We start from the raw sequence: 461,373 nt of genomic DNA on the forward strand, positions 1-461,373 counted from the left end.
GGCGATACCGGCGCAACCGGAGCCACGGGATCGACCGGCGCGACGGGTGCAACGGGTGACACCGGCGCAACCGGAGCCACGGGATCGACCGGCGCCACGGGCGCGACGGGCGACACCGGCGCAACCGGAGCCACGGGATCGACCGGTGCCACGGGCGCGACGGGCGATACCGGCGCAACCGGAGCCACGGGATCGACCGGCGCGACGGGTGCAACGGGTGACACCGGCGCAACCGGAGCGACGGGATCGACCGGTGCAACGGGCGACACCGGCGCAACCGGAGCGACAGGATCGACTGGTGCCACGGGCGCGACGGGCGACACCGGCGCAACCGGAGCCACGGGATCGACCGGTGCCACGGGCGCGACGGGCGACACCGGCGCAACCGGAGCCACGGGATCGACCGGCGCCACAGGTGCGACGGGTGACACCGGCGCGACCGGAGCCACGGGATCGACTGGAGCCACGGGCGCGACTGGCGATACCGGTGCGACAGGATCGACCGGCGCCACGGGCGCGACGGGTGACACCGGCGCAACGGGTGCAACGGGCGATACCGGCGCAACCGGAGCCACAGGATCGACCGGCGCCACGGGCGCAACAGGTGACACCGGCGCAACCGGAGCCACGGGATCGACTGGCGCCACGGGTGCAACGGGTGACACCGGCGCAACGGGTGCAACGGGCGATACCGGCGCAACCGGTGCCACAGGTGCAACGGGCGACACCGGCGCAACCGGAGCCACGGGATCGACCGGTGCCACGGGTGCAACGGGCGACACCGGCGCAACCGGAGCCACGGGATCGACTGGAGCCACGGGTGCGACGGGTGACACCGGCGCAACCGGAGCCACGGGTTCGACCGGTGCCACGGGCGCAACCGGAGCCACGGGCGCAACTGGCGCGACAGGATCGACCGGTGCAACGGGTGACACCGGTGCAACCGGCGCCACAGGTGCGACTGGCGCCACGGGTGCAACCGGAGCAACGGGTGATACCGGCGCAACCGGAGCCACGGGATCGACCGGTGCCACGGGTGCAACGGGGAACACCGGAGCTACCGGTTCGACTGGCGCAACAGGTGCAACCGGCGCGACTGGTGCCACCGGCGCAACCGGTGATCCTGGCGCCACTGGGGCGACAGGAGCAACGGGTGCCACCGGAGCAACAGGTGCCACCGGAGCGACCGGAGCCACGGGTGCGACTGGAGCGACCGGTGCGACCGGAGCTACGGGTGTAACCGGAGCAACGGGAGCCACAGGTGCAACTGGCGCAACCGGCGCGACTGGAGCCACCGGAGCGACAGGAGCCACAGGTGCCACCGGCGCAACCGGCGCGACCGGCGCGACCGGGCCGAAGGGTGGCACCGGTGCGACCGGAGCCACGGGTGCGACTGGAGCGACAGGTGCGACCGGAGCTACGGGTGCAATTGGAGCCACCGGAGCGACAGGTGCAACCGGAGCGACGGGAGCCACAGGTGCCACCGGCGCAACCGGCGCGACCGGCGCGACCGGGCCGAAGGGTGGCACCGGTGCGACCGGAGCCACGGGTGCGACTGGAGCGACAGGTGCGACCGGAGCTACGGGTGCAATTGGAGCCACCGGAGCGACAGGTGCAACCGGAGCGACGGGAGCCACAGGTGCCACCGGCGCAACCGGCGCGACCGGCGCGACCGGGCCGAAGGGTGGCACCGGTGCGACCGGAGCCACGGGTGCGACTGGAGCGACAGGTGCGACCGGAGCTACGGGTGCAATTGGAGCCACCGGAGCGACAGGTGCAACCGGAGCGACGGGAGCCACAGGTGCCACCGGCGCAACCGGCGCGACCGGGCCGAAGGGTGGCACCGGTGCGACCGGAGCCACAGGTGCGACCGGAGCTACGGGTGCAACTGGAGCAACCGGAGCGACAGGTGCAACCGGAGCAACGGGAGCCACAGGTGCGACCGGCGCGACTGGGCCGAAGGGTGGCACCGGTGCGACCGGAGCCACGGGTGCGACCGGCGCGACAGGAGCCACAGGTGCGACTGGTGCAACGGGAGCCACAGGTTCGACTGGCGCAACCGGCGCGACCGGGCCGAAGGGTGGCACCGGCGCGACCGGAGCAACGGGTGGCACTGGAGCTACGGGGGCGACCGGAGCAACGGGAGCCACAGGCGCAACCGGCGCGACCGGGCCGAAGGGTGCCACCGGTTCGACTGGAGCAACGGGTCCCGTTGGAGCGACGGGCGCGACCGGGTCTTCAGGCGAGCATGTTGTGACCGAGAATGGTCCAACCAACGGTGCGACGATCGTCGCCGCGAACGAGACGCTGATCCTGACAGGCAGCAACCTGTCCGGAACGGTCGACCTTTACAACGCGACGCTCGTGATCGAGGGAACGAACAACGGTGGCCTGGCGATCGATATGGCGTGGGGAACCGTCAACTCCGTCGATCTCCTGCAGGTCTCCAGCAATGCGGGCAAGAACCCGTCGATCGAGCACTTCAATGCTGGCGACAGCATCGGAGGTGTTGGTGCAGCAGTGCCGACGTGGAATGGCAGCGGTCAGTTGTCCTTCGACGGCGGCAGGGTCACCATCGACGACAGCAACCAGACTGGTGCTGGATTCTATCCCAACAGCGGTACCGCAAGCTACGATGGTCACACCTACACGGTGTGGACACTCGATCCGCCGGCAGGTGTAACGGGCGCGACCGGAAGTACGGGAGCGACGGGTTCGACCGGAGCAACGGGTCACACCGGAGCAACCGGAGCCACGGGAGCAACCGGTCACACCGGAGCAACAGGCGCAACCGGTCACAACGGGTCGACCGGCGGCACCGGAGCCACGGGTGCAACCGGCGGAACCGGAGACGACCACCACCACTCCAAGCTGACGACAACGATCGACCAGCACAGTGTCGTCGGGCCTTGGAGGGCGATGCTGCTGCCGACGCAATCCGCGCTGATGAGGCTGGAAGACGCCGTCCAGTCCCTCGATCACGCGGGCGCCACGCAACTGAAGGCGGATCTCACCACCATCAAGAGCTTGGCCGATAGCCTGCTGGCCAGGATCGACCAGTCGAGCGCAGGCTCGGCGAGCGATCCGCACCACAGCAGCAGTACGGGCAGTGTCGGCCACGCGGACGATCGGCCGAACTGGATCAACCATGTGTCGAAGCACGACACTTAGCGGTTGAGAGGAGTAAGGGAACGGGCGCCAAAGCCAATGCCAAGGCGCCCGTTCTTCATCAGCCAGATGATGTCAGGCATGAACGCAATTGGCAGGCGTCGCTTCCTGAAGCTGACGGCCGCCGCCGTTTTTACAAGCAGGAGCGCCATGTCCGCGCGGGCAAGCACGCGCAATCTGTTGACCGCGCCGATCCAGTTGCAAGGCGATTGGAACTCCGGCGAGGCGACACTGCGCGTATTGACGCGGGTCAGGGCGGTCGATCTCTACAAGCTTCGCTTATTGTCCGATCGTCAGCCCGCAAAACTGCTGATCGAAAACCATCATCAAGGCCCGCCCGCCGTCTGGCTGCATCGTGATCAGCCGGAAACGGCCTCTATCATCTTGAATGTCGGCGCGGCCGATTGGTGCAAGCTTGCCTATCAGTTCGGGCACGAGCTCGGGCATGTGCTCGCCAACAGTTGGCAGCTTTCGGCAAAACCGCAGCCGCCGACGCAATGGCTTGAAGAAGCCCTGGTCGAGACTTTCTCAATACGTGGGCTCGGGCTGCTTGCGGATAGCTGGAAGAAATCGCCGCCGTTTGCCGGCGATCAAGCGTTTGCCGGTGCGATCCGGCAATACCGTGCAGATCTGCTGCAGGCGAGCAAGTCCGATGGCGCCGCAGGTTCACCGGACGACGCTGCCTCGTGGTTTCATAGCAACCGGGAGCCACTGGCAGCGGGGCAGGCCGTTCCGCGCGGGCCAGCCATCCTCGGCATCCTGGCCATCTATGAAAGCGGACGTCCGTGTATCGAGGATCTCGGCGCGCTCAATCGCTGGCCGGAACGAACCTCGCTTCCGATTGATGACTACGTCGATCGGTGGAAACGAAGCTGCACGGAAATAGGCACAAGCGGCGAGTTGCCGTCTCGTGTGGAACAATTGTTCGGGCTCGCCTGAAGGCAGCGATATCCGAGCGCGTGACGTAAACCATGCACCATACTTCAAAGGGGCAACCCGGCTCAAAAACGTTGATTTCACCGAGGCATAGTGAAACAGTACCGCGTATTGCTATTGGAGATTTATTGTGGCCGGCCCAGGTAGTGGAAGCGACCAGGCGGGCGAAAACAAATATGTTCGCCCGCTGCAAAAGGCGATTGCCGGCTTGAGCCCTGGCGATGAGGCGGGGCGACATAACCTCTATGATCGTGGTCGCTCGTTGCTCGTCAGCCGTCTCAAGGAGCGGGACGACCTAACGCCGGCCGAGTCCGCAGCTGAGACGCATACGTTTGACGAGGCGGTAAACCAGGTCGAGGCCAACGCACGTGCGCTGGCGCCGTCATTCACCCGGCGAGAACCTCAGCTCAGCATAGCGACGATTGCCCTTGCGGAAACACGAATTGTGGAGGTGCTCCGGAAAAATGGGATGCGCCACGATTTGATGCAAAAAGACCAAACGTCTTCGCGCCCGACGCAGCAACCCACTTTCACACCGCAGAAGATCAGGAGCGAGGTTGCCCGGACACCTGACCGCGCCTGGACGCGTGTCCTTCCTGAGCTGCGTGACGCGGCCGAGCTCGCCGAGCGCCGAGTGGTGGCGGCGTTCTCGAGCATAAAACTCCGGCTTGCCCTGCGGACCTCTCGTTTCGCCTGGACAGACGACGGTTCCGACAAATCTGCGACGGAGCAAGGCGTCGACGAGGCGGCCCAACCAGTTCTGAGGTTCGCGCCCGCCGCGCCGGACGAGGGCGCCGGCGGCGTTTCAAACCCGCTGCGTCAGGCTCGCTTGCAGGCGCTGATCCAGGTGGCGCGCCACCACGGCGTCGACCTCGACGTCAACGAATTCAAAGGTGACGCATCGCAATCGCTTCCATCGGCCGCGGCGATGTCGGAGTGGGCGCAAAACGCGGGGCTATGGTCACGTGCCATTCGGACCGGCTGGCGCAATTTGTTGCGGATGAGCAGTGCCGAACCGGTGGTCCTGTTGTTCAAGGATGGCAGTGCAGGGCTCATGGTCGGCGCCAACGCCGAGCAACACATCATCCTGATGCGAGAGCCGAGCGCTCCGCCGGAGGCGCAGCCCGTCGCGGTCGACGAACTGCGCCTTGCTCAAGTCTGGGATGGCGAGGCGATCCTGGTGCGCGCCAATCGCGGACGAGCCGCAGCCGACACGCCGTTCAGCTTGCGATGGCTCACAGACCTTGTGCTGCAGGAACACCGATCGCTGCGTGACATCGGAATAGCGTCCGTCACCATCAGCTTCCTCACCATTTTTCCGCCGCTCCTGGTGATGACGATGGTGAACAAGGTGCTCCAATTTCACAGCACCTCCACGTTGATCTTGCTGTCCGCCGTGATGGCAGTGGTCGTGGTGTACGAAGCGATCCTGGGTCATGCCCGCCGCCTGATCATTGCGGTGGTCGGCGCGCGGCTCGATGCGAGGCTCAATCTGCACGTCTTCAATCGACTGTTGCGCTTGCCGCTCGATTACTTCGAAAGGCATCCAGCAGGCGAAACCATGTTTCGCATCGCCCAAGTTTACAAGGTGCGGCAGTTTCTCACCGGACGTCTGCTGACCACGTTCCTCGATTTGATAACGCTCTGCGTCCTGCTGCCGTTCCTGTTTTATCTGAGCCCTATTCTAGCCAGCATCGTGCTCGGCTGCGCCGTCGTGATCCTGCTGATCATTCTCGCTTACCTCAAGCCGATGCGTGAGATGTATTCCCGGGTGACCACGGCCGAAACCTGGAAGTCGGCCACCCTGGGCGAGACCATCGTGGGCATCAAGACCGTCAAGGCCCTGGCGCTCGAACCACAGCGTCGGTCGTTATGGGACGAGCGGATTGCCGAAGCTGGCAAGTGGCAGCTTGCGTTCAGCAAGCTCTCCAACTGGCCTCAGACGCTCGTCACACCGATCGAGCGCATCATGGTTATCGGCACCGTGATGCTGGGCGCCTACATCGCGATGAACGATCCTTCCGGCTACATGGTTGGAGGTCTGTTTGCTTTCCTTATGCTCTCCGGACGCGCCGCGCAGCCGCTGGTCGGGTTGGCGCGGTTGATCGAGGAATACGAGGAGATCGGTGCGGCAATCGGCGAGGCGGCTTCGGTGCTCAACCGGCCGGCCGAGAGCAATGTGCGATCTGCTGGGCTGAGGCCGAAATTCGCCGGCGAAATTGCGTTTCAAGACGTTACGTTTACTTACATCAACACCACAGTTCCGGCGCTGGACCGCGTCACTTTCTCGATGCCGGCCGGAACGACGCTCGGAATTGTTGGACGCAGCGGCTCCGGCAAGTCGACGATTACCCGTCTGCTGCAGGGAATCAATCGCGACTACAAGGGCTTTGTGAAGATCGATGGCGTTGATTTGCGTGATGTGGATCTGCGCCATTTGCGCCAAAGCCTGGGCGTCGTCCTGCAGGAGAACTTTTTGTTTCGCGGTTCGATCCGCGACAACATCATCGCGGGTCGCCCCGGCCTGACGCTGTCGGACGCTGTGTACGCCGCGCGGCTCGCCGGCGCGGAGGAGTTCATCGAGCGGATGCCAAACGGCTTCGATACCTATATCGAGGAAGGTTCACCCAACCTTTCAGGCGGACAGCGTCAACGTCTTGCCATTGCACGGGCACTGATCACCGACCCGCGCATTCTTATCCTGGATGAAGCAACCAGTGCTCTCGATCCGGAAAGCGAAGCCGTGGTGACCAGCAACCTCGAGCGGATCGCAAGCGGCCGTACCATGATCATCGTTTCGCATCGGCTGTCTTCTCTGGTCGACTGCGATCAAATCCTGGTGCTGGAGCAGGGCCATATCGTTGATTGCGGCACGCACGACGTCCTGGTGGAGCGTTGTGCAATCTACCGCCAGCTCTGGAATCAGCAGAATCGTCACATCACGGCGCCAAAGCCAAGCGCGGCACCTCGATTGGTCACGGGGGCACCGGAGCAATGAGCGAGGCGCAAACGCCGTCACTGCCAATCCTGTTTGGCTCGAGGAAAAACGATCCTACCTTGCCGATCATCCTGGAGTTCCAGCAACCCTCGACGGCTATTGTCAACACACCGATCCCGCGTTCGGCTCAGCACATGGTTTGGCTGGTGGCCAGCATGGTGTTTGCCCTGATCGTGATTGCTGGCGTATTGCCGGTTGATCAGGTGGTTTCCGCGCGAGGAATCGTCGTGTCTCAGGCACCGACAATTCTGGTGCAACCGCTCGAGACTTCAATCGTGCGGTCGATCGACGTGCGGGAGGGGCAACGGGTGCATGCCGGCGAGGTGCTTGCCCGGCTCGACCCGACCTTTGCGGAAGCCGATCTCGTCGCGCTCGAAGATCAGGCAAGTAGCCTCGACGCGGAGGTCGCGCGGCTGCGAGCCGAAGCCGGAGGTCAGGCTTTCAAATTTGACGGCGATGACCCACATTGGATGTTGCAGGCCTCAATCTTCGAGCATCGCCATGCGCAGTTCGATCTGAAGCTGCAGAACTATGATCAAAAGCTTAGGGAGCTGGATTCCGTCATCGGGCGGTCGAACTCGGACGCGGCCGGCTATCGCGAGCGTCTTGATGTCGCCCAGAGTATTGAGGACATGCGCAAGAAGCTGGAAGCGACCCAAACCGGCAGCCGACTGAACTCGCTGATCGCCAAGGATACTCGCGTCGAAATGGAGCGCGCGCTCGCAAATGCGGTCGCGACCGGCGAGGGCGCAAAGCAGGACCAATCGGCACTCGCCTCTGAACGTGACGGTTTCATCCGCGGCTGGAAGGCCGAAACGTCGCAGAAGCTGCAGGAGAGCTCGGTCAAGGCAGCCAACACTCGCGAGCTTGTCGCCAAAGCGAAGCTGCGGCGGAGGCTGGTCGAGTTGCGCAGCAATGTGGATGCCATCGTGCAGGCGGTCTCGAAAGTATCGGTCGGCTCGGTGATGCAGTCGGGACAGCAGTTCATCACTCTCGTGTCCACCGACGCCCCGCTTGAAGTGGAAGCCAACATCCCTGGCCGGGACAACGGCTTTGTCCATGTCAACGATCCGGTCGCGGTCAAGTTCGATACCTTTCCATACTCGCAATACGGCATGGCGGAAGGCGTCGTCCGCGTGGTAAGCCCCGATGCGTTCAATGCACAAGCCGAGGCGCGCAATCCGACGAGCGCCATACCAGCAGCCGCGACGACGGAGCCCTTCTATCGCGGCCGGATCAGCCTCGACCGGATGGCTTTGCACGATGTGCCCGCCGGTTTTAAGCTAGTGCCTGGCATGCCCGTGACCGCCGACATCAAGGTCGGGCAACGTACGGTCCTGAAATATCTGCTTGGATTGATGCTGCCCGTCACCCAGGAAGCCATGCGAGAGCCCTGAACCTGAATAGGTCTGCGACGAACGACGAAGCGGTTGAAACATGCTCTTTGATCGACTGATCGGCAAGGCTTCGCCCATGGCTGCGCTACGTCGCGGCTTGGGGCTGCTCGAGAGGGAGCAGTTCACTGAGGCTCTGCCTTTGCTCGCACAGGCCGCCCAGGCGGGCGTGCCGGAGGCAGCGTATCAGATCGGCCGGCTCTACCTGCAGGGTTCAGGCGTTCCGTTCAACCAAAGCGAGGCGGTGCGCTGGCTGCGGCAGGCCGCGTTGCACGGCAATGGGGAGGCCCAATGCTTGATGGCGGCGCTCCTAGTGCAGGGGCTGGTGTCCGCGCCGGAAACGAGTGCTGACGAAGGGGCGGCGCGGCTGTTTTCCACGACTGCAGCGAGCGTCGTTAGCCCAGCCCCTGATTTCGAAGCTGCGCACAAATGGGCTCGTATGGCGGCACAAGCCGGCTCGGCGGAAGGACAGGCCTTGCTCGGCTATGTCTTGACCTATGGTCCGCACCATTTGCGCAACCTGGACGAGGCACGAGACTGCTATAAGCGTTCGGCTTCGGGCGGCTGCGCGCAAGGCCATCTCGGCTATGCGCTGGCACTTGCGGGTGATGCCCAGCTCTCGGAACGCAAGGCGGAGATCGCCGCACATGTTCGCGCCGCGGCCGCAGCCGACATTCCGTCGGCCGTTTACATGTTCGGTGTTCTCGCCGAAGAGGGGGCCGGCGTCGAGCAAGATCCGGCCCGTGCTGCCGATTACTATCGAAAGGCGGCAGAACTCGGCCACCGCGGAGCACAGCTTAAATGGGGAGTGGCCTTGATCGAAGGCGAGACCATCCCTCCCGATCCGGTACTTGGAGAATCGTGGCTGAGACGCGCCGCGCTCGCCGGAGATCCGCGCGCGGCCGAGATGATTGGCGATCTCTATACCAAGGGCGGCGCGATGCCGCCGAACTATGTGGAGGCCGCGAGCTGGTACCGGCGCGCCGCGGAGGCCGGCAGCGCAACCGCGGCGCGTTCCTTGAGCTCGTTTTACATGACCGGTGCGGGCGTGCCCACGGATGCTGAAGAGGCGGCAAGATGGTTACGCATGGCGGCTGACGCTGGAGATGCCAGTGCCCAGCTCGACCTGGCCCAACAGCTGCTTGCGGGCGTTGATATGCCCGGAGGGCGACCGCCGGTGACCGATTGGTTCAGGAAGACCGCCGCGGGCGGCGACCTCGTCGCGGCCTTCAATCTTGGAGTCTGCTTGCTGCATGGCGCAGTCGCCGAGCGGGACGATCAGCAGGCAGCGATCTGGCTGCGACGCGCGGCGGAGGGCCTGCCGGAAGCCCAATACATGCTTGGTCGGCTACTGAGCGAAGGCCGTGGCATCCGGGCAGACCTGAAAGCCGCGCGCGAATGGTTTGCGCTTGCTGCCGAGGCCGGCAATGCGGACAGTCAGGCGGCGCTGGCCGAAATGCTGGTTAACGGCCGCGGCGGTCCGGCCGATATCGCGAAGGCGATCAAGCTTTGTGAATACGCCGCCGCCAAAGGACACAGCGGTGCGATGTTCGCGCTCGGCGCCATCCATGGCGGAGGTCACGGCATCGCGGTCGACCGCGCTGTAGCCGCACGCTGGTTTCGAGCCGCCGCCGAACTTGGCCACGGCCATGCCCAGCTCATGCTCGGACGCTATTTGCGATCCGGAGCTGGCGAACCACAGAATCTACGCGATGCGCAATACTGGTTTGAGAGCGCCGTAGCGCAGGGGATCCTGGAGGCTGAAGCTGAGCTCGCCGAGCTCTCCGCGGTTACTTCGAAAATCGCTGTTTAGCACTGCAGACACGGACCTGGCTGTTCGCCGATTAAAGCCATTCTCCGACCCTACCGTCCAAAACCACGGTTTGCGCGCTGATTGTGAGGAACGACGGCGAACTAGGGGAGGGTCGTGGATTTCAACCGTAGCTTTAAGGGACAGTATCCGGTTCGCACTCGTTGTTTCGCGCTGTGTCCTGCTGGCCTGTTGCGGGGCCGTGCGCCAGGCCATCGCGGAGGCGGAGCCGGCAGCGCTCAACCTGAGCGGCGCGCTCGCGGAATGCCGCCGCGGCTTCCCGGCTCAGATCGCACAGGCGGTGGAGCGGTCGTCCTGCGTCATCAAGGCGATGGAGCTGGTACGGCCACTGTTGCCGTTTCCCGAGCTCCTCGATCGGGAGAACGCCCTGCGCAAGGCGTTGGCAGGGCAGGTTCAGGCAAGGACAATATCCCTGCTCGAGCGAACGTGGAGATCCGGAAGCTTCATTCGCAGATCTTCGATGAAGAGCGCAACAGGCTATCGGCAGCCCCGGCAGGCACGAACACGCCGCCGCTGGTGGTCTCACAGTGGCGACAATCCGACCCGGAGAGTTGCGGCCGGCTCGGAGGGGACTCTGCGAACTGCTTTTTGAGACGGCGCGAAGTCGGCTACTCTCTTAGAACCGAGAACCGAGCGGTCGGATCTGGAGCGCCATCGTCGCTGTCATACTAGGCTAATGCAACGCGAAAGATCGATCCCTGGCCTGCTGAATGCCACCGGCAAGCGCCTTTGCGTATAGCTCGCGTGCCTTCGTCACATCGCCGCGTGTTCCGTACGTCTTCCATGTGGAAAGAACGAGGGGATCATATGTCTCCGCGAGCATGAAGCTCGCCTGTGCGTTACCCGTCTCGACAGCGTGTTCGAGCACGATCCGCGCTGCACCGATATCCCCCTGGCCGAGTAGGGCGTTGGCGCGCGCCAGCAACCTGGCCGCTTCCGGACCGCCTTGCGCCTCGGCGACCGTAAGCTGCTCTGTCGCAGCCGCCTCCGCGGCTTGAGCCAGCGTGGGTTCGCGGCCCGGCGCCTCGGTCCGGTCGCGCTCCTTCTTCAGAGACTGTCGCAGCTCCGCTGTCATGCTCTCGGCAGCTTCCTTGAGTTGCTTGAGCTGCGCCGCTTCGTCACCCGCCCTGCTCGCCAGCGCCACCTGCCTCTCGATGTCCCGCTGCGCCCTCGCGAGCTCGCTCGTCAGTGCCTCGGCCCTGTCGTGCTCTTTCTGCAGAGACTGTCGCAACTCTGCCGTCATGCTCTCGGCGGCCTTCTTCTCCTGCGTAGCCTCGTCGCCCGCCTTGCTTGATAGAGCCACTTGTGTCTCGAGGTCCCGCCGCACCCTCGCAAGCTCGCCAGTCAGTGCCTCGGCCCGGTCGTGCTCCTTCTGCAGAGACTGTCGCAGCTCCGCCGTCGCGCTCTCGGCGGCCTTCTTCACCCGCACCGCTTCATCACCGGCCTTGCTTGACAGCGCCAGCCGGGTCTCGAGGTCCCGTCGCACCCTCGCAAGCTCGCCAGTCAGCGCCTCAGCCCTGTCATGCTCCGTCTTCAATGACTGTCGGAGCTCCGCCGTCGCGCTCTCGGCGGCCTTCTTCACCTGCACCGCCTCGTCACCGGCCTTGCTTGACAGCGCCAGGTGCGTGTCGAGGTCCCGCCGTGCCTTCGCAAGCTCACCAGTCAGTGCCTCGGCCCTGTCGTGTTCCTTCTGCAGAGACTGTCGCAGCTCCGCCATCCCGCTCTCCGCGGCCTGACTGAGCTGCGTCGCCTGATCGCGCGCCTTGTTCGCCCGCGCTACCTGCATTTCAATGATCTGCTGCGCCCTCGCCAGTTCATTTGCTAGGGCCTCTGCGCGGCGCTGCTCCTTTTCCAAAGACTGCTGCGCTTCCGGCTGCATTGCCTCCGCACCTTGCTTGCCCTGCGCAGTATCCCGCGGTGCCTGTGAGATTGCCCGGTCGGCTTGCTGGTGAAGAGCCGGATCCAGCGCCAATGAATCGGCTTTCTGCGAGTCCTGGCTTGGGACCTGGGTCTCTTGCTTGACGGCCTCCACGCCAACTGTGCCAGTCCTGACGTTAACCTGCTCGCCAATGTACCGCGTCACATAGGCGGCGAGCTCGGCGTGGATATACCAGCCGATGAGCGCCGTCCCGAATATAACTGTGGCGATCGAGGAGACGGCAAACCAGCGCCGCCGCGGTTCGCGCTCCGGTTTGCCGTGCGCGGCCTGCGCTTCGAACCGGACGACACTGACAGGGTCCGCGTTCGTAACCAGACGAGTTAATTCCGTCACCCTCGCGCGTTCGGCCAGGCCCGAGGGAAAACAAAAGGAGCGCGGCCCTGGCAACGCCGGGGGGGCGATCGATCCAGTTTCCTTTAGCGGAATAGATTCATCTTGCAGAATAAATTCATCACCTTCCTCGGGAAGGTGCATCGTTAGCCAATGCGTCGCCGTGATCTCGCTTGGCTCGCCATTTTTCCTGATCCACCCGCGCCCGTCAGCCGACCACTGAGCAGATTCGAAGCGTCCGCTTACGTCATCCTCAAGAACGACGAATGTTCCATCCTTTGGAGCGGTGTTGATCACGCGGCGCATGCAAAAGACGCCTATTCGAAGCGGCTATCCGATTTTTAAAAAGGGACTTCGTGAATGCACAGATTCTACTCCACCCCATCAAAGGCCTCAAGATAATAGTCATTTGGGTGTCTGAGCTGGAGGCGAAACTCGCTGCAGAGCGCGAGGGGCTGGAGACTTCGGTTGTGGTCCGACCGCGGACGGCGTGACCCGCATCCGACCTACCAGGTTGCGCGCCACGGCCGCGGGCCGAAACTTGTCCGCCACAGCAGCCGTTCTCAGGCGGCTGAAGAATAGTTCTGGTCAAACCCCGTACTTTTGCGGGTCAATGTTAACTCGCGTGCTGCTAAAGCAGATCACCGCCTATGCACGTGGACGCGGAGCAGGTTCAAGCAAGAACAATGTCCTGCCGAAGCGAAACGTGCAGATCCAGAAGCTCATTCGCAGCTGCTCGATGAAGAGCGCGGCAGGCAATCGGCGGCGCCGGCCGACGGCGGCAAGACGCCGCTGGCGGTTGCGCAGTGCCGGCAATCGAACCGGGAGAGTTGCGGGCGGCTCGGAGGGGATTCCGGGACGTGTTATTGAGGTGGACGATCCGGAGAGTGGGTTGCGTCCGTAGGGTTCAGTCGACAATGATCGTAGCGCGGGACGGAAAGCATGCATTCAAGCAACAGCTCGCTTCAGACGGACACAGAGAACCGGATAAGCGCGGCGCCTGCGCGCAGCGATCACCTTCGGTCTTGGCTACCACTGATATTCGGGGCCACGGCCTATCTGACGCTCATCGGCAGGATCAGCAGCCTGTTGAGGGATGCGGACATCTACTGGCATATCGTGGTCGGCCAGTGGATCATTGATCATCGTGCCGTACCTCGCGTCGATCCCTTCTCCTTCACGATGCGCGATGCACCCTGGATAACCAGCGAGTGGTTATCGGAGGTGCTCTATTTCGCGGCATTCAAACTGGCCGGATGGCCGGGACCTGCGTTGCTTGCCGCATTGTCGGCCTCCGTCGCGTTCTACCTGCTGACGTACCTGCTGCTGAAACGGCTGCCGAACGTACCGGTCATGATCCTGGTGAGCGGCGGACTCGTGTTGACGTCATTCCACATGCTTGCACGGCCGCATGTCCTGGTGTTTCCCCTGATGGTGCTGTGGGCCAATGCGCTGGTTGAGGCGAGCGAGGAGCGACGCGCGCCGTCGTTTGCGTATCTCCTGCTCATTGCGCTGTGGGCCAACCTCCACGGAAGCTTCACGCTGGGCCTGGCGTTGATTGCGCCATTCGCCTTGGAGGCGGTCTGGACTGCAGACAAATCTGCACGCGTGGCCACCGCGTTGCATTGGCTTCGCTTCGGCGCGCTGGCGCTCGTCGCCGCCTGCATCACGCCGTACGGGCCGGAGTCGATCCTGGTCACATTGCGCATTTTGAATCTCGGGCCAGTCCTTTCAACCATTGGGGAATGGAGGCCGGCACTGGGTTTCGACGGGTTCAATCCCGTTACAACATGCTTCTTCGCCGGCATGGCGTATGTTCTGTACAGCGGGCTCAAATTACCTCCGATCAGGGTCGCCGTGCTGCTGGCCGTGGTCTACCAGACGTTCGCCCATGTACGTTATGTCGACGTTTGCGCGCTGATTGCGCCATTTTTCATTGCCGGTCCCCTGGCGCAGCAACTGGCGTCGTCGCAGTCGCTGAACCGGAAAATCGTCCCCGTGTCACGGAAAGCGCTTGTCGCCGCGCTCGCGGGCCTCGTGATCGCAACAGGTGTGATAGTGGCGACGAAGGACCACGCGCCGCCAGATGCCCCGCGCGCTGCGGTGGACAAGCTCAAGCAGCTGAAGGCCAGTCGAATATTCAACGACTACTACTTCGGTCCGTATCTGATGTCCGAGGGCATTCCGACGTTCATCGATTCACGGGCCGAATTGTATGGGCCGGTCTTTCTCAGCCGCTATGTGCGGGCCGTATCGCTCGAAGATCTCGCGGATTTTGTCAAATTGCTCGATGAGTACAAGATCGACGCAACGCTGATGTTCCCATTGACCCCGGCCGTAGCGCTGCTCGATCGAATGCCGGAGTGGGAGCGGACCTACTCTGACGAGACGGCCGTCGTCTACATCAGGCGAACGCGTGGGGCCGATTCGGAATCCCGGAACTAGCCCTGTCTACTCCAAGTTCTCCAATCCTGGTTGGCAGAATACCTTTTGGCTGCTCGGCAACTACAAATGGGTGGCCGTGCGCTCTGGGGGCGCCGACACCGTATTCGCACGGGAGTGCCAAACGGCGGGCGGCAAGCAGTCAAAATCCCGGCAAAATCTGGCAATACGGCCGTCGTCGACATCAGTCGAACGCGTGGAGCCAATTCGGAATCCCGGAACTAGTCGTCTGATCGAGGTCTTTCAATTCCCGTTCGCCAATACCCTTGGCTGCTCGGCAACTACAAATGGGCGGCCGTGCGCTCTGGGACGCCGACACCGTATTCGCACGGGGCAGCTAAAACGGCGGACCGCCGGCCGTCAAAAATCCCGGGAATTTCCGGCAATTTCGCTCCGTCATCTTCGGAGCATGCGCTGCGAAAGCCCATCGGCGGCTGCGCGAGTAGGGTTAAGAAACGATTACCAAGTGACAGCTTTCTTGCAACTGATTATAAATAAATTGAGTTGGCGCAGGATTTTGCCCCGTCAACCGTATCGCGTAAATTTCATCGTAGTAAATTCATCGTAAAAGGGATTTTTTCCAATGCTCAAGCTTTATGTCCAGACCACCGAAACCATCAAGCGTCTCGCTTCGGACAAGGACGGCGTTGTGTCGTTCGAGTACGTGATCGTCGCCGCTTGCATCGTTGCCGCCGTCGCCGCCGCGTTCGGTACCGACACGACCAAGGGTATCGGCAAGGCGCTGAGCACCGCGATCGCCAGCATCAGCACCGCTCTCACCACCGCCGTTTCGGCCTAAATCCCAACGTTGACGGCGGTTCGCAGATTCTTTCTGCCAACCGCTGCCAACAGGATTGCGATGTCGGCAAGGAAGAGGAGGCTGTCTCCATGTTGAATTGTTACATCAAGGCGAGGGACGCGTTGCTTCGCCTGAGCACGGACAAGGACGGCGTTGTGTCGTTCGAGTACGTGATCGTAGCGGCTTGCATCGTTGCCGCAGTCGCTGCCGCGTTCGGTACCGACACCACCAAGGGTGTCGGGCAAGCGCTGAGCACCGCGATTGCCAGTATCACGACTGCAGTTACGACCGCGGTTTCTGCCTAAGTTCGCAGAGAGCACGCTCGGAGGGGGACATCATTTTATGCCCCCCGCCTTTTTCTGAGGCATTTATTTTATGAACTGGATTGCGTCCACGACCTCGTGTCTGGAAATCGCATTGTTGTTCTATGTCGCAACGATCGATATCGCGACACGGTTGATCCGAAACGAAATTTGTCTGGCGCTGGCGTTCCTTGGGATCGTTGGTCAATTGGCCGGCCCGATGCAGATTGGCCAGTCGCTGATCGTTGCTGCAATTCTGTTTCTGGTGCTCTTCGTGATCTACCAGCGCGGAATGATCGGCGGCGGCGACGTCAAGTTGCTGGTTGCCCTGGCGATCGGTCTGCCGCTGAGTGGCGTGATTGAACTGTTGACCGTAACTGCATTGGCCGGTGGCGCTCTGGCCGCAGTGCATTTGATGATGCGCCGCCTGCCGTCTCCGAGGCTGGCGCCCGCCGGATCGTCGCTGGTGCGAAGGGTCTACGCGGTCGAGCGCTGGCGTCATTTGCGACATGCGCCGCTACCCTATGGCGTTGCCATCGCATGCGGCGGTATCTGGACTATTTTGAACGAAGGACTTTTTTGAGCAAAGGATTTTGACATGTCGTCCGCTTTGCGCGTCTCAATCATTATGGTGCTGTTGCTTGCGGCTACGGCGCTCGGGCTCATTGCCTTCAACCTGAACCAGCCGAAAGACGCGGTCGTGGCGCAGGTGGTCGCGGATAAGGCGCCGCCCGCGCCGGCGACCGTCGGTTACTTTGTTACGACCCGTGCGCTTTCGAAAGGGACGCTGGCGCGCGACGAGGATTTCGCGGTGCGCCAGGCGGCGCCAAACCGCGTCCCCGCTGGGGCGATCCTCGAAACGCCTGACTCCAAGGCCGGACTTCCCGGTTCTCTGGTTCGCAAGTTCGTCGAAGCCGGCAGCGCCATTACCCTGGAAGACATCCTGCGTCCGAAGGATCGTGGCTTCCTCGCCAGCGTTCTGGCGCCGGACAGCCGCGCGATCAGCATCAAGGTCGACGAGGAAACCGGCGTCTCGGGGCTGATCAGGCCGGGCGACAATGTCGACGTGGTCCTGACCCAGGTGTTCGAGAAGGCGGATCCGGTGCGGCGGGCTGTGAGCGAAACCGTTCTGTCCAACGTGCGCGTGATCGCGATCGACCAGGAGATCGCGCAAGGCGGGCGCTCCATCAGCAATGCTGTCGCGGGCAAGACGGCGCAAACTGTGTCGTTGGAGCTTAAGCCGGAGCAGGTCAAGAAAGTCTCCGTCGCGAAACAGCTTGGCACGCTCTCGCTCGTCATCCGATCTGCGGCCGAGCAGTGGGAAAAGGCCGCCGACACCGGCGCGACATCCAGCTGCGATGTGTCGCCGGAACTGGCGCGCCAGAGTGCGGTTGCTGGCCAGAGCACGACGGTGGCGATCTATAATGGCCGCGAGCTCAAGCAATACTCGGTCAGGAAGCGGGATCAGGACGACGACGCTTTCGCTGCCTGCGACGGGACGACGGAGGCTGCGCGCGAGACGGCCACGGCCGTGAGCGATGCGGGCAAGGTTCCGGAGAAACGCTGATGAGTGTGAACATGGCAATGGTGGAACCACCCGTAGAGACGACGTCCGTTCTCACGCGTAACCGTATCGTCTGCTTCGTGAACGACGAGTTGAGCGCTGCGGCGCTGCGCAAGGGCCTCGACGGCAGCAATCTGGTCATCCGGCGGGGCAACATCCGTCACGCGACACGAATGCTGGAGACCGACACCGATCTGTCGGCGCTGGTGACTGACATCAGCGGGATCGACGATCCATTTACCGAGTTGGAACGTCTGGCGAGCGTCTGCCCGCCCGACGTCAAGGTGTGCCTGATCGGCGAGAACAGGGAAATCACCTTCTACCGCGAACTGATGGAAATCGGCCTTACCGAGTACCTTCCGAGGCCGCTCACGCGCGATATGGTGCTGGACCAGCTCCGGCCGAAGCTGCTTGGCGAAGTCGCGCCGGCGCAGAATGATCGCGGCGGGCATGTGGTCTCGATCTGCGGTGCACAGGGCGGTGCTGGAGCGACAAGCGTCGCGATCAACCTCGCGCTGCAACTGGCCGAGACCACCAAGGCCAAGGTCGCGTTGCTCGACCTGCATCTGCAGGGCGGCGAGACCGCGGTGATGCTTGGTGTTCGCCCCGGTCCGGGCCTGCGCATTGCCCTCGAGAATCCGATGCGGGCCGACACGCTGTTCCTCGAGCGGGCGGCGATCGACGTGAACGATCGGGTTGTCCTGATTTCCGGCGACGAGGAACTTGATGCCAAGCTCGATATCACCGAGGCTGGCGTCCGCCATGTGCTGGGTCTGCTCCGGCAGCGGTTCAACTACGTCGTCGTCGACGTGCCGGTGCCGTTTCCGGCATCGATCTATCCAGTGATTCAGATGTCACGTCACGTGCTGGTGCTGCTGGAGGCCGAGGTGACCGGCCTACGCAACGCGCACGCGCTGCGCAACGCCGTCACCAACATCGCGGGCAAGGACCGCGTGTTTACCCTGCTCAATCGTGCCGACCGCGCCGGCGGTCTTCCCAGGGCGACCATCGTCAAGGCCCTTGGCGCTGAGCCGGACATGGTGATCCCTGACCTCGGCAAGGGAATGACCCAGGCGGTCAATCTCGGCATTCCGGCGCTGAAGCACGTATCCAGGCTTCGGCGTCACCTCGCCCCGATCGTGCGGGAGATCACTGGCGTCGGCTCCATGAAAAAGGCCGGCTGGAAGAGGTGGCTCGGGCTATGAAAAAGTTCGGCAGGCGCGCAGACGAAATGCCACTGCGGATGGCTGGTGCGGTGCTGGTCTCGCCGCCACCGATACCAGGCGCGCAGCCGGTCGCGCCAGCTTTGCCGTCGGCGGAACCGAGCATGGCGCCACCGGCGTCCAGCCTGTTTGCACCGCCGCCGAAGCATGAAGAGCCTTCGCTCCATCCGGTGATGTCGGCGTCGCTACGTGAACGGGTGATCGAGCAGATCGAGCCGGCGGTGGCCACGACCGTGCCCCGCGACGTCCTGCGGCGGCAGATCGAGGAAATCATCCACGGCATCGCCAACCAGGAGCGGCTGGAACTGTCGGGCCGCGAGCAGCTCTTCCTGGCGGAGGAAATCGCCGACGACATGACCGGCTACGGGCCGCTTCGTCCGCTGTTGCTGGATGAGTCGATCAACGACATCATGATCAACGGGCCGAACAACGTCTACGTCGAGCGCAGCGGCAAGCTCGAGCGGGTCGCGGTCAGGTTTCGCGACAATGATCATATCGCCGCCGTCGCACAGAAGATCGCCTCGCAGGTCGGCCGTCGCGTTGATGAGTCAAGCCCCATGGTGGACTGCCGCCTCCACGACGGCAGCCGCGTCAACATCATCCTGCCACCGCTCTCGGTCCATAGCCCCTGCATCTCAATCCGGAAATTCCCAAGCCGGCGCTTGAATATCGTTGGAATGATCGAGAACGGCTCGATGACACCAGCAATCGGGCAGCTCCTGGAGATCGCATCCCGCTGCCGCCTCAATGTTCTCGTCTCGGGCGGTACCGGCTCAGGCAAGACGACGCTGCTTAACGCGATGAGCCAGTTTATCGACCACAGCGAGCGCATCGTCACGATTGAGGACGCTGCGGAATTGCAGCTTCAGCAGCCGCACGTGATCAGCCTGGAGACGCGGCCGCCCAGCCTCGAGGGCACCGGGCAGGTGACGCAGCGCGACCTTCTATGGAATGCGCTGCGCATGCGGCCCGACCGAATCGTGGTGGGCGAGGTGCGCGGCGCCGAGGCATTCGACATGCTGCAGGCGATGAACACCGGTCATGATGGTTCAATCTCTACCGTGCATGCCAACAGCGCCCGCGATGCCCTGACCCGCGTGGAAAACATGGTGCAGATGGGGCAGGTCAACCTGCCGACACGCGCAATCCGGTCGCAGATCGTCGCCGCGCTGGACCTCATCGTGCAGGTCGAGCGCATGCGGGACGGCCAACGGCGCATCGTCCAGGTCAGCGAGGTGATCGGCCTGGAGGGCGAGGTGATCACCACCAACGACATTGCACTGTTCGAATACAAGGACGAGGACGTTCACGGGCGGTTATCGGGCACCTACAGGTCCACCAACGCGGTGCCGAAATTCAAAAGCCGCCTCGTCTATTACGGGCTTGATCGAGCGTGGGCCGAGGCAATGAGGCAGATCTGATGTCGACGACGTTGATCATCGTTCTGGTGCTTCTGCTGGCTGCGTCGGCGAACACCCTCCGACTCGACAAGCGCGAGAGGCGGATGGACCGCCAGCTCGAGATTGCTCTGCCGACGTCTCAAGCGGCAGCCTTGGTATCGATCCGTCGCGCGGCCAAGACGTCGCGCTGGAACATGATCTATCGCTTTGCCAATTACCACCCGGAGATTGTGTACTTTCTTCGCCCGGTCTACGTGCTGCTTGCAGGAATCATGTCAGCGGCAGCAGTCCTCTACGTCAATCAGCTGCTGAGGTTCCCTGGCCACTATGCGGCGATTGCGGCTGCGGTCGTCGCCGTCCTGGTCGTGCGCGGCCTGTTCGGATGGCAGCGACGGCTTTTCGCAAACCAACTGTTCCAGCAGCTTCCGGACGCGGTCCAACTGGTGACGAGCACCGTCCGGTCGGGATTGCCGGTCAACGAGGCGTTTCGCACCATCGCCCGCGAGATGCCGCAACCGACATCCGGGCAGTTTGCGATCGTCTGCAGCGAATTGAATCTCGGCAGGTCGCCTGAGGAAGCCGTGGAGGAGATCTATCAGCGAACCGGGGTGGCGGAATATGCAATGTTTGCGGTGACCCTTGCGGTGCAATTGAAGACCGGCGGCAGTCTGGCGGAAACGCTGCAGACGCTCGGCGAGACGGTGGGGCAGCGGGTCGCGCTGGCGGCGCGTGCGAAGGCGTTGGCGGGAGAGGTCATCTTCTCGTCGCGTGCGCTGACGTTGGCGCCGCTGATCATCGGTGGGCTGCTTTACTGGATCAATCCGCAATCGATCGATTTGCTGTTGTTCGATCCGGAAGGAAACATGCTGCTCGCCTACGCGGCGTGTTCGGTCCTGATGGGGCACTTCGTGATCCGCTGGATGATCAGAAGGGAAACGGCGCTATGACGGCTGGTCTCGGTTTAGCGGCTCTCGCAGTTGCAGCCATGGCTGCGACATTCCTGCTGATCATCCGCGAGATCCACCTCCGCGCCCTGGACACGCGTGTGTCCAACGCCGTGCTGGGCCTTCCCGACCGATCGACCTCGTCGACAGATCTGATCGGCTGGCTTTCGGCGCTCGGCATGCGTTACCGGCGCTTCTACGGTCAGGAAAACCTTGGTGAGTTGCGGATCATCCTGCAATCGTCAGGTTTCAACCATCATCGAGTGCTGCCGATCTGGATCGGCTTCAAGACGGTCAGCACGTTCTTGTTTCCGATCGCAGCTTTCTCTGTCGCGCAGATTCTCGGAAACCCGTTCACCGACGTGATGATCTTCACGTTCCTTGGGCTGGCACTCGGAATCATGGGCCCGCGTCTGATTCTGCTCGTCATGAAGCGGCGCTTCGATGCGGCGATCCGGCTGGGTACGCCCGACACTATCGACCTGCTCGTGGTCTGCAGCGAAGCGGGCATGGGGCTGGAGAGCGCGCTGGAACGCGTGGCGGGCGAGATGAAGGAGACCAATCCCGCCATCACCCAGGTGTTGCGCGGTCTGCTTGATGATCTCCGGGTCCTTCCGAACCGCGCCGAAGCATTCGAGAGGCTTGCCTTGACGTCGGAAGGTCTGCGTCGCTTCGGCACCATGGTCAGCCAAAGCCTGCAATACGGCACGCCGTTGAGTCAGGCCTTGCGCAGCATCGCGACCGATTTGCGCCGGGAGCGCATCACCAAGCTGGAAGAGAGGGCGCACAAACTGGGCGCCAAGCTCACCGTTCCGATGGTGCTGTTTCTGCTCCCGGCAATGTTCATCATCCTGGGCGCAAGCCCGTTCCTTCACCTCATGCGTACATTCAGCAACATCGGTCACTAAGCCATGAGTGCAAGTACAATGACTCTGTCGTCGACGAACCTGGCTTACGATCGGATCACCCGATTGCTGGGCAGTGCGTGGTTCCTGCTGCTGGGGCTGACCGTAACGGTCAAGCTCGGCACGTCGGCCGGTGAACCCTGGCCGTCGCTGGTGTCGAGCCTTTGTCTCGCGGTGTTTTACCTGCTGCTGGCGCTGCTGGTGCTGACCCGGGCGCCTGCGAAGGCGCAGGCGGAGGGCGTGCTGCCGAGGATAGCGGCATTCGTCGGCACCTATTGGCCGTGGACCATCACGTTCTTTGCCAAGACCGAGGGGGCACTGCCGAACCTGGCGTCGACGGTTTGCGTGCTGACCGGCATGGTCATGATACTCGTCACCATCCGGCATCTCGGGCGGTCTTTCAGTGTGGTCCCGCAGGCCCGTTCGGTGGTGCAGACCGGTCCGTACCGCTGGATCAAGCACCCGCTCTATCTGTCGGAAGAAATCGTGTTCCTGGGTGTCGTGTTGCAGCATCTGAGCCTGATGACCGTGGCCCTGCTGATCCTGCACATCGGCATTCAGGTCTGCCGGATCTTGTACGAGGAGGACGTGCTTCGGCGCAATCTTCCTGAATACTCCAGCTACGAAGCATCGCGCTGGAGATTGATTCCCTACGTTTGGTGAGTGGCCATGCACAGCAGGAAAAATCGTGTGAGCCCCAAGCGTTCTCTGATCGCCGATCAACGCGGCACCGTCGCGTTCGAGATGCCGATCGTCTACCTGTTCCTGCTCATGCTTGTGCTTCTGCCGCTCTCCGATCTTGCGATCGCGGGCTACAAATATGCATCGGCGTGGGACGCGCTGCGCGCGTTCGGGCAATCCATCCAGTACTCGCCGCCGCCCGACGCGTCGAATTCCTCGAGCTGGGCGTCGACCGCGCTGGCCAAGGCGGATTCGCGTTACCCGATTACGAGCATCACGCTGATCTGCGGCGACAGCAACGCCGTGTGCTCGAGCACCAACACTGCGTCGCCAAAGTACTATTCCTACAGCACGACCGTCACGCTGACGCCGATGGTGCTGAGGTCGGCGTTGTGCACGAGCGGCAATACCAATTCCTGTGCGTACACGTTGCCTTATACCGAACGGTTTCAATAGGAGTGTGCCATGCGTAACGTGCTCCGTTGCCGCCGAGGATCGGCTGCATTCGCAACCGCGGTCGCGATGATACCCATGATCGGCGCGCTCGCGCTCGGAGGCGAAGCCGGGGGCTGGTATGTCACCCAGCAGCGTGCACAGAATGCTGCCGACGCGGCCGCCTATTCGGGCGCCCTGCGGGTGGCATGTACGATCGCCGGAGGCGTAGGTTGCGATACTGCGCAAGATTATATCTACCGCGGCAAGCAATTTGCTGCGCAGAACACGTTCTGCAATTCGGGCGATACGTCCTATCCCGGCTCTAAATGTTCGACGAGCCTTCCCACGGGAATCTCGCAGAACGTTCAAATCGCTTCGCTCTCGTCGTGGGGCGGGACGGCCGGAAGTTATGTGCAAGCCACTGTCAGCCAGACGCAGCCGACGTATATGGCAAAACTGGTTGGGGTATCCACCGTGACCATCGGTGCGGTAGCCGTCGCGGCGATCAAGAATCCGACGAACCCGTGTGTGTTGGCATTGAACGGGCCGATATCGTTTCAAGACAATGGCATCAGCGTCAATTCGCCCAATTGCGGATTCGCGTCAAATTTTACCGGCCCAGGTGCGTCGATCGACTTCAAGAATGTCAGCTCTGGGAATGTAAGTCTTGGTGCTAGCCAAGCGTCAGGTACTTGCACGGGTACCGCTGCGCTGTGTCAAAATGTCAGTACTTATATGCCACCTGTGGTTGATCCGTATACTGCCCTAAATGCCGCTCTCAGTTCTCTTAGCTTGCCGGCATGTGGGGCAGGGCCAGGGGGCGCACCTGTTGCTTATACGGTAGCTACACCCTGTGCGAACAAGGATTACAGCATCAATGGCAGCACATGCTCGGCCGGCTGTACTTTGAGCGGGACGTACTTCTTCTCGGGCACCGATTTTAGCATGAAGGGAAACTCCTCAAGCCTCGTTGCCGGTGCGGCTGGTGCGACCATCATTTTGTTGCCGGGCGTGGCAACTGGGAAGAGCAACCACATAAACATGACGCTCAAAGCGCCCAACACGACACCGGCCGCGCTGCCTGCCTCGCTACAGCCTTATGCGGCTTTGATTGGAGCAACAGCGATTTATGACACCGAGACGGATGCTAAGAAGTTCACGGGAATAACAACTATCACGATCACCAATGGCATCATGTATTATCCGAACCAGTCGTTGACGTTTTCAGGCAACTCCAGCATCGACGTCAATGGTTGCTCGGAATTGATAGCGAAGCAAATTACGTTCGCCGGTAGTGTCAATTTCACCCAAAAGGGCTGCCCAAAGACCGCGCTGCCGACTTCTCAGCTCGTCAGGCTGGTGCAGTGACATGCGCGCATCTGGCATTGGTGCAACAAAGAGAAAGCTCGATCAGCGCGGTGTGGCGGCGTTAGAATTTTGCCTCATCGCCGTGCCTCTCTTTACTCTGATCTTCGCGATCTTCGATCTCGGACGCTACGCAATTACACTGCAGTCGTTGCGGGCGCTAGCGAATGGCAGTGCACGGGCCACTATGATCGCAGACTGTTATGTGAACGCCGAGCTCAACAAGACGACTCCCAGCTGTCCCAGCGATCCGCTGACGACCGCGCAGAAGCAAGCAATCGCTCCCTTCCTGTATAATACGAGCCTCAGCATCACGCCGACTGTGAGCACGACGACGGGGACGTCCGTTCTTACGGTGACGGCATCTTCGCCCAACTTCAAGATGCTGATGCCGGTCTGGGGCACCACGCTCAACGCGCCGAGCGTGACGACCAAGATTCCATTCTGACGTGGCCCGATTCGTCGGGGCCGATGGGGGCGGTTTGCTGGAGCGGCAGCCGCCAGGAGCGCCTCTGCCCGCTGGGCTGGCCGGCGAATAGCCTGGGCAAGCTGCGGAAGTGGTGCACGGTGGCAACATCAGGGAGTTTTCTCAAGAGTTGCTGGAGCTTGGCGAAGCTCTTTCCTTGCAATCAAGGCGCGCAGCGGGGGATGATCCAGATGCCGCCATTTGCGGCCTGGCGCCGGGACATTGCTCGATCCAGCTGGCTAGTGACCAGCTCGAGCCTGCCAGGGAATGGAAATTCGCAAGTAACTATTTGTAATCCGACAAATTGTAAGCTCTACGGCGTGGTGCACGAAGGAGACTAGTGAGGACGCCGGGGAGCCGTAAATTTACGGATAGCTGCGACAGCAGTGGCGAAGGGGATTCGAATGAGTGGCGGTCGCGTATGGGGTAGCGCGGGACGTAACTTCCTCGCCTTGGGCTTGACCGCTCTCGGTGGCGCGCTTGCGGTGTTTAATTCGGCAGATCACGCGTCGGCGGCCGAGCGGCGGCAGTCCTCTTCCGGCAGCGTCTTTGTCAGCGAGGTGACGGAGGTCCAGCGGGTCAAGGTGACCCTCAACAAGTCACGCACCTTCAGGGTGGACTCGGCCTTTGCGACCATCGTGGCCGGCTCGCCCGACATCGTCGACGTGAAGTCGCTGAGCGATCACCTGATCTACGTCCAGGGCAAGAAGACCGGGACCACCAACGTCATCCTGTTCGACAACTCGATGAAGCAGATCGGCATTCTCGATGTCGAGGTGACCCTCGATATCGGCAATCTGCAGCAGAACATCTCGTCAGGTACAGGTACGCGCGGCATTCGTGTCTCTGCGTCCGAAGGCCAGGTCGTGCTGAGCGGAATGGCTGCCGATGCGGTCGCCGCGGAGAAGGCGCTGGCGATCGCCAAAGGCAGCGTTCCCGAGGGGGGCATCGTCGTCAATGCGATGAGCGTTGCAGCGCCGCAGCAGGTGATGCTCGAGGTGCGCTTCCTTGAGGTCTCCCGGCAGGCGGGACGCGATCTCGGCGTGAACCTTTTTGCCGCCAACGCCAACGGCACCAATGTCGCGAATACAGGATTAGGCAGTGCCACTGCGAGGCGCGTGCCTATTGGTGGGAACTCGATCAACAGTAATGGAAATGCGACTACTAACTCAATCAGCACCGTTGATGGGGTTACGACTACTTCCACAAACTCCACGAGTACAAACATAACCAGCAGCAATAACGTGGGTGCCTATCCGACTGGCAGCCTTCCCCTGCTTGCAACTGCACAGACACTTATTGGCTCGGCGGGCGGTGTAGCTCCGATCCCGTTCGGAAGCCTGCTGACCAGTATTCTGAGGACCAGCAACGGTAGTTCCGTGGACCTTCTGATTACTGCATTGGAAACCAAAGGATTGGCCCGCCGACTTGCGGAGCCGAACCTGACCACGCTGTCTGGCGATGCTGCCCGCTTCCTGGCTGGCGGCGAATTCCCGGTGCCGATCCCGACTCAATCGTCGAACGGCTTCCCAACAGTGTCGATCGACTACAAGAAGTTCGGCGTCGAACTGGCCTTCGTCCCCACCGTGCTCTCGCGCGGCGTGATCAACCTCCGCGTCGAGCCCTCGGTCAGCGAGCTCGACTTCTCCAATGCGGTGTCGATCCAAGGCACCACCGTTCCGTCACTGACCCGCCGCGACGCGCGCACCACGGTTGAGCTGCGCGACGGCCAGAGCTTTGCCATCGCCGGCCTGTTGCAGACCCGCAACCGGCAGGACGTCTCGCAATTGCCGTGGATCGGCTCGGTGCCGGTGATCGGAAGCCTGTTCGGCAGCAAGTCGTACCAGCAGGAGGAGACCGATCTGGTCATCATCGTGACGCCGCGCCTGGTCGCGCCGGCGGCACCCGGCCAGCAACTGGCGTCCCCGCTCGATTCCCGCCTGCCGGCCAACGATGTCGACTTCTTCCTCAATGGCCAGATGGAAGTTCGCAAGCGCTACGATGACTACATCAATTCCGGCGGCGAGGTGAAGGGACCGTATGGCCACATCATCGCGCCTGATGCGGTCGTGCGCGCGCCGCCACCCGCCGCGGCTGCGAACCAGCCCGTCGTGAAAACCCTGAACTAGAGGAGGCGAGAGATGACACTCCGATATCTGGCTCTGCTCGCACCCTTCCTGCTCGGCGGCTGCTACGGCGTTTACGGTCATGACGAGATGGACCGCTACGTCCAGCGCTCCGACACCATCACGATGAGCGCCGGCAACGCCAAAGAGGTCAACGCCGCCACCCACACGATCCATCCCTGGCCGGCCTATGTCGGCGATCGCAGGATCGCGTATGACGCGCGGCGCACCGGCGAGGCTGTGAAACGCTATGGCACCACATCGCGGCCGGTCGATCAGCTACCCGACATGGGCGATCCGACCAGAGCAATGGGCCAGGCTCCGCCCGTCACCACAATTCAGAACGTCAACACCACCGGATTGGGGGCTGGGACCGGAGGATCGGTGGCCGTCGGGGTAGGAGGAGGCGGCAGGTAACGAGCTGAGGATTGGGTTGTTGCGCTGACAGTGTCGGATCGCGCCGTCTGTTTTTTGTTAGGTAGTTTCACGATGGGTTTTCGAATGACGCAGGGAAGTCGCTGGAGCTGGAACATGGGACGAGCATTACGGCGTCTCATTCCGGCGCTCGCCTGCTGCTGGCTGGCTGCGGGCCTCGCGGCCTGCGACTATACCACGCGGGAGGCGGCGATCGTCGCGCCGGTGGATCCGCCGGGCGGCGACCCCGTGCAGGAGCCGACCGACGTCAAATACTATCCCTCCGACGAGCCGGTGCGGATGGGGCTGGAGCAGTACAACCGCGGCAACTACGGCATAGCTCAGCGCTATTTCAAGGATGCCGTCGAGAAATCGCCGAAGGACGTGACGGCCTGGGTTGGACTCGCGGCGAGCTATGACCGGATCCGGCGCTTCGATCTTGCCGACCAGGCCTATGCGTCGGCGATCCGGCTTGGCGGCGAGACCGTGCAAATCCTGAATGACCAGGGTTATTCCTACATGCTGCGCGGCAATCTGAGCGCGGCGCGGAAGAAGTTCGAGAAGGCGTATTCGCTCGATCCGGGCAATCCGGTGATTGCCAACAACCTCGAGCTTCTCAACGGCAGCCGCAAGTTCATCGAAAGGCCGCCGAACAATCAGCCGTAGGCTGATGGCCGCGCGACTTGTGTTGACTTGCAGGTCCTGACCTCGCGGGACCCGTGGCGGATGATGTGGTCTGTCACTGCCCGGTCCAGCGCCCGAGTTTCGCGTCGAGCACGGCGCCGAGAATGTTGGCGTAGTCGTCGGTCCATGCCGCCCGCGCGCCGGGTTCGAGGCGCGTCCATCCCTGCTCGGGCAGGTCGCCGAGATCCCTTACATCGCGGGCAAACACAACGACGTCGGCTGGATTGCGCATGTCGTCGTCGGTCATGTCAGGCGGAAACTGCGCTTTGGCAAAAACGGCGAGACCTTCGGCATTGCCGACCGCAGCTGCAGGTCCGCGCAGCGCCATGTGCCGGTTCGAGATGTGCAGAACGATGACACCGTGGGCGGAGAGGTGCGATAGATATCCCGCAAACGCCTCGCGCGTCATCAGGTGCACAGGAATCGCGTCGGAAGAGAACGCGTCGAGCACGATCACATCGTAGCGTTCCGCAGATGCCGTAAGGGTCAGCCGCGCATCTCCGAGCACCATGCGGATATCCGGTCCGCATTCCGACAGGAAGCGGAACAGAGCCGGGTCGCGTGCGATGCGGACCACCTGCGGATCGAGCTCGAAGAATGTCCACTGCTCGCCGTCATGCCGGTGGCAAGCGAGGCTGCCGGTGCCGAGCCCAACTGCCGCAACTCGCGTCAGCCGTCCCTGCGCACGGCGAGCCCCAGCAATCGCGTCGCTGATCGGACCGCCGAAATAATAATATGTGGTCGGTTCGGGGCGGCCGCTAACCGGTGTCCCATCTGCATTGCGCACGCGCTCGGCGCCATGGGCGGTGGTCCCATGCATCAGGAGGCGGAATTGCCCGGAGCGATCCTCGACCACACGATGCACGCCGAAGAAGCTGCGGACTTGCTCGATGGGTGCGAACAGGGGATCGAGCTTGGCAATCGCGAAGGCGAGCACCGCAAGGCCGAAGAACCTGGCTGGTTGCCGACGCACCAGCACCATCGCGCCGGCCAGCAGGATGAGCACGATGTCGATCGGCCGCGCCGCGCTGGCCGGAATGCGAACGTGCAGCCAAACCATGCCGAGGGTCAAGGCGGCCAATGCCAGGCCGGGACCACTCTGCCGCAACATCCGGCCCGGCCCACCGTCAAACGCGCCGGGCATCGCCAGCAGCGCGGCCAGGACCAGGATGGGATACTCGGCGACACCGTCAAATAGGTGCGGCGCGATCAAGCCGGCGAAAATTCCGCCGATCATGCCGCCGAATGAGGTCCATAGGTAGAATTCCGTCAGGCGCGCCGGCTCCGGCCGTCGGCGATAGAGTTCGCCATGACAAGCGAGTGCGATCACCAGGAAGCTCGCGAGATGTATCACCAACAGGGCGCCGAAATACGGTCGCACCACGATCGACGCGGTTGCGACGAGCGCCACAGCAGCAAACGGCACCAGTTTCAGCACGCGTGTGTGCGCGACCCAGGCACGCTCGCGGAAGATCGCCACGAAGGTCAAAAGGTAAAGTGACAGCGGCACGACCCAGAGGAACGGCGCCGCCGCCAGATCAACCGAGATCGTAGCCGTGACGGCGATCACAAGGCCGGCGGGGATCGCGGCCAGCACGGTCCACATCGCTCGTTCGGTGGCCGTGGGCGCGGTGGCGGTTCTAGGGCTTGCGGGGTTGATCGAACGCTTGGCCGCGCCTGCAACGATGAGCGCGGCGGCCATGATCGCCACCGTCAAGAGGAAGTAGCCGAGTGACCACATCTCGATCTGTGTCCGCAACGTCAGCAGCGGCTCGACAACAAAGGGATAGGTCATGAGCGCGACGAACGAGCCCAAATTGGACGCCGCATACAAAAGGTAGGGATTGGCAGCCTGCGGATGGCCGCTCGCCGCGAACCAGTTCTGCAGCAGGGGAGCAGTGGCGGCGAGCGCGACGAACGGCAAGCCGATCGAGGCGGCAAACAATGCCATCAGCCAGAGTTCGAGCCCTTGCTGTGGCGTCGTTTCGAAGCCTTGAGCGATGCCGACCGGCAATGTCGCGGCGGCAATTGCCAGGAGCCCCAGATGAACGAGAGCCGATGGCCCCGGCGACAATGTGCGGCTGAGCACGTGCGCATAGGCGTAGCCCAGCAGCAGCGCCGACTGGAAGAAGACCATTGCAACTGACCAGATGGCTGCCGCACCGCCAAGCCGAGGCAGCACCATCTTTGCGAACATCGGTTCGATCGCGAACAGCAACAGCGCAGAGAGGAAAAGCGCCGCAGGATATATCACGGGCGCAAAGCGCAGTGCAGGTGCGGATATCGTTCGAAGGTTTACCTGGCTATCAAAATGCATGGTGCTTCTGAATAGTGATGCGGCACGCGGTGCCAAATTAGCGAGTAAAGATCGCTAGTATCGAAAATTGAAAAGGCAACGAAATCGCCGGGATGGTTAATTCATCCTCGAAGGAAAACACGTTCAAGATAGCATCATGGCGTGGATTCAGGAAATGCTAGAGCTTCGGTTCTGATTGAATCAGTAGCTCTAGATTCTCGTTTTGACGCGTTTTCTTCACGCGAACCGGCGGCCACTTCGCCCGAAAACGCTCTGGCCGCCGGGCGTGTCGAGCCGGCCAAAATCCTGTGGCGGGAAGCTAGTTCGGCATCAGCACTGCGCCGATGCGGCCGCTGTTTCGCTTGCGGACAGACGCGTCAGGGTCGCGCGGGCCGAAGCCCGCCTCAGAGAAATTCGCGAAGCCTGGAGAGCTCGAGCACATGCTCCGGCGACAGCACGTCGGGGACGAGGGGAGGCTGCGACCTGGTCCGGATCTCATAGAGATGCCGGGTCTTCTCGGGTTTGGCCATGAAGTCGCGAATGCATTAGTCGAACGTTCCGTTGACGACCATATAGGGCGTCCGGTCCTCTCGCCTGGAATTGTTGAGAGACGGCCATTTGTAAAGCGAGGCCGCGGCCTGGAAGTCCACCTGATGAGCGTTGTCAGTCATCGGAGGATATCTATCCCATAAAACTTGTCCGTCAATCAACGCATCCCGGCAAGCGGTGCGACCTGCCGCCGAGGTGGCGCCTATCGTCCCGTCGTCGCCGCTTCATTCTTGGACGCTCGATGCCGCAGATGTCGGATTGGCCAGATCACACTATTGACGACGTCCACTTGTTCGGCAGGCACGAGGCCCGTTGCGGGATACTCGTCAGGCTTCGGCACATACGCCGTGCCGAACAGAATGTCCCAGAGCGGAAAGAAGGCGGCAAAGTTCTTGTCCCGATGCTCGATCCGGACCGAGTGATGGATCCGATGCCATTGCGGGTTGTTGATCCAGGTCACAAACCGGCCGAGCGGGATGCGGACGTTCAGATGCGCACAAGCGTCGGGAATAAAGAAGATAAACGCCGCCGCGATTGCCATGTCTGGCGGGACCCGAAGCAAGATCGCCAGGATTGGAAGAAAGGCGTCAGCCAGCACTCGCTCGAGCCAATAATGTCTGGCGCCGGTGATGAACGTAACCGAGTTCGCGCTGTGATGGAACGAATGCATCGACCAAAGGAACGGGATCGCGTGCTGGAGACGATGGAATGTGTACTTGTAGAGATCCATCGCCACTACAACGAACGCAAGAGAGGCGTACCACCAGTAACCTTCGGTCGGTAACACAATCCAGCCGACGCCGGTGTAGCTAGCTATCTTGCCTGCAATGATCGCTGCGATCGGAGCGAGCAAACTTGCTAATCCGACGCTCACAATCACCGCGAACCAGTCATCACGAAACTCGGAGTAGGGGACGTCCGCAATGGGCCACCTTGTCTCCAAGATGCGACTGCCGTAGATGACACCTAGAAACAGCGCCGCTAGAAAAACGGCGTTTGCGATCTCACTCGACATGAAGAATGACTCGTCGATTCAATGTCGTCTTGGGTCGGTAGGCAGCCCCTTCGGCTTTGCCAGCGGAAATCCAATTGCCAATAGAAGAACGAACAAAAGATAGAAGGCATCCGTCTTCCGGATGCTGAAACACTCATATTTCCTTAAACCTTGAGGGAGTGCAAGCCGCGATTTTTGTGGGATTTCCTGCGCATTTTTGACCTCATCCTGTTTGGTACGCGAAGGGGACGCGCGACGCGCAGCCTTCATCCAATCTGCAGGAAACCTGAATCACCGACGTTAACCATGCCTGTTTGACTGCTGTTCAGCGACGAGCCTGCAGGGAGACAAGCTTGAATTTGGTCCGATTGTTCCTATTTTGTTCCGTCTTGCCTCAGCCATGCAATCGGTCCGCCAAACCGACCCTTTGGGGCGGGGACAACCTCGAGGGGCGCTGTTCAAGCCACCCAGCCCTTGAAGCGCATCGGCGGGAGCTTGGGAAAATATAAGCTTTTTGGCTTAGGCATCCTCCAATTGCGTCCTCGCCGACTCTTTCAACTCCGCGATTGCTTCAGGATCCATTGAAATGACCATGCCAGGCATCTTCAGCATCGAAGGCCTAAAAGTGAATCGGGTCAAAGCGCTCCTGTTGCGGTCGTGCCTGTTGCTGGGTTGCGCCGACCTCGTGACGTGGCTGCTTTGGCGCAGCAAGAACGTTTACAACGTGGCCCTTGTCGTGGCTTTCTGCTCGACGCCCGTACTGAACAACCTCCTCCTCATCGCCGGCACGAACTGAACCATCACTTCGCCGATTGCAGCGCAATTGGCGAATTGGGAGGCAAGTGGTAGACTTTCGCCCTTTCAAGGCGGCCATTTGAATGGATGAGCTATTTGGACTGAGCAAATTTCTGCTGACGCTTTTGATCTTCGTTCCGATCGAGCGATTATTTGCTGCGAGGCCTCAGAAGCTTTTCAGACGTGGCCTGCTAACCGATATGGCCTTCCAGTTTGTCAACGGGTGGCTGATCATGGTCGGCGTGATCGTTATCGTCACGATGGCCATTCTGGTCAATCAATCGATAGTGCCGTCGGCAGTGAAGCAGGCGATCGCCGGTCTTCCTTATCTGGTGCAGGTGTTGCTCGTGATCTTGATCGGGGACCTCGGGGTCTACTGGACCCACCGCATCCTGCATGCCGTGCCCGCGATGTGGCAGATCCATGCCGTTCATCACGCTGTCGAAGAACTCGACTGGCTCGCTGCGGTTCATCAGCATCCGCTTGACGTGATATTCATGAAGGCTGGCTCGCTGTTTCCGCTCTTCGCGCTCGGCTTCTCCACAGAAGCGATCGGGACTTACTTTCTCGTCTACTACTGGCAGGCCTATCTCGCTCATGCCAACGTGCGCTTGAACTATGGTCCGCTACGGTACGTCCTGGTCTCGCCGGAATTTCATCATTGGCACCACAGCAGCGAGAAGGAAGCTAGGGATAAGAACTTCGCCGGGATGATCTCGTTCTACGATTGGCTGTTCGGAAGCGTCTACCTTCCGAAGGGACAGAGGCCGAAGGAATTTGGCGTTGATAATCCGATGCCATCAGGATATTTGGCACTTTTGGCGTACCCGTTTCGTGAATGGAGTTCGAGCCAAAGGCGCGACGATCCGCGAAGTCGCGCGTCGTCTTCAACCGATATAGTTCATCCTGGCCAAAGCGAACTGGTCTCGCGGGCACGATCACGCCGAACGCGCTAGGCCAGAAAGCGATGTTTCTTGATCTCCCTGATGAGCACGAGTCGTTTGGCCTGCGCGGCATTGAGTAGGCTCTCGACCAAAACGAAGACCTCGTGCGCATGGACGTAGACGTCGGTGTTGATGTAGAGCTTATCGAAACCTCACGACGCCAGACACGCCTCGATTTCGATCACGGCAGCAGGATCGAGCCGCCAGCTCAGCGCGTTTTGCCGTGGCCTCGTCCGATCCCGGCCATGTCGATACGGCGTAAGGCGGCCTCAACCGCCTTTTGCGGGCAGGTCGCAAGCAGCCGGTGGCGCAAAGGCGGTAACGCTGGATCTCCCACGAGAGTTCAGCCTCGAACTCGACCGGCAGCGTTGTTGCGGTTAGCTCATGCGCGGATTGGAATGGCTCGTTTGCAGAAGGGAGAGGTCGTTTACGTCGAGGTAGGTCAATTTAGAGAATTTCTCGAACTTGTGTTGCCTCCGTTGCAGCAATTCCTCCGTGAACATAACCTCGCTCCCGTCACCATTGACTCGATCGTTCGGTTCGCGACTAAGAGGCCTTCATCAGTCAAATAGATTAGGCTGCCCACTTTCTCCCACCGCGATGTTCTTCGAGAGACACGAATGAACTGCTTTTATCCGACTGAGCTGCACACTCGGTGCCAGCCAGTTTAGGAGAAAGCAAATGCCGGTTGATCAACCGAAAAAGCCAGACGACCAAGACATCCAGCAAAAAAGCCGAAAGCCAGAACGACCTTGTCGAACGCGTTCCGCTCTTTGTGCGGGCTTGGTTGAAAAACCCGCCTCTAATGCCGGGTGAAAGCCGGTCCGATTTGATCGAGATCTTTCGTTCTTATGAACGGACCCGCGCTGGCAACGCAGAAACCGATGCGGAGTATTGGATGGTCTGCCGGGCGACGACGTTGACGGTAGAGATTATGCGTTACGAGCGCATGAAAGTGGCAATCATGCGTCTGAAGGAACGTCCGGCTGTCGAATCGATGCTGCGGAAGACCCATCCGGGAGCCGCCCTGGCCGGCGCGGCCGCTGGTTTGCAAGCGACGGGTCACCTCGACGCAGACAAATATTATGCGGACCCCAAGCACAAGGAGAAGTCGTCCAAAGATTTTGAAGCGGCAGGCTTTGTGCCGCAGGCGGTCGAGGGAGAGGCGTTCATCCTTTCCCTGCCGTCGTTGGCAACGCTCGAGAGCATGATCGCTTCAAAGGAAAAGCGTCTACGCAATATTTCCAGGGACCTGGAGGCTAGGTATTTGACACGCGCCGAAAACCGCCCCTCAAGCTGATCGGGATGGACTTATGGCCACGCAAAAGCAGATCGAAGCGAACCGGCGCAACGCGCTTAAGAGCACGGGGCCCCGTACAAAAGAAGGCAAAGCGCGTTCACGAATGAACGCTATTCGCCACGGATTGGCATCTACAAGGGAGAATTTTGTCCTGGCAACTGAGGAGCTAAATTCAAGCTCGGAATACGCAGGCGCTGTTGTCACCTCGTATGCTAGGCTGCGTCAGATTGACGTCGCGCGAAGGAAAATTCTTGCTGAAATTGAATATGTGCTGCGCCAAGCTGAACCTCATGCCGTAAATGCTGCCGTCAGGAAGTTTGGTGCAGTCGAATGGTACGAGCGTCGCACGTACGCGTGCTAAAAAAGGAGGCCGGCTAAGCGGAGCGCATTACAGAGCAAAATTTGGCAGAACGAACCCAATTGGCGAGGTACCTTAACAATCCTCAAATCTTAATCTCGCCGGCCACGGCTGTCGAGGAGCTTGAAGATTGCGAAGTGGGATGGTCTAGTTTGGCGTCAGCACGGCATCGACGCGTCGACTGTTGCGTGTGCTGATGACGATGACGCCGTTGCGGGTGGCAAATCGCGCACCGACGAGCCGGGGCACCTTCTCGATCAACGATGACGGCAGCGGGATCATTCCGCCGGTGACGGGATCGCCGACGTTGATCGGCGGTCCGGCCGCGCCGGCCGATGGCGCGGCCTTGATGTACTCCCTGATCAACTGGATTTCTTCCCGCGACAGATTGAGCGCGGCGTGCTCGCTACCGGCGTCAGAGGCTTTCTTTTCCGCCCGGACCCTTTCTTGCGCTTCGTCCTGCTGGGCGGCCTCGCGTTTCGCTGCGTCCTGTTCGAGTCGTACGAGACGTTCCCTCAACGGGATCAGCTCGCGCCGCAGCGTGGCGTTGTCCGACTTCAGCGAGGTGATCTGGCCGAGTGCAATCGCTGCGGCAACGCACGCAACGACCGAGATCAGGCTGAGGCACGCAACGGCCAGCCCCGGCATTCCGACGCCCTTGACCGCTTTCCGATCCGGCACGTCGTCCTCGGAGCGCCGCCGCCGCGCCCGGGCAAATCGCGGGATGCCGGTGCCGAGGAGTTTTACAAAGTGCGAGAGCCGGGAAACGTTTCGGTCCGGCTCGTGAATGGAGCCAAATGCCGGCTCGGGGATGATCGGCGCGCGCGCGGGTGGGTCGGGTGCTGCCATTGCGCGGCTTGTGCCCAAGGTCGTGCGATCGGCAAGGCCTGCTTCCATCACCCGAGGGACTTGCCGATCAATCGCGTCGGGCCGTTCGGCAACGGCATCGCTGATCGCATCGCGCGGGTCGGCAGCAACCGTCTCCACGGGCTCCGTTTGCCGTTCGCCGGGCTCCCGCTCCTTGAGGTTCTGCTCGCCGAGCTCCTGCTCGCTGAGTTCCTGTTCGACGCGGGATGCTTCAAGCGAGCGCCATAGCGCGAGGCCGGAGTCCGTGATCTGCAGCCCGGCCTCATTGATCGAAGCCCATCCGGATTGGAAGACGTCGGCGTCGCCTAGCTCCGACGATCGCTTCAGCTTCGTGGCTGCATCGCCCGCAGCGATCATGCGCTTGACTTCGCGGCTGACCTCTTCAAGCGGAATCCGTTGCTCGGGTCTTGCGGCCAGCACGCTCAAGATCGCCAGATTGAACCTCATGTGGCGCCTCTCGATGCCCCGGCAACCGGTCGTGCAGCCGCTCCGCTCCCGTGCCGGCGATGTGCGAACCGCAGACGAGGCCGAAGCGGATCAATCATGCCGGCGCGGACGTCCGTCACTCGGAGAGTCAGGCAAGTGTAGCGGCTCCCTCAGAGGCAAACAATGCGCCTTCCGGCGCACGACAGATAGATAAGTCTGCCTGCGAACGAGACGCGTCAGGGTCACGTCCGCTGAAGCGCCTCAGAGGAACTCGCGAAGCCTGGAGAGCTCGATCACGTGCTCGGGCGACAGCACATCCGGCACGAGGGGAGGCTGCGACGTGGTCCGGATCTCGTAGAGATGCCGGGTCTTCTCGGGCTTGCCCATGAAGTCCCGGATGCATTGGTCGAGCGTTCCGTTGACGATCATATAGGGCGCGCGATCCTCTCGCCTGGAATTGCCGAGAGAAGGCCATTTGTAAAGCGAGGCCGCAGCCTGGAAGTCCACCTGATGAGAGTGGTCGGTCATGCCTTGATCTCTACCCGAAAAAGCCTGTTCGTCAAACAACGCCGGCTCATGAGCGAGCTGGCGCAGCGGGACGCGAGAGCTGCGCGCAATCGCGCTCGTCCTCGGCAGAGAACGCCCGTGGACGTCGAGCGACCTCTCAACCGCCTCGCGGTGATTGCTTCGACAGCGACCGGCAGCCCGCATCGATGCTTGGCACCACAGCGCGCCCAACGTTCGCCGGGAGATCGCCAGCACCGGCGGCCATTCCTGGTCGACTGGAGTTGAATTTGTTCTTGTTTTGTTCTTTTAGCTATCGTAGCGTCCAAGGACGAGCAGTTTTGGTCAGGTCAGGGATGAACGGGTTGAGATGGCAGCCGCAGCCACCATCCTTCACGCGGACCTGGATGCGTTTTACGCGTCGGTTGAGCAGCTGCTTGAGCCATCGCTGCGAGGCAAGCCGATCGCCGTCGGAGGCGGGGTTGTGCTTGCCGCCTCCTATGAGGCCAAGGCCTTCGGGGTGTACGGCGGCATGTCGGGACGGGAAGCTCGCCGGCTCTGCCCGCAACTGATCTTCGTCGGCGGCCACTTCAGCGATTACCAAAGGCTGGGTGACGCAGCCATCAAGGTGATCGGCGACTTCACGCCGCTCGTCGAGCGCATTTCGATCGACGAGGCGTTTGCTGACGTTGCAGGCTGCACGCATCTGTTCGGAACGCCCGCCGAAATAGCCGCGGCGATCCGGCGGCGCGTGCGCACTGAGCTCGGCCTTGCGATCTCGGTGGGCGTCGCCCGCACCAAGCATCTGGCGAAGATCGCCTCGCAGGTCGCAAAGCCCGATGGACTTGTCGTCGTCGATCCCGACGCCGAGCTCCGATTCCTACACGAACTGCCGGTCGAATTGATGTGGGGAGTAGGGCCGGTCACCAGGACACGACTGGACGCGATCGGCGTCTCGACGATCGGTCAACTCGCCAAATTGTCGGAGCGGTCGCTGACGCGGCTGCTCGGTCCGGCGGCGGGCGAGAAACTCGCCGCGCTGGCCTGGAATCGCGATCCGCGACAACTCACCCCGCATCGGCGCGCGCGATCGGCAGGAGCACAATCGGCGCTTGGCCGAAAGCCCGCGATCGAGCAGGTCATTCGGCCGACGCTGCTTCATCTCGCCGACCGCGTCGCCACGCGGCTCCGGGCGAAATCCCGGCCTGGACGAACCGTGACGGTGCGCGTTCGCTTCGCCGGCCTGAAATCGGTGACGCGCTCGATGACGCTCGATGCGCCCGTGTGCACGACGGTGATCCTCGCCAGCCTCGCCGAGAAGCTGGTGCGCGCCACGCTTGCTGACCACCCAAGCGAGAAAATCATTTCGTTGCTGGCAATCTCGGTGTCACATCTCGAGGAGAACTGGGATCTTGCGCTCGAGCTCCCGCTCGGACTGGCCGATCAAGCGCTTCGCCCTGGAAGTCCGATCGGGATGGCCCGCTGGGCCGCGGACTGTGCCATCGACAAGGTCCGCGATCGTTTTGGCTGGGATGCGATCGGATACGGTTCGGCGGCGCTGGAGGTCGTTCGTTCGGTGCCCGACGATTTCCGCAAGCTGGCCGAGAAGGAGCTCTAGCGCTTCGCCGATTCATCGGCTTGTCATTGCATTAAGAAAAGGCAATCCGGAATCGCGGGCTTGTGAGTGGTGGCGTGGCGCGCCCGGTCTATCCTGAGCACGCGGAGGATCGCCATGAAATTCAGCTCCGAACTGATCCAGACGATGCGCGACGCGCTGGAGACGGTGATGGCAAGCGTGCCGGCCGATCAATCCGTGTTCGGTCTCAAGGCGGCCGTTGCAGAATGCATCTTGCGGGCGGCGGCGCACGGCCAGACGTCGTTCGACGGGCTCGTGGCGTCGGCATCCGATCAGCTGCAATCGATCATCTCGATGCTGAGCTAGACCAGGTCGCACCTCAGCGTCATTGATGGCTCCCGCGCAGCCTACGATGAACCAATGCCTTGCTTTGCGATCCTGGTCAGGGCTTCGTATCCGGATGGCGTCAGGTGCAGGAGATCGCTCTTGTAATTGGCACACGGCGTTGTTCGTCCGCATGCGATGTCGGAGGCGTCGATCGTTCTGATTCCGAGTTCCCGGCTCCTTCTGCTGAGTTCGGCATTGACAGATCCAATATTCTCGGCCGCACCCTTCATCTGCTCGCCTCGCGGAAGAATCTGGATGGAGAAAATCTTGCCGTTCGGCCAAAGCGACCTGATCTCGTCAAACAGCTTTTGGTAGGATTCCATCACTCCGCACGGCTTATCGAGATAGATGTTGTTGGTCCCGACCAGCACGATGATGGACTTCGGCCTGATTTTTCGCAGCCGCTCGCGTTCGTGTTCGATGAACCAGAGCGTGTTCTGAATCCTGTCGCGTCCGACGCCGAGGTTGGCCACCGGCCCGGCGCCGAGCGAGGCTGATAGTTCCCTCGGCCACGCCTCAACCAGCGAGTCACCAAGCAAGACCGTCGAGACGTCGCCGGACAGGCCCGACACATTTCTCTCATATTTGCGCAAGGCATCGGCATTGTCCGGCATCGCGGCGGTTACGGCGAATTGCGTATCGGTTTTGTCGCATGCAGCTCGCGAGCTTTGCGCGCTTCCCGCCGATGGTAGACAGAACGCCGCGACAATTGATAACGTCGCCGCGACATAGACGATTGACGCGGTGTTGCGGGGTTCTTCATCGTGCGTTTTCGATGTCATTGCGCGGTTCCATCTGAGGGCAGTCAATCTGATGTCGCTGAGCATTTCGATCCTGGGACAGTCAAACAGCATCCTGAAGGCAGGCTTTTTCCAGAAATTTCTGGACGCCGATGACACAATTGAATTGAAATCGGCAGGAAGGATCGGTGCATCTCCGTCCTTGCTCGGTCCGTACTTCGCCCAGGGCGACTTCTTCAAAGGCTCGGAGTTTTGCATTGTCGATACATGCGTGATCGATTTTTCGCTGCTTTCCGCCAATGCGATCGATTACTACGATGTTGTGAGGTGGGTCGAGTGGATTGGGCATTCCGCCAAACGCGCCAATTGCGAGCCGGTTTTTGTCTGCATACCGGTGAGCGACATCAACGCATCAAGAACGATCATCTCTGCCTGCATTTCCGTCTGCCAGAAGCAGGACTGGTACTATCTTGATGTAAGAGATGTCATTGCCGCGGTCGTCAAGTCCAAGAACGTAGACGCGAAGGAACTCTATGCAGACGGCAGTCATCCAGCCGAGTTCTTGTCGGGCGTGATAGCGACGCACCTTGGCAATTTCTTGACTAAGATAAGGACGGCCAAGACTGCAAAGTGCAAACGCACGTTTGCATTCACGGCTTACGAACGCGTGCCGCTCAAAGATCAAATTGCGGGCGCACCGGTGGAGTATTCGTCGAGGCTGATCGCGTTTTCGGGGGTCCGGCTGGCACGCGGCGAGACGTATCCGATCCACATCGGGTCGGATTCATCCATCCGCGGCCTCATGGTGAACTCGGCAGCCTGCAAGAGCGTGCTGTCGATCGAGGGAGACAGAACCTTCCACAAGAACCTGCGTCTCAAACCCTATCACCCGACAAACTTCGAGGCGCGGCTCATTCCGATCTGCAGGCCAATTCGAGACCATCAGGGAATGATCAGGCTGTCCCTGACAAGCCAGGATGTGTCCATGAGCGATGTGACGCTGCATAGCTCGAAGGACGAGAACAACGAAGGCTTCATCGAAGTTGCCGATCTCGTCGTCGAGCGAGGATACGACCTGGTGACTTACACGACCACGCGGCCGGCAGATCCGGCTTCCATCAAATGGGTGCCTGATTGATGGTGGCAGTCTTATGAGCCGGTCGACCGCGACGCGTCTGTCCAACGCGCAGGGTAGCTTATCCACTATGTCACAAGTTCCCGCTGTCAGCCCACGACCTGCATTACTCCCGTAATATTCCGCGCTTCAACCGATTGACGATTTGTCGCGCTGTTAGCCGCCCGCTCTGAAAGTCGATGGATAAGTCGGTCGGCGCTTTGGCTGACAATGTCTTTCCGCTGTAGAATCAGCCCGATTCGAAGGCGCTCCTCATATGACATTCAAAGGCTTCCACATTGGCCATGACGTTAGGTTGATCGTTTGCACGCTCGAGGCCGCAAGGACCGGTCGTCGGCGCGTCTGGCGGCGGCAATGACCTCAGGCTATTGGGAATTCCGCTCCAAGGGCGGCACGTTTCGCATCGTGCCGCTGAACGGGCGATTTCACTTCTTCTTCGAAGAGGAGGATTTTGGGTCCTATCACTCGGCAGTGGCCGCGCTCGATCTCCTCGGAGGTTATTCCCATTATCCGTCGGCCCGTGGCCTACCGTTTGAAGTTCCCGAGTGGACGTTTGTTAGGGGCGGCTGAAGATGGTTATGGCCACGCGCCTCTCAGCTATTTGCTTGCGCAGTGTGTTTGACGAGCAGCGATCCCGCTAGGAAACGCCCACGACAGTCGCGTGCCAGCGGAGCCTGGCACCGGTGCGGCGGAGCTCCCTAGCATAGGACGATCGGCAGACATCGCATCCGAACTGGTTCGGGAACGATTTCCCGTAGAATAGCGGCACCGGGCCCTAAGACGTTCCATTGTGTTGCTAGGGCGCGAGCGGTAGTTTGCCGGAGACAGTTCGTGGCCTGGCATGGAAACCTTGCCAGGAGGGTTTCCAGCCGGGGGCACTGACCGAGGCGGCAAGCCGTTCAGCGTCGGACTAATGCCCTTGCAGTCCGAGCGAGCTCAAGCGCGTCGAGCCGCTTCCCTGCTCGCGTAGGCTGCGGTACGCTACCCGCTTTCCCATTTGCGCACTTGAATGGACCGTTCAGTCGGCCATTGGTTCTGCTCTCGGTCGGATTGCATTTTGTTTGTTGCGGAGCACCAAATGGACTCCACGCTGGATAACAAGGTTGCGGAAGAGCGGCTCTCGAGCTTGGAGGAGCAGCTTTCGGACTTCGCACGTGAAGCGGGAGTCAGTCCGTTGAGTCCAACGACCAGCACGAAAGTGCCTCGAACGTTGCGAGCAATGATTCATCGATTGGAAGATTGGCGCTATCCGGCCGCCATCGGTTTTGTTGTGCTGGCATCCATTGTTGGGGGTACTTGGTGGTGGTCCTCCGTTGGTACGCCGGTCGTATCCCCCTCAAACCCCACACCTCTGACACAAGCCGGGCCGAAAGACATTGCGTCGACTGCCGTCGTACCTTCCCCGGATATTGCACAGCAGCTCCAACCGATGGCGCGCGATCTCGCTGCCTTAAGGCAGGCGGTCGAACAGCTGCAACTGAGGCAAGAACAACTGGTCCGCGACAATGAAAGCGTGGCAAGCCAACTCAAGGCGAGTCAGGTGGAAACAGCACGCAACAACGATGTCATCGGCCAGATCAAGGCTGCCCAGATTCAGATGGCGCAGGACAGCAAGACGATGACCGAGCGGCTCAACGCAAGCCAGGAACAACTGGCCAGTCTGATCGCCAACGCTTCGGCGCCAAAGGCAGAGCCTGACGAGCCTAAGCCGTCGTCAGAACAACCAAAGATAACCTCCGAAATACCAGTGCCGCGTCCGCGGCCGCCGACCAATGTCACCCAGACGCATAAGCGGGCGCCGAATGCGGCGCGCCCGCAAGCGAACAAGCCGCAACCGTCGGCATGGCCGTGGTCAGCGCGCTAATCTGCGAAGCCACCTTCATGACAGGGAGTAACGGATAGGCCGCTGGCGCTGGGACGGCGGCCTCTTGAACCTGATCTCAAGGAATGACTTGGAATCGGCGGCGGTCGGTGAGCGGCACCTCGCCCAGCGCGCGAAGCGATGCGGGACGATGTAGCGCGCTTCCAGAACAGCGCCGCGCGATCGGGCGGCTCGGCTAACCCGCGGCCTTTATTCTGATCACGTCGCGCGCATGTCGCATCGCGGGCGCTCTTCGTTGGCACGGTTCCCTTCGTAAAGTCGAAGAGACGGCTCCATACGGGCGAAGTGGGCTTCGTCGCCCGCGCGATACCTCGGATGAGCGAGTGACAGCGAGCGGAACCCGCAGAGTGGAAGGCCGAGCTGTGAGAACTGTCTGGCTCTGCGTCATGCAAGGCGCAACGGCGGAGATCAACTACCTCAGGGTCATTGCCATACCGCACGCCGCGGCATGGTTCCGCGGAAACGGGGGTGTATCGGCATAGGCCTTGCAGTCTAGGCGATGCTGGGAATTTCAGTGTCCCGGTTTAGGAATAGACCGTCCCCGGCTGTGTTTTTTTGAGATCGGCGGACTGAATTGATTGGGAGGTATCGTTGAATTTCACCGCGCCTGAGCAAGCTAGATTCCTCGTTCGGAAAGGAAGCACCGACTGGATGGTTTATGATCGAGAACTCAAGGGGCCGGCGCAGCTCGAAAAAGGTGGCCGCTTTGCCGAGAAGCTGACGAAGGAGCAGGCCGAACGCATAAAGCAGGCTTTGACTGACGCTCTACCGGCACCTGCGGGCAATGCTCGGGTTTGGCGTGATCGACTGCATCGCGAAGTGTCGGCGAAACAGACCGCGAACAAATGACGCCTGTGTTACCTAGTAAGATATATGAACAGAATGAGACACCGGGGAACGAGGCGGGGCAAAATGGCGACAAGTTCGTGGAACAAAGCTAGGCCCTTGAGGAATTCGACTGCGATTGCTGAGCGTTAAGGACCGCCATTGCTGTGCGAGCCTTTAGAACAAGCCGGGAACTTCTCGAGAGCCTGTTCTTCATTTACATGCTGTCGCCCGGCGCTGCGGTCAAAAATCAGCGTGACGCATGGTCTTGCGGAGGACATAACCCGTTCACACTATCTCCGACGTGCCATGTACTAGGCCATTCGTCCTTAGCCTCTGGATCGCCAACTGTTCTTCAGTGAGGCGCCTTTCGACGAATTCCCTCTCTTGTTCGGTTAGGTGGCCCTTGAGCAATCGGCGATAGCGCTGGACATTGTTCCCGTAGACTTTCAGGCGCATCAACTGCTCGTCGGTCATCTTCGTCTCCATGCGAGACCGGCAATAGGCGGACACCTCCCGGCCATTCCCAACAAAATTGCAGAGAGCCGGGAAAAATCTCGCCACTGTCTCTGCGCCGCTTCAATGATTTCGGTTGTGACTTTGCGCAACCTTTCCTGGCAGTGTGGAAGGTGACGATGCGCACCGAATGGCTTCCCTGCACGGCCCCGGAGCAGCGTCTCGCGATGTGTACTCGCATCATCACCGGTATCGCGCGAGGCGCGACCTATCCAGGACCATAAGGCCTCCCGCAACTACAAAATCGAGGCCTTGCTCCGAATCTTACGAACGATCGAAGGCGCGCAACGCACGATTTGCTCCCGCTGCAATCGAGTGAGTGTAGATTAGTTACCCTTCTTTGCAGAGCGTTGGCTGGAAATTCCGAGGTATTCCGTCGAACTGTCGCGGAGCCATCCGGAGTCACGATCAATTTGGGCAACTACGATGCCACTCGCTAGGGGGATTATTCGCCGGTCCATCGATGCCTCAAGTCCGGCCGTGTCCGTGGTCAAAGACCAGTTGAGCGAAGGCTGCCGCGATCGACGGCGCCGACGACTGCCAAGACACTGGCACGGCGAATCCGTACCTCTGCAAATATTCCGGTGCGCAATTGATCGGTGTTTCGAACTCCTGCCATCCCAGCGGTCAGGCGGTGCTCCCGGTCGCGGTGATGCACCGGTCAATCGATTCCTCGTTGCTGCGTCAGGTCAGGGTTGGGAGAGCGCATAATCCGGAAGGGTTAGGCGGGCTCCTCCAAGGGGAAATAGCGCGCGAGGGCGAACTGCACGAAACTACGATGAAAATTCGGATCGGCGAAGGCAGGGTCCCATGGGAGAATAAATGCAGCAGTGCCACGAACCGCAAACGGCGGATAGCCGTGCTCGTGCTCGCGGTGTTGGTGCTCACGAACAATCCGCTCCTTAACAATGTGACGTCGCACAATGTTACAGCGATCTCGGTGGGAAGGTGGGAATCGAGGTGGTCACATTGGGAGCGGGGCCTCAATCCGGATCATGGGCTTCGCGCCGAGGGTAGGGCACTTAACGCCGCACCTCGATAGATCGTGTCGCCAAACGAAAGGTGACTGCGGATGGACCGCACGGTTCTCCTCGACAATGAAGTAGGCCGCGCCGGCGACATCGCAGGCGCGCCGCCGCGACGCCTGCTCAGTGTTGCACAGCCTGTACTCCTGTGGTCGACGGCCGTCGCCATGCTCGCAACCGCATGGGCACCCGAAACAACACGGGCGTCGCCCGATCCTGTGCGTCTCGCGGCAGATGCGCAGCAAACGATGGCCCTTCGCATTGTCAATTCTGCTGCAGCGGCGGAGGACGGCAATTCCGAAGCTACGCCGCGGGACGAAAGCGGTACCAAGCGGCCGATGCTGATCGTACAGGAAGCGCGCGACCAGAGCGGGCCTCCCTCGGACCAGGAGCCCAATTTGGGTGGCAGCCTGTCCTGCGAACTCTCCACTGCAAGGCTTGACATTGGCTTGCTGCAGCGCCTCGAGCACGAGCGTGAGAGGGCAGAGACGTTGGAGCAGGGTCTCGCCGCGGCTCGACGCGACCTCGAAGTCCAGACTGCCCTGGCCAACAAGGCCGTCGAAGATGCTGCCCGGGTGAAACAAGCCGTGCAGGGTGGCGCGGGGGCGCAGGATGCGCTGCAACAAGTGCTGGAGAGGGCAGGAAGGCTGGAACAGGATCTCGTGGCGGCTCGACACGATGTCGAGACCCAGACCGCGCTGGCGGCACAAGCAGGCGAGGAAGTTTCACGGCTGAAGCGGGCGGGGGAGATCGGCACGGCCGAGACAAGGCAACCGCCTGCAAAGGCCGGAGTGCCGGCGGGCGGCTTTTCTTTGACGCGGAGCGCAATCCAGGCCTACGAAGCTCAAGCCCGTGCGGCTGGAGGAGAACTGGCCGAACTCGGACAGGCTACTACGAGCGATACCGGGTCGCTTCGCTACCCGGAACAGTTCGCACGTCTCGAGCAGGATCTCGCGGTCGCGCGAGGGGAGCTGGAGACACAGACTTCAATTGCGACGAAAGCGAGCGAGGAGGCGTCCCGCCTCAGGCAGTCGGGGGAGAGGGACGCAGCCGACTTGCAGCAGGAACGCGAGCAGTCTGCGCGGCTGGAGCGGGATCTCGCGGCGACGCGGCGTGATCTGGAGACTCAGACTGCGCTGGCGGCGAAGGCAGCCGAAGAAGCCTCCCGGCTGAAAGCCGCAGAGGCGAGCGGAACACCGGACCTGAAAAAGGAAGATGAGCGGTCCGCGCAGCTGGAGCGGGATCTCGCGGCGGCACGGCGTGATCTGGAGGCCCAAACTGCGCTGGCGGCGAAGGCGGGCGAGGAAGTCTCGCGTCAGAAGCTGTCCGCGGAAGCCGTGGTTGTCGATCTGAGGCAATCGCGCGCGAAGGCCGACGCGCTTGCACAGGAACTCTCCCAGGCGCGCAGCTCGATCTACGCATATGAGGCGCAGGCGCTCAAGGCTGGCGAAGAAGTGACGGAGCTCAGGCGGGCGGCTGAACGCGGCGCGGCTTCAGCTCAGAAAGCCGCACCCGTCGAACTTGGACAATTGGCCCGGCTGGAGCAGGATCTTGCGGCGGCTCGCAGTGAAGTCGAGGCCCAGGCCGCACTGGCGGCGAAAGCAAGCGATGAAACAGCCCGATTGAAACGGGAGAGGGAGAACGGCGCGGCAGAGTCGCAGAACCTGCTGCAGGCGGCACGTCAGCGGGCTGACAGGCTGGAGCAGGATCTGGTGGCGGCGCGGCGTGATGCCGAGAGCAAGACTGCGCTGGTGTCGAAAGCCGGCGACGAAACCACACGGCTGCAGGTCGTGGTCAAGAGCGCCGCCGCGGACCTGCAAAAGGAACGCGAGCGATCCGCGCGGCTGGAGCAGGATCTGGCGGCGGCGCGACGTGATGTCGAGAGTAGGACCGCGCTGGTGACGCAGGCAGGCGAGCAAACATCGCGACTGCAAGCAGCGGGCAAGAGCGCGGCTGCGGACCTGCAAATGGAACGCGTGCGGTCCGCACAGCTGGAGCAGGATTTGACGACGGCGCGGCGCGATGTCGAATCCAAAACTGCACTGGCAGCCAAAGCGGCCGAGGATCTGTCCCGGCTGACATCGGCGGGGAAGAGCGGCGCGGCGGATTTGCAAAAGGAGCGTGAGCGGTCCGCACGCCTGGAACAGGACCTGGCAGCAGTGCGTCGCGAAAATGAGGTCCAGACGGCGAGGGCCGCAAAGGCAAACGAGGACGTCTTGCTGCAGAAGACAGCAATAGAAGCCGATGCCGCTGAGTTGAAGCAATTGCGCGGCGAAAGCGCCGGCGTGAGGGCGCAGAACTTCTTCCTGTCGCGGAGCGCGATCCATGCCTATGAGGCCCAGGGTCGCAAAGGGCTCGGCGTTGCGTCAGACGTTGTGACGACCGGTTCGCGTGGCCCAGACAAGTCCGGCTACGTCGGAGTGGCTGCCAATCCGATCGCCGAGCAGGCACCCCCGGCACCTGCTCGCGCTGTTGTTCAGCCCGCTTCCGAGCAGGTTGCGGAAGCTGCAGGGTTGGTGGCGCGTGCCAGTTCCCTGCTTCGGCAGGGCGATGTAGGGGCGGCGCGGCTTGTGCTTGAGCGCGCCGTCGAGATGGGCAGTGCGCAGGCGAGCTTTGCGCTGGCAGAAACCTACGATCCGTTGGTTCTGGCGAAATGGGGAACTTACGGCACGCGCAGCGATGCGACCAAAGCAAAGGCGCTGTATGCCAGGGCCGATGCAGCAGGAATCAAGGAGGCGAAAGCTCGGCTGGACGCGCTGCATCGCTAACATTTCGGGGCACGCGCCGTCCCAAGCCCATCAGCTCGCAACCGTGACCGATCGGGCCGACCTCATCATCTGATACCGACTGAAGGCGCATCAGCTTCCGTCACCGCGGTTCGGCCCGTCGCCGGCGACGGGCCTAAACCGCTCAGCTTTCGGGAAGGTGCGTCCGGAAGATCCTGGTATCGCAAGGATACCTCGACCGTGTCGCCTGGTTGCAATTCGGTATCTTCGCTTGCGGCAATCTGTTCCGGCCCGTTCTTACCCTTCCTGACGATGGTAATGTCGGGCTTGCTTCCGCTTCCTCGCACGAGCTGTGATCGAACCATAGCGGTGTACTGAATCTTCTCACCCACCGCCTGCAGTCTCTCGCGAACCTGGTTAAGCTTCAGGCTCGTTTCCTGCAGCTCACGTAGCAGGTCAAGCCGCCGCTGATCATCGAGCTTTGTCAGCCTTCTGGAGAGCTCATCCTGCTGCTTCTTGACCTGTAGCAGCTGCGCAGAGGTCTGCAACCTCCTGGTTGACGACAGCAAAACCGCCCGACGCGCATCTGTAACGCGCGGGCTGGTCAGGGTGCCTTTGGCGAACATTTCTTGCGCTTTTTGCAACTCGTCCTGGTCGGACTGAAATCCCTCCTCTTCCCTTTTTTGCTGCTCGGACAGCACGCGCACTTCCTCGTCTCCCTGCCGAACACCGCGCTGGAGGAACTCCTTCTCCTGCTGATAGTCACTCTGCTTCGCCTTCAAATACTCCGTTTCAGCATTGAAGATTTCTGAAATCGCCGATCGAGCTATCGGTGCCTCCTTCGTAGCGTTTGGAGCGATCTGGGTCGCCTCTCCGAGTTCCGTCTTGATACGCCACGAGCGCGCCTGCTCTTTGGCGAATTCTGTCCAAAGCGATCCGTACTCGGCTCTCAGGTCCGCCAGATCAAGATAAGGATTGTTCATTCTCACATGCATGATGTCGTAACCGCTCGCCAGCGCTATGAGTTGACGTGCGGTGATCGACGGAAGGTAAGGATACTGACCCGGCTTCGAGACATCGCCATTGATGTATATTGGCCTGTAGTCCGCCACGGTTGCAGTGATTTCATCTGCATCTATCACGATGACGCTTTCACGCCCTTCCGGACTTCTCTGTCGAAACACCTTGTTCGCTAGTGCAGCGCCGACCTTGGCTCGGATCTGTGGCAAGCTCAGGCCCGCTACCTGAAGCACTCCGACGAGCGGCAACGATATGTTCCCGTCCGTCTGGACGGCTGCACGAGATCGCAGCTCCGGCACGCCCGCGGCCGCGACCTCCAGCACATCTCCGACATTGACGAGATATTCCGCTCTCGCTTGTGCCACTGAAATCGTTAAGGCGAGGGCGGCCAAGCCCCATTTGATATAGCCGCCGAGGCCGTTGCCCGTGATACCGAGTCTGAAACGCTTGCGCGGTGTGAAATTCGGCATGACGGCAACTTTCTCTGCGACGTGGTCACCAGGATGAAACCCGCGGAATCTGTCGGCGTGCCGACACGTCAATACCGCTGACGCTCCGGTAGCCATCGAGACGGACGATCGGCAAAACCGAGGTTCGTTCCCACATCTGTCGGGGGCAGGACGTACCGCCCACATTTTCGATTGATCGGCCTTGTTGATCGTCAATTCGAAGTTGCATCAGACCCATGGAGACGTGCGAGCGAGCGGATCGCCGCTCGAATTTAGTCCGGTCGTGCCGCGGCTCAATGGACCATCGTAATTACCCATTTATTGCCTTTCCCAAGCTGTGACCCGGAATGTACTGATTCAGCAGGAAATGAGCCGTTGGGCCGTAGAGTGCCATGAACGTTGCGTTCTTCACCAGCTTGCCGGCCTCCGCCAACCTTCCGGCGCATCCGGTCCATGGCAGCAGGGTGAATTCACCAGATGCCGTCAGGCCGGTTAATGGCCGCACTGGCTATGACCGCTGCCGAATTCCTCGCCAGCGTGATTTCGGCTCATTTCGCGGTCGTCGTCTATCACAGGTTGATGCGGTGACCACGCGCCGGTTTCGGCCAGCTACCCTCGTCTCGAAAGGCGCATGAATGCCTATTGATATGACTCAGCCGGCCGCACCTTCCGCTAGCCTTGCTTCCTTGAGCGAGCCCACTTGCGCTGTTTGACCTGGCTGCCGCAACGGAGCTCCAATTATCAGCGCTGGTATGAAAATGTTGCAGAATACAACGGATAGTTGGATGAATCGGGACGATCCGCCGCCGCCAGAGTTTCATCCTACGTCGGTCATTTCCCCGCAAGCGGTGGTTGCCTTCATCAGGCGACGCCTGTTGACCATATCACTGGGGTGTTGCGCAGCGCTCGGCATTGCCATGCTCTACCTCATCATGGCGGTTCCCACGTTTGTTTCCAAGGCGCAACTTATCGTCGATTCGAAAGCGACCCCCAGCGACGTTGCGGCAGTCGCAACGATTGTCGAGAGTCAGATCGGCATCATTAGGTCCGAGAGCATCGCCAGTGCCGTGATCGAGAAGCTCGGTCTTGCGCAGGATCCGGAATTTGCGGGCGGCCAGGGTAGTAGCGTGCTGTCCGTATCGCGTCTGCTCGGCTGGAGTAGACCGGAAGGCAAAGGTAGCGCCATGCGCTACGCGGTGGAATCCTTCGGACAAAGGCTTACCGCCAAGCGTGTCGGCCCGACTTACCTTGTCGAGCTCACCTTCAGTTCCAAAGATCCTGATCGAGCAGCGCAGATTCTGAACGCCGTCGCGGAAAAGTATATTACTCATCAAATGGACCAGGGCGGCTCGTTGCAGGATGAGGCGTGGGTCCGGGACCGACTGAATGGCTTGAGCACTCAAGCGTCAGCTGCGCAGAAGGCACTCGAGGACTTCAACAGAAACAAAAAGGATGAGCCGGATTCCGCTGCCAATATGGATAAGTTGGTAGCCGCTGCGGAATCAGCCAAAAGTGCCTACGACAATTTTCGTCACATGCTGCGCAGACTGGAGGCTACGCGACAACAGTCCTCGCCAGTGTTTGCTGCGAGTCTGATTACTCAGGCGTTGCCTCCGCTGAGGGCCGCTTCGCCGAAGCCTAAGAGTGTGCTTGGAATAGCGCTCCTTGGCGGGCTGCTTCTTGGCCTCGCCGTCGCTGTGCTGCAGGATCTGATGGATGGTCACATGCACTTCGGTGCGTGGGACCTCTTGCGCGGACAGGATGACAGGGCCGAGTGGCCTGTCCCGGACACTGTTCGACCGGATCATCAACCTGAAGCATCGACAAAGACCAGGCCAGTGCGCCTTACGGGTTCGGGGTGAGGGCGGAGCAGCCATTTTCAGCAACGCTTGGGATCCATTGTGCTGGACGGCGGGCGGGCAGGCGCCATCGGATGATCAGTATCAGGCACGATGGCGCCTTGGCCCGGCGAGCACGGTGCAGAGGTCGTGGCGTGGGCCGCATCCCAGGCGCAACTTTTCGGGGCAACGGTGGCCCGCGCCATCTGGCTGGACGCTGGAATTCGCGTTCGGAAGACGTCGCGCTTCTGGCCAGTGCTGAAGACAGGGTGCGGCGCGTTGTGGCCATGTCGATAGAATTGCTCAATCTCGTACCAGGCGAGCTTCAGGGGCTTGGGAGGCGCTGCGCGCCGAGAAGCCGTGCGTTCGGGTTCGGTTGCGCTGGAAGGCAAGGAGCCCGCCCGTCATGACCGTTGCGTTAAGATATGGTGGCGGAACTCCCTATCATCGCGCGTCTGCGTACTCGCTCGGCCAAAGTGCAAAATGGCTCTTTCTGGCGGTCGTTTTCATACTGCCATTTCAACGAGTGCCGTTTGTTAATTCGAACCTACTCGGCATCCAGGGCTGCAAGCCCTTTAACCTGTTGTCAGCGGGAGTGCTGATCTATTTGTTATTCCGAGTTTCACTCTTATCAGCGACCGACAAAATCGAACGGACGTCCATCCGCATTCTCTTGCTGTATTTCGTAACCTTCACCATTGCTTTCGCTAGGTCGATCCTGAATGCTCCTCTGCTTCATGAGCGTCTCCCGGATGTATTTCCAGAGTCCTATCTGGATTACATCATGTCATACGGCATGGTTCCAGCGTTCTACATACTGCCATTTCTGTTCATTCTGAAGCGATGTCGCTCATTTTCGGAGATTGAGACAGTCGTGAACGCCATCTGCGTTTCGATTCTACTCCTATCGGCCAGCTTCATCCTCGTCGCCCTCATGAATCCATCGGCCGCACTTTCAGGGCGGGCCGCCGTTAACGATTTGTGTGAAGCCTACTTCGGCATCCACTACAATACGATGGGCACGATATACATCTGCACGGCGCCCTTGTTGCTGTACAAGGCACTTACTCGCAGCTCACTCTGGATAGTGCCCGTCGCCCTGTCGCTTTTGGGGCTCCTTCTGCTCTCATCGCGCAGCGCGCTTCTAACCGTTGCGGGCTCCTATGTTCTGATTCTGATTTACAAGCGCAAATTTGCTGTCCTGGCTGCCGGCGCTGCGATGGTGGCTATCGCATCCGTTCTCTGGATCGCGCCGACTATGGACGCCATCCTTTCCATTGGTTTCGACGGGACTTCGGAAGTGTCGGCTGATGAATTGCTTACTGGCCGGGTAGATTTCATCTGGATCCCGCTGCTCAATGAATGGACGAGTGATCTCGGCCTGTTTCTATTCGGCGCGGGTCGGTCCGGCATCATAACCAGCGACGCCTGGTACACGGGAACGCTGATACAGGCTACTCATGCACACAACGCAATTATCGATTTCTTTCTCGACTGTGGAGCGATCGCGACCGGCATTCTTCTCGCTCTTATGTGCGTCGGGATATCAACCGCGTGGCGCGTCGGCCGACGGTTGCATAGCGACCTGTATTGGGCCTTGTTTGCGTGCATCGTCGGCTATGGAATAAGTATGTTTACCGAGCGAGAGGTATTTCCATCGTTCGAGAACATGTACCTGTTCCTTCTCCTCGCGATGATGGTCAACTTGGCGCGCCTGTCTTCGCGCGCGCGTCAAACCTCAGCATGAGCCGCGCCACGCTTGATGCGGGTGACGCGGGCGCCGCAAACGCAACGACAAGCCAGTGGAGGTAACTCCAGTTCTCCGTCTCTGAACGGAGTGACCTTCTTGCAACGGAGCAATCGAGCCCGCTTAATGGCGACATTTCACTTCGCATCGTTCCAATTGTGGTGCATTCCAGCATGACGCTGTTCGGGCAAGAGATAGTGGTTCGCAACAGCCCGATCGAAATCTGGAGCCTGGTCCGGCGGTACAGAATATGCCCCAAGCCAACCGGAACGATTTGTCGTTGTGCCTCGCAGGGACCGCTCCAATGATAGGCCCACTCAAGCGTCTCACGCAGCGCCTGCTCATCGGCGCTCTCGGATTTGACAATTATCTGTTCTTCGTCGCTCAAGCGCGCATCGCTACGATAAAGACGTTCCGTTATGAAGCCGACTTTCTGTACTTTCTTAACATGGTGCCGAACGACGGCGTGATCCTCGACATCGGCGCCAATATCGGGGTGACGGCCTATTTTCTGGCGGCGACGAAGCCCGGCTCCCGAGTCCATGCGTTCGAGCCGGGGCCCGAGAACTTCAGGAGCCTGACGCGCGTGGTCGCCCAGCATACGCTCGCGAACGTGACGGTTCACGAATGCGGCCTGGGCCGCCAGGCCGCAGCGCTTCCGATGATCATGCCCGTGATAGGCGGCATTAAGCGACACGCCCTGTGTCAGGTCGACGACGGGCACTCCGAATACAAGGAAGGCATCCGCTTCCAGATCAAGATAGAGACGCTCGACGATGTTCCGGAGCTGAAGACATGCACGGACGTGCACGCGATCAAGATCGATGTCGAGGAGTTCGAGGCCGAGGTGCTGAAAGGGGGCATGGAACTGATAAGGCGCTGCCGGCCGCTCATCTTCTGCGAGATATGGAAGCCGGAGAACCGTAACGAGATCCGTGCGATGTTCGAACGCGAGCGCTACCGTATGTACGGCTATGAGCATGGCATGCTCAAGCCCGCCGGATCTGGCCTCAAGAACTTCACAGGGAATTTCTTCATTATTCCCGATGAATGTCCGCTGCCCCAATAGAGGTCGCGCCGGTGTCCCGATTCCCGTCGCGCGCACGACAAGGCATGTGCGCGAGGGGACGCCAGGCACCCGTCGCGGCTCTTCGGTGCCAAAGTACTACTCACGAAGAGCGGCGCAGCGGCACGCAGTGCGCCATTGGAAGCGCCACCCGCCGTTGCGCCGGAGAGCCAAATGAGTTCAAATCGACTTGGGAAGCTCGGCTCCACTGGATAGATGAAGGAGCCGAGGCCAAGGGCTAGTCGCATCATGCTGCGCCTGATGCCGCTCTACCGCAGTCGAAAACAAACGAATTGTCGTGACGCGCATCCTGATTGTAACGCATAAGCCGCTCGCAAGCCTGACCAACGGGCATGACCTCCGTGTGTGGCACTTGTGCCGCGAATTGGCGAAGCGGCATGAACTGTACCTTTTGACGGTCAACCTCGGTTCAACAGACGAATCTAGCGCCAGCCTAGTTGGCTTGTCCGATGTCTTCAAAAAAATTGCGGAAACGCCGAAGTTTCCGGCTCACAGGCCCTCACTGAAGAGGCACTTCCGTCGAAATGATTCAGACTACTTCTCGCTCTCTTATCCGGATCACTTTTCAACGGTTACCAAGGCGATAGCTGGCTTCTGCGAAGAGAACAGTATCGATCACATGATTGTCTTCTGCCTCGTACTCGCAGAATTCGTCCGACCGTTTTCGAGCGAGAAGAAAATACTGTTCGATCTCATCGACAGTGAAGTTCTGACGTTGACCAGACAAATACAGTTCTTTCCGCCGTGGCCCGCGCAGCTGAGAACGCGTCTCGACGCGCGCCTGATGCTCGCGCGTCGTGCAAGGGCGGAGGCGTGTTTGCCGCTTTGGTTCAATCACGTCACAACCGTCAATGATGCCGATTCCGATATGGTCTGCAGGCTGTCTGGCAGAACTGCGAACGTCAGCACGGTACCGAACGGAGTCTCGCCCGACCTGATGGACGCATTTGACGCAAATGCGCGTGTCGCCAAGCGGAGGGGAGTGGCATTTTGGGGCAACCTTGCCTTCAAACCAAACGCAGACGCGGTCCGGTTTTTCTACCAGTCTGTTTATCGACCGTACCTGGCTCCCGCCGGAATTGAATGGTGCGTGGTGGGTAAGGATGCGGAGAATTGGCTTCTGGAAGAAGCAAAGCGAGACGACGGCATTCGCCTGACTGGATTCGTCGACGACATCTGCTCATTGCTCGCTGAGTATCCGATAATGGTAAACCCGATGCGAATTGGCAGCGGATTGAAGAACAAGGTACTTGAGGCGTTTGCCATGGGCCTGGCCGTGGTTTCAACGGGAGTAGGCATCGAAGCGCTTGGCATGGCGCGAGAAGGCGTCGATTATCTGCGAGCTGACGAGCCCGAGAAGATTGTGGCTGCAATCAAGCTGCTCATCGAAGACGAAGGCGTTCGGTATTCCATGATCCAAAGTGCTCGAAGAGTCATGCTGGAGCACTACACCTGGAAAAGGGTCGCTCGCGACATGGATGCACTCTTGGCTTCGGTGTGAGTGCCGCGACAGGTTCGGTAATGGCTGCCATTGGTATGACGCCCTGGTCTGACAGGATGATGCATCGATCGATCCTACGAGGTTGACGATGAGTGGCTCGAGAAAGGTGAGGCGAGAGTGATCCAATTGCCATCAAATCGTTGTTCGCTTCGTGCGATTGTCGTCTCGTCCTGTCTTTCTGGAAGTCCATCAGGGAGTTCTGATCGCTTTCCTGGAAGGTGCGGCGACCCCAATTCGCGCCTTTGGTCGCCGACGCCGTCGCGAGGTCGCTGACCCATGGCATCCATACTGCGTCAAGGAATTGCACTCTCGGCTGCTCAATACACCGAGCAAGTCATCATGTTGTTGACGCCGATCGTTCTGGTCCGAACGATTGGCGCCACGGCGTTTGGCGAATATCGGCTGTTCTGGCTGCTCGTAACCACGGTGGCCCTGTTGTTCTCCTTCAACATGCCCCGGAGCTTGCTTTTCTTCTTTGTCCGGCTGGATGCAGAGGGACGGCGGGTTTACGTCGGGCAGACGGTCTTGTTCTTGCTCGCCGCAACGATGGTTGCGGTGCTTCTGGTTTTTGCCTTTCGTCCTGTCCTTCCATCGGGCATGAAGGATCTGCTGCACGACCACGGGTTGTTGCTGGCGATGTTCCTGTTCGTGTGGAATCTGGGCTTATTGCTGGATGTGTTACCCAACGCCGTGGGGCGAATCCGTTGGCAAGCGCAAGCAATCCTGGCTTCGTCCGTGCTGAGAGCCGCGCTGATAATTTCCGCAGCAGTCGTTTTTCATCGATTTGAAGAGGTGCTAATCGCGGCGTTGATTGCAGCTAGCGTGCGCGTAGTACTTCTGGCTGTCTTCATCGCGCGCTATTGCGGCATTCGACTTTTCCCAATTGAGAAGGAGCAGTTCCGCGCGCAGCTTCGCTACGCTCTTCCGTTCGGTGTGGCCGGCTTGCTGTGGAGTGTACGGAAGCAGGCAGAACTGTGGATTGTCGCGACGATGTTCTCGTCGGGCATGTTCGGCATTTTTTCAATTGCAACCATGCTCCTCATGCCGTTCGAAGTCTTGAGAGGCGGGCTGGGGAACTTGCTCCTGCCGAAGATGAGTCATTTCCATTCATTGGGCCGCCACGAAGAACTGTTGCGCCTGAACAATCAGGGCAACGTCATCATTAGTGCGGTCATGTTCCCCGCGATCGCGGCATTGTTCGTCTTTGCGGAAGAAGTCATTCAGTTTCTGTTTACGAAGGACTACGTGAGTGGCGCTCCGGTGCTGCGCATTTATCTGATTCAAACATTGATCTCGACCGAGATTACCACTCTGCTCAACGTGTTTGGACAGGGTTCGGCCAACATGCGTTATGAAGCTGCGATCCTTCCGTTTGCCGTGTTAACAAGCCTGGCCGGCGTCTGGTACTACGGCTTGCCGGGGGCGGCGATCGGGTCGGTATTCACAACTTTCGTTGTGTATATCTTGTTTCTCAGAAGACTTTCAAAGGTGATGAGCATTCCGATCGCAAAGTTGCAGGACTGGAAGAATCTTGGACTGATTCTGGTCGCATCGGTGTTGGCGGCAGTGCTGGTACGGATTTCGTTTGATCTGCTGCAGGCGCCGGTTCCGGTTGCCGCGCTGGTTGGTCCGGCTGCGGTTCTGGTGTGTTATGTGGCGATGTTGTTTGTGACCGGATACTATCGAACACTGGCTGAGGTTCGGAGAGAATGGGGAGTTCTCGGGGCGTGATGGAAGGGTGATCCGCATTGCGCGGTTGCCTGAATATCAGCGCGAGGGCGCGACGGCCATCGAGAGAGGCTCAGTCATTATCCGGATTGTGGTGGATGCTCCTCCCAGGCGCGACCGACGAAGACCGGGCGTGATCAGGTGAGGAGCCACGGCGGGACGTTCACTTGTCAGTGGGCCTTCGGCTGGCCATCCGGCCAGTCGTATTCGGTTGCGATACCGCGCATGATTTCGTTGGCCAACTCTCCGCCTTGATCCCCGTTCGTCATGATGACAGCGCCATCTCCATTTTCGAACATCGTCATCACGCTGACGAACCCGTCGTTGACGCCTGCATGTAGAATTCGTCGATGCGGCGCGACCCCCAGTACAATCGGACCAAGTCCGTAGTTGCCAAGGCCGGGTGTGAGCATTTGGAGAGCCGTAGCCTGCGACAGCACGGAAGCATCTCGACCGGTCCAGGCGCGGACCACACCCAGCGCAAAATGTGCAACGTCAGTAGGTGTCGTCCACAAACCTGCGGCAGCCAGCTCGGGATAGATATGCGGACCGCCCGGCACCGGCTCGCCGGTCGCTCGGTAGGGGGTTGCGGCCGTTGGAGCGTCACTCTTGGGCAGCGGCTGTAGGAAACTGCTGTGGGTCATCCCGAACGGCTTGAGGACAACTTCATCAAGCAATTTCGGAAACGGTTTGCCGGTCACGTCGATGAGCAGTTGCTGCACAACGGTGTAGCCGCCGCTGGAGTACTCGAACCGTGTGCCGGGCTCATGATCGACAACGACAGGCGCGGTATTTGCAGAACCGCATAGTGCAAACCAATCGTGCGCTGACGGCTGGAACCGGGTTAGGTCACGACACAAGAGTGACGCGCCATTGAGAACGTCGCCGAGTGACGGAATGGGGGCGCCTGCAGGATATCCCGGAAAATAAGGAACGGTTATACCAGCCGAATGATTCAGCAGTCTTCGAAGTGTAACCTTCGATTGATCGGTGAACGAGTTAGCTGGGAGCTTCCAGGTCTTGAGGGATAAATTGACGTCGTCATCGAGATCGAGCTTTGCGGCCTGAACCAATATGAGCGCCGCTACAGCAGTAACCGGTTTGCTGATCGACGCCGCCTGGAATAGAGTCTCAGGCGTTACAGGCGGACCGCCGATGCTAGCGTACCCGAATCCGCGAGCCTGGATTACGCCGCCGTGAACCACCGCAATGCTGACGCCGGGAACGTGCAGTTCGTTCATCCGATCAGCAAGCTTCATCGGAGGTGCGGCTGCGGTGTCAGCCCGCAGTCCATTCACGATGCGTTGCATGCGCTGTTCGAAGTCGACGTTGCTGCCTGCGAGCGCGCCGTCCTGTGCAAGCGAAGCCTGGAGGGTTGCGATGCTTCCTAATATGGCGAGCAAGGCGATGCGGCCGACGTTGAGAATCATCGACGTGGAGCTCCGCGGGCGGCCGGTGGATTGGACCATGCGAGCATTTCTAGCAAGACGCCGGCACGTCCGGTAGGGACGTCGTCAACCGTTGAAACTGCCTCCTCTGCCGGTGCAGTCCGCGGCCGCACGCGCCTGCAATCTGCAGCGAGACAAACCCCTTCCAGACGGCCGCAGAGCCATCCTTGGTCGGCGCACAATCCGAGCCGGCTGGCCCGGCTTTTCCTGTGATCGAGAATGGGTAATCCGAAAGGGTCGAGCCGCGTATCGACCCAAAAGATTATGCTTGTGAGAGAAGCAGGGCGCACCAGGAGCAGTGTGCCTTCAATCGACAGAGTTCGAGCGAACCCGAGAGACGAGCCGAGCAGAGGGTGCAGTATATGACGGTCCTGATGCGCTTCTCCGGAGGTTTTGGGGGCGGCGTGGTTTTGAATGCAAGGAATTTCCTGACGGAAGGTGATGCGTTTACGCAAACACAGGAGGCGGCGTTCTTTGCCTCAATCCGGCTGCGGAACGGCACCTATAAGACCACCGATCATCATCGCCTCGATGATCTCAACAAGCTCGTTATCGATGAGTGGAAGAAACTCGGCAGCCAGCCGAGCCAGATCATGGACGTCGGCGTATCATCAGGGATTTCCTCCGTCGAATGGGCGGATGCCCTAACGCGCGCTGGCATCGAGGCGAAGATCCTGGCGACAGATCTGTGCATGCGCGGGAGCCTCGTGCGCCTGTTGCCAGGATATGAGGTCCTTCTCGATCGCGATGGCAAAGTGCTTCAGCACATCGTTGCCGACCGTCCGGTGCGCTGGTACCTGAATGGTCCCCGAGATTTTCTCAAGGGGACCGGATTCGTGGTCGCCGCGCTGAATACACTTGCAGGCGTGCTGCTGCCGCTAACGAACATGCGGGAAGGGGGGAAGGATGTCCTTCTGGTGAACCCGCATGCCCGCGACGACGCTCGGCTGAGCTTTGCCGAAGATGACATTCTGGCGCCTAACCCTGCTCATCTGCGCGGCCGGTTCAACGCAATCCGCGTGTCGAATCTGCTCAATCATGGCTATTTCAACGAAGCGCAGTTGCGTGGCGCGGTCGGCAACCTGAGGGATCGCCTGGTCGGTGCCGGTTCGTTCCTCATTGTGAATCGAACGCTTGCGAACGGCACCAATCACGGCACGCTCTTCCGGCTTAACGGCGCAAACAGATTTGAGACGGTGGCCAAGCTTCGGGAGGGGAGTGAGATTGAGAGTATCGTACTGTCGGCTTGACGCGGGACGATCGAGCTTCTCGATGAAGGCAGGGCTCGCTCTTTCGCTACACGAACTGAGAAGCCGTACACCTCGAGTTCGCGGGCAGAGCGTCGCAGAGCTTCCTTTGATTGTGCGGTCCTATTAGGCACGAGGTGTCGGGTGCGTATTCTCTCGATGGATTTTTCCATCCCTTATCTGATGAAAGATGAGAACTACCCGATCGGCGGGTGGGCGATCGAGCTCGCAGTGTGGCTTCGTGCGCTTGAGAACGCCGGTCACGAAACCGCTGTTCTCACCTGGAAGGGCGCGCTGGAGCACGTAGGTTCGGGACAGCAAATCAAACTTATAGAGACCTACGATCCCGCTCGTGGCATTCGGGTTGCGAAGTATTTTTATTCATATATTCCGAAAGTGTTGGCGGCCGCCCGCAGCTATCGCCCGGATATTCTGATCCAGGGAGTATGTGGAATACACACCGCCATCATGGCGTTCGTCGCCGATCAGCTGAAGGTTCCATTCGTCTATCGCGTTGTGAGTGACATAGATGTCGATGAGCGATGCAAAGCGCTTCTGCCATCCCATGAATGGATATCCTATTCGTGGGCCCGGCATCGCACCGCCGGGTTTCTCTGTCAGAATGAGTATCAACGCGGAAAGTTGGCAGCGCTTTTTCCGGACAAGCCAATCCACGTCCTGCATAATCCGTTTGCGATAGCAGAGGACGCGGCCGCTCCTTTGCCGCGCGCAGAACGCGGATATGTTGCCTGGCTCGGTGTCTTCCGCTATCCGAAGAATCTGCCGTTGCTTTTTCGGATCGCCAAGGCGTTGCCGGCCGTCAAGTTTCGCGTGGCGGGGATGACGTCGCCCAATACCGATCAATCGACGCGGGATGCCTTGGATGGCTTGCGTCAGCTGCCGAACGTGGAATTGGTCGGCTATGTGCGGCGGGCGGACGTTCAGAAATTTCTATCGGAAGCGACAATGCTTCTCTGTACGTCGGATTTCGAGGGCTTCTCAAACGCATTTCTGGAGGCGCTGGCTGTCGGCGCGCCCATCGTGACGCGCCGGCATGTTGACCCGGACGCGATTGTCGAGCGTCATGTTCTCGGCGCTTCAGTTGAAGACGAGTTGGCGCTATCTAGATCTGTCAGCGAGATTTGGAACATGGACGCGGGTGAATACGACGCGCTCAGTCGGCGATGCCAGATCTATGTGAAGGCAAATCACTCCCCGATCGTAAAGACTCACGAGTTGATGGCGGCTTTGACACCCCTTGTCGCCAGGTCGAGGCACTTGGGTGCAGCTGTTATGAACTGAGCCGCTCGCTCGTTGTCCATCGAGATCGGCGATGAGCAACGCGGGATGCGCGCGGTGAGGCGCTTAATCGGATCCGGCCGTTGATCTTGCTTCCGGCGTCAACAAGCGAGACAAGGGTCCGTCCTATCGGCATGACCGCTATCGACGGTCTGGTAGCGTGAACCGCCGGCGAGGCAGACTCGCTGGCCGCAAGGCTTCGCGCCGCGATGCAACTGACCATGCATTCTTTCCGAGCTTATGCCTGGCGGTAGTCCTTATTTTCCCTCGATTGAGCCCCTCTATAAATTGCATCGAGATTTGAATGGGTTACCTTTGGTCTGACTGCGCATTTTGCGACGGTCGCGGGACCGAACAGGGATGGCAATGCGAATAGTTTTACCCCTCATCTTCGCGCTGGCTGGGAGCGTGGCGGAAACCTCCAATGGATCGACATCGAGCATTGCCAATGCGGGTGGTCGGAGAACGCTGTTGGCTGAGGGCCCATCCGCCGACGCCTACAACGCTGCCGGCACCGATGGGAATACAGCAACCAGCAGAACGGCTGCTTCGTCGGTCACGTCATTTTCCGGTAAGCCGCGAACCCGCTTTCAGATCGGCGACGTTAGCTACGGCGTTCACGTTGCAGACCAGGGCTATAGTCTAACCAATCCCGACCCCCAAACCCTGCGCTTCGAGGTCCGCAAGGGTGACCATGCGTGGTACGACAGCTCGTCCGTGGATCGTTCCGAGATCAATTCCACCGTGACCTATCCCGCCGCCACGCCCATCACGCTCAGCTACCAGCTCATGGTGGAGGCGAACGGTAGCACCGGGGCGCTCGTCAACAGCGCGACCGGTTGGTTCATCGTCGGACAGTGGCACAACGACGATGACGCTTCGGGCGTCGGAACCTCTCCTCCGGTCGCGCTGAACCTGCAGGGCGATCACCTGCAGGTGCTTGTGCGCTACTGCCCGCCGGGCAAGAACCCGAGCAACGGCGCAGGCTTCGTCGTTACCAAGACACTCTGGACCGACCCCAACCCGATCGTGACTGGCAAGTATCACGACGTGAAAGTGCAGGCCAAATTCTCGAACGACACGACCGGTTACCTGAAGGTCTGGATCGATGCGGCACCGGTCGTGAACTACAGCGGGCCGCTGGGCTTTGGGGTCGGCACCAATTGGGAATTCGGAATCTATCGGTCGTCGGCGCCCGAGACCGTTGCGGTCAACTATCGAAATTTGATGATAACGACCGGGTCGCTAACGCCTGTATCGTCAGAGCGACCGTGACCCACGGTGCGGTCTGCAGTGATGGGCTTTCTGCAACGGGGACAAGCGTCTGCTGACATGCAAAAGAAGACGGCTCTTGTCCTCACCTATCCCTTAGTTTGAATACTTTCTCATAAGCCGCCAAAAGCTTCGTCGATGCATGATGCCAGGCGAGTTCGCCACTAATTCGTTCCCGACCGAATGCGCCCATGGCTTCGCGCCGCGCCGGATCTTCCAAAAGCTCCAGTATTTTGTCGCCGAACTCGGCGGTGTCCGCATTCGGCACATACAACGATGCATCTCCCGCCGAAAAGCGGCCTTCTGTGAGGTCGAATTGGACGATCGGCTTGCCCAGCGTCATGTACTCCATGATCTTGTGCATCGTCGATATGTCGTTCATCGAACTGGGGCGGTCTGGATTCACGCAGACGTCGGCCGTCGACAGGATGGTGAATAGCGTGTCGTCATCGACACGGCCGGTGAATGTGACCACGTCATCCAGTTCGAGAGCCATCGCGAGCTTCTTGAGGTCGTCCAATTCCCGTCCGCCTCCGACGATCACGAACTGGATATCATCGCGGTTCCGTGTGCTGCGGATGTACTTGATCGAATCCAGCAGCAGGTCGAGCCCTTCCTGTCGCGCGATAAGACCGACATATCCGACAAGATACTTCCGTCCCTTCTTCCAGGAGGGGTCCGGTGGAAGCGAGCGAACGCGGGACACATTCGGAGCGGAGCGCACAACGAACACGCGATCCGGGCGCATTCGGCCCCGTTCAATCGCAATGGAGCGATACGACTGGTTGGTGGCAATCGATACGTCCGACAACGCGAATGTGACGCGTTCGAGCAGGACCATAACGCGCCACAGAAGGCCACGACGTCCGAACTTCGCCTCGTAGAGCTCCGGATTGACGTCGTGCTGATCGAAAACAAACGACTTCCTGAACAGAAATTTGTGAAATGCACCGACGATGAAGATGAGATCGGGTGGATTACACGCGTGGATTACGTCAAATCCGCGCGTTGCCAGAACTTTCACGCTCAGCACGAATTCCCAGAACAACGCCACGCTGTACTCGATGGCATAACCCAGCACCCCGCGACCTTCCGCAGGCATCCAATGGCGATAGACTGCTACTCCCTCGAGCATCTCGAATGAGGCCGTTGCGCCGTGTCCCTTGGGGCAAATCACAGACACCTCGTAGCCATGCCGCGCCAACGTGGTCGCTTCCGACCACACCCGGCCGTCGAACGGGACTGGAAGATTCTCGACGATGATTAGGACCCGGCCACGAACCGAGCCAACACCCGCTTGTTCGGATTTGCGCACAACGGTGTCGTCATGAGAGAGTGTTGACATCAATTACCCGTTTTGCATTCAGGGCCATTTGCTTCGCCCACCCTCGGGTATCAATGACGAGGTCGAATAGCTCCGACTCGGCGGCGGACTTTGCGATCAGCAACTTGCGAAGGGCGGGCAGATTGGCGAACGCATAGCCAAGGTTCTGCCCCAGCAGCTTCGACGGCTCGACGTGTGGATCGTAGATCGACAGGCCGATGTGCAAGCGGAGGAATTTGCGAGCCAGGTCGATATTGGGACTTTCGCGAAGATCGTCGCTGTTCTCCTTGAAGGCAAGTCCCAACATGAGTACCCGTCCGCCGGGCGGGACCGCTTTCAGGCAATTCTCAAACAGGAAATTCTTGTGCTCGTCGTTCGATCTGAGCACCGAATCCACCAGCCAGGTATGCGCTCCGACATCGCTTGCGATGTATTGGAGCGCGCGAACGTCCTTGGGCAGGCAGGAACCGCCGAATGCGCCGCCCGGCCTCAGATAGTAGGGTGAAATGTTGAGCTTGGTGTCGGAAACGAAGATCTTGTGTACGGTTGTCGCGCTGATGCCGAGCTTGTCGCAAACGCGACCGACTTCGTTGGCAAAGGCAATCTTCACTGCGTGGAACGAGTTGTCGACGAATTTGGTCATCTCCGCCGTACGATAGGTGGTGTAGAAGACGGGCACCGCGATGCTCGCGTTCAACTCGTCAAGGACCGGGCACCGTTCCCCGTCCTTTGTTCCGACCACGATCTTCGGCGGATTGAAGAAATCTTCGATCGCTACCGACTCGCGCAAGAACTCGGGATTATAGACGACGTCGACGAGCTCCATCCTGCCGTTCAATGCGCTTTCGAAGATTGGCAGAACCAGATCCTCGATGGTGCCTGGCCGCATCGTGGAGCGAAACACCACAGTTAGCGTCGTCGTGCGGGTGGGGCCGATCAGGTCTGCGATCTGATGGGAAACTTCAGCGACGAAGCTCATGTTGTGAGATCCGTCCGGGGCGCTGGGTGTTCCCACGCACACTATTGCCAACGTGCAGCCGTCGAGATGCCCGCTCGCGTCCTTTGTCGCGCTCAGCAAGCGCTTTCGGACGGCGGATTCGACAAGTTGATCGAGGCCGGGCTCCGTGATTGGAGATTTCCCCGCATTGACGATCGCGACTTTCTCATCGCTGATGTCGACGCCGATGACCTCGTGCCCTTGCCTTGCGAGGCAAGCCGCTGCCGTCATGCCTACGTAACCGAGTCCGAACACCGCTATTTTCATCTGGATCCATCACGCGCATCAGGTTGCGCCGGCAACACTGGCGGCCTGTTTAGGGGTTGTCTGCAAGGTCGACGGCTTCATTCAGAGATAGTCTTCGGGCAAGGTATTCTGAGAGCGCGCTACGCGTCCGCAACGCCTTCCAAAGTGCAGCCCGATTGTATTCGTTCAGGCTTGCGGAGCCTGAACTTTTTCGGGCTACCTATTCCGGTTTTGGCCGGCGAAGGCGGACTGAAACGGCGCTAGAAGCAAGAGATCGAATGCTCGAGACCGGTGTCCACTTCGGCCGCCTTTGGAGACGCGTGGTAGCCGCTGCCGAGAGGCTGACAAGTCGGAGGGGCGAGCGGCAGGGGGCCGCCCACGCTCGAAGCTTCATGACTGAGGCAATGTGTCCGGGCCAAAGCGGCTTGATCGCGTCGCTTTGCGTCGTCTGCGGCTACATGCGAGAACGAAGTAGGTGACCGTAATTGTCACGAAGTTCGGACAAATATCGCCGAACGGCCACCCCGAACCGGTATCGGATCGATTCCGAGGCGGGCGAACCATGCAACTGTTCGCGATAGATGCACCGTATATCCGCCGCGCCGCCCGGCGGGACATCGACCATCACTCGAACATGTCCGTCCGTGTATTCGTACGCGATGAGGCCTTGGTTGACTTCAACGCCCTTTAGGGAAGCGATCTGCGGTTCGCGCTTCATGACGCAAATTCGTCGTGTCGTGGGCCCGCCGTTCTCGAAGAGAAGCCGCTCGGCAAGCATCCTTACCAGGATTGTTTCGCCGTCGGATCGAATGCCGTAGCTGCGGCGAACGGCGTCCTCGAGAGGTCGCCAGCAGAGTTTCCACTGCAAGGATGCGAGAAGCCGGAGAAATGTCGCCAGTTCGCTACCCCGGCCGCGGAGAAGGTCGTGATGTCCGGCAATGAAGCACGGCTTGCCCAGGAGTCCGTCAAACGCGAAGTTTTCGATGCCGTGGTCAATGTATCGCCGGGTAAAGATCGGGAAGCTCCCATACCGGACAATGGCGACACTCCAGAGATCAGCGAGTGTCGTTTCGTTCAGCGCATCATTGGCTGGTGCGACCTCGGTGTTGACGGCCGCGATGAAGCCATTTCGCTTGAGCGCCGAGGCGGCCTCGGGCGAGAATGCCCCTTGCGGGAAAACCATCACGTTTTCGTGGTCAAGCGCGGTGTTCTGGCGAAGGGCCTGCATCCGCGTTCTGGCGGTTTTCAGCTTTCTATCGAGCAGCTCAGGCGAGCGGGCTGCGAACTCACCTCCTGTGTGATCGCAGCCGTGTACGCAGACGGACAATTTCCCGTTGCTTTCTCGAAAGGCGGCAACAGTGCCGCGGTTTGTTCGTCTCCAGTTCCATGGAATGAAGGCAATGGTCGTTGCGAATGCCAGCTTGTCCGCAAGCTGCAACAGGTCATCAAAATCGAGGAGACCGTACCGCGGCCACAAGGGCGGATCGTCAATGATCAGGCAAGCGTTTATTTCAACGCTCGTCAAGCAAACGTCGCGGAACGCCCACTTCAGATACATCACGATCGGCACCGCGCCGGCGAAACACTTCTTCACATCAAAGTAGCTTGCTGCGCGTTCGCGAACGTCCACGATCGTCAGTGACGAGTCAGCAAAAAAGCGGACACCGGAATAAGTGAACTCGGCGAACAGATGCCCCTCGCGCACTCCGACGATGCTCTGGAGGTTGCTATTGCGGACGACGAGCGCGGTATCGGCGCCCCGCTCCAGTTGGATTTGCAGTCCCGACATCGGGCCGCACATTTCGGGAAAAGAATCGGTGACTGATACGGTCGTTGGACACTGGCCGGAGGCGCGGATTTCCGCGTCGGGATCTCCGGCGATCTGGCGCAACAGAGACCTGCATGGATCCGCGGCTTGAAATCCATAGACGAAAACTGAATTGGCTGCCGCCAACCACGTCGGAAGCGCCTCAGTCTTGTTGCACTGTAGGACCTCGCCGAGACAGGCCGCGGAGGTCAGGACGCAGAATTGCTGATGACCTGCTGTTAGCGCGGCTATGTTGTCCCCGCGCGCTTCGTCGACTGTCAGCGCAGTCCAGGGAATTTCGAAGAGATCAAGAATTTCGGTCAGGTTGCGATCATTGGTCGATGGAGCGCTACCGCGGAGCAGGAGTGCGATCGAAGTGCCTTTGGCCATGGCGTCGGCGTTTCATCCGTGGGTTGTGCCTCATCTGTTGGTAAGGCCACCAGGCCTCCTGCAGATTGTTCGTGACCTCGCGCTTGTGCGCCTCTTTTGAGGAATCCTATACGAGAGATGGCGAAGTTTCCACTATGGGACGGCTGCGCAATGGTGGTCCCCGCCTAACTAATCTGCGGTATGCGATACCGCGGGCCTATCGAGATCAGATTTGGCCTTTCGCAGTCAGGGATTTGTGAAGCCCGCGGCCGGCGTGAACCTAGATTGGCGGCACTGACATTCTGCGAGAGCGCTGCGTCGGGCACCATGCGACGCGTCGGGTTGCCGCAAGCGAATTGCCGACGTGAGGCATTCGCGGGGGCGTGATGCGAAGACGACCGCGTGCTGCTGTCCGTCCGAGTGTGCCGACCAGTCTGCAAGTAAAAAAAGTGATTGATTCCAACATGGTGCCCAGCTCTTGGACGCACCAGGTCCGGCTGTTGCACTGCGTGCGAAGCTCCTGGTTTGCCCACGCAAGGGCGGGGGTACCCCCGATGGGCGTGGGTCATAATCCGTGTTCTACAGCGGCGCGCGCGCCCAACCGGCTATCCTAATTCGACGCACGCTAAGGCCTTCAATTAGGGAGCCAACATGGCGAGATAACCGTGCTCGTGAGGATACTGATATTTCACCATTGCTTTCCTCTGGCGTGATTGTGGCAAACATGTCGAAACAATTATATTCCAAATTCGTTCCCGGCTTAATTGATGCCCAGAACATGACCGGCGGCGCGGAAATTGAGACCGCAAAAGCCGGTCCATCGCTCGCCGTCATCGGTTGCGGTTACTGGGGCGCAAAACACATCCGTGTTGGCCACGATATCGGCGCAAGGGTGTCGATGGCCGCCGACATGCGGTCTGACAGACTGGAATACGTGAAATCACAGTATCCCAATGTCGCTGTTTCGCGTGATTTCGATGCGATCCTGAATAGCTCGTCTGTCGACGCGGTGATTATCGCGACCCCCGCCGTGACGCACTTTGAGCTGGCGCGGGCAGCGCTCCAGGCCGGAAAGCACGCGCTCGTCGAGAAGCCGTTGGCCATGACGAGCGCGCATTGCCGCGAATTGATTGCGATAGCCGAAGAACGGAATCGCGTGCTGATGGTCGGGCACACGTTCGAGTACCATCCGGCGGTGGGTGTCATGCGCCAGATGATCCGAAGCGGCTCTCTCGGCGAGCTCTACTACATCGATTCGCGGCGCCTGAATCTCGGTCTCTATCGGCCCGATGCCAATGTCCTTTGGGATTTGGCGCCGCATGACCTCTCGATCATCTTCTTCCTGCTCGAGGAGGTTGCGCACAACATCGGCGCTTGGGGTTGCGCGCACGTTCTGCCGGATGTCGAGGACGTCGTTTACGCCAAGTTGGGCTTCAAGAGCGGGCCGACCGCCCATGTGCATGTGTCATGGTTGGACCCCGTCAAGGTGCGCCAGATCACGGTCGTCGGCAGCGATGCGATGCTGGTGTTCGACGATGTGGAGCCGTCCGAGAAGGTTCGCGTTTACCAGAAGCGCTTCAGGCCACGGATCAACGGCGATTCATACGCCGACTTCCAGTCGGCCTACCATCATGGCGATGTTCATATCCCCGCGATATCCAGCAGCGAGCCGCTGAAGCTCGAGTTGCTCGACTTTGTCAACGCAATCAAGACCGGGACGCAGCCCGTTGCGAACGGTGCGCATGGCCTGCGCGTCGTCGAAGCGCTCGAAGCTGCATCGGACTGTCTGCGGCTCAACCAGGAGCACCGTGGCAACGGAACACGTCAACCGGCGTTTCTGCGGCGGAACGCGTCGGCGGGGGCTGCCGAAATTGTCGTTAGATGAAGCCTTGCGATGGAAGGCGAGCCCGCGGGAATCCGTTAAGCGGGTGCTTGACATCGCTGTGAGCGTCTCCGCGATCCTCTTGCTGGCCCCGTTCCTTGTCGCGGTGTGGGTCGCAATCCGCCTCGACAGTCCCGGGCCGGCGTTCTTTTGCCAACGCCGGGTCGGACGATACGAGAAGCCATTCAATTGCTTCAAGTTCCGGACGCTTCGTCACAAGGCCGACGAGAACGTCCATCGCGACGCTATTCGCAGGGTTTGGGCGAAGGAGGTTCTCTCGAACGACCCTGATGCCCCATACAAGCTGACAGATGATCCTCGCGTGACGCGCGTGGGGCGGGTGCTGCGGAGAACCAGTATCGACGAGCTGCCGCAACTCCTCAACGTATTGCGCGGCGAAATGAGCATCGTCGGTCCGCGGCCCGCGATACCTTATGAACTCGAGTACTTTCGCGACTGGCATCATCAACGTCACATCGTGAAGCCCGGCATCACCGGACTTTGTCAGGTTCGCGGCCGTGGTCGCCTGGGCCCGGACGCGATGCTCGAGATGGACGTCGAATATGCAATGAACTGGACCTTGTGGACCGACCTGAAGCTGATTGCCCTAACGGTTCCCGCGGTGCTGCGGGGCCACGGTGCTCGATGAGATTCTCGGGCAATGGATATGGAATCTGGTGAGGTTTGAAAAATGAAAATTCCGTTCGTAGATCTCAAGGCACAATATGCGACGCTAAAGGATGAGGTGGCCGAGGCGATTCGAGGCGTTCTCGAATCCACGCAGTTCATCGGCGGCGAGGCAGTTGCTTCGTTCGAACGAGATTTTGCTGCTTATTGCCAGGTGCCCTATGCGCGCGGTGTGGCGAGCGGCACGGACGCGATTCATCTGGCGCTGCGGGCGTTGGGTGTTGGCCATGGTGACGAGGTGATTACAACCGCCCATACTTTCATCGCCACGGCCGCGGCGATCGTAGCGGCGGGAGCGCAGCCGGTATTCGTCGATATCGATCCCGATACCCACACCATCGATCCGAGGATGATCGAGCGGGCGCTGACAAGCCGCACGAAGGCGATCGTTGCGGTCCATCTGTTTGGTCAGCCGGCTGACATGGGCCCAATCAAGGATATCGCACGACGGCGCGGCCTCTTCGTGATTGAAGACGCGGCCCAGGCGCATGGAGCGGAGTATCAGGGGATCCGAACCGGGGCGCTCGGCGATGTAGCCTGCTTTTCGTTTTATCCGGGGAAGAACCTCGGTGCATATGGCGATGGAGGAGCGGTCACCACCAACAGTGCAGCGATCGCCGAGCGGATCGAACGGTTGCGCGACCACGGTCGAACCACCCATTACAACCACGCCGAGGTCGGGTTCAACAGCCGGCTCGATGCTCTCCAGGCCGCAGTTCTCCAGGTCAAGCTCCGACGCCTGGATGAGTGGAACGACAATCGGCGGCGGGCCGCGGAGTGGTACACCTCGGAGTTGAGACACTCGGGCATCAAGACGCCGTTCGTCCGAACGGGATCCACGCACGTCTACCATTTGTACGTGATCACCACGGACGAACGGGACGCAATGCGCAAGAGGCTCGACGAGGTCGGCGTGGCGAGCGGAATCCACTATCCGTTGCCGTTGCATCTCCAGCCTGCGTTCGCCTATCTCGGCTACAAGCAGGGCGATATGCCGTGCAGCGAAGCGATGGCCGCTCGATCATTGTCCCTACCCATGTTCCCGGAGCTCACGCGCGACCAGGTGCGCGGCATCGCCGCGATTGTGCGTGGTGTTGCGGAGCGCGAAAGCCACCAGGAACTGCAGCGGAAGCCCGTCGCGATGCACGCCGACGGCGGGAAGGCGTGACGATGAACCGAATTAGCGCACGGGCGGTGGTCGAGACCGACGCGATCGGTGCGGACGTGACGATCGCTGAGTTCGCCGTGGTGCGGTCAGGTGTCACGATCGGCAACAGGGTGGTCATTCACCCGCATGTCGTGATCGAGAGTGGCGCGAGAATAGGGGACAATGTCGAGATATTCCCGGGAGCCTATATCGGGAAGGTGCCCAAGGGGGCCGGCGCATTGTCGCGGGCTCCGCATTTTGAGGCATGGATCGATATCGGTGCCGATTGTTCAATCGGACCGCATGCGGTCATTTTCTACGACGTCTCGCTCGGCGCGGGGACCTTGATCGGTGATGGCGCCTCGATCCGTGAACAATCGCGGATCGGCTCGAAGACGGTTGTCGGACGTTACGTTACGGTCAATTACAATACGCGTGTTGGCGATCGCGTTCGTGTGCAGGATCATACCTGGCTGGCCGGCAATATGACGATCGAAGACGACGTGTTCATATCGGGCTGCGTCGGCACGTCGAACGACAACGCGATCGGCCGGAACGGCTACGATGGCTCGCCGATGCTCGGGCCCACCATCGCGCGCGGCGCGGCGATCGGCGTGGGAGCCAACCTCCTGCCGGGTGTCAGAATCGGTATTGGCGCTATCGTCGGCGCCGGCGCGGTGGTGACGAAGGACGTGCCTGACAACACGCTCGTGACGGGCGTCCCCGCGGAAATTCGACGAAAGCTCAACGGGGCCGGCGGCACTACCGAAGCCTCAAGGGAGTGATCGTGAGGATCCTCTGTGTCACCAATATGTATCCGAGCCCGGAGCGACCAGGGTCCGGAGCCTTCGTGTACCAGCAGGTAGAGCAGCTGCGTCGGTTCGGCCATACGGTCGACGTGATCAATATTGTCGGGTCCCAGTCGAAGCTGAATTATCTGAAGGGCAGCTTTGATGTCATGCGAATGACCGGCGTGACGACATACGACATCGTCCATGCGCACTACGGATATTCGGCCTATCCCGCCATGTTTCGGTTGCGGGCGCCGCTCGTCATCACGCTGCACGGGACCGATGTACTGGGGAATATCCTTGAAAGGCTGTCGACGCGGCTTGTGTCGCATTTCGCCGATGCCGTTATCGTCGTGTCAGAGGAGATGCGGAAGTGGATTCCCGGAACCGTGATTCCCTGTGGGGTCAACCTCGACGTATTCAGGCCGTACGACCGCAACGAAGCGCGAGCACGGCTGCAGTGGCCCAACGATAAATTCGTCGTTCTGTTTCCGTTTGATCCGACACGCCCTGAGAAGCGATATGATCTGGCGAGAGCGTCAGTCGACCGACTGGTGCAGGAGGGCGTCGACGCGCAGTTGATGACGGTCACCAATGTGCCGAACGAGGATATGCCCTGGTATTACAGCGCGGCAAACGCCCTGCTTCTCAGCTCGGATTATGAGGGGTCACCGACCTCCATCAAGGAAGCTCTCGCGTGCAACCTTCCGGTGGTGTCGACCAATGTCGGCGACGTCCGTGAACAGCTAAATGGCATCGCGGGGACGTGGATATGTCCGCCGGACGCCGGCACGATTGCGCGCAGCCTTCGAGAGGCCTTTGATTGGTCGCTGAACGGCGAGTTTCAGGGGCGTGCGGCAGTGGCGAGATACGACCAGGCGCTCACCGTGGAGCGAATCGTCGGAGTATATGCCGACGTCCTGTCGAACTTCAGGGCAAGTACGGTAGGCAGGCGTTTGCTACGGAGCGGACGATAGCAATGCGCTTCGTGGAGAAAACGTCGTCGCCGGGATCATCGCTTCGGCCGGCGGAGGCGTGCGGTCATGGTTCTTACGGTGAGCTAGAGTGAAGCAGCTCCTCACGAACAGCGTAATCGAAATTGCCCGTTGGTCTGGCCTGATGCCGGCCGTCCGCAAGATCCTTGCTGGCCGGGCGGCTATCCTGATGTTCCATGAGATCCAGCAGGATGGACGCTCGGAATTGATGACCGGGACTTCAGTCGGCCTCTTTGAATACTCGCTCAATTGGCTCAGGCAAGAAGGCTGGGAGATTGTGAGTCTGGCGACATCTCTCGAGCGTTTGGCGTCGGATTCCGGGACGGGCGGCCGCTATGCGGTGCTTACCTTTGACGACGGCTACCGGGATAACGTCGCGACCGCGCTTCCAATCCTCGAGCGATACAACGCTCCGTTCACGATCTACGTTCCCACTGGCGCTCCCAAGCGGACATTGCAGGCGTGGTGGCTGGGCTTGCGTGAAATGTTTCGCTCAGGCGACACGGTAACGATCGACGCGATGGACAGGCGATTTCATTGCCCCCGGCTGCGCGAAAAGATAGCGGGCTTGAACGAGGTCACTGAGTGGATCCATCAGGATTATCACCGGATCGCAACGCTTGCTCCAACGTTCAACAAGGCAGGTTTGTCATTGTCGGCCTTGAATGAGGCATACTTTCTGGATGAGCGCGAGCTTCAAGACCTGGCGCGGCATCCTCTCGTGTCAATCGGCGGGCACACCGACTCGCATGCCGTCTTATCGTGCCTTGATAGTGAGACCGCACGGGCCGAAATGGCAGATAACCGCCGCTATCTGGAGCAGTTGCTGCAGCTTCCGGTTCAGCACTTTGCTTACCCTTACGGAGACTCCAAAGCATGCGGCCCCAGGGAAGCGGGCCTTGCAAAGGACATCGGCTTTTCAACTGCGGTGACCACCCGGCATGGGCAATTGTCTGATCTCAGATCAGATCATTTTACGCTTCCTCGTATCGGCGTCGGGGGGCCATTCGATACGACAGCCAGGTTCGAGGCGCGCATCAGCGGCATACAGTCGGCAGCTCACATGCTGTTGGGGTCCCAACGTTGAATGTAACGCCGAACCAATCACTGCGAGGTGGACTGAATCAGGTCACTCGGGAGGGCGTTGAGATGCGCATATTGCACGTTATCGAACGTCTTGGCCCGGGAGGAAAGGAACGACAAATCGTCGAATTGCTGAAAGGCCTTGCCGCTCACAGTGACATAAGATCATTCGTCGCTGTTATGGACAAGGACGAGGTTCGCCTCGAGATTGACCGCGAACACGCGCAAATCATTCAGCTCTATCGCAGAGGCAGAAAGGATTTGCGCCTTTTCAAGAGCCTCTACGAACTGGTCACTGACCTGAAAATCGATATCATCCACTCGTGGGGCTCGATGTGCTCCATCTATGCAGCGCCGGTTGCGAAAGTGTGCGGTACGGCTTTCGTAAATGGGTTCGTGCGGGATGCGCCCGCGCATATGACGCTGCGGACTGAGGGGTACTTGAGAGGCAAGCTGACGATCCCGTTTTCGGACGTTGTCGTTGCCAACTCGTATGCGGGCCTGGCTGCCTACGGTATTCCCGAGCGCAAAGGTCTTTGCATCTACAACGGGTTCAGTCCTGAAAGGGTCTCGAACCTAAAGGATAAGACCGAGCTTCGCAGCAATCTGGGGATTGTGACGCCCTACATTGTCGGGATGGTCGCTAACTTTACGCCGAGAAAGGACTATGAAACCTTCGTTGAGATGGCATGCGGCATCTGCCGTCTAAGGGACGACGTCACTTTTTTGGCTATCGGTAGTGGTGGAACGCTGGAGCAGGTGCGCGACAGCATCCCGACTGAACATTCGCCGCGCATAAAGCTTCTGGGGCGGCGGAACGACATAGAGAGCATCGCCAATCTCTTCACTGTCGGCGTTCTCACCACCAATAGCCATTTGCACGGGGAGGGTATTTCCAACGCGATAACCGAGTGCATGGCATTGGGTAAGCCGGTTGTGGCAACAGACGATGGCGGCACTTCAGAATTGGTTCTGGAGGGCCAGACCGGATTTCTTGTGCCGAGCCATGACGCCGGCGCCTTGACCGATCGCGTGCTCAAGCTGCTCGACAATGCTGAACTCGCCGATCGTTTTGGTGCCGCAGGACGTCGGCGCGTCGAAACAGCATTCTCACTGGATGCGATGTGCGATGCATATCTCCGCCTTTATCGGAAAGTGGCGCGCAAGGGATCGCGCGCGACATGGCAAGGCGCGACCACGAGCGATATGGTCGATTGATCGTTTGGTCGTTCGATCTCATTCCTGGCAACATGACGTGCGATTGGAGTTTTGCCAGATGAGTAGTGATAGTCATTTCGGTTGAGCCACCTCCAGGGCAACGTGTGATGCTGCCCACGTCGTTCGCTCGCGTCTGGCCGAGCCCCAGTCGTCGCCTTGGCGTTTCAAATCGCTTCCGGAACGGAATGCCTCGCCAGAGTTTCCAGACTCGACGGCTTGAAGGCTCGCAGGAACAGCTCCAGGTTGGCCAGAGACCAAAGCACCTTTTCGTGGTTTTGACGGCGGGCGAGATGCTCGTTGACCAACTGCCTCAAGACATCCTTGTCGCAGAATGATGCCACACGGGCACCGTCGCAAACCAACAAATCGGAGATAAATTCGCGATGGGGACCGCGAAACCACTCCTCGATCGGCACGCGGAATCCGATTTTCTTGCGCGTCAGAGTCCCCGGTGGAAGAGTGTGCTGCATCGCTGCTCGCAATACTGACTTGCCGCCGCTCCGACCGACCAGGAAATTGTCCGGAAACCGCGCCACAAGCTTGGCGAGACTGGTGTCCATGAACGGCATCCTGCCCTCAATTGAACCAGCCATCATCATTCGGTCCGCACGTTCAAGGAGGTTGTCGGGTAGCCACGACGTCTGATCGAAGAACAGCGTGCGCCGGACATTCGACCCGACGGCCATCGAGAAAGGATGGGAATCCGGCGGCGTTACGGGCAGGGGGCGTCCGATAATGCGATCCCGTTCGTTAAGGGAAACTCCGCCAAACCAGAGTTGCATCCGGCTCGGCCAATCCCGCTCGCCCGCTGCATTAGACAGGACCTTGGCGCGACGCATATCGTACGGGAGTGCACGCATTGCGGGTGATATGATGCGGTCGTGAATGGCCTGCGGAACCAGCCGTTGGTAGAGCTCGATCCACAACTCGGCTCGATGCTTGGGATAGCCGCCCAGAAGTTCGTCTGCTCCTTCTCCGGTAAGGACCATTTTCACCTTGCTCGCCGCCATATGCGACAGCATCATAACTGGAATATCGGCCGGTTCGGCCGCTGGGGCGCCACGACGCAGCACAGCGGTCGGCCAGCTTTTCAGGAAGTCGTGCGGCTCCAGCACGATCTCCTCGTGATTGGTGTCGAATTGACGAGCTATGGTGCGGGCGTGATCGAGCTCGGAGTAGCCGGCTTCACGAAAGCCAACCGAGAACGTGCGCACGCGCTCAGAGCTATGGCGGACCATGGCGGCCACAACCGCGGACGAATCGATGCCGCCAGACAAGTAGGCTCCAAACGCAACGTCACTCCGCATGCGAATTCGTACGGCATCATCGAATGTCGCCTTGAACATCCGGACTGCCTCGCCGAAGTCCGTGATGTCAGGCTCTACCGATGCCAGCGGTGGTACGAAATACCGGGTGATGTTTGTGCGTCCTTCGCGCCACACCAGGTGGCAGCCCGGGGGAAGCTTGCGCACGGCTTGAAAGAACGTCCTGGGGCCGGGGACATACCGATTGAGCAGATAATGCTCGATGGCATGCGGGTCGATCCGGGTATCCATGCCCGGGAACTTGAGCAGGGGCTCGATTTCCGACGCGAACAACAGGCCTGAGTTCTCGGCGATGAAGAGCGGCTTCTTGCCGAACGGGTCGCGCGCGAGAACAAGCTGTTGGGTCCTCGCATCCCATAGTCCGAACGCGAACATGCCACGGAACCGCTTGATCGAGTCCAGTCCCCAAGCCCGGTAGGCTTCGATCAGCACTTCCGTATCGGAGGACGTGCGAAAAGCATGTCCCAGTGAGACGAGTTCCTCGCGCAACTCAACGTAGTTATAGATCTCTCCGTTGAAAACGAGCCCGATCGAGCCATCAGCGCTCCACATCGGCTGGGCTCCGCCCTCGAGATCGATGATCGAGAGACGCCTATGCCCCAAGCTGACCTGATGGTGCCCGCCGGCAGTGTCGCCTTGCCAGTAGCCAGCGCCGTCGGGGCCCCTGTGCTTCATGAGGTTGGTGAGGCGGACAAGGGTCTCGTAATCTTGCCGGTGCTTTCCCCGAAGTGCCCAGCCCAAAATCCCGCACATGGCCCCTGCCAGCTTCTTGTTTCCGGACAATGCTGTGGCCACGGATGTCCCTCAATGGGGCAAGCGGGTTAATCCTTGGAGATTGCGTCATCATGTCCTCTCGACTTGCTCGCGAGGTGGCGCGCGCATCACGCGACGCGCGGCGTTCAACCAGCATGGGGAGTCAAGCTGCTGAAATTCAGCACTCGGGCCCGTCAGCGGCCGCGGCGGCATGCGTGCCCGGACTACTTGGCCATTCCTTTTATGGCTGTCTTCCTGTGACGATGCGGAGCGTTGCCGATGCGAGAGGCGGTCGACTGCGGCGGGCTGCTGGAGCGCCCGACCATTCGGATCTGGTCACCAATCCTGGTCGTCAATTGCTTGATGTGAGCGACCTGTGTCTCGGCCTTCACCAGCTTCGGAATTGACAGCTTACTCATCCGAAGAGAATTCCCAAGCTGCGCAGCACGCTGACACTTTGCATCGGCAAGCTTGGTCACCTGCGGCCATGTGCAGGAAGGGCTGCATTCGTCGGGATCAGGGATCGCTCACGATGGCGAGCGCCTCATTGGCAATATCAGTGGAGAACTTTTTTGCTCCTGCTGTGAGGATCACGCTGAATTTAGCTGCAACGGCAAACACATATCGCAGGCGCCGGTCGGTTGGACGTTTCAAACTATCGCCATCCTAAATAACTTTTTTTGCCATACTCCCTAATTAACCACCGACTCAGCAGTTGGGGATGGGCGATTCGCACTGCATTGGAATGTGCGCGCAGTTGATCCTGTGATGCATTGAAATCCGCTCGTGGCGCAAGGCGTTGCGAGCGCGTGGTATGTCGCGCGCCTTCGCGATGCGCGGCCGTAAATTCCCTTGTACGCGTCAAAGAGAAGCATCTCTTGACCCATGGAGGCCTGAATTGGATACGACCGGGACAATTACATCGTTTTCTTCCGCACCGATGACGAGGTTTTCGATCGGTGGCGACAGCTACGGAGTGCAGGATGCGAGCACGAGCTACAGCCTGACCAATCCTGACCCACAAACTCTGCGCTTCGAAGTCAAGCAGGGTGATTATGCCTGGTACGATAGCTCATCTGTCGATCGCTCCGAGGTTTCAGGCGTTAACAACATTCCCGGCGGCACTCCCATCGCCTTGAACTATCAGTTCATGGTGGAGGCAAATGGCGCCAACGGGTCATTTACGAATACGGCAGATGGCTGGTTCATCGTCGGACAAATGCACAATGATGACTGGTCGAGCGGCGTGGGCACCTCGCCGCCGTTCGCGATCCAGCTTGTCGGCAATCATCTGCAGATTGTCGCCAGATATGTCCAGCCGGGTCAGGACCCGAGCAACGGGGCTGGCAACGTGCAGATGCTCACGCTCTGGACCGATCCCAATCCGATCCAGACGGGCGTGTACAACAACATTCAAATACAGGCCGACGTTTCGAACACCGGTGGCGGCTATTTGAAGGTCTCGATCAACGGGACACAGGTTGTGAACTACAGCGGCCCCTTGGGTTATGGGCAGGCCACCAATTGGGAATACGGAATCTATCGGTCGTCGGCGCCCGAGACTGTCGCGGTCGATTACCGAAATATGACGCTGTTGACGGGGGCGGCGGCGACGTCGACGCAGCCGACGACACCGACACAGCCGACCACACCGACCACGCCCACCACCCCGAACGTCGCGCCGACAGTGACGCAGGCGTCCGCTTCGCCGGGGACCGGGACCGAGCATGTCGGCGATGTCGTCACGTTGACCCTCACCTTGAGCGAAACCGTGACCGTCACAGGTACGCCGACGCTGTCGCTCAATGATGGTGCCAGCGCCACCTATGTTGGCGGCTCCGGGACAAATACGCTCACCTTCCAGACGAAGGTCGCGTCGACTGATACGAACACCTCGGCGCTCGCCATCACCGGCGTCAATCTCGCGAACGGCGCGAGCATCAAGGATTCCGGGGGGCTTGCCGCCAATCTCTCGGGTGCGGTGAAGACATTCTCCGGTCTTCAGATCTCGAACACGCCCATCATGCCGACGCAGCCAACCACACCGACGACGCCAACGACCCCGTCGACGCCGACGGTGACCACGCCGGTGCTCTCCGTCGCGGACAGCTCACTCACGGTGAACGGCAGAGGCGGTCATATCGACCTGGGGACAACGCTGTCGACGACCGATCCCAACGATAAAATCAGCCTGAACATCAAGGGGCTGCCGAAATATGAGACGATCACGACCGGCGACGGCACGACGTTCAGGGGTGGCAACATCACTCTGACCTCTGCGCAGGTCGCCAGCGGATTGACGCTGACATCCTACTACAGGGGCAGTGCTCATCCGGTCGCGACTCTCACCTTGACCGCGAGCGCGAAGGACCCGGTGACGGGGGCTGTGACGTCGGCGACGCCACAGACCATCACCGTCACGGATCCTCGACCGTCCGCAACCTCAGGGAGCACGACAAGCCAGGGCCATGGGCTGCACCACCACCTTAGCTCGGCCAGCACCACGCTGGCAGCTACCGTGCCGCAGACCACCTCCTTGGCGAATTACGATACGGCCAAGGGGTCCCAGACGAGCCATAGCTTCGCGCTGCTGAACCAGTATCTGGCGGGTGGCTCTGGTCGGGTCGACGGGGGGCAGATCGCGGCAGCCATTTCGAATGGCGCCGCCTGGATGCAGAACTCGTTCCTGACGAAGCCGCACCACTAACGCTCTGCCGCACCCGGGCACCTTGCGCCCGGGTGCGGCACCGTCAATTTTTGGGACGTCACGCGGCAAAGTGGTCGGCCAGCAGCCGCGACGGGGAGGTTGAAAAGCCAATCCGCAACGGAGGGTTGCCGGCCGCCGCCGATTGACGGACAATCGCCGTAAGAATTCTGATTCGATACTTCGTTGTGAGCGTAAAACGCCTGAGTTTAGGTCAGTTTCCGGGCACAACTTGCATGTGTATAAATCCACAATTCGAAAGTTTTTTCGCCATTTTTGCTCGTTAACCAACCTGCTCAGCCAGTCGGGGGGGCAATTTCAATATCCCGTCGCGCTGAAATCTCCTCGCGGTTCGAGGCCCTAACGCTCTGATGATTGCTTGCGCCGTTTTGGCTGCAAGCACGTGTATGTCGCGTATCCTCGGATACGCGTCATTGGAATTCCATGTGCATGCAAAGGACCACAAACGCAGGCTGTAGCCGCGAAGGGTAGAGTAACGAAATGGCGATCCAGAACGGAAATGCCCACGCAACTCCAGATCTAGGGTTTCGAGCGCTGGCTCTGTTCCTGCGCCTTCATGGCGTGAACACCGAACCCGATCAGCTCCGCGATCGTTGCGGAGACGATGGGATAGGCATCCGCGGAATGCTTCGTTGCGCGCGCGAATTCGGGGTCAAAGTCCGTGCGACAACAATGGATTGGCCGCGGCTGGCGGGCATCCAGCTGCCTGGCATCGCTTCGCTGCATGACGGCGGATTCTTGCTTCTGGGAAAAATCGAGGACCAGGTAGCGCTTGTGCTGCACCCGACCTCGTCGCATCCGCGGCGGATGACGCGTGCGGAATTTGAGGCGATCTGGGATGGCGGCTTGATCTCGCCCGGCTCACAGAGCCTCACACACGGCGCACGTCATGCGATTGCCGACATCGGGGCTCGAGCAGTTGGTCTCGGTGCCGGCCTGATCCGCCACACCGGTGGCCTGCTGACGCATGTCCGCGACGGCTTGGCAAAGGCCCGCGATACCTTGTTGACGAAGGCGTCCGGCATGCGGGCGCGCTTTGCCGCTTCCGGCGATGTTGCGAACGAGACCGCGGATACCGGATCCCCGGCTGCGAGCGCCGATCCCGACGACGTCGACGAATCCGGGCTCATTGCGCTCGCGATCTTGCTGCGTTGCCACGGAATTGCTGCCGACCCCGCCCAAATCCACCACCGGGTCGGCGCGGCGCGCCTCGGCGTTACTGAAATCTTGCGCTGCGCCAAGGAGTTCGGACTCAAGGCAAGGGTGCAGCGGACCAGTTGGGACAGGCTTGCAGTCACGCCGCTGCCGGGAATTGCACTGCTGCGCGACGGCAGCTTCCTGATTCTCGGCAAGCTGATCGACGGCAAGCTTCTCGTTCAGCGCCCGTTGTCTCCGCGCCCTGAAACCCTTTCCCAGGCCCAGCTCGAGGCCATCTGGGATGGCGGCCTCATTCTGATGGCCCGGCGCGCCAGACTGACCGATCTCGCGCGACGCTTCGATATCGGCTGGTTCGTCGGCGCCATGCAGAAGTATCGCCGCCTGCTCAGCGAGGTGCTGGCGGCGTCGTTCTTCCTTCAGATATTCGCCGTCGTCTCACCGTTGTTCTTCCAGGTGGTCATCGACAAGGTGCTCGTGCATCGAAGCATGAGCACGCTCGATGTTCTGGTCATCGGCCTTGTCGTGCTGACTGTGTTCGAGGCCATTCTCGAGACACTGCGCGTCTATCTGTTCGCGCATACGACAAACCGTATCGATGTCGAGCTCGGTGCCAGGCTGTTTCGCCATCTGATGGCGCTGCCGATCGCCTATTTCCAGACGCGCCGCGTCGGGGATTCGGTGGCACGCGTCCGGGAGCTGGAGAATATCCGCCAGTTCCTGACGAGTTCGGCGCTCACGCTGGTCATCGACCTTCTTTTCACGGTCATCTTCCTTGTGGTGATGTTCTACTACTCGACGACGTTGACCTGGATCGTGCTCGCGTCCTTCCCATTCTATATCGGCATATCGGCGGGAGCGGCGCCGCTGTTCCGCGCACGCCTCGATGAGAAGTTCAATCGCGGCTCCGAGAATCAGGCCTTCCTGGTCGAGAGCGTCACCGGCGTCGAGACCTTGAAGGCCATGGCGGTCGAGCCACAGATGCAACGCCGCTGGGAAGAGCAGCTCGCCGGCTATGTCGCCGCAAGCTTCCGCGTGCTCAGCCTGAACAACACGGCGAGCCAGGCAGTTCAGATGATCAACAAGCTGGTCATCGCCGCGACCCTTTACTTCGGCGCGCGGCTGGTCATTGGTGGGGAGCTGACCGTCGGCGAACTCGTCGCGTTCAACATGCTGGCCGCGCGCGTCAGCACGCCGGTGCTGCGGCTTGCACAGGTCTGGCAGGACTTCCACCAGGCCCGTCTGTCGATCGATCGTCTCGGCGACATCCTCAACACCATTCCGGAGCCGAGCTTCACTCCGTCCCGCGCGGCTTTGCCGCCGATCCGCGGCCAGGTGAGGTTCGAGCACGCGACTTTCCGCTATCGCATCGACGGCCCTGAGGTGCTGCACGACGTGTCGTTCAGCATCGAGCCGGGCCAGGTCATCGGCATCGTCGGCTCGTCGGGGTCGGGCAAGAGCACCGTCACCAAGCTGATCCAGCGTCTCTATGTTCCGGAGAGCGGACGCGTGCTGGTCGATGGCGTCGACCTCGCAATGGTCGACCTGAGCTGGCTACGGCGCCAGATCGGCGTCGTGTTGCAGGAAAACGTGCTTTTCAACTGCACGATCCGGGACAACATTGCACTGACCGATCCGACCATGTCGATGGAACGTGTCATCGAAGCAGCAATGCTGGCCGGCGCGCACGACTTCATCCTGGAACTGCCCGAGGGTTACGACACCATCGTGGGCGAGCGCGGCAGCAGCCTGTCTGGCGGACAACGCCAGCGTATCGCAATCGCGCGCGCGCTGATCACCGACCCGCGCATCCTGATTTTCGACGAGGCGACCAGCGCGCTGGACTACGAAAGTGAGCGCGCGATCCAGCAGAACATGAGGCGGATTTCCGCCGGCCGGACCGTGATCGTTATCGCTCACCGGCTGTCGACTGTACGTAATGCCGACCGGATCATCACGCTCGAGCATGGCCGCATCGTCGAGGACGGCAGCCATGATGAGCTGATCCAGACCAACGGCCGTTACGCCAATCTTCATTACCTGCAGGCCGGTATCCATGACATCCGCTAGTCGCAACATCGTCCCGTTTCCGAGACGCGAACTTCGGCGCCGGGAGCACGAGCTGGCATTTCTGCCGGCGGCGCTCGAAATCGCCGAGTCGCCGCCGTCACCGATCGGGCGTGCGATCGGAGCGAGCATCATCGCGATGTTCTGCATCGCGCTGCTGTGGGCGACGCTCGGCAGCGTTGATATCGTCGCCACGGCGACCGGCAAGATCGTGCCCGGCGGCCGCACCAAGCTGATCCAGCCGTTCGAGACGGGTGTGGTCCGCGCGATCAAGGTCCGCGACGGCCAGAGCGTCAAGGCCGGCGACGTTCTGATCGAGCTCGACCCGACGATGACAGAGGCCGACCAGGAGCGCCAGAAGAGCGATCTGCTTGCGGCCGAACTCGACGCAGCGCGATTGCGGGCGGCACTTACAGCCGATCCGCTCGCCGCTTTCCGTGCTCCGCAGAACGCAAGCGCCGCCGAGATCGAGATGCATCGCCAGTTCCTGATCAGCGAGCGCGCCGAGCAAAATGCCAAGCTTTCTGAAATCGAGCGGCAGCAGGGGCAGAAGGAGGCGGAGCGGGAGACCACATCGGCGAGTGTTGCCAAGCTGGAAGCTACCATTCCCGTGCTGCAGGAGAGGGTCGATATCCGCAAGGGCCTCGTCGAAAAGGCACTGGCTTCCAAGGTCGTCTATCTAACCGAGTATCAGGAGCTGGTCGCCATGCAGCAGGATCTTGTGCTGCAGAAGAGCCGGCTGCGCGAAGCCGATGCGGCGATCGCGCTACTGAAGGAAACCAAGGAAAAGGCTGCCGCGGAGTATCGTCGCGCGACCTATGACGCACTTGCGAAGGCCGAGCAGAAGGCCGCCAGTGCGGCGCAGGAGGTGATCAAGGCGGACCGGCGCACGAAGCTCCAGCGTCTCACCGCGCCAGTCGATGGGGTCGTGCAGCAGCTTGCCGTTCATACGGTGGGCGGCGTTGTGACCCCGGCTCAGGCGCTCGCAGTGGTGGTCCCCAGCGAAAGCCAGCTCGAGATCGAGGCCATGCTCTCCAACCGCGATATCGGATTCGTCCATCCAGGGCAGGAGGCGGAGATCAAGATCGATACCTTCAGCTTCACGCGCTACGGACTGCTTCACGGCGACGTGCTCAGCGTGTCGACGGATGCCATCACGCGCGACAGAACGCAGGGGTCGAATGACCGCGCATCGGGCGCCACGATGAGCAGCAGCGAGCCGAAAGGTCAGGAGCTGGAATATGCCGCGCGCGTGTCGCTCGACCGGACGCACATGCAGGTGGAAGACAAGCTCGTCAAGCTCGGCCCGGGCATGGCGGTGACGGTCGAGATCAAGACCGGTACGCGCAGGATCATCAGCTACCTGCTCTCGCCGCTGGCGAGGTACAAGCAGGAAGCGTTGCGGGAACGGTAAGCAGCCGTCTTGCTTGGGCGAGGCCTTGTGCCGCCGGACCAAGCCGGGCGCCACGCAGGCCCAATGCGGATGTTGGAAAGGCCCGGATCGCCAGTGATGCGATCCGGGTCGGCACATCGCCGCCCAGATGTGGCAAGGCCCTGAGGCAACAGCTTTGCGGTCGTCGTTGAGCGGTCCAGCGACCAGGCATTCTCGTCTGCGGGCAATCGAGGCGGGGCCTCATCCACCATCCCGGAGATCACTGGATCTGTTCGGACACCCCTGATAAATGGACGCGGCGTGAGGTATCCGCCGCCGACCATCTCTGCGCCACGCCGGGGCCACCGCGCTCCACCGGGACGTCCGTCGGCATCGTCCGCCGTATACCGATCACACTGCCGCTCTGAGGGCGCAACTCGGCGGTTACTTCCAGGCAGCCTCTCAACGCATTCTGGTTACTTCGGATGGTGCGCTGTTCAGCTAGCGAATTCAATGCCACTGTCGGGCATTTCAGTTCAATGCAGGCGCTGATCGTCGCGGGATAGATCGGCCAGCATGCGGAAGGGTTAATCACCTTGTGCGGCTTCGTTGGCATATTCGAATTTACAGAGTCGTTTGAATCGGCGCGCAGCCGGGCGCTGGAGATGGCAAAGACGGTTAGGCACCGTGGCCCGGACTGGAGTGGCATTTATTCCAGCGAACGCGCGATGCTCGCGCACGAACGCCTTTCCATTGTCGACGTAGAGCACGGCGCCCAGCCGCTTCTCGACCTCACCGCGGGGCGGGCGCTGGCTGTGAACGGAGAGATCTACAATCATGTCGCTCTGCGCGACGCACTGAAGCGGCCGCACGCCTGGAAAACGAAATCAGACTGCGAGATTATCCTGTATCTCTACGACGAGTACGGACCAGCTCTGTGCAAGATGCTGAGTGGCATTTTTGCGTTTGCCCTCTTCGACGAACGTACCGGTGATTTCTTCGTCGCCCGGGACCACATCGGCATAGTGCCGCTTTATATTGGATGGAGCGGCGACGGCGTAACTTATGTCGCCAGCGAAATGAAAGCGCTTGATCCGGTGTGCGAGACGATCCAGGAGTTTCCGCCGGGACATTACTATAACGGCAAGGCCCGCGAATTCGTCAGATGGTATGATCCTGAGTGGGCGCATGCATTTCCAACCAAGAAGGTGTCGCTGCACGAGCTCCGGACTTCACTCGAGACCGCAGTCAAACAGCAAATGATGTGCGATGTGCCTTACGGGGTACTTATTTCTGGTGGGCTCGATTCCTCGCTCATCGCAGCGCTCGCAGCACGACACCGCTTCAAGCGGATCGAGTCTGGAGAGACCGAGGAGGCCTGGTGGCCAAGGCTACACTCGTTCTCCGTGGGTTTGGAGAATTCACCCGACATGAAGTATGCGCGAAAGGTGGCGGCTCACATCGGCACGGTCCATCATGAAGTTGTTTTCACGGTGCAGGACGGATTGGACGCGTTGCCCGATGTCATCCGGCACCTGGAAACCTTCGATGTCACCACCATTCGTGCTGGCACGCCGATGTATCTCATGGCGCGCAAGATCAAGGCAATGGGCATCAAGATGGTGCTGTCTGGAGAAGGCGCTGACGAGGTATTTGGCGGCTATCTCTACTTCCACATGGCCCCATCGGCAGAAGAATTCCACGAGGAGACTGTTCGAAAGCTCTTTGCGTTGAGCAGGTACGATTGCTGTCGCGCGAACAAGGCAACCGCTGCCTGGGGGGTGGAAGCCCGTGTGCCCTTCCTGGACAAGGAATTCCTGGATTACGCGATGTCGATAAACCCGGCCGAAAAAATGTGCCCCGGCGCGAAGATCGAAAAGGGCATATTGCGGGAAGCTTTTACCGACCTGTTGCCGCAGGAGATCTTGTGGCGTCAGAAGGAGCAGTTTTCGGACGGAGTGGGGTACAGCTGGATTGAGTGCTTGCGGAATCATGCCGAGGGTAAAGTCTCGGATCAGATGTTCGCAGAGGCGGGTAAGCGCTTTCCGAAGCAAACGCCGACCTCGAAAGAAGGCTACTTCTATAGAACCATCTTTGACAGCATTTTCAAGAATCCGACGGCCTGCCTAACTGTCCCCGTCGGTCCCTCGATCGCGTGTTCGACGCCGACCGCGTTTCTCTGGTCCCAGCAATTTGCGAGTATGGATGATCCATCCGGAAGGGCAGTGAAGGGCGTACACATCGAGGCCATTGATAACATGTGAGCAGTCGGCAACTGCGGCCGCGAAGGCGCCGCCCGGGCCATCAGGCTGCTGCGGACCAGGCTGAGGGGATCGCGGCCTCCACGACAGCGTCGGTCCGAACTCGGCGGCCAGTGCGCCTGCACGAGCCTCTATGGCTGGATCTGGACGCCTGGACCGGGAGCAGACCGCGATCTTCCCATGTGCCTGGCAGTTCGGAAGGCGCCGCGGCCAATATCTCAATTTGCGTTTGCTGCCCCGAAGAGCCGCAGCTTCTTTTTTGGAAGGTTCATAGCGATCGTTCGCAGCGTTCGTTTGGCATCGCGGAGCTTGGCCTCGATGTGGCGTTCTGGACCGTCTCTGCCAATTGCGATCCACTTCATCGCATACTCGCTGTTTGCAAGATGGGCCTTGTGTCCAGCCCCACCAGCCAGGAAGTCGTAGCCGCTTTCCCCGCGTGAGATGCTGTCCTCAATAGCCAGCACGTGGCTCACGAGCCCGGGCTTAATGCGGCCATCGCTCTCGTAAAGAAAGCCGCTTTGGTAGTTCAGGACACGGCCGTCATGCACGAAATTGTACACGACCCCGATCGTCTGGTCGCCAACCAGCGTCCGTGAGATGCGGACCGCTCCTGTGGGAATCCCGCGCGCGATCAACTCCTCGTGGAACGGACGGAAGCCCGGATTGGCGAAAGCCCCTTTGCGTCCCCATCGCGACCGATGAAAGTCGCTCAGCAAATCGAACGCAGCCAGGGCCTCCGTCGTCGTTTCCATGATCCGGAATTCAAGGGGGCCTCGTTCGGCGTACAACCTCATGGCACGGCTCACGGCCTGGCGCGTACTGCGGCCCAGTGTGGCGCGGTAATCCTTCTTTTGCTCACGGGCCTTGGCGAAATCAACCCATAAGGCCGTATCGGCCTGCTTCACCTCGCTAACGAGCCCAGCCTTGCCCGCGGCGCGGCAAGCGGCCAACTCGAGGTCCGCATCAATTCCGGAGAGCACCAGCTGATCCGCGCGGCGCAAGCGGGACGTCAAAGCGTCGAGACCTGCCGGAATAATGGTGTCCGGTTGTTCTGCAAGGATACTATTGCACTCGATGAACAGCCGGTCGAAGCGGGTATCTCCGGATTCATTGAGCAGCCAGCGTGCCCGCGCATGCGGCCCAAGTCTCCAGGCTCTCCGCCGGCAGATGATCGCCAACCCGACGATCTTGCCTGACGACCGAGCTACGAGGACGTGCGGTTGCGTGCCATCCGGAATATGCCGTAGCCAGGTGCCGATCCAGAGCCAGGACAAGAAGAACGAGTGAGTGGCCCGAGCTTCGAGCTCCTTCCACGCGGTTTCAAGCCAGGCAATGCTCTCCAGAGCCTCCAGGCTGACATCGGTGACGGCATCAGGCATGCTCATTCTTGTTCAACGCCAGAGGACCGCAAGCGCGCTTTGATGAGAGAACAAGGATCGTGCTGCAATGATCGCGCATAATCCCATGATCGGGCGGGCCTGCTCACACACGAATCCTTCTGGCGGCCGCGCCATTGGGCGTCTGTGACCGTCGCCTCGGCCGGGCGGATGGCGGTACTATATCTGGAATTCGACCTATGTGCGGACCCTTTCTGGTTACCCACTCCTGCGACTTGTGCCTTCGGCGCGACTGTGCCGAGGGAGGCTGTGACCGGCCAGCTTTCGGCTGGCGCCGGCGCTCCGACTTTGACTGTGCCCTCTCACCGTGACCTGCCATGTCTGCCCGTTACGTGCTGCCAGCGGCGGCGCGGCCGGCACGATACGCTCGGGCAGCTATCGCGCTTCGATCGCGCTATTTCCGCAATTGTGAGATGGAACGACTACGATGGTCGGGATAGAGCCTGGACCGATGCCAGGAACGCTCCGAGCTGCTCGACCAAATCCGCGACGATCGACTTGTCGACCATCAGAATTGTGGTGCCCGGTGTTTTGTCGGATGACCAGGCGCCCTGAGCGGAGATCGCAGCATGATCGGAACGGACCTTCACAAGCACGCGAACTCTCTCTACGTTGAGACGCTCGCCGACGAGATTGGTTCCTTCCACAGAGCCGCCAGCAGTTTGCCTGCCGACTGCGACGGGCGAGACCTCTAGTATCGCCTGGGCCAACCAGATCGCATGCTTGTAGGGAATCGTCCAAATTGCCGAGCCATGATCGGCGTCAACGTCGACTCTAAATGCCAGTCCGTCATCGGAAGTCTCAATCCCGCGAAAACCCGTGATGGTTTGTCGGTCAAGCGTGCCGTCTCGATTGGTCAACGCGGGCCTCAATTTTGCTTTCGCGATAGTGAGCGTTGCTATTCCGAATTCAACCTGTTTTCGAGTGAGCTGATCGCTCCGCAATTGGGCGGGACCGTCGCTCCCTAGGCTGGAGCGGCGATCCCTTATCGCACGATAAGTTTGGCCGGGGTGTGGGTGTCCGCCAATCCGCACGACTGAGGACATGGTAAATCGGCAAATGCCTGCGGCAAATTGCCATTCTGAACTAGTCCTAACTAAGAGGTTCAACAGCCCGTCGCCTCTTGGGGCAAAGGTATTAGCGCGCTGCAAAAATTGCGAAATCCTGGTGACGAAATTCAAGGGAGAGACGTAAAGTCATTGGTCGAGGTTGACCGCTACAACCTCCGAAGCCCCATAGCCCCAGCTCCCCCTGAGCTAGGGCTCCCCGTGCCACGGACGTCGCTGCCTGCTCCACCGTGGGCGCTTTTGACCCTGGCGACGCCCGCGAGGATCCAGTCGTCGCCTGGCCGCGACAATGAAGAGGCCGTCAAGTGAGGCGACCTTACATTCCCGCGCAAATGCAGCTTTCAACCACTCCAGCACGACGGCTGAAATACGGACAGCGCCCCGCTCGGTGCTGTCCAAGTTAGGTCACTCGCACGAGCGGATTAGGCCATTGGCGCACCATCATTGGAACAACAATACCCCGTGTAACTCCGACGGGGTGAGTTCAGGCCCTAAGCCTTGCACCCCGGTAACGGCCCCGGTCTATCGCCCAGATCGGGGCTGTTTCTTTTCGGCGGAGCAGCGGCGTAGCCCGCCCATCGCGGCATGTGCACGCTATGGGCGTCGAATTCTCTCCATCGCGGGCAAGAGGCGGCATCTGCAGAAGGAGAGAGCACGGGCGAGGGGCTGGTCGGCTGCGGCTCCAATTGGCTCACAGCGCAAAGCTGCGTCGCCGGCTTCGAATTGGTCGCGGCGCCTCGATCGTTAGTAGAAGCGCAATCTTTCTCCCGCAGCATCGTTCAAATTTGCATTGGTTATTGATGGGCTCGGAAATGATTACTTTTCCCGACAGGCGAAAGTCTGTGCGTAATCCATCGCTGGACAACGCCTTGATCAGGTTTGGTGACTTGGCGCTGTGCTGTATCGTTGGTGACATCACGGAGAACGGTGCGGCGCTGAAGGCGGATGATCCGCCATCACCTCTTCCCGACCATTTCACGCTGATCGTTCCACCTAGCAAGACTTACTCGTGCAACGTCGTTTGGCGAAGAGGTGCATGGGTTGGTGTCGTGTTCGTTACTGAATGAAGCGAGCAACCACGACTTCAGATATCCTGGGCAATTTGCGGAGAGCTGACAGCGCCGCTCGTCTCAGCAAAGGCAGTCATGCCAGCCAGAGGCTGAGGTAGGCGCGACCAACGTAGGTGATGAAGCCTCGGCATAGAGTACCGGGCGGAACCAAATGAAGAAGGCCGCCAAATCAGGCGGCCTTACCCTGCAGTCCTAGGATTGGTTTCCGACATTCAATTGGGCACTAGTCCCGGCGAGGACAGCCTGCCGCTCAAATGTGCACTTGTCTCTGCGTATCGGGCAAGCCTTAGCAGCGCTTCCTTGGCTGCACACGGGGCAAGGGCTGCGGCCTCGTTCCGCAGCTCTCTAGCTCGCTCTGCGAGCCGTGCCTCGAGAGTATCCCTCTGAACCACGCGTTGGCGTAATTGTCCCATGCGCTTTCCCTCGACAGGTCCCCACCCGGAACTTACGATTCCAAGCTTTAACAGCGCGTAAAAGCTCCCCTGGAGGAAGGCGTTCTGTGACGCCAAGACGGCGCCAAGAGGGCACCAAATGGGATAAATTGCGAATTGCCTGGCAAAGCACAGATTTTGCTGAAGGCAGAGGGGGCGAGCGCTACGCGTCTCCGGACCTTTCAAGCCCGCGAAATGTCTCTGTTCTGATACAGCATCTGGTGGTTGAGAGCGTGCTCCATGACCCAGCGAGTCATTCCGGCGCGGGAGTTGTCGTTTTCAATGCCGAATCAAGCGTCGCTCGCGCCTGCTTTGAATTACGATACCCGGGCGATGGAGTTCGTTACACATGGGTGTGTCGAACTCGCAACGTCTCAATAGTTTCGCTGGGTATCGGACGTGTTTGGGCTTCACGTCGTTGCTAATTCATCGTCTAATGATGACGGACCTTCGGCGGCGATTTTATTTCCAAGACGTTCATTTGAGATCGGGTCCAGGAGGTCGCTGTCCAGCGCCAGCGGCCTCTTCGTTTTGCTTCATTGAATTGCAAAGGACCGTCCGATGCCGATACAGGTGTGGGCCGTTGCCGCTTCGATCGGCTGGACAGCCGTTGTGGGCACGATGCTGCTGTATATGATTTTCGGCCCCGGCTAGTTCGACAACGCTGCGATGGGTCGCGTTACTGGTGTACGACCGTCGGCAGGGGGCACTACCGCGACATGGCAGTGTGTGGATCCCGCTCTTGAGCTTGCTTCAGCGCTGGCACCGGCCAAAATGCTCGGGCCTCTCGATTATCCGCGGAATTTTAGCCTAACGGCAGGCATGGGCCGCGCTTCTCATTGTCGCCATGCTAGCTCATTTTTTTCGCCATACTCCCTAATTAACCAATCAAGCCTAGCAGTCGGGGGGCAATCCCACTGCAACGATATGTGTTGGCGGTCACCGCGATACGTCGGAAGTCTGCTCGCGGCACAAGGTGTTGCGAGCATGTGGTATGTCGCGCGCCTTCGCGATGCGCGGCAGTGGAATTCCCTTGTAAACGTCAAAAGAGAAGAATCTCTGCGACCCACGGAGGTCTGAATTGGATACGACCGGGACAATCACATCATTTTCGTCCACACCGATGACGAGGTTTTCGATCGGTGGCGACAGCTACGGAGTGCAGGATGCGAGCACGAGCTACAGCCTGACCAATCCTGACTCACAAACTCTGCGCTTCCAAGTCCAGCAGGGTGATCATGCCTGGTACGACAGCTCATCTGTCGACCGCTCCGAGGTTTCAGCCGCGGTCAACATTCCCGGCGGCACTCCGCTCAACTTGAATTATCAGTTCATGGTGGAGGCAAATGGCCCAAATGGGTCATTTGCGAATACCGCGGATGGCTGGTTCATCGTCGGCCAAATGCACAATGATGATAACGCGAGCGGAGTGGGCACCTCACCGCCGTTTGCGATCCAGCTTGTTGGCGATCATCTGCAGGTTGTCGCCAGATATGTCGCTCCGGGTCAGGATCCGAGCAACGGGGCTGGTAACGTGCAGATGCTCACGCTCTGGACCGACCCCAATCCAATCCAGACGGGTGTCTATAACAACATTCAAATACAGGCCGACGTTTCGAACACCGGTGGCGGGTATTTGAAGGTCTCGATCAACGGGACACAGGTCGTGAACTACAGCGGTCCCTTGGGTTATGGGCAGGCCACCAATTGGGAATACGGGGTCTATCGGTCGTCGGCGCCCGAGACCGTCGCTGTCGATTACCGAAACATGACGCTGTTGACGGGGGCGTCGGCGACCGTCACGTCGCCGTCAACTCCGACACAGCCAACCACACCGACCACGACCCCAACTACGGTCACCAGCCCGACCACCATTGTCGCGCCTGCTGTAGCACAGGACACCACTTCGCCGGCGGCCGCGATAGCCGCCCCGGCGGCAGCCGTTACAGCGGCCGACCCCAGCGCTCTAGGCGCCATGGGAGCCATGGGAGCTATGGGAGCCATGGGAATGGCGCCGACGTCGGCGTCCGGTTGGTCGACGCCAACGACCGGCGTACCCACTGGAAGCCCGGCAGGCCTGGATCTTACGCGTTTTGGATTTGACGCCGGTACGCTGGCAACGGCCGCGCCGCAGACGACCAGTTGGTGGGGAGATCAAGGCACGGCCGCCGCATCTCAGGCAAGCAACAGCTATGCGCTGCTGAACCAGTATCTGGCGGGTAGCTCGGGTGGGGCCAATGGCGGCATGATCGCTGTAGCGATGAGTGGCCCTGCCTGGACACAGAACTCGTTCCTGACCAAGCCTCAGAGCTAAAGGACTGCCGGTCCGCGCGAGGTTTATCTGCGCGAGGCCGGTTCTCCTACGCGGCGCCTCAGGCAAATCGGCCGTTCTTGGCCCAACGGGTTCGCATGTGAGACCCGCTCTCGCGGTCTTGCCCGTGATCTTTTTGCGTACCACAGGCCGGCCCGATGTCCGGCCTGTGTCACTTGGCCCTGGTGAAGCATTGGTCGTCGATCTTCTCGATGTCGATCCGCTCGTCCCGACGGGCTCGAATGTTCGAGAGTGGGGTGGTCGCGCCGGCGCGAGCGGTCCCTGAAGCGTTCTTCAGTTTTTCGCGAGGCGAAACAGCAAGGGCCGGGGGCGATACTGAAGCAAAACGTTTGCCGGCGACCGCAGCAAGTGAAGCGCGTTGCCCAACCGTCCAGCCTCGTTGTTCGGCGTCCTTCAGTGCGGATCTTCGATTACCAAAATGAGTACCGCATATTAGGTCAGCAAAACTTCCCGAAAGCAGTCAAACCTCGCTGCTGACCTGGAGCATCCCTGGAGAGGACTGTGGATCGGCTGGCTATCATCGCACTCGCGATCGTAATCGCGGGGCTTCTGAGCGGCGGCGTCTATTCGGTGTCGAGTTCAGGCCTCAGCACTGCAATAGTCATCAATCGCTTCACCGGCGCAGCGTGGTCGTGCAGCGTCGTTTGCGAACTCATCGAAACACGCCGGAATTCAAAATGAGGCATTTTGGCCTCGACGCGCGCATGATCTGCTGCGCCAGGCACGCCGGACTGATTTCGCCGATGCGGAGAGCTTACACGTCATCGTAGGTTGGGGCGCGGATCTGGGCTGGGGCCAGCGTCTTGACAGGTCTGGCCTAAATCACGAGGCAGGTTATGGCTCAACCTGAGAACGGCATAGCCGCGCCTGCGGCGGTCGCTGGCTCGTTTTATCACCGGACAGACAATTCCTTCGGGAAACGTTGGTTGTGGCCATTGGCTGCCTCCGCAAGAGAGACGATAAGCCGTTCCTCGACAAGACCGACGACAACGTATCCTCAAACCACGCTGAACTGTCCTCGGCTTTCAGGAGGGCACCGGAAGAGGGACGCTCGGCAGGACCAAGCGGCAGCGCGAGGCCGCCGCCCCGGGCGGGTCTGGAGGCGACACGGCCGGCCTGTCAGGCCGCTGTACCGCGCCTGCACCCGACGACCCCGCGGAATCCGGCGTGGTGACGACTATTCGGGTCCCAGAGAGGCTCTTGCCATCTAGCTGCCGCGATAGCCGTTCGGGTTCTGCATCTGCCAGCGCCAATGATCTGTACACATCTGTGTCAGTGATCGCCTTGAGGTCCAGCCCAGCAGATTTTTGGCGAGCGTCGGATCCGCGTAACAGGTGGCGACATCGCCGCTCCTGCGTTGGTCAATCACATACGGAACTGGCCGGCCACTCACGGTCTCGAACGTCTTGATCACCTCTAGGACGCTGCTGCCGCTTCCTGTTCCGAGATTGACGGTCAGAATGCCGGGGTGTCTCAGCTCGCTCAAGGCGCTCAGATGTCCCGATGCAAGATCGACGACATGAATGAAGTCGCGGACGCCGGTGCCATCCGGAGTATCGTAGTCATCTCCCCAAACTTGCAGCTTCTCACGTCGCCCGATGGCGACTTGCGCCACAAGCGGCAACAAATTGTTGGGCACACCGAGCGGGTCTTCTCCGATAAGCCCGCTTTCGTGTGCGCCAACGGGATTGAAGTAGCGCAGGATGGCGATCCGCCAATCGCTGTCGGACCGATAGAGATCCCTTAGGATCTCTTCGACAAAATACTTTGTGCGACCATACGGATTTATTGGTCCTACGGGATGTTTCTCGTCCAGCGGCAGGTATGCGGGCGTGCCGTAAACCGTTGCGGACGAACTGAAGACCAGCGTTTTCACATCGGCACGCGACATCGCCGACACGAGCCGCATCGTCCCCACGACGTTGTTTTGGTAATACGTCATAGGTTGAGTGCCGGACTCACCGACCGCCTTGAGCCCGGCGAGGTGAATGACCGCGGTCACGCCGTGGGTGCGCAGGATCTCGTAAATCGCGTCCTCATCGCAGATATCGATCTGCCGGAATACGAGCGATCGCCCGCAGATGGCCTGTACCCGTTCGAGCGATGCGCGATTGCTGTTGCAGAGATTGTCGACCGCAACGACATCCAGCCCGGAGTCGAGTAGGGCGACCGCAATATGGGACCCGATATAGCCGGCACCTCCGGTCAACAGGATCATTCTGATTCCATTTCCATTCCGCGTCTGCCCGCGAAATCTGAGATCGCGACGACGACTCCAGCCCGTGGTGACAGACCGAAATCAAGACGATACGCGCACGATCACCGGGGATTTGTAGTTGTAGTTGTCCTGGCAACGCCCGCGTCAAGCGTTTGCGCTGACACCAAAGCGGCCGGCACCAATGGTGCCGATCGCCACATCGATGAATGCCGCATCCAACGATGTGGCACGGACTTCAGCTCGAGATATCCGGCTATTTCCGCAGTCGGATCGCCCCGTCGGCCTTCGAACCAATATCCTTGCGGGCATGGCCGTTCGTAAGAGGCACTTCGAAGAAGTTCACCGCATGGTCAATTGAACCGAGCGGCGCGGGCCGGCCTGTCCTCGCGATCTTGGGAAGTTCTCGCTTCGGTGGGAGGAGGCGCTCGGTTGCGTCAGCGGCCGGGTACGCCGTCCCGCTTGATGGCCGAGCTGTAGGTCGATGGTTCAGCCCCCAGATCGCCGCCTGTGTTCTGTTCTGAACACGAATCTTGCGGAGGATCGCCTTGATGTGAACCTTCACCGTAGCTTCCGCGATGTCGATCTTGCGTGCGATGCACTTGTTGGAATCGCCTTCGATCAGACACTGGAGAATGGAGATTTCTCGCGGCGAAAGCTGCTGTGCGAGCCTACCATCCGCGTTCGCCGTGGCATGACTATAATCGAGGCGTGGAGGGACACCGTCCGCGTCACGCTTTTCGGCATCAAGAGCCGACGTCAAGAAGTCGGTCGGAAATACCGTTCCGCCCATCATGACGAGCTCGATGGACTTGATGAACGCATCGCAGTTCATCACGTCGATGAAATATCCGGTGACGCCGGCTCGGATCGCAGCAGTCAACTCGCTCAGTCGATAGTGATCTGCGACGACAGCAATGCGTCCATCCGCGTGACGGCGCTTGAAACACTCGATCTGCTCGATCGTAGGGCCGAAATCGTCGCCACTGTGAACGACCAGGAACAGTGCCGGACAGACTGAACCGCTCCCGACATTGACCTTGCCAGACAAATCGTCTGCATCGGAAATTGAAGGAAAGACTTGAAAATTTTCGGAATTTAGAATTCTGGCGAGACCTTCTTTCCGAAGACTGTTTTCACCACCAAGCACAATAGAAAAAGAATATTGTCGTCTCATGGAACTCTCCTGGACGCTACAAAAATATGAAACAGGCTCATCGGTTTAACCCGACTCGTTTCTTGGATGGCTTGCCAAGCCAAAACAGCCGACGCATTGAAAATTGCTTCTTCAAATTCCGGTCGCTTGGGCAGAAATTTGGGGCGAAAAAAGCCCTAAGCATGCGTCAAAAGATTTACTAACATTAGATGCTAATCCCCAATATCCCTATATACCGTTGGTTATAGACATTCCTTGGGATGTCGCCCGTAATATCACGCCCGTGTTTTGACGGAGATTTGTCGAACAACGCTCGCTTAGGGCGGCGTCGATACTAAAATGCTATTTAAGATTGTAAGACTGCCGGAATTCGGCCTAGTCGCGATGAGAAAATTTGACTTGAATGCCTCAAATTGAAGTAGCTTGGGAGGATATTGGGGTGCCGATTTGAACTGGGGGGACCGAGGATTGGCCGAAAATGCATTTCAGTCGTGTGGTCATTGCTAGCAGATATCCCGTTGTTTTACTGGGTCTGAACTGTCTGCTGGAAGCAGAACGTGATTTCAGGGTTGCTGCTCGATGCAGCGATAGTGCGAGTTGTTTGAATGCAATTCGCGCGCTCGTGCCCGATATCGCCATTTTGGACATATCGATGCCTGACATTTTTGGGCAGGCATTGCTCGATATCGCAAATTCCCGGACTCCTGCTGTTCGGCTCGTGTTCCTCGCAACCTCCGTTGAGGATCGCGACCTCACCATGTTGGCGGAAGTGGGCGCCTTTGGTGTTATCCTGAATGACGAGGAGCCCGAAACTCTTCTCCAGACATTGCGGCAAGTCGCGGACGGCCACAGGATGCTGCCTGCGCCTTCGAGCGAGGTCGCCATCTCTTCTGGGCAGTCCGCGATTTTGGAGAAGCATCTTGCCGTGCTGACGGACCGGGAGCGTCAGATCATGCGTCTGGTATCGGAGGGATTGTCAAACAAGGAGATTGGCCGTCGTTTGAAGGTAACTGACGGCACCATCAAGGTTCATCTCCACCACATCTTTCGCAAGCTCGAGATCGGCAACAGGACAGCTCTTGCTACGCTTGCGGTCTCATACGCAGGGCAAAGCGGCCTGCCTTCCGACTAGCACGCAAGCTTTTTGACTTAGGGCGATATCAACCGACCTGGCGCTCGGGTGCGCAGGGTATTGGATGAGCGGTGACGGGAAGCACCGCTTCGCCGCATGAGTCGCGCTTGACTGTCGATGGCGCCATTCAACGTCCATCGCATCGGAATTGCTCCCGCGCGGGCACGCTTTGTCCCCAGGGCATGCCCCAAATGGGCCATGTCGGGATCGATAGGGTCTTTCCGCAGTGACCAGCCCAAGACAGACGTTCATCAAGACAGACGTTCATCGAGACAGCGCGCGAACTCCGTCGGCGCGAAAATTAGGCAGGGAGCCAAAGCGTACGAACGTCAGGGGGCCTAGGTCTTTTGATGTAGCCCATCCATACTTCTAAATATCCATCAGGGCTCCTTGTTTTCGCAACTACGTGATTGTTCAATCGAAGAAATCCGCGTGAACGGGAGCTGCCGCTCCAGAAAGAATGCTCCGGTGCGCACGAGCGCTCCTGCGATCGGAATCCAGGTATGACGCTTGACTGGCCTGAGCTCGACCTTACCCGACTTTCCGGCGCGGGCGGGGCCGACGGTCGTGGCGCGTTGGCTTTGAGCCAGAATTTTCATGTTGCCTTGGCCCGCTCGGGGCCTCGATTGTTGCAGCCCGCCGAATTCGACGTCAGTCAGACTCTTGTCGAGCCAGCAGCGTCCTTTTCGTGCCTTCTTGATAAAGGAGTTGAGCTGAGGGCCGGGATCATCGTGCCGGTTCTCGAGGATGATGGCTTGGAGGTCCTCGCATGCATGCTCGATGTGAAGCACGACATCATTCGCGGGCTAGGCGCCTTCCTCAACGAGGCGGAGCGTAGGCGCGGTGAAGGATTGAAGTCGGAGCGGGATCGCCGCCGCTTTATTGTTTCCCGTGGACAGCTGCGCCAGATCCTTGCTTCCAGGTTAGGAGTCTCGCCGTCCGATGTCGAACTGGAATACGGACGGCTGGGTAAACCCCAGCTCTCGCACCGCATGCCTTCTCGCAATTTGCACTTCAGCGTCTCTCGATCCGAAGATCTGGCAGTCGTCGCGCTCTCGACCGGGCAAGAGATCGGAGTGGACATCGAGGCAGTTCTCCCCGTGCCCGAAGCGGACGAGATCGCCGCGCTGTGCTTTTCCGCCTCCGACTACGAGTCTTATGCCGCCCTCGGTCCGGACGACCAGCTGGAAGGCTTCTTTCGGCGTTGGACCCGGCTGGAGGCCATTTCCAAGGGCCTGGGATGCGGCTTGGGATACCCCAGCTCTTGGGATGAAAAGGATTGGGTTGTCCGAAGTTTCGTACCTAAAACGGGGTATCTCGGGAGCGTGGTTGTTCGGAAATGAATGGTCGTCCGGACTGGAGCTTCCGCGATGTAATCATTCACTAGCGGGGAGCCCAGCCCACTTGTTGGAAAGGCATGCAAGTTCATTCCAAGCCGCGCTTGTTCGAGATGCCTCGCGGTCGCAGTCGAGAATACGGGAATAGCCTATGCAAGCGCAGGTGACGCAGTTTTCGGAACTGCTCGCAGACCTCGCGGTCAAGGACATCAAGGTCTGGGTCGAGGGCGATCGGCTCCGGTGCAGCGCACCGGCCGGCGCGATGACGGCCGAGCTTCGCGATCAATTGCAGGGGCGAAAGGGTGAGATCATCGCCTTTCTGAACATGGCCACCGCCGCGGCCACACAGCAGCCTGCAATCATTCCCCTGCAGTCGCGCGGAACGCGCACGCCCATTTACGCCGTACCGGGGCATGTCGGAGCACCGTTCTCATTCTCGGACCTGTCGAAGCACCTGGGTGGCGATCAACCGTTCTATGCACTTCAACCGCCTGGCTTCGACGGAGAGAGCGAGCCGATGGACCGCGTCGAAGATATCGCCGAGTACTTCGCTGGCCAGATCGTTCAGTATCAGCCGGTCGGTCCGTACATCATCGCTGGATACTGCTCCGGCGGTCCCACAGCCTTCGAACTGGCCAAAATCCTCAAGAAACGCGGGGCGGCGGTTCCGTGCGTCGCCCTCTTTGGTCCACTTCATCCCGCCACCCATCAGGAATTGCTGCGTTTGCTGTACTTCTCTGCCTGGGGGACGATCCGATCGGTCCGGAGATCGATGGCGAAGTTGCCGACATTTGGCGCTCGTCTCCGATATTTCGGCAGTCGCCTCCGCGAGCGCGCCTTCATGCCCCTCGTTCGCAAGGAGCCTGTCACGACAGATCCGGTGCTAGCCAGCAGAGCTCTGCTCAAATCCACGGCGATGGCGGCATTTCGGCGGTACACTCCGACTCCGTATTCGGGCCGTGTGTGCATATTCCTTCCGAACAAGGCCTGGCTGCGATCGGGCGCAGCACCTCATCGATGGCGGCTCGTGGCGCCCGATGCCGAATTTTATTTCGGCCCCGAGGACTGCGACGAAGTCTCCATGCTGGAAGAGCCTGACGCACCTGCCGTCGCAGAACTTTATCGCCGGGCAACTCAGAAGCTCAGAGATTGACGTGATCCGATTTTTAAACTTGCCGGATGGGAGCGCATTTCATGAATGAGGTCCTGCCTATCGTGGCGGAGAGCGTGGCGCTTCCTCCGCTGCAAGATGCCGATCATCGGGCGCTCGTCGTCGATTACAACGCCACGTCGGCGCATTACCCATCGGACAGGACAATCATCGATCTCTTTCATGATCAAGTGACGCTCAGTCCTGATGCTGAAGCGATCCGCTTTGGCGATGCCATGCTGACATACCGGCAGCTCGACGAACGCTCCAACCAGATGGCCGCGCATCTGGGCTCACAGGGCGTGGGGCCGGGTCGGATCATCGTTGTCTTCATGGAGCACTCCATCGAAGTCGTCGTCGCGATCCTGGGTGTCCTCAAAGCCGGCGCAGCCTATGTGCCAATTGATGCGGCGACGCCGAAAGGACGCATTGCGACAATCCTGAAAGACATTTCCAACGGGACCGGTGGGCAAACGCCGGTGGCGATCACTCAGGCGCGTCTGCAATCCGCCATCTCGCCGGAGCTTGCCGACATTTTCGTGCTCGATGCCGATTTCGGCTCGATTTTGGATCAGCCAGCCTCGGCCCGACCGTCCGCCGCCAAGTCGAACGGCGTCGCCTACATCATCTTCACTTCAGGCTCGACCGGCACTCCCAAGGGCGTCGAGATCGAGCATCGCAGCCTCGTGAACTACATCTGGTGGGCCGCGCGGGTGTACAGTGCCGGCCAGCCGCTCGCATGGCCACTCTTCTCGTCTCTTGCGTTCGACCTGACCGTCACAACGCTCTTCGCGCCACTCATCACGGGCGGCCGGATCGTGGTCTATCTTGGTGATCCGGGGGTGAAGAACATGGTCGTGCTCAAGGTGGTCGACGACAATGCCGTCGATATCATGAAGCTGACACCGGCGCATCTTGCGATGATCCGCGACCGCAATCTTGAGGCCACGAGATTGCGCAAGTTCATTGTAGGCGGGGAGGACTTCAAGACCGAGCTGGCCCGCGACATCACCAAAGCCATCCCTCATCCTGTCGAGATCTACAACGAGTACGGACCGACCGAAGCCACAGTGGGCTGCATGATTCATCGGTTTGACGTAGACCAGGATCGCTCTGCATCGGTGCCGATTGGCGTTCCGGCTGCTAATGCGGGAATTTACGTCCTCAGCAAGGAATATCGGCCGACCGGCCCCAACGTCATCGGCGAGATGTTCATCGCAGGCGATGGTCTCGCGAGAGGTTATTTTAATCGCCCCGACCTGACCGAGGAGCGCTTCCGCACGGCTACAGATCCTCGAGATGGCTTTTCGAGGCTGCGGCTGTACAAGACCGGCGATCTTGCCCGCTGGAGCTCTGAAGGGCGCCTGGAATTTCTAGGCCGCGCGGATCATCAGGTGAAGGTTGGCGGCACGCGTATCGAGCTGGGTGAGATCGAAGCGCGGCTTCTCAAGCAGCCCCACGTTCAGGAATGCGCGGTCGTTGCCATTCCCGCTCCAGTGGGAAATGCTGAGGAAGGCGCAATCACGCGACTTGTAGCCTACTATGTCTCCTCGAAACCTCTGACCGTGCCGGAGCTGCGCGCCCACCTCGCCGAAGAACTCCTGGAGTCCATGATTCCGGCGCACTATGTCTGCCTCGAACGGATGCCGCTCACGTCCAACGGCAAGATCGACCGCTCCTCGCTTCCCGAGCCGACGGCGGATAGCATTCAGCCGGCGCACGAGTTCGTCGCCCCGTCAACAGAGACCGAGAAGACCTTGGCTGCCCTGTGGTGCAATCTCCTCAAGGTCAAGTCGATCGGACGGTACGACAACTTCTTCGACCTGGGCGGGGAGTCGCTCCTGGTCGTGAGAGCGGTGGCGCGTATGCGAAAGATCTTCGGCGTCGACGTGCAGCTCCGCAACCTGTTCGAGCGCCCGACCGTGGCCGAACTGGCGGAAGTGATCGACGGGATGCGCTGGGTGGCCGATTCCAGAGCTGCTTCACTCTCGGGCGGACCGCGAGAGGAAATCGAACTCTAGTCTATAGGAAAAGCCGCAAGTCGTTCTCAGGGTGCCGATGCGGTCTGGACCTTGGGCGTTGGACTCATAGCAGAGCGGATAACGATGATGGACAAAGCTTGGGTAACGGCACAAGAACCGGAGCTGCCTTGGGCGGCGGCGGAATATGAGCTCTTACGGGACCAGGTCCGCCGCTTTGTCGAGGAGGAAATCAAGCCCTGTGCAGATCGCTGGGAAGAGGAGGGCGGCGTTCCGCGTCCGGTCCTGCGTCGGATGGGCGAACTTGGCTTCTTCGGCATCCGCTATCCGGCCGAGTACGGCGGTGCCGAGATGGACGCGGTCGCATCGACGGTCTTCGCGGAGGAACTCGGGCGCTCCACCTATGCCGGCGCCGCGGACGCAATGCTGGTCCATGCCGAGATGGCTTCCGGTTATGTCTTTCACGACGGGACCAAATCCCAACGGGCTCGGTGGATGCCGGGCATTGTGAGCGGCGAGGTGATCACCGCGATCGCCATCACGGAGCCGGATGCGGGCTCGGACGTGAAGGCCATCCGCACGCGCGCGCGCCGAGACGGCGACTCCTACCTGCTCGATGGTACGAAACTGTACATCACCAACGGCGTCTGCGCGGATCTCTACTGTGTTGCGGCCAAGACTGATTCCGCGGCAGGGAGCAACGGGATCACGATGTTCCTCGTCGAGAAGGGCACGCCAGGCTTCAGCGTGGCTCGCGAGCTGGACAAGCTCGGCTGGCGCTCCTCCGATACGGCCGAGCTCGTCTTCGATGGCTGCCGCATTCCTGCCGAGAACGTGCTCGGCGCGGAGGGGCAAGGCTTCTACTCCATCATGCGCAACTTGCAGAACGAGCGCCTGGTCCTCGCCGCCATGGCTATCGGGATGGCCGAGGCGGCGATCGATATGACCCTCACTTACGTGAAAACGCGCCGCGCATTCGGAGGCGTCCTTTGGGACATGCAGGCGATCCGCCAGCGTCTTGCGATGCTCTCTGCGAAGGTGGAGGCAAGCCGTGCGTTTCTCTATGCCACCGCCTGGCGCGTGGCGGCGGACGACGACTGCATGCGCGAGATCTCGATGTTGAAGGCCATCTGCGGCGAACTCGTCAACGAGGTGGTGTATGCATGCGTGCAGTTCCACGGCGCCATGGGCGTCATGCGGGAGAGCCCGATTGAACGCATATCGCGAGACGCCCGCATCCTCTCCATTGCCGGCGGCGCGACGGAGGTGATGCTGGATGTGGTCGCGTCAATGTCGTGAGCCTGATGCGGAAGAGTGACATATCTGAACGTTCGTGGTGATGAAGCAGTAAATCCTCTGCAACATTCGCACTGACCGCGATTGGGCTTCGAACCCGACGGGCGTCTGGCCGATCACCCAGTCTGATATCCGAGGCGGCGTCTGCGCACTGTCTTCGGACAGGTCGACCACAGTGCATTCGCCTAATGGGATACGAGGACTGGAATTTTGGAGGACCGCAGCACGGACTTGGTTGTGCCGCCAAAAATGAACTCCAGCCACATCGGGTGCGAGTAGCCACCCATCACCAATAGGTCATAACTAGCCTTTTCTGTCTGTTCGCGAAGCGCTGCAGCTTCGTCGCCGGTTTCGATTGCGACTGGTTCTAGCGAAATTACGCCGTAACGAGCGAGGTGTTCCCTCAACTGGTTTGTGTCCTCAGCTTGTTGCGCGGCCGGCGACGGATTGATGGTTATGATCTCAACGGAGCCGGCCAGACCCAACAGCGGTAGTGCATCGTGGACCGCCCTGACGGCCTCGCGGCCTCCATCCCAGGCGATGCCAATGCGCGCGAACTGACACGGTCCGACATTCGCGGGCACGACAAGCACCGGCCGGCCGCAATGCACGACGACCGAGTGAGCAATCGGCAGGGGGTGAGAGACGTGGGGCCCCTGCCGATCATGCTGGCCAAGGATCACCAAATCGGCGTAGCGCGCCCTGTGGCCGATCCCCTGAACAATATCGCCCTCCGCCGCGAACCAGCGAGCGTCGATCGGGCCCATCGCTGTTTCGTCTGCAAAGATCGTTTCTGCGCAGCATGCATCCTCGGCGAGCGTACGCGCTAGGTTGGCAACCGCCTGGTCCAGCTGGCTGGGCTTGTACAGCGGCTCAACATCCGGAGGGGGCGTGACATGCAGCCCGGTCAGCCGGGCTCCAGCGCCACGCGCCAGCCCGATGGACAGCTGAAGCCGTCTGCGGCCAGCTTCGTTGCCATCGATATGCACTAGCAGGTCCCTAAGCATGTCCTGGCCCAGGTGACGAATTGACACAATAACGGAGGCGAACCCTTTCAAATTGCGACAAATCAAAAGTTCGGCCACCACGCGGGTCGCTCTTCCCGTGGACCTCCGGCCCCGAGCAGCCGTAGATGACTCGTATTCATCAGCTTGGCTGTATGGTACGGGTGTTGAAGCCCCCGCAAGACTCAGGTTGTGGTCGTTGAAAGCCCGACGGCGCTGCATATGCGGCGAATGAGATCGCAGCACTATTGGCAATCTCGTCGGCCGCGTTCATTGGAGATCGGGCGAGCGGGCAACTCTGAACGTCCCAATGACCGCATGGCCCATCGCGTCATTTGCCAGTTGCACACACGCGGTCGGTATCGGAGCGGAGCGGACGTTGACGGAGATTTATGAGTACGCGCCCTAATTGTCGCCGAGCCATCGGCCAATTTCTCTAGATCCGACGACGCGTTTTGGCTGGTGCGGGTTGATCGTTCCGGCCGAAAGGCCTTTGACACGCCGGTCCTGCGCCAGCGTCCTGGTGAACTGCTTTGCTTCCTGCTCGGATTTGAAGGTCGTAGTCCTTCGCGCATGCCTTTCGGGTGGAGCGTCGCGTTCGTCAACGAAGGAGACGTACCAGACGTGATTTTGCGTCATGTGGCGACCTCCGAGATTGGGTCCAGGTGCGAAAACAGGGCTCTGCCAACCTAAAGCGAGTCGGTGGCCGGGTTCACGGATAAGGGAGGAAAATACGGCTTCCGTTCAAAGTGTCCCTAGGGTCTTTCTAAGTAATTCTTCTGAGCAGCAGGTTTTCAGGCCGCCCGGGACGACATGGGGCATGATTGACTTCGGCCTCCGCGCTGATGGCCTTCCTTTCGCGCTGCAAGCAGCGTTCCTCCATGGGTTCGCGCGTCCACCGTCATCATTCTCCAAACCACAAGGTCGATGGCCGTCCAAGACGAGCCGCGAGGCGCCGGCACGCAAGATCGATCGCGATGTTGCGAGGTGTCTTGCCGGCGATGTACTCGACGAAAATGCGGGTGCACGATGTCGGCCTCGGCCTCGATGATCTCTAACTCGCTCGGTTTTGCCGACGGCGGTGGGAATGCTCGATCGCCGGCGTCGCGCCCGTCGCGGATCACGCGTTCAAGCCGCGCGACGCCGCGGCCGGACCGGGAGCCGCAACCGCCGATACTCACGATTGACAGGCAATTATTACATGTATAAAAATATGCAAATTCATATAATATGAGATGCCCGAATGGACGCGCATCCGCTCAAGCTCAGAGTGCAGTCGATCGTTGCGGAGACGTCGGTCATTCGCAGCGTCGTGTTTGGCGTGGAGGGCGGTGCCGTGCCGGAGTGGCACGCGGGTGCGCACATTCGCGTGTTGCTGCCGGGCGGGGCAGACCGGCCGTATTCGCTGATGGCATTGCCGGACCTGCCTGAAGGCGCCGTTGCGCTGGGGGTGCTGCGCGAGGAGACGTCGGCCGGCGGCTCGCAGTTCATGCATGCCCTTAAGGTCGGCGACGTCGTCAGCGCGACCGCGCCGGTCAACAATTTCGGTCTTCACGAGGGCGCCGCGCCGGCGTTGCTGTTTGCCGGCGGCATCGGGGTTACGCCGATCCTGTCCATGGCGGCGGTGCTGAAGGCGCAGGGAACCTGGTTTCGCCTGCACTATGCCGGGCGAATGCCCGGGCTGCTGGCGTTCCTGCCGCAGTTGCAGGCGATCTGTTCAGACGGCCTGGCGGTTCATTACGACAGCGATGCGTCCCGCCTCGATATCGCGGCAGCGGTTGGCGATGCGCCCGCAGACGCCCACGTCTATGTCTGCGGGCCTGCCGGCATGATTGACGCGGTGAAGACAGCGGCGCTAGCCAGGGGCATCCCGGCAGACCGCATCCATTTCGAGCTGTTCAAGGCGGAGCCGGCCGGTTCCCCGAACCAGCCGTTCGAGGTCGAGCTCAAGTCGACGGGGCAGGTCATCACGGTCGCGACCGATCAGAGCATCATCCAGGCGCTGGAAGCGGCAGGGCTCGACGTGCTCTATGATTGCCGGCGGGGCGATTGCGGCATCTGCCAGTGCGGCGTGATCGCAGGCGTGCCCGATCATCGCGACGTCATTCTCAGCGACGACGAGAAGGCGTCCAACAAGGTCATGCAGATCTGCGTGTCGCGTGCGAAGTCGGACCGGCTGGTGTTGGATCTCTGAGAGGAGGCAAGAGGCGCCATGGCGAAATACGGAAAGAATCCCCGCGCGATCGGCGGGCTTGTGCGCGACGCCGAGGTGCATCGCGATGTCTATATCGATCCCGAGGTGTTCGAGCTCGAGATGGAGCATCTGTTTCCCAACAGCTGGATCTATGTCGGGCACGCCAGCCAGTTGTCGAAGGCCGGCGATTTCATCACCGCCAATATCGGCCGGCAGCCGGTGGTGGCCAGCCGCCATACCGACGGCTCGATCCACCTGTTCTACAATCGCTGTCCGCACAAGGGCGTCAAGATCGCCTCCGAGCCGTGCGGTAATACCGGAAAGTTCTTCCGCTGTCCCTATCATGCCTGGTCGTTCAAGACCGACGGCTCGCTGCTCGCGATCCCGCTGAAGAAGGGCTACGAGGGCACCGGCTTTACCGACACCCAGGCCAACGACGGGCTGTCGCGGATCAAGAACGTCGTCGTCTACCGGGATTTCATTTTCGCGCGCCTGAGCGAAAACGGCGTCGGCTTCGAAGACTATTTCGGTGAAAGCCTCTCGACCATCGACAACATGGTCGATCGTTCGCCGGAGGGGAAGCTGGCCGTCGAGGCCATGCCGATCCGCTACATGCACACCTGCAATTGGAAGATGCTGGTCGAGAACCAGACCGACACCTGCCATCCCATGGTGGCGCATGAGAGCTCGGCCGGCACCGCCATCAAGGTCTGGCAACGCGAACAGGGCGATTCCGCCGAGAAGCCGATGGCGGTGCAGCTCTATGGGCCGTTCATGAGCCCGTACGAGTTCTACGAGCAGAGCGGCATCCGGATCTGGCCCAACGGCCACGGCCATACCGGCGTCGCCAATTCCATCCATTCGAACTATTCGGACGTTGAGGGCTATCTCGGCCAGATGGTCGCGGCCTATGGCGAGAAGCGGGCCCACGAGATTCTCGGAGAGGTCCGGCACAACACCGTCTATTTCCCGAACATCATGGTCAAGGGCGCGGTGCAGATCCTGCGCAATTTCATCCCGATCGCGGTGGACAGGACGCTGGTGGAGAGCTGGGTCTATCGTCTGGTCGGCGCGCCCGACAAGCTCTACGAGCGTGCGCTGATGTACAATCGCTTCATCAACGCACCGACCTCGATCGTCGGGCACGACGATCTCGAAATGTATGAGCGGGCCCAGGAAGGGCTGAAGTCGAACGGCAATCAATGGGTCAATCTGCGCCGGCTCTACGAGAGCGGCGAGGAGCCTGACGTCACCGCGGTGATCAACGGCACGTCGGAGCGCCAGATGCGGAATCAGTTTCATGCCTGGGCCAAATTCATGACCGTGGACATGGACCAGCCGGTCGAGGCCGCGGAATGATCAGCGAAAAGACCATCACCGATTTCATCTATCGGGAAGCCGACCTCCTCGACACCATGCAATGGCAGGCGTGGCTCGACCTGTTCCACCCGGAAGGGCGCTACTGGATGCCGCTGGAATGGCAGCAGCAGGATCCGGTGCTGCAGCCGTCGCTGATGTACGAAGACCTGTTGCTGATGAAAGTGCGCATCGAGCGATTGGCCGGCGAACGCACCTTCAGCCAGAAGCCAAAGAGCCGCTGCCATCATCTGCTGCAGGCGCCGCAGATCCTCGCGTGCGACCCGGTGGCCGGCATATTCAAGGCGCGGACGTCCTTTCTCTACACCGAGACGCGCGGCGACACGCTGGAACGCTTTTCCGGATGGGCGTCGCACGATCTCGTTCAAGTCGGCGATGACCTCAAGATCAGGCTCAAGCGCATCGACCTCGTGAATTTCGACGCGCCGTTCGGCAATCTCCAGCTTTTCATGTGAGTGCGCCTTGACCACAGCGACCACCGTCTACGCCCGCTTTCGCGAGATCGCCCTCCGCCGGGGAGAAGCCTGCTTTCTCAACGTGCTGCCCGAGACGGCCGATATCTACGGCATCGCCGCCGGCGAGATCTCGTATCGCGCCATGTTTGAGCGGGTGGAGCGCTGGCGCGCGGCGTTCGCTGGCCACGGCTATGGCAGAGGCCATCGGGTCGGGCTGCTGCTGCAGAACAGGCCGGTCTTCGTCGAGCTGTGGTTCGCCTTGAACGCGCTCGGTGTGTCCGTGGTGCCGATCAACCCCGATCTGCGGGTCAGCGAGCTCGAATACATCATCGCGCATTCCGAGATGAATGCCGCGTTCGTCCTCGCCAAACGACGCGACGAGGTCGAGACGGCGGCACGCCAGGCCGGCCGGCCCATTCCGGTTGCGACCGACAGCGGCGAGATTCCGGCCCCGTTCGGCGGCGCGCGGCCGGCGAACGCCGGCGACGGTTTGAGCGAATGCGCGCTGCTCTATACCTCGGGGACGACAGGCCAGCCCAAGGGCTGCGTGCTGACCAACACCTATTTCCTGTATTCCGGAGACTGGTATCGCGATGTCGGCGGATTGATCGATCTCAGGAACAATGGCGAGCGCATGATCACGCCGCTGCCGCTGTTTCACATGAACGCGATGGCGGTGTCGCTGATGGCGATGCTGTCGGTCGGCGGCAGCCTGACGATGCTCGATCGCTTCCATCCGCGAAGCTGGTGGAAATCGGTGCGCGACAGCCGGGCGACCTGCCTGCATTATCTCGGCGTCATGCCCTCGATGCTGATGAGCGCGCCGCCGACGCATGAAGATCGCGCGCACACCGTGCGGTTCGGCTTCGGCGCCGGCGTCGACAAGCTGCTCCACGCGCCGTTCGAGGAGCGCTTCGGTTTTCCGCTGCTCGAGGCCTGGGCGATGACCGAGACCGGAAGCGGCGGCGTGATCGCCGCCCATGTCGAGCCGCGCAAGATCGGCACAAGCTGTTTTGGACGTCCGGCGCCCGAAGTCGACGTGCGGATCATCGACGACGGCGGCAACGATGCGCCGGTCGGAACGCCGGGCGAGCTGTTGGTGCGGCGGGCGGGGGATGATCCCCGCTACGGATTCTTCAGCGAGTACCTGAAGAACGAGGAGGCCACCGCCGAGGCCTGGAAGGACGGATGGCTGCATACCGGAGATATCGTGTCGCGCGATGCCGATGGCGATCTGCATTTCGTCGATCGCAAGAAGAACGTGATCCGCCGCTCCGGCGAGAACATCGCCGCGGTCGAGGTCGAATCCGTGCTCAACCGCCATCCGGCGATCCGGCAGGCCGCGGTGGCGGCGACACCGGATCAGGTGCGCGGCGACGAGGTCGCGGCTGTCATCATCGCGGAGCAGCCGGGGGCCGACCGCGCGCTCGCCGAGGACATCGTGCGCTGGAGCCTGGAGCAGATGGCCTATTACAAGGCGCCGGGCTGGATCTCGTTCGTCGAAAAACTCCCGCTGACCGCGACCGAGAAGATCCAGCGCGCCGGATTGAAGGAGTTCGTCGCGAAGCTGATGCGCGATGGCGCGTTCTTCGATCTTCGCGACCTCAAGCGGCGGCAGGAGTGATCATGAGCCAGACCCGCACCACACTCATCACCGGAGGCAATTCCGGAATCGGCGAGGCCTTGGCGAAGAAACTCGTCGGCGAGGGACAGCGGGTCGTCTCGGTCGGCCTCGAGAAGCCGGACTGGATGCACGATCTGCTCACCGCCTATCGCGCTGATTTGACCAGCATGGCGGAGACCAGGGCGATTGCGCAGGAGATCTGCCGGGATCATGCGGTCGATTGCCTCGTGCACAATGCCGGAATCATCCTGCCGAACCTCTTGGCCGATGCGAAGCCGGAAGACATCCTGACGCTGGCGCAGCTGCATCTGGGCGCACCGATGCTGCTGACCCAGGCGGCGATGGAAGGGATGCGTTCACGGAAGTTCGGGCGGATCGTGTTCGTGAGCTCGCGCGCCGCCATGGGCGCGGCCACGCGCTCGGCCTATTCGGCCACCAAGGCCGGCGTGCACGGCATGGCGCGGACATGGGCGCTGGAGCTGGCATCGAGCGGGATCACGGTGAACGTGGTCGCACCGGGTCCGATTCTGACCGACAATTTCTGGGGCGTCATCCCGAAGGACTCCGAGCAGCAGGAGAAGATGGCACGCAACGTTCCGGTCGGGCGGCTCGGCTCACGCGAGGACGTGGCGCACGCGATCCGCTTCTTCCTCGACGAGCGCTCCGACTTCGTGACCGGACAGGTGCTCTACGTCTGTGGCGGCACCAGCCTTGCTGGCCTCAGTCCCTGATCCTGAGCGGATCAGATCTGATTCTGGCGGATGTTCTCGACCATCTTGGCCAGCACGCGGGCGCACACCTCGATCTCGTCGGGATCGATACCGACGGTCAGCCGGTCGTAATTTTTCTCCATGATCGGCCAGATCTTGCGCAGCAGGGCCTCGCCGTCCGCCGTCAATCCGACGACGCGGCGACGCTGGTCTTCCTCGGCGATCTCGCGCTTGACGAGACCCGATGACACCATCGACTCGACCATGCGGCTCGCGGTCGACTGCTCGGTGACGGCCAGCACGGCGATCTCGTTGACGGTCAGGGTCTTGTAGATGAACAGGACCGACAACGTCCGGAACACGACGTTGTTGATGTTGTGCTCGCTGAGATCGCGGTTCTGATCCAGGTTCCAGCGATTGGCGAGCCGGTTGAAGAGATAGGGAATGTAGCTTTGCAGCTGGTCCCGTGTCCGCGGTGGACCGGATTTCCATCTGCTCCTGGAGTCTTTGGCCATTATGTCCTGCGACCCTGCTTCTTGCTTTCGCTGCCAAGTTTCGAGGAGAGGGACCGCAACACCGACAGTGCAGTCTCCAGCTCCTGGGCGGGAATATTTTCAAGCCGTTCGCTGAGATGCCGCTTGTGCACGTCAGCCGCCTTCCTGAACAGTGCTTCGCCTTTCGGCGTCAGGCGCACGATGAACGACCGGCGGTCCTCGCTCGACATTTCCTTGCTGATCAGGTCGTCGGCCAGCAGTCGCTGCACCAGGCCCGAGACGTTGCCGCCGGACACTTTCAGGTTCTGCGACAACTGCCCGAGCGCCATTCCGTCCCTGTAGCGATCGAGCTGAGCCAGCACGTCGAACTTGGCCAGCGACAAGCCGAACTCCGAGCTCAGCATGGAATTCAGCGACGCAAACAGCTCGCCGTGCAGGGACAGCAATTGCAGCCAAAGCCGGGTTTCAATCTGCCCGAATACGGGAGCCGTGCTCTCCTTGAGTGCTGCCGGCATCATGCAAAACTCTTGATGGTCTGGATCACGCCGTCGAGCTCCTTGCCCTCGCTGTCCTTCAGCGCGGCCTCCCGCAGTCGGCGCGCCCAGTCGGCGGCATCGTCACGCGGTGCGACCAGTCTGATCGCGGCCAGCGTCTTGTCGAATTTCGACAGGCCGCGGCTGTGGGTGTCGGAATAGCCTTTGACAAGGCGCCGGCATTGCAGGACCTCGACGCCCAACTGATAGTTTGCTCGCACCGCCTCTGTCGCGGCGTTGAGCCATTGGTCCCGATGAGCGGTTTCGATGGCGTGACGCAGCGAGCGGCGGCGTATGCCGCGGAGGCCGCCGACGACATAGAGCGCGAGGAACCAGGGCAGCGAGTAGGTCCGCAACCGGCGCCCCTTGTTGACGCGCCGATCGAGCCAGCCGAGGAGGCGCGGCCTGGCGCCAAGCCAGCGGCCAAGGCCCACTGGGAGCATGCCCATGACCTCTTCCATGCGGGGATGCATGAACTCGGTGGTCTGCAGCACCTGATCCTGCGACAATTCGAGCTCGTCCTCGATCCGCGCGCGGCGGCTGGATCTGGTCTTGAGGTCGGCAACGCGGATGACGTCATCATAGGCCATGGCGTTGGCGAGATATTTTGCGGCGGCCTGGGTGAAGGCAAAATCTCGCCCGGCGCCACCGCAGCTCCGATCGGCGGCGTGGAGCTTGCCGAGGATGTCGAGATATTCATCGCCATAGGCGACGTCCTGGAAATCGACGACCTTCTTCAGCCCGGCGCGGCCCATGGCCTGCACGGCGTCGGGCAACTCTTGCGTCAACCGCGCGGCGAGGCCGGCAAGACGGGGATCCAGAGCTGCCGGGGAGGGAGCGGTGTCAGCCGCCTCCGATTGGGCCGGCGGCACCGGGTCGGGGGATTTCGACTGCACCCGGTCAAACGCAGCCTCGAACGCGCGGACGCTGGCTTGCGCGCCTTTGTCGCCGGCGCGGATGACGTCGAGATAGCTCTCGCGGCTGAAGCTCAGCACGCCGGCGCCTGCGAGCGCGCCGAACATCGCAGCCGAGATCACGCTGCCATTGGCGATCGCCAGCGCGTTCATGTCGAAGATGATCTCGGTCTTGGCGGCGATTCCGATGGCGCCGGTCACCGCCTCCCCGTCGGCGATGCCGTTGCCCGGCGCAATCTTCTCGCCGATCGCGAACGTCCGGTGATTGGATGCGATCAGCGTGGTGCGATCCGGCGTCACCAGGCCGCGCAGGATCGAGCGGCCGGCTTCCATGAATTCCGCCGCCATCACTACGTCGACGTCGCCGGGCGTCGGCATCAGCGACAGGATCGGCTTGCGGCCATCGAGCGGCGGCATCGCCTCGATATAGTAGATCGTGGCGCCGGTGCGCTGGGCGACGCCGGGCACCGAGGTCGACTGCGCGACCCAGCCGTGGTTCTCGGCGAGCTGGACGATCCAGTCGGTGAGGACGCCGCCGCCCTGGCCACCCATCGCGACGATCGCGATCGAGATCGGTCGCTCGGTCGCGTCACCTGCGGCAGGAAGCGCCAGCTGGACCGTCTCGTCTCTCATGCCAAGGCCTCTCTCACGCTAACGCCTCGAGCGCCGGACGCCGGCGGTCGCGCCGCCGCTGCAGCCAGCCGATCACGGCCATCGCGACCTTCGACTTGAACTTGTCCCAGCCGGTCGGATTGTGAATGACGTCGGCGCGATAGAACGACGGACACAGCACCGCCGCGTCCGCGACCTCGCCGCAATTGCCGCAACCGACGCAGGAATTGTCGATGGCCGCAACGGGATCGTCGCGCAAGGGATCATCGAGCTGCTTGACCGAGAGCGACGGGCAGCCGGAGAGGCGGATGCAGGCGTGGTCGCCGGTGCAGACGTCCTCGTCGACGCCGAAGCGTTCCTTCACAGTGCGAACGCCGTCCTTGATCGCCTTGCTGATCTGCGGCTTCACGCGGCGCTGCTTGTTCAGCATGCATTCGGAGGACGCGACGATGACCTTCGGGCCTTCCTCCTTGGTCGTCAGCGCTTCCTTCAGCGTGTCGCGCATCCGGCCGACATCGTAGGTGCGGTCAATCTGCCGGACCCATTGCCCGCCGATGCCCTTCACGGCCTGCACGATCGAGTTGTTGGTGTTTCGCCGCTTGCTCGTCGCGCGCGACGACAGGATGTCCTGACCGCCGGTCGCCGAGGTGTAGTAATTGTCGACGATGATGAAGACGCCGTCATGCTTGTTGAAGACGGCGTTGCCGATGCCGCTGGTCAGCCCGTTGTGCCAGAAGCCGCCGTCACCCATCACGGCGATCGAGCGCTTGTCGGCCTTGACGTTGAAGGCCGAGGTCGAGGCCGGGCCAAGGCCAAACCCCATGGTCGTCGCGCCGATATTGAAGGGCGGCAGGATCGAGAACAGGTGACAGCCGATGTCGGCGGAGACGTGGTGCTCGCCAAGTTCGCTCTCGACGAGCTTCATCGCGGCGAAGATCGGCCGCTCCGGACAGCCGGTGCAAAGCCCGGGCGGACGCGCCGGCACGATTTGCTTCAGCTTCTCGACCTGGGGGTGGTTGAGCACGGGGCTCGCGTCAGGCGCCGGCGGCCGATTGCCGAGCAGCCTCGGCTCGGTCTTCTCGATGAATTCGCGCACGCCGCCGAGCAACACCTGCGCGGTATAGTCGCCGCCCATCGGCAGCACGTCCTTGCCGTGGATGCGCGCCTGGATATCCTTGCGGCGCAGCACCGTGTTGATCGCCTGCTCCAGATATTCCGGCTGGCCTTCCTCGACGATCAGGACGGCGTCCTTGTCGAGGCAGAACTCGGCGACCTCGGTGTCGATCACGGGGTAGGTGACGTTCATGACGTAGAGCGGAACCTGCGTGTTGCCGTAGGCATCCGACAGCCCGAGATATTGCAGTGCGCGGATGACGTTGTTGTACATCCCGCCCTGCATGATGATGCCGACCTTGCCCTGCTTCGGCCCCATCCATTCATTCAGCCTGTGGTCGCGAACGAAGTTGATGGCTGCGGGCATCCGCGTCTTGATCTTCTCCTGCTCATGCTCGTAGGCCGCCGGCGGCAGCACGATGCGGCCGACGTCGCGCTTCGGATTGTTCAGGGCGTCCTTGATGGTGTGGGCCGGCCTGACATTGTCCTTGCAGGCAAAGCTTCCGTGCATGTGACAGGCACGGACGCGCACCTCCAGCATGACAGGGGTGTTCGAGACCTCCGAGAGCTCAAAGCCCTTCTCGATCAGGTTGACGATGCATTCATGGTCAGGGCGCGGATCCAGCAGCCAGATCTGCGATTTCATCGCAAAGGCATGGGTGCGCTCCTGCATGATCGAGGAGCCTTCGCCGTAGTCCTCGCCGACGATGATCATCGTGCCGCCGGTGACGCCGCCGGAGGCGAGATTGGCCAGCGCGTCGGAGGCAACATTGGTGCCGACCGTCGACTTCCAGGCCACCGCGCCGCGCAGCGGATACATCACTGAGGCCGACAGCATCGCCGCCGCCGCCGCTTCATTGGCGGAGCTCTGGAACACGACGCCGAGATCGTCGAGCACGTCCTTCGCGTCGGCCAGCACGTCCATCAAATGCGAGATCGGCGAGCCCTGATAGCCGCCGACATAGGCGACGCCCGATTGCAGGAGTGCCTTGGTGATGGCGAGGATGCCTTCACCGCGGAAGGTGTCGCCGTCGCCGAGCCGGAGATCCTCGACCTCACGAGCAAAAGACCGTTCAGCCATTGCACCCTCCAGAAATATGCTATAGCATACGTTTACATGTAAAGTAAGTCAACGCTGCGCCGTTGCCGTCAGGCTTTGCGGATCTCTGCTCCGCACGGCGAGTATGAGCCAGCGACAGGGTAGGGCCAATGCTGAAGCTGCCGCGCTTTAGAGCCGCCGCCGTCCAGGCTTCACCTGTCTATCTCAACGCAAGTGCGACCGCCGACAAGGCCGCCTCACTGGTGCGTGAGGCGGCGGCGAACGGCGCGAAGCTGGTCGCATTCCCCGAAGTGTTCGTGCCCGGCTATCCCTATTGGAACTGGATCACCGATCCCGTCACCGGAAGCGCCTGGTTCGAGAAGCTCGTCAAGGCGTCGGTGCTGGTGCCGGGTCCCGAGGTCGACGTCGTCCGGAAGGCGGCGCGCGATGCCGGGTGCTACGTCGTGCTCGGCGTGAACGAGCGCAGCCCGGTGTCGCTCGGCGCAATCTACAACACGCTGGTCTTCATCGGCCCGGACGGAACGCTGCTCGGCAAGCACCGCAAGCTGGTGCCGACCTGGGCAGAGAAGCTGACCTGGACCGGCGGCGACGGGTCGAGCCTGCGCGTCTATGATACCGAGATCGGGCGCCTCGGCGGGCTCGCCTGCGGCGAGAACACCAACACGCTCGCGCGCTTCGCGCTGTTGGGTCAGGGCGAGCTGGTGCACGTCGCGAGCTACATCTCGCTTCCCGTCGCGCCACCGGACTACGACATGGCGGAGGCGATCAAGTTGCGCGCCATCGCGCACTCGTTTGAGGGAAAGATCTTCACGATCGTTTCCTGCTCGACCGTGTCGGAGGAGATCATCGCGGCGATGGAGACCGTCGTCCCCGATGCGCGGGCGCGCTTGCAGCGCAAGTCGAGCGCATTTTCCGGCGTGATCGGACCGGACGGCCGCGTCGTCGGCGCGCCATTGATCGACGATGAAGGCATCGTCTATGCCGATATCGACCTCGAGCGCTGCATTCAGCCGAAGCAGATGCACGACATCGTCGGGCACTATAATCGGTTCGACATCTTCGATCTGCGGGTCAATCGCCGTCCGCAAACACCGCTCGGCCTTGCGGAAGGCGAACGTCCGGCGGTTGACGCCGCGGAGCAGGCGACCTTCGTCTCAATTCCAGGCAGGACGGAATGATGGGACGTGTCGATCCAACGACGCCTCCTCACCGTCGTCCTGGCGAAAGCCAGGACCCATTACCCCGAATGGTCATTGTCGAGCGATCTGCGTCCACGATCCCTTTCACAATTGAATGCGGTGGTTATGGGTCCTGGCCTTCGCCAGGACGACAGTTTTGGATGTGGCGACAGGAGTCGATTTTCCGACGCCACGAATCGCGAACTCTCCTCACCGTCGTTCTGGCTTCCGCCAAGACGACGATGCATGCAAGGCGCCCACAACTGTCATCGCCCGGCCTGTGCGCAATTGCGCACATGGACCGGGCGATCCAGTGCGCCGCGGCCTCTCGGCTCAAGCACAGCCGTCTCTGGAATACTGGATCACCCGCTTTCGCGGGTGATGACGCCACGTGGTGTGGCACTTCAATCGACAGCCATCCTCACTGTCGTCCTGGCTTTCGCCAGGACGACAGTCGTGGATGTGGCGACAGGACTGCATGAGACAGGACGTCATGAGATAAGACTTGGAGGACAGGATGGGTGAAAACGTCATCGGCCGGGCCAACGTCGAGGATACCCCGGAGCTCAAGGCCTACTACAAGGACCTCGAGAAGTTCGAAGCGGCCGCGCTGTGGACGGTCGCCAACCAGATCGAGCCGTGGCAGCCGCAATCGGCGTCCGTTCCCGTTCTCTGGCGCTATAGCGATCTGCGTGAGCACGTACTGCGCTCGGTGGAGCTCGTCTCGCCGGAGAAGGCGGGACGGCGGGTGATCTATCTCAACAATCCCGGTCGCCGCGACGTGTCGGCCGCTGTCGGTTGGCTCTATTCAGGCTTGCAGGTGATGCACCCGGGCGAAGTGGCGTCGGCCCACGCGCATTCGGCCTCCGCCCTGCGCTTCATCATGGAAGGGACGGGCGCCTACACCATCGTCGATGGCCACAAGATGACACTCGGCGCGCGGGATTTCGTGCTGACGCCGAACGGCACCTGGCACGAGCATGGCGTCGAGGCAAACGGCTCGGTCTGCATCTGGCAGGATGGGCTCGACATTCCGCTCGTCAATGCGCTGGAGGCGAATTTCTTCGTCGTGCACCCGAAGATCCAGCAGGAGGAGTCGGGCTATCCCGTCGACGACATGACCAAGACCTGGGGCAATCCCGGTCTTCGGCCGGCGGGTTCGCGATGGTCGAACGGCTATTCACCGATGTTCAAATATGAGTGGGAGCCGACTTACGAGTCGTTGCGAAAGTATGCCGCCGCGACCGACGGATCGCCCTATGACGGCATCCTGATGAACTATGTCAATCCGATCACCGGCGGACATGTGATGCAGACCATCGGCGCGAGCATGCAGTTGCTGCGGCCGGGCGAGACCACCAGGTCGCACCGGCACACCGGAAGCTTCGTCTATCAGGTCGCCAAAGGACACGGCTACTCCGTGATCGGCGGTAAGCGGTTCGAGTGGCAGGAGCGCGACATTTTCTGCGTTCCTTCCTGGGCCTGGCATGAGCACGGCAACGCCTCGGCGAGCGAGGACGCTTGCCTGTTCTGCTTCAATGACCTGCCTGTCATCGAAGGGCTCGGTCTCTACCGTGAAGAGGCCTATGGCGACAATGCCGGCCATCAGCCGGTCGCGGCCTGACATTTCCCCGCAGAATTCAACCCGAATAATCGGATCAAGCTCTCATGCGTCTTGTTACCTACACCTTGGGCTCCGGCGGCGCCCGGCTTGGGGTTGTCGTCAACGGTTTGGTTGTCGATGTCGAGCGTCTCGGTGCGTCCCGCGGTCTGGTCTGGCGGGGCGATATGCTCTCGTTGATCGATAACGCCGTCACCTTGCTGCCGGCGTTGAAGGAATGTCTGGACAGCGCCAACGGGGCGCTGCCGGTCGGCGCCGCCGTTCCGCTCGAGGACGTCAAGCTGCAGGCACCGATCCCGCGCCCGCGCAAAAACATCTTCGGGATCGGGCTGAACTATCGCGCCCATGTGGTGGAGTCCGCCAAGAGCCTCGACACCGACAAGGATCTGCCGAAGCAGCCGGTGGTGTTCTCCAAGCCGCCGACCGCCGTGATCGGACCGGGAGCGGCGATCCAGCACAATGCCCGCATCACCCGGCAGCTCGACTGGGAAGTCGAGCTCGCCGTCATCATCGGCAAGACCGCGACGCGCATCCCGGTCGAGAAGGCGATGGACCACGTCTTCGGTTATTCCGTGATGATCGACATTTCCGCGCGCGACAATCGCCGCGCCGGGCAGTGGATCTTCTCCAAGGGCATGGACACCTACGCTCCGTTCGGCCCCTGCATCGTGACAGCGGACGAGATTCCCGATCCGCATGATCTCAGGCTTTGGCTGACCAAGAACGGCGTCATCAAGCAGGACTCCAACACCAAATACATGATCTTCGATATTCCGGCCCTGATCGCCGACATCTCGTCCGGCATGACGCTCGAGCCGGGCGACATCATCGCGACCGGGACGCCCGAAGGCGTTGGCGCCGGCATGAGCCCGCAGGAATGGTTGTGGCCTGGTGATGTGGTCGAGGCGGGCATCGATGGCGTCGGCGTCATCCGGCACCCCGTTGTTGCGGTCTGATGACGCCATTCTCGTTCGATCGCGAGCTGAGGTTCGGGGATTGCGATCCATCGGGGATCGCCTATTTCCCGTCCTACCTGAACATCCTCAATGGCGTGGTCGAGGAGTTCTGGGCTGTGATCGGATTTTCCTGGCCGGAGCTGATCACGATCCGCAGGATCGGGACCCCGACCGTGCATCTGGCCTGCGACTTTTCGCGGCCGTCGAAGTTCGGCGACCACCTGACGTTCGGTCTGCGCATCGTCAAGATCGGCCGCGCCTCGCTCGATCTGGCGCACGTCGTGACGGGAGCCGATGGCGTGCGCTGGCGCGCGCGCCAGATCCTTGCCGCGACGTCGCTGGTCGATCATCGCGCGATTCCGTGGCCCGACGACGTTCGTGCTGCGCTCGAGCTGCATCGCCAAGCAGACGAAAACACGCAGGTGGTGTCGCTATGATCTCGCTGTTCATGACGTTCTCCGATCCGAAAGGCGAGCGGCGAATTCACGCGGGCGATCTTGCGGCTGCGGCTGCCATGGTGGGGTCTACTCCGGGGATGGCCGAAGGCCTGCTGTTTACGCCGCTGGAGCAATTGGTCGATCATCCCTACAAGGCTGACGGGACCGGGCCGGTGTTTGCGCTCCAACTGCGTTTTCCGAACCTGTTTGCGTGCGAGGCCGCGATGGATCGCGGTGGCGTGCTCGCAGGTCTTGCGGCAGGTCGCGGACTGCCGAGCCTTGCCGGATTGGACGTGACGCATCAGGCGATGGTGACGCGCGTCTTTCCGGTCGACGCCGCCACGCATGCGAACTGCACGGTGATGCCGTGCAGCTACCTCGTGCATTATCCCGGGCCGGCCGACGATATGAATGCCTGGAATTTGCATTACCTGGAGCATCATCCGTCGATCATGCGGACCTTCCCTGACATCCGCCAGATCGAGATCTACACGCGCATCGATTGGGTCGACCGGCTGCCGTCGCGGCGGGTCGAGTACATGCAGCGCAACAGACTGATGTTCGACAGCCCGCAAGCTCTTGCGCTCGCGCTGAGCTCCGATGTGATCAAGCGCATGCGCGCGGACTTCGTCCGGTTTCCGCCGTTCGCGGGCGGCAACAAGCATTTTCCGATGCTGACGAGGATCGTCCCGGCCAGGGAGATGGGCGAGGGCGGAACGCCGCGATGATGGCATCGTAGCGAGAACATTGGGCGCGGATCACCGCTCGGGGGCAGCCCACCTCTGGACACTGACATCCGCCAGCGCCTCGAATATAGCCGGCGTGCGTTCCAGGCGGGCGATCGTTCGCGCGCCTTCGAGGGCGGCTACCAATGCGGCTGCGGTAGAGGATGCGCGCGCGGGAGCGAAACCGCACTCTCTGAAATGCTCCGCAACAATCTCGGTCGAATCAACAAATCCGCGCGCTACCCGTTTGGTCAGCTCAGCGTCGAGCGCGGGCAGCTCGTTCGCCAGATTTTGCATGAGACATCCGTACTGGAAATCAGAGGCGACCATTTCGGCCGCGAACGTGCTGAAAATCTGATGCACGAAATTGAGAGCATGGCCCGTCGTATTCGCCGAGATATTCCGCAATACCGCGATTCTAGCCGCAACGTAATGATCGATTGCTTCCTCTGCGAGCTGTGCCTTGCCGCGCGGAAAGTGAAAGTAGAACGATCCTTTGGGCGCACCGCTTTCTGCAATGATCTGGGTTAATCCAGTCGCCGTGTAGCCTTGGATGCGAAACAGTCGTTCGGCGGTGGCAATCGCGCGAGCGCGGGCGTCAGTCTTGCGTGGCATGCCGTGAACGTAACACGTTCCGCTTGACGCTTCTATGGCGATTGCCATACTATGGTGATCACCATAGTAGGAAATCCGATGATGCCCCTCGGCCAAGCGCCTGCACGCGGACGGTGCGTTCCGTCATGAGTCATCCAGTTGGTTTCAAGTCATCGGCGTCCCGACGAGCCGTCCTGGCGATAGGCGCGGCCGGCCTGGTTGCGGCTTCGCTTCGACCGGCCCGTGCAAACCCCATAGGAGGAACTGATTTGATCACATCAGCATATGGCGATGGAACGCTTCCCAAGGGGGTCCGCTCGCGCATGATCCATGGGGTCAACGGCCTCGATGTCCATATTCTCGAGGCCGGCTACGAAAGCCCCGGCCGGCCGCTCGCGCTGCTTCTGCACGGCTTTCCGGATTTGGCTTACGGCTGGCGACACCTGCTCCCGCTACTTGCTGAGGCCGGGTACCATGTGGTGGCGCCCGACCAGCGGGGTTTTGGCCGCACCACCGGTTGGGTGAACAGCTATGATGCCCCGCTAGAACCGTTCAGCCTCTTGAACATGACGCGTGACGCCCTCGGATTGGTTTCGGCGTTGGGGTATCGGCGCACGGCCATGCTCGTCGGGCACGACTTCGGCTCGCCCGTGGCGGCTTATTGTACGCTGGCGCGACCTGACGTCTTTCCCTCGGTGGTGCTGATGAGCGCACCGTTCCCCGGTCCGCCGGCGTTTCCTTTCAACACTGCGGAAAGCGAGGCATCGTCGGTCCAACCGAACACTGAAAATCAAAAGTTGGCGGCCGCGCTGGCGGCGCTCGATCCGCCGAGAGAGCATTACCAACAATACTTGAGCACACGGGGGGCGAACGATGACATGTGGCACCCCCCTCAAGGTCTACATGCGTTTCTTCGTACATTCTTCCACGTCAAGAGCGCTGACTGGCGGGGAAATAAGCCGCATCCGTTGAAGGCGCGAACCGCCATCGAACTTGCACAAATGCCCACCTATTACGTCATGGATCTTGGCAAGACGATGCCCGAGACCGTTGCTCCATTCCACCCTTCCGCCGCCGAGGTCCAGGCCTGCAAATGGCTCACCGAGCCGGAACTTGGCGTGTACACGGAGGTGTATGGCCGCACCGGGTTTCAAGGCGCTTTGCAGGCTTATCGCGTCTATTCCGATCCTGACCTGAACGCTGAGCTGCGCCTGTTTTCGGGCAAGACGATCGATGTCCCGTCGCTCTTCATCGGCGGGAAGAGCGATTGGGGCACCTATTCGGCGCCGGGCGCGGTCGATCTGATGAGGACGAAGGCGGCAACGCGGATGGACGGCATCGAGCTGATCGACGGCGCCGGTCACTGGATCCAGCAGGAGCAGCCGGTTCGGCTCAGCACGCTCCTGCTCGCCTTCATGAAGGAGGTGGGTGTGCGCAGCGCCGGGCCGACAAGCCATTGATGTTGCTGTTGCCGACTACTGTGCATGGGGTTGTTTTCGATGTTTTTGGTGTGCGGCTCGCCGGGGCCGACCCAAACTGGACTCAGTGTCCGCCGAGATAGGCGGTGATTAGCCGGGGATCGTGGATCAGATCCTTGGCAGGGCCGGACTGCACGATCTCGCCGGTCTCCAGCACGTAACCATAGTCGGCGGTCTCGAGCGCGGCGCGGGCGTTCTGCTCGACCAGCAGGATGGACACTCCCAAATCGCGCAGTGACGCGATGGTGCGAAAGATCTCGCGCACGATCAGCGGTGCGAGGCCGAGGCTGGGTTCGTCGAGCATCAGCAGCGCGGGCTTGGCCATCAGCGCGCGCCCCAGCGCCAGCATCTGGCGCTCGCCGCCGGACAGCGTGCCTGCGGCCTGGCGTTGCCGCTCCTTCAGCCGGGGGAAGCGATCATAGACCTCGTCCAGCGTCTGTCGGACGCCGGAGCGGTCGCGCAGGCTGTAGGAGCCGAGCAGCAGGTTGTCGGCGACCGACATGTCCGAGAACAGCTCGCGCTTCTCCGGAACCAGGCAGAGCCTGCGCTCGACGCGATCCTCGACGGACATCTTACGGATATCGCTGCCGCGGAATGCCATGCGGCCACGCGATCCGAGCAGCCCGATGGCGGCCATCAGCAGCGTGGTCTTGCCGGCGCCATTCGGGCCGATCACGGTGACGATCTGCCCCTCGTCGACCGACAGCGAGACGTTGCGCACGGCTTCGACGTTGTCGTAGCAGACGGTCACGTCGGTCATGGAGAACATCTCGCTCACGCGACGCCCCCGAGATAGGCCTCTTGAACCCGCTCATCGCTGCGGATCGCGCTTGGGACGCCCTCGCAAAGCTTGGAGCCGAAATCGAGCACCACGATGCGGTCGACCAGCGACATCACGAACTCCATGTCGTGCTCGACGATGAGGATGGTCAGGTGATCCGCGCGCAGCGCGCGGAGCAGCTCCGCGAGTCTAAGCTTTTCCTGGCGGCGCAGGCCCGCGGCCGGCTCGTCCAGCACCAGCAGGGCGGGATCAGCGGCGAGCGCGCGCGCGATCTCCAGGATGCGCTGGTTGCCAAGGGGAAGATTGCCGGCGAGCTCGAACGGCTTGTCGCCGAGCCCGACGCGCTCGAGCTGCATCAGCGCCTCGTGCCGGGCGCTGGCTTCCTCGCGCTGATTGAGGCGAAAGGCGCCGGCGAACAGGCCGGTGCGGGTTCGGCTGTAGGTGCCGAGCATGACGTTCTCCAGCAGGTTCATGCGCGGCCGCAGCTTCACATGCTGGAAGGTCCTGGCGACGCCGGCCTTGGCGATGCGGGATTGCGGATCACGCGTGATCAGGCGTCCCGCAAAGATGATTTCGCCCTTGTTGACCCGCAGCGCGCCGGTCAGGCAGTTGAACATCGTGCTCTTGCCGGCGCCGTTCGGACCGATGACCGCAACAATCTCGCCGGATCTCACCTCGAAGCTGACATTGTTGACCGCGACGAGGCCGCCGAACCGGCGCTCGGCGCCATCAACCTTCAGAAGAAGCTCGCCCGGTACCGGCTGCGGACGGCGCGGCAGCGGCGGCGCCGGCTGCGGCCGCTCGCGCCTGGTCTTCGGCAGATAGCGCGCAATGGAAGGGACGATACCCTGTCGCGCCCATTGCAGGAACAGGATGAACAGCGCGGAGAAGGCAACGATCTCGAGCTGACCGGATGCGCCCTTGGCGATCAGCGGCAGATAGTCCTGCACGCTGTTCTTGAGCAGGGTCACGATGGCGGCGCCGACGACACCGCCGAGCAGGCTGCCCGCGCCGCCGACCATCGTCATCATCAGGTACTCGATGCCCATGCTGGCATCGAACGGACCCGGGCTGATGAAGCGGCTCAAATGCGCGTAAAGCCATCCGGAGAGCGAGGCCAGGAACGCCGCGATCACGAAGGTCACGAGCTTGATCCGGAAGGCGTTGATGCCGAGACTCTCGACCAGCGTATTGCCGCCGCGCAGTGCCCGCATGGCGCGGCCGAGCCGCGAGTCCAGGAGATTGTAGCCAAGCAAGAGCACCAGGGCGACGATGCCCCAGATCAGATAATAGATCTGCGCGCTGGAGACGAGCGCGAACGAGCCAACAGTGATCGGCGGGATCGACGAGATGCCGTTGAAGCGGCCGAGCCCCTCGACATTGCCGAACAGGAAGCCGATCGCAAGGCCCCATGCGACGGTCGAGAGCGAGAGGAAATGGCCCTGCAGGCGCAAGGTGACGACGCCGAGGATGGCTGCGACGCCGCAGGTCAGCGCTACCCCAAACAGCAGGCCGAGCCAGGGCGATTGCCCGTTCAGGGCAGAGACCCACGCCGTCGCATAGGCCGCGATGCCGACGAACGCAGCCTGTCCAAACGACACGATGCCGCCGACGCCGGTGAGGAGCGCAAGGCCGATCGCGACCAGCGAATAGATGCCGATATAGTTCATCAGCGTGATGCTGAACGGGCTCAGGACGAGGGGCGCGAGTGCGAGGCACGCCAGTGCTGCTGCCGAAGCGAGCTGAACATGGAAGCGCGTCATTCCTCGATCTCCTCCTCGGAATGCAGCGAGGCGAGGGATCGCCAGATCAGAACCGGGATCAGCAGCGAGAACACGATCACGTCCTTCAAGGCACTGCTCTGGAAGGATGCGAAGCTCTCGAGGATGCCGACCCCGACCGCGCCGATCGCGGCACCGGGATAGCTGGTCATGCCGCCGACGATGGCGCCGACGAACGCCTTGAGTCCGATCAGGAAGCCGGAATCGTAGAACACGGTATTCACCGGCGCGATCAGGATGCCGGATACGCCGGCCATCAGCGAGCCCAGCAGGTAGGCGATGGTGCCGGCCCGCGCCGGCCGGATCCCCATCAGCCGCGAGCCGGTCCGGTTCACCGCCGTGGCGCGGAGCGATTTGCCGACCAGCGTGAAGTCGAAGAAGAGATAGAGGAGGCCGCTGAAGACGAGCGCGGCGATCACGATCAGCATGGTCTGGCCCGAAATCAGGACGCCGGCGAACTCCGTCGAGAACGACGTCAGCGGTTCGGTCCGGACTCCCTCGGGGCCGAAGAACAGGAGGCCAAGGCCGACCAGCGCGAAATGCAGCGCCACGGAGACCGTCAGCAGCAGGAGCACGGTGCCGTCGGCGATCGGGCGGAAGACGATCCGGTCAAGCAGAGGGGCGATCGGCGTGATCAGCATCAGCGCGAGCACGAGCCGGACGGCGAGCGGCGGGTCCATCCGCATGGTGAGCCAGGCGATGCCGACCACTGCCAATGGAACGGCGAGATAGAACAGAAGCGCACGTGGCAGCAGGCGAAGCTCGCCATTGCGAATGAGCGAAATGATCTCGATCAGCGTCGCAAGGCAGGCCAGCACCACGACCAGCGCGCCGGTTCCCGGAATGCGCTTGGCATCGAGGGCGGCAAGCGTCAGCGCGGTGAAGGCGGCGATGTCGCCGAACGGAATGAAGATGACCCGTGTCACCGTGAAGATGAGCACGGTTCCGATCGCAACCAGCGCGTAGACCGCACCGGTGGCGATCCCGTCGATCGCAAGGATGGCCGCGATGTCGCTCGTCATTGAGACGCCGTTCCCCCGTTCTGACCGCCGGCCATCTTCCGCTTACGGCGCGTACTTCCAGGCGCCGCCGGTCAGGCGGACCACCACCAGCGAGCGCTCGTCGACGCCGGTGACTGCACCGGGTTTGAAGTTGTAGACGGCATGCACGCCGGGCAGTTCCTTGGTGCTGAGGATGGCGTCTCGCAGCGCCGTGCGGAATTCCGTCGTCCCGGGCTTCGCGGTCTTGAGCGCCCGCTCGGCGGCGTTGGCAAAGATCAGCCAGGCATCGAAGGAGTAGGCGGAGAATCCGTCGGTGGTCGGAATGTTGTGGGTCTTCTGGTAGACCGCGCGGAAATCGAGCGCGATTTTCTTGGCGAAATGCTCGTCCGGAAGCTGTTCGGCCACGATCACGGGGCCGGCGGAGACCTGAATGCCCTCGGCGGCCTTGCCACCGACCGTGACGAAGTCCGGATTGACCAGCGCCACGGTGCCGTAGGTACTGCCCTTGAAGCCGCGCTCGGAGAGCGTGATGAGCGGCAACGCGCCTTGCGTGCCGGAGCCGCCGATCAGTACCGCGTCGGGACGGGCGGCCATGACCTTGAGGATCTGCGCGGTCACCGAGGTATCGGTGCGGGCATAGCGCTCGTTGGTCTGGACCTTGATGTCGTCGATGGGCTCGGCGGCCTTGGCCCCGTTGTAGACGAGGTCGCCCCACGCATCGGAGAAACCGATATAGCCGATGTTCTTCATGCCGTCGCGCTTCATCCGGTCGGCGACGATCTTGACCAGGAGCGAAGCCGGCTGCGGCACGGCGACGACCCATTGCTCCGGCGAGTCCGGTAGCTTACCGACCGGTGAGATCGAGATCATCGGCACCTTCAATTCGCTGGCGACGGCCGCCATGGCGATTGTCGAGGGGGTCGTCGCGGTGCCGATCAGGAGGTCGACCTTCTCCTCCTCGACGAGCTTGCGCGCGTTGCGCGTCGCAGCCGACGGATCGGAACCGTCGTCGAGCTGGATCAGGCGGATGGTCTCGCCGTTGATCGTCTTCTTGTATTCATAGGCGGCATTGATGCCGCGCCCATAGGGGATGCCGATCGACGCGCCGTTGCCGCTCAGCGAGGTGACGAAGCCTATCGTGATGTCGGCTTGCGCAGCCGGTGCTGCGAAGACGCCGGCGACAAGCGCGAGTAAGCCCAGGGTCTTCTGCCGCATTTGCGTTGTCCTCCGTTGATGCTGGATACGAATGTCTGGAAGCCGGGCAGGAGCCCGAGCTGTGCACGAACCGATTGAAGGCATTGCTGCAGCGCCAGACGCCGGGCGCGGCGAGAGGGAAGTTCGCTTGGCCGGGGCGTCAGCGGCCATGGCGAGATGTGCCGCTCGAATAGCGGGCGGGTCTGCGGCAACCGGCGTGCATCTGTCGAAGCCAAAGAAGGCGAATGCCGCAGCCGCGATGCGCGACCGGCGATGTTGCTGCCGGCCATTCCGGCCCGACGATAGTCCACGCGATTGAGTTTCTCAAAATCGGTGCCCTGCAACATCATCGTCATGGCCACCGGCATGGACCGATGGTCGATTACTTAAAGCCTAAAGTATTCTCCGTGGCGCCGTCAACACGTGTCGCGGGGCTGCCAGAAAAAAATGTTGCTGCATACAATTCCGTCAGAGCGCGCCATTTCCTTCATCTCTTTGTCTCGGAAAACGGACCTTCTTGGTGCGACGAAGAGGTCCCCTTGGCGGGCCCCGCCATGCGCATTTGACGCGTCAATTAGTTTATGGTTGAAATATCTCCGTCGGCAGGCCGACGGCCGATGCTCCCGTCACCGTTTGAGGAGAAGGGCGATGCGCATCTTCTGGCAGAGTTTCGTCGATGCGAGCGTGAACGCGCCCTATATGGCGCGGCTGTCGGAGTACCTGAACAAGATCGCCGCGCCCGGTACGACGGTTCACGTCGAGGGCATTTCACCGCCGGATCGGGAGTTCGGCCGTCTTGCCGAATTGCGCTGCGCCGTCCAGGCGATCGACAACGGCATCGCGGCCGAAGAGGCCGGATTCGATGCCTTCGTGATGGGCCATTTCCAGGATCCGGGACTTTATGAACTCCGCTCGACGCTCGACATTCCCGTGATCGGGACCGGCGAGGCGACGCTGCTCGCGGCCTCGCAACTCGGCCGGCGCCTCGGCCTCGTGACGCTCGATCCAGTCTTCGAGGTTTGGCACTACGAGCAGGCCGAACGTTATGGCCTCGGTGATCGCGTCGTCCACGTGACCGGCCTCGGCTGCAAGCCGGAGGATTTCGCGGCTGCGTTCGCTGGCGATCAGGCGGCCCACGCCCGGATGATCGAGGATTTTCTGGCCTGTGCCCTGCCGCTGGTGGAGCGCGGCGCCGACGTGGTGATCCCTGCCGGTGTGCTGCCGGGCCTCTTGATCGGGCGTGAGCACGGTCTGAAGGTCGGGCACGCGCCGGTCGTGAACTGCGCAGCGGTGGCGTTGAAGAGCGCCGAGATGTGGGTACAGCTCAGGCAGCTCAACGGCACCGAGCCGAGCCGCGGGCCAAGCTTCAGGCGTGCCAGTGCAATGGCGCGTGACGATTTCCGGGCGATGCTCGCGCGCAACAAGCGTTAGCGCGAAGAGCCGCCCAGTTCTGGAGAGCCAGACGTGACGAGATCCGAGAAGGTGCCCCTGTTCGAATACGACTCGTGGCAGTATCGATATGAAGCTGACGGTGATCTGAGGCGGGCAGGCAAGGCAGGCGGCTGGTGAAAAATTCGCTGCGCACACCGTATGACGGCATCGTGATGGCGGCTCCCGTCACGATCCCCTATGCGCGCTATTCCATCGAGAGCGCGCAATGGTGGATCGGCCGCGCGCTGAGCGCGCTGGTCGCGCGGGCGGGCATCAAGGCTTCCGACATCGACGGTCTGTGCGTCTCCAGCTTCACCATGGGGACCGACAGCGGGATCGGACTGACGCAGCATTTTGGGCTGTGCGTCAGATGGCTGGACACGATCCCGCTCGGCGGTGCCAGCGCCATCGCGGCGTTGCGCAAGGCGGCGCGCGCAGTGCAGGCACACGATGCCGACATCGTGGCTTGCGTCGCCGGCGATACCAACCACGTCGATTCCTTCCGCCTCACGCTCGAGAATTTTTCGCGCTTCAACCAGGACGCGGTCTATCCCTATGGCGCAGGCGGCGCCAATGCGAGCTTCGCGCTGATCGCGCGCAATTACATGCGGACGTATGGCGTCACGCGCGAGGACGTCGGCAGGATCGCGGTCGCCCAGCGCGCCAACGCGCTACGCAATCCGCATGCGCTGATGAAGACGCCGCTGACGATCGAGCAGTATCTGGCGGCGCGTCCCATCTCAGACCCCATTCACCTGTTCGATTGCGTCATGCCGTGCGCCGGTGCCGAGGCCTTCCTTGTGATGCGGGACGAGACCGCGGCATCGCTTGGCTTGCCGGCGGCACGATTGCTGTCGACGATCGAGCGGCACAACGCCTTCGCCGACGATCCGATGCAGGTGCGCGGTGGCTGGGCGATGGATGTCGGCGAACTCTACGCGATGGCCGGCGTGAAGCCTGACGATCTCGATATCGTCCAGACCTATGATGACTATCCGGTCATCACGATGATGCAGTTCGAGGATCTCGGCTTCTGCAACAAGGGCGAGGGCGCGGCTTTCGTTCGTCAGCACGATCTGACGGTTGACGGCGACTTTCCGCACAACACCTCGGGTGGCCAACTCTCGGCAGGGCAGGCCGGCGCCGCCGGCGCCTATCTCGGGCTGGTCGAAGGGCTGCGGCAGGTTCTGGGCGAAGCCGGTCCCACGCAGGTGAAGGATGCAAAGCTCGGTTTGGCCTCGGGCTTCGGTATGATCAACTATGACCGCGGCCTGGCCTCGGGCGCCGTGATCTTTGCAGGGCCTGCGCGATGATCGACCCGATTGAGCCACCCCGGCGCAAGAACCCGCTGCTGAGAACAAGGCTTCCTGCGTCGCCACCGCGGGCGCGCAGCAGGACATCGTACGGGTTCACGCGCGCCGCCGCCGAAGGACGCTTCATGCTGCAGCGCTGCGAGGCCTGCGGCGCCTTTGCCTATCCGGCACGCGAGGCGTGCCCCGCCTGCCTGTCGGCCGGTCTGGCGTTCGTCGATGCGCCGCGCCGCGGCGCGCTTTTGGCCGAAACGACGGCGCGGGTGCCGAGCGACGTTTATTTCCGCGAGCGGGCGCCCTGGCGCATCGGTCTTGTCAAGCTGGACTGCGGTCCGACGATGGTGGCGCACCTGCATGGCGACTGTATTGAAGGCGCGCCCGTCTTGATGTCGTTTCAGCTCGACAAGAGCGGTCAGGCGGTGGCCTTTGCCCGACCCGAGGGGGAGACTCCCAACATGGCAGACGACAGGCAGTGGCGGGAAATGACGGCTGATCCGAAATTCCGGCGTGTGCTCGTGACCAACGGCCGCAGCCTGATCGGCCAAGAGGCCGTTGCAGCGCTGAAGGCCGCGGGCGCAAAGACGGTGTTCGTGGGCGTTGCCGAAACATGGCGGCCGTTTGCCGGCGAGCAGCTGTTGCGCGGACAGCAGGGGATCGAACTCGTGACGCTCGACGCGGCCGACGAAAAGTCGGTGACCGATCTTGCGGCCGACATCGGCGGCAAGGTCGATATCCTCGTCAACACGACGGAATATGTGCGGCCCGGCGGTCTCCTTGATCGCAGAGGCACGAGCATCGCGCGGGACGAGATCGACCAGGCTTATCTCGGCTTCATCAACCTCGCGCAGGCCTTTGGTCCCGCGATGCGGATGCGGGGTGCGGACGGCGTCAACAGCAGTGCCGCCTGGGTCAATATCCTGTCGGTCCATGCGCTGGCGAACTGGCCCGCTTTCGGCGCCTATTCGGCATCGCAAGCCGCTTGCCTGTCGCTGTCGCATTGTCTTCGCGCGGAAATCAGGCCCGGCGGCGTCAAGGTGCTGAACCTGTTCACGGGGCCTGTCGACAACGAGTGGTTCCAGACGGTGCCGCCGCCCAAGGTCGCGCCGCGCGCCGTGGCACAGGCGATCGTGTCCGGGCTCAGAGGCGGACTCGAGGAGATGTATGTCGGAGACGTCGCCGAGGAAATCAGGCAGCGTCTTGCCGCCAATCCGAAGGCGCTGGAGCGCGAGCTCGACAGATAAGATCAGGGTTTCAACCAAGCAGGAGGACGTGACGATGCAAAGCAAGAATCTCCTGGAGCTCGCGAGTGCGATCTCGTCCGGCGCGGTGCGCGTCGTCGATCTGACCTTCACGCTCAGTCCGGATTTTCCGGTCATCGTGCTGCCGCCGGAGTTTGGCCAGGCAGCTCCGGTCCGGATCCAGGAGATTTCACGCTATGACGGTCGCGGTCCGGCCTGGTACTGGAACAACGTGACCTTCGGCGAGCACACCGGCACGCATTTCGACGCGCCGATTCACTGGTTCACCGGCAAGGATCTGCCGAACAATGCCGTCGATACGATGCCTGCCAAGGACATGATCGCTCCGGCGTGCGTGATCGACTGCTCGGCTGGGGCAGCGCAGGATCCGGATTTCCTGCTGACCGTTCCGCTCGTCGAAGCCTGGGAGGCGAAGCACGGGCGGATTCCCGAGCGGAACTGGGTTCTGCTGCGCACCGACTGGTCGAAGAAGGGCTGGCGCGACTACGCCAACCTCAGGGATGACGGCGCGCATACCCCGGGCCCGAATCCGGCCGTCATGAAATGGCTGGTGGAGGAGCGCGGCATCATCGGCTTCGGCACCGAGACGATCGGCACCGACGCGGGGCAGGCCGGCCATTTCGAGCCGCCTTATCCGGCGCATCACTTCCTGCATGGCGCCGGCCGGTATGGCCTTCAGTGTCTTTGCAACCTCGATCAGCTTCCCGCCACCGGCGCCGTCATTGTGGCTTCGCCGTTGAAGATCCAGAACGGTTCCGGCAGCCCGCTGCGCGTGATCGCACTGGTTTCGGCGAACTGAAGCGAGCGGATGGCGCTTGCCGGATAGAAGAAACGCAAATCAAGAAAGACAGGTGCCATGATCTCGATGAAGACCCTGCTGGCTTCGGCCGCGCTGCTTGTTGCCGTTCCGCAGGTCGGGCAGGCGGAGATCCTAGTCGGATTCGTCACCGGCCTCAGCGGGCCGGTGTCGTCGATCGGGATCCCGAACGCAAAGGGACTGGCGGCCGGTGAAGCCTATATCGGCGAAGTCGGCGGTGAGAAGCTCCGCGTCATCCCACTCGACGACGCTTCCGATCCCACGGCGTCGGCGCGCAATGCGCGCAAGCTCGTCGAGCAGGAGAAGGTCGACATTCTGATCGGCACGTCGGGCGCGCCGCAGACGCTGGCAATGGCGACTGCCGCAATCGAGATGAAAACGCCGATGATCGCGGTCTCGCCGATCGCGCCGGTGCCGCCGGGCGATGGCGGGCCCTGGGTCGTGCAGACGCCGCAACCGACGCCGCTTCTGGTTCAGGGCATCGTCGACCACATGAAGGCGCGCGGGTTGAAGACCGTCGCGTTCATCGGCTTCTCCGATGCCTTCGGCGACCTCATGTACGATTCGTTGTCGCAAAGCGCCAAGGCGGCCGACATCAAGGTGATCGCCAACGAACGATACGCTAGGTCGGATTCATCGGTGACCGCCCAGGTGCTGCGCGCGTTGGCGGCCCACCCCGACGCCATCATGCTCGGCGGCACGGGAACGCCGGGAGCGTTGCCGGTGATCGCCTTGTCCGAGCGTGGCTACAAGGGACCGCTCTACGGCAACCACGGACTCATCAGCGCCGATTTCCTGCGGCTGGCCGGCAAGGCCGCCAACGGAATCATCTGCCCGACCGGGCCGGTGACCGCGGCCGAGCAGCTGCCCGCCAGCAATCCGATCCAGAAGGTTGCCTTGGCGTTCCGCGCGGCCTTCGAGAAGGCGAATGGCGAGGCGCCGACCGACTCGTTCTCATCCTATTCCTTCGACGGCTGGCTGGTGTTCGTCGATGCGGCCAAGCGCGCGCTGGCGACCGGCGCCAAGCCGGGCTCGCCGGAATTCCGCGTAGCGCTTCGCGAGGCGCTGTTCACCACCAAGGAGCTGGCCGGGACGCAGGGCGTCTACTCCTACACGCCGGCGGATCGCCACGGCGTCGATGCGCGTGCGCGGATCCTAGTTCAGATCGAGGACGGGAAGTACAAGCTGCTGCCCTGATTGAGCGGCATTGCGCCGGAGCGCGACGTGCAATGTGGGATCGCGAGGCGGCCGGCATTCGGGTTCGGCGCTAGCCGCAGCATCAGCTCACGGCTTCTGCATCGCATCCCTGACGGCGCCCTTGAGCTCGTCGAGCTCGCTGGTCAACCCATCGAGTCGAGCAGCCGGGAATCCCGCCAGCAGCTCGGCCAGCCATGAGCCATGGCTCTTGGCCATGCGCCGGAAGGCCTTGCGGCCCTCGACCGTCATGCAAACGATCTGCACGCGCCGATCCAGATTGGAGGGTGTGCGGGTGATGTAGCCGTCCTCGACCAGACGATCGACGATGGGTGTGAGATTTCCGGCGGAGACCATCAGGCGCTTCGGCAGCTCTCCCAGCACCAATCCACTCGGCTCCCGGTCAAGCTGGGCCAGGACGTCGAAGCGCGGCATCGTGAAATCGAATTCCTCGCGGAACCGGCGTCGCAGCTCGCCCTCGATCAGGGTTGTGCAGGCAAGCAGCCGAAGCCAAAGCCGTGTCTGAGCCCGGTACTCGGCCTCCTGATCGACCCCGCTCTTGGGCGAAACAGGTGGGGACTCCTTCGCGGCTGCCAAATCAAATCTCCTGCGGCATCCGGCCCCGCTGAAGGCGACGACCTCGATGTCGCCTACAAGATAGTTCGTGCCAAAAGTAAATTCAAGGTTCGTTCAAGGCGCCGCGAGCCCGCTTGCCGATGCATCGGAATTTGCGGAGCTTGGCGCTCCGAAAGGCGATCTCCGCGGGTTTTCAACATGCGCCTCGGCGATCCTTTGGTAGCAGTAATACTTTATACTTAAAATAAATGAGAAGTCGGTGACTTGCGAGCGGAACCGGTGTGCGCGCCCGCGTCCTAGCGCAGCTGCGCTTGAGTCCAAGACGGGTTCGGTCCGGTAGGTCTATCTGATGGCAACGAAACGTTGTCGGGTAGCAGTTTGTCGTCCGGCTCGACGACAGCGCGGGCGGCATCGGGGGCGAAGCGAACACATGCGATTCAGTGGACGAACGGCCTTGGTCACGGGTGGTGGCACCGGAATAGGGGCGGCCGTTGCACGGCGGCTTGCGTCGGAGGGCGCCAACGTTGCGGTCATGGGGCGGCGGCGGGAGCCGCTGCAGGCGTTGGCTGACGAGACCGGTTGCTTCGTGGTGCAGGCTGACGCGGCCGACAGCGTCGCCGTACGGGCAGCGTTGCAGGAGATCCACGGCAAGTTCGGCAGGGTGGACATCCTGATCGCAAATGCCGGAGGTCATGGCGTCGGTCCGACAATCTCGATGACCGATGAGACGTGGTCGCTGGCGACCCGGCTCAATCTCGACACAGCCTTTGTCTGCGCCCGCGAAAGCCTTCCGGATCTGATCGCGCAAAAAGGCACCGTCGTGGTCGTTGCTTCGATCGCCGGCCTGTTCGCGGGCCCCGATGCGGCCGGCTATGTGACGATGAAGCACGCCTGTATCGGCTTCGGCAAATCGCTGGCGCGCGACTACGGCCGCAAGGGCGTGCGAACCAATATCGTGTGTCCCGGCTGGGTCGCGACAGCGATGGCCGACGAGCAGATGCAGGTCATCGTCGAGAAGCACGGGCTCGCTTCGATCGAGGAGGCCTACCGGGTGGTCACCAAGGATGTGCCGCTTGGCCGCCCGGCAACATCGGAGGAGGTCGCAAACGTCATCTGCTTCCTTGCCTCGGATGAGGCGTCGGCCATGAATGGTTCCATCCTGACCGTCGATGGCGGGGCGGCCGTGGTCGATTTGCCGACGTTGGCATTCGTCGAGTGAGCGGGAGACAAGAGATGCAGGGCAACGACAGACCCGCTGATTGGAAGAATTTTGATGACTTCGCCGCGGGTATCGCAACCAACCGGCTGCCGATCACGGATGCGCTCGCCGGCCAGCGCCTGACGATCACGTTGAAGGACGGCCGTGCCATCGACTTGGTTTTTGCTTCAGTCGATCGGCTCGAATGGCGCGAGGGCGAGGCGACCGGTACGGACTGGTACGAGGCCATCAACGTGGCGCCCGACGTGGTCTTCATCAACGTCACCTTTGCCGCGCGTGCGACTGAGGATGAAGCGTTCATCGTCAACACCGGGACCCGCCGGGTGTTGTCGATCCGCGAGCGCGTCCGCGCCGTCGGCGAATCTCCGGGAGAACCGCGGGTTGCGCAGGTCTACACGCCGGGTGTCGTCGGCGATCCCGCGATTCCGCCGGCGGGTTTCGAGCCGGCGCCATCGCGGGATCTGGTCGGGATGACGGCCCATTACGAATACAGTCCGCAGCACCTTTACGAGCACGTCTATCTCAGCTCGCAGCGCTATGCCTGGCAGAATCTGGTCGGCGTCCAGCGCGGCCATGGCGACGTCGACCTGACGACGACCTACAAGTTCGATCACAACCAGTACGTCTTCGGATTCCGCGAGTTCATCATCCCGGTCGCGTCGATCTTCTTCTACAACTGGGATGCCATGCGCTCGACCGGAAAATTCCTCGGCGTGACGAGCGAGGGCCGGGTCGAGAACAAGCCGGCCGGCGCCTTCATCAAGATCAAGTCCAGAACCAGCTACGACCCCGGCAAGGAGCCGGTGTAATCATGGGAGCAGCGACGTGAGCCGGAACTACGACGCGATCAAGGCGCATTATGCCGGATCGGATCGCGGTGATCTTGCCGCCATGATGGCGCCGATCACCGCCGAGACCAGGTGGACCGAGATGGCGGGTTTTCCTTATGCGGGAACCTATGTCGGCCAGGACGCCATCATCGCCGGTGTGTTCAAGCGCATTGGTGAGGAGTGGACCGGCTACACGTTCACGCTCGAGAGATTGATCGACGGCGGCACGACGATCGTCGGGATCGGAACCTATTCCGGGCACTACAAGCCGACCGGCAAGGCAATGCGCGCTCGTGTCGTGCATGTCTGGGACGTGGATGAGGGGCGGGTGGTGCGCTTCGAGCAGTTCACCGACACAAGGCTCGTCGCTGACGCGATGAGGTAACGGGGCGACCGCGTGCGCCGGGGCTGGGAGGCATCGGTCACTCGGCGCACGCGGGCTTCGGGCACACACATTGCTCGTTTGTGTCCTAGGCCGACTGCGTTCGAGTCCAAGACGCGCCGGATCGTGCCTGCCTAGTATCGAGATCAATTCGGCCGAACAACGCGCCGCTATTGCATTGCACGGCGCGCAAGGGGACGCGCGGCGGAACAACGAAACCCACGCGACATCTGGGGTATGGAGGGGAACGCATGAAATCGAGACAGACGATTCTGGCTGCCGTCATCGCAATGCTCGCGGTCTGCATCGGCAGCGCTGCCTACGCGGCTGATCCAAAGTGCGGTGCCAACACCGGCAAGGCGGCGACCGGCGAGCCGATCGTCGTCGGCGGCATCGTCAGCATCACCGGGCCGGACAATTTCAGCTCGTCGGGGCTCGCCGCGGCGGCCTATTTCAAGTGCCTGAATGCCAATGGCGGTGTGAACGGCCGCCCGGTCAAATATCTGCTCGAGGACGACGCCTGGAATCCGGAGCAGTCGTCGCAGGTCGCGGCGAAGCTGATCCGTGACCAGAAGGCGGTCGCGCTGGTCGGCAACATGAGCTTCGTCGATTGCGGCGCCAATCAGGGGATCTACGAGAAGGAAGACATCATGGTGATCGCTGGCGTCGGCGTGCCACGCGATTGCTTCTTCCAGAAAAACTATGCGCCGACCAATGCCGGCCCGCGCGTCAGCAACACCAAGGCCGTGATGGATGTGGCGCGGACCTATCCCGGCAAGATCAAGCGCGTGGTGTGCATCGCGCCGAACATTCCCAATGTCGGTGAGTGGTCCTGCACCGGCGCGGTCGCCTGGATCAAGAAGCAGGGTGGCGACGGCAAGATCATCGCGTTCGATCCGGGCTCGCTCGATGCGACCTCGATCGTGCTCGAAGCGATGGCGTTCAAGCCTGACGTGATCAGCGTCGGCACGCCCAAGGGGCTGGCGGTTCCGATCTTCGCTGCGGCGGAAGAGCAGGGGCTGGCCGACAAGGTGCATTTCGCAGGTCCGGCCTCGCTCTACAATCCGGACTTCCCGCACGCGATCGGCAAGTACTGGGACGGCAAGGTCACGGTCGACATGGAGCTGAATGCCGCCACTGCCGGAACGCCGGATACGCAGAATTGGCTCGCGGTGCTGGACAAGTATGGCCAGGCCTCCGATCCCCGGGATACCTTCTCGCAGGCCGGCTACCTCGCCGCACGCGTCACGGCGGAAACCCTGCTGAAGATGGATCCGGCCAAGATCGACCGTGCCTCGGTCACGGCTGCGCTGCGCAACGTCAACCGGTTCGAGAGCGACATGTTCTGCTCGCCCTGGTACATCGGCTCGGGACCGCGTCACAACGCCAACCACGCAGGACCGGTGTCGCAGGTCAAGGACGGCAAGCTGGTGCCGAAGCCGGTCTGCATCGAATCGGAAGATCCCGAGCTCGACGACGTGCACGCCTTCGAGAAGACGATCGGCATCGCGAAATAGACAATGCCCGATTTCACGCCCTTTCTCGTTGCGGGCCTCGCGACGGCCGCCACCTACGTACTCTCCGGTGTCGGCATCGTGGTGCTCTACCGGGCATCCGGCGTGGTCAACTTTGCCCAGGGCGCGGTCGGCGCCCTGGCAGCCTTTATCTCCTGGTCGATCGTCGAGCGCGGCGGTCCGGCCGAATGGTCGTGGATTGGCGGGATCGCCGCCGCGGTCGCGGTGTCATTCCTCTATGGCCGCGTGATCGCACCCCGGCTCTCCTATTCGGATCCGATCATGCGCGCCGTTGCGACGCTCAGCTTCGCACTGATCCTCATGGGATTCATGGGATATGTCTGGGGCGAGGCGCCGCGCAGGCTTCGGCTGCCGACCGACACGATGAGCTTCGACCTGATGGGCGTTCGCGTCACGATGACGCGCGCGGTCGCATTCGCGCTCGGCTTGCTGGTCACCTGTGCGGTGATGGCATTTCTCTCCTACAGCCGCGTCGGCCTTCAGATGCGGGCGCTGGCCAGCAGCCGCGAGCTCAGCGCGATGCTCGGCGTTCGCGTGTTCCGCGTCGATGGCTGGGCCTGGGTGATCTCCGGCGCGCTGGCCGGTGTCAGCGGCGTGCTGCTCGCCGATCTGCAGCGGCTGAGCGGCCAGGCACTGACATTCGCCGTCATTCCGGCGATCGCCGCGGCAGTGGTCGGGCGTTTCGCATCGCTGCCGGCGACCGTTGCGGGTGGCCTCGCAATCGGCGTCTGCGAAGCGCTGCTGACGCCGGTGCCGATTGTCGGCCCGTTCCGGACCGCGGTGCCGTTTCTGTTTGCGGTCGGCGTGCTGCTGTGGATGCAGCGCAAGGTCGTCTTCGTGTACAGGTGAGCTGACGTGACCGATCAAAGCCTGGAGGGAGCCCCGCCCATTCGTGCCGCCAGAGTTCCGCTCCGCGGGATCGCCCTCGGCGTGGCCGCGCTGATCGCCCTGTATGTCCTGCCGGACGCGCTGAGCAATTATTGGCTGCGCACGTTTATCTCCGTCGCGGCGCTGACGATCGCGAGCCTCAGCGTCAGCGTGCTGTTCGCGCAGGTCGGCATGGTGTCGCTGGCGCAGTTCGGCCTGCTAGGCGTCGGCGGCTGGTTCGCGCTGCGTGTCTCCCACGGCCTCGGCGTGCCGTTCGAGATCGCGCTGCTCTCCGCGGGCGTCTCGGCGGCGCTGGTCGGGCTGATCGTCGGGCTTCCGGCGCTCCGCATGCGCGGGCTTTATCTCGCGATCATCACCTTGATGATGGCAGGCGCGATCCAGGTGCTGATCAGCGCATTCGGTTTCCCGGACGGCGGACCCGGTATCCTCGGCAAGAGCACCGGCGCGCGGCTGATGATGGTGCGCCCGTTCGTCGCGCAAAGCGATGAAGCCTATCTGCGCTACGCGATCGTCGTCACCATGCTGTGCTATCTGCTGGTGCTGGCGCATATTCGCGGGCGGCCGGGCCGCGCCTGGGCCATGATCCGCCGCAGCGAGGTCTGCGCACTCGCCGGAGGCGTCGACATCGTGGCCTACAAGGTGTGGGCCTTTGCGCTGGCCGGTTTCCTCGCCGGCGTCGCGGGAGCGGTGCTTGCCGGCGGCGTCGGGCAGCTCGACGGCAGTGCGTTTCCGGCGAGCCAATCGATCATGCTGTTCGCACTGACGATCGTCGGCGGCGCCTATTCCTGGTTCGGTCCGATCATCGCCGGGCTGATGTTGCGCGCCTTTCCGGCGCTGCTCAACGATTTCCGCGTCGACGGCAATATCGCGACCATGGTGTTCGGCATTGGACTGCTGCACGCCCTGATCACTGCGCCGCACGGCATCGCCGGCCAACTGTCTGACCTGGCCGGGCGCCTGCGCCGGGCCTTGCGTGGCGAACGAAAGGCCGGTCCATGATCGAGATCGACGATCTGACGGTGCAGTTCGGCGGCGTGCGTGGCCTGAGCGAGCTGACCGCACGTCTGCCCGAGCCGGTCAGCGGCCTGGTCGGGCCGAACGGCGCCGGCAAGACGACGCTGATCAATGTCCTGTCCGGATTTGTGCGCCCCACCACGGGACGGGTCAGCATCGACGGCCAGGACCTGAGGGACATTGCGATTCACAAGCGGGCCGCATTCGGAATTCGCCGCACGTTTCAGAATGAGCAGGTGGTCGAGAACCTCACCGCGGCCGATAACATCAATGCCATTCTCGACAATGTGCCGACCGATGGGCAGCCGCGCGCTGCGCTGATTGCGCAAGCGCTGGAGTTCGTCGGCCTTGCCGCCAAGGGCAACGTGCTCGGCCGCGACCTCAACGCCTATCAACGGCGGATGCTGGAGATCGCCCGCGCCATGGTCGGCCGCCCGCGGCTGATCATGATGGACGAGCCGGGCGCGGGCCTCGCCCAGCATGAGAGCGAGCATCTGCGCGACGTCATCCGGCAGCTTCACGGCCATTGCGGGGCGCAGGTGCTTTTGGTCGACCACGATGTCGACCTGATTTCGGCGACCTGCACGGCAACGCTGGTGCTCGATTTCGGCTCCGCAATAGCCTACGGGGCGACGGCAAGCGTGCTGGCCGAGCCGACGGTTCGTGCGGCCTATCTCGGTGTGCTGGAGGATGCGACGTGAGCGCTGGCCTTACAGTGCAGGGCCTCGATCTCGCCCGCAACGGCAAAGCGGTCCTGCACGGCATTGATCTCGCGCTCGCGCCTGGCCGGATCACTGCGCTGCTGGGCGCGAATGGCGCCGGCAAGAGCAGTCTCGTTCTGGCGATCGCGGGCGTCCTGCCTGCGACCTCGGGCGAGATCACCCTCAATGGCCGCTCGATCAGGGGCCTGCGGCCGGAGGCCATTCGCGCGAGCGGGCTGGCCGCGGTCCCTGAAGGACACCAGGTCCTGAACGAGCTGAGCGTCGAGGACAATCTCAAGGTCGCCGGCAGCCATCTGTCGCGCGCCGAAATGAGATCGGCGATCGAGGTTGCACTCGGCACCTTTCCGGAATTGCGTGAACGCCTTCAGGCCAGGTCAGGCAATCTGTCCGGGGGACAGCAGCAGATGGTGGCGCTCGCGCAGGCGATCATTGCCAAGCCACGCTATCTGCTCGCCGACGAGTTGTCGTTTGGTCTCGCCCCCGTTGTCGTTGCTCGACTGGTGCCGGTGTTGCAGGACCTGGCCGCGCAAGGCGTCGGCGTGCTGCTGATCGAGCAGTTCACGCACATCGCCCTCAAGATCGCCCATGCGGTCTATGTCATGGAACGCGGCAAGATCTGCTTCTCCGGCGAGCCGCGGCAATTGATCGACAATCCTGCCATCCTGCACAGCGCCTATCTCGCATGAGCAAGCCGTCGCTGGGCGACCGCTGGTCGCGGCGCGATGCCCGCTCTCCATGCCGGAAAGCCGTTGACACGGCAAAGGAGGTGCTTAACATGTTATCAAAAGCGCCGCCCGACGGCGTTTCCCAGGGAGGAGCGCATGCAGCTCCAGGAGTTTAGCAGCTGGACTCCCGAAGTCTGGGGACAGCCGCCTTTGGAGGAATGGAGGGACAAGCTCCGGTCCGTGTGCGGACGGTTCAATCCGTTCGGCCAGGAGGAGCGCGGCTTCGTCAATGGCGGCGTTGTGCTGCGCGACGCCGCAGGGATGGAGATCGTCCAGGTCGCAACCGACGTCGACGTGGTTCGCCGCGCCGAGCGCGACATTCGCCAGGACTATGGCGAGCACTTCTTCTTGCTCGTTCAGTTGCAGGGGGTGTGCGGGGTCGAGCAGCAAGGGCATCAGAGCATCATCTCGCCCGGCGACTGCATCCTGGTGGATTCCTCGCTGCCGTCGAATTTCTTCTTCAACGGCCAGTTCAGCAATCATCTGTCGGTGCATCTGCCGCGGCAATTGCTGCTGTCGGAGAAGCCGAACGATTTCGAGGTGTCACGGCGGCTCGGCGCCGAGGACCCGATGTCGACAATGCTACGGGCATTGGTTGCCAAGATGTTGCAGCTGCCGTCGAGCCACAAGCGGTCCGGCGAATTGCGGCAATTGCTGCTGCAGGCGACCCGGCAGGCGTTCGCCGCGGATTCGCCGGACACCCCGCTCTGTCCGAAGGAGCGGGCGTCCGGCCGGCTGGAATTCGCGCGGGCGCTGGTGGACCGGCATCTCACGGCGGAGTGGCTGACCGCGCAATGGCTCGCCAATCGTCTCGGCGTCTCGATGCGCACGTTGCAGGAGGATTTCAGCGCGGTCGGAACCACGGTCACCAGCTTCATCCGCGATCGCAGGCTGCGGCTGGCCAAGGATCGCCTGCTGGAACGGCAGCGCGGCTCTGACGGCGGCACCATCGCCGAGATCGCCTATTCGTCCGGCTTCAACGACATTTCCTATTTCAACCGCTGCTTCAAGCGGGCCTTCGACTGCTCACCGACCGACGTCACGCGCCGATAGCCTGCCGCGCTCCCGTCCAAGCTAAACCGCGCTCCTTTCCAAGACATCGGCCGTGCGATGGCTTTTGCTGAAGCCAATCGTTGTTGCGAGGAGAAGAATGCATGCAGCGCTGGAGCTTGCTTATCGACGGGCGCCGGATCGAAACTGATCGTTTCCAGGACGTCCTCAACCCGTCGACCGGCGCCGTCGTCGGCGGAATGCCGCTCGCGGCTGCGTCCGATCTCGACGCCGCGGTTGCGGCCGCCTCCAAGGCGTTTGAAATCTGGAAGGACCGGCCCGATGCCGAGCGTGCCGACGCCTGTCGCACGATCGCCGATACGATCGAGCAGCATGCCGAGGAGCTCGCGCGGCTCCTGACGCTCGAACAGGGCAAGCCGCTGAACGGGTTAGGTTCGCGCTTCGAGATCGGAGGCGCCGTGGCCTGGACACGCCATACCAGCGGTCTGTCGCTGCCGGTGGAAGTCCTGCAGGACGGTGCCGAAGGACGGGTCGAGCTGCACCGCAAGCCGATCGGTGTCGTCGGTTCGATCACGCCGTGGAATTGGCCGGTCATGATCGCGTGCTGGCATATCATCCCGGCGATCCGCGCCGGCAACACCGTGATCATCAAGCCGTCGCCATTGACGCCGCTGAGCACGATCCGTCTGGTCGAGCTGATCAATGAGAAACTGCCGCCGGGCGTGGTGAATGTCGTCACCGGCGACAACGAGATCGGCAGCCTGATGTCGGCACATCCCGGAATCGGCAAGGTGACGTTCACGGGATCGACCGCGACCGGCCGCAAGATCATGCAGAATGCGGCGGGCAGCTTGAAGCGCCTGACGCTCGAGCTCGGCGGCAACGACGCCGGAATCGTGCTGCCGGATGCCGACCCGAAGAAGATCGTCGAGGGTCTATTCTGGGGCGCATTCATCAATGGCGGGCAAACCTGCGCGGCGCTGAAGCGGCTTTATGTCCACGACAGTCTCCATGACGAGCTTTGCCGCGAGCTCGCGGCCTATGCGAAGCAGATCGTGATCGGCGACGGTCTCTCCGAGACTTCCACACTTGGCCCGGTGCAGAACCGCCAGCAGTTCGAGATCGTCTCGGCCTTCGTCGAAGAGGCGCGGAAGAAGGGCGGTCGCGTGCTGGTCGGCGGCGATCCGTCCGGCGGCCCTGGTTACTTCTATCCGGTGACGCTGGTTGCCGACGTCGATCACGGCTGCAGGCTGGTGGACGAGGAGCAGTTCGGGCCGGCTCTGCCGATCATCCGTTATTCCGACGTCGAGGATGCGATTGCCAAGGCCAATGCAAGCGCGATGGGGCTCGGCGGCTCGGTCTGGGGGACCGACCTCGCGCGTGCGAAGGCGGTCGCGCAACGCATCGAATCCGGATCGGTCTGGATCAACAAGCACGGCGCCATTCAGCCGAACGCGCCGTTCGGCGGCGTCAAGCAGTCAGGCTTCGGCGTGGAATTCGGGGTCGATGGGCTGAAGGAGTTCACCACGGTCCAGACCGTGTTTGTTTAGCCGGGGGAACAGGTCGGAATCGGCCGCGTCGTAGGGAGTGACATGCAGGAGTATGACTATATCGTCGCCGGCGGCGGCTCCGCAGGCTGCGTGCTGGCGGCCCGCCTGTCTGAAGATCCGCGCAATCATGTCTTGCTGGTCGAGAGCGGACAGCGCGACACCGACCGGTTCATCCATATCCCCGCGACCTTCTTCAAGGTGCTCGAGAAGGGGCGCGACGCTTGGGTCTATGCGTCCGAGCCCGAGAGGGGCCTGAACGGGCGCCCGTCGATCGTACCCCAGGGGCACGTCCTCGGTGGCGGCAGTTCGGTCAACGCGATGGTCTACATCCGGGGATCGCGGCGGGATTACGATACATGGTCGCAGATGGGATGCCGCGGCTGGAGCTACGATGAGGTGCTTCCGGTTTTTCGCGATCTTGAAGCCAACCAGCGGCTGTCCGGCGAATATCATGGCACGAGCGGCAAGCTCAATGTCTCCGATCGTGCCTACGGTCATCCATTGTCCTGGGCGTTCATCCGCGCCGCTCAGGAGGTCGGCATCCCCTACAACGAGGATTTCAACGGCGCGCGCCAGGAGGGCGTCGGCTTCTACCAGACGACCACAAGCCGCGGCCGCCGCCGCAGCGCCGCCGAAGCCTTCCTGCGCGAAGCAGAGCGCCGCGCCAACCTGACCATCAGGACCGCAACGCGTGTCCACAAGGTGGTGTTCGAAGGCAAGCGGGCGAGCGGTGTGCTGCTCGAGGACGGTTCGACCGTCAAGGCCCGGCGCGAAGTGATCCTGACCGCCGGCGCGCTGGCGACACCGAAAATCTTGCAGCTGTCGGGGATCGGACCCGCTGCGCATCTGCGCGAACATGGAATCGAGATCGTTTCCGACCTGCCCGGGGTCGGCGAGAATTACCAGGATCATCTCGAGGCGACCGTTCAGTGCGAGACCAGGGATCCGATCTCGATCTTCGGCGAAGACAAGGGCGTTCGGGCCGCATCGCACATGATGCAGTACCTTTTGACCAAGACCGGGCTGCTGACATCGACGGTGGTCGAGTCCGGCGGCTTTGCCGATACTGCCGGAACCGGCGAACCGGATATCCAGTTTCACGTCTTGCCGACGTTCAACGGCTTTGCGGATCGGCCGTCCGAGCCCGGACATGGCATCTCGATCGGCCCCTGTGTCCTGCGCCCGCAGTCCCGCGGAACTGTTCGCTTGAGATCGCCGAATCCGGCCGACCCGGCGCTGTTCGTCGCCAATTCGCTGGCAGAGCGAGCAGACGTCGATACTCTCGTGCGAGGCGTCCAGCTTGCCATTCGCATTTCCGAGGCGCCATCGCTGGCGCGTCTGATCAAGCGGCGCGCTCTGCCAAAGCCCGGCGTGGAGCACGACGTCGATGCGCTCGCCGACTATGCGCGCACGATCTCGAAGACCGTGTTTCATCCCTCCGGAACGGCGAAGATGGGCGCCTCCGGTGACCCGATGGCGGTTGTCTCGGAACAGCTTCTGGTGCGCGGGGTCGAAGGTCTTCGGATCGCCGACGCCTCAATCATGCCGCGGCTCGTCTCCGGAAATACCAACGCACCGACCATGATGATCGGCGAGCGGGCGGCCCGCTTCATCCTGGGAGAGGCGGACTTGACAAGAGCCTCCTGAGACAGTTGGGGTCCGTGTCGCCGAGCACGCGGACGAATGCGCCGCGGTCGAAACAGGTGTCGGCGCATCTGCGCGCGCAGCCCGGAGCTGTTCGGCGCGGCCTCGATCTCGACCGCGCCGAGCAGGTCGAGGGCAGAGCGCAATCTGCTTCCGGGACAGCATCATTGGACATCCTCCGGGCGACGCGCCGCCATGTGTGCGCTGCGCGTGCACTGGCAGGTCAAAACGGGTACAAGCGTGCGCAAATTCGGCCTAGTTTGAAGCGCACATGTTTATGGGTACCCCTGAATTCCAAGGTAACTCGTTGAAATCGCAACACTATCGCTTTTCCGTGGCCCCGATGATGGACTGGACCGACCGGCATTGCCGGGTCTTCCATCGTCTGATGTCGCGGCGGGCGCGGCTTTATACGGAGATGCTGACGACCGGCGCCATCATCCACGGCGACCGGGTGCGGCTGCTCGGCTTCGATGCCAGCGAGCATCCGGTGGCGCTGCAGCTCGGCGGTTCCGATCCGCGCGATCTGGCGGCCGCCGCGCAGATTGGCGAGGATTTCGGCTATGACGAGATCAATCTCAATGTCGGCTGTCCGTCCGATCGGGTGAAGGACGGCCGTTTCGGCGCCTGCCTGATGGCGGAGCCCGCGCTGGTCGCCGAGGGCGTTGCGGCGATGAAGCGCGCGGTGAAGATTCCCGTCACGGTGAAGTGCCGGATCGGCATCGACGACCAGGATCCGGAAGTCGCGCTCGATACACTGGCGCGCGGCGTGATTGCCGCGGGCGCAGACGCGCTCGTCGTGCACGCGCGCAAGGCCTGGCTCAACGGATTGTCGCCGAAGGAGAACCGCGACATTCCGCCGCTCGACTACGATCGCGTCTATCGCCTCAAGGCGGCGCTGCCGGAGGTGCCCATCATCATCAACGGCGGCATCACGAGTATGGCCGAAGCGAAGCAGCATCTGGCTCATGTCGATGGCGTGATGCTGGGGCGGGCGGCCTATCAGGAGCCGTGGCGGCTGCTGACAGTCGATTCCGAGCTGTTCGGTGAAACGCCACCGCACGCCACGATGAAGGACGTCTTCGCGGCGATGCTGCCCTATATCGAGCGGCAACTGGTCGAGGGCACGCGGCTGCATTCGATCACGCGCCACTTCGTCGGCGCTTTCCACGGCGTGCCCGGCGCGCGCGCCTTCCGCAGGCATCTCGCGGAGAACGGCGTTCGGCTGGGCGCCGGGATTGACGTGCTGCGCGATGCGATCGCACGCGTTGACGACCGCACGCCTGCGGCGGTCGCGGCCTGACGGCAGATTACTGCTTGCGCTGACGCCGCACGACGTCTTGTGCGATTTTCAGGAAGTTGAAGAGGTGCGGCATCCGGTTGTCGCGCCGGTAGTTCAGCGACAGCGCGGTGCCGGGATTATGTCCATCATAGGCGCGATAGGCGACGCCGGGGCGTTCCGCTTGCGAGACAGATTGCGGCACCAGCGCAATGCCGACGCCAACCGACACCAGGCTGATCGCGGTCTGATAGTCCTGCGCCAGCACCTGCGATTTCGGAATGAAGCCCTCTTCGAGGCAAATGTTGAGGATGTGGTCGGCGAAGCTCGGGCGCGGCTTGCGCGGGTAGAGCACGAATGTCTCGGCCTTCAGCGCAGCCAGCCGCGTGACCTGCTGTTCGAGCAGCGGCGAGGTGTCTGATAGCGCGAGGATCAACGGCTCCTGCAGCAGTGGCTCCGACTTCAATTCCTCGTCGTCGAGCGAGGGGCGGGCGACCGCGATATCGATCTCGCGCTGGATCACCGCGCGCTTCTGCTCGGCGTTGTTCATCGCCGACAGCGCGAGCTCGACGTCGGGATAGGCCGAGCGAAACGCCTTGATCACGTTGGGCAGCACGCCATAGGTCGCCGATCCGACGAAGGCGACACGCAGGTGTCCCGAAAAGCCTTCGCCGATCCGCTTGATCTCGCGGTGCGTCCGATCGAGCCGCTCCAGCACATCGCGCGCACGTTCCAGCAGAACGCTGCCGGCCTGGGTCAGCCGGATCTGGCTCCGGCTCCGGTCGATGAGCACGACGCCGAGGTCGCTCTCCAGCTGCGCAATCTGCCGGCTGAGCGGCGGCTGGGCGATCGCGAGCCGCGATGCGGCACGGCCGAAATGCAATTCCTCGGCGACGGCCACGAAGTAGACCAGCCGCCTCAGATCCATGACGTCGTCGCGATCGGTCACGGTCAGCCGGACGTTGGTCCGCGCGCTTCCGCGGAAGCTGCGCGAAAGGCCTGCCGGGTTTGATATCGCGTGGTCATCGGCGCATGATCGAAACAGTGGTTCCGGCGGGAAGACTGAGCGGGCATCCGCGGATTGTCAATTATCCGCCTGGCCGACGCCATCTCGCTAATCCTTCCGGGCGAAGGCACGGATCTTGTCCTCGTCGACCTCGACGCCGAGGCCCGGGCCATCGGGGAGGCAGATCTCGAACTCGTCGAATCTGATCGGGTTGACCACGAGGTCCTCCACCAGGATCCGCGGACCGAAGTGCTCGGTGCCCCATTCGAGCCTGGGCAGGGTGGCGAATGCGGCGAGATGCGCGGCCGCGCCGATGCTGCTCTCCAGCAGACAGCCGCCATAGAGCTCGAGGCCGTGCGCGCCGGCGACCGCGGCGGCACGCTTCATTTCAAACAGGCCGCCGCTCTTCACGAGCTTCAGCGAATAGACGCTGCCGCAGCCCATCGTGGCGACGCGGGCGATCTCCTCCTTGGTGAAGGCCGCTTCGTCGACAAGCAACGGGATGGAGGTGCGCGCCGCTACACGCGCCATGGTTTCCAGCTGCAGCGCCGACACCGGCTGCTCGACCAGAGCGACGTCCAGTTCCTCCAGCACGGGCATGAAGCGGATGCATTCGGCTTCGGTCCAGCCCTGGTTGACGTCGACGATCAGGCGCACCTCGTCGCCGAGGCCGGCGCGCAGCGTCTGCAACCGCTTCAGATCGGCCGGTGGGCGGTTGAAGCCGAACTTGATCTTGAACTGGCGGTGTTCGCGGCGCCGCAGCTTCTCCTTTGCTTCCTCCAGCTCCTGACCGCTGTCGCCGGAGGCCAGCGCCCAGATCACTTCCATGCGCTGGCGAACCGCACCCCCGAGCAGCGCGCTGGCGGGGAGGCCGAGCGTCTTGCCGGCGGCGTCGAGCAGGGCGGACTCGATCGCGCCCTTTGCTGCGAAATTGCGGGTCGCGGCCTTGCTCATGCGCAGTGCATTGGCTTCGAAGGCGAGGGCTGGCTGCCCGAGCAGCGCCGGCGCCAGATAGTTCGTGACCGCGGCCTTGATCGATTCCACGCTCTCCTCGGCCCAGCGCGGCCCGCCGAGCGTCGAGGCTTCGCCGATACCCGTCACACCGTTGTCGAGCAGCACACGCACCAGAACGTAGCCCTGATGCGTGACCTCCGTGTTCGAAAGCTTGTGCCGCCGGCGGGTCGGCGCTTCCACGATGGTGGCGCGGATGCTGCGGATCGCAGTGTCCCTCGCGAGGCTCCGCACTTGCTCCACGGGCTCGGCGATTTCGATCACGGCACGACTCATAGGTCCTCGCAGGTCAGTTCAAGGTGAACCCTGCCGGGCTTTCCGGGCCCGGCAGGGCGTGGTGCGTATCACTCGGCCGCGACGAGGCGCTCGACCGCCGCCTTCTTGAGTTTGAAGTCGAAATCGAGAACGAGATCGGTGTCGGCGCCGGCCGGTGCCTTGGCGAACTTGCCGATCAGGCTCTGCTTCACGGCGAACACCGAGTCGTTGTCGAGATACTTGGTCTCGGAATCGTAGATCTGCGAGATCAGCGATTGATAGCCGTCCTTCGAGAGCATGAAGTGGATGTGGCCCGGACGCCAGGGATGGTGGCCCATGTATTTCAACAGTTCGCCGCCGGCGCCGTCATAGGGGATCGGGTAGGGCTCGGGACGGAGCGCAACGAAGGCGTATTCGCCGTTGGCATCGGTCGTGAACCGTCCGCGCAAATTATAGGCCGGCTGTTCCGGATCCTGCAGATCGTACAGACCGTTCGGAGCATCTTCCCAGACGTCGATGGTAACGCCCTCGATCGGCCGGCCCGCGGTGTCGCTGATGCGCCCGCTGACCTTGACGGTCTGCGCATTGTCGAACGTCTTCTTGATGATGGAGGCGCCCTTCGGCAGCACCGGCGGGTTCTCCCGGTAGAACGGCCCGAGCACGGTGGACTCGCTCTCGCCGTCGGTGACCCGGTGGTCGAGCATGTCGACCAGCACCTCGACGCCGAGAATGTCGGCGATCAGGATGAACTCGTTGCGCTTCTCGTCCGAGATGTCGCCGGCGCGCCGCAGGAATTCGCAGGCGGCGAACCACTCGGCAAAGGTCAGGTCGACCTCCTTGCAGAAGGCGTGCATGTGGCGGATCAGGCTCGTCATGATCTGACGGTTGCGATCCGGAATGTCGTTCGAGAGCGCGGCGATCACGTGGTCGGTGATGGTGTCCTTGTTGACGTTCAGCATGGTCGTTTCCTCCTTTTCTTGCAGTTTGGATCAAACTTGCATCCCCGTTTTCGGGAATATCTTCTGGCGGTCTCACCAGACAAATTCGTAGGCAGCATTCTCCAGCATCGCGGGCGCGGGGTGCGGGTCGGCCAGGCCGCCGAAGCGGCCGCGGCAGAACAGCAGCGGCTTCTTGCCGGGCTCCAGCGACATCTCACGGACATGGCCGAGGAAGATGGTGTGGTCGCCTGCGACGATCTCATCGGCAAGATCGGTCACGAAGTACGCTGCTGCGTTGGCAATGACGGGCAGCTCGTTGCGGCGCTCGAAGACGTCGCAGAGATCGAGCCTGGGCTTGCCCGCGAAATGCCAAGCAAGATCCTCCATTCCCTCAGCCAGAATGCTGACTGCGAAGCGGCCGGTGTTCTGGATGTTGCAGAGCATCTTCGCGCTTTTCGCGATCGAGATCGCGACCAGCGGCGGATCGAGCGAGACCGACATGAAGGCATTGGCCGTCATGCCGTGGTCGCGTCCCTCGCAATGCGTGGTGATGATGGTGACGCCGGTGCCGAACTGGCCACAGGCATTGCGCAGCTCGCGCGGATCGATGGCGGTCATGGGCTGACGACCTCGAGTTGGGCCAGGCCGGATCGATTGGCAGGTGGCGCGGTCACGATGTCTCGCCAGTTTTCCAGCGCCGACGCGGCCGCTGCAAGGCCGGATCGCCGAAGCGTGCGGATCCGGCTGCTGGAGACGATCTCGCCATTGCCGCAGCGCACCGGCGGTAGGATGCGCGTGTCGAAATGTTGTCGCAGCAGCTGCGCGGTGCCACCCTTGCAGGACCCGAAGCGGAAATCCTCGCCGACGATCACTTCACGCGGTTGCAGAAGCTGCAACTCGGCGAGGAAATCGGCCGCGCTGCGCCGGACGTAGATCTGGTTGAAATCGGCGACGACGACATGGTCAGGCGCGAATGTTGCGATGCGCTCGAGCTTTTCGCGCAGCGAGATCAGCGCCTCGGCCTGGCCGAAATACACCTTTGGCGGCGGATCGAAGGTGTAGACGACGGACGGAACGCCGCGGTGCTGCGCTGCCGCAATGGTCTGCCGGAGCAGTTCCTGATGGCCGCGGTGGACGCCGTCGAACGCGCCGATGGTCACGACGCAGGCGTCGAGGGCCAATTCGCCATCGCGATGAAAAGCGACAGCGGCGCCGTCAAAATCCTTGCCCAGACCTTTGCCCAGATCCTTGCCCATGGCTCGCTCCGGTTTTCGCTCCCTTGCCGTGCTGCGCGATTCTTGCGTCAGCTGCGGCATTGCGTCGGCCGGACGATCGTGCGCCGTCCGGTCCGTGCCACCAGAGTCATAGCCCGAGCCGCGGCGGTTCGCGCGGTATGGTGTGATACCTTTCGCCCGCTCAGGGTGAGCGCGTAGCTTTTCCGCCGATGTCACGCCGACCAAGAGCGTGACGGGATGGTCCGGGCCGGTGTGGCAACGCCCGCCGGTCCCACGACACAAGCGGAGGAGAAACCCATGACTACAGCAGCTGCCTTGCGGGCCGATGCGCCTGCGTCAACCACCAGCGTCTATACCGGCGCGGAATTCCTGGACAGCATCCAGGATGGCCGGGAGATCTACATCTACGGCGAGCGCGTCAAGAACGTCACCCAGCATCCCGCCTTCCGCAACTCGGCGCGGATGGTGGCGCGCTGGTACGACCGCTTTCACGAGAAGAAGGATCAGATCGGCGTCCTGACCGACACCGGCTCCGGCCAACTGACCCATCCGTTCTTCCTGGGCTCGCGAACGGCGGACGATTTGATCAAGGGCCGCGATGCGATCGCCGAATTGCAGAAGGTTGCGTATGGCTGGATGGGCCGCTCGCCGGACTACAAGGCGGCGTTCCTCGGGACCTTGGGCGCGAATTCGGGCTTCTATGGCGAATATGCCGGCAACGCGAAGAAATGGTATGCCCGGACCCAGGAGCGGCTCGACTTCTGGAATCACGCCATCGTCAACCCGCCGATCGATCGCGACCGGGCGATCGAGGACGTGCGCGACGTCTTCATGCATGTCGAGAAGGAGACCGACGCCGGCCTGATCGTCTCGGGTGCGAAGGTGGTTGCGACCGGCTCGGCGCTGACGCACTATAATTTCATCGCCCACTACGGCATCCCGATCAAGGACAAGTCGTTCGCGCTGATCTTCACGGCGCCGATGGACGCCAAGGGCGTCAAGCTGATCGCTCGCTCGTCCTACGAGTTCACGGCGGCCGCGACCGGCTCGCCGTTCGACTATCCGCTGTCGAGCCGCTTCGACGAGAACGACTCGATCCTTGTTTTCGACAAGGTGCTGGTGCCCTGGGAGAACGTCTTCATCTATGGCGACGTCGACAAGATCAACCAGTTCTTCCCGGCGTCGGGCTTCATCCCGCGGTTCACGCTGCATGGCGTGACGCGGCTGGCCGTCAAGCTCGACTTCATCGCCGGCCTGTTCTCGATGGCGGTGGAGGCGACCGGATCGAAGGATTTCCGCGGCGTGCAGACGGCGGTGGGCGAGGTGATCGCTTGGCGCAATCTGTTCCACGGCATTTCCGATGCGATGGTGAAATCGCCGATCGCCTGGCAGGGGACCGAGGGCTACAATCTGCCCAACCTGAATTACGGGCTGGCCTATCGCGTGTTCGCCCCGATGGCCTATCCGCGGATCAAGGAGCTGATCGAGCGCCACGTCGCGAGCGGCCTGATCTATTTGCCGTCGAGCTCGGCCGACCTCGAGAGCGAGGCGATCCGGCCTTATCTCGACCGCTTCGTGCGCGGCTCCAACGGTTACGCTGCGATCGACCGGATCAAGCTGCTCAAATTGCTCTGGGACGCGATCGGCTCCGAGTTCGGCGGTCGGCACGAGCTCTACGAGCGCAACTACGCCGGCAATTACGAGAACCTTCGCGTCGAGACGCTGATGGCCGCGAGCGCCACCGGCGACCTCGGCGCCATGCAGGATTTCGTGCGCAATTGCATGAGCGACTACGACGTCTCCGGTTGGACGGCGAAGGATCTGATCAATCCCGATGACATCAACCTCGTCAGCCGCGGTCTGGTGCAAGGCTGACGACAGGATTGTCGATCTGATAGAGAGAGATGGAGTCGCCGCGATCTCGCGGCGGCTCCGATCCGTTCGCGTTACCGCCTCATCGCCTGCAAGGAGAGTTGATCATCATGCTGTTTCACGTCGAAATGGACGTGCGAATTCCGCACGATCTCCCGGCCGAAAAGGTCGATGCGCTGAAGCAGGCCGAGCGTGCCCGTGCCATGGAACTGCAGCGCACGGGGGCTTGGCGCCATCTGTGGCGGGTGGCCGGACGCTACGCCAATGTCAGCATCTTCGACGTATCCGGGGCGCAGGAATTGCACGACATCCTGTCTGGCCTGCCGCTGTTTCCGTTCATGGAGATGAAGGTCACGCCGCTATGCCGGCATCCGTCGTCGATCCATGACGACGACCGCTAGCGGCAAGACGTTTTCGAGCGAAGTGGATCCGGTTCTCGTGAAGAAAGCGCGTCAAGACAAGACACGCTAGAGCATGATGAGATCAAGTTGAATTAGGGCAGCGTCGAAGGTCACCTCTCCCTTGGGAGAGGTCGGCGCGCAGCGCCGGGTGAGGGGTTACGGTCTCTCGTTGGAGCTGCGGCCCCTCACCCGATTTGCTGCGCAAATCGACCTCTCCCCGCAGGGGAGAGGTGAGCCGACCCCGAGGCCAAACCGATTCAACCTCACTTCGTCCCGCTCTAGTCGACACCCGCGCGCGGGCGCCGGTGACGGGCCGAGGTGTTGATGCTGCCGGTGACGTCGGGGTATCCGGTGAGGCTCAGCGTATCGGAACGGACCCCCCAGCTTTCGAGCCGGTCGAGGAAGCTCATGCCGAGCAGGTTGGTCTTCATCTGCCCGCGTTGCACCACGAGCGCCGGCACCGATTTCTCGACCAGCTTGCCGACCGCGAGACGGTCGAGCGTCAGCCGCGCCGCCTTGGTGTGACCGCCGGCGGTCTCCAGGTCGACATTGTATTCGAGCATGTCGGTCGGCAGCCCGATCGCCTTGGCGGTTTCCCAGGTCAGCACGACCGAGGTCGCGCCGGTGTCGATCACCATCGGCGCGCTGACGCCGTTGATCTTGGCGCGGAACGCGAACTCGCCGCCCTGGCTGCGCGCGATCTGCACCGCGGGGGCAGGGGCGGCGGCCGGCGCGGCGATGCTGTGGCCGAAGATCTGGGTCAGATTCTGTCTGGCGCGCGCGATCTGGTCGGGATCGCCGTACGTGACAACGGCGCCCGCGGTTGCCATCAGCAGTACGATGACAAGGAGGATGCGGGTCACGGTGCGGCTCCGGTCGCTCCGGTGATCACGCGCGCTTCGGACGCGGCTCCATGCGCTCGAGCCCGGCCTCGGCCATCCGCGCCGGCAATGTCGTCATGACAGACAGGCGCTCCGCGCGGTCCATCTTGTGCCAGCGTGCGATCTCCGGGAGCGTGCGACCACACCCGAAGCAGAGCTTCGTCCTGGGGTCGATCATGCAGACTGCGATACACGGCGTTTCTGAGCTCATTGTTCAACTGTTGAACCGTTTCAGCCGCCGGTGCAAGTCGGTCGAATCGGGATGCGCCATCACGCCCCGGCTTTTTGTCGCGAGCATGGTGTTGGCGCGAACGCCTCGGATTCATTGGCAGCGAAAACCGCGTCACCCGCGACATGCTCTACAATCCGGTGCCGGCACTCATGATGGACTTGCGGCGCACACGTTTCCGGTCGGCGCCCATCGCGGGCTCGGCGGGCTCCGGCTGCATCGGCGGCGCTTCTTCCGTCATCGGCGCCAGCGCGCTCATCACCCGCTCCGGCGGCAAGGTCACGATCACCTCGGTGCCGATGCGCAGCTTCGATTTCAGCGTGAAGGTGCCGCCATGCATGTCGATCAGGCTCTTGGCGATCGGCAGTCCAAGGCCCGCACCCTGTTCCGCCGACTTGATCGAGTTGGAGCCCTGGCCGAACGAGGCCAGCACGACCGGGATCTCGTCCTCGGCGATGCCGCTTCCGGTGTCCTTGACGCTCAGATATTGCCCGCCCGACGCGGTCCAGCCGACCTTCAGCCAGATCTCGCCGCCCTGCGGGGTGAACTTGATCGAGTTGGAGAGCAGGTTGAGCACGACCTGGCGGATGGCGCGCTCGTCGCCCCAGATCCGGGGCATGCCATGCTCGAACACTTCGTGGATGGTGATGCCGCGGCTGGAGGCGCGCAGCTTCAGCAGATGGTGGCAGTCGGCGACGACATGCACCAGCGCCACGGCTTCCTCGTTCAGCTCGTAACGGCCGGCTTCGATGCGCGACAGATCGAGGATCTCGTTGATGAGATTGAGCAGATGCACGCCGGAATTATGGATGTCGGCGGAATATTCCTTGTAGACCGGCACCGCGTGCGCACCAAAGATCTCGCTCTTCATCACCTCGGAGAAGCCGAGGATGGCGTTGAGCGGCGTGCGCAGTTCGTGGCTCATCTGGGCCAGGAAGCGCGACTTGGCGACGTTGGCGGATTCGGCGCGGTGCCGCGCCTCGTCGGAGATCGCCTTGGCCTGCTCCAGTTCGCCGATCAGCGCGTCCTTTTCGGCGCGGGCCTCCAGCGTCGCCAGCGTGGTCGAATGCAGCCGATGCGCCAGCAGCGCGAAATAGCCCTCGGCGGCAAGCGCAAGCAGCGCCAGCACGTAATTGTCGAACGCGCCGTTGAGCACGAGATCGAGCGCAATCCCGACCGTCACCGGAACGGTCGCCGCGAGTGCTGCGATCGGCAGGCTCGCCGCCAGCATGCTGGAGACCGCGATCACCAGCAGCATCAGGAACATCATCAGCGTGTTGGAGGAGAGATCGCGCCCGGCGGGGTGGATCAGGATCGCGGTCCAGCACAGGCCGTACAGCAGGTCGAGCAGCACGAAGCGGGTCCGCCATTTGCGGGTCACCGCCACCGAGGTCGGCTCGGCGAGGAAGCGGGCGCAGCTGCGGATGATCGCGAGATGGACGCCGAGGATGCCGACCGTCCAGGCGCCGGCCACGATCGGCTTCATCCAGAGGCTAAACAGGACGCCGGTTGCCACCACGAGCAGCATCACGACGTAGGATGCCGACATCCGGGTCTGGGCATATTGCCGGAGCAGTTCGGCGTCGAAAGCCGGGCGGGTTCCACTGGTTGACGTTAACCGATCCCGCGCCTCGCGCACCCGCTGTGCTGCGACGCGCCGGTTGTTCACCGGCACCGTCACCTGAGGTCCTGCTGGAAGCTGTACAACTTCAGGCTTTTCTGCGGGATTACTCATCAACAACACAAATCCTGCCCGCGAACCGCGCGGGCTTTTTGCATTGTCTATCTGTGACGCCAATTCATTAAGCGTTACCTTAAAGAGCTAAAGAAAAGCGTTAACCGGAGGTTAAATTAACTTTTGCCGCAGGGCGCCGCGCCGTTGGTCCGAGGAGAGCCACGGCTTTCGAGGACTGCAACGAAAGGCGGCATGTTTCGGCATACAGCTATTGCGTGACCGCCTGTGAACCCCAGACGCTGGCCACGTCCACATGATTTCGGAATAATGGAAATGTGCGCCTGATTTGCCCGACATGTCAAGTTGCCAAATCGAATGCCGGCGGCGGGCTACTTTGCATGGGGTTGTTTTCGATATTTTGGCAGCGCGCACCTTCTAAGGGGAATGCTCCTTCGCGAGACGACGCTGCATGGCACGGTGGCCCGCCGACGCGGTTCACCGTGCCAATGCGAGGAGCTAGCGCTGCAGCCGGGCCAAGAGGCTCGACGTATCCCAGCGCTTGCCGCCCATCTTCTCGACCTCGGCATAGAACTGGTCGACCAGCGCGGTCGCCGGCAGGGTGGCGCCGTTGCGGCGGGCTTCCGCCAGTGCAATCGAGAGGTCCTTGCGCATCCACTCGACCGCGAAGCCGAAATCGTACTTGCCCTCGTTCATGGTCTTGTAGCGGTTTTCCATCTGCCAGGACTGCGCTGCTCCCTTGGAGATGGTTTCGATCACGGCGGCGACGTCGAGGCCGCTCTTCTTGGCGAAGTGGATGCCCTCGGACAGGCCCTGCACGAGGCCGGCGATGCAGATCTGGTTGACCATCTTGGTCAGCTGGCCGGCGCCTGCCGGTCCGAGCAGCTTGCACATCCGCGCATAGGCGCCGGTGATAACAGGCTCGGCGCCAGCGTAGGCGTCTGCGCTGCCGCCGCACATCACCGTCAGCACGCCGTTCTCGGCGCCGGCCTGGCCGCCCGACACCGGCGCGTCGACGAACTTGAAGCCGGCCTTGGTGGCGGCGGCATCGAGCTCGCGGGCGACCTCGGCGGAGGCGGTGGTGTGGTCGACGAAGGTCGCGCCCTTCTTCATGCCGGCAAAGGCGCCGTCGGGGCCGACCGTGACCGCGCGCAGGTCGTTGTCGTTGCCGACGCAGCACATCACGAAATCCTGGCCTTCGGCGGCGGCCTTCGGGGTCGGCGCCGTCTTGCCGCCGAACTTGTCGGCCCATTCCTTCGCCTTCGCCGCGGTCCGGTTGTAAACGGTGACCTCATGGCCGCCCTTTTTCACGAGGTGTCCCGCCATCGGGAAACCCATTACGCCGAGACCGAGGAAAGCGACTTTAGCCATGTCTGTTACCTTGTGATTTGCCGTGGTGATCGCCCTTGAGACCGCCGGAAAAATGTCGCGGCGGGCAGGGCATTCTGTCCATGGAAGGAGCCGCACCATACCCCCTGCGCAGCGGAGGGCAACGGCTTCGTTGGATGGCAGACCCCGGTTTTGTGCTAGGATCGCCCGACCAAAGAACCTCACAAAAAAGGGAGTGTCTCGCATGGGCATGAGCGTCGGTGTGCTCGATCATTTCAATATCCGGACCCGGAATCTCGCCGCCACGGTGCGGTTCTATGAGGACATTCTGGGCCTGGAAAAGGGGGCGCGGCCGAACTTCGCGTTCCCCGGTGCGTGGATGTACAGCGAGGGCAAGGCGGTCGTGCATCTGGTCGATATTTCCGCGACCGACGAGGCACAAAAGCCTGACTCGGGCGTCGTCCATCACGTCGCCTTTGCCAGTCAGGGTTTTGACGGGATGCGGAAGCGGCTGCAGTCCAAAGGCATGGAATTCGACTCGCGCCAGGTTCCCGGCGGCGACCTCTGGCAGATCTTCGTGAACGACCCCAACGGGGTCATGATCGAGCTGAACTACGAGGCCGCCAAGGAGGGCGGCGCCGCAGCGCCGGCCGAGCGGCGGGACGACGTCGGAGCGAGGTAGCCTTTTGCGCTGCAACGCTTTATTGGGTCGTCTCCTGGGCGTGATCCGGAAAAGTGTGAAGCGGTTTTCCGACAAGATCACGCCCCGCTAAAGAGCAGGAGATGCGCGGTGAGCGTGACGCAGCAACAGGTTCTCGATTGTCTTGCCAAGGTGATGTCGCCGCGCGGCACGGCCTTGACCAACGCCAATGTGCTGTCGGCGATCACGGTCACCGATGGCAAGGTGTTCTTCTCGATCAACGTCGATGCCGCGGAAGCCCGCGCCTGGGAGAGCGTGCGTGCGCAGGCCGAGAACGCCGTGCGCGCCATTCCCGGCGTCAGCGTCGCGATGATCGCGCTGACCGCAGAGCGCAAGGCCGGCGGTGCGGCGCCTGCGCCGCGGCCGGCCGGCGGTGTCCAGCCTGCGTCCGCGCACCGTCATCCGCACCCGCCTGGTGCGCAATCGCCGATGGCCCGGCAGGCCGAGATCCCCGGCATCTCAGCCGTCATCGCCGTTGCCTCCGGCAAGGGCGGGGTCGGCAAGTCGACCACGGCGCTCAACCTTGCGCTCGGCCTGCGCGACATCGGCCTGCGCGTCGGGCTGCTCGATGCCGACATCTACGGCCCATCGGTGCCGCGGCTGACCGGCATCCGCGAGAAGCCGAAGCTCAACGACGACAAGAAGATGATCCCGCTGCAGCGCTTCGGCCTGTCGATCATGTCGATCGGCTTCCTGGTCGAGGAGGACACCGCGATGATCTGGCGCGGGCCGATGGTGATGTCGGCGATCACCCAGATGCTGCGCGACGTCGTCTGGGGCACGCTCGATGTGCTGGTCGTCGACATGCCGCCCGGCACCGGCGACGCCCAGCTCACGCTGGCGCAGAACGTCCCGCTTAAGGGCGCCGTCATTATCTCGACGCCGCAGGACCTCTCGCTGATCGACGCGCGGCGGGGACTGGCGATGTTCAAGAAGGTCAATGTGCCGGTGCTCGGCATCGTCGAGAACATGAGCTATTTCCAGTGCCCGCATTGCGGCACGCGCTCGGACATCTTTGGCCATGGCGGCGCCCGCCACGAGGCCGAGAAGCTCGGGGTGCCGTTCCTCGGCGAGATCCCGCTGCATATTGCCATCCGTGCCGCCTCCGATTCCGGCAACCCGGTGGTCGAGAGCGAACCGGACGGCCCGCACGCGGCGATCTACCGTGCGATCGGCAGCAAGGTCCGTGAGCAGCTGCAAGGCGTCATCGCCGCCGCCTGAGCCCGCGCTGTTGTCCCGGTCTGCCGGGGGGCTTCAAAGGCCGGGATCCGGGCGGCCTTTCTTCACAGGCCTGTCGCCCTGGGACGATTGCTGAATCGCGTCCGGCCTGTATGTTTGTCCAGCACTGGCCGAATCGTACCGCCGTGCCGTCAATTGAAGGCGGGCACGGGTAGCCGTAATGCGGGGAGGGGCCGTGAGGCGACCAGCGACATGGCAGCATCACGCGAAGCAAACAAGCAACGCCGCAAGCACCTGACGCGGGAGAAGCGCGAAGAGGCCTCCCGGGCGGCGTTCAACCTTGCGAAGAAATCCGACTCGATCGGCGAGGCCGCGATCGCGATCGCCAAGACGTTTGGCGTCAGCAAGACGACCGCGCAAAGCTGGATCCGGCGTGGGCGGCATTTGGCCGATAAAGCCAAGAAGGCGCGAGAGGCGACGCGGCGCTGATTGCCACGGAGCCCGGTGGCTGAGTGCCGGCCGGGCGGCCCGCACGCGGCGATTTACCGCGTGACGGCGGCGAGGTCCGCGAGCCGCTGCAAGCCGTCGTCGCCGCCGCCCGAGCCAGCATTTTCCGGTAGGTTTCCCGCATCATCAGACTTTCGTTTAATTGGTGCGGTCATGCCATTGTCGCGTTTCCGTGAGGCCGTCATCCGTGTTAAAGGGCCGACCCAGAGCGTCCCGGCTGGCCTCAAGCCTCCTGCCGGAGAACTGCTTGCGGTCACTGGGAAACGCCCCTCAAGGAGAAGCCTTACGATGAAGCGTCGTGATTTTTTGAAAGTGTCTGCGGCCGGTGCTGCCGCGACGGCGGTTGCCGCGCCGGCGATTGCGCAGTCCTCGCCTGAAATCAAATGGCGCCTGACCTCGAGCTTCCCGAAGTCGCTGGACACCATCTATGGCGGTGCCGACCAGGTGGCGAAGTATGTCGCCGAAATGACCGACAACAAGTTCCAGATCCAGGTGTTTGCGGCGGGTGAGATCGTCCCCGGCCTGCAGGCGCTGGACGCGACCTCCAACGGCACGGTCGAGATGTGCCACACCGTGTCCTACTACTATGTCGGCAAGGACCCGACCTTTGCGATCTACGCGTCGGTGCCGTTCGGCCTCAACGCCCGCATGCAGAACTCCTGGTGGTACCAGGGCGGCGGCGAGGCGCTCGGCAACGAGTTCTTCAAGAAGTTCGGCGTGATCGGCTTCCCCTGCGGCAACACCGGCACCCAGATGGGCGGCTGGTTCCGTAAGGAGATCAAGACGGTCGCCGATCTCTCCGGCCTCAAATTCCGGATCGGCGGCATCGCCGGCCAGGTGCTGCAGAAGGTCGGCGTGGTGCCGCAGCAGCTTGCTGGCGGCGACATCTATCCGGCGCTGGAAAAGGGCACCATCGACGCCGCCGAGTGGGTCGGTCCCTATGATGACGAGAAGCTCGGCTTCCAGAAGGTCGCCAAGTACTACTACTATCCGGGCTTCTGGGAAGGCGGCCCGACCGTGCACGCCTACTGCAACCTCGAAAAGTGGAATGCGCTGCCGAAGAACTACCAGGCGATCCTGACCAACGCGACCGCCAACGCCAACACCTGGATGGCTGCGCGCTACGACATGCAGAACCCCTCGGCGCTGAAGCGGCTGGTTGCCGGCGGCACGCAGCTGCGTCCGTTCACCAACGAAGTGCTCGAGGCCTGCCTCAAGGCGACCAACGAGCTGTGGGGTGAAATCTCGGCCAAAAATGCCGACTTCAAGAAGTCGATCGACGCTATGCAGGCGTACCGTTCCGACCAGTATCTGTGGTGGCAGGTCGCCGAATACACCTTCGACAGCTTCATGATCCGCTCGCGCACCCGCGGCTGATCGCACTCCGAGCGTTCGCGAGAAGAGAACGCGCCAAGAGCTTCGAGCTAACAAGAGCTTCGACTTAAGTAGCCCGGCCCCCGCAAGGGGGCCGGGTTTTTTGCGTCTGGCATTCGCCGAGGGGATGTTCCATGCTCGCGTCCGAAGCCTCGGCACGAAGGCGGGCGCGTGATCGGTCACCGGTCATGACGGCAAAGAAACGCAGCGCGACGATCGCAAGCAGTCGACGCTCGGACAAACACAATCATACAGGGTGGGATTCAAATGAAGCGCAGAGATTTCATCAAGGTCACGGGTTTAGGTGTCGCAGGCGCGGCAACGGTCGCAGCTCCCGCGATCGCGCAGTCGATGCCTGAGCTCAAATGGCGCCTGACGACAAGCTGGCCGAAGTCGCTCGACACGTTGCACGGCGGCGCCGAGCTGATGGCCAAGGCGGTCGGTGAAGCCACCGACAACAAGTTCCAGATCCAGACCTTTGCCGCCGGCGAGATCGTGCCCGGCCTGCAGGTGCTCGACGCCGTGCAGAACGGCACGGTCGAGATGGGGCACACCGCGCCCTATTACTATTTCGGCAAGGACCCGACCTTCACCTTCGGCTCCTCGGTGCCGTTCGGCCCCAACATGCGGCTCAACCAGGCCTGGTTCATGCTGGGCGGCGGCAAGGAGCTGCTCAACGAGTTCTACAAGAGCTACAACGTCACCTCGCTGCTCGCCGGCAACACCGGCTGCCAGATGGGTGGTTGGTTCCGCAAGGAGATCAACAGCGTCGACGATCTCAAGGGCCTCAAATTCCGCATCGGCGGCTTTGCCGGACGGGTGATGCAGAAGCTCGGCGCGGTGCCGCAGCAGCTCGCCGGCGGCGACATCTATCCGGCGCTGGAAAAAGGCACCATCGATGCGGCCGAGTGGGTCGGTCCCTATGACGACGAGAAGCTCGGCTTCTACAAGGTCGCGCCGAACTACTATTTTCCCGGCTGGTGGGAAGGCGGCCCGATGCTGGTGGCGATGATCAACCTCGACAAGTGGAACGCGCTGCCGAAGCACTATCAATTCGTGCTCGAGCAGGCCGGCCATCTCGCCAACAACTGGATGATGGCGCGCTACGACCAGGCCAACCCGCTCGCACTGAAGAAGCTGCTCGCGGCCGGCACCAAGCTGCGCCCATTCCCGACTGCGGTGATGGAAGCGTCCTTCAAGGCCGCCAAGGAGCTGCATGCCGAGGTTTCGGCGACCAATGCCAATTTCAAGAAGGTCTATGACTCGCTGACGACGTTCTCCAACAACGGCTATCAGTGGTTCCAGGTCGCCGAAGTCGGCTACGACAATTTCATGGCGCGCCACTCTCAGGCCTGACGCCACTGACCTTTCAGCGCAAGCAGAACCCCGGGGCAAAGCTCCGGGGTCTTTTGCTGGGAGCCAGCGAGGGGCCCGCCAAACGAATGCTTTTCGGCACGATTCGTGCTAGCATTGCTCAGGAGCGTGAATCAGGGCGCCATATGCGTTTCCTCGGTCTTATCCTGCGGACGCTGTTTCTGACCCTTGTGGTGGTCATCACTGCTCGCGTCGCAAGCCCGCAAAACGAAACCATCTGGTCGGCCTACGAGACGCCATCGGATTTGTTTCGCATCATCCTGGGCGCCGCGGTCTGCCTCTTCGTCGCCGTCCAGATCTTCAGGTATTCCAGAGATCCCGCCGATATGCGCAGGTGGGTCGTGATCGGGGGCGCCGCGGTGCCGTTGGCGTTGGTTTGCGCGGTCGTCATCTGGTAGGCGCCGTCGCTGATCGCGTCGACCCAGCAATCACCGCGTAAGCTTCGCCATCAAAATGGAAACGGCAATGAGCGCACGGGAACGCGGCTCTCGAAGCTCAATCCGGTGGCCGGTCCGGTCCGGTAATGGCCGTTATAGTGCCCTCCATTTGGGCAGTAATTCGGATCCTGACGCTCCTGATCGTCGATTGTCCGGCGATAGCTTCGCTGCTGATAGCGCGTCTGCCAGCAATGGCAGTTCTGGTCACAAGCGAGTCGTGCACGAACGACGCTTGCGGGGCCTTGCGGCGACAGCCGCGTGACCTGAACAGGCGCAGCGCAGGCTACCGACGCCATCATGGCACCGGCCGCAGCGATGAGAAGCAGACGCGTTGTATTTTTCATATGGGTCTCATCGAGCCGATCAGCGTGAATCCCGGAAGCCAATTCAATTGCCGGAGCGTGCCGCTATTTCCTTGGCGATCGCTTTAGCGGCGATGCTGGAGGCGTTGATACGGCAGCCGGCGTCGTGCGAACCACCGGGTTCTTCTGCTCGTTGGGACCGCCGAGATTGCTTGGCTTTTTCGGACCGCCGACCGCGCTTTGTGCGGCCGCGGATCCCGCAGAGACCGCAAGGAGAACTGCCGCCAGGATGAGCATGTTTTTCATTCGTCGGTTCCTCCAGTCAGTAGCCTCGTACGGCGCTTCTCAGCGGGCGGCGGCCCGTTTTCGCTGACGCGCTGCGGGGCGCTGGCGGGTAAATCCTCCAGGGCACATTTGCGCCAGTCGTCGGATGTGCAGTTGATCGGCCAGCCGCCGCCAAGTGCCATGAAAAGGGCGGCGCTGTCCGAGAGGCGCGTCGCCTGGGCCTGCACGCGGACCACCGCCGCCGTCAGATAGACCTGCTGGGCATTGAGCACGACCACCTGATTGACTTGCCCGAGAGCAAGCTGCTTCTGAATGATGTCGAGGCTGGCCTTGGCGGCGAGCTCGGCCCTGACGGCAGCCTGCAAGGCGCGCGCGTCGGCCTGCAGGCTGCGCAGGGCGTCGGCGACGTTCTGCATCGCCGTGACGACAGCCTGGCGATAGAGCGCATCCGCCTGGTCCACCGCGGCCTCCGCGGCCTTCTGCTTGTGGTAGAGCGTCAGGCCGTCGAACAGCGGCTGGGTCGCGCTCGCCGCGATGACGTAGAAGCTGGTCCCCGGCGTGAACAATTCGGCGAGGCTGAAGCCGGCGGCGCCGGCATTGCCGGTGATCGTGATGTTGGGCAGCCGTGCCGCGATCGACACGCCGACCTGGGCGTTCGCCGAGTGCAGCAGCGCTTCCGCAGCCCTGACATCCGGACGCTGGGCGATCATCTTGCTCGGCAGGCTCACCGGCAGGTGTGCGGGCAGCGCCAGGCGGTCGAGTGTGAACTTCTGCAGGATTTCGTCGGCCGAGAATTGCCCGGCCAGCGACGTCAGCAGGTCGCGCTGAACGGCGAGCTGCTTTTCGAGCGGCGGCAGCAGTTGCTCGGACTGGGCCAGCGCGGCCTCCTGCGCCAGCACGTCGACCTGGGCGGCGCCACCCGCGTTAAACTGGTTCTTCACGATCTCCAGAATGCCGCGTTCGATCTTCACGACGCGCTGGATCGCGGCAATCTGGCCGCGAAGCGATGCTTCCTGGATCGCCGCGGTGACGACGTTGGCTGTCAGCGTGAGGTAGGCCGCTTCCAGCTGGAACAGTTGCTGCTCGGAAATCGCGTCGAGACTTTCGACCGCGCGAACATTCTGGCCCCAGATGTCCGGCACGAAGCTGACGTTCAATTGCGCGGTATGAAGCGAAAATACCGAGGGCGACTGGCCGCCCGGGCCCGAACTCGATGCGCCGGAAATCTGCTGCTGGCCGGGCGTGTAATTTGCGCCGAGCTGCGGGAAGAACAGCCCGCGCTGCGCCAGCGCGTTGTATTGCGCAATCCTGATCGACGCCTCGGCCGCCTGCAGGGACGGGTTGTGCTCGACCGACATCTTGATCAACTCGTCGAGCGGCCTTGAGCGAAATGCCGTCCACCACCGCAGCGACACGTCCTCTCCGCTGACGAAGTGCTGCTTGGGCACGCTAGGACCCCCGGCACTTGTGCTGGGGGAAGCCAGCTTTTCCGGCGTGTAGCGATCGACGTCAGGGGCGGGCGGCGGCACGAAATTCGGGCCGACGGCGCAGCTTGCCAGCAACAGCCCGGCGGCGCCGGCGCCAAGCACCGGAGGCATGGCGCGCCTTCCGCGCGGCGCGAGCGCGGCAACAATCCTTGCGACGATCCCGGACATCAGGCGCCCCCTTCATGCGCCGCTTCGGGCGGTGCCGTGGCAGCCGCCTGGTCGGGAGAGGCGACAGGCTCGCGCGACAGGAAGATCTTGCGCAGCGCAGGCGCCACGATCAGCAGCAGCAGCGGGCCGATGAACATGCCGCCGACCACCACGGTCGCGAGCGGACGCTGCACCTGGCTGCCGATGCCGTGCGATAGCGCCGCCGGGAACAGGCCGACGCCCGCGGACAGCGCGGTCATCAGCATCGGCCGCATGCGCTGCTCGGCGCCGTTGAACACCGCCTCCGCGATGCTCATGCCCGAGGCTCGCAATTCGCGGAAATAGGCGATGTTGAGGATGCCGTCCATGACCGCGACGCCGAACAGCGAGATGAAGCCGATCGCGGCCGAGATCGAGAAATCGAGCCCGGCGAGGTACAGCGCGATCAGGCCACCGCCGACTGCGAAGGGTATGCCGGCCAGCGCCAGCAGGCTGTCGCGCAGCGAGTTGAACAGGCTGTAGAGCAGCACGAAGATCAGCAGCAGCGTCACCGGCACCACGATCATCAGGCGCGCCTTGGCGGCTTCGAGATTGTCGAATTCGCCGGACCAGATCATCCGGTAACCGGTCGGAAGGTGCACGGCCTCGGCGACGCGCGTCTGTGCCTCCGCCACCGTGCTGCCGAGATCGCGGCCGCGCACGCTGAACTTGATCGGGATGTAGCGCTGGCTGCGCTCGCGGTAGATGAACGACGCACCGGTATCGAGCGAGATGTCGGCAAGCTCGCTCAAGGGGATGTAGGCGTTGGTGCCGGACGGCGTCTGGTAGGCCACCTTGATCTCGCGCACCTCGTCGATGCTCTGGCGGAATTTCGGGTCGAGCCGCACCACCACGCCGAACTGCCGGTCGCCCTCCAGCACCGTCGTCGCACTGGTACCGCCGAGCGCCGCCTGGACCACGGTCGTCACGTCGCCGGTATTGAGACCATAGCGCGCAGTCTTCTCGCGGTTCACCTTGATATTGAGATTGGGCTGCCCGACCAGATGGAAGATGCCGAGATCGGCGACGCCGCGGATCTTGGCCATCTCCTGCGAGACCTTGGTCGCGAGCTGTTCGAGCACGGCGAGGTTGGGGCCGATGATCTTGACCGAGTTCGCGCCCTTGACGCCCGACAGCGCCTCCTCGACGTTGTCCTGAATGTATTGCGAGAAGTTGAAGGTGACGCCGGGCAGTTCCTCGTCGAACTCCCGCTGCAGTTCCTCGGTCAGCTTCTCCTTGGTCAGGCCGGGCGGCCACTGGTCGAACGGCTTGATCGGCGCGAACAGCTCGACATTCGAGAATGGAGAGGCGTCGCTGCCATTGTCGGGGCGCCCATGCTGCGACACCACCGTGATGATCTCAGGGTGACGCAACAGGATCTCGCGCATCTTGCGGGTCGGCTCGGTGCCTGCGTCGAGCGACATGGTCGGCGGCATCGAGGCGCGGATCCAGAAATTGCCTTCCTCGAGCGCGGGCAGGAACTCGCTGCCGAGCTGGCTCGCAGCAAGGCCGCTCAGTCCGAGGAAGATGATGCCGGCTGCGACCGCGACCCTCAGATGCGTCAGCGACCAGCGCAGCACCGGCGTGTAGGCCTTGCGCAGCGAGCGCACGATGATGGTTTCGGTTTCCTCGATATGCCGCGGCAGCAGCAGCGATGCCAGCACCGGCGTCACGGTGAATGTCGCCAGCAGCGCGCCGGCGAGCGCGTAGCCGTAGGTTCGCGCCATCGGTCCGAAGATCTGGCCTTCGACGCCCTGCATGGTGAACAGCGGCACGAACGCGGTCACCGTGATGGCCGCGGTGAAGAACACCGCCTTGTCGACCTGCAATGCGCTGACGAAGATCATCCGCAGCCGCTCGGTCCAGCCCTGCGCGGGTTGGCCGTTTCGCGTCGTGGGATCGCCACCCCAGTATCCCTCGGCGAGGTTTTGCAGCACCCGGAGCCGGTTCTCCGGACTGGACTGGAAGTTGCGGAAGATGTTCTCCATCATGATGACGGCGGAATCGACGATGATCCCGAAGTCGACGGCGCCGAGCGACAGCAGATTGGCGTCCTCGCCCTGCAGCACCAGGATGATGATCGCGAAGAACAGCGCGAACGGGATGTTGGCGCTGACGATCAGCGCGCTGCGCAGGTCGCCCAGGAAGACCCACTGGATCACGAACACCAGCAGGCAGCCGAACATCAAGTTGTGCAGCACGGTGTGGGTCGTGACGCTGACCAGCGAGGTGCGGTCGTAATAGGGGACCACCTTGACGCCGGGAGGCAGGGTGCCGTCGCTGTTGATCTTGGCGACTTCCTCCTCGACCTTTGGCACGATGTCGTTGGTGTGCTGCGTGCGTCCCATCACGACGATGGCTGCGGCGACGTCGTCGTTCCTGTCCTTTCCGGCGATGCCGAGCCGCGGCACATAGCCGACTGAAACCTTGGCGACGTCCTTGATCTGGATCGGCAGTCCGTTGGATTGGGTCAGGACGACGTTCTCGATGTCCCGGACCCGGTAGCCCTTGGTGATGTCGTCATCGCCGCCTGAGTTGATCAGGCCGATGCCGCGGATGTTGACGGATTGCTGGCCGATCGCGATCTCGCGGCCGCCGACATTGATGTTCGCGTTGCCGAGCGCGCTGATCAGCTGCGGCACGGTGATGTTGTAGGCTTCGAGCTTGGCGAGATCGGCGTCGACATTGAACTGCTTGGTGGTGCCGCCCCAGGCATTGATCTGCACCACGCCTGGAAGCGTCATCAGCCGGCGGGCGACGACGTAATCCTGCAAGGTCCTGAGATTGGTCAGGCCGAAATTCGGCGGACCGACGAGCTGGTAGCGGTAGATCTCGCCAACCAGGCTGGACTGCTGGATTTGCGGGATCTGATTGCCGGGGAGCTGGACGTTCTGCGTGAGGTTGTTGGTGGCCTGCGAGAGCGCGAAGTAATAGTCGACGCCGTATTTGAAGGTGACCCGCACGAACGACAGGCCGTAGAACGAGGTCGAGCGGATGTTGACCACGCCCGGCGTCGAGTACAGCCCGACCTCCATCGGGATCGTATAATACTTCTCCATCTCCTCGGCGGAGAGGCCGGCGGCCTGCGCCGTGATCTCGAGGATGACGGGCGCCGGGTTCGGATAGGCCTCGATGTTCAGCTTGGTGAACGCGGCGAATCCGGCGGCGCAGAACACGGCGAGGCCGAGCACGATGACGGCGCTTCGGGTCAGACCGAATTGAAGGAGGCTCTTGATCAAGGTGCTGCACTTACTCTTGAGCGGACGAGGGCGCGGTCAGCGTTGCGGCTGGCGCGCTAGCCGGTGGCCGCGTTGGCGAACTTGTTGCTGAGGAAGATCGCGCCGGTGGAAGCGACCTTCTCGCCGGCTGCGAGGCCGCTGAGGATTTGCCGCCAGCCGTCCTGCTCCATGCCGATCGTCACCGTGCGGCGGTCGAACTTGCGGCCGTCGCTCGTGACCCACACCGTCATCGTGCCGTCGCCCTCGCGCACGATGGCGTCCAGCGGAACGCTCACCGACAGCTTTGGCGGTTCGGTTTCGATGGTGAAGCTCGCAAGCATGCCGGCGCGCAGCTTGTGCTGGGGATCATCGATCACCGAACGCACCAGCTGGCGGTGCGAGTTCGGATCGATGTTGAGGCCGAGCGTCGTCACGCGGCCGCGAAACACTTCGTTGGGATAGGCCGGCACCCGTACCTCGACCGGTTGGCCGATCCGGTAGGCGGGGGCATCGGTCTCGATCACATTGGCGACCATCCACATCGTCGAGATGTCGGCCAGCGAATAGGGCGCCGGTGCATTGCCGGGCTGCACAAAGAGTCCCGGCGCGGCATTGCGCGCAATGATCCGGCCGGAGATCGGGCTCGGCACCACCAGGATGGAATCGACCTTGCGGTCGGCGACGATGCGGTCGATCTCGGCGTCGGTCTTGCCGAAGATGCGCACCGCGTCGCGCCCGGCCTTGTAGTTGCCCTCGGCGGTCTGCTGATCCGACGTCGCCTGGTCGACGTCCTTCTGCGCGCCGCCGCCGGTCTTCAGCAGCTGCCTGACCCGGGCCAGCGTCCTGGTCTGCAGTTCGAGCACGCCGGCCGCGGCGAGCAGCGACGACTCGGCCTGCAACAGATCGGGGCTGTCGATCGTGAACAGCCTGTCGCCCTTCGCAACCTCGTCACCGACATTGAGCGGCGTGTCGACGATCCTGCCGGGATTTGATGTAAACGCCTGCACCAGCATGTTCTGATTGAAGTCGATCGAGCCGACCGCGTTCTTCAGGGTCCGGAACGAACGCTGCTCCGCGGCCATGGTCTTCAGGGAGGCCGCCTGCTTGTCGCTCAGCGCGACGTATTGCTGCTCGACGTTGACGTCCTGCGGCGCGGTCTCCTGCGCGGCCTTGGCGTTCACGACACCATCGGCGCGCGTCGTGAGCCACGCGCCGGCGAGAAGCGCCGCCAGCACCGGCATCGCCGCAAAGCCCATATACTTCATTCGAAATGACATCGCCCGCCGCCAATACTGCATGAAAGTCTCGCGCGAGAGACGAGGTCCTGCCGCATGGCGGGCCGTCGTCCGATCTCCCGGTGAGAGCAGATGAACGATTATCAGGGCTAGCTGACGCCAGCCTTACATTTGCCCTTTCAAGAGCGCGCCCGGCGCGCGAATTTGATTGCGGCGGGGGCCGGTTTATCTATTTTGCGTGGGGACGGGAGCGGTCGCGCATAGCCAAAATATAGCGCGTTAGCGGCAATCCGGGCGTTGTGCTTAGATGCGTATCGTTTGCACATCGGGATTGCTCAACGCGCGATCTGTTGCGGAATTGTCGCTTGGCTGGCGCATCGCAACAAGGTGTGCAATCGGAAGACCGATCGAATGAAAACAGGACTGCTGCGATGCGCCTTCTGATCGTCGAGGACAATCTCGAGCTCTCGCGGCTGCTCGCGAGCGGGCTGGTGGCGGCGGGTTATGAGTCCGATATCGTCAACAGCGTTGCCGAGGCGCGTGATGCGCTGCGCAGCGTCACCTATGCTGCCATGATCCTCGATCTCGGTCTGCCTGACGGTGATGGCCTGTCGGTGCTGTCGGAGCTGCGCCGCAAGACCGACCCGCTGCCGGTCCTGGTGTTGACCGCGCGCAACGGCCTGCAGGATCGGGTCAACGGCCTGCGCAGCGGTGCGGACGATTATCTGGCGAAGCCGTTCGCGCTGGAAGAGCTGGTGGCGCGGCTCGAAGCCATCCTGCGCCGGCCCGGCCAGCTGCTCGGCTCGTCGCTGAAGCTCGCCAATCTGGTCTACGACACCGAGAGCAAGCAGGTATTCGTCGACGGTGCTCCGCACGTCTTTTCCGCGCGTGAAACCTCCGTGCTCGAGATCCTGCTGCGGCGGCAGGGGCGGGTGGTACCGAAGAAGAATGTCGAGGACCACATCTTCGGTCTGTCGGGCGAGGTCGCCTCGAATGCGGTCGAGGTCTACGTGTCGCGGCTGCGCAAGCTGCTCACCGAGCACCGCGCCAAGGTCATCATCCACACCATTCGCGGCGTCGGCTATCTGATGGCGGAGGAGAAATAGGGGTGTTCCGCTTCACGTCGCTGACCTCGCGGATCGTGTTCCTGCACATCGTGGCGGTCGCGGTCGCCGCGATCTTCCTGCCGCTGCTGCTGCTGTGGTTGCTGAATTCGGAGATCAACCAGCTGCATCGCGAAGCGATGCGCGATCAGGCCGCCGATCTCGGCCAGAACCTCGTGGTCGATTCCGCCGGCAAGGTACAGCTCAACCTGCCGGACAGCCTGAGGGGGCTCTATTCCGACGCCTATGGGCGCTATCGCTACGACATCTACGATGCCGACGACAATCTGCTGTTTTCGTCGCATCGCGGAGCGCCGCGATTGCCGGCCCTGGCCGACCGGATTTCCGGCGCCAGCGCCACCAAGCTCGTCGGCGGCCAGACGCTGCGCATCCAGGTCGCCGAGGACCTGTCGCATCGCGACGTCATCATCGATGACATCGTTTCCAACTTCTTCCGCCGAGTCGGCTGGATCACCATCCCGATCCTCCTGATCCTGCTGGCGACCGACATCCTGATCTTCCGCCGCGCCGTGATTCCGCTGCTGCGGGCTTCGGAGGAGGCCAGGAGCATCGGACCGGCCAGGACCGACATCCGTCTGCCGACGGAGGGGATTCCGAGCGAAATCCTGCCGCTGGTGACCGCCGTCAACCAGGCCTTCGATCGTCTGGAGGACGGGTTTCACGTGCAGCGCCAGTTCACCGCCGATGCCGCGCACCAACTGCGCACTCCGCTTGCGATCCTGAGGACCCGGATCGAGACGCTGGATGTAGCCAGGGGGACCAAGGAGCTGCATGCCGACATCGAGAGCATGAGCCGTATCGTCAGCCAGCTGCTCGAGATTGCCGAGCTCGATACGCTGGTGCTGGACCCCGGCGAAACCGCGGATCTGCGCGCCGTGTGCGCCGAGGTGGTCGGCTCGATCGCGCCCTATGCGCTGGCGCAGCAGAAGGACATCGCGCTGCGCGGCACCGACGGTCCGGTGCGGGTCAAGGGCAATGCCGAGATGCTGCAGCGGGCGATCTTCAATCTGGCGGAGAACGCCATCAAGTACACGGCAGACGCGACCTCGGTCGATGTCGAGGTGCACGAGGACGGTTCGGTGCAGGTGCGCGACTGCGGGCCAGGGATTGCGCCGGCCGAGCAGGGCCTGGTGTTCCAGCGCTTCTGGCGCGGCGATCGTCAGCGCCAGCGCACGGACGGGGCGGGGCTCGGGCTCTCGATCGTCCGCGGCGTCGTCGACGACCACGACGCGACGATCAAGGTCGAGAACCTGCCGTCGGGCGGTGCCCAGTTTACGCTGAGCTTCCGCCTCGCCAGGGCAGAGCCGGCGACCGCGTGAGAGGCTCGGCCTGCGGCACCTGTCGTGCCGCGGGCCGGCCGGCTTACTTCAGCTTGCCGTCGGACAGGTCCATGATCATGCGCGCGGTCAAATACAGACGCGGCACGATGCTGTTGATCTGCACGTACTCGGCATCGTTGGAGTGTGCGCCGAAGCCCGAGAGGCCCATGCCTTCAACCACGGCTCCCTTGGTCTTGAGGGCGGCAAACGCAGCGTCGGTGCCGCCGCCCGTGGCCCGCTCGGCCACGTTCAGCGGCATGCCGAGTTCCTGGTAGATCGTCTTGCCGTGGCCGGCCACGCGGCGCGAGGCGTCGTTGGCTTCGAGCGGCGGGCGGCGTACCTCGAACTTCACGTCCACCTTGGAATCGGGCAGCAGACGGTTCTTGATCTTGTCCTGCAGCGCCGTCTCGAGTTCGTCGAAGTCGGACACCTTGAGCGCACGCGCGTCGGCCTGCGCAGTGGCTTCGGCGGGGATCACGTTGCGGTTGGTGCCGGACTTCGAAACCGTCCAGTTCAGCTTCAGGCCCTGCTCGGGCTTCGACAGGTCCTTCATCTGCAGCACCTGGTGTGACAGCTCATAGAGCGCATTCACGCCGCCTTCGGGCCTGGCGCCCGCATGCGACGACTTGCCATGCACCGTGAGGTAGGCCGAGCCGATACCGCTGGTGGCGAGGCGCAGCGTGCCGCTGGCGTCGCTGCCTTCGAACGAGAACACGGCATCCTGCTCCGCGGCGACGCGGGTGATGGTGCTGCGCCAGCCGGGCGAAGAGATCTCCTCGTCGCCATTGATGAGCACCGTGAGCGTGCCGTAATCCTTGAAGTTCAGCTTCTGCAGCAGTGCGACGCTGTGGATGATGGTGGCGATGCCCTGCTTGTCGTCGGCGATGCCGAGGCCGTAGGCCTTGTCGCCATCGACGCGGAAGGGTTGGTCCTTCAGCATGCCCTTGAGATACACCGTGTCCATATGCGCGATCAGCATGATTTTCGCGCTGCCCGTGCCCTTGAAGACGGCCTGCACTGCAGGGCCGATCTTCTCCGGCGTGTCGTCCAGCCGGTAGATGTCGGTGGTCTGCAGGATGTCCACCGCGCCGCCGAGTTCTTTGAGCTGGCCGGCGATGCGCGCGGCGATCTGGTTGAGGCCTTCGATGTCGTTGCTGCCGGATTCGATCTGCACGAGGTCGCGCAGGGTGTCGAGCAGCGGCTGCTGCTCCTGTTGCGCCAGTGCGCGAATGTCGGCCGCCGGCGCCGCGTGTGCTGTGGCAGCGGCAAACGCCAGGCTGAGGGAAGCGATGAGCGGGCGAACGAACGAGCGGGCGGGATGCGATTGGGGCATGGCGGCGGTCTGTGAGTTGGAGGGCGATCCGTATCCCCGCGTCTTCACAGGACTCGACGCCGCCGTCAACGGTTCCAGCGTGCCCCGCTTCCGCAAGGGCACGCTGAAGAAGCTGGGGCCGGTTACTGCTTCGGTTGCCCGAAATCGAGCGGCGGCAGTTCGATCTGCGGCACCTCGATCTTGACCTTGTTGAGGTCGACATCGAGCGGCTTGTCGAGCAGTCCGGTGACGACGACCGGGAATGCGATCACCAGCGCCACCATGATCGCCTGCAGCCCGATCCAGGGCATTGCGCCCCAATAGATGTCGGAGCTCTTCACTTCCTTCGGCGCGACGCCACGCAGATAGAACAGCGCGAAGCCGAACGGCGGATGCAGGAACGAGGTCTGCATGTTGACGCAGAGCATCACGCCGAACCAGATCAGCGCTGCGTCGGGGCCGACCACCGGCGCCAGCACCTTCTGCGCGATCGGCGCGATCATCGGCAGGATGATGAAGGCGATCTCGAAGAAGTCGAGGAAGAACGCCAGGAAGAAGATGAAGAGGTTGATGAAGATCAGGAAGCCCCAGACGCCGCCGGGCAGCGAGGTCAGAAGATGCTCGAGCCAGACGCCGCCGGAGACGCCGAGGAACACCACCGAGAAGCAGGTCGAGCCGATCAGGATGAAGGTGACCATGCAGGTGATGCGCATGGTGGTCTCGTAGCCCTGTTTGATCAGGTCGCGCAGGTCCGGAATCTTGACGGCCTCGAGGCAGATCCAGACCACCGCGAGATAGGTGATCGCGAACGCGAGCCTGAAGATCAGGTTCTCGCTGTAGAGCATCGCGATGATGGTGCCGATGCCACCGGCGATCACGCCTGTTATCAGCACCTTGCGGCCGGTCGCGCTGAAATCCTTGTGGTGGATGGCGGCGAGCACGATGGCGCCGACCGCGCCCATGGCGCCGGCTTCCGTCGGGGTCGCAAGGCCCATCATCATGGTGCCGAGCACGACGAAGATCAGCACCGCGGAGGGGATGATGCCGAGCAGGCACTTCTTCCACAGCGCCCAGCCGGTCAGCGTGCGCGCATCGATCGGCACCGCGGGCACATGGCTCGGCTTGAAGATGCCGAGCAGGAAGGTGTAGCCGGCGAACAGCAGGATCTGGAACACCGACGGGCCCCAGGCGCCGAGATACATGTCACCGACCGATTTGCCGAGCTGGTCGGCGAGCACGATCAGGACGAGAGAGGGAGGAACAAGTTGCGTGATGGTGCCGGAGGCCGCGAGCACGCCCGTGATGTAGCGGATATTGTAGCCGTAGCGGATCATCACCGGCATCGAGATCAGCGCCATCGCGATCACCTGCGCCGCCACCGTGCCGGTGATGGCGCCGAGGATGAAGCCGACGATGATCACGGAATAGCCGAGGCCGCCGCGGATCGGGCCGAACAGCTGGCCCATCGAATCCAGCATGTCCTCGGCGAGCCCGCATCTCTCCAGTATCGCGCCCATGAAGGTGAAGAACGGGATCGCGAGCAGGAGCTCGTTGGACAGCACGCTGCCGAAGATGCGGCCCGGGATCGCCTGCAGGAAGTTGAGGTCGAAGAAGCCGAGATAGATCGAGAGAAAACCGAACGACAGGCCTACCGCGGCGAGCGTGAACGCCACCGGATAGCCGATCAGCATTGCAATGATCAGGCCGCCGAACATCAGTGGCGGCATCATCTCCAGCGTAATGGTCATTGCGTCGGCCTCTCGTACTTCGCGTCGATCGTCACATAGCCCTGCAGCGCGGCGATCCGCTTGATCACCTCGGAGACGCCTTGCAACGCGAGCATCACGAAGCCGGACGGGATAACGAACTTGATTGGCCAGCGCAGCAGACCGCCGGCATTGCCGCTCATCTCGCCGACCGCGTAGGCCTGGTGGAAGAACGGCCAGGACAGGTAGGCGAGCAGCAGACAGGAGGGGATCAGGAAGAACAGGGTGCCGATCAAGTCGAGCCAGAGCTGGCCGCGTTCGGACAGCATCAGATAGAGGATCTCGACGCGGACATGCTCATTGCGCTTGAAGGTGTAGGAGGCGCCGAACATCACGAGGATCGCAAACATGTACCACTGCGCCTCGAGCCAGCCGTTCGAGGAGTAGCTGAACGCGTAGCGGATCATGGCATTGCCGGCGCTGACCAGGCAGGCGAGCAGGACGAGGAGGTTGCAGACGTATCCGATCTTCTCGTTCAGTCGGTCGATGGCCTGACTGAGTGCCAACAATGGGCGCATCACGATCTCCACGGCCGCGCGATCCGCGCGCCGAATATTTTTCCAAGCATCATCTGGCCGCCGCACGCAGACGCACGGAGCCACGGCTCACCTTCAGGAGCAGTTGCAAGCGATCGTCCTCCCCCGAAATCCGCTTCCGCCGTTGTTAGCTGCTCTTGGCTGCCGGATCGTCGGCAGGTGCCGACAGGGGGCAGCGGCCTATCCGGCCGGGCGAGTGTGAAAGCCGGGGCACCAAATCAGCGCCGTGGAACGCCGTCAATCGGAAAATGGGCAAATTGACGGCGCGGCAAATCGTTGTCCCGCCTTGGTAATCGGGGGACGGCGCAGGCGTCGGCCGCGGGCTTTGAACTAGCCGCCGGTGACGCTCATGTGGCGGCTGACGCTCGGGCGATTGTGGCGGCGGTCGATGATGAAATCGTGCCCCTTCGGCTTCAGCCCGATCGCCCGGTCGATGGCCGCCGACAGCAGATCGTTGTCGTCGGAGGCGCGCAGCGGCCGGCGCAGGTCGGAGGCGTCCTCGTGGCCGAGGCAGGTGTGCAGCGTGCCGGTGCAGGTGATCCGCACCCGGTTGCAGGATTCGCAGAAATTGTGGGTCATCGGCGTGATGAAGCCGAGTTTGCCGCCGGTCTCGGCGACCCGGACATAGCGCGCAGGGCCGCCGGTGTCGTCGGCAAGATCGGTCAGCGTGTAGTGCTTCTCGAGCCGCGCGCGCAGCAGCGACAGCGGAACGTACTGATCGATGCGGCCCTCGCCGATGTCGCCCATCGGCATCACCTCGATCAAGGTCAGGCCCATTCCCTTGCCATGCGCCCATTCCATCAGCGCGGGAATCTCGTCCTCGTTCATGTTCTTCAGCGCGACCGCGTTGATCTTGACCGCAAGCCCGGCCGATCGCGCCGCCTCGATGCCCGACAGCACCTTGTCGATGTCGCCCCAGCGGGTGATGGCCCGGAATTTTACGGGGTCGAGCGTGTCGAGCGAGACGTTGACGCGCCGCACGCCGCAATCGGCCAGCTCCTGCGCGAAGCGCGCGAGCTGCGAACCGTTGGTGGTCAGTGTCAGTTCGTCGAGCGCGCCGGTCGAAAGATGGCGCGACAGCGAACGCACCAGGCCCATCACATTGCGGCGGACCAGCGGCTCGCCGCCGGTCAGGCGGATCTTGCGCACGCCCTTGGCGACGAAGGCCGAGCACAGGCGGTCGAGCTCTTCCAGCGTCAGCAGATCGGCCTTCGGCAGGAAGGTCATGTCTTCCGACATGCAGTAGAAGCAGCGCAGGTCGCAGCGGTCGGTGACGGAGACGCGCAGGTAACGGATCGTCCGGCCGAACGGATCGGTCATCGGACGAAACAGCGTGTCGGAATGCGCCTGCGTGGATCCGTTCATTCAACCCGAGCCTTCAAGCCAAGCCTTTAAGCCGAGACCTTAACTCAAGACCTCAACTCAAGTCTTGAAATGTGTCCCTGTGTGCGGAGCCGAGCTCGGCTCCAGGCCCACAATCTATGCACGTTGGCGCGCCGTCACAATGCGTCCGTAAGGATGATCCGCAACATGCAACGCTGATCGCGCGCGATAGGTGAGACAGATCGCGCGATGCATGATCGCAATCGCCGATGTGTCTCCACGAAATACAAAAACCCGGCTTTGGGCCGGGCTCTTGTGCAGTGCAATCTCGATCAAACGCGCGCAGCGTTGCGCATCAGCGTGTGGGCGCGGCGGCCGGCGGCGGTGCCGCGCTCGGAGCAGGGAACGCCGCGTCCGGAGCGGCAGGAGCCGCAGCGGCAGCCGGCTTCGGCTTCTTCTTTTTCGGCCGCATCGCCTTATGCCCGCGCGGCGGCGGGCCGGCGGGCTGCAGCTCGGCGAACACCGGGCTCGGATCGAGCGTCGTGGTGGCCGGGCTGGTGAAGTCCCCCGGCGAGCGGGTGACCGTCACCGGTACCGTCGCCGGCTGGAACTTCGGCATGTTGAAGGTGACGGTGAAGTTGGCCTCCGGCGCCGGGATCGACACCGAGCAGGGCGTCTTGCAACCCGGTCCGATCGAGGTCACGGCGTCGGCGCCTTGCGGTGCCGAATCCAGCTGCACCTGCATCGGCGGCGGTGCCGACTTGAACGAATCCAATGAGAACGAAGAGCAGCCGGCCAGGCTCAGCCCGGCGGCCGCAATCACGATGATACGACGCATGATCCACACTCTTACTGCGGCAATCAGCCACAATCCCCGGGCCGACCATAGGAGCGTCGGAACAGAGGTGCAACAGGGGGAGGTCTGTTCGTTAAAGGATGGTTAACGAAAAATTCGCATGGCAAAATATTGCCAAGCAATATCAATGCGTTGTGGAAATCTTATGCGCCGCCGAGGCTGGCGACGGCGTCCGGCAGATCGCGCATATGGCTGATCAGCCGGTCCGGCTTCAGCTCGGTCATCGGGACGTCGGTGTAGCCGAAATCGACGCCGATCACCGGAACGCTGGCGCGCCGGGCGACCCCGACATCGGGACCGGCATCGCCGACCATGATGGCGCCGGGCAGCTTTCCGCCGGCGCGCGCGACGGTCTCGCGCAGGAACGCCGGATCGGGCTTGGCGACGCCGAATGTGTCCTGGCCGCAGATCGCGGCAAAGCGCGGCGTCAGGCCGAGCCGGTCGAGCAGCAGCTTCGATAGCCATTCCAGCTTGTTGGTGCAGACCGCGAACCGATGGCCCTTGGCCCCGAGCCGGTCGAGCGCGGCTTCGAGCCCGTCGAACGGGCGCGAGCCGTCGGCGATGTGCTCGGCGTAATAGTCGATGAAATCCTTGGTCAGGCGATCGAGGTCCGCGAGGCTGACCACGCGTCCGTCCACCTCGAGCCCGCGCTCGAGCAGCTTGCGCGCGCCGGCGCCGATCATGTTGCGGGCCGCCGACAGCGGAACCGGCTGCAGGCCTTCGCGGTCGAGCACATAATTCAGCGCGCTGATCAGGTCAGGCGCGGTGTCGACCAGCGTGCCGTCGAGATCGAACACGATGATGGGGGGAGAGGAGGCGGACATCTGTTTCTGGCTATCGGGCAGCGCGGCGCGATGCAAGCGAAGATGCTAGTGTCGCGCAAAAAAGGGAGGCTCGGATGCGGGAACTTGCCGGAAAAGCCGCTTTTGTCACCGGTGCGGCCAGCGGAATCGGCCTCGCCATGGCAACCGCGTTCGCGCGCGAGGGCATGAAGGTGATGCTCGCCGACATCGAAACCGGCGCGCTGGACAAGGCCGTCGATGCGTTGCGGGCAGGTGGCGCGGATGTCCATGGCGTGGTCTGCGACGTCGCCGATCCCGCAAGCGTCGACCGTGCGGCAGAGGCATCGTTCCGCGCCTTCGGCAACGTCCACGTTGTCTGCAACAATGCCGGCGTCGCGGCCGGTGGCGGCATCGATCAGATCTCGATCGAGAATTGGCGCTGGGTGATCGACGTCAACCTGATGGGCGTCGTGCACGGCATCAGGAGCTTCCTGCCGCATATCCGCGGGCACGGCGAGGGCGGTCATATCGTCAACACCGCCTCGATGGCCGGCATGAATGCCGGGCTCGGCGTCAGCCCTTATTCGGCGACCAAATTCGCCATCGTCAGCCTGTCCGAAGGGCTTTCGGCGCAACTGAAGCCGCTGGGGATCGGCGTCAGCGTGCTCTGTCCGAGCTATGTGCGGACCCGGATCGGCGAGAGCGGGCGCAATCGCCCGGCGCAGTACGGGCCGCCCCGCCAACTCGATCCGGCAAGCCCGATGGCCGCTGTCGTTGCCGAGATCGCGCGCCGCCTGGAAGCTGGTCTCGATCCGGCGTCGGTTGCCGCCCGCGTGCTGGCCGCGATTCACGACGACCAGCTCTATGTTTTCACCCATCCCGGGATGCGGGCCGAGGTCGAGGACCGTTTTGCGGCGATTTTGGCCGCGATGGATGCCGTTTCGGCCTAAAGACGGGCCCGGATGGCGCTATTCCTGCCCGTGAATCGAGGCTAGATATGCGCCCGCCGGGCGGCCGATGGCGCGCCCGTAACGGACAACCGAGGGGCTATCGGCCGTGGACATGGACGCACTGAAACGCCAGGCGGCGGCGCGCGCGCTCGAAGAGGTGCGCGACGGCATGAAGCTCGGGCTCGGTACCGGGTCGACCGCCAAGCATTTCGTCGAGCTGCTCGGCGAGAAGGTCCGATCAGGCATGAAGGTGATCGGCGTGCCGACCTCGGAGGCGACCCGGGCGGACGCGATCCGCTGCGGCGTCCCGCTGACCACGCTGGACGAGGTCGATCATCTCGACCTCACCATCGACGGCGCCGACGAGATCGACCCCGCGCTCAATCTGATCAAGGGCGGCGGCGGAGCGCTGCTGCGCGAGAAGATCGTGGCGGCCGCCAGTGATCGCATGATCGTGATCGCCGACGACAGCAAATGGGTCGAGGTGCTCGGCCGCTTTCCGCTGCCGGTCGAGGTGATCCCGTTCGGGCTCGCCGCGACAGAGGCCGCGATGGCGCGGGCGTTCGCCGAGGCCGGCGTGTCCGGCCAAATGATCATCCGTAAGGGCAAGGACGGTCACGTTTTTGTCACCGATGGCGGCCACTGGATCGTCGATGCCCATCTCGGCCGGATCGGCGACCCGCCGCGTCTCGCCGGTTTGCTCAGCATGATCCCGGGCGTGGTTGAACATGGCCTGTTCATCGGGCTTGGCAGCGTCGCCGTTCTGGCCGGCGCACAGGGAATTCGGGTTGTTGAACGGCGCTAACGCCGCAAGCAAGGAGACTTGGAATGAAGCGTTTTTCGGGACTTTTGTCGGCAGTGGCCCTGGCGGCTGGCCTCGCGCTCGCGGCCGCACCGGCCATGGCGCAGCAGCAGCTGCCCCCCATGCCCAAGGTCAAGCAGTCGACCCCCGCGGCGATTGCGGCTGCCAAGGAAATCCTGACGATGAAGAACGTGGCGGTGATGTATTCCGGCGCCGTTCCGGGCATCATCGAGAAGACCAAGACCGGTCTGCTGCAGCAGTACCTGAACTACCAGAAGGATCTCGACGAGGTGGCGCTGGTCGTCGCCAAGCAGTTCGCGGGCGGCGAGAAGGAGATCGGCGAAGGCATGGCGCAGATCTACGCCGCCGAGTTCACCGAGCAGGAGCTGAAGGACCTCGTGACGTTCTACAAGACCCCGCTCGGTCAGAAGCTTTTGACCGCGGAGCCCACGGCAATCAACGGATCGCTGCAATACATGCAGCAGTGGGCGCAGCAGTTCGGCGTGATCGTCAACGGCCAGTTCAAGGCCGAGATGAAGAAGCGCGGCAAGGACATCTAAGAGTCTTGTCACCTCGCCCCGCTTGCGGGGAGAGGTCGACACGTAGTGCCGGGTGAGGGGGACTCTCCGCGAGTCGGATTCGTGGAGGCGGGCCCCCACCCCAACCCTCTCCCCGCAAGGGCGGGGCGAGGGAGAAGGAAGAAAGAGGGTTGCCATGGCCGAGTTTGACGTCGACCTGTTTGTCATCGGTGGTGGTTCGGGCGGCGTTCGTGCCGCCCGCATCGCCGCCAATTATGGCGCGAAGGTCATGGTCGCCGAAGAGTACCGGATGGGCGGCACCTGCGTGATCCGCGGCTGCGTGCCGAAGAAGCTGTTCGTGATCGGCAGCCACGTCCACCAGGAGATCGAGGACGCCGCCGGCTTCGGCTGGAGCATCGGCCAGGTCTCGTTCGATTGGGCGACGCTCGTCGCCAACAAGGACAAGGAGATTGCCCGGCTCGAGGGCGCCTACACCACCAATGTCGAGAGGTCGGGCGCCAGGATCGTCAAGACCCGCGCGGTGCTCGAGGATACCCACACCATCAGGCTCGCCACCGGCGAGAAGGTGACGGCGAAATACATCCTGATCGCCACCGGCGGCGCGCCCAATCACGGGCCGGCGGTTCCCGGCATCGAGCACGTGATCTCCTCCAACGAGGCGTTTCACCTGAAGGAGCTGCCGAAGCGGATCGTGATCCAGGGCGGCGGCTACATCGCGCTGGAATTCGCCGGCATCTTTGCCGGCTACGGCTCCGACGTGTCAGTAGTCTACCGCGGCGACAACATCCTGCGCGGCTTCGACGAGGACGTGCGCAAGCATGTCCGCACCGAGATGGAGAAGCGCGGCATCACCATCATCACCGGCTGCACGGTGGCGAAGATCGACAAGCACGGCCGCGATTTCACCACCCATCTGTCCAACGGCTCGAGCATCGCCTCCGACCAGGTGATGTTCGCGATCGGCCGGCATCCCAATGTCAGGGGTCTCGGGCTCGAGGCCGCCGGCGTCGCCATCAATCCCGCCAATGGCGGCGTCCAGGTCGACGGCTGGTCGAAGACCTCGGTCGACAACATCTACGCGGTCGGCGACGTCACCCACCGCACCAATCTGACCCCGGTCGCGATCCGCGAGGGCCATGCCTTCGCTGACACTGTGTTCGGCAAGCGCCCGGTGCAGGTCGACCACGCGACGATCCCGACCGCGGTGTTCTCGCAGCCGGAGGTCGGCACCGTCGGCCTCACCGAAGAAGAGGCGCGGGCGCAGTACAGCCACGTCGACATCTACAAGACCGATTTCCGCCCGATCAAGGCGACGATGTCCGGCCGCGACACCCGCGTGCTGATGAAGCTCGTGGTCGACGGTTCGAGCGACCGCGTGCTCGGCTGCCACATCGTCGGCGATGCCGCCGCGGAAACGATCCAGGCGATCGCGATCGCCGTGAAGATGAAGGCGACCAAGGCCGATTTCGACGCCACCGTCGCGCTGCACCCGACCGCGGCGGAGGAACTGGTGACGATGCGGACGCCAACCGCGCGCCACGTGCGTCAGGCCGCGGAGTAGGGCGCGCCACCGGGGTGTTCCTGCGTCCCGGAGGGAGAGCTTCCGATGTGGTTTCTGGCGCTCTTGCCGATCATGCTCGCGGCGCCGGATCTCGCATTTGCCGAGGACGCCGCATTCAAGGTCGGTGTCACCACGCGCGATTTCATTCCGGCCGAGCCTTACGACTGGCGCGGCGCCAGCGCGCATGTGCTCCGCGCCGTGATTTGGTATCCGGCTGCAGCTGATGCGCACGAGCAGCCGCAATGGATCGGGCCACGCCTCGTCCCGCTGGTCAGCACTGGACGCGCCGCGCCCGACGCGGCGCCGGCAGAGGGGCCACCACGTCCGCTCGTTCTGCTGTCGCATGGCTTCGGCGGCATCGCGACCGATCTCGCCTGGCTCGGCGCGGGGCTTGCGGCGCACGGCTTCATCGCCGTTGCGGTCAACCACCCCGGCAACAATCGATCCGAGGACAGGACGGTCGACGGTTATGCGCTGAAGTGGCTGCGCGCCGTCGACCTCAGCCGGGTGATTGACGCCATGCGCACCGACCGGACCTTCGGCGACCGGATCGACCCGGCGCGGATCGGCGCTCTCGGCCATTCGTACGGCGGCTACACCGTCATCGCCATCGCCGGCGGCATCACCGATCCGGAGCGGACTCAGGCTTTCTGCCGTTCGCCCGCCGCTGACGCGTTGTGTACGTCGCAGACTGGCGCGACGGAGCTGCGCCAGAAGAGCGTGATACGCCTGACTACCGATCCCGATTTCCGGCAGCGCTACAGCCTTGGTGGCCAGTCCTATCGCGATGAGCGCGTTCGCGCCGTGTTCGCGATGGCGCCGGGGCCGGTGCCGGCCTTCACGCCGGAGAGCCTTGGCGCCATATCGATCCCGGTCGCGATCGTCGCGGGAAGCGCCGACGAGATCACGCCGCCGGCCTCGGGCGCCGAGGCGCTCGGCAAGGCTATTCCGCATGCGACGCTGAGGCTGTTTCCGCACGCGGGCCACTTTGTCTTCTTCGACACCTGTACCGCGGTAGGGCGTCTGGTGATCGGGGCTGTCTGCCGCGATCCCGATGGCGTCGACCGCGAGGCGGTCCATGCCGAGACGATCGGCCTTGCGCTCGATTTCTTCACCGCAAGCTTGCGCTGAGCAGCCGCGGTGGCCTGGTGCGGATCTGGCGATCGGGAGCCGGGGAACGAGCCTGCCTGAAAAGTCCAACGCCGCCCGCTTAAAATACATGCGAGCGGCGTTGTCTCTAGCCCCAGGAAGGTCATTGCAAAATCCTGATAACCTTAAGTCTGTAGAAGCGCGCAAAGGTTTCATACCTCAGAAGGGGTAGGTTGCTTCCGCAAGACCGGCGCACTGCCGACGGCCGCTGCTGGTGCCGGGGAATTAGGGCACCTTTGTTGACATGCATATCCACTGGGGACTTTTCCCCTTGGGCCGCTCTCCGCGCGCGCTCAAATCAGATCGAGCTTCCGGCAAATGGCCTGCGCGCCGGCGCTTGTGCACAGATGGTGCGATGGGCAGCGCGGCGATCTCGCGCGCCTTGGAACCTTGCGCTATGCTGGCAGTTCCACTCCAAACGGTTTGATGTCTCAAATTGAGGGAGCCGCCCATGACAGGCCCAACCGAGCAGGAGATTCGGACCCGCGCCTACGAATTGTGGAAGGATGCCGGCGAACCGCCGGGCATGATGGATCAGCTCTGGTACAAGGCCGAACGGGAACTGCTGGCGCGCAAGGCCGCCAACGGCGAAGCGCCCTGCGGAATGAACGGACACAACGGGCCGACGACGTATCCGGAGAAGTTGAGGGGCGTGCATTGAGTGTGTCGCGCGGCTGAGCTAACGAGCCCGGCAAGCTGGCCCGGACCCGGAGGCATCATGAGCGACGCGATCGACCTTTCGCAGAAACTATCGACATTCTCCGATCACTGGTCGCCGCGCACCGTCGCGCAATTCAACGCCTGCGACGTGATGGTGGTGAAGGTGCAGGGCGAGTTCGTCTGGCACAAGCATGACGACACCGACGACTTCTTCCTCGTGCTGAAAGGCGTGCTCGACATCGAGCTGCGCGACCGCACCGTGACGTTGAAAGAGGGCCAGATGTACATCGTGCCGAAGGGCGTCGAGCATCGGCCGGTCGCACGGGAAGAGGTGCATCTGTTGCTGATCGAGCCGACGGGCACGCCGAACACGGGAGATGCGGCGACGGCGGCGCCGCGGAAGGTGGTGTGAGATCGGCGTGGCGCTTGAACGAGATGCGCTGCGATCAAGGACGTTGAGGGCTTTCAACACCAAGCTTTAGTCGTGGTCGCCTAGTGCGCGAACTGTACTCCAATTGCATTCAGGGCCACGTGCAAGACCACGGTTGTGGCGACAATTGCGCCAATCAACCAAAGCATCTTTAGGCCTGCGGAGTGTTTGATGTCAGCATTCTGCGGATCGCTCGGGTCATATGTGATCCGCGTCTGACAACCAACGGGCCAGAGGGCAAGATTCGAACCCACATTCGAGATAAAAGTCACTTGCTGGCCGTCCGTTGTTTGAAATCGAATCTGCGGATGCGGCACGCGCGTTGCTAATCCCCTCATAGGCAAGTCAATGACGGTTCCCCAGGCCATTGCTGTGCGGCGTCGCTCCCCGAAGGAATCGGCGAAGCGCCAGTACAAGGTCACGCAAATGATCGCGATCCCCATCTGCGTAAGCATTTCTACGGCTTTCCTAGGGGGAAAAGATCAACTCAGACCGCGCGAGCTAATGGTCGCCAATTGCAGCAGAGACTCGTTGCGCTCGTTGTATTCTAAATAGACAACAAGGCGCTGCGCAAATCCGTGAAATTCCCCAACTCAATCAACGCGATCACACCTGTCCAGTCTTCCCGCGGAAAATATTCCGCTTGGCGTTTGACCCAACTCAGATGTTCAATTGGCCCGTCTCACCCGATCGAGGGGCGCTGCGCATCGTCAGGAGTGTTGCGGTGAGATGCGGTGGACGCCGGGCATGCGAGAGACGACATGCATGCGAGGCGGACGGCGAAATCGTGTGGTCCTGACGCCCTAGCGGCAGGTGTCCTCGTGCAAGACGCGTTGCGTCATGCACGGGCGGTGACAAGCAAGCCCAGTCTCGCCGGGGAGAGCACGTATAAGCCGTAACCCATCGCGCAGGGAAAGCCGGGATGTTTCCGGTGACACCTGTGGTCCGACCTCCGGTGCTTTTTGTTGCACCGGACCCATGGGTGCGATCGGCACCCGGCTTTCCCTGCGCCCTCTGAGCAAAGAGTGGCGAAACAAGATGCAAAACTTCGGACAGATAATGTCGCGAGAATGCAAAGCTGCGTCCTCATCCTCAGCTGTCATCGCCCGTGCATGCGGGCGATCCAGTACGCCGCGGCCTCTCGGTTCAGCAATGACTGCCTCTGGAATACTGGATCGCCCGGTCGAGCCGGGCGATGACACCGAGATGAGGTCCGCAATAGCGGTGTGTCGTATCGCGCGGGAGCAATCCTCATCGTCGTCCTGGCGAAGGCCAGGACCCATTACCCCAAATCTCAATTGTTGCGCGACGCTGGGGCCGCGTTCCCGTTCACAAGCAAATTCGGTGGTTATGGGTCCTGGCTTTCGCCAGGACGACGGATGGAGACGATTGCGCTCACCCCTCCGCCTCGAGCCACTCCGCGGCGCCGCGCCACAGGGCGTCGCGGTGTTCGCTGCGGAAGAAGCCGAAATGGCCGATCGCTTTCGCGCCGGCATCGGCGGGACGGATCGAGATGATCTCCGGCGTGATCGAGGTGAAGGCGGAGCACAGCAGCTCGACCGCCGGCCGCGTCGCCCAGCTGTCGTCGGTGATGACAAGCGCGCGGAGCTTGCCCTTGAACTTCGGAAAATTTTCGCGCGCTGCGAGCGCCGGATCATCGAGCAGGTAGCGCTCGCGCATCACCCAGCCGCGCCATTGCTCGAACACGCCCCGCGGCAGGTCCATGCCGAGGCCGGCCCAGGCGGGCACATAGCCGAGCGTGCGCGCCAGCGGCAGGCCGATGCCGTTCATGAAGGCGACGACGCGGTAGCGCTCGGGCGAGGCCATCAGCTTCCAGGTGGCGGCCTGCGAGGCGACCAGCAGTGCGCGCGGAATTTCAGCGTTGTTGGCAAGGAGCCCTAGCGACTGGCCGCCGAAGGAGTGGCCGACATAGGCGAAGGGCAGATCGCGGTAGCGGTCGCGCATCCAGCTCACCGCGGCGGTGGTGTCGAGCGCGGCCCAGTCCGCCATCGTGGCCTTGAAGCCGGCCAGCGACTTCGGCTTGTTGAGGCCGGTTGCCGCCATTGGCCTCGAGTCGCCGGTGCCGCGGTAGTCGTAGGTCAAGACCGCCGCGCCGCGGCGGGCCAGATAGCCGGCAAAGCCGCGATAGACCTTGCGGGGCACGGCGGTCGCCGAGTTGATCAGGACGGCGTGGCGCTTCCTGCCGCGCGGCAGGAACAGCGTCGCGGCGAGCGGATAGCCGTCCGCGGCCGGCACGACGATGTCGTCGCTAAAAACGTCGTCCAGCGCTGTGGCGGCTGCGGCAATTTCCCTGGCATTCATGGTATGGTCCAGCAAATGCGAATTCGTATTTTCCTGCAAGAGTTTGACGGGATTGCAGGAATCCTTCTAGCGGCGGGGCGGGCGGCTGTGTATAAGCCCACCTTTCCCGTCGATTAAGTCGCGGTTTTTGCTCAGGAGTTGACCTCATGTCCGAGCGGTGGACACCCGATAGCTGGCGCGCCAAGAAGGTGCTGCAGGTGCCCGATTATCCCGATGCCAAGGCATTGGCCGATGTCGAGGCCCAGCTTGCGACCTTTCCGCCGCTGGTGTTCGCGGGCGAGGCGCGCAACCTGAAGAAGGCGCTGGGGCGGGTCTCTGCCGGCGAGGCCTTTCTGCTGCAGGGCGGCGACTGCGCCGAGAGCTTTGCCGAGCACGGCGCCAACAACATCCGCGACTTCTTCCGCGTGCTGCTGCAGATGGCCGTGGTCATGACCTATGCCGGCGCGCTGCCGGTGGTGAAGGTCGGCCGCATCGCAGGCCAGTTTGCAAAACCGCGCTCGTCGCCGACCGAGAAGCAGGGCGATGTCGAGCTGCCGAGCTATCGCGGCGACATCGTCAACGACATCGCCTTCACGCCGGAAGCGCGGATTCCCGATCCGCAGCGCCAGCTGATGGCCTATCGCCAGTCCGCGGCGACGCTGAACCTGCTGCGCGCCTTCGCGACCGGCGGCTTCGCCAATCTCGGCAGCGTGCATCAATGGATGCTCGGCTTCCTGAAGGATTCGCCGCAGTCCCGCCGCTACAAGGAGCTGGCCGACCGCATCTCGGACGCGCTGAATTTCATGCGCGCCTGCGGCCTCGACCTCGAGAGCCATCCGGAGCTGCGCGCCACCGATTTCTACACCAGCCACGAGGCGCTGCTGCTCGGCTACGAGCAGGCGATGACGCGGGTCGATTCCACCACCGGCGACTGGTACGCGACCTCCGGCCACATGATCTGGATCGGCGACCGCACCCGGCAGCTCGATCACGGCCATGTCGAATATTTCCGCGGCATCAAGAACCCGATCGGCCTGAAATGCGGTCCGTCGCTGAAGCCGGACGAGTTGCTGAAGCTGATCGACGTGCTGAACCCCGACAACGAGCCGGGACGCCTGACGCTGATCAACCGCTTCGGCGCCGACAAGGTCGGCGACCATCTGCCGGGCCTGATCCGCGCCGTGCAGCGGGAAGGCCGCAAGGTGGTGTGGTCGTGCGATCCGATGCACGGCAACACCATCACCTCGACCTCCGGCTACAAGACGCGGCCGTTCGACCGCGTGCTGTCGGAGGTGAAGGCGTTCTTCCAGATCCACGCCGCCGAGGGCACTCATGCCGGCGGCGTGCATCTGGAGATGACCGGGCAGGACGTCACCGAATGCATCGGCGGCGCCCGCGCCATCACCGATGAGGATCTCAACGACCGCTACCACACGGTCTGCGATCCCCGCCTCAACGCCGAACAGTCGATCGACATGGCCTTCCTGATCGCCGAGCTGCTGAAGCAGGAGCGCGCCGGCAAGGTCAAACCGATGCCGGCGGCCGCTGGGTTGTGATTTGGGGGCCGTGACTTGAGGGCAGTGACTTGCTGAGGTTCTGGCGAGCCACCATCAACTCGCGCAACGGGCTGGCCTTCGCCATTCGCTCGGAGCAGGCGATTCGCGAGGAGGTGGTGGCACTGGTGCTGTCGGTGCCGCTGGCCTGGCTGGTCGGCGCCACCGTGATGCGGCGGGTCGAGCTGGTCGCAACCGTGGTGCTGGTGCTGGTGATCGAGCTGCTCAACACCGCGATCGAGAAGCTCGCCGACCGCCTGACCATGGATCACGATCCGCAGATCGGACGGGTCAAGGACATGGGCTCCGCTGCCGTCGGCGTCGCGCTCGTGATGGCCGGGCTGTTCTGGCTGTTCGCCCTCGCCGAGCGGATGGGTGCGTTCTGAGCATGATCCGGAAAAGTGGGAACCGGTTTTCCGATCAGATCATGCTCAAGGAGCAGGAGCCGTGAGCGCCAACAAGCCGATCAAGCTTGCGGTGATCGGACGTGGACTGATCGGGTCGGCGGCCGCACGACACCTGAGCAAGATGGGCCATGAGGTCACGCTGATCGGGCCCGATGAGCCGGCAGATTTCTCGCAGCACAGCGGCGTTTTCGGCAGCCACTACGATGAGGGCCGCATCACGCGCGTGTACGATCCGCAGCCGTTCTGGCGGCAGATGAACCGCGCGGCGATTGCGCGCTACGGCGAGATCGCCGCGGAAAGCGGTGTCGAATTCTACCGCGAAGCCGGTGCGCTTCACATCGGCGATCGCGAGACCACCGATGTCGCATCGGTCGGCAAGGTCTGCGCCGAGGAGAGGATCGCGTGTGAAGCCTATCAGGATGCGGCGCTCGCGGAGCGGTTTCCGTTCCTGAAATCGACGGCGGGAATGCTGGGCTATTTCGAGCCGCGCAATGCCGGATACATCTCACCGCGCCGCCTGGTCCGGGCGCAGACCATCGCGGCGGAGCGCGCGGGCGCCCGGATCATCGACGAACCAGCGCTCGGGATTTCGGAAAGCGGCTCCGGTGTGACGATCCGGACGCGATCGGGCAGTGTGGAGGCCGAGCGTGTGCTGGTTGCGGCTGGCGGGCACACCCAATCGCTGCTCGGCCGATCGCTGGGCTTTACCGTCTATGCGCGGACTGCGGCGCTGTTTCGGCTCGGTGCGGCGGAGGTGCAACGCCTGGCCGGCATGCCGTCGATGCGCTGTCTCGGGCCCAAGGGCGACAATCCCTACATCCTGCCGCCAATCCTCTATCCGGATGGCCAGACCTGGCTGAAGCTCGGCGGCGATCCGGTCGATCGTGCGCTCGAGAGCGAGGCTGAAATCAAGGACTGGTTCCGGTCGGGCGGATCGGTTGACGTCGCTGACCGGCTGCAAAGCCAGATCCTTGACCGCATTCGCGACCTCAAATTCGAGGAACGCCGCGTCGTGCCCTGCATGACTACGTTCGGCGACACCGGCTTGCCCAGCATCGGACCGCTTTCCGAGCGGGTCACGGTCGCATTCGGCTGCTATGGCAAGAGCGCGAAATGTTCGGACGAATTGGGTCGGCTGGGTGGCATGGCGCTGCTCGGCGAGGTGAGGGCAGAACTTGCACCCTGACCGGCGCCTCAGATCCCAGTGCGATTTCTGCAATCGCACCATGATCGGACGACGATTGCAGTTTGCCGTTGTGCGGGACAACATAAAGCTATGAGCGAACAACAGATCAAGATCACCCTGGCGCAACTCAATCCGACGGTCGGTGACGTCACCGGCAACGCCGCGAAAGCGCGTGCCGCGCGCGAGAAAGCGAAGGCCGATGGCGCCGACCTCATGGTGCTGTCGGAGCTGTTCGTCGCCGGCTATCCGCCGGAGGATCTGGTGCTCAAGCCGGCGTTCCAGTCAGCCTGCCGCGCCGCGATCGAGGAACTGGCGCGCGAGACCAAGGATGGCGGCCCGGCGATGCTGATCGGCACGCCCTGGGTCGAGGACGGCAAGCTCTACAACGCCTGCGCGCTGCTCGACGGCGGACGTATCGCCGCGCTGCGCTTCAAGGCCAACCTGCCGAATTACGGCGTGTTCGACGAGAAGCGGCTGTTCGCGCGCGGCCCGGCATCGGGCCCGGTGACGGTGCGCGGCGTGCGCATCGGCGTGCCGATCTGCGAGGACATCTGGCTGGAGGAATCCGAAGACTACGAGAACGTCGTCGAGTGCCTGGCCGAGACCGGCGCCGAAATCCTGATCGTGCCGAACGGCTCGCCCTATGCTCGCGACAAGACCGATCTCCGCCTGTCGATCGTGGTGGCGCGCGTCACCGAGAGCGGGCTGCCGCTGATCTATCTCAATGAGATGGGCGGCCAGGACGAGCTGATCTTCGACGGCGCCTCGTTTGCGCTCAATGCCGACCTCACCGTGGCGGCGCAGCTTCCGGCGTTCGAGGAGAACATCACGACGCTGACCTGGCGCAAGACCGCGGACGGCTGGCGCTGCAATGGGCCGATCACGCCGCAACTCGAAGGCGACAAGGCCGATTACGCGGCCTGTGTGCTGGGCTTGCGCGACTACGTCCGCAAGAACGGTTTTCCCGGCGTGCTGCTCGGCGTCTCCGGCGGCATCGACTCGGCGCTGTGTGCCGCGATCGCGGTCGATGCGCTCGGCGCCGACAAGGTGCGTGGCGTCATGCTGCCGTTCCGCTACACCGCGCAGGTCTCGCTCGACGATGCCGCCAAGCTCGCCGCCGCACTCGGCATCCGCTACGAGATCCTGCCGATTGCCGACGCCGTCAACGGCTTCGAGACAATCCTGGCGCCGGTGTTCAAAGGGCTGGAGCGCGACATCACCGAGGAAAACTTGCAGGCGCGCGCCCGCGGCACGCTGTTGATGGCGATCTCCAACAAGACCGGCGCCATGGTGGTGACGACCGGCAACAAGTCGGAAATGTCGGTCGGTTACGCCACGCTGTACGGCGACATGAATGGCGGCTTCAATCCGATCAAGGACATCTACAAGACCGAGGTGTTCCGCCTCTCGAGCCTGCGCAATGAATGGAAGCCGGACGGCGCGCTCGGCCCAATGGGCGAGGTGATCCCGGTTAACATCATCATCCGACCGCCGACCGCGGAGTTGCGCGAGAACCAGACCGACCAGGATTCGCTGCCGCCCTATGAGGTGCTTGATGCGATCCTCGAGCGGTTGGTGGAGCGCGAGGAGCCGCTGGCGACCATCATCGAGGCCGGTTTCGACCGCGATGTGGTGACGCGTGTCGATCGCCTGCTCAACATCGCCGAATACAAGCGGCGGCAGGCCGCGCCCGGAGTGAAGGTGACGCGGAAGAATTTCGGCCGCGACCGCCGCTATCCCATCACCAACCGCTTCCGCGATTTCGGCAAGGCGCTGCCGGCGCCGGACGAGACGCTGGTGACGCGCGGCTCGCGCGCGTCGGCGGAAGCGTTCGAGGGGTGAGCCTTACTGCTTCTTCGGGATGAAGGTCGGGCCGACCGTGCGGATCTGGCCGTCGCTTGCGGGCGCGGCAGGTGCTGCCGTTGCATCAGCGGCGGCGGGCTGCTGCGGTTGAGCCGCCGCGGCTGCGGGCGCGCCCTTCTTGCCGGCGGCGGCCTTGGTCTGCGCGCGCTGCTGCATCTTCCGCGCGCTCTCCTCGGTGACGATGATGTCGCCCTGCTGCGCGGCGGACGCCTGGTCGTCGACCGCCTTCAGCGCCTCCGCCCAACTCTGGCCGGCCGCCTTGCAGGAGCAGGACGGATTGAACTCGGTGCGGTACTTGAAGGCGTTCGGCAGCGACGAGTAGGACTGGCCGTTGATCGAGACCGCCTGGTTGATGTCTTCGCCGGGATTGCGGTAGGCGAACAGGCTGGCTTCCGCGGCCGGGCACTGCGCCTTGCAGATCTGCTCGTCGGCGGCAAAGCGCGCCTGCGAGGTCGCGAACGAGATCGGGAAATAGGCGCCGTCGCAGGTTCGGACGCAGACGGTGCGGAAGGTACCGGACTGTCCGCCATATTGCGCGTCGGGCGGGGGCAGCGGATTGTTGGGATTGCCACCGCCGCCGCCACCGCCGAACAGGTTCTCGATGAAATTGCCGGGGCCGCGCGCGGCGGCCGCGTATTGCGGGCCGCAATTGTTCTGCGCCAGTGCGGTCAACACCGAGCGGCGCTGGTTCTCGCGATCGGCGCCGCCAAGCCCGCCGGTGCGCAGCCGCTCGAGATTTCCGGTCATCTGGTCGAGATTGGCGCGCATCTGCTGGATCTGGTTGTTGACCGGTCCGCACTGCGCCGAGTTGTTATTGAAGAGGGACAAGAATCCGGAGCTGTCGCAGCCCATGCGCCGGGCCTGCGCGGTCACGCGATCCAGCTCGCCCTGCTGCCGGGTTGCGGCGTCCTGATAGCGGCGGATCTGCTCGTCCTTGGCCGGATCGCCGCCGCCACGATCGATCGCCGCCAGCTGGCCTTCGAGCCGGCCGCACATCGGATTGGCTTGCGCGCCCTGGGGCGCCGGGCCGGGCGGGCCCGGAGGCACCTGCGCGAGGGCATCCGCGGCGGGCAGGGCGATGCCGGCCAGCACGGCGCAAGTCAGGAACCAGCGGGAGAAGCGAGAACGGGAGCTATTGGGCATATCCGGCCATTAAAACGACGCCGCGCGGCGATCAACGCCAAAGCGCGCGGCCAGGTCGCTGCAATAGCCGTTTCTCGGGGCAGCGTCACGTCGTTTCCGGGGCGCCGGTGTGGCAATAACCCCGTTTATCCAGCGGCTTGGCTCAGCGTTGGCAGGTGATGGCGACGTATTCGCCGCAGCTGTTGCCGGTGCAGGTCTCATTGGCGGCGTGCGGAACCGCGCCGGTGATCTCGTCGGGATCGACGCGCCGGTAACTGGTGGCCTGCGCAAAATCGCGTGACCGGCAGTAGGCGCGGGCGGCGGATGCACCGCAGCGGTCGCCGTGGGCGAGGCACTGGTCGATGCCGTATCCGTCGGCTTGGTTGGCGACGATGAAAACGCGGCTGTCGGCCAAGGCGGCCGAGGAGACAAGGACGAACGTAGAGGCAATCAATGCTGAAATGGGCCGCATGGTGCACCAGTGAAAATGGCGGGGAATCCGCAGGGCCCTCCCGTACGCCCAATTCCTTAATAATGATTAACCATGAGGGCGTTGGCGTGATTTCGGTGCGACGCGAGCTGCATAACGCCCGAAAACAGCCCCTTGACGCGATAAGGGGGCCGTGAGACACGATGGAACCATGAACGGCCACCTCGCCATCTGCAGCATTTGCCGCGAGATTATGAGCTAGCGATTCGCTGGCTGAGGCCGTCTTTTCTCAATCACCCTGAGATCACTGGACGCCCGGCCGCAAGGGATGGGTACCCATGGATTTGCGCCTCTACGATACGCTGACCCGGGAGAAGCGGCCCTTCGTGCCGCTCGATGCCGATAACGTCCGCATGTACGCCTGCGGACCGACGGTCTACGACTTCGCCCATATCGGCAACGGCCGGGCCGCTATTGTCTTCGACGTGCTGTTCCGCGCGCTGCGCCATCGCTATGGCGCCGATCATGTCACCTATGTCCGCAACATCACGGACGTCGACGACAAGATCAACGTTCGCGCTGCGCGGGACTATCCCGGCGTGCCGCTGAACGAGGCGATCCGCAAGGTCACCGAGCAGACCTATCAGCAGTACCAGGACGACGTCACGGCGCTCGGCTGCTTGCCGCCGACCGTGCAGCCGCGCGCCACCGAGCACATCCCGGAGATGCGCGCGATCATCGATAAGCTGGTCGCCGGCGGCTTTGCCTATGTCGCCGAGGATCACGTGCTGTTTTCGCCGCAGGCGATGAACGCGGCCAATTCGACGCTGCCGCGCTACGGCGCGCTGTCGAAGCGCTCGCTCGACGAGATGATCGCGGGCGCGCGCGTCGATGTTGCGCCCTACAAGCGCGACAACACCGACTTCGTGCTGTGGAAGCCGTCGAAGCCGGGCGAGCCGTCCTGGCCGTCGCCGGCAGGCATTGCGGTGGAGGGGCGGCCCGGCTGGCACATCGAGTGCTCGGCGATGGCCTGGAAGCATCTCGGCGAGAAGTTCGACATCCATGGCGGCGGCATCGACCTGGTGTTCCCGCACCATGAGAACGAGCTCGCGCAGACTTGCTGCGCGTTCCATACCGACCGCATGGCCAATGTCTGGATGCACAACGGATTCCTGCAGATCGAAAGCGAGAAGATGTCGAAGTCGCTCGGCAACTTCTTCACGATCCGCGATCTGCTGGCCGATTGGCCGGGCGAGGTGCTGCGGCTCAGCATGCTGAGAACGCATTACCGCTCGCCGCTGGACTGGACGCTGAAGAGCGCGGAAGAAGCCGCAAGGACGCTCGACGACTGGTATGCGGTCGCGGCCGACGCCGAGTCCGGCGCGCCGTCGCCGGCGCTGGTCGAGGCGCTCTACGACGATCTCAACACGGCGCAGGCCATGGCCGTGCTGCACAGCTTGCGCAATGCTGCCGCGAGCAATGAAGCGAGCCGCAAGGAATTTGCCGGCTCGCTGCGGCTGCTTGGCTTCCTCTCCGAGAGCGCGGCGTCGTGGAAGGGCCGCAAGGAGCAGGCCAGCGGCGTCGATGCTGCCGCGGTCGAGGCGCTGATCGCCGAGCGAACCGCGGCGCGTGCGCGCAAGGATTTCAAGGAGTCCGATCGGATCCGCGATCAGCTCGCGGCGATGGGCGTTGCGATCAAGGATGGCAAGGATGCCGAAGGAAAGCCGATCACGACCTGGGAGGTTGCGCGATGAGCCGATCCGCACCCGCATTGCGCCCGTATCTGCCCGACGATGCGCCGCTGCTGGCGGCGATCTTCGCGGCGTCGATCATGGACCTGACCGGTGACGATTACAGCGAGGCGCAGCAGGAAGCCTGGGCGATGGCCGCCGACGATGAGGAGGCCTTCGGCAAGAAGCTCGCCGGGCAGCTGACCCTGATCGCGACATTGCAGGGCGCGCCGGTCGGTTTCGCCTCGCTGAAGGGGGCGGACCATATCGACATGCTCTATGTGCATCCGAGCGCGGTCGGGCAGGGTGCAGGCAGCGCGCTGTGCGATGCACTGGAGAAGATCGCGAGCGCCCGCGGCACCAAGGCCCTGAAGGTCGATGCCAGCGACACCGCGCTCGAATTCTTCCGCAAGCGCGGCTACGTCGCACAGCAGCGCAATACGGTCACCATCAACGACGAATGGCTCGCCAACACCACGATGCAGAAGACCCTCGACGGTGTTGCTATGCCCGGAGGCCACGCATGAGCCGCGAGCGCCTCTATCTATTCGATACCACGCTGCGCGACGGTGCGCAGACCAACGGCGTCGACTTCACGCTGCAGGACAAGCAGGTGATCGCGGGGATGCTCGACGCGCTCGGCATCGACTATGTCGAAGGCGGCTATCCCGGCGCCAATCCGACCGACACCGAGTTCTTCAGCAGGAAGCCTGCCTTCGATCACGCGCGCTTCACCGCGTTCGGCATGACGCGGCGGCCGGGTCGCTCGGCGTCGAACGATCCCGGGCTCGCCGGCATCCTCGAGGCCAAGGCCGACGCGATCTGCTTCGTCGCAAAAGCCTCCGCCTACCAGGTCCGGGTCGCGCTCGAGACCACCAACGAGGAGAACCTCGCCTCGATCCGCGACAGCGTCGCGGCCGCCAAGGCGCTCGGCCGCGAGGTGATGGTCGACTGCGAGCATTTCTTCGACGGATACAAGGAGAGCCGCGACTATGCGCTCGCCTGCGCGACGGCGGCCTATGAGGCTGGTGCGCGCTGGGTGGTGCTGTGCGACACGAATGGCGGCACCATGCCGCATGAGATCGAGACCATTGTCGCTGACGTCGTCAAGCAGGTGCCCGGCGCCCATGTCGGTATCCACGCTCATAACGACACCGAGCAGGCGGTGGCCAATTCGCTCGCCGCGGTGCGGGCCGGCGCACGTCAGATCCAGGGCACGCTCAACGGCCTTGGCGAGCGCTGCGGCAACGCCAATCTCTGCTCGCTGATCCCGACGTTGAAGCTGAAGCAGGAGTTTGCTGACAAGTTCGAGATCGGCGTCACCGCGGAGAAGATGGCGACGCTGATGAAGGTGTCGCGCACGCTGGACGACATGCTGAACCGCGCGCCGAACCGCCATGCAGCCTACGTCGGCGAGAGCGCTTTCGTCACCAAGACCGGCATCCACGCCTCCGCTGTCATGAAGGATCCGCAGACCTATGAGCACGTGCTGCCGGATGCCGTCGGCAACCACCGCAAGGTGCTGGTCTCGGATCAGGCCGGCCGTTCCAATGTGATGGCCGAGCTCGATCGCGCCGGCATCGTCTATGACAAGGGCGACCCGCGGCTGACGCGCCTGGTCGAGGAGCTGAAGGAGCGCGAGGCCGCGGGCTTCGCCTATGAATCGGCGAACGCCTCGTTCGACCTGCTGGCGCGCCGCACGCTCGGCAAGGTGCCGGAATATTTCAAGGTCGAGCAGTTCGACGTTAATGTGGAGCAACGCTACAACGCCAACGGCCAGCGCGTCACGGTGGCGCTCGCGGTGGTGAAGGTCGACGTCGACGGCGAGCGGTTGATCTCGGCCGCCGAGGGCAACGGTCCGGTGAATGCGCTCGACGTGGCGCTGCGCAAGGATCTCGGCAAGTACCAGAAATACATCGATGGCCTGAAGCTGATCGACTACCGCGTGCGTATCCTCAATGGCGGCACCGAGGCGGTCACGCGCGTGCTGATCGAAAGCGAGGACGAGACCGGCGAGAGCTGGACCACGGTCGGCGTCTCGCCCAATATCATCGACGCCTCGTTCCAGGCGCTGATGGATTCGGTGTTCTACAAGCTAGTGAAGTCGGGCGCGCAGGCTTGAAGAAGAAGTAGCCTGGATGAGCGAAGCAATATCCGGGGCCATGTGAATTTTCCCCGGATGTCGCTTCGCTCATCCGGGCTACAGATTTCAGAGGAGGGCGCTTTCATGATCGACCACGTCTCCGTCGGCGTCCGCGATCTCGAGCGCGCCGCGCGGTTCTATGAGCCGACGCTGGCCACGCTCGGTCTGAGCCGTCTCGTCACGCGGCCGGCCACGATCGGCTTCGGCAAGGCCTATCCCGAATTCTGGATCAATCTGCGCGCCGCGATGACGCAGGTCGCGCATGAGAGCGGAACCCATATCTGCCTGCGCGCGAAAACCACCGCCGAGGTCGATGCCTTCCACGCCGCTGCGCTGGCCTCCGGTGGTGCATCCGATGGTGCGCCGGGCCTGCGCCCGCACGACCGCGTGCGCTACTACGCCGCCTTCATCCTCGACCCCGACGGCAACCGCATCGAGGCCGTGACGTTTCCAAGCGAGTAGGGCCTCGATACAGGGTGAAGCTGCTGAACCCGTCATCCCCGCGCAACGGCTTCGCCGTTGTCGCTGGAGGTGCGAGCGAAGCGAGCCTCGAAGGATGGACGGCCACCAGCCGGGCCGTGCATGCTTCGAGACGCGCGTTCCGCGCTCCTCAGCATGACGGTGATGGAGCTGAAAGCGTGGTGAACGCTTACAGCCGCCGCGCCACTTCGGGCGCGAGCTCCTTCGCGGCCGCCGGCTTGCCGGCCACGGCGGAACGCAGCCGCGGCAGGATGTCGTCGACGCGGTCGGCCATCAGCACGTTGATCGGCAGCGTCGCGCGGATGAACTCGGTCGTGCGCATGTGGCTCAGCAGCGAGAGCAGGGGTTCCCAGAAACCATCAATATTGGCGAGCAGGATCGGCTTGGAGTGACGGCCGAGCTGCTGCCAGGTCAGCTGCTCGACCAACTCCTCCAGCGTGCCGATGCCGCCGGGCAGCGCGACGAACGCGTCCGAGCGCTCGAACATCAGCCGCTTGCGCTCATGCATGTCGGGGGTGACGATCATCTCCTGAACCGAGGTCAGCGCATTCTCGCGCGCCCGCAGGAATTCCGGAATGATGCCGGTGACGGAGCCGCCGTGATCGAGGGTGGATTTGGCGACCGCGCCCATCAGGCCGATCGAGCCGCCGCCGTAGACCAGGCGCACGTTGTTTTCGGCAAAGGCCTTGCCGAGCGCGACGGCAGCTTCAACGAAACGGGGATTGTTACCGGGGCCGGAGCCACAATAAACACAGACAGTCTTGATTTGGTTCATACGATCCTTGTGGCACTGCAGCGTAAACAGGGTCAAGACTCGCATATGGGCATTGAGGGCCAAAATATCCCGTAAATTCCCGCGAATCGCGAACAATTTTCGCCATAAGCCTGTACGCCACGTTGAAACGATCTATATGACGGGCACAATGGCAAATCGTGGAAAAGATGTGGCCGCGGACCGCCGCGCCATGACGGCAAGAGCGGGCTCCTGATGGTGCCGCCGCAACAGACTGTGACCGCGGCCGATCAGCCCACGGCCACGACGCCCGCCGCCGAGAGGGGGACCTTGCTCAGCACCCTCGTTCATCTCTGGCCCTACATCTGGCCCGGCGATCGCGCCGATTTGAAGATGCGCGTGATCTGGTCGGTGGTGCTGCTGCTGTTCGCCAAGCTCGCGACGCTGTCGGTGCCGTTCACCTTCAAATGGGCGATCGATGCGCTGAACGGCACCGGATCGGCGCCGGTCGCGACCTCGAACTGGATGGTCTGGCTGATCGCCTCGCCGGTGCTGATGACGATCAGCTACGGCGCGGTGCGCATCATCATGGCGGTGCTGACGCAGTGGCGCGACGGCATCTTCGCCCGCGTCGCGATGCACGCGGTGCGGCGGCTCGCCTACATCACCTTCGTGCACATGCACGAGCTGTCGCTGCGCTTCCATCTCGAGCGCAAGACCGGCGGCTTGACCCGGGTGCTGGAGCGCGGCCGCTCCGGCATCGAGACCATCGTGCGGATGGTGATCCTGCAGCTGATCCCGACCATCGTCGAGGTCACGCTGCTGGCGGGGGTGCTGCTCTGGCAATTCGACTGGCGCTATGTGCTCGCGGTGCTGATCACGGTTGTCGTGTTCATGTACTACACCTACATCGCGACCGAGTGGCGGATCGAGATCCGTCGCAAGATGAACGATTCCGACACCGAGGCGAACACCAAGGCGATCGACTCGCTGCTCAACTACGAGACGGTGAAGTATTTCGGCGCCGAGGAGCGCGAGGCGAGGCGCTACGACCGCTCGATGGAGCGCTACGAGCAGGCCAGCGTGAAGACCTACACCTCGCTCGCCGTGCTCAACACGGGGCAGGCGATCATCTTCACCGCCGGCCTGACCGCGACCATGCTGATGTGCGCGTTCGGCATCCGCAACGGCACCCACACCGTCGGCGATTTCGTGCTGATCAACTCGATGATGATCCAGCTGTACCAGCCGCTGAATTTCATGGGCATGGTGTATCGCGAGATCAAGCAGGCGATCATCGACATCGAGAAGATGTTCGACGTGCTGGCGCGCGATCCCGAGGTGAGGGACGTGCCGGGCGCCAAGCCGCTCGTGGTGTCCACAGGCAGCGTGCGCTTCGAGGATGTCCGCTTCGCCTACGAGCCCGACCGGCAGATCCTGAAAGGCCTGAGCTTCGAGGTGCCAGCCGGCAAGACGGTCGCGATCGTCGGCCCCTCCGGCGCCGGCAAGTCGACGATCTCGCGGCTCTTGTTCCGGCTCTACGATGTCTCGAGCGGCCGCATCCTGATCGACGGCCAGGACATCAAGAATGTGACGCAGACCTCGCTGCGGTCGGCGATCGGCATGGTGCCGCAGGACACCGTGCTGTTCAACGACACCATCCGCTACAACATCCGCTATGGCCGCTGGGATGCCGGCGACGACGAGGTCGAGGAGGCGGCGCGGCTGGCGCAGATCGACGGCTTCATCCGGATGTCGCCGCAGGGCTATGAGACGCAGGTCGGCGAGCGCGGCCTGAAACTCTCGGGCGGCGAGAAGCAGCGCGTCGCGATCGCGCGCACGGTGCTGAAGGCGCCGCCGATCCTGGTGCTCGACGAGGCGACCTCGGCGCTCGACAGCCACACCGAGCACGAGATCCAGGGGGCGCTCGAGCGGGTGTCGCGCAACCGCACCTCGCTGGTGATCGCGCACCGGCTGTCGACCATCGTTGGCGCCGACGAGATCATCGTGCTGGACCAGGGCCGGATCGCCGAGCGCGGCACCCACGCGCGGCTTTTGGCCTCGGGCGGCCTCTATGCCAGCATGTGGAACCGGCAGCGCGAGGCCGAGGAGGCCCGCGAACGGCTCGCCCAGGTCGATGACGACGGCGGCGCGCCGAATCGCCTGCCGCCCGTGGTCACCGATTCGTCGGAGGATTCCACCCCCGTTGAGGGTGAGAAACCCTTGCCGACCGCCGCGGAATAGTCGATTTAGGGCCTCTCCCGCCAAACGGGGCGGGGAAACGCAAGCGAGCTCTGATGTCGATCGCCAATTCCATCCGCGCGCAGATCCCGCCGATCCACCCCGAGGGCTATCCGTTCATCGGTGGCTTCGCTCTGGCGAGCCTGATCCTGTTCTGGATCTGGACCCCGCTGGGCTGGATCGGGACGCTGCTCACGGTCTGGTGCGCGCTGTTCTTCCGCGATCCCGTCCGCGTCACGCCGCTGCGCGACGGCATCGTGGTGTCGCCAGCCGATGGCCGCGTCTCCATGGTGGTGCAGGCGCTGCCGCCGGCCGAGCTCGGCCTCGGCGACAAGCCGCTGCCGCGGGTCTCGGTGTTCATGAGCGTGTTCAACTGCCATGTGAACCGCAGCCCGGTGGCCGGGCGCATCGACCGCATCGCCTACCGGCCCGGCGCCTTCATCAACGCCGAGCTCGACAAGGCGAGCGAGGACAATGAGCGCAATTCGCTGGTGATCTCGGGCGCCAATGGCCGCATCGGCGTGGTCCAGATCGCCGGTCTCGTGGCGCGCCGCATCGTCTGCTTCGTCAAGGAAGGCCAGTCGATCGGCGCCGGCGAGCGCTTCGGCCTGATCCGCTTCGGCTCGCGGCTCGATGTCTACCTGCCCGAGGGCACCAAGGCGCTGGTCTCCGAGGGGCAGACCGCGGTTGCCGGCGAGACGATTCTGGCGGATTTCCGCAACGCCGACCCGGGCCGCACCTACCGCGCCGATTAACTCTGTTTCGCGAGCCTGGAGCTCCCGTTCCGCTCGGAATCGGAACGGGAGCTCTGGTTTGCTATTTTGACGCGTTTTCTTCACGCGAACCGGTATCCGCTTTGCTGGAGACGCTTTAGCCCGCCGGTTCCCGCCGCGATGGCGGAGCCGGGCCATGCTTGCTATATTGCAAGACCATGATGCCCTTTGATCCCAACTCCACCGAGTCTCGCCGCCGCCGGTTCCGCCCGATCCCGGTGCGGATGCTGGTGCCCAACATGATCACGCTGCTGGCGATCTGCGCCGGCCTCACCGCGATCCGGCTGTCGACGGAAGGGCGGATGGAGCTTGCGGTCGCCGCCATCGTGTTCGCCGCGATCCTCGACGGCATCGACGGCCGCGTCGCCCGCATGATCAAGGGCCAGTCGAAATTCGGCGCCGAGCTCGACAGCCTCGCCGACTTCGTCAATTTTGGCGTCGCGCCGGGCCTGATCCTGTATTTCTGGCAGCTGCATGAATTGAACAATGGCGGCTGGATCGCCGCGATGGTGTTCGCGATCTCCGGCGGCCTGCGGCTGGCGCGCTTCAATGCCTCGATCGACGATCCGAACAAGCCGGCCTTCGCCGCGAATTACTTCACGGGCGTGCCGGCACCGGCCGGCGCGATCACCGTGCTGCTGCCGATCTATCTCGCCTTCCTCGGCGTGCCGATGCCGCCGGCGACGCTGACGGCGTTCTACACGCTCTTGATCGCCTTCCTGATGGTGTCGCGGCTGCCGGTGTTCTCCGGCAAGACCGTGAAGATGCGCGTGCCGCCGGAGATGGTGCTGCCGGTGTTCGTCTCGGTGGTGTTCTTCGTCGCGTTGCTGATCGGCTATCCCTGGCACATCCTGTCGGCGGGCTCGGTCGCCTATTTGATCAGCCTGCCCTGGGGCTGGAAGTCCTACCGCGACCAGGAGCGCCAGCTTGCGGCGCAGACGCACGGTGCAAGTGTGGCCTCGCCGGCATCGCCTGCGGCTCCCTATGCAGCGCCGGTCGCGGATGCTGACAACGACGATCGTCCGACGCATCTGCACTGAGGCTCTGTGTAATCCGTCATCCCCGCGCAACGGCTTCGCCTTTGTCGCTGGAGGAGCGCGCAGCGCGTCTCGAAGGATGCACGGCCACCAGCGGGGCCGTCGACCCTTCGAGGGCCGCTGAAGAAGCGGCCACCTCCAGCGACAACGGCAAAGCCGTTGCGCGGGGGTGACGGTGGTAGAGTTCACTTCCGTCCTCTTCTCCCAAATATCAGCCATGAGCGTGGCTCGGTTGGGTTCGCCTGCGATCTCGGCTATAGGCTGAGACGGCCCAGCGAACGCCAAAAATCAGGAGAGAAACGCCGTGACGACATCCGCTTCCGCCCCGCTGCCTGCGTCCGTCCTCGAGGCGTTGGCGCGCTACGACACGCCGACGATCTGCAATGCGATGGAGATCGTCGCGCCGGAGCGCCGTCTGATCGGCTACACCGTGAAGCCGCTGGTCTGCCCGTTCCCGTCCTTGCCGCCGATCGTCGGCTATGCGCGCACGGTCGCGATCCGCTCGGTGCTGAAGTCTGGGCTCTCGGCCGAAGAGCAGTCGAAGCGCCGCATCGAATATTATGAATATGTCGGCACCGGTTTCGGTCCGCGCATCTCCGTGATCCAGGACATCGACGGTCCCGACGTCGGCTACGGCGCGTTCTGGGGCGAGGTGCAGAGCGCCGTGCACAAGGCGCTCGGTTGTCTCGGCGTCATCACCGATGGCTCGATCCGCGACATCCCGCAATGGGCGCCGGGCTTCCAGGCGCTCGCCGGCTCGATCGGCCCGTCGCATGCCTGGGTGCATGCCGAAAGCTTTGGCGGCGAAGTCCGTGTCGCCGGCATGACGGTGCGCTCCGACGACCTGATTCACGCCGACAGCCACGGTGCGATCGTGATCCCGTATGAGATCGCGGCCAAGCTGCCGGAGGCCGCCGAACTCTGCGGCCGCCGCGAGACCCCGATCCTGGATATCGCGCGTTCGAAGGACTTCTCGCTCGAGAAGCTGAAGGACGCGCTGAAGCGCTCGGCGGAAATCCACTGACGCAACGCGCCTCTTCGAATTGCGGAACGGCGGGCCGAAAGGCCCGCCGTTTTGCTTTCGATCGTCAGACCGGCGCGACCTTCGCGATCTCGGATGCGCCGCGAATGGTCATGTCGACGGCGACATAGAGGATCACGGCGAGGCCGACATAGGCGATCCAGCGGTGGTTCTGCAGCAGTTTTGCGATGAAGGTGGCGGCCGCGCCCATCATCGCGATCGAGAGCGCAAGGCCGAACACCAGCACGATCGGCTGCTCGCGCGCCGCGCCGGCCACCGCGAGCACGTTGTCGAGCGACATCGAGACGTCGGCGATGATGATCTGCGTCGTGGCCTGCCACAGCGTCTTGCGCTGGCCTCCTGCGCCATCGGCGGCGTGCTCGGCCGTCGTCTCATGTGCGGTGGCGCGCAGCTCGCGCCACATCTTCCAACACACCCATAGCAGCAGGATGCCGCCGGCCAGCAGCAGGCCGACGATCTGCATCAATTGCGTAGTGAGAAGCGCGAACAGGATGCGCAGCAGCGTCGCAGCGGCGATGCCGATCAGGATCGCCTTGCCGCGTTGCTTCGCCGGCAGGCCTGCCGCGGCAAGGCCGATCACGACGGCGTTGTCGCCGGCGAGCACGAGGTCGATGACGACGACTTGCAGCAACGCGCTGAGGGCGTCGAGTGAAAACAGTTCGGACATAAGCAATGCTCCCCTTGAGGTCGGGGAGTGGACCGTTTCGACGAAACGGGATGTTGCCGTCCGGCGGACAGCAAGCCCACCGCGGCGCATGTCCGCGTCGCGGGTCGAAGCAGGGCCACTCCAACTGAGTTCCAGTCCGACATCGCAGCTTGTGGCTGCCAGAGGGGCCCGGCCTGGGATTTACGGTCGCTCAAGCGCGATGAGATTTCGATGGATCGTCATCGCGCTTTCGCTTCTTGCTTGAGCATGATCTGTTCGGAAAACCGCTTCACACTTTTCCGGATCACGCTAGTCCGGACGCAGCGCGGCCTGTTCCTCGAAGAACAGCGCCGCCTGATCCGGCTCGCCGAGGATCGCCGCTGCACACCCCATGAAGGTGAATGCGCCGGCAAAATCCCACAGCGTGAGGTTCGCCACGCTTGCGCGCATGTGGATCACGCGCGCCGCAAGCGCGGCAATGGCTGCCTCCGCGAACAACACCAGGCTGAGCGCGGGCAGCACGAGTGCGGGCTCAACCAGACGAACGGTCAGGATGATCGGCAGCGCGGTCAGCACCGCAAACAACAGAAGCATGCCGAACGGCTCCAGCGAGGGAGCCTTCCGCGAGAACCTGTCTGGAATGGTCGAGGACATTCCGATTCTTGCCTTGTCGTTCATCCCGACGATATCAGAACGTGTTCACGTTGAGGCGTGGCGCGGCGCCGCGCGACCGCAAGCCGCGCGACGGACTGTACACTTGGGGCCGTGGAAGAGGGCCGTGGGCGGGCCATTTCGGCGCCGTTTTGGGGCTGATCGCGCCGCGGCATGCCATGGCAAAGTCCAGGCTGTGCATTTATCTTTGGTCGTAGCGCTGGGCGAACGAGCGAAGGGCGATGTCCATGAATATGTCAGGCAAGACGGTGCTGATCACCGGTTCCACCGATGGCGTCGGCCGCTACGTTGCGATGAAGCTGGCGTCCGCCGGCGCCCGGGTCCTGATTCATGGCCGCGATACCAAGCGGGCGCAGGTCCTCGCCGACGAGATCAAGCGGGTCTCCGGCCGCGAGCCGATGTTCTATCAGGCCGATCTGTCCTCGCTTGCCGAGGTCCGCGAGTTCGCCCAGCTGGTGCTCGACGACCAGGAGCGCCTCGATGTGCTGGTCAGCAATGCCGGTATCGGGTCGCAGAACGAGGGGCCGGCGCGGCAGACCAGCAAGGACGGCCACGAGTTGCGCTTTGCGGTGAACTATCTCGCCGGCTTCCTGCTCGCGCATCTCTTGCTGCCGCGACTCAAGGCGAGCACGCCGGCGCGCATCGTCAATGTCGCATCGCTCGGCCAGCACCCGATCGATTTCGGCGACGTGATGATCACGAAGAATTACAGCGGCGCCCGCGCCTACGCGCAGAGCAAGCTGTCGCAGATCATGTTCACCATCGACCTCGCCGCCGAGCTCGAAGGCTCCGGCGTGACCGTCAATTCGCTGCATCCGGCGACCTACATGAACACCACCATGGTGCGCGCCAGCGGCGCGACGCCGATCTCGACCGTCGAGCAGGGCGGCGACGCCATCCTGCGTCTGGTCCAGGATGACGACGTCGCGGGCCGGAGCGGGCTGTTCTTCGACGGCAAGCGCGAGGCCCGCGCCCATGCCCAGGCCTATGACGCCGAGGCGCGCAAGCGGCTAAAGGCGTTGAGCCTTGCGCTCACCGGGCTGCGGATTTCCTGACGCGGCGCGCGGCCGGCGCGCCCTGGATGCGGATGCGACCTTGGGCACGGATCGCCTCGAACAGACGCTTGCAGGCGGCCTGCACGCCGCGATCGGGCATGGTTGCGATACCGAGCAGCAAGCCCGGCTGCGCCCGCTTCGGTGAGAGATACCAGGGCGAGAGCGGGGCGGGTGCCAGCCCATGCGCCAGCACCTGCCGCGCGATCGCGACATCGTCGGCCTTGTCGGGCAGCGTCAGCATCACGGCGAGGCCGGCAACCCGCGCGTCGTTGCTCCATGGCCGCAGCGCAGCCGTCAGCGCATCGCGGCGCTCGCAATAGGCCCGTTTGGTTCGTCGGAGATGGCGGATGTAGTGGCCGTCGCGCATGAACTCGGCGGTGGAAAGCTGCACGGCTGGTCCCGGAGCAGGGGCAAGGCACGTCGCGACATCGGCGAACTGCGTTGCCAACTGCTCGGGTGCAACCAGGAAGCCGAGCCGAAGCGTCGGCGAGATCGTCTTGCTGAAGGAGCCGAGATGGATCACGCGGCCGGCGCGGTCGAGCGAGGCAAGCGCGGGCGCGGCGCGGCCATCGAGCCGCAACTCGCCGAGATAATCGTCCTCGATGATCCATGCGCCGGTTTGCGCCGCCCAATCGAGCAGTTGCGCGCGACGCTTCGCTGACAATGGCGGACCGAGCGGCGCTTGCTGTCCCGGCGTCACGACCGCGAGCGCCGCGTCGGGCGCGTGCTTGAGGCCGTGGTCGACATCGAGGCCGCCGCCGTCGACAGGGATCGGGACCAGCTCCAGCCGGGCGAGCTCGAGCCCCTTTCGGGTCAATGGAAATCCCGGGTCCTCCATCCATGCACGGCGGCCTTCGAGGCCGAGCACGCGCAGCGTGAGGCCAAGTCCGCCGCTGAAGCCCGACGTGATGACGATCTGCGCAGGCGAGCATTCGAGCCCGCGCGCGATCGCGAGGTGCGCGGCGATCTCGCGCCGCAACTGGAGCTCGCCGCGCGGATCGATGGTGCGGGTCACCGCGCTCAACTCCGCCCGCACGGCGCGCGCGCGGATTCGCGCCAGCAGCTTTGCAGGGAGAGCGTCCTGCGCCGGGACGCCCATCCGGAAGTGTCCCTGGCCGCTCAGGTCATGAAACATCTCCACGACCGATCCGGGAACGATCGGCGCATCGGGTTTTGCAGTTGTCCTCGGCCGCCTGGCGACGGTGGTGCCGTTCGCCTTCGACGACACGATGTGCTGGGCATCCGCCAACTTGTCGTAAGCGGCGCGCACGGTACCGCGCGCGACGCCGAGCTGCGCGGCGAGGTCGAGCCATGACGGCAACCGGGCGCCCGGCACCAGTACGCCATTGTCGATCGCCGCCGCAATCGCCTTGCGGATCTGCTCGGAGAGCGGCGTCCTGGCCGAGCGATCGAGCGCGATGGGAAGCGGGGTGGGCATGGCCCGTGGTACACCAATTCGGTTCATTCTTGGTGCTTCTTTTCAGTCCGGCGTGCCCGCATTTATCCGTCAGCAATGGAGGCACGAGATGAAGACCTTATGGATGCTGCTGCTCGCCTGCGCCGCGCTTGCGACGCCGGCAAAAGCGCAATCGGTGACGCCGAAGTTCGAGCACGTCATCACCAACATTCCCGGCAAGTCGCTGATCGCGGTCGAGGTCAATTTCCCGCCGGGCGAGCCGTCGGCGCCGCATCATCATGCCAAATCGGCCTTCCTCTATGTCTATGTGCTCCAGGGCGCAATCGAGAGCCAGCTGGAGGGCGAGGCCGCGCACATCTATCGGGCCGGCGACAGCTTCTTCGAGCCGCCCGGCGCCCATCACGTGCTCGGGCGAAACGCCAGTGCGACCGAGCCGGCGAAGCTGCTTGCGGTGTTCGTCGTCGACAGCAACGACAAGGCGTTGACCGTCTTCGACAAGGAAGGACACAAGCCATGAGCATGCGCATCGATTACAACAAGGTCGCGCCCGCGGGCATCAAGGCGCTCGGTGGCGTCTATGGCTACCTCACGCAATGCGGACTCTCGGCAACGCTGATCGAGCTGGTCTATCTGCGCATTTCGCAGATCAACGGCTGTGCCTATTGCCTCGACATGCATACGCGCAGCTTGCAGAAAATGGGCGTTGCGATCGAGAAGCTGGCGCTGTTGCAGGTTTGGCGCGAGGCGGAGGTGCTGTTCGACGCCGAGGAGCGCGCGGCGCTGGCCTGGGCCGAAACCGTCACCCGCGTGGCGGAGACCGCGATCCCAGACGGGGATTACCAGGCGGCCCGCGCGGTGTTCAGCGAGAAGCAGCTGGTCGACCTGACGATCGCGATCGGCCTGATGAACACCTACAACCGGATCGCAATCGGCTTCCGCAATCCGCCGCAGGCCGTGCGCGAGCATTCCGCCGCGGCGTGATCGCGGAGTTTGTAGGGTGGGTTAGCCGCCCACGAGTGCGGTCGTTCGACGAACGAAGGTGCAAGGCGTAACGCACCATTTATGCCGCACGCAAGATGGTGGGTTACGCCTTCGGCTAACCCACCCTACGGACTGACGAGCTAGCTCTGACGCTGCGCGAGATAGAATCCGGCCAATACCGTGACCAATCCGGCTGCCTGTAGCGTGGTCGGCGGCTCGCCAATCAGCAGCCATCCCAGCAGCAAGGTCAGCACCGGCACGGTCGCGGGAAATACGGCGGCGCGGGCTACGCCGAGCCGCTGGATCGACAGCGCGAACAAATACATGGCTGCGGGCCCGGCCAGGATGCCCTGGGCGACGGCCTGCAGCGCATTCTCATTCAGGCCGATGGCCGCATCGCGCGCGAGCCCGCCCGAGGCGGCATACAGCGGAAACAGCGAGAGCGACAGCACGCTGATGACCGTCGCCACCGAGAACGCGGACACGCGCCAATAGCGTACCAGCGTGGCGAAGCCTGCAAACATCAATCCGGTCGTGACGAAGATCAAATCGCCCATCACGGCGCTCAATCCCATATGGCCGATCGACTCGCTCCCGATCACGGCAAGCCCGATCACGATGACGACGGCGCCGACGACCCGAGAGGATGAGATCTGTTCCTTCAGCAGGGCGACCGCGAGGAACAGCCCGCCCAGGGTGGCGCAGGAAGGCTGGATCACGCTGCCATGCCCGAGGGGCACGAACACGAAGCCGGCATAGCTGATCAGCGACATCACCGGTCCGCCCAGCATCATCAGCGCCATGCCGCGGCCCCATCCGATGCCGCAGAGGTCTTTCAGGCCGGCGCGCACAACGAGCGGGATGAACACGATGCCCGACCACAGGAAGCGATGCATCAGAAGGTCCACAGGCGTGAACCCGACTTTCAGGCCGTGCCGGGTCGCCACGAAGCCGAGAGCCCAGCATAGCGCCGCGCCGAGACCGCATGCGACGCCGAGCAGAATGGCTTTCTTGTCAGGAAGGGCTGCCGTCTTGGGGCCGGCCGCATGTCTGTTCATGCCGGACGACTACGTGAGCTGCCAGGACGGATCAACCCTTCGCGATGCAGGGCTGATTGGCGCAGCAGCCGATTGCGAAGTTCTTCTTTAGCGACGAACGTACAGGCTTGCCGCGGTCTGCTTGTACTATTGGTCTCGTGCAGCTGCGCGCCATGCCCGCGCCTTGGCGGTGGTCTCCTGGACGAAAGCATCCCTACCGGTTCGATAGGCTTCGATGTCGTCTTTTGAGCAGGCGGCGAGGGCCCGCTTGATCTCGGCATAGGCGCGTGCCGTCTCGCCGTGCGCGCGCAGATAATCGCGAAACACCAGGCGAGCCTCCCAACGCGGATGGGACGGCTCCATCATATGCAGATGGTGGGTCCACGGACCCGGAGGTCCCTTGCGGAAGAACAGCTCGCCGGGGATCCACGACGCGTAGTCCGGCACGGTTTGCAGAGTATCACGTGGGCGGCACTCGTAGGGTGGGTGAGCCGAAGGCGTAACCCGCCGTCCTTGTTGGCATAGCTGCTGGGCTACGCTTCGCTAACCCACCCTACGATTCCTGCTTCACCTCGACAGGCTTTTTCGCGAACTGCGGAAATGTCTCCGCCACGACGGGTCCGTCCAGCCGCCACGAGTAGCAGCCGCCGACGAAGAACGGCGGCTCGGTGACGCCCTGCTGGTGATCGAGCGCGCCGCGGCCCTGCGGGTCCTTGCCGGAGGTCGCAGTCTGGAACAGCGTCGTCACCGCGGGGCCCAGCAACTCGGCGAGATGGGTGCAGGTCTCGAGCTTGCCGATCTTGTGGCGGACCAGATCGCGCCAGCCCTTACCGATGCGCTCGCCGACCAGGCGCTGCAGGATGCCTTCGACGTCGAGGCAGGACGGGTAGGGCGTCGAGGCCATCGTGGTGCCGGTCTCGCGGATCGTGAAACTGTCGTCGACCGCGAGGCGCAGCCTGATGTCGTGCACGGGATCCTCGGGCTGCTGCAGGCCGCGATGCTTGTCCTGCCGCACATACGGCTTGGTGTCGACCAGCCGCGCCTCGACCTCCCACAGCCCGTCGTCACGGAGATAGCCGAGACATTCGACGGAGCGGCGGTGCATCAGGCGGCGGGGCTTGCCGTCGGCGTTGGTATCGGGTGCGGACATCGGAACTCGCTGGATTGAATCTGGAAGCGATCCAATCGGCCGCTTGCTCCGATGTCAACGGCCGCTGTCTGCGCGGCGCCATGCAGTGCGTAGGGCGGGTTAGCCGACTACGTCCGCCGTAGCTCGACAAGCGAAGGCGGAAGGCGTAACCCGCCATGCCGCGGGGAAAGAAGTGGTGGGTTACGCTTCGCTAACCCACCCTACGGTTCTGCGACGTCGGCGTCAGCTCACGCGCCGCTCGCGGTTCTCCCAATACGGCTTGCGCAGCTCGCGCTTCAGGATCTTGCCGGCGCCGGAGAGCGGCAGCGGAGTTGTCGTGATGTCGACGCTGCGCGGGCATTTGTAGCCGGCGATCAGCGCCTTGCAGTGCTCCATCAGCTCTTCCGGCGTTGCGCTGGCGCCGCTCTTGATCACCACGACGGCGTGGACCTGCTCGCCCCAGCGCTCGCTCGGGATGCCGATCACGGCGCATTGTGCCACCGCCGGATGCTGGGCCAACGCGTTCTCGACCTCGGCCGAATAGACGTTCTCGCCGCCGGAGATGATCATGTCCTTGACGCGGTCGACCACGTAGACGAAGCCGTCCTCGTCCATATAGCCGCCGTCGCCGGTGTGCATCCAGCCGTCGATCACGGCGCGCGCGGTTTCCTCCGGCCGCTCCCAATAGCCTATCATCACCATATCGCCGCGCACCGCGATCTCGCCGACGGTGCCCGTCGGCACCACCTTGTCTTCCGCATCGACGATCTTGACTTCGGCGCCAAGCGTGGCGCGGCCGGCGCCGCGATGCCGGCCCTTGGCGCGGCCGTCGCCGATATGCTCCTTCCAGTGCAGCAGGGTCGCGATCGGCGACAATTCGGTCATGCCATAGGCCTGGGTGAATTCGACATGCGGCAGCGCCTCCATGGCGCGCATCATCACGGCGTCGCTGATGACGGAGGCGCCGTAGGAGATCCGCTTCAGGGACGACAGGTCGTAACTGCCGAGCGTCGGATGATCGACGAACATCTGGATCATGGTCGGCACCAGCAGCACGTCGGTGATGCGTTCCTTCTGCACCGCGGCCGCGACGCCGTCGGGCGTAAAGCCCTGGATCACGACGTTGGAGCCGCCGGACAGCAGCACCGAATACATCGCCGCGCCATTGGCGAGGTGGAACATCGGCGCGGCGTGCAGATAGATCGTGCTGCTCGGCCACAGGCCTTCGCCGAGCGCGTTCAGCGCATTGGCCATCAGATTGCCGTGGCTCAGCATCACGCCCTTGGAGCGGCCGGTGGTGCCGCCGGTGTAGAAGATGCCGGCGAGATCGTCACGGGTGCGCATCGCGTCCGGTATAGGTTCGCTGCGCGCGATCAGCGTCTCGTAATTCTCCATGCCCGCGGGCATCTCGCCTTCGTCGGCATAGATCAGCTTCAGGCCGGGGATGGCGTTCGCCAGCGTCGTGCCGACCGGCGCGAACGCCTTGTCGACGAACAGGATCGTGGCGCGGCAGTCGCGCAGCGCGTCCTCGTTCTCGATCGGAGACCAGCGGATGTTGAGCGGCACGATCACGGCGCCGGCCCAGCCGACGGCCAGATAGAGTTCGAGATAACGGTCGGAGTTCAGGGACAGGATCGCGACGCGGTCGCCGTTGCCGGCGCCAAGCGAGCGGATCGCGGCGGCGAGGCGCGCGACGCGGCTGCCGACCTCGCGCCAGTTGCGCCGCCGCTCACCGCAGACGACCGCGAGCCCGTTTGGATTGACCTGCAGCGCCCGCCGCAGCCCGTGTGTGATGTTCACTCCCGTCCTCCCTTGATGCGTTTCCCACGTTTGCCTTGCGAGGCGGTTTGTCCGCCTTCTTGCGCGTTGATGTCGTGGCAATCCCCTCGGTGAGGCGGATCGCGAATTCCTCGGCGACGGCGTGTCCGGTCAGCTCACCGCCGGGCTGGAACCAGTGTCCGATCCAGTTCAGCGATCCCGCGATGGCGAACGCCGCGAGCTTCGGGTCGCAGGGTTTCACCGAACCGTCCGCGATGCCAGTAGCGATATAGTCGCGGAAGGCGCGGTCGATCCGCCGCTTCGCGGTCTGCACGATCTTGCGGTTATGCTCGCTGAGATCGCGGAGATCGAACCGGACCAGGCTCTTGCCGTAGTCCGTTGTCATCAGCTCGGCGTAGCGGATGGTGAGCTTGCGCAGCTTGTCGAGGCCGCTGCCGGCGCCGGCCGAGGTCTCGGCAATGCAGTCGTCGACCAGTTCGTGGCCGATCGACCAGCACTCGAACAGGATCTCGTCCTTGCTGCGGAAGTAATTATAGAGCGCGGGCTTGGTGATGTTGAGCCGCTTGGCGACATCGTTCAGCGTGGCGCGGTGATAGCCCTGTTCGAGGAACAGCTGCACGGCGGCGCGCAGCACGGCTTCGCGCTTCTCGTCGCGGGCGCGGCGCCGGCTCTCGAACGGCAGCCAGGGCGACTCGGTGTTGGAAAGGGGGAAGCGGGCGTCCATCGCGTGGCTGCTGTCGCATTGACTCCGGAAGGTTGCCCGTATATTACCCATGGGTAATAAATAGTCCAGTGGGTAATTTTCGGGAGGGCACGCGATGACGTCACGCACCTATGTTGCCGGGGTCGGCATGATCCCGTTCGTCAAGCCCGGCGCCAATGCGCCGTATCATGTGATGGGTGCGGAGGCGGCCAAGCTCGCGCTCACTGATGCCGGGCTCGATTACGGCCGGGTGCAGCAGGCCTATGTCGGCTACGTCTATGGCGACTCGACCTGCGGCCAGCGCGCGCTCTATCCGGTCGGTATGACCGGCATCCCGATCGTCAACGTCAACAACAACTGCTCGACCGGCTCGACCGCGCTGTTCCTGGCGCGGCAGGCGATTGAATCGGGCGCGGCCGATTGCGTGATGGCGCTCGGCTTCGAGCAGATGAAGCCCGGCGCGTTAGGGGCCGTGTTCACCGATCGCCCCAGCGCGTTCGACGATTTCGACGCCGCCGCCGACAAGCTGGTCGATGCGCCCGGCGTGCCGCTGGCGCTGCGCTATTTCGGCGGCGCCGGCCTCAGCCACATGAAGAAGTACGGCACGCCGCTGTCGGCGTTTGCAAAAGTGCGCGCCAAGGCGAGCCGTCATGCCAAGAACAATCCGCTGGCGCTGTTCCGCAAGGAAGTGACCGCCGACGACGTGATGAACGACCAGGTGATCTGGCCCGGCGTGATGACGCGGCTGATGGCGTGCCCGCCGACTTGCGGCGGCGCCGCAGCGATCCTGGTCTCGGAGAAGTTCGCCGACCAGCACGGCCTCAACAAGAGCGTCCGCATCGCGGCACAGGCGATGACGACCGACACGCCCTCGACCTTCGGTGCCTCGGACATGATGCAGGTGGTCGGCTACGACATGGCGCGCGACGCCGCGAACAAGGTCTATGAGGCCGCCGGCATCGGGCCTAACGATCTCGACGTCGTCGAGCTGCACGACTGCTTCGCCCATAACGAGCTGATCACCTATGAAGGGCTCGGCCTGTGCGGACAGGGCGAGGCCGCGAAATTCATCGACGATGGCGACAATACCTACGGAGGCAGGATCGTCACCAACCCGTCCGGCGGCCTGCTGTCGAAGGGCCATCCGCTCGGCGCCACCGGTCTCGCGCAGTGCTACGAGCTGACGCGGCAGCTGCGCGGCACGGCAGCGGCGACGCAAGTGGAAGGCGCGCGGCTCGGCTTGCAGCACAATCTCGGCCTTGGCGGCGCCTGCGTCGTGACGCTCTACGAACGCGTCTGAGGCATCCATGGTCGATCAATCCGCCGTCGGGCGTACGTTTACGCCCGTGACCGCGCGCGTCGAGCCGGGGCGCCTGCGCTTCTTCCTCGATACGCTCGGCGAGACCAATCCGGTCTATCGTGATGGGGCGGCGGCGCCGGTGCCGCCGACCTATCTGTTCTGCCTCGAGATGATGGACGCGGCCGAGCCGTTCGAGTTCCTGACCGCGCTCGACATCGATCTCGCTCGCGTGCTGCATGGCGAGCAGCGCTTCGACTATCACGCACCTGTTGTCGTCGGCGACACCCTGACGTTCCGGCCGCGCGTTACCAGCGTGACCGAGAAGAAGGGTGGGGCGATGACGCTGATCGTGGTCGAGACCGCGGTCACCAACCAGGCCGGCGTGCATGTCGCCGATACCTCGCGCACCATCGTGGTGCGCAATGCGAGGCCGTCATGAGCAGCAGCGCTCCCGTGGTCGGCGACCGCATCGTCCACAAGGAATTCCCGCCGATCACCCGGCATCGCCTCGCGCTGTATTGCGGCGCCTCCGGCGATCACAACCCGATCCATGTCGACGTCGACTTCGCCAAGCAGGCCGGCTTTCCGGACGTGTTCGCGCACGGCATGCTCGTGATGGGCTATCTCGGCCAGGCGTTGACGGACGCGGTCGCGCCGTCGCGCATCCGCTCGTTCTCGACCCGCTTTGCCGCGATCACCCAGCTCGGCGCCGCGTTGACCTGCGAGGGCACGGTGACCGAGCTGATCGAGCAGGGCGGTGAGAAGCGGGCAAAACTCGCGCTCACGACGAAGGATCAGAACGGCGAGGTCAAGCTCGCCGGGGAGGCCGTCATCGCGCTGTAGCGTGGTGAACTGTCGCCACGAAGAAACTGTGCTCCCTCGCCCCGCTCTTGCGGGGAGAGGGTTGGGGTGAGGGGCTGCCTCCGCATGCACGGAGACAGCAGGACTCGCGGAAGCTCCCGCTCACCCGGAACGCATCTGGCGATGCGTTCCGGCCTCTCCCCGCAAGCGGGGCGAGGCGGAGCCGAGCTCGCGGAAATGATGTTGTTCTAGGGAGAATTTCATGTCGAAACTGCAAGGCAAAGTCGCGCTCGTCTCAGGCTCCGGCCGCGGCATCGGGCGGGCGATTGCGCTGAAGCTCGCGAGCGAGGGCGCGAAGGTCGTGGTCAACGACCTCGATGCCGAGCCGGGCAATGCGGTCGTCGCGGAGGTCAAGGCCATGGGTGGCGAGGCGATCGCGGTCAATGGCAGCGTCGTCGACGCGAGCTTTGCCGATCGTTTCGTCGGTAGCGCCATCGAAACATTCGGCGGCCTCGACATCATCGTCAACAATGCCGGCTACACTTGGGACTCGACGATTCAGAAGATGTCGGACGAGCAGTTCCAGGCGATGCTCGACGTCCATCTCGTCGCCCCGTTCCGCATCCTGCGCGCGGCGTCTGAGCCGATCCGGGTGATGGCGAAGAAGGAGGCGGAGGCCGGCCGCGAGGTGTTCCGCAAGGTCGTCAACATCTCCTCGATCGCGGGTCTCTACGGCAATGCCGGGCAGGCGAGCTATTCCTCTGCAAAAGCGTCGCTGATCGGGCTGACGCGCACGATGTGCAAGGAGTGGGGCCGCTACAAGGTCAACGTCAATTGCGTGGCGTTCGGCCTGATCAACACCCGCCTGACCCAGCCGATCGAGACCCAGCAGAAGACCATCGACGTCGCCGGCCGCGACATCAAGGTCGGCGTCCAGCCGCAGATGCTGGAGGCGATGGGCCGGATGATCCCGCTCGGCCGCGGCGGCACGCCAGAAGAGGCGGCGGACGCGGTCTATCTGTTCTGCGCGCCGGAATCGAACTACATCAGTGGTCAGGTGATCGTCGCCGGCGGCGGTTTGATCGTCTAGTCTGGTTGCGTCACAACGCGTCGTGGTGCCTCCCCGTCATTGCGAGGAGCGATAGCGACGAAGCAATCCATTCTTCCGCGCAAGCGGTGAGATGGATTGCTTCGCTTCGCTCGCAATGACGGGGATAGGTCGTGGTTGTCGGCACAAGCCGTTTATGACGCATAGAACTAACAAAGAGGGAATGATGCACTACCGATCGTCCTGGATGACCGAGGAGCTGGACACCTTCCGTGACCAGTTCCGCAAATTCCTCGCCAAGGATCTTTTGCCGCACGCCGAGAAATGGCGCGAGCAGAAGCTGGTCGACCGCTCTGCCTGGCGCGCGCTCGGCGAGATGGGCGCGCTGCTGCCGAGCGTGCCGGAGGCCTATGGCGGCCTCGGTGCCAGCTTCGCCTATGATGCCGCCGTGCTCGATGACCTCGAGAGCACGGTGCCGGAGCTGACCACCGGCGTTTCCGTGCACAGCGCGATCGTCGCGCACTACATCGTCAACTACGGCTCGGAGGAGCAGAAAAAGCGCTGGCTGCCGAAGATGGCGTCGGGCGAGATGGTCGGCGCCATCGCGATGACCGAGCCCGGCACCGGCTCCGACCTGCAGGCCGTCAAGACCACGGCGAAGAAGCAGGGCAATTCCTACGTCATCAACGGCCAGAAGACATTTATTACCAACGGCCAGGCCGCCGATCTCGTCATCGTGGTGGCGCGCACCGGAGCGCCGGGCGCGAAGGGCATCTCGCTGATCGTCGTTGAAACCGCCGGCGCCGAGGGCTACCGGCGCGGCCGCAACCTCGACAAGATCGGCCTGCACGCGTCCGACACCTCGGAGCTGTTCTTCGACAATGTCACGGTGCCGCCGGAAAACCTGCTCGGCGGCGAGGAGGGCAACGGCTTCGTCCAGCTGATGCAGCAATTGCCGCAGGAGCGCCTGTCGCTCGCGATTGGGGCGGTCGCCTCGATGGAGCGGGCGGTCAAGATCACCGCCGAATACACCAAGGCGCGCACCGCCTTCGGCAAGCCGCTGATCGAATTCCAGAACACCGCGTTCACGCTCGCCGAGCGCAAGACCGAGGCGATGATCGCGCGCGTGTTCGTCGACTGGTGCGTCGAGCGCCTGGTCGCCGGCGACCTCGACACCGTGACGGCGTCGATGGCGAAATGGTGGTGCTCGCAGAAGCAGGTCGAGACCGCCGACGAATGCCTGCAGCTGCATGGCGGCTACGGCTACATGCAGGAATACCCGATCTCGCGCATGTTCATCGATTCCCGCATCCAGAAGATCTATGGCGGCACCAACGAGATCATGAAGGTGCTGATCGCGCGCTCGCTGTAGGCAAGCGCGCGACCTCAGCCGCATTACATCGCGCGCACGTTCTTCAGGAACTTGTCGACCTGGACTTCCAGCTCGGACGCGTTGCTGGCGAGCTCGCCGGAGGCCGCCAGAACGTTCTCGGCGGCCTTGCTGGCATCGTCGATCGCCTTGGTCGTTCCGTTGATGTTGGCGGTGACCTCCTTGGTGGCCGCGGCCTGTTCCTCGACGGCGCTGGCGATCACGGTCGAGATCTCGCTAATCTGGACGATGACCTGCGAGATCGCCTTCAGCGCGGTGGCGGTGTTGCCGGTCGCGGTCTGCATCTCGTTGATCTGCGCCGAAATGTCTTCCGTGGCCTTGGCGGTCTGGTTGGCCAGCGCCTTCACCTCGGATGCGACGACGGCAAAGCCCCGGCCGGCCTCGCCGGCACGCGCGGACTCGATCGTGGCGTTGAGCGCGAGCAGGTTGGTCTGGCCGGCGATCTGGCTGATCAGCGCGACGACGTCGCCGATCTTCTGCGCCATGGTCACAAGGCCCGAAACCAATCTGTCGGACTTCTCCGCTTCCTCGACCGCCATGCGGGCGATGCGGCTCGCCTCGGTCACCTGGCGGCTGATCTCGTTGACCGAGGACGACAACTCTTCGGACGCAGACGCAGCACTTGCCGTACGCTGATTGACGAATTCGGCGGTCGTCGTCAGCGATCGCGCGGTGCCCTGCATCTGCGTCGAGGCCGACGCCAGCATCCCGGCAAGGCCCTTTACATCCTTCTCGAAATCGTCGGCGAGCTTCACATTGCCTGTCACAACCGACCAGCTCAGCATCGCGCCGGTATAGTTGCCGCGCTTGTCGGTCAGGCCGGAGACCCGAAGGTCGAGCGTTTCCGGGCCGAGCCTGATCTTGGCCGCGTGCGGCAAGTTCTTCGGATCGCCGACGATGCGGCGCTGGTGCGCCGGGTTCTTGTGGAAGATGTCGAACGAGTTGCCGAGGATCTTCTCCGGCGCCACCGGGAGCAAATGCTTCACGGTGTCGAGCGTCTTGAGGCTGGTTTGGTTGATATAGGTGATGTTGAAATCGGTATCGCACATCATGATGTTGATCGGCATGTTGTCGAGCATTTGCAACAGCCGCTCGGTCTGAGTTTCAAGCCGCGCCTTCTCGGTCGCGAGCTCCCACGTCAGCATCGGCCCGCTGTAGCGACCACGCGAGTTGGTCATCGCCGTCACGGTGAGATCGAGCGTCTCGCCGCCGATGGTGATGCGCGCCTTGTGCGGCAGGTTCTTCGGATCGGACAAGAGTCGGCGCTGATGCTGCGGGTTCTTGTGAAAGATGTCGATCGATTGTCCGATCAGCGCGTCGACCTTCACCGGCAGCACGTGCTCGATCTTCTTCAGATTGTGCCGCGTCGACTCGTTGATGTAGGTGATCCTGAAATTGTTCAGCTCGCAGAGCATGACACTGATCGGCATGTCGTCGAACAGCCGGTAAGAACTGTCCGCGCCGACCACGCTTGCGACGCTCTTCATCCCCAACATGCATTGCCTCCAGCATTGATATCAATCGGTCAACTGAAAACGATGCACCTGATCGGCAGCAGAACGCCTTCCGCCGCGGGACGGCGGGCAGGTGCGATACACGATTTACAATTTGTGACTGCACGAAACCGTAGGCGATTCGAGTTCCATCAAGAAGTGCATGCAGTGTGCCGCGCGCGATCGCGCAAGACCGAACGCGCGATGCGTGCAATGAGTGCAGCCGAAATCGACGCGCTGGACTGCGATTTTCCGCGAAATCCGCGCGATCCTGCATCGAACAGTGCGAAGCGACCGATCGCTGCACCGTAGTCTTACGGAAGCACACGCGCGCGCTTCGAATGATTGCTATCGTGCATATGACGCGATGGTGCATGCAGTTTGTGCCACGCTGTTGTCACGCGCGCCGCAGCGCGCTGGCTTTCTCGCGTCCCGTGCGGCGGCCGAGCGCCGTCGGTCTTTGCGATGCCCGTGGATCGTCTCTCATGTGTGCGCGCTGCTGCGACGGTTGGTGCCGCGTGATGACCACGAGGCTGCCGCGTCGCCGATGGATTACTGTTGAAAGAAACACGCACAGGTTGATTCGGGCGCCGCGATACCCGATCGAACTTGCGACCGGCGACGGAACATGTCGTGCGCAAGCTGACGGCGCGGGCGTCCTGAAGTCGGCGGAAGTTACCTACCCGCTCTCCGGCCGGGCCGCGCGGATCCCGCCGTCGATCGTCCGCTCTGCGGAAATCGACGACGAAAGCGCGATGCCCATTGCCTATCGCATGGCTTGCGCCCGCTTCGCTCGCCAGAGGGGGCTTCGGCCTTGCGCCATAATCCCGTCTATCATACCCCCGTCGGACCACGTTCCGCGCGAGCCGCAAGCGCGCGCCAATGCCGCAGGGAGCCCTCATGACCAAAAGCAACGCCCGCACCGGAGGCCAGATCCTGATCGACCAGCTGGTCGCGCAGGGGGTGGAGCGCGTCACCTGCGTGCCGGGCGAGAGCTATCTGGCGGCGCTCGACGCCCTGCATGACAGCCCGATCGACGTCGTGATCTGCCGCGCCGAGGGCGGCGCGGCGATGATGGCGGAGGCCTACGGCAAGCTCACCGGGCGTCCCGGCATCTGCTTCGTCACCCGCGGCCCGGGCTCGACCAACGCCGCGCATGGCGTGCACATCGCGATGCAGGATTCCACCCCGATGATCCTGTTCGTCGGCCAGGTCGACACCGGCATGCGCGAGCGCGAGGCGTTCCAGGAGCTCGACTACAAGGCGGTGTTCGGCACCATGGCGAAATGGGCGGTCGAGATCGATCGTCCGGACCGCATTCCGGAACTGGTCGCGCGCGCCTTCCGCGTGGCGCTGCAGGGCCGCCCCGGTCCGGTGGTGATCTCGCTGCCGGAGAACATGCTGACGGAAACCGCAGCGGTCGCCGACGCGCCGAAGGTTGAGCCTGCGCAGAGCTGGCCGGCGCCGTCGGATCTCGAACGCCTCGGCAGCATGCTCGCCGGCGCCAAGGCGCCGATCGTGGTGCTCGGCGGCTCGGCCTGGACGCCTGAGGCGGCCAAGGGCATCGCACGCTTTGCCGAGCGCTTCGACCTGCCGGTCGCGACCTCGTTCCGCCGCGCCTCGCTGTTCGACGCCGACCATTCGCATTATGCCGGCGATCTCGGCATCGGCCCGAGCCCGAAGCTCAGGGATCGTTTTACCGGCGCCGACGTCATTCTCCTGATCGGCGGCCGCATGTCGGAGATGCCGTCATCGTCTTACACGCTGCTCGACATTCCCACACCGAGCCAGAAGCTCATTCATGTGCATCCGGGCTCCGAAGAGCTCGGCCGCGTCTACCAGCCGGCGCTGGCGATCCAGGCGACGCCTGCGGCCTTCGCCGCCGCGGTCGAGAGCATGAAGCCCGCAGCCGCGCCCGCCTGGAAGGGCGAGGCGGCCAAGGCGCACGCGGATTATCTGGCCTGGACCGACAAGCCGCGCGAGCTGCCGGGCCACTTCCAGTACGGCGAGGTCGTGACCTGGCTGCGCGATCGGCTGCCGAAGGATGCGATCGTCTGCAACGGCGCCGGCAATTACGCCGGCTGGATCCATCGCCACCATCGCTTCCACACGTTCGCCGCGCAGCTCGCGCCGACCTCGGGCTCGATGGGCTACGGCGTGCCGGCGGCGGTGATGGCCAAGCGGCAGCATCCGGATCGCGTCGTCGTCGCATTCGCCGGAGACGGCTGCTTCCTGATGAACGGGCAGGAGTTTGCCACCGCCGTGCAGTATGACGCGCCGCTGATCGTCGTCGTCATCGACAACGCGCAATACGGCACCATCCGCATGCATCAGGAGCGCGACTATCCCGGCCGCGTCGTCGGCACCCAGCTCAAGAACCCGGATTTCGCGCTCTATGCCAAGGCGTTCGGCGGCCATGGCGAGCGGGTCGAGCGCACCGAAGACTTCGCGCCGGCGTTCGAGCGTGCGCTGGCCTCCGGCAAGCCAGCAATCCTGCACTGCCTGGTCGATCAGCGCGCGCTGTCGGTCGGCAAGGATTTTGTGCCGCAGGCATGATCCGGAAAAGTGTGAAGCGGTTTTCAGGAGAGATCATGCCCAAGCAAGAGGCCGCGCGCTGATGGCAGAGTCCGCCGGCCGTCACGTCGCGATCATCGGCGCCGGCGCGGTCGGCGTGATCAGCGCCATCGAGGCGCTGCGCGCGGGCCATCGTGTCACGCTGATCGATCCGGGCGAGCCCGGCGGCACCCAGGCGGCGAGCTATGGCAATGCCGGCTGGCTGTCGTCGCATTCGGTGATCCCGCCGGCCGAGCCGGGCACCTGGAAGAAGGTGCCGTTCTATCTGATGGACCCGCTCGGGCCGCTTTCGATCCGCTGGTCGTATCTGCCAAAAGCCTTGCCGTGGCTGATCAAGTATCTGCTGTCGAGCCGGACCGAGGCGCAGGTCGAGGCCACCGCGCGGGCGATGCGCGATCTCTTGAAGGACGCGCCGCTGCTGCACCGGCAGCTCGCCGAGGAAGCCGGCGTGCCCGAACTGATTGAGCGGCGCGGGGTGATGCATGTGTTTCCCTCGCGTGCGCCGTTCGACCGCGACCTCGGCTGGCGCATCCGCAAGCGCGTCGGCATCGAATGGCTGGAGCTCGATGAAGACGAGATGCGCCAGCGCGAGCCCGATCTGCATCCGCGCTACAAGTTCGGCGTCGTGGTGGAGGAGGCCGGCCGCTGCCGCGATCCCGGCGCCTACGTCGCAGCGCTCGCCGCGCACGCGATCGCGAACGGCGCCGTACGCGTTGCTGCCAAGGCCACAGGCCTCAAGCTCGCGGGCGACCGGCTCGTCGCCGTGGTCACCGAGAGCGGCGAGATCGCCAGCGATGCGGCGGTCGTCGCGGCCGGTGCGCGCTCGAAGCAACTGACCGCATCGATCGGCGACCCGCTGCCGCTCGAGACCGAGCGCGGCTATCACGTCATGATCGAGAATCCGGAATCCGGACCGCGCAGTTCGATGATGGCCTCGGACGCCAAGATGGTGGTCAACTGGACCGACAAGGGCCTGCGCGCCGCCGGCACGGTGGAGATCGCGGGGCTCGACGCCGAGCCCAACTGGAAGCGCGCCGAGATCCTGCGCGAGCATCTCTTCAGCATGTTCCCGAAGCTGCCGAAGGACATTCCACCCTCGCGGATCAAGACCTGGTTCGGCCATCGCCCGAGCATGCCGGACGGGCGCCCCTGCATCGGCCATAGCCGCGCCTCGCGCGACGTGGTCTATGCGTTCGGCCATGGCCATGTCGGCCTGGTCGGCTCGGCCCGCACCGGCCGGCTGGTCGCGCAATTGCTCAGCGGCAAGGTGCCGGAGATTCCGCTGCAGCCGTTCGCGCCGTCACGCTTCCTGTAGGGGACGCAAGCCTCAGCTCTCGCCGGCCCAGGCAGCGATCGCAGCCGGTGCGATCACGCGTCTCGGCGTGTGCGGGTTGATCGTTCCGGCGCTGACGTCTTGAGTCTGCACAAGCAGGGTGCGGGCAAACGCCTTGGCATCCTGCTCGGTCGTGAAGGTGCGGGTCTGGCGCGCGAAGCGGTGGTGTCCGGCGTCAGGGGTTCTGATGGCGAACGAGACGTACCAGGTGGCCTTGTCCATCTTCATCGCGCGTCTCAGGCGACGGTGGTTAGCCCGCGCGATCGGGACGTGGTGCTGGATGTTCGATATGCAAAAAGTGCCAAGGGAAGAATCCTGAAACACAACAGATGACGGCTAATTGGCTCTTCGGCGGACAGGAATGCTACAGGATCGGCGCGGATACCGATACGGGTGGCATATTACCTCTCAACCGATGGGTGAACTGTCAATGCACCGCAGCGGTGTTGGTTCCTGCGATGCAATGGCAGCGTTGGGACGGCGCGCTCGGGTGACCCAAGGGGCCGTGCCGGATCAGGAAATTGTAGGATGGGTAGAGCGCAGCGAAACCCATCAATTTCCTTCCGCGGCGCCAGTGATGGGTTTCGCTTTGCTCTACCCATCCTACGAGCTGCGAAGCCATGGTTTGGATCGTTCGGCTTTTCAGAATTTGACTTGACGCCGGACCCAACTCAGATGTTCAATACGCCCGTCTCACCCGACACGAGGGGCGCTTCGCGGTCGTCACGAACGTGGGTTGAGATGCGGTGGACGCTGAGTGCGCAACTGACGAGTGCGCGTGACGCGGACGGTGAAGTCGTGTGGTCCTGACGCCCTAGCGGCCGGTGTCCTCTCGCAAAACGCGTAAACGTTTTGCGAGGGCGGTGACAAGCAAGCCCAGTCTCGCCGGGGAGAGCACGAAATAAGCCGTAACCCATCGCGCAGGGAAAGCCGGGTTGTTTCCGGTTACACCTGTGGTCCTACCTCCCGCGTTTTTTACTACGCGGGACCCATGGGTGCGATCGGCACCTGGCTTTCCCTGCGCCCTCTGCGAGAGGAGAGGGCGGAATGAAGCGCAAGCCTCGGACAAATCTTGTCGCGAGAATGCGGAAGCATGACTCACAGGCCGTGCAACAAATTCAGTGTCGTCCCGGCCTTGAGCCGGGACCCATAACCACGAATGCGAATTGGATTGCAGAGCTGTAGCCGCAGCTCATCTCAACAACACAACTCTGTGGTTATGGGTCCCTGCTTTCGCAGGGACGACAGCGAGGATGAGGCGATAGCGGTGCCTCTCTCACGATCCGATCCGCACCACCATCTTGCCCAGCGCCGCGCGGGTCTGCATCGTCGTGAACGCCGCGCGGAAATCTTCAAGCTCGAACACCTTGCCGACGACAGGCGTCAGTCGGCCGTTGTTCAGCCATGCCGACAATTGCGTCATCACGCGCGCCTGTGCCTCGGGCTCGCGGCGCGCGATCTGCGCGGCGTCGACGCCGATCAGGAGGCCGCCCTTCAGAAGCGGCAGATTGAACGGCAGAGCGGGGATCTGGCCTGCCGCAAAGCCGACCACGACATGGCGGCCGTTCCAGGCGATCGAGCGGAATGCCTGCAGCGAGACCTCGCCGCCGACCGGATCGAAGATCACGTCGGGACCATGGCCGCCGGTTGCCTCCTTCAGCGCATCGCGCCAATCGGGCTTCGTGTAGTCGACGACAGCATCGGCGCCGAAGCTTGCGGCGAAGCTGCGCTTCGCGTCCGTCGAGGCGGCGGCGATGACGCGCGCGCCGAGCAGCTTGCCGACCTGGATCGCGGCGATGCCGGTGCCGCCGGCGGCACCCAGCACCAGCAGCTGCTGGCCGGCCTTGAGCGAGCCGCGCTCGGCGAGCGCATACAGCGCGGTAAGGTAGTTGGTGCGGAAGGCCGCGGCGGCCTCCATCGACAGGCCGTCGGGCATGACCTCGACAGCGGCAGGCGGCACCACGATGTACTCGGCCAGCGCGCCCGAGCGCGCCGCGCCCATCACCCGCATGCCCGGCGTGATGCCGGCGACGTCGCCCGCGACCTCGTCGACCACGCCGGCGAATTCCGCACCGGGCGTAAAGGGCAGGGCATCCTTGGTCTGGTAGCGGCCCTCGACCTTCAGCCCATCGACGAAGCCGATGCTGGCGGCGTGGACCCGGACGCGGATCTGTCCGGGGCCGGGTTCGGGCGTGGCGATCTCCTTCAGCCCAATCTGATCGATAGGCGCATATTGCTCAACGACGACCGCCTTCATCCTGTCCTGCTCATTGGTTCGTTTCCTCTGGAGCCTTATCCATTCCGATTGAATCGGAACGGAGCTCCAGATTCTTGTGTTGACGCGTTCTCTTCACGCGAACCGGTACCCACTTCGCTCGAAAACGCTCTTGGCAAACCTATCGCATCTCCGTTGTTCTACGGGGAGGCCTTTTGCGCATGCAGCGGCGGCGTCCCATGCGGAAAGCCAGCATCTTCAACGACATCGCGAAAAGGCGGACGTTTACCCGTTGTTATCCCTACCAAATTCGGTAACGCGTCCTTAATGGCGTTAACGTTAGGGTTTTCCACGCGGCCCGCACTGGGCTGCGCGCCGTCCAGGACGGGCAGGTTGCGTACGCGTTGGAGTCTCCTATGGATATCATGACTGGCGCCGGGCTATTGGCTGGCATCATCGTCATCGCGGTGATGATGTTCATGGGCGGCGACCTGCACATGTTCATCTCCGAACATGCCATGATCATCATCTTCGGCGGCTCGATCGCGGCGACGATGATCCGCTTTCCACTCGGCGTGATGCTGCACGGGCTGCCGCTCGGCGCCAAGTTTGCCTTCACCATGAGCCGGCTGTCGGCCCGCGACCTCGTCGACGAGCTCGCCCGCATCGCCGAGATCGCCCGCAAGCAGGGCCCGGTCGGCCTGGAGAAGGTCGAGACCGACGAGCCGTTCCTTGCCAAGGGCATCCGCTACGTCGCCGACGGCTACGACCTCGAATTCATCCGCGACAACATGGAGCGCGACCGCGACAATTTCCTGATGCACCTCGACGAGGGCAGCAAGATCTATCGCGCGATCGGCGACTGCGCGCCGGCCTTCGGCATGATCGGCACGCTGATCGGCATGGTGCAGATGTTCGCCAACATGACCGACCCTTCCAAGCTCGGCCCGTTCATGGCGACCGCGCTGCTCGCCACGCTGTACGGCGCGCTGGTGGCCAACCTGTTCTGTCTTCCGATCGCCGACAAGCTGCACGGCAAGCTGCTCGACGAGGAGACCAACCGCACGCTGATCATCGACGGCATCCTGATGATCCGCGATTCCAAGAGCCCGGCGCTGGTGCGCGAGATGCTGCTGGCCTATCTGCCGGAGAAGCATCGCAACGAGGAGGGTGAGCCGGTTCCGGCCTGACGGCCCCGACTGGCGCTCCCGGGACAGCAGCGATGGCCAAGAAAAAGCGCGGCGACGCCCATACCGGAGGTCACGGCTGGTTCGTGACCTTCGCCGACCTGATGGGCCTGATGATGAGCTTCTTCGTGATGCTCGTCGCGTTCTCCACCATGGACAACAACAAGCTGAAGATCGTCGCCGGCTCGATGCGCGACGCCTTCGGCGTGCAGACCAATGTGCGCTATTCCGGCATCGTCGAGTCCGATGGCCTGCCGACCCGGCCGAAGCTCAAGAATGTCGAGCACATCTCGCCGGAAGAGTCCTCCGCCAATCCGACGCCGGACGAAAAGGAACGCAGCCAGATCAACGGCGCGCGGCTGAAGATCGACCGCGAATTTGCGCTCGCCTCCGCCTCGCTGCGGCAGGCGCTGCAGGACATGCCGGAGCTGACCGAGATTTCCAAGAACATCATGTTCGAGGAGACCAAGGAGGGGCTCAACCTCGAGATCGTCGACCAGGACGGCCGCTCGATGTTCGCCGACGGCTCCAGGGAGCCGTATGAGCGCACCCGCCGGCTGATCCAGAAGCTCGCCGCGCCGCTGAAGGCGACGCCGCTGCGGATCGCGATCGTGGGGCATACAGCCGCAGGCTTCGTGCCGGCGCGCAGCGATTACGACGCCTTCGACCTGTCCGCGGACCGCGCCAATGCGGTGCGGCAGATCCTGGAGCGGGAAGGGCTGCCGCCGTCCCACATCTTCGCGGTTTCCGGCAAGGCGGACGGCCAGCCGCTGTTTCCCGACGATCCGACGCTGCCGGCGAACCGTCGCGTGACCATCACGTTGATGCGGGAAAATCCGCCATTGCCGCCGGATCTGAAGCCGTAGCTCCGGGTTACCATGCTACCGTCGCTCGCCGTGCTGCTTGGTTGACAGGCGAGGCGGAAGCGTCGATAGCCGCGCGGATCAAAATCAACCGATCGAGCGTTCCAACCTCGCTATGGCTGTCAGCGTCTCATCCACCGAAGCTCAGGAGACCCAAGGCACGGGGCAAGGCAGAGGCCAAGGCACCTCCGGCTTCTGGGCCCTGACACTGGGCAGCATCGGGGTGGTGTTCGGCGATATCGGAACTTCGCCGCTCTACGCATTCCGCGAGGCGGTCGGCGGCGCCGCGCACGGCCAGCCGGTGACCCGCATCATGGTGCTCGGCGTGCTCAGCCTGATCCTGTGGGCGCTGTTCACCGTCGTCACCGCCAAATACGTCCTGCTGCTGCTGCGTGCCGATAATAACGGCGAGGGCGGCACGCTGTCGCTGATGGCGCTCGGCCAGCGCGCGATCGGACGGCGCAGCTGGCCGCTGCTCGCGCTCGGCGTGGTCGGCGCCTCGATGTTCATCGGCGATTCCATGATCACGCCGGCGATCTCGGTGCTGTCGGCGGTCGAAGGCCTCAAGCTCGCCACGCCGCATCTCGAGCACTATGTGGTGCCGCTGACGATCCTGATCCTCGTGCTGCTGTTCTCGGTGCAGCGCACCGGCACCGCGCGCGTCGCCTCTGCCTTCGGGCCGGTGATGGTGGTGTGGTTCGCCTCGCTCGCGGTGATGGGGGTGGTCCACATCATGGACGATCCGTCGGTGCTGGCGGCGATCAATCCCTATTATGCGATCCAGTTCCTGCTGACCCACGGCACCGTCGGCCTGGTGACACTCGGCGCGGTGTTCCTCGCGGTGACCGGCGGCGAGGCGCTCTATGCCGATCTCGGGCATTTCGGCCGCAAGCCGATCCAGTCCGGCTGGCTGTTCTTCGTGCTGCCCTCGCTGCTGCTGAATTATTTCGGGCAGGGCGCGCTGGTGCTGTCCGATCCGGCCGCGATCGAAAACTCGTTCTATCGCATGGTGCCGGAGGTGCTGCTGCTGCCACTGATCGGGCTCGCCACCGCTGCCACCGTGATCGCGAGCCAGGCCGTCATTACCGGCGCCTATTCGCTGATCAGCCAGGCGGTGCAGCTCGGGCTCTTGCCGCGCTTCGAGGTCCGTTACACCTCGGAGACCCATGCCGGCCAGATCTACCTGCCGCGGGTCAACCGGCTGCTGCTGATCGGCGTGCTGCTGCTAGTGCTGCTGTTCCGAACCTCGAGCGGGCTCGCCTCGGCCTACGGCATTGCCGTCTCCACCACCATGGTCGCTGATGGCATCATGGGCTTCATCGTGATCTGGAAGCTGTGGAACTGGCGCGTGGCGTCGGCCGCCGCCTTGATCCTGCCGTTCGTGATCGTCGACATGACCTTCTTCAGCGCCAATCTCTTGAAGCTGTTCGAGGGCGCGTGGGTGCCGCTGCTGTTCGGCGTCGTGATGGCGACGATGATCTGGACCTGGCGTCGCGGCGCTGCGATCCTGATTGCCAAGACCCGCCGCATCGAGGTGCCGCTGCGCGACCTGATCCACAGCCTGGAGAAGCGGCCGCCGCATTTCGTCAAGGGCACCGCGGTGTTCCTGACCAGCGACCCGAGCTTCGTGCCGACCGCGCTCTTACACAATCTCAAGCACAACAAGGTGCTGCACGAGCACAATGTGATCCTGACCATCGAGACCGCACCGACACCGCGCGTCGACCTGTCGGAGCGCGTCACCATGGAGAAGGTCAGCGACAAGTTCACCGCGGTGCGGCTGCGCTTCGGCTACATGGAATCGCCGAACGTGCCGAAGGCGCTCGCGGTCGCGCGCAAGCTCGGCTGGCAGTTCGACATCATGTCGACCTCCTTCTTCGTGTCGCGCCGGTCGCTGAAGCCGTCCGCCCAGTCCGGGATGCCGCAATGGCAGGACCACCTGTTCATCGCTATGAGCCGGTCCGCCAACGACGCCACCGACTATTTCCAGATCCCGACCGGCCGGGTGGTTGAAGTGGGTACCCAGGTAACTATTTGATGCGGCAACGGATTCTACAGTTGAAAAGCCGTGATCTATGCGTGATATGCATGGCGGAGGCCTGAATCCGGGCTAACCTATGCATTCCTGCCGGGAGTATAGGCCTGCGACCCGGCATTGTGCGGTGCGGCAGAAGACAGAGGCGCAGCTTCCCATGTCATCCGAGAGTGCGATCACCGCGGCGGAAACGCCCGCGGCAAACGGCCATGGCGAGGCGCATTCAACCGCCACCTTCAAGGCGCTGATGCTCGGCAGCATCGGTGTCGTCTATGGGGACATCGGCACCAGCCCGCTGTATGCGCTGCGCGAAGCCGTCGTCGCGGCTGCCGGCGGCGAGGGCGCCGTGACGGCGCATGCGGTGCTCGGCGTGCTCAGCCTGATCCTGTGGGCGTTGATCGTGGTCGTGACGCTCAAATATGTCGTGATCCTGCTGCGTGCCGACAACAATGGCGAGGGCGGGACGCTGGCGCTGATGGCGCTGGCGCAGCGCGCAGTCACCAAGGGCGGAGCCGCGATCGTGCTGCTCGGCATCATCAGCGGCGCGCTGTTCTATGGCGACGCCGTCATCACGCCGGCGCTGTCGGTGTTGTCGGCCATCGAGGGCATCAAGCTCGTCACCTCGACATTCGATCCCTATGTCGTCCCGCTCACGGTGGTGATCCTGGTCGTCCTGTTCGCGGTGCAGTCGCGCGGCACCGCGCGCGTCGCCGCGTTCTTCGGCCCGGTGATGTGCGTGTGGTTCGCCGTGATCGCGATCGCGGCGCTGCCGCAGATCGTGCGGCACCCCGAGGTGCTGTACGCGTTCAACCCGATCCTTGCGGTGTCGTTCATGCTGCATCACGGCGTGATCGGCTTCATCACGCTCGGTGCGGTCTTCCTCGCGGTGACCGGCGCGGAGGCGCTCTATGCCGACCTCGGTCACTTCGGCAAACGCCCGATCCAGACCGCGTGGCTGTTCATCGTGCTGCCGTCGCTGGCGCTGAACTATCTCGGGCAGGGCGCGCTTCTGATCGGCGATCCCAAGGGCATCGAGAACCCCTTCTTCCTGATGTTCCCTGACTGGGCGCTGATCCCGATGGTCGCGCTTGCGACCATGGCGACCGTGATCGCGAGCCAGGCCGTCATCACCGGCGCCTACTCGCTGACCCGGCAGGCGATCCAGCTCGGCCTGATGCCGCGGTTCGAAATCCGCCACACGTCGGAGGCGCATTCCGGCCAGATCTACATGCCGCGCATCAACCGGTTGCTGTTCATCGCGGTCATTGTGCTGGTGTTGATGTTCCGCTCGTCGAGCGCGCTGGCCTCGGCCTACGGCATCTCCGTGACCGGCACCATGGTGGTGACGGCGATGATGGGCTTCGTGGTGATCTGGAAGGTCTGGCGCTGGTCGCCGATCGCCGCCGCGGCGTTGGTCGCGCCGTTCCTGTTCCTGGACGTCACGTTCCTGGCCGCCAACCTGCTCAAGGTGTTCGAGGGCGGCTGGGTGCCGCTTGCGCTCGGCGGGGTCATGATCGTGGTGATGTACACCTGGCGGCGCGGCAGCCGGCTGTTGTTCGAGAAGTCACGCAAGCTGGAATTCCCGCTTGCCGATCTCGTCGCGATGCTGGAGAAGCGGCCGCCGCAGCGCGTCTCCGGGACGGCTGTGTTCCTGACCAGCGATCCCGTCAGCGCGCCGACCGCGCTGATGCACAGCCTCAAGCACTACAAGGTGCTGCACGAGAAGAACGTCATCCTCACCATCGAGACGGCGCCGACGCCGCGCATCGATCCGTCCGAACGGGTGCGGATGGAGCAGCTGACCGAGACCTTCTCCAAGGTGACGCTGAAGTTCGGTTTCATGGAGCAGCCGAACGTGCCGAAGACGCTGGCGATCGCCCGCAAGCTCGGCTGGCAGTTCGACATCATGTCGACCTCGTTCTTCCTGTCCCGCCGTGCGCTGAAGCCGGCGGCGCATTCGGGCATGCCGAGCTGGCAGGACCATCTGTTCATCGCACTGAGCCGCTCCTCGAACGATGCCACTGACTATTTCCAGATTCCGACCGGCCGGGTGGTCGAGGTCGGCACGCAAGTCACGATCTAGGGGCCGCGACCCAGCGTTTCCGCGCGGCATCTAACCCGTTTCGGGTGCTTGATTTTCTCCGCGCAAGAGGCGACTTTGCGGCCCGGACCGGCGAGCCGCGCGACGCTCGCCCAAGCAGATGTCGGGAGGATATTTCCGTGGCGGACCACAAGGTGGAAGATTTGTTTCCGGACGAGGTGTCGAAGGGCATAGCGGAAGGCCGCTATCTCCTGGTCGACGTGCGCGAGCCCAATGAGGTCGCCGTCGAGGCCTATCCCGATGGCGTCGTGGTGCCGCTGTCGACGTTCGATCCCGCGGCGATTCCCGATCCGCAGGGCAAGCAGGTGGTGTTCGCCTGCCGCTCCGGCAAGCGCTCGGTGACGGCTTCGCTGGCGGCTCAGGCCGCGGGCCTGCCCTACGACAAGCATTTGGCGGGCGGCATCATCGGCTGGAAGGCGGCAGGACTGCCCACCAAGACCGGCGGCTGATCGCTGACATGACCTCCATGAACAAGGTCTTCGCGGACCTTCCCGTCACCATCTTCGAGGCGATGTCGCAGGCTGCGCGCGACAACAACGCCATCAATCTCGGCCAAGGCTTTCCCGACGATCCCGGACCGGAGGACATCCGCCGCGCCGCCGCGGACGCGTCCATCAACGGCTACAACCAGTATCCGTCGATGATGGGCATTCCGGAACTCCGTCAGGCGATCGCATCGCATTACGGCCACTGGCACGGGCTCAAGCTCGATCCGATGACCGAGGTGATGGTCACGTCCGGCGGTACCGAGGCGCTGACCTCTTCGATCCTCTCCGTGGTCGAGCCGGGCGACGAGGTGGTTTGCTTCCAGCCGGTCTATGATTCCTATCTGCCGATCATCCGCCAGGCCGGCGGCATTCCGCGGTTGCTGCGGCTCGAACCGCCGGCGTGGCGGCTGAACGAGGAGATGCTGCGCAGCGTCTTCAACCACAAGACCAAGGCGGTGCTGTTCAACAATCCGCTCAACCCGGCGGCGGTGGTCTATCCGCGCGAGGACCTCGAACTGCTGGCGCGGTACTGCCAGGAGTTCGACGTGGTCGCGATCTGCGACGAGGTCTGGGAGCACGTCGTGTTCGACGGCCGCGAGCACATCCCGTTGATCACGATCCCGGGCATGCGCGACCGCACCATCAAGGTCGGCAGCGCCGGCAAGATCTTCTCGCTGACCGGATGGAAGATCGGCTTCGTCTGCGCCGCGCCGCCGCTGCTGCGCGTCGCTGCCAAGGTGCACCAGTTCCTCACCTTCACGACGGCGCCCAATCTGCAGGCGGCCGTCGCGTACGGCCTCAGCAAGCCGGACGATTATTTCCTCGACATGCGCAAGGACATGGCGCGTAGCCGCGACCGCCTCACCAAGGGGCTCGAGAGCATCGGCTTTCCGGTGCTTAAGTCGCAGGGGACTTACTTCCTCACCGTCGATCTGTCGCCGCTTGGTCTGAATGAGACCGACGCGGAGTTCTGCTGGCGAATTGTGCAGGATTACAAGGTCGCGGCTATTCCAGTGTCGGCGTTTTACGAGCAGGATGCGGTGACGTCGGTCGTGCGTTTCTGTTTCGCCAAGAAGGACGCGACGCTCGACACCGCGCTGGAGCGGTTGTCCGACGCCGTTCACCGCCGCAAGAGGTAGACCAGCATGCAGAATCAGAGCCGTCGTCTCGTCAACCTTGTCGGAACGGTCGCCACGGTTCTGTTGTTCGCTGCCTCCGCCAGCGCGGAGGAGCGCACGGTCAACTTCTACAACTGGTCGAACTACATGGCGCCGGGCGTCCTCGAGGACTTCACCAAGGAAACCGGCATCAAGGTGGTCTACGACACGTTCGACGCCAACGAGACGCTGGAGACGCGGCTGCTTGCCGGCAAGTCGGGCTACGACGTCGTGGTGCCGACCGGCTATTTCCTGCAACGCCAGATCACCGCGAAGGTGTTCCTCAAGCTCGACAAGTCGAAGCTGCCGAACCTCGCCAATGCGTGGCCGGTGGTGACCGGTCAGCTCGCGACCTACGATCCCGGCAACAATTACGGCGCCAACTACATGTGGGGCACCACCGGCATCGGCTACAACGTCAAGATGGCGGAGAAGATTCTGGGGCCCGACGCCAGGATCGACAGCTGGGACATGGTGTTCAAGCCGGAGAACCTCGCCAAGTTCAAGGATTGCGGCATCCACATGCTGGATTCCGCCGACGACATCCTGCCGGCGGCGCTGAGCTATCTCGGGCTGGATCCGAACTCGACCAAGCAGCCTGACCTCGAGAGGGCCGCCGATCTCGTCATCAAGATCCGGCCCTATGTGCGCAAATTCCATTCATCCGAATATCTCAGCGCGCTGGCCTCGGGTGAGATCTGCTTCGTGGTCGGATGGTCGGGCGACATCATGCAGGCGCGCAGCCGGGCGGCGGAAGCCAAGTCCGGCGTCGAGATCGGCTACACGATCCCGAAGGAGGGCGCGCAGATGTTCTTCGACAATTTCGCGATTCCGGCGGACGCGAAGAACGTCGCTGAAGCCTATGAGCTGATCAACTACCTCTACCGTCCCGACATTGCAGCAAAGAACTCGAACTTCCTGTCCTACGCCAACGGCAATCTGGCGAGCCAGAAGCTGATCGATCCGAAGATCTTCAACGACAAGAACATCTATCCCGACGAGGCGATGCAGAAGAAGTTGTTTGTGATCACGGCGCGCGATCCGGCGACGCAGCGGATCATCAATCGGCTGTGGACGCGGGTGAAGACCGGGAAGTGACATTCTCGTCGCGGTAGCGTGCCGTCATTGCGAGGAGCGTCAGCGACGAAGCAATCCACGGTTCCGCAAGTGGCGAGATGGATTGCTTCGCTTCGCTGGCAATGACGAATGACAGTCTCCGCCTACCGCCAGCGCCGGTGTAGCCAGAGCCACTGATCCGGATATTCGCGGACCCAGCCCTCGACGATGTCGGTGATCGCCTGCATCGTGCCCTGGATATCGATCTGGCCGGACGCGTCGAACACCGGCTTCACTTCCTCGGTGACCTCGCCGCGGAAGCGGCCGTCGGGCAGGCGGATGATCCGGGTACCGTGGATCGGGCAATCGATCTGCCGGCGCAGGCGCGCCAGCAGCGGATTCGCGGTGGTCTTGCGGCCGAAGAAGGTGACGGGAACGCCGTTGGTCAAATACTGGTCGACCAGCATCGCGACGTGCTGACCGTTCTTCAGCGCCTGCGCCAGCTTGAGCGGCGCGTCGCGGCCGGCCGGGACTAGCGTGCCCAGATTGACTGCGCGGATGCGTTCGATGGCGCGGTCGGCGGCCTCGATGTTCGGGCGCCGGAACAGGATCGTAGCATCGAGCCCATGTGCCGCCGCGGCAATCGGAGAGAGCTCCCAGTTGCCGAGATGTGCGGCAAAGAACAAGGCCGGCTTGCCGTCGTCACGCAACTGGTCGAACAGCTGCTTGCTGCGCGCCGAGAATTCGACGCGGCCCGGCCTGTCGGGATTCCGGGGATCGTGGTCCCAGATGCGGTCGATGTGCGCGAATTCAGCGCCGATGCGTCCGAGGTTGTGCCAGACGCCGGTCAGGATCTCTTCGATCTCCTGCGGTGACTTTTCCGGGAAGGCGGCCGTGAGATTCTCGCGGCCGATGCGATCCTCACGCAGCCGGCGGCCGATGAAATGCGCGGCGCGGCCGAAGAACCGTGCGGTCTTCTCCGGATCGAAATAGCGCGTGGTGCGTAGCAGGCCGATCGTCAGCCCGCCGATCGCCGCATCGGTCACAGGCTTGGCGGCATCACGCAGATGCGCGCGGGCGCGAAGGAGCAGGCGTTTCATCTGATGAGGCGAGGGCGCTAGGCCGGCTCGCGGGTCAGGATCAGCGAAGCGTTCTGCCCGCCGAACCCGAACGAGTTCGACATCACGGCGGTCACCTTGGCGTCGCGCGCCTTGTTGCCGACCACGTCGAACGGGATAGCGGGATCGGGCACCTCGTAATTGATGGTCGGCGGAATCCGCTGATGCTCGAGCGTGAGCAGCGAGAAGATCGCCTCGACCGCACCGGCGGCCGAGATGGTGTGGCCGACCATCGATTTGTTCGATGACACCGGAATGTTTTTGGTGTGTTCGCCGAACACCGCCGCGGTCGCAAGATATTCCATCTTGTCGTTTTCCGGCGTCGAAGTGCCGTGCGCGTTGATGTGATCGATTTGCTCGGGCTCCATGCCCGCGTCAGCAAGCGTCTTGCGCACGCAGCCGATCGCCGGCTTGCCGTCCGGGGCAGAGCGGGTGCGATGGAAGGAGTCGGTGAGCTCACCGCAGCCGGCGACGACGCCCAGGATGCGCGCGCCACGCGCCATCGCGGCGTCGTAGCTCTCCAGCACCAGTGCGCCGGCGCCTTCGGCCATCACGAAGCCGTCGCGGTTCTTCGAGAACGGCTTCGAGGCGCCCTGGGGCGGATCGTTCTGTGTGGAGAGCGCCGACAGCAGCGAGAAGCGCACCAGGGCTTCCGGATTGACCGAGCCGTCGGTCGCGACGCACAGCGTTGCATCGGTTTCGCCGCGGCGGATCGCCTCGACGCCGAGCTGGATCGCGGTCGCACCGGACGCGCAAGCCGTCGAGAGCGAAATCGGCGACCCCTTGGTGCCGAAGGTCTCGGCAAGGTTGAGCGCGACCGAACCGAAGGTGAAGCGCCGGTGGAAGTGGGCGAACTTGCCGCCGCTGCAGGTCGCCAGATAGTCGATGATGCCAAAGTCCCTGGTCGGAACCTCGCGCGCGACTTCGAGCCGCTGCGGCCACTCGGTCTCGATCGGCGCGACCGCCAGAAACAGCGGGCCGGGGAAGTCGCCCTTGCTGCCGATGCCGGACTGCTCCAGCGCTTCTTCGGTCGCGATCTCCGCCAGGCGCTGCGACAGGCTGGTCGAGGAGAACGGGTCGACGGTGACGAAATCGACGGCGCCGGCCATCGTCGTCTTCAGGCTGTCGAGCGGGAAGCGCGTCACCGTCTTGATGCCGGACTCGCCCGCGCTGAGGCGCTTCCAATTGTCGGTCTTGCCGCCGCCGAGCGACGTCACGATTCCCATGCCGGTCACGACGACGATCGGTCGGCCGAATTTATCGCGTGGTGCAGTCATGGTGTCCCCGTCGGTGCTTGCGCCGAATTACTTGACGGCCTCGACCAGTGCCATACCTTCGCCCTGCCAGTGGCCGACCCCCAACACGACAATCTGGGTTGGCGCTTCGGTCTTTTCAACCTCCAGCCCGGTCGGGTCGTTGGCCGGATAGAGCGCGCCGCGGGAAATCGACAACGCGGCCAGCGCGAGCCCGAGCGGGAACTGCGCCTCCATGGTGTGCCCAAAGGTCGTTCCGGTGGCGCGCACGGCAAGGCCGGGATGCTGACCGAGGAATTCGCGCTCCTCGGCGGTCGCAGGTTCGGCGCCGGTCGCGCCCGTGATCAGCATCGCGTTGTCGTTGCTGACCCCGAGCTGCGGCCACATCGCCTGCAGCGACTTCGTCACTGCGCCGGGCTGCTTGCGCTTGGCAAGATCGGCGACCACCTTGGTCAGCTTGGCGTACGGCTTGGCGCCGCGCGCCTCGGCGTGCTCGCGCGATTCCATCACCAGAAATACGCCGGCAGAGCCGATGGCGAAGCCCGGGTTGTTTCGGCGGGCCCAGACCGAGGCGTATTGATCCTTGAGGGCGAAGTCGCCGAACGAATAGAGCATCAAGAGGTCACCGCGATCGCCATTATGGGCCGCGCCGACCAGCGCGATGTCGCTCTGTCCGGCCCCAATGCGTGCGACGGCGATCCGCGCAGCGTCGATGCTCGAGGCTTCCTCGCCCATGAAGGTGCGCGACGTCCCGCACACGCCGTGAACGATCGCGATGTTGCCGGCAAGCAGGTTGGAGAGCTGCGCCAGGAACAGCGTCGGGCGCAGCTCGTTCATCAGCTTTTCGTTGAGGGCGGCAGGCGGCAGCTTGCCCTGCGCATCGGCGTTCATGATCGCCAGGTCGACGTTGAGGTCACGCTCGCCGCCACCGGCTGCGATGATCATGTCCATCCGCGACAGGATTTCCTGATTGCCTTTGACGCCGGCGGAATCAAGCGCCAGCCCGGCGGCGTAGGTGCCGATCCGCTGCCACGTCTCCATCTGGCGCTGATCGCCCTTCTTCGGGATCTGCGCGTCGAAGCTGACGGGGGCGATCGGATGGATCACGTACGGCGCGAGACGCTTCTCGTCGGCATTGACGCGCTTGGCGCCGAGCGCCTCCCAATGCGCATCCAGCCCCTCGCCGAGCGAGGAGAGTAGGCCGACGCCGGTGATCCAGACTTCCTTCTCAGCCATGACTCATTGCCTGCAGCGGAAACCCGATCTTGTTGGCGAGCGCATCCATGTGCACACGCAAGTCCGGGCTGGGGAAGGGGATATGACGGAAGGTCAGCTCGGCGTTGCACTTGAGCTCCTTGCCGACGCGGACCTTCGCCGAGGTCACGGTGAAGCCTGAACCTTCGTGTTCGATCCTGGCTTCGATCGTCAGTACCGAGCCGGGGCTGACGAAGCCACGCATCTTGGCTTCCTTGACCATGGCGAGGAAAGGCATGCGCTCGAACTTGGTCAGACCGAGGATCAGCCAGCCCGAGCTCTGGGCCATTGCTTCGGTGAGCAACACGCCGGGCATGATCGGGTAGCCCGGGAAGTGCCCCGTGAACACAGAGTGGCTGTCCGGCGGGACATCCGCCTCGACGACAATCGTCTTCGCGTCGAGGTTGAGGTCGACAATCCGATCGATCAGCTGAAAAGTTTCAAGCTGCATGATGGGCGATTACGAGGCTGAGCCCGTGCCCGCGTTTTTGGCGGCAACCAGCTCGTCGATGCGGTCGGCGAGATTCTGCAACACGAAGTACTGCTCCGTCGTGGCCTTGCCGTCGTTGACCTCCTGGGTCCACTTCTCAAGCGGCATCTTGATCCCGAAGGCCTTGTCGATGGCAAAGGCGATGTCGAGGAAGTCGAGGCTGTCGATTCCCAGATCGTCGATCGCGTGGCTCTCCGGCTTGATCGTATCGCGCGGGATGTCGCAGGTCTCCGCGATAATGTTGGCGATCTGCTCGAATGTGGATGACATCATTAAGCCTTTGATATATTGAAGGTAATTCCGGGTCGGCTCGGAGGAGGCGGGCGCGGTGCCCCGGATTGCCTGATTGCTGCTGCCGGAGTCGTGTGCCCGTATATCGGAGCAGGGCCGTTAGTTCAATGGAGCTTGGCCGGCCTGGCGAGGACGGTTTTTGGGTACGGTTCCGGCCTGCCTAAGTGCGTGGCATCACCGTAATCTTCGCGCAATCCCGGCGTCCCATCAGCACGCAATCCTGGGTCTTGCGCAAATCGGCGATGCTCATGGCGAGCCAGATACCAATCGCGGTGAGCGCCACGGTGAAGGCGAAGGCGGCGATGTTGGCCAGCATGCGCTGGCGGAAATCGTCCGGCTCCTCGCGCGGCTTCTCATAGCGGGAGAGGTCGTTGGCGACGGAAACAGGAGCGACGGAAGTCGAGCGGGTCGATCGGACCGCCTCCTCGCGCTTGCCGGGCGGCTGCACCGAGGTACGCGGCCGGAATTTCAGCACCACGTGCTCGTCATCCGAGGAAATTGGCCGCTGCGTCTTCACTGTTGTCAGTCCGGTCGCGTCGCCGCTTATGTTTAGCATGTTCGCTGCGCTTCACACCTAAAATCTTGATGCGCGCAGAGGTGGTATTTATCCTTCGATGGTTTCGTGGAACCGACTGTAGTCGATGCGCAGACGGCCGTCGTCGGTCGCCTTCAGGATCTCGGCATAGCGATGGCCGAAGCGGACGTCGGAATGTTCGTAGGATTTTCGCGCATGCACAGTTTGCGCTGCAACGTCGTCATAGCCCGACACGAAGAGACCGAGCCCGGCATTGACGGCTTCCAGCTCCGCGGCGTCGAGACCGTAGAGCGGGCTGTCCTGGTCGATCACATGAAACAGGGTCCAGCTCAGCGCGAGCGCCGGGCTCTCGCTGCGCAGCAGCGGCAGTTCGTAGAACCGGCGGTATGGCATGCCTTCCTTGCTGACGCCGTTCTTGAACAGCCACAGCCGCGCGGTGGCATTGGCGATGATGTTGTGCCGCTCGTTGGCCAGGCGGATCATCAACGTGAGCTGGCCCTCATGGTCCGAGATCACGGGATTGTCGACGAACAGCAGGCGCGCGCTCGGCCGCGAGAAGCGGGCGAAGATCAGCCCGGTCATCAGCGACATCGAGAAGATGCCGGTGAAGAGTTCGATGGCGGCGATGAAGTGCCCGTAATGCGTCTGCGGGTGCATGTCGCCATAGCCCGCGGTCGAAAGTGTCTCGATGCTGAAATAGAGGTAGTCGATGTATTGGCCGTCAGGCACGTTGGCGATCGGATGATCGCCAAGCCAATACATCAAGGCGAAGACGGCGTTGAAGGTGATGAACACCAATGCTGCACCGCCAATAAAGGCGGGCCAGGATGCCGTCATGCAGCGATGACTGATGTCTGCCCAGAAACTGAGCTCCAACCCCTCGGTCACGACCTCGCGGTTGCCGAAACGGATCGTGCGCGCCTTCACGCGTTCGCTTGCTCTCAGTGCCATTCCGACGAACCGGCTCTTCCGCCTGCCTGTGACATCATGTCATAATGGAACCCATTCCGGAGTGCCGGTCAAACGGGAGCACAAATCATGGCCCATACGCGCGAGCCCTACGTCAAACCGGTCCCGATCATGTCGCTGCGACCAACCCAGATGACGGTCGGCATGCAAGAGGTGAAGGAGAAGCGGAAGCGCTGGCGCGAGCATAAGTCGGACAAGAAGCGCGCCGAACTGCTGGGCAAGCACATGATCCCGGTCGTCCACGGTCCCGACGATCGCTACTACGTGGTCGATCACCATCATATGGCGCGGGCGCTGCACGAGGAGGGCGTCAAGGACATCCTGGTCACGGTGATCGGCGATCTCACGATGGTCGAACGCGACGTGTTCTGGGGCGTGATGGACAACAAGCGGTGGGTCTATCCCTACGACTCCAAGGGCGAGCGCCGGCACTTCAGGGACATTCCGAGGTCGATCAAGGATCTCAAGGACGATCCGTTCCGCAGCCTCGCCGGCGAAATGCGCCGGGCCGGTGGCTTTGCCAAGGACACGACGCCATTCAGCGAATTCCTGTGGGCCGATTTCCTGCGCCGCCACATCCCGCGCAAGACGGTGGAGAACAATTTTGCCAAGGCGCTGGAGAAGGGCTTGGCGCTGGGCCGCAGCAAGGACGCGATCTATTTGCCCGGCTGGTGCGGGCCGGCATCTGACGACTGACCGGGCGCGGCCTCCGGTCCGTGTTGGTCCTCCTTGCCGCCGAGCGCGTGGTGCAGCCACCGCTCGGTGCCCTTGCCTAAGGTCAGCAGCAGGAATGCCAGCGCGAGCGCGGTGACGACGATCGGCCAGTGTCCGGCGCCGCAGACAATCCCGACGCAGGCGGCGAAGAACGCGCATGCGGCGCTGGTCAGGCCGTGGACGTGATAGCGGTCGCCCCGCCGGACGATCACGCCGGCGCCAAGAAAGCCGATTCCGGTCAGCACACCCTGGATCACGCGGCTGACCGCATCGGTGAATTTCCCGGGATCGACCGCCTGCAAGGCCAGCAGCACGACCGTGGCCGTCGAGAGGCTGACGAGACCCAGTGTCTTCAGCCCGATCGGCTTGCCGCGCAGATCGCGGTCGAGCCCGATCGCGCTGCCGGCAAGAGTAGCTGCGCCGAGACGCAGGATGATCTCGCTCCAGTCTACCAAGGCGTCCTCTATTTCGGCTGCCGGCCGAGCATGTAGAACTCGGCGTTCGGCCGCATGCCGGTGACGTTCGCAAGCCGGTTCGAAAGCGCGAAGAAGGCCGCGACCGCGGCGATGTCCCAGACGTCGTCGTCGCTGAAGCCGTGGCCGGCGAGCGCCGTAAAGTCCGCCTCCGAGACTTCCTCGGCCGCGCGGCTGACTTTCATGGCGAAGTCGAGCATCGCGCGCTGCCGCGGCGTGATGTCGGCCTTGCGGTAGTTGATCGCGATCTGGTCGGCGATCTCAGGGTTCTTGGCGCGGATGCGCAGGATCGCGCCATGGGCGATCACGCAATACTGGCACTGGTTGGCGGCGCTGGTCGCGACCACGATCATCTCGCGTTCGGCCTTGGAGAGGCTGGAGTCCTTTTCCATCAGCGCGTCGTGATAGGCAAAGAACGCGCGAAACTCGTCGGGGCGGTAGGCCAACGTGAGGAATACGTTCGGCACGAAGCCGGACTTCTCCTGCACCGCCAGGATGCGAGTGCGGATATCCTCGGGGAGCTTGTCGAGAGCGGGCGTCGGGAAGCGTTTTGCGGTCGGCTGCGTCATGAGATGGTTCCGGCGTGCCGCGGGGACGCGGCGTCACGCGAAACCATAGTGGATGACGGCTTGGGCGCAAGGCGCATCGGCGCCCTGCCATAATGACGTCAGCGCAGTGGCTTCTTCAGGAGCGAGAAGCGGTCAGGATCGAGGCCCAGTGACGGCTGCAGCATCGGCGCCTCGGCGGGCGCTACCGTGCGCGGCGGTGCGGGAGGGTTGAAGTTGGCCTCGCTCTGCGTGTCGCGATGCGAAGTGGCGCCGCGCCAGCGCTCCAGCACGGCGCTGACGAAATGCATGTCATGGCCGGCGGTGACCGACGGCACCGTTGCGATGGTGGCTTCGCCGCGCGGCAGCTGGTGCGGCGGCACCTCCTTGAAACGCAGCCGGGTCGGCAGCGCCACGCCTTCGCCGAACGCCAGCACTTCGCGGGTGCCGAGCGAAGGCACGAACGACAGGAGATTGGCGGCGGCATCCGACACCGCGGAGCGCAGCAGCGCCTGGTCGCGGTCGTTGGCGAGGCGCATCGTGAACAGCGTGTTGCACTGGGAGATGATGGTCGCGTCGAGCTCGGCCGGACGCTGGGTGATCAGGCCGAGATAGACGCCGTATTTGCGGCCTTCCTTGGCGATGCGCGACACCGCCTTGCGGGTCGGCCCGAAGCCGATGTTGCGGTCCGCGGAGGCGTAGCGGTGCGCTTCCTCGCAGACGAACAGCATCGGCGAGACGCCGTCGCTCCACAGCCCGAAATCGAACGCCATGCGGCACAGCACCGACACCACGGAATCGACGACCTCGGCCGGGAAGCCCGCGAGCTGCATGATGGTCATCGGCTTGCCGTTGGCGGGCAGGCGGAACAGATGGCTGATCACCTCGGCCATGGTATCGCCGCCGACATTGGCATTGTCGAACATGAAGGCGTAGCGCGGATCGTTGCGCACCGCGTCGATGCGCGAGATCAGCTTGTGATAGATGATGCGCGAGGAGCGGTTCTCGAGCTTGCCCATGCGCTCGTCGATCAGCGAGATCAGGTCGACGAGGCGATAGGGCACCGGCGTATCGACGGTGTAGCCGACCTGCTTGGGGTCGACGCGCTTGAGTCCGAGACCGACCCGGTCGGAGTTCTGGTACTGGGTGTAGATGCCCTTCGCCATCGGGATCACTTCGGCGAGGATGTCGAGCTCTTCGGGCACGCCAGGCCGGCCGCCGAACAGCACGTCGACGATCTCTTCGAAGTTGAACAGCCAGAACGGCAGCTTCAGGTTTCGCGGGTTGAGCACCTGCGCGCGCTCGCCGAAGCAGCGGCCGTATTCGTTGTGCACGTCGAGCAGGAAGATGCGCAGGTTCGGCCGCGACTTCAGGATCTCGTTGAGCAGCAGCGACACGCCGGTGGATTTGCCGACGCCGGTCGAGCCGAGCACCGCGAAGTGCTTGGAGAGCATTTCCTCGACGTCGACATAGGCGATAACCGAACGATCCTGCTGCAGCGTGCCGACATTGATCTGGTCCGAGCCGCTCGGCGCATAGACCGTGCGCAGCTCCTGGTTGGTGATCAGATCGGTGCTGTCGCCGATGGTCGGATAGTGGGTGACACCGCGCTGGAATTTCGGGCGGTCGCCGCCGAGGATTTCGCCGAGCAGGTCGACCGAGGCGGTCGCCATGTATTCGTCGGACGCCGCCAGGTTCTCGCACGATACTTCGGTGATCATGGCGACGATGACCGAGCTCGCGCAGCGGATACTGACGAACCGACCGACGGTCGCGCGCATTTCTGAAAGCTGTATCTGGCCGCCCGTCAGCAGCCCAACCCGGGCCTGCGAGCCGCGCACAGAGATCACACGTCCAAAGGATGTCACAGTTCCAGCCTGGCTCGTTCGCAAAATCTAAATGTCCGGACCAATATGCGCGCCCGGGTTTGGAAAAACCGTTAAATCGCCGAGGTTGCGCATCGGCTAAATCTACACCTTCCCGGTGACGATTTGTTTCTATCGTGCAGCGAGATTGCGCTCGGTCGCGCCCATCGTCGGCGAAATCGTCGCTTTCCGGCACAGCCGGATTTATTTCGGGGTTTTTCCGTTAAGGCGGGATTCACCATCTTCGAGGAGTGCATCGGCAGCTCCGTAGGTTTACGGAGGTTTCGGCGCGATGCGTTATGCCCTGTCTCCAGGTATCGCGTAACCGATTGCTAACTGCGAGTTGTAACGACCTTTCCACCAGTGCTGCGTAACGATGCCGCGCCCGGGAGAGATCAGCGTGCGCATCGAACACCGCAATTCATCGTCAGGAAATGCCGACGCCGGCTCGACCAAGGGGCTGGCGTTCTGTGCCGGCCTGCTCGTCGGCAGCCTGTTCGGAAGCGTGACCGCGCAGTGGAGCGAGCGCGAAGGCCTGTTGATGGCGGCCTTCGCCATCATGGCCGTGATCGTCTTCCTGTTGCTGAAGCGGCATGAAATCTCCGACGCGCGGCTCGCCACCGAACGCCGCAATCTCATGACCGCCGTGGACAACATTCCGCAGGGGCTCGTGCTCTACGATGCGTCGGCGCGCATCATCATCTGCAATCGTCCCTACATCGAGATGTTCGGGCTCTCGCCCGATGTGGCGAAGCCCGGCTGCACCATGCAGCGGCTGATCGCGCACCGGCAGGAGACCGGCTCGTTCGATGGCGACGTCGACGAATTCTGCGATGCCATCATCCGCAATGTGAAGCTCGGCCGCGGGACGCGTCAGCTGACCGAGGCGCCGGGCGGGCGCGCGATCGAGATCGTCAACAAGCCGCTGCCGGAGGGCGGATGGGTGGCGACCATCGAGGACATCACCGAGCGGACGCGCACCGAGAACAAGATCGCGCATATGGCGCACTATGATGCGCTCACCGATCTGCCCAACCGCCTGCTGTTTCGTCAGCGCCTCGAGCAGGCGCTGAAGACGATCGGACCCGATGAACAGATCGCGGTCATGTATATCGACATCGACGAGTTCAAGAGCGTCAACGACGCGCTCGGCCATCAGATCGGCGACGAACTGCTGAGGGCCATCGCCGAACGCCTGCGCTCCTGCTTCGGGGGGACCGATGTGGCGGCGCGGCTCGGCGGCGACGAATTCGCCGTGATCCAGACTGCGGTCCGCGATCAGACCGAGACCATGCAGCTGCTGGCCGCGATCTATCAGACCATCCGCCAGCCGATCGATTGCAGTGGGCACCTGATCACGACCGACGCCAGCATCGGCATCGCGGTCGCGCCCGCCGACGGCCTCGACCTCGATCAATTGCTGCGCAACGCCGACCTCGCGCTCTATGGCGCGAAGAGCGATGGCCGCCGCACCTACCGGTTCTTCGAAACCGGCATGGACGCGCGTGCCAAGGCGCGGCGCAGCCTCGAACTGGAATTGCGCCAGGCCATCGCCGACGGCAGCTTCGAGCTGCACTATCAGCCGTTGCTCCATCTCGAGGACGGCCGGGTCAGCTGTTGCGAGGCACTGGTGCGCTGGCGGCATCCCGAACGCGGCACCATCTCGCCGGCAGATTTCATCCCGGTCGCCGAGGATACCGGCCTGATCAACGATCTCGGGCACTGGGTGCTCAACACCGCGTGCCGGGAAGCCGTGAACTGGCCGGATCACATCAACGTCGCGGTCAACGTGTCTCCGATCCAGTTCAAAAGCCAGACGCTGGCGCTGAACGTCGCCGCCGCGCTCGCGGCGTCGGGGCTCGCGCCCTCGCGGCTCGAGCTCGAGATCACCGAAGCCGTGCTGATCCGTGACGACGAGGCCGCGCTCGATATCCTGCATCAGCTGCGCGAGCTCGGCGTCCGGATCGCGCTCGACGATTTCGGCACCGGCTATTCGTCGCTGAGCTATCTGCAGCGCTTCCCGTTCGACAAGATCAAGATCGATCGCGCCTTCATCAAGGATCTCGCCGGGACCGGCGCGTCGTCCACGATCGTCCAGGCCGTCGTGAACATTGCTGCCGCGAGCGATATGACGACGACCGCGGAGGGCGTCGAGACCGAGCAGCAGCGCAACCTGCTCCGCAGCCTCGGCTGCACCGAGATGCAGGGCTTTCTGTTCAGCCGGCCGGTGCCGGATGTCGAAATCCGCAAACTGCTGTCGTTGCATCGCGAGAGGGCCGTCTCGGTCGCCTGACCGCCGGCCCCGGCCGCTTTCAATATGTGATTTCAGCCACGGAATGCCGCGCGAGCGCCGGCCATCTTGTCGATACGCAACAAGAGGGCTCCGCCATGTACATTCTCGTGAACGCGCTTCTCGTTCTGGCGATCGCGTTCTTCTTCTTCCTGCCGATGACCGATCGCCGTACCGCGCGGATGAAGCTCTGCATGGTGTGCGCGCTCGCCGTTGCGCTGACGGTGTCGGCGACCCTATCCCGGCCGCACGGTCCGGCACCGGTGATGGTGTCGAAGGGCTAGGCACGCATGCTGGCCTCAACGGCTGCCGCAATTTCCAGTCTCAACATTTTGTTGACGGGACCTAATCCTTTGTACACTAGTACAAATCGACGCACCGAAGCTCGCGCGCTAGAGCGGCAAGCCGTCGATCGGGCGTCGTCGTCGTGGAAGGAGCCCGCCCCATGCAGCCGGAACCGATCTTCGATCTCGCGCATCTCGGGCACATGGAGCTGCTGACGCCGAAACCGGACGAGAGCCTGAAGTTCTTCGTCGACGTCATGGGCATGACCGTCAGCGGCAGGAAGGGCGGGTCGGTCTATCTGCGCGGCTGGGACGATTACGAGCACTACTCGCGAAGCTGACCGCGTCGAACACCTCCGGCATGGAGCACATGGCGCTGCGGGCCCGCAGCCCGCAGGCGCTCGAACGCCGCGTCGCCGCGCTGAAGGGCTCGGGCTTCGACATCGGCTGGATCGATGGCGACATGGGGCAGGGACCGGCATTCCGCTGCCGCGATCCCGACGGCCACGTCATCGAGCTCTATTACGAGACCGAATGGTACGAGGCGCCGGCCGAGCTGAAGCCCGCGTTGAAGAACCAGGCGCAACGTTTTCCGGCGCGCGGAGTCAATGTCCGCCGGCTCGACCATCTCAACTGCCTCGCGGTCGACATCAAGGCCAATCGCTTGTTCTTCGAGACCTACCTGGGGTGCCGCACCACCGAGCAGATCGTGCTCAACGACGGCACCGAAGCGGCGATGTGGATGACGATGTCGAACAAGAGCTACGACTTCGCCTATACCCGCGATCATTACGGCAAGATGGGCCGCTTCCATCATGTGACCTATGCGCTCGACAGCCGCGAGGAGATCCTGCGCGCGGCGGATATTTTTCTCGAGAACGGCGTGCATATCGAAACCGGACCGCACAAGCATGCGATCCAGCAGACGTTCTTTCTCTATGTCTATGAGCCCGGCGGCAATCGCGTCGAGGTCGCCAATGCAGGAGCCCGCCTGATCCTCGCGCCGGACTGGAAGCCGATCGTGTGGACCGAGGAGGAGCGCAAGAAGGGCCAGGCCTGGGGGTTGAAGACGATCGAGTCGTTCCACACCCACGGCACGCCGCCGGTGATCGACTAGATGCTCGACCGCCGCAAGCAAACTGACCTAGCGCGTCGATACGTCGCCTCGAACACGCGCGGTCGGACGACAACATGGATGCGTAGCCGGTATAATCCGCTTTGAGAGGGCGGACGCTGCGTCGCGCGCGGCGCTTGAACGGTGAGAACAGGCACAATGGCTGGCAGGACGCCCAAGACGTCGGCGAAGAGGGCAAGGAAGGGAGCTGCGAAGCGCGGGGCTGCAAAGCCGCGCCTGCTCGCAGGCGGCAATCCGCAGATCGCAAAGGGGTATGGTGACGCTCCGGTGCAAGCCTTCATCGCGGCGATGCCGGGGTGGAAGCGCGACGTCGGACGCAAGCTTGACGCTCTCATCGTGCGTACCATCCCCGGCGTGCACAAGGCGGTGAAATGGAACTCGCCGCTCTACGGCATCGAAGGCGATGGCTGGTTCCTCGGCATCCATGTCTTCACGCGCTATGTCAAAGTGGCATTCTTTCGCGGCGCATCGCTGCACCCGATGCCGCCGGGCGAGTCCAAGCAGCAGCACACGCGTTATCTCGATATTCATGAGAACGACGAGCTCGACGAAACCCAGTTCACCGCCTGGGTGAAGCAAGCCAGTCAATTGCCCGGCGAACGGATGTGAATGGCCACGCAGGTCAGGATCGGCGGGCAATGGCCACGACGCGCCGTCGATGCAGCCCTGCGCGCGCGAGCGTTGCCTCGCCTCGGGCATTTGGTGTTAGGCTGCACTGAAGCACTATGAATCGTCATCGTGCTTCAGGTTGTTGTCCTGGCATGATCCTCTCGGAAAAACTGCTTCGCACTTTTCCGGATCATGCTCTGGTAACGTCAGAGGGAAACGTCGATGAGCGAACACACGACGGACAAGCGCGTGCGAGAGGCGTCTCGCAGGCGGTTTCTTCAGGCGGGCGCAGCACTGGCCGGTGGCTCCGCGATATCTGGAGTTGCCGGTTCTACCGCGCTTGCCGAACAGGGGAATAATCTTCCGCCCAACGTGCCGGAATGGATGAAAGCGCCCGGCGATCCGATGGGAAGCCAGCCCTATGGCACGCCGTCGGTTCACGAGAAGGGCGTCGTCAAGAACATCTCGAAGACGCTGCCGCAATATATCTCCGCGTCGGGCCGCACGCCGTTGCAGGAGCTCGACGGCATCATCACGCCGAACGGCCTGTTCTACGAGCGCCATCATGGCGGCGTGCCGACCATCGATCCGGCCGAGCACCGGCTGATGTTGCACGGCATGGTCGATCGCCCGCTGGTGTTCACGATGGAGGACATCCGCCGCTTTCCGTCGCAGTCGCGCATCCACTTCCTCGAGTGTTCCGGCAATCCGGTCTACACCAAGCCCTACGGCAAGACGGCTTCCGACCTCGTCGGCCTGCTGAGCTGCGCGGAATGGACCGGCGTGCCGCTGAAGACGGTACTGGACGAAGCCGGCCTGCAGGCCGGCGCCAAATGGATCGTGGCCGAAGGCGCCGACGCCGCCGCGTTGACGCGCTCGATCCCGATCGAGAAGTGCCTCGACGACGCCATGCTGGTCTACAGCCAGAACGGCGAGCGGCTGCGTCCGCAGCAGGGTTATCCGCTGCGCCTGTTGCTGCCGGGCTTCGAGGGCAACATGAACGTGAAATGGCTGCGGCGGCTCAAGGTCGTCGCCGAGCCGGCGTATTCGCGCGAGGAGACCTCGAAATACACCGACCCGATGCCGGACGGTACGTCGCGCGAATTCACCTTCTACATGGAGGCCAAGTCGATCATCACGCGGCCGTCCGGCGGCCAGAAGCTGACCACGCACGGCTTTCACGAGATCACCGGGATAGCGTGGAGCGGCCACGGCAAGATCAAGAGCGTCGAGATCTCGCTCGACGAAAGCAAGAGCTGGCAGCAGGCGGAGCTGCAGGAGCCGGTGCTGACGCGCGCGCTCACGCGCTTCCGTTTGCCCTGGCACTGGGACGGCACCCCCGCAGTGATCCAGAGCCGCGCCATCGACGAGACCGGCTACGTGCAACCGACGCTCGCGGAATTGGTGGCGGTACGCGGTCTCAACTCGTTCTACCACAACAACGCGATCTGGCCCTGGCGCATCGATGCGAATGGCGAGGTGACCAATGGCCAGGCGTAATCTGAAGACCGCCGCGCTGGTGAGTGCGGTCGCGATACTCGGCGCAGCTGTTCATGCCGAGGAGCGCTACGGCATCGGCCGTGTGGCTACGCCGTCGGAGATCGCCGGCTGGAACATCGATATCGGCCGTGACGGCGCGGCGTTGCCGCCGGGCAGCGGCAGCGTGGAGCGCGGCCGCATCGTGTTCGGCGAGCAATGCGCGGCGTGCCATGGCGACAGCGGGCAGGGCGGCGTCGGTGACCGCCTGGTCGGCGGGCAGGGCACGCTGGCGAGCCCAAAGCCGATCCGCACCGTCGGCAGCTACTGGCCCTATGCCCCGACGTTGTTCGACTATATCCGACGCGCGATGCCGCAGAACGCGCCGCAGTCGCTGAGCAATGAGGACGTCTACGCGGTGTCCGCCTACATCCTCAGCCTCAACGGCATCGTCCCCGCCAATGCGGTGCTTGATGCGAAGTCGCTCGCCGCCGTCAAAATGCCAAACCGCGACGGGTTCGTCTCCGACCCGCGGCCTGACGTGCATAATCGGTGAAGCGCAGTCCGCGCGGCCGCCGCGCGCCGCGGTCGTCGCACCACGCCGGCGGCTGCCTCGCGGCATTGTGACCTGGTGGGCCCCTGCATCGGGAGTTTGGCCGTCACCACATCAGTTCTGGGCACAGGGACGGCGCTGCCGCCCTTGCGTAGTTTCTTGGACAAATTTCAATTGATCCATCGGAGAGGTCCTATGGCCGCACTCAAGGCCGTTGCAGCCGCTGTGCTGCTCGTGGGAATGACGTTCACGCCAGTCTCGGCCCAGATGTCGGAGCCGGCACTTTTCGACGCGCAGAATCCCGGGCGGAGTGCGATCAACGGCGGTGCCCTGACGCCGTGGGGCGAGGCCCAGCAGGCGGCGCAACGCGGCGGCAACCCGGCGAATGCTTATGGCGCCATACCGGCGGCGCCATCGTCCTCTTGCGCGCGCTATCGTTCGTTCGATCCTGCGTCCGGTACCTTCCTTGGCCGCGACGGCCGCCGCCATCCCTGCCAATAGGGCCCCGCATCCGCGCTTGGCCGCCGTTCTTGGCGGTGGATAAGCTCGCGGGCGGTCGCCCGGTGCGCGAACGCCTGGACGCCCGGCGCGTTATAGTCCGCTGATCGTGTCGGGTCCCGCCGGGCCCGAGCGGCGGAGGGCAGCTGGCGTGACAGACACCTTGGCCGGTTTCTGGGACCGAAAGTCGACCGCTGAGCTGTTGCGGGAAGCGGCGCGTGCCGACGGCGACGCGGAGACGCCGGTCTTCAAGCGCTCGCTCTCGGCGTTGCAACTGGTCACGCTCGGTATCGGCGGCATCATCGGCGCCGGCATCTTCGTGCTGACGGGCCACGCGGCCGCCGCCAATGCCGGACCCGCCGTCACGCTCTCCTTCATGCTTGGCGCCGTCGCCTGCGCCTTCGCCGGCCTGTGCTACGCCGAGATGGCGTCGACCGTGCCGATCTGCGGCAGCGCCTACACTTACGCTTACGCCACGCTCGGCGAACTGATCGCCTGGATCATCGGCTGGGACCTGATCCTCGAATATGCGGTCGGCGCGATCGCGGTCTCGGTCGGATGGTCCGGCTATTTCGTCAGCCTGATGCGCGATTTCGGCATCAACCTGCCGCAGCAGTTCACCTCGGCGCCGCTCGCCTACGACGCCAACACCGGTGTGTGGTCGTCGACCGGCGCGGTGATCAACATCCCGGCGATGGCGATCATCGCTTTCGTCGCCGCGCTGCTCGTGGTCGGCATCCGCGAGTCCGCGCGCTTCACCAGCTTCGTCGTCGTGGTCAAGCTCGTCGTCATCGCATTGTTTCTCGCGACCGCAGCCTCTTCGGTATCGCTGGCGAACTGGGTGACGGCAAGCAATCCGTCAGGTGCGCTGATCCCGCCGAATGCCGGTCCCGGCGTATTCGGCTGGTCCGGCGTCGTCCGCGGCGCGGCGGTGGTGTTCTTCGCTTATATCGGCTTCGACGCGATCTCGACCGCCGCGCAGGAGGCGAAGACGCCGGAGCGCGACATGCCGATCGGCATTCTCGGCTCGCTCGTGATCTGCGCCGCGCTCTATGTCGCGGTCGGCTTCGTGCTGACCGGCATCGTACCGTACGACAAGCTGAGCGTGCCCGATCCGATCGCCGTCGGCATCGATGCGGTCGGGATCGGCTGGCTCGGTCCCTTCATCAAGCTCGGCATCCTGTTCGGGCTGACGTCGGTGATCCTCATCATGCTGCTGGCGCAGCCGCGGATCTTCCGTGCCATGGCGCATGACGGGCTGCTGCCGGGCATCGCCGCAAGGATCCATCCGCGCTTCCAGACGCCCTATGTCTCGACCATCTTTGCCGGCAGCGTCGCTGCTGCTCTCGGCGGGCTGCTGCCGATCGGGCTGGTCGGAGAGCTCGTCTCGATCGGCACGCTGTTCGCATTCACGGTGGTCTCGATCGGAACGCTGGTGCTGCGTCTGCGCGATCCGGACTTGCCGCGCCCGTTCAAGGCGCCGGCGATCTGGCTGGTGGCGCCGGCTGCCGCGGGAACGTCGCTGTTCCTGATGTTCGGCCTGCCGCTCGACACCTGGATCAGGCTCGCGGTGTGGCTCGTGATCGGGCTTGCGATCTATGCCGCCTACGGCCGACGCCACAGCCGGCTGCGGGCGAGGGGCGGGGTGTAAGCGCGGCGAGGATTCGCCTTGTGCGGGATAGTGCGAGCCTGTCTCCGCCAAGAGACTGTCGTCCCTGCGAAAGCAGGGACGCAGCAAACCAATCAATATTCGTGGTTATCGGTCCTTGCTTTCGCAGGGACGACACCGAATTTGTTGCGGCATTGAAAGTCAAATGTCCGCGGCCAGGTTCACTCGATCGCGTGCAACGCGCGGCGGATTGCTGCGAAGATCGCCTCGATCTGCTCCTCGGTGATGATCAGGGTCGGTGAGATCATCAATGTATCGGCGGCGGCGCGGAGCAGGATTCTCTCGTCGTCGTAGCATCGCCGGGCGCATCCGGGACCGCGCATGCCGACCGCGCCGTCGCGCGGCTTCAGATCGATCGCGGCCGGGCAAGCGGCCGCGCGCGTCGGGCTGACGGGAAGTCAAGGCCGACGCGGCGCGCGACGAGCCTATAGTGCGCGGGCGCGCGGCCTGCTACACTTGCTCGCTCCGATAGAAGGAACATACGCCGCACCCAAACGGCGCAATCGGGGGAACTCCAATGCGAAATCCACAAACGGGCGCGCGATGGATGGTCGCGGCCATTGTCGCGATCGGCCTCACGGCGTCAGCACCTGGCCACGCCGCGTCGGTTGCGCCGGTCGCCGCCGAGAACGGCATGGTGGTATCCGCGCAGCATCTCGCGACGCAGGTCGGCATCGAGGTGTTGAAGCGGGGCGGCAACGCGGTCGACGCCGCGGTCGCGGTCGGTTACGCGCTGGCGGTGGCCTATCCCGCCGCCGGCAATCTCGGTGGCGGCGGGTTCATGACCATCCAGCTCGCCGACGGCCGCAAGACCTTCCTGGATTTCCGCGAGACCGCGCCGAAGGGCGCCACCGCCAACATGTATCTCGACAAGGACGGCAACGTCATCGCTGGCCTGTCGACCAAGGGGCATCTTGCCGTCGGCGTGCCCGGCTCGGTGGCCGGCATGGAATATGCGCGCGAGAAATACGGCACGATGAAGCGCGCGGACGTCATCGCGCCGGCGCTGCAACTCACGGAGGACGGCTTCGTGCTGGACCAGGGCGACGTCAGCATGCTGCAGACCTCGACCAAGGATTTTCAGGACGATCCGGCCTCGGGCGCGATCTTCCTCAACAACGGCAAGCCGTTCCAGGTCGGCGAACGGCTGACCCAGCACGAGCTCGCCGAGACGCTGCGCGAGATCAGCAAGCGCGGCACCGACGGCTTCTACAAGGGCTGGGTGGGAGCGGCGATCGTCGCCTCGAGCCAGGCCGGCAAGGGCCTGCTCACGCAGGAGGATCTCGATAATTACAAGGTTCGCGAGCTCGCGCCGGTCGAATGCGATTATCGCGGCTACCACGTGGTCTCGGCGCCGCCGCCAAGCTCGGGTGGCGTGGTGATCTGCGAGATCCTGAACATACTCGAGGGCTACCCGCTGAAGGAGCTCGGCTACCACTCCGCGCAGGCGGTGCACTACCAGATCGAGGCGATGCGCCACGCTTATGTCGATCGCAACAGCTATCTCGGCGACCCCGACTTCGTGAAGAATCCGCTCGAGCGTTTGCTCGACAAGAACTACGCCGCGAAGATCCGCGCCGTGATCGACCCGGCCAAGGCCGGCGCGTCCAAGGACATCAAGCCCGGCGTTCCGCCGCACGAGGGCAACAACACCACGCATTATTCGATCGCTGACAAGGACGGCAACGCGGTGTCGGTCACCTACACGCTCAACGACTGGTTCGGCGCCAAGGTGACCGCGGCCAAGACCGGCGTGCTGCTGAACGACGAGATGGACGACTTCACCGCCAAGGTCGGCGTGCCGAACCTCTACGGTCTGGTGCAGGGGGCGGCCAACTCCATCGCCCCCGGCAAGCGTCCGCTGTCCTCGATGAGCCCGACCATCGTCACCAGGGACGGCAAGCCGGTCATGGTGGTGGGGACGCCGGGCGGCAGCCGCATCATCACCGCCGTGCTGCTGACGATGATCAACGCCATCGACTACGGCATGAACGCACAGGAAGCCGTGGACATGCCGCGCTTTCACCAGCAATGGCTGCCGGACCTGACCAACCTCGAGGACTTCGCGCTATCGCCCGACACGCGGAAGATTTTGGAAGGCATGGGCCAGACGTTCGGTCCGCCGCAGCCGGCCAATCACCTCGCGGTCATCATCATCGGGGCGCCGTCGCTGGACGGCAAGCCGGTCGGCAACAATCGCTTCTATGGGGCGAACGATCCGCGCCGCAATTCGGGGCTTGCCGGTGGCTACTGATTGCCGTTGCGCGATTGCATGCGGACGGCTGGGCAGGGACCGCTCGCGAAGCCGGTCGTGCGTCAGGCGACGGCCGTCGACCTGCCGTCGTCGTGCCCGCTCGTGAGCAGCAGGCGCCGGCGGATCGCATCCTCGACCAGGGCCAGCGATTGTTTGGCTTCACGCGCCTCGGCTTCGGCGGCCTGGGCCCGGAACTCGGCGGCATCGAGCTGCTCCTGCTGGGACTCGATACGCCGTCGGGCCTCCTCGAGTGCCCGGGACGCGTCCCTCAACTTGCGCTCGGTGGCGGCGATGATTTCGAGCTGCGCCTGTTCGGCGGCCTCGGCGCGTGCCTCGCCGGCACGGGCCCGGTCCTCGATGCTGCGGAACAGATCCGCCGCCTGATAGACCAGGTCCAAGGCTTCGGTGCCCATCGCTGAAGTGGGAGGTCTCGGAAATCCGAGGACATTCGGGTCGGCCGCAAAAGGCCGTCTAAATCCGCGCAGTGCCATGCAGACCAGCCCTCGCGAGTCGCGTGTATAACAACAACTTGCGGTAGTTATGGTTAACAAACCATTAATCCTGTCGGCCGCCCGGCACTGTCCACCGGTTTCTGACGACACAGCGCCTCGAACGGCAGCCGGGTAGTGCAAGCGATCGGTCGGGCCTGCGCTTTGCTTTCGCAAGCGGCTCACCGCGCAAGCGCAGCGAGTGGTGACCGGCGTGCCGTCCGCCGAGCGCGCAGGCGAATCGAGGCACGGAGGGCCCGAGGTCGATGCGGTCCTGCGGAGCATCCGAAGCGCGGGGAGGGGCTGATTTGGCTGCGCGCGGGAGCCGGGCTCTATGGCATAAGTTTGACGCCTGGCGCGCTTTAATTCTCCTGTGTTGAATTGCAGGTCCATGGTGCGACCGATATACCGGGCGGCCTAAGTGGCACGCAGCGCACTCAGAACGAGCGACGTATTCGCCACGGAAAATCTGGTCGATGAAATTTCTGTTGCGGTTCTTCGGGTTCCTGTTCACCGCAGGAACCATCCTGTTCCTGGCTGGTCTCGCCGCGGTCGCAGGGCTGTTCTGGCATTTTTCCAAGGACCTGCCCGACTATTCGCAGCTCCAGAACTACGAGCCGCCGGTGATGACCCGCGTGCACGCGGCCGACGGATCGCTGCTGGGCGAATTCGCCAAGGAGCGCAGGCTCTATCTGCCGATCCAGGCCGTGCCGAAGCTCGTGATCAACGCCTTCCTCGCGGCCGAGGACAAGAATTTCTACGAGCACGGCGGCATCGACTATACCGGCATGGCGCGCGCGGGCGTCTCCTACATCCAGAACTTCGGTTCCAACCGCCGTCCGCAGGGTGCTTCCACGATCACCCAGCAGGTCGCCAAGAACTTCCTGTTGACCAACGAGGTGTCGTTCACCCGCAAGATCAAGGAAGCCCTGCTGGCGATGCGAATCGAGCGGGCCTATTCCAAGGACAAGATCCTCGAGCTCTATCTCAACGAAATCTATCTCGGCCTCGGTGCCTACGGCATCGCGGCGGCCTCGCTGGTCTATTTCGACAAGTCCGTCAACGAACTGACGGTCTCGGAAGCGGCCTATCTGGCGGCGTTGCCGAAAATGCCGGCCAGCCTGCATCCGGTGCGCAACCGTGCGCGCGCCATCGAGCGGCGCAACTACGTGATCGACCGCCTGCAGGAGAACGGCTGGATCACCGCTGCCGACGCCGACAAGGCGCGCAAGGATCCGCTGACCGTCACCAACCGCAGCAACGGCGCGCACACCTTCGCCGGTGAATATTTCTCCGAAGAGGTCCGCCGCGACATCTTCGAGCGCTACGGCGAGAAGAAGCTCTATGAGGGCGGCCTGTCGGTGCGCACCACGCTCGACCCCAAGGTCCAGGTGATGGCGCGCAAGGCCATGGTGGCGGGGCTCGTGAACTATGACGAGCAGCAGGGCTATCGCGGCGCGATCCAGAAGCTCGACCTCACCAGCGACTGGGGCGTGCCGCTCGCCGAGATCAAGTCGCTCACGGACATCTCGCCGTGGCGGATGGCGGTGGTGCTGGAGAGCAACGACCAGTCGGCGCGGATCGGCTTCCAGCCCGGCCGCGAACTCGGCGGCGCCGTCAGCAAGCAGCGCGAAACCGGCATCATCACGATGGACGGCGTGCGCTGGGCCAGGACCAAGGGCAAGTCGCCGACCGCGGTCTCGCAGGTGCTGCAGCCCGGCGACGTGATATACGCCGATCCGCTGTTCAAGGACGGCAAGGCGGTCGAGGGCCAGTACCGGCTGCGCCAGATCCCCGAACTGTCGGGCGCGATGGTGGCGATGGATCCGCACACCGGACGCGTGCTCGCGATGGTCGGCGGCTTCTCGTTCGACCAGAGCCAGTTCAACCGCGCGACGCAGGCCTATCGGCAGCCCGGCTCGACCTTCAAGCCGATCGTCTATTCGACGGCGCTCGACAATGGCTACACCGGATCGACCGTGATGATCGACGGACCGATCGAGATCGACCAGGGGCAGGGCAACATCTGGCGGCCGGAAAACTTCTCCACCGGCAAGTATCAGGGCCAGGTCACGCTGCGCAACGCGCTCCGCCTGTCGCTCAACACCGTGACGGTGCGGCTGGCGCAGGAAATCGGCATGCCTGTGATCGGCGAGTATGCCAAGCGGTTCGGCGTCTATGACGAGCTGCCGAACTATCTCGCCTATGCGCTCGGCGCCGGCGAGACCACGGTGATGCGGATGGCTACGGCCTATTCGATGATCGCCAATGGCGGCGTCCGCGTGAAGCCGACCCTGATCGACCGCATCCAGGACCGCTACGGCCACACCATCTTCAGGCACGACCAGCGCGAATGCCGCGGCTGCGACGCGCCGGAAGGCTGGAAGAACCAGCCCGAGCCGCAGCTCGTCGACCGCCGCGAAAGGGTGCTCGACGCGATGACCGCCTACCAGATCACCTCGCTGATGGAGGGCGTGATCCAGGCCGGTACCGGCACCGCGCTGAAGGACGTCGGCAAGCCGCTCGCCGGCAAGACCGGCACCTCGAACGAGGCCAAGGACCTCTGGTTCGTCGGCTTCTCGCCGGACCTCGTGGTCGGTCTCTATGTCGGCTACGACAAGCCGCGCTCGCTCGGCCGCAACGCCCAGGCCGGCCACACCGCGGCGCCGATCGCGCGCGACTTCCTGAAGCTCGCACTGGCCGACAAGCCCGCCACTCCGTTCAAGCAGCCGGTCGGCATCCGGCTGGTGCTGGTCGATGCCAAGACCGGCCTGCGCGCCTCGTCCGGTCAGAACCGGGGCGTGGTGCTCGAAGCCTTCAAGCCGGGCCAGGCGCCGCCGTTCTATGATCCGACGTTGGTCGCCGGCACCGACGTGATCGACGGCACCCAGCAGGCAATCCCGCCGGACGCGGGCCGTGCCGTCATGCAGTCCAGTCCGAGCGGGCTGTATTGAGGCCAAACGGCAGGGCATTTGCGGTTGGGGTGGTGCGGCGCTTTGTCAGGGCGCATCACGCCGCCGTGGTTGAACATGCCGCGCGCGGCGCCAACCCAAGAATGGAGTCCTCGACCGGAGAACCCCCGAAGCGCGACGTTTCCATTCGCGTCCGCGCGTGTCGAGCCGTGGATCGCGATGATCAAGGCGTTGCTTGCCGTAATGCGGCTGATCTGGACCGTTCTCGTGGTTGGGGCCGCAACCCTGATGGGCGCGGTCCTTGGATGGGGGTGGCACGGCTGGATTGGTGCCATCTCGCTCGGCATCGTAGGATTTGGCCTTGGATCCCTGCTTGCAGCCTGCCCCGAAGTGCTGCTTGAACTGGTCGCTGAAATGTAAACCTCTGGCCGAACGCTGATCGCTCGTCCCGGCCGCGATTTTCACCCCCATTCCCCGCCAACAATGCTTGCCAAGCGTGGGACCAAGCGGGTAGAAGGTCGCACTCGCGCGGGCGCTGATTTGGCAGGCGAACCCGCTGTACCGAGATGTCCAGTCATCCAGCTAAGCTGTTGATACCACGGACAATTCTTGGGGAATGGTGTAACGGTAGCACAACAGACTCTGACTCTGTTTGTCTTGGTTCGAATCCAGGTTCCCCAGCCAATCTGCCTCCGTGGCCCCGACCATCCTCTGAAATCCCGATGATTGCTCGTCGCGGCCGGCTCCCGATGGCGTGCCGGACGTGAGATGGCTTGTGCCATCACGGCGTCCAGTGTGGATTAGCCCGGCATAATCCACCATGGTCTCGCGCCTGCGGTGCGGCCTGTTGCGACAGAGGTTTAAGGTAATGGACGAAATTCTTTATGCCCGCGAGCCGTCGATTGGCGTCGACGAGTTCATCGCGGTGCTGCGCCAGTCGGGCCTCGGCGAGCGGCGGCCGCTGGCGGATGCCGACCGCATGGCGCGCATGATCGCCAATGCGAACCTGATCGTGACGGCGCGGAAGGCGACCAAGCTTGTCGGCGTCTCGCGTGCGCTGACCGATTTCGCCTATTGCTGCTATTTGTCGGACCTTGCGGTCGATCGAGCGTTTCAGGGCCACGGCATCGGCAAGCGCCTGATCGCGGAAACGCGGCGCCACGCCGGACCTGAATCGATGTGCCTGTTGCTGTCGGCGCCCGACTCGATCGGGTTCTACAAGACCATCGGCATGCCGCAGCCGGACAACGCGTTCCACTACAAGCGCGAGCGATAGCGGCCGGCGCTATCTGATCTCGGCCTTCAGCAGCAGCGCGAGGCAATCGGCCAGCCGCTGCTCGATCTCCCTGTCGCGGAGCGACAGCGGGCCGGGATCGTTGAGGATCGCGTTGACAAGCGTGCCCAGCACGACCTGGAAGCCGAAGGCGATGGCGCGGGTCTTCGCCGCCTTGCGGCCCTTGCCCATCGCAGGCAGCAGCAGCGGGGTGGCGTGTTCGGTGGTCGCGCGCGCAAGGCTCTTGAACGTGGTCCACTTGTCCGGCCGGGTGTCGTCGTGCTGGAGCGCGGCGCGCAGCACGCCCTCGTGGGCGCGGATCCAGCCGATGACGCCCGACACGACGCGGCAGCAGAGGTCGTCGAGCGTAAGGTTGCCGGCGGGGCTGTCCATCCGGGCGAGATGCCGCGCGCCGTCCTGCGCCGCCAGCGCGATCAGGGCGTTGAAATAGGCTTCCTTGCTTTCGAAGCGGCTGTAGAAGGCGCCGACCGTGGCGCCGACCTTGCCGCATAAGGATTCGATCGACAGCTCCGCAAGGCTCCGCGTCCGCAACAGCTCGGCGCCGGCTTCAAGCAGCGCCAGCGTCGTCTCGCGGCTGCGTTTCTGACGCGAGGGGGTGACGCCGGGAAGATCGAACTGGTCCGAAAGCCGCGGCATTTGCGCTTGCGTCTCCTGATTTTCATAATCATAATTCGGATTATTATTTGAAGCAATCCGGCAGCATCGTGCCGGAACGGGCGGCGGGTCAATTGCGGCAAGGACAGGGAGAGCGCCATGAGCGAGCATCGCCAGCCGCCGTTCGGCGGCAGCATCGGCAAGACGGTTGCGACCTCGAAGCCATGGTGGCCCGACACGCGCCAGCCGCCGGCTGGCGCGCCGAACGTCCTGGTCGTGCTGTTCGACGATGTCGGCTTCTCCGATTTCGGCTGCTACGGCTCACCGATCCGGACGCCGACCATCGACCGGCTCGCCGCCGAGGGCCTGCGCTATAGCGGCTTCCACACCACCGCGATGTGCTCGACCACGCGCGCGGCGCTGCTCACCGGACGCAACCACCATTCGGTCGGCGTCGGCTGCCTCGCCAATTTCGATTCCGGCTACCCAGGCTATCGCGGCAAGATCGCGCGCGAGGCGGGGACGCTTGCCGAGATGCTGCGGCAGCACGGCTATCGCAACTACATGGTCGGCAAGTGGCACGTCACGCCGCTGACCGAGAGCGGCGCCACCGGTCCGTTCGACGGCTGGCCGCTCGGCCGCGGCTTCGACCGCTTCTACGGCTTCCTCGACGCCGAAACCGATCAATATGCGCCGGAGCTCGTATCCGACAACACCCAGATCGATCCGCCGGGGACTTACGAGAGCGGCTATCATTTGACGTCCGATCTGGTCGACCAGTCGATCCGCCTCATCGCCGATCACGTGGCCGATCGCCCCGATCTGCCGTGGCTGACCTGGCTTGCGCCCGGCGCCTGCCACGCGCCGCATCAGGCGCCCGCCGATATCATCAAGAGCTATGACGCAACCTTTGCCCATGGCTGGGACGTCGAGCGCGAACAGCGGATGGCGCGGCAGAAGGCGATGGGGCTGGTGCCGGAAGCCACCAGGATGCCGGCGCGAAACGACGGCGTGAAAGCGTGGGACGCGCATTCCGCCGATGAGCAGCGCGTGTTCACGCGGTTGCAGGCGGCCTATGCCGGCATGCTCGATCACGCCGACCGGCATCTGGCGCGGCTGATCGCTTTCCTCGACAAGGCCGGTATCCGCGACAACACGTTGGTCATCGTGATGTCGGACAATGGAGCGAGCCAGGAGGGCGGCCCGCTCGGCTTCGTCAACGCGATGGGGCCGTACAATTTCCGGCCCGAGCCGCTGCCGGTGAAATTGCAGCGGATCGACGACATCGGCGGGCCGGACACGCACTCCAACTTTCCGCATGGCTGGGCGATGGCCTCGAACACGCCGCTGCGGCGCTACAAGCAGAACACCCATGGCGGCGGCATCCGCGATCCCTTCGTGATGAGCTGGCCGAAGCGCATCAAGGCCAAAGGTGAACTGCGTCATCAATTCGTGCACGCCTGCGACCTGACGCCGACACTGCTCGATCTGATCGGAGTTTCAGCGCCGGCGGAGATCGCTGGCTGTCCGCAGATGCCGCTGGAAGGCGAGAGCTTTGCGCGATCGATCGACGACGCCGCGGCGCCGTCGAAGACATCGGCGCAGTATTTCGAGATGTTCGGCCATCGCGGTCTCTGGAAGGACGGCTGGAAGGCGGTGTCGTTTCATCCCTCCGGCACGCCGTTCGAGAACGACACATGGGAGCTGTATCATCTCGATCAGGACTTCTCCGAGGTCGATGACCTCGCAGCGAAGGAACCCGAACGTCTGGAGCAGATGACAAAACAGTGGTGGCGCGAGGCCGAGGCGCACAACGTGCTGCCGCTCGACGATCGTTTCGGGCCGCGCTTTGCCGAGAACGCGGCGCGCTTTCACGGCGCGCGGACGAAGTTCACCTTTCATGCCGGCATGGGGCACGTGCCGACCGACGTCGCACCCGATGTCCGCAGCCGCAGCTACACCATCGAGGCGCATGTCGAGATCGACGAGGGCGCGAGCGGCGTGCTGATCGCGCATGGCGACGCGACCTCGGGCTACAGCCTCTACATCAAGGACGGCTTTCTGGTGCACGATTTGAATGTCGGCGGCGGCCATGAGCTCGTCACCTCCAGCCGCAGGGTGCCTGCGGGCGCGCAGCGGCTCGGTGTGCATGTCGAACGGCTGCTGCGCAAGGAGCCGCCGGCCAAGGGGGCGCGGACCGGCGTTACCGAATACACGCTGACGATCGACGGCGAGCCGGTGGGATCGATGCAGACCCAGCTCGGCTTCCACAATTTCATCTCATGGTCCGGGCTCGATATCGGCCGCGATCGCGGCAGCCCGGTCTCGCACTACGCGGCGCCGTTCGAATTCACCGGCAGGCTGTTGCAGGTGACGGTCGTCATGCATGACGACCAGAAGCTCGATGGCGACGGCGTCGGGAATGCGCAAATGGCGCGGCAGTAGGCGACGACCGTGGCAGCGCTGCGAGTTGGCGCAGCGTAGGGTGGATTAGCGAAGCGTAATCCACCATTTCTCTCGAGGCGGGACGGCGGGTTACGCTTCGCTAACCCGCCCTACGACGTCACGACGATCGCGCCGCAAGCTACTTGATCTTGTCATACACCGTCGCGAAATCTGCGAGCGGCATCGGGATGCTGATGGTCTCCTTGCCGAGATTCTGGAACGACACCTTGAGCTGCTTGCCCGATTTCAGCTGGGTGAGGACATCGGCCGCGATCGGCGCATTGATGTAGCAGCCGCGCGCCTCGCAGGTCTGGATCGGCACGTCGACGGCCTTGCCGTCGTCGACCTGCAGCTTGGCGCCGACGGGCAGGTTCAACCCGAGCGGAAGCTGGATCAGCGCAACCGGCGCGCGGGTGTCGCCGGGAACGCGGATATTGACCAGCACGATGACCTGGCCGGTTTTGGTGAGCACGGCGGTCTGCTCCATCGCGCATTCGAGCGGCGCGTCGCGGCTCGCGCTGGTGCAGCGCGCGACCCAGCCGGTATTGTTCCCGGATGGGGCGTCACCTTGAGGAGCGGCGGGAGCAACTGCCGGAACCGGCGCGGGCGCGTTCTTGCCCTTGGGGACCTGGGCGTGGCCAAGATCAGCCAGGCTGAACACGGCTAACAGGACGAAGAGCGACTTTGCGACAATCTTCACGATACCGGCTCCCAAATGAACATCTTTCGGGTGTGCCGGTATGCGGGCAAAAGTCAAGTCACTCGGCGGCCTGCTTGACCGATCCGTCCTCGCCATCGTCGGCATCGTGGTCGACGGGCGGCGAGCGGCCCCAGTTCGCAAACGCGTTGGAGAGCCTGTCGAGATAGAGATAAACCACGGGCGTCGTGAACAGCGTCAGCGCCTGGCTGACGATCAGACCGCCGACCATCGCGTAGCCGAGCGGCTGGCGGATCTCGGAGCCGGTGCCGGTTCCGAGCATCAGCGGCACGCCGCCGAGCATCGCGGCCATCGTCGTCATCATGATCGGGCGGAAGCGGAGCAGGGCGGCCTGGCGGATTGCCGCCACCGGCTCCATGTGCTGATCGCGCTCGGCGGCGATCGCGAAGTCGACCATCATGATGCCGTTCTTCTTCACGATGCCGATCAGGAGGATGATGCCGATCAGCGCGATCAGCGAGAAGTCGAAGCCGGCCGCCATCAGGATCGCCAGCGCGCCGACGCCGGCCGAGGGCAGCGTCGACAGAATGGTGATCGGATGGATGTAGCTCTCGTAGAGAATACCGAGGATCAGGTAGACGACCACGAGCGCCGCCAGGATCAACAGCGGCACGGTCGACAGCGATTGCTGGAACGCCTGCGCGGTACCCTGGAAGCTAGAGCTCAGGGTTGGCGGCGCGCCGAGGTCGATCATTGCCTTCTGCACCGCGTCCGTCGCCTGGCCGAGCGCGACACCCTGCGCCAGGTTGAACGAGATGGTGATCGCCGGGAACTGGCCCTGGTGGCTGATCGACAGCGGTCGCACCGGTGTGCTGGTCCATTTCGCAAAGGTCGACAGCGGCACCTGTTCGCCGGTCAGCGGCGACTTGATGTAGATGTTGTTCAACGTATCGATCGAGCCCTGCAACTCCGGCAGCACCTCAAGGATGACGTGGTAGCTGTTGAGCTGGGTGAAGTACTGCGTGACCTGGCGCTGGCCAAACGCATCATAGAGCGTGTCGTCGATCAGCTGCGGCTGAATGCCATAGCGCGAGGCGGTGTCGCGGTTGATCTTCAGCTCGACCGTGGTGCCGTTGGTCTGCTGGTCGGTGGCGACGTCGCGCAACTGCGGCAACGTCTGCATCTTGCCGAGGATCTTCGGCGCCCATTCGTTCAGCTCGGCGAGGTTGGCGTCCTGCAGCGTGAATTCGAACTGGGTGCGGGTCGGGCGGCCGCCGAGGCGGACGTCCTGCGCGGCCTGCATGAACAGCCGGGCGCCGAGCACCTTCTCCAGCTTCGGCCGCAGGCGGGCGATGATCTGCTGCGCGTTGGCATCGCGCTGGTTCAGCGGCTTGAGCGTGATGAACATGTTGCCGTTGTTACCGGCCCGGCCGCTGCCGCCGATCGCCATCGCCACCGTCGCCACGCCGGGATCCTGCATGACGATCTTGCTGAGCTCCTCCTGCTTCCCCTTCATTTCAGCGAACGAGATGTCCTGGCTGGCTTCCGAGGTCGCGGTGATCAGGCCGACGTCCTGCTGGGGGAAGAAGCCCTTCGGGATGATGACGAACATGTAGATCGACAGCGCCAGCGTCGCGAAGAAGATCATCAGGGTCGTGAACTTCCAGCGCAGCGCGAGGTCGAGCCCGCTCTGATAGCCGCGCAGCATGGCGTCGAAGCCGCGCTCGCTGAGCTGGTAGAACCGGCCGTGCCTCTCCTCATTGTGGGCGCGCAGGAAGCGCGAGGCCATCATCGGGGTCAGCGTCAGCGACACGAACATCGAGACGAAGATGGTCATCGCCAGCACGACCGCGAATTCGCGGAACAGGCGGCCAATGATGCCGCCCATCAGCAGCAGCGGGATCAGGACCGCGACCAGCGAGATGCTGATCGAGACGATGGTGAAGCCGATTTCCTTGGAACCCTTGAAGGCGGCGGCCATCGGCCGCTCGCCTTCCTCGATGTAGCGGCTGATGTTCTCGAGCATCACGATGGCGTCGTCGACCACGAAGCCGACCGCGATCGTCAGCGCCATCAGCGACAGATTGTCGAGCGTGTAGCCGAACACCCACATCAGCGCGCAGGCGCCGAGCAGCGCCAGCGGCACCGTCACGGCAGGGATGACGGTCGCCCAGAAGCTGCGCAGGAAGGCAAAGATCACCATGACGACCAGGAAAATGGTCAGGAGCAGGGTGAACTGGACGTCCTCCACTGCGGCGCGGATCGTGGTGGTGCGGTCGGAGATGACCTCGATCTTGATCGCCGGCGGGATCGCCGCCACCAGCCGCGGCAGCGTCGCCTTGATCTTGTCGACGGTGTCGATGACGTTGGCGCCGGGCTGCTTGAACACGACGAGGAACACGCCGCGCTTGCCGTTGGCCCAGGCGGCCTGCTTGGCGTCCTCAGGCCCGGTGACGGCCTGGCCGACGTCACGGATGCGCAGCGGCCCGCCGTTGCGGTAGGCGATGATGACGTCGTTCCACGGGTCCGCCGTGAGCAACTGGTCGTTGGCATAGATGGTGTAGGCGCGGGTGGCGCCGTCGATATTGCCCTTCGGGCTGTCGACGGTTGCGATGTTGATCGCGGCGCGGACGTCCTCCAGCGACAGGCCTTTCGCGACCAGCTTGGCCGGGTCGATCTGGACGCGAACCGACGGCTTCTGCTGGCCGCCGATGATGACCTGCGCGACGCCGGAAATCTGGCTGATCTGCTGGGCAAGCTGGGCGTCGACGGAATCGCTGACCGTGGTCAGCGGCAGCGTGTCCGATGTTGCCGACAGCAGCATGATCGGCGCGTCCGCCGGATTGACCTTGCGATAGGTCGGCGGCGAGGGGAGATTCTTCGGCAACTGGCCGCTGGCGGCGTTGATGGCGGCCTGCACGTCGTTGGCGGCGCCGTCGATTGAGCGGTTGAGGTCGAACTGGATCGTGACCGACGCCGTGCCCAGATAGCTCGTCGAGGTCATCTGCGCGATGCCGGGGATCTGCGCGAACTGGCGCTCCAGCGGCTGGGCGACCGAAGTTGCCATTGTCTCCGGGCTGCCGCCCGGGAGCGTCGCGGTGATCTGGATGGTGGGGAAGTCGACCTGCGGCAGCGGCGCGACCGGCAGCAGCGGATAGGCCACGAGGCCGACGAACAGGATGCCGGCCATCAGCAACGAGGTGCCGATGGGGAAGCGAATGAATGGTGCGGATATTCCGGCGCTCATTCCTGCGTAACCTTCGACTGGGACTGGTCCGTGCTCGCCACCGCCGTTGTCACCAGGGTTCCCGGCGAGACCTTGTACTGGCCCGCGGTGATCACCTGCTGTCCCGGCGACAGGCCCTCCTCGATCACCGACTTGCCGTCGATCGACTGGCTGACCTTGAGCTTGCGAAGCTCGGCCTTGTTCTCCTGATTGACTGAATACGCGTACAGGCCTTCGGTGCCATGCTGCACCGCGTCATCCGGGACGACGGTGGCATCCTTCAAGATTCTGACCAGGAGCCGGGTCGAGACCGACTGGCCCGGCCACAGCGCATGGTCCTTGTTATCAAACACCGCCTTCAGCCGGACAGTCCCGCTGGTGGTGTCGACCTGATTGTTGATCAGCGCCAGGGTTCCGGTGGACAGCACCCGCTTGCCGTCGGTGGTCAGGGCAATGGTCTTGGGCGGCGCCACCGCCAGTGCCGCCTTGATATCGGGCAGCTGGTCTTCCGGCGCGGTGAAGATCACCGTGATCGGCTCGATCTGGGTGATCGTCACGATGCCGGTCGCCGCCGAGGCGTTGACGATGTTGCCGACATCGACCAGTCGCAGGCCGACGATGCCGTCGATCGGCGACTTCACGGTGGCGTAGTCGACCTGGGTCTGGGCATTGAAGATGGCAGCGTCGTCGGCCGCGATCTGGGCCGTGAGCTGGGCCACGGTGGAGCGCTGGGTGTCGAGCTGCTGGCGCGTCGCGAACTCGCCGAGCTTGGTGTAGCGCTGCAGGTCGAGATTGGCGTTGGCGATATTGGCCTCGTCCTGGGCCTTCTTGGCCTTGGCCTGGTCGAGCGTCGCCTGATAGGGCCGCGGATCGATCTCGACCAGCGTGTCGCCCGCCTTGACGAACTGGCCTTCCTTGAACGCGATCCTGGTGATCTGGCCGTCGACCCGGGTGCGGACCTGGACGGTGTTGAATGCCTGCACCGTGCCGAGGCCGGTCAGGTAGACCGGGAAGTCGGCCTTCTCGACCGGCGCGATCTTGACCGGCACGGCCGGGCGCTGGGCGGAACGCTTCTGCGCGGCTACTGCCGCCAGCTGATTGTCCGTGTGCTTCTGCCAGCCGAAATAACCGGCCCCGCCGACCGCAGCGATCACTAAAACCCAACCGATGGTGCGTGACTTTGACATGCGGACTCTTGGGTTCGACGTAACAAGAAAGGGTGATCGAAACGGTTCACAGAGCTTGCGGATATAATATGCGTGCACTTAATGTGTAAACACACCAAGGCTTGAGAATCCTAAACATTTGGAAAGGTTTAGGCCAGAAACGAGCAGAAATATTCCGTCTGGGAAACGCACCGAGGACCCCTATGTCGCTCGATCTCAAACGCCAGTTCATTGCGCAACTCGTCGAGAGTTCCAGGCTGCTGCGCAACTATATCGATCATCGCGCCAAGGCGCGAGGCACCACGCGGGCCCAATGGATCGTGCTGTTCCGCCTGCGCGAGCAGGAAGGACTGTCCCAGGTCGACCTTGCCGACGTGCTCGAGTTGCAGCCGATCTCGCTGGTGCGGCTGCTTGACCGGCTCGTCGAACATGGCCTGCTCGAACGCCGTCCCGATCCCCGGGACCGCCGCGCCAATCGGCTGTTCCTGACGAAGAGCGGGCGCCGTCTCGTTGACGATCTCGACAGTCTGCGCGATGCGATCGCCGGCGACGTGCTCCGTGATGTATCGGACAAACATGTCGAGAGCGGACTGGCCACGCTGCGCGAGGTCAAGGATCGCATCAAGGCGCTCGGCGAGGATGCCGCGCACATCGCCGCGAAATAGCGCGCGTCTCGTCGCGTCCAGACCTGCGCTTCCTCCGTTCACCTGATGCAGCTTGCGCTACACGGTTGAAACGCCGCGGGATGTCGTTCATATCGCGCAGCGACGGTGCGAGAGGACGAGGGCAGCGATGGACGAATTGAACGGGCGCATGATGGCGTGCCAGATCCTGGTCACCGGGTTGATCGCGCGCGTCGCCAACGAGCAGCGTGACCCGCTGCGTTTTCTCACCGACTTCCGCGACGAGATCAAAGCGGTCGTCGGCGGCGTCAATATCGCCGGCCTCGAGAACAGCGACCGCGTGCGGCAGGTCGCGCAGCGGACCATCGACGAGCTGTTCTCGCTGATGAAGCCGCCAAGCGCCGAGTGATTGGCGAGGCATCTCGGCACCAATTTAGAACGACTATTAGAACACCTAAAAACCAGAGTTTTAGAACGATTTCAAACCACAGATTAGAATCGCTTTGAATTGGGGCGATTCAAGCCAACTGTGGCGCTGATCGCATTGATAAAAAAAGTCGCGCTCGATAACCGAAAGAGACAGTTCGTCGCACGGTGGTTTCGCGAACGGACTTGCTTTTCTGGGGGCGTGCAAGAAATGAGCAATGTGAAGGCGCCGAGATCGCTGCGCTTCGATGCGGCGATCGGTTCGGCCGATGATACCGGTTATTCCGCCACGAAGGTCTCCGCTGTCGCGAGCCTGATCGCGGTGGCGTCGTTTTCGGGCGCCGAAGCGCAGCAATCCAACCTGCCGCCGGTGAATGTGGATGCGCCGGTCGCGCGCCCGCGGCCCGTCACGTCAAAGCCCACGTCGGACCAGGTCCGCGCCCGCAACGCGCTGCGCCGCGCCGCGCGCCGCAGCAATCAGCAGGCCCAGCAGGCCCCGGTGCCGTTTCCCAACGCCGGCGGTCTTCCCGCTGACCGCGATCGCTACGCGGATCCGGCCGCGCCGTACAAGGGCGACCGTTTGCAGGCATCGGGAAAGTATCCCGAGCCGATCCTGAACACGCCGAAGTCGGTCACGGTGCTGACCAAGGACGTGCTCGAAGACAAGAACGCCACCTCGCTGAAATCGGCGATCCTGTCGACGGCCGGTGTCACGCTCGGCACGGGCGAGGGCGGCAACGCGTTCGGCGACCGCTTCTTCATCCGCGGCTTCGATGCGCGCAACGATATCTTCATCGACGGCGTACGCGATGCCGGCGTCAGCGTCCGCGAGAACTTCTTCACCGAGCAGGTCGAGATCCTGCGCGGCCCGGGCTCGTCTTTTGCGGGCCGCGGCACCACCGGCGGCGCGATCAACATCGTCACCAAGCAGGCGACGACGGAGAACAGCTTCTACAACATGGACACCTCGTTCGGCACCGATCGCACCAAGCGGGTGACGCTCGATGTCAACCAGGTGATCAGCCCGACGCTGGCGATCCGCGCCGGCGGCCTGTTCCAGGATGCCGGCGTCGCCGGCCGCAGCTATGTCACCGACAATCGCGACGGCGCGTTCGTGGCCGGAACGTGGAAGCCGGTCGATGCGGTGAAGATCAGCGGCAACTACATCCACACCGAGCTCACCGGTATCCCGGATTTCGGCGTGCCTTACTACCGGCCGAGCACCGCGAGCACGGCCGGCGGCCCGTTCCCGGACTTCGGCGTCAACCGCAACAATTTCTACGGCTTCGTCAATCGCGACTTCTTCAGGACCGGGCAGGACATCGGCACGATCAATGCCGAGGTGCAGATCACGCCGGACCTGACGATCAGCAACAAGATCCGGGAATCGCGTTCGACCCAGAACTACATCGGCACGCTGCCGGAATCGCCGACGCTGGCCGCCGGCGCGCCGTTCACGAGCTATACGCTCACGGCCAACCCGCAAAGCCGCTACCAGGTCACCGACGTGTTCGCCAACCAGACCGAGGCGACCTACAAGTCGGTCGACGGCCTCGGGTTCAAGCACACCACGACGGCCGGTGTCGAATACGACAACGAGCGGTCTTCGATCGATAGCTACACCGGCCTGGCCTCCGAAATAACGACCGGCACATCGTCCTTCACGGGGAGCGGCTCGCTCTCCGGCGTCAGCGTCTTCAACCCGGTCAACACAAATCAGCCGTTCGGAATCCCGTCGCTCATGGGACGACCAACCAAGATCGGTATCGACACCGTCAGCGGATACGTGATGGATTCCGCCAACTACAACGACTTCGTCATCCTCAATGGCGGCGTCCGTTACGACGACTACAAGATCAACACGTCTGCGTTCGCGACGAATGGCACGCTCGGCCAGCAGTCCGCCGAGTTCGGGATGCCGAACTTCAACGTTGGTCTCACGCTGAAGCCGTTGCCGAATGGCAGCGTCTATGCGGCGTACGCGACCTCGTCCAACCCTGTCGGCGCCGAGTTCGACGGCACCAGCACCGCCTATGGCGGCATCAACCCGGTTCTCAACGGCGGCAACAACCAGATCTTCGGGCCGGAGAAGAACAAGGCCATCGAAGTCGGCACCAAATGGGAGCTGTTCGACCGCCATTTGCTCGTAACGGCAGCGTTGTTCCAGACCGAGAAGGAAAACGCGCGCGAGGCGCAGAACGTCAACAGCACCACCGCAGCCGCGGCGATCCCGGGCTGCGTTTATCCGGCCGGAACGACCGGCAACGTGTCCTGCATCACCGCAGGTGCTGCTTACCGCATTCGCGGTATCGATCTCGGCGTCGGCGGCAAGATCACGGACAAGTGGAGCGTGTTCGGCGGCCTCGTGCTGATGCAGTCGGAAGTCACGAAGTCACTGGCACCGCCGGCCAACACGATCCTGTATTCGAGCAACGTCGGACTGCCGCTCGCCAACGTCGCGCATCAGTCGTTCAGCATGTTGACGAAGTACCAGCTCACCGACATGTGGGAGCTGGGCGGGCAAGCGGTGTATCGCTCGAAGGTCTATGGCGGCACGCTGCTCGCGGCCAACCAGGGCACGTCGATCCCGAGCTATTGGCGCTTCGACGCCTTTGCCGAGGCGAAGATCGACAAGCACTGGACCATGAAGCTGTTCGTCAACAACATCTTCGACAAGCGTTACTACGACGCGCTGTACCAGAGCGCAGCACCGTTCGTGCTGGAAGCGCCGGGACGCGCTGCGTATCTGGTTGTGTCTGCGCGTTACTGACGGAGGCTTCGCGGCACAAGATGCTGGTCTGTATTCCCGACGTATTGAGCAAGGCTGATGTGGCGGACGTCCGCCGCATCATGGACGCCAGCGATTGGGAGGACGGCCGCTCGACTGCGGGGGCTGCTTCCGCGATGGTCAAGCGCAACGAGCAGCTGCCGCCCGACAGCGAGGTCGCGCGGCAGCTCGGCAACCGGATCCTGTCGGCGCTGTCGGCAAGCCCGCGCTTCATCTCGGCGGCGATCCCGCTTCAAATCTTTCCACCCTTGTTCAACCGCTACGCCGCCAGCGACGGGCACCATTTCGGCCTGCATGTCGATAATGCGGTACGGGGCGACAAACTGACGGGCTTGCGGATCCGCACCGACCTCTCGGTCACGCTGTTTTTATCGGAGCCGGAAGACTATGATGGCGGCGAGCTCGTCATCGAGGACCTCTACGGATCCCATGAAATCAAGCTGCCGGCAGGCGATCTCGTCGTTTATCCTGCTTCCAGCTTGCATCTGGTCACGCCGGTCACGCGGGGGACCCGGGTAGCGTCTTTTTTCTGGCTGCAGAGCATGGTACGGGATGCCCACGCGCGCAGTCTGATCTTTGATCTCGATACTGCGATCCAGGCTCTGGTGGAGCGGCTGGGCCGCGATGACCCTGAAACGGTCAAATTGACCGGGATTTATCACAACCTGATCCGCCACTGGGCTGAAGTGTAACTGATGATGACATTCAAGTTCCCCGCTGCATCCGCCATGATCGCCTCGCTGGCGATGCTGATGCTGGCTGCGCCGTCTTCGGCGCAGCAGCAAACGGCGCCTGCCGCGCAGCCCGCGCCGGTGACCCGAGCTCAGTCCGCACCCGTCGCCCAACCGCCGGCTGCGCAGGCCCAGCCAGCGGCAGCTGCCCAGACCGCGCCGGCACCCGCCGCAGCGGCTCCTGCACCGACGGCGCTCGATGCGTCGCCGGCCGTGCCGGCGAACGGCGACGGCAAGGTGCTGAAGTCGACCAGCACCGGCCTGCACGAATTGTCGCCGTGGAACATGTTCCTGAACGCCGACATCATCGTGAAGGCGGTGATGCTCGGTCTCGCTTTCGCCTCGCTGGTGACCTGGACTGTGTTCATCGCCAAGATGGTCGAGCTGACCGTGGCGCAGAGCAAGCTGCGCGGCGCGCTCGCCAAGATCGCTGAATCGCGGTCGCTGGCGGAAGCGCAGTTCGCACTCGGCGCCAAGGGCAGCGTGCTGTCGTCGTTCATTGCGGCCGCGATGCGCGAGGGACGACTGTCGGCGGGCATCTCCAGCGACGCCGGCATCAAGGAGCGCGCCGCGTCCAGCTTTGCCGAGATCGTGCGCGCCGAAGCCCGCAAGATCCGCGTCGGCATGGGCCTGCTCGCAACTATCGGCGCGACGTCGCCCTTCGTCGGCCTGTTCGGCACCGTCTGGGGCATCATGAACAGCTTCATCGGCATTTCGAAGTCGCAGACGACGAACCTTGCCGTGGTGGCGCCGGGCATCGCGGAAGCGCTGCTCGCAACCGCGATCGGCCTCGTCGCGGCGATCCCCGCCGTCATCATTTACAACCATTTCTCGCGCGTTACGAAGGTCTATCTCGAGCTCGTCAACCGCGCCTCGGGCGCGGCGGGACGGCTCCTGTCGCGCGATCTCGATCGCACCCATGGCGACGTTCCGCGCACCGCGCTTCCGCGCGCCGCGGCGGCGGAGTAGGCGATGGCAGTCTCGATCTCCGAGAACGATGGCGACGACGATTTCGCGGAATCCCACGAGATCAACGTCACGCCGTTCATCGACGTGATGCTGGTGCTGCTGATCATCTTCATGGTGGCGGCGCCGCTCTCGACCGTCGATCTGCCGATCGATCTGCCGACCTCCAGCGCGACGCCGCAGAAGAAGCCGGACAAGCCGACCTATCTCAGCATCAAGCCCGACCTGACGCTGGCGATCGGCGAGAACGCGGTGAAGCGGGCCGACCTGGTCAATTCGCTCGATGCGGTGCCCGACATGAGCAGGGACAAATACGTGTTCCTGCGGGCCGATCGCATGGTGCCCTATGGCGAGCTGATGGGCGTGATGGAGCTGCTGCGCGCCGGCGGCTACACGCATGTCAAGCTGGTCACGCTCGAGGGCGTTCCGGGAGCGCCCGCGGCGGCGCAGGCCGAACCGGCCAAACCCTGACGGCGAACAGCGATGTCCACCAACCCCGATCTTGACCTGCGGACGTCGAAGCGGCTCTGGGTGATCGCCGCGGTGACGGCGGTCGGGCTGCATCTGGGCGGCGCGGCGCTGGCGCTGGCGAATTTGCGCGGCGACGACGGTGGCGAGGGGCTCGGTGCTGCCGGTGCGGAATACGCTGTCGAACTCGCCTCTCCTGACGTGCCCGATGATGCAGCACCGCCCGGCGCGCCGGCTGACGAACAGCAGGCCGTGCAGGAGATGGCGCGGCAGAAGGCAGAGGTGAAGGACACCGACCTGCCTCAGGCCAAGCCGATGGAGGCCGACGACCCCGATCGCATCGTGACGGAGGACACCGCCAAGAAGCAGAAGGAGGACGAGGCCAAGGTCGCCAAGGTCGAGACCAACGCCCAGGAAGCGCAGCAGGCTTCAGAAGCGGCCGCGCCAACCAAGCTGGAGGACGCGCGTCAGTCGGAGACGACGAAGGCGCCCAACCCCGGGATCGGCAAGGACAAGCTCGCGCTGACGGCCAAATGGGGCAAGAAGATCAGCGCCTATCTCGACCTGCACAAGAAATTCCCGGAGAACGGCAAAGCCAAGGAGGGCAAGGTGAAGCTTGCCCTGGTGCTCAATCGTCTCGGCAAGGTCTTGTCCGTTGCCGTGATGGAAACGTCGGGAGACGCCGCGTTCGACGACGCCGCGATCTCGATGGTCCACCGTTCCGATCCGGTGCCCGCGCCGCCGGCCGGACTGACCGAGGACCAGTTCTCCTTCACTCTTCCCGTCACATTCAACAAGCCGAAGTCGTAGCGAGCCGCGGCTCGATCAGGAGCCGGCGTCATTCCGGGGCGCGACGAAGTCGCGAGCCCGGAATCCATTTCGCTGTCGAATGTGCTGCCCGCCGATTCCGGGCGCTCGTGTCGCGAGGCCCGGAATGACGGCGTCTCAGCTCTTCTTCACCAGCGGGCAGACGCTCTTCTCGAGCGGCAGGAAGGCTTCATCCGCGGGGATGGTCGCCACCAGCTTGTAATAGTCCCACGGATACTTCGATTCCGACGGCTTCTTCACCTCGAACAGATAGGCGGGGTGGATCTTGCGGCCGTCGATCCGGATCGACCCCTTGCCGAACAGCGGATCGTCGGTCGGCAGCTCCTTCATCTTGGCCACGACGGCGCGGCCGTCATGTGGATTGCCGCCGAGCGCCTCCAGCGCCTTGAAATAGTGGATCAGCGAGGAATAGACGCCGGCCTGCACCATGGTCGGTGGGTTCTTCTTGAAGCGCTCCATGAACCGTTTGGTGAAGGCGCGGGTCTGGTCGTTCATGTCCCAGTAGAATGTCTCGGTGAAGTTCAGGCCCTGCGCGACGTTGAGGCCGAGCGCGTTGATGTCGGTGATGAACAGCAGCATGCCGGCAAGCCTCTGACCGCCCGAGACGATGCCGAATTCGGCGGCCTGCTTGATTGCGTTGGTGGTGTCGCCGCCGGCATTGGCAAGACCGACGATCTTGGCCTTCGAGCTCTGCGCCTGCAGCAGGAAGGACGAGAAGTCTGCGTTGTTGAGCGGGTGCTTGACGCTGCCAAGCACCTTGCCGCCATTCGCAGTGACGACCGCTGAGGTGTCTCGCTCGAGTGCCTGGCCGAACGCATAGTCCGCGGTGAGGAAGAACCAGCTGTCGCCGCCGGATTTCACCAGCGCCTTGCCGGTGCCGTTGGCGAGCATGTAGGTGTCGTAGACCCAGTGCACCGTGTTCGGTGAGCACTGCGCGCCGGTGAGGTCGGACGAGGCAGAGCCCGAGTTGAGGTTGACGACGTTCTTCTCCTTGGCGAGGTTGGCGATCGCGAGCCCGACATTGGAGGCGGCGAGATCGACGAACACGTCGACCTTCTCGACATCGATCCACTGCTTGCCGGTGTTGACCGCGACGTCGGGCTTGTTCTGGTGATCGGCCGAGATCAGGTCGATCTTCCAGCCCTTCGCCAGCAGCCCGGAATCCTCGATCGCCATCTGCGCCGCCACCGTCGAGCCGGGACCGCCGATGTCCTGATAGAGACCGGACTGATCGCCGAGGGCGCCGACCTTGGCGACCTTGTCCATCGTCTGCGCCGACGCGCTGCCGGCGAACACGAGGCTCGCGGTCATCACCAAGGCTGTCTTGACCGAGGCTGCAACGGAACGCTTCATCTTTCCTCCAGTATGATTTTTGTTTTTGAGTTCCTCATTATGCCCGGCATCGGGCGTATCGCCTAGGGCACGGGCGCGATCGATCGCGCGCGATATTCCACGCTGCGGCGATTGAGTGGCCATTGACGCGCGACGGGACGCCGCAGCGTGCGCGCGTCGACGATGAAAGCGAGGGATGGCTTGCAGCGCGGTCCGCGCTATTTCCAGTAGTAGCGGATCGCGACGTAGACCACGACGAGGCAGGCGAAGATCAGCGCCACCGGCAACGGACGCTTGGCGTTCGGGGCAGCGGCGGCCGTCTTCTTGGCGGGCAGGCGGCGGAACGCGGTGACGTTGCCGGTGTCGGCGGCCGGTTCGCGCGAGCGTGCCGGAACCTCGGGTGCTTTGCCGGCGCCGCCCATCTCCGCATAGTAGGTGCGATACATCTCCTGGATCGTCGCCTCGCTGGCCTCGCCGTCGCTCATCTGGTCCAGCAGCTTCTTGTGGATGGCCAGGAAATTCTGCGCCTCGGGCGGCAGGGCGGAGGCGCCGTTCAGCTTCGCCATCATCTTCCAGGTCGCAAAGTCGGCCCGCGCGCGGGTGTCGGCGCGTCGTGCAATCAGCATATCGGCAGCTTTGATCACCATGGCCTCGAAGCGTTCCCGTCCCTGCGCGTGAGTAGGAAGATTGGGTCCCGATGTTGCGATCGGGTCATCCGCAAATCAAGGCTATGTGTTTCCGGTAACGAGGAGAAGGGCGTTGATTACATAGCCGGTCAGAGTTCGCAGTATCGTTGAAATAACATCAAGATTTAGGCCGATCTGCCGGCCGATTACGGGCAGCAGGATCAACAGCCCGATCAGGATCAGCATGCCGTAGGGCTCCAGCCGGGCGAGCGGGACCGCCAGCGGCCGCGGCAGCAGCCCGACCGCGACCCGGCCGCCGTCCAGCGGCGGGATCGGCATCATGTTGAAGATCGCGAGCACGATGTTGATCAGGAAGGCGTTTTTCAGATTGTCCGCGGTCCATTTTGCCGCATCTGCGGGAACCAATGGCAGCGCGTGGAATGCCAGCGCCGCCGCGGTCGCCAGGATGATGTTGGTGACCGGGCCGGCGAGCGCCACCCACACCATGTCGAGCTTGGGATGGTTGAGCTTGCGGAAGTTCACCGGCACCGGCTTGGCGTAGCCGAACAGGAACGGCGAATGCGCGAACAGCAGTACCGCGGGCAGGATCAGCGTGCCGAACGGATCGATGTGCTTCAGCGGGTTGAAACTGACGCGGCCGAGCTTCCAGGCGGTGTCGTCGCCGAGCCGGTGCGCGACGAAGCCGTGCGCCGCCTCGTGGAACGTGATGGCGATCACCAGCGGCAGCACCCAGACGGAGACGTCGTAGAGGGAAATGTTCAATGGCGTGCCGCCTCGGGTTCACTCGGACCGGACCCTCAGGCTAGCACGGATTCGCTGACGGCTTTGCGGGGGCGTGGCCGCGGGTCAGTGTGTGTCCGGCGCGACCACGCGGGCGCGTTGCGGCTGGGTCGTCGCGATCCAGATCCCGACGAACACCGTGACGATGCCGGCCATCAGATTCCAGCTCAGCGGCTCGCCGAGTAAGGCTGCGCCGACCAGCGAGGCGGTGATCGGATTGACGGTGACTGATATGGCCACCCGGGTCGGCGTCGTCCGCTCCAGCGCGAAGGCCCAGAGATAGAAGGTGAGTGCTGCGCCGAAGGCGCCGAGATAGGTCGCGCCGAACCATTGCGGCGCACCGAACTCCGCAACCGGCGCGAAACTGCCGCGCAGCAGAGAGCCTGTTATCAGGACCGCAGCCCCGGCCGCCATGGCCAGCGTGGTGAAGGGGATCGGGCCGGAGCGGCGGATATAGGGCTTCGACCAGATGCTGTAGAGCGCCATGCACAGCGCGGCCGCGACCATCAGCAGATCGCCGCGCCAGGCGCCTGGCGGGGCCGCGGCGAGGCCGGAGAGCAGCGCCATCGAGACGCCCAGGATGGTGACCAGCACGCCTATCGTCTTTCGCGCCGTGAGCGGTTCGGCACCGAGCGCCGCGCCGACCAACATGGTCAGTAGCGGCAGCGTCGAGAGCGCGAGCGCACCGCGGGCGGCCGTCGTGAAGATGAGCGATGCATTGAACAGGACCGGAAACGCCGCAAAGAACAGCAGGCCGAGGCCGGTGACACCAGGCCAGTCGCGCCGCGGCGGCCAGCTTCCACGCTGCAGCAACGCCAGCGGCAACAGCAGCAACACGCCGATGCCGAAGCGGAACGCGCCGATCGCCAGTGGATCAATGGCACCGACCAGAAACCGCGTCGCCCCGATCGAGGTTCCGCCGAGCCCGCTCGACGCGACCGCGGCCAACACCCCCCAGATCTCGCCCATCCCGCTTCGACCCCTCTGTTTTGCTTGCGCAATCTAGGGAAGGGTCGATAATCAGTAAATGGAATAAACTTGATCGACTAAATCACGGATTATGATGAGTTTGCCCGTCCTGGACCCGGACCTTCTGCAAGCCTTTGTCGCGGTGGCGGACCATCGCTCCTTCACCCGCGCCGCCGCGGCGCTGAACCGGACCCAATCCGCCGTCAGCATGCAGGTGAAGCGGCTGGAGGAGCGGCTGCAGGCCGAGCTGTTTCATCGCAGCACGTCCAGTGTCGATCTGAGCGCGGCTGGAGAGGGGCTGCTCGGCTACGCCCGCCGTATTCTGAGTCTCAACGTTGAGGCGGTCGGCCGGGTGCGCGAGCACGGCATCGACGGGCGGGTGCGCCTTGGCGTGATGGACGATTACGGGACGCTGATCGTCCCGCCGCTACTCAAGGAGTTCATCGCCAATTATCCACTGATCCATGTCGAGATGGAGACCGGGCTGACATCGTCGATGACGGATCGGCTTGGCGAAGCCTATGACCTCGTGATCGCAATGCACCCCGAAGGACGCGGCGAGGGCGAATTGCTGCGTACCGAGCAGGCGGTGTGGGCCGCGAGCGCATCGCATCGTGTCGAGGGGCTCGATCCGCTGCCGGTTGCGCTCTATCCGCAGGGCTGCCTGTTCCGGAGTTGGGCGATGCAGGCGCTCGACGAAGCGAGCCGGCCGTGGCGGCTCGCCTTTGTAAGCCACAGCCTGTCCGCGGTCGAGGCGATCGCGGCGCAGGGCCTTGCCGTGACCGTGGTCAAGTCGGGCACCTTTCCACCGGCGCTGCGGCGCCTGACCGCGCGCGACGGCATGCCGCGGCTGCCGCGCGCGGAGATCCGATTGCACCGCGCGCCGAATCTTGCGCGCGCGGCGTCACTGCTCGCAGATCATCTCGTCGCAGCCCTGCGACAACCCGCCAAGCGGGGCGCGGTAGCTTCGGTTCTGATTGAATCAGAACCGAAGCTTTAGCTTCTTATTTTGACGCGTTTTCTTCACGCGAACCGGCGTCCACTTCGCTCGAAAACGCTCTAGTACGTCGCCCGTCCGCCGGAGATGTCGAACACTGCGCCGGTCGAGAACGCGCAATCTTCCGACGCCAGCCAGGCCACCATCGAAGCAAGCTCCTCGACCTGCACGAAGCGGGCTTTTGGAATCTTCGACAGCATGAAGTCGATGTGCGCTTGCGTCATCTGGTCGAAGATCGCGGTCTTCGCCGCGGCCGGCGTCACCGCATTGACCAGGATGTCGTGCTGCGCGAGCTCCTTGCCGAGCGATTTGGTGAGCGCGATCAGGCCGGCCTTCGACGAGGAATAATGCGCGGCGTTCGGGTTGCCTTCCTTGCCGGCGATCGAGGCGATGTTGACGATGCGGCCGTACTTCTGGCCGATCATGGTCGGCACGATCGCTTTGCAGCAGATGAACGGCCCCTCGAGATTGAGCCGTATCACCCTGCGCCAGTCGTCGAGATCGGTTTCCCATACCGGCTTGTTGGCTCCGGTGATCCCGGCGTTGTTGACGAGGATGTCGATCTTGCCGAACGCCCGCAGCGTCTGATCGCGCGCGGCGTCGACCGCGGCGGGATCGGTGACGTCGGTCTTGATCGCGATCACGTTCTCGCCGATCGCCCTGGCGGTTTTCTCTGCCAGCGGCTGGTCGAAATCCCAGATCGCGACCCTGGCGCCTGATGCGACAAAGCGCTCGGTGATGGCGCGGCCGAACCCTTGCGCGCCGCCGGTGACGACGGCGCAGCGGCCGTTGAGATCGATCTTATTCATGCCAGATGCCTTTGATCGCGTGAACGTCAGAGCATGAAGCCGCCGTCGACGACCATGTCGACACCGGTGGTGAATGCGGCTTCGTCGCTTGCAAGATAGACTGCCATCGCCGCGATCTCCTCGGCGGTGCCGAGCCGGCCCATCTTCTGGCGCGCGACGAACTTCTCGCGTCCGTCCGGTCCTGCAGCGGCTGCGCGCTCCAGCATCGAGGGCGTCTCAACGGTGCCGGGGCAGATCGCGTTGCAGCGGATGCCCTGGGTGATGAAGTCGAGCGCAACCGCGCGCGTCAGCAGCGAAACTGCCGCCTTCGACGCGCTGTAGACATAACGGTTGGCCGGCGGCCGCAATGCCGCGCAGGACGAAATGTTGACGATGCTGCCGCCGCCGCCTTCCAGCATCGCCGGCAGAAACGCCTTGATGGTCCGGTGCATCGACTTGACGTTGAGGTCGAACGAGAAGTCGAAGTCCTCGTCCGAGCACTCCAGAATGGTGCCGTGATGCACGAAGCCCGCCGCATTGAGCAGGATGTCGATCTTGCCGACGCGCTTGGCGAAGCTGTTGACCTCGGCGGTGTTGCGCACGTCGAGCCGCGCGGTCTCGGCGACGCCGTCCTTGCCGAGGCTGGCGATGCCGCTCTCATTGATGTCGGTGGCGACTACGGTCGCGCCTTCACGCGCGAATGCGATCGCGCATGCGCGCCCGATGCCCGCCGCCGCGGCGGTGACGACGGCGCGCTTTCCCTTCAGTCTGTCTGACATGGAAGTCTCCTCGAAGTTCTAATTGAATTTGCTGCCGCCGTCATTGCGAGGAGCGAAGCGACGAAGCAATCCATACTTCCGCTGTGGGGAAATGGATTGCTTCGCTGCGCTCGCAATGACGATGCGGAGCTAGTGATTGTCCCGCGCCACGCCGACCTTGCCGGCGATGTCGTGGTAGCGCGTCGCGAGCTCGAGGCAGGCGCCGGTCGCGTGCTGGCCGACGGTCTGGCGGTAGAGCTCCTGCCACGGCGTCTGGTTGGCCGGGTGCGGGAAGCCGCCCTTGGCCTTCAGCTCTGCGCGGCGGGTGCGCAGTTCATCCTCCGAGATCATGATGTTGGCGCTGCCCTTGTTGAGGTCGATGCGCACCTTGTCGCCGGTCTTGAGGATCGCGAGCCCGCCGTCGGCCGCCGCTTCCGGCGAGGCGTTCAGGATCGACGGCGAACCCGAGGTGCCGGACTGCCGGCCATCGCCGATGCAGGGCAGGGACAGGATGCCGCGTTTGATCAGCGCCGCCGGCGGCTGCATGTTCACGACCTCGGCGCCGCCGGGATAGCCGATCGGGCCGGTGCCGCGAACGAACAGGACGCAGTGCTCGTCGATGTCGAGCGCGGGATCCTCGATTCGCGCGTGATAGTCCTCCGGGCCCTCGAACACGATGGCACGGCCCTCGAAGGCGTTGAGGTCCCTCGGGTTGGACAGATAGCGGTCGCGGAATTCCTTCGAGATCACGCTGGTCTTCATGATCGCGGAATCAAAGAGATTGCCGCGCAAGACCAGGAAGCCGGCGTCCTTCACCAGCGGCTTGTCGTAGCCCCAGATCACGTCACCGTCGGGCGCCGGCGCTTCCTTGCAATTCTCGCCCATGGTGCGGCCGTTGACGGTGAGGGCGCCTTCATGGATGCGCTTGTGCTTGATCAGCTCGCGCACCACCGACGGCACGCCGCCGGCGCGGTGATATTCCTCGCCGAGATAGAAGCCGGCCGGCTGCATGTTCACCAGCAGCGGCACGTCATGGCCGTATTTCTGCCAGTCGTCGATCGACAGCTCGACACCGACATGGCGCGCCAGCGCATTGATGTGGATCGGCGCATTGGTCGAGCCGCCGATCGCGGAATTGACCACGATGCAGTTCTCGAACGCCTCGCGGGTCAGGAAGTCCGACGGCTTCAGGTCGTCCCAGACCATGTCGACGATGCGCTTGCCGGTCTCGTAGGCGATCTGGCCGCGCTCGCGATAGGGCGCCGGGATTGCCGCGCAGCCCGGCAGCGAGAAGCCGAGCGCCTCGGCGAGCGAGTTCATCGTCGAGGCGGTGCCCATGGTGTTGCAATGGCCGACCGACGGCGCCGAAGAGGCCACGATCTCGATGAACTGCTCATAGTCGATCTCGCCCGCGGCGAGGCGCTCGCGCGCCTTCCACACCACCGTGCCGGAGCCGGTGCGCTGGCCTTCGTGCCAGCCGTTCAGCATCGGGCCGCCCGACAGCACGATCGCCGGCAGGTTGACGGTCGCGGCCGCCATCATGCAGGCCGGGGTGGTCTTGTCGCAGCCGGTGGTCAGCACCACGCCATCGAGCGGATAGCCGAACAGAATCTCGACCAGGCCGAGATAGGCGAGGTTGCGGTCGAGCGCCGCGGTCGGACGCTTGCCGGTCTCCTGGATCGGATGGGTCGGAAACTCCATGGCGATGCCGCCGGCGGCGCGGATGCCCTCGCGGACGCGGTGCGCAAGCTCGAGGTGATGGCGGTTGCAGGGCGACAGGTCGTTGCCGGTCTGGGCGATGCCGATGATCGGCTTGCCCGACTGCAATTCCTCGCGGGTCAGCCCGTAGTTCAGGTAGCGCTCAAGATAGAGCGCGGTCATGCCCGGATTGTGCGGGTTGTCGAACCATTCCTGGGAGCGGAGCCGGCGGCCCTTGCCCGTCTTGGTCTCGCCTGCGGCGCTATGCCCGTTGGTGTGGGGTTTTGTCATTGGTTTCTCCCGCAATGCAAACTCTTGATGGGCCCATTCAAGGGCTCTGGTTCAACGTTGTTCTACCTTGCGCAAATCGTCGCGCATTACAAACCTCGACGATCACGCACAGGTGTTTCACTGGATGGATTGGACCTTAGTTCAAGGCGCTTGGTTGCGCTATCATTTTGTCATCTTTTGCGTCCCTTGTGACGGGCTGGTGTCGGGTGGATGTCAGCTGCGCCGTGCCGAGCTCTGCCGTTCCATGACACTGAAGCCGAGATCGACGATGGGCTCGCCGGGCCGGCGTCCTTCGAGCGTCTCGATCACCATCATGGCAGCGTTTCTGCCCATTTCGTAGCGATTGGTGCGCACGCTGCTCAGCGTCGGCTCGCTCGATGCCATGAATTCGAGGTCGTTGAAGCCGACGATCGCCATCTGCTCCGGCACCGCCATGTGACGGCGCTTGCATTCGAACAGCGCGCCGAGCGCCAGGTCGTCATTGACGCAGAACACCGCGTCGATGTCGGGCGTCTTGGCGAGCAGGTCGGCAAACAGCGTCCCACCCAATGTCACCGAGGTTGGAATCGCCGTCGTGACAATGAGCTGCGGATCGAACAGCCCGGCCTCGGTCATCGCGGCGCGATAGCCGTCAAGCCGCCGCTGCACCCGCGGATCCATTCGCGCGCCGAGGAAGCCGATCCGCCGGTTGCCCTGCGCGAGCAGGTGGGCGATTGCGGCTTTTGCCGCGTCAAAATGCGAGAATCCGATCATCATGTCGATCGGGGAGGGCCCGACTTCCATGATTTGCACGATCGGGCAATCGACCGTTTCCATGATGCGGCGGGAATCGGCGGTCTGGTTGATGCCGGTAATGATCAGCCCGGCCGGCTTCTGTGCCAGAAAAAGACGCAGCAGGCGCTCTTCCTGCAGGATGCTGTAGCGGGTGTTGGCGAGCTGAATGCTGTAGCGGCTGCCGTCGAGCGCGTCATAGATGCCGCGCAGCACGTCGGCGAACACGTTGTTGGTCAGCGACGGGATCAGGACACCGATCACCTCGGTGCGCTGCGACGCAAGCGCGCGTGCCGCGAGATTGGGCACGTAACCGAGTTCTTTTGCCGCACTTTCGACCCGGGCGCGCTTGCCGGCCGAGAGTGCATCCGGATTCCTGAAGAAACGCGAGGCCGTAATCGGACTGACGCCGGCAAGCTTCGCGACTTCGGCGAGCCGGATCTTGCCTGGCGTGATGTGCTTTCGGGCCATTTGCCGCTCATATCACGACGTTCGTCGCAGACAAACCGATATTGACAGCGCTACCAAGCGATTGCTAATCGAACGATTGCCAAAACCGGATAAACTGCGGACAATAACGCAAGTCCAACAGAGCCGCGCACCCAGCGTGGCCGGAACAAAACAGAGCGGTGGCGGCACTCGTCGTACGCCGTCGGGAACTTGAGGGAGGGAAGTGGATGTCGTCGGTCCAGATTCGCGACGTGCGGAAGTCGTTCGGCAATTTTGAAGTCCTGCACGGCGTGTCGATCCCGATCGAGGACGGCGAGTTCGTCGTCCTGGTTGGCCCTTCCGGCTGCGGCAAGTCGACCCTGCTGCGCATGCTGGCCGGACTTGAGAACATCACCTCTGGAACGATCTCGATCGGCGACCGCGTCGTCAACAATGTCCAGCCCAAAGAGCGCGACATTGCGATGGTGTTCCAGAACTACGCGCTCTACCCGCACATGACGGTCGCCGACAATATGGGCTTCTCGCTGAAGCTGCGCGGCGCCAAGCCCGAGGAGATCTCGAGCGGGGTCAAGCGCGCGGCGGAAATCCTCGCGCTGACGCCGCTGCTCGAGCGCTATCCGCGCCAGCTCTCCGGCGGCCAGCGCCAGCGTGTCGCGATGGGCCGCGCCATCGTGCGCGATCCGCAGGTGTTCCTGTTCGACGAGCCGCTGTCGAACCTCGACGCCAAGCTGCGCGTTGCCATGCGCACCGAGATCAAGGAATTGCATCAGCGGCTGAAGACCACGACCGTCTACGTCACCCACGACCAGATCGAGGCCATGACCATGGCCGACAAGATCGTGGTGATGCATGACGGCATCGTCGAGCAGATGGGCTCGCCGCTCGAGCTCTACGACAAGCCGGAGAACCAGTTCGTGGCCGGTTTCATCGGCTCGCCCGCGATGAATTTCCTCAAGGGCAAGGTCAAGGTGAACGGTGCCGCCTATTTCGAGGGACCGAACGGCGTCAAGCTGCCGCTGAAATCGGCGCCGGCCAATTCCGACGGCAAGCCCGCGGTCTACGGCGTGCGGCCCGAGCATTTCACTATCGCCGATGACGGCGCCGAAGCCGAGATCGTGGTGGTCGAGCCGACCGGCTCGGAGACCCAGGTGTTTGCCAAGCTCGGTGGCGAGCAGGTCGTCGCCGTGTTCCGCGAACGCCATCAGTTTAACCCGGGCGACAAGGTTCGGCTCAAGCCGGATCCGGCGCTGGTCCATCTGTTCGACGATTCGACGGGGAAACGACTGAATAGCTGACCGATTGATCGATCCGAATGGCCGACCAACAGGCCAGATCAAAAACAAGAAAAACACAGTCATTTGGGAGGAAGGACGATGCACGATTTTACTCGCCGCTCGCTACTTCAGGGCGGCACCGCGCTGGCCGCAACCGGGATGCTGACCGGGCCGGCGTTGTTTGACTTCGCCAAGGCCTGGGCGCAGAGCGCGCCCTGGAAGGTGGAGCCCGGCGCCAAGCTCACCGTGATGCGCTGGAAGCGCTTCGTGCCCGCGGAAGACGATGCCTTCAATGCCATGGTGGCGGCCTTCAAGGCGGCAACCGGCACCGAGATGAACGTGTTCAGCGAGTCCTTCGAGGACGTGCAGCCGAAGGCCTCGGTCGCCGCCAACACCGGCTCGGGTCTCGACCTCGCCTGGGGCCTGCACACGCTGCCGCAGCTGTTCCCGACCAAGGTTCTCAAGATGAACGACGTTGCCGATTATCTCGGCAAGAAGTACGGCGGCTGGACCGAGGCCGCAGCCAAGACCTGCAAGCAGGGCGATGACTGGCTCGGCATTCCCGTCGCGACCATCGGCGGCTATCTGACCTATCGCAAGTCGGCGGTCGAGAAGGCCGGCTTCAAGCAGGTGCCGTCCGACTTCCCGGCCTATCTCGAACTCTGCAAGGCACTGAAGGCGAATAACACGCCGGCCGGCTTCGCGCTCGGCCATGCCACCGGCGACGCCAATGCCTGGGTCCACAACATCCTCTGGGGCTTCAACGGCTGGACCGTCGACAAGGACGACAAGGTCATCATCAACTCGCCGGAGACGATGAAGGCGCTGGAGTACGCCAAGGCGCTGTCGGATACCTTCATTCCCGGTGTCGCATCCTGGAACGACTCCTCCAACAACAAGGCGTTCCTGTCCGGCGAACTGTACCTGACCTCGAACGGCATCTCGATCTACGTCGCCGCCAAGGACGACCCGAGCAAGAAGGAGCTCGCCGAAGACATCGACCATGCGCTGTGGCCGGTCGGCCCGATCGGCAAGCCGACCGAGCTGCAGCTCGCGGTGCCGATCCTCGCCTTCAACTTCTGCAAATATCCGAATGCGGCGAAGGCGTTCATCGCCTTCATGCTGGAGAAGGAGAATTTCGAGAAGTGGCTGTCGGGCGCGCGGGGGTATCTTACACACACGCTCAACGCCTACGACACCGCGCCGGTCTGGACCGCCGACCCGAAGAATGCGGTGTTCGGCCAGGCCTCGAAGCGCGCGCTGCCGGCCTCCGGCATCGGCACGCCCGGCGAGAAGGCGGCGACCGCGATCGCCGACTTCATCGTGGTCGACATGTTCGCGAACTACTGCACCGGCGCCAAGGACGGCAAGACCGCGATGGCGGAAGCCGAACGGCAGCTGAAGCGGATCTATCGCTGATGTGATGGCCGCGGGCGGCGGAGAACCGCCGCTCGCGCCGTCATTGGAATGCCATCACTGGAATATTGCGTAGTCATGCTCAATCCTTTGAGCAATCGGGACATCGCCTATGGCTGACATCGCCCTTGCGCCGCGACGTGCGAAGACTGAAATCCGCGAAGCGACCGCCTGGGATCAGCTGCGCCACAACAAGAACTGGCTCGGCTTCTGGTTCATGGTGCCGGCGATGGCGTTCCTGATCTTCTTCCTGGCCTATCCGCTGGGCCTCGGGATCTGGCTGTCCTTCACCGACACCCGCATCGGCCGCGTCGGTCATTTCATCGGCACCGAGAACTATGAGTGGCTGTGGGACGATTCCATCTTCTGGCTGTCGGTGTTCAACACGCTGCTCTACACCTCCGTCGCGAGCGCGGTGAAATTCGCGGTCGGGCTCTATCTCGCGCTGCTGCTCAACGAGCGCATGCCGTTCAAGGCGCTGCTGCGCGCCGCGGTGCTGATCCCCTTCATCGTGCCGACCGTGCTGTCGGCGTTGGCGTTCTGGTGGATCTTCGATTCGCAGTTCTCGATCATCTCCTGGTCGCTGAAGCATCTTGGCCTGATCACCCAGAACATCAATTTCCTCGGCGACACCACCTGGGCCCGCATCTGCGTGATCTTCGCCAATATCTGGCGTGGCGTGCCGTTCGTCGCGATCACGCTGCTGGCAGGCCTGCAGACCGTGCAGCCTTCGCTCTACGAGGCGGCGACGCTCGACGGCGCCTCGCGCTGGCAGATGTTCCGCTTCATCACCTATCCCTTGCTGACGCCGATCATCGCGGTCGTGATGACGTTCTCGGTGCTGTTCACCTTCACCGATTTCCAGCTGATCTGGGCGATGACCCGCGGCGGCCCGGTCAACGCCACCCATCTGATGGCGACGCTGTCCTACCAGCGCGCGATCATCGCCGGACAATTGGGCGAGGGGGCTGCGATCTCGAGCGCCATGATCCCGTTCCTGCTCGCCGCGATCATGGTGTCCTGGTTCGGCTTGCAGCGCAGGAAGTGGCAGCAGGGAGAAAGCAATGACTGACCTTCCTGCGCCCAAGGTCGATCTCAAGTCCATCCTGTCGACGCCGGCGCGCGTCGACAACAGCGAGGGCATGAGCTATTTGCAGTCGGTGCCGCGGCGGATCGTGACGCTCTACATTCCGCTGTCGATCATCGTCATCATCCTGCTGTTCCCGTTCTATTGGATGGGGCTGACCGCGATCAAGCCGGACGACCAGCTGCTCGACCTCGACAAGTACAATCCATTCTGGACCTGGAATCCGACCTTCAAGCACATCCACAAGCTGCTGTTCGAGAGCTACTACCCGCACTGGCTCTGGAACACGATGTATGTGGCGATCGGTGCCACCGTGCTGTCGATCATCGCGAGCGTGCTCGCGGCCTACGCGATCGTGCGGCTGCGCTACAAGGGCGCCAACGTCGTCGGCGGCCTGATCTTCCTGGCCTATCTGGTGCCGCCGTCGATCCTGTTCATTCCGCTCGCCACCGTCGTGTTCCAGTACGGCCTGTTCGACTCGCCGATGGCGCTGATCCTGACCTATCCGACGATCCTGATCCCGTTCTCGACCTGGCTTCTGATGGGCTATTTCAAGACCATCCCGTTCGAGCTCGAGGAGTGCGCGCTGATCGACGGCGCCAGTCGCTGGCAGATCCTGATCAAGATCGTGCTGCCGCTTGCCATTCCCGGCCTGATCTCGGCCTTCATCTTCTGCTTCACGCTGTGCTGGAACGAGTTCATCTACGCGCTGACGTTCCTGCAATCGACCCCGAACAAGACCGTGCCGGTCGCCATCGTCAACGAATTCGTTGACGGTGACATCTATCGCTGGGGTTCCCTGATGGCAGGGGCGCTATGCGGCTCGCTGCCGCTGGTTATTCTTTACGCCTTCTTCGTTGAGCATTATGTCTCGGCGATGACGGGTGCCGTGAAGGAATAAGCGCGCAAGGCCCGCAGCTGAATTCGAACAAGAGAAGAAAAGGAGCAGGGTCGTGCACATTCTGATTCTGGGCGCCGCCGGCATGGTCGGCCGCAAGCTGACCGAGCGTTTGCTGCGCGAGGGCCGTCTCGGCAAGCAGGACATCAGCAGGATGACCTTGCAGGACGTGGTCGCGCCGGCCAAGCCCGCCAACGCCTCGATCCCGGTCAATGTCGTCGCATCCGATTTCGCCGATGCCGGCGCCGCGGCGCTCCTGATCGCCGAGCGCCCGGACGTGATCTTCCATCTCGCCGCAATCGTCTCGGGCGAGGCGGAGGCCGAGTTCGACAAGGGCTACCGGATCAATCTCGACGGCACCCGCTACCTGATCGACGCGATCCGCGCCGTGGGTGGCGGCTACAAGCCGCGGCTGGTGTTCACCTCCTCGATCGCGGTGTTCGGCGCGCCGTTCCCCGAGAAGATCGGCGACGAGTTCTTCCATACGCCGCTGACGAGCTACGGCACGCAGAAGTCGATCTGCGAGCTGCTGATCAACGATTACACCCGCAAGGGCCTGCTCGACGGGATCTCGATCCGCCTGCCGACGATCTGCGTGCGGCCGGGCAAGCCGAACAAGGCGGCGTCCGGTTTCTTCTCCAACATCATCCGCGAGCCGCTGGCGGGCGAGGAGGCGGTGCTGCCGGTGTCCGAGGACGTGCGGCACTGGCACGCCTCGCCGAAATCGGCGGTCGGCTTCCTGGTCCATGCCGGCACGATGGATCTCAACGCGATCGGGCCGCGGCGCAATCTCAGCATGCCCGGGATGTCCGTCAGCGTCGGCGAGCAGATCGCGTCGCTGGAGCGCGTTGCCGGCAAGAACGTCACCGCGCGGATCAAGCGGGTGCCAGATCCGACCATCATCGGCATCGTCTCGGGCTGGCCGCGCGATTTCGTCACCGACCGCGCGCTGAAACTCGGCTTCACGACGGCCGAAAAGACATTCGACGACATCATCCGCATCCACATCGAGGACGAGCTGGGCGGCAAGTTCGCCGCCTAGCTCCGCTCAGGCACGCGGGTCTTGGTATGACCAGGGTCGCCAGCATCGGCGAATGCATGATCGAGCTGCGCCAGGCTCCGGGCGGTCAGCCCGGAGGCCTGTATTCGCGCTCCTATGGCGGCGACACGCTCAACACCGCCGTCTATCTGTCCCGGCTCGGCGTCCACATCGATTACATCACGGCGCTCGGCGATGATGCGCTGAGCGATGAGATGATCGCGGGCTGGGCGAGCGAAGGCATCGGCACCAAGCATGTCGCGCGATTGGCAGGCAAGCTGCCGGGGCTCTATCTGATCCAGACCGACGACAAAGGCGAGCGGTGCTTCTTCCACTGGCGCGAGAGCGCCGCGGCGCGCGAGCTGATGGATTTGCCCGAGACGGACGACATCCTCAACTCGCTTGCGACCTACGACATCGTCTATCTCTCGGCGATCACGCTCTCGATCCTGCGCGAGGACGGACGCGAGCGGCTGATGGCGGCGCTCAAGCGCGCGCGGCTGCTGGGCACGCGCTTTGCGTTCGACACCAATTTCCGCGCCCGCGGCTGGCCGGACCTGGCTCTTGCACGGAAGGTCTTCAGCAGCGCATTCGAGACCGCCGATATTGTGCTTGCCTCGACGGAAGATCTGGCGCCGCTTTATCCCGGCGAGAGCAACACGGCGTTGCTCGCCGGCATCTCGAGCCCCGAGGTCGTGCTGAAGCTCGCCGAGCCCGCCTGCATCGTGCGTTCGGCCGGGGGAACGCGCGAGGTGAGAGCGGAGCCGCTGCCGAAGCCGGTGGTCGATACCACGGCGGCCGGCGACAGTTTTGCCGCGGCCTATCTCGCCGCGCGGCTCGGCGGCGCCGAGCCCGTGGAGGCGGCACGCGCCGGCCATCGTCTGGCCGGGGTCGTGGTGTGCTATCCCGGTGCGATCATTCCGCGCTATGCCATGCCGCCGAAGAAGGCTCCTCGTCCCCCACCATCCCGCAAGGCCTCGCAATGACAACGACATCGAAGCAGGACCGGATCGCCGAGCTGATCCGCCAGGCCACCGTGATCCCGGTGCTGACCATCGAGCGGCTGGCCGACGCGGTCCCGCTCGCCAAGGCGCTGGTCGCGGGCGGCGTGCGGACGCTCGAGGTGACGCTGCGTACGGCGGTTGCGGTCGATGCTGCCAAGGCCATCATCGCCGAGGTGCCCGATGCGGTGGTCGGGATCGGCACGATCCTCAATGCCGACGATCTGGCGCGCGCCGAGGCGCTCGGCGCCAAATTCGGCATCAGCCCGGGCGCGACGCCCGAATTGTTGAAGGCGGTCGCTGCCAGCGGGCTGCCTTTCGCGCCGGGGATCGCAACCGCGTCGGAGTTGATGCAGGCACTGGCGCACGGCTTCGACGTCGTCAAATTCTTCCCCGCGGAGCAGGCTGGCGGTATCAAGGCACTGCGCGCGTTGGCCGGTCCATTCCCCAACGTCAGGGTCTGCCCGACCGGCGGTATCGGTGAGGCGAATGCGGCGATCTGGCTCGCCGAGCCCAATGTGCTGGCGGTCGGTGGTTCCTGGCTGTGCCCGGCGGCCGATATCCGCGCCAGCAACTGGGCGGGCATAACCACCATGTGCGCGAAGGCGATGAAAACGCTGAAAGCCGGCTAGAACTCCGTTCCGATAGGAACGGGGTTCTAGATTCTGGTTTTGACGCGTTTTCTTTACACGAACCGGTATCCACTTCGCTCGAAAACGCTCTCGAGATACGCTACATAACTCCCGAACAGGAACAGGGAGATACGGCCATGACAGCAGCCAGCATTGTGGGTTGGGCGCACACGCCATTCGGAAAGTTTGACGCGGAGACCGTCGAGGGCCTCGTCGTCAAGGTCGCCAACGAGGCGCTCGCCGATGCCGGCATTGCCGCGTCCGACGTCGACGAGATCATGCTCGGCCATTTCAACGCCGGCTTCTCGCCGCAGGATTTTACGGCGTCACTGGTGCTGCAGGCCAATCCGGCGCTGCGCTTCAAGCCGACCACCCGCGTCGAGAACGCCTGCGCCACCGGATCGGCCGCCGTGCACCAGGGCATTCGTGCCATCGAGGCGGGCGCTGCGAAGATCGTGCTGGTCGTCGGCGTCGAGCAGATGACGAAGACGCCGGGCCCGGAGATCGGCAAGAACCTGCTGAAGGCGTCGTATCTGCCTGAGGACGGCGACACGGTCGGCGGCTTCGCCGGCGTGTTCGGCAAGATCGCGCAGGCCTATTTCCAGAAATACGGCGACCAGTCGGATGCGCTGGCGATGATCGCCGCCAAGAACCACAAGAACGGCGTCGCCAACCCCTACGCTCAGATGCGCAAGGATTTCGGCTTCGAGTTCTGCCGCGCCGAGAGCGACAAGAACCCGTTCGTCGCCGGTCCGTTGAAGCGCACCGATTGCTCGCTGGTGTCGGACGGCGCCGCCGCGCTGGTGCTGACCGATGCCGAGACCGCCAAGACCATGGGCAAGGCGGTGAACATCCGGGCCACTGCCCATGCGCAGGATTTCCTGCCGATGTCCAAGCGCGACATCCTGCAGTTCGAAGGCTGCACTGTTGCCTGGCAGCGCGCGCTGCAGAAGGCTGGACTGCAGCTCTCCGATCTCTCCTTCGTCGAGACCCACGACTGCTTCACGGTCGCCGAGCTGATCGAATATGAAGCGATGGGCCTGACGCCGAAGGGGCAGGGGGCGCGCGCGATCATGGAAGGCTGGACCCAGAAGGATGGCAAGCTGCCGGTCAATCCGTCCGGCGGCCTCAAGGCCAAGGGCCATCCGATCGGCGCCACCGGCGTTTCCATGCACGTGATGAGCGCGATGCAGCTCGCAGGGCAGGCGCCCGAGGGCATGCAGCTCAAGAACCCGCAGATCGGCGGCATCTTCAACATGGGCGGCGCTGCGGTCGCCAACTACGTCTCGATCCTCGAGCCGGCGAAGTAGCTTGAACATTGCCGAATGGCTGGCGGCGACGGCACGGGCGCGTCCCGATGCGCCGGCGCTGCTGACCGGGTTCGACCTCGACGCTGACTATGCAACCTTTGCCCGCCGCGCCGCGTCGATCGGGGCGACGCTGGCGCGCGATCACGGCATTGCCGCTGGCGACCGCATCGCGCTGTTTGCCGGCAATTGCACGCAATATCTCGAATGCCTCTATGGCATCTGGTGGATCGGCGCCGCGGCGATCCCGATCAACGCCAAGCTGCACGGCCGCGAGGCGGCATGGATCTGCGGCAATGGCGGCGCCAAACTGGCTTTCGTGTCCGACGACACGATCGGTGCGCTGCTTGAGGCGAAGGACGACTGCCCCGCCGGCATGACCATGCTGTCGGTCGATAGCGACGCTTACAAGGCGATGCGAAGCGGCGAGGGGCCAGCTGCACCATTGCCGCGCGAAAGCAACGATCTTGCCTGGCTGTTCTACACCTCGGGCACCACGGGTCGTCCCAAGGGGGTGATGCTCAGCCACGGCAATCTGGTTGCGATGTCGCTGTGCTATCTCGCCGACGTCGACGCGGCGACGCCGAACGATGCCTCGCTTTATGCGGCGCCGATCTCGCATGGCGCCGGCCTCTATAATTTCCCGCATGTTCGGATGGGCGGCCGGCACGTCGTTCCTGAGTCCGGCGGATTCGATCCGGACGAGGTGCTCAACCTCGGCCGCCAGCTCGACAATGTCGTGATGTTCGCGGCGCCCACCATGGTGCGCCGTTTGGTCGATGCCGCCAAGAAGCGCGGCGAGAACGGCGAGGGACTGCGCACCATCATCTATGGCGGCGGGCCGATGTACACCGCCGACATCACCGATGCGATCGCGACCATGGGGCAGCGCTTCGTGCAGATCTATGGCCAGGGCGAGTCCCCGATGACGATCACGGCGCTGTCGCGCGACTGGCACCGCGCGAGCAATCATCCGCGCTATCTCGAACGGCTGGCTTCGGTCGGCACCGCGCAGAGCGTCGTCACCGTGCGCATCACCGACAAGGACGGCAAGCTGCTGCCCGCAGGCGAGACCGGCGAGATCGAGGTCAAGGGTGCGACCGTGATGCTCGGCTACTGGAACAATCCGAAAGCCAATGCCGAGACGCTGAAGGGCGGCTGGCTGCGCACCGGCGATGTCGGCCGGCTCGATGCCGACGGCTTCCTGACGCTGTCCGACCGTTCCAAGGACGTGATCATCTCCGGCGGCACCAATATCTATCCGCGCGAGGTCGAGGAAGCGCTGCTGACGCATCCTGATGTCCGCGAGGTCTCGGCGATTGGTGTGCCAGATCCGGAATGGGGCGAGATCGTCGTCGCCTGCATCGTGCTCAAGGACGGCGCCGCCGCCGACGACGGCAGGCTCGACGCGCATTGCCTTGCCTCGATCGCCCGCTTCAAGCGGCCGAAGCGCTATGTCTATCTCGATGCCCTGCCGAAGAACAATTATGGCAAGGTGCTGAAGACCGCGCTGCGGGAGATGATGGCCAAAGGATCGGTTAAGGGATAGGCCGCCGCCTCCCGTCGCGCTAAGCTTGCGTGTGCCTTGTCACCGGGAGAACGGACCATGGGAATCGAGACGTCTCTGTCGCTGTCGGAAGTGAACGATCGCATCGCAATCCTCCGGGACAATATCAGGCAGCTGATCGAGCAGGCCGCAGGTGCCGCTGGCGCCGAAGTCGAGGAGCGCATCGCCGAGCGGCTCGAGCAGCAGAATGCGGAACTGGAAAAGCTCCTGAAGGCGCGCGAGGCGATGACCGGGCAGTAACCGGCATCGGGCCGGCGGCGGGCTTCGTCTTTGCCCGCCCTGCGTTCCGCCGCGCGGAAACGATCCGGCCGCCGCCGCGCATACGCCCATACGCCCGGCGCAGCTTGATCTCGGCGAACAGCTCCCGTTAGTAGGCATGATCCGGAAAAGTGCAAAGCGGCTTTCCGGAAAAGCTCATGCTCAAAAGACGCCAAAGCGCGATGACGCTCGCCTGATCTCATCACGCTTTAGCTGCGTAAACAGGACATCCGGGAGCGAACAGGACGATGGGACCACTGCAGGGTATCAAGGTCGTCGACATGACGACCGTGCTGATGGGACCCTATGCCACCCAGATGCTTGGCGACTACGGCGCCGACGTCATCAAGGTGGAATCGCCTGACGGCGACGTGACGCGGCAGATCGGTCCGACCCGGCATCCGGGCATGGGGCCGGTGTTCCTCAACACCAACCGCAGCAAGCGCTCGGTCTGCCTCGATCTGAAGAAGCCGGCGGGGCGCGAGGCCGTGCTGCGGCTGATCGCGCAGGCCGACGTGCTGGTCTACAATGTGCGCCCACAGGCGATGGCGCGGCTGCAACTCGGTTACGACGTCGTCGCCAAGGTCAATCCGCGGCTGATCTATGCCGGCGTGTTCGGCTTCGGCCAGGAAGGGCCCTATGCCGCAAAGCCCGCCTATGACGATCTGATCCAGGGCGCCACCGCGCTGCCGGCGCTGATGGCGCAGACCTCGGACGGGGTGCCGCGCTACGTGCCGAATGCGCTGGTCGATCGCATCGTCGGGCTCACCGCGGTCGGCGCGATCTGCGCGAGCCTCGTGCATCGCGACCGCACCGGGCAGGGCCAGCGCGTCGACATTCCGATGTTCGAGACCATGGCCGGCTTCGTCATGGGTGACCATATGGGCGGGCTGACCTACGATCCGCCGCTCGACAAGGGCGGCTACGCGCGGCATCTGTCGCCGGACCGGCGACCCTACAAGACGCTGGACGGCTATATCTGCGTGATCGTCTACAACGACAAGCAGTGGGAGAACTTCTTCAAGGCGACCGGCCGCGACGATCTGCGCAGCGATCCGAAATTCGCGACCTTCGCCGGCCGCGCCACCAATATCGATGTCGTTTACGCCGAGCTTGCGCGCATCCTGCAGACCAAGACCACGGCCGAGTGGAACGAGATCCTCGAAAAGGCCGACGTGCCCGTGATGCCGATGCACGATCTAGAGAGCCTGCTGGAGGACCCGCATATGGTCGCGACCGGCGTCTTCCCCGTGATCGATCATCCGACCGAGGGCCGCATCCGCAGCATGACGCCGTCGGCGCGCTGGTCGGAGACCAAGGTCGAGCCAAGCCGGCTGGCGCCCAGGCTCGGCGAGCACAGCGCGGAGATTTTGCGCGAGGCGGGTTTCTCCACTGACGAGATCGCGGCGATGGTGCGCGACGGCGCGGCCAAAGTGGTGAAGGCATAGGAGCACGACAGATGGATTTCGCACTCTCCGCCAACCAGGAATCGATCCGCGACGCCGTCGCCAAGATCTGCACCCGCTTTGACGAGGCCTACTGGCTGAAGAAGGACAAGGAGGGCGGCTATCCCGCCGACTTCCATCGCGCGCTGGCCGATGCCGGCTGGCTCGGCATCTGTATCCCCGAGGAGTATGGCGGCTCCGGGCTCGGTATCACCGATGCCGCGATCATGATGCGCACGATCTCCGAATCCGGCGCCGGCATGTCGGGCGCGTCCGCGGTGCACATGAACGTGTTCGGGCTCAATCCGGTGGTGGTGTTCGGTACCAAGGAGCAGTGCCAGCGCATGCTGCCGCCGATCATCGACGGCCGCGACAAGTCCTGCTTCGCGGTGACCGAGCCCAACACCGGCCTCAACACCACGCAGCTCAAGACCCGCGCGGTGCGCCAGGGCGACAAATACGTCGTCAACGGCCAGAAGGTGTGGATCTCGACGGCGCAGGTCGCCAACAAGATCCTGCTGCTCGCTCGCACCACGCCGCTGGAGGAGGTGCACAGCCCGACCCATGGCCTCAGCCTGTTTTACACCGACTTCGACCGCAAGCGCGTCACCGTGCACGAGATCGAGAAGATGGGCCGCAAGCCCGTCGACTCCAACGAGCTGTTCTTCGAGAATTTCGAGATTCCGGTCGAAGACCGCATCGGCGAAGAGGGGCGCGGCTTCGAATACATCCTGCACGGCATGAACCCCGAGCGCATCCTGATCGCAGCCGAAGCGGTCGGCCTCGGCCAGATCGCGCTGAAGCGGGCGTCGGAATACGCCAAGGGCCGCATCGTGTTCAACCGCCCGATCGGCATGAACCAGGGGATCCAGCATCCGCTGGCGAAGTGCTGGATGGAGCTCGAGGCTGCCTGGCTGATGGTGCTGCGCGCCGGCTGGCAGTATGACCAGAACCTGCCCTGCGGCCCGGCCGCGAACGCGGCAAAGTATCTCGCGGCGGAAGCCGGCTTCCACGCCTGCGAGCAGGCGGTGATGACGCATGGCGGCTTCGGCTATGCCAAGGAGTATCACGTCGAGCGCTATTTCAGGGAATCGCTGATCCCGCGCATCGCGCCGATCAGCCCGCAGCTCATCCTCAGCTTCATCGGCGAGAAGGTGCTCGGCCTTCCGAAGTCGTATTGATGGTCGGGAATTTCCACAGCGTCATTCCGGGATGCGCCGTCAGGCGCCGGCCCGGAATCCATCGGGCCACATGCGAAGCCGGTGAAATGGATTCCGGGCTCGCCGCTTTGCGTCGCCCCGGAATGACGACGGAGAGAGTGGAGACAAGATGAGCTTCGTCACCGGCGTCGGCCTCACATCCTTCGGCAAGCATGAGGGCCTGTCCTCGCTCGACCTGATGAGCAAGGCGGCCGAGCTTGCGATCTCCGGTGCCGGGTTGAAGCGCTCCGACATCGACGGCATTCTCTGCGGTTATTCCACGGTCTCGCCCCATATCATGCTGGCCACCGTGTTCGCCGAGCATTTTGGTATTCGTCCGTCCTATGCCCACGCCGTGCAGGTCGGCGGCGCCACGGGCCTCGCGATGACTATGCTGGCGCATCACCTCGTCGACGCCAGTGTCGCAAAACACGTGCTGGTGGTCGGCGGCGAGAATCGCCTGACCGGGCAGAGCCGCGACGCCTCGATCCAGGCGCTGGCCCAGGTCGGCCATCCCGACTACGAGGTGACGCTGGGGCCGACGATCCCGGCCTATTACGGCCTGGTCGCGACGCGCTACATGCATGAATACGGCCTCACGCAAGAGGACCTTGCCGAGTTCGCGGTGCTGATGCGCAAGCACGCGCTGATGCATCCCGGCGCTCAATTCCACGAGCCGATCACGGTTTCCGACGTGATGGCCTCGAAGCCGGTGGCGATGCCGCTCAAACTGCTCGACTGCTGCCCGGTCTCCGACGGCGGCGCCGCCTGCGTGATCAGCCGCGAGCCGACCGGCGCGCGGCGGGTTCGCATCCGCGGCTGCGCCCAGGCGCACACCCATCAGCACGTCACGGCCGCGCCCGCGCTGAGTGAGCTCGGCGCGGAGATCTCGATCGCGAAGGCGAAAGAAGTGTCGGGTGTCGCGCGCCGCGGTCTACGACAGCTTCACGATCACGCTCGCGATGCTGCTGGAGGATCTCGGCCTCGCCAAGCGCGGCGAGGCGGCCGCGCGGGTGCGCGCCGGCTATTTCAATCAGGATGGCGAGATGCCGCTCAACACCCATGGCGGGCTGCTCAGCTATGGCCATTGCGGCGTCGGCGGCGCGATGGCGCATCTGGTCGAAACCCATCTGCAGATGACCGGCCGCGCCGACAATCGCCAGGTCCGCGACGCCTCGGTTGCGTTGCTGCACGGCGACGGCGGCGTGCTGTCCTCCCACGTCAGCATGTTCCTGGAGCGCGTGCGATGAGCGAACCGATCGCTGACTGGACCAGGGGCGCGGAAGCCATCGTCTATCAGACCTGCAACGCCTGCGGCGCGCGGCAATATTTCCGCCGCAGCTTCTGCGCGGCCTGCGGCTCGCCTGATCTTGCCGAGCATCGCGCGAGCGGAGCAGGGACGGTGTATGCGACGTCACTGGTCTGCCGCGCTGCGACGCCGGAGACCCGGGCGCATGTGCCCTACAACATCGTGCTCGTGGATGCCGACGAGGGCTTTCGCTTGATGGCGCATGGCGACAACGACCTCGCCATCGGCGACAAGGTTTTGGCGCGCTTCACGCAATTCGCGGGACGGCTGGTTCCGTATTTCGCAAAGGCGAAATGAGGGGCCGAACGATCCAGTCAGAACGCGAAACCAGGCTGAATTGGTTCGCTCTTGCCCCTCATAGTTTACGGATACTATCGCCAATAAAAGACAAAGCTGGCGATGACGAGCATCGCCGTCACCGCCAGCATTTGCGCAAGCGCTTCCGAGGCCGCCCTCTTGGTGGCTTCCTTCATGCGTTTCCCCTAGACTTGGGCGTGACTCATCGTTGCGCAAATTGCGCGCACGACGGCCAGATTTTGTACTCGGAACACCCCGCGTCGAGCATTCGCTTTTGATGAGTCCCCACTCAGCGAACATCGACTGTGTCAGGGTTGTCTGGGAATGCGGCGGCAATTTGACTCGCGCGTGTTGCTCCTGCGACGGGCGGCGGATACTGTTTCGGAACCCGACAGAAACGACAGAGATCAAGGTTAGGAAATGGCCCGTATCGACTACTCCGATCCCGCGAAGGCAAGCCCGCGCACCCGCGAGATCCTCGACAAGAACCGCAACGCCAACATCTTTCGCATGATGGCGCATTCGCCGAGCTACTTTGAACAATATTGCCGGCTCGGCGGCGCGATCCGCCACAAGGGCGAGCTCGATCCGATCGTGCGCGAGCTCGCGATCACGCGCACCGGCATTCTCTGCGAGGCGCCCTACGAGATCGTCGCGCACAAGCGCATCGGGAAGAATGTCGGCGTCACCGACGAGCAGAACGCAGCGCTGGAGAACTGGCAGTCCGCGAGCTGCTTCAACGAGGTGCAGCGCGCGGCGCTCACCTTCACCGATGAGGTCGTCAAGCTGAAGAAGCCGACGGACGCGACCTTCAAAGCGATCGCGGCACTGTTGACGCCGGCCGCGCTGATCGAGTTGCAGCTCTCGGTCGGCTTCTACGTCATGACGTCGAAATTTCTCGAGACGTTCGAGATCGATATGCAGCCGGTGACGGAAGTGGTGAGCTAGGCGCGAGCCGCACTCTCTTGCCTCGCCCCGCGCCTGTCCCGCCGAAGCCTTGGCGAAGGCGGATGCGGGGAGAGGCCGGACTGCATGGAGCGAAGCGGAATGCGGTCCGGGTGAGGGGGCTCTCCGCGAGTTCGTCTCTCGGTCATTGCGCGGATGCAGCCCCTCACCCCAGCCCTCTCCCCGTAAGAACGGGGCGAGGGGGAAACAGCAACTACCCCGACGTCAGCAGATCCACCTTCGCATTCGCCACGATCAGCCGGTCGGCGAGGATTTGCGCGAGGTTGCGCATGATCCGTTCGCTAGCGCGCGGGTGCTGCTCGCGGAAGCGCTCGAAATCCCTGATCTCCACCTCGTAGGCGGTGGCCGACATGTCGGCGAGCACGTCCGCCGAGCGCTTCGGCTCCAGCAGCGCCATCTCGCCGAACGCCATGCCGGCGGTCAGGGTCGCGAGCCGGATGCCGTCGGGCAGGGTGACGTGGACGACGCCGCTGCGCAGGAAGAACAGCGAGGTCGCCTCACTGCCCGCGGCGATGATCTTCTCGTTGGGCTGGTAGGTCCTGACCGTGCAAAGCGTGGTGAGATCGGCGATCTCAGCCTCACTCAATCCCGCGAGCAGCGGCTGCTCGGCAAGCTCTGTGGTCTCAAGGAAGTCGATCGAGCCGCCATAGCGGTAGACGATCTGGTCCTCGGCCCATTCGATCGCGGTGTCGAGCAGATAGAAATCCCTGATGTTGCCGAGCCGGTTGGTCCACTCGCTGATCGTGGTCCATTCGCGCGAGGTCCGCTTGATGCCGGAGAGGATCACGGTGACGCCGAGCTCGGCCAGCTCGTGGAACGCCTCCGCCACCAGCCGGGCACCGGCGCGGGTCGTCGCGGTGACACGGCGCAGGTCGAAGATCACGAACTCCGGCCGCGGGCTGCCGGCGAGGCGGCGCGAGACATAGTCGACATTGGAGAGCGACAGCGTGCCGACCAGCTCGATCACGCGCACCTCCTGGAAGTGCTTTGCCAGGATCTCCTGCTCCTGCGGCCGGCGCACCCGGCGCGACGGGTTCTTGCCGATATTGTAGTCGGCGATGATGCTGTGGCGGGCGTCGTCGCTGCGGTTCAGCATGTGCAGGTCGTAATGCCCCGACAGCGCCTCGCAGACCTTGATGCCGCGCACGCTGTTGCCGTGCTTGTCGAGCTTTGGCGAGTAGCTGCCGAGCCCGAGCCGCGCCGGCAGCGCCGCCAGGATGCCGCCGCCGACGCCGCTTTTGGCGGGGATGCCGACGCGGTAGATCCATTCGCCAGCGTAGTCGTACATCCCCGACGAGGTCATCACCGACAGCGTGCGCGCGATCGCGTAGGGCGTCACCACCTGCTCGCCGGTCAGCGGATTGATGCCGCGGTTGGCCAGCGTCGCCGCCATCACGGCGGTATCGCGCGCGGTGACGAGGATGGCGCATTGCCGGAAATAGACATCGAGCACCGCAGGCACGTTCTCGGTGATCACGCTGTTGGTGCGCAGCAGATAGCCGATCGCCCGGTTGCGGTCGCCGGTGGCGCTCTCGGAGGCATAGACCGCCTCGTCGACATCGAGCTCGCGGCCGGCGAAGCGGCCGAGCGCCTGCCGGATGTAGTCGAATGCGCCGTCGCCCTTGTCGGCATGGAGCAGGCTGGAGCAGGCGATCGCGCCGGCATTCACCATCGCATTGAACGGGTGGTTATCAGCATTGAGCCGGATCGAATTGAAGGGGTCGCCGGACGGCTCGACGCCGATCACGCTCTCCACCCGTTCGGCGCCCAGCGTGTCGAGCGCCAGCGCGAACACGAACGGTTTTGACATCGACTGGATGGTGAAGGGCACCCTGGTGTCGCCGACCTCATAGACATGGCCGTCGAGCGTCGCGAGGCTGATGCCAAAATGGGCAGGGTCCGCCTTGCCCAGTTCGGGAATGTAGTCGGCCACCGCGCCGCCGGCCTCCGGCAGGAAGTCTGCGTAACAAGCGTGCAGAAACCGCAGCAGCGGCGGCTTCGAGCTGGACCAGGCCGTGGTGGTGGCGGTGACGGGAGGAGGCGATCGTTTCATCGCCTCCTGTTGTGCAACGCAATCAGGGCGCGCGCAACTGAGCGCGCACCGACGTCAGGTGTGAGGCGACCGGTCCGGATCGGACGCCGTTCGACGGCTGCGCTCTCCGAACCGATGATCCCAAAGCGAGCGATTGCTCGGTATTTGTTTCGTTATACGAAACGTTTCGCCCGGAAATGTTTCGCAAGCAAGACAGCGTCCGACGCAGCGCTGCTCCAAAGGGGTGGCCGTCGGAGGACGAAGTACGCGGGAATTTGGTCCGCGCGCGCGGCCGGACGGTGCGCGGTCAGGTCTCGACGATCGCGACGGCCTGGCCCTCGGCGATGACGTCATCAATCCTGACCAGAATCGACTTGATTTTGCCTGCTGTCGTCGACGTGACCGGTATTTCCATCTTCATCGCTTCGACGAACGCGATCTCGTCGCCATTGCCGATATTGCTGCCGGCCTCAACAGGAAGCGCGCAAACGCGCCCGGCAACTTCGGTCACAACCTTGATCTCTGGCATTCCACTCTCCGATACCGTCTTGCGGAAATTTCATCCGGCGAACGGCTTTTTGTTGTGGCGGCAGATTGCCTGAGGTAGCTTCTTCTGCAAGTGGAATTTTATTCCGCAAGACGGAATGGAGCCAAAACAAATGGGACGGCGCTCGGAACGGCTTAGCCGGCAGGGAATGCTCGCCAGCGAGACTGGCGATGGCGATGTCATCCAGGTGGTGTCGCGCGCGTTTGATGTGTTGCGGTGCTTCGAAGGGCACGAAGCGCGACTCGGCAATCTCGAAATCTCGAACCGCTGCGGCCTGCCGCGTTCGACGGTGTCGCGCTTGACGCATACGCTGACGCGGATGGGACAGCTCGTCTATCTGCCGCGCGATCAGAAATATCGCATCGGCCCGAGCGCGGTCGCGATGAGCACCTCGATGATGAAGGGGCTACAGCTGCGCAACCTGATCCGGCTGCGTTTGCAGGATGTCGCCGATCAGTTGCCGGGCACCGTGGGCTTCGTCATCCCCGACCGCTTTCAGCTGGTCTATCTGGAGTTCGCCCGTGCGGCGAACGCGCTCGGCCTGCATGAAGCCACCGGCAGCCGCATCTCGATGGCGACCACCGCGGCAGGCCACGCCTACACTGCGGCGCTCGATCCCGCGATCGGTGATGCGCTGATATCAGAGATGGAAGGCGAACTGCCGGACAGCGCCAAGATGCTGACGCCGCGCATCGCGGCCAACCGCCGTCATCTGCAGGAGCACGGCTACGTCGTCGCCTGCGGCCTGTGGAGCCCGCACATCAACGGCGTCGCGGTGCCGCTGTGGTCACCGCAATACCAGACCTATGTGGTCACCACGATCGGCCTGCTCTCGGCGATGTATGACGAGCAGCGGCTGCATCGCGAGGTCGCGCCGCTGATGGTCGACCTCGCCGCCGCGGTCGGCAGCCTGCTCGAAGGCGCCGACGGCGACATCTTCAGCAATCGGATCGAACGCAAGTCGCTTCCGGTGGCCGCCCATAACAACAACAAAATCATCAAGACGGAGGCAATGAATGAACTGGAAGCCGGAACTCGACGACCTCGCCCGGCGCGAAGCGTTCGCGCGGGAGATGGGAGGCGTTGACAAGGTCAAGCGGCAACGCGACCAGGGCCGGCTCACGGTTCGTGAGCGTATCGACAAGCTCGTCGACCAGAACAGCTTTCATGAGGTCGGTGCCATCTCCGGCATCGCCGAATACGACGAGAGCAACGAACTCAAGCATCTGACGCCGGCGAATTGCGTGTTCGGCCGCGCCCGGGTCGATGGCCGCACCGTGGTCGTGGTCGGCGACGATTTCACCGTGCGCGGCGGCTCGGCCGATGCATCGATTTCCGCCAAGCCGTTGATGGCGGAGGAGATGGCGCACGACTTCCGCCTGCCGATCGTCCGCGTGATCGAAGGCTCGGGCGGCGGCGGCTCGGTGAAGACGATCGAGACCAGGGGCGCAGCCAATCTGCCCGGCGGTGTCGGCGGCACGCGCTGGTACTGGTACACGACCGCCAATCTGGCGCGCGTGCCGGTGGTCGGGCTCGGGCTCGGCTCGGTCGCAGGCTTAGGTGCGGCGCGGCTGGCGGCCACGCATTACTCTGTGATGACCAAGAGCTCCGCGATGTTCGTCGCCGGCCCGCCTGTGGTGAAGCGCCTGGGTCAGGATCTGACCAAGCAGGAGCTCGGCGGCGCCGACATCCAGACCCGCGCCGGCGCGATCGATCAGGCGGTCGAGACGGAAGAGGAGGCGTTCGATTGCGCGCGGCGCTTCCTGTCCTATCTGCCGGCGTCGGTCTACGATCTGCCGCCGACCATTCCCTGCACCGACGATCCGGAGCGTGCCGAGGAATCGCTGCTGAAGGCCGTGCCGCGCAACCGCAAGCAGGTCTACAAGATGCGGCCGATCATCGATGCGGTCGTCGACAAGGGCTCGTTCTTCGAAGTCGCCGCCAATTTCGGACGGCCTGTGATCACCGGACTGGCGCGGATCGAGGGCAGGGCAGTGCTGCTGCTCGCCAGCGATCCCTTCCACTACGGCGGCTCGTGGACCGCGGACGCCTGCCAGAAGGTGGTGCGCTGGGTCGACTTCGCCGAGACCTTCCATCTGCCGGTGGTCTATCTGATGGATTGCCCCGGCTTCATGATCGGGCTCGAGGCCGAGAAGTCGGCGACTATCCGCCACGGCGTGCGGGCGATGGCGGCGGTCAACCAGAGCACGGTGCCGTGGTGCACCATCATCATCCGCAACGCCTTCGGCGTCGCCGGTGTGGTACATCAGCCGGCCAACCGCTTCTCGATGCGCTATGCTTGGCCGTCGGCCTATTGGGGCTCGCTGCCGCTCGAGGGCGGCATCGAGGCCGCCTATCGCGCCGAGATCGACGCCGCCGCCGATCCCGCGGCCAAGTTGCGCGAGATCGAGGATCGCCTCAACAAGCTGCGCTCGCCGTTCCGCTCGGCCGAGAAGTTCTGGGTCGAGGAGGTGATCGATCCGCGCAAGACCCGCTCGCTGCTCTGCGAGTTCGCGCGTCTCGCCGAGCCGATCCGCAAGGCCGGGCCGCCGAGCAACATGTCGACGCGGCCGTAGGAGCTCTCCCAATCGTCATTGCGAGGAGCGCAGCGACGAAGCAATCCATATCTCCGCAAGCGGTGACATGGATTGCTTCGCTTCGCTCGCAATGACGGTCGAAGGAGCGACCTTATCTATTCCGCTTCGCGATGCACGTCGTGGATCACGATGCCCATGCCGTTCTCGGGCATCTTGATCCATTCGCGCCGCTTCAGCGAGCGCTTGGTGTCCTCGTGTCCGCTCGCCCAGTGCTCGCGCATCGAGGTGCCGGAGAATTCGTGGTCCTTGGCGTCGCCCTCATAGGCCTTCTGCTGATAGATCAGCTGCAACAGCGTGATCCCGGGCAGCCGGCTGTTTGCTTTCTTGAGCTGGCGTTCGTCTTCCGACAGATGGTCATCGGGAATCTTTGACAGCGCGTTGTGCAGGGCCGTGCGCAGGTTGTAGGTCTTGCGGTAGACGTCGGTGTTGTAGCGGGTGCGCGACGAATACATGATGTCCTTGTGGCGGGCCATCACGTCCTGGATGTCGCGCGGCAGCGCGCCGCGCGCCGAGAACAGGTCGACCTGGAACACCAGCGAGTTGGCATTGTCCTCCTGGTCGAGCAGGTGCTGCAGCGGCGTGTTGGAGACAATGCCGCCGTCCCAGAAATGATCGGTCCCGACCTTCACCATCGGCAGCGCTGGCGGCAGTGCGCCGCTTGCCATGATGTGCTCGGGGATGATCTCGTCATGGGCATTGTCGAAATAGATGAAGTTGCCGGACAGCACGTTCACCGCGCCGACCGCAAAGCGCATCTTCTTGGAATTGATGCGGTCGAAATCGACCAGCTCGAGCAGCGAGTCACGCAAGGGCGCCGTGTCGTAATAGCTGGTCGCGGTGCGCGCACCGGCCGGGCTGAGCCACGGATTGGTCTGATGCGGGGTAAAGAAGCCGGGCTGTCCGAGCGTCGTCGTCAACCATGAGCTGGTGAAGTTGCGCGCTTTACGGAAGATGTCGCCGTCCGGGGTGTAGTGCCAGATCTTGCGGCCGGTGATGCGATCCCAGAATGTGTGCAGCCGCTCCAGCCGCTTCTCGGGCGGATTGCCGGCGATGATCGCCGAGTTGATCGCGCCGATCGAGACGCCGCAGACCCAGTCGGGTTCGATATTGGATTCGTGCAGCGCCTGATAGACGCCGGCCTGATAGGCACCGAGCGCGCCGCCGCCCTGCAGTACCAGCGCCACGCGATCGCATCCTTCGGGACGCCAGCCGGGCGTCGCGTGATCGATATCGTCGACATGAGGGGTACGCGCGTCCATATCAGACACTCCAAAAAATTGCGGCGAGAATTCAGGGTGCCGATGACGCCGTGATGACAAGTGCCGCGCCGGCGCACGGCGCATCCGCCATGCCTGCCTGCATGGTTAGCATTGGCCTGATCAGGGAAACGCGGGTCATGCCCGTGACGGAAATCCCTCATATCGCTGTCAATCTCGGCCGCTAGCCTCCGCGCAATATTTCCGAACAGGGGGTTATTGCGATGCGCAGGGAAGATCTGCTCAAGCTTCCGTCCATGCCGGCTGCCGGTCCGAGCTATCCCGCTGGACCGTACCGCTTCATCGATCGCGAATTCCTCGTCATCACCTACGAGACCGATCCGGAGCTGATCCGCGCCGGCCTGCCTGAGCCGCTGGAGCCGATCGAGCAGGCGATCGTGCATTACGAATGGATCAAGATGCCCGACAGCTCCGGCTTCGGCAGCTACACCGAGTCCGGCCTCGTGATCCCCGCGCGGCTGCATGGCGAAGAGGTCAACTTCGTCTGCCAGATGTATCTCGACGATGATCCGCCGATCGCGGCCGGCCGCGAGATCTGGGGCTTTCCGAAGAAGTACGCGCATCCCAAGCTCGAGATCGTCAAGGACACGCTGACCGGCACGCTGGAATATGCCGGCCAGCTCGTCGCGATGGGCACGATGGGCTACAAGCACGAGAGCATGGCGGGCAATGGCGACATCACCCGTGCCACGTTGTCGAAGACGCAAGTCAATCTGAAGATGATCCCCGGTGTCGACGGTCATCTCGAGATCTGCCAGCTGGTTGCGATCAACCTGACCGACATCGTCGTCAAGGGATCGTGGATCGGGCCGGGCCGACTGCATCTCGTGCCGCACGTCAACGCACCGGTCGCGGACTTCCCGGTCAAGCGCGTCGTCGGCGCGCATCATTACATCGCCGATTTGACGCTGCCGTTCGGCCGCGTCCTGCACGACTACAACAAGGACGTCGCAGAGGCGGCGGCACCGACCGGTCTCGCTGCGGAGTAGCAGCGAGGCTCGATCAGGCCGCGACCGGCTTCGCCTCCGGCGCGACCTTGGGCTGCGGCCGCGAGATCGCCAGCACACTCAGCGCGGCGATCACGCAGAGCGCGCCGGCGATGAAGAATGCCGGCAGATAGCTCGCATAGAGCGTGCGCGACAGCCCGGCGCCGAACGCGGCGGCGCCGGCGCCGAGCTGATGCCCGGCGAAGATCCAGCCGAACACCAGATTGGCGCGCTCGGCGCCGAAGCGCTGTGCGGTCAGGCGCACCGTCGGCGGCACGGTCGCGATCCAGTCGAGCCCGTAGAACATCGCAAACAGCGACAGGCCGTAGAAGGTGAAGTCGGAGTACGGCAGATACAGCAGCGACAGCCCGCGCAGGCCGTAATACCAGAACAGCAGCCGGCGATTGTCGAAGCGGTCCGACAGCCAGCCCGAGATGATGGTGCCGAAGAAATCGAAGATGCCCATCGCGGCGAGCAGGCTCGCGGCCTGCACCTGCGGAATGCCGTAGTCGAGGCACATCGGGATCAGGTGGACCTGGACGAGGCCGTTGGTCGAGGCGCCGCAGACGAAGAAGGTCGCGAACAGGATCCAGAACACCGACGATTTCGAGGAGTCGCGCAGCGTGCCGAGCGCGGCCGCCATGATTGGCGCGTTGGCCGGCGGCGGCGCGGGGAGCGGCGCGGTGCCCTCGTCGCCGAACGGACGCAGGCCGACATCGCTCGGCCGGTCGCGCATCACCATCAGCACGGCAAAGGCGGCGACGCCGAGCATGACGCAGACGAGGCCAAGCGCGACGCGCCAGCCGTAGCGATCGGTGATGGTCGCGAGCAGCGGCAGGAAGGCGAGCTGTCCGGTCGCGACGCTCGCAGTGAGCATGCCGATCACGAGGCCGCGTCGCGCAACGAACCAGCGCGTCGCGATCGTCGCGCCGAGCACCAGCGCGGTCATGCCGGTGCCGATCCCGATCACCACGCCCCACAACAGGATGAGCTGCCAGACCTGCGTCATGGCGAGCGAGGCCAACAGTCCCGACACCACGATCAATTGCGCCGCCAGCGTCACGTTGCGCAGGCCGTAGCGGTTCATCAGCGCCGCGGCGAACGGCGCCATCAGCCCGAACAGGATGAAGCGGATCGACAGCGCCGAGGAGATTTCCGCGGTGGACCAGCCGAATTCCTTCTGCAAGGGCACGATGAAGACGCCGGGCGCGCCGACGGTGCCGGCCGAGATCAGCGCAGCCAGGAAGGTGACGGCGACCATCACCCAGCCGTAATGGATGTTGCGGCGGGCGAGGGTGGAAGCAAGCCAGTTCGAGATCATTGGGCCCCGGATGAAATGCGATGAGGGTTCTATTCGTGACGCACAATATGCCACGAGGGAGCTATGGCTAAAATGCCAAAGTTCCCTCGTTTTCGGACTCGGGCGTGGGGCCGTTTTTAAACTCAGTGCGTGACCCGCTCGACGGCGATCGCGGTGGCTTCGCCGCCGCCGATGCACAAGGCGGCGACGCCGCGCTTGAGGTTCTGCGCCTCCAGCGCGTGCAGCAGCGTCACGATCAGCCGCGCGCCGGTGGCGCCGATCGGATGGCCGAGCGCGCAGGCGCCGCCATTGATGTTCAGCCTGTCACGCGGAATTCCGAGATCGCGCTGCGCCGCCATCGCGACCACCGCAAACGCCTCGTTGATCTCGAACAGGTCGACATCGCCGACGCTCCAGCCGACCTTGTCGAGCAGCTTCCTGATCGCCGGGATCGGCGCGGTGGTGAACCATTGCGGCTCCTGGCTGTGGGTGGCATGACCCTTGATCTCGGCCAGCACGGGCAGGCCATCGCGGTCGGCGAGCGAGCGCCGCGCCAGGATCAGCGCCGCGGCGCCGTCGGCGTTGGCCGAGGAGGCGGCCGGCGTGATGGTGCCGTTGGCGCGGAACGCCGGCTTCAGCCCGGGGATCTTTGCCGGATCGACCTTCAGCGGGTGCTCGTCATTGGCGATGATGCGCGGACCGGCCTTCTCGCTAAGCGTGATCGGCGCGATCTCCGCCTTGAAGGCGCCGCCCTCGACCGCCTTGCGGGCGCGGCTCAGCGTCTCCATCGCGAAAGCGTCCTGGTCGGCGCGGGTGAACTGATAGGCTTCCGCGGTGGCCTCGCCGAAATCGCCCATCGAGCGGCCGGTCTCATAGGCGTCCTCGAGCCCGTCCATCATCATGTGGTCGATGATCCGGTCATGGCCGGCACGATAGCCGCCGCGCGCCTTTTGCAGCAGATAGGGCGCGTTGCTCATGCTCTCCATGCCGCCGGACAGCACGATCTCGGCCGAGCCGGCCTTGATGATGTCGTGGGCCAGCATGGTCGCCTTCATGCCGGAGCCGCAGACCTTGTTGACGGTGGTGGCGCCGGTGGCGTCCGGCAGCCCGGCGCCGCGCGCGGCCTGGCGGGCGGGGGCCTGGCCCTGGCCGGCGGGCAGCACGTTGCCCATGAACACCTCGTCGATGCGCTCAGGCGCAAGCTTGGCGCGCTCCAGCGCCGCACCGATCACATGCGAGCCGAGCTTGTGCGCCGCGAGCGGCGTGAGCTCGCCCATGAAGCGGCCGAGCGGGGTGCGGGCGGCGGAGAGGATGACGACGGGATCGGTGCTGGTTGCCATGGCAGGATTCCCTTCAATGCCGGGGATTTGATGGAATTATTATCATCATATGATGCGCTGCAAAAAATGCAACTCCACGTCCTATGACAAAATGTCGTGTTCGCATGAGTTGGAGGGGCCGGGATGGTTCCGCAATCACCACCGTCGTCCCGGCGAAAGCCGGACCCATAGCCACCGCACTTGATGACGAACGGGATTGTGGCCCCAGCGTCGTGCAGCAAATCCTATTTCGGGTAATGGGTCCTGGCTTTCGCCAGGACGACGATGAGGATGAGGCGCAATTCAAGAGTCGAGCCGGGCGATGACAGTTGAAGATGAGGACGCAGCTTCGCGTTCTCGCGACATGATTTGTCCGAGCTTTGCTTGTCGTTCCGCCGCTCTGAGGACAGAGGGCGCAGGGAAAGCCGGGTGCCGATCGCACCCATGGGCCCCGAGCAATGGGTAGGAAGCTCGGGGGTAGGACCACAGGTGTAACCGGAGCAATCCGGCTTTCCCTGCGCGATGGCTTACGGCTTACTTCGTGCTCTCCCCGGCGAGACTGGGCTTGTTTGTCACCGCCATCGCAAAACGCTTTCGCGCTCTACGAGAGGACACCCTGCCGCTAGGGCGTCAGGACCACACGACTTCACCGTCCGTCTCATGCGCACTCGTCAGTTGCGCAATCAGCGTCCACCGCATCCCACGCCGCGTTCGTGACGACCGCGAAGCGCCCCTCGATCGGGTGAGATGAGCGAACCATACACTGAGTTGCAATTCGGATAAAGCGAAATATTTTTGCCGCGGGGGCTTGCGCCGTCGGGCAACTCAGTGGCAGGGGCCGCGCTTCCATCCACCTGTCATTCCGGGGCTCGCGAAGCGAGAACCCGGAATCCATTCCACCACCAGCATGCGGCGCAATGGATTCCGGGCTCTCGCTTCGCGAGCCCCGGAATGACGAGTTGAGAGATCGGTGCGAAGCTGGTTACCAACAATCCGAGGAGTTGATGCAAGCTCCTAAGCACTTGAACACGCAAGCCGGTCTAGAAGGAGTTGCATTGACCCAGGAACACGCTTCGTATCCACGACGGCTGCAACGGCGCTCTGGCGCTCGATCTTCGCGATCTGATTAATCTGCTTGCTCCGCGCTCGCTCGAAGCCAGCTGGACGGTTTCGCCGGTCGTGCTGCATGATCCGGCGCTAGACCATTCCTTTGATGAATTCATGATCGCGGGGCGGGGCGCGCCGGGAGAGGATTTGCTCGAGAAGTTCGCAGCCGGTGGTTCGCCTGTCAGTGGTGCGCTGCTTTCAAAAGCCGCACACGAAACAACTCAAGTGATCTGGGGGGCAGTTTGTTGGCACCCTTCCAGGGAAGAGCGACACATGGATTATGATCCGTGCGATCGACAGCACGTTCTTTGAGGTTACGTCCTCTGATGGAGCGGTCCTCAATGCAATCCGCTCGGTTTACAAAGACGTACAGATGGCTTCCGGCCCGGTCACGTCAATTCCGATTGCGCCAGCCTGATGGGGTGCCGGCCCATCTGTTCGCTGGCGCTGCAGGCCTAGTCCGACCGCCACGCGCCGAGCAAGAACCGCCGCTTCGGTGTCGAGCCTGCCTGCTTCTGCACGTCGGGCAGGTCGACGGCGTAACGCTTCATCAGCAGCTTGATTGCCGTCCCGATGATCACAAACGGCGTCACGTAGATTGCGAAAACTTCGAAGGCGTTCATGGCGTCCTCCGCGGTTTCGGAGCAGGCATGCTAGCACAATCGCCGGGCGGAGGGGGACGGCGATCCGGGGTGCGCGCCGGACGAAATCGGGCGGGCAGTGCAACACGCTGCCGCTGATGCCGTCGCGCATGGCCGCATGCGGCGGCTTCGATTGACAGCGGCGGGCTCGGCGCTACGCTCTCGGAAGAGGACGTTTTCTCAAGAGAATCAACGGCCGAAGCAAGACCCAGAAGCAAAGACCCAGAAGAACCAAGAAAAGGGCAGGACACGCCGTGACACGCGTCATCGCGTCTTGAGCGGGACCACGCGGACTTCCGCGCTCGCGCCATTTCGCATCCGCAGCTATCGCTTTCAATGGCCGTCCGACCTGCTCACCTCCTGGGCGTTCGAGGTCGAGACGCTGGTGCTCGGCTGGTACATCATGGTCGAGACCGGCTCGGTGCTGCTGCTGACCGTGATGGCCTCGTTGCAATATGTCGGAACGCTGGTCGCGCCCGTCGTCGGCATGATCGGCGACCGCATGGGGCATCGCGATCTGCTCGCCGTGATGCGCTTTGCCTATACCGCGCTCGCCGGGACCATCATGATTCTGGCGCTGACGGGCCACCTGGCGCCGCTGAATGTCATGATCATCGTCGCGCTGATGGGCGTGATCCGTCCGTCGGACCTCGGCGTGCGCGGCGCGCTGCTCGCCGACATCATGCCGCCGGCGCAGCTGGTCGGCGCCATCAGCCTGGCGCGCACGACGCAGGACTCGGCGCGAATCGCCGGCGCACTGAGCGGAGCGGGATTGTTCGCCGCGCTCGGCATCGGCTATGTCTATGTCGGGATCGCGAGCTTCTATTTCGTTGCCGCGATCCTGATGCTCTGCATGGGCCGTCCGGCCCAAGTGCACGGCGCGGCCGATCAATCGGCAAACGACTTGCCCGGTTCGGCGCTGCTGCGCGACCTCAAGGAGGGCATCGTCTATGCCTGGAGCGGTCCCGGCATGCGCGCGGCGCTCTGCGTCGCGTTCCTTGCCAACCTCACCGCGTTTCCGCTCACCAACGGCCTGCTGCCCTATGTCGCGCGCGACATCTTCCATACCGACCAGACCGGGCTCGGCTATCTCTCCGCGAGTTTTGCATTCGGCTCGCTGATCGGCTCGATCACGCTCAGCATGGCCGGCGGCGTGCGCATCGCACGGCTTTTGATCGGCGCGACGCTCGCCTGGTATGCGATGCTTCTGGTGTTCGTCGAGCTCAGGACCATGCCGGTGGCGATGGCCTGTCTGGTGCTGGCCGGGATCGCGCAGAGCATGTCGATGATCTCGGCCGCCGTGATGCTGATGCGCAATGCCAGCGCGCATCTGCGCGGCCGCGTGATGGGCGTGCGCATGATGGTGATCTACGGCCTGCCGCTCGGCCTGCTCGCGGCCGGCAGCCTGATCGACCTGATCGGCTACACCGCGACCGGCACGCTGCTGGCGGCGGCGGGCTTCATCGCGATGCTGGCGATCGCGCTGCACTGGCGGGCCGATCTGTGGCCGGTGCATGCGCCGGCGAATGCAAGGTGAGTGAGTAGGCGTAGCCCCGATTTCGCTAGGTAGCCCGGATGAGCGAAGCGATATCCGGGGCGAATGGTCCCGCATGTCGCTGCGCTCATGCGGGCTACAAGCGACGTCATTAGGAAGACTTGCGGGCAGCCTCAAGTTGGCTGCACAGCTCGGAAGCGATCTCAGATTCATCCTGCTCGCGTATCGGGCCAAGCTTGCTCGCGAGCTCCCTTGCGCCTTGGACAGTTGCTCCGGCGGGAGTGAAGACATGAAGATAAGTGTCGTGCCAAGCCGGTCCATTGATAAGCACGGACCAGCGCCACTGATCATCGTGGCAAATTCCGAAGATGCGCCGTCCGTTGATCGGGTGCGTGACGCATAGTGGCCCTTCCCACCATGTTTCCTCTTGCACAGCACAGTCCCTCTGTTGGCATCAGGTTATCATGCCACATTCCGTATCCGGGTCGAGTGGTCCCGCATGTCGCTGTGCTCATGCGGGCTACGTTCTTGCATCCAAGCTACGAGGCCGCCGCCGTCAGGCGATCGCGCATGCGATCGACCGCCTCTGAGAATCGCCCAAACTCCTCCCTGGTGAACGCGACATACTGGGAATTTCCGCCGCTCAGTTCTGCAAGCACGACGTAGTACTCGCCAGATCCACTCTCTTGTTTGAGACGCAGGGACATCGTCGTGAAGCCGCCATTGGCTCGCGTTTCCATCTGCTCAACGACTTCTCCGGTTACGACCCTCTTGATCGACTTGAAGGCGGCAAAGAGCGATCCCATTTCGAGCATTCCAGATTGGTTGTCTGGGCGGAAGTATAGCTAATGTAGTAAGCAAGCGTAGCCCGAATTTCACCGCGCTCCGCGGGCTATAAGCGACCACGTAGCACAGAAGCGATGATCTCGGGCAAAGACATCATCAAGTACGTCATCTGGGTAAGCTTTGTTCTGACCCTGATCGCATTTTGCGTGACGTTCCTTGCACCGCGTGCAAGCCACTCCCAGACTGCGACAGCGCTCAAATTAATTGCGGCCGGCGTAGCCCGCATGAGCGAAGCGATATCCGGGGCCGCTGGTCCCGCATGTCGCTGCGCTCATGCGGGCTACGTCCTGCGATACGGTCGCTACGCCGCCTGAGCCGCTCGCCTGATATGCACCGGCACCGACTTGTACGACGGCGTGCCGCTTTCCTTGTCCTGGTAATCCAGCGGCACGAGGCCGTTGGCTTCCGGATAGTAGGCGGCGACCGAGCCGCGGGCGATGTCGTAGACGATCGCGGTCAGGGTGAGGCGGCGCGGCGCGCCAGAGGGCAGCGCGGTCTCGATCTCGACGAGATCGCCATGGGCCAGGCCGCGCGCGGTGAGGTCCGCCTCGTTGGCGAACAGCACGTCGCGCCGCCCGAACACGCCGCGATAGCGGTCGTTCAATCCATAGATCGTGGTGTTGTACTGATCGTGGCTGCGGATGGTGGCGAGCTTGAGGATGGTTTCATCGGTCAGCACCGGGTCCTCTTCGAGGCCGTCGAAGATCAGGAATTCGGCCTTGCCTGATGGCGTCGTCCATTTGCGCTCGGTCGGCGGCAGCGGCAGGCGGAAGCCGCCGGGAATCCGGATCCGCGCGTTGTAATCCTTGAAGTCGGGGAACACGCCCTCGATGGCGTCGCGGATGCGGTCGTAATCGGCGATCAGCTCAAGCCACGGCACCTTGCTCGCCGGCAAGGTCGCCATCGCCATGCCGGCAACGATGGCCGATTCCGAAAGCAGGTTTTCGGAGGCCGGGGTCAGCTTGCCGCGCGAGGCGTGCACCATCGACATCGAATCCTCGACCGTGACGACCTGCGGCCCCGAGGCCTGGATGTCGCGCTCGGTGCGGCCGAGCACCGGCAGGATGATCGATTGCTTGCCGACCAGGAGATGCGAGCGGTTGAGCTTGGTGCCGAGATGCACCGCAAGCTCGAGCTTGCGCATGCCGGCCGCGCAACGCTCGGGATCGGGCAGCGCGATGGCGAAATTGCCGCCGAGGCAGATCAGGACCTTGGACCGGCCGTCGTCGATCGCCTCCATCGCCGCGACCGCGTCATGGCCGTGATGGCGCGGCGGCTTGAAGCCGAAGGTGCGCTCGATGCCCTCGAACATCGGGATGTTGGGCTTCTCGGTGATGCCGACGGTGCGGTTGCCCTGCACGTTGGAGTGGCCGCGCAGCGGGCAGATGCCGGCGCCGGGCTTGCCGTAATTGCCCTTCAGCAGCAGCAGGTTTGCGATCTGTTGGACATTGTCGGTGCCGCGGCTGTGCTGGGTGATGCCCATGCCGTAGGTGATGATGGTGGCATTGGATTTGGCATAGGCGGCGGCGACCTCGCCGAGTTGGGCGCGGCTGAAACCGGAGACGGTCTCGATCGCCTGCCACGACGTGGCACGCAGGTCGGCGGCGAACGCGGCAAAGCCGTTGGTGTGCTCGGCGATGAAGGCATGATCGAGCACGTCGTGTGTTGCGTCATCCTTCTCGATCAGTGCCTTCATGACGCCTTTCAGCACCGCGGCGTCGGCGCCGACCTTGGGCTGATAATAGGTCGAGGCGATCCGCGTCGAGCCAAGGGTCGCCATCTCGATCGGGTCCTGCGGATCGGCAAAGCGCTCCAGCGCGCGCTCGCGCAGTGGATTGAACACGATGATCGGCACGCCGCGGCGCGAGACCTCCCACAGGGTGCCCATCATGCGCGGATGGTTGGTGCCGGGGTTGTGGCCCATCGCGATGATCAGCTCGCAATGGTCGAAATCGTCCAGCGACACCGTGCCCTTGCCGATGCCGATCGATTGCGGCAGCCCGACACTGGTCGCCTCGTGGCACATGTTCGAGCAGTCGGGGAAGTTGTTCGTGCCATACTCGCGCGCGAAGATCTGGAACAGGAACGCAGCCTCGTTCGAGGCGCGGCCCGAGGTGTAGAACTCGGCCATGTCAGGATCGGGCAGGCTGCGCAGGCTCGCGCCGATCCGCGCAAAGGCGTTATCCCAGCTGATCGGCTGGTAGGTGTCGCTTGCGGCGTCATAGGCGAGCGGCTCGGTCAGCCGGCCCTCGTTCTCCAGATGGAAATCGCTCCAGGTCAGCAGCTCGGTGACGGTATGGTCGGCGAAGAATTGAGGCGTGACGCGCTTGCTGGTCGCCTCCCAGGTCACGGCCTTGGCGCCGTTCTCGCAGAACTGGAAAGTGGAGGTGTGCTCCTTGTCCGGCCAGGCGCAGCCCGGACAGTCGAAGCCGTCCGGCTTGTTGGTGCGCAGCAGCGTGATCGGCGCCTCGACCAGGTCCATCTGGTCGCGAACCGCGATCGCCGTGGCCTTGAGGGCTCCCCAGCCGCCAGCCGGAGCATCATAGGGTCGGATACCGGGAACGTCGCGCTTTTGGACCATATGTCCTCCTGCAGCTCTTGAGTTCTGACCTCGTGCGTCTGTCCCGAAAATGATTGTTGTTTGGTCGCAGACTGGCGACGGCGTTCCGATCGACGTTCTCGATCCGGTGCGTCTGTCTCCCGACGGAGGTTAGACTAATCGGCTGAAGCCTGTGGTCAACAGTCTGTCAGGTTGCCGTCGTAGCCCGGATGGAGCGAAGCGCAATCCGGGGCAATTCGTCCCGCGGATGACGTGCCCCGGATTTCGCTGCGCTTCATCCGGGCTACAGGCGCCTACCGCTTGCGATCCAGAAACCCCTGCAACAGGCGCTGCGGCTCGCCGGTCTGGAAGGATTTTCCGAACACGCCGACGCTCAGATTCACCGACTCGGTCAGCGGCAGCTCTTCCCATTGCCGCAGCAGGTCCTTCTGGATCCGCAGCGCTTCGGGGCCGCATTCCAGCAGCGCCTTCACGGTGTGCTCGACGGCCTCATCGAGGCCGCCGGGTTTTGCCACGGTGTCGACCAGGCCCCAGGCGAGCGCGGTTTGGGCGTCGATGTTCTCCGCTGTCATCATCAGCCAGCGGGCGCGGCCCCAACCGATCAGGCGCGGCAGCAAAGCGGCATGAATCACCGAGGGGATGCCGACGCGCACCTCGGGCATGCCGAACATCGCGTCATGCGCGGCGACGCGGACGTCGCAGGCGGCCGCGACCTCAAGGCCGCCGCCGAGGCACCAGCCGGGCAGGCGGGCGATGACAGGCGCGGGGAATTTGCGCACGGCCTCGCAGAGATCGCGCAGGCGGCTGATGAACGCTTCGGCTGACGTCTGGTCGAGCTTCGCCATCTCCTTGATGTCGGCGCCGCCGATCATGCTGCGCTCGCTTTCGCCGGCCAGGATCACGGCGCGGATGGTCGGATCGGCGGCGAGGTGCTCAAAGCCTTCGCGCACGCCGTTGGTCACGGCCGAGCTGACGATGTTCAGCTTGCCGGCGTTGCAGATCGTGAGGCGGACGACGCCTCTGCTGTCGCGGTCGATGCCGCAGTGGGGATTGAGCATGTCCATGGAAAAAGTCCCGGCGCAGGAATTGATCGCGCCATGTCCCGGACAAAGCCTGTCTCTGTCAAGACACTGGCCGGCAGTTGCGCCGGGGGACGCGGATATATAGAATTATACGTATCATATAAATGGAGCCGTCATGACCGCCGCCGAGACACCAGACCTGCATTCGCCCGAACTGACGCGCACGCGCGTGGTGGAATGGCAGGCGCCCGGGCCGATCGCCAGGGCGGCGATGCCGATGTCCGGGATCGAGGCGATGCGCGCGATTCGCGACGGCCGTTTGCCGCCGCCGCCGATGGCAAAACTGATCGGCTTCCGCATGGCGGTTGTCGACGAAGGGCGGATCGTGATGGAACTCGAGCCGCATGAGAGCTTGGAAAACACCATCGGCCTCTTGCACGGCGCGACCGCCGCGGCGCTGCTCGATACCGCGATGGGCTGCGCGATCTCGACCCTGCTGCCGGCCGGGCAGACGTCGGTGACATTGGACCTCAAGCTGACCTATCTGCGCCCGCTCTCGGCGCGCTCGGGAACCATCTCGGCCGAGGGCAAGGTGATCAAGCTCGGCCGCCAGACCAGCTACACCGAAGGTTTTGTCCGCGACGGCAAGGGCAATCTTGCGGTGCACGCGACCGCGACGTTTTCCATGCTGGGTGGGGAACCAAAAGCGAAATAACTGCAGCATTCCGGACGCAAATCTGTTATTGTATGATTAGAAACATTCCATGAGAGCGGCATGCGCTATTCGAAAGAACACAAGCAGGAGACCCACGCGCGGATCGTGAAGAAGGCCGCGACGCGGCTGCGCGAGAAGGGCGCCCATGGCATCGGCGTCGCCGACCTGATGAAGGACGCCGGCCTGACCCATGGTGGCTTCTACGCGCATTTCGATTCACGCGAGGCACTGGTGATCGAGGCCTTCAACTACGCCATGGACCGCGCCAACGAGCGCTGGCGCAAGGTCACGGCGGAGGTGCCGCCGGAGAAGCGGCTTGCGACCATCGTCGACGGCTACCTGTCGGCGGTGCATCGCGACGACCCCGGGCAGGGCTGCGCGGTGCCGGCGCTCGGCGCCGAGATCGCCCGCGAAAGCCTGAAGACCCGCAAGGCCTTTGCGCTCAAGCTCGACCAGATGATCGACATGATCACCGACCAGATCCAGGACGCGCCGCGCAAGACCGCGCGCAAGCAGGCGATGGCCACGCTCGCGACCATGCTGGGCACCATCGTGATGTCGCGGATCGCAGGCAACGGCGAAATGTCCGACGAGATCCTGAGCGCGGGCCGCGAGGCGGTGCTCGGCCGGGCGGCGGTGACGAAGAAGCCGCGTGCGAGAGCGAATTAGGGGAGTTCCTGCGACGAGGCGCCCGATCTCCCCGGTTTGGTTTTCGTCGGCAACGAAGGCATGAGGCACCCTTGGGAAGGCCTCAGCCCTGCGAGGCTTCCGGAGTGATGGCCCTTCGCATACTCCCACTGACCTTGATGGCCGAGGCGGTAATCAATAACGACCACCATCGCGCTTTTGCTGTGTGAGCCATTCCGACAGCGTCCTCGTTTTTGATCGTGGATCGCCCGACGACCCTCGTCTGATACTGGTTCCGGAGCGATCCGACCGAAGCTTGGCTGATTCGGTTTCCACGATCGCGTCTGCGGAAGCCGACGATCTCTCGGCAGCTTCTCTCTCGAGGCGCAGCTTCTTCAATCGCGCCATTTTGTCTCGCTCGGCCTCTGTCTCGGCTCCGTCGGACAACAGCGTCTTGTGGTGAGCAGTCTCTGCTGAACCCCGGACTCCGATGACGGTTGTCTCGCCAAGCGCCTTGCAGGCCTCGAGCCGATGTAACCCCTCGAGCAAAACGAGGCGGCCCTCATCAGGCCGAACGAGAATGGGGACTTGTTGCCCAACCTCCAAAATACTCGCCGCGATTTCTTGAACGAGCTCAGGCCTGAGCGTTTTCCGTTTCTTAACGGGCACGTAAATCTGATCGATCGGAAGATTTTCCGGGTCGGGCACAGTGTTACTCCCTACTCAGGATCCGTCCAAAATGCGGTATAAGGATGAAGCGCTACACCGCCAAGGCATTTCTCAAACTGAGCTCGAGGGCCAGCGCTAGTCAGGTCGCCCCGGCAAACAGCGCGCGCTCGGCTTCCACCGTCTCGTAGACACAGTCCGCCACGGCGCTGCTACGGGGCGGGCCGCGAACTGGCGATCAGTCCGGAAGCCCCGCTTCGCGAAGGCCCTTGGCAAAAAGCGCAAGATGCTCTGCCCGGCGGAATGGGGCCAGATCCCCCAGATTGGAGATGCGCAAATCGGGATTGCGTTCGCGTACGCGTGCGATGCCTTCCCGTGCTCGCTCGAGGCGTCCAGTGAACGCATTGCTGGCCGCGAACATGCAGATTGCCAGCAGGAAATCCGGATTGTCGCGCAGCGCTTTCTCGGCCGATGACAGCGCCATGTCGTAACGGCCCGAGAGAAAGTGAGCATAGGACACGGCTGCGTGCATTGTGTGCATCGCCGGATCGAGCGGGCTCAGGCGCATGGCGCGCGCAGCGTAGTCAAGCGCGAGGTCGGGCTCGCCTCCAAAAGCTCTCACCCAGGCACCAAGATTCCAGGCTTGCGCCAGGTTCGGATTGATCGCCAGTCCGCGATCGACGAATGCGATAGCATCGTCGAACTCATGGGCGATAAAGGCGAGCACGTAGGCACCCATGCACATCGCTGCCGGGTCATCTGCTCCCAGATGCACTGCTTTCCGGCCGAGCCGCGTAGCTTCGGCCGATTCCTGGACAGGATCGATCATCCAGCGGCGTGCCTTGCGTTGGATGTAGCACCACCCGGCCATGCCATAAGCGCACGCCAGACCGGGGTCGAGCTCGATCGCCTTGCGAAAGAGCAGGAGCGCTTCGTTGTTGGTTTCTCTGGTCCATCGACGAACGCGCGCCAGGCCACGCAGGTAATAGTCGTATGCATCCAGATTCTCGGTTGGCTTGCGCCTGGCCCGCTTGATTTCCTCGCGTTGCAGCATGGGCGCGATTGCGCCGACGACGGTCGAGGTCACCTGGTCCTGCAGATCGAAGACATCTTCGAGCGCACCATCAAAGCGGTCAGCCCAGAGATGTGCGCCGGTCTCGGCATCGATGAGCTGGCCGGCGATGCGAATGCGATTTCCGGCCTTGCGCACGCTCCCTTCGAGGACATAGCGCACCGCGAGTTCGCGGCCAACCTGTTTGACGTCCACGGACCGGCCCTTGTAGGTGAAACTCGAATTGCGCGCGATCACGAGCAGCCAGCGAAACCGCGACAATGCCATCGTGATGTCCTCCACGATGCCGTCGGCGAAGTACTCCTGCTCCGGGTCGGCACTGAGGTTCTGGAACGGCAGCACGGCAATGGATGGCTTGTCGGGAAGCTTGGGGAGCGCCTGCGGTGGTTCGGCCGGGGCGCCGGCCGTCGCCGCGTGCTCCTCGCGGACCGCACCGACGAACCGGAAGCCTCTGCGCGGCAGGGTCTTGATGAGGCGCTGCTCATCGCCGGAATCGCCGATTGCGCTGCGCGCGGCGTTGAGGCGCGTGGTCAGGGCTGCGTCCGACACGCTGCGTCCATTCCAGATGGCGTCGATGACGTCGTCCTTGCTGACGACGCGCTCCCGGTTGCGGATCAGGAAGTCGAGCAGGTCGAATACCTGTGGCGCGACGGCGACCATGTCCGTTCCGCGATGCAGCTCGCGGCGGCCCGTGTCGAGTGCGTACTCCTCAAAGAGATAGCGCAAGCTGCGAATCCCTTGGGTGTGCCTCCGACGATCGCCGTGAGGCGCCTTGGCACCGCTTGGAGTGCCAAGAATAAGCCGCTGGTGAGGAAAATGTAAGCAGCGTGTTAAGCGCGCGCGTTCATGCCGCGGCACCTTGTCTGGGTGGATGAACGTATCCTGGAGGTGCTGCAATGAGCACGATCTACGGTCCAACGAGTTCAGCCCAGGCGGTCGCATCGACGCCGCGGATCTTCAGTGCTTTCAAGGGCTTTTGGGATGCAGTTCAGGAATGGCGCAAATGGGAGCGGCTTCGTTCCGATCTCGGCAGCCTGAGTGATCGGGAGCTAATGGACATCGGGATCTCGCGTGGTGAGGTCGACTATGTAGCATCGAACCGGGATACGGACCCGCGAGGCATTCGATCCGTCTGACGATGTCGGTGAGCCCTACGCCCCGCTGAACAGCGCGCGCTCGGACTCCACGGTCTCGTAGATGTAGTCCGCCACGGCGCGGATGCGCGCGAGGTCCTTGCTGTCGGCGTGCATCAGGAGCCAGAAGGTGCGCGAGATCCGCACCTCGTCGCGCAGCACCGGCTGCAACTCGGGGTGGGCGGACGCCATGAAGTGCGGCAGCACGGCGATGCCGAAGCCGGCGATGGTGGCGTTGAGCTGTGCGATCAGGTTGGCGCTGCGGAATTTGGCCGAGATCTTCGGCGAGACCAGCGGCAGATAGTCCAGTTCCGGCGTGAACAACAGTTCCTCGATATAGCCGACGAAGCGGTGCTTCGGCAGGTCGGCACGCGCGGCGATCTTTGGCGCCTGCGCCAGATAGCCGGGTGCGGCATAAAGCCCGAGCGTGTAGTCGAGCAGTTTGCGGCCGACGATGCGGCCCTCCTTCGGCATGGTCAGGCTGATCGCGATATCGGCCTCGCGCTTGGAGAGCGAGAACAGCCGCGCGGTGGCGACGAGCTGCAGATCGAGATCGGGATACCGCTCGGTGAACTTGACCAGCCGCGAGGCCAAAAAGTGGCTGCCGAAGCCGTCGGGCGCGCCGATCCGCACCGTGCCGGTGAGATGCGCGCGCGAGCCGCCGACCGCCTCCTGGTTGGCGACAATGGTCGATTCCATCGCCTCGGCGCTGTCCGCGACGCGCTGGCCGGCCTCGGTCAGCAGGTAGCCGGTCTTGCGGCGATCAAACAGTTTTGCGGAGAGGTGGCGCTCCAGCCGGTCGACACGCCGGATCACTGTGGCATGATCGACGCCGAGCTGCTTGGCGGCAGCCGACACCGACCCGCCGCGCACGATGGACAGCACGAAACGGAAGTCGTCCCAGTCGATCGTGTCGCCGCCTTGATCCTGCATTTCCGCACATCTAAGGTGCAATTTATCGGACTTGAATCCTATAAAATGCAGGGTCATTAGGGTTTGTAAAGCGATCTCGCCGCGAGGAGCGGCGATTCACGTCTTCAAGGGAGGATATTCATGCGCTCGATCGGACATTTCATCGGTGGCAAGGAGGTCAAGGGCACCTCGGGCCGTACGGCCGACGTCTTCGAGCCGATGACCGGCGACGTCCAGGCCAAGGTGGCGCTGGCCTCCAAGGCCGAGGTTCGCGCCGCGGTCGAGAACGCCCGCGCTGCGCAGGGCGAATGGGCCGCCACCAACCCGCAGCGCCGCGCGCGCGTGATGATGAAATTCGTCGAGCTGGTGCAGCGCGACTATGACAAGCTCGCCGAGCTGTTGGCGCGTGAGCACGGCAAGACCGTCCCCGACGCCAAGGGCGACATCCAGCGCGGCCTCGAGGTCGCCGAGTTCGCCTGCGGCATCCCGCATCTGATGAAGGGCGAGTACACCGAAGGCGCCGGCCCAGGCATCGACATCTATTCGATGCGCCAGCCGCTCGGCGTCGTCGCCGGCATCACGCCGTTCAACTTCCCGGCGATGATCCCGATGTGGAAGTTCGCGCCCGCGATCGCCTGCGGCAACGCCTTCATCCTCAAGCCGTCGGAGCGCGATCCGGGCGTGCCGATGATGCTTGCCGAATTGATGATCGAAGCGGGCCTGCCGGCCGGCATCCTCAACGTCGTCAACGGTGACAAGGAAGCGGTCGACGCCATCCTCGACGATCCCGACGTCAAGGCGATCGGCTTCGTCGGCTCGACCCCGATCGCGCAGTACATCTACGAGCGCGCCGCGCAGACCGGCAAGCGCTGCCAGTGCTTCGGCGGCGCCAAGAACCACGCCATCATCATGCCGGACGCCGACATGGACCAGGCGGTCGACGCGCTGATCGGCGCCGGCTACGGCTCGGCCGGCGAGCGCTGCATGGCGGTGTCGGTTGCGGTGCCCGTCGGCAAGACCACTGCCGACCGGCTGATGGAAAAGCTGATCCCGCGCGTCGAGTCGCTCAAGATCGGCACCTCGGTCGATCCGTCGGCCGACTATGGTCCGCTGGTGACCCGCGAGGCGGTCGAGAAGGTCAAGAGCTACATCGATATCGGCGTCAAGGAAGGCGCGACGCTCGCTGTCGACGGCCGCGGCTTCAAGATGCAGGGCTACGAGAACGGCTTCTATCTCGGCGGTTCGCTGTTCGACAACGTCACCAAGGACATGCGGATCTACAAGGAAGAGATTTTCGGTCCGGTGCTCTCGGTGGTGCGCGCCAAGGACTATCACGAGGCGCTGGCGCTGCCGTCCGACCACGACTACGGCAACGGCGTTGCGATCTTCACCCGTGACGGCGACGCCGCACGCGACTTCGCGGCCAAGGTCAATGTCGGCATGGTCGGCGTCAACGTGCCGATCCCGGTGCCGATCGCCTATTACACCTTCGGCGGCTGGAAGAAGTCCGGCTTCGGCGATCTCAACCAGCACGGTCCGGACTCGGTTCGCTTCTACACCAAGACCAAGACGGTGACCTCGCGTTGGCCGTCCGGCGTCAAGGACGGCGCGGAGTTCTCGATCCCGACGATGAAGTAAATCCGTTCAGGGCGAGGCAATGATGCAGTTCGCTCTCAACGAGGACCAGATCGCAGTTCGCGACATGGCGCGAGCGTTTGCGGCGGAGAAGATCGCGCCGCACGCGCTCGAGTGGGACGAGAAGAAGCACTTTCCGGTGGACGTGATGCGCGAGGCAGCAGGCCTCGGCATCGGCGGCATCTATATCAAGGACGATGTCGGCGGCTCGGCGATGACGCGCTTCGACGCCGCGCTGATCTTCGAGGCCTTGGCGACGGGCTGTCCGACCACGTCCGCCTTCATCTCGATCCACAACATGGCGTCGTGGATGATCGATGCCCATGGCAACGACACCCAGCGCCACAGATGGCTGCCGAAGCTCTGCACCATGGAGCTGCTCGCCAGCTACTGCCTGACCGAGCCGGGCGCCGGCTCCGACGCCGCTGCGCTGCGCACCCGCGCGGTGCGCGACGGCGATCATTACGTGCTCAACGGCCAGAAGCAGTTCATCTCCGGCGCCGGCAGCACCGATCTCCTGGTGGCGATGGTGCGCACCGGTGGCGATGGCCCCGGCGGCGTCTCGACGATCGTCGTCGACGGCAAGACGCCGGGCGTCTCGTTCGGCGCCAACGAGCGCAAGATGGGCTGGAATGCGCAGCCGACCCGCGCGGTCGTATTCGAGAACGCGCGCGTGCCGGTCGAAAACCGGCTCGGCGAGGAGGGCATCGGCTTCAAGATCGCGATGGCCGGCCTCGATGGCGGCCGTCTCAACATCGCAGCGTGCTCGCTCGGCGGTGCGCAGACGGCGCTCGACAAGGCGCTGGCCTACATGAAGGACCGCAAGGCGTTTGGAAAGCGGCTCGACGAGTTCCAGGCGCTGCAGTTCAAGATCGCCGACATGGCGACCGAGCTGGAAGCCGCACGCACTTTTCTGTGGCGCGCAGCCGCGGCGCTCGACCGCAAGGATGCTGACGCGTCCATGCTGTGCGCGATGGCGAAACGGTTCGGCACCGATGTCGGCTTCGAGGTCGCCAACCAGGCGCTGCAATTGCATGGCGGCTACGGCTACCTCAGCGAATACGGCGTCGAGAAGATCGTGCGCGATTTGCGCGTGCATCAGATCCTCGAAGGCACCAATGAAATCATGCGGCTGATCGTGTCGCGCAAGTTGATTGAGGGCGCGCGATGAATGATGTGGCCGCTGCCGAAGGCGACCTGATTGCGCGCAAGGAAGGGGCGGCCGGCATCATCCGGCTCAACCGGCCGAAGGCGATCAATGCCGTGACATTGGAGATGTTTCACGACATCGACAAGGCGCTCGACGCGTTCGAGGCCGATCCTGATGTCGCGGTCATCGTGCTGGAAGGGGCCGGCGAGCGCGGCCTCTGCGCCGGCGGCGATATCCGCGCGCTCTGGGAAAGCTCGAAGGCCAAGGGCGACCTCGGCAAGATACTGTGGCGCGACGAGTACATCCTCAACGCGCGGATCAAGAAATTTCCGAAGCCCTACGTCGCCTTCATGGACGGCATCGTGATGGGCGGCGGCGTCGGCCTGTCGGCGCACAGCCGGCACCGCGTGGTGACCGAGCGAACCAAGCTGGCGATGCCCGAAGTCGGGCTCGGCTTCTTCCCCGATGTCGGCGGCACCTATCTGCTGTCGCGTTCGCCCGGCGAGGTCGGCACCTATTTTGGTCTCACCGGCACCACCATGAACGGACCCGATGCGATCTATGCTAAATTCGCTGACGCGGTGGTGCCGAGCGCCGAGCTTCCGGCGTTGCGCGAGGCGCTGATCAAGGTTGCGCCGGGCACGACGTCCGCCGAAATCGACCGGCTGATCGCAGGTTTTGCCACCGGTGAGAAATCCGGCCCTGTCGCTGCGATGCAGGCCAGGATCGACGGCTGGTTCGCGCGCGGACGGATGGAAGACATAGTTGACGCGCTGAAAGCCGATGGCTCTGACCTCGCGCAAGCCACGCTGAAGACGCTCGGCGAGAAGTCGCCGCGCGGCATGGTGGTGACACTGAAACTGTTGCGATTGGCGCGCGCCACCGAGACGCTGGAGGAGTGCCTGGTGCGCGAATATCGCGCGGCGCTCGAAGTGTTCGCCAGCGACGATTTCCGCGAGGGCGTGCGCGCCGCCGTGATCGACAAGGACCGCAATCCGAAATGGTCGCCGGCCAATATCGAGGACGTGACGGCGGAGATGCTGGCGCCTTACTTCGCCGAGATCGGTGCCGATGAACTGAAATTTCCTGACAGCAAATAGAAACGTCGCAAGCGGAGGACTTCCCATGGCAAACGTCGCATTCATCGGGCTCGGCAATATGGGCGGGCCGATGGCGGCCAATCTGGTCAAGGCCGGCCACAAGGTGACCGCGTTCGATCTGGTCGCAGCATCGCGCGATCAGGCGAGGCACGACGGCGCCGCGATCGCCGAGAGCGGCGTCGGCGCGGTGAAGGGCGCCGATGTCGTGATCACGATGCTGCCGGCCGGCAAGCATGTGCTCGGCGTCTGGAACGAGGTGCTGCCCGCGATGGTGAAGGGCACGCTGATCATCGATTGCTCGACCATCGACGTCGAGAGCGCCAAGCAGGCGCATGCGCTTGCCGCCAAGCACGGCATCGCCTCAGTCGATGCGCCGGTTTCCGGCGGCACCGGCGGCGCCAAGGGCGCGACGCTGACCTTCATGTGCGGCGGTGAGGCGAAGGCGTTCGCGGCGGCGCAGCCGATGCTGGCCAACATGGGCAAGAAGATCGTGCATTGCGGCGGCGGCGGCGCAGGGCAGGCGGCCAAGATCTGCAACAACATGATCCTCGGCATTTCCATGATCGCGGTCGGCGAGGCCTTTGTGCTTGCCGAAAAGCTCGGCCTGTCGCACCAGGCGCTGTTCGACGTCGCCTCGACTTCGTCGGGACAGTGCTGGTCGCTGACCACCTACTGCCCGGTTCCCGGCCCGGTGCCGACCTCGCCGGCCAACAACGATTACAAGCCGGGTTTCGCCTCGAACCTGATGGTCAAGGACCTGACGCTGGCACAGGACGCCGCCAATGCCGCCGGCGCCGTGACGCCGCTCGGCAAGCATGCGCAGGAGCTCTATAAGACCTTCGACGCGTCGGGGCACGGCGGGGTCGACTTTTCAGGAATTATCCAGCACGTTCGGAGCCTCGCTGGGAAATAGCGGGCCTTCCACTGGTAGCCCGGATGGAGCGTAGCGAAAATCCGGGACCGCTTCATCAGTTGGCGTGACCGGCCCGGATTTCGCTACGCTCCATCCGGGCTACGATTGAATGCAACGCTGGTTGCCTAGCGTGAATTCGACGGGTTCGGACGATGACCACATTTCAGGACGCACGCGCCTTTCTGCTCAAGCACCGCACCGACTACGACGCCGCGGTGAAGGGATTTCGCTGGCCGGATCCCGTGCCGTTCAACTGGGCGCTCGACTGGTTCGACGCCGAGCTGGCGCACAATGCCGACAGCCGCGACCGGCCGGCGCTGTGGATCGTCGATGCTGCCAGCGGCAACGAGACCAATCTGTCGTTCGCCGAGCTGTCGCGCCGCTCCAACCAGGTCGCGAACTTCCTGCGCGCGCAGGGGCTGAAGCGCGGCGACCATCTGCTGCTGCTGCTCGGCAATGTGGTGCCGCTGTGGGAGACCATGCTGGCGGCGATGAAGCTCGGCGTCGTCGTGATCCCCGCGACCACGCTATTGACCGCGGATGAATTGCGCGACCGGCTCGATCGCGGCAAGGCGAAGGCGGTGGTCGCCACGCAGGATCAGGTCGCGAAGTTCGCAGGCCTCGGCGGCGACAAGCTGGTGCGCATCGTGGTCGGCGCGACGCAGCCGCAGGACGGCTGGTTGCCGTTCGAGGATGCAGCCAAGGCGTCGGATGCCTTCACGCCTGATGGCCCGACCAAGGCCGATGACCCGATGCTGCTGTATTTCACCTCGGGCACCACGGCAAAGCCGAAGCTGGTGCGGCACAGCCAGCGCAGCTATCCGGTCGGCCATCTCTCGACCATGTATTGGATCGGCCTGCAGCCCGGCGACATCCATCTCAACATTTCCTCGCCCGGCTGGGCCAAGCATGCCTGGAGTTGCTTCTTCGCGCCGTGGAATGCCGGTGCAACGATCTTCATCGCCAACCAGCCGCGCTTCGAGGCGAAGGGACTGCTCTCGATCATCGGCCGCTGCGGCGTCACCACGCTGTGCGCGCCGCCTACGGTGTGGCGGATGTTCATTCAGGAGCAACTGTCGGACTTCAAGGTGAGCCTGCGTGAAGTGTGCGGCGCGGGCGAGCCGCTCAATCCCGAGATCATCGACCAGGTCAAATCGGCCTGGGGCCTGACCATCCGCGACGGCTACGGCCAGACTGAGACCACGGCGCTGGCCGGCAACTCGCCGGGGCAGAAGGTCAAGGTCGGCTCGATGGGCCGGCCGCTGCCGGGCTATCGGGTGCAGGTGACCGACAATGACGGCCACGCCGCGAAGGAGGGCGAGGTGACGCTGCTGCTCGGCCCTGACCGGCCGGCGGGCCTGATGCAGGGCTATCAGGGCGACGACGGCAAGCTGATCGGCACCGACGGCGAGATCTATCGCAGCGGTGACGTCGTGTTCACCGATGACGAGGGCTATCTCACCTTCGTCGGCCGCACCGACGACGTGTTCAAGTCCTCCGACTACCGCATCTCACCATTCGAGCTGGAGAGCGTGCTGCTGGAGCATGATGCGGTGGCAGAAGCTGCCGTGGTGCCGAGCCCGGACCCGATCCGGCTCGCGATCCCCAAGGCCTATATATTGCTGGTATCAGGCGTCGAGCGCAGCCCGGAGACGGCGCTGTCGATCTTCAAACATTTGCACACGCGGCTCGCACCGTTTAAACGCATCCGCAAGATCGAGCTGGTCACCGAACTGCCAAAGACGATTTCTGGAAAAATCCGCCGGGTACAGTTGCGCCGGCTCGAACATGACGATGTCAGAAGCGATGCGTTGCGCGGAGCCGAGTTCCGCGAGGAAGAATTTCCGGAGCTGCAAAAGGTGCGGACCTCCGGTTAGCAGAGGTTAGCCAATGAACGAAGTCTGGAAGAAGCCGCCGGTGTCGCTGGAAACCTACCAGGGCATGGTCGGCAAGGAGATCGGCGTGTCCTCATGGCACCTGCTCGATCAGGGCCGCATCGACACCTATGCCGACGTGATCGAGGATCACCAGTTCATCCATGTCGATCCCGACCGCGCGAAGAAGGAGACCGCCTTCGGCACCACGATCGCCCATGGCTTCCTGACGATGTCGTTGCTGTCGATCATGTCCTACGAGGTGATGCCGGTGCTCGAGGGCACCGCGATGGGCGTCAATTACGGCTTCGACAAGCTGCGCTTCATCTCGCCGGTGCGCTCGGGAAAGCGCGTTCGCGGCCGCTTTGTGCTGGCGGAAGCCACGCTGCGCAAGCCGAAGGAACTGCTGTCGCGCACCAACGTCACGGTCGAGATCGAGGGCGAGGAGAAGCCAGCGCTGGTCGCCGACTGGCTCGGCCTGATCTATTTCAGCTGAGGGATGGTTGAGTAGCTCCACTTTTCCCGCAAGCGGGAGAGGTGGAGCGAGCCCGCCTCGACCCGCCTTCACAGGTTGTGCGTTGCACCGCTCATCCACATAGCGCATTGACGGCTTTGATCCCTGGTGTCCATCATGCCCCCGTTGAGGCGGTGCGGTCCCGGGAGTGGCAGCCATGGTGCAGAACATCGTCGCCGGACTTGTCGTGGTCGGTTTGATTTTGATTGGCTCGATGAGCTACGCCCAGGAGCATCACGAGTGCTGGAGCGGGCACCTGCTCAAAAGCCTGAAACCCTGCGGGTCGATGACCCCAGACGTCTAGCGCCCCCTGGTGGCCGCTTGGGTCCTGGCCGGGCTTGACCCGGCCATCCATCGCTGCTCAAAAGCGGCCAATCGCGAGCGTTTTCGCCCTCTCCCCCTGTGGGAGAGGGTGGCTTCGCGGAACGCGAAGCCGGGTGAGGGGTCTGTCTCTACGCAAAGACACTCACGTGCGCTCGCGGAGACAGACCCCTCATCCGGCGCTTCGCGCCACCTTCTCCCAAAAGGGGGGGAAGGGAAGTAAGAGCAGGAACGACAAGCATGGCAATCAGGTTTGACGGACGCGTCGCTATCGTCACCGGCGCGGGCAATGGTCTTGGGCGGGCGCATGCGCTGGGGCTCGCCAGCCGCGGCGCCAAGGTCGTGGTCAACGATTTCGGCGGCGCGCGCGACGGCACCGGCGGCTCGCTGTCGCCGGCCGAGACCGTGGTCGAGGAGATCCGCAAGGCCGGCGGCACCGCGATGGCCGACGGCGCCGACGTCTCGAACTTCGAGCAGGTCACCGCGATGGTCGAGCGGGCCACCAAGGAGTGGGGCAGCGTCGATCTGCTCTGCGCCAATGCCGGCATCCTGCGCGACAAGTCGTTCACCAAGCTCGAGGTTGCCGACTGGGCCAAGGTGCTCGACGTGCATCTCACCGGCACCTTCTATTGCTGCAAGGCGGTGTGGGCCGGCATGCGCGAGCGCAACTACGGCCGCATCGTGCTGACGACGTCGTCGTCCGGCCTGTTCGGCAATTTCGGCCAGGCCAATTACGGCGCAGCGAAGGCCGGCATGGTCGGCCTGATGAACGTGCTCGCCGAAGAGGGCCGCAAGAACAACATCAAGGTCAACACCGTCTCGCCGACGGCTGCGACCCGCATGACCGAGGAACTGCTGCCGCCGCAGGCGCTGGCGCTGATGAAGCCGGAAGCGATCACGCCGGCGGTCGAATTCCTGCTCTCGGAGGATGCGCCGACCCGCACCATCATGGGCGCCGGTGCCGGTTCGTTCGCGGTGATCCGCGTGCTGGAGACCGAAGGCGTCAACCTGCCGCAATCCGAATGGACGCCCGACGGCGTCGCCGCGCACTTCAACGCGATCAGCGACATGTCGACCGCGAAGGCGTTGCAGGGCGCGTTCGAGCAGACGCAGAAATACGTCGCCCAGGCCGCCGCGCGGGCCGGGATCAAGCTCTGAGCATGAGCGTCGCCGTCATCGGAGCCGGTCCCGCCGGCCTGATGGCGGCGGAAACGCTTGCGGCGGGCGGGGCGCACGTCACCGTCTATGACGCGATGCCGTCCGCCGGCCGCAAGTTCCTGATGGCCGGGCGCGGCGGGCTCAATCTTACCCACAGTGAGCCGTTGCCCGATTTTCTTGCGCGCTATCGCGAGGCGATGACGCACCTGAAGGCCGCGGTCGAGGCGTTTCCGCCGGACAGCTTGCGCGCCTGGAGCGAAGCGCTGGGGCAGCCGACCTTCGTCGGCAGCAGCGGCCGGGTGTTTCCCAAGGCATTCAAGGCATCACCTCTCTTGCGTGCCTGGCTGCGGCGGCTCGATGCCGCGGGCGTTGCGTTCGCATTCCGGCATCGCTGGATCGGTTGGGACGTGCGCGGCGGACTGCTGTTTGAGACGCCGGACGGCCCGCGCGCGGTCAACGCTGACGCAGCCGTGCTCGCGCTCGGCGGCGCGAGCTGGCCGCGGCTCGGCTCGGACGGTGCCTGGGCGGAGCTCCTCGCGGCGAAGGGCATTGCCGTGGCTCCGATGAAACCGGCCAATTCCGGCTTCACGGTCGCGTGGTCGAATGTCTTTCGTGACCGGTTTGAGGGCCAGCCGCTCAAAGGCGTCGCCCTCACGATCGGCCCGCACACCGTGCGCGGTGAGGCGATCGTCACCCGCACCGGCATCGAAGGCGGCGCGATCTACGCGCTGTCGGCGGAATTGCGCGAGGCGGTGCTCGCCAAGGGAACGGCGACGCTCAGCGTGGCGCTGCGGCCTGATGCTGCACATGACGAACTGATTGCACGCCTGTCGGCGCCGAAGGGCAAGCAGTCCTTCTCCAACTTCCTGCGCAAGGCCGCGCAGCTCTCGCCGGTCGGCATCGGGCTGTTGCAGGAGGCGGCCGCCGTCTCCGGCCGATCGCTGGCCGCGCGGCCGCCGGCTGGACTGGCCGGGCTGATCAATGCGGTGCCGATCGAGATATCGGGCGTGGCGCCGATCGCGCGCGCGATCTCGAGCGCCGGCGGGATCAGGTTCGACGAGCTCGACGCGCACTTCATGCTGCGTCGGCTGCCCGGCGTTTTCGCCGCCGGCGAGATGCTCGACTGGGAGGCGCCGACCGGCGGCTATCTGTTGCAGGCGTCGTTTGCGACGGGGGGCGCTGCGGGGAAGGGCGCGTTGCGATGGCTCGCGCAGAAATCGTAGGATGGGTAGAGCGAAGCGAAACCCATCGACTTCCTTCCGCGCGGAAGCATGATGGGTTTCGCTGCGCTCTACCCATCCTACGCGGTGCCACTCATTCCGATCCTGTCTTCGTCGCGATGTCGGTGATGAACCCGAGCACACCGAACGTGGCAGCCACCGCGCAGACCGCCGTCCATCCACCATAACTCCACGCCGCCGACGCAGCCGCCGCGCCAACCGCGCCGCCGATGAAGAACAACGCCACGAACAGGCCGTTGATCCGGCCGCGCGCCTCCGGCTGCAACAGATTGACGGCGCGGCGGCCGAGCGTCTGGTCGGTGGTGATGCCGAAATCGAGCAGCACGGCGCCGACGCCAAGCAGCGCGAGGGCCGTGATCCGCGATTCGGTCATGCCGGCGCAGGCGCACAGCGCGAGCGCACCGACGATGAGAAGGTGCGAGACGATCAGCAACGGCCGCGCGAAACCTCGGTCGCCCCAGCGTCCGGCGATCGGGGTTGCCGCTGCCCCGGCCACGCCAATCAGCGCGAACAGCGCGATCCCCTTGGCGTCGAGCTTGAACGGCGCATCCGGCAGCCGCAGCGCCACCGCGGCCCAGAATGCGGTGAACGATGCCATCACCAGCGCGGCGGTCCAGGACCGAACGCGCAGCACCGGCTCCTCGCGCAGCAATCTCGGAAATGAACGCAGCAGCCCACCGTAGCTGACCTTCGCCGCGGGCTGCAGCGTCGGCAGATAGCGCGCCAGCGCGCAACCGAGCACGGTCATCAGGACGGCCGAGGTGAGATAGTAGCCGCGCCAGTTCCAGCTGTCCGCGATCAAGCTCGCCATCGGCCGTGACAGCAGGATGCCGATCATCAGGCCGCTCATGACATCGCCGATCGCTTGTCCGCGGCGCTCCGGCGGTACCATCGAGGCGACCAGCGGCACCACCATCTGGATCGCGGCGCAGGAGGCGCCGAGGATGAAGGTGGCGGCCAACAAGATCAGCGGCGTCGGCGCCAGCGCGGTGCCGATCGCGGCCACGATGGCGCAGGCAAGTGTGCGCAGGATCAGCCGCTTGTTCTCGGCGAGATCGACCAGCGGCACCAGCAGCAACAGCCCGAGCGCGTAGCCGAGCAGGGTCAGCGTCGAGATCAGGCCGGCCTGCAGCGCGGTCATGTCGAGCGATCGGCTCATCAGGCCAACCAGGATCTGCGGCGCAAACAGATTGGTGACGACGGTGCCGGTCGTGATGGCGCCGATCCAGATCAGGGGACGCACGGAGACGGCGCGCGCCGGGGAGAGCTTGGTGGCTTCGGAAATCGTCATGGGACCTCGCGATGGAGTGGCGAGACCCCTTTAGGGGATCGGTGTAATATGCTACAATTCAAATAAGTTGATGAAGAATATGCGAGTTTGTTATGAACATCCACGACCTTGTGGCGTTCGTCGCCGTGGTGGAGACCGGATCGATCGTCGCGGCCTCAGCGCGGCTGAACCTGACCCAACCCGGCGTGACGCGGCGGATCCAGAATCTCGAGGAGATGCTGGGCGCGCAGCTGCTCGACCGGCTGTCGAAGCCGCTGAAGCCGACGGCGGCGGGGATCGAGGCCTATGAGCAGGGCCGCCGCGTGCTGCGCATGCTCGACGACCTCAAGTCAGGCGTCGCCAATGACGGCGTGGTGCGCGGCGAGTTCAGGCTCGGCCTGACGCCGTTCTTGTCGGAGGCGGGGCTCACCGGTCCGCTTGATGCGGTGCGCGGCGAATTCCCTGCGCTCGCGGTGCGCGTCGTCTCGGGCTGGTCGCCCAACCACATGGAGCGGGTCAGCCGCAACGAGCTCGATGCCGCCGCGATCTGCCTGCCCGACGGCACCCCGCCGCCCGAGGATCTCGCGGCCTCCGATCTCGGCGCACAGCCGGTGGTGTTCGTCGTCGCGCGCGAGATGAAGACGCCGGAATTCGTCGACCTCGAATGGCTGTCGCGGACCGGGTGGGTGATCAACCAGGACGGCTGCGGCTTCCGCCAGACGCTGAAGCGCCATTTCGACGCGGCGCATCTGCCGTTCACCATCGCGGTCGAGGCGCTCGACAGCGAATTACGCCTGTCGCTGGTGGCGCGCGGGCTCGGTATCGGCCTCGTCACGCCGGTGGCGTTGAAACGAAGCCCGATCCGCAGTCGGCTCAAGACCGTGAAGATCGCGGATTTCAATCCGGCGGTGCGCGCCTGGATCGTGCATCGCCCGCCCGCCGGCCGCCTGGCGCGGCCGATCGAGGTGTTTCGCGATGCGCTGGACCGCGAGCTGCAGGCGCTGATCCGCGGGTAGATTCGTAGGATGGGTAGAGCGAAGCGAAACCCATCGATTTCGATCCACGCGGAAGCATGATGGGTTTCGCTGCGCTCTACCCATCCTACGGATCACGGCTAACGCAGCTTGCCGCGCGCCGTCACCGGCAGCGCGCCGATGATCTCGTCGCCGCGCACCATCACGACCTCGTCCATCATGTTGACGACGACGCAGACGTGATTGGGCACGATCCGCACGACGTCGCCGACGTTGGGGCGGGTGTTGCTGCGGGAGAGGTCGAGGAAGCCGTGCTCCTCGGCAAAGCGTGCGATCTTGGCCTCGGGGTGTTCGAGGATCAGGCCGTGGCCTTCGAGGCCGCCGGTGTCCGAGGTCAGCGTCTTGGAGCCGGCATCGAGGATGCCGCGCTCGGGGCCGGCACGGCTCACCACGGTGGAATAGATATGCAGCGCGCAGTCATCCCAGGTGGCGACGCCGGCCGCGACCTGCATGCGGTCGTTGTAGATATAGGTGCCGAAGCGGTGCTCGGTGCCGCCCTTCAGTTTGCCGAGATTGGCGAGGTTCGGCGTGCCGCCGGTGGAGACGATGGTCGCATCGAGGCCGTGGGCGCGCACGCCGGCCAGCGCCTCGTCGTAGAATTTCTGCGCATCCGCCCAACCGGTCTCGGTCGGGTACAGCATGAAGCCGGCGAAGCTCAGGCCCTTCGAACCGGCGATCTCGCGCGCCAGCGCGATCGCCTCGGCCGGGGTCTCGACGCCGGCGCGCTTGCGCCCGGTGTCGCATTCGACCACGACCGAGAGCGGGCGGCCGGACGCGGCTGCCGCCTTCGGCAGATCGCCGACCACGACCGAATTGTCGGCCGCGACGGTGACGTTGGCCTTGCCCTGCAAGGCACCGAGCCGGGCCATCTTCTCGTCGCCGAGCAGATTGTAGCTGATCAGGATGTCGTCGATGCCGCTATCGGCCATGATCTCGGCCTCGCCGAGCTTCTGGCAGGTGATGCCCTTGGCGCCGGCCTTGATCTGCAGCTGTGCCAGCATCGGGTTCTTGTGGGTCTTGATGTGCGGCCGGTTGGCGACGCCGGCCGCATCGCAAGCGGCCTGGATGCGGGCGATGTTGCGCTCGACCCGGTCCATGTCGATCACGGCGCAGGGCGTGCCGTATTCCTTGGCGATCTTGGCGGCGAGGGGCGTGGTCATGCTTTTCTCTCTTCTGCCTCGTAGGATGGGTAGAGCGAAGCGAAACCCATCGAATTCCTTCGTTGCGTCATGATGGGTTTCGCTGCGCTCTACCCATCCTACGCATCATGCCTGTTCGATCTCTTCGCGGAGCACTTCGAGCTCGAGCCAGCGGTCTTCGGCGGTGGCGAGCTCGTCCTGCGCCTTGGCGATCGCGGCCGAGGCGGCGTCGAATGTCTTGCGATCCTTCGCATAGAGGTCGGGATCGTCGAGCAGCTTCTGCTGCTTTGCGATCTCGGCGTGCAGCCTGTCGATCGTCTTCGGCAGCGTCTCCAGCGCGTGCTTCTCGTTGAAGCTCAGCCGGCGCCTGGGTGCCGCTTCGGGTGCCGCGGCCCTGGCTTCCTTTTTCTCCTCGATCGCGGCGTCCGCCTTCACCGTCTCGCGCTTCACGTCGGCGCCGCGCTGCGCCAGCATGTCGGAGTAGCCGCCGGCATATTCGATCCAGCGTCCCTGGCCTTCGGGCACGATCACCGACGTCACCACGCGGTCGAGGAAGTCGCGGTCGTGGCTGATCAGGATCACCGTGCCGTCGTAATCGCCGAGCATGTCCTCGAGCACGTCGAGGGTTTCGAGATCGAGGTCGTTGGTCGGCTCGTCCAGGATCAACAGGTTCGACGGCTTGGCCAGCGCGCGCGCCAGCATCAGCCGGCCGCGCTCGCCGCCGGAAAGGGCTTCCAGCGGCGTGCCGCGCTGTTCCTGCGCGAACAGGAAATCCTTCATGTAGCCGATGACGTGCTTCGACTTGTCGCCGACCATGACGTGATCGCCGCGGCCACCGGTCAAAGCCTCGGCCAGCGTCAGCTTCGGATCGAGACTCTCGCGATGCTGGTCGAGCGTTGCCATCTCGATATTGGCCCCGAGCCGCACCGAACCGGAGTCGGGCGGATCGTTGCCGATCAGGAGATGCACCAATGTGGTCTTGCCGGCGCCGTTCGGGCCGACGATGCCGACGCGGTCGCCGCGCTGGATCCGGGTCGAGAAGGTATCGACGATCGTGCGCTCGCCATAGGCCTTGGTGATGGTCTTCGCCTCGATCACGAGGCGGCCGGATTTCTCGGCCTCGGCGGCGGCGAGCGTGGCATTGCCGGTGGCGCCGCGATAGTCGCGGCGCTGGTCGCGCAGCGCAAAGAGATTGCCGAGCCGCTTGACGTTGCGCTTGCGGCGGCCGGAGACGCCGTAGCGCAGCCAGTGCTCCTCGTTGACGATCTTGCGGTCGAGCTTGTGCTGCTCGCGCTCTTCCTCAGCGAGCACCTCGTCGCGCCACGCCTCGAACGCGCCGAAGCCGCGCTCGATCTGCCGGATCTGGCCGCGGTCGAGCCAGGCGGTGGTGCGCGACAGATTGGTCAGGAAGCGGCGGTCGTGGCTGATCAGGACCAGCGCGCAGCGCCGACTCTCCAATTCGCCTTCGAGCCATTCGATGGTCGGCAAATCGAGATGGTTGGTCGGCTCGTCCAGCAGCAGGATGTCGGGCGAGGGCGCCAGCACGCGTGCCAGCGCCGCGCGGCGCGCTTCGCCGCCGGAGACATGCGCGGGATCTTCCTCGCCGGTGAGGCCGAGCTGTTCAAGCAGATAGCGCGCCTGGTAGTGGTCGTCGCCGGGACCAAGGCCGGCCTCGACATAGGCCAGCGTCGTCTTGTGCTCGCCGAAATCCGGCTCCTGCGGCAGATAGCGGATGGTGGCGCCGGGCTGCACGAACCGGCTGCCGGAGTCAGGCTCGACCAGGCCGGCCGCGATGCGCAACAGCGTCGATTTGCCGGAGCCGTTGCGGCCGATCAGGCAGACGCGCTCGCCCGCGGAGACCGACAGCTCGACGCCGGAGAGCAGCGGCGTGCCGCCAAACGTCAGGCTGATGTCCTTGAGCTGGATGAGCGGTGGGGCCATCGCGCTAAACTCCGTTCGCCGGCGCCTGCTCGGCGCGGCGGCGCTGGATGCGGCGGATGGTCTGGTCGAGCATCGACAGGAAATTCGAGCGGTCGCGCGGCGAGTAGGATTTCGGCCCGCCGGTGATTTCGCCCGATGAGCGCAAATCGGTCATCAAATTGCGCACCGCGAGCGTCATGCCGATCGATTGTTCGGTGAACGGCTTGCCGTTCGGCGCGATCACATCGGCGCCGGCCTTGACGCAGCGACTCGCCAGCGGAATGTCCGCGGTGATCACGATGTCGCCCTCATGCGCGCGTTCCGCGATCCAGTCATCGGCGGCATCCATGCCGGAACCGGCGGCGATGCGCTCGATCAGGGGATACTGCGGCACGCGGATGAAATTGCCCGCGACCACGCTGACGGGCACGCCGAGCCGGATCGCGACGCGATAGATTTCGTCCTTCACCGGGCACGCGTCGGCGTCGACATAGATGCGGGGTTGGGCAGGGGTTTCAGTCATCGATTCAGTGGTTGGCAGGCGCGGCCTGCGTGTACTCCATGGTGCGGAAAATTGCGAGCAAAACGAGAGGCTTGCCATGCCTCTTTGTTCGACTACCATTGTCACCAGAAAAGCAACGGAAATAAGGGAAAACCCCATGCCTTCAGGCGCCACGCCTTCGCAGACCTACCGCGTCTCGGCCTACAACACCTCAAAGCTCTCGGAGAACAAGATCCACGACGACACGGTGGCGCGGAAGTTCGGCTTTTCCGGTGGACTCGTCCCCGGCGTCGATGTGATGGCCTACATGATGCACCTGCCGGTCGAGAAGTGGGGCCGCGATTTCCTGGAACGTGGCCTGATCGAGGCCCGCTTCGTGAAGCCGGTCTATGACGGCGAGATCGCCGAATTGACCGGCCGGGAGACCGGCAATGGGCTCACGATCGAGCTCACCAGCCGCGGCGAGCTCTGCGCCACCGGCACCGCGTCGCTGCCGGCCTCTGCGCCGAAGTTTGTGCTCGACGATTACAAGCAGGTTGCGGCCGTCGCCGAGCGCAAGCCGGTCAGCGCGTTGTCCTATGAAGAGGGCAAGTGGCTCGGCACCATCCCGCGCGACTGGTCCGGCGATGCCGCCAAGGAATATCTCGCCGATATCCGCGAGACCGACCCGATCTACTTGCGCGAAGGTCTCGGCCATCCCGGCCTGCTGCCGCGGGTGATGAACAAGGTCCTGGTCGACAATGCGATCCTCGGGCCCTGGATCCATGTCGGCACCCGGATGCAGCTGTTGTCGGCGGGCAAGATCGGCGACGAGTTGACCGCGCGCGCCAAGGTGACCGGCAATTACGACAAGAAGGGCCACCGCTTCGTCGAGCTCGACGCGCTGGTGCTCGGCAACGGCGTGCCGCTCGCGCATTGCCACCACATCGCCATCACCCAGCCGCGCGAGCAGGCCGCGGCGTAGGGGGCTCCGTCATTGCCGGGCTTGACCCGGCAATCCATCGCCTTTGCAAGAGTCGTTTCAAGTCGATGGATGCCCGGGTCAAGCCTGGGCATGACGAATGTGAGGTGGGCTGAGCTCTCGCATCGCCTACAACTGTCATCCCCCGCGCATGCGGGGGATCCAGTACGCCGGGCCTTTCGGCTCAAGCACAATCGTCTCTGGGATACTGGATCGCCCGCCTTCGCGGGCGATGACAGCGGTGTTGGCGGCGACAGCGTTGTTTGTGGCGACGGCGCCTGCTTCAAGCCGCCGCCTTCGCCTTGGCGTCCTGGATCGCGCGCCAGACGCGTTCGGGCGTCAGCGGCATGTTGATGTGCTTGATGCCGTACTCCGACAGCGCGTCCACCACCGCATTGACGATACAGACGAGGCTGCCGGCGCAGCCGGCTTCGCCGCAGCCCTTGGTGCCGAGCGGGTTGGACTTCGCCGGCGAGGGATGATCGCCGACCAGCATCGACGGCACGTCGCCGGCGCGCGGCAGCGCGTAGTCCATGAACGAGCCGGTGATCGGCTGGCCCGAGCCGTCGTAGCTCACTTCCTCCATCAGCGCCTGGCCGATGCCCTGCGCCACGCCGCCATGCAACTGGCCGGCGACGATCATCGGATTGACCACGGTGCCGAAATCGTTGACCGCCGAGTAGCGCACGATCCGCGTCACGCCGGTGTCGGGATCGATCTCGACCTCGGCGACGTGACAGCCGTTCGGGAAGGTCGACGCCGTCTCCTTGGTGGCGTGATCGACGTCGAGCGTCTCAGGCGTGCCCTCCGGCATCTTGCTGTCGCGCATCCGCTCGGCGAGCTCCATGATGCCGATCGAGCGGTCGGTGCCGGCGATGGTGAAGCGGCCCTGGCCGAATTCGATGTCGGCCTCGGAGGCCTCCAGCATGTGCGCGGCGGCCTTCTTGCCCTTCTCGACCACCAGCGCGGAAGCCTCGACGATCGCCTGTCCGGTCGCGGTGATCGAGCGCGAGCCGCCGGTGCCGTTGCCGAAGCGCACGAGATCGCTGTCGCCCTGTTCAAGCGTGATCTTCTCGAAGGGAACGCCGAGCTGGTCGGACAACACCTGCGCGAACGGCGTGGCGTGGCCCTGGCCGTAATCCAGCGTGCCGGTGGTGAGCTTCACCGAGCCGTCGGGCTCGAAGGTGATCTTGCCGAGTTCGCCAGACGGCGGCGCGGTGACCTCGAGATAGGAGCCGACGGCGATGCCGCGCAGCTTGCCGCTCTTTTTGCTCTCCTTCTTGCGCTTGGCGAAGTTCTCGTAGTCGGATATCTCCAGCGCCTTCTGGAACACGCCGGCGAAATCGCCGCTGTCATAGGTGACGCCGGAGGCGGCCGGGAACGGCAGCTGCGACGGCTTGATGAAGTTGCGCTTGCGCAGCGTGAAGCGGTTGATGCCCATCTCGTCGGCGGCGGCGTCGATCAGCCGCTCCATGTAGTAATTGGCCTCGGGCCGGCCGGCGCCGCGATAGGCGCCCATCAGCGTGGTGTTGGTCACGACCGTCTTGATGTCGACGCCGAGCAGCGGCGTGCGATAGACGCTGGCGAGGTTCTTGCCGGTGTTGAGCGACAGCGGGCCCGGCGCGACGCCGGTGATGTAGGCGCCGAGATTGCCGTAGCCGGAGAGCCGCACCGCGAGGAACGTGCCGTCGGCATCGAGCGCGAGCTCGGCATGGATCAGCTGCGCGCGGCCTTGGCTGTCGGACAGGAAGCTGGTCGAGCGCTCATCCAGCCACTTCACCGGGCGGCCGAGCTCGCGCGCCGCATGCGCGATGCAGGTGTATTCGGGGTAGTTGAGGTTCTTCATCCCGAACGAGCCGCCGACATTGCCGGTGAGGATGCGGACCTTGTCGGCGGGCACGTTGAGCAGGCGCGCCAGGATCGCCTTGTTGCCGGAGACGCCCTGGGTCGGCACCTGCAGCGTGAAGCGCTCGGTCTTCTTGTCGTAATGCGCGAGCGCGACGCGCGGCTCCATCGAGACCACGGCGACACGGGTGTTGACGATGTCGAGTTTTGTGACGTGCGCGGCGGCGGCGAACGCCGCCTCGATCCTGGCGGTGTCGCCATAATGATAGTCGAGCGCGACGTTATCGGGGATGTTGTCATAGAGCTGCGGCGCGCCCGGCTTGGTCGCTTCGGCCGCGTCCGTCACCGCGGGCAGCGGCTCGATGTCGAGCTCGACGGCCTCAGCCGCATCGCGAGCCTGCGCTGCGGTTTCCGCGACCACGAAGGCGACGGGATCGCCGACGAAGCGCACCTTGTCGGTCACGAGCGCCGGGCGGTTGGTCTGCTTGAGCGGCGAACCGTCGCGGTTCTTCAGCGGCAGGCCGCAGGTGAAGGGGTTGTAGCCCGCGGCCGCAAGGTCCGCGCCGGTCCAGACGCCGAGCACGCCCGGCATCGCCTTGGCGGCTTCCGTATCGATCCCCTTGATGATGCCGTGGGCGTGGGAGGAGCGGACCATCCAGCAGGTGGCCTGGCCGGGAAGGGAGAAATCGTCGGTGTATTTGCCCTTGCCGCGCACCAGGGTGTCGTCCTCCTTTCGTCGAACAGGCTGTCCGACACCGTATTTTTGCAGTGCGATAGCGTTTTCGAGGGAGGCGGGCGGCGTATGATCTTGCATCGAAAATGACCTGAAATGCCCGGATTTGCTGGAGTTTGGGGGCGCAGACGAGATAACGCACGCCCCCCTTAACGACAACGCCCGATTGGGCATGGACCCAATGTGAACGGAGTTTGCGTAGGGCTTTGACGCTGCTAAAGTTTCCGTGAACGGACAATTATTCGGCGGGCCCATGGATTGCCCTTGGGGTCCTGCGGAAAGACAGTGTTTTGATGAATGACTATGTGCGGCTTTGTGACGGCCCTCCGGCCGGCGAAGCCCCGTCAGGGCTGATTGCGGCGGCCGCGGAAAGCGGCGTCTACGCCGCGCTCGACCTCGGCACCAACAATTGCCGGCTGTTGATCGCCTGTCCCACCGGCGACGGGTTCCGCGTTGTCGACTCGTTCTCGCGGATCATCCGGCTTGGCGAGGGCATCGCCGCGACCGGCTCGATCAGCGAGGCCGCGATCGAGCGGGCGATTGCAGCGCTCGCCATTTGCAGCGACAAGATCCGCTATCGCAAGGCCCGCCGGCTGCGGCTGATCGCCACCGAGGCTTGCCGCGCCGCCGGCAATGCCGAAAGCTTTCGCGCGCGCGTCGCAGCCGAGACCGGCATCGAGCTCGAGGTGATCGATCGCGAGACCGAGGCAACGCTCGCCGTGATCGGCTGCTCGCCGCTGCTCGACCCGAAGGGGCGCGGCGCCATCCTGTTCGACATCGGCGGCGGCTCGACCGAGCTGGTGCGGATCGAGCGCGATCCCGGCAAGCCCGATGCGCCGCCGCGCATCAAGGCGTGGATGTCGATCCCGCTCGGCGTCGTGACGCTCGCCGAACATTTCGGCGGCAAGAACGTCACCAGGGACATGTATGCGCGGATGATCGATGAGGTCGCCCGCCACGTCGCGCCGTTCGCGGCCGAGCACGGCAAGGATCTGCGCGACATGCACATGCTCGGCACCTCGGGCACCGTGACCACGCTCGCCGGCGTGTTCCTCAATCTGTCGCGCTACGATCGCCGCCGTATCGACGGCATCTGGATGAACGATGGCGACGTCACCGCGACGATCCAGAAGCTGCTCGGCATGAGCTATGAGGCGCGCGTCAACAACAACTGCATCAGCGTCGAGCGGGCCGACCTCGTGCTGGCCGGCTGCGCGATCCTCGACGCGATCCGCAACGCGTTCCCGATGCCGCGGCTCCGCGTCGCCGATCGCGGCCTGCGCGAGGGCATGCTGGTCGAGATGATGCGCGAGGACGGCGCGCTGCGGGCGTGCTAGAGCTGCCTTAGCCTCGCCCCGCTTGCGGGGAGAGGCCGGATTGCATGTCAATGCAATCCGGGTGAGGGGGACTCTCCACGGGCGCATCTCTCATCCTCATTGCGGAAGCGGCCCCTCACCCCAGCCCTCTCCCCGCAAGAGCGGGGCGAGGGAGTAGAGAAGCAATATGGCGAAAGACACCACCGGGCGGCTGCACGTCACGGTCAAGAGCGGCGGCAAGCGAAAGCTGTCGTCAAAACTCTGGCTCGAGCGCCAGCTCAACGATCCCTATGTCGCCAAGGCCAAGGCGATGGGCTACCGCTCGCGCGCGGCGTTCAAGCTGCTCGAGATCGACGACAAATACCGCCTGCTCAAGCCGGGTATGACGGTCGTCGACCTCGGCGCTGCGCCCGGCGGCTGGAGCCAGATCGCGGCCAAGCGTACCGGTGCCGCCGACGGCAAGGGCAAGGTAGTCGCGATCGATCTGCTCGAGATGGGCGAGATCCCCGGAGTGACGTTCGCGCAGCTCGACTTCCTCGACCGTGACGCGCCGGACGAGCTGATCGCGATGATGGGCGGCCGCGCCGATTTCGTGATGTCCGACATGGCTGCCAACACCACGGGCCATCGCAAGACCGATCAGCTACGCATCATCGGCCTGGTCGAGACCGCCGCGCATTTTGCCGGAGAGGTGCTCAATCCCGGCGGCACGTTCCTGGCAAAAGTGTTCCAGAGCGGCGCCGACGCCGAGCTGGTGGTGCAGTTGAAGCGCGATTTCGCCAGCGTGCGTCACGTCAAGCCGTCCGCCAGCCGGCAGGATTCGTCCGAGCGCTATGTGCTGGCGACGGGGTTTCGTGGACAGCAGCAGCCGTCATCGTAGAGATTGTCATTGACGGAGGGAGACCGGACTCACCCCAGCCGCTGATCTCGCGCGCGGCACGACATTTCAGTGCGACCGGTTGGAACCTTGGCGCCTGGCCGGAGTCAACTCCATTGCTCCCGGCCAATGCCCCCCCAAGCCCACCGGGAGAAAACCCCCACCGGGTTGGCGGCCTTGGTGCAGCGTCGGGTTTCGCGCACTGGGGCCGTTTCTTCCCGGACTGGAAAATCGGGGAGCGCAGGCGCATATCTCTCATATGGCGACCATTGTTCAATGCAATTGCGGCGCTGAGTACAGACGCACTGAAGAGAAGTTCTTGGTGCCGCATACAGGTGACGCGATCTGCACGGTCTGCGGAGCTGCGCTGGAATCGTGGCTGGAAGCGACCCACGTTCCCACATACGAACTTATTGAACGTCCGGATCGAGGACAGCCAGCCGGGATGACTGGCCACCCCTGAGGGCCTGGCCGTGACCGGACGGCGGCTTGCAGTGTCCGTGCTTCGGAAACGGCTCGTTCGATCAACTAGCCGAGCCGTTGATCGCGCGCGTTCTGGGTGTCCTCGGTCGCTGCCTTGACGGCGTCAGCCGCGGCGCGCTTTTCGGCGCCCTTGCGGCTCGAGATGTCGATCGCCTTGCGGCCGGCGATTTCGTTGCCGGCGTCAACCGGCATTTGCCAGAAGAACCAGGCGGAGGCTGCCGAGATCAGCGACACCACGATGAACGCCGGTCCAAACACATCGGCTGACAGTTCGGCCTGGTGATGCAGCGCCAGTGTGGTTTCGACCGAGAACGCGCCGACGGCGACGCCCGCGGACACCGCGAGCTGCTGGTTGACGCTGACGAGGGTGGTGGCGCGGCTCATCTGCGGCGCCTCGACCTCGGCATAGGCCACGGTGTTGATCGCGGTGAATTGCAGCGAGCGGAAGAAGCCGCCGACCACCAGGATGGTGAAGATCAGCATCAGCGGCGTCGAGATCGTGAACAGGGCGCAGGCGGCGAGGAAGGCCGAACTGACCACCGCGTTGACGGTCATCATGTTGCGGAATCCGAAGGCCTTGATGATGCGCGCCGCCAGGGTCTTCATGCCCATGGCCCCGACCGCGGAGGCAAAGGTGACGAGACCGGATTGGAACGGCGACAGGCCGAAGCCGACCTGCATCAGCAGCGGCAGCAGGAACGGCAGCGCGCCGATGCCGAGCCGGAACATGAAGCCGCCGACGATCGACGCCCGCATGGTCGGCAGCCGCAGCAAGCCGAAATCGAGCACCGGCGATCCGGTGCGCCGCGCGTGCAGGATGTAAAGCGTCATCGACACCGTGCCGACCCCGACCAGGGCGGCGACGATCGGCCACGGCAACAGATTGAGGCCCGCGACCGACAGCCCGAAGGCGATGCCGGCGAGGCCGATGCCGGCCAGCACCAGTCCCACCAGATCGAAGCGTTCGGGATCCTCGCTCTTGATCGGGTCGATATATTTCAACGCCAGGAAGATGCCGAGCAGCCCGATCGGGATGTTGATCAGGAAGATCCAGTGCCAGGAGAAATAGGTGGTGATGAAGCCGCCGAGCGGCGGCCCGATCACCGGACCGATCAGCGCCGGCACCGTCACCCAGGCCATCGCGTTGACCAGCGCGCTCTTGTCGACCGAGCGCAGCAGCACCAGCCGCCCGACCGGGGTCATCATCGCGCCGCCGAGGCCCTGCAGGATGCGGGCGAACACGAAATCGGTCACCGAGGAGGACAGCGCGCAGCCGATCGAGCCCAGCATGAACACGGCGACGGCGCCGGCAAACACGATGCGGGCGCCGAAGCGGTCCGCGGTCCAGCCGCTGGCCGGGATGAACACCGCGAGCGACAGCAGATAGGACGTGATCGCAAGCTTCAGCGTCAGGGGGCTGGTGCCGATATCGGCGGCGATCGCCGGCAGCGAGGTCGCGATCACCGTGGAATCCATGTTTTCCATGAAAAGCGCGGTGGCGACGATGAGCGGGATCAGGCGTTGCTTGTTCATCAAAATGGGACAGCTTTGCTGAAAAAGGCGAGCGAGGGGGCCATATCATCCTGCCCCCGACCACGCTATTGCGGAACCGGGCAAACGCCCTAAATCCTGCGTGACGCTGCTATGCATCCGCCAGCGCCCGAGGTGTGCGCCGTGATCTACGTCCTTGCCGCTCTGCTGCCGCCGATCGGGCTGCTCCTGAACGGACAGCCGTTTTCGGCGATCTTCAATCTGGTCCTGATCGTGTTTTGCGCGATTTTCGGGCTGTTTTTCCACGTCTTGCTGCTGGTACCGTCGGCTCATGCGGTGATCGCGGTCCACATGAAGCGCGAGGACCGGCGCCACCGCGAGGTGGTCGAGGCGATCCGCCGGCACGGGCCGCCGCAGGGATATCGCTAAGCGGGCTACAGTGCCCTGAACCGGCCCGTAAAAAGCCTGTGCATGGCTGGCAAACACTTTGATTCGTCATGCCGCCATGCTATCGACCAGCGTCAACCCCACCGATGGGCGCCGATTCGACGGTGACGCAGCGAGCGTCGCCGCAGGTAGCGTTCATCCGTAAGACCCTCGCGGCTGAGGCCGCAGATAAGGAGTTGGCAATGGCCACGGGATTTCAGGCTATCCGCGAAGCCTACACGTTCGACGATGTGCTTCTGAAGCCCGGTCTGTCCGACGTTCTCCCCTCGGAAGTCGACATTCGCTCGCGCGTCACCCGCGCGATCCAGCTCAACATCCCGATCATGGCGTCCGCGATGGACACCGTCACCGAGGCGCGGATGGCGATTGCGATGGCGCAGGCCGGCGGCCTCGGCGTCATCCACCGCAATTTCGACCCCGAAGGCCAGGCTGCCCAGGTGCGGCAGGTCAAGAAATTCGAATCCGGCATGGTGGTCAATCCGCTCACCATCGGTCCCGAGGCCACGCTGTCGGACGCGCTGACGCTGATGAAGGATCACGGCATCTCCGGCATCCCGGTCGTGACCGGTGCGGGCAAGAACGTGCCGGGCAAGCTGGTCGGCATTCTGACCAACCGCGACGTGCGCTTCGCAACCGATCCGCGGCAAAAGGTTTCGGAGCTGATGACGCACGAGAACCTCGTCACGGTGCGCGAGGGTGTCAGCCAGGACGAGGCGAAGCGGATGCTGCACCAGCATCGCATCGAAAAGCTGGTCGTGGTCGACGACCAGTATCGCTGCGTCGGCCTGATCACCGTCAAGGACATGGAAAAGGCGGTCGCCCATCCGCTGGCCTGCAAGGACGCGCAAGGCCGGCTGCGTGTCGCCGCCGCCACCACGGTCGGCGAGACTGGCTATGAGCGCACCGAGCGGCTGATCGATGCCGGCGTCGACGTCGTCGTGGTCGACACCGCGCATGGTCACTCGCGGCATGTGCTCAATGCCGTCAACCGTATCAAGCGGCTCTCCAACGCCGTGCAGGTCGTGGCAGGCAACGTCGCGACCGAGGGCGGGGCGCAGGCGCTGATCGATGCAGGCGCCGACTGCATCAAGGTCGGCATCGGCCCGGGCTCAATCTGCACCACGCGCATCGTCGCCGGCGTCGGCGTGCCGCAGCTCACCGCGATCATGGATGCGGTGGCGGCGGCGAAGAAGGCCGACGTGCCCGTGATCGCCGACGGCGGCATCAAATATTCCGGCGACCTCGCCAAGGCGCTGGCCGCCGGCGCCGACATCGCGATGGTCGGCTCGCTGCTCGCCGGCACCGACGAGACACCCGGCGAAGTGTTCCTGTGGCAGGGCCGCTCCTACAAGGCCTATCGCGGCATGGGCTCGGTCGGCGCGATGGCGCGCGGCTCGGCCGACCGCTACTTCCAGCAGGACATCAAGGACACGCTGAAGCTCGTGCCCGAAGGCATCGAGGGCCAGGTGCCCTACAAAGGCCCGGTCGGCAACGTGATGCACCAGCTCGCCGGCGGCCTGCGCGCGGCGATGGGTTATGTTGGTGCGAAGGACATCAAGGACTTCCACGACAAGGCCGAGTTCGTCCGCATCACCGGCGCCGGCCTGCGCGAGAGCCACGTCCACGACGTGACCATCACGCGCGAAGCTCCGAACTATCCGGGCGGGGTGTAAGCACCTCGTTCGTCATTCCGGGTCGGTCCACGGGACCGATCCCGGAATCTCTTGACAGGGGACCCAGGTGACATGGTGAGCGACACGAACGTTCGGGCCGGCCAATGCCATTGCGGCGCGGTGCGCTTCGAGGCGACGCTCAGCGACGGTTTCAGTTCGATCCGCCGCTGCACCTGCTCGTACTGCCGGATGCGCGGTGCCGTCGTCGTCATGGCGGAGATGGGTGGGATCAAGTTCCTGCAGGGCGAGGAGGCGCTGACAAGCTACCGCTTCCACACCGGATCGGCACAGCACTTCTTCTGTTCTCGCTGCGGAATCTACACGCATCATCAGCGACGATCGAACCAGAGCCTGTATGCCGTCAACGTGGCGTGCCTCGACGGCGTAAGCCCATTCGATTTCCCTGAGGTGCCTGTGATGGATGGCGTCAATCATACCAATGACACCGGCAAGCCAACGCGTCGCGCAGGCACCCTCCGTTTCATCCCGGCCGACTAACGATCGCGCGGAAGCCAGGCGGACTGCCCCGCAATGACGGGTCCGCCGGGCGGTATGCTTCCGGCATGACGCTCGTCATTTCAAACAACATTTCAAACAGGCGCGCGCGAAACAGCAAATCCATCTCCCTTGCGGGGAGCTGGATTGCGTGACTACGTGTGCGCCACGAACCAATCACCTCAAGAGGAAATCAGCATGTCCCAAGGAAACGCCCAAGGAAAGCGCATCGTTCTGGCCTCGCGCCCGCATGGCGAGCCCACGCCGGCCAATTTCAGGCTTGAGGACTACACGCCGCCGACGCCGGGCGCGGGCGAGGTGCTGCTCCGCACCATCTGGCTGTCGCTCGATCCCTATATGCGCGGCCGCATGGCCGACGGTCCATCCTATGCCGCACCGGTGCCGGTCGGCGGCGTGATGGAAGGCGGCACGGTGAGCGAGGTGATCGCGTCCAACAATCCCGCCTTTGCCAAGGGCGATATCGTGCTGTCGCGCGCGGGCTGGCAGACGCATGTGCTGTCCGACGGCAAGGGGCTCGCCAAGATCGATCCGAAGATCGCGCCGATCTCGACCGCGGTCGGTGTGCTCGGCATGCCCGGCATGACCGCCTATACGGGACTGCTCGAGATCGGCAAGCCGCAGGCGGGTGAGACGGTGGTGGTTGCTGCCGCGTCCGGCGCCGTCGGCTCGGCGGTCGGCCAGATCGCGAAGATCAAGGGCGCACGGGCGGTCGGCATCGCCGGCGGCAAGGACAAATGCGCCTACGTCAAGAACGAGCTCGGCTTCGACGAGTGCCTCGATCATCGCGATCCCAACCTTGCGGCGAAGCTCAAGGAAGCCTGCCCGAAGGGCATCGATGTCTATTTCGAGAATGTCGGCGGCGCGGTGTTCGACGCGGTGTTTCCGCTGCTCAATGCGTTCGCGCGCATCCCGGTCTGCGGCCTGATCGCACACTACAACGACACCGAAGCGCACGCCCCGAAATGGGCCGGCGCGATGATGCGCAACATCCTGACCAAGCGGCTGACCTTCCGCGGCTTCATCGTCAGCGACTTCGCCGCCATGCATGGCGACTTCCTGCGCGACATGTCGCAGTGGGTGCGCGAGGGCAAGGTCAAGTACAAGGAGTTCGTGACCGAGGGCCTGGACAGCGCGCCGGAGGCCTTCATGGGCCTGCTCAAGGGCGCCAATTTCGGCAAGCAGCTGGTCCGGATCGGGCCGGACAAGGCCTGAGCGATAGTGCTTTCGAGCGAAGCCTGTCCCGGACTTGATCCGGGATGGGCACCGGTTCGCGCGAAGAAAACGCGTCAAAACGAGGCATTCCAGCTCCCATTCCGCGCAACAAGTATCAAAAACGCCACAATAGCGAGCTTTTGGGGGCTTTTAGGCCCCCAATTGCTTGACGGGGACCCGGCGCAGTTGATTCAATATGGCTATATTTCAGGTGTAGCCATGGTTTTTGAAGCTATTGTTTCCGGGGTCATTCTCCTCGCCCTCGGCTATTGGGCGACGATGTTCGTCATGGGCCGCCGCGACGACGTCTTGCATGGAAAATTTGTCGAGGACGAGCCGGCCGCCGAGCCGGTCCGCTTCATGCCACGCATGCAGCCCGCGCCGCAGCCGAACAAGGACTCGCTGCAGGCGCTGCTTACCGTCATCAAGCGGGACCTGAACGACGCGGCGCGGAGCTGAGACGGCTCACGCCGGTTGCTTGCCGAGCAGCATGTCCAGGTCGACATCGACCTGACCCTTGGCCCTGACGTGGCGCACTTCAAAGCTGTCCGGCTGGAAGCGGTACTCGACCAGGCCGGTTTCCTTGATGCCGATCACTTCCTGTCTCGCGTCTGAAATGATGAAGCCGGCCGAGGGCGCCCAGATCTGTCTGACATGCTCGAACGTGTAGTCGCGGCGCTGGTGCACATGACCGCTGCCGACCAGGCGCCAATCGACCTTGCCGAACATCTCGATCAGGCGGCGGCGCGCCGGCTGCGGCACGAAGCGGATCGCGGTCTCGACGCGTTCGGCATCGTAGGGCACGTCGAGATAGAGCGGCTTGTGCAGGAACAGCGCGACCGGTCTGCCGACCGCCTTGTCGAGCGTTGAGGCGAGCCAGTCGAACTGCGCGGCCTCGCTGTCGAGGCCGGTGTTCATGATCAGCGAATTGAGGCCGATGAAGCACCAGCCGGCGGCGTCGAAATGCCAGCGGTCCTCACCGAGCACCGAGGTGAAGGCGCGGCGCGTTGCTTCAGTCGGCAGTTGCGCCGGCACCGGGCCGACCGCAGTCGGATTGTCGCCGATGTCGTGATTGCCCGGCAGATAGAGGCAATCGACCGGCAGCGCGCTGTGCAGTTCCTTGGCGAACACTAGATCGTCGCGGCTGGTCGGCCCATCGAACGCGACGTCGCCGGAGTTGAGCACGAGATCGGGACGTGTCGTGTCGATGTGTTCGCTGACGCGATGAAAGTTGTCGACGAGCGGCTTGAAGCGACGCGCGAGGTGGGTGTCGGAGATTTGGGTCAGACGAAACTGGGGCATGCATCGATCCTTTCGGCCGAATTATAGCGTCGGCGCGAAGTCGGAACGATGACGATTTCAGCGTGTTCTTCGCTGCTCTGTTTGATGCGTTGTTTGATGTCTTGTTTGATCCAGCGTCGCAAGCCGCTAGATCGCAAGCTGCTTGCCCGCGCGGATGGGCAGGGCAGGCGGACCGCCCCGACCTCCGAGCAGCCCGGTGTTCGGCGGGCTTGTTCCCGTCACGGCCGGCGATGCGTTGAGCCCGAGATAGGCAAGCGCATCGTGCCCGATGTCGTAGGCCGCATAGCCGAGCAGGCTGAGCACCAGCGCCGTGGCGAGGCTGTGCCTGAGGATGTCGCGCGTCGAGCGATAGCCGCTGCGGAAATAAACCGAGAGCAGGATGCCGACCAGGAGCGCGGCGGCGACGCCGGCGAGCCCCGACAGCACCATGCCGAGCCCGCCATCCGCCGCGTCGTCGAACCAGCCGATGCCGGGGTCGATCGCCTTCAACAGGGAGGTGACGAGATCGCCGAGGCCTGCGGCCGCCAGGGCCGCGCCGTCCAGGATCGGGGTGATGATGCCCATCGCGTCAGCCGTGAGGAACTGAAACCGCCATTATTCTCGGGAGTTGGTCACCCGGGCTCGGAAGATGGTTCAACGGGTTACCCAAGCGCGTTATTGGCGCGCTTCATTGTATTGCGCGGCCGTGGCGGCTAAGAGGGCGGCCGGGCGCCCGGCTTAAGGGAGATTCTTGATGTCGGTTCAAATGGTTCTGCTGCCGGTCTTCATCCAGATTGGCCTCACCTTCGTGCTGCTGTTCGCGATGGCGACGGCACGGACGAGGACGCTGGCGAGCGGCGAGACCAAGATGGCCGATATCGCGTTGCGCCAGCCGAACTGGCCGGAGCGCGCCACCCAGGTCGCCAACTGCTTTGCCAATCAGTTCGAGCTGCCGGTGCTGTTCTATGTCCTGATCGCTATTGCGCTGCCGCTGCGCCGTGCCGATCTGTTCATCGTGCTGATGTCCTGGGTTTTCGTGGTGACGCGGTTTGCCCATGCCGGGATATTCGTCACCTCCAACGACGTGCGGCCGCGCTCGCTCGCCTGGTTCGCCGGCGTGCTGGTGCTGGCGGCGATGTGGCTGTATTTCGCGCTCAAGCTCCTGCTGCTGATTTGATGCGCCCAACCGAAAGAGATCGATGACCCCCGCTGCCCGGCTTTCCGCCGCGATCGAGCTGATCGCTACCATCGACGCACAGCGCATTCCCGCGGCGAAAGCGCTGAAGGAATGGGGCACCGCACACCGCTATGCCGGCTCCGGCGATCGCGCCGCGATCTCCGGCCTGATCTGGGACGTGCTGCGCCGTCAATCCTCCGCCGCCTGGTTGATGGACGATGCCAGCGCCCGGTCGCGGGTGCTCGGCATGCTCAAGCTCGAGCGCGGCATGGACATCCCGACGATCTCGGCGCTGTGCGACGGCGGCCGCTTCGCGCCGGATCCGCTGACCGCGACCGAGGAGGCTGCGTTGGCCTCGCGCTCGCTCAAGGATGCGCCGGCGCATGTCGCGGGCGACTATCCGGACTGGCTCGACTCGCATCTGGCAAAGGTGTTCGGCGACGACCGCGCAGCGGAAGCGACCGCGATGGCGAGCCGCGCGCCGCTTGATCTGCGCGTTAACACGCTGCGCGGCAAGCGCGAGAAGGTGCTGCCGCGCCTGTCGCATCTCGGCGCCAGGGAAACGCCGTGGTCGCCGCTCGGCCTGCGCATCGAGCTCGGCGCCGACGCGCGCAACCCCGGCATCCATGCCGAGGAGGATTTCATCAAGGGCGCCATCGAGGTCCAGGACGAGGGCTCGCAGCTCGCCGCTTTGTTCTCGGCGGCCAAGCCCGGCGAGCAGGTGATCGACCTCTGCGCCGGCGCCGGCGGCAAGACGCTGGCACTTGCCGCCATGATGGACGGCAAGGGCCGGCTGATCGCGACCGACAGCGACAAGCGCCAGCTCGTGCCGATCCATGAGCGGCTGTCGCGCGCCGGCGTGCACAATTGCGACGTACGCACGCCGCGCGGCGAGGACGAGGTGCTGTCCGACATCAAGGCCTCCGCCGACCTCGTGCTGATCGACGCGCCGTGCACGGGCACCGGCACCTGGCGCCGCAATCCCGACGCCAAATGGCGGATGCGCCCCGGCGCGCTCGAGGTGCGGCTGAAGGATCAGGCCGAGGTGCTGGCGCGCGCCGCGCCGCTGGTCAAGTCCGGCGGCCGGATCGCCTATATCACCTGCTCGGTGCTGGCCGAGGAGAACGGCGAGCAGGTCAAGGCGTTCATCGCGCGGCATCCGGAGTTTTCGGTGCAGCCGCCGGAGCAGACCGCATCGGTGCTATGGGACAAGGCTGAGCCATTCGCGGAAGCCGCGCTGCAATCGGCGGAGGGCCTGCTGATGACGCCGCGCCGCACCGGCACGGATGGGTTTTTTGTCTCGGTGCTGAAGAAGGCGTGAGGCTTTCTCCGCCGTCATTGCGAGGAGCTCGGGACAAAATTGCAAAACAATTTTTGCGCTGAAGCGACGAAGCAATCCACGGCTCCGCACATGCGGCACGATGGATTGCTTCGCGGAGCCTGTCATCCGGCGGCGCTTTGCGCCGACCGGGTGGCTCGCAATGACGAGTTGAGTACCCTACGCTTCGGAGCACACGCCCGCCGGCGCCGGCGTCCTGCTCACCACGATGACCCAGTACAGCAACGCGCAGGCGCTGATCGCGGCGCCCAGCGCGCAGACGCCGAGCCAGCCAGCGGCCGCATAGGCCATCGTCGAGCAGATCGCGCCGAGCCCGCTGCCGACCGAGTAGAACACCATGTAGACGCCGATCAGGCGGCTCGACGCTTCGGGGCGGGCAGCTACGATCAGGCTCTGGTTGGTGACATGGACGGCCTGCACCGCGAAGTCGATCATGACGACGCCGGCGAGCACCAGCCACAGCGACGCATGCAGGCAGGCGATCGGCGCCCAGCCGGCGAGCATCAGCAGCAGCGACAATCCGGTGGTGCGCTGGCCCCAGCCGCGATCGGCGAGGCGGCCGGAATTGCGCGCCGCCAGCGCGCCGGCGAGGCCGGCAATGCCGAGCATTCCGATCGCGGTGTGCGACAGCGACAGCGGCGGCGCTGAGAGCGGCAGCACGACCGCGCTCCAGAACGCGCTGAAGCTCGCGAAGATCAGCAACGCGAACACGGCGCGTTCGCGCAGCACCGGCTCCTCGGCGAACAGCGCGGCCGTCGAGCGCAGCAGCTTTGCGTAGGATGATCCGGTCAGCGCCCGCGGCGGCTGCCGCGGCAGCACATAGGCGAGCAGCGCGGCCATCGCGAGCATCAGCACCGCCGAGGTCAGGTAGACCATGCGCCATCCGCCGATATCGGCCAGCGTGCCCGACGCAAAACGAGCCAGCAGGATGCCCGACACGACGCCGCTTTGAATGGTGCCGATGGTCTGGCCGCGCTCGGCCGGCGAGGCCGATGTCGCGGCGAAGGCGGCGATCACCTGGATCACGACAGCGAGCAACCCGACCAGCGCCATACCGCCAAACAGCACGATCGCATTCGGCGCGGTGCCGACCACGACGAGCGCGACCGCGGACAGCATGATCTGGCCGACGATCAGCTTGCGGCGGTCCCAGAGGTCGCCGAGCGGCACGATCAGCATCAGGCCGAAGGCGAGGCCGACCTGGGTCAGCGTCACCACGATGCCGATCGCGGCGGGGGTAATGCCGAGATCCTGCGCCATGGTGTCGAGCAGCGGCTGGGCGGAATAGATGTTGGCGACACTCAGCCCGCAGGCGACCGCAAACAGCAGCACGATCGAGGGCGATAGCGCGCCTGCCTTCATGTCGCGGGGCTTGTCGTCCGTCTTGTGATCGCCCGTGGCCGGTCCGGCCTCCGTCATGGTCTGGTTCGTCATCTTGGCTCCGCTGCAATTCGCAATCTGGTCTTATGATGAGACCAGTTGCGTCGCGGCCTGTCTAGTCCTATTTTAAGACCAGATCGGAATCGTGATCGAAGAGAGGTGGAGCGCGATGCAGCGGACCGGATTCGCAAAGGCGGAATGCCCGGTGGCCCGCGCGCTGGATGCGATCGGCGACTGGTGGTCGCTGTTGATCGTGCGCGACGCGTTCGACGGCCTGCGCCGGTTTGGCGACTTCCAGAAGAATCTTGGCATCGCCAAGGGCATGCTGACGGCGCGGCTGCGCAAGCTGGTCGAAACCGGCGTGCTCGAGCAGGTCGCCGCGTCAGACGGCAGCGCCTACCAGGAATACGTGCTGACGAAGCGGGGACACGACCTGTTCCCGATCGTGGTCTCCTTGCGGCAATGGGGCGAGGCGCATCTCTATGCGCGCGGCGAAGCGCATTCGGTGCTGCTCGACCAGTCTGGGCAGGTGGTCGGCCAACTCGTGCTGCCGTCGAAGAGCGGCAAGCCGCTGAGCTGGGCGGATACGAAGGTGAAGAAGGTTGCGGCGCGGAGGCGGTGATGCGATGGGCGATAGCTAACTTATCGTCGCTTCCCCAAGCACCGGCGTCATCCTGAGGTGCGAGCTCTTGCGAGCCTCGAAGGATGAGGATGGAGCCGGGCCGTCGCCCTTCGAGGCTCGCTTCGCGAGCACCTCAGGGTGACGGATAACGTATGCTCAATCCACGATGAACAGCGTCGCCCCCACCGCGGTCGACGAGCGGTGCGCGGCGTCGCCGAAGTCGGAGACCTGGTAGCTCATGCCCGGCTTCAGCGTGAATTTGCGACCGTCGCGCAGCTCGGTGTCGAGCTCGCCGTTGACCACAAAGAGCACATGGCCGCGATCGCACCAGTGATCGGCGAGATAGCCCGGCGAATACTCCACCATCCGCACCCGCAGCTCGCCGATGTTGAGCGTGCGCCACAGCGCTTGCCCGGTCTCGCCGGGATGCACGGTGGGTTCGACCTGGCTCCAGTCGGTGACGGTGAAGGGCAGGGTCGGGATTTTCATGTGCGTGGTCCTGATCCAGATGCCGATGCGTAGGGTGGGTTAGCGTTAGCGTAACCCACCATCTTTTTCGTCGTGTGACTCGGTGGGTTACGCCTACGGCTAACCCACCCTGCTGCATCCACAAATTCCGGCGTCATCCCCGCGCAACGGCGAAGCCGTTGTCGCTGGAGGTGCGCGTCGAGCGGTGCGCAAGCAGCGCTCGGCGAGCCTCGAAGGATGGTTGGAGCCGGGCTGTCGCCCTTCGAGGCTCGCTCCGTTCGCACCTCCAGCGACAAAGGCGAAGCCTTTGCGCGGGGGTGACGGGAGGGGTGCCGCAACCTCACCCCACCAGATGGTTCGCCGAGCCCTGCCTGATCTTGCCCTCGGCGTCACACCGCAGATACTCGCAGATCTTCTTGCCGCGTTCGTTCTGGTAGAACACCACGACGCTGTCGGGCGAGACATAGAGGTCGATCAGCTCGAAATGCAGCTCGGGCAGCTTGGCGAGCGCGGCGCTCCAATAGGCGCGCAGCTGCGCCTTGCCGCGCACGGTGCCGGAGGCGCCGAAGCCGAGCGCCGGGATCCGGTCCGAGGTCATCTCGGTATCCTCCGAATACATCGCCAGCACGCGCTCGAGGTCGCGCGCGTTCCAGGCGGCGATCCAGTCGTGGCCGAGGGCTGCGAGGCGGGACGGCTCGTGAAAATCCGGCATTGGTATCCTCCCACTGGTTATGGCCAAATTAGGTCAATAATACTTACCTATATCGATTTGTCCATGCCCAAAGAAGAATGTGGGCGCCCCGCGCTGCGCGGTTGCGGGGGCGGGCGTCGTCGCGTATCTGCTTGCCATGACAGCCCAGCACACAGCCCGCGAACCGTCGACGCCCACCGTGGCCTCGGCGCATGACAAGATTCTGATTGTCGATTTCGGCAGCCAGGTGACGCAACTGATCGCCCGCCGCGTCCGCGAGATGGGCGTCTATTCCGAGATCGTGCCGTTCCAGAAGGCCGAGGCCGCCTTCAAGGAGATGAAGCCGAAGGCGGTGATCCTCTCCGGCGGCCCTGAGTCCGTGCACGAGACCGGCTCGCCGCGCGCCCCGCAGCTGATCTTCGAATCCGGCGTTCCCGTGCTCGGCATCTGCTACGGCCAGATGACCCTGGCCGCCCAGCTCGGCGGCGAGGTCGAGGGCGGGCATCACCGCGAGTTCGGCCGCGCCGATGTCGAGGTGAAGACCGACAGCCAGCTGTTCGACGGCGTCTGGGGCCACGGCGAAAAGCACCAGGTGTGGATGAGCCATGGCGACCGCATCACCAAGATGCCGCCGGGCTTCTCGGTGGCCGGCACCTCGCCGAACGCGCCGTTCGCGATCATCCAGGACGAGAAGCGGAAGTATTACGGCCTGATGTTCCATCCCGAGGTGGTGCATACGCCGGACGGCGCAAAACTCCTGCGCAACTTTGTCCGCAAGGTCGCGGGCCTGACCGGCGACTGGACCATGCGCGCTTTCCGCGAGGAGGCGATCGAGAAGATCCGCGCCCAGGTCGGCCAAGGCAAGGTGATCTGCGGCCTCTCCGGCGGCGTTGATTCCGCCGTGGCGGCGGTCCTGATCCACGAGGCGATCGGCGACCAGCTCACCTGCGTGTTCGTCGATCACGGCCTGCTGCGGCTCGACGAGGCCAAGACCGTCGTCGACCTGTTCCGCAACCACTACAACATCCCGCTGGTCCATGTGGACGCGTCGAAAGAGTTTCTGGGCGAGCTCGAAGGCGTCACCGATCCCGAAGTGAAGCGCAAGACCATCGGGCGGCTGTTCATCGACGTGTTCGAGGCGGAAGCGAAAAAGATAGGCGGCGCCGCATTCCTGGCGCAGGGCACGCTCTACCCCGACGTGATCGAGAGCGTCTCCTTCACCGGCGGCCCGTCGGTCACCATCAAGTCGCACCACAATGTCGGCGGCCTTCCGGCGCGCATGAACATGAAGCTGGTCGAGCCGTTGCGCGAGTTGTTCAAGGACGAGGTGCGCGTGCTCGGACGCGAGCTCGGCCTGCCCGAAGTGTTCGTCGGCCGCCACCCGTTCCCGGGCCCGGGCCTCGCGATCCGCTGCCCCGGCGACATCACCAGGGAAAAGCTCGACATCCTGCGCAACGCGGACGCGGTCTATATCGACCAGATTCGCAAGCACGGCCTCTATGATGCGATCTGGCAGGCCTTCGCGGTGCTGCTGCCCGTCAAGACCGTCGGCGTGATGGGCGACGGCCGCACCTACGAATACGTCGTTGGCCTCCGCGCCGTCACCTCGACCGACGGCATGACCGCCGACTTCTACCAGTTCGACATGAAATTCCTTGCCGAGACCGCCACGCGCATCATCAACGAGGTGAAGGGCGTCAACCGGGTGGTGTACGACGTGACAAGCAAGCCGCCGGGGACGATCGAGTGGGAGTAGGATTGGCGAACTGGCGCGAGGCTCTAGCTTTGGGCAGGGATGTACCGAACGCGTTGTATTTAGCGCGTTGAGCCGTCGCTCAGCAAACTTATTGATGGCCACCAGTCGGCGAGTTGCTTCGCTCCGCGAGTCGTCGTCACGTGGAGGTGACGGTGATCCGTAGCCAAGCAGGTCGCGGCCGCGTCAGTTTCGAGACCCTTGAGCAGCAGAGCGTGGATCAGCCGGAGGCGTGATCCACCGCATCCGCTCATCGAGCCATGGATGATCTACGCCGGCAGGAGACCGGCGGCGCGATAGCCGTCAATTAACGAATCGAACAGCGAAATGTCAGAGCGGCTCCTTGCTATGAGCTGCGCGCCGACGCTGATTGGCGGGACGCCGCGCGAAAAGGGCGTGATCCACACGATGAGCAAGCGCGCCGAGCTGGAGTTGCTCGACGCCATCAGTGACTATTTCCACCACGCCACACCGGGGCTTGGGCCTCATGTCGAGGTTTATCAGAACGCCGAGTGGGGGCGCCGTCAGCGCGACAAGGCCCTCAGGGGGATGCGTTACTTCGATGGCATTCTGAAAAGACAGTCGTTCGTCACCGGCGAGGTGTTCACGATGACCGATATCACCGTCATGGGCGGCTTGATCTTCGCGGCGCTCGTGAAGGTGCCGGTGCCCGCGGAGTGCGAGGCTCTGCTTGCCTGGTACGCAAGGATGCAGGAGCGTCCCAGCGTCAAGAACCGGATAACGATGTCCGAAACCACCGAGGCATCCGCTTGAAATCGTTGTCTGTGAACGACGGCCTTCTTGAGTTTGGCCGACAGCGTTGATCGGCCGGAGCGTAATCCGCCGTATCCGCTCGCCGGCCACTGCACGGGAAGGGCGGGCTACACTTCGCTGACCTGCCCAACTGCTGAAAGTGCTGATCGCCTTGGCGAGAATGGCAGCGCGGGTCCGTAACCGAAGCGGATCACGATATCTGGCCTCCGGGTCTCGCCGACGATGGCTGCGAGCTCGGCGCGCAGGTGAGCGACTTCGACCGGCTGGTTGATGAAGGCGATTTTGAGCCCCACATGGGTCGCGGCGAGAGCGAAGCGCTGGCATGCCTGGCCGACCCGGATCCAGTGGTCAGGGGCAGACCGTTCGCCGAAAAAGATCGCAATCCCGGCGGAGGAGTCGATCTGGCGCGCGTACTTGCGATCCTCCTCCGCGACATTGAACATCGTGTCGAACGCAAACCGGCCCAAGCCCGTCGGCAGAACGGGGTTGCCGCTTGCGGCAGAGAACAGCCCGTCTCCGGTTGCCATCGCGCTGCGCGGATTGAATCTGATCCATTGCTTCAGCTCACGCATGAAGGCGGGGTTGTTCATCTGATCCTTGTTGCCGGCAAGGACAAGATCCCGCACCCGGTTTATCCGCGCCCGGTCGGTGACGAGCGCGAGGCCCACACCCGGCGTCGCCGCCGCGCGCTCGATCTCGGCGAGGAGGGCTGCCGGAATTGTGCGACCATCATATTCGGCGCGCGTGCACTGACGTTTCGGTATGGCGCCGACGAGCGGATCCAACTTGGGCTCACCCGGGAGGTAGTCGTAACGGACTCTTCCAGCGTCTGCGGCGAACGACAACTCACCTGGACGGCCGGTCGCCGCTGCAGCGAGGGCGAGGTTGGCCGCGGCGCATCCGAGGCTGACATAGAGGTGATGGTCGTCGGGGTCCACGACAGGCGTTCGCCGCCGCACGTCCGGCCGAATCTCTATTGCCTGTGTCTCAAGGTGAAACGTCCACGGCTGCGTATTGTGACCGTTGGCCGCCAGGGTGGCGTATCGCACCACGGCCTGCAAATCCGGCGGCGCCAGGTCGCTGCGTAGGCGGGCAGCGTAGGCCGCATAGTCTGCCATCGAGCCGGCAGCGGCTCGCCAACCGGCCATGCCGGCACCGGCGGTGACGAGCGCGGCGCCGACGCCGGTAAGCATTGTTCTCCTGTTCATGCGGCCTCGCGCGGAAATTCGTGGTCAAGGTACAGCCGTGCGGGAGATTCCCCTTTGATGCCGGTCAAGGTCCTTCCATCCGTCTTGCACGATAAGAGGAGCGCAAGCTGACGTTTCGGCCAAATGAGCGGCCCGAGAAAGGACGAAGCAGGTGTCGAGGAGATTTCGAGGGGCAAGAAAGGAGGAAATTGACGTTCGTTCGCACTTGGCGTCCGGCTGCGATACGATCTCCGTATCGCCGACGCCACATGATCGACCGCAAGCTGCCATTCAGGATGATGCCCTTCACGCCGTTCCTCGGCAACCAGTTTCGCCGCTCCAACCTCGAAGCTCCAATTGGCGCCTGATCGAGGCGGCAGCAGCCTATTGGGCGATCGTGTTCCTATGCGGCTTTGCCCTGGGTGCCATACGTGTATTCCTGGTCGTCCCGCGCGTCGGCGAAACTGCGGCCGTGCTGTTGGAGGCGCCGCTGATGTTGGCCGTAAGCTGGTTCGTATCTGCCTGGTGCGTGGAACGCTTTGGGATCAGCGACGCTGCAGGACCTCGGATAGTCCTGGGCATGGCGGCCTTCGCCTTGATGATGGTGGCGGAACTCGGTCTGTCCCTGACTGTTTTTCATCGCTCCTTGTCTGAGCATTTGTCTGCGTACGCGACCATCTCAGGCAACGTCGGTCTGGCTGCCCAGTTCGCCCTCGGCTTGCTTCCATACTTTCAGGCGCGCCCCTTGACCGCTGTGCGCACCATTCACACCGCTATCTATGTCGTGATGACGGGGGCGACCTGTTACATCCTTTACGCCGTCATCGCGGGTTCGCACGGCCGGCTGGTCTGGTTTGCCCTGGCGCTTTTGGGCGTGGAGAGCGCCATATTCGTAGGAAATGGTCTAAAATGTCCCTTGACCGCCATCGCGGTTCGATACGGCGCCGGCAAGGGTCCGTTGTTCGACTCGTTCTTGCCGGAGCGGATCACGCGCTACACTCTTGAGGTCTTTGCGCCGTTGATCCTGCTGGGGGTTGGCCTGCTCGCCGTGCGGTGGCTTACGTTCGGCGAGTGCTCGCGCTGGATATGGCTGTGCTGAGCCAACGCAGCCCGGACGAGCGTAGCGATAGCCGGGGCTCGTCCATCAGCGCATTATGACTTACTGCTCATGCCGTTCCACGCACGCTGATTTACCCCGGCGCAAATCAAATCCCGCTCTTCCATCTGCGACAAATCACCCTAGTGGCCGGTGTCCTCTCGCAGAGCGAGATGCGCCTTGCGAGGGCGGTGACAAGCAAACCCAGTCTCGCCGGGGAGAGCACGAAGTAAGCCGCACAACCATCGCGCAGGGAAGGCCGGGATGTTCCCGGTTTTGCTTGTGGTCCTACCCCGCGCTTATCTCACTGCACGGGGCCCATGGGTGCGATCGGCACCCGGTCTCCATGCGCCCTCTGTTTCGAGAGAGGGCAGAACCAGACACAACGGCCCGGGCGGTTTCCGTCGCGGAAATGTGGACGCATGTTGCCGAGGCTCGCAGAGCGCAGGATCCCGCAAATAATGACGCGCATCATCAACGAGGGTGAAGGGCGTGAACCGCGTGGTCTACGACGTGACGAGCAAGCCACCGGGGACGATTGAGTGGGACTGAAGGGGGTACCGTAGAGTAGTATCGGATAGCAGAGGACACTGGCGCGAATCCTCGGCCATCGATAGCAGTCGATAGATTCTGAGCGATCCGCAGATCTGCCGCTCGGCCGGGCGTCTCCCCATTCTTCGAACGGCGCCCATACGCCGTCAGGCCCACCCCAACCCCTTCGCGACTTTGTGCCCTTCCAATATTCGGTCGCGCGCTGCTCGCGCGCGACCGGTTCTCGGCGTCGATCACATTGTCCTAGATCGATCACTGCTCCTTCTTGAACAAATCCTGGAAGATGAGCTGGCCCCACGTCCTGCCGCGTGCGTGCACCAGCGCGCCACCCTCGTTGTGCTTTCCCAGCTTGACGGGTGCGAACCCGAGTTGCTTGGCCAGGGCCGCCACGGGAGCGATCGCGTCCTCGTCGTCACCAGACAGAAAGATCACCCGGTGGCCGCCCTCGACGATCGGATCGGCAGCCAGCTTGGCCGCAATCAGGTGATTGAAGCCTTTCACGAACCTGGCGCCGGTGAACGCCTTCGCGGCGAAGGCGGAGGACAGCAGGCCGTCCAGCTCCTCGGGGGGAAGCAACGCGTTCATCGCATCGATGACCGTCTTGCCTTTCCAGCTTGGCAGGGCCTTCGCAACCTCGCGATGCTCCCCGAACGGGACCGCCAGGATGATGGTGTCGGCCTCGAGTGCATCCCGCAGCGACTTGGCGACGACCGTGGGTCCAATCGCCCGAGCCTGCGGCGCCAACGCCTCGGGCGGCCGGCGGCTCGCGACGGCCACCTCGATGTTCTTGCGGGCGAAGGCGCGGGCGAGGGCCTGGCCTATCTTGCCGAATCCTACAATGGCATAGCTCATCATGCTTCTCCGATCCGTGTTGATATTGATTTCCCGGCCTGTCAGATCGCCGAGAAGCCGCCGTCGACCGACAACTCCACGCCGTTCACGAAGCTCGAATCGTCTGAGGCGAGGAACAGCGCAGCCGCCGCGATTTCTTCGGGCAGACCCATTTTCCCCCGCGGGATCAGAGACTCGAACATCCGCTTCGCTTCCTCCGTGAGAACCTGGTCCTGCATAGGCGTGGCGATCGGCCCGGGGCTCAGCACGTTCACCCGGATGTTCCTGCCCTTCAGTTCGTTGAGCCAGGTGCGCGCGAATGAGCGCAACGCCGCCTTGCTCGCCGCATACACGCCGTAACCGGGAAAACCTTTCACCGAAGCAACCGACCCGGTCATGAAGATCGATCCGCCATCGTTGAGCAGCGGCAACGCCTTCTGCACCGTAAACAGCGTGCCGCGCGTATTCAGGCCGAAGGTCGCATCGAAATGCTGCTCGGTAATCTCGCCCAGCGGGACGGCTTCGCCGATGCCGGCGCTCGCGTACAGGACGTCGATCGTGCCCTTTTGCCGCTTGACCGTGTCGAACAGACGGTCGAGGTCGTCGAGATTGGCTGCGTCGCCGCGCACGCCGGTCACGTTCCGGCCAATCAGCCTGACGGCTTCGTCGAGCGCCTCCTGCCTTCGGCCCGTGATGAAAACATAGGCGCCTTCTTCAACGAACCGCCTGGCGCTCGCCAGCGCCATGCCGCTCGATCCACCCGTGATGACTGCAACCTTACCCTCAAGCTTTCGCATGACTTCTCCTTCAAATTCCGTCTTTGGTCGTTCGGGGATGCCCCCGAGAACCTCGAGATGGGTCTGCCGGCATCAGGCGTTGAGTGCGGAGGCGCGCACATCGGTGGTGCGAAATCGATCCGGCTGGACGACGACGCCAGCCGCGACGATCGGTGTCCGCCGTCCGGAATTGGGCTGCGCTTGTCGGCATGGGCTATGATAACCGCCCGTGCTACCCACATACGAGATGCCGTTCGATGTATTGGAGACGGGGTTTGGAAGGCGCACCCCAGCGGTGCTGGAATGCACCATGATCGACTGGGATGACGTTCGCTACTTTCTTGCCGTCGCGCGCGGAGGCTCGGTGCGGGCTGCCGCCGAGCGCCTCGGTGTGAACCACTCGACCGTGCTGCGACGCATCGCCCAGCTCGAGGAACGCCTCGGGGTGCACATGTTCGAGAAGCTGCCTTCGGGCTACCGCCTGACGGCTGCGGGCGAGGAGGTCCTCGCGTTCGCGGAGCAGATGGAAGCGTCGTCGCACCTGCTGGAGACGCGCGTCTTCGGGCGCGACCAGAGCGTGCGCGGGCTTCTGCGGGTGACGCTGGCACCGCCGCTCGCGACACACCTGCTCATGCCGGACTTCGCCGATTTCGCGGGTCTGCATCCGGACATCGAGATGGAAATCTTGTCGTTCGGCGAGCTGGCAAATCTGACCAACCGAGAGGCCGACGTCGCGATCCGCGTCGTTTACGACCGCAAAACCCTGCCGCTCAACCTGCACGGCCTGAAGGGACCGGAGCTGTTCGGTGGCATCTACATATCCCGCGATCGACTGGCCGCGTGGCGTGCGGGCGCGCCTGATCCCATCCGGTGGATCGTCATCAGCATTCATGGGATCCCGGACTGGGCCCACGAGGGTGAGGTTCGCACCGCCGAGGTTCCGTTCAGGGTTACGGATGCCGAGGCGCAGATCGTCGCGGTGCGGCAGGGGATCGGGATGACGACGCTGCCGTGCTTCGTCGGCGATGCCGACCCCCAACTGGTGAGGGTGCCGGGCACCGACCTGCACATGTACGGAACGCTCTGGCTTCTCACACAGGGCGAGACACGCAAGACGAAGCGCGTGCGGCTCTTCACCGAGTTCGTTTCCCGCAGGCTCGCCGCGTACGCGCCGCTTCTCGCGGGGCTGTCGATATCGCGCGACTGACGCCCGGCAGGTCGGCGACGGGAGTTGCAAGTGTAGCCCGGATGAGCCAACGGGTCGCGCGAACGCGCGCCCGATGACAGGCTCCGCGATATCCGGGGCATTTTTTATCCGCGTGTCGCGCGGTGTCCCGCATATCGCTGCGCTTATGCGGGCTACTCGCTGTTTCGCGAGATGTCGCGATGGCACACCACGCCGGTCAAGCGGCTAGGGGGCAGCTCGTCTGTTCGCTGCGCGCGGCGCGATCAATACGGACCCGGTTCGCAGGGGACATTGCCGCCGGTCCAGGGCGCAGTCGCGAATGAACCGACACGCGGCGCCGGAATGCAGGCGCGGCCATCGACATAGACGGGCTCGGCGGGCGCGGCGGCATTGGCTTCGGCAACATGCCTGGAAACAGCGTGGATTTCACGTGCCATCGCCGGTGACGCGATCATGGCAACCGCGATGAAAGCAGCCGACAACAGTTTGACGTTCGTCATTGAGTTTCTCCGTTTTGCTTAAGGGGCCAAGGAGCCTGGCCTCGTCAGATAGATGTGCGCAGAGCATGCGCACTTAAATGCAATCCTTGCTCACGCTGGCTCAACGCTGCGTGAGGGGTTCGAAGCGTCATCCGGCGCGTCTTGAAGCTGTGTTCGCGATGGCGGGGTTCCGCGTTCGTTGGTCCCCTCTGGCCCGGCGTTCTTCGATCCGCTATCGCTCCATGGGAATGAGCGGGCGAGATGACGATGATGACGCTGCTTTCCGCACGAACTTCCAATGACCGAACTTTGAAACAAACAGTAACGGTGATTTCACTCGCGCTGGGAGAAATTGTATGAGAGTATGCAACCAAAGGTCAACATTGTGCATCTTCACTGGGAGAGAGCGAAATGAGCGACCAAATGATCGAAGCGACGACAAGTCCGGCACAGATCGTTCAACAGGCTGCCGCAAGTTATCTCGGTATCAGCAACGCGCCTGGCTGCTGCATCGCCGTCTACGACGAAAAGTCGTTCGGCACCAAGGGCTACGTCTATCCCAAGGGACTGTCAGGCGTGCCCGGCTCTTCGCCCACGCCATTTGCTGTCACGACAGACACGGTGTTCGAGATCGGATCGGTGACCAAGGTGTTTACCAGCACATTGCTGGCGGTGGCGGTCAAAGCGGGTGGGCCTAGTCTTGATGACGCGATCGGCCCGTATCTGAACGCTGGCCACAACCTCAGCCCGAACCCGATCGGAACGCCGGTGCTGGACGCCATCCAGCTCGTGCAATTCGCCACCCATACCTCCGGCATGCCGGAGCAGCCGGGGGACGGCTTGACCGGCTACAGCCAGCAACTGTTTGCGGATCAGCCGCCCTCCAGCGAACTCGTCGCGTGGTGGAATCAATACGATACGCCGCCGCCGGGATGCTGGCAGTATTCCAATATCGGCTTCGTGACACTGGGCTTTGCGGTCACGCAGATGTACGGGAAAGATCCGGGCCACAACTACAACGAGATCCTGGCCGAATACGTCACCGGTCCGCTCGGCATGAAGCAGACCGGAGCCGTGCTCAATTCTTCCTGGAAGATCGCGCAGGGATGTATCGGGCATTGGAGCAAGAGCTCTGTGCCGCCATATTCGATCGTTTTCGACCGCAATACGCCGACCGGCGGCACTGCCTTTGATCTGAAATCCACCGGCGACGATATGCTCAGGTTTCTTGCGGCGGAGATTGCGGCCCCGAAAGGACCGCTCGGCTCGCAGATCGCGCTCACGCAGCAGAACCAGGGGACATTCCCCGTCTGCGGGCAGAAGAACAGCGTCACCATGGGGCTCGGTTGGCAAATCACCACCGACCAGCAAGGCCATACCGTCTTCACCAAGAACGGCGCGACGAGCAAAGGCGGGTTCGAGGCAATCGTGATCGTTGTGCCGGAACTGCAATGCGGTGTGGCGGTGCTGAGCAACCAGTATTTCGATGCGTCGGGCGTGCATCCCGCGGGGATGGCACCCGGCAGCACCGCGCTGAAGATTATCTCGCAGCTTCATCCGGGATTCGAGCTGACCGAGCCGCTGGCAGAACCCGAGCCATTCGACTAGCGCGTTTTCGAGCGAAGCCTGTCCCGGACTTGATCCGGGATGGACGCCGGTTCGCCAACCTCAGCGGGTCGGTTGCTAGCGCGTGTTGACCGCCAGCTGAGCGTCGAAGGCCCTCTTGTACGCCGGTCGCGCTTCGCCGCGCGCCACGTAGGCGGCGAGGTTCGCAAACTCGTTCAGGATGCCCGATAGTCTCAGCCTGAGCAGCACCGACACCATCATCAAGTCGCCCGCGCTGAACGCGCCATCGAGCCAGTCGGCATCGCCGAGGCGGGCGGCGAGCTGCTTCAGCCGGTCGCGGACGCGATCCACGACCAGAGGCATGCGCTCCCTGGTCCATGGCTTGTCGCTCTCCAGAATTCTGGCGGTTGCGAGCTCGAGGATTGGCGGTTCCACCGTGTTGACCGCGGCAAACATCCAGGTGATCGCGCGGGCGCGGGCATTGGCATCATCAGGCAGCAGGCTCGCATGACGCTGGGCGATATGGAGCACGATCGATCCGGTCTCGAACAGCGCGAGATCGCCTTCCTCATAGGTCGGTATCTGGCCGAAGGGATGCAGCGCCAGATGCGCCGGTTCCTTCATTGCCTGGAACGAAACAAGGCGAACCGCGTAAGGCCGGCCCACTTCTTCCAGCGCCCAGCGAACCGCGCGCCAGCCCCTTGCCGCCGTCGGGTGACCGTTCGAAGGCGGTGATGGTGGGGGTCATCGTTTCACTCCATGTCGTTGCCTGGTGTCCCGAGGACGAGCGGGCGGTGCGTTTCACGACAGCCGATCCCGGAATCTTTCGACTGCGTTTCGCGAGCCTGCCTCGGTTATGGGTCTCCCGAGTTCCTCCTGGCTTTCGCCAGGAGGACACTGTGCGTCTAGCGGCGGAACTGTGACAAACACCAATCCTGCAAATTATTTTCATAAGCCTGTCGTCGTGCTGTCGGCTGGCGCCTCGGCCAAGCGTCCTCCGCATAAACCAGGAGACTGTAAATGACCGACCTCGTCACATGCCTTTGGTTCGATCAGGGCCAGGCGCGCGCAGCGGCGGAATTCTACGCCGCGACTTTTCCCGACAGCCATGTCGATGTGGGGCATGTTTCGCCGATACCGGGCATCGGGCAGGGTGATGAATTGACGGTAGAGTTCACCGTGCTCGGCCGCCGCTTCGTCGGGCTGAACGGCGGCTCCAACTACGCGCCGAACGAGGCGGTCAGCTTCATGGTGCTCACCGACAGCCAGGAGGAGACCGATCGTTACTGGAATGCGGTCACTTCGAACGGCGGCAGGGAACTGCCGTGCGGCTGGTGCCGGGATCGCTGGGGATTTACCTGGCAGATCACGCCGCGGCGGCTGCTCGAGCTCGTCAACGGATCCGATCGCGCCACAGGACGGCGCGCGATGGAGGCGATGATGACGATGAAGAAGATCGACATCGCCGCGATCGGGCGGGCGGCGATGAATGCGTAGAGGCGTAGGGTGGATTAACCGAAGGCGTAATCCACCATGCTGTTGCCCTTGCTCCTTGATGGCGGGTTACGCTTCGCTAACCCGCCCTACGCACTGCGGCGTAAACCGCTGGCTGGAAATATTTGGCCCGGACGCGACAGTCATGTGTCGGATCGAGCTGTTATGTGCGGCGCACGGCCATTCACGTCGCAGCATGCGCTCGCCGCGACGGTCACCCCGGCGCAAACGTGGGATGTGCCCCTTACTGCTGCGTGATACGGATTTCGCATCGCAGCTCTGGAGCCAGCCTTGATGTCCGTCGCAGCCGCCGCCACGCAACAAACGCCCGCCGCCGCCGAGTCCGATCCCGAGACGCTCGGCTGGATGCAGGGCTTTCCGCCGCCGCAGGACAAGACGATCACCTTCCGGGACGGCTCGTTCCGCAGCTTCCCCGAATTGCGCTGGGCCTGGAGCAACATCCGCCAGCTGGTGCCGACCGTGAATGTCTGGCGCGGGGCAGGGCCGGCGTCGGTGCTGCCGCGTGCAGATCACGACATCGGAGCGTCCGCGTCGGTGACCATGGACGGCCGCTCGCAGACGTTCGCGCGCATGCTCGAGGAGAGCTATGCCGACGGCATCGCCGTGCTGCACCGGGGCAAGCTGATCTACGAGCGCTATTTCGGCGCGTTGAGGCCGCACAAGCCGCATATCGCGATGTCGGTGACGAAGTCGTTCACCGGCGTGCTCGCCGGCACGCTGGTCGCCGAAGGCAAGATCGATCCGCAGGCGCCGGTCACCGACTACGTACCGGAGCTGAAGGCAAGCGCGTTCGGCGATGCGCGCGTGCACGAGGTGATGGATATGACCACGGGGCTCAAATACACCGAGATCTATACCGACAAGAATTCCGATGTGTGGGGGCTGCGGCGCGCCAACGGCATGGCGCCGATCCCGGCAGGCTATGAGGGCGCGACCAACATCTTCGATTTCCTCTGCGCGCAGCGGAAGCAGGGCGAGCACGGCAAGGCCTTCGCCTACAAGACCGTCAACACCGACGTGCTGGCCTTCATCTGCCGGCGCGCCAGCGGCATGACCTTGTCTGACCTGCTCTCCGAGAAGGTCTGGGCGCCGATGGGCGCGGAGGAGGATGCGCATTATCACGTCGACCGCATCGGCACCGAAAGCGGCGGCGGCGGGCTGTCGACGACGCTGCGCGATCTCGCCCGGTTCGGCGAGACGATCCGCAATCACGGCCGTTTCAACGGCCGCCAGATCGTGCCGTCCACTGTCGTCGAGGACATCGCGCGGGGCGGCGATCCCGAAAAATTCAAGCCGGCCGGCTACACCACACTGCCCGGCGCGTCCTACCGCAATCAGTGGTGGGTGACGCACAACGCGCACGGCGCCTACATGGCGCGCGGCGTGCACGGCCAGGGCATCTATATCGATCCGAAAGCCGAAATGGTGATCGCGCGCTACGCCTCGCATCACGCCGCCGGCAACGCTGCCAACGACCCGGTGACGCTGCCGGCCTATATGGCGCTGGCGAAGGATTTGATCGCGGGAGGGTAGAGACGCAGACCAATTTGTTCGGTGGCGTAGGGTGGATTAGCCGGAGGCGTAATCCACCAACTGGCCGCCGCGATCGTTGCGGCGGGTTACGCTTCGCTAACCCGCCCTACAAATTACCCGCGCGCGATCTTCTCATACCGCTTGATCAGCCGCTCCCGCTTCAGGCGGGACAACCGCCGGATCCAGAACACGCCGTCGAGCTGATCGATCTCGTGCTGATGGCACACCGCGCGCAGCCCGTCGGACTCCTCGGTCTCCACGTTGCCGTAAACGTCCTGATAGCGGATCCGGACTCGCGCGTGCCGCTCGACCTCGTCGTTGACGCCGGGCATCGAGACGCTGCCCTCCTTGTGCAGGATCATTTCCGACGAGGTCCAGATGATCTCCGGATTGACATAGGCCCGCGGTCCTTCGCTGGCGTCGAGCTCGAGCACCACGACCCGCAGCGGCACGCCGATATGCGGCGCCGTGATGCCGATGCCTGGTGCCGCATGCATGGTCTCGAGCAGGTCGGCTGCCAGCTCGCGCAGCGCGTCGTCGAACATGGTCACCGGCTCGGCTGGGAGCGCAAGCCGCGGATCGGGATAGCGGACGATGGGACGGATGGTCATGCCGGTGTCTTAGGCCAGCGCATCGCGCCGGACAACACGCCGATGCAGAGCCCGCGCGCGGCGCGCCGCTCAGAGATGCTTCTCGAAGAACAGGTCAGGGTAGGGGTCGTCGTTGAAGCGCGGGATCTCGGTCCAGCCGCTCCGGCGGTAGAGCTGGCCGGCTTCCGCCAGCGCGCTGTTGGTGTCGAGCCGCAGCACCGCGATGCCGAGCTCGCGCGCGGCCTTCTCGGCCGCGTCCATCAGGCGGCGGCCGAGGCCAAGCCCGCGCGCGCCAGGTGCGACCCAGAGCCGCTTGATCTCCGCGAACTCGCTGCTGCTGCCCTTCAGCCCGACGCAGCCAATCGACAGGCCGTCCGACATCGCCACGATGAAGCTGCCGCGCGGGCGGACCATGTCCTTCGCATCAGGGTCGCGCGACAGCTTGACGTCAAATCCCTGTTTGAAGCGCCGCGCCAGCTCGGCGTAATATTCGCCGAGGCAGTAGCGCGCCGCATCGCTGTGCGGGTCCATCTCCTGCAGTGCCGTGCCGTCGCGCCCGAGCGCCGAGGCAATCAGATCCATCGCCGAAAGCAGCGCCTCGCGCTGGGTGTGATGGCTAAGGAAGTCCTTGGCCTGCCGGTTGGAGATCGCCTCATAGGCGTTGAACTCGCGCTTGCCCGCCGCCGTCAGGTGGGCGATGCGGCGGCGCGCATCGTCGCCATGCGCCGTGGTCTCGATCAGCCCTTCGTCCTCGAGACTGCGCAACAGGCGGCTCATCAGGCCGGAATCGAGCCCGAGATAATCCCTGATGTCGCCGACGTCAGTGCGGCCGTGCCCGATCGCATTCAGCACCCGCGCCGCGCCGAGCGGCCGGCCGCGGCCGAGGAACGAGGTGTCGAGCGCGCCGACGGCGGAGGTCACGGCACGGTTGAAGCGGCGGACGCGGGAAACGGGGTCGAGCATATATCTGACTTTAGTCAGATATCGTCGCGGCGTCAATCGGCGGCCGATCCCGTTGATGGAGCCGGTGCGAACCTGCTGCGAGCCGGATATTGCTGGAACCTAGCCCCGCGCCAGCACCAGCACGTTGCCGGCAAGGATCGCGGCGGCGCCGGCGAGCACCGGCCAGCCCAGCACGAGGTGCTCGAACAACGCCGACAACACGAGGGCGACAAGCGGCACCAGCGCGAGCGTGTAGGCGGCGCGGCCGGGACCGAGCCGGCGCACCAGCTCGAAATAGAGCATGAAGGTGATGCAGGACGCGGCGATGGCGAGATAGAGGAAGCTCGTCAAATAGGAGAGCGAGACGTCGGCGGCAAACGGCGTGCGGGTCGCGACGGCCCAGAGCGCGCTCGCCGCCGCGCCGACGAATGCGCCCCAGGCGAGCACGGAGACCACGGGCAGCCCGGCGCGCTGGTTGCGCGCGCCGACCGTCGTCCCGGCGCCGGTCGCGACCGCCGCTGTGAGCGCCCAGGCCAGCCCCGCAAGCGGCGCAGCGCCATGCGCGGTGGCGCCGGGCAGGAAGATGATCGCAAGGCCAAGGATGCCGCACAGCGCGCCCCACACGAAGCTCGGGGAGATCGTGACGCCGAGCGCGGCCCGCGCGATCACGGCCGCGAACAGCGAGGATGTCGACAGCACCAGTGCCGCAAGTCCGCTCGGCATCCGCGCGGTCGCTTCATAGAAGGCGATGAAGGCAATGGCGAAGAACAACAGGCCCTGCAACGCGACGGCCAGCCGGTCCTTGCGCGGGATCCCGAGCGGCACGCCGCGCAGCCGGCCATAGCCGAGGAGGATGAGTCCGGCGAGCACCATGCGCAGCGCGACCGACCACGGCGCGGGCGTGACGCCGGCCTGCATCGCGGTGGCCAGTGCGCCGCCGCCCCACAGCAGTGCGGTCAGCGCGAACAGTGCGGCTGTCATGGCGTTGTGGCATCGTCGAGCAGCGCGCGCCAGCCGCCCGCGTCGATCCGCGCGCTCTCTCCCTCGAGCCGGGTGAGCGCGGAATCGAGTGTTGTCCGCTCGCTGTCCGAGAGGCGCGTGAGCAGCCGCGCTTCGATCGCACTGCCCAGTGCGGCGATCCTGTTGAAGGCGATCCGGCCGCTGCGGGTGATGCTGACCGCGGCGAAGCGGCGATCGGTCTTGGCCGGCCGCCGCATCGCGAAGCCGAGCTCTGTGAGCTGGCCGATGCCGCGGCTGACCGCGAACGGATCGAGCGCGCAAGCGCGGCCGATTTCGGAGGCATTGGCCGCATCGCGCTCGGCGATGACGGCGAGGATACGCCAGCCGGCCTGGCTCAATCCGAACGTCTCGCTGTAGAAGCTCTCGAGCGGGCGGGCGACCTGCGCCGCGACGAGGAACAGGCGATAGGGCAGCCAGGCGCTGAGCTTCAGGCCATCGTCGGATGCGGGGGCAGCGGTTTGCTTCATGGCGGCGAGGCTCGCACATGTAATTGCAAAGTGCAAGTATTGTGCAATAGATTGAAGCGATCGGAGCGCATGCGCGGAAATCCCGACACACTTGTCACTCCCATCATCCGTTGCCGCCGCGCCAGATTGCGGCATGGCCAATGACGAACGGCCTCGGCGCGGGAACTGCGCCGTGGTCGCGGAGTTCGTCCAATTCGAAAGATGGAGATCATCATGAGCAAATCGGCTGAGAACGATCGCGGCGGACTGGCGGCAATGCAGACCCCGCCCGTGGTGTCGCGGGAGGCGTGGGAGGCGGCGCGCCTGGAGATGTTGGTGAAGGAAAAGGCGCAGGTGCGGGCGCGCGACGCGCTCGCCGCCGAGCGGCGGCGGATGCCGTGGATGGCGGTCGAGAAGGCGTATGTCTTCGAAGGACCGAACGGCAAGGCGAGCCTGCTCGACCTGTTCGAAGGCCGCCGGCAGCTGATCATCTACCGCGCGTTCTTCGAGCCCGGCGTGTTTGGCTGGCCGGATCACGGCTGCCGCGGCTGCTCGCTCGGCGCCGATCAGGTCGGCCATCTCTCGCATCTGAACCAGCGCGACACCACGCTGGCTTACGCTTCGCGCGCGCCGCAGGCCGACATCGCGCGGCTGAAGGCGCGGATGGGGTGGGAGATGCCGTGGTACACAATCACCGACAGCTTTGATGCCGACTTCGGCGTCGCTGAATGGCATGGCCACAACGTGTTCGTCCGCGACGGCGAGCGGATCTTCCGCACCTATCTCGTTAACAGCCGCGGCGATGAATCGATGGGCACGGTGTGGAGCTATCTCGACATCACGCCGTTCGGCCGCCAGGAGCTCTGGGAGGACTCGCCGAAGGGTTATCCGCAGGGCCCGACCTACAAATGGTGGAACTGGCACGACAATTACGAGGTGGAGGCCGCGCCGAACGCGAAGTGGGCGGCCGTGACCGACGCCGGCGAGGCCGCGTTCCGCAAGATCGCGGAGCAGGAACGCAAGGCGACTTGACGGGGTGGAGCAGGGAGGACGCGTAGCGTCCTCCCTGGCGCTCTAGCGGCCGTCGTCCTTCGCAGCCGCGAGCCGCTTCAGCGCCGATAGCGTCTGCCGGAGGCCGCGGTCGAGGCGCTTGTCGCGGCGGATCACGACCGCGAGCCGACGGTAGAGCTTTGGCGACAGCGACCGGACGATCAGGTCGCGCTGCTTGGTGTTGGCCGGCACGGCCATGCCGGGCAGGATCGCGCAGCCGAGGCCGGCGCGCACCATCTCCTTGATCGCCTCGACGCTGCCCAGCGACATCAACGGCTTCAGCGACACGCCGCCCCGCGCCAGCCACTCGTCGGCGGTGCGCCTGGTGTTGCCGCCGGGTTCGAACAGCAGAACCGGCCTGGTCGCCAGCACCTCCGGCGTGATCCGCGGCGGCAGCATCATGTCGCGCGGCGCGATCAGCACGAACTCGTCATTCATGACCGGAGTGATCTCGAAGCTGCGCCCCGACACCGGCAGCGTGACCAGGGCGATGTCGATCGTGTTGTCCTCGACCGCCCGCGCGATCTCCGCGGTGTTGCCGGTCGTGACCGTGATCTCGAGCGAGGGCAGTGCGGCGCGCAGCTCCTTCAGGATCGGCGGCAGCAGGAAGATGCAGGCGGTCGCACCGGTGCCGAGCCGCACGCGGCCTGCCGTTCCCGCCGTCTGCTGCGCGACGGCGTCGACCGCCGACGTCACCGCCGCGCTGATCTGCTGCGCGTGTGAGAGCAACGCGACGCCGGCGGCCGTCGGCCTCGCCCGTCGCCCGACCCGCTCGATCAACGTCGCATTCAGGCTGCGCTCGAGCTGGCGCACCTGCAGGCTCACCGCGGGCTGCGTGAGTTGCAGCCGCTCGGCCGCTGCAGAGAAGCTCCCGCAATCGATCACGACAGCGAAGCTTTCGAGATAGTCGAGGTTGAGATTCTTCATCAAAGTATCTCTTATGCTGCGCATAACCAATCAAAGCTTCACTTATATAGCGCCGAGGCGCATGCTCGGGCAAGATTGACGGCTCGGGTGAGAGACGGAATGGCGACAGGCAACAACGGCGTCGTCGTGCGCGACGCAGCGGACGGCGATATGGCCGACGTGCAGGGCATCTACGCCCATCACGTGCTCAACGGACTGGCGACCTTCGAGGAGGTGCCGCCGACGGTGGACGAGATGCGTAGCCGCCGGAATGCGGTGGTAGCGGCGGGGCTGCCGTATCTCGTGGCAGATGTTGATGGACGCGTGGCCGGCTATTGCTATGCGACAGCGTACCGGCCGCGGCTGGCCTATCGCCACACCATCGAGGACTCGGTCTACGTGTCCAACGGGCTGCACGGCCGCGGTATCGGCGTGGCGCTGCTTCAGGGATTGATCGTGCGTACCGAAGCGGGGCCGTGGCGGCAGATGCTGGCCGTGATCGGCAACAGCGGCAACGCCGGATCGATCGCGCTGCATCGTCGCTTGGGCTTCGAGATGGTCGGGACGCTAAGATCGGTCGGCTTCAAACTGGGGCAATGGGTCGACACCGTGCTGATGCAGCGGCCGCTTGGACCGGGCGCCTCCACGCTTCCCGCGGAGAGGGAATTGCCACGGTGATCGCCCGCCGCGTCGTGGCCGCGCTCGGGCTGGCTCAACTGATCTCGTGGGGCGCGACCTACTATCTGATCGGCGGCTTCGGCGAGCAGATCGCCGCGGATCTCGGCTGGGGGCGCGACATCGTCTACGGCGGATTCGCCGCGGCGCTGCTGGCGATGGGCGTGGCGTCACCGCTTGCGGGGAGGTGGGTGGACCGCCGTGGCGGCCGGGAGGTCATGGTCGCAGGCGCCGTGATCAACGCGCTCGGCTGCGCCGGTCTCGCGGTCTCGCATCAGATCTCTACCTATTTCGCATCCTGGATCGTGCTCGGCCTCGGCATGCGGCTGACGCTGTACGATGCAGCGTTCGCGGCGCTGGCCCGGATCGGCGGACCGGAGGCGCGCCGCGCGATGTCCGGGATCACCTTGCTCGGTGGCCTGGCGGCAACCGTGTTCTGGCCGCTCGGCCATATGCTTTCGGAACAGTTCGGCTGGCGCGTCGCGGTGCTGGTTTATGCCGGGCTCGCACTGCTGACGGTCCCGCTGCATCTGCTGATCCCGAACAAGCGGTTTGCCGGCGTGCCGAGCTCCACGGCGCCGGCATCCAAGCAACCACGCGCCGCCAGCCGCCGGCAGCTTGCGGCGGCAGGCGCCCTCTATGCCGTCATCATGACCGGAGCGAATTTCCTGAATGCCGGCATGTCCGCGCACATGATCGCGGTGCTCGCCGGCCTCGGGCTCACCGTCACGGTGGCAGTATGGATCGCAACGCTCCGGGGCATCGGGCAATCCGCCGCGCGTCTCTGCGAAGTGCTGTTCGGTGCACGGCTCGATCCACTCGCGCTCAATCTGATGGCCTGCCTGATCATGCCGCTGTCGTTCATCGCCGGACTGTTCAGCGGAACGGCGAAGGAGATGGGGATTGCCTTCGCGCTGCTCTACGGCGCATGCAACGGCATTCTGACCATCACCAGGGGAACGCTGCCGCTGATCCTGTTCGATCATCGCAGCTATGGCACGCTGGTCGGCCGGCTCATCGTTCCGAGCTTCATCCTGCCCGCGGCGGCGCCGCTGGTCTATGCAGTCGTGATCGACCGGTACGGCGATGCCAGCGCGCTCTATCTCTCCACCGGCGTTGCCGTGACGACGTTGCTTGCGGCTGCGATGTTGAAGGTGATGTTCCCCAGAACTTCTTGAGCTCAAGGACTCGCTGCGGTGAACGGCGCAAGTTATCCTGTTTCAAAACCAGATAAGGGAGGCAGAAGAACATGGTGCCGTCGATCAAGACCCGCGTTGCTACATTAGCCCTTGCCACGCTGCTGTCCTGTGCCGGAGTGGGACACGCGCGCGCCGAGCAGCCGGGCGATCGGACGGTTGCGCTGCTCAAGAAGCTGATCTCTTTCGACACTTCGAATGGCCCGGGCGATACGCGGGCGCTCGCCGAATATCTGAAGTCGCAATTCGCGCCGCTCGGCGCCGAGGTGGACATCTTCGTCGCCCCGAACGGCAAGGCTGCGCACTTCATTGCGCGGCTGCGCGGCGACGGTTCGCGGAAACCGGTGCTGCTGGCCGCGCATGCCGACGTCGTTCCGGTCGAGCGCGAGAAATGGACAGTGGAGCCGTTCGCGGGCGTCGAGAAGGACGGCTTCGTCTACGGCCGCGGCGCGATGGACTTCAAGGGTGGGCTCGCCGTCTTCGCCGGCGCGGTGATGCGGCTCGCGGAGGAGAAGACGCCGCTGTCGCGCGATGTGATCTTCCTCGCCGAAGCCGACGAGGAGCAGGGGCAGTACAGCACGGTATGGCTGGCGAAGAACCATTGGGACAAGATCGACGCCGAATTCGCGCTGAACGAAGGCGGCTATGTGCTGCAGGAGCGCGACGGCGCGGTGCGTCAGATCAACGTCACGACGGCGGAAAAGCTCTCGGCGACGTTCGCGCTGAAGGCGACCGGTCCCTCCGGTCATTCCTCACGACCATTCCCGGCGGGCGCGATGGCCAACGATCGGTTGATTGCGGCGCTGGCCAAGCTGGCGGTGCACGATCCCGCCGTCAAGCTGGTGCCGGCGACCGAAGCCTATTTCAAGGCGCTGCTTCCGATCAGTTCGGAACAGACGGCAGCCGACATCAAGCAGCTATTGGCCGCGAAGGACCAGGGCGATCTCGACGCTGCCGGAAAGAAACTGGTCGCCGACAATCCCAAGGACAACCTGCTGCTGCACGCGCTGCTGCGCGATACCATGGTCATCACCATGATCGACGCCGGCATCAAGCCCAACGTCATCCCCGGCGACGCCAAGGCGGTCGTGAATACGCGGCTGCTGCCGGGCACCACCACGGATCAGATGATTGAGGAAATCAAGCGTGCGATCGGCGATCCTGGCATCGAAGTCAGCATCGTCACGTCGCTGTCGCAGCAGGACGCGCGGAACGCCTACTTGACGCGCTCCGAGATCCCGGCGTCGCCTATCAATACCGAGCTCTATGCGGCGCTGGACCGTAATGCGAAGCGGATCTGGAAGGACGCCGTCCTGGTGCCGACGATGTTCGAAGCGGGGACCGACGCCATCGCCTGGCGCGAGCACAATGTGCCGGTCTACGGCATCTATCCCTATCCGCTCGACGACGACATCCTGAGCCGGATGCATGGCAACGACGAAAGGATCGGCGTCGAGGCCATCAAGCAGGGGGCGGAGTGGGTCTACAACACGCTTCGCGAAGTCGCGAAGAAATAAGGGTCATTGCGAGAGGTAGTTGCCGAGAAAATCACGCTTGCCGAGCGGCACGCCGCGATGGCGCAAGATGGCGTAGGCGGTGGCGGCGTGGAAGAACAGGCTCGGCAGCGCGAAGCTGTACAGATAGCGCGCTGCCGGCATCGGCGGGACGCCAAACGGCAACGTGACGATGCGTTCCGCCGCGCGGTCGAAGGCCCGCACCGGGACCGTGTCGATGTAGTCGAGCGTTCGCGAGATCCGGGCGTAGGCCCCAACGAGGCTCTGTTCATCGTCGGCAAAGGGCGGCGGCTCGAGGCCGGCGAGCCGCCCGGCAGCGCCCTTGGCGTGATCGCTGGCCCGTTGCACCTGGCCGACCAGCGTCAGCATGTCCGGCGCCAGCCGCGCCGCGAGCATGGCGTCGGGATCGAGACCCCGTTCGCGGGCATGAGCCTCGCCCTTGCGCAGGAGATCGGCAAGCGCGTCGAGCATCTGCCGGAACACCGGAACGGAGGCGTCGTATAGCGGGGCGTTCATGGAATTGTCCTCGTCTCAACTCAAGCCGCCGGCTCGCGCGGCAGCCACAGCGATAGCCAGCCGCCGAGCGCCAGCAGCGCGACATTGCAGCCGAGCGCGACCGTGAAGGCGTGGGCGTAGTCGTCGGCCTGCGGATGCGGCCCGAGCAGGCTGTAGAAGACGCCGCCGATCACAGCGACGCCGAGTGCAGCGCCGATCTGGAAGGTCGAGATCATCATCCCCGATGCCAGCCCGGCATGGCGCGGATCGATGCTGCCGATCACGGCCTTGATGACCGACGGCATCACGGTGCCGAAGCCGAGCCCGCCGCAGATCAGGCCGAATTCAACGCTTTGCGGCAGCGCGCCACTGACCGACAGCATCACGACACCGAAGCCGATGACCTGGAGCGCGAAGCCGAGCGTCAGCGTGCGCGCGCCGAGCCATTGCATCACCAGCGACGACACCAGCGAACTCACGAAGAAGCCGGTGGCAAAGGGCAGGGTGGCGAGGCCGGCCGCCAGCGGTGAAAAATGCAGCCCACTCTGTAGGTAGACCGCAAAGGTGAGGTAGAACGACGACAGCATGTAGAAGGCGAGCGCCATCACCAGCCCGATGACGAAATCGCTGTTGCGCAGCAGATGCAGCGCGACCAGCGGGTCGCCGCCGCGGGCTTTCAGGCGCGCCTCGAAGCGGACGAAGGCGGCGAGCATCAGCGGAGAGGCCAGCAGCATTGCGACGATCCAGGCCGGCCAGCCGGATTCCCGTCCCTCGATCAGCGGATAGACCAGGAGGCCCAACGTGAGCGACAGCAGGATGACACCGCCGATGTCGAGCCGTTGGGTATGCGCGGCACGGGAGTCGGCGAGGTACAGCAGTCCGCCGATGAAAGCGGCGAGGCCGATCGGCACGTTGATGAGGAAGATCGCCTGCCAGGCCAGTCCGAACGGATGGGCCGAGACCAGGACGCCGCCGAGCACCTGGCCGCAGATGTTGGCAAGACCAAACGTCGCGCCGTAGAAGCCGAGCGCGCGGCCCTGTTCGGCCGCCGGAAACAGCACGCGGATCGAGGCGAGCACCTGCGGCGCCATCACGGTCGCGGTGAGGCCTTGCAGGATCCGCCCGGCGACCAGCACGTCCGGCGACCAGGCAACGCCGCACAGCACCGATGCGATCGTGAAGCCGGCGACGCCGGTCAGGAACATGCGCCGCCGGCCGAGCAGATCGCCGAGCCGGCCGCCCGTGATCAGGAACACCGCGTAGGTCGCGGCATAGGCCGAGATCACGAACTGCACCTCGCTCGCCGTCGCGCCGAGATTGTCGCGAATGGCCGGTAGCGCGAGGTTGACGACGTTGAAGTCGAGGATCGGCAGGAAGGCGCCGGTGAGCAGCACCGGCAGCGCCAGCCATCGCCGCGGGTCGACCGTTGCCGGCCACGTGTCGTCCAGTTGCAACGTCTCGGTGGTCTCGCTTGTCACCTGGCCGGCTCCTCCGCGTTGCCGGCGCGGCACACGAACTGCGCCGGCCGGTCGAACTTCCGGGAAGATGGCCTGTCCATTTGTGATAAGGTATTCTCCATACCTGCGAACCGAGTTTGCAAAAATGAACAGACCGCTCGACTGGAATGATCTTCGCCTCGTCCTCGCGGTCGCGCGGGAGGGCAGCCTCTCCGGGGCGGCGCGCAGACTGGGCGTGACGCATTCGACGGTGTTTCGCCGGCTCGGCGCGATCGAAGCAGCGATCGGCACGCGCCTGTTCGAGCGCTTCCGCGATGGTTATGCGCCGACACCGGCCGGCGAGACAGCGGCGGCGTCGGCGGCCCGGCTCGAGGACGAAGTGCTTGCGCTGGAGCGCAGGCTCACGGGACAGGACCTCAGGCCGTCAGGCCCGGTGCGGATCACGACGACCGATACGCTCGGCGCGGTGCTGATGGGGCATCTGCCCGCGATGCGCGCTGCGCATCCGGAGATCCAGCCGGAAATCATCATCTCCAATGCGATGGCGAACCTGACCCGCCGCGAGGCCGAGATCGCGATCCGGCCGACGCCGGCACCGTCCGAGCTGCTGGTCGGGCGGCGCGTCGCCGAGCTTGCCCATGCGGTCTACGGATCGCGGGCCTATCTCGCCCGGCGTGACGACAAGGATCTGTCCGCACACGATTGGGTCGGGCTCGACGATGCGCTGGCGGGAACCGTGATCGCCGGCTGGATGCGCGCGAACCTTCGCTCGGCGCGCTTTGCTTGCCGCGTCGATGCGCTTCCGGCGCTGCGCGATGCCGCGGCTGCCGGACTGGGGCTTGCGCTGCTTCCCTGCTATGTCGGCGATCTCGCGCCCGCGCTGCGCCGGCTAACGCCGAAGACGCTCGCCGAGCCGCGATCGGCGCTGTGGCTGTTGACGCATGACGATCTCAAGCGCACCGCGCGCATCCGCGCCACGCTCGATTTTCTGGCCAAGGCGCTCGCATCGGAGCGCGCGCTGTTCGAGGGAAGGCGGACCGGCCGTGTGCGGCGATAGCCGGCAGGCGCGCGGGCCGCTCACATCTCGAGAACTTCGGCCGGGATGTTTGCCACGCGACTCTCAGGCACCTGATGATGTTCGCGAAACGCACGGGCGATCGTCTTCAGTGCCGCGCGAGATCGCGCATCCGAGAGCGCGGACAGCAGTATGATCTCGGATGGCGGAAGGGCGGGCAGGCCGAATCGCCGGCTGACCTCGATTGTTCCGGCAGGCGCAAGCCGGCAGGAGAACACCGACGTGGCAAGGCCGGCAGCGACCGCATCGGCGACCGCAAAGGATCCGCAGCCGAGGAAGCTTTCCGTCCACGGGATGCCAGCCGCCGCGAGCGCGCGGGTCGCAATGTTGAGCACGCCGCAGGATGGCGAGGAGGCGGCCAGGCGCAGCGGTTCGCCCGCGCGACGGACAAAGTCCGGCGTCGCGAACCAGCCATAGTGGTCCGTCGTCAGCATCTCGCCGTCGCGGCCGTCGTCCTCGCGGCGGATGATGGCGGCATCGATGTCGCCGCGATCGAAGGCGGTGAGGAGATCGCGGGAATCGTCGAGCCGGACCTCGATGGTGAGCGCCGGATCGTGCGCGTGGAGTCGCGCCAGCAGGGTTGGAACCTCGGCGCCTCCGACATGGGTGGCAATGCCGAGCGAGAAGCGGCGTGGCCGCGCGGGCGACAGCCCCGCGACGGCCCGATCATGTGCGGCGAGCAGGTCGCGTGCGGGCACGACGAACGCCGCGCCCTGTGCCGACAGGCGCACCAGCCGCGGTGTGCGCTCGATCAGCCTGTGGCCGACCTGGCTCTCGAGACGCTTCAGCTTAACGCTGATCGCGCCTTGCGTGGTGCCGAGCGTTTCGGCTGCACGCGTAAAACTCCTGAGGTCGGCAATGGTCACGAAGGTCTTCACGGCGTCGATGTCGAGCGTGGTCATGTCAGTCATCCGGAATTGTTGTCTCTGAAATATCTAGTCATCCAATTCACCAATGCTCAAGCCGTGACTAGCTTTCTGCTGTGAAGCGCCGTGGCCACCCGATTCCTGCCGCTGCTGCCTCAATACATCGTGAGTCGATCGACCGACGCTGCTGCCAGCACCCTGGCAACAGCGTGCGGTATGCCGTTGGCTTGCCACAACAAAAGGCCTGATCATGTCCACTGAACTGAGTCGCCGCGGCGCCGTCGTGTTGTCCGCCGTATGCCTTGCCTGCCTAATGTTTGGATTGGAGATATCCAGCATTCCGGCGATCTTGCCGACGCTGGAGCGGGTGCTGCATGCCGACTTCAAGGCGCTGCAATGGATCATGAACGCCTACACGATCGCGGTGACCACGGTGCTGATGGCGATCGGGACGGTGGCGGACCGCTACGGGCGCAAGCGCATCTTCCTGGTCGCGATCGCGGCGTTCGGCATCACCTCGCTGATCTGCGGTGTCGCCCAGAGCGTCGAAATGCTGATCATCGCCCGCTTGCTGCAGGGGCTGAGCGGCGGCGCGCTGTTGATCTGCCAGATCGCCGTGCTGTCGCACGAATTTCAGGGCGGCCGGGTGCGCGCCGTCGCCTGGGGCTGGTGGGGCGTGATCTTCGGCATCGGCCTCGGCTTCGGGCCGATCATCGGCGGTGCCGTGGTCGCGCTGCTGAGCTGGGAATGGGTATTCCTGGTCCACGTGCTGTTCGCAGCGGTCGCGTTCGTGCTCACGATCGGCGGCGTGCATGAATCGAAGGATCCGAAGGCGAGCAGCCTCGATGTCGCCGGCATCGTGACGATGTCGCTCGCGGTGTTCTGCCTCGCCTTCTACATCACGCAGGGGCCGGATCTCGGCTTCGTCAGCTCGAAGGGGCTCGCGATCCTCGGCGTCTCCGCGCTGAGCTTCATCGCATTTCTCGTTGCCGAGAGAATCAGCCGGCGGCCGATGTTCGACTTCTCGGTGTTTCGGATCCCGGCTTTCTCCGGCTCGATCGTCGGCTCGGCCGCGATGAACCTCAGCTACTGGCCGTTCATGATCTATCTGCCGATCTGGTTTCACGCCGGCCTTGGCTATGACAGCGTGTCCGCCGGCCTTGCGCTGCTCGCCTACACGCTGCCGACGCTGGTGATGCCACCCTTCGCCGAACGGCTGTCGCTGCGCTACCAGCCGGGCCTGATCATTCCGGCGGGGCTGTTCACCATCGGCATCGGATTCATGCTGATGAAGTTCGGCAGCGCCGCCGCGCAGCCCGACTGGCTGACGATGCTGCCGGGCTGCCTGCTTGCCGGCATTGGCCTCGGCGTCACCAACACGCCGGTCACCAACACGACGACGGGCTCGGTCTCGAGCGACCGCGCCGGCATGGCCTCCGGCATCGACATGAGCGCGCGGATGGTCTCGCTGTCGGTCAACATTGCCTTGATGGGCTTCATCCTGGCGAGCGGGGTGCTGGCGCATCTGAAGGCCGTGCTGCCCGCGCTGGACGGCGCGCAACTCCGCAGCCTCGCGGAACGGATCGCGGCAGGTGATGCCGCGTCCGCGCCGGAGCTGACCGGCCCTGTCGTGCATCAGGCGCTCGCGAACGGCTTTGGCTGGGTGATGCTCTATGGCGGCATCGGCGTCTGGATCATGGCCGCGTTGAGCTTCCTGATCTTCCACGCGCGACCGGTGCGGCAGGCCGAAGTTCAATGCACCAAGTGAATTCGATGTCGCCGCGCCCGCCCCGCGACAGGGGCGGGCAGGCGATATTCACTTCACGAGGGTCAGCAGCGGCTTGTCCTTCTCGACGATATAGGTCGCAAGCTCGCTGGCGGTGACGGGGCCGACGTTCCTTGCCGCATGGATCGTGCCGGCGGGGATGAACAGCACGTCGCCCGCCTTCAGCGTTGCCGGCGGTCTGCCGTCGACATCGTATTCGAGCGTGCCGGCGAGCACATAGATGATCTCTTCGCCGGGATGCGTATGGCGGCCGAATGCCTTGCCGGGCGCGATGTCGACGCGCACCTGGACGGCTTCGCGTCCGGGCGCGCTGAGGTCGTGGCGCTGCAAATCGGTTCGCGCGAAGCCGGCCGGCTGCTGCGCCTGGGCCGTCGGTATCGTCAGGAAACTTCCGGCGATCAGGGCCGCTCTTGCGAGCAGGCGCGTCGCGGTCATCAGCTTGCTGGTCATCTTGAACTCCGGGGCTGTCTTCTGGACTTGTCCGACCGCGGACCGGCAGGCGGCCGGTCCGCGTCGGAGGTTGTCATGCGATGGTCTCAGACGAGGGTGGTGGTGACGTCGATGTTGCCGTGGACTGCCTTGGAATAGGGGCAGATGCCGTGCGCGGCTTCGATCAGCTCTTGCGCAACCTCGCGCTCGACGCCGGGAACGTGGACGTTGAGGCGCGCACTCAGGAAGAAGGCGCTACCGGCCTGGTTGAGATCGATCTCGGCGTCGACCTCGGGCTCGCTCGCGAGCTTGACCTTGCGCTGTCCGGCGGCAAGCTGGATCGCGCCGATGTAGCAGGCCGACCAGGCGGCGGCGAACAGGTTCTCGGCGGCGGGGTGCGGCTGCGGCAGCTTGACGTCGAGGAAGCCGTCGCGCGAGCGGGCGGCGCCGTTCGGGCCGGCGGTGACGTGGGTCTTTCCGGTGACGAGAACCTTTGCATTGGCGGTCATGGCGAGCTCCTTTGGTTGAATATAGATCGCATCCGATCTAAGCGGATGCGCGGTGAAATAGACCTCGCGTTTGACCATGTCAAGCACTTCCGATTTAATCGGATACGATTTATATTGGCCGAGACTTCACAAACTCCGGAGACGCCCGTGACCCGCACCGCCAAGGCCGAGACCAAAGGCCGAAAACTCTCGAATTTTCTGTGCTTTGCGGTCTATTCGGCCAATCTGGCCTTTGGCCGCGCCTATAAGCCGATCCTGGACGCGGTCGGCCTGACCTACACCCAGTACATTGCCATGATTGCGCTGTCGGAGGCCGACGAGCAGACCGTGAGCGCGCTCGGCGAGAAGCTGTTCCTGGAATCCAACACGCTGACGCCGATCCTCAAGAAGCTGGAGCAGAGCGGCTACATCAGCCGCGTCCGCGATCCCGCCGACGAGCGGCAGGTGCGCGTGAGCCTGACGGCGGTGGGCCGGCGCCTGCTCGACAAGGAGATCAACGCGTCGCTGGTCGACGCCACCGGGCTCGGCGACGAATTTCCCATCGTGCAGAAGAGCGTGGTCAGGCTGCGCGACAATCTGCTGCACCACACGCGCGGCGATTCGAAGAAGGGCTGATGCTGAGGCAGCGGCGCGCTGGTACGCCACGACGTGCCGCCGGATCAAATTGTAACGGGCTGTATCCGAGCCGCGTCGTTCCGCATTTCCGCCACGGCGCAACCGGCAACTCCGCTCCGCTTCTGGTTGACGCGGAGGAGAGTTCGACTTGCGTAGAATGTTGCCATCCGTCTGCGGGGTGATTGCGATGGCGAGTTTGCTTTGTACGGCGGTGCCGATCGCTCTGGCCCAACCGGCTTCACCGGATCGAGCAGCGCCATCGCCGCGCGCAGGCGGCGATCGTTCGCCGGCGGGCGCGGCCGAGATCTGGGACGCCAATCATGATGGCGTCTACACCTGCGACGAGTGGAAGGCCTATCTCGGGCGGCTGTTCGATCGCGCCGACCGCAATCGCGACGGAAACGTTACTCCGTCGGAGTTCGAGGGCGTTCGTCGCGCCGGCAGCGCGCTCGCCGACGCGGATTTCGGCTATTTCGACGAGAACCAGGATGGCAAGATTACCCGCCGCGAGTTCGTCGAGAAGCCGAACGAGTTCATCCTGCAGAACGACAAGAACGGCGACTGCCGCGTCACGCCGGAGGAGCTCAAGGGGTCGCCGACCGAGCAGAAGCAGCCTGGCGGCAGGGGCAAGCGATCCTGAGGTTCGATCTAGCCGGACACGAGCTCCGGAAGCGCGGGGCGAGTCGGGCTTGCCCCGCTCCGATCCGATCCAAGATGCACCGCCCCAGGCAATCTGATCCGGACAAGCAAGCCGTGCGGTGCGTTGTCGTGCAAGGACAACTCGCCGCCATGGCCGCACACCATGGCCTGAGCGATCGGCAGGCCGAGCCCGAAGCCGCTTTTCTCGTCCATGGTGCGGGCCTCGTCGCCGCGGACGAAGGGCTTCAACATCTCGGCTCGGCGATGCTCCGGAATCCCCGGACCGTCGTCCGATACGTCGATGGTGGTGTGATCGGCGGATGCGGTCAGCCGGATATCGACCTCGCTGCCGAACCGCAGGGCATTTTCCACCAGGTTCGTCACGGTCCGGCTGATATCGCTGGGGCGGATCAACAGCGAAGCCCTGAGCGGGCCGTGGTAGCGCACGACATGGCCGCAATCGGAGAACTGCTCGCTGATCGTCTGCAGCAGGGCGGCTACGTTCACAAGGGTCGGCTTCGCCGCGCTGCCGCCGCTCAGGAATGACAGCACCGATTCCAGCATGGCCTGCATCTGGTCGAGGTCGTGCAGGGTCTCCGCACGCTGGGTGTCGTTCTCGATGTATTCGGATCTGAGCCGCAGCCGGGTGATCGGCGTTCGCAAATCGTGACTGATGGCGGCGAGCATGCGCGTGCGGTCATTCATCAGCGTGGTGATGCGTTCGCGCATCCGATTGAGTGCGACTGCGGCGGCGCGGATCTCCTCCGGGCCGGTCTCGGCAAGCGGAGCGGCCGCCTGGCTGATGCTGAAATTCTCGGCGGCACGGGCAAATGCCGAGAGCGGAGCACTGAGCGCGCGGCCGGCCCACACGCCGAGCAGCGTGACGCTGACGAACAGGAACAGGAATGTGCTGACCCAGAATACGCCGAAGAAGGGCGGCATTTTCGCCGGGCCGATTGTCGCTTCGAACAGGGCGCCACCCGGCAGTCGAACCACCGCCGGCGCGGTCTTCGTGGAAAACTCCAGGTCGACATCGTCGACGCCTGATACTCCGGACGAAGCATCGTCAGACACGCCTGGACCTGCGTCGCGCAGTGCGAAATGCAGCCGGGGGAAAGCCTGGTCGGCAGCCTGCAACAGCATCGCGCGATCGGCCGCAGGGGTCTCGGCGAGAAGCCTGGCAACCAGCTGGAACTGATGGATCGGCCTGTCCGCGAACGATCTCGGCTTCTGGCTGGTGAAATAAAGCCCGATCAGCGCGTGGATCAACACCAGCGAAAACAGGACCAGCGCGGCGATCTGGCCGCTGATCCGGTGGAAGCTGAAGAGCGCGGCAATCCTGCGGGTCCAGCTCATGCATCCTCCACATGCGGCGTGAAGATGTAGCCGCCGGTGCGCACCGTCCTGATCACCGATGGTCCTTCGCCGGCATCGAGCTTGCGGCGAAGCCGGCTGACCAGCACGTCGATGCTGCGCCCGAACGGGCTGGCCGGCCGGCTGCGCGTCATGGTCAAGAGGCCGTCCCGCGTCAGGATCCGGCCGGGCCGCTCGCAGAAGGCCTGCAGCAGGTCGAACTCCGCGCTGGTCAGCGGGACCTGGGCGCCGTCGGGATCGCGCAGTTCGCGCAGGCGAAGATCGATGGTCCAATCCTGGAAGCGCAGGCGCGCGGCGCTCTGGCCGGAGCGTCCCGCGAGGCCAGCCTGGGCCTGGCGGCGCAGCACCGCGTTGATCCGCGCCAGCAGTTCGCGCGGATTGAAGGGTTTGGCGAGATAGTCGTCCGCCCCCATCTCGAGCCCGAGGATCCGGTCGAGGTCCTCGCCCTTCGCCGTGAGCATGATGATGGGAATCGTCGAGTCGCTGCGAAGGCGCCGACACAGCGTTAGTCCATCCTCTCCCGGCAGCATCAGGTCGAGCACGACGAGATCGAGCGAGTGTCCGGCAAGGTAACGATCCATTTCCTTGCCGTTCGAGGCGGTGGCCACCAGGCACGATTGGTCGCGCAGGTAGCGAGCAATCAAGTCTCTGGTCGGCAGGTCGTCCTCGACGACCAGGATTTTTGGCGTATGAGCGAGCATGGTTTGCGACTGGACCTCGTCATCAGGGCATTTGCGCGCATTGGAGCGCGCCGGCTTAGCCACCAATCGACCAGCATGCGCATCGCTTGTGGGCGGCATTGCGCCTTTTCGTCAGCATAGTGTTTCTGAACTGTAAGCGGCGCTCGCGGCTGGAAACAAAACCGGGACGGCGGCCGCGTCGCACAGCGCTCACAGTCCCCAATCACTGGAAATAATCCCGCAATCCAGCAGCCACACCGCAGCCATCACCATCCCGCCACAACGGGCGACTGGTTCGCGAGGTGTGGAATGAAGACGTGGCGAAGCTTTGTCGCGGCGATTGTGCTGACGGGATTTGCGATCCCGGCGACGTCGGTGAACGGGCCAGTGACCTGGCTGTTGTTGGCACCGGCGGCGGCCCAATCGGTTGATGCGATCACGATCGAAGGCAACCGGAGAGTAGAGGCGGAGACCATCCGCTCCTATTTCAGGCCGGGGCCGGGCGGTCATCTCGATCAGGCTGCGATCGATGACGGGCTCAAGGAGCTGGTCGGGACCGGGTTGTTCCAGGACGTCCAGATCAATCACGCGGGTGCGCGGATCGTCGTCTCGGTCGTCGAGAACCCGGTAATCGACCGTGTCGCGTTCGAGGGCAACAAGAAGGTCAAGGACGAGCAGCTCTCGGCCGAGGTGCAATCCAAGCCGCGAGGCACGCTGTCACGACCAATGGTGCAGTCGGATGCGCTGCGGATCGCCGAGATCTACCGCCACTCGGGCCGCTACGACGTGCGCGTCACGCCCGAGATCATCGAACGTTCGAACAACCGCGTCGATCTCGTCTTCACCGTCGACGAGGGCGCCAAGACCGGTATCAAGACCATCGCGTTCATGGGGAACAACAGCTTCACGGCCGCGCGCCTGAAGGATGTGATCAAGACCCATGAGACGAACTTCCTGAGCTTTCTCGGCAGCGCCAACATCTATGACCCCGACCGCGTCGAGGCCGATCGCGACCTGATCCGCCGTTTCTACCTGAAGCATGGCTATGCGGACGTGCAGGTGGTGGCCGCGCTCGCCGAGTATGACCGCGAGAGCAAGGGTTTTCAGGTCACCTTCAAGATCGATGAGGGACAGCAGTACCGCGTTGCGACGGTGAGCTTCCGCTCGACGATTACGGGCTTCGATCCAAGCATCCTGCGCTCGCTTTCGCGGGTCAGCGAAGGCTCGCTCTACAATGTCGAGGCGATCGAGAAGTCGGTCGAGGATATGCAGATCGAAGCGTCGCGCCGCGGCTACGCGTTCGCGGTGGTCCGTCCGGACGGCGACCGGAACTTCGAGGCCCACACGGTGGGAATCATGTTCCGCTTGGAGGAGGGGCCGCGCACCTATATCGAGCGGATCGACGTTCGCGGCAACGGCCGCACGCGCGATTACGTGATCCGGCGCGAGTTCGATCTCTCCGAGGGCGATGCGTATAACCGTGCGCTGGTCGATCGCGCCGAGCGGCGGCTGAAGAATCTGGACTACTTCAAGACGGTCAAGATCACCACCGAGCCCGGCTCATCGAGCGATCGGGTGATCCTGATCGTCGATCTGGAGGAGAAGTCGACCGGCGACTTCTCGGTCTCGGGCGGTTACTCGACGACCGACGGCGCGCTCGCCGAGGTCAGCGTCTCCGAACGCAATTTGCTCGGCCGCGGCCTGCTCGCGAAGGCGACGGTCAGCTACGGCCAGTACTCGCGCGGCCTGTCGCTCTCCTTTGTCGAGCCGTATCTGCTCGACTATCGCGTCGCGCTCGGGCTCGATGCGTATTACAAGGAGCAGCTGCCGACCGACTACACGACCTATGGCGTGAAGACGATCGGGTTCTCGCCGCGGCTGGGTCTCGCCTTGCGCGAGGACCTGACGCTCCAGCTGCGCTATTCGCTCTATCAGCAGGAAGTCTCGCTCGATAGCGCCTATAACAACTGCAACAACAATGCCTCCAACACATCGCTCGCGTTCAATCCGACGCCTGCTTACATCAAGAATGTGCTCGGCGGCGTCGATCCGACCAACTCGGTCTCATCAGGACTCAATGGATATGGTTGCTACGGCGACGGCGAATCCACCTTGCCCGTGCGCAAGGAGCTGGCTGCGGGCGCGACCTGGACCTCGCAAATCGGCTATACGCTGACCTACAACACGCTCGACAACACCAAGAACCCGACCGACGGCCTGCTGATCGACTTCAAGCAGGATTTTGCCGGCGTCGGCGGCGACGTGACGTATCTGAAGAGTGCGGTCGATGCGAAATACTACACGCCGCTGGTGTCCGACCTCATCGGCCTGATCCATCTGCAGGGCGGCGTGCTCACCAAGGTCGGCGACAACGATCTGCGCATGCTGGATCATTTCCAGATGGGGCCGAACCTCGTGCGCGGCTTTGCCACCAACGGCATCGGGCCGCGTGACATCACCTATGCGAGTTTCGGGGCGGTCGGCGATGCGCTCGGCGGCACCAAATATTGGGGTGCGTCGATGGAGCTGCAGATGCCGTTCTGGTTCCTGCCCTCGGAGGTTGGGCTGAAGGGGGCGGTCTACGCCGATGCCGGCTCGCTCTGGGGGTATCAAGGACCGACATCGTGGACCGCGACCGGCGAGGTCAACACGCCGGCGTGCCCAACCTGCGGCCTGCAATACGACGATCAGAACGTCGTGAGAACCTCTGTCGGTGTCGGCCTGATCTGGGCGTCGCCGTTCGGGCCACTGCGCTTCGACTACGCCGTGCCGATCACGAAAGGCAAGTACGACATTGTGCAGGAGTTCAGGTTCGGCGGCGGGACGTCGTTCTGATCTGGCAAGCCTACCACCTACCGACGTGGCCGCGGAGCGACGCTCTGATCAGTCTATCGATGTCACTCAGCCGCCGAGCATCGCCAGCACGAAGTCGGCGCGCTCCTCGCGAGGGCCGCCGAACTACGCCCGCAACCTCTGAATGTCAAGTGGTGTGCGCGAGCGGTTGGTGTGATCGCGCCGTGCTTTCACGATGTGGAGCGATTCCGCATTCCGGGTGGCGCGGCCGGCGGTACTGGAGCAGGGCGGTGTCGACGCTTTGGAAAAGCGACGATCCCTTATGTAGTTTGTCGTTTAACACTGCTATTTAGGGTTGTTACCGGACACCCGGTCCAATTCATGATCAAGAGGGGCGCGCTTGTGCAAAAGGTGATTTCCATCGCTGCCATCATGTTGGCGGTTCTGTTCGGGGCGCTACCTGCATTCGGGCAGAGCTCGCCGCCAAGTGAAGCCGCACGAAAAGCCGAACTGGTGGCCGCCTGGCAGGCTGCGAGCCAGGCCGGCACCGCTGGTCCCGCAGACGTGACGCTGATCGATCAGGCCAAGCTGAAGCTGCCGGAGGGATATTTCTTCGTCCCGAAGACCGAGGGGACACGCGTGTTGCGGGCGCTTGGCAATCTCGTCAACGATGCGACCTTTGTCGGCCTCGTCGTCGGCACGCGCAAGAACGATCAGTGGATCGTGGTCATTCGCTACGTCAAGGAAGGCTACATCAAGGATGACGATGCGAAGAACTGGAACGCCGACGAGCTCTTGAGCAGCATCAAGGAAGGCGTGGAGGAGAGTAACAAGGATCGTGTCGCGCGCGGCTTCCCCGAGTTGGAAGTGGTCGGATGGATCCAGCCACCGGCCTATGATGCCGCGACGCACCGCCTGGTGTGGTCGATGCTGGGCAAGGACAAGGGGCAGCCCGATAACCTGCCCAAGGGCGTCAACTTCAACACCTATGCGCTCGGACGAGACGGCTACTTTAGCCTGAACCTGCTGTCGCAGTCCGATCGCATCGAAAGCGAAAAGCCGGTCGCGCGGGAATTGCTCGGCGACCTGTCCTACAATGAGGGCAAGCGTTACGAGGATTTCAGCGCCGGCACCGATCGCGTTGCCGCCTATGGCCTCGCTGCCCTGATTGGCGGCGTCGCCGCCAAGAAGCTCGGGCTGCTGGCGATCGCGACGGCCTTTGTCCTGAAATTCGCCAAGGTGATCCTGATCGCCATAGCGGCATTCGGTGCCGGCATCATGAAGTTCTTCCGTCGCAAGCCGCGCACCGATGTGGGCGGTGATGTGACGTGAAGGCGCTGCTGCTTCTTCTTCTCTCGGGTCTCAAATGGGGCAAGCTGGCTGCCAGCGGCGGCAGCATGCTGCTGTCGCTCGTGGTCTACGCGACGATATGGGGCTGGCGCTACGCCGCGGGCTTCATTGCATTGTTGTTTGCGCATGAGATGGGGCACTACGTTGCCGCGCGGCAACGCGGCCTCGATGTTGGAGCGCCGGCTTTCATTCCGTTCATGGGCGCCTTTATCGCACTGAAGGACCATCCGGAGGATGTCGAGACCGAGGCCTATGTCGCAATCGCAGGTCCCGTGGCCGGAACGGTCGCAGCGCTAGCGGTCTATCTATGGGCACGATCCGAAGACAGCGGTCTTCTGTTGGCGATCGCCTATTCGGGTCTATTCCTCAATCTGTTCAATCTGCTGCCGGTGTCGCCGCTCGACGGCGGCAGGGTGACGGTGGTGCTCAGTCCCCGGATCTGGTTCGTCGGCGTGCCGATCCTGCTGGCATTGATGCTTTACCGGCCGAGCCCGATGCTGCTGATCGTCGCGATCCTTGCCGCGCCCCAGTTGCTGCAGGCCTGGCGATACGATCCTCACGCTCCGGAGAACATCGCCTATTACGGCGTTCCGCTTCAGACCAAGCTCGAATACGGCGCCGCCTATCTCGGACTTGCGGCGCTGCTTGCGATCATGACCTATGACGTGCACGAGATGTTGAGCCGGTTCGCCCATCCGGCATGACAGGAGCAGATGCGTATGCCGCGACGATCGATCATCTGCATGGCGTGGGTGCTTCTCCTCGGCTTCGCGGGCGTCGGTTCGCCGCGCGCTGCCGAATCCGGCGGACCGATCCGGGTCGGCGCGGTGCTGCCGTTTTCCGGAGGCGTCGAGCTCTACGGCGAGCAGGCCAGGCTCGGGCTCGATCTCGCCGCCAAGGATATCAACGCGGCAGGCGGCATTCTCGGCCGGCCTGTTGAGATCATCTATGCTGACGACAAGACGCGGCCGGAGGCGGCCGCTGAGGCCATGCGTTCGCTGGTGGAGCGGCAGGGCGTGCTGGCCGTGGTCGGTCCGATCACCTCGCGCAATCTGAATGCACTGGTGCCGCTCGCCGACAGTTCGAGGACGCCGCTGCTCTACGCCACCAATTACGAGGGCGGCAAATGCAGCCGCTATCTGTTTTCGTTCGGCACGGTGCCGAACCAGGAGCTTGGCCAGCTGCTGCCCTACATGACGCAGACCTTCGGCAACACGTATTTCCTGCTCGGCGCCGACCGGGTCTGGCCGCATCAGATGTTCGGCATCGCGCAGCCCTTGATCGAGCAGCTCGGCGGCAGGGTGGTCGGGACGAGGTACACGCTGGGGACCGAGACGGACTTTTCTCCGCTGATCAAGGAGGTCGCGGCGAGCAAGGCCAAGGTGCTGCTGTTCGCGCTCAAGGGTGACGGGATGGACTTCATCCGGCAGGCCGACGAGGCCGGATTGCTGAAGGAGATCACCGTCGCTTTCCTCGGACTGTCCGAGGTCGATCTCGGCATCTTCCGCGGCAAGGGCCAGAACATGGTAACGGTGGTGCCGGCGGTCGCGGCGAGCGAGGATCCGGCCGTGAAGGCGTTCGTCGCAAAGGCGCGCGCCGCCGCGAACCCGGGCGTCGCAGTGTCGAACTATGTGATGACGCACTACAACGCCCTGATCGCACTCAAGGCGGCGGCGGAGAAGGCTGGCAAGCTCGACAAGGAGGCCATCATCGACGCGATGGCTGGCCTCACCATTGCGTCGCCGACCGGGCCGGTGACGCTCGCCCAGGATCACCATGCGGCGATGAACATGTTCATCGCCAAGACGCAAGGTACCGAGCTGGTGGAGGTTCGGCCGCTCGGCGTGATCGCGCCGCAGCCCGGATGCAGTTTGGCTGGACGCTGACGCTCGGCCGGGTATGAGCCTTGAAGGCCGCCACGCTCGCAAAAAAAGTGAGCCAGGGCGGTCGTCCGCTGTCGGTTCCAGCCCGGTTCGTTCGTCTTTCAGCCAGAACGCACTGCATGGGAGTTCCGGAATGACCAATTCAGCCTATCGCTGGGTGATCGTCGCGGCCGGCGGCCTGCTTGGCTGTGTCGCGATCGGCGGCATGTTTTCGCTCCCGGTGTTCCTGCAGCCGATGGCGCGGGAGACCGGTTGGTCGGTGACTGGCATCTCCAGCGCGATGACGATCGGCTTCCTCGCGATGGCCTTCACCAGCATGATCTGGGGCACGCTGTCCGACCGCTTCGGGCCGCTCCCGGTGGTGCTGACCGGATCGGTCGTGCTGGCGGCAAGCCTTGCGCTCGCAAGCCAGGCACCGTCGCTGCTGGCATTTCAGTTTCTCTTCGGCGCGCTGGTCGGCGCGGCAACGGCCGCGATCTTCGCCCCGATGATGGCCTGCGTCACCGGCTGGTTCGACACCCATCGCAGTCTTGCCGTTTCGCTGGTGTCGGCCGGCATGGGCATGGCGCCGATGACGATGTCGCCGCTCGCGGCCTGGCTGATCTCCCACCATGACTGGCGGACGTCGATGCTGATCGTCTCAGGCGTGGTCGGCGCGATCATGATCCCGGTCTCTTTCCTGGTGCGACGCCCGCCGGCGCTGCAAGGCGGTCACGCCGAAGCGGCGAGCACGAACGGTGAGCCGTCGATGTCGCTGGCGCAGGCGCTGCGCTCGCCGCAATTCATCATCCTGATCGCGACCAATTTCTTCTGCTGCGCCACCCATTCCGGACCGATCATCCACACGGTGAGCTACGCGGTCACCTGCGGCATTCCGATGGTCGCGGCGGTGACGATCTACAGCGTGGAAGGGCTCGCCGGCATGGGCGGCCGCATCGCCTTCGGCCTGCTCGGCGACCGTTTCGGCGCCAAGCGCGTGCTTGTGCTGGGGCTGCTGGCGCAGGCGTTCGGCGCGCTCGGTTATGTCTTCGTGCGCGAGCTGGCCGCATTCTACGCGGTCGCGGCGATCTTCGGCTTCATCTATGCCGGCACCATGCCGCTGTATTCCGTGCTGATCCGCGAGAATTTCCCGCTGCGGATGATGGGCACCGTGATCGGCGGCACCGCGATGGCCGGCAGCCTCGGCATGGCGACCGGACCTTTGGCCGGCGGCCTGATCTACGACACCTTTGCGAGCTATACGTGGCTCTATGTCGGCTCCTGGGCCGTCGGCCTCGGCGCGTTCCTGATCATGATGACCTTCCGGCCGATTCCGGCGGCGCGGCCCTCGGCGGTGCCCGCGCCGGCGTAAGTCCGGTGCGCGCGTGAAGTCATCTGCTTCACGCGCGGCTGCGCTTCGGCCGCCGGATCGCGCGCACCTTGTTGTTGGTCGAGCCGCTGCCGCAGAAGAACCGGTCCTTGCCGTCGGACTCGAGTCCGGAGACGAACACGCCCTGCGGCATCTCGAGCCGTTCCATCACCTCGCCGGTCTGCGGATCGATGCGCCTGATGTCGCTCTGGTCCTCTTCCCAGGTGCCGTGCCAGAGTTCGCCGTCGACCCAGGAGACGCCGGTGACGAACCGGTTGCTTTCGATGGTGCGAAGAACCTTGCCGGTTTCGGGATCGACCTGAACGATCATGCGGTCGCGATACTGGCCGACCCACAGCGAGCCTTCGGCCCAGGCGAGACCGGAGTCGCGGCCGCCGCCGGGCGAGGGGATCGTCGACACCACGCGTCCGCTGTTCGGCTCGATCTTCAGGATGCGGTCCTCGGCGATCTGATAGAGGTGCTTGCCGTCGAAGGCGGTGCCGGCATGGGCCGCGATGTCGAGGGTGCGGGTGGTATTGCCGCTGTCGGGATCGAAGGCGACCAGCCGGCCGCCGGCCGCGAACCAGACCTGCTCGCCGTCGAAGCTGACACCGCCCACGCTCTCGACGCCCTCGAAGGCATATTCCCGGATGATCTCGGCTTCGGACTTCTTCATGCGGCGCTCCTGGTCCTTGTTTCGACGCGTTTTCTCGACGCGAAGGGTATCCACTGCGCTCGAAAAGGCGCTGATTGCGGCCTGATGCTAGCCGTTCGGCAGCGGGGCAGGGAGTAACAACGTCGTCGTGAATCCCGGCACCGGCGGCGTCATCCAGCGCCTTGCGCGGGCGCGGCCGACCGACTGCACCTTGCCCGCGGCGGCCAGGGCGTCGAGCGCGCGCTGCACGGTACGCTGGCTCGCGCCCAGCGCCACCGAGAGCGCCGAGCTCGACCAGGCCTCGCCGTCGGCGAGGAAGGCCAGCACGGCCGCATGTTCCTCCTCGACCGGCAGCGCCAGCACGGTGACCTCGCGGCGGCCATGCGGCTCCAGCACGAAGCCGTCGGGCGTCGCGCTGAGTTCGGCGAGCGGCAGCAAGGCCCGGCGCAGCCGTCCGATCTCGACCCGCAGCCGTGCACGGTGCGATTCATCGGCGTGCTTGCCGCGAAACGCGCGCGCGATCAGCGTGCCGCGCGACACGTCCTGCGGCCAGGCTTCGCCGAGCGCACGGGCGAGCGCGAACAGCACCGGCCGTCGTGTCAGCGAGACCGTGGTGCCGCTATCGCGCACGACGTAGCGGCAGGCATCGACGACGAGCGCCTTCGATCCCATCAGGGCCTCGACCTCCGCGAGCAGCAGCGGCCGCTCGTGGCCGCGCGCGATCAGGCGCGCTGCCGGCGTGGCGAGCAGGCGCGCGGTGCTTTCGACCTCGGCCGCAAGCTCGGCAATGCCAGCTCGGCGCGCGGCATCCCTTGCCCGTGCCAGCGCTTCGCGCGCCGGCTTGGTCCGCAGCCGCCGCATCGCGATCCCGGCGACGACCAATTCATGTCCGACCCGCAGCGCCGGCGGGAAGGGCGCCGGGTCCAGGTCGTCAAGCATGCGCTCGGCGGCATCGAGGCTCCCGATCAGCAGCAGCCGGCGGATCTCGAGATAGCCGGCATGGGCGGCGTTGAGCGCGTCGCCACGCGCCGCGAGCGTCGCGCGCGCCGCAGCAAGGCTCTTGCTGGGAAAGGAAAGGTCGCGCGACACCAGCGCGATTTCCGCTTCGGCCACCACGCAGCGGGCCCGCGCGATGGCTTCACGCGGACCGAAGGCGCGGCCCGCGCGCCGCAACAGCTCCTTGGCGCGGGTGAAATCGCCGAGCCGGGCCATCGCGATGCCGCGCAGCGCCAGCGCCGGCGCATCGTCGCGCAGGGCTACCCGTTTCAGTGCGCCGAGGGGATCACCCGCCGCGAGCGCGCGCGCCGCAGCCGTAATCAGCGAGTCCATTCGAATCCCGACACACTTGTCACTCTCGCCCTCCGAGGCCCGGTCCTAACCTAGCACATGACGACATGGATCATCTCCAGAGAGATCGAATGATGACCGGAATCGAGACACATGAGGATTGGTTGAAGGGCCGCATCAGTGGCCGCGGTGCCATGGTCGCGCGCTGGCTGTCGCTGGCGGCGGCGCCGACCTTCGCTGGGATGGCGCTGGTGGCCGCGCTGGCGCCGGCCGACATGATCTGCGGCGCCATGCAGGGACCGCTCTCGTTGCAGGGCATGGTCCCGATGTACGCGCTGATGAGCGCATTTCATCTGGCGCCGTGGTTGCGCCTGTTCCGATGACCAGATCATTCCTCGGGCAGGGTGAAGACCGCGCAGGGCCGTGCGATGCCGCGCAGCTCATGGGTGCCGAGCGCGACCAGCGCCATCTCGGTCTCGGCGGCGAGCGCGCCCGAGACCAGCACGGTCTGCTCCAGCGGCTTGCACAGGCCTTCCAGCCGGCTGACCAGATTGACCGCGGCGCCGATCGCGGTGAAGTCGAGGCGGTCGGCGGCGCCGATATTGCCCCAGTGCACCTCGCCGAGATGCAGCGCCACGCCAAATGGCAGTGGCGGCAGGCCGTGCTTGCGCCGCTCGGTATCGAGATGCGCCATGCCGACGCGGGCCGCCGACACCGCGCGCAACGCCGCCTCGCATGCGCTGTGCGCGCTGGTCGTGACCGGAAAAATCGCGAGCAGCCCGTCGCCGATGAATTTCAACACCTCGCCGCCGAAGGCGTGGATCGCGCCGGCGATGCGGTCGAACCAGGCGTCGAGGGCGGCGATCACCTCGGCAGGCGGATGGCTTTCGGAGAGCGCGGTGAAGCCGCGCAGATCGGCAAACAACAGCGCCGCCCGGATCGTTTCACCGGTGTTGCGCCGCAACGGCGATGCCAGGACGCGCGCCGCGCTGCGCCGGCCGAGATAGGCCTCCAGCGCCGCCGTCAATGTCGCGCGCGCCGCGAGCGCGGCGAGCGGTGCGGCCGTGAAACGCGCCGCCTCGCGCAATTGATCCGCCTCGGCCGGCGTGAAGGCGCGGGTGCCGATCCAGCCGAGGGTCGGGCCATCCGGTCGCGTTCCAATCGTGTCCTCGTGGATCGGGCCGGGCGCGAGGCTATTGAGCCAACGCCGGCCGGCATCGCCGGATCCGATCATATCAGGCATTGCAAAGGGTTGTTCCGGCGCGAAGCCGAGCGCCTCGATGACCTCGCCATTGCCGGCGCGCCACAGCCAGGTGCGCCGGGCGATCAGCGGGTGCGGAACTTCGAGCGTCAGCGCACCGCCGGCAAGCGGCAGGCCATCCGTGATAAGATGACTACCCAGATCCGCCAGCAACCGGTTGGCGCCCGCGGTCTCGGCGGCGGCGTCGACCAGCCAGCTCAGAGTCGAGGACAATTGCATCGCCGCATCATGGGGTTGATGCGCCACCCTTGTCACGAATTATCCCTGAAGACCCACCGTCAATGGAGGAAGGATCGATGACTGAAGCCTTCATCGTTCAACGCGAGATCCAGATCGCAGCGCCGCCGGCAACCGTGTTCGCCTTCTTGACCGATCCGCAGAAGATCGTGAGCTGGATGGGGCTCGAGGCCGAGACCGAGCTGCATCCCGGCGGGCTCTATTTGCTCAAGGGCCTCGGCAACGACCGCAACCGCGCCGCGCGCGGCGCGTTCCGCGAGGTCGTGCCGGTGCACCGTCTCGCCTACAGCTTCGGCTGGGAAGGCGGCGCGGAGGTCCCTCCGGGATCGAGCCTGATCGAGATCGACCTGATCAACAAGGACAGCGGCACGCTGTTGCGGATGACCCATAGCGGCCTGCCGAACGCCGAGCAGTGCGCGAGCCATAGCAAGGGTTGGACGCACTACCTTGCCAGGCTCGCGCTCGCGGCAGCGGGACGAGCTCCAGGCCCCGACCGCGGTCCGCACGACTGAACCGGCACGCTGGTGCGGTTCAGTCGGTTCGCTCATTTGACGTCAAGCGTCGCACGCAGCATCCAGGCATGCTTCTCGTGTGCGGTGGTGCGCACGTTGAGCATGTCCATCGTCGCCTGATCGCCGGCGGACTCGGCGACTGTGAAAGCATCGCGGATGGTCCTCACGGCCGTCTCGTTGTCGTGGAGCAGTTCGGCCACCATCGCCTCCGAGTCGAGGCTGGCATAGCCGTCGTTGATCGCGGTGAGCTTGGCGAATGCGGAATAGGTCTGCGGCACCAGTTCGCCGAGGGCGCGGATCCGCTCGGCGATGTCATCCAGCGCCTGCCATTCCTCCCGATACTGCCCTTCGAACAGCGTGTGCAGGGCCTGGAACGTCGGACCCGTGACGTTCCAGTGGTAGCCATGAGTCTTCAGATACAGCGCATAGGTGTCGGCGAGCACCGTCGAGAGCGCCGCCGCGATGCTGGTCCGCCCGGCCTCGGCGAAGCCGGTGTTGACGGCGATGGTCATGGTGTTCTCCTTCGCGGTTCGGATTGAAATTCGGCGCGCGGTCATGTCGGCCATTTCGAACCGAGGATGATCGAGCAGAAGTTCAACCGTGTGTAGTTCATGTCCTTCAGCGCCAGCACGTCGGCCTTGACGTTGCCGAAGGTGGTCAGCGGCTTCTTGATGGTGCCGGCCGCGAAATGATCGATGATGTTCTCCTTGAAGTTCGCCTCGCGCGGATGATGCGCGCAGACATGGTCGCGGTGCTCGTGCGAGAAATCGTCATAGGCGATGCCGAGCACGTCCATCTCGACGCCGGCGGTGACCAGCGCGATGGTCGGACGCATATGCTCGGGGATGCCGGGCGTGGTGTGCAGCGCGATCGAGGCCCAGACGTCATCGATGTCGCGCTCGGCGACGCCGTAGCTCTTCAGGAAGTCGCGCGCGGCGTTGGCGCCGTCGACCTCGAAGCGCAGATCGGGGCTCGCATGCCTGGCGGTGAGGCCCATGTCGTGGAACATGGCGCCGATATAGAGCAGCTCGGGATCGAACTTCAGCCTGCGGCGATTGCCGGTGAGCGCGCCCCAGAAGAACACGCGGCGGCTGTGGTTGTAGAGCAGGTCGTCCTCGGTATCGCGCACCAGCTGCGTGGCGGCACGGGCCATGGCGCTGTCGGGTACATGGATGCCGGCGATGATCTCGGTCATTTCAAGACGCTCCTCGATATGGCAAGACGATGCCGTGGCGTGCGAAACACGCGGGCCGCGCCGGCGCTCGTCTCTCTGGTGTGTTCGGATCATCTGGTGGCGTGATCCGTGGTCGTTTGTCACCCGTCTTGGCCTGATCCCGCAACGATCGTGCGCCGCCGGATCGGGCCAACGAGACATCGTTTCGCGCCAGCGGGCAGGGAGAGGGTATGACGGTTCAGAAGGTGGCAATCGCGATTCACGAAGGGGTGCAGGCGCTGGATGTCGCCGGTCCCGTCGACGTGTTCGCGGAAACCAACGGCTTTGTCGCTGATGGCGACGGCTATGAGACGGTGCTGGTCGGCGCTAGCCGCGAACCGCTGCGCGCATCGAACGGCATGAAGATATCGGCCGACCTCAGTTTCGACGAGGCAAACGAGAAGTTCGACATCCTGCTCGTCGCCGGCGGACCGGCATTGCCCGAAGCCGAGCCGGATCCGGCGCTGACGCGGTGGCTGCGCGGGGCGCCCGCGCGCGCCGAGCTCTACGGTTCGATCTGCACCGGTGCCTTCGCGCTCGGCCATGCCGGCTTGCTCGACGGGCACAAGGTGACGACGCATTGGCAGAACGCGCAGCGGCTGGCGGCGTGCTTTCCGGATGCCGAGGTGATCTTCGACCGGATCTACATTCGCGACGGCAGACTGATGACCTCCGCCGGCGTGACCGCGGGTATCGATCTCGGATTGGCGCTGGTCGCCGAGTGTCATGGGCCGCAGGTCGCGGTCGCGGTGGCAAAGCGGCTGGTCGTGGTGGCGCAACGCCAGGGCGGGCAGTCGCAGTTCAGCCCCTATCTCACGGCACCGATCGACGAGGATTCGCCGATCGCGCGCGCGCAGGCGCATGTCATGCAGCGTGTCGGCGAGCGCCACACGCTGCAATCGCTGGCCGAGGCTGTCGGTATGAGCGTGCGCAATTTCGGCCGCGCCTTTGCGCAGGAGACCGGCATCACGCCGCATGAATTCGTCGAACGCGCGCGGGTCGACGCCGCGCGCCGGCTGCTCGAGGGTAGCGATCGGCCGCTGAAGGCGGTTGCGTTCGACTGCGGCTTCGGCTCGGCCGACCGCATGCGCATCGTGTTCACCGAGCGGCTCGGCGTGTCGCCGGCGCAGTATCGGTCGAGTTTTCGCAAATTGTGACGCCGTTCATGAAGCGGACGCCTGATCGGGGATAGGATCAACCTGTCCGAAATTATTTCCAATCATGCAACTGTTCCGCGAGGCTGCCATGGACGCGCTCACGCTCTTCATCATCCGTCACGCCGAGAAGCCGGGCGAGTCCTGGCCGGGGCCCGGTTTCACTGCGGACGGCGTGTCCGATACCGAGTCGCTGGTGCTGCGCGGCTGGCAGCGTGCGGGCGCGTGGACTGCGTTGTTCGGCACCGATCTCACCGGCGGTGACTATGCCAAGCCCGATGCGATCTACGCCGCGACGCCCGGCACTACGCCCAATCAGCCGCCGTCGAGCCGTCCGGCCGAGACGATCTCGGCGCTCGCTGCGCGCCGCGAGCTGACGCCGAACATAGGCTTCGGCAAGGGTGACGAGCCGGCGCTGATGCAGGCGATACTGGCGCTGAAGGGCGTCGTGCTGCTGTGCTGGGAGCACAAGGCGATCATCGCAGACATCCTGCCGCTGATCCCGGTCAGCAAGGGCAAGCCGCCCACCAAATGGGAGAGCAGCCGCTTCGATGTCGTGCTGCGCTTCGAGCGCGCCAAGGGCGACGACAAGTTCGCCTTCAAGGAGTTGTTTCCGAAATTGCTGTCGGGCGATTCCGACAAGCCGCTGGGTGGCTGAACCGCGTCACGCTGCGCCGATCAGTCGAGCCCGAGCGCCTTGCGCGACTTCCGCGTCAGCTTGGCTGCGATCAGCGCATGCGCGTGATCGAGATAGGCCTTGAGCTCGGCGTCGGGCAGGGCGTCGTTGCCGATCAATTGCACCCATTTGGCTCGCGCCAGATACGGCGCCGGTCGCGCCAGGCCCTGCTCGATCAAGAGCTGATAGGCCATGTTCGAGGTCTTGAACATGAAGCCGCCGCTGCTCGCGACGAAGCCGCCGGCCAGCGCGAACATCTTGCCGCCGACCTTGAACACCGACGTGCCTTCCCATTGCACCACCTTGGTGGCGGCGGGCAGGCGCAGGCAATGAGCTTCGAAGGTTTTTGGACGCATGGATCGGAGGGGCTAGAGGGCTTCAAAGCCGTAAGCCAGCCGCGGGACGACGGGCAAGCCCGGCGTGAACCGGCAATCCCAGCCAGTTCCGGTCGCGGCTTCGTTGGCGGGACCTCACGAAAACGTGGGTTGTCGCCATTTCATCTGTAGATATATCGTAAGATATGTTTTCAGTAAGGAATGACCAATGAGGCGATCGATGTTTGGCGGCCGGGACGATGACGGATTCCGGTTTGGGTTCTTCGCCATGGGGCGGCACGGCCGAGGTGGCCATCGCTTTGGCCACGGCGGCCATGGCTTCTTCGGGCGGGGTGGCGGCGGCGACTTTCCGGGATCGCGGCGGCTCTCGTCGCAGGATCTGCAACTCGTCATCCTGGCGCTGCTCGGCGAGCAGCCGGCGCACGGCTACGAGTTGATCAAGAAAATCGAGGAGCGGTCGGACGGCTTCTACAGCCCGAGCCCGGGCGTGATCTACCCGGCGCTGACCTTCCTCGAGGAGATCGGCCATGCCAGCGTCACCCAGGATGCGGCGCGCAAGCTCTACAGCATCACCGAGCAGGGCAAGGCGCATCTCGCCGAGAACCGCGCCACCGCTGACACCATTCTCCAGGCGCTGTCGCGGATCGGCGGCCGCATGGAGGAGGTGCGCGAAGCCTTCGCCGGCGTGAGCGATCTCGATGGCGAATCCTCCGACGACGTGCACCGCGCCCGTCACGCCCTGAAGAGCGCGCTGCGCCAGAAGCGCGGCTGCGATGCCGCCGAGGCGCGCCGCATCGCGAAGATCCTCGACCGCGCCGCCGCTGAAATCCTGCAGCAATGACGCAGTCGCAAGGGAGACCCTTCATGTACAATGCTGAACCGCACAGCGCGATTACCGACGCCCGCGTCGCTGCCGTCATCGCGCGCCTGCAGGCCACGCGCCGCAGGCCGGCCGCCGGCGGTCCGCGCGGCAATCCGACGATGAGCCGCGATCCGCTCGACTATGCAGAGCAGGGCTTCTCAATTCATCCCGAGCAAGGTGAATTGATCTATCTGTTGTGCCGCGGCCTGCGCGCCAAACGCGTCGCGGAGTTCGCGACGTCGGTCGGGATGTCGACACTGTATTTCGCCGCCGCGATGCGCGACAATGGCGGCGGCACCGTGATCGGCTCGGAGATCGTGCCGGCCAAGGTCGTAGCCGCGAAGCACAACCTCGCCGAGGCCGGCCTTGCCGACTATGCCGAGATCCGCGAGGGCGATGCGCGCCAGACGCTGCGCGATCTCGGTGGTCCCGTCGACTTCATCCTGATCGACGGCTGGCCGGGCGAGAAGGGACCGACACTCGCCCGCCAGGTGATCGAGATCGTTGCTCCGCAGCTTCGGGTCGGCGGCTATGTCATGAACGACAATGCCGAGGCGGATTTTCTGGAGTTCGTGCGCGATCCCAAAAATGGCTTCGTGTCGATCACGCTGCCGCTCAAGGGCGGTACCGAGCTCTGCCTGAAGGTCGCCTAAGGATCGGTTCGGCACGACGAAATCCTGCTGGCGTGATTGTGAGCCGCAACGACATCACGCCACGCTGGATTTTGTCGGCGCTTCTTGCTCTGTTCGAGGAAAATCAGGAGCGAAGCGCCGCATGTCCGAAGTCCCGCCGATCCATCCGCTTGATCGCCCAATCTGGAGCGCACTGACCACGAGGCAACGCGACCTTGCGGAAGGCGGCGCCGAGGCAAGGCGCTTTCCGGTCGCGATCGCCCCCTTCGCCGACATGGTCGACATGTCGCCGGAAGGCTTTGCCGCGCTCGGCGCGCTGCTGTCGGGACCTGATATCGCGGTGCTGTTCACGCCCGATCCTGTCCCGGTGCCGCCGGAGTTCAAGCTGCTGCTGGCCGAGACCGGCGAGCAGATGATCGGCCCACCGGGGGAGTTTTGTCTGCCCGGCGTCGAGATCGTCACGCTCGGCGCCGCCGACGTTCCCGCGATGATGGCGTTGACGGAACTGACAAAGCCCGGACCGTTCAGCGCGCGGACGCATGAGCTCGGCACCTTTCTCGGTATCCGCGTTGGCGGCGAGCTGGTCGCGATGACCGGGGAACGGATGAAGCCGGGGAATTACACCGAGATGACCGCGGTCTGCGTGCATCCGGACCATCGCGGCCGCGGCTATGCGCAGGCGCTGCTATCGGCGGTCGGCCGCCAGATCGTGGCGCGCGGCGAGGTTCCGTTCCTGCACGTCTTCACCAACAACGTCTCGGCGATCGCGCTCTACCGCCGCCAGGGCATGGAGATCCGCCGCCGCCTGCACATCACGGTGCTGCAGAAGCAGGGGTAGGGCAAAGTCCGGGAACGATGCTCTGAACGGCGTCGCACTCGCTCACGCCAGCCTGTTGCCGGCAAGATGCACCGTGCGCTTGTCGCAGCTCGGATCGATCGCGACGGCATTGGTCGCGATCCGGCCGTGTGCGGCGACGTTGTTGCTGATCTCGACGTTCCTGGCGCGGCCGACGAAGATCGCGCTGTCGGGCTTGATGTGGAAGAACTCGCCAGCCCCGAACACGCTACCGCGCAGGAAGGTCTGGCCGATCACGTTGCCGGCGATTTTGACGCCGTCGGCATTGCTGACGAAGATCGCGTAGATGTAGGAATCGTCGATGTGATTGCCTTCGATGATAACGCGCCGGTTCTGGAAATTGTCCTGAAATCCCTTGGCGCCTTCCGGCGGCACCATGCCGACATAGATGGTGCCGAGCGTGCCGCTGCCGCTGGTCAGCTCATTGGCGCCGTTAACGCAATGGCTGAAGCGGTTGTTGCGGAACACGAGGTTCTCGGCAAATCCCGACTCCGACCAGAAGCCGATGTCGCTGCCCGCCTGCAGCGCCACGCCGGTCGAGAATGTGAACTGGCAGTTCTCGACGATAGCGTTCGGCGCCTTCATCAGCACGCGGCCGCAGGCGTGGAAATCGCAGCGCAGCACCGTCGCGCCCGATCCGATGTGCGTCAGCGAGGTGATGGCATCACCGGTCTTGAGCGGCAGGTCCTGCTGCAGGACCACGTCGTAGATCAGGTCCGGCAACGTGGTCGGGCTCCGGTTCTTCCAGAGCTGGGCGATTTTCACCTTCAGTTCGGGCGCGTGGCGCTTGGCCAATTGCTCGATCTTGCCGCGTCCGAGGGAGCGAAACGTCGCATGGTCACAGCTCTCGATATCGTCGCCGGCCGCGAGGCCGACGTCCCATTTCGGGCTGAGCAGAAACCGCCGCGGCGCGGTCTTCGCCACGACGTAGTAGTAGAAGCCGTGCACGTTGACGGCATCGTCGGAGGTATTGGCGAAACTGCAGTCCTCCATGGTCGGACCGCGCGCGACCACGGTGAAGTGCGAACCGTCGGAATTGGTCGAAATCAGGCGGTCGGTCGTCGCGCCCTTCGGCCGCGGTCCCGGAATGACCGAGACTTTCTGCAGCATCATCGAGCCTTCGCCGCCGTTCTCGATGATGCCCATGCCCGGCGACGCCAGCAGCTTCAGGTCGATCAGGCTGGTGGCGACGCTGGAGTCCACGGCGATGGCATGCGCGCCGCTATTTGCGATGGTGACGACGTCACCCACCGTGATCGGCAGCTGGCTCGGGAAACGATCGTTCGCGCCCCACCGCAGACGCACCTTGATCTGACCGTCGCCGAGGCGCGTGGCATGGGCCGGTGAGAGGAAATCCCTGGCCCCGGTCTTCAGCGCCCGGTTGCGGCGGTCCATCACCTTGAAGAAGCCATCCGTGAAGGTGGCCAGCAGCGCGGCATCATCGGGATAGCCGGGGTCGACCTTCACCGTGATGTCGACCGCTTGTTTGTCGAACGTAGTGATCGTTCCCTGGGTGAAGGGCAGCGGATCGTAATCGATGGTGAGATCGCGGATGGTGAGGCGGTTGCAGCCGGAGATCGCGAAGGTCCCGCTGCGTGCCGTGTTGACCAGCTGTGCGCCATTGCCGTTGAGCTCGAAACCGTGCAATTGCCGGAACGCGAGCGGCCGCTTGATCCGGTAGCTGGCGTTCTTCTCCAGATTGAGGACGATGTGAACCGGCCCCACCTTGCTCGCATCAGCCGCTGCCTTGGCGATCGCGGCCAGCGCCTTGGCAAAGGCCGCGTCGGCGTCGCCGCCGGACGTGGCCGTGAAGCTGGCCATGTCAAAGGTGGCCGCTCCGGCGGTTGGCGTCGGCTCGGCGCGGCCTTCGCTGCCGAGCAGCGGGCTCGCCACAAAAAACGAGGCAAGCGTCAGTGCTCGCCGGCGGCTGATCGGCATGGTGCGTGGCTCCTTGCGAGATCGGGATCGGTCGCGCGCACTATCGGTCTGCGGAGATGAATCGCAGCGAAATGGCGGGCAGCAGGCGCGAGGCCTCTCGACGTCGTGATGTGAGATCGAGGATTGGGGCGCTTGCGAACGGACTGCAGTGGGGGCGCGCAGCAGCCGCGGTTCAGTGTTTCTTCGCCGCCCTCGCCCTGATCATCTGCGTAGGCATGCGCGCGGCGATCCGCGTCAGCGCATCCGCGAATGCACGTGCGGCGGGGCCGAGCGGTTCGTCGAGCCGGTGCGCGAGATAGGCCTCCATCGCGAGCGCCGCGTTGCGGCCGAGTGCGCCGGTTTCGACCCGCACCAGGCGGCGATCCCTGAGGTCGCGCGCGACCTGCCAGAGCGGCAGGCGGCCCCAGCCGAGCCCCGCCAGGATCATGGCATGCTTGGTGTCCTGATTGCTTACCCTGCAAATCTGCGGCGAGAGCACGCCGAAGCTGCGGCCTTCCGACAGCGGCGTCGGATCCGACAGCACGATCTGCAGATGATCGGCAAGGTCGGCCACGCTCTTGCGGCCGCGGCGCGCGAGCGGGTGGCTTGCGGAGGCGACGGCGACGATCTGCACGGCGCAGATCGCGTCGAGCGCGAGGCGCGGATCGCGAAAATCCTCCCCAACCGTGACGGCGAGCGCGCTGCGCCGTTCGGTCAGGGCGGCGATCGGCCCACCCATCGGTTCGACCGCGAGCCGCACGCTCACAGACGGATAGGCTGAGCGCATTTCCGTCAGCGCTGCGCCGACCGCGGCAATCGGAAACAGCGTGTCGACCACCAGCGAGAGTTCCGGCTCCACCCCGTCACCGAGGCCGTGCGCGCGCGCCCGCATCGCGTCGACGCGGAGCAGCAGGTCGCGGGCGTTACCGAGCAGTGCCTTGCCTTCCGCCGTCAGCGCCGGGCGATGGCCGGAGCGGTCGAACAGCATGAGACCAAGCTCGGCCTCGAGGTTGGCGACGGCATGGCTGACCGCGGACTGCACTCGCGCCAGCTTGGTCGCCGCGGCGCGAAAGCTGCCGCTCTCGGCGATGGTGACGAAGACCCGGATCTGGTCGAGCGTGAGGTTATCGAGCATGATCTACGAAATCGATCAAATGGATGCAAAACATATCACTCCTGTCGATGATCGGGAAACGCTATCTGTGGTGGCTTGAACTGGACGGGTGGACGCATGACGATCGAGATGGCCGTGGTGCAGCAGAGCGAGGCGAAGCGATGGGCGACGGTCGCCGTCGTGACCGGTTGCGGGATCGGCGCCGCTCTCCAGGTCGGGAAGGTGCCGATTGCCGCGACGATGCTGCAACAAAGCTTCGGCATCGACCTCGCTGCTGTCGGAACCGTCGCCGGCATCTTTGCGGTGCTGGGGCTTGTCGGCAGCGTGCCCGCCGGCGTCGTGATCGCCGCGGTCGGCGCGCGCCGGGTGCTGCTGTGCGGGCTTGCCGCCATCACGCTCGGTGCCGCTTCGGGCGCGCTCGCGCCGCAGCTTGCGGTGCTGCTGGGATCGCGCCTGCTGGAAGGGCTCGGCTTCCTGCTGGTGATGGTTTCTGCTCCTGCACTGCTCAATCGCGTGGTCGATGTCGGTGCGCGCGACATCACCATGGCGGTGTGGAGTTGCGTGATCCCGTTCGGGATCGCGCTGGCGCTGGTCGCGGGTCCGATGTTCGGCGGCTGGCGCGCGATCTGGTGGGCCAGTGCCGCGTTTGCCGCCCTGCTGTTCGTCCTTGCCGGCGTCATCGTCCCTGAAGTGTCATCGCGGACCGGGCCGGCGCGTGCGGGCTTGATGCAAGAAGCATTCGCGCTGGCGCGGCGCCGCACCCCGGCGCTTCTGATGGTGCTGTTCGGGCTCTACAGCCTGATGTTCTTTGCGGTGTTCAGCTTCCTGCCGATCCTTTTGACCGAGCGGCTCGGCGTCTCCAGCCAGAGTGCCGGCGGGCTCAGCGCGCTGGCGGCGGCCGCCAACGTCGTCGGCAATCTCGCCGCCGGCAATCTGCTCGCGCGCGGGGTGAGCCGGACTGGGTTGATTGCAGTTGCGGCCGTCGTGATGGGCGTGTCCGCGCTCGGCATCTTCCTGCCGGTGCTCGGCGGCTGGGGCGCATTCATTCTGTGCCTGCTGTTCTCCGCGACCGGCGGCCTGATCCCGGCGACGTTGCTGGCGACCGCGCCCGCGGCGGCGCGTTCGGCGGCGATGGTGCCGGTCATGATGGGTCTCTTGATGACGGGCAGCAATTTCGGCCAGGTGACCGGACCGATCGCGGTCGGCACGGTCGTTTCGGCGTGGGGCTGGAGCGCGGCCTGCGTCATGGTGGTTGCGGCTGCGATCCTCGCCGGTCTTGCGGCATGGATGCTGGCGCGCGGTGATCACAACAGCGTCAGCGAGGCGAGGGAGCCGGCTTGACGCCGCGCGCGCGGAGGGCGAAGGAGTGAAAGTCTCTCACGCCCACGACAACAGGAAAGTTTCATGACACGCGTGCGCTGCATCACCGAAATGGGCATGGGCGTCGACGTCCACGGCCGCGATGCCACCAAGGCCGCCAAGCGTGCGGTTTCGGATGCGATCCGCCATTCCAGCCTCGGCTTCTTCCGCATGCTCGGCAAGACCGCCAACGACATGTTCGTCGACGTCACGATCGCGGTGCCGAATCCCGAAGCGGTCGATACCGACGCCGTCGCCAGGGAATTGCCCTATGGCACCAAGACCGTGAAGGCGATCGCGGGCGGGCTCGAGATTCCGTCGGATATCGGCAACGACCCGATCCTGATCGCGAATGCCGCTGTCATCGTCAGCTTCGACGACGGGAAGAGCGGCTGATCAACCGCGCTGAGCCGGTTGGACCCTCACGTCGTCGTCCTGGCGAAAGCCAGGACCCATAACCACAAACGCCGATTGTTGTATGCGCTGGGACGACGATCCTTCACCCAACAGACGCTGGTGGCTATGGGTCCTGGCTTTCGCCAGGACGACGGATTTGGAGGCGTCAATCGCCGCCTCGAAAGTAGTCGGGCTTGCCGGTGGTCCAGGTCTCGCCCCAATGCTGGCCGCCGCCGTCGACGGTCAGCGTCTCGCCGGTGATGAACTTGCCGGAGGGCGCGGCGAGATAGACCGCGGCCTCCGCGATGTCCCAGGGCGTGCCCGGATGCATCATCGGGTTGGAACGCGGATAGGCGGCGCGCGCCGCCTCGCTGTAGACGTTCCAGCCCTCGGTCTCGATCGCGCCGGGCGCGATGCAATTGACGCGGATGTTCAGCGGCGCCCATTCGACCGCGAGCGCGCGCGACAGGCCGATCACGCCGGAGCGCGCGGCGATCGTGTGCGCGATGCCGTAGAGGCCGTGCGTCGTGACCACGACGATATTGACGATGCTGCCGGGATGTTTGCAGTCGCGCCAGCGCTGCGCGGCGGCCTGCATCATGTACCAGGTGCCGTTGAGGTTGGTGTTGATGACCGCGTTCCAGCCCTTGATCGAGAAATCGATCGCGGCTTGCGGGAATTGGCCGCCGGCGCTGTTGACGAGGTGATCGATACGGCCATGCGCGGTCCACAGCGCGTCGAACGTCGCGTTGACCGCGTCGGGATCCCTGATATCGGCAACATACGCCGACGCTTTCAGGCCGCTACGACCGAGATGATCGACCAGCGCATCGAGCTTGTCGGCACTGCGTCCCGCGATCACGACATGTGCGCCGAGGCGGGCGAACAGCCAGGTGATGGCGCGGCCGATGCCACCGGCACCGCCGGATACGACGACCACCTGACCGGCCAACGCGTCCGCCGCAAACACGGTCGGATGTACTGCGAGTTCGTCGTCGGAGGGGCCGAGCGTTGCGTCTGTCTGTTGATCGTTCATGGCCGGTTGCAGACCTTGCGGCTTTCAATGAGCTCCGTACATTAGCCACCCAACAACAACCGTGCAAAGCAACAACCTGCAAAGAATGTCGACATGACCGATCTGTCCGCCTTTCCCATTACAAAACGCTGGCCCGCCCGGCATCCGGACCGCCTGCAGCTCTATTCGCTGCCGACGCCGAACGGCGTGAAGGTCTCGATCATGCTCGAGGAGATCGGGTTGCCCTACGAGGTCCATCTCGTCGACTTCAACAAGGATGATCAGAAGACGCCGGAGTTCCTGTCGCTGAACCCGAACGGCAAGATCCCGGCGATCCTCGATCCCAACGGTCCCGGCGGCAAGCCGCTGCCGCTGTTCGAGTCGGGCGCGATCCTGCAATATCTCGCCGAGAAGACCGGCAAGCTGTTGCCGGCGGATGCCGCGCGCCGCTACCAGGCGATCCAGTGGGTGCACTTCCAGATGGGCGGCATCGGACCGATGTTCGGCCAGGTCGGGTTCTTCCACAAATTCGCCGGCAAAGATTATGAGGACAAGCGGCCGCTGCAGCGCTATGTCGCCGAATCTGCGCGCCTGCTCGGTGTGATGGAAGCGCATCTCGCCGGGCGGCAATGGTTCATGGACGATGAATACAGCATCGCCGACATCTCGATGCTCGGCTGGGTGCGCAATCTGATCGGCTTCTACGGCGCGCGCGAGCTCGTCGAGTTTGACCGGTTCACCCATGTCGCGGCCTGGCTGGAGCGCGGTCTCAAGCGGCCGGCCGTGGAACGTGGGTTGAACATTCCGAAGCGGCCTTAAGCAGCCCGCTTCAGCAACTCATAGACGATCGGATTGTCGGCGCAGGCACTGAGGCCGCATTCGAGCAACGTTGAAAGCACGTTCAGCGCCGTGAGCCCGACCACCAGCCACACCGCACCTTGCGCGATTTTGCCGGGCGCGGCGCCCGGCGCCGTGCGGTGGTCGAACTGGCGGTCGAACAGCAGCATGGCGGCGAGCAGCACGATCGCCGCGATGAATCCGATCAGCGCCCACGTATAATAGTGATAGCCGAGCAGCGCCGACCCATAGCCGGCGTCACCGGGGAGAATGTGCAGCAGGACCTGCCGGGTCGAGACCGAGGCGCCAAGGACAGCCGTCAGCAGCGACAAGGCATAATGGCTCGGCCGCGGTCCGAAGCGGATATTCAGGATCGGTCCGATCGCCAGCAGAGCAAAAAGGATGCGCTGCAACAAACACAGCGGGCAGGGCAGTTCGTGCAGCACGAGCTGCGCCGCAAAAGCTGCGGCCAGCAACAGCGCGAGGCCATAGAGCGCGAGGGCATTGAGGGTCACTGCCTGCGTGTCGGTCATGGCTGGCCTCAGAACGACAGAGTGAGGCGGTCGGTGGCGTGGTGCAGCAAGGTCGCGACGCAAGCGACCAGGATCACCGCGAACAATCCGATCGCGACCGGACGCGGGCCACGCCAGGCCACCAGCATGGCGATGGTGATGGCGAGAAACAGTGCGGTGAATTCCATCTCAGCCTCCGGATGCGAGCCGGCCGTAGTCTATGACAGATTCGTGTGCGCGCGCGGCGGGCGCGAATGGCCATTGTCGCTTGCGCGCGGCTCCGCCAAGATGGCATCACCAGTTGAGTTCATTCCAGCCCGGGGCACCTCATGACCACAGACGCGATCAAGCCCGCCGTCCATCACAAGCATCAGCCCTGGTACAAGATCCTCTATGTCCAGGTGTTGATCGCGATCGCCGCCGGCGTCTTGATCGGTCATTTCTATCCCGGCCTCGGCAAGCAGTTGAAGCCGCTGGGCGACGGCTTCATCGCGCTGATCAAGATGATGATTGCGCCGGTGATCTTCTGCACCGTGGTGCACGGCATCTCCTCGATGGGCGACCTCAAGCGCGTCGGCCGGGTCGGGCTGAAGGCGCTGATCTATTTCGAGGCGGTGTCGACGGTCGCGCTCGCGGTCGGCTTGCTGATCGGCGAGCTGCTGCAGCCCGGACGCGGCTTCAACATTGACCCTTCCACGATCGATCCGAAATCGGTCTCCACCTACGTGACGCAGGCGAAGGAGCAGGGCATCGTCGCCCATTTGATGGCGATCATTCCCGACAGCTTCTTCGGCGCGCTTGCGCGCGGCGACCTGCTGCAGGTGCTGCTGATCTCGATCCTCTCGGGGTTTGCCATTGCCTTGATGGGCAAGCCCGGTGAGCCGATCGCCGAGGCCATCGACAAGGCGTCCAAGATGTTCTTCGGCATCATCCGGATGATCGTCCGCGTCGCGCCGCTCGGCGCGTTCGGCGCGATGGCCTTCACGGTCGGCGCCTACGGTCTCGGCTCGCTGGTGAATCTGGCGGCGCTGATCGGCACGTTCTATCTCACCAGCGTGCTGTTCGTGCTGATCGTGCTGGGCGCGATCGCGCGGCTGGCGGGTTTTTCGATCATTCGCTTCATCGCCTATATCAAGGACGAGCTCCTGATCGTGCTCGGCACCTCGTCGTCGGAGACGGTGCTGCCGCAGATGATCCAGAAGATGGAGCATCTCGGCGCCTCGCGTTCGGTGGTCGGCCTCGTGGTGCCGACCGGCTACAGCTTCAATCTCGACGGCACCAACATCTATATGACGCTGGCAACGCTGTTCCTGGCGCAGGCCACCAACACCCATCTGACGATCTGGCAGGAGCTCGGCATCCTCGGCATCGCCATGATCACCTCGAAGGGCGCTTCCGGCGTCACCGGCGCCGGCTTCATCACGCTCGCCGCGACGCTGTCGATCGTGCCCGACATTCCGATCCAGTCGATCGCGATCCTGGTCGGCATCGACAAGTTCATGAGCGAGTGCCGCGCGCTCACCAACCTGATCGGCAACGGCGTTGCCTGCGTCGTGATCAGCCTCTCCGAGGGCGAGCTCGACAAGGACGCGCTGCACCAGACGATGGCGCATCCGCTCGAACTCGGCGAAGCGCTGGAGCCGGGTGGCTCCGGCTAGAGCAACATGAAGTTATGGGGCCGTCGCAGGGGGCGCTGCCAAAATATCGAAAACAACCCCATGCAAAGTAGCCGGCGGCGGCCGGCGTTCGACCAAGCAACTTGACACGTCGGGCAACTCAGGGATATTCTTCTAATATTCCGAAATTGCCGGGTGTCTCCTCGTCCCAAGGCTGTCGCATATGGCATTTGCGGGCTTCTGCAACTGACGCTTCCACGTCGCGGGCGGGAGAGGGAACGCGCCTTGTTCGCGGCCGCAGCTCAGGTCGTGAACCCTTAAAGTGGAAGCGCCGCACGGTAGGATGACGAGTATGCGCCAAGCCTTGCGTGCATGTTGCGCCATCGATAGTCCATTGCGCGGCGGCCTGCCTCTGCGAGTTCGTTCATCCAGCCCAATCCAGGAACGCTCAACTATGCTCACCGTCTATGGCGAAGGTCGTGGCTTCCGTGTTGTTTGGCTGCTCGAGGAATTGGGATTGGCCTATCGGCTGCGCCCGGTCGATCTGCTCGCAGCCGAGATTGATCGCGATTTCCTCGCGATCAACCCCGCCGGCTTCATTCCCGCACTGCAGGACGGCGAGACGATCATGGTCGAATCGATCGCCATTCTTGAGTACCTGCTCGCCAGCCACGGCTCAGGTTCGCTTGCCGTCGCCCCGGACGATCCCGCCTTCGCTTCCTATCTGCAATTTCTCCACCTGGGCGAGGCCGGGCTCGCCGGGCCGATGAACGCCGTCATTGTTGGTCGCCAACTGGCGCCTGAAGCCGAGCGAGATGCCAGGGTTACCTGCTGGGCGCTCGAGACCTTCGAGAGCCGGCTGCGGTTGGTTATCCGCCGCCTCGCGGATTGCCCCTATCTCGCCGGCGACCGATTCACTGCCGCCGATATCTCGGTGAGCTACGCCCTCCTGCTCGGCCTGCGAACCGGCAACTACGTCCCCGGTTCAACCGAGCGGGATTATCTCGCTCGCACGACGGCACGCCCTGCCTACGTCCGAGCGACGGAAAGCTGCCAGGCCACCAAGGCATGGGCGGCGAGATCACCGGGATTGTAGTGCTCGAACTGAGTCTCTCCGTTCTTTCCGACCTTAAAGTTGCGCGGACGGTTTCGGCATTATGTGCATTCACTACGATCAGCCGATGGGCGCGCCGCCGCCGCGAACGGTACCGAATTCGAGGATCGACCTCAGGCGGATCATGGCAAAGCGTATAGAAGCGCTTTGCAGATCGTCAGCACAATGGTGCATCGTACTATAGTTGTGTCGTGGTATGGCGGCACGTAAAACGAGCATAAGCGAGGTACCACCTAAGATTTAGACATCAAAATGAGTGCAATTTAAACTTGACTTTAGCGGTTTGGGCTCAGCATGATGATTGCTCCAAACTGCCCATTAATTTTCATTCGCGCTTTTTTTAGGGAGTTGGGACAATGCAGAAGCGGACGTTGGTTTTGGCAATCGCTATGGCGACATCGTTCGCCATGCCCGCAAGTGCCGACTACAACAAGCGAGTTTGTGGCGGCGAGGATCAGGCAAACGGATGCCCGGTCTCAAAAGACATCATGTTAGGCTGCAACCCGACAGAGGACGACGCCGGAAACGCCGCGTGTTCCTACACGAGCAATGGCCAAAGGAAGGTCTTTGACTATCACGCCGACAGACAAGGAAGTCATGAAGGCGGGAAATGTGGCTATACTTGGTATTTGGTGACTTGCTTCACCAGCAAGTAAACGTCGAGCAGCTCGCAATTCTATTCGGCCGTATGCGATCGTTCGTGTACGGCTTTTTCTTTATGAGCGACTACCGCAGTTCGGGCCCCTGCACGCGGGCGGCTTCGGTACGGACGATCTTCACCTGCTCGCTGTGCATTTCAACGTAAACACAGCAAGGCCGCAGTGCCCTCCCTGGTAGGTATTCTGTAGATTTAGCTGGATTTGAAGCTTTCCGCATTTTGCGGCTGACCAAGCCTCTACATCGGTTCCGCATTCAACCAGAATGCTGCCTTTTGGGCATCGCCCGAAGTTATGATCCCCCACGCAGACCTGATAGATCGCCTCCATTCTTAGCTCTGGTTCGGACTTGGGAGGAATGATCACGGTGTTCTGGTTCGTCACCGTGTTCTGATTGCTCTGTGAAGGTGAAACGTTGATGTTCGGGTTGGCCTGGACATTCACAGCGGGGTTGTTGTTGACGGTCTGGTTGACCGACGTAGGAGGCGTGGCTTTATTGTCTTCAGCGTGCGTTGGACTAAAGTGCAAGTAGGCGGCCCACAAGGCCGCGACGATGGCCGCAACTCCGGTACCTAGAAAGCCGAGCACTTCTCGGCGCGAACGGCTGAAAATCCATTGATGAATGGTGCGCACTGTCCATCCTCATCAAACAACCTATGAAATATAAGGAACAATAGTACAATCATTGGGATCGTACAACCTGAGACCAGCCGGCCGGCACTCCACCGCCTCGCGACCGTTACCGCGACCAAGGTCGCTCCTCGGGCGAATCTTGGCAGAGTGTGTGACGGCTCCAATTAGTCACGGTTTCGGCTTGAGTGCCGATTGAGAAGCGAAGTATCTCCGTCCTTTCTCAGTAACGCACCAAATTAAAGTGCTGGACGTCCGATCGTTTAGGAGGAAGCCAATTCTTCCTCCTGTGTTCGAATCGGTTCGGGTCTGGCTCTCACTTCGATAAGACCAAGCGCCTCAAGTTGCCTCCGAACTGTCAGGACACTGTGGCGACTGCAATACGTCGTGTAGCTCGCCCCACGATGGTCCGCCTTATCAAGACCATCAGGATTGCGACGGTACGCCCGCGCAATAATGTGGTCAAAATTTACTTCTGGTTCCTCTCGAACAATGTCGTCGTACAGAACGACGAAGAGATCCTTGAAGGAGATAGTTACATGATACTCGTACTTAGTTGCTGATTTGTCCCTGAAAGCGACGTTCTCATTGAATAAGAGAGCAATGTCGGCATCTGGCCCGGAAATCGTTGGATCGAACTCGACTGCCAGAGAGCCCCGATAGTTCGCTATCGTCGCCTTTAATTCTGCATTCTCGATTCGGAGCTTTTCAGCTTCCTGCAAGACCTTTGGGTCGATCGCGTTGTCGCCACGTACCCAACCCAAACCGGGTCTCAAATTGGATTCGTTTCCCACCGCGATGACTGCTTTGGCGGAAAGTTCGTCTTTGTTGCTCCAGAAGTCGGCCATCCGGTCCTTCTTGAGTTTCCCGTTGAAGCGTTCAAGATTTGATCGTCCAATTTCGGTCTGCTCACTTTTTTCGAAAGGAAGCGACCCCGGGTTTTTGTGGAGGAGGGCGAGGACAGGGATGCCCTTAGACTTGGCGTATTCGAACTCTTTTTCAGTAAAGCTGACGCCATCGTCAGCCAGCGAGCCATAACGACCCGCCGTGATAACCACGTAGTAGTCGCTACGGTCGATGACCCGCTTTATATATTCAAGCTGGTCCTCATCGGCCGCGGAAAACAATTCCATCCCTGCGACAACGTAACCGGCCTTGGCCAAGCTTTTGCTGACGAGGCGCCGTTCTTCCTCTAGGTCATTGAATGTCGAGCTTACAAAAACCTGGAAAATGCGATCCAATGTGTTGCGTCCTCAGACGGTAAGAAATTGCGATGGGTGTTACCCAGCAAAAGTAAACGCGAAAATGCAATGATTTCAAACGCTTTATGCACATAGCGATGGACAGCGATTGAAACAGCGAATTTGGACGTCAACCCCGTTCGCTCTAAGTGATTGTTTTCTATCGCAAACCGGAACTAGCTTTTCCGGTACGTTGCGCCAATTTGGAATCCGTGTCTCTTACTTAAGCCCCCTGACAAGAACGATTCGCTCTTCAGATTTTTTCTGAAGGGAGAGCTGTGTCGTGGACAAATTTGCCTTGAGTGTATGGGGATTGGCTGTTGATGCGCAGGGAAAGCTCGCCGTTATCGAGGCGTTCGTTCTTGCGGTTCTGTTTGTCTGCCTTTTGAGTTGGCGCTTTCGAAAGTGAGCCATTACCGAAGAGGAATTCATTTCCTGCCGGGTGGTAGCACCGAAGATCAATCCAATCGGATGATTTTTGATGCTGAACGACGCGGGCGGATACGGTACGGGCGATGAGGGCGAGCGCGAGGCGCCGGCTGATGCCGATCAGATTTTCGACAGGCTGCAGAAGTGGTGCAAGCATGACTTCAACAGCAAGGGCCAGACGAAATGGCGGGGTGATGCCCGCGAGGACTTCGATTTTGAGGCCGGCGAACAGTTCACCGAGGATGACAAGAACATTCTCACGGACGCAAAGCGCCCGATCGTCATTTTCAACCGCGTCGGGCCCGTCGTCGATAGCGTCGCTGGCCAAGAGGTCGGCAATCGGCAGGAAGTCCAATATCTGCCGCGCACCGAGGGTGACGTACAGGTCAACGAACTGCCGACGGCGGCAGCGAAGTGGTTCCGGCAACAGTGCGACGCTGAGGACGAGAAAAGCGACGCCTTCCGCGACATGATTGTTTGCGGCATGGGCTGGACCGAAACCCTCTTGGACTATGAGGACAATCCGGTGGGCGACCCCAAGATTGAGCGGCGCGACCCGCTCGAAATGGTGTGGGATAGTGGCGCGTCCAAGCGAAACCTCAAGGAGTTCGTGCCAACTGCAATGCGGCCTCAACGCCGCCATCCAAGATTTGCTGCGCTTCGAAAGCGTCGGGCACGGCCCGCGCGAACTGCAGGGTGCCCACCATGAGCCCGAAGATGGCCGTCGCGCGCCGATGTTTCTCTAGAATCTGTGCCGGACACTAGCGCGGCCAAAGTCGCAATGTACCTTCGCAGCGCCTTCTCGTGATCTTGCCTGGGAGGTAACCCGTCAATCATCGGGAGAAGACATCACGCCAATGCTGCCAAGCAAGCCGCGCGGCATACCAGGGGTAAATGATGGCGTGTCGTTAGAGCGGCGTCAGTCCGGGACGCCGGCCGCCTTGAGGGTTTCACGATAAGTCGCGGACATCGCTTCCACCGGGAAGGGAATCCGCGCCAGGAATCCGGAGATCGTGAACTCCGGATCGACCTTGAGCAGTTCGCGCGCGATCTGGGTCGCGCGCTCGTTCTCGCCGGACTTGACCAGCGCCACGATCAGCACCCGCAGCGCGACCGCGAAGCGGCGGTTCTGCGCCAGCGCCTTGTCGGCCCACATCACCGCTTCGGCAAAATTGTTATCCAGCACCGCGCAGATCGCCAGCGCCGCGGAGGCGAACCAGCCGCGCGGGTCGCGCGGGTTCAGCCGTTGCGCGCGCTCGATCATGGCCCGGCCGGCCTGCTGGTTGCCGCGCATCGCCTCGATCCAGCCGCCGAGCACCAGCGCCATCGCCGAATTCGGGTTGATCGCAAGCGACCGCTCGAACAATTCGCGCGCGGGTTCGATCTCGTCGGCCATGTTCCAGATCGCGAACGCCGCCATCCACAGCACCTGCGGGTCACCGGGGGCGAGCTCGACCGCGCGCCAGGCCTGTGCGACCGCGCGTTCCCGGTAGGCGTCGTTCGGCTTCAGCCACCCCTGGACATGACGCATCGCATGGCAATAGGCCGACGCCGCCAGCGCCGGCGCGTAAGCCGGATCGAGCGCCAGCGCCTGGTCGAGGCAATCGAGCGCGGCTTCCATGCTCTCCGGCGTGAACTGGTAGCGCAGGCTGTAGGCGCGCAGCAGCAGGTCGTAGGCGTCAAGCCTGTCCGGCGGCGCAGTCCGCACGCGCTCGGCTTCGGCGACCAGCAAGGTCGGCTCGATCGCGCCGACCACGTTCTCGGTGATGCGGTCCTGCAGGTCGAACACGTCGGTCGCCGCGCCGTCGAAGCGGTCGGCCCACAGATGCGCGCCGGAGACGGCGTCGATCAACTGTCCGGTGATGCGCAGGCGGTCGCCGCCGCGGCGGACGCTGCCTTCGAGCACATAGCCGACGCCGAGGTCGCGCCCGACCTGGCGGATGTCGACCGCCTTGCCCTTGTAGGTGAAGGCGGAGTTGCGCGCGATCACGGTGAGGCGGCTGCAGCGCGCCAGCGCGGTGGTGATGTCCTCGGCGATCCCGTCGGCGAAATAATCCTGCTCGGGGTCGCCGCTCATATTGGTGAAGGGCAAGACCGCGATCGACGGACCCTCGCTCGGCCGCGGCGGGGCGGCCTTGTCCGCAACCGGATGATCGACCGCGCTGTGCTCCCTGACATCGCCGACAAAGCGGAGGCCCTTGCGGGGCAGGGTGCGGATCAGCCGCTGCTCCTCGCCATTGTCGCCGATCGCGGTCCGCGCCGCATTGACCCGGCTGGAGAGCGTCGCCTCCGAGACGATCCGCCCGTGCCAGACCGCTGCCAGCACCTCGTCGCGGCTGACGACGCGGTCGCGGGCGCGGATCAGGAACTCGAGCAGATCGAAGACCTGCGGCTCGACGGCCACCAGGGCATCGCCGCGGCGCAGCTCCCGGCGCTCGGAGTCGAGGGTCAAGTCGTTGAAATGGTAGGTCAAATCGAAGAGTCCGGCGGCCGGCGGCTGAATTCGGGGCGGAACCTAGCACAGGCGGCGTGGGGCCAAAATCACGACGCTCTGAAGGACAAATCCACGTCCTCTGAAAGCGGACGCGGTCGGCCTCTGCAATAGTCCATGCCGACACCAGACGCAGGAGATCGCCATGTCCCAATCCATCAATCAGCAACGCCGCCGCTTCCTTGGCATCGCCGGCGGGGTCCTCGCCGTTTCCAGGCTCGGCTTCATCGGATCGGCCCAAGCCCAAGCTCAGACCAAGGCGGCGCTGCCGGCGGTCAAGGCCGGTAGCCACACCTCGATCGGTCCGGTCAAGCAGATCAATGCCGGCGTGCTCGATACCGGCTATGTCGAGATGGGGCCGGCCACCGGTCCCGCAGTCATCCTGCTGCACGGCTGGCCGTACGATATCCACAGCTATGCCGACGTCGCGCCGGCGCTGGCCGAGGCTGGCTATCGCGTGATCGTGCCGCATCTGCGCGGCTACGGCACGACGCGCTTCCTCTCCAGCGATACGATGCGCAGCGGCCAGCCCGTCGCAGTTGCCGCCGACATCGTTGCGCTGATGGACGCGTTGAAGATCGAGAAGGCCGTGCTCGGCGGCTATGATTGGGGCGCGCGCACCGCCAACATCATGGCGGTGCTCTGGCCCGAGCGCTGCAAGGCCATGGTGTCGGTCAGCGGCTATCTGATCGGCAGCCAGGCGGCCGGCAAGGTGCCGCTGTCGCCGAAGGCCGAGTTGCAATGGTGGTACCAGTTCTATTTCGCCACCGAGCGCGGCCGCGAGGGCTATGCCAAGAACCGGCACGATTTTGCAAAGCTGATCTGGCAGCTCGCCTCGCCGCAATGGAAGTTCGACGACGCCACCTATGACCGCAGCGCGGCCGCGTTCGAGAATCCCGATCACGTCGATATCGTGATCCACAACTACCGCTGGCGGCTTGGTCTCGCCGAAGGCGAGGCGAAGTACGATGCCTTCGAGAAGACGCTGGCCCAGGCGCCCGTGATCGCGATCCCGACCATCACGATGGAGGGCGATGCCAACGGCGCGCCGCACCCGGAGCCTGCGGCCTATGCCAAGAAGTTCTCCGGGCATTACGAGCATCGGACTCTGGCCGGCGGTATCGGCCACAATCTGCCGCAGGAAGCGCCGCAGGCGTTCACCCAGGCCATCATCGATATCAGCAAGGTCTAGAGCGTTTTCGAGCGAAGTGGATACCGGTTCGCGTGAAGAAAACGCGTCAAACAAGAATCGAGAGCGCGGACAATTGATCATGAGACAGGTTGTGAAATGGGCAGCTGCCGCGATCGCGGCAGCCTGCATCAGTGCGTCATTGCCGTTTGCCGTCGGGCACGCCGATGATGCGGCGCTGGCATCGCCGATCTTCGGCGTGAAAATTCCCGCAGGCTATCGCGACTGGAAGCTGATCGCGGTCGGTGAGGAGACCGGGCTCGACGAACTGCGCAGCGTGCTCGGCAATGCGACAGCCGTGAAGGCCTATCAGGACGGCGCCGCGCGATTTCCCGACGGCACCGTGCTGGTGAAGCTCGCCTGGAAGCGCAAGCCGGTTGCGGGCCTCAACGGTGCGTTCATCACGGGACCGGCGACAACCGTCCAGGTCATGGTCAAGGACTCCGCCAAATATGCCTCGACCGGCGGCTGGGGCTTTGGCCGCTTCATCGACGGCAAGCCGGTCGATGCCGCCCAGCACGAGACCTGTTTCGCCTGCCACGAGGCCCACGCCAGCGATCACGATTTCGTCTTCACGCACTACGCGCATTGAGTGCCACCAATATCGGTGTGGAGACCGCTTCTTCTCGTCATAACCCGCTGTTATCGCGCCCGGCCTGTGCGCAATTGCGCACATGGACCGGGCGATCCAGTATTCCAGAGGCGGCTGTGAGATACGGAGATGCCGCGGCGTACTGGGTCCCCCGGTCGAGCCGGGGGACGACACCGAGTATGGGCACTACGCTGTCTTCACGTCCTCGCGGCGCGTTCTGATCTGGCGCTGCCGTTGCGGTGAGGCTAGTTTCCCGCAGCAATCGCATGCGGGGAACGGCTTTGACCATCACCATCTATGGCATCAAGAACTGCGACACCATGAAGAAGGCGCGCGCCTGGCTCGACGATCACGGCGTCGGCTACGACTTCCACGACTACAAGACCGCCGGGATCGCCAAGGACAAGCTCAAGCAGTGGAGCGACGAGGTCGGCTGGGAGACGCTGCTCAATCGCGCCGGCACGACCTTCAAGAAGCTGCCCGATGCCGACAAGGAAGGGCTGAACGAGCGCAAGGCGCTGGCACTGATGGCCGAGCAGCCGTCGATGATCAAGCGTCCGGTGCTCGATCTCGGGCCGAAGCGCGTCGTCGGCTTCAAGCCGGACATTTACGCCAAGGAAGTGCCGGCAAAGGCGCGCAAGAAAGGCTGACGCGTTCCGCGCGAACCCTGGTTGGGGAATTTGAATCACGGGAGCCCGGCCAGACGGGACAATTCTGCTCGGCTCCCGGTTCGAGGCTTACGGACAGGAGCGGACATCAACCTGCTGACTATCCCCGACCAATCCATCGAAATGACCCAATGCAGAAACCGCAATCGCCTCATTCATCCTTTAGCACGCCGATCTATAGTGGTTGATGAAACGGCTTGATACAACCTACCGCTAAGCGTCGATACTCGCGCAGGGCTGACGGCCATATGCCTTACCTTATCGACGCAGTCGTTATCTTCTTGTATGCGATAACTGCTTGCGCGATGTGCGGTGCGACGATAGCTCAGGTGAAATTCGTACCCGCGGCCGGGTTGCCGCTTTCAACCTTTATCAGAAGACCGTGGACGGGGATGGCGTTGATGGCTGATCACCGCAAGGTCTTTGCCGCCCCCGGTCAGATTAAAAGGTTCGTGATCTACGGATTGTTGTTGTTCACGGCCTTTGCCGCGTTGGTGATCGGACGATCTATTCAGTTAGGTCATTCACCCTTTTGAAGCGCGTCATGCCGCGCAACCCTTACACTAAGTCCACTCAATGACTGCTTCTGGACCCTTTTCGGAAGTGCCGCGTTGGCTATCGAAAGTCCGGTGTCGGCGGTGAAGCGGACCTCGCGGTTGTGCGTTCCGGCTTCCGAGTTTGACCATTTCATAACTCGCAACCTGTTGGCTGAATTCCGGTCAGATCGCGAACTGCTCGTAGGTTTGAGATTGACTCAGATCAAAAATAGGCTCGACGCGGCGCGTTAAATGTAAATGTGGGGTACCTGTCGACATTCAGGGAGATGCGCGAATGGTTACGCAAAGCAATATTCACTTCTTTACAATTTGGGCCAAGGAGCGTCTCGACGAAATGGACGCAACGATGACGTCGCTTGAGGGCAGGGCTGCAGAGGTGCAGGCCGATGTCCGCGACAAGGCCAAGAAGGTTCTTGCTGACCTGCGCAAGCAGCGTGATGACTTCCGCGACACCATGAAGAAGCAGTCGGAAGCTAACGAGTCGGCCTGGACTCAGGCAAAAGCAAAGCTAGATGGTGACTGGCGCGTGTTCGAGGTCGAGGTCAAGAAATATGTCGATAGCTTCGGCAAGCAGATCGAGCACCAGCAAGCGACGTTCAAGCTTCAAGCCGATGCCCAATTGAAAGCGTGGCGTGAAGCAGCCGACAAGCTTGGCGGCGATGCCAAGAAGTTCGCTTCTGAGCGTCGGGGCGATGTCGACGCCGCCATTAAGCGTATGATCGCCGATGCGACCGAGGCAGAGAAAAAACTCGAGAAGTTGAACCAGGCAGGGAGCCAGTCATGGTCCGTGCTCATGGCGGCTTTGACCGAAACGCGAGCTGCCTTTGATCGCGCTAATGAAGCTGCGCGGGAAGCATTCAAGCGAGCTGCTTGATCGAGCATCGGTTGGATTCGGATAGACCGCCTCGTGGCGGTCTTTCCTTTTTTTGCTCGGACGAGCATCAAGAACATCTGGCGGACTTCCGAAATTGGGCCCTTTGCCGACATTCACTTAGGCATCGTCGATGTCTGCTTTTGAGGGCAACTCGGACATCGCATCCCGCGCACGTGCGTGCCGGATTTATGACACGCTCTAGATCAACTCGACCGAATCCTGGCTGGCCGGACGCTCCGCCGGCACGAACCTGCGGTCGATCACCGCCCGCACCGTGACGATCGGCACGGCCTTCGCCTTCACGCCCATCAGATTGTGCAGCCGAAAGCCGCCCTCGATGCTGATTGCCTTGTACGAGCCGATGATGTGCTCGACGGTATCGCCGCGTCCGAACGGCAGCAGCAGCCGTTCATAGGAGACGTCCTTGCCGTCGGCGTCGGTGAGCTCCGCAACCGTGTAGGTCGGACGCTTGCGCGCCAGGCAGGCACGATAGGACAGGATCACGCCGGCATAGCGCTCCGGGCCGATCGCGTCATCGAGATAGCGGTTGGTGCGCAGCCGCGGCTCGACGTGCTCGTTGCCATAGGCCGTCGTCAGCCGCGCGCCTTCCTGCGTGATCAGGAAGCGTGCGGCGTCACCGCTGCCGACCACGTCAAAGCCCATCATGTCGGCCCGCTCGTCGGCGGTGCCGTCGGTGTGGAAATCGCACAGCAAGGGAAGGGCGTCCGGCATGCGCAGCGCGCGCAGCCAGGCGTTCAGCAGCACCCGCTGCGTGATCGATTTGACCACCGATGGATCGGCACTCCTGAATGGCATGGGCTAACCGAATTCAAGTGGCTGCGGCGGATGTGCTGCCGTGTCGACGGTCTGGCCACGGGCATAAAGTCGCAGCCGCGTGTTCAGGAAATCACGTTGCCGGATCGACTTGATGACCGAGGAATTGGCGCTCTCGAAATGCAAGGCTCTAACCGCCCTTAATACAATGGCGGGAGCTTCGGCGAGAGGCGGAAATATTCTATGAAAAGGAAAGACCGGAGCAAAACACCCTTAACGGCGGCTTTCCGAGGCGCAAAGCGCGCTCGAAGGCCATTCGACTAAGGATCAACCGGAACTGGTCGAGCCAATACTGCACTGCACAGCTTTCCACCTTGCGTAACCGCCGCAGATGACGGCATATTCCGGCCCGGAGGCGACAGGCCCCCGGACGGTTTCCAAGACGTACGGACAACCTGTCGAACACGAAAAAGGCTGGCCACGCGGGCGACGGGCTTCGCGGCGATGGCGTATGGGGGAATCTATTTGGCCGATGAGTTCATTCTCGAAACCAGCGGATTGACCAAGGAATTCGCGGGTTTCTTTGCCGTTCGCGACGTTGCGCTGAAGGTGCGTCGCGGCAGTATCCATGCGTTGATCGGGCCGAACGGCGCCGGCAAGACGACCTGTTTCAATCTGCTGACCAAATTCCTGAAGCCGACGGGCGGGCAGATTCGCTACAAGGGCCAGGACATCACCGCGATGCCGCCGGCCGACGTGGCGCGCCTCGGGCTGGTGCGCTCGTTCCAGATCTCGGCGGTATTTCCGCACATGACGGCGCTGGAAAACGTCCGGGTGGCGCTGCAGCGCCAGCACGGGTCGTCATTCGATTTCTGGCGCTCGAAAACCGTGCTCGACCGCTTTAATCCGCGCGCCCATGAACTGCTGAACGACGTCGGCTTGAGCGAATTCGCCAACACGCCGGCGGTCGAGATGCCCTACGGCCGCAAGCGCGCACTCGAAATTGCAACGACGCTTGCGCTCGACCCCGAGATGATGCTGCTCGACGAGCCGATGGCCGGCATGGGCCACGAGGACATCGACAAGATCGCGGCGCTGATCAAGCGGATCTCCGCCAAATACACCATCCTGATGGTCGAACATAACCTCTCGGTGGTGGCCAATCTCTCTGACATCATCACCGTGCTGACGCGCGGGCAGGTGCTGGCGGAGGGCAACTACGCCGACCTCTCCAAGGACGAGCGCGTGAAGGAAGCCTATCTGGGAGCGGGTCATGGCTGAGGCGAAACTGGCGGAGAGGCCCGTGGCTGCGGCCGGCGCCGAGGTGCTGACGGTCAGCGATCTGCAGGCCTGGTACGGCGAATCCCACATTCTTCACGGGATCAATTTCAACGTGAGGGCGGGCGAGGTGGTGACGCTGCTCGGCCGCAACGGCGCCGGCAAGACCACGACGCTGAAGTCGGTGATGGGCGTGATCGGCAAGCGCACGGGCTCGATCCGTTTCGACAACAAGGAGATCATCCGCACCACCTCCGACCGCATCGCGCGGCTCGGCATCGCATTCTGTCCCGAAGAGCGCGGCATCTTCGCCAGCCTCGACGTGCGCGAGAATTTGCTGCTGCCGCCGGTGGTGCGCCCGGGCGGCCTGCCGCTCGACCAGATCTTCACGCTGTTTCCCAACCTGAAGGAGCGGCTCAACAGCCAGGGCACCAAGCTCTCGGGCGGCGAGCAGCAGATGCTGGCGATTGCGCGCATCCTGCGCACCGGCGCGCGCTTCCTGATGCTGGACGAGCCGACCGAAGGGTTGGCGCCGGTCATCATTCAGCAGATCGGGCACACCATTGCGCGCCTGAAGTCGCAGGGATTCACCATCCTGTTGGTCGAACAGAATTTCCGCTTCGCCTCGACCGTTGCCGACCGCTACTACATCGTCGAGCACGGCAAGGTGATCGACGGCTTCGCCAATTCGGAGCTGTCGGCCAACATGGACAAGCTGCATACCTATCTCGGCGTTTGAAGTCGCCGGAGCCAGAAAATTTAAGAACTGAGGGAATACGCCATGAGGAATACGATTTCAGCGCTTCTGCTTGGCACCGCGATGGTGCTCTCCGTCGCAGGCGTCGCCGCCGCCGACGACAAGACAGTGAAGGTCGGCGTGTTGTCGGATCAGTCCGGCCTCTATGCCGACCTTGCCGGCCCCGGCTCGACGCTGGCGGCGCAAATGGCGATCGAGGACTCCGGCCTCAAGGCCAAGGGCTGGACCATCGACCTGATCTCCGGCGATCACCAGAACAAGCCCGATATCGGCACCACCATTGCCCGCCAGTGGTTCGACGTCGACAAGGTCGACACCATCGTCGACGTGCCGAATTCCGGCGTCGCGCTCGCGGTCAATAACGTCGTGAAGGAGAAGAACGGCGTCTACATCAATTCGGGCGCGGCGACTTCCGATCTCACCAACGCGCAGTGCACGCCGAACACGGTGCACTGGACCTACGACACCTACATGCTGGCGCACGCCACCGGCCAGGCGCTGGTGAAGGCGGGCGGGGACACCTGGTTCTTCCTGACCGCCGACTACGCGTTCGGCGCGGCGCTGGAGCGCGACACCACCGCCGTCATCACCGCCAATGGCGGCAAGGTGGTCGGCGGCGTCAAGCACCCGCTCAACACCGCTGACTTCTCCTCGTTCCTGCTGCAGGCGCAGGCTTCCAAGGCCAAGATCATCGGTCTCGCCAATGCCGGCGGCGACACCACCAACTCGATCAAGCAGGCTGCCGAGTTCGGCATCGTCAAGGGCGGCCAGAAGCTCGCGGCGCTGCTGCTGTTCCTCACGGACGTCAAGGCGATCGGGCTGGAGACCGCGCAGGGCCTCAACTTCACCGAAACGTTCTACTGGGACCTCAACGACAAGACCCGCGCGTTCTCGAAGCGCTTCTCGGAGAAGATGAAGAGCGGCGCTCCTCCGACCATGGTGCAGGCCGGCGTGTATGCGGGCCTCACGCATTACTTCAAGGCACTCGAAGCGCTCGGCGGCAATCCGCATGACGGCGCCAAGGTGGTCGCGAAGATGAAGACGATCCCGACCGACGATCCGCTGTTCGGCAAGGGCGAGGTCGAGGCCAACGGCCGCGTCACCCACGACGCCTATCTGTTCGAAGTGAAGAAGCCCTCGGAGTCCAAGGGTCCGTGGGACTTCTACAAGCTGGTCGGCACCGTGCCGGGCAACCAGGCCTTCACGCCGCTCGACAAGAGCACCTGTGCGCTCCTGAAGAAGTGACGATCATGCCCGCCGGCCGTGGGCGCGGCCGGCGGGCTTCATCTATCCAGCGAAAGCTCATTCGATGCAGGCTCTCTACGCACAGCTTCTGGTGGGACTGATCAACGGCTCGTTCTACGCGCTGCTCAGTCTGGGGCTCGCCGTCATCTTCGGCATGCTCAACATCATCAATTTCGCGCACGGCGCACTCTACATGATGGGCGCCTTCGTGGCGTATTTCCTGCTCAATCTGGGCGGCATCAACTACTGGTGGGCGCTGCTCATCGCACCTGTCATCGTCGGCATCTTCGGCATGATCCTCGAGCGGACCATGCTGCAATGGCTGGCCGGGCTCGACCATCTCTATGGACTGCTGCTGACGTTCGGCATCGCGCTGATCGTGCAGGGCGTGTTCCAGAACTATTTCGGCTCCTCGGGCCTGCCTTACTCGATCCCGGATCAGCTCAAGGGCGGCGTCAATCTCGGCTTCATGTTCCTGCCGATCTATCGCGGCTGGGTCGTGATCTTCTCGCTGGTGGTGTGCCTTGCCACCTGGTTCCTGATCGAGAAGACGCAGCTCGGCGCCTATCTGCGCGCCGCCACCGAGAACCCGACGCTGGTGCGGGCCTTCGGCATCAACGTGCCGCGCATGATCACGCTGACCTACGGGCTCGGCGTCGGTCTCGCCGCGCTCGCCGGCGTGCTGTCGGCGCCGATCAACCAGGTCCGCCCGCTGATGGGCGCCGATCTCATCATCGTGGTGTTCGCGGTGGTCGTGATCGGCGGCATGGGCTCGATCATGGGCTCGATCATCACCGGCTTCGCGCTCGGCGTGATCGAGGGACTGACCAAGTATTTTTATCCCGAGGCCTCCAACACCGTGGTGTTTGTCCTGATGGTGGTGGTGTTGCTGGTGAAGCCAACGGGACTGACGGGACGGGCGGCCTGATATGTCAGCATTGACCGACGATACACTTCCGGTGACGCCGCGCGCGATGCGCGACGAGATGATCGTATTCGCCGTGATGGCGGTGCTGCTGGCAGTGGTGCCGTTCACGGGGATCTATCCCTTCTTCGTGATGCAGGCGTTGTGCTTTGCGCTGCTCGCCTGCGCCTTCAACCTTTTGATCGGCTATGGCGGCCTGCTGTCGTTCGGCCACGCCATGTTCCTCGGCACCGCCGGCTACGTCTCGGCGCATGCGCTGAAGGTGTGGGGGCTGCCGCCGGAGCTCGGCATCGTGGCCGGCACCGCCGCGGCGGCCTTGCTCGGCCTCGTCACCGGCTTCATCTCGATCCGCCGCCAGGGCATCTACTTCTCGATGATCACGCTGGCGCTGTCGCAGCTGCTCTATTTCATCTATCTGCAGGCGCCGTTCACCCATGGTGAAGACGGCATCCAGGGCATTCCGCAGGGGCACCTGTTCGGGATCTTCGACCTGTCGAAGCCGACGGTGCTCTACTACGTCGTGCTGGCCGGATTCCTTGCCGGCTTCCTTTTGATCTACCGCACCATCAACTCGCCGTTCGGTGAGGTGCTGAAGTCGATCCGCGAGAACGAGCCGCGCGCGATCTCGCTTGGCTACAAGACCGACCAGTACAAGATGCTGGCCTACATCCTGTCGGGCACGCTGGCCGGCTTCGCCGGCTCGCTGAAGGTGTTCGTGGCGCAGAACGCCTCGCTCACCGACGTGCACTGGTCGATGTCCGGCGAAATCGTGCTGATGACGCTGGTCGGCGGTCTCGGCACCATCTTCGGACCGGTGGTCGGCGCATTCGTGATCATCGCGATGCAGCAATATCTCGCCGGGTTCGGCCAGTGGGTGACGGTGATCCAGGGCGTGATCTTCGTGGCCTGCGTGCTGCTGTTCCGGCGCGGCCTGGTCGGCGAGCTGGCCCACCTGCTGCGGCGATCGCTGTAGGGCAGGGCACGCGATTTGCTGCCGACTTAGCGGTGGACGACCGCCCGTTCGGGCGGTCGATCCGGGTATTTTCCCCGCCAGATGCTCTATGACAGTTCTGTGACAGTCGCTAAAAGGGCTGTCCCGGAATGATGGAATTGAGACATGCTGCGCTGGTTTCGCGCCTTTCTGCCCAAGGAAGAGCGATTTTTCGACCTGTTCGCCCGCCACGCCCAGACCTCCGTGCAGTGCTCGCTGGCGCTGCAGGACATGCTGAGGGGCGGCGAGGAGACTCCCGTCTTCTGCCAGCGCGTCAATCAGTTCGAGAACGACGCCGATAGCGTCACCCGCGAGGTGCTGACCGCGGTTCGCCGCACCTTCATCACCCCGTTCGACCGCGGCGACATCAAGAACTTGATCACCGCGATGGACGACGCGGTCGACCAGATGCAGGCGACCGCCAAGGCCGTGATGCTGTTCGAGGTGCGCGAGTTCGAGCCGCCGATGCGCGAGATCGGCACCTTGATCGTCGAATGCGCCAATCTGGTCGTCCGCGCGCTGCCTCTGTTGCAGGCGATCGGCCAGAACGTCTCGATGCTGACCCAGATCACCGAGGAGCTGACCAAGCTCGAGGGGCGGGTCGACGATCTCCATGATATCGGGCTCAAGGAATTGTTCCTGAAGCACCGCGACGCCAACACGATGGACTTCATCGTCGGCGCGGAGATCTACGATCATCTCGAGAAGGTGGCCGACCGCTTCGACGACGTCGCCAACGAGATCAACTCCATCGTCATCGAGCAAGTGTAAGTCGGGGACATCACGTGGACGCCACGCTGGGTCTTCCGGTTCTGACCATCCTGATCGCGGTCGCGCTGCTGTTCGACTTCCTGAACGGCCTGCACGATGCCGCGAACTCGATCGCGACCATCGTCTCGACCCGCGTACTGCGGCCGCAATATGCGGTGTTCTGGGCGGCGTTCTTCAACTTCGTCGCCTTCGCGGTGTTCGGTCTGCACGTCGCCAACACCATCGGCACCGGGATCATCGACCCGTCCGTGGTGGACGCGACCGTGATCTTCGCGGCGCTGGTCGGCGCGATCGTCTGGAACGTGATCACCTGGGCGCTGGGCATTCCCTCGTCGAGCTCGCATGCGCTGATCGGCGGCCTGGTCGGCGCCGGCATGGCGAAGGCGGGCATCTCGGCGGCGGTGTGGAGCGGGCTCACCAAGACCTTGCTTGCCATCGTCCTGTCGCCGCTGGTCGGCTTCCTGCTGGCGCTGGTGCTGGTTGCGATCGTGTCCTGGCTCTCGGTGCGCTCGACGCCGTTCGCGGTCGATCGTGCCTTCCGCATCCTGCAATTCGCCTCGGCGTCGCTCTATTCGCTCGGCCATGGCGGTAACGACGCACAGAAGACCATGGGCATCATTGGCGTGCTGCTCTACTCGCAAGGCCATCTCGGCGACACCTTCGAGATTCCGTTCTGGGTCGTACTGGCCTGCCAGAGCGCGATGGCGCTGGGCACCCTGATGGGCGGCTGGCGGATCGTGCGCACCATGGGGCTGCGGATCACCAAGCTGACGCCGATGCAGGGCTTTTGCGCCGAGACCGGCGGCGCGGCCACGCTGTTCATCGCGACCTATCTCGGGGTTCCGGTATCGACCACCCACACCATCACCGGCGCCATCGTCGGGGTCGGCGCGGCACGGCGGCTGTCCGCCGTGCGCTGGAACGTGGCGAGCTCGATCGTCTATGCCTGGGTGATCACGATCCCGGCCTCGGCTGCGGTTGCAGCCGCGACCTATTGGGCGGTGCAGATATTGAAGTGATCAGCCGACCAGCTTCAGCCCGACGATGCCGGACACGATCAGCCCGATGCTGGCAAGCCGCATCGCGGTCGCGGGTTCGCCGAGCAGGATGATGCCGAGCGCCGCGGTGCCGACCGCGCCGATCCCGGTCCAGACCGCATAGGCGGTTCCAATCGGCAGCGTCTTGAGCGCGATGCCGAGCAGGATCACGCTGCCGGCCATCGCCGCGAGCGTCAGCACCGACGGCACCAGCCGCGAAAAACCCTCGGTGTATTTCAGCCCAATTGCCCAGCCGATCTCGAGCAGGCCTGCGGTGAACAGAATGGCCCAAGCCATAACGAACCCTCCGGATAAGGCAGGGTCGTCCCCGCGGATGGTATGGTGAGGTGAAGGTCGTCCTTCCGGTGCCTATATGTGGGTGGCGCGGCCAGTCCGCATTGCGACAAAACGCCCTTGATTGCGCCCGTTTTCCCTGCCAAACGCTGCCCCGCCATGTCTGATACCGCTGTTCCAACCGAATCGCCGTCCCGCTCGCCGCTTTCACAGGAAGTGGCGCGACGGCGCACCTTTGCGATCATCTCGCACCCGGACGCCGGCAAGACCACGCTGACGGAAAAGCTGCTGCTGTTCGGCGGCGCCATCAACCTCGCGGGCCAGGTCAAGGCCAAGGGCGAGCGGCGCAACACGCGCTCGGACTGGATGAAGATCGAGCGCGAGCGCGGTATCTCGGTCGTCACCTCGGTGATGACCTTCGAGTTCAACGACCTCGTGTTCAACCTGCTGGACACGCCGGGCCACGAGGACTTTTCGGAAGACACCTACCGCACGCTGACCGCGGTCGACTCCGCGGTCATGGTGATCGACGCCGCCAAGGGCATCGAGGCGCGCACCCGAAAGCTGTTCGAGGTGTGCCGGTTGCGCGACATCCCGATCATCACCTTCATCAACAAGATGGACCGCGAGAGCCGCGACACGTTCGAGCTCTTGGACGAGATCGAGAAGACGCTGGCGCTCGACACCACGCCGATGACCTGGCCGGTCGGCCGCGGCCGCGACTTCCTCGGCACCTATGATGTCGTCAATGGCGGCGTACGGCTGCTCGAGGGTGGCGGCGCCAAGACCGGCGCCACCGAGCAGATCGACATCGCCGATCTCGGCAAGCGCAATCCCAATCTCGACGTCGCCGAGGTCAGGGATGAGCTCGCGCTGGCGTCCGAGGCCTGCAAGCCGTTCGAGCTCGCGGCCTTCCGCGAAGGCCATCTGACGCCGGTCTATTTCGGCAGCGCGCTGCGCAATTTCGGCGTCGGCGACTTGCTCGAGGGCCTCGGCAAGTTCGCGCCGGCACCGCGCGCACAGGATTCCGATCTGCGCAAGGTCGAGGCCGCGGAGCCGCGCATGAGCGCGTTCGTGTTCAAGATCCAGGCCAACATGGATCCGAACCACCGCGACCGCATCGCCTTCGCGCGGCTGTGCTCCGGAAAACTCAGCCGCGGCATGAAGGCCAAGCTGGTACGCACCGGCAAGAACATGAGCCTGTCGAGCCCGCAATTCTTCTTCGCCCAGGACCGCTCGGTGGCGGACGAGGCGTTCGCCGGCGACGTCGTCGGCATTCCGAACCACGGCACCCTGCGGATCGGCGACACCCTGACCGAGGGCGAGGATCTGACCTTCGTCGGCGTGCCGAGCTTCGCACCGGAAATCGTCCGCCGCGTTCGGCTGACGGATGCGATGAAGGCGAAGAAGCTGAAGGAGGCCTTGCAGCAGATGTCGGAGGAGGGCGTCGTGCAGGTGTTCCGCCCGCGCGACGGCGCGCCGGCGCTGGTCGGCGTGGTCGGCCCGCTGCAGCTCGACGTGCTGAAGGCGCGGCTCGATGCCGAATATTCGCTGCCGGTCGAGTTCGAGATCTCCGAGTTCTCGCTGGCGCGCTGGATCTCGTCCGACGACCGCAAGAAGTTAGAGGCCTTCGTCGCCGCCAACAATTCGGGCATCGCCGACGACGTCGACGGCGATCCGGTGTTCATGGCCAAGAACGAGTTCTATCTCGGCTACACCCGCGAGCGCGCGGAGGGTATCACCTTCTCCAACGTCAAGGACGTGAAGAAGAAGGCGTAGCGCCGCATCCTCACTGTCGTCCCCCGGCTTGACCGGGGGACCCAGTACGCCGCGGCGTCTCGATTGATGACTGGTGTCTCTGGAATATACTGGATCGCCCGGTCGAGCCGGGCGATGACAGGTGAAGCTGATCCGCGAGCGGGCCGAAGGCATCACCTTCTCCAACGTCAAGGACGTGAAGAAGAAGGCGCAAGGCCGCATACTCAGTGTCGTCCCCCGGCTCGACCGGGGGACCCAGTACGCCGCGGCCTCTCGATTGATCACTGCTGTCTCTGGAATACTGGATCGCCCGGTCGAGCCGGGCGATGACAGGTGAAGCTGATCCGCGAGCGGGCCGAAGGCATCACCTTCTCCAACGTCAAGGACGTGAAGAAGAAGGCGCAAGGCCGCATACTCAGTGTCGTCCCCCGGCTCGACCGGGGGACCCAGTACGCCGCGGCCTCTCGATTGATCACTGCTGTCTCTGGAATACTGTCGCCCGGTCGAGCCGGGCGATGACAGTTGAAGCTGACCCGCGAGCGCGCCGAGGGCATCACCTTCTCCAACGTCAAGGACGTGAAGAAGAAGGCGTAAGGCCGAATACGATAGTGCCACATACTCAGTGTCGTCCCCGGCTCGACCGGAAGACCCAGTACACCGCGGCCTATCGATCGATCACTGCTGCCTCTGGAATACTGGATCGGATCGCCCGGTCAAGCCGGGCGATGACGGCGGGGTGTGAGGCGAAAAGCGCGAGGACGTGAACCGGCCCCCGCTTGCCGCGGTCTGGCCGCGGTACCATTTTCCCCGGAGCGCATCCTGGGTCCGATCGCATGCTCCGACGCGTCGTCATCTGCCTCGCCCTTGCCGTGCTGGCCGTCGGCCTCGCGGGAAGCGCCTCGGCGCGGCAGCGGCACCAGACGAACCCGGTGCCGTTCGCGCACACACCCTGCAGTGTGCTCGACAACGGGCCTTGCATTCCGTCCTATTGCAGCGTGTTCAACCATGGGCCGTGCCTGCCCGAAATCGATTATCCGTACGGCGAAAATCTGCAGCTCACGATCCTGACGGTGCCGCCCGAGGGGCAGGCCGAGAAGTACCGCAAGCCGGATCATGATCTCGATACCATCGGCGATCTGTTCGCCGCGCTACGTTCCTGCTGGGCGCCGCCGCCGGCGGACGATGCGCGCGAGGGCATGCAGATGTCGGTGCGCTTCAGCTTCAAGCGGACCGGCGAGATGATCGGCACGCCGCGCCTGACATTCGCGACGCGGGGCATCCCGCCGGATACCCGCACGACCTATCTCAACGCGATCAACGCCTCGCTCGGCGCCTGCCTGCCGCTGAAATTCACCGGCGGGCTCGGCGGCGCGCTGGCCGGCCGTCCGATCATGATCCGCTATGTCGACAATCGCGAGCTGGCCAAGCCGGCCGGCAATCAATGATCCGCGCCCCCGGCGTGACGCATTGCGTCCCGCCCGGCGAAGATGTTACGCGAAGACAGCAATCAATCAGGGAGGAACATCGTGGGACTGCTCGTCATGATCCTGGGTCTCGTGCTGTTCCTCGGCATCCATGTGCTGACCAGCCTGCGCGACCTGCGCGCCGGCATCGTCAATGCGATGGGCGAGGGGGCCTACAAGGGCGTCTATTCGCTGGTGTCGTTCGCCGGGCTCGCGCTGATCATCTGGGGCTTCGGCCATTACCGTGCGACCGGCTGGATCGACGTCTGGACGCCGCCGACCGCGTTGAAGCACATCGCGGTGGCGCTGATGCTGCCAGCCGTCATTTTGGTGGTGGCCGCCTATATCCGCGGCCGCATCTACACCACGCTGAAGCATCCGATGCTGGCGGGCGTCAAGCTGTGGGCGTTCGCGCATCTGCTCGCCAATGGCGACCTCGGCTCGATCATCCTGTTCGGGTCGTTTCTCGGTTGGGCGGTCTATGACCGCATCTCGCTGAAGCGCCGCGCGGATGCGGGCGGGCCGCCGATCCCGGTGGGCGGCCCGACCAACGACCTGATCGCGATCGCGGTCGGTGTCATCGTCTATCTGGCGCTGGCGTTTGCGTTCCACCCGGTCGTGATCGGCGTGCCTGTCATGGGAGCCTGACTATGTCTGTTCAATCCGCCATCAAGCGCAAGACCGCGCCCGATCTCCGCGCCCGCAAGAATGGCGAGCCGATCGTGATGCTGACGTCGTACCATGCGCACACCGCGGCGCTGGTCGACCGGCACTGCGACGCGATCCTGGTCGGCGATTCCCTCGGCAACGTGATGCATGGCTTCGAGACCACGGTGCCGGTCACGCTCGACATGATGATCCTGCAAGGCCGCGCCGTGATGCGCGGCTCGCAAGCCGCGCTGGTCGTGGTCGACATGCCGTTCGGCTCCTATGAGGGCTCGAAGGAGCAGGCGTTCCAGTCCGCGGTGCGGATCATGAAGGAGACGCTGTGCGGCGCCGTCAAGCTCGAGGGCGGCGCGCGGATGGCAGAGACGGTGGCATTCCTGTCCGAGCGCGGCATTCCCGTGATGGGCCATATCGGCCTGACGCCGCAATCGATCAACACGCTCGGCTCGTTCCGCGCACAGGGCCGCGAGGAGGAGACCTGGGCGCCGATCGAGAACGACGCGAAGGCGATCGCGGAGGCGGGCGCCTTCTCGATCGTGGTCGAGGCAGTCGCCGAGCCCTTGGCGCGCAAGATCACGCAATCGATCGCCGTTCCCACCATCGGCATCGGCGCCAGCGCTGCTTGCGACGGCCAGGTGCTGGTGCTGGAGGACATGCTCGGCCTGTCGCCGCGCGCGCCGAAATTCGTGCGCCGCTACGGCAACCTCGGGCCGATGATCGAGGAAGCGATCGCGGGCTATGCGCGCGATGTGAAGAGCCGCGCCTTTCCGGGCCCGGAGCACGTCTACGGCATGAAGAAGAGCTGACGAGGCGCGCATGGACTGGTCGCAACACGCACTTCCGCTGATGCGGCTCGAGCCGCGCTTCGGCGACCGCGTCGTGCCTGCCTTCGCCGAGCGGCCGGCCAGCCTGTGGGCGATGATCGCGGACGCCGTCGCGCAGAATGGCGACGGCGAGGCGCTGGTCTGTGGCGAGAGGCGCCTGAGCTGGCGTGAGGTCGCCGACCAATCGGCGAAGGTCGCAGCCGGCTTTGCAAAGCTTGGTCTCGCGCCGGGCGACCGCGTCGGGATCCTGCTCGGCAACCGCATCGAGTTCGTGCTGACGATGTTCGCCGCCGCCCATGCTGGCCTCGTCACGGTGCTGCTCTCGACGCGCCAGCAGAAGCCCGAGATCGCCTATGTGCTGAACGATTGCGGCGCGAAGTGTCTGGTCCACGAGGCCGCGCTTGCCGATCGCATCCCGGACGCTGCCGATATTCCCGGCCTCACACATCGCATCTTGGTCAGCGACGACGGCGCATCGCAATTCGCCGGTCTGCGCGACAACGCTCCGGCGCAGGCGCCGGCCGAGGTGAGGGAAGAGGACACCGCGATGATCCTCTACACCTCAGGCACCACGGGGCGGCCGAAGGGCGCGATGCTTGCTCATTGCAACATCATCCATTCCTCTGACGTGTTCGTGTCCTGCCTGAAGCTGACCAGGGCCGATCGCTCGATCGCCGCGGTGCCGCTCGCGCATGTCACCGGCGCGGTCGCCAACGTCACCACCATGGCCCGCTGCGCCGGCGCGCTGATCATCATGCCGGAGTTCAAGGCGTCGGAATATCTGAAGGTCGCGGCGCGCGAGCGCGTCACCTACACGGTGATGGTGCCGGCGATGTACAATCTGTGCCTGATGCAGCCGGATTTCGGCAGCTACGACCTGTCGAGCTGGCGCATCGGCGGCTTCGGCGGCGCGCCGATGCCGGTCGCGACCATCGAAAAGCTCGACGCCAAGATTCCCGGGCTCAAGCTCGCGAATTGCTATGGCGCGACCGAGACCACGTCGCCCTCGACCTTGATGCCGGGTGAATTGACCGCGGCGCATATCGACAGCGTCGGCCTGCCGTGTCCCGGCGCCGAGATCGTCGTGATGGGCGCCGATGGCCGCGAGGTGCCGCGCGGCGAGATCGGCGAGCTCTGGATCCGCAGCGCCTCCGTCATCAAGGGCTACTGGAACAATCCGAACGCAACCGCCGAGAGTTTTACCGCCGGGTTCTGGCATTCCGGCGATCTCGGCTCGGTCGATGCCGACAACTTCGTCCGCGTGTTCGACCGCCAGAAGGACATGATCAACCGCGGTGGCCTGAAAATCTATTCCGCCGAGGTCGAGTCCGTCCTGGCGAGCCATCCGGCCGTGGTCGAGAGCGCGATCATCGCAAAACCGTGCCCGGTGCTCGGCGAGCGCGTGCACGCCGTGATCGTGACCCGCACCGAAGTCAATGCCGAGAGCCTGCGCGCCTGGTGCGCCGAGCGCCTCTCCGACTACAAGGTGCCGGAGACGATGACGCTGACGTCAGAGCCGCTGCCGCGCAACGCCAACGGCAAGGTGATCAAGCGCCAGCTCAGGGAAAGCCTCTCGGCAGCCGGCACTTAGTTTCTTCCATTTCCGTCTTCGTCATGGCCGGGCTTGTCCCGGCCATCCACGTCTTTTCCTGGCGTGGAAGCAAAGACGTGGATGCCCGGCACAAGGCCGGGCATGACGAGTTTGTGGAGGGATCGAGCGCATCCCCCGCAAGCGGGAGAGGGAGCCCACGCAGTCCCGTTGCGGCCCATGGCAAACTTCCCCGGTTAACGCTTTGATCCGCCTCGCTTTGCCTTGCCTCTGCCACACCGTTAGGGTAACGCCGCCGCGACGTGGGGATCGGGTAGGGGCCAGGCTCCACCGAGATTCGCGGTCCCGAGGGGATGGGATAGCCTTAAGTGTCTGAATTATTTGACGAAGTCGACGAGGAAGTCCGTCGCGATCAGCTCAAGAAGCTGTGGGACAAGTACTCGCTTTTCATCATCGCGCTGGCGATCCTGGTGGTCGCGGGCGTCGGTGGCTGGCGCGGCTACCAATATCTCGAGGGCAAGAAGGCCGCCGAGGCCGGTGCGGCGTTCGACCGCGCCGTCGAGCTGTCGGACCAGAACAAGCACGCCGAGGCCGAAGCCGCGTTTGCCGACCTGATCACCAAGGCGCCGTCCGGCTACCGCAATCTGGCGCGGCTGCGCATGGCCGCCGAGGTCGCGACCCGCGATCAGCCGGCCGCTGCGAAACTCTATGACGCGATCGCAGCCGACCGCAGCGTCGGCGGTCCTGATCAGGATCTGGCGCGGATCCGTGCCGCGCAGATGGTGATGGACACCACGACCTATCCGAACATGGTGCAACGGCTCGAGGCGATGGCGACGTCGAAGGACTCGACGTTCCGCCACTCCGCGCGCGAGTTGCTGGCGCTGTCGGCCTGGCGCGCCAACGATGCCACCGCCGCGCGGCAGTGGCTCGACCAGATTGCCAATGACGGCGAGACGCCGCCGAGCCTGCGGTCGCGCGCCGAAGCGCTGCAGGCGCTGTTGCCGCCGGTCGCGAAGAGCTGACTTGGCGCGCGAAACCCGAGTTTGAGTGAGAGATCGACCATGCGCCGCTCGCAACGCCTGATCGCAGCCGCAGTTCTGACAGCGCTTTGCAGCGTGCTGGCGGGCTGCGGCGGTGGCGGCATGTCCAATTTCGATCCGAGCGATTTGCTCGACTTCCTCGACACCAAGAAGAAGCTGGCCGGTGACCGCAAGCCGGTATTCCCGGAAGGCGTGCCCGGCCTCGAGCAGGGCGTGCCGAAGGAATTGTACAAGGGCTCGCAGCAGGAGCAGCTCGACCAGCAGAACGCCGCGGCAGCCGCCGCCCAGCCGGCTCCGCCAGCGGAGCCGCCGAAGGGCGCCAAGAAGCACAGCAAGCGCGCCCCTCCGGCTGCCGATCAGGCGGCTGCCCCCGACGCCGCTGCGCCGGACGAGGGCGCGCCCGCCGCGCTGCCGCCGGAGCCGAAGCCGAAGAAGATCGTCCGCCGCCGCACCACCGCGCCGCCTGCCGACGACCAGCAGGCGCAGCCTGCGGCGCCGGCCCAGCAGACCCAGACCACGCAACAATCCGGCGGCGCGTTCCCCGCGCCGCTACCGAGCGGTGGATTTAGCCGCTAGCATGATCCGGAAAAGTGCGAAGCGGTTTTCCGGAAAGGTCATGCTAAAATAAGAAGCTAAAGCGCGATGACGATTCAATCCGATCTCGTCGCGCTTTAGGCTCCTGCTTCAATTCATTAGACGCGCGCCGCGCCGCGGCGCCGGGATGATCCATGTCTTTTACCATCGCCATTATCGGCCGGCCCAATGTCGGAAAGTCGACGCTGTTCAACCGGCTGGTCGGCCAGAAGCTCGCGCTGGTGGACGACGAGCCCGGCGTGACCCGCGATCGCCGCGAGGGCCAGGCCCGGCTCTACGATCTCGACTTCACCATCATCGACACCGCAGGCCTCGATGAGGGCGCCAAGGGCTCGTTGACGGCGCGGATGCAGGAGCAGACCGAAACCGCGATCGCGCTCGCCGACGCCCTGATGTTCGTGATCGACGCCCGCGTCGGCCTGACGCCGACCGATCGCGCCTTCGCCGACTTCGCCCGCAAGGCCAACAAGCCGGTGGTGCTGGTCGCCAACAAGGCCGAGGGCAAGCATGGCGAGATCGGCGCGATGGAATCCTACGCGCTCGGCCTCGGCGATCCCGTGCAGATCTCGGCCGAGCACGGCGAGGGCATGGGCGACCTCCATGAGGCGCTGAGCGCGCTGGTGCCCGCGACACCAGAGGAAGACGACGAGGTCGAGGACGACGAGGACATCTCGGAGGAGGAGGCCGCGCAGCGCCCGATCCGCGTTGCCATCGTCGGCCGGCCCAACGCCGGCAAGTCGACGCTGATCAACCATCTGCTCGGCGAGGAGCGGCTGCTGACCAGCCCCGAAGCCGGCACCACGCGCGATTCCATCGCGGTCGAGATCACCTGGCAGGGCCGCCAGTTCCGCGTGTTCGACACTGCGGGCCTGCGCCGCCGCTCGCGGATCGAGGAGAAGCTGGAGAAGCTCTCGGTCGCGGATGCGTTGCGTGCGGTGCGCTTCGCCGAAGTCGTCGTGATGATGATGGACTCGCAGAACAAGTTCGAGGAGCAGGATCTGCGGATCGCCGACCTGATCGAGCGCGAAGGCCGTGCGATCGTGCTCGCGGTCAATAAATGGGACCTCGTCGAGCGCAAGCCCAACCAGATCTCGCAACTGCGCACCGATGCCGACCATTGGCTGCCGCAGGTCAAGGGCGCGCCGATCGTCGCCGTCTCCGGCCTGATGGGCGAGGGCATCGACCGCCTGATGATTGCGATCCAGGAGGCCTATGCGGTCTGGAACCGGCGCTTGCCGACCGCGGGGCTTAATCGCTGGTTCGAGCAGGCGATCCAGGCCAACCCGCCACCGGCCGTCTCGGGCCGCCGGCTGAAGCTGAACTACATCACGCAGGTCAAGGCGCGCCCGCCGAGCTTCGTATTGTTCTGCTCGCGCGCCGATGCGATCCCGAGATCCTATCTGCGTTATCTCACCAACTCGCTGCGCGAGGCCTTCGATCTGCCGGGCACGCCGATCCGGATCACGCTGCGCGAGAAGGCCAATCCGTTCGCCTACAAGCGCAAACGGCCGTCGTGAGCGGAGAGGCGGGAGCTGACGCAATGTCGGTGCCGCAGGCACGCAGCGGCGCCGTGATCTTCATCTTCATCACGCTGCTGCTCGACATGCTCGCGCTCGGGATCATCATCCCGATCCTGCCCAAGCTGATCGAAGGCTTCGTCAACAACGACACCGCGAACGCGGCACGCATCTTCGGCGTGTTCGGCTCGATCTGGGCCTTGATGCAGTTCGTCTGCTCGCCGATCCTGGGCGCGCTGTCCGATCGCTTCGGCCGCCGGCCGGTGGTGCTGCTGTCGAATTTCGGCCTTGCCGCGGACTATGTGCTGATGGCGCTGGCGCCGAACCTGATCTGGCTGTTCGTCGGGCGGGCGATCTCGGGCATCACGTCGTCGAGCATCTCGACGGTATTCGCCTATATCGCCGACGTCACCGCGCCGGAGCAGCGCGCCGCGATGTTCGGCAAGATCGGCGTCGCGTTCGGCGCGGGTTTTATTCTGGGACCGGCGCTGGGTGGTCTGCTCGGCCAGATCGATCCGCGGCTGCCGTTCTGGGCGGCGGCGGGCCTGAGCTTCGTCAATGGCCTCTATGGCCTGTTCATCCTGCCGGAATCGCTGCCGGTCGAGCGGCGCGCGCCGTTCAAATGGAAGAGCGCCAATCCGATCGGCGCGCTGCATTTCCTGCGCGCGAACCGGACGCTGGCCGGCCTGTCGCTGGCGACGTTCTTCGGCCAGCTCGCGCATGTCGTGCTGCCCTCGGTGTTCGTGCTCTACGCCACCTACCGCTATGGCTGGGATACCGGCACCGTCGGCGCGACGCTCGCGCTGGTCGGGCTCTGCGGCATGATCGTGCAGGGCGCGGCGATCGGCCCGATCGTGCAGCGCCTCGGTGAGCGCAACGCGCTGTTCCTCGGTCTCGTCTGCGGCGCCTTGGGCTTCGTGATCTTCGGCGCGGCGCCGACCGGGCAGCTGTTCTGGATCGGCATTCCCGTGATGGCGTTCTGGGGCATCTCGGGCGCCGCGACGCAGGCCCTGACGACGCAACTCGTCGCCGCCGATCAACAAGGCCAGTTGCAGGGCGCGACATCGAGCGTGCAGAGCATGTCGGAATTGATCGGCCCGTTCCTGTTCGCGCTGACCTTCGCCTATTTCATCGGCGACAACGTGCCGGTGAAGCTGCCCGGTGCGCCGTTCTATCTGGCCGGCGCGCTGCTGCTGCTCGCGCTCGCCATCGCCTGGCGGGCAACGGCGGCGAAGAAAACGTAGCTTCGTAGGGTGGGTTAGCGAAGCGTAACCCACCATTGCCTCCGCGGTAAGAAAGTCGGTGGGTTACGGCTTCGCCTAACCCACCCTACATCCTAGTCGGTCGCCGGCACCGAATGGTGCTCGTGCGTGATCCGCCAGCTGCCGTCGATCTTGCGCAGTCCGATCGTCAGGCGAAACTGGAACGTGGCGTCGGGCGCGCCGCACCGCATTACTGCGACGGCGAAGGCCACGTCATCGCCGGCCGTGATCGCGATGTCCTCGATATTGAAGGCGTAGGACGGGCGCTGACAGCCGAAGAACAGATCCCAGGTCTTCCTGTATTCATCAAGTCCGCGTGACTGGAACGGCGGCGGCACGTCGAACATCACGATGTCCTGATCGTGATGGTCCAGAACGCCCGCATAGTCGTGTCTGCGGACGGCGTCCGCCCAGGCTTCGATGATTGTTCTGACTTCGGTTTCTGCCGTGTGGCTCTGCTGTGTCATTGCTCGCGTGCTCCGAGTGCTGGCTGATCGATGCTTCGAGGACGAATGCGAGGGCACCGATCCGACACGCCGATGCGTCCGGGCCGATCTTGCGGATTGCGTCATTTTGCCTGTTTACAAACCATCTGGTTGGTTTGCATAAGACGGATGCTGATGAAGACGCGCGCCTCGCCCGGAGGCCGCCTCGGCAGGAGGAGCATGGTGGACGACGAGGCCGTTGATATCTGCGATGAGTTGACCCGCTTCAGCGACGCGCAGGCGGCGCTGCTGACGTCGCGCGGCCTGGTTTATCTCACCGACCTGAAGCTCGATGGCAACAGGTACGGCACGATCGTCGCCGCCAGTCATGCCGACGCGGAATCTGTTGCCCGCCAGCGTGGCCTGGGAGAGAAGGTCATCGGCCGAATGGCTCACGGTTTCCTTCACGGCCTGCGCCGCCGCCTGCTGCAAAAGGTGCGCGGCACCGGGAGTTGGTGTGCGCGAGCGACCGGGTAGGGCGATGATCGATTCCTCGAAGTGATGTGTGACCCGGAGCCGGCATTGGCTTTCCGGTACGTCGTTTGCGCTGCCACGCGAGATCCGATCCAGCGCTTGAGATTGACTGAGGCCGCTGAGATACTGTGATCTCACACGACTCCTTCCTGAGTAATTCCATGGATAATCCTTCCCGCTCGGAACGCTCCCGCAACGCCGCACTCGACGCCGCGATCACCATCGTGACGCGCGATGGTCCGGGGCGCCTGACGCTGGACGCGATTGCGCGCGAGAGCGGTCTCAGCAAGGGCGGCGTAATGCATCAGTTCCGCACCAAGGAAGCGGTGCTGCGCGCCTTGCTCGAGCAGCAGATGGCGCATTTCGAGGAGTTCTCGAGCCGCTACCTCGAAAAGGCACGCGAGACCACGGATCAGCCGGAACTGGCGGCGCAGATCGCAACGCTGCGGGAAGCGATCTCGACGCCGCGGGCCGGGGCGTTCGCACTGCTGGCTGCGATGAACGAGAATCCCGAATTGATGGCGATGCCGCGCGATGTCGACATCGAGAAGGTCGCGCTGATGAAAGCCGAGGCGCGCGATCCGGATCTCGCGCTGCTGCGCTGGGCGGCGGCGAGGGGGCTGCTGCTGAGCTCGTTGTTCGGCCTGTCGTCGCTGACCGACGCCGAGCGCGACCGTCTGTTCGAGCGATTGCTCGACGACAGCAAGTGGACTGCGATCGAGCAGGGCGCGCCGGCGGCCGCCAAGCCATCCAAGGCGACGGCGACACGCGCGGCATCGCCGCGGTCTGCCGGCGCACGGGCCGCAAAGCCGGCATCGGCGCGCAAGCGTGGCTGAATCTCCGGCGCGATCCGAAAGCACAACGCCGCCCAAGCGGAATATGGATCGCTTGGCGGCGTTGGGTCGGCACCGGGCCCCTGAAATCCCCCGGCAATTGGTGCGTTAGCACGAGAGATATCGCGGGTTTGTGACAGCGCGAGGCCGTCATTTCGCGACGCAGCTCACCGGTTTTCCACGACGTTTCGATCGCCGGATTTTTCTGACGCGGTTCCTGCGATCGCAACTTTACAAACCAACTGGTCGGTTTTATAGTTATCGCACTGAGGCAAGATCTGGCGGCGCCGCGACGGCCAGCCAGGTCGGCAGTGACGGCCGCAGCCGCACTTCAGCCCCGGACGCGGCTGCGGCCGAGCTGCTCTTCCGCTTTAGGGTCGGATGAGGAGATTGGAATGGAGAGCTCGATCGCCGCGCGCGGTCTGGGAGCGATGGCGCTTTGCGTCCTCGCCGGAGGATGTGCCGCCGTCACGCCGGTGGCTTATTCGGACGTGGCCTCGTCGGCCTACATGTCGCCTGATACGTCCGACTCGTCGGGCCGTGTGCCGTACCGCTATGCGCCGCCGGTCGATTGGCGAAGCTACAACAAGGTGATGCTCGATCCGGTCGTGATCTATCGCGGCGCGGATCATCAGTTCGGCGAGATGTCCGAGAAGGACAAGCAGGCGCTCGCCGCCTACATGCAGACCCGCTTCGCCGACAAATTGCGCGGCCGCTTCACGCTGGTGAACACCCGCGGGCCGAACACGTTTCGCGTGCGGCTGACGCTGACCGGCGCGGTCGCCAACACGCCGGTGCTCGGCACGCTGTCGCGCTTCGATATGGCCGGCGCGATCTACAACGGCGTGCAGGCCGCGCGTGACGGCGAGGGCACGATGACCGGCTCGGTGATCTATGCCGTCGAGATGTTCGACAGCGCGACCGCGCGCCTGCTCGGCGCTTACGTCAGCAAGCAATATCCCAACGCCTACGACATCAAGGCCAGCGTCGGCGATCTCGCCGCCGCCACCGCCGGCATCGACAAGGGTGCCGATGCCTTCATGGTGCAACTGAAGTGAGGCGCGCGTCGCGCCTCCCGCAATCATCCCGACAATGAAAGGTGCTGTCGAATGAATTACATGGTTCGCCTGTTCTTGCGCAGCCTGGTCGCCGCCATTCTGATGAGCTCAACCGGCCATGCCGAAGTGATCGCATCGAGCGATCCGAGCGGCACCTGGCTGACCGAGGACGGACGTGCGCGCATCCGCCTCGAGCGTTGCGGCACGGCGCGCGACCGCATCTGCGGCTTCATCGTGTGGATGAAGGATCCGCTCGATCCGCGCGGCCAGCCGTTCCGCGACAGCTTCAATCCCGATCCCGACAAGCGCACGCGCGCGCTGCTCGGCCATCAGCTGATCCTGGGATTGAAGCTGTCGCCGGAGGGCCGGTTCGACGGCGACATCTACAATGCCGAGGACGGCAAATCCTATTCGGTCTCGCTGTGGCGCGACGCGTCCGACCGGCTGAAGCTTAGGGGATGCCTGCTCAAGCTGCTGTGCCAGACCCAGACCTGGACGCAGACCTTCGACGCTCAGCCCGGACAGCTCGTCGGCCTGACCGGCGACGCCGGCGGCCCGCGTGCCGACAGGGAGTGGGCATCGCTGCCGGCACCGGCGAAGGCGAAGTCGGCGGCGAAGTGACGAAGAGTAGGGCGGGTTAGCCGACTACGTCCGCCGTAGCTCAACCAGCGAAGGCGGAAGGCGTAACCCGCCGACTTCGTGCCGTGGAAAAGATGGTGGGTTACGCTTCGCTAACCCACCCTACGCAGTCACTTCTTCACCAGCGGACAATCGCTGGCCTCGAGCGGCTTGGCGGCGTCCTCCGGCGAGATGGTGGCGATCAGCTTGTAATAGTCCCAGGGATATTTGGACTCTTCCGGCTTCTTCACCTCGAACAGATAGGCCGGGATGATGCGGCGGCCGTCGATCCGCAGCGGGCCCTTGCCGAACAGCGGATCGTCGGTCGGGATCTCCTTCATCTTGGCGACGACCTTGGCGCCGTCATGCGGATTGCCGCCCATCGCGTCCAGTGCTTTCAGGTAATGCAGCACGCCGGCATAGACGCCGGCCACCGTCATCGAGGGCATCGAGCCCTTGGGCGAGACCTTCTGGAAGCGCTTCGACCAGGCACGGGTCTGGTCGTTCATGTCCCAGTAGAACGACTCGGTGAAGGTGAGGCCCTGCGCGATCTTCAAGCCGAGCGCGTGCACGTCGTTGACGAACAGCAACAGCGCCGCGAGCTTCTGTCCGCCCGCGGTGATGCCGAATTCGGACGCCTGCTTGATCGCGTTGGTGGTGTCGCCGCCGGCATTGGCGAGGCCGATGATCTTGGCCTTGGAGGCCTGCGCCTGCAGCAGGAACGAGGAGAAGTCCGCAGTGTTGAGCGGGTGCTTGACTCCGCCGAGCACCTTGCCGCCGTTGGCGGTGACGACCGCCGAGGTGTCGCGCTCCAGCGCATGGCCGAAGGCGTAGTCGGCGGTGAGGAAGAACCAGGTGTCGCCGCCGGCCTTGGTCAGCGCCTTGCCGGTGCCGTTGGCGAGCATGTAGGTGTCGAACGTGTAGGAGATCGTGTTGGCGTTGCAGGCCTTGCCGGTCAGATCGGCAGTCGCCGCGCCCGAGTTGAGCACGATCGAGTTCTTCTCCTTGGCAAGGTTGCTCACTGCCAGTGCGACGCCGGAGTTCGGCGTATCGGTGATGATGTCGACCTTCTCGTTGTCGATCCAGTTGCGCGCGATGTTGACGCCGACGTCAGGCTTGTTCTGGTGGTCGCCGCTGACCACCTCGATCTTCCAGCCCTTGGCGCGCAGGCCGGAATCTTCCACCGCCATGTTGGCCGCGGCCACCGAATTGGGGCCGCCGATGTCGGCATAGAGGCCGGACATGTCGTTCAGCACGCCGATCTTGACGTTCTTGTCCTGAGCAAAGGCAGGGGTAGCAAGGCCGAGTGCAGCGCAAGCGAGAAGCACGGCGTGGCGCCGTGCGAGCGTCGTCGTCATGAGACATTCCCTCCACTGTCAATTTTTTCCGCAACGGCCCTCTTGCGGAGCCTTGTGCCGGTCGTTCGCGTTCCCGCTTACCCTTTCCTTTGGCGAGCGGCAATCCGCATAAAGCCGGATGAGCTGCGTCGAAGCGTCATGATTCAATCAGAACCGAAGCTCTGGGTGCCGCTTATTTGAGCGCATCCGAGGTCAGCTTGAATTTCTGGATCCGCTTGCCCTCGACCTCGCCGGTGTAGACGTTGCCCTTCTGGTCGACCGCCATGACGTGGAGCAGGGCGAACTGTCCGGCATTGCGGCCGCTATGGCCGAAGGTGCCGACCACGCTGCCGTCGTCGCGCTTCAGCACGCGGATCTCGTTGTTGGCGCCGTCGGCGTTGAGCAGATAGGTCTGCTTCGGATCGGGCCACAGCGCGAGGTCGAACACCGCGCCGTCGCCGCGGGTGTTCTTCTCGTAGAACCATTCCCTGACGAAGGTGCCGTTCTTCTGGAATACCTGGATGCGGTCCTGGCTGCGGTCGCAGACATAGACCAGCCCGTCATTGGCGATCTTGATGCAATGCACGGGATTACCGAACTGCTCCTGCACCGCGGCGCTTGGATCATAAGGCGGCTGCTTGTCGTCGGTGGGCAGCTTGCCGTAGCCGCCCCAGTGCCGCTTGTAGGCCAGCGTGGTGGCGTCGAACACGATGACGCGGCGGTTGCCATAGCCGTCGGCGATGTAGAGCTCGTTGGCATCCTTGTCGATCGCCATCTCGGCGGGGCGGCCGAGCTGGGTGGTGTCGTTGCTGTTGGTGCGGGCTGCGATCTTGCCGATCTGGCCGAGATACTTGCCGTCGAGCGAGAACTTCAGGATCGCGCTGTCGTCATCGGCATTGCCGCCGATCCAGACGAAGCCGCGTTCGTCGACCTCGATGCCGTGCTCGCGGCCGACCCATTGATAGCCGTCGCCGGGGCCGCCCCAGGCCCGCAGCAGATTGCCGTCGACATCGAATTCGAGCACCGGCGGCGCCGCCACGCAGCATTTCGCGCGCGGCGGGGTGAGGCTCGCCGCCTTCTCGCCGTCGGTCAGCGAGCGCGGCCGGTGCACCACCCAGATATGCCCCTGCCAGTCGACGGTGATGCCGCCGACCTGGCCGATGATCCAGTTGTTCGGCAGCTGCTTGGGCCACGACGCGTCGACCGCGAAGGTCGGGACGTCACCGGCCCTGGCGGGCGTTGGCGGAGCAAAAAGGGCTGATGATGCGATGCCGGCGGAGAGAAACAATCCGGACAGAATGGAGCGCGCGCGATTGAACGTCGGCGTCATGATGCCTCCCGAGATTTTTCTTGGCGGGGCGTCCCGCTTGGGGAGGGCAGTCAATCGCGGGGAGGGGAACGAGTCAATCGCAAGGAGGTGGGTAGCCCGGATGGAGCGAAGCGAAATCCGGGGCCAGCTTCCCCGCGGGGAGATTTGTCCCGGATTGCGCTTCGCTCCATCCGGGCTACGGGAGAGAGAGAACGAATCTACACCGGCGGCTGGAAGCTCCGCAGCGTGCGCGCCTTGTAGTCGTAGAGCTTGCCGGTTTCGGTCCACGCGGGCGAACACATCGGGACGATGAATTCGGCGGCCATGTCGGGCGTATCCAGCGTCATCGGGTCTTCGCCGGGAAACACCTGCGCGCGCATCCGGGTGCGGATCGGGCCGGGGCTGAACAGGTTGACGCGCAGCGCCGTGTTGGCGGTCTCGTTGGCCCAGGAGCGCACCAGCGCGTCCAGCGCAGCCTTCGAGGCGGCATAGGGGCCGAGATAAGCGTTGGCCTTGTGCGCCACGCCTGACGTGACGAACACCGCACGGCCGGCGTCGGACTGGCGCAGCAGCGGGTCCATGCAGCGGATCAGCTGGAAATTCGCGGTGACGTTGATCGCGAACACGTCGTTCCACGGTTTCAGCTCGATATGGCCGAGCGGCGAGGACGGGCCGGCAGTGCCGGCGTTGCCGACGAGGATATCGAGCTTGCCGTGGCGCTCATGCAGCGCGAGCCCGAGCCGCGCGATGCCGTCGTAATCGGTCAGCGAGAGCGGCACCAAGGTGGCGCTGCCGCCGTCCTTGCGGATCTCGTCGTCGAGCTCTTCCAGCCCTCCTTGCGTCCGCGCCACCGCGACGACGTGCGCGCCGGCCTTGGCCAGCGCGACGGATGTCGCATAGCCGATCCCGCGCGAGGCGCCGGTCACGAGGGCAATACGGGAGGCGAGGGGTTTGGTCATGAACGTAACTCTATCGTCGTCGTCCCTGCGAAAGCAGGGACCCATACGCCGCGGCGGCTGTGCTGTGCAAAGGTGTTCGTAACCGATACCGCCCGAAAAAACGAGGGCCGATGGGTATGGGTCCCTGCTCCGGAGCGCAATCGCGCCCTAGGCAGGGACGACACCGTGGATGGGGCGTCAGCTCGCCTCGGCCAGCAACGAGAGCTGGCGCGGCGGGGCCTCGGTTTCGTTCTGGTCGGTGAGGTGGGTCGGATAGGCGCCGGTGAAGCAATGGTCGGCGAATCTCGGATTGGCCGGGTCGCGCCCCTCATACCCCATCGCGCGGTACATGCCGTCGATCGACAGGAAGGCGAGCGAGTCGGCGCCGATGATGTCGCGCATCTCCTCGAGCGAATGGGTCGCGGCGAGCAGGCCGCCGCGGTCGGGCAGGTCGATGCCGTAATAGTCGGGATAGAGGATCGGCGGCGAGGCGAGGCGGAAATGCACTTCGCGGGCGCCGGCGTCGCGCATCATGCGCACGATCTTCTTCGAGGTGGTGCCGCGCACCAGCGAGTCGTCGATCAGGATGATGCGCTTGCCTTCGATCGCGGCGCGGTTCGCCGAATGCTTCATGCGCACGCCGAGCTCGCGCACGGTCTGGGTCGGCTGGATGAAGGTGCGCCCGACATAGTGGTTGCGGATGATGCCGAGCTCGAACGGCACGCCGGAATACTGGCTGTAGCCGACTGCGGCGGGCACGCCGGAGTCCGGCACCGGCACCACGACGTCGACCTCGGGATGGCTCTCGCGCGCGAGCTGGGCGCCGAACGCCTTGCGCACGTCGTACACCGAGCGGCCGCCGACGATCGAATCCGGCCGCGCGAAATAGATGTACTCGAAGATGCAGGGCCGGGCCGGCTTCGGCGGGAACGGCTTGTGGCTGTGCGCCCCCAGCTCGTCGAACACGATGATCTCGCCGGGCTCGATGTCGCGGACATACTTCGCGCCGATCATGTCGAGCGCGCAGGTCTCCGAGGTCAGGATCGGATGGCCGTCGAGATCGCCGAGCACCAGCGGACGGATGCCGAGCGGGTCGCGGGCGCCGACCAGCTTCTTGTTGGTCAGCGCGACCAGCGCGTAGGCGCCCTCGATCGCGCGCAACGCCTCGATGAAGCGATCGATGAAGCGCGCGCGCTTCGACTGTGCCACGAGATGCAGGATCACCTCGGTATCGGTGGTCGACTGCATCAACGCACCGCCCTTGACCAGCTCGCTGCGCAGGGTCAGGCCGTTGGTCAGGTTGCCGTTGTGGCCGACCGCAAAGCCGCCGGCATTGAGCTCGGCGAACAGCGGCTGCACGTTGCGCAGGCCTGTGCCGCCGGTGGTGGGGTAGCGGACATGGCCGACCGCGGCGTTGCCGGGCAGGCGGTCGATCACCTCGCGGCGGGAGAAGGCGTCGCCGACCAGGCCGAGGCGGCGTTCACTGTGGAAGCGGGCGCCGTCGAAGGAGACGATGCCGGCGGCCTCCTGGCCGCGGTGTTGCAGGGCGTGCAGCCCGAGCGCGGTGATCGCCGCGGATTCGGGATGGCCGAAGACGCCGAACACGCCGCATTCCTCGCGGAGCGTGTCGCCATCGAGATCGGGGTGGTATCTGAAATCGTTGTCCCGGAGATGGTCTTGTCGAAGATGGTCCTGCATTTCGATCGGGCCCAAATCGAGATCCATTTGGGCGGCGTGATCGGAAGGGGTTTGCATCTCGTTCATCGCCTCTCGTAAGGGGCCCAAATAAGTTATCGGCCCGCGGGTTTCTCGATCAGCTTTTTCAAGCTGTCACGCGCAGGTTTGCTATAGCCATCGCCCGACGCCGGCGTTGCCTGATCGTTGGTATCAGCCGCAGAATCGTCGTCCGGCTTATTCTTCTTGAACTTCTTTAAGATGGTGTTCTCGGGGTCATCAGGCAAGAGCGCCATCAGCCAATCCCCGGTTCCCTGCAGCACCACCCGGGACTTCGCGCCGGTCACCCAATCGGGCCGCTGCTTGTCCGGAACCAGCCAGGTGAAGAACATGAACGCCACAACCACGATCAGCAGGCCGCGGGCGAGCCCGAACAGGAAGCCGAGGGTGCGGTCGAGCGCGCCGATCCGGGAATCCAGGATCATGTCCGAGATTCGCACGGTGATGATCGAGACCACGATCAGCGTACCGATGAAGACGCCGGCCACCACCACCACGGCCGCGACCGTGTCGTTATTGAAGTAAGTTTTGGCGGTCGGCAGCAGCTTCGAGAAAGCATACAGCGTCACCAGCGCAGCGGCGCCCCAGGCCGCGATCGACAGGATCTCGCGCATGAAGCCGCGCACCATGGCAAGCAGGCCCGAGATCAGCATCACGCCGAGCAGGACGAGATCAAGTATCGTTATGGGCATCGGCTGGTCAGGTCCGCTGGTACGTTTGGGTCCGCTGTTAAGGGCTCGCGAATCGGCAAAGTCGGTGCCGTCCTAACTGAGGCGCATCGGGAGCATTCGGCAAGGCCGCAACACCACCAGTCCCGCGCGCCGGATGTATAGCGGCGGGGGGCTGATACGTCACGCCTGCTTTAGCTGGTCTCGCGACGGAATCGGGCCGGTGTGGCATTTTTCTCAGCCGCTTCAGCGCCCCCGGAGCCGCCCTGGTCGTCCCTCGGTGCGGCCCGGCCACCTCGCGGCGTCCCACGCGCGGCAATTTCGGCGACCAGCGTGGTCAGATTGCCGACGCTGTTCAGCGCGAGCCCGCTATCGCCGCCACCATCGCCGCGGGCCGATTCGGGCAGGATGGCGCGGCCGAAGCCGAGCTTGAGGGCCTCTTTCAGCCGGGCCGGGGTCTGCGCCACCGGGCGGATCGCGCCGGATAGCGAGATTTCGCCGAAATAGACCGCGTCCGTCGGCAAGGGCGCATTCACCAGCGAGGAGACCAGCGCGGCGGCAGCTGCGAGGTCCGCGGCCGGCTCCTGGATGCGCAGGCCGCCCGCGACATTGAGATAGACGTCATGTCCGGACAATTTGACGCCGCAATGCGCTTCCAGCACCGCCAGCACCATCGACAGCCGGCTCGGGTCCCAGCCGACCACGGCGCGGCGCGGCGTGCCGAGCGAGGTCGGCGCCACCAGCGCCTGCAACTCGACCAGCACCGGGCGGGTGCCCTCGATGCCGGCGAACACCGCGGTACCGGGACTGCCGAGCTCGCGTTCGGAGAGGAACAATTCCGAGGGGTTGGTGACCTCGCGCAGGCCGAGCCCGGTCATCTCGAACACGCCGATCTCGTCGGTCGCGCCAAAGCGGTTCTTCGCCGAGCGCAGGATGCGGAACTGCTGCGAGCCTTCGCCCTCGAACGACAGCACCGCATCGACCATGTGCTCGACCACGCGGGGGCCGGCGATCTGGCCGTCCTTGGTCACATGCCCGACCAGGATGATCGTTGCCCCCGTCTTCTTGGCGAAGCGAATGAGCGCCTGCGCCGAGGCGCGGACCTGGGTCACCGTGCCGGGCGCGGATTCGACCGTGTCGGTCCACATGGTCTGGATCGAGTCGATCACGATCAGCCGCGGCACCGCGCCTTCCGACAGCGTCGAGACGATGTCCTCGACCGAGGTTTCGGAGGCGAGCTGCACCGGCGCGTCCGCGAGCCCGAGACGCTCGGCGCGCAGCCGCACCTGGGCGACCGCCTCTTCGCCTGAGATATAGACCGCGCGATGGCCGGCCCGCGCCATCATGGAGGTTGCCTGGGTCAGCAGCGTGGATTTTCCGATGCCGGGATCGCCGCCCACCAGGAGCACCGAGCCGCGGACAAAGCCGCCGCCGGTGACACGGTCGAGCTCGGCCATGCCCGACGACAGCCGCGGCGCGTCCTGAGTCTTGCCGGACAGCGATTCCAGCGCAAACGTCCGCCCCTTGCGCTTCGATCGGATCGAGACCGGCACCGAGCCCGTGGTGTCCTCCTCGGCCAGCGTGTTCCACTCGCCGCAGGAGTCGCACTTGCCCTGCCAGCGATTATACGCCGCGCCGCAGTTCTGGCAGACGAAGGAGAGGGTTGATTTGGCCATGGATGGGATTGGTTCAGCGGTGGTTTCGAATCCGCGTCACCCATTAGCACGGAATGAGGAATGCGGGGTGTTTGATGCGCAGTGGGGCGGATTCTACGACGTCACCGCCGACCACAGCAGCGACACGCCTGCCGCCAGCATGATGCCGTCCATGATCAGGCGGAAGGCCTCCGGCTTCATTTGCAGCACGAAGCGTTTGGCGATGAAGGCGCCGGCCATCAGCGAGGCGCCGGCGATCAGGCCCTTCAGCGCGATGTCAGGCGTCAGCGCGCCGAACCGCTCGAAGGTCACCGACTTGCTGACGTAGAGCCCGAGCGAGCTTGCCGCTTCGGTGGCGAGGAACGCGCCCTTGCTGAGGCCGTAAAACAAAAACAGCGGCACGCTGAGCGGACCGGTCGAGACCACGATGCCGGTGAGATAGCCGATCAGCGCGCCGCCGATTGCGAGATGCCAGAGATTGGCTTTGAGTTTGTGCTGCGCCAGCCAGTGCCGCACCGGTACCATGGCGATCAGGAACACGCCGATCGCAATGTCGACCGCGCGCGAAGGCAGAGCGAGCAGGGTGCGCGCGCCAAGTGCTGCGGCCGGAATGCCCGTGATCGAGTAGGCGGCGCAGGCGCGCCAGTCGACCTCGCGCCACCAGGCCAGGATCCGCGACAGATTGGCCATCACGGCCGCGACCGCCATGATCGGCACCGCCTGTTTCGGCCCGTACTGATAGACCAGCACCGGCATCAGCATGATCGACGAGCCGGTGCCGACGATGCCTGAGATGGTGCCAGCGACCAGGCCGACGATGAGGACGAACAGGAAGCCCACGCGCACTCCGGAACGTGATCCCGAGCCACGCCGGACGCGTGTCTCGAAAGCGAAGGCTCAGTGTGACCTCATGGTTCGAGACGGCGCAAGGGCGCCTTGAACCAGGGCGTGTCGTCGCGCGCAGCGTCAATACTTCGCGACGACCGGGCTGCCGAAGCGGTAGTTGACGCGCACCGTCACCATGTCGACGTCCTGGCGGATGCGTTCGTCATGGTTGAGCTGGGCGATGAACACCGGATCGTAGGTCATGTGAACATTGTTGGTTCCCATGAACAGATGATCGTATTCGAGCGCCAGCGACCAGTTGTGCGCGATCGCATATTCGGTACCGGCGCCGATCGCACCGCCCCAGCGCGTCTCGCTGCCGCGGTCGGCGATGAAGCCGACCGGCACGCCGGGTCCGAAGGCCGGCGTGATGAAGCTCTCGTAGCGATCGCGCACGACGGCCGCGCCACCCTTTGCGTACAGCAGGAAGGCGCCCCAGGAATAGCCGACCTGCCCGGTGAACAGGCCGATGGCATCGATCTTCGAGCGGTTGGCGAAGCCTGCAAACAGCGGGGCTGTGGACGGGTTCGAGCCGGAAAGGTCGGCCCAATTGCCCTGCGCTTCGACGCCGAACACCCAGGCCGCCTGCTGCCAGCGATAACCAATCTGGCCGCCGGCGGTCGCGCCGCTCGCGGTGTGGCAACCTTCAGGGCCGGTGAAATTCACGACGCCGAGCGCCGGATTGGTGATGGCGAAGGGCACGATGTCCCAGCACTTTCGGCTCCAGCCGCCGCCGCCATTGGCGCCGACATAGAAGCCGCTCCAGTCGGTGGTGGCGGCGACGATCGGGGGCGCCTTGGTGTACGGGCGGGCGGCGAGGTCGGCAGCGGACGCGCTTGCAATGCCGAGCATGAGCACGGAGGCGGCGACGAAATATGTCTTCATGGGCAGATCCAATGCATGAATCAAATCGATGTCAGGCTAGTCGATTTGCACCACCTCCGGCTGTACCCGGTCCGCCACATCCGGCCGCATTCGCGTGTACCGCAGGCTCCCGTGCCGCGAGAATGCGGATGTTTGACTCGCACGCCGTGCAACAAATTCAACGTCGTCCTGGCGAAAGCCAGGACCCATTACCCCAAGCATCAGCCGTTGCGCGACGCTGGGGTCACGATCCCGTTCACAATCAAATGCGGTGGTTATGGGTCCTGGCTTTCGCCAGGACGACGGTGGTGTGTGCGGCATCATCCGATCCGCGTCGCGACCAACAATGCTGATTGTTACGAGGCGCAAGTCCGCCATCGATCACTTCAGCACCACCCACGCCGGCGCATGATCGCTGGCGCCTTCCTCGCCACGAACATCGCGGTCGACGCCGGCTTTCGCCAGCCGCGCCGCCACGTCGGGGCTGAGCAGGAGATGATCGAGCCGGAGGCCTGCATCGCGCGGCCAGCGCTGGCGCTTGTAGTCCCAGAAGGTGAACATCTGTTGATCCGGATGCAGCGTGCGGAGCGCATCGCACCAGCCCTGATCGACCAGCGCCTTGAACGCGGCGCGGCTCTTCGGCTGGATCAGCGCATCCTTGTCCCAGGAGCGGGTCGGATAGATGTCGAGAGGCGTCGGCGCGACGTTGTAGTCGCCGGCCAGCACCACCGGGACCTCCTGCTTGAGCAGCTTGGCGGCGTGGGCGCGCAGCCGCTTGAACCAGGCCAGCTTGTAATCGAATTTCGGGCCGGGCTGCGGATTGCCGTTCGGAAGGTAAAGGCTGGTGACGACGATGCCGCGCACCGCGGCCTCGATGTAGCGCGCCTCATGGTCGCCGGCGTCGCCGGGCAGGGCGGTGCGGATCAAGACCGGCTTGGCCCTGCGCGCGAGGATCGCGACGCCGTTCCAGGTCTTCTGTCCCTGCCACACCGCGCCGTAGCCGGCCTTCTCGAGCGCGGCCGCGGGAAATTCGGCGTCGCTCGCTTTCAACTCCTGCAAGCTGACGACGTCGGGCCTGGCCGATTTCAGCCAGCGCAGCAGGTTCGGCAGGCGGCGGTTGACGTTGTTGATGTTGAAGGTCGCGATCTTCATGCGCAATCGCGAACCTCGATCGCGTCAGGCGGAGGGCGCCGTAGGCTCGGCGGGCAATGGCGGTGGCGCAGCCGGCGTTGTCGGCAGCGTGGGCGGCACTACAGGTGCGGCGGCTATCTCGCTCTTCTCGGCGACCGCGTCGCTTGTCGCGGCGACGGCCTCGCCGCCCTTATAGATGCGTACGAAGCGACGGCCGAGGCTGGTCAGCACCTCATAGCCGATGGTGCCGAAATGATGCGCGACCTCGTCGACCGTGATGCCTTCGCCGATCAGCGTCACCATGTGGCCGCGCCGCACGGCATTCTTGTCGAGGTCGGTGACGTCGACCGCGATCAAATCCATCGAGACGCGGCCGGCGATCGGGCAGCGCTTGCCGGCGACCACGACCTCGGCGCCACGGGTGCCGTCATTGGCGCTGGCGGCGCGGAAATAGCCGTCCGCATAGCCGGCGGAGACGATCGCAAGCCGGGTCGGCCGGCGCGCGGTCCAGGTGCCGCCATAGCCGACGGTCTCACCGCGATCGATGTTGCGGATCTGCACGATGCGCGCCTTGAGGTCGACCACCTGCTGCATCGGGTTGTCGGCCTCCGGCGTCGGGTTGACGCCGTAGAGCGCGCAGCCCGGCCGCACCATCTCGAACTGGAACTGCGCGCCGAGGAACACGCCGGAGGAGTTCGCGAGCGAGGCCGGCACGCCGGTGAACAGGCTCGCGATCTCGCGGAAGCTCGCCAGCTGTTTGGCGTTGGCGGGGTTGTTGAGCAGTTCGGCGGAGACGAGGTGGCTCATCACAAGCGTGATGCCGTGATCGCCGGCATTGATCCGCGGGATGATGCCCTGGGCTTCGCTGACCGTCAGCCCGAGCCGGTTCATGCCGGTGTCGATATGGATGGCGGCGCCGCCGGACCAGCCGGAGCGGCGGCAGAACACGTCCCATTCGGCGAGCTCGTTGAGATCGCCGATCACGGGCTTGCAGTCGATCTTCGCGTAGGCGTCGCCGGTCTGCTGGAAGAAGCCGCCGAGCGCATACACGGTCGCCTGCGGAACTGCCGCGCGTACCACGGCGGCCTCCTCGACGGTGGCGACGAAGAAGGTCTTGCAGCCGGCCTTGGCCAGCGCACGCGACACTTGCTCGGCGCCGCAACCATAGGCGTTGGCCTTGACCACGGCGGCGCATTCCGCCGGGACCGCGGTCTTCTCGAGCTTGCGCCAGTTGGCGATGATGGCGTCGAGGTCGACGGTCAGGATGCCAGTGGCGGTCGGATGGGCCGCCAGCAAACTGGCTTCGGGCGTCAGCTGCGATTTCGCGTCGGTCACGATGTTCATGGCTTATTTGTACGCGCGGGGCATGCGGCCTTCAACTGTGCCCGACCATTAGTAGGAGGGGAGGCGATCCGGGACCAGTCCGTCCGATGCGAGGTCGCCGAACCGGGTGACGCTGGCTTCGAAGTGCAGTTCGACGGTGCCGGTCGGACCGTGGCGCTGCTTGCCGATGATGACTTCGGCCTTTCCGAGCGCGCGCTCCATTTCGGCTTGCCAGGTGGCGTGCTCCGGGGTGCCGGGCCGTGGTTCCTTGTTCGCGAGATAGTATTCCTCGCGGTACACGAACATCACGACGTCGGCGTCCTGCTCGATCGAGCCGGATTCGCGCAGGTCCGAAAGTTGGGGCCGCTTGTCGTCGCGGTTTTCGACCTGACGCGAGAGCTGCGACAGCGCGATCACGGGGACGTTGAGCTCCTTCGCCAGCGCTTTCAAATTGGTGGTGATCTCGGTGATTTCCTGCACGCGGTTGTCGTTGCCGCGCTTGCCCGAGCCCTGCAACAGCTGGATGTAGTCGATCACGATCAGGTCGAGACCCTTCTGCCGCTTGAGGCGGCGGGCGCGCGCGGTGAGCTGCGAGATCGAGAGACCGCCGGTTTCGTCGACGTAGAACGGCAGCGACTGCAACTCGATCGAGCAGTCGCGGATTTTCTCGAAATCGAGCTCGGAGATACCGCCGCGCCGGATATGGCTGGAGGGAATGCCGGTGCGTTCGGCGAGAATACGTGTGGCGAGCTGTTCGCCGCTCATTTCGCAGGAGAAGAAGCCGACCGCGCCACCGTTCACCGCCTTGGTGGTGCCGTCCGCCTGCACCTCGGGGACGTAGGCCCTGGCAATGTTGTAGGCGATGTTGGTGGCGAGCGAGGTCTTGCCCATGCCGGGACGGCCGGCGAGCACGATCAGGTCGCTTGGCTGCAATCCGCCCATCTTGGTGTCGAGGTCGCGCAGCCCCGTTGAAATGCCGGACAGTTTGCCGTCGCGCTGGAACGCCTTGGCCGCCATGTCGACGGCGACCGTGAGTGCATCCGCAAAGCGTTGGAAGCCGCCATCGTAGCGGCCGGTTTCGGCGAGGCTGTAGAGCTGCCGTTCGGCGTCCTCGATCTGCGCGCGCGGGGCAAAATCGACCGGAGCGTCGTAGGCGACGTTGACGATCTCCTCGCCGATCTGGATCAGGTTGCGGCGCAGGCTGAGATCATAGACGGTACGCCCGTAGTCCTGTGCGTTGATGATGGTGGTCGCTTCGGCGGCGAGTCGGGCGAGGTATTGGTTGACCGTCATGCCGCCGAGGTCCAGCTCGGCAGGCAGGAACGTCTTCAAGGTCACGGGATTTGCGACCTTGCCCATCCGGATCAGGCTGCCGGCCGTTTCATAGATCTGCTGGTGGATGGCTTCGAAGAAGTGCTTCGCCTCCAGGAAATCGGAGACCCGGTAGAAGGCGTCGTTGTTGACCAGTATCGCGCCCAGCAGCCCCTGTTCCGCTTCGATGTTGTGCGGCGCGCTCCGATAGGTCGGGGACGCGGCGTCGGGCGCGAGCTTGTGAACGTTCGAATCAATCAAGGCCATGGACGAGCTTATTCTTCTGATTTCGTCGTTACTGAGATTTTCGGCTGTGGGGCCGCGATCAAGCGCCAGCCCGGCACGAAGCGAAAGGACGGATGTTTCTTATGCACGATTCACACAACGCAATGTGTGAATCCGCCACGGCCGGACGCATTCCGCTTGACGGGGGTTTTGCTCGAAAGGAGGGGGCGCGACCGATCGGAGATGTGGTCGGCAAAAATTCGGGGCGGCCTGAACCTTTTTCCGGGCTGCCGCGCCCAACCAGCGGCGAGGTTGGTGCTGGCCTCGGTTCCTCAGACCAGGATGAGGAAAGCCAGCGCGATCAAGGCGGCAGCAACGCCAGTTGCGATCAAGGCGTAGTCGGTCACGAGGTCGCGTTGCGGGTCCAACATCGTCTGGTGCGGTTCTCGGGTCATTCCGGACCACTACGACAGCCCGGAACAGATTTCTGTGAAGCAGATCACACCTGTCGCACTTTCTTTGCGGCAGGTTCGCGGGAACGACCCGGCGGATTCCGGGTTGTCTCCGCTCAGGGAAGATACGGTGACGATGGCTCGAGAGTTTCAGACAGTGCGACCAAGGCTTGGCCAGGCAGGCGGCATCGACCGCCGCTGGGTGGCGTCGCTTGTCGAGGCCATGGAGCAGGCGGCGCGTCCGGAGGTCCGGAACGTTCCCTGCGACGTCAGCCTGATTTCAGCCGCCGCGGCTCACCTGGCGCGTCCGGCGCCGACCTTCGCGCATTGCGGCTCGGTCTACAGCCTGCGCAACTAGCAATACCGGTTCTTTCAGGCCTATTCGCCGGCGAGTTGCAGCCGGGGTTTTGCAGCGCCGGCTTCCTTGAGTCGGAGGCGGCCTTCCTCGCGCCCGATGTAGTCGCGGGTCATCGGCACGACGCCCTGGCGCTTGGTCAGTTGCAGCTGGAAGTTCATCATGTTCTGCACCCGGAACGACATCTCCGAGGCCGCCAGATAGAATTCCCACATCCGGGCAAAGGTCTCGTCGTAGAGCCGGACGGCCTCCTCGCGCCGCGCCATGAAGCGGTCGCGCCACGCCTTCAGGGTCTCCGCATAGTGCAGGCGCAGGATCTCCATGTCGCAGATCAGCAATCCGGCCTTCTCGATCGCCGGCATGACCTCGGAGAGCGCAGGAATGTAGCCGCCGGGGAAGATGTATTTCCGGATCCAGGGGCTGGTGACATCCGGACC

Annotated in this window: 415 protein-coding genes, 1 tRNA gene and 7 pseudogenes (1 of these 423 only partly in view); 260 read left to right on the top strand and 163 right to left on the bottom strand. The window is 63.7% G+C overall.

Annotated features, from left to right (window positions below; all coding sequences use genetic code 11):
* Nucleotides 1–611: hypothetical protein (locus JQ573_RS40000; RefSeq protein WP_249131161.1), on the bottom strand; the 611-nt coding region annotated here is incomplete at its 3' end.
* A gap of 1,642 nt (nt 612–2,253) precedes the next feature.
* Between JQ573_RS40000 and JQ573_RS40005 the strand changes: the two genes are divergently transcribed.
* The 5 genes from JQ573_RS40005 (at nt 2,254) to JQ573_RS00025 (ending at nt 10,309) form a co-directional block, all read left to right on the top strand.
* Nucleotides 2,254–3,171 carry a hypothetical protein gene (locus JQ573_RS40005; protein ID WP_249131162.1) on the top strand — a complete coding sequence of 306 codons (918 nt, stop codon included), beginning with the start codon at nt 2,254–2,256 and terminating at the stop codon, nt 3,169–3,171.
* A gap of 78 nt (nt 3,172–3,249) precedes the next feature.
* The gene (locus JQ573_RS00010) at nt 3,250–4,107 is read left to right on the top strand and encodes a hypothetical protein (RefSeq protein WP_212315428.1); all 858 of its coding nucleotides are present in this window, start codon (nt 3,250–3,252) and stop codon (nt 4,105–4,107) included.
* A gap of 127 nt (nt 4,108–4,234) precedes the next feature.
* Nucleotides 4,235–7,102, top strand: coding sequence for a peptidase domain-containing ABC transporter (locus tag JQ573_RS00015; protein ID WP_312011285.1), 2,868 nt, complete (start codon nt 4,235–4,237; stop codon nt 7,100–7,102).
* On the top strand, nt 7,099–8,499 hold the full coding sequence (locus JQ573_RS00020) for an HlyD family type I secretion periplasmic adaptor subunit (RefSeq protein WP_212315426.1): 1,401 nt from the start codon (nt 7,099–7,101) through the stop codon (nt 8,497–8,499). Before JQ573_RS00015 ends, JQ573_RS00020 begins: the two co-directional genes overlap by 4 nt.
* 40 nt (nt 8,500–8,539) lie before the next feature.
* Nucleotides 8,540–10,309 carry a tetratricopeptide repeat protein gene (locus tag JQ573_RS00025; RefSeq protein ID WP_212315424.1) on the top strand — a complete coding sequence of 590 codons (1,770 nt, stop codon included), beginning with the start codon at nt 8,540–8,542 and terminating at the stop codon, nt 10,307–10,309.
* A 691-nt stretch (nt 10,310–11,000) separates the two neighbouring features.
* On the opposite strand, the gene JQ573_RS00030 is transcribed toward JQ573_RS00025, so the two are convergent.
* The gene (locus JQ573_RS00030) at nt 11,001–12,902 is read right to left on the bottom strand and encodes a hypothetical protein (RefSeq protein ID WP_212315422.1); all 1,902 of its coding nucleotides are present in this window, start codon (nt 12,900–12,902) and stop codon (nt 11,001–11,003) included.
* A gap of 636 nt (nt 12,903–13,538) precedes the next feature.
* Here JQ573_RS00030 and JQ573_RS00035 point away from each other — a divergent pair.
* From JQ573_RS00035 to JQ573_RS00110, 16 genes are all read left to right on the top strand, one after another.
* Complete coding sequence (locus JQ573_RS00035; protein ID WP_212315420.1) at nt 13,539–15,041, top strand: hypothetical protein; 1,503 nt, start codon at nt 13,539–13,541, stop codon at nt 15,039–15,041.
* A gap of 580 nt (nt 15,042–15,621) precedes the next feature.
* Nucleotides 15,622–15,837 carry a hypothetical protein gene (locus JQ573_RS00040; protein WP_212315418.1) on the top strand — a complete coding sequence of 72 codons (216 nt, stop codon included), beginning with the start codon at nt 15,622–15,624 and terminating at the stop codon, nt 15,835–15,837.
* 89 nt (nt 15,838–15,926) lie between these two features.
* On the top strand, nt 15,927–16,142 hold the full coding sequence (locus JQ573_RS00045; RefSeq protein WP_212315416.1) for a hypothetical protein: 216 nt from the start codon (nt 15,927–15,929) through the stop codon (nt 16,140–16,142).
* Nucleotides 16,143–16,212: 70 nt separating this feature from the next.
* Complete coding sequence (locus tag JQ573_RS00050; protein WP_212315414.1) at nt 16,213–16,722, top strand: prepilin peptidase; 510 nt, start codon at nt 16,213–16,215, stop codon at nt 16,720–16,722.
* 45 nt (nt 16,723–16,767) lie between these two features.
* On the top strand, nt 16,768–17,706 hold the full coding sequence (gene cpaB, locus JQ573_RS00055; RefSeq protein ID WP_249131163.1) for a Flp pilus assembly protein CpaB: 939 nt from the start codon (nt 16,768–16,770) through the stop codon (nt 17,704–17,706).
* Between the two features lie 11 nt (nt 17,707–17,717).
* The gene (locus JQ573_RS00060; RefSeq protein ID WP_249131272.1) at nt 17,718–18,908 is read left to right on the top strand and encodes an AAA family ATPase; all 1,191 of its coding nucleotides are present in this window, start codon (nt 17,718–17,720) and stop codon (nt 18,906–18,908) included.
* Nucleotides 18,905–20,347 carry a CpaF family protein gene (locus tag JQ573_RS00065; RefSeq protein WP_212315408.1) on the top strand — a complete coding sequence of 481 codons (1,443 nt, stop codon included), beginning with the start codon at nt 18,905–18,907 and terminating at the stop codon, nt 20,345–20,347. Before JQ573_RS00060 ends, JQ573_RS00065 begins: the two co-directional genes overlap by 4 nt.
* A complete protein-coding gene (locus tag JQ573_RS00070; protein ID WP_212315406.1) occupies nt 20,347–21,273 on the top strand; it encodes a type II secretion system F family protein in 927 nt (308 codons plus the stop codon). Before JQ573_RS00065 ends, JQ573_RS00070 begins: the two co-directional genes overlap by 1 nt.
* Nucleotides 21,270–22,178 carry a type II secretion system F family protein gene (locus tag JQ573_RS00075; RefSeq protein WP_212315404.1) on the top strand — a complete coding sequence of 303 codons (909 nt, stop codon included), beginning with the start codon at nt 21,270–21,272 and terminating at the stop codon, nt 22,176–22,178. Before JQ573_RS00070 ends, JQ573_RS00075 begins: the two co-directional genes overlap by 4 nt.
* Before the next feature lie 18 nt (nt 22,179–22,196).
* Entirely contained in the window at nt 22,197–22,838 is a 642-nt protein-coding gene (locus JQ573_RS00080; RefSeq protein ID WP_249131164.1) for an isoprenylcysteine carboxylmethyltransferase family protein, read from the top strand.
* Nucleotides 22,839–22,865: 27 nt separating this feature from the next.
* A complete protein-coding gene (locus JQ573_RS00085) occupies nt 22,866–23,312 on the top strand; it encodes a hypothetical protein (RefSeq protein WP_312011289.1) in 447 nt (148 codons plus the stop codon).
* A 9-nt stretch (nt 23,313–23,321) separates the two neighbouring features.
* Entirely contained in the window at nt 23,322–24,659 is a 1,338-nt protein-coding gene (locus tag JQ573_RS00090) for a pilus assembly protein TadG-related protein (RefSeq protein ID WP_212315400.1), read from the top strand.
* Nucleotide 24,660: 1 nt separating this feature from the next.
* Nucleotides 24,661–25,104 carry a TadE/TadG family type IV pilus assembly protein gene (locus tag JQ573_RS00095; protein ID WP_212315399.1) on the top strand — a complete coding sequence of 148 codons (444 nt, stop codon included), beginning with the start codon at nt 24,661–24,663 and terminating at the stop codon, nt 25,102–25,104.
* Nucleotides 25,105–25,526: 422 nt separating this feature from the next.
* A complete protein-coding gene (locus tag JQ573_RS00100; RefSeq protein WP_212315398.1) occupies nt 25,527–27,251 on the top strand; it encodes a type II and III secretion system protein family protein in 1,725 nt (574 codons plus the stop codon).
* A 12-nt stretch (nt 27,252–27,263) separates the two neighbouring features.
* Nucleotides 27,264–27,665: a hypothetical protein gene (locus JQ573_RS00105; RefSeq protein ID WP_212315397.1), complete on the top strand. Its 402-nt coding sequence runs from the start codon at nt 27,264–27,266 to the stop codon at nt 27,663–27,665.
* 114 nt (nt 27,666–27,779) lie between these two features.
* Nucleotides 27,780–28,328, top strand: coding sequence for a tetratricopeptide repeat protein (locus JQ573_RS00110; RefSeq protein WP_249131165.1), 549 nt, complete (start codon nt 27,780–27,782; stop codon nt 28,326–28,328).
* 73 nt (nt 28,329–28,401) lie between these two features.
* On the opposite strand, the gene JQ573_RS00115 is transcribed toward JQ573_RS00110, so the two are convergent.
* The 4 genes from JQ573_RS00115 to JQ573_RS00125 form a co-directional block, all read right to left on the bottom strand.
* Nucleotides 28,402–30,543, bottom strand: coding sequence for a fused MFS/spermidine synthase (locus JQ573_RS00115; RefSeq protein ID WP_212315396.1), 2,142 nt, complete (start codon nt 30,541–30,543; stop codon nt 28,402–28,404).
* A 503-nt stretch (nt 30,544–31,046) separates the two neighbouring features.
* Entirely contained in the window at nt 31,047–31,172 is a 126-nt protein-coding gene (locus JQ573_RS40535) for a hypothetical protein (RefSeq protein ID WP_283815033.1), read from the bottom strand.
* Between the two features lie 15 nt (nt 31,173–31,187).
* Entirely contained in the window at nt 31,188–31,313 is a 126-nt protein-coding gene (locus JQ573_RS40540) for a hypothetical protein (RefSeq protein ID WP_283815034.1), read from the bottom strand.
* An 80-nt stretch (nt 31,314–31,393) separates the two neighbouring features.
* Entirely contained in the window at nt 31,394–32,206 is an 813-nt protein-coding gene (locus JQ573_RS00125) for a sterol desaturase family protein (RefSeq protein WP_212315395.1), read from the bottom strand.
* 565 nt (nt 32,207–32,771) lie between these two features.
* Here JQ573_RS00125 and JQ573_RS00130 point away from each other — a divergent pair.
* The 4 genes from JQ573_RS00130 (at nt 32,772) to JQ573_RS00145 (ending at nt 35,585) form a co-directional block, all read left to right on the top strand.
* Nucleotides 32,772–32,981: a hypothetical protein gene (locus tag JQ573_RS00130; protein ID WP_212315515.1), complete on the top strand. Its 210-nt coding sequence runs from the start codon at nt 32,772–32,774 to the stop codon at nt 32,979–32,981.
* An 82-nt stretch (nt 32,982–33,063) separates the two neighbouring features.
* Complete coding sequence (locus JQ573_RS00135; RefSeq protein WP_212315393.1) at nt 33,064–33,936, top strand: sterol desaturase family protein; 873 nt, start codon at nt 33,064–33,066, stop codon at nt 33,934–33,936.
* Between the two features lie 676 nt (nt 33,937–34,612).
* Nucleotides 34,613–35,224, top strand: a complete 612-nt coding sequence (locus JQ573_RS00140; RefSeq protein WP_212315391.1) for a hypothetical protein — start codon at nt 34,613–34,615, stop codon at nt 35,222–35,224.
* 13 nt (nt 35,225–35,237) lie between these two features.
* Nucleotides 35,238–35,585 carry a hypothetical protein gene (locus JQ573_RS00145; protein WP_212315389.1) on the top strand — a complete coding sequence of 116 codons (348 nt, stop codon included), beginning with the start codon at nt 35,238–35,240 and terminating at the stop codon, nt 35,583–35,585.
* A gap of 144 nt (nt 35,586–35,729) precedes the next feature.
* Here JQ573_RS00145 and JQ573_RS00150 read toward each other — a convergent pair whose 3' ends face one another.
* Entirely contained in the window at nt 35,730–36,875 is a 1,146-nt protein-coding gene (locus tag JQ573_RS00150) for a hypothetical protein (protein ID WP_212315387.1), read from the bottom strand.
* A 261-nt stretch (nt 36,876–37,136) separates the two neighbouring features.
* Nucleotides 37,137–37,403 carry a hypothetical protein gene (locus JQ573_RS00155; RefSeq protein WP_092125468.1) on the bottom strand — a complete coding sequence of 89 codons (267 nt, stop codon included), beginning with the start codon at nt 37,401–37,403 and terminating at the stop codon, nt 37,137–37,139.
* Nucleotides 37,404–37,749: 346 nt separating this feature from the next.
* On the opposite strand from JQ573_RS00155, the gene dinB reads away from it, so the two are divergent.
* Together dinB and JQ573_RS00165 are read left to right on the top strand one after the other, a co-directional pair.
* A complete protein-coding gene (gene dinB, locus JQ573_RS00160; RefSeq protein WP_212315385.1) occupies nt 37,750–38,997 on the top strand; it encodes a DNA polymerase IV in 1,248 nt (415 codons plus the stop codon).
* A gap of 114 nt (nt 38,998–39,111) precedes the next feature.
* Entirely contained in the window at nt 39,112–39,321 is a 210-nt protein-coding gene (locus JQ573_RS00165; RefSeq protein ID WP_212315383.1) for a hypothetical protein, read from the top strand.
* A 41-nt stretch (nt 39,322–39,362) separates the two neighbouring features.
* Here JQ573_RS00165 and JQ573_RS00170 read toward each other — a convergent pair whose 3' ends face one another.
* Nucleotides 39,363–40,169: a GDSL-type esterase/lipase family protein gene (locus JQ573_RS00170; RefSeq protein WP_212315381.1), complete on the bottom strand. Its 807-nt coding sequence runs from the start codon at nt 40,167–40,169 to the stop codon at nt 39,363–39,365.
* Here JQ573_RS00170 and JQ573_RS00175 point away from each other — a divergent pair.
* The 4 genes from JQ573_RS00175 to JQ573_RS00190 all read left to right on the top strand — a co-directional run bounded on the left by JQ573_RS00175 (nt 40,156) and on the right by JQ573_RS00190 (nt 43,948).
* Entirely contained in the window at nt 40,156–41,220 is a 1,065-nt protein-coding gene (locus JQ573_RS00175) for a hypothetical protein (RefSeq protein ID WP_212315379.1), read from the top strand. The genes JQ573_RS00170 and JQ573_RS00175 overlap by 14 nt on opposite strands.
* A gap of 351 nt (nt 41,221–41,571) precedes the next feature.
* Nucleotides 41,572–41,787 carry a hypothetical protein gene (locus tag JQ573_RS00180; RefSeq protein WP_212315377.1) on the top strand — a complete coding sequence of 72 codons (216 nt, stop codon included), beginning with the start codon at nt 41,572–41,574 and terminating at the stop codon, nt 41,785–41,787.
* A gap of 508 nt (nt 41,788–42,295) precedes the next feature.
* Nucleotides 42,296–43,081, top strand: a complete 786-nt coding sequence (locus JQ573_RS00185) for a hypothetical protein (RefSeq protein WP_212315375.1) — start codon at nt 42,296–42,298, stop codon at nt 43,079–43,081.
* A 609-nt stretch (nt 43,082–43,690) separates the two neighbouring features.
* Entirely contained in the window at nt 43,691–43,948 is a 258-nt protein-coding gene (locus tag JQ573_RS00190; protein ID WP_249131166.1) for a hypothetical protein, read from the top strand.
* A 264-nt stretch (nt 43,949–44,212) separates the two neighbouring features.
* Here the strand turns inward: JQ573_RS00190 and JQ573_RS00195 are convergent, their stop codons facing one another.
* Entirely contained in the window at nt 44,213–44,401 is a 189-nt protein-coding gene (locus tag JQ573_RS00195) for a hypothetical protein (protein WP_212315373.1), read from the bottom strand.
* Between the two features lie 1,111 nt (nt 44,402–45,512).
* Between JQ573_RS00195 and JQ573_RS00200 the strand changes: the two genes are divergently transcribed.
* Complete coding sequence (locus JQ573_RS00200; RefSeq protein ID WP_212315371.1) at nt 45,513–48,233, top strand: hypothetical protein; 2,721 nt, start codon at nt 45,513–45,515, stop codon at nt 48,231–48,233.
* Nucleotides 48,234–48,298: 65 nt separating this feature from the next.
* Here JQ573_RS00200 and JQ573_RS00205 read toward each other — a convergent pair whose 3' ends face one another.
* Nucleotides 48,299–49,681, bottom strand: a complete 1,383-nt coding sequence (locus tag JQ573_RS00205; protein WP_212315369.1) for a polysaccharide biosynthesis/export family protein — start codon at nt 49,679–49,681, stop codon at nt 48,299–48,301.
* A 764-nt stretch (nt 49,682–50,445) separates the two neighbouring features.
* On the opposite strand from JQ573_RS00205, the gene JQ573_RS00210 reads away from it, so the two are divergent.
* From JQ573_RS00210 to JQ573_RS00230, 5 genes are all read left to right on the top strand, one after another.
* A complete protein-coding gene (locus JQ573_RS00210) occupies nt 50,446–51,522 on the top strand; it encodes a Wzz/FepE/Etk N-terminal domain-containing protein (RefSeq protein ID WP_212315367.1) in 1,077 nt (358 codons plus the stop codon).
* A 382-nt stretch (nt 51,523–51,904) separates the two neighbouring features.
* Nucleotides 51,905–53,245 carry an O-antigen ligase family protein gene (locus JQ573_RS00215; protein WP_212315365.1) on the top strand — a complete coding sequence of 447 codons (1,341 nt, stop codon included), beginning with the start codon at nt 51,905–51,907 and terminating at the stop codon, nt 53,243–53,245.
* Between the two features lie 304 nt (nt 53,246–53,549).
* Nucleotides 53,550–54,314 carry an FkbM family methyltransferase gene (locus JQ573_RS00220; RefSeq protein WP_212315363.1) on the top strand — a complete coding sequence of 255 codons (765 nt, stop codon included), beginning with the start codon at nt 53,550–53,552 and terminating at the stop codon, nt 54,312–54,314.
* 295 nt (nt 54,315–54,609) lie between these two features.
* Nucleotides 54,610–55,833, top strand: a complete 1,224-nt coding sequence (locus JQ573_RS40725; protein ID WP_212315361.1) for a glycosyltransferase — start codon at nt 54,610–54,612, stop codon at nt 55,831–55,833.
* Nucleotides 55,834–56,109: 276 nt separating this feature from the next.
* The gene (locus JQ573_RS00230) at nt 56,110–57,564 is read left to right on the top strand and encodes an oligosaccharide flippase family protein (RefSeq protein WP_212315359.1); all 1,455 of its coding nucleotides are present in this window, start codon (nt 56,110–56,112) and stop codon (nt 57,562–57,564) included.
* 167 nt (nt 57,565–57,731) lie between these two features.
* Here the strand turns inward: JQ573_RS00230 and JQ573_RS00235 are convergent, their stop codons facing one another.
* Complete coding sequence (locus JQ573_RS00235) at nt 57,732–58,991, bottom strand: serine hydrolase (RefSeq protein WP_212315357.1); 1,260 nt, start codon at nt 58,989–58,991, stop codon at nt 57,732–57,734.
* A gap of 380 nt (nt 58,992–59,371) precedes the next feature.
* Here JQ573_RS00235 and JQ573_RS00240 point away from each other — a divergent pair, with 380 nt between their 5' ends.
* The 3 genes from JQ573_RS00240 to JQ573_RS00250 all read left to right on the top strand — a co-directional run bounded on the left by JQ573_RS00240 (nt 59,372) and on the right by JQ573_RS00250 (nt 62,830).
* Nucleotides 59,372–60,259, top strand: a complete 888-nt coding sequence (locus JQ573_RS00240) for a hypothetical protein (RefSeq protein WP_212315355.1) — start codon at nt 59,372–59,374, stop codon at nt 60,257–60,259.
* A gap of 141 nt (nt 60,260–60,400) precedes the next feature.
* The gene (locus JQ573_RS00245) at nt 60,401–61,558 is read left to right on the top strand and encodes a glycosyltransferase family 4 protein (RefSeq protein ID WP_212315353.1); all 1,158 of its coding nucleotides are present in this window, start codon (nt 60,401–60,403) and stop codon (nt 61,556–61,558) included.
* Nucleotides 61,559–62,026: 468 nt separating this feature from the next.
* Entirely contained in the window at nt 62,027–62,830 is an 804-nt protein-coding gene (locus JQ573_RS00250; RefSeq protein ID WP_212315351.1) for a heparin lyase I family protein, read from the top strand.
* A gap of 82 nt (nt 62,831–62,912) precedes the next feature.
* On the opposite strand, the gene JQ573_RS00255 is transcribed toward JQ573_RS00250, so the two are convergent.
* The 3 genes from JQ573_RS00255 to JQ573_RS00265 all read right to left on the bottom strand — a co-directional run bounded on the left by JQ573_RS00255 (nt 62,913) and on the right by JQ573_RS00265 (nt 67,591).
* Nucleotides 62,913–64,172, bottom strand: a complete 1,260-nt coding sequence (locus tag JQ573_RS00255) for a glycosyltransferase family 4 protein (RefSeq protein WP_212315349.1) — start codon at nt 64,170–64,172, stop codon at nt 62,913–62,915.
* Nucleotides 64,153–65,415, bottom strand: a complete 1,263-nt coding sequence (locus JQ573_RS00260) for a nucleotide sugar dehydrogenase (RefSeq protein ID WP_212315347.1) — start codon at nt 65,413–65,415, stop codon at nt 64,153–64,155. Before JQ573_RS00260 ends, JQ573_RS00255 begins: the two co-directional genes overlap by 20 nt.
* Nucleotides 65,416–65,848: 433 nt before the next feature.
* Nucleotides 65,849–67,591: a hypothetical protein gene (locus JQ573_RS00265; protein ID WP_212315346.1), complete on the bottom strand. Its 1,743-nt coding sequence runs from the start codon at nt 67,589–67,591 to the stop codon at nt 65,849–65,851.
* Nucleotides 67,592–68,294: 703 nt separating this feature from the next.
* Here JQ573_RS00265 and JQ573_RS00270 point away from each other — a divergent pair.
* The 7 genes from JQ573_RS00270 to JQ573_RS00300 all read left to right on the top strand — a co-directional run bounded on the left by JQ573_RS00270 (nt 68,295) and on the right by JQ573_RS00300 (nt 75,373).
* Entirely contained in the window at nt 68,295–69,455 is a 1,161-nt protein-coding gene (locus JQ573_RS00270; protein ID WP_212315345.1) for a Gfo/Idh/MocA family protein, read from the top strand.
* Nucleotides 69,456–69,498: 43 nt separating this feature from the next.
* Nucleotides 69,499–70,101 (top strand): sugar transferase, encoded by a 603-nt coding sequence (locus JQ573_RS00275; RefSeq protein ID WP_312011299.1) that lies wholly within the window; start codon nt 69,499–69,501, stop codon nt 70,099–70,101.
* 42 nt (nt 70,102–70,143) lie between these two features.
* Nucleotides 70,144–71,307 carry a DegT/DnrJ/EryC1/StrS aminotransferase family protein gene (locus tag JQ573_RS00280; RefSeq protein ID WP_212315343.1) on the top strand — a complete coding sequence of 388 codons (1,164 nt, stop codon included), beginning with the start codon at nt 70,144–70,146 and terminating at the stop codon, nt 71,305–71,307.
* A gap of 26 nt (nt 71,308–71,333) precedes the next feature.
* The gene (locus JQ573_RS40545) at nt 71,334–72,071 is read left to right on the top strand and encodes an acyltransferase (protein ID WP_212408674.1); all 738 of its coding nucleotides are present in this window, start codon (nt 71,334–71,336) and stop codon (nt 72,069–72,071) included.
* Between the two features lie 26 nt (nt 72,072–72,097).
* Complete coding sequence (locus tag JQ573_RS40730) at nt 72,098–73,054, top strand: glycosyltransferase (RefSeq protein ID WP_249131277.1); 957 nt, start codon at nt 72,098–72,100, stop codon at nt 73,052–73,054.
* Between the two features lie 88 nt (nt 73,055–73,142).
* Entirely contained in the window at nt 73,143–74,159 is a 1,017-nt protein-coding gene (locus JQ573_RS00295) for a polysaccharide deacetylase family protein (protein ID WP_312011305.1), read from the top strand.
* Nucleotides 74,160–74,221: 62 nt separating this feature from the next.
* Complete coding sequence (locus JQ573_RS00300) at nt 74,222–75,373, top strand: glycosyltransferase (protein WP_212315340.1); 1,152 nt, start codon at nt 74,222–74,224, stop codon at nt 75,371–75,373.
* Between the two features lie 164 nt (nt 75,374–75,537).
* Here the strand turns inward: JQ573_RS00300 and asnB (JQ573_RS00305) are convergent, their stop codons facing one another.
* Together asnB (JQ573_RS00305) and JQ573_RS00310 are read right to left on the bottom strand one after the other, a co-directional pair.
* Nucleotides 75,538–77,493: an asparagine synthase (glutamine-hydrolyzing) gene (gene asnB, locus JQ573_RS00305; protein WP_312011307.1), complete on the bottom strand. Its 1,956-nt coding sequence runs from the start codon at nt 77,491–77,493 to the stop codon at nt 75,538–75,540.
* Nucleotides 77,494–77,967: 474 nt separating this feature from the next.
* Nucleotides 77,968–78,105 carry a hypothetical protein gene (locus tag JQ573_RS00310; protein WP_212315338.1) on the bottom strand — a complete coding sequence of 46 codons (138 nt, stop codon included), beginning with the start codon at nt 78,103–78,105 and terminating at the stop codon, nt 77,968–77,970.
* Nucleotides 78,106–78,349: 244 nt separating this feature from the next.
* Here JQ573_RS00310 and JQ573_RS00315 point away from each other — a divergent pair, with 244 nt between their 5' ends.
* From JQ573_RS00315 to asnB (JQ573_RS00330), 4 genes are all read left to right on the top strand, one after another.
* Nucleotides 78,350–80,158 carry a heparin lyase I family protein gene (locus JQ573_RS00315; RefSeq protein WP_212315336.1) on the top strand — a complete coding sequence of 603 codons (1,809 nt, stop codon included), beginning with the start codon at nt 78,350–78,352 and terminating at the stop codon, nt 80,156–80,158.
* Between the two features lie 498 nt (nt 80,159–80,656).
* A complete protein-coding gene (locus JQ573_RS00320) occupies nt 80,657–83,401 on the top strand; it encodes a type I secretion system permease/ATPase (RefSeq protein WP_212315334.1) in 2,745 nt (914 codons plus the stop codon).
* On the top strand, nt 83,388–84,812 hold the full coding sequence (locus JQ573_RS00325; RefSeq protein WP_212315332.1) for an HlyD family type I secretion periplasmic adaptor subunit: 1,425 nt from the start codon (nt 83,388–83,390) through the stop codon (nt 84,810–84,812). The genes JQ573_RS00320 and JQ573_RS00325 overlap by 14 nt, the downstream gene beginning before the upstream one ends.
* 554 nt (nt 84,813–85,366) lie before the next feature.
* Nucleotides 85,367–87,034 (top strand): asparagine synthase B, encoded by a 1,668-nt coding sequence (asnB, locus tag JQ573_RS00330; RefSeq protein WP_212315330.1) that lies wholly within the window; start codon nt 85,367–85,369, stop codon nt 87,032–87,034.
* Nucleotides 87,035–87,249: 215 nt separating this feature from the next.
* On the opposite strand, the gene JQ573_RS00335 is transcribed toward asnB (JQ573_RS00330), so the two are convergent.
* On the bottom strand, nt 87,250–88,410 hold the full coding sequence (locus JQ573_RS00335) for a GNAT family N-acetyltransferase (RefSeq protein WP_249131167.1): 1,161 nt from the start codon (nt 88,408–88,410) through the stop codon (nt 87,250–87,252).
* 440 nt (nt 88,411–88,850) lie between these two features.
* A complete protein-coding gene (locus tag JQ573_RS00340) occupies nt 88,851–89,288 on the bottom strand; it encodes a hypothetical protein (RefSeq protein WP_212315328.1) in 438 nt (145 codons plus the stop codon).
* A gap of 2,789 nt (nt 89,289–92,077) precedes the next feature.
* Here JQ573_RS00340 and JQ573_RS00345 point away from each other — a divergent pair.
* Complete coding sequence (locus tag JQ573_RS00345) at nt 92,078–93,310, top strand: heparin lyase I family protein (protein ID WP_212315324.1); 1,233 nt, start codon at nt 92,078–92,080, stop codon at nt 93,308–93,310.
* 1,225 nt (nt 93,311–94,535) lie between these two features.
* Here JQ573_RS00345 and galE read toward each other — a convergent pair.
* Nucleotides 94,536–95,546 (bottom strand): UDP-glucose 4-epimerase GalE, encoded by a 1,011-nt coding sequence (gene galE / locus JQ573_RS00350; protein ID WP_212315321.1) that lies wholly within the window; start codon nt 95,544–95,546, stop codon nt 94,536–94,538.
* 253 nt (nt 95,547–95,799) lie between these two features.
* The gene (locus tag JQ573_RS00355) at nt 95,800–96,720 is read right to left on the bottom strand and encodes a response regulator transcription factor (protein ID WP_212315319.1); all 921 of its coding nucleotides are present in this window, start codon (nt 96,718–96,720) and stop codon (nt 95,800–95,802) included.
* Between the two features lie 457 nt (nt 96,721–97,177).
* Between JQ573_RS00355 and JQ573_RS00360 the strand changes: the two genes are divergently transcribed.
* The 5 genes from JQ573_RS00360 (at nt 97,178) to JQ573_RS00380 (ending at nt 103,596) form a co-directional block, all read left to right on the top strand.
* Nucleotides 97,178–97,831, top strand: coding sequence for a response regulator transcription factor (locus JQ573_RS00360; protein ID WP_244549908.1), 654 nt, complete (start codon nt 97,178–97,180; stop codon nt 97,829–97,831).
* Between the two features lie 503 nt (nt 97,832–98,334).
* A complete protein-coding gene (locus tag JQ573_RS00365; protein WP_212315317.1) occupies nt 98,335–99,174 on the top strand; it encodes a 4'-phosphopantetheinyl transferase superfamily protein in 840 nt (279 codons plus the stop codon).
* A 145-nt stretch (nt 99,175–99,319) separates the two neighbouring features.
* Nucleotides 99,320–100,321: an alpha/beta fold hydrolase gene (locus JQ573_RS00370; protein WP_212315315.1), complete on the top strand. Its 1,002-nt coding sequence runs from the start codon at nt 99,320–99,322 to the stop codon at nt 100,319–100,321.
* Between the two features lie 41 nt (nt 100,322–100,362).
* Nucleotides 100,363–102,339, top strand: coding sequence for an amino acid adenylation domain-containing protein (locus tag JQ573_RS00375; protein ID WP_249131168.1), 1,977 nt, complete (start codon nt 100,363–100,365; stop codon nt 102,337–102,339).
* A gap of 87 nt (nt 102,340–102,426) precedes the next feature.
* The gene (locus JQ573_RS00380; protein WP_249131169.1) at nt 102,427–103,596 is read left to right on the top strand and encodes an acyl-CoA dehydrogenase family protein; all 1,170 of its coding nucleotides are present in this window, start codon (nt 102,427–102,429) and stop codon (nt 103,594–103,596) included.
* Nucleotides 103,597–103,778: 182 nt separating this feature from the next.
* Here JQ573_RS00380 and JQ573_RS00385 read toward each other — a convergent pair whose 3' ends face one another.
* Both JQ573_RS00385 and JQ573_RS00390 read right to left on the bottom strand, forming a co-directional pair.
* A complete protein-coding gene (locus JQ573_RS00385; protein ID WP_212315312.1) occupies nt 103,779–104,681 on the bottom strand; it encodes a universal stress protein in 903 nt (300 codons plus the stop codon).
* A 321-nt stretch (nt 104,682–105,002) separates the two neighbouring features.
* Nucleotides 105,003–105,236 (bottom strand): hypothetical protein, encoded by a 234-nt coding sequence (locus JQ573_RS00390; RefSeq protein WP_212315310.1) that lies wholly within the window; start codon nt 105,234–105,236, stop codon nt 105,003–105,005.
* 604 nt (nt 105,237–105,840) lie between these two features.
* On the opposite strand from JQ573_RS00390, the gene JQ573_RS00395 reads away from it, so the two are divergent.
* From JQ573_RS00395 to JQ573_RS00415, 5 genes are read left to right on the top strand one after another with little or no spacing between them, the layout of a single operon-like run.
* On the top strand, nt 105,841–106,791 hold the full coding sequence (locus JQ573_RS00395) for a PDR/VanB family oxidoreductase (RefSeq protein ID WP_212315308.1): 951 nt from the start codon (nt 105,841–105,843) through the stop codon (nt 106,789–106,791).
* 18 nt (nt 106,792–106,809) lie between these two features.
* Nucleotides 106,810–108,150, top strand: coding sequence for an aromatic ring-hydroxylating dioxygenase subunit alpha (locus tag JQ573_RS00400; RefSeq protein WP_212315306.1), 1,341 nt, complete (start codon nt 106,810–106,812; stop codon nt 108,148–108,150).
* Nucleotides 108,147–108,623 (top strand): aromatic-ring-hydroxylating dioxygenase subunit beta, encoded by a 477-nt coding sequence (locus JQ573_RS00405; protein ID WP_212315304.1) that lies wholly within the window; start codon nt 108,147–108,149, stop codon nt 108,621–108,623. Before JQ573_RS00400 ends, JQ573_RS00405 begins: the two co-directional genes overlap by 4 nt.
* Before the next feature lie 7 nt (nt 108,624–108,630).
* On the top strand, nt 108,631–110,247 hold the full coding sequence (locus JQ573_RS00410; RefSeq protein ID WP_212315302.1) for an ATP-dependent acyl-CoA ligase: 1,617 nt from the start codon (nt 108,631–108,633) through the stop codon (nt 110,245–110,247).
* 2 nt (nt 110,248–110,249) lie between these two features.
* Entirely contained in the window at nt 110,250–110,978 is a 729-nt protein-coding gene (locus JQ573_RS00415) for an SDR family NAD(P)-dependent oxidoreductase (protein WP_212315300.1), read from the top strand.
* Nucleotides 110,979–110,989: 11 nt separating this feature from the next.
* On the opposite strand, the gene JQ573_RS00420 is transcribed toward JQ573_RS00415, so the two are convergent.
* From JQ573_RS00420 to JQ573_RS00435, 4 genes are read right to left on the bottom strand one after another with little or no spacing between them, the layout of a single operon-like run.
* Entirely contained in the window at nt 110,990–111,472 is a 483-nt protein-coding gene (locus JQ573_RS00420) for a MarR family winged helix-turn-helix transcriptional regulator (RefSeq protein WP_212315299.1), read from the bottom strand.
* The gene (locus JQ573_RS00425; RefSeq protein ID WP_249131170.1) at nt 111,472–111,969 is read right to left on the bottom strand and encodes a MarR family winged helix-turn-helix transcriptional regulator; all 498 of its coding nucleotides are present in this window, start codon (nt 111,967–111,969) and stop codon (nt 111,472–111,474) included. The genes JQ573_RS00420 and JQ573_RS00425 overlap by 1 nt, the downstream gene beginning before the upstream one ends.
* Complete coding sequence (locus JQ573_RS00430) at nt 111,966–113,531, bottom strand: indolepyruvate oxidoreductase subunit beta family protein (RefSeq protein WP_212315297.1); 1,566 nt, start codon at nt 113,529–113,531, stop codon at nt 111,966–111,968. Before JQ573_RS00430 ends, JQ573_RS00425 begins: the two co-directional genes overlap by 4 nt.
* Nucleotides 113,532–113,544: 13 nt before the next feature.
* Complete coding sequence (locus JQ573_RS00435; protein ID WP_212315296.1) at nt 113,545–115,704, bottom strand: indolepyruvate ferredoxin oxidoreductase subunit alpha; 2,160 nt, start codon at nt 115,702–115,704, stop codon at nt 113,545–113,547.
* Nucleotides 115,705–115,832: 128 nt separating this feature from the next.
* On the opposite strand from JQ573_RS00435, the gene JQ573_RS00440 reads away from it, so the two are divergent.
* From JQ573_RS00440 to JQ573_RS00460, 5 genes are all read left to right on the top strand, one after another.
* Entirely contained in the window at nt 115,833–116,861 is a 1,029-nt protein-coding gene (locus tag JQ573_RS00440) for a carbon-nitrogen hydrolase family protein (RefSeq protein WP_212315295.1), read from the top strand.
* A gap of 517 nt (nt 116,862–117,378) precedes the next feature.
* Nucleotides 117,379–118,485 carry a cupin domain-containing protein gene (locus JQ573_RS00445; protein ID WP_212315294.1) on the top strand — a complete coding sequence of 369 codons (1,107 nt, stop codon included), beginning with the start codon at nt 117,379–117,381 and terminating at the stop codon, nt 118,483–118,485.
* Nucleotides 118,486–118,529: 44 nt separating this feature from the next.
* Nucleotides 118,530–119,438 carry a fumarylacetoacetate hydrolase family protein gene (locus JQ573_RS00450; RefSeq protein WP_212315292.1) on the top strand — a complete coding sequence of 303 codons (909 nt, stop codon included), beginning with the start codon at nt 118,530–118,532 and terminating at the stop codon, nt 119,436–119,438.
* Nucleotides 119,438–119,875: a thioesterase family protein gene (locus JQ573_RS00455; protein WP_212315290.1), complete on the top strand. Its 438-nt coding sequence runs from the start codon at nt 119,438–119,440 to the stop codon at nt 119,873–119,875. The genes JQ573_RS00450 and JQ573_RS00455 overlap by 1 nt, the downstream gene beginning before the upstream one ends.
* On the top strand, nt 119,872–120,603 hold the full coding sequence (locus JQ573_RS00460) for a hypothetical protein (protein WP_212315288.1): 732 nt from the start codon (nt 119,872–119,874) through the stop codon (nt 120,601–120,603). The genes JQ573_RS00455 and JQ573_RS00460 overlap by 4 nt, the downstream gene beginning before the upstream one ends.
* Nucleotides 120,604–120,633: 30 nt before the next feature.
* Here JQ573_RS00460 and JQ573_RS00465 read toward each other — a convergent pair whose 3' ends face one another.
* Nucleotides 120,634–121,215, bottom strand: coding sequence for a TetR/AcrR family transcriptional regulator (locus JQ573_RS00465; RefSeq protein WP_212315287.1), 582 nt, complete (start codon nt 121,213–121,215; stop codon nt 120,634–120,636).
* Nucleotides 121,216–121,463: 248 nt separating this feature from the next.
* Here JQ573_RS00465 and JQ573_RS00470 point away from each other — a divergent pair, with 248 nt between their 5' ends.
* A complete protein-coding gene (locus JQ573_RS00470) occupies nt 121,464–122,654 on the top strand; it encodes an alpha/beta fold hydrolase (protein ID WP_249131171.1) in 1,191 nt (396 codons plus the stop codon).
* 82 nt (nt 122,655–122,736) lie between these two features.
* Here JQ573_RS00470 and JQ573_RS00475 read toward each other — a convergent pair whose 3' ends face one another.
* From JQ573_RS00475 to JQ573_RS00490, 4 genes are read right to left on the bottom strand one after another with little or no spacing between them, the layout of a single operon-like run.
* Nucleotides 122,737–123,450 (bottom strand): ABC transporter ATP-binding protein, encoded by a 714-nt coding sequence (locus JQ573_RS00475; protein WP_212315286.1) that lies wholly within the window; start codon nt 123,448–123,450, stop codon nt 122,737–122,739.
* Nucleotides 123,447–125,216 carry an ABC transporter permease subunit gene (locus tag JQ573_RS00480; protein ID WP_212315285.1) on the bottom strand — a complete coding sequence of 590 codons (1,770 nt, stop codon included), beginning with the start codon at nt 125,214–125,216 and terminating at the stop codon, nt 123,447–123,449. The genes JQ573_RS00475 and JQ573_RS00480 overlap by 4 nt, the downstream gene beginning before the upstream one ends.
* Nucleotides 125,213–126,256, bottom strand: a complete 1,044-nt coding sequence (locus tag JQ573_RS00485; protein ID WP_212315284.1) for a branched-chain amino acid ABC transporter permease — start codon at nt 126,254–126,256, stop codon at nt 125,213–125,215. The genes JQ573_RS00480 and JQ573_RS00485 overlap by 4 nt, the downstream gene beginning before the upstream one ends.
* Nucleotides 126,257–126,298: 42 nt before the next feature.
* A complete protein-coding gene (locus tag JQ573_RS00490) occupies nt 126,299–127,450 on the bottom strand; it encodes an ABC transporter substrate-binding protein (RefSeq protein WP_212315282.1) in 1,152 nt (383 codons plus the stop codon).
* 224 nt (nt 127,451–127,674) lie between these two features.
* Between JQ573_RS00490 and JQ573_RS00495 the strand changes: the two genes are divergently transcribed.
* The 6 genes from JQ573_RS00495 (at nt 127,675) to JQ573_RS00520 (ending at nt 133,443) form a co-directional block, all read left to right on the top strand.
* Nucleotides 127,675–127,995, top strand: a complete 321-nt coding sequence (locus JQ573_RS00495) for a hypothetical protein (RefSeq protein ID WP_212315280.1) — start codon at nt 127,675–127,677, stop codon at nt 127,993–127,995.
* Nucleotides 127,996–128,077: 82 nt separating this feature from the next.
* On the top strand, nt 128,078–128,860 hold the full coding sequence (locus JQ573_RS00500) for an aspartate/glutamate racemase family protein (protein WP_212315278.1): 783 nt from the start codon (nt 128,078–128,080) through the stop codon (nt 128,858–128,860).
* 134 nt (nt 128,861–128,994) lie between these two features.
* Nucleotides 128,995–130,173 carry a thiolase family protein gene (locus JQ573_RS00505; protein WP_212315276.1) on the top strand — a complete coding sequence of 393 codons (1,179 nt, stop codon included), beginning with the start codon at nt 128,995–128,997 and terminating at the stop codon, nt 130,171–130,173.
* Nucleotides 130,170–131,411 carry an SDR family NAD(P)-dependent oxidoreductase gene (locus JQ573_RS00510; RefSeq protein WP_212315273.1) on the top strand — a complete coding sequence of 414 codons (1,242 nt, stop codon included), beginning with the start codon at nt 130,170–130,172 and terminating at the stop codon, nt 131,409–131,411. The genes JQ573_RS00505 and JQ573_RS00510 overlap by 4 nt, the downstream gene beginning before the upstream one ends.
* Before the next feature lie 34 nt (nt 131,412–131,445).
* Nucleotides 131,446–132,228, top strand: coding sequence for a cyclase family protein (locus JQ573_RS00515; RefSeq protein WP_212315270.1), 783 nt, complete (start codon nt 131,446–131,448; stop codon nt 132,226–132,228).
* Nucleotides 132,229–132,285: 57 nt separating this feature from the next.
* Nucleotides 132,286–133,443, top strand: a complete 1,158-nt coding sequence (locus tag JQ573_RS00520; RefSeq protein WP_212315267.1) for an ABC transporter substrate-binding protein — start codon at nt 132,286–132,288, stop codon at nt 133,441–133,443.
* 87 nt (nt 133,444–133,530) lie between these two features.
* Here JQ573_RS00520 and JQ573_RS00525 read toward each other — a convergent pair whose 3' ends face one another.
* Nucleotides 133,531–134,037: a MarR family winged helix-turn-helix transcriptional regulator gene (locus JQ573_RS00525; RefSeq protein WP_212315263.1), complete on the bottom strand. Its 507-nt coding sequence runs from the start codon at nt 134,035–134,037 to the stop codon at nt 133,531–133,533.
* 409 nt (nt 134,038–134,446) lie between these two features.
* Between JQ573_RS00525 and JQ573_RS00530 the strand changes: the two genes are divergently transcribed.
* The 12 genes from JQ573_RS00530 to dusA all read left to right on the top strand — a co-directional run bounded on the left by JQ573_RS00530 (nt 134,447) and on the right by dusA (nt 146,839).
* Nucleotides 134,447–135,235, top strand: a complete 789-nt coding sequence (locus tag JQ573_RS00530) for an SDR family NAD(P)-dependent oxidoreductase (RefSeq protein ID WP_212315261.1) — start codon at nt 134,447–134,449, stop codon at nt 135,233–135,235.
* A 14-nt stretch (nt 135,236–135,249) separates the two neighbouring features.
* On the top strand, nt 135,250–136,044 hold the full coding sequence (locus JQ573_RS00535; protein WP_212315260.1) for a MoaF C-terminal domain-containing protein: 795 nt from the start codon (nt 135,250–135,252) through the stop codon (nt 136,042–136,044).
* Nucleotides 136,045–136,060: 16 nt separating this feature from the next.
* Complete coding sequence (locus JQ573_RS00540) at nt 136,061–136,450, top strand: nuclear transport factor 2 family protein (protein WP_212315257.1); 390 nt, start codon at nt 136,061–136,063, stop codon at nt 136,448–136,450.
* Nucleotides 136,451–136,698: 248 nt separating this feature from the next.
* Nucleotides 136,699–137,964, top strand: coding sequence for an ABC transporter substrate-binding protein (locus tag JQ573_RS00545; RefSeq protein WP_212315255.1), 1,266 nt, complete (start codon nt 136,699–136,701; stop codon nt 137,962–137,964).
* A gap of 3 nt (nt 137,965–137,967) precedes the next feature.
* Nucleotides 137,968–138,831, top strand: coding sequence for a branched-chain amino acid ABC transporter permease (locus JQ573_RS00550; protein ID WP_212315252.1), 864 nt, complete (start codon nt 137,968–137,970; stop codon nt 138,829–138,831).
* A 6-nt stretch (nt 138,832–138,837) separates the two neighbouring features.
* Nucleotides 138,838–139,869 (top strand): branched-chain amino acid ABC transporter permease, encoded by a 1,032-nt coding sequence (locus JQ573_RS00555; RefSeq protein ID WP_212315251.1) that lies wholly within the window; start codon nt 138,838–138,840, stop codon nt 139,867–139,869.
* Complete coding sequence (locus tag JQ573_RS00560) at nt 139,866–140,585, top strand: ABC transporter ATP-binding protein (protein WP_212315249.1); 720 nt, start codon at nt 139,866–139,868, stop codon at nt 140,583–140,585. The genes JQ573_RS00555 and JQ573_RS00560 overlap by 4 nt, the downstream gene beginning before the upstream one ends.
* Nucleotides 140,582–141,292, top strand: coding sequence for an ABC transporter ATP-binding protein (locus tag JQ573_RS00565; RefSeq protein ID WP_212315246.1), 711 nt, complete (start codon nt 140,582–140,584; stop codon nt 141,290–141,292). The genes JQ573_RS00560 and JQ573_RS00565 overlap by 4 nt, the downstream gene beginning before the upstream one ends.
* A 135-nt stretch (nt 141,293–141,427) precedes the next feature.
* Nucleotides 141,428–142,384 (top strand): helix-turn-helix domain-containing protein, encoded by a 957-nt coding sequence (locus tag JQ573_RS00570; RefSeq protein ID WP_097672572.1) that lies wholly within the window; start codon nt 141,428–141,430, stop codon nt 142,382–142,384.
* Between the two features lie 101 nt (nt 142,385–142,485).
* Nucleotides 142,486–143,892, top strand: a complete 1,407-nt coding sequence (locus JQ573_RS00575; protein ID WP_212315244.1) for an aldehyde dehydrogenase family protein — start codon at nt 142,486–142,488, stop codon at nt 143,890–143,892.
* A gap of 42 nt (nt 143,893–143,934) precedes the next feature.
* Nucleotides 143,935–145,539, top strand: coding sequence for a GMC family oxidoreductase (locus JQ573_RS00580; protein WP_212315241.1), 1,605 nt, complete (start codon nt 143,935–143,937; stop codon nt 145,537–145,539).
* A gap of 274 nt (nt 145,540–145,813) precedes the next feature.
* Nucleotides 145,814–146,839 carry a tRNA dihydrouridine(20/20a) synthase DusA gene (gene dusA / locus JQ573_RS00585; RefSeq protein WP_212315500.1) on the top strand — a complete coding sequence of 342 codons (1,026 nt, stop codon included), beginning with the start codon at nt 145,814–145,816 and terminating at the stop codon, nt 146,837–146,839.
* Nucleotides 146,840–146,846: 7 nt separating this feature from the next.
* On the opposite strand, the gene JQ573_RS00590 is transcribed toward dusA, so the two are convergent.
* The 5 genes from JQ573_RS00590 to JQ573_RS00610 all read right to left on the bottom strand — a co-directional run bounded on the left by JQ573_RS00590 (nt 146,847) and on the right by JQ573_RS00610 (nt 151,341).
* Nucleotides 146,847–147,764, bottom strand: coding sequence for a LysR family transcriptional regulator (locus JQ573_RS00590; RefSeq protein WP_312011324.1), 918 nt, complete (start codon nt 147,762–147,764; stop codon nt 146,847–146,849).
* A 165-nt stretch (nt 147,765–147,929) separates the two neighbouring features.
* A complete protein-coding gene (locus JQ573_RS00595; RefSeq protein WP_212315239.1) occupies nt 147,930–149,108 on the bottom strand; it encodes a muconate/chloromuconate family cycloisomerase in 1,179 nt (392 codons plus the stop codon).
* Nucleotides 149,109–149,176: 68 nt separating this feature from the next.
* Nucleotides 149,177–150,046, bottom strand: a complete 870-nt coding sequence (locus JQ573_RS00600) for an intradiol ring-cleavage dioxygenase (RefSeq protein ID WP_176532048.1) — start codon at nt 150,044–150,046, stop codon at nt 149,177–149,179.
* 72 nt (nt 150,047–150,118) lie between these two features.
* Nucleotides 150,119–150,643: a flavin reductase family protein gene (locus JQ573_RS00605; RefSeq protein ID WP_212315237.1), complete on the bottom strand. Its 525-nt coding sequence runs from the start codon at nt 150,641–150,643 to the stop codon at nt 150,119–150,121.
* Nucleotides 150,640–151,341 (bottom strand): FAD synthetase, encoded by a 702-nt coding sequence (locus JQ573_RS00610; protein WP_249131173.1) that lies wholly within the window; start codon nt 151,339–151,341, stop codon nt 150,640–150,642. Before JQ573_RS00610 ends, JQ573_RS00605 begins: the two co-directional genes overlap by 4 nt.
* Nucleotides 151,342–151,557: 216 nt before the next feature.
* On the opposite strand from JQ573_RS00610, the gene JQ573_RS00615 reads away from it, so the two are divergent.
* Together JQ573_RS00615 and catC are read left to right on the top strand one after the other, a co-directional pair.
* Nucleotides 151,558–153,135 carry a 4-hydroxyphenylacetate 3-hydroxylase N-terminal domain-containing protein gene (locus tag JQ573_RS00615; RefSeq protein WP_212315235.1) on the top strand — a complete coding sequence of 526 codons (1,578 nt, stop codon included), beginning with the start codon at nt 151,558–151,560 and terminating at the stop codon, nt 153,133–153,135.
* A gap of 107 nt (nt 153,136–153,242) precedes the next feature.
* Complete coding sequence (gene catC / locus JQ573_RS00620) at nt 153,243–153,533, top strand: muconolactone Delta-isomerase (protein ID WP_212315234.1); 291 nt, start codon at nt 153,243–153,245, stop codon at nt 153,531–153,533.
* Between the two features lie 278 nt (nt 153,534–153,811).
* Here catC and JQ573_RS00625 read toward each other — a convergent pair whose 3' ends face one another.
* From JQ573_RS00625 to JQ573_RS00640, 4 genes are all read right to left on the bottom strand, one after another.
* Entirely contained in the window at nt 153,812–154,396 is a 585-nt protein-coding gene (locus tag JQ573_RS00625; protein ID WP_212315233.1) for a TIGR02281 family clan AA aspartic protease, read from the bottom strand.
* 25 nt (nt 154,397–154,421) lie between these two features.
* Nucleotides 154,422–154,625 carry a DUF1289 domain-containing protein gene (locus JQ573_RS00630; RefSeq protein WP_212315231.1) on the bottom strand — a complete coding sequence of 68 codons (204 nt, stop codon included), beginning with the start codon at nt 154,623–154,625 and terminating at the stop codon, nt 154,422–154,424.
* Between the two features lie 148 nt (nt 154,626–154,773).
* Nucleotides 154,774–156,378: a HAMP domain-containing sensor histidine kinase gene (locus JQ573_RS00635; RefSeq protein ID WP_212315230.1), complete on the bottom strand. Its 1,605-nt coding sequence runs from the start codon at nt 156,376–156,378 to the stop codon at nt 154,774–154,776.
* Between the two features lie 456 nt (nt 156,379–156,834).
* Nucleotides 156,835–157,707, bottom strand: coding sequence for an NAD(P)-dependent oxidoreductase (locus JQ573_RS00640; protein ID WP_212315228.1), 873 nt, complete (start codon nt 157,705–157,707; stop codon nt 156,835–156,837).
* A 202-nt stretch (nt 157,708–157,909) separates the two neighbouring features.
* On the opposite strand from JQ573_RS00640, the gene JQ573_RS00645 reads away from it, so the two are divergent.
* The 6 genes from JQ573_RS00645 to JQ573_RS00670 all read left to right on the top strand — a co-directional run bounded on the left by JQ573_RS00645 (nt 157,910) and on the right by JQ573_RS00670 (nt 163,197).
* The gene (locus JQ573_RS00645) at nt 157,910–158,347 is read left to right on the top strand and encodes a VOC family protein (RefSeq protein ID WP_212315226.1); all 438 of its coding nucleotides are present in this window, start codon (nt 157,910–157,912) and stop codon (nt 158,345–158,347) included.
* 108 nt (nt 158,348–158,455) lie between these two features.
* Nucleotides 158,456–159,586 carry an Mrp/NBP35 family ATP-binding protein gene (locus JQ573_RS00650; protein WP_212315224.1) on the top strand — a complete coding sequence of 377 codons (1,131 nt, stop codon included), beginning with the start codon at nt 158,456–158,458 and terminating at the stop codon, nt 159,584–159,586.
* A 153-nt stretch (nt 159,587–159,739) separates the two neighbouring features.
* Nucleotides 159,740–160,033 (top strand): hypothetical protein, encoded by a 294-nt coding sequence (locus JQ573_RS00655; protein WP_249131174.1) that lies wholly within the window; start codon nt 159,740–159,742, stop codon nt 160,031–160,033.
* 306 nt (nt 160,034–160,339) lie between these two features.
* Entirely contained in the window at nt 160,340–161,428 is a 1,089-nt protein-coding gene (locus JQ573_RS00660) for a TRAP transporter substrate-binding protein (protein WP_097672506.1), read from the top strand.
* Nucleotides 161,429–161,692: 264 nt separating this feature from the next.
* Nucleotides 161,693–162,781, top strand: a complete 1,089-nt coding sequence (locus JQ573_RS00665) for a TRAP transporter substrate-binding protein (RefSeq protein ID WP_212315223.1) — start codon at nt 161,693–161,695, stop codon at nt 162,779–162,781.
* 86 nt (nt 162,782–162,867) lie between these two features.
* Nucleotides 162,868–163,197 (top strand): hypothetical protein, encoded by a 330-nt coding sequence (locus JQ573_RS00670; protein WP_212315222.1) that lies wholly within the window; start codon nt 162,868–162,870, stop codon nt 163,195–163,197.
* A gap of 643 nt (nt 163,198–163,840) precedes the next feature.
* On the opposite strand, the gene JQ573_RS00675 is transcribed toward JQ573_RS00670, so the two are convergent.
* From JQ573_RS00675 to JQ573_RS00685, 3 genes are read right to left on the bottom strand one after another with little or no spacing between them, the layout of a single operon-like run.
* Entirely contained in the window at nt 163,841–165,421 is a 1,581-nt protein-coding gene (locus JQ573_RS00675; protein ID WP_212315492.1) for an efflux transporter outer membrane subunit, read from the bottom strand.
* A 56-nt stretch (nt 165,422–165,477) separates the two neighbouring features.
* Nucleotides 165,478–168,735, bottom strand: a complete 3,258-nt coding sequence (locus tag JQ573_RS00680; RefSeq protein WP_212315220.1) for an efflux RND transporter permease subunit — start codon at nt 168,733–168,735, stop codon at nt 165,478–165,480.
* A gap of 56 nt (nt 168,736–168,791) precedes the next feature.
* A complete protein-coding gene (locus JQ573_RS00685) occupies nt 168,792–169,991 on the bottom strand; it encodes an efflux RND transporter periplasmic adaptor subunit (protein WP_249131175.1) in 1,200 nt (399 codons plus the stop codon).
* Nucleotides 169,992–170,380: 389 nt separating this feature from the next.
* On the opposite strand from JQ573_RS00685, the gene JQ573_RS00690 reads away from it, so the two are divergent.
* Both JQ573_RS00690 and JQ573_RS00695 read left to right on the top strand, forming a co-directional pair.
* Nucleotides 170,381–171,055: a response regulator transcription factor gene (locus tag JQ573_RS00690; RefSeq protein WP_092125557.1), complete on the top strand. Its 675-nt coding sequence runs from the start codon at nt 170,381–170,383 to the stop codon at nt 171,053–171,055.
* Between the two features lie 2 nt (nt 171,056–171,057).
* A complete protein-coding gene (locus JQ573_RS00695) occupies nt 171,058–172,392 on the top strand; it encodes a HAMP domain-containing sensor histidine kinase (RefSeq protein ID WP_212315217.1) in 1,335 nt (444 codons plus the stop codon).
* A 43-nt stretch (nt 172,393–172,435) separates the two neighbouring features.
* On the opposite strand, the gene JQ573_RS00700 is transcribed toward JQ573_RS00695, so the two are convergent.
* The 6 genes from JQ573_RS00700 to JQ573_RS00725 form a co-directional block, all read right to left on the bottom strand.
* Nucleotides 172,436–173,725 carry a M20/M25/M40 family metallo-hydrolase gene (locus JQ573_RS00700; RefSeq protein WP_212315214.1) on the bottom strand — a complete coding sequence of 430 codons (1,290 nt, stop codon included), beginning with the start codon at nt 173,723–173,725 and terminating at the stop codon, nt 172,436–172,438.
* A gap of 122 nt (nt 173,726–173,847) precedes the next feature.
* Nucleotides 173,848–175,452: a TRAP transporter large permease subunit gene (locus JQ573_RS00705; protein WP_212315211.1), complete on the bottom strand. Its 1,605-nt coding sequence runs from the start codon at nt 175,450–175,452 to the stop codon at nt 173,848–173,850.
* The gene (locus tag JQ573_RS00710) at nt 175,449–175,988 is read right to left on the bottom strand and encodes a TRAP transporter small permease subunit (protein ID WP_092127299.1); all 540 of its coding nucleotides are present in this window, start codon (nt 175,986–175,988) and stop codon (nt 175,449–175,451) included. Before JQ573_RS00710 ends, JQ573_RS00705 begins: the two co-directional genes overlap by 4 nt.
* 348 nt (nt 175,989–176,336) lie before the next feature.
* Nucleotides 176,337–177,371 (bottom strand): GTP 3',8-cyclase MoaA, encoded by a 1,035-nt coding sequence (gene moaA, locus JQ573_RS00715; protein WP_050400281.1) that lies wholly within the window; start codon nt 177,369–177,371, stop codon nt 176,337–176,339.
* 313 nt (nt 177,372–177,684) lie between these two features.
* Complete coding sequence (locus JQ573_RS00720; RefSeq protein ID WP_212315209.1) at nt 177,685–178,167, bottom strand: hypothetical protein; 483 nt, start codon at nt 178,165–178,167, stop codon at nt 177,685–177,687.
* A gap of 161 nt (nt 178,168–178,328) precedes the next feature.
* The gene (locus JQ573_RS00725) at nt 178,329–179,009 is read right to left on the bottom strand and encodes an HAD hydrolase-like protein (RefSeq protein ID WP_212315207.1); all 681 of its coding nucleotides are present in this window, start codon (nt 179,007–179,009) and stop codon (nt 178,329–178,331) included.
* 74 nt (nt 179,010–179,083) lie between these two features.
* On the opposite strand from JQ573_RS00725, the gene JQ573_RS00730 reads away from it, so the two are divergent.
* The 7 genes from JQ573_RS00730 (at nt 179,084) to JQ573_RS00760 (ending at nt 185,040) form a co-directional block, all read left to right on the top strand.
* Nucleotides 179,084–179,917, top strand: a complete 834-nt coding sequence (locus JQ573_RS00730) for an SDR family NAD(P)-dependent oxidoreductase (protein ID WP_212315204.1) — start codon at nt 179,084–179,086, stop codon at nt 179,915–179,917.
* A 106-nt stretch (nt 179,918–180,023) separates the two neighbouring features.
* Nucleotides 180,024–180,722, top strand: coding sequence for a ribose-5-phosphate isomerase RpiA (rpiA, locus tag JQ573_RS00735; protein ID WP_212315201.1), 699 nt, complete (start codon nt 180,024–180,026; stop codon nt 180,720–180,722).
* Nucleotides 180,723–180,745: 23 nt separating this feature from the next.
* Nucleotides 180,746–181,279: a DUF2059 domain-containing protein gene (locus tag JQ573_RS00740; RefSeq protein WP_212315199.1), complete on the top strand. Its 534-nt coding sequence runs from the start codon at nt 180,746–180,748 to the stop codon at nt 181,277–181,279.
* Between the two features lie 154 nt (nt 181,280–181,433).
* Nucleotides 181,434–182,819: a glutathione-disulfide reductase gene (gene gor, locus JQ573_RS00745; RefSeq protein WP_212315196.1), complete on the top strand. Its 1,386-nt coding sequence runs from the start codon at nt 181,434–181,436 to the stop codon at nt 182,817–182,819.
* A gap of 45 nt (nt 182,820–182,864) precedes the next feature.
* Nucleotides 182,865–183,950 (top strand): alpha/beta fold hydrolase, encoded by a 1,086-nt coding sequence (locus JQ573_RS00750; RefSeq protein ID WP_212315193.1) that lies wholly within the window; start codon nt 182,865–182,867, stop codon nt 183,948–183,950.
* A 469-nt stretch (nt 183,951–184,419) separates the two neighbouring features.
* Nucleotides 184,420–184,629 (top strand): DUF2934 domain-containing protein, encoded by a 210-nt coding sequence (locus JQ573_RS00755; RefSeq protein WP_212315191.1) that lies wholly within the window; start codon nt 184,420–184,422, stop codon nt 184,627–184,629.
* A gap of 57 nt (nt 184,630–184,686) precedes the next feature.
* Nucleotides 184,687–185,040, top strand: coding sequence for a cupin domain-containing protein (locus JQ573_RS00760; RefSeq protein WP_212315189.1), 354 nt, complete (start codon nt 184,687–184,689; stop codon nt 185,038–185,040).
* 80 nt (nt 185,041–185,120) lie between these two features.
* Here JQ573_RS00760 and JQ573_RS00765 read toward each other — a convergent pair whose 3' ends face one another.
* Together JQ573_RS00765 and JQ573_RS00770 are read right to left on the bottom strand one after the other, a co-directional pair.
* Complete coding sequence (locus JQ573_RS00765; RefSeq protein ID WP_212315186.1) at nt 185,121–185,513, bottom strand: DUF3592 domain-containing protein; 393 nt, start codon at nt 185,511–185,513, stop codon at nt 185,121–185,123.
* Between the two features lie 940 nt (nt 185,514–186,453).
* Nucleotides 186,454–187,380, bottom strand: a complete 927-nt coding sequence (locus tag JQ573_RS00770; protein ID WP_212315183.1) for an alpha/beta fold hydrolase — start codon at nt 187,378–187,380, stop codon at nt 186,454–186,456.
* Between the two features lie 146 nt (nt 187,381–187,526).
* Here JQ573_RS00770 and JQ573_RS00775 point away from each other — a divergent pair, with 146 nt between their 5' ends.
* The 4 genes from JQ573_RS00775 to JQ573_RS00790 all read left to right on the top strand — a co-directional run bounded on the left by JQ573_RS00775 (nt 187,527) and on the right by JQ573_RS00790 (nt 192,347).
* Nucleotides 187,527–188,915 (top strand): class II 3-deoxy-7-phosphoheptulonate synthase, encoded by a 1,389-nt coding sequence (locus JQ573_RS00775; protein ID WP_092127197.1) that lies wholly within the window; start codon nt 187,527–187,529, stop codon nt 188,913–188,915.
* A 29-nt stretch (nt 188,916–188,944) separates the two neighbouring features.
* Nucleotides 188,945–189,298, top strand: a complete 354-nt coding sequence (locus JQ573_RS00780; protein WP_092127200.1) for a diacylglycerol kinase — start codon at nt 188,945–188,947, stop codon at nt 189,296–189,298.
* Between the two features lie 61 nt (nt 189,299–189,359).
* On the top strand, nt 189,360–190,505 hold the full coding sequence (locus JQ573_RS00785; protein ID WP_212315181.1) for an FAD-dependent oxidoreductase: 1,146 nt from the start codon (nt 189,360–189,362) through the stop codon (nt 190,503–190,505).
* A gap of 90 nt (nt 190,506–190,595) precedes the next feature.
* A complete protein-coding gene (locus JQ573_RS00790) occupies nt 190,596–192,347 on the top strand; it encodes an NAD+ synthase (protein ID WP_212315179.1) in 1,752 nt (583 codons plus the stop codon).
* A gap of 3 nt (nt 192,348–192,350) precedes the next feature.
* Here JQ573_RS00790 and JQ573_RS00795 read toward each other — a convergent pair whose 3' ends face one another.
* Together JQ573_RS00795 and JQ573_RS00800 are read right to left on the bottom strand one after the other, a co-directional pair.
* A complete protein-coding gene (locus JQ573_RS00795) occupies nt 192,351–193,511 on the bottom strand; it encodes a DUF2865 domain-containing protein (protein WP_212315178.1) in 1,161 nt (386 codons plus the stop codon).
* A gap of 142 nt (nt 193,512–193,653) precedes the next feature.
* Nucleotides 193,654–193,962, bottom strand: a complete 309-nt coding sequence (locus JQ573_RS00800; RefSeq protein WP_212315177.1) for a hypothetical protein — start codon at nt 193,960–193,962, stop codon at nt 193,654–193,656.
* A 296-nt stretch (nt 193,963–194,258) separates the two neighbouring features.
* On the opposite strand from JQ573_RS00800, the gene cysS reads away from it, so the two are divergent.
* The 4 genes from cysS to JQ573_RS00820 all read left to right on the top strand — a co-directional run bounded on the left by cysS (nt 194,259) and on the right by JQ573_RS00820 (nt 198,255).
* Nucleotides 194,259–195,674 carry a cysteine--tRNA ligase gene (gene cysS, locus JQ573_RS00805; protein ID WP_212315176.1) on the top strand — a complete coding sequence of 472 codons (1,416 nt, stop codon included), beginning with the start codon at nt 194,259–194,261 and terminating at the stop codon, nt 195,672–195,674.
* Complete coding sequence (locus JQ573_RS00810) at nt 195,671–196,177, top strand: GNAT family N-acetyltransferase (protein WP_212315175.1); 507 nt, start codon at nt 195,671–195,673, stop codon at nt 196,175–196,177. Before cysS ends, JQ573_RS00810 begins: the two co-directional genes overlap by 4 nt.
* Nucleotides 196,174–197,772 (top strand): citramalate synthase, encoded by a 1,599-nt coding sequence (gene cimA / locus JQ573_RS00815; protein ID WP_212315173.1) that lies wholly within the window; start codon nt 196,174–196,176, stop codon nt 197,770–197,772. Before JQ573_RS00810 ends, cimA begins: the two co-directional genes overlap by 4 nt.
* Nucleotides 197,773–197,877: 105 nt before the next feature.
* Nucleotides 197,878–198,255, top strand: coding sequence for a VOC family protein (locus JQ573_RS00820; RefSeq protein WP_212315171.1), 378 nt, complete (start codon nt 197,878–197,880; stop codon nt 198,253–198,255).
* A gap of 187 nt (nt 198,256–198,442) precedes the next feature.
* On the opposite strand, the gene JQ573_RS00825 is transcribed toward JQ573_RS00820, so the two are convergent.
* Nucleotides 198,443–199,048, bottom strand: coding sequence for a TIGR00730 family Rossman fold protein (locus JQ573_RS00825; protein WP_212315169.1), 606 nt, complete (start codon nt 199,046–199,048; stop codon nt 198,443–198,445).
* A gap of 213 nt (nt 199,049–199,261) precedes the next feature.
* On the opposite strand from JQ573_RS00825, the gene JQ573_RS00830 reads away from it, so the two are divergent.
* From JQ573_RS00830 to JQ573_RS00845, 4 genes are all read left to right on the top strand, one after another.
* Nucleotides 199,262–201,250 carry an ABC transporter ATP-binding protein/permease gene (locus tag JQ573_RS00830; RefSeq protein ID WP_249131177.1) on the top strand — a complete coding sequence of 663 codons (1,989 nt, stop codon included), beginning with the start codon at nt 199,262–199,264 and terminating at the stop codon, nt 201,248–201,250.
* A 53-nt stretch (nt 201,251–201,303) separates the two neighbouring features.
* Nucleotides 201,304–202,002, top strand: coding sequence for a phosphatidylserine decarboxylase (locus tag JQ573_RS00835; RefSeq protein ID WP_092127222.1), 699 nt, complete (start codon nt 201,304–201,306; stop codon nt 202,000–202,002).
* 179 nt (nt 202,003–202,181) lie between these two features.
* Complete coding sequence (gene pssA / locus JQ573_RS00840) at nt 202,182–203,060, top strand: CDP-diacylglycerol--serine O-phosphatidyltransferase (RefSeq protein ID WP_212315167.1); 879 nt, start codon at nt 202,182–202,184, stop codon at nt 203,058–203,060.
* A 301-nt stretch (nt 203,061–203,361) separates the two neighbouring features.
* Nucleotides 203,362–204,081, top strand: coding sequence for an RraA family protein (locus JQ573_RS00845; RefSeq protein WP_212315165.1), 720 nt, complete (start codon nt 203,362–203,364; stop codon nt 204,079–204,081).
* A 64-nt stretch (nt 204,082–204,145) separates the two neighbouring features.
* Here the strand turns inward: JQ573_RS00845 and JQ573_RS00850 are convergent, their stop codons facing one another.
* Complete coding sequence (locus JQ573_RS00850) at nt 204,146–204,766, bottom strand: TerC family protein (RefSeq protein WP_212315164.1); 621 nt, start codon at nt 204,764–204,766, stop codon at nt 204,146–204,148.
* Nucleotides 204,767–205,054: 288 nt separating this feature from the next.
* A complete protein-coding gene (locus JQ573_RS00855; protein ID WP_249131178.1) occupies nt 205,055–205,339 on the bottom strand; it encodes a hypothetical protein in 285 nt (94 codons plus the stop codon).
* A 305-nt stretch (nt 205,340–205,644) separates the two neighbouring features.
* Here JQ573_RS00855 and JQ573_RS00860 point away from each other — a divergent pair, with 305 nt between their 5' ends.
* Entirely contained in the window at nt 205,645–206,472 is an 828-nt protein-coding gene (locus JQ573_RS00860; protein ID WP_212315160.1) for an SDR family NAD(P)-dependent oxidoreductase, read from the top strand.
* On the opposite strand, the gene JQ573_RS00865 is transcribed toward JQ573_RS00860, so the two are convergent.
* Nucleotides 206,450–207,910 (bottom strand): PLP-dependent aminotransferase family protein, encoded by a 1,461-nt coding sequence (locus tag JQ573_RS00865; RefSeq protein WP_212315158.1) that lies wholly within the window; start codon nt 207,908–207,910, stop codon nt 206,450–206,452. The genes JQ573_RS00860 and JQ573_RS00865 overlap by 23 nt on opposite strands.
* 88 nt (nt 207,911–207,998) lie before the next feature.
* Here JQ573_RS00865 and JQ573_RS00870 point away from each other — a divergent pair, with 88 nt between their 5' ends.
* Both JQ573_RS00870 and JQ573_RS00875 read left to right on the top strand, forming a co-directional pair.
* Nucleotides 207,999–208,406, top strand: coding sequence for a cupin domain-containing protein (locus tag JQ573_RS00870; protein WP_212315156.1), 408 nt, complete (start codon nt 207,999–208,001; stop codon nt 208,404–208,406).
* Complete coding sequence (locus JQ573_RS00875) at nt 208,403–208,870, top strand: carboxymuconolactone decarboxylase family protein (RefSeq protein WP_212315154.1); 468 nt, start codon at nt 208,403–208,405, stop codon at nt 208,868–208,870. Before JQ573_RS00870 ends, JQ573_RS00875 begins: the two co-directional genes overlap by 4 nt.
* 140 nt (nt 208,871–209,010) lie before the next feature.
* On the opposite strand, the gene JQ573_RS00880 is transcribed toward JQ573_RS00875, so the two are convergent.
* The 5 genes from JQ573_RS00880 to JQ573_RS00900 all read right to left on the bottom strand — a co-directional run bounded on the left by JQ573_RS00880 (nt 209,011) and on the right by JQ573_RS00900 (nt 213,539).
* The gene (locus tag JQ573_RS00880) at nt 209,011–209,928 is read right to left on the bottom strand and encodes a DMT family transporter (protein ID WP_212315152.1); all 918 of its coding nucleotides are present in this window, start codon (nt 209,926–209,928) and stop codon (nt 209,011–209,013) included.
* A 126-nt stretch (nt 209,929–210,054) separates the two neighbouring features.
* A complete protein-coding gene (locus JQ573_RS00885) occupies nt 210,055–210,354 on the bottom strand; it encodes a GrpB family protein (protein ID WP_312011326.1) in 300 nt (99 codons plus the stop codon).
* 106 nt (nt 210,355–210,460) lie between these two features.
* A complete protein-coding gene (locus tag JQ573_RS00890) occupies nt 210,461–211,057 on the bottom strand; it encodes a DUF2889 domain-containing protein (RefSeq protein ID WP_212315151.1) in 597 nt (198 codons plus the stop codon).
* A 222-nt stretch (nt 211,058–211,279) separates the two neighbouring features.
* Entirely contained in the window at nt 211,280–212,836 is a 1,557-nt protein-coding gene (locus tag JQ573_RS00895) for a long-chain fatty acid--CoA ligase (protein ID WP_212315149.1), read from the bottom strand.
* On the bottom strand, nt 212,766–213,539 hold the full coding sequence (locus JQ573_RS00900; protein ID WP_212315485.1) for a TetR/AcrR family transcriptional regulator: 774 nt from the start codon (nt 213,537–213,539) through the stop codon (nt 212,766–212,768). The genes JQ573_RS00895 and JQ573_RS00900 overlap by 71 nt, the downstream gene beginning before the upstream one ends.
* A gap of 94 nt (nt 213,540–213,633) precedes the next feature.
* On the opposite strand from JQ573_RS00900, the gene JQ573_RS00905 reads away from it, so the two are divergent.
* The 5 genes from JQ573_RS00905 (at nt 213,634) to JQ573_RS00925 (ending at nt 218,039) form a co-directional block, all read left to right on the top strand.
* A complete protein-coding gene (locus tag JQ573_RS00905; RefSeq protein WP_212315147.1) occupies nt 213,634–214,818 on the top strand; it encodes a lipid-transfer protein in 1,185 nt (394 codons plus the stop codon).
* Nucleotides 214,819–214,825: 7 nt separating this feature from the next.
* Nucleotides 214,826–215,257 carry a MaoC family dehydratase N-terminal domain-containing protein gene (locus tag JQ573_RS00910; RefSeq protein ID WP_212315146.1) on the top strand — a complete coding sequence of 144 codons (432 nt, stop codon included), beginning with the start codon at nt 214,826–214,828 and terminating at the stop codon, nt 215,255–215,257.
* On the top strand, nt 215,254–215,661 hold the full coding sequence (locus JQ573_RS00915) for a MaoC family dehydratase (RefSeq protein ID WP_212315145.1): 408 nt from the start codon (nt 215,254–215,256) through the stop codon (nt 215,659–215,661). Before JQ573_RS00910 ends, JQ573_RS00915 begins: the two co-directional genes overlap by 4 nt.
* A 220-nt stretch (nt 215,662–215,881) precedes the next feature.
* Nucleotides 215,882–216,709 (top strand): SDR family NAD(P)-dependent oxidoreductase, encoded by an 828-nt coding sequence (locus JQ573_RS00920; RefSeq protein WP_212315144.1) that lies wholly within the window; start codon nt 215,882–215,884, stop codon nt 216,707–216,709.
* 184 nt (nt 216,710–216,893) lie between these two features.
* Nucleotides 216,894–218,039 carry an acyl-CoA dehydrogenase family protein gene (locus JQ573_RS00925; protein ID WP_176531988.1) on the top strand — a complete coding sequence of 382 codons (1,146 nt, stop codon included), beginning with the start codon at nt 216,894–216,896 and terminating at the stop codon, nt 218,037–218,039.
* A gap of 23 nt (nt 218,040–218,062) precedes the next feature.
* Here JQ573_RS00925 and JQ573_RS00930 read toward each other — a convergent pair whose 3' ends face one another.
* Nucleotides 218,063–219,553 (bottom strand): methyl-accepting chemotaxis protein, encoded by a 1,491-nt coding sequence (locus JQ573_RS00930; protein WP_212315143.1) that lies wholly within the window; start codon nt 219,551–219,553, stop codon nt 218,063–218,065.
* A gap of 897 nt (nt 219,554–220,450) precedes the next feature.
* On the opposite strand from JQ573_RS00930, the gene JQ573_RS00935 reads away from it, so the two are divergent.
* A complete protein-coding gene (locus tag JQ573_RS00935) occupies nt 220,451–222,106 on the top strand; it encodes a thiamine pyrophosphate-binding protein (protein WP_212315142.1) in 1,656 nt (551 codons plus the stop codon).
* 61 nt (nt 222,107–222,167) lie between these two features.
* Nucleotides 222,168–223,439: an FAD-binding oxidoreductase gene (locus JQ573_RS00940; RefSeq protein WP_212315141.1), complete on the top strand. Its 1,272-nt coding sequence runs from the start codon at nt 222,168–222,170 to the stop codon at nt 223,437–223,439.
* A gap of 12 nt (nt 223,440–223,451) precedes the next feature.
* On the opposite strand, the gene JQ573_RS00945 is transcribed toward JQ573_RS00940, so the two are convergent.
* Together JQ573_RS00945 and JQ573_RS00950 are read right to left on the bottom strand one after the other, a co-directional pair.
* Entirely contained in the window at nt 223,452–223,685 is a 234-nt protein-coding gene (locus JQ573_RS00945) for a hypothetical protein (RefSeq protein ID WP_212315139.1), read from the bottom strand.
* A 1,048-nt stretch (nt 223,686–224,733) separates the two neighbouring features.
* A complete protein-coding gene (locus JQ573_RS00950) occupies nt 224,734–225,714 on the bottom strand; it encodes an NADPH:quinone oxidoreductase family protein (protein WP_212315137.1) in 981 nt (326 codons plus the stop codon).
* 374 nt (nt 225,715–226,088) lie between these two features.
* On the opposite strand from JQ573_RS00950, the gene JQ573_RS00955 reads away from it, so the two are divergent.
* From JQ573_RS00955 to JQ573_RS00985, 7 genes are all read left to right on the top strand, one after another.
* Complete coding sequence (locus tag JQ573_RS00955; RefSeq protein ID WP_029078588.1) at nt 226,089–226,862, top strand: motility protein A; 774 nt, start codon at nt 226,089–226,091, stop codon at nt 226,860–226,862.
* Between the two features lie 32 nt (nt 226,863–226,894).
* A complete protein-coding gene (locus JQ573_RS00960) occupies nt 226,895–227,725 on the top strand; it encodes a flagellar motor protein MotB (RefSeq protein ID WP_097672457.1) in 831 nt (276 codons plus the stop codon).
* A 112-nt stretch (nt 227,726–227,837) separates the two neighbouring features.
* Complete coding sequence (locus JQ573_RS00965) at nt 227,838–229,760, top strand: potassium transporter Kup (RefSeq protein ID WP_212315135.1); 1,923 nt, start codon at nt 227,838–227,840, stop codon at nt 229,758–229,760.
* A gap of 154 nt (nt 229,761–229,914) precedes the next feature.
* The gene (locus tag JQ573_RS00970; protein WP_212315133.1) at nt 229,915–231,840 is read left to right on the top strand and encodes a potassium transporter Kup; all 1,926 of its coding nucleotides are present in this window, start codon (nt 229,915–229,917) and stop codon (nt 231,838–231,840) included.
* 137 nt (nt 231,841–231,977) lie between these two features.
* Nucleotides 231,978–232,307: a rhodanese-like domain-containing protein gene (locus JQ573_RS00975; RefSeq protein ID WP_016848419.1), complete on the top strand. Its 330-nt coding sequence runs from the start codon at nt 231,978–231,980 to the stop codon at nt 232,305–232,307.
* 8 nt (nt 232,308–232,315) lie between these two features.
* Nucleotides 232,316–233,485 (top strand): aminotransferase, encoded by a 1,170-nt coding sequence (locus JQ573_RS00980; protein WP_212315131.1) that lies wholly within the window; start codon nt 232,316–232,318, stop codon nt 233,483–233,485.
* A gap of 6 nt (nt 233,486–233,491) precedes the next feature.
* Nucleotides 233,492–234,601 carry a polyamine ABC transporter substrate-binding protein gene (locus JQ573_RS00985; RefSeq protein ID WP_212315129.1) on the top strand — a complete coding sequence of 370 codons (1,110 nt, stop codon included), beginning with the start codon at nt 233,492–233,494 and terminating at the stop codon, nt 234,599–234,601.
* A gap of 122 nt (nt 234,602–234,723) precedes the next feature.
* Here the strand turns inward: JQ573_RS00985 and JQ573_RS00990 are convergent, their stop codons facing one another.
* The 7 genes from JQ573_RS00990 to JQ573_RS01020 form a co-directional block, all read right to left on the bottom strand.
* Nucleotides 234,724–235,659 (bottom strand): lipid A biosynthesis lauroyl acyltransferase, encoded by a 936-nt coding sequence (locus tag JQ573_RS00990; RefSeq protein ID WP_212315127.1) that lies wholly within the window; start codon nt 235,657–235,659, stop codon nt 234,724–234,726.
* 17 nt (nt 235,660–235,676) lie between these two features.
* The gene (locus tag JQ573_RS00995; RefSeq protein ID WP_212315125.1) at nt 235,677–236,954 is read right to left on the bottom strand and encodes a beta-ketoacyl-ACP synthase; all 1,278 of its coding nucleotides are present in this window, start codon (nt 236,952–236,954) and stop codon (nt 235,677–235,679) included.
* Between the two features lie 27 nt (nt 236,955–236,981).
* Entirely contained in the window at nt 236,982–238,166 is a 1,185-nt protein-coding gene (locus tag JQ573_RS01000) for a beta-ketoacyl-ACP synthase (protein WP_212315123.1), read from the bottom strand.
* On the bottom strand, nt 238,159–238,635 hold the full coding sequence (locus JQ573_RS01005; protein WP_092112914.1) for a 3-hydroxyacyl-ACP dehydratase FabZ family protein: 477 nt from the start codon (nt 238,633–238,635) through the stop codon (nt 238,159–238,161). Before JQ573_RS01005 ends, JQ573_RS01000 begins: the two co-directional genes overlap by 8 nt.
* Before the next feature lie 9 nt (nt 238,636–238,644).
* On the bottom strand, nt 238,645–238,944 hold the full coding sequence (locus tag JQ573_RS01010; protein WP_021081038.1) for an acyl carrier protein: 300 nt from the start codon (nt 238,942–238,944) through the stop codon (nt 238,645–238,647).
* Nucleotides 238,945–239,125: 181 nt separating this feature from the next.
* Nucleotides 239,126–239,482, bottom strand: coding sequence for a hypothetical protein (locus JQ573_RS01015; RefSeq protein WP_212315484.1), 357 nt, complete (start codon nt 239,480–239,482; stop codon nt 239,126–239,128).
* A gap of 87 nt (nt 239,483–239,569) precedes the next feature.
* Nucleotides 239,570–240,451, bottom strand: coding sequence for an ion channel (locus tag JQ573_RS01020; RefSeq protein ID WP_212315121.1), 882 nt, complete (start codon nt 240,449–240,451; stop codon nt 239,570–239,572).
* Nucleotides 240,452–240,538: 87 nt separating this feature from the next.
* Here JQ573_RS01020 and JQ573_RS01025 point away from each other — a divergent pair, with 87 nt between their 5' ends.
* Nucleotides 240,539–241,165, top strand: a complete 627-nt coding sequence (locus JQ573_RS01025; protein WP_212315119.1) for a ParB-like protein — start codon at nt 240,539–240,541, stop codon at nt 241,163–241,165.
* Here JQ573_RS01025 and JQ573_RS01030 read toward each other — a convergent pair.
* The 3 genes from JQ573_RS01030 to JQ573_RS01040 all read right to left on the bottom strand — a co-directional run bounded on the left by JQ573_RS01030 (nt 241,126) and on the right by JQ573_RS01040 (nt 244,069).
* On the bottom strand, nt 241,126–241,638 hold the full coding sequence (locus tag JQ573_RS01030) for an MgtC/SapB family protein (protein ID WP_212315117.1): 513 nt from the start codon (nt 241,636–241,638) through the stop codon (nt 241,126–241,128). The genes JQ573_RS01025 and JQ573_RS01030 overlap by 40 nt on opposite strands.
* 8 nt (nt 241,639–241,646) lie before the next feature.
* The gene (locus JQ573_RS01035) at nt 241,647–242,225 is read right to left on the bottom strand and encodes a peroxidase-related enzyme (RefSeq protein WP_212315115.1); all 579 of its coding nucleotides are present in this window, start codon (nt 242,223–242,225) and stop codon (nt 241,647–241,649) included.
* Nucleotides 242,226–242,323: 98 nt separating this feature from the next.
* Entirely contained in the window at nt 242,324–244,069 is a 1,746-nt protein-coding gene (locus tag JQ573_RS01040; RefSeq protein ID WP_212315113.1) for an ATP-binding protein, read from the bottom strand.
* Nucleotides 244,070–244,583: 514 nt separating this feature from the next.
* Between JQ573_RS01040 and JQ573_RS01045 the strand changes: the two are divergent.
* The 8 genes and pseudogenes from JQ573_RS01045 to JQ573_RS01080 form a co-directional block, all read left to right on the top strand.
* Nucleotides 244,584–246,359 (top strand): annotated as a pseudogene (locus JQ573_RS01045) (putative bifunctional diguanylate cyclase/phosphodiesterase); the annotation flags it as partial.
* 95 nt (nt 246,360–246,454) lie between these two features.
* Nucleotides 246,455–246,640, top strand: coding sequence for a hypothetical protein (locus JQ573_RS01050; RefSeq protein WP_212315109.1), 186 nt, complete (start codon nt 246,455–246,457; stop codon nt 246,638–246,640).
* Between the two features lie 161 nt (nt 246,641–246,801).
* Nucleotides 246,802–247,757: pseudogene (locus tag JQ573_RS01055) on the top strand (catechol 2,3-dioxygenase).
* A 156-nt stretch (nt 247,758–247,913) separates the two neighbouring features.
* Entirely contained in the window at nt 247,914–248,384 is a 471-nt protein-coding gene (locus JQ573_RS01060) for a DUF1801 domain-containing protein (protein WP_212315107.1), read from the top strand.
* 222 nt (nt 248,385–248,606) lie between these two features.
* Nucleotides 248,607–249,884: a sulfite dehydrogenase gene (gene soxC, locus JQ573_RS01065; RefSeq protein WP_212315105.1), complete on the top strand. Its 1,278-nt coding sequence runs from the start codon at nt 248,607–248,609 to the stop codon at nt 249,882–249,884.
* Entirely contained in the window at nt 249,871–250,416 is a 546-nt protein-coding gene (locus JQ573_RS01070; protein ID WP_212315103.1) for a c-type cytochrome, read from the top strand. The genes soxC and JQ573_RS01070 overlap by 14 nt, the downstream gene beginning before the upstream one ends.
* 192 nt (nt 250,417–250,608) lie before the next feature.
* Nucleotides 250,609–250,914 carry a BA14K family protein gene (locus tag JQ573_RS01075; protein WP_212315101.1) on the top strand — a complete coding sequence of 102 codons (306 nt, stop codon included), beginning with the start codon at nt 250,609–250,611 and terminating at the stop codon, nt 250,912–250,914.
* Between the two features lie 160 nt (nt 250,915–251,074).
* On the top strand, nt 251,075–252,562 hold the full coding sequence (locus tag JQ573_RS01080; protein WP_212315482.1) for an amino acid permease: 1,488 nt from the start codon (nt 251,075–251,077) through the stop codon (nt 252,560–252,562).
* 179 nt (nt 252,563–252,741) lie between these two features.
* Here the strand turns inward: JQ573_RS01080 and JQ573_RS01085 are convergent, their stop codons facing one another.
* Nucleotides 252,742–252,903: a hypothetical protein gene (locus tag JQ573_RS01085; RefSeq protein WP_212315099.1), complete on the bottom strand. Its 162-nt coding sequence runs from the start codon at nt 252,901–252,903 to the stop codon at nt 252,742–252,744.
* Between the two features lie 224 nt (nt 252,904–253,127).
* On the opposite strand from JQ573_RS01085, the gene ggt reads away from it, so the two are divergent.
* Entirely contained in the window at nt 253,128–254,834 is a 1,707-nt protein-coding gene (gene ggt / locus JQ573_RS01090) for a gamma-glutamyltransferase (protein ID WP_409334684.1), read from the top strand.
* A 62-nt stretch (nt 254,835–254,896) separates the two neighbouring features.
* Here ggt and JQ573_RS01095 read toward each other — a convergent pair whose 3' ends face one another.
* The gene (locus JQ573_RS01095; protein WP_244435761.1) at nt 254,897–255,232 is read right to left on the bottom strand and encodes a hypothetical protein; all 336 of its coding nucleotides are present in this window, start codon (nt 255,230–255,232) and stop codon (nt 254,897–254,899) included.
* A 566-nt stretch (nt 255,233–255,798) separates the two neighbouring features.
* Between JQ573_RS01095 and JQ573_RS01100 the strand changes: the two genes are divergently transcribed.
* From JQ573_RS01100 to JQ573_RS01115, 4 genes are all read left to right on the top strand, one after another.
* Nucleotides 255,799–258,276, top strand: coding sequence for a penicillin-binding protein 1A (locus tag JQ573_RS01100; RefSeq protein WP_212315096.1), 2,478 nt, complete (start codon nt 255,799–255,801; stop codon nt 258,274–258,276).
* Between the two features lie 177 nt (nt 258,277–258,453).
* Nucleotides 258,454–258,654 (top strand): hypothetical protein, encoded by a 201-nt coding sequence (locus JQ573_RS01105; protein WP_212315091.1) that lies wholly within the window; start codon nt 258,454–258,456, stop codon nt 258,652–258,654.
* Nucleotides 258,655–258,844: 190 nt separating this feature from the next.
* Nucleotides 258,845–258,918: transfer RNA gene (locus tag JQ573_RS01110), tRNA-Gln, on the top strand.
* A gap of 184 nt (nt 258,919–259,102) precedes the next feature.
* Entirely contained in the window at nt 259,103–259,510 is a 408-nt protein-coding gene (locus JQ573_RS01115) for a GNAT family N-acetyltransferase (RefSeq protein WP_212315090.1), read from the top strand.
* A gap of 9 nt (nt 259,511–259,519) precedes the next feature.
* Here JQ573_RS01115 and JQ573_RS01120 read toward each other — a convergent pair whose 3' ends face one another.
* Nucleotides 259,520–260,164, bottom strand: a complete 645-nt coding sequence (locus JQ573_RS01120; RefSeq protein WP_212315088.1) for a TetR/AcrR family transcriptional regulator — start codon at nt 260,162–260,164, stop codon at nt 259,520–259,522.
* Between the two features lie 117 nt (nt 260,165–260,281).
* Between JQ573_RS01120 and JQ573_RS01125 the strand changes: the two genes are divergently transcribed.
* Nucleotides 260,282–262,567 carry an arylsulfatase gene (locus tag JQ573_RS01125; RefSeq protein WP_212315087.1) on the top strand — a complete coding sequence of 762 codons (2,286 nt, stop codon included), beginning with the start codon at nt 260,282–260,284 and terminating at the stop codon, nt 262,565–262,567.
* A gap of 139 nt (nt 262,568–262,706) precedes the next feature.
* Here JQ573_RS01125 and JQ573_RS01130 read toward each other — a convergent pair whose 3' ends face one another.
* The 3 genes from JQ573_RS01130 to JQ573_RS01140 form a co-directional block, all read right to left on the bottom strand.
* On the bottom strand, nt 262,707–263,261 hold the full coding sequence (locus JQ573_RS01130; protein WP_409334691.1) for an invasion associated locus B family protein: 555 nt from the start codon (nt 263,259–263,261) through the stop codon (nt 262,707–262,709).
* 64 nt (nt 263,262–263,325) lie between these two features.
* Nucleotides 263,326–266,472 carry an efflux RND transporter permease subunit gene (locus JQ573_RS01135; RefSeq protein WP_212315083.1) on the bottom strand — a complete coding sequence of 1,049 codons (3,147 nt, stop codon included), beginning with the start codon at nt 266,470–266,472 and terminating at the stop codon, nt 263,326–263,328.
* Nucleotides 266,469–267,638 carry an efflux RND transporter periplasmic adaptor subunit gene (locus JQ573_RS01140; RefSeq protein WP_212315081.1) on the bottom strand — a complete coding sequence of 390 codons (1,170 nt, stop codon included), beginning with the start codon at nt 267,636–267,638 and terminating at the stop codon, nt 266,469–266,471. The genes JQ573_RS01135 and JQ573_RS01140 overlap by 4 nt, the downstream gene beginning before the upstream one ends.
* Nucleotides 267,639–267,820: 182 nt before the next feature.
* Here JQ573_RS01140 and JQ573_RS01145 point away from each other — a divergent pair, with 182 nt between their 5' ends.
* From JQ573_RS01145 to JQ573_RS01175, 7 genes are all read left to right on the top strand, one after another.
* Nucleotides 267,821–268,282 (top strand): MarR family winged helix-turn-helix transcriptional regulator, encoded by a 462-nt coding sequence (locus tag JQ573_RS01145; protein WP_212315079.1) that lies wholly within the window; start codon nt 267,821–267,823, stop codon nt 268,280–268,282.
* Nucleotides 268,283–268,409: 127 nt separating this feature from the next.
* Nucleotides 268,410–268,649, top strand: a complete 240-nt coding sequence (locus JQ573_RS01150; RefSeq protein WP_092085525.1) for a hypothetical protein — start codon at nt 268,410–268,412, stop codon at nt 268,647–268,649.
* A 228-nt stretch (nt 268,650–268,877) separates the two neighbouring features.
* Nucleotides 268,878–271,436 carry a TonB-dependent siderophore receptor gene (locus tag JQ573_RS01155; RefSeq protein WP_212315077.1) on the top strand — a complete coding sequence of 853 codons (2,559 nt, stop codon included), beginning with the start codon at nt 268,878–268,880 and terminating at the stop codon, nt 271,434–271,436.
* 20 nt (nt 271,437–271,456) lie between these two features.
* A complete protein-coding gene (locus JQ573_RS01160) occupies nt 271,457–272,146 on the top strand; it encodes a Fe2+-dependent dioxygenase (RefSeq protein ID WP_212315075.1) in 690 nt (229 codons plus the stop codon).
* Nucleotides 272,147–272,149: 3 nt separating this feature from the next.
* The gene (exbB, locus tag JQ573_RS01165; protein ID WP_212315074.1) at nt 272,150–273,154 is read left to right on the top strand and encodes a tonB-system energizer ExbB; all 1,005 of its coding nucleotides are present in this window, start codon (nt 272,150–272,152) and stop codon (nt 273,152–273,154) included.
* 3 nt (nt 273,155–273,157) lie between these two features.
* Nucleotides 273,158–273,622: a TonB system transport protein ExbD gene (gene exbD, locus JQ573_RS01170; RefSeq protein ID WP_212315072.1), complete on the top strand. Its 465-nt coding sequence runs from the start codon at nt 273,158–273,160 to the stop codon at nt 273,620–273,622.
* Nucleotides 273,623–273,634: 12 nt separating this feature from the next.
* A complete protein-coding gene (locus JQ573_RS01175; RefSeq protein WP_212315070.1) occupies nt 273,635–274,429 on the top strand; it encodes an energy transducer TonB in 795 nt (264 codons plus the stop codon).
* A gap of 135 nt (nt 274,430–274,564) precedes the next feature.
* Here JQ573_RS01175 and JQ573_RS01180 read toward each other — a convergent pair whose 3' ends face one another.
* The 4 genes from JQ573_RS01180 to JQ573_RS01195 all read right to left on the bottom strand — a co-directional run bounded on the left by JQ573_RS01180 (nt 274,565) and on the right by JQ573_RS01195 (nt 278,175).
* The gene (locus tag JQ573_RS01180; protein ID WP_212315068.1) at nt 274,565–275,800 is read right to left on the bottom strand and encodes an ABC transporter substrate-binding protein; all 1,236 of its coding nucleotides are present in this window, start codon (nt 275,798–275,800) and stop codon (nt 274,565–274,567) included.
* A gap of 197 nt (nt 275,801–275,997) precedes the next feature.
* A complete protein-coding gene (locus JQ573_RS01185; RefSeq protein ID WP_212315480.1) occupies nt 275,998–276,405 on the bottom strand; it encodes a hypothetical protein in 408 nt (135 codons plus the stop codon).
* Nucleotides 276,406–276,507: 102 nt separating this feature from the next.
* Nucleotides 276,508–277,188, bottom strand: a complete 681-nt coding sequence (locus tag JQ573_RS01190; protein ID WP_212315066.1) for a site-2 protease family protein — start codon at nt 277,186–277,188, stop codon at nt 276,508–276,510.
* Between the two features lie 84 nt (nt 277,189–277,272).
* Nucleotides 277,273–278,175, bottom strand: coding sequence for a DMT family transporter (locus tag JQ573_RS01195; RefSeq protein ID WP_212315065.1), 903 nt, complete (start codon nt 278,173–278,175; stop codon nt 277,273–277,275).
* Between the two features lie 94 nt (nt 278,176–278,269).
* Between JQ573_RS01195 and JQ573_RS01200 the strand changes: the two genes are divergently transcribed.
* Entirely contained in the window at nt 278,270–279,175 is a 906-nt protein-coding gene (locus JQ573_RS01200; RefSeq protein WP_212315064.1) for a LysR substrate-binding domain-containing protein, read from the top strand.
* Between the two features lie 59 nt (nt 279,176–279,234).
* Here JQ573_RS01200 and JQ573_RS01205 read toward each other — a convergent pair whose 3' ends face one another.
* The 4 genes from JQ573_RS01205 to JQ573_RS01220 form a co-directional block, all read right to left on the bottom strand.
* Nucleotides 279,235–279,981 carry an SDR family NAD(P)-dependent oxidoreductase gene (locus tag JQ573_RS01205; RefSeq protein ID WP_212315062.1) on the bottom strand — a complete coding sequence of 249 codons (747 nt, stop codon included), beginning with the start codon at nt 279,979–279,981 and terminating at the stop codon, nt 279,235–279,237.
* A 26-nt stretch (nt 279,982–280,007) separates the two neighbouring features.
* Complete coding sequence (locus tag JQ573_RS01210; RefSeq protein ID WP_212315060.1) at nt 280,008–280,739, bottom strand: SDR family oxidoreductase; 732 nt, start codon at nt 280,737–280,739, stop codon at nt 280,008–280,010.
* Between the two features lie 129 nt (nt 280,740–280,868).
* Nucleotides 280,869–282,707 carry an IlvD/Edd family dehydratase gene (locus JQ573_RS01215; RefSeq protein ID WP_212315059.1) on the bottom strand — a complete coding sequence of 613 codons (1,839 nt, stop codon included), beginning with the start codon at nt 282,705–282,707 and terminating at the stop codon, nt 280,869–280,871.
* Nucleotides 282,708–282,920: 213 nt separating this feature from the next.
* Nucleotides 282,921–283,949 carry a LacI family DNA-binding transcriptional regulator gene (locus JQ573_RS01220; RefSeq protein ID WP_212315058.1) on the bottom strand — a complete coding sequence of 343 codons (1,029 nt, stop codon included), beginning with the start codon at nt 283,947–283,949 and terminating at the stop codon, nt 282,921–282,923.
* Between the two features lie 206 nt (nt 283,950–284,155).
* Here JQ573_RS01220 and JQ573_RS01225 point away from each other — a divergent pair, with 206 nt between their 5' ends.
* From JQ573_RS01225 to JQ573_RS01295, 15 genes and pseudogenes are all read left to right on the top strand, one after another.
* On the top strand, nt 284,156–285,223 hold the full coding sequence (locus tag JQ573_RS01225) for an ABC transporter ATP-binding protein (RefSeq protein ID WP_092113040.1): 1,068 nt from the start codon (nt 284,156–284,158) through the stop codon (nt 285,221–285,223).
* Between the two features lie 78 nt (nt 285,224–285,301).
* Entirely contained in the window at nt 285,302–286,621 is a 1,320-nt protein-coding gene (locus JQ573_RS01230; protein WP_212315057.1) for an ABC transporter substrate-binding protein, read from the top strand.
* A gap of 109 nt (nt 286,622–286,730) precedes the next feature.
* Nucleotides 286,731–287,690 carry a carbohydrate ABC transporter permease gene (locus JQ573_RS01235; protein WP_212315055.1) on the top strand — a complete coding sequence of 320 codons (960 nt, stop codon included), beginning with the start codon at nt 286,731–286,733 and terminating at the stop codon, nt 287,688–287,690.
* The gene (locus JQ573_RS01240; RefSeq protein ID WP_092113049.1) at nt 287,683–288,606 is read left to right on the top strand and encodes a carbohydrate ABC transporter permease; all 924 of its coding nucleotides are present in this window, start codon (nt 287,683–287,685) and stop codon (nt 288,604–288,606) included. Before JQ573_RS01235 ends, JQ573_RS01240 begins: the two co-directional genes overlap by 8 nt.
* 52 nt (nt 288,607–288,658) lie before the next feature.
* Nucleotides 288,659–289,645, top strand: a complete 987-nt coding sequence (denD, locus tag JQ573_RS01245) for a D-erythronate dehydrogenase (RefSeq protein ID WP_212315053.1) — start codon at nt 288,659–288,661, stop codon at nt 289,643–289,645.
* Between the two features lie 26 nt (nt 289,646–289,671).
* On the top strand, nt 289,672–290,628 hold the full coding sequence (locus JQ573_RS01250) for a sugar kinase (protein WP_212315051.1): 957 nt from the start codon (nt 289,672–289,674) through the stop codon (nt 290,626–290,628).
* Nucleotides 290,625–291,275: a bifunctional 4-hydroxy-2-oxoglutarate aldolase/2-dehydro-3-deoxy-phosphogluconate aldolase gene (eda, locus tag JQ573_RS01255; RefSeq protein ID WP_212315049.1), complete on the top strand. Its 651-nt coding sequence runs from the start codon at nt 290,625–290,627 to the stop codon at nt 291,273–291,275. The genes JQ573_RS01250 and eda overlap by 4 nt, the downstream gene beginning before the upstream one ends.
* Before the next feature lie 137 nt (nt 291,276–291,412).
* Nucleotides 291,413–292,585, top strand: coding sequence for an acetyl-CoA acetyltransferase (locus tag JQ573_RS01260; protein ID WP_207837387.1), 1,173 nt, complete (start codon nt 291,413–291,415; stop codon nt 292,583–292,585).
* Between the two features lies 1 nt (nt 292,586).
* Nucleotides 292,587–294,131 (top strand): class I adenylate-forming enzyme family protein, encoded by a 1,545-nt coding sequence (locus tag JQ573_RS01265; RefSeq protein ID WP_212315047.1) that lies wholly within the window; start codon nt 292,587–292,589, stop codon nt 294,129–294,131.
* A gap of 57 nt (nt 294,132–294,188) precedes the next feature.
* Nucleotides 294,189–294,389, top strand: coding sequence for a hypothetical protein (locus tag JQ573_RS01270; RefSeq protein ID WP_024582174.1), 201 nt, complete (start codon nt 294,189–294,191; stop codon nt 294,387–294,389).
* 266 nt (nt 294,390–294,655) lie between these two features.
* On the top strand, nt 294,656–295,855 hold the full coding sequence (locus JQ573_RS01275) for a CaiB/BaiF CoA-transferase family protein (protein WP_212315046.1): 1,200 nt from the start codon (nt 294,656–294,658) through the stop codon (nt 295,853–295,855).
* Nucleotides 295,856–295,866: 11 nt separating this feature from the next.
* Complete coding sequence (locus JQ573_RS01280) at nt 295,867–297,033, top strand: acyl-CoA dehydrogenase family protein (RefSeq protein WP_212315045.1); 1,167 nt, start codon at nt 295,867–295,869, stop codon at nt 297,031–297,033.
* 148 nt (nt 297,034–297,181) lie between these two features.
* Nucleotides 297,182–298,301: pseudogene (locus JQ573_RS01285) on the top strand (thiolase family protein).
* Entirely contained in the window at nt 298,298–298,657 is a 360-nt protein-coding gene (locus JQ573_RS01290) for a Zn-ribbon domain-containing OB-fold protein (protein WP_212315044.1), read from the top strand. The pseudogene JQ573_RS01285 and the gene JQ573_RS01290 overlap by 4 nt, the downstream one beginning before the upstream one ends.
* Nucleotides 298,658–299,077: 420 nt before the next feature.
* A complete protein-coding gene (locus JQ573_RS01295; RefSeq protein WP_212315043.1) occupies nt 299,078–299,605 on the top strand; it encodes a carboxymuconolactone decarboxylase family protein in 528 nt (175 codons plus the stop codon).
* Between the two features lie 211 nt (nt 299,606–299,816).
* Here the strand turns inward: JQ573_RS01295 and glsA are convergent, their stop codons facing one another.
* Both glsA and JQ573_RS01305 read right to left on the bottom strand, forming a co-directional pair.
* The gene (glsA, locus tag JQ573_RS01300) at nt 299,817–301,676 is read right to left on the bottom strand and encodes a glutaminase A (RefSeq protein WP_212315042.1); all 1,860 of its coding nucleotides are present in this window, start codon (nt 301,674–301,676) and stop codon (nt 299,817–299,819) included.
* A gap of 286 nt (nt 301,677–301,962) precedes the next feature.
* Entirely contained in the window at nt 301,963–302,184 is a 222-nt protein-coding gene (locus JQ573_RS01305) for an acetyl-CoA carboxylase biotin carboxyl carrier protein subunit (protein ID WP_212315041.1), read from the bottom strand.
* Between the two features lie 130 nt (nt 302,185–302,314).
* Between JQ573_RS01305 and JQ573_RS01310 the strand changes: the two genes are divergently transcribed.
* Nucleotides 302,315–303,289 (top strand): IclR family transcriptional regulator, encoded by a 975-nt coding sequence (locus tag JQ573_RS01310; protein WP_212315040.1) that lies wholly within the window; start codon nt 302,315–302,317, stop codon nt 303,287–303,289.
* On the top strand, nt 303,219–304,778 hold the full coding sequence (locus tag JQ573_RS01315; protein ID WP_212315039.1) for an acyl-CoA carboxylase subunit beta: 1,560 nt from the start codon (nt 303,219–303,221) through the stop codon (nt 304,776–304,778). The genes JQ573_RS01310 and JQ573_RS01315 overlap by 71 nt, the downstream gene beginning before the upstream one ends.
* 116 nt (nt 304,779–304,894) lie before the next feature.
* Here JQ573_RS01315 and JQ573_RS01320 read toward each other — a convergent pair whose 3' ends face one another.
* The gene (locus JQ573_RS01320) at nt 304,895–306,058 is read right to left on the bottom strand and encodes a patatin-like phospholipase family protein (RefSeq protein ID WP_212315038.1); all 1,164 of its coding nucleotides are present in this window, start codon (nt 306,056–306,058) and stop codon (nt 304,895–304,897) included.
* A 221-nt stretch (nt 306,059–306,279) separates the two neighbouring features.
* Here JQ573_RS01320 and JQ573_RS01325 point away from each other — a divergent pair, with 221 nt between their 5' ends.
* A complete protein-coding gene (locus JQ573_RS01325) occupies nt 306,280–307,065 on the top strand; it encodes an acetoacetate decarboxylase (RefSeq protein ID WP_212315037.1) in 786 nt (261 codons plus the stop codon).
* Between the two features lie 13 nt (nt 307,066–307,078).
* Here JQ573_RS01325 and JQ573_RS01330 read toward each other — a convergent pair whose 3' ends face one another.
* The 3 genes from JQ573_RS01330 to JQ573_RS01340 all read right to left on the bottom strand — a co-directional run bounded on the left by JQ573_RS01330 (nt 307,079) and on the right by JQ573_RS01340 (nt 311,411).
* A complete protein-coding gene (locus JQ573_RS01330; RefSeq protein WP_212315036.1) occupies nt 307,079–308,383 on the bottom strand; it encodes an MFS transporter in 1,305 nt (434 codons plus the stop codon).
* A gap of 122 nt (nt 308,384–308,505) precedes the next feature.
* Entirely contained in the window at nt 308,506–309,702 is a 1,197-nt protein-coding gene (locus tag JQ573_RS01335) for an acetyl-CoA C-acyltransferase (RefSeq protein WP_212315035.1), read from the bottom strand.
* 1,541 nt (nt 309,703–311,243) lie between these two features.
* Nucleotides 311,244–311,411, bottom strand: coding sequence for a hypothetical protein (locus JQ573_RS01340; protein WP_212318011.1), 168 nt, complete (start codon nt 311,409–311,411; stop codon nt 311,244–311,246).
* Nucleotides 311,412–311,703: 292 nt separating this feature from the next.
* Between JQ573_RS01340 and JQ573_RS01345 the strand changes: the two genes are divergently transcribed.
* Nucleotides 311,704–312,966 (top strand): MFS transporter, encoded by a 1,263-nt coding sequence (locus JQ573_RS01345; RefSeq protein WP_212318009.1) that lies wholly within the window; start codon nt 311,704–311,706, stop codon nt 312,964–312,966.
* 497 nt (nt 312,967–313,463) lie between these two features.
* Here the strand turns inward: JQ573_RS01345 and JQ573_RS01350 are convergent, their stop codons facing one another.
* The 3 genes from JQ573_RS01350 to JQ573_RS01360 all read right to left on the bottom strand — a co-directional run bounded on the left by JQ573_RS01350 (nt 313,464) and on the right by JQ573_RS01360 (nt 317,394).
* A complete protein-coding gene (locus JQ573_RS01350) occupies nt 313,464–313,730 on the bottom strand; it encodes a hypothetical protein (RefSeq protein ID WP_212318007.1) in 267 nt (88 codons plus the stop codon).
* Nucleotides 313,731–314,071: 341 nt separating this feature from the next.
* Nucleotides 314,072–316,351, bottom strand: coding sequence for an FdhF/YdeP family oxidoreductase (locus tag JQ573_RS01355; RefSeq protein ID WP_212318005.1), 2,280 nt, complete (start codon nt 316,349–316,351; stop codon nt 314,072–314,074).
* A 272-nt stretch (nt 316,352–316,623) separates the two neighbouring features.
* Nucleotides 316,624–317,394: an enoyl-CoA hydratase gene (locus JQ573_RS01360; RefSeq protein WP_212318003.1), complete on the bottom strand. Its 771-nt coding sequence runs from the start codon at nt 317,392–317,394 to the stop codon at nt 316,624–316,626.
* 133 nt (nt 317,395–317,527) lie between these two features.
* Between JQ573_RS01360 and JQ573_RS01365 the strand changes: the two genes are divergently transcribed.
* Both JQ573_RS01365 and JQ573_RS01370 read left to right on the top strand, forming a co-directional pair.
* Nucleotides 317,528–318,067 carry a PaaI family thioesterase gene (locus JQ573_RS01365; RefSeq protein ID WP_212318001.1) on the top strand — a complete coding sequence of 180 codons (540 nt, stop codon included), beginning with the start codon at nt 317,528–317,530 and terminating at the stop codon, nt 318,065–318,067.
* 60 nt (nt 318,068–318,127) lie between these two features.
* Nucleotides 318,128–318,736: a TetR/AcrR family transcriptional regulator gene (locus JQ573_RS01370; protein WP_212317999.1), complete on the top strand. Its 609-nt coding sequence runs from the start codon at nt 318,128–318,130 to the stop codon at nt 318,734–318,736.
* Between the two features lie 153 nt (nt 318,737–318,889).
* On the opposite strand, the gene JQ573_RS01375 is transcribed toward JQ573_RS01370, so the two are convergent.
* On the bottom strand, nt 318,890–319,402 hold the full coding sequence (locus JQ573_RS01375; protein ID WP_212317997.1) for a ParB N-terminal domain-containing protein: 513 nt from the start codon (nt 319,400–319,402) through the stop codon (nt 318,890–318,892).
* 196 nt (nt 319,403–319,598) lie between these two features.
* Nucleotides 319,599–321,158 (bottom strand): winged helix-turn-helix domain-containing protein, encoded by a 1,560-nt coding sequence (locus JQ573_RS01380; RefSeq protein WP_212317995.1) that lies wholly within the window; start codon nt 321,156–321,158, stop codon nt 319,599–319,601.
* 170 nt (nt 321,159–321,328) lie between these two features.
* Between JQ573_RS01380 and JQ573_RS01385 the strand changes: the two genes are divergently transcribed.
* A complete protein-coding gene (locus tag JQ573_RS01385; RefSeq protein WP_212317993.1) occupies nt 321,329–321,568 on the top strand; it encodes a DUF1127 domain-containing protein in 240 nt (79 codons plus the stop codon).
* 15 nt (nt 321,569–321,583) lie between these two features.
* Here JQ573_RS01385 and JQ573_RS01390 read toward each other — a convergent pair whose 3' ends face one another.
* Nucleotides 321,584–322,498 (bottom strand): LysR family transcriptional regulator, encoded by a 915-nt coding sequence (locus JQ573_RS01390; RefSeq protein WP_212317991.1) that lies wholly within the window; start codon nt 322,496–322,498, stop codon nt 321,584–321,586.
* 120 nt (nt 322,499–322,618) lie between these two features.
* Here JQ573_RS01390 and JQ573_RS01395 point away from each other — a divergent pair, with 120 nt between their 5' ends.
* The 9 genes from JQ573_RS01395 (at nt 322,619) to JQ573_RS01435 (ending at nt 332,365) form a co-directional block, all read left to right on the top strand.
* Nucleotides 322,619–324,115: a CoA-acylating methylmalonate-semialdehyde dehydrogenase gene (locus JQ573_RS01395; RefSeq protein ID WP_212317989.1), complete on the top strand. Its 1,497-nt coding sequence runs from the start codon at nt 322,619–322,621 to the stop codon at nt 324,113–324,115.
* Between the two features lie 22 nt (nt 324,116–324,137).
* The gene (locus tag JQ573_RS01400) at nt 324,138–325,283 is read left to right on the top strand and encodes an isobutyryl-CoA dehydrogenase (RefSeq protein ID WP_212317987.1); all 1,146 of its coding nucleotides are present in this window, start codon (nt 324,138–324,140) and stop codon (nt 325,281–325,283) included.
* Nucleotides 325,280–326,362 (top strand): enoyl-CoA hydratase/isomerase family protein, encoded by a 1,083-nt coding sequence (locus tag JQ573_RS01405; protein ID WP_212317985.1) that lies wholly within the window; start codon nt 325,280–325,282, stop codon nt 326,360–326,362. The genes JQ573_RS01400 and JQ573_RS01405 overlap by 4 nt, the downstream gene beginning before the upstream one ends.
* Nucleotides 326,363–326,387: 25 nt before the next feature.
* Complete coding sequence (gene mmsB / locus JQ573_RS01410; RefSeq protein WP_212317983.1) at nt 326,388–327,275, top strand: 3-hydroxyisobutyrate dehydrogenase; 888 nt, start codon at nt 326,388–326,390, stop codon at nt 327,273–327,275.
* A 152-nt stretch (nt 327,276–327,427) separates the two neighbouring features.
* The gene (locus JQ573_RS01415; RefSeq protein ID WP_212317981.1) at nt 327,428–329,152 is read left to right on the top strand and encodes an AMP-binding protein; all 1,725 of its coding nucleotides are present in this window, start codon (nt 327,428–327,430) and stop codon (nt 329,150–329,152) included.
* Nucleotides 329,153–329,165: 13 nt separating this feature from the next.
* The gene (locus tag JQ573_RS01420; protein ID WP_212317979.1) at nt 329,166–329,645 is read left to right on the top strand and encodes a MaoC family dehydratase; all 480 of its coding nucleotides are present in this window, start codon (nt 329,166–329,168) and stop codon (nt 329,643–329,645) included.
* A gap of 175 nt (nt 329,646–329,820) precedes the next feature.
* Entirely contained in the window at nt 329,821–329,967 is a 147-nt protein-coding gene (locus tag JQ573_RS01425) for a hypothetical protein (RefSeq protein WP_212317977.1), read from the top strand.
* Nucleotides 329,968–330,224: 257 nt separating this feature from the next.
* Nucleotides 330,225–331,142, top strand: a complete 918-nt coding sequence (locus JQ573_RS01430) for an SDR family NAD(P)-dependent oxidoreductase (protein WP_212317975.1) — start codon at nt 330,225–330,227, stop codon at nt 331,140–331,142.
* 2 nt (nt 331,143–331,144) lie between these two features.
* Nucleotides 331,145–332,365 (top strand): TIGR03862 family flavoprotein, encoded by a 1,221-nt coding sequence (locus JQ573_RS01435; protein WP_212317973.1) that lies wholly within the window; start codon nt 331,145–331,147, stop codon nt 332,363–332,365.
* A gap of 91 nt (nt 332,366–332,456) precedes the next feature.
* Here JQ573_RS01435 and JQ573_RS01440 read toward each other — a convergent pair whose 3' ends face one another.
* Nucleotides 332,457–333,674: an MFS transporter gene (locus JQ573_RS01440; RefSeq protein ID WP_212317971.1), complete on the bottom strand. Its 1,218-nt coding sequence runs from the start codon at nt 333,672–333,674 to the stop codon at nt 332,457–332,459.
* Nucleotides 333,675–333,766: 92 nt separating this feature from the next.
* Between JQ573_RS01440 and JQ573_RS01445 the strand changes: the two genes are divergently transcribed.
* On the top strand, nt 333,767–334,669 hold the full coding sequence (locus JQ573_RS01445) for a LysR family transcriptional regulator (protein ID WP_212317969.1): 903 nt from the start codon (nt 333,767–333,769) through the stop codon (nt 334,667–334,669).
* 98 nt (nt 334,670–334,767) lie between these two features.
* Here JQ573_RS01445 and JQ573_RS01450 read toward each other — a convergent pair whose 3' ends face one another.
* From JQ573_RS01450 to JQ573_RS01460, 3 genes are all read right to left on the bottom strand, one after another.
* The gene (locus tag JQ573_RS01450) at nt 334,768–335,847 is read right to left on the bottom strand and encodes a D-TA family PLP-dependent enzyme (RefSeq protein WP_212317967.1); all 1,080 of its coding nucleotides are present in this window, start codon (nt 335,845–335,847) and stop codon (nt 334,768–334,770) included.
* Between the two features lie 105 nt (nt 335,848–335,952).
* On the bottom strand, nt 335,953–337,767 hold the full coding sequence (locus tag JQ573_RS01455) for an ABC-F family ATP-binding cassette domain-containing protein (RefSeq protein WP_212317965.1): 1,815 nt from the start codon (nt 337,765–337,767) through the stop codon (nt 335,953–335,955).
* Between the two features lie 4 nt (nt 337,768–337,771).
* Nucleotides 337,772–338,269: a YaiI/YqxD family protein gene (locus tag JQ573_RS01460; RefSeq protein ID WP_212317963.1), complete on the bottom strand. Its 498-nt coding sequence runs from the start codon at nt 338,267–338,269 to the stop codon at nt 337,772–337,774.
* A 136-nt stretch (nt 338,270–338,405) separates the two neighbouring features.
* Here JQ573_RS01460 and JQ573_RS01465 point away from each other — a divergent pair, with 136 nt between their 5' ends.
* Nucleotides 338,406–339,212 carry a hypothetical protein gene (locus tag JQ573_RS01465; RefSeq protein WP_212317961.1) on the top strand — a complete coding sequence of 269 codons (807 nt, stop codon included), beginning with the start codon at nt 338,406–338,408 and terminating at the stop codon, nt 339,210–339,212.
* Between the two features lie 280 nt (nt 339,213–339,492).
* Here the strand turns inward: JQ573_RS01465 and JQ573_RS01470 are convergent, their stop codons facing one another.
* The gene (locus JQ573_RS01470; RefSeq protein ID WP_212317959.1) at nt 339,493–341,868 is read right to left on the bottom strand and encodes a xanthine dehydrogenase family protein molybdopterin-binding subunit; all 2,376 of its coding nucleotides are present in this window, start codon (nt 341,866–341,868) and stop codon (nt 339,493–339,495) included.
* 212 nt (nt 341,869–342,080) lie between these two features.
* Between JQ573_RS01470 and JQ573_RS01475 the strand changes: the two genes are divergently transcribed.
* Both JQ573_RS01475 and JQ573_RS01480 read left to right on the top strand, forming a co-directional pair.
* Entirely contained in the window at nt 342,081–343,124 is a 1,044-nt protein-coding gene (locus tag JQ573_RS01475) for a Ppx/GppA phosphatase family protein (protein WP_212317958.1), read from the top strand.
* 166 nt (nt 343,125–343,290) lie between these two features.
* Nucleotides 343,291–343,983 carry an RlmE family RNA methyltransferase gene (locus JQ573_RS01480; protein ID WP_212317956.1) on the top strand — a complete coding sequence of 231 codons (693 nt, stop codon included), beginning with the start codon at nt 343,291–343,293 and terminating at the stop codon, nt 343,981–343,983.
* Nucleotides 343,984–344,508: 525 nt separating this feature from the next.
* Here the strand turns inward: JQ573_RS01480 and JQ573_RS01485 are convergent.
* Nucleotides 344,509–345,996, bottom strand: coding sequence for a DHA2 family efflux MFS transporter permease subunit (locus JQ573_RS01485; RefSeq protein ID WP_212317954.1), 1,488 nt, complete (start codon nt 345,994–345,996; stop codon nt 344,509–344,511).
* Between the two features lie 141 nt (nt 345,997–346,137).
* On the opposite strand from JQ573_RS01485, the gene JQ573_RS01490 reads away from it, so the two are divergent.
* From JQ573_RS01490 to JQ573_RS40860, 5 genes are all read left to right on the top strand, one after another.
* The gene (locus tag JQ573_RS01490) at nt 346,138–346,383 is read left to right on the top strand and encodes a hypothetical protein (RefSeq protein ID WP_092125564.1); all 246 of its coding nucleotides are present in this window, start codon (nt 346,138–346,140) and stop codon (nt 346,381–346,383) included.
* A 200-nt stretch (nt 346,384–346,583) separates the two neighbouring features.
* On the top strand, nt 346,584–348,074 hold the full coding sequence (gene guaB / locus JQ573_RS01495; RefSeq protein WP_212317952.1) for an IMP dehydrogenase: 1,491 nt from the start codon (nt 346,584–346,586) through the stop codon (nt 348,072–348,074).
* A gap of 72 nt (nt 348,075–348,146) precedes the next feature.
* The gene (locus JQ573_RS01500) at nt 348,147–348,572 is read left to right on the top strand and encodes a GFA family protein (RefSeq protein WP_092113193.1); all 426 of its coding nucleotides are present in this window, start codon (nt 348,147–348,149) and stop codon (nt 348,570–348,572) included.
* 195 nt (nt 348,573–348,767) lie between these two features.
* Nucleotides 348,768–349,802 carry an NADP-dependent oxidoreductase gene (locus JQ573_RS01505; RefSeq protein ID WP_212317951.1) on the top strand — a complete coding sequence of 345 codons (1,035 nt, stop codon included), beginning with the start codon at nt 348,768–348,770 and terminating at the stop codon, nt 349,800–349,802.
* Nucleotides 349,803–349,808: 6 nt separating this feature from the next.
* Entirely contained in the window at nt 349,809–350,261 is a 453-nt protein-coding gene (locus JQ573_RS40860; protein ID WP_409334685.1) for a hypothetical protein, read from the top strand.
* A 6-nt stretch (nt 350,262–350,267) separates the two neighbouring features.
* Here the strand turns inward: JQ573_RS40860 and JQ573_RS01515 are convergent, their stop codons facing one another.
* Together JQ573_RS01515 and JQ573_RS01520 are read right to left on the bottom strand one after the other, a co-directional pair.
* The gene (locus tag JQ573_RS01515) at nt 350,268–351,104 is read right to left on the bottom strand and encodes a metallophosphoesterase (protein ID WP_212317949.1); all 837 of its coding nucleotides are present in this window, start codon (nt 351,102–351,104) and stop codon (nt 350,268–350,270) included.
* 126 nt (nt 351,105–351,230) lie between these two features.
* Complete coding sequence (locus tag JQ573_RS01520) at nt 351,231–351,668, bottom strand: hypothetical protein (protein WP_212317947.1); 438 nt, start codon at nt 351,666–351,668, stop codon at nt 351,231–351,233.
* A gap of 169 nt (nt 351,669–351,837) precedes the next feature.
* Between JQ573_RS01520 and JQ573_RS01525 the strand changes: the two genes are divergently transcribed.
* On the top strand, nt 351,838–352,260 hold the full coding sequence (locus JQ573_RS01525) for an MAPEG family protein (RefSeq protein WP_212317945.1): 423 nt from the start codon (nt 351,838–351,840) through the stop codon (nt 352,258–352,260).
* Between the two features lie 22 nt (nt 352,261–352,282).
* The gene (locus JQ573_RS01530; RefSeq protein ID WP_212317943.1) at nt 352,283–353,581 is read left to right on the top strand and encodes an RsmB/NOP family class I SAM-dependent RNA methyltransferase; all 1,299 of its coding nucleotides are present in this window, start codon (nt 352,283–352,285) and stop codon (nt 353,579–353,581) included.
* Nucleotides 353,582–353,758: 177 nt separating this feature from the next.
* Here the strand turns inward: JQ573_RS01530 and JQ573_RS01535 are convergent, their stop codons facing one another.
* A complete protein-coding gene (locus JQ573_RS01535; RefSeq protein ID WP_212317941.1) occupies nt 353,759–355,033 on the bottom strand; it encodes an MFS transporter in 1,275 nt (424 codons plus the stop codon).
* A 115-nt stretch (nt 355,034–355,148) separates the two neighbouring features.
* Between JQ573_RS01535 and JQ573_RS01540 the strand changes: the two genes are divergently transcribed.
* On the top strand, nt 355,149–355,601 hold the full coding sequence (locus JQ573_RS01540) for a helix-turn-helix domain-containing protein (RefSeq protein ID WP_212317939.1): 453 nt from the start codon (nt 355,149–355,151) through the stop codon (nt 355,599–355,601).
* A 156-nt stretch (nt 355,602–355,757) separates the two neighbouring features.
* Here JQ573_RS01540 and JQ573_RS01545 read toward each other — a convergent pair whose 3' ends face one another.
* Both JQ573_RS01545 and JQ573_RS01550 read right to left on the bottom strand, forming a co-directional pair.
* Entirely contained in the window at nt 355,758–356,090 is a 333-nt protein-coding gene (locus JQ573_RS01545) for a DHCW motif cupin fold protein (RefSeq protein WP_212317937.1), read from the bottom strand.
* Nucleotides 356,091–356,409: 319 nt separating this feature from the next.
* Nucleotides 356,410–356,781: a nuclear transport factor 2 family protein gene (locus JQ573_RS01550; RefSeq protein ID WP_212317935.1), complete on the bottom strand. Its 372-nt coding sequence runs from the start codon at nt 356,779–356,781 to the stop codon at nt 356,410–356,412.
* A gap of 136 nt (nt 356,782–356,917) precedes the next feature.
* On the opposite strand from JQ573_RS01550, the gene guaA reads away from it, so the two are divergent.
* The gene (gene guaA, locus JQ573_RS01555) at nt 356,918–358,516 is read left to right on the top strand and encodes a glutamine-hydrolyzing GMP synthase (RefSeq protein WP_249131182.1); all 1,599 of its coding nucleotides are present in this window, start codon (nt 356,918–356,920) and stop codon (nt 358,514–358,516) included.
* 266 nt (nt 358,517–358,782) lie between these two features.
* Here the strand turns inward: guaA and JQ573_RS40025 are convergent.
* Nucleotides 358,783–358,878 (bottom strand): annotated as a pseudogene (locus JQ573_RS40025) (TetR/AcrR family transcriptional regulator); the annotation flags it as partial.
* On the opposite strand from JQ573_RS40025, the pseudogene JQ573_RS01560 reads away from it, so the two are divergent.
* Nucleotides 358,868–359,287: pseudogene (locus tag JQ573_RS01560) on the top strand (glutathione S-transferase C-terminal domain-containing protein); the annotation flags it as partial. The pseudogenes JQ573_RS40025 and JQ573_RS01560 overlap by 11 nt on opposite strands.
* A gap of 107 nt (nt 359,288–359,394) precedes the next feature.
* Here JQ573_RS01560 and JQ573_RS01565 read toward each other — a convergent pair.
* Nucleotides 359,395–360,495: an Acg family FMN-binding oxidoreductase gene (locus JQ573_RS01565; RefSeq protein ID WP_212317930.1), complete on the bottom strand. Its 1,101-nt coding sequence runs from the start codon at nt 360,493–360,495 to the stop codon at nt 359,395–359,397.
* A gap of 151 nt (nt 360,496–360,646) precedes the next feature.
* Here JQ573_RS01565 and JQ573_RS01570 point away from each other — a divergent pair, with 151 nt between their 5' ends.
* Both JQ573_RS01570 and JQ573_RS40865 read left to right on the top strand, forming a co-directional pair.
* Nucleotides 360,647–361,573 (top strand): hypothetical protein, encoded by a 927-nt coding sequence (locus JQ573_RS01570; protein WP_212317928.1) that lies wholly within the window; start codon nt 360,647–360,649, stop codon nt 361,571–361,573.
* Nucleotides 361,574–362,031: 458 nt separating this feature from the next.
* Nucleotides 362,032–362,122, top strand: a pseudogene (locus tag JQ573_RS40865) (hypothetical protein); the annotation flags it as partial.
* A gap of 252 nt (nt 362,123–362,374) precedes the next feature.
* On the opposite strand, the gene JQ573_RS01580 reads toward JQ573_RS40865, so the two are convergent.
* On the bottom strand, nt 362,375–362,974 hold the full coding sequence (locus JQ573_RS01580; RefSeq protein WP_212317927.1) for an NADPH-dependent F420 reductase: 600 nt from the start codon (nt 362,972–362,974) through the stop codon (nt 362,375–362,377).
* 41 nt (nt 362,975–363,015) lie between these two features.
* Nucleotides 363,016–363,750, bottom strand: a complete 735-nt coding sequence (locus tag JQ573_RS01585; protein ID WP_212317925.1) for an SDR family NAD(P)-dependent oxidoreductase — start codon at nt 363,748–363,750, stop codon at nt 363,016–363,018.
* A gap of 289 nt (nt 363,751–364,039) precedes the next feature.
* Here JQ573_RS01585 and JQ573_RS01590 point away from each other — a divergent pair, with 289 nt between their 5' ends.
* Complete coding sequence (locus tag JQ573_RS01590) at nt 364,040–364,936, top strand: LysR family transcriptional regulator (protein ID WP_212317923.1); 897 nt, start codon at nt 364,040–364,042, stop codon at nt 364,934–364,936.
* Between the two features lie 242 nt (nt 364,937–365,178).
* On the opposite strand, the gene JQ573_RS01595 is transcribed toward JQ573_RS01590, so the two are convergent.
* Nucleotides 365,179–365,415 carry a hypothetical protein gene (locus JQ573_RS01595; RefSeq protein WP_212317921.1) on the bottom strand — a complete coding sequence of 79 codons (237 nt, stop codon included), beginning with the start codon at nt 365,413–365,415 and terminating at the stop codon, nt 365,179–365,181.
* A 390-nt stretch (nt 365,416–365,805) separates the two neighbouring features.
* Here JQ573_RS01595 and JQ573_RS01600 point away from each other — a divergent pair, with 390 nt between their 5' ends.
* Nucleotides 365,806–367,002, top strand: coding sequence for a serine hydrolase (locus JQ573_RS01600; RefSeq protein ID WP_212317919.1), 1,197 nt, complete (start codon nt 365,806–365,808; stop codon nt 367,000–367,002).
* A 75-nt stretch (nt 367,003–367,077) separates the two neighbouring features.
* On the opposite strand, the pseudogene JQ573_RS01605 reads toward JQ573_RS01600, so the two are convergent.
* A pseudogene (locus JQ573_RS01605) lies at nt 367,078–367,708 on the bottom strand (glutathione S-transferase family protein).
* A gap of 272 nt (nt 367,709–367,980) precedes the next feature.
* On the opposite strand from JQ573_RS01605, the gene JQ573_RS01610 reads away from it, so the two are divergent.
* Nucleotides 367,981–368,457, top strand: a complete 477-nt coding sequence (locus JQ573_RS01610) for a VOC family protein (protein WP_212317917.1) — start codon at nt 367,981–367,983, stop codon at nt 368,455–368,457.
* A gap of 291 nt (nt 368,458–368,748) precedes the next feature.
* Complete coding sequence (locus JQ573_RS01615) at nt 368,749–370,008, top strand: serine hydrolase (RefSeq protein WP_212317915.1); 1,260 nt, start codon at nt 368,749–368,751, stop codon at nt 370,006–370,008.
* A gap of 113 nt (nt 370,009–370,121) precedes the next feature.
* Here the strand turns inward: JQ573_RS01615 and JQ573_RS01620 are convergent, their stop codons facing one another.
* The 4 genes from JQ573_RS01620 to JQ573_RS01635 form a co-directional block, all read right to left on the bottom strand.
* Nucleotides 370,122–370,619, bottom strand: a complete 498-nt coding sequence (locus JQ573_RS01620; protein WP_212317913.1) for a peptide deformylase — start codon at nt 370,617–370,619, stop codon at nt 370,122–370,124.
* Between the two features lie 69 nt (nt 370,620–370,688).
* Nucleotides 370,689–371,561: a bifunctional helix-turn-helix transcriptional regulator/GNAT family N-acetyltransferase gene (locus JQ573_RS01625; RefSeq protein WP_212317911.1), complete on the bottom strand. Its 873-nt coding sequence runs from the start codon at nt 371,559–371,561 to the stop codon at nt 370,689–370,691.
* A gap of 99 nt (nt 371,562–371,660) precedes the next feature.
* Nucleotides 371,661–372,521, bottom strand: a complete 861-nt coding sequence (locus JQ573_RS01630) for a DMT family transporter (protein WP_212317909.1) — start codon at nt 372,519–372,521, stop codon at nt 371,661–371,663.
* Nucleotides 372,518–373,027 (bottom strand): MarR family winged helix-turn-helix transcriptional regulator, encoded by a 510-nt coding sequence (locus tag JQ573_RS01635; RefSeq protein WP_212317907.1) that lies wholly within the window; start codon nt 373,025–373,027, stop codon nt 372,518–372,520. Before JQ573_RS01635 ends, JQ573_RS01630 begins: the two co-directional genes overlap by 4 nt.
* Nucleotides 373,028–373,240: 213 nt before the next feature.
* Between JQ573_RS01635 and JQ573_RS01640 the strand changes: the two genes are divergently transcribed.
* Complete coding sequence (locus JQ573_RS01640) at nt 373,241–374,038, top strand: DUF899 domain-containing protein (RefSeq protein ID WP_212317905.1); 798 nt, start codon at nt 373,241–373,243, stop codon at nt 374,036–374,038.
* A gap of 42 nt (nt 374,039–374,080) precedes the next feature.
* Here the strand turns inward: JQ573_RS01640 and JQ573_RS01645 are convergent, their stop codons facing one another.
* Nucleotides 374,081–374,983: a LysR family transcriptional regulator gene (locus tag JQ573_RS01645; RefSeq protein WP_212317904.1), complete on the bottom strand. Its 903-nt coding sequence runs from the start codon at nt 374,981–374,983 to the stop codon at nt 374,081–374,083.
* A gap of 99 nt (nt 374,984–375,082) precedes the next feature.
* On the opposite strand from JQ573_RS01645, the gene JQ573_RS01650 reads away from it, so the two are divergent.
* The 3 genes from JQ573_RS01650 (at nt 375,083) to JQ573_RS01660 (ending at nt 378,350) form a co-directional block, all read left to right on the top strand.
* Nucleotides 375,083–375,640, top strand: coding sequence for a GNAT family N-acetyltransferase (locus JQ573_RS01650; protein ID WP_212317902.1), 558 nt, complete (start codon nt 375,083–375,085; stop codon nt 375,638–375,640).
* Nucleotides 375,637–376,815: an MFS transporter gene (locus tag JQ573_RS01655; protein WP_212317900.1), complete on the top strand. Its 1,179-nt coding sequence runs from the start codon at nt 375,637–375,639 to the stop codon at nt 376,813–376,815. Before JQ573_RS01650 ends, JQ573_RS01655 begins: the two co-directional genes overlap by 4 nt.
* Nucleotides 376,816–376,886: 71 nt before the next feature.
* Nucleotides 376,887–378,350 (top strand): M20/M25/M40 family metallo-hydrolase, encoded by a 1,464-nt coding sequence (locus JQ573_RS01660; RefSeq protein ID WP_212317898.1) that lies wholly within the window; start codon nt 376,887–376,889, stop codon nt 378,348–378,350.
* Between the two features lie 3 nt (nt 378,351–378,353).
* Here JQ573_RS01660 and JQ573_RS01665 read toward each other — a convergent pair whose 3' ends face one another.
* Both JQ573_RS01665 and JQ573_RS01670 read right to left on the bottom strand, forming a co-directional pair.
* Nucleotides 378,354–378,863 carry a DUF1993 family protein gene (locus JQ573_RS01665; protein ID WP_212317896.1) on the bottom strand — a complete coding sequence of 170 codons (510 nt, stop codon included), beginning with the start codon at nt 378,861–378,863 and terminating at the stop codon, nt 378,354–378,356.
* A 20-nt stretch (nt 378,864–378,883) separates the two neighbouring features.
* Nucleotides 378,884–380,320 (bottom strand): MFS transporter, encoded by a 1,437-nt coding sequence (locus JQ573_RS01670; RefSeq protein WP_312011337.1) that lies wholly within the window; start codon nt 380,318–380,320, stop codon nt 378,884–378,886.
* Between the two features lie 124 nt (nt 380,321–380,444).
* Here JQ573_RS01670 and JQ573_RS01675 point away from each other — a divergent pair, with 124 nt between their 5' ends.
* Nucleotides 380,445–381,356: a LysR family transcriptional regulator gene (locus JQ573_RS01675; protein ID WP_212317892.1), complete on the top strand. Its 912-nt coding sequence runs from the start codon at nt 380,445–380,447 to the stop codon at nt 381,354–381,356.
* A gap of 20 nt (nt 381,357–381,376) precedes the next feature.
* Here JQ573_RS01675 and JQ573_RS01680 read toward each other — a convergent pair whose 3' ends face one another.
* Complete coding sequence (locus JQ573_RS01680; protein WP_212317890.1) at nt 381,377–382,276, bottom strand: LysR family transcriptional regulator; 900 nt, start codon at nt 382,274–382,276, stop codon at nt 381,377–381,379.
* 214 nt (nt 382,277–382,490) lie between these two features.
* On the opposite strand from JQ573_RS01680, the gene JQ573_RS01685 reads away from it, so the two are divergent.
* The gene (locus JQ573_RS01685; protein WP_212317888.1) at nt 382,491–384,008 is read left to right on the top strand and encodes an MFS transporter; all 1,518 of its coding nucleotides are present in this window, start codon (nt 382,491–382,493) and stop codon (nt 384,006–384,008) included.
* 48 nt (nt 384,009–384,056) lie between these two features.
* Here JQ573_RS01685 and JQ573_RS01690 read toward each other — a convergent pair whose 3' ends face one another.
* Nucleotides 384,057–384,461, bottom strand: a complete 405-nt coding sequence (locus JQ573_RS01690) for a cupin domain-containing protein (RefSeq protein ID WP_212318054.1) — start codon at nt 384,459–384,461, stop codon at nt 384,057–384,059.
* A gap of 101 nt (nt 384,462–384,562) precedes the next feature.
* Nucleotides 384,563–384,964 carry an Ohr family peroxiredoxin gene (locus JQ573_RS01695; RefSeq protein WP_057019809.1) on the bottom strand — a complete coding sequence of 134 codons (402 nt, stop codon included), beginning with the start codon at nt 384,962–384,964 and terminating at the stop codon, nt 384,563–384,565.
* A gap of 147 nt (nt 384,965–385,111) precedes the next feature.
* On the opposite strand from JQ573_RS01695, the gene JQ573_RS01700 reads away from it, so the two are divergent.
* Both JQ573_RS01700 and JQ573_RS01705 read left to right on the top strand, forming a co-directional pair.
* A complete protein-coding gene (locus tag JQ573_RS01700) occupies nt 385,112–385,579 on the top strand; it encodes a MarR family transcriptional regulator (protein WP_312011339.1) in 468 nt (155 codons plus the stop codon).
* Between the two features lie 187 nt (nt 385,580–385,766).
* Nucleotides 385,767–386,219: an EF-hand domain-containing protein gene (locus JQ573_RS01705; protein WP_212317885.1), complete on the top strand. Its 453-nt coding sequence runs from the start codon at nt 385,767–385,769 to the stop codon at nt 386,217–386,219.
* An 8-nt stretch (nt 386,220–386,227) separates the two neighbouring features.
* Here JQ573_RS01705 and JQ573_RS01710 read toward each other — a convergent pair whose 3' ends face one another.
* The gene (locus JQ573_RS01710) at nt 386,228–387,574 is read right to left on the bottom strand and encodes an ATP-binding protein (protein WP_212317883.1); all 1,347 of its coding nucleotides are present in this window, start codon (nt 387,572–387,574) and stop codon (nt 386,228–386,230) included.
* Nucleotides 387,571–388,293 carry a response regulator gene (locus tag JQ573_RS01715; RefSeq protein WP_212318052.1) on the bottom strand — a complete coding sequence of 241 codons (723 nt, stop codon included), beginning with the start codon at nt 388,291–388,293 and terminating at the stop codon, nt 387,571–387,573. Before JQ573_RS01715 ends, JQ573_RS01710 begins: the two co-directional genes overlap by 4 nt.
* A 288-nt stretch (nt 388,294–388,581) precedes the next feature.
* On the opposite strand from JQ573_RS01715, the gene bamA reads away from it, so the two are divergent.
* From bamA to JQ573_RS01740, 5 genes are all read left to right on the top strand, one after another.
* On the top strand, nt 388,582–391,107 hold the full coding sequence (gene bamA, locus JQ573_RS01720; protein ID WP_212317881.1) for an outer membrane protein assembly factor BamA: 2,526 nt from the start codon (nt 388,582–388,584) through the stop codon (nt 391,105–391,107).
* A 171-nt stretch (nt 391,108–391,278) separates the two neighbouring features.
* The gene (locus JQ573_RS01725; RefSeq protein WP_312011340.1) at nt 391,279–392,397 is read left to right on the top strand and encodes a DUF2167 domain-containing protein; all 1,119 of its coding nucleotides are present in this window, start codon (nt 391,279–391,281) and stop codon (nt 392,395–392,397) included.
* Nucleotides 392,394–393,119, top strand: coding sequence for a site-2 protease family protein (locus JQ573_RS01730; protein ID WP_212317879.1), 726 nt, complete (start codon nt 392,394–392,396; stop codon nt 393,117–393,119). Before JQ573_RS01725 ends, JQ573_RS01730 begins: the two co-directional genes overlap by 4 nt.
* A gap of 15 nt (nt 393,120–393,134) precedes the next feature.
* Nucleotides 393,135–394,301: a substrate-binding protein gene (locus tag JQ573_RS01735; RefSeq protein WP_212317877.1), complete on the top strand. Its 1,167-nt coding sequence runs from the start codon at nt 393,135–393,137 to the stop codon at nt 394,299–394,301.
* Between the two features lie 130 nt (nt 394,302–394,431).
* Nucleotides 394,432–395,649: an MFS transporter gene (locus JQ573_RS01740; protein ID WP_212317875.1), complete on the top strand. Its 1,218-nt coding sequence runs from the start codon at nt 394,432–394,434 to the stop codon at nt 395,647–395,649.
* Nucleotides 395,650–395,677: 28 nt separating this feature from the next.
* Here the strand turns inward: JQ573_RS01740 and JQ573_RS01745 are convergent, their stop codons facing one another.
* Nucleotides 395,678–396,322: a glutaminyl-peptide cyclotransferase gene (locus tag JQ573_RS01745; RefSeq protein ID WP_212317873.1), complete on the bottom strand. Its 645-nt coding sequence runs from the start codon at nt 396,320–396,322 to the stop codon at nt 395,678–395,680.
* Between the two features lie 87 nt (nt 396,323–396,409).
* Nucleotides 396,410–397,630, bottom strand: a complete 1,221-nt coding sequence (locus JQ573_RS01750; protein ID WP_212317871.1) for a helix-turn-helix domain-containing protein — start codon at nt 397,628–397,630, stop codon at nt 396,410–396,412.
* Between the two features lie 152 nt (nt 397,631–397,782).
* Between JQ573_RS01750 and JQ573_RS01755 the strand changes: the two genes are divergently transcribed.
* Nucleotides 397,783–397,971, top strand: coding sequence for a hypothetical protein (locus JQ573_RS01755; protein WP_249131299.1), 189 nt, complete (start codon nt 397,783–397,785; stop codon nt 397,969–397,971).
* A gap of 5 nt (nt 397,972–397,976) precedes the next feature.
* On the opposite strand, the gene JQ573_RS01760 is transcribed toward JQ573_RS01755, so the two are convergent.
* Nucleotides 397,977–399,068: an adenylate/guanylate cyclase domain-containing protein gene (locus JQ573_RS01760; RefSeq protein ID WP_212317867.1), complete on the bottom strand. Its 1,092-nt coding sequence runs from the start codon at nt 399,066–399,068 to the stop codon at nt 397,977–397,979.
* A gap of 77 nt (nt 399,069–399,145) precedes the next feature.
* Between JQ573_RS01760 and JQ573_RS01765 the strand changes: the two genes are divergently transcribed.
* Nucleotides 399,146–399,598 carry an SRPBCC family protein gene (locus JQ573_RS01765; protein WP_212317865.1) on the top strand — a complete coding sequence of 151 codons (453 nt, stop codon included), beginning with the start codon at nt 399,146–399,148 and terminating at the stop codon, nt 399,596–399,598.
* Nucleotides 399,599–399,630: 32 nt separating this feature from the next.
* Here JQ573_RS01765 and JQ573_RS01770 read toward each other — a convergent pair whose 3' ends face one another.
* A complete protein-coding gene (locus JQ573_RS01770) occupies nt 399,631–400,110 on the bottom strand; it encodes a Dps family protein (RefSeq protein WP_212317863.1) in 480 nt (159 codons plus the stop codon).
* Nucleotides 400,111–400,151: 41 nt separating this feature from the next.
* On the bottom strand, nt 400,152–400,793 hold the full coding sequence (locus JQ573_RS01775; protein ID WP_212317861.1) for an HD domain-containing protein: 642 nt from the start codon (nt 400,791–400,793) through the stop codon (nt 400,152–400,154).
* Between the two features lie 209 nt (nt 400,794–401,002).
* Between JQ573_RS01775 and JQ573_RS01780 the strand changes: the two genes are divergently transcribed.
* Nucleotides 401,003–401,968, top strand: a complete 966-nt coding sequence (locus tag JQ573_RS01780) for a GlxA family transcriptional regulator (RefSeq protein WP_212317859.1) — start codon at nt 401,003–401,005, stop codon at nt 401,966–401,968.
* 88 nt (nt 401,969–402,056) lie between these two features.
* On the top strand, nt 402,057–402,623 hold the full coding sequence (locus tag JQ573_RS01785) for a histidine phosphatase family protein (protein WP_212317857.1): 567 nt from the start codon (nt 402,057–402,059) through the stop codon (nt 402,621–402,623).
* 20 nt (nt 402,624–402,643) lie between these two features.
* Here the strand turns inward: JQ573_RS01785 and JQ573_RS01790 are convergent, their stop codons facing one another.
* Nucleotides 402,644–402,997: an MmcQ/YjbR family DNA-binding protein gene (locus JQ573_RS01790; RefSeq protein ID WP_212317855.1), complete on the bottom strand. Its 354-nt coding sequence runs from the start codon at nt 402,995–402,997 to the stop codon at nt 402,644–402,646.
* 199 nt (nt 402,998–403,196) lie between these two features.
* On the opposite strand from JQ573_RS01790, the gene JQ573_RS01795 reads away from it, so the two are divergent.
* From JQ573_RS01795 to JQ573_RS01805, 3 genes are all read left to right on the top strand, one after another.
* Entirely contained in the window at nt 403,197–403,817 is a 621-nt protein-coding gene (locus JQ573_RS01795) for a PadR family transcriptional regulator (RefSeq protein WP_212318048.1), read from the top strand.
* Nucleotides 403,818–403,840: 23 nt separating this feature from the next.
* Entirely contained in the window at nt 403,841–404,491 is a 651-nt protein-coding gene (locus tag JQ573_RS01800; protein WP_212317854.1) for an O-methyltransferase, read from the top strand.
* Nucleotides 404,492–404,612: 121 nt separating this feature from the next.
* Nucleotides 404,613–405,308 carry a GNAT family N-acetyltransferase gene (locus tag JQ573_RS01805; RefSeq protein WP_212317852.1) on the top strand — a complete coding sequence of 232 codons (696 nt, stop codon included), beginning with the start codon at nt 404,613–404,615 and terminating at the stop codon, nt 405,306–405,308.
* Nucleotides 405,309–405,350: 42 nt separating this feature from the next.
* Here JQ573_RS01805 and JQ573_RS01810 read toward each other — a convergent pair whose 3' ends face one another.
* Together JQ573_RS01810 and JQ573_RS01815 are read right to left on the bottom strand one after the other, a co-directional pair.
* Entirely contained in the window at nt 405,351–407,264 is a 1,914-nt protein-coding gene (locus JQ573_RS01810) for a right-handed parallel beta-helix repeat-containing protein (RefSeq protein ID WP_212317850.1), read from the bottom strand.
* A gap of 172 nt (nt 407,265–407,436) precedes the next feature.
* A complete protein-coding gene (locus JQ573_RS01815; RefSeq protein WP_212317848.1) occupies nt 407,437–408,378 on the bottom strand; it encodes a LysR family transcriptional regulator in 942 nt (313 codons plus the stop codon).
* 96 nt (nt 408,379–408,474) lie between these two features.
* On the opposite strand from JQ573_RS01815, the gene JQ573_RS01820 reads away from it, so the two are divergent.
* A complete protein-coding gene (locus tag JQ573_RS01820) occupies nt 408,475–409,698 on the top strand; it encodes an MFS transporter (protein WP_212317846.1) in 1,224 nt (407 codons plus the stop codon).
* A 63-nt stretch (nt 409,699–409,761) separates the two neighbouring features.
* Nucleotides 409,762–410,112, top strand: coding sequence for a Lin0512 family protein (locus JQ573_RS01825; RefSeq protein WP_212317844.1), 351 nt, complete (start codon nt 409,762–409,764; stop codon nt 410,110–410,112).
* 166 nt (nt 410,113–410,278) lie between these two features.
* Here the strand turns inward: JQ573_RS01825 and JQ573_RS01830 are convergent, their stop codons facing one another.
* Nucleotides 410,279–411,148, bottom strand: a complete 870-nt coding sequence (locus JQ573_RS01830) for an SDR family oxidoreductase (RefSeq protein ID WP_212317842.1) — start codon at nt 411,146–411,148, stop codon at nt 410,279–410,281.
* A gap of 93 nt (nt 411,149–411,241) precedes the next feature.
* Between JQ573_RS01830 and JQ573_RS01835 the strand changes: the two genes are divergently transcribed.
* Complete coding sequence (locus tag JQ573_RS01835) at nt 411,242–411,946, top strand: glutathione S-transferase family protein (RefSeq protein WP_212317840.1); 705 nt, start codon at nt 411,242–411,244, stop codon at nt 411,944–411,946.
* Here the strand turns inward: JQ573_RS01835 and JQ573_RS01840 are convergent.
* Nucleotides 411,943–412,497 (bottom strand): disulfide bond formation protein B, encoded by a 555-nt coding sequence (locus JQ573_RS01840; protein ID WP_212317838.1) that lies wholly within the window; start codon nt 412,495–412,497, stop codon nt 411,943–411,945. The two genes, JQ573_RS01835 and JQ573_RS01840, sit on opposite strands and share 4 nt — an antisense overlap.
* An 8-nt stretch (nt 412,498–412,505) precedes the next feature.
* Nucleotides 412,506–412,664, bottom strand: a complete 159-nt coding sequence (locus JQ573_RS01845) for a DUF5993 family protein (RefSeq protein WP_176531827.1) — start codon at nt 412,662–412,664, stop codon at nt 412,506–412,508.
* Between the two features lie 141 nt (nt 412,665–412,805).
* Between JQ573_RS01845 and JQ573_RS01850 the strand changes: the two genes are divergently transcribed.
* The 3 genes from JQ573_RS01850 (at nt 412,806) to JQ573_RS01860 (ending at nt 415,862) form a co-directional block, all read left to right on the top strand.
* Nucleotides 412,806–414,134 (top strand): dicarboxylate/amino acid:cation symporter, encoded by a 1,329-nt coding sequence (locus JQ573_RS01850; protein WP_212317836.1) that lies wholly within the window; start codon nt 412,806–412,808, stop codon nt 414,132–414,134.
* Nucleotides 414,135–414,546: 412 nt separating this feature from the next.
* Nucleotides 414,547–415,188 (top strand): glutathione S-transferase family protein, encoded by a 642-nt coding sequence (locus JQ573_RS01855; RefSeq protein WP_212317834.1) that lies wholly within the window; start codon nt 414,547–414,549, stop codon nt 415,186–415,188.
* Between the two features lie 374 nt (nt 415,189–415,562).
* The gene (locus JQ573_RS01860; protein WP_212317832.1) at nt 415,563–415,862 is read left to right on the top strand and encodes a hypothetical protein; all 300 of its coding nucleotides are present in this window, start codon (nt 415,563–415,565) and stop codon (nt 415,860–415,862) included.
* A gap of 120 nt (nt 415,863–415,982) precedes the next feature.
* On the opposite strand, the gene JQ573_RS01865 is transcribed toward JQ573_RS01860, so the two are convergent.
* The 4 genes from JQ573_RS01865 to JQ573_RS01880 form a co-directional block, all read right to left on the bottom strand.
* Nucleotides 415,983–416,495, bottom strand: a complete 513-nt coding sequence (locus tag JQ573_RS01865) for a hypothetical protein (protein WP_212317830.1) — start codon at nt 416,493–416,495, stop codon at nt 415,983–415,985.
* A 260-nt stretch (nt 416,496–416,755) separates the two neighbouring features.
* Entirely contained in the window at nt 416,756–417,733 is a 978-nt protein-coding gene (locus JQ573_RS01870; RefSeq protein ID WP_212317828.1) for a DUF4062 domain-containing protein, read from the bottom strand.
* Nucleotides 417,734–417,986: 253 nt separating this feature from the next.
* On the bottom strand, nt 417,987–418,805 hold the full coding sequence (locus tag JQ573_RS01875) for a hypothetical protein (RefSeq protein WP_212317826.1): 819 nt from the start codon (nt 418,803–418,805) through the stop codon (nt 417,987–417,989).
* Nucleotides 418,806–419,081: 276 nt separating this feature from the next.
* Nucleotides 419,082–420,635, bottom strand: coding sequence for a winged helix-turn-helix domain-containing protein (locus tag JQ573_RS01880; protein ID WP_212317824.1), 1,554 nt, complete (start codon nt 420,633–420,635; stop codon nt 419,082–419,084).
* 163 nt (nt 420,636–420,798) lie between these two features.
* Here JQ573_RS01880 and JQ573_RS01885 point away from each other — a divergent pair, with 163 nt between their 5' ends.
* The 5 genes from JQ573_RS01885 (at nt 420,799) to JQ573_RS01905 (ending at nt 424,533) form a co-directional block, all read left to right on the top strand.
* Entirely contained in the window at nt 420,799–421,845 is a 1,047-nt protein-coding gene (locus tag JQ573_RS01885) for an alpha/beta fold hydrolase (RefSeq protein WP_212317822.1), read from the top strand.
* Between the two features lie 79 nt (nt 421,846–421,924).
* Nucleotides 421,925–422,434 (top strand): cytochrome P460 family protein, encoded by a 510-nt coding sequence (locus JQ573_RS01890; RefSeq protein WP_212317820.1) that lies wholly within the window; start codon nt 421,925–421,927, stop codon nt 422,432–422,434.
* A gap of 281 nt (nt 422,435–422,715) precedes the next feature.
* Nucleotides 422,716–423,084, top strand: a complete 369-nt coding sequence (locus tag JQ573_RS01895) for an ArsC family reductase (RefSeq protein ID WP_212317818.1) — start codon at nt 422,716–422,718, stop codon at nt 423,082–423,084.
* 347 nt (nt 423,085–423,431) lie between these two features.
* Nucleotides 423,432–423,638 (top strand): hypothetical protein, encoded by a 207-nt coding sequence (locus tag JQ573_RS01900; RefSeq protein ID WP_212317816.1) that lies wholly within the window; start codon nt 423,432–423,434, stop codon nt 423,636–423,638.
* 295 nt (nt 423,639–423,933) lie between these two features.
* Nucleotides 423,934–424,533, top strand: a complete 600-nt coding sequence (locus tag JQ573_RS01905) for a hypothetical protein (protein ID WP_212317814.1) — start codon at nt 423,934–423,936, stop codon at nt 424,531–424,533.
* 198 nt (nt 424,534–424,731) lie between these two features.
* On the opposite strand, the gene JQ573_RS01910 is transcribed toward JQ573_RS01905, so the two are convergent.
* Nucleotides 424,732–425,349 (bottom strand): hypothetical protein, encoded by a 618-nt coding sequence (locus tag JQ573_RS01910; protein ID WP_212317812.1) that lies wholly within the window; start codon nt 425,347–425,349, stop codon nt 424,732–424,734.
* Between the two features lie 483 nt (nt 425,350–425,832).
* Between JQ573_RS01910 and JQ573_RS01915 the strand changes: the two genes are divergently transcribed.
* The 7 genes from JQ573_RS01915 (at nt 425,833) to JQ573_RS01945 (ending at nt 432,293) form a co-directional block, all read left to right on the top strand.
* Entirely contained in the window at nt 425,833–426,588 is a 756-nt protein-coding gene (locus JQ573_RS01915; protein ID WP_173637121.1) for an ABC transporter ATP-binding protein, read from the top strand.
* Nucleotides 426,581–427,324, top strand: coding sequence for an ABC transporter ATP-binding protein (locus JQ573_RS01920; RefSeq protein WP_212317810.1), 744 nt, complete (start codon nt 426,581–426,583; stop codon nt 427,322–427,324). Before JQ573_RS01915 ends, JQ573_RS01920 begins: the two co-directional genes overlap by 8 nt.
* Before the next feature lie 42 nt (nt 427,325–427,366).
* Nucleotides 427,367–428,587, top strand: coding sequence for an ABC transporter substrate-binding protein (locus tag JQ573_RS01925; RefSeq protein ID WP_212317808.1), 1,221 nt, complete (start codon nt 427,367–427,369; stop codon nt 428,585–428,587).
* 64 nt (nt 428,588–428,651) lie between these two features.
* A complete protein-coding gene (locus JQ573_RS01930; RefSeq protein ID WP_050406473.1) occupies nt 428,652–429,515 on the top strand; it encodes a branched-chain amino acid ABC transporter permease in 864 nt (287 codons plus the stop codon).
* 1 nt (nt 429,516) lies between these two features.
* Nucleotides 429,517–430,485, top strand: coding sequence for a branched-chain amino acid ABC transporter permease (locus JQ573_RS01935; RefSeq protein ID WP_212317806.1), 969 nt, complete (start codon nt 429,517–429,519; stop codon nt 430,483–430,485).
* A gap of 144 nt (nt 430,486–430,629) precedes the next feature.
* Entirely contained in the window at nt 430,630–431,274 is a 645-nt protein-coding gene (locus tag JQ573_RS01940) for a DUF47 domain-containing protein (protein WP_212317804.1), read from the top strand.
* Nucleotides 431,275–431,288: 14 nt separating this feature from the next.
* A complete protein-coding gene (locus JQ573_RS01945; RefSeq protein ID WP_212317802.1) occupies nt 431,289–432,293 on the top strand; it encodes an inorganic phosphate transporter in 1,005 nt (334 codons plus the stop codon).
* Here JQ573_RS01945 and sugE read toward each other — a convergent pair whose 3' ends face one another.
* On the bottom strand, nt 432,294–432,608 hold the full coding sequence (sugE, locus tag JQ573_RS01950; protein ID WP_092113374.1) for a quaternary ammonium compound efflux SMR transporter SugE: 315 nt from the start codon (nt 432,606–432,608) through the stop codon (nt 432,294–432,296).
* Nucleotides 432,609–432,764: 156 nt separating this feature from the next.
* On the opposite strand from sugE, the gene JQ573_RS01955 reads away from it, so the two are divergent.
* The 11 genes from JQ573_RS01955 to JQ573_RS02005 all read left to right on the top strand — a co-directional run bounded on the left by JQ573_RS01955 (nt 432,765) and on the right by JQ573_RS02005 (nt 443,263).
* Complete coding sequence (locus tag JQ573_RS01955; protein ID WP_212317800.1) at nt 432,765–434,384, top strand: peptide chain release factor 3; 1,620 nt, start codon at nt 432,765–432,767, stop codon at nt 434,382–434,384.
* Between the two features lie 121 nt (nt 434,385–434,505).
* On the top strand, nt 434,506–434,700 hold the full coding sequence (locus tag JQ573_RS01960) for a hypothetical protein (RefSeq protein WP_212318060.1): 195 nt from the start codon (nt 434,506–434,508) through the stop codon (nt 434,698–434,700).
* A complete protein-coding gene (locus JQ573_RS01965) occupies nt 434,697–434,882 on the top strand; it encodes a hypothetical protein (RefSeq protein ID WP_212317798.1) in 186 nt (61 codons plus the stop codon). The genes JQ573_RS01960 and JQ573_RS01965 overlap by 4 nt, the downstream gene beginning before the upstream one ends.
* Nucleotides 434,883–435,196: 314 nt before the next feature.
* Nucleotides 435,197–435,808 carry a hypothetical protein gene (locus JQ573_RS01970; RefSeq protein ID WP_212317796.1) on the top strand — a complete coding sequence of 204 codons (612 nt, stop codon included), beginning with the start codon at nt 435,197–435,199 and terminating at the stop codon, nt 435,806–435,808.
* An 81-nt stretch (nt 435,809–435,889) separates the two neighbouring features.
* Nucleotides 435,890–436,474 (top strand): NnrU family protein, encoded by a 585-nt coding sequence (locus JQ573_RS01975; RefSeq protein ID WP_212317794.1) that lies wholly within the window; start codon nt 435,890–435,892, stop codon nt 436,472–436,474.
* 2 nt (nt 436,475–436,476) lie between these two features.
* On the top strand, nt 436,477–437,298 hold the full coding sequence (panB, locus tag JQ573_RS01980; protein WP_106322854.1) for a 3-methyl-2-oxobutanoate hydroxymethyltransferase: 822 nt from the start codon (nt 436,477–436,479) through the stop codon (nt 437,296–437,298).
* Nucleotides 437,299–437,308: 10 nt separating this feature from the next.
* Nucleotides 437,309–438,907, top strand: a complete 1,599-nt coding sequence (locus JQ573_RS01985; protein WP_212317788.1) for a class I adenylate-forming enzyme family protein — start codon at nt 437,309–437,311, stop codon at nt 438,905–438,907.
* Nucleotides 438,908–439,233: 326 nt separating this feature from the next.
* Nucleotides 439,234–439,890, top strand: coding sequence for a tetratricopeptide repeat protein (locus JQ573_RS01990; RefSeq protein WP_212317786.1), 657 nt, complete (start codon nt 439,234–439,236; stop codon nt 439,888–439,890).
* Nucleotides 439,891–439,929: 39 nt separating this feature from the next.
* Nucleotides 439,930–440,484, top strand: coding sequence for a hypothetical protein (locus tag JQ573_RS01995; protein WP_212317785.1), 555 nt, complete (start codon nt 439,930–439,932; stop codon nt 440,482–440,484).
* Between the two features lie 152 nt (nt 440,485–440,636).
* Nucleotides 440,637–442,019 carry a ribosome biogenesis GTPase Der gene (gene der / locus JQ573_RS02000; protein ID WP_212317783.1) on the top strand — a complete coding sequence of 461 codons (1,383 nt, stop codon included), beginning with the start codon at nt 440,637–440,639 and terminating at the stop codon, nt 442,017–442,019.
* 23 nt (nt 442,020–442,042) lie between these two features.
* Nucleotides 442,043–443,263 carry an MFS transporter gene (locus JQ573_RS02005; RefSeq protein ID WP_212317781.1) on the top strand — a complete coding sequence of 407 codons (1,221 nt, stop codon included), beginning with the start codon at nt 442,043–442,045 and terminating at the stop codon, nt 443,261–443,263.
* Between the two features lie 92 nt (nt 443,264–443,355).
* On the opposite strand, the gene JQ573_RS02010 is transcribed toward JQ573_RS02005, so the two are convergent.
* The gene (locus JQ573_RS02010) at nt 443,356–443,748 is read right to left on the bottom strand and encodes a nuclear transport factor 2 family protein (RefSeq protein WP_212317779.1); all 393 of its coding nucleotides are present in this window, start codon (nt 443,746–443,748) and stop codon (nt 443,356–443,358) included.
* Nucleotides 443,749–443,946: 198 nt separating this feature from the next.
* Here JQ573_RS02010 and JQ573_RS02015 point away from each other — a divergent pair, with 198 nt between their 5' ends.
* From JQ573_RS02015 to JQ573_RS02030, 4 genes are all read left to right on the top strand, one after another.
* Complete coding sequence (locus JQ573_RS02015) at nt 443,947–444,243, top strand: hypothetical protein (protein WP_212408679.1); 297 nt, start codon at nt 443,947–443,949, stop codon at nt 444,241–444,243.
* 158 nt (nt 444,244–444,401) lie between these two features.
* Nucleotides 444,402–445,076: a TetR/AcrR family transcriptional regulator gene (locus tag JQ573_RS02020; RefSeq protein ID WP_212317775.1), complete on the top strand. Its 675-nt coding sequence runs from the start codon at nt 444,402–444,404 to the stop codon at nt 445,074–445,076.
* Between the two features lie 392 nt (nt 445,077–445,468).
* Nucleotides 445,469–446,131, top strand: coding sequence for a DUF3313 domain-containing protein (locus tag JQ573_RS02025; protein ID WP_212317773.1), 663 nt, complete (start codon nt 445,469–445,471; stop codon nt 446,129–446,131).
* Between the two features lie 51 nt (nt 446,132–446,182).
* Nucleotides 446,183–446,752, top strand: coding sequence for a DUF2147 domain-containing protein (locus tag JQ573_RS02030; RefSeq protein WP_212317771.1), 570 nt, complete (start codon nt 446,183–446,185; stop codon nt 446,750–446,752).
* A gap of 128 nt (nt 446,753–446,880) precedes the next feature.
* Here the strand turns inward: JQ573_RS02030 and JQ573_RS02035 are convergent, their stop codons facing one another.
* From JQ573_RS02035 to JQ573_RS40560, 12 genes are all read right to left on the bottom strand, one after another.
* Nucleotides 446,881–448,107, bottom strand: a complete 1,227-nt coding sequence (locus JQ573_RS02035; RefSeq protein WP_212317769.1) for an ABC transporter substrate-binding protein — start codon at nt 448,105–448,107, stop codon at nt 446,881–446,883.
* 172 nt (nt 448,108–448,279) lie between these two features.
* Nucleotides 448,280–449,416, bottom strand: a complete 1,137-nt coding sequence (locus JQ573_RS02040; protein ID WP_212317767.1) for a hypothetical protein — start codon at nt 449,414–449,416, stop codon at nt 448,280–448,282.
* A gap of 197 nt (nt 449,417–449,613) precedes the next feature.
* Nucleotides 449,614–450,354, bottom strand: coding sequence for an SDR family NAD(P)-dependent oxidoreductase (locus tag JQ573_RS02045; protein WP_212317765.1), 741 nt, complete (start codon nt 450,352–450,354; stop codon nt 449,614–449,616).
* A 177-nt stretch (nt 450,355–450,531) separates the two neighbouring features.
* Nucleotides 450,532–452,097, bottom strand: coding sequence for an amidophosphoribosyltransferase (purF, locus tag JQ573_RS02050; protein WP_212317763.1), 1,566 nt, complete (start codon nt 452,095–452,097; stop codon nt 450,532–450,534).
* Between the two features lie 26 nt (nt 452,098–452,123).
* Complete coding sequence (locus tag JQ573_RS02055; protein ID WP_050406454.1) at nt 452,124–452,759, bottom strand: CvpA family protein; 636 nt, start codon at nt 452,757–452,759, stop codon at nt 452,124–452,126.
* 170 nt (nt 452,760–452,929) lie between these two features.
* The gene (gene radA, locus JQ573_RS02060; RefSeq protein ID WP_212317761.1) at nt 452,930–454,411 is read right to left on the bottom strand and encodes a DNA repair protein RadA; all 1,482 of its coding nucleotides are present in this window, start codon (nt 454,409–454,411) and stop codon (nt 452,930–452,932) included.
* Nucleotides 454,412–454,504: 93 nt separating this feature from the next.
* On the bottom strand, nt 454,505–455,230 hold the full coding sequence (locus JQ573_RS02065; RefSeq protein ID WP_212317759.1) for a sulfite exporter TauE/SafE family protein: 726 nt from the start codon (nt 455,228–455,230) through the stop codon (nt 454,505–454,507).
* 126 nt (nt 455,231–455,356) lie between these two features.
* Nucleotides 455,357–456,160 carry an outer membrane protein gene (locus JQ573_RS02070; RefSeq protein WP_212317757.1) on the bottom strand — a complete coding sequence of 268 codons (804 nt, stop codon included), beginning with the start codon at nt 456,158–456,160 and terminating at the stop codon, nt 455,357–455,359.
* A gap of 360 nt (nt 456,161–456,520) precedes the next feature.
* Nucleotides 456,521–457,291, bottom strand: a complete 771-nt coding sequence (locus JQ573_RS02075; RefSeq protein ID WP_212317755.1) for an exodeoxyribonuclease III — start codon at nt 457,289–457,291, stop codon at nt 456,521–456,523.
* Between the two features lie 24 nt (nt 457,292–457,315).
* A complete protein-coding gene (gene alr / locus JQ573_RS02080; RefSeq protein WP_212317753.1) occupies nt 457,316–458,614 on the bottom strand; it encodes an alanine racemase in 1,299 nt (432 codons plus the stop codon).
* A 48-nt stretch (nt 458,615–458,662) separates the two neighbouring features.
* Nucleotides 458,663–460,171 (bottom strand): replicative DNA helicase, encoded by a 1,509-nt coding sequence (locus JQ573_RS02085; RefSeq protein WP_212317751.1) that lies wholly within the window; start codon nt 460,169–460,171, stop codon nt 458,663–458,665.
* A 290-nt stretch (nt 460,172–460,461) separates the two neighbouring features.
* Nucleotides 460,462–460,584, bottom strand: a complete 123-nt coding sequence (locus tag JQ573_RS40560; protein WP_256437482.1) for a hypothetical protein — start codon at nt 460,582–460,584, stop codon at nt 460,462–460,464.
* A 127-nt stretch (nt 460,585–460,711) separates the two neighbouring features.
* Here JQ573_RS40560 and JQ573_RS02090 point away from each other — a divergent pair, with 127 nt between their 5' ends.
* Nucleotides 460,712–460,939 carry a hypothetical protein gene (locus tag JQ573_RS02090; protein WP_409334686.1) on the top strand — a complete coding sequence of 76 codons (228 nt, stop codon included), beginning with the start codon at nt 460,712–460,714 and terminating at the stop codon, nt 460,937–460,939.
* A gap of 20 nt (nt 460,940–460,959) precedes the next feature.
* Here the strand turns inward: JQ573_RS02090 and JQ573_RS02095 are convergent, their stop codons facing one another.
* Nucleotides 460,960–461,373, bottom strand: partial view of a cyclopropane-fatty-acyl-phospholipid synthase family protein gene (locus JQ573_RS02095; RefSeq protein WP_212317749.1) — the final stretch only. The gene runs 840 nt beyond the window's last position; 414 of the gene's 1,254 nt are visible here — the last part of the coding sequence; its start codon lies off the right edge, out of view; the stop codon is at nt 460,960–460,962.

The sequence above is a fragment of the Bradyrhizobium sp. AUGA SZCCT0105 genome (assembly GCF_018129565.1).
Lineage (GTDB): Bacteria > Pseudomonadota > Alphaproteobacteria > Rhizobiales > Xanthobacteraceae > Bradyrhizobium.

Coding starts and splice junctions, on each gene's coding strand:
- JQ573_RS01735 (WP_212317877.1), top strand. CDS start 393,135: ATGCCGCGACGATCGATCATCTGCATGGCGTGGGTGCTTCTCCTCGGC.
- der (WP_212317783.1), top strand. CDS start 440,637: ATGTCTTTTACCATCGCCATTATCGGCCGGCCCAATGTCGGAAAGTCG.
- JQ573_RS01050 (WP_212315109.1), top strand. CDS start 246,455: ATGTACATTCTCGTGAACGCGCTTCTCGTTCTGGCGATCGCGTTCTTC.
- JQ573_RS01220 (WP_212315058.1), bottom strand. CDS start 283,949: ATGGCCCGAAAGCACATCACGCCAGGCAAGATCCGGCTCGCCGAAGTC.
- JQ573_RS01595 (WP_212317921.1), bottom strand. CDS start 365,415: ATGACGAACGTCAAACTGTTGTCGGCTGCTTTCATCGCGGTTGCCATG.
- JQ573_RS01690 (WP_212318054.1), bottom strand. CDS start 384,461: ATGACCGCGACGCGCCTGCTCGCAAGAGCGGCCCTGATCGCCGGAAGT.
- JQ573_RS01140 (WP_212315081.1), bottom strand. CDS start 267,638: ATGTCAAAGTCACGCACCATCGGTTGGGTTTTAGTGATCGCTGCGGTC.
- JQ573_RS01875 (WP_212317826.1), bottom strand. CDS start 418,805: ATGGCGGCGTTGAGGCCGCATTGCAGTTGGCACGAACTCCTTGAGGTT.
- JQ573_RS00060 (WP_249131272.1), top strand. CDS start 17,718: ATGGCAATGGTGGAACCACCCGTAGAGACGACGTCCGTTCTCACGCGT.
- JQ573_RS00095 (WP_212315399.1), top strand. CDS start 24,661: ATGCGCGCATCTGGCATTGGTGCAACAAAGAGAAAGCTCGATCAGCGC.
- JQ573_RS00760 (WP_212315189.1), top strand. CDS start 184,687: ATGAGCGACGCGATCGACCTTTCGCAGAAACTATCGACATTCTCCGAT.
- JQ573_RS01850 (WP_212317836.1), top strand. CDS start 412,806: ATGACCACAGACGCGATCAAGCCCGCCGTCCATCACAAGCATCAGCCC.
- JQ573_RS00425 (WP_249131170.1), bottom strand. CDS start 111,969: ATGATGCCGGCAGCACTCAAGGAGAGCACGGCTCCCGTATTCGGGCAG.
- JQ573_RS02030 (WP_212317771.1), top strand. CDS start 446,183: ATGAATTACATGGTTCGCCTGTTCTTGCGCAGCCTGGTCGCCGCCATT.
- JQ573_RS00770 (WP_212315183.1), bottom strand. CDS start 187,380: ATGAATGCCAGGGAAATTGCCGCAGCCGCCACAGCGCTGGACGACGTT.
- JQ573_RS01100 (WP_212315096.1), top strand. CDS start 255,799: ATGAAATTTCTGTTGCGGTTCTTCGGGTTCCTGTTCACCGCAGGAACC.
- gor (WP_212315196.1), top strand. CDS start 181,434: ATGGCCGAGTTTGACGTCGACCTGTTTGTCATCGGTGGTGGTTCGGGC.
- JQ573_RS00415 (WP_212315300.1), top strand. CDS start 110,250: ATGAGCCAGACCCGCACCACACTCATCACCGGAGGCAATTCCGGAATC.
- JQ573_RS00070 (WP_212315406.1), top strand. CDS start 20,347: ATGTCGACGACGTTGATCATCGTTCTGGTGCTTCTGCTGGCTGCGTCG.
- JQ573_RS01775 (WP_212317861.1), bottom strand. CDS start 400,793: ATGACCGAGATCATCGCCGGCATCCATGTACCCGACAGCGCCATGGCC.
- JQ573_RS01435 (WP_212317973.1), top strand. CDS start 331,145: ATGAGCGTCGCCGTCATCGGAGCCGGTCCCGCCGGCCTGATGGCGGCG.
- JQ573_RS01715 (WP_212318052.1), bottom strand. CDS start 388,293: ATGCTCGCTCATACGCCAAAAATCCTGGTCGTCGAGGACGACCTGCCG.
- JQ573_RS40540 (WP_283815034.1), bottom strand. CDS start 31,313: ATGACTGACAACGCTCATCAGGTGGACTTCCAGGCCGCGGCCTCGCTT.
- JQ573_RS01360 (WP_212318003.1), bottom strand. CDS start 317,394: ATGGACATGCTCAATCCCCACTGCGGCATCGACCGCGACAGCAGAGGC.
- JQ573_RS00360 (WP_244549908.1), top strand. CDS start 97,178: ATGCATTTCAGTCGTGTGGTCATTGCTAGCAGATATCCCGTTGTTTTA.
- alr (WP_212317753.1), bottom strand. CDS start 458,614: ATGAACATCGTGACCGACGCGAAATCGCAGCTGACGCCCGAAGCCAGT.
- JQ573_RS00155 (WP_092125468.1), bottom strand. CDS start 37,403: ATGACCGACCACTCTCATCAGGTGGACTTCCAGGCTGCGGCCTCGCTT.
- JQ573_RS01610 (WP_212317917.1), top strand. CDS start 367,981: ATGACCGACCTCGTCACATGCCTTTGGTTCGATCAGGGCCAGGCGCGC.
- JQ573_RS01465 (WP_212317961.1), top strand. CDS start 338,406: ATGCCTTCAGGCGCCACGCCTTCGCAGACCTACCGCGTCTCGGCCTAC.
- JQ573_RS00445 (WP_212315294.1), top strand. CDS start 117,379: ATGGGTGAAAACGTCATCGGCCGGGCCAACGTCGAGGATACCCCGGAG.
- JQ573_RS00200 (WP_212315371.1), top strand. CDS start 45,513: ATGGACCGCACGGTTCTCCTCGACAATGAAGTAGGCCGCGCCGGCGAC.
- JQ573_RS01780 (WP_212317859.1), top strand. CDS start 401,003: ATGACGGTTCAGAAGGTGGCAATCGCGATTCACGAAGGGGTGCAGGCG.
- JQ573_RS00855 (WP_249131178.1), bottom strand. CDS start 205,339: ATGCTTCTGTTGTTTGCGGTGCTGACCGCGCTGCCGATCATCCTGACC.
- JQ573_RS00545 (WP_212315255.1), top strand. CDS start 136,699: ATGAAATCGAGACAGACGATTCTGGCTGCCGTCATCGCAATGCTCGCG.
- glsA (WP_212315042.1), bottom strand. CDS start 301,676: ATGAAACGATCGCCTCCTCCCGTCACCGCCACCACCACGGCCTGGTCC.
- JQ573_RS00020 (WP_212315426.1), top strand. CDS start 7,099: ATGAGCGAGGCGCAAACGCCGTCACTGCCAATCCTGTTTGGCTCGAGG.
- JQ573_RS01290 (WP_212315044.1), top strand. CDS start 298,298: ATGAGCGAACCGATCGCTGACTGGACCAGGGGCGCGGAAGCCATCGTC.
- JQ573_RS01020 (WP_212315121.1), bottom strand. CDS start 240,451: ATGGCACTGAGAGCAAGCGAACGCGTGAAGGCGCGCACGATCCGTTTC.
- JQ573_RS00135 (WP_212315393.1), top strand. CDS start 33,064: ATGGATGAGCTATTTGGACTGAGCAAATTTCTGCTGACGCTTTTGATC.
- JQ573_RS00325 (WP_212315332.1), top strand. CDS start 83,388: ATGACATCCGCTAGTCGCAACATCGTCCCGTTTCCGAGACGCGAACTT.
- JQ573_RS00230 (WP_212315359.1), top strand. CDS start 56,110: ATGGCATCCATACTGCGTCAAGGAATTGCACTCTCGGCTGCTCAATAC.
- JQ573_RS00500 (WP_212315278.1), top strand. CDS start 128,078: ATGCGCATCTTCTGGCAGAGTTTCGTCGATGCGAGCGTGAACGCGCCC.
- JQ573_RS01200 (WP_212315064.1), top strand. CDS start 278,270: ATGAGTTTGCCCGTCCTGGACCCGGACCTTCTGCAAGCCTTTGTCGCG.
- exbD (WP_212315072.1), top strand. CDS start 273,158: ATGGCAGTCTCGATCTCCGAGAACGATGGCGACGACGATTTCGCGGAA.
- JQ573_RS00850 (WP_212315164.1), bottom strand. CDS start 204,766: ATGTCCGAACTGTTTTCACTCGACGCCCTCAGCGCGTTGCTGCAAGTC.
- JQ573_RS00825 (WP_212315169.1), bottom strand. CDS start 199,048: ATGAACCAAATCAAGACTGTCTGTGTTTATTGTGGCTCCGGCCCCGGT.
- JQ573_RS01825 (WP_212317844.1), top strand. CDS start 409,762: ATGACACGCGTGCGCTGCATCACCGAAATGGGCATGGGCGTCGACGTC.
- JQ573_RS01175 (WP_212315070.1), top strand. CDS start 273,635: ATGTCCACCAACCCCGATCTTGACCTGCGGACGTCGAAGCGGCTCTGG.
- JQ573_RS01520 (WP_212317947.1), bottom strand. CDS start 351,668: ATGGGCATCATCACCCCGATCCTGGACGGCGCGGCCCTGGCGGCCGCA.
- JQ573_RS00660 (WP_097672506.1), top strand. CDS start 160,340: ATGAAGCGTCGTGATTTTTTGAAAGTGTCTGCGGCCGGTGCTGCCGCG.
- JQ573_RS01935 (WP_212317806.1), top strand. CDS start 429,517: ATGTCAGCATTGACCGACGATACACTTCCGGTGACGCCGCGCGCGATG.
- JQ573_RS00725 (WP_212315207.1), bottom strand. CDS start 179,009: ATGTCCGCCTCCTCTCCCCCCATCATCGTGTTCGATCTCGACGGCACG.
- JQ573_RS00050 (WP_212315414.1), top strand. CDS start 16,213: ATGAACTGGATTGCGTCCACGACCTCGTGTCTGGAAATCGCATTGTTG.
- JQ573_RS01765 (WP_212317865.1), top strand. CDS start 399,146: ATGACTGAAGCCTTCATCGTTCAACGCGAGATCCAGATCGCAGCGCCG.
- JQ573_RS00485 (WP_212315284.1), bottom strand. CDS start 126,256: ATGACGAGCGACATCGCGGCCATCCTTGCGATCGACGGGATCGCCACC.
- JQ573_RS01645 (WP_212317904.1), bottom strand. CDS start 374,983: ATGAAGAATCTCAACCTCGACTATCTCGAAAGCTTCGCTGTCGTGATC.
- JQ573_RS00400 (WP_212315306.1), top strand. CDS start 106,810: ATGGCGAAATACGGAAAGAATCCCCGCGCGATCGGCGGGCTTGTGCGC.
- JQ573_RS01625 (WP_212317911.1), bottom strand. CDS start 371,561: ATGCTCGACCCCGTTTCCCGCGTCCGCCGCTTCAACCGTGCCGTGACC.
- JQ573_RS01890 (WP_212317820.1), top strand. CDS start 421,925: ATGAGACAGGTTGTGAAATGGGCAGCTGCCGCGATCGCGGCAGCCTGC.
- JQ573_RS01675 (WP_212317892.1), top strand. CDS start 380,445: ATGAACAGACCGCTCGACTGGAATGATCTTCGCCTCGTCCTCGCGGTC.
- JQ573_RS00940 (WP_212315141.1), top strand. CDS start 222,168: ATGGCAGAGTCCGCCGGCCGTCACGTCGCGATCATCGGCGCCGGCGCG.
- JQ573_RS00820 (WP_212315171.1), top strand. CDS start 197,878: ATGATCGACCACGTCTCCGTCGGCGTCCGCGATCTCGAGCGCGCCGCG.
- JQ573_RS00730 (WP_212315204.1), top strand. CDS start 179,084: ATGCGGGAACTTGCCGGAAAAGCCGCTTTTGTCACCGGTGCGGCCAGC.
- JQ573_RS00900 (WP_212315485.1), bottom strand. CDS start 213,539: ATGGACGCCCGCTTCCCCCTTTCCAACACCGAGTCGCCCTGGCTGCCG.
- JQ573_RS01440 (WP_212317971.1), bottom strand. CDS start 333,674: ATGACGATTTCCGAAGCCACCAAGCTCTCCCCGGCGCGCGCCGTCTCC.
- JQ573_RS01390 (WP_212317991.1), bottom strand. CDS start 322,498: ATGCAGGATCAAGGCGGCGACACGATCGACTGGGACGACTTCCGTTTC.
- JQ573_RS01740 (WP_212317875.1), top strand. CDS start 394,432: ATGACCAATTCAGCCTATCGCTGGGTGATCGTCGCGGCCGGCGGCCTG.
- JQ573_RS00795 (WP_212315178.1), bottom strand. CDS start 193,511: ATGCCCAATAGCTCCCGTTCTCGCTTCTCCCGCTGGTTCCTGACTTGC.
- JQ573_RS00365 (WP_212315317.1), top strand. CDS start 98,335: ATGACGCTTGACTGGCCTGAGCTCGACCTTACCCGACTTTCCGGCGCG.
- JQ573_RS01705 (WP_212317885.1), top strand. CDS start 385,767: ATGGCGAGTTTGCTTTGTACGGCGGTGCCGATCGCTCTGGCCCAACCG.
- JQ573_RS01280 (WP_212315045.1), top strand. CDS start 295,867: ATGGATTTCGCACTCTCCGCCAACCAGGAATCGATCCGCGACGCCGTC.
- JQ573_RS00320 (WP_212315334.1), top strand. CDS start 80,657: ATGGCGATCCAGAACGGAAATGCCCACGCAACTCCAGATCTAGGGTTT.
- JQ573_RS01525 (WP_212317945.1), top strand. CDS start 351,838: ATGTCGGTTCAAATGGTTCTGCTGCCGGTCTTCATCCAGATTGGCCTC.
- JQ573_RS01480 (WP_212317956.1), top strand. CDS start 343,291: ATGGCGAAAGACACCACCGGGCGGCTGCACGTCACGGTCAAGAGCGGC.
- JQ573_RS01025 (WP_212315119.1), top strand. CDS start 240,539: ATGGCCCATACGCGCGAGCCCTACGTCAAACCGGTCCCGATCATGTCG.
- JQ573_RS00705 (WP_212315211.1), bottom strand. CDS start 175,452: ATGACCATTACGCTGGAGATGATGCCGCCACTGATGTTCGGCGGCCTG.
- JQ573_RS00915 (WP_212315145.1), top strand. CDS start 215,254: ATGAGCAGCAGCGCTCCCGTGGTCGGCGACCGCATCGTCCACAAGGAA.
- JQ573_RS00025 (WP_212315424.1), top strand. CDS start 8,540: ATGCTCTTTGATCGACTGATCGGCAAGGCTTCGCCCATGGCTGCGCTA.
- JQ573_RS00605 (WP_212315237.1), bottom strand. CDS start 150,643: ATGACCGCCATCGATCCGCGCGAGCTGCGCAATGCCTGTGGCCAGTTC.
- JQ573_RS00945 (WP_212315139.1), bottom strand. CDS start 223,685: ATGAAGATGGACAAGGCCACCTGGTACGTCTCGTTCGCCATCAGAACC.
- JQ573_RS01710 (WP_212317883.1), bottom strand. CDS start 387,574: ATGAGCTGGACCCGCAGGATTGCCGCGCTCTTCAGCTTCCACCGGATC.
- JQ573_RS00215 (WP_212315365.1), top strand. CDS start 51,905: ATGACCGTTGCGTTAAGATATGGTGGCGGAACTCCCTATCATCGCGCG.
- JQ573_RS01795 (WP_212318048.1), top strand. CDS start 403,197: ATGTTTGGCGGCCGGGACGATGACGGATTCCGGTTTGGGTTCTTCGCC.
- JQ573_RS01145 (WP_212315079.1), top strand. CDS start 267,821: ATGTCGCTCGATCTCAAACGCCAGTTCATTGCGCAACTCGTCGAGAGT.
- JQ573_RS00860 (WP_212315160.1), top strand. CDS start 205,645: ATGAATATGTCAGGCAAGACGGTGCTGATCACCGGTTCCACCGATGGC.
- JQ573_RS00355 (WP_212315319.1), bottom strand. CDS start 96,720: ATGAGACGACAATATTCTTTTTCTATTGTGCTTGGTGGTGAAAACAGT.
- JQ573_RS01580 (WP_212317927.1), bottom strand. CDS start 362,974: ATGAGCTATGCCATTGTAGGATTCGGCAAGATAGGCCAGGCCCTCGCC.
- JQ573_RS01135 (WP_212315083.1), bottom strand. CDS start 266,472: ATGAGCGCCGGAATATCCGCACCATTCATTCGCTTCCCCATCGGCACC.
- JQ573_RS01800 (WP_212317854.1), top strand. CDS start 403,841: ATGTACAATGCTGAACCGCACAGCGCGATTACCGACGCCCGCGTCGCT.
- JQ573_RS02040 (WP_212317767.1), bottom strand. CDS start 449,416: ATGACGCCGACGTTCAATCGCGCGCGCTCCATTCTGTCCGGATTGTTT.
- JQ573_RS01470 (WP_212317959.1), bottom strand. CDS start 341,868: ATGCAAGATCATACGCCGCCCGCCTCCCTCGAAAACGCTATCGCACTG.
- JQ573_RS02015 (WP_212408679.1), top strand. CDS start 443,947: ATGGTGGACGACGAGGCCGTTGATATCTGCGATGAGTTGACCCGCTTC.
- JQ573_RS01460 (WP_212317963.1), bottom strand. CDS start 338,269: ATGACTGAAACCCCTGCCCAACCCCGCATCTATGTCGACGCCGACGCG.
- pssA (WP_212315167.1), top strand. CDS start 202,182: ATGCCCTTTGATCCCAACTCCACCGAGTCTCGCCGCCGCCGGTTCCGC.
- JQ573_RS00420 (WP_212315299.1), bottom strand. CDS start 111,472: ATGGCCAAAGACTCCAGGAGCAGATGGAAATCCGGTCCACCGCGGACA.
- JQ573_RS00100 (WP_212315398.1), top strand. CDS start 25,527: ATGAGTGGCGGTCGCGTATGGGGTAGCGCGGGACGTAACTTCCTCGCC.
- JQ573_RS01785 (WP_212317857.1), top strand. CDS start 402,057: ATGGACGCGCTCACGCTCTTCATCATCCGTCACGCCGAGAAGCCGGGC.
- JQ573_RS01925 (WP_212317808.1), top strand. CDS start 427,367: ATGAGGAATACGATTTCAGCGCTTCTGCTTGGCACCGCGATGGTGCTC.
- JQ573_RS00390 (WP_212315310.1), bottom strand. CDS start 105,236: ATGACGCAAAATCACGTCTGGTACGTCTCCTTCGTTGACGAACGCGAC.
- JQ573_RS01075 (WP_212315101.1), top strand. CDS start 250,609: ATGGCCGCACTCAAGGCCGTTGCAGCCGCTGTGCTGCTCGTGGGAATG.
- JQ573_RS01195 (WP_212315065.1), bottom strand. CDS start 278,175: ATGGGCGAGATCTGGGGGGTGTTGGCCGCGGTCGCGTCGAGCGGGCTC.
- JQ573_RS00980 (WP_212315131.1), top strand. CDS start 232,316: ATGACCTCCATGAACAAGGTCTTCGCGGACCTTCCCGTCACCATCTTC.
- JQ573_RS01225 (WP_092113040.1), top strand. CDS start 284,156: ATGTCGTCGGTCCAGATTCGCGACGTGCGGAAGTCGTTCGGCAATTTT.
- cimA (WP_212315173.1), top strand. CDS start 196,174: ATGAGCCGCGAGCGCCTCTATCTATTCGATACCACGCTGCGCGACGGT.
- JQ573_RS00935 (WP_212315142.1), top strand. CDS start 220,451: ATGACCAAAAGCAACGCCCGCACCGGAGGCCAGATCCTGATCGACCAG.
- JQ573_RS01810 (WP_212317850.1), bottom strand. CDS start 407,264: ATGCCGATCAGCCGCCGGCGAGCACTGACGCTTGCCTCGTTTTTTGTG.
- moaA (WP_050400281.1), bottom strand. CDS start 177,371: ATGAACGGATCCACGCAGGCGCATTCCGACACGCTGTTTCGTCCGATG.
- JQ573_RS01000 (WP_212315123.1), bottom strand. CDS start 238,166: ATGGCTGAGAAGGAAGTCTGGATCACCGGCGTCGGCCTACTCTCCTCG.
- JQ573_RS00960 (WP_097672457.1), top strand. CDS start 226,895: ATGGCCAAGAAAAAGCGCGGCGACGCCCATACCGGAGGTCACGGCTGG.
- JQ573_RS00930 (WP_212315143.1), bottom strand. CDS start 219,553: ATGTTGGGGATGAAGAGCGTCGCAAGCGTGGTCGGCGCGGACAGTTCT.
- JQ573_RS00440 (WP_212315295.1), top strand. CDS start 115,833: ATGCTGAAGCTGCCGCGCTTTAGAGCCGCCGCCGTCCAGGCTTCACCT.
- JQ573_RS00010 (WP_212315428.1), top strand. CDS start 3,250: ATGAACGCAATTGGCAGGCGTCGCTTCCTGAAGCTGACGGCCGCCGCC.
- JQ573_RS00080 (WP_249131164.1), top strand. CDS start 22,197: ATGACTCTGTCGTCGACGAACCTGGCTTACGATCGGATCACCCGATTG.
- JQ573_RS01210 (WP_212315060.1), bottom strand. CDS start 280,739: ATGTCAGACAGACTGAAGGGAAAGCGCGCCGTCGTCACCGCCGCGGCG.
- JQ573_RS00130 (WP_212315515.1), top strand. CDS start 32,772: ATGACCATGCCAGGCATCTTCAGCATCGAAGGCCTAAAAGTGAATCGG.
- JQ573_RS01515 (WP_212317949.1), bottom strand. CDS start 351,104: ATGCCCCAGTTTCGTCTGACCCAAATCTCCGACACCCACCTCGCGCGT.
- JQ573_RS01620 (WP_212317913.1), bottom strand. CDS start 370,619: ATGACCATCCGTCCCATCGTCCGCTATCCCGATCCGCGGCTTGCGCTC.
- JQ573_RS00335 (WP_249131167.1), bottom strand. CDS start 88,410: ATGCCTGATGCCGTCACCGATGTCAGCCTGGAGGCTCTGGAGAGCATT.
- JQ573_RS01505 (WP_212317951.1), top strand. CDS start 348,768: ATGTCCCAAGGAAACGCCCAAGGAAAGCGCATCGTTCTGGCCTCGCGC.
- JQ573_RS01820 (WP_212317846.1), top strand. CDS start 408,475: ATGACGATCGAGATGGCCGTGGTGCAGCAGAGCGAGGCGAAGCGATGG.
- JQ573_RS00535 (WP_212315260.1), top strand. CDS start 135,250: ATGCAGGGCAACGACAGACCCGCTGATTGGAAGAATTTTGATGACTTC.
- JQ573_RS01205 (WP_212315062.1), bottom strand. CDS start 279,981: ATGAATAAGATCGATCTCAACGGCCGCTGCGCCGTCGTCACCGGCGGC.
- exbB (WP_212315074.1), top strand. CDS start 272,150: ATGATGACATTCAAGTTCCCCGCTGCATCCGCCATGATCGCCTCGCTG.
- JQ573_RS01985 (WP_212317788.1), top strand. CDS start 437,309: ATGGACTGGTCGCAACACGCACTTCCGCTGATGCGGCTCGAGCCGCGC.
- galE (WP_212315321.1), bottom strand. CDS start 95,546: ATGATCCTGTTGACCGGAGGTGCCGGCTATATCGGGTCCCATATTGCG.
- JQ573_RS00635 (WP_212315230.1), bottom strand. CDS start 156,378: ATGAGTAATCCCGCAGAAAAGCCTGAAGTTGTACAGCTTCCAGCAGGA.
- JQ573_RS00685 (WP_249131175.1), bottom strand. CDS start 169,991: ATGTCATTTCGAATGAAGTATATGGGCTTTGCGGCGATGCCGGTGCTG.
- JQ573_RS01305 (WP_212315041.1), bottom strand. CDS start 302,184: ATGCCAGAGATCAAGGTTGTGACCGAAGTTGCCGGGCGCGTTTGCGCG.
- JQ573_RS00970 (WP_212315133.1), top strand. CDS start 229,915: ATGTCATCCGAGAGTGCGATCACCGCGGCGGAAACGCCCGCGGCAAAC.
- JQ573_RS01790 (WP_212317855.1), bottom strand. CDS start 402,997: ATGCGTCCAAAAACCTTCGAAGCTCATTGCCTGCGCCTGCCCGCCGCC.
- cysS (WP_212315176.1), top strand. CDS start 194,259: ATGGATTTGCGCCTCTACGATACGCTGACCCGGGAGAAGCGGCCCTTC.
- JQ573_RS00465 (WP_212315287.1), bottom strand. CDS start 121,215: ATGCCACGCAAGACTGACGCCCGCGCTCGCGCGATTGCCACCGCCGAA.
- JQ573_RS01215 (WP_212315059.1), bottom strand. CDS start 282,707: ATGACAAAACCCCACACCAACGGGCATAGCGCCGCAGGCGAGACCAAG.
- JQ573_RS00630 (WP_212315231.1), bottom strand. CDS start 154,625: ATGAGCTCAGAAACGCCGTGTATCGCAGTCTGCATGATCGACCCCAGG.
- JQ573_RS02010 (WP_212317779.1), bottom strand. CDS start 443,748: ATGACACAGCAGAGCCACACGGCAGAAACCGAAGTCAGAACAATCATC.
- JQ573_RS00455 (WP_212315290.1), top strand. CDS start 119,438: ATGACGCCATTCTCGTTCGATCGCGAGCTGAGGTTCGGGGATTGCGAT.
- JQ573_RS00435 (WP_212315296.1), bottom strand. CDS start 115,704: ATGGCTGAACGGTCTTTTGCTCGTGAGGTCGAGGATCTCCGGCTCGGC.
- JQ573_RS01500 (WP_092113193.1), top strand. CDS start 348,147: ATGGTGAGCGACACGAACGTTCGGGCCGGCCAATGCCATTGCGGCGCG.
- JQ573_RS00610 (WP_249131173.1), bottom strand. CDS start 151,341: ATGCCGCAGCTGACGCAAGAATCGCGCAGCACGGCAAGGGAGCGAAAA.
- JQ573_RS01695 (WP_057019809.1), bottom strand. CDS start 384,964: ATGACCGCCAATGCAAAGGTTCTCGTCACCGGAAAGACCCACGTCACC.
- JQ573_RS00075 (WP_212315404.1), top strand. CDS start 21,270: ATGACGGCTGGTCTCGGTTTAGCGGCTCTCGCAGTTGCAGCCATGGCT.
- JQ573_RS02025 (WP_212317773.1), top strand. CDS start 445,469: ATGGAGAGCTCGATCGCCGCGCGCGGTCTGGGAGCGATGGCGCTTTGC.
- JQ573_RS01535 (WP_212317941.1), bottom strand. CDS start 355,033: ATGACGAACCAGACCATGACGGAGGCCGGACCGGCCACGGGCGATCAC.
- JQ573_RS00905 (WP_212315147.1), top strand. CDS start 213,634: ATGACGTCACGCACCTATGTTGCCGGGGTCGGCATGATCCCGTTCGTC.
- JQ573_RS00125 (WP_212315395.1), bottom strand. CDS start 32,206: ATGTCGAGTGAGATCGCAAACGCCGTTTTTCTAGCGGCGCTGTTTCTA.
- JQ573_RS00510 (WP_212315273.1), top strand. CDS start 130,170: ATGATCGACCCGATTGAGCCACCCCGGCGCAAGAACCCGCTGCTGAGA.
- JQ573_RS00235 (WP_212315357.1), bottom strand. CDS start 58,991: ATGATTCTCAACGTCGGCCGCATCGCCTTGCTCGCCATATTAGGAAGC.
- JQ573_RS01815 (WP_212317848.1), bottom strand. CDS start 408,378: ATGCTCGATAACCTCACGCTCGACCAGATCCGGGTCTTCGTCACCATC.
- JQ573_RS00170 (WP_212315381.1), bottom strand. CDS start 40,169: ATGCTCAGCGACATCAGATTGACTGCCCTCAGATGGAACCGCGCAATG.
- JQ573_RS00710 (WP_092127299.1), bottom strand. CDS start 175,988: ATGCGCCCATTGTTGGCACTCAGTCAGGCCATCGACCGACTGAACGAG.
- JQ573_RS00530 (WP_212315261.1), top strand. CDS start 134,447: ATGCGATTCAGTGGACGAACGGCCTTGGTCACGGGTGGTGGCACCGGA.
- JQ573_RS01680 (WP_212317890.1), bottom strand. CDS start 382,276: ATGACCACGCTCGACATCGACGCCGTGAAGACCTTCGTGACCATTGCC.
- JQ573_RS00180 (WP_212315377.1), top strand. CDS start 41,572: ATGACCTCAGGCTATTGGGAATTCCGCTCCAAGGGCGGCACGTTTCGC.
- JQ573_RS01270 (WP_024582174.1), top strand. CDS start 294,189: ATGGGAATCGAGACGTCTCTGTCGCTGTCGGAAGTGAACGATCGCATC.
- JQ573_RS01755 (WP_249131299.1), top strand. CDS start 397,783: ATGGTCGCGCGCTGGCTGTCGCTGGCGGCGGCGCCGACCTTCGCTGGG.
- JQ573_RS00875 (WP_212315154.1), top strand. CDS start 208,403: ATGAGCATGCGCATCGATTACAACAAGGTCGCGCCCGCGGGCATCAAG.
- JQ573_RS01770 (WP_212317863.1), bottom strand. CDS start 400,110: ATGACCATCGCCGTCAACACCGGCTTCGCCGAGGCCGGGCGGACCAGC.
- JQ573_RS01005 (WP_092112914.1), bottom strand. CDS start 238,635: ATGCAGCTTGAAACTTTTCAGCTGATCGATCGGATTGTCGACCTCAAC.
- JQ573_RS02085 (WP_212317751.1), bottom strand. CDS start 460,171: ATGGCCTTGATTGATTCGAACGTTCACAAGCTCGCGCCCGACGCCGCG.
- JQ573_RS01685 (WP_212317888.1), top strand. CDS start 382,491: ATGTCCACTGAACTGAGTCGCCGCGGCGCCGTCGTGTTGTCCGCCGTA.
- catC (WP_212315234.1), top strand. CDS start 153,243: ATGCTGTTTCACGTCGAAATGGACGTGCGAATTCCGCACGATCTCCCG.
- JQ573_RS01060 (WP_212315107.1), top strand. CDS start 247,914: ATGGCTGGCAGGACGCCCAAGACGTCGGCGAAGAGGGCAAGGAAGGGA.
- JQ573_RS01370 (WP_212317999.1), top strand. CDS start 318,128: ATGCGCTATTCGAAAGAACACAAGCAGGAGACCCACGCGCGGATCGTG.
- JQ573_RS02070 (WP_212317757.1), bottom strand. CDS start 456,160: ATGAAGACATATTTCGTCGCCGCCTCCGTGCTCATGCTCGGCATTGCA.
- JQ573_RS00490 (WP_212315282.1), bottom strand. CDS start 127,450: ATGCGGCAGAAGACCCTGGGCTTACTCGCGCTTGTCGCCGGCGTCTTC.
- JQ573_RS00185 (WP_212315375.1), top strand. CDS start 42,296: ATGGACTCCACGCTGGATAACAAGGTTGCGGAAGAGCGGCTCTCGAGC.
- JQ573_RS01940 (WP_212317804.1), top strand. CDS start 430,630: ATGCTGCGCTGGTTTCGCGCCTTTCTGCCCAAGGAAGAGCGATTTTTC.
- JQ573_RS00255 (WP_212315349.1), bottom strand. CDS start 64,172: ATGTCAACACTCTCTCATGACGACACCGTTGTGCGCAAATCCGAACAA.
- JQ573_RS00665 (WP_212315223.1), top strand. CDS start 161,693: ATGAAGCGCAGAGATTTCATCAAGGTCACGGGTTTAGGTGTCGCAGGC.
- JQ573_RS01430 (WP_212317975.1), top strand. CDS start 330,225: ATGGCAATCAGGTTTGACGGACGCGTCGCTATCGTCACCGGCGCGGGC.
- JQ573_RS02055 (WP_050406454.1), bottom strand. CDS start 452,759: ATGCCCATAACGATACTTGATCTCGTCCTGCTCGGCGTGATGCTGATC.
- JQ573_RS01455 (WP_212317965.1), bottom strand. CDS start 337,767: ATGGCCCCACCGCTCATCCAGCTCAAGGACATCAGCCTGACGTTTGGC.
- JQ573_RS01405 (WP_212317985.1), top strand. CDS start 325,280: ATGAATGATGTGGCCGCTGCCGAAGGCGACCTGATTGCGCGCAAGGAA.
- JQ573_RS00280 (WP_212315343.1), top strand. CDS start 70,144: ATGAAAATTCCGTTCGTAGATCTCAAGGCACAATATGCGACGCTAAAG.
- JQ573_RS00175 (WP_212315379.1), top strand. CDS start 40,156: ATGTCGCTGAGCATTTCGATCCTGGGACAGTCAAACAGCATCCTGAAG.
- JQ573_RS00040 (WP_212315418.1), top strand. CDS start 15,622: ATGCTCAAGCTTTATGTCCAGACCACCGAAACCATCAAGCGTCTCGCT.
- JQ573_RS01530 (WP_212317943.1), top strand. CDS start 352,283: ATGACCCCCGCTGCCCGGCTTTCCGCCGCGATCGAGCTGATCGCTACC.
- JQ573_RS01920 (WP_212317810.1), top strand. CDS start 426,581: ATGGCTGAGGCGAAACTGGCGGAGAGGCCCGTGGCTGCGGCCGGCGCC.
- JQ573_RS00260 (WP_212315347.1), bottom strand. CDS start 65,415: ATGAAAATAGCGGTGTTCGGACTCGGTTACGTAGGCATGACGGCAGCG.
- JQ573_RS01750 (WP_212317871.1), bottom strand. CDS start 397,630: ATGGACTCGCTGATTACGGCTGCGGCGCGCGCGCTCGCGGCGGGTGAT.
- JQ573_RS01160 (WP_212315075.1), top strand. CDS start 271,457: ATGCTGGTCTGTATTCCCGACGTATTGAGCAAGGCTGATGTGGCGGAC.
- JQ573_RS01105 (WP_212315091.1), top strand. CDS start 258,454: ATGATCAAGGCGTTGCTTGCCGTAATGCGGCTGATCTGGACCGTTCTC.
- JQ573_RS00300 (WP_212315340.1), top strand. CDS start 74,222: ATGCGCATATTGCACGTTATCGAACGTCTTGGCCCGGGAGGAAAGGAA.
- JQ573_RS00950 (WP_212315137.1), bottom strand. CDS start 225,714: ATGAAGGCGGTCGTCGTTGAGCAATATGCGCCTATCGATCAGATTGGG.
- JQ573_RS00775 (WP_092127197.1), top strand. CDS start 187,527: ATGTCCGAGCGGTGGACACCCGATAGCTGGCGCGCCAAGAAGGTGCTG.
- JQ573_RS01860 (WP_212317832.1), top strand. CDS start 415,563: ATGCAGAAGCGGACGTTGGTTTTGGCAATCGCTATGGCGACATCGTTC.
- JQ573_RS01585 (WP_212317925.1), bottom strand. CDS start 363,750: ATGCGAAAGCTTGAGGGTAAGGTTGCAGTCATCACGGGTGGATCGAGC.
- JQ573_RS01450 (WP_212317967.1), bottom strand. CDS start 335,847: ATGACCACGCCCCTCGCCGCCAAGATCGCCAAGGAATACGGCACGCCC.
- JQ573_RS00910 (WP_212315146.1), top strand. CDS start 214,826: ATGGTCGATCAATCCGCCGTCGGGCGTACGTTTACGCCCGTGACCGCG.
- JQ573_RS01180 (WP_212315068.1), bottom strand. CDS start 275,800: ATGAAGCGTTCCGTTGCAGCCTCGGTCAAGACAGCCTTGGTGATGACC.
- JQ573_RS01630 (WP_212317909.1), bottom strand. CDS start 372,521: ATGACAGCCGCACTGTTCGCGCTGACCGCACTGCTGTGGGGCGGCGGC.
- guaB (WP_212317952.1), top strand. CDS start 346,584: ATGGCCACGGGATTTCAGGCTATCCGCGAAGCCTACACGTTCGACGAT.
- JQ573_RS01320 (WP_212315038.1), bottom strand. CDS start 306,058: ATGGACGCGCGTACCCCTCATGTCGACGATATCGATCACGCGACGCCC.
- JQ573_RS01240 (WP_092113049.1), top strand. CDS start 287,683: ATGACTGACCTTCCTGCGCCCAAGGTCGATCTCAAGTCCATCCTGTCG.
- JQ573_RS01475 (WP_212317958.1), top strand. CDS start 342,081: ATGAATGACTATGTGCGGCTTTGTGACGGCCCTCCGGCCGGCGAAGCC.
- JQ573_RS00615 (WP_212315235.1), top strand. CDS start 151,558: ATGACTACAGCAGCTGCCTTGCGGGCCGATGCGCCTGCGTCAACCACC.
- JQ573_RS01640 (WP_212317905.1), top strand. CDS start 373,241: ATGAGCAAATCGGCTGAGAACGATCGCGGCGGACTGGCGGCAATGCAG.
- JQ573_RS01545 (WP_212317937.1), bottom strand. CDS start 356,090: ATGAAAATCCCGACCCTGCCCTTCACCGTCACCGACTGGAGCCAGGTC.
- panB (WP_106322854.1), top strand. CDS start 436,477: ATGTCTGTTCAATCCGCCATCAAGCGCAAGACCGCGCCCGATCTCCGC.
- JQ573_RS01855 (WP_212317834.1), top strand. CDS start 414,547: ATGCTCACCGTCTATGGCGAAGGTCGTGGCTTCCGTGTTGTTTGGCTG.
- JQ573_RS01275 (WP_212315046.1), top strand. CDS start 294,656: ATGGGACCACTGCAGGGTATCAAGGTCGTCGACATGACGACCGTGCTG.
- JQ573_RS00570 (WP_097672572.1), top strand. CDS start 141,428: ATGCAGCTCCAGGAGTTTAGCAGCTGGACTCCCGAAGTCTGGGGACAG.
- JQ573_RS01085 (WP_212315099.1), bottom strand. CDS start 252,903: ATGCGCGGTCCCGGATGCGCCCGGCGATGCTACGACGACGAGAGAATC.
- JQ573_RS01260 (WP_207837387.1), top strand. CDS start 291,413: ATGACAGCAGCCAGCATTGTGGGTTGGGCGCACACGCCATTCGGAAAG.
- JQ573_RS00375 (WP_249131168.1), top strand. CDS start 100,363: ATGAATGAGGTCCTGCCTATCGTGGCGGAGAGCGTGGCGCTTCCTCCG.
- JQ573_RS40535 (WP_283815033.1), bottom strand. CDS start 31,172: ATGGCCAAACCCGAGAAGACCCGGCATCTCTATGAGATCCGGACCAGG.
- JQ573_RS01350 (WP_212318007.1), bottom strand. CDS start 313,730: ATGGGATCGCTCTTTGCCGCCTTCAAGTCGATCAAGAGGGTCGTAACC.
- JQ573_RS01425 (WP_212317977.1), top strand. CDS start 329,821: ATGGTGCAGAACATCGTCGCCGGACTTGTCGTGGTCGGTTTGATTTTG.
- JQ573_RS00030 (WP_212315422.1), bottom strand. CDS start 12,902: ATGCGCCGCGTGATCAACACCGCTCCAAAGGATGGAACATTCGTCGTT.
- JQ573_RS01885 (WP_212317822.1), top strand. CDS start 420,799: ATGTCCCAATCCATCAATCAGCAACGCCGCCGCTTCCTTGGCATCGCC.
- JQ573_RS01070 (WP_212315103.1), top strand. CDS start 249,871: ATGGCCAGGCGTAATCTGAAGACCGCCGCGCTGGTGAGTGCGGTCGCG.
- JQ573_RS00145 (WP_212315389.1), top strand. CDS start 35,238: ATGGCCACGCAAAAGCAGATCGAAGCGAACCGGCGCAACGCGCTTAAG.
- JQ573_RS01365 (WP_212318001.1), top strand. CDS start 317,528: ATGACCGCCGCCGAGACACCAGACCTGCATTCGCCCGAACTGACGCGC.
- JQ573_RS00265 (WP_212315346.1), bottom strand. CDS start 67,591: ATGGCCAAAGGCACTTCGATCGCACTCCTGCTCCGCGGTAGCGCTCCA.
- JQ573_RS00640 (WP_212315228.1), bottom strand. CDS start 157,707: ATGGCTAAAGTCGCTTTCCTCGGTCTCGGCGTAATGGGTTTCCCGATG.
- JQ573_RS01590 (WP_212317923.1), top strand. CDS start 364,040: ATGATCGACTGGGATGACGTTCGCTACTTTCTTGCCGTCGCGCGCGGA.
- JQ573_RS01420 (WP_212317979.1), top strand. CDS start 329,166: ATGAACGAAGTCTGGAAGAAGCCGCCGGTGTCGCTGGAAACCTACCAG.
- JQ573_RS01115 (WP_212315090.1), top strand. CDS start 259,103: ATGGACGAAATTCTTTATGCCCGCGAGCCGTCGATTGGCGTCGACGAG.
- eda (WP_212315049.1), top strand. CDS start 290,625: ATGACAACGACATCGAAGCAGGACCGGATCGCCGAGCTGATCCGCCAG.
- JQ573_RS01830 (WP_212317842.1), bottom strand. CDS start 411,148: ATGAACGATCAACAGACAGACGCAACGCTCGGCCCCTCCGACGACGAA.
- JQ573_RS01155 (WP_212315077.1), top strand. CDS start 268,878: ATGAGCAATGTGAAGGCGCCGAGATCGCTGCGCTTCGATGCGGCGATC.
- JQ573_RS00880 (WP_212315152.1), bottom strand. CDS start 209,928: ATGAACAGACATGCGGCCGGCCCCAAGACGGCAGCCCTTCCTGACAAG.
- JQ573_RS01760 (WP_212317867.1), bottom strand. CDS start 399,068: ATGCAATTGTCCTCGACTCTGAGCTGGCTGGTCGACGCCGCCGCCGAG.
- JQ573_RS00700 (WP_212315214.1), bottom strand. CDS start 173,725: ATGCCCCAATCGCATCCCGCCCGCTCGTTCGTTCGCCCGCTCATCGCT.
- JQ573_RS00990 (WP_212315127.1), bottom strand. CDS start 235,659: ATGAAACGCCTGCTCCTTCGCGCCCGCGCGCATCTGCGTGATGCCGCC.
- JQ573_RS00550 (WP_212315252.1), top strand. CDS start 137,968: ATGCCCGATTTCACGCCCTTTCTCGTTGCGGGCCTCGCGACGGCCGCC.
- JQ573_RS01745 (WP_212317873.1), bottom strand. CDS start 396,322: ATGAAGAAGTCCGAAGCCGAGATCATCCGGGAATATGCCTTCGAGGGC.
- JQ573_RS00270 (WP_212315345.1), top strand. CDS start 68,295: ATGTCGAAACAATTATATTCCAAATTCGTTCCCGGCTTAATTGATGCC.
- JQ573_RS00955 (WP_029078588.1), top strand. CDS start 226,089: ATGGATATCATGACTGGCGCCGGGCTATTGGCTGGCATCATCGTCATC.
- JQ573_RS00865 (WP_212315158.1), bottom strand. CDS start 207,910: ATGCCCACCCCGCTTCCCATCGCGCTCGATCGCTCGGCCAGGACGCCG.
- JQ573_RS01955 (WP_212317800.1), top strand. CDS start 432,765: ATGTCTGATACCGCTGTTCCAACCGAATCGCCGTCCCGCTCGCCGCTT.
- JQ573_RS00720 (WP_212315209.1), bottom strand. CDS start 178,167: ATGCGTCGTATCATCGTGATTGCGGCCGCCGGGCTGAGCCTGGCCGGC.
- JQ573_RS00520 (WP_212315267.1), top strand. CDS start 132,286: ATGATCTCGATGAAGACCCTGCTGGCTTCGGCCGCGCTGCTTGTTGCC.
- JQ573_RS01565 (WP_212317930.1), bottom strand. CDS start 360,495: ATGAACAGGAGAACAATGCTTACCGGCGTCGGCGCCGCGCTCGTCACC.
- JQ573_RS00195 (WP_212315373.1), bottom strand. CDS start 44,401: ATGACCGACGAGCAGTTGATGCGCCTGAAAGTCTACGGGAACAATGTC.
- guaA (WP_249131182.1), top strand. CDS start 356,918: ATGACAGCCCAGCACACAGCCCGCGAACCGTCGACGCCCACCGTGGCC.
- JQ573_RS01230 (WP_212315057.1), top strand. CDS start 285,302: ATGCACGATTTTACTCGCCGCTCGCTACTTCAGGGCGGCACCGCGCTG.
- JQ573_RS00890 (WP_212315151.1), bottom strand. CDS start 211,057: ATGTCCGCACCCGATACCAACGCCGACGGCAAGCCCCGCCGCCTGATG.
- JQ573_RS00430 (WP_212315297.1), bottom strand. CDS start 113,531: ATGAGAGACGAGACGGTCCAGCTGGCGCTTCCTGCCGCAGGTGACGCG.
- JQ573_RS00460 (WP_212315288.1), top strand. CDS start 119,872: ATGATCTCGCTGTTCATGACGTTCTCCGATCCGAAAGGCGAGCGGCGA.
- bamA (WP_212317881.1), top strand. CDS start 388,582: ATGAAGACGTGGCGAAGCTTTGTCGCGGCGATTGTGCTGACGGGATTT.
- JQ573_RS00985 (WP_212315129.1), top strand. CDS start 233,492: ATGCAGAATCAGAGCCGTCGTCTCGTCAACCTTGTCGGAACGGTCGCC.
- JQ573_RS01395 (WP_212317989.1), top strand. CDS start 322,619: ATGCGCTCGATCGGACATTTCATCGGTGGCAAGGAGGTCAAGGGCACC.
- purF (WP_212317763.1), bottom strand. CDS start 452,097: ATGAACGAGATGCAAACCCCTTCCGATCACGCCGCCCAAATGGATCTC.
- JQ573_RS01295 (WP_212315043.1), top strand. CDS start 299,078: ATGGCCCGTATCGACTACTCCGATCCCGCGAAGGCAAGCCCGCGCACC.
- JQ573_RS01445 (WP_212317969.1), top strand. CDS start 333,767: ATGAACATCCACGACCTTGTGGCGTTCGTCGCCGTGGTGGAGACCGGA.
- JQ573_RS01805 (WP_212317852.1), top strand. CDS start 404,613: ATGTCCGAAGTCCCGCCGATCCATCCGCTTGATCGCCCAATCTGGAGC.
- sugE (WP_092113374.1), bottom strand. CDS start 432,608: ATGGCTTGGGCCATTCTGTTCACCGCAGGCCTGCTCGAGATCGGCTGG.
- JQ573_RS01635 (WP_212317907.1), bottom strand. CDS start 373,027: ATGAAGCAAACCGCTGCCCCCGCATCCGACGATGGCCTGAAGCTCAGC.
- JQ573_RS01400 (WP_212317987.1), top strand. CDS start 324,138: ATGCAGTTCGCTCTCAACGAGGACCAGATCGCAGTTCGCGACATGGCG.
- mmsB (WP_212317983.1), top strand. CDS start 326,388: ATGGCAAACGTCGCATTCATCGGGCTCGGCAATATGGGCGGGCCGATG.
- JQ573_RS00210 (WP_212315367.1), top strand. CDS start 50,446: ATGAATCGGGACGATCCGCCGCCGCCAGAGTTTCATCCTACGTCGGTC.
- JQ573_RS00675 (WP_212315492.1), bottom strand. CDS start 165,421: ATGCCTCCGGTGCTTGGCGCCGGCGCCGCCGGGCTGTTGCTGGCAAGC.
- JQ573_RS01835 (WP_212317840.1), top strand. CDS start 411,242: ATGACCGATCTGTCCGCCTTTCCCATTACAAAACGCTGGCCCGCCCGG.
- JQ573_RS00580 (WP_212315241.1), top strand. CDS start 143,935: ATGCAGGAGTATGACTATATCGTCGCCGGCGGCGGCTCCGCAGGCTGC.
- JQ573_RS40560 (WP_256437482.1), bottom strand. CDS start 460,584: ATGACCCGAGAACCGCACCAGACGATGTTGGACCCGCAACGCGACCTC.
- JQ573_RS00370 (WP_212315315.1), top strand. CDS start 99,320: ATGCAAGCGCAGGTGACGCAGTTTTCGGAACTGCTCGCAGACCTCGCG.
- JQ573_RS01185 (WP_212315480.1), bottom strand. CDS start 276,405: ATGCTGATTGCACGACGCGCCGACACCCGCGCGCGGGCCGACTTTGCG.
- JQ573_RS01385 (WP_212317993.1), top strand. CDS start 321,329: ATGAGCACGATCTACGGTCCAACGAGTTCAGCCCAGGCGGTCGCATCG.
- JQ573_RS00600 (WP_176532048.1), bottom strand. CDS start 150,046: ATGCTGAACGTCAACAAGGACACCATCACCGACCACGTGATCGCCGCG.
- dusA (WP_212315500.1), top strand. CDS start 145,814: ATGGGTACCCCTGAATTCCAAGGTAACTCGTTGAAATCGCAACACTAT.
- JQ573_RS00110 (WP_249131165.1), top strand. CDS start 27,780: ATGGGACGAGCATTACGGCGTCTCATTCCGGCGCTCGCCTGCTGCTGG.
- JQ573_RS00645 (WP_212315226.1), top strand. CDS start 157,910: ATGGGCATGAGCGTCGGTGTGCTCGATCATTTCAATATCCGGACCCGG.
- JQ573_RS01540 (WP_212317939.1), top strand. CDS start 355,149: ATGCAGCGGACCGGATTCGCAAAGGCGGAATGCCCGGTGGCCCGCGCG.
- JQ573_RS00395 (WP_212315308.1), top strand. CDS start 105,841: ATGGACGCGCATCCGCTCAAGCTCAGAGTGCAGTCGATCGTTGCGGAG.
- JQ573_RS00925 (WP_176531988.1), top strand. CDS start 216,894: ATGCACTACCGATCGTCCTGGATGACCGAGGAGCTGGACACCTTCCGT.
- JQ573_RS01970 (WP_212317796.1), top strand. CDS start 435,197: ATGCTCCGACGCGTCGTCATCTGCCTCGCCCTTGCCGTGCTGGCCGTC.
- JQ573_RS01250 (WP_212315051.1), top strand. CDS start 289,672: ATGACCAGGGTCGCCAGCATCGGCGAATGCATGATCGAGCTGCGCCAG.
- JQ573_RS01325 (WP_212315037.1), top strand. CDS start 306,280: ATGCGCAGGGAAGATCTGCTCAAGCTTCCGTCCATGCCGGCTGCCGGT.
- JQ573_RS01335 (WP_212315035.1), bottom strand. CDS start 309,702: ATGGCAACCAGCACCGATCCCGTCGTCATCCTCTCCGCCGCCCGCACC.
- JQ573_RS00205 (WP_212315369.1), bottom strand. CDS start 49,681: ATGCCGAATTTCACACCGCGCAAGCGTTTCAGACTCGGTATCACGGGC.
- JQ573_RS02005 (WP_212317781.1), top strand. CDS start 442,043: ATGTCGGTGCCGCAGGCACGCAGCGGCGCCGTGATCTTCATCTTCATC.
- JQ573_RS00480 (WP_212315285.1), bottom strand. CDS start 125,216: ATGACGCGCTTCCATGTTCAGCTCGCTTCGGCAGCAGCACTGGCGTGC.
- JQ573_RS01310 (WP_212315040.1), top strand. CDS start 302,315: ATGGGACGGCGCTCGGAACGGCTTAGCCGGCAGGGAATGCTCGCCAGC.
- JQ573_RS01125 (WP_212315087.1), top strand. CDS start 260,282: ATGAGCGAGCATCGCCAGCCGCCGTTCGGCGGCAGCATCGGCAAGACG.
- JQ573_RS01840 (WP_212317838.1), bottom strand. CDS start 412,497: ATGACCGACACGCAGGCAGTGACCCTCAATGCCCTCGCGCTCTATGGC.
- JQ573_RS02045 (WP_212317765.1), bottom strand. CDS start 450,354: ATGACCAAACCCCTCGCCTCCCGTATTGCCCTCGTGACCGGCGCCTCG.
- JQ573_RS00495 (WP_212315280.1), top strand. CDS start 127,675: ATGCCGCAGCCGCGATGCGCGACCGGCGATGTTGCTGCCGGCCATTCC.
- JQ573_RS02035 (WP_212317769.1), bottom strand. CDS start 448,107: ATGACGACGACGCTCGCACGGCGCCACGCCGTGCTTCTCGCTTGCGCT.
- JQ573_RS00035 (WP_212315420.1), top strand. CDS start 13,539: ATGCATTCAAGCAACAGCTCGCTTCAGACGGACACAGAGAACCGGATA.
- JQ573_RS01340 (WP_212318011.1), bottom strand. CDS start 311,411: ATGAACGCCTTCGAAGTTTTCGCAATCTACGTGACGCCGTTTGTGATC.
- JQ573_RS00045 (WP_212315416.1), top strand. CDS start 15,927: ATGTTGAATTGTTACATCAAGGCGAGGGACGCGTTGCTTCGCCTGAGC.
- JQ573_RS01650 (WP_212317902.1), top strand. CDS start 375,083: ATGGCGACAGGCAACAACGGCGTCGTCGTGCGCGACGCAGCGGACGGC.
- JQ573_RS00740 (WP_212315199.1), top strand. CDS start 180,746: ATGAAGCGTTTTTCGGGACTTTTGTCGGCAGTGGCCCTGGCGGCTGGC.
- JQ573_RS00595 (WP_212315239.1), bottom strand. CDS start 149,108: ATGAGTCGTGCCGTGATCGAAATCGCCGAGCCCGTGGAGCAAGTGCGG.
- JQ573_RS00790 (WP_212315179.1), top strand. CDS start 190,596: ATGAGCGAACAACAGATCAAGATCACCCTGGCGCAACTCAATCCGACG.
- JQ573_RS00755 (WP_212315191.1), top strand. CDS start 184,420: ATGACAGGCCCAACCGAGCAGGAGATTCGGACCCGCGCCTACGAATTG.
- JQ573_RS00810 (WP_212315175.1), top strand. CDS start 195,671: ATGAGCCGATCCGCACCCGCATTGCGCCCGTATCTGCCCGACGATGCG.
- JQ573_RS01035 (WP_212315115.1), bottom strand. CDS start 242,225: ATGACGCAGCCGACCGCAAAACGCTTCCCGACGCCCGCTCTCGACAAG.
- JQ573_RS01665 (WP_212317896.1), bottom strand. CDS start 378,863: ATGAACGCCCCGCTATACGACGCCTCCGTTCCGGTGTTCCGGCAGATG.
- JQ573_RS01120 (WP_212315088.1), bottom strand. CDS start 260,164: ATGCCGCGGCTTTCGGACCAGTTCGATCTTCCCGGCGTCACCCCCTCG.
- JQ573_RS01660 (WP_212317898.1), top strand. CDS start 376,887: ATGGTGCCGTCGATCAAGACCCGCGTTGCTACATTAGCCCTTGCCACG.
- JQ573_RS00870 (WP_212315156.1), top strand. CDS start 207,999: ATGAAGACCTTATGGATGCTGCTGCTCGCCTGCGCCGCGCTTGCGACG.
- JQ573_RS00515 (WP_212315270.1), top strand. CDS start 131,446: ATGCAAAGCAAGAATCTCCTGGAGCTCGCGAGTGCGATCTCGTCCGGC.
- soxC (WP_212315105.1), top strand. CDS start 248,607: ATGAGCGAACACACGACGGACAAGCGCGTGCGAGAGGCGTCTCGCAGG.
- JQ573_RS00835 (WP_092127222.1), top strand. CDS start 201,304: ATGTCGATCGCCAATTCCATCCGCGCGCAGATCCCGCCGATCCACCCC.
- JQ573_RS00995 (WP_212315125.1), bottom strand. CDS start 236,954: ATGACTGCACCACGCGATAAATTCGGCCGACCGATCGTCGTCGTGACC.
- JQ573_RS01600 (WP_212317919.1), top strand. CDS start 365,806: ATGAGCGACCAAATGATCGAAGCGACGACAAGTCCGGCACAGATCGTT.
- JQ573_RS01150 (WP_092085525.1), top strand. CDS start 268,410: ATGGACGAATTGAACGGGCGCATGATGGCGTGCCAGATCCTGGTCACC.
- JQ573_RS01995 (WP_212317785.1), top strand. CDS start 439,930: ATGCGCCGCTCGCAACGCCTGATCGCAGCCGCAGTTCTGACAGCGCTT.
- JQ573_RS01415 (WP_212317981.1), top strand. CDS start 327,428: ATGACCACATTTCAGGACGCACGCGCCTTTCTGCTCAAGCACCGCACC.
- JQ573_RS00670 (WP_212315222.1), top strand. CDS start 162,868: ATGCTTTTCGGCACGATTCGTGCTAGCATTGCTCAGGAGCGTGAATCA.
- JQ573_RS01615 (WP_212317915.1), top strand. CDS start 368,749: ATGTCCGTCGCAGCCGCCGCCACGCAACAAACGCCCGCCGCCGCCGAG.
- JQ573_RS00220 (WP_212315363.1), top strand. CDS start 53,550: ATGATAGGCCCACTCAAGCGTCTCACGCAGCGCCTGCTCATCGGCGCT.
- JQ573_RS01355 (WP_212318005.1), bottom strand. CDS start 316,351: ATGGTCCAAAAGCGCGACGTTCCCGGTATCCGACCCTATGATGCTCCG.
- JQ573_RS00965 (WP_212315135.1), top strand. CDS start 227,838: ATGGCTGTCAGCGTCTCATCCACCGAAGCTCAGGAGACCCAAGGCACG.
- JQ573_RS00800 (WP_212315177.1), bottom strand. CDS start 193,962: ATGCGGCCCATTTCAGCATTGATTGCCTCTACGTTCGTCCTTGTCTCC.
- JQ573_RS00765 (WP_212315186.1), bottom strand. CDS start 185,513: ATGCTTACGCAGATGGGGATCGCGATCATTTGCGTGACCTTGTACTGG.
- JQ573_RS01550 (WP_212317935.1), bottom strand. CDS start 356,781: ATGCCGGATTTTCACGAGCCGTCCCGCCTCGCAGCCCTCGGCCACGAC.
- ggt (WP_409334684.1), top strand. CDS start 253,128: ATGGTCGCGGCCATTGTCGCGATCGGCCTCACGGCGTCAGCACCTGGC.
- JQ573_RS00830 (WP_249131177.1), top strand. CDS start 199,262: ATGGTGCCGCCGCAACAGACTGTGACCGCGGCCGATCAGCCCACGGCC.
- JQ573_RS02075 (WP_212317755.1), bottom strand. CDS start 457,291: ATGAAGATCGCGACCTTCAACATCAACAACGTCAACCGCCGCCTGCCG.
- JQ573_RS00450 (WP_212315292.1), top strand. CDS start 118,530: ATGCGTCTTGTTACCTACACCTTGGGCTCCGGCGGCGCCCGGCTTGGG.
- JQ573_RS00065 (WP_212315408.1), top strand. CDS start 18,905: ATGAAAAAGTTCGGCAGGCGCGCAGACGAAATGCCACTGCGGATGGCT.
- JQ573_RS00560 (WP_212315249.1), top strand. CDS start 139,866: ATGATCGAGATCGACGATCTGACGGTGCAGTTCGGCGGCGTGCGTGGC.
- JQ573_RS01845 (WP_176531827.1), bottom strand. CDS start 412,664: ATGGAATTCACCGCACTGTTTCTCGCCATCACCATCGCCATGCTGGTG.
- dinB (WP_212315385.1), top strand. CDS start 37,750: ATGGCAGCCGCAGCCACCATCCTTCACGCGGACCTGGATGCGTTTTAC.
- JQ573_RS01010 (WP_021081038.1), bottom strand. CDS start 238,944: ATGTCATCCACATTCGAGCAGATCGCCAACATTATCGCGGAGACCTGC.
- JQ573_RS00105 (WP_212315397.1), top strand. CDS start 27,264: ATGACACTCCGATATCTGGCTCTGCTCGCACCCTTCCTGCTCGGCGGC.
- JQ573_RS01910 (WP_212317812.1), bottom strand. CDS start 425,349: ATGCCATTCAGGAGTGCCGATCCATCGGTGGTCAAATCGATCACGCAG.
- JQ573_RS00690 (WP_092125557.1), top strand. CDS start 170,381: ATGCGCCTTCTGATCGTCGAGGACAATCTCGAGCTCTCGCGGCTGCTC.
- JQ573_RS01905 (WP_212317814.1), top strand. CDS start 423,934: ATGGTTACGCAAAGCAATATTCACTTCTTTACAATTTGGGCCAAGGAG.
- JQ573_RS00575 (WP_212315244.1), top strand. CDS start 142,486: ATGCAGCGCTGGAGCTTGCTTATCGACGGGCGCCGGATCGAAACTGAT.
- radA (WP_212317761.1), bottom strand. CDS start 454,411: ATGGCCAAATCAACCCTCTCCTTCGTCTGCCAGAACTGCGGCGCGGCG.
- JQ573_RS00165 (WP_212315383.1), top strand. CDS start 39,112: ATGAAATTCAGCTCCGAACTGATCCAGACGATGCGCGACGCGCTGGAG.
- JQ573_RS00920 (WP_212315144.1), top strand. CDS start 215,882: ATGTCGAAACTGCAAGGCAAAGTCGCGCTCGTCTCAGGCTCCGGCCGC.
- JQ573_RS00090 (WP_212315400.1), top strand. CDS start 23,322: ATGCGTAACGTGCTCCGTTGCCGCCGAGGATCGGCTGCATTCGCAACC.
- JQ573_RS40730 (WP_249131277.1), top strand. CDS start 72,098: ATGTATCCGAGCCCGGAGCGACCAGGGTCCGGAGCCTTCGTGTACCAG.
- JQ573_RS01315 (WP_212315039.1), top strand. CDS start 303,219: ATGAACTGGAAGCCGGAACTCGACGACCTCGCCCGGCGCGAAGCGTTC.
- JQ573_RS00750 (WP_212315193.1), top strand. CDS start 182,865: ATGTGGTTTCTGGCGCTCTTGCCGATCATGCTCGCGGCGCCGGATCTC.
- JQ573_RS01330 (WP_212315036.1), bottom strand. CDS start 308,383: ATGATCTCGAACTGGCTTGCTTCCACCCTCGCCCGCCGCAACATCCAT.
- JQ573_RS00240 (WP_212315355.1), top strand. CDS start 59,372: ATGACGGTCCTGATGCGCTTCTCCGGAGGTTTTGGGGGCGGCGTGGTT.
- JQ573_RS00115 (WP_212315396.1), bottom strand. CDS start 30,543: ATGTTCGCAAAGATGGTGCTGCCTCGGCTTGGCGGTGCGGCAGCCATC.
- JQ573_RS01930 (WP_050406473.1), top strand. CDS start 428,652: ATGCAGGCTCTCTACGCACAGCTTCTGGTGGGACTGATCAACGGCTCG.
- JQ573_RS00380 (WP_249131169.1), top strand. CDS start 102,427: ATGGACAAAGCTTGGGTAACGGCACAAGAACCGGAGCTGCCTTGGGCG.
- JQ573_RS01235 (WP_212315055.1), top strand. CDS start 286,731: ATGGCTGACATCGCCCTTGCGCCGCGACGTGCGAAGACTGAAATCCGC.
- JQ573_RS02020 (WP_212317775.1), top strand. CDS start 444,402: ATGGATAATCCTTCCCGCTCGGAACGCTCCCGCAACGCCGCACTCGAC.
- JQ573_RS01485 (WP_212317954.1), bottom strand. CDS start 345,996: ATGAACAAGCAACGCCTGATCCCGCTCATCGTCGCCACCGCGCTTTTC.
- cpaB (WP_249131163.1), top strand. CDS start 16,768: ATGGTGCTGTTGCTTGCGGCTACGGCGCTCGGGCTCATTGCCTTCAAC.
- JQ573_RS00405 (WP_212315304.1), top strand. CDS start 108,147: ATGATCAGCGAAAAGACCATCACCGATTTCATCTATCGGGAAGCCGAC.